Raw genomic sequence first — 328690 nt, 5'->3', positions numbered from 1 at the left:
GGTTTTCCGCCAACGGTCCATCTGCTCCATACTCTCCATACTGAAAAAGGCGCCAAAAAAAGCGACGGTAAAAATGGCTGGGGCTTTGATACGGGGTTGCTTGCGACCATCCTTTGCTTGACGAACCATCTGCGAAAAGCCATGTACCTTTGAGGCGTACTGCGTAAAAAGTTGGACTTGTCGGCCCGCTTTTTTTCCACCAGGTGTTCTACAGAGGATTACTTGTGGTTTTGTAGGTGGCTGTGCTACACTTTGCATTGAGGATTCCTCCTTTGTGCAGTGTTTTGCGTTGCAACAACTCACTTCGACAAAGGGATTAGGAATCCTTGGAGAAAAAGAGCGATAGCAAATACAATTAAATCAGAGCATTAAGCGTGAAAGAGAGAGAATGGTCATGGAAATATTAAGAGTGGAAAATTTAAGCAAAATATACGGTAAGGGAGAAAATCATGTTGAGGCACTTAAAAATGTGAGTTTTTCAGTAAATAAAGGCGAGTTTGTCGCAATTGTGGGAGCTTCGGGTTCAGGCAAGAGTACCCTTCTTCATCTCTTAGGTGGACTAGATAGACCTACTGGGGGAAGGGTAGTTATTGATGGTGAAAGCATATATGACTATAACGAAGACAAGCTTGCAATTTTCAGAAGAAGAAAAATCGGCTTTGTATTTCAATTCTTTAACCTGATTCCGGTCTTGGATGTAGAAGAAAATATTTCGCTTCCGGCATTATTGGATAACGACAAGGTTGATGTGAAATATTTAACAGAAATTCTCGAACTGCTAGGATTATCAGGAAGAAGAAAGCATTTGCCTTCAGAACTTTCAGGTGGACAACAACAAAGGGTATCGATAGGTAGAGCACTGCTAAATAAACCTTCAATTATACTTGCAGATGAGCCTACAGGCAATCTTGACAGCAAGAACACGAAAGAAGTTATCGATTTATTGTTAAGTCGTATGCTTCTGAGTACTCGCATTGAGGTAAAAGTGACTTGTGATACGGATGGAAACGACCATGTTTATGTCGACCCCGTTCAGGTTCAACAGTTAATGTTGAACTTATGCAGCAATGCTGATTATGCGATGCGGCATCAAGGGAGCCTATTGGAGATATCCCTTTCAGAAATCTTGTTAGATGAATCGCTTGCGACAGACATGCGTATAAGGCCAGGAAAATATTTCAGACTTAACGTCAGAGACAATGGCATCGGTATGGATAGTTGGGTGAAAGAAAAAATATTTGATCCCTTTTTTACAACGAAAAAGGCAGGGGAAGGCAATGGTCTCGGATTAGCCGTTGTGCATGGTATCGTATTGGAGCATGACGGCGCTGTATTCGTCGACTCAGAACCCGGCAAAGGCACCCTTTTTTCAATTTACATTCCGAAGCTTGAAACCGATCAGAGGAGGGATTTAAACGTCGGCATAAGTCATCAGAATGAAAGAAAGGAAAGCATAACCATTCTATTTGTGGACGATGAGCCTTTGCTTGCGGAACTGAATAAGCAGTTGTTAGAGAGTCTGGGATATTCTGTAGAAGCTTGTACAAATCCGAGAGAAGCCCTAGAAATGATTCGTATGTCACCGAATCATTTCGATTTAATCATCACCGATCAAACCATGCCGGAAATGACAGGAAATGTCTTCGTGCAGGAGATGTCGAAAATTAATCCCAAAATTCCTTTCATCATGTGTTCAGGATATAGTCAAGCAATGAGTTTCGATGAGGGTTTGAAAGATAGGATAAGAGAATATCTGACAAAACCACTACTTAAAGCCGAACTGGAAAAAGCCGTCCAGCGAGTTCTTGTTAATTCATACAAAGACGACTAATCTGTTGTCTTGGACACGAATCGCTCATGGTTCAAAAGAAAACCGCCTAAGGGAAAGGCGGTTTTCTTATTGCCAAGAATATTGACACTTCCAGCATCGGATTGTAATATATAGGTAACAAAATATAGTCATTTATATAGAGAGAAAGAAACTGATAAAGCGGTCCTAATGAGGGATGAGGGATTGGTTGCGATGATCAAATATAAAAGAAGTCCTAGAGAATATAAAGGGGTGCTTCAGCATCTAATCAAATTACTTGGTGACCATTGTTATATCATTGATCAAGACGGTCTGATTATTGAAAAGCTGCCTGATTTACGAGATTCAGACACCCTGCTAATTCCCTCAGTTGTTAGAAGTCTTAAAGAATGGTTACCTTCGGAGTCTTTACAGTTGTTGCAGAACGCAATTAAGCAAGTAATAGCAACAAAGAAAACACAAATAGTAGAGATGGATATTCTCGGACACTTAGATAAGTCTACGTATAAGGTGAATTTATATTTTTTAAAATATAATAAAATATTATGTTCATTTCATAATATTACAGAATGCGCAATCAAGGAGTCGAAAATCAAACGACAAAATGAATATTTAAAATTACTACATAGAACAGCTGTCGAAATTATTGGATTGGGATTAATGCGGGAAGAAAAAAGGTGGCTATGATTTCCGCAATCAAGCGAAAAAACATAACCACCTCTTCGTTACCGTATATGTCTAAAGCTCATCACGCAATGGTTGTAATGCTTTTCCCCTTACTCCCACTCTATCACTTGAATTTGACTTGAGGTTTTTTCCCTTGATTTCAGTTATTTCTATTGCCTGTATTATTAATTTTATCAGTATTTTTTGGGTTTAGGAATATTTTGTTGCCATTCTGCTGCCACGGCTTGGGGTTGAATTCTGGCTCGTCCTTGATTTTTATCCCCCAGCTTTTCAGGATGGCAACAGTGTCCTCGTGAGCCTGTTTCTGCTTCTCCTCGGATAACTCCTTGTGTCCGATTACCTCGCCCATGAGCGGCTCGTGCCAGCGCGGGTGCGAGAATGGCTTGTCGTATCGTTTCTCCTCACTCATGCCTTTACCCTCCTCAAACACCGAACTCCTTCCGATACCATTCATGGAGATCGTCCGTGGTTTTTATTTTAGTCGCCAAGGTTTCTCCTCCCCCGACCATCTTATAATGCTCGCGCCGGAACTCCTCAATCGTCAGCACATCAAACCGCCATTCGCCCGGCATGTAACCTGTGGACGTGAAGATGAATCCATTCTCGTCTTCCGCTGTAACCTTGCCGGGTATTTCGTGGCCTCTGATGGTATCGTCAAATCGGAGCGTCTCACCGTGAACATGTACATCGAGGGCCAGTCCGGCGCACGCGGTCTCGCCTGGGAGCGTATAAAAATAAACTGCACGTCTGTCCATAGTCTGGCACCTCCTGTTTCTTAATAAGCACCAGGTACCGTACAAATACCGTGCTTTCATGGTGCCCTTTCGGTACCTGCACAGTGCCCATATTATGCTTATTATACAACAGCCTTTTTAATCGTTAAACTGCCTATCAAAGTACCGCTGATATCCGGCTCGGTTACTATAAACGTCCGGGTTCTGGTGGTAAGTGATATCTGCCACCTGGATGAAGCTGCTGTCCTCCGCCTGGTACCGGGTGATAAGACCAGCATTGTGAAGCTCCTGCAGCATACCATCTACCTGGCCGGTGGTCACATCGTCGTATCCCAGGATTGCCTTTTTAATCGCTCTTGGCCTGTCCTGCAGGCGCCCTTTCCTGTCTGCTTGGCACCATAACCCTATGAATAAAAAGCGGGTAAGGGGCGGAAGGTTGCCCAGGGTGTCATTATTGTAAAATGGCGGGCTTATTCTGCGTATTTTTGCCATCTGCCTTTGAAACTCCGGGGAAATTTGCGTTTTGCTCATTATGGTCGGGCCTCCTTTCAAATCCATGTTTCTATGATTACCGGGTCGTCCGCTTCCTGGCGCGGTGTGATTGCCATCCACTCCGGCTTTATACTTCTAACTTCTTCCAAGGTATCTGCTAATACCACTATGTCTGTTGGTTTAGCTGATGGCCGTTTTACATCCCAAAGCCTGGCAACGTATTTGTCAGGGTAATCTGCAGGGTTCTTGTAGACGCAAATCAGCGGGAGGGTGACTGCAGCAAGAGCTTTATTAATTCGGTGTTTGCTGAAATTAATTACTTCGCCGCCGCTCTCATACGCTGGAATGCGTTTGTCGGTGGGCCTTGTTACCTCTAAATGTCTCATCAATTTATAAGAAACATTCTTGTTTTCTATGATATCCTCGTTTTTTAGAATCATCTTTCTTCCTCCTCTCCTCGAAGCGGGCACCATGGCGGGCTGGTTCTGACGTATCTTCCCGGAATCGCTTTCCTTTACTCATCCCCGTTCACGCAGAAGTGGTTCATGATGGTCTTGCCATGTCGCTCGTTATAATGGCGCTCTGTGGCCCTGTGGTGCTCGCAGTCGCTGCAGTGGGGGATTGGCTTGTCCTCTGGCCGGCTTAATGCCGCAGGAAGCTCTTGAATTAATTCCTCGCCCCAGATTTCCTCCAGCTCCTTGCTGTGCTTCATCATCACCGGGATTCCGGCGGCTCGTGCCGTCTGGACGATTGCCTCTATCCATTCCCGCTTCGGCTTCACCTTGCCTCTCCTGCTGCCGGTCTCGGCTCCGACAATAATCCAATCCATGAATGTGAGGTCTTCGATGTCTATCGCCTCCATGACCGGCTCTATGCTGATGAATTGGTTATGCTGCTTCCGGGGGAGGTATACTATCCGGTCGAGGTCGGCGCTCCTGGTGACGGTCGTCCCGTACCAGAAGTTTCTGGAACGGGGGAGTTGGCCGGCGGAGCTCATCTGTTCATACCTTCCCGGATATCTCGTCAAGAAGAGGTAATTGTGCCATGGTGCTGCCTCGCATGCCTCAAATACCTCAATAATCCACTTTTCGGGTATCCATGGCGCCATCAGGTCGGACAAGCTGCAGGTGAGGATGTTTGCCGCTTTCTTTTTCTGCTTCGGTGAGGCCAGCCGGTACCCGTGAAGTGTCGGCACAAATCCGACCGGGCATGGTATCACCTTGCCGCTCTGATTCTTGAAGGGCTTCTCCAGGATGTAGAGGCCATTCTCGTCCCTCTGAAGCTGACCAGAACCTCGGTTTATTCTCACATCCCCGGAGAAGCGCTTTGCCTGTTTAGCGGCGTAGCAGTATTCGCACCCTGTCCGGCACCCGGTGACCGGATTCCATGAGAAGTCGCAGTATTCTATCTCGCTCTTGTTCATCATCTTGGGGTTCCTCCTGTGGCCGCATGCCGCTGGCCCTGCTTTGCTATTGCGGCTCCCTCTTTGCGGAGCGTTTCCGCCTCCTCTGGTGTCCTGGCGGTGATTATAACTCCTATAACCCCTGCAGCCAGTTCTCTGCTTGCGTATGCCGGGGTTTCATCCTCATCTATTGTGATGAAATACCGGAGCTTGGGTTGCTTTGTTTTTGCTGGAAAATTAATTATTTCTGCCATGCTTATCTATCCTCCCTATTCTTCACTGCCGCCTTGGAGCCGGTCGATTTGTTTCCTGGCTGTCAGCGCGAGTGTATTTGTTCATCTCAATAAAAACTTCGGTATGTCTGCTCGGCCTCTTCCTCGGTGTGGAAGTCCATCTGTTCGTTCATGAGGGCTTCCAGCACCTTGATGGTATCGTGGTCGAGCCCGGCCTGTTTGGCCGCTCTTATCATGTATCCGATTGCCGCTGCGTTGGTCATCGTCTCTCTCCTTTCCAGATTGTCAAAGAACAATTTATGTGAAAGGGGCGCCATCTTTCCCCCTCTGGCGGCGGGTTCCCGCGACCATCCCGGCATGTGCCGGTAGGTTTCGGCCTGGCCCCTCCAGGCTCTCATTCAGGCGGGGTTATAGATCGATGGAGTTCAGAACCGTGCGCAACTTGAGCAATTCATCCTTTGTGAGGGTAATACCCTTGCCCATCTTCTCGTGGGTTTCGTTCCAGTCCCGCAGGTCGTACTTGGCCTCGCGACCATTCCAGCTAACCAGGTTCAGCTCCTTAGTCCAGCCCTTCGCGCTCTCCGACAGGACGCCCAGGCCCTCTTTGATTTCGTACTTGATTTCTGGCATACTCATTACCTCCTCATCGTTTACCCGGTATTCCCAGGTTGAGCGGCCCGGATTGCTCCGGGGCGACGGCTTGCACGTCGCTGGCCTAGCCCTGGTTATGGCAAGAGGGGAAAGATTTTATCTTCGCTGCACGGGGCATTGTCGATGATGTCCTTGATTTTCTCCAGCCGTTTATTCGCTTTTTCCCACCAGGTGGCATTTGCCGCCATGTTCGGGAATCTCAACATCCCGTTCTCGTCCTTTTCCTCGCCCAACTCCCGGCAAGCTTCCATTTCGCCTTTGCGGTAGTTGGTGGTCATCGTGATGTAGATGACCAGGAGGTTCGCCTGTTCGCCGGTTAAGTGGATGGTCTTCGGCATGTGCATTCTCCTTTCTGCCGGGATTAGCCGCCCGGCTCGGCATGTTGTTCTAATATCCGAGCTTGTCGGAAAGTTGGTATGCTGCCCAATCGAGGGATTTCCTGATGTCCTCCCAATAATCGCGGTTGAGGTTGAACTTCTTCTGCATCTCCTCGGCCTTCAGCATTTCCTTTTTGGCCTGCTGCATAAGCTCTGCAGCCTTGAGAGCCTTTGCCTCTGCTTCGCGCTCCATGCGCTCGGCCTTCTCCGTCATGGTGCAGCCCCAGTCGTTCTCGATGTTCTGTTCGGCCAGCTCGAAAGCTCCGGTGAAGGCTGCGGCCAGGTAGCTGTTTTCGCCGAGTTCGGCGACCATCTGCTTGATTTTCTCCAAAGTCTTGCGTTCCTGTTCCTTCGTGGCTATCATTGCTGTGCCTCCTTCTTGGCTATCCAGTTTTCCTTCGCTTGCCTGCAGGCTTCCAGGGTGGGTTTAACGCAGGAGAACAATTCTCCATCTGTGTGCCGGTAGTCGTATTGAACTGCCGTCTTCCTGGTGATGTTGCTCTTGAAGGTTTCATGCTGCTCTTGGCCGTTGGCCAGGTTTCTTGGATTTAACATTTCGCTCTCTCCTATTCCTTGTATATGTTCTTGTTTATAATATAAACATTGATGTTTATGCAGTCAATTCATTTTTTAACGTTTCTCAATAAAAGAGAAATATTAACGTTGATTTACTAAATGGTTTCGTTTATAATGAGAATATTGGAAGGAGTGGTGATATGTCAGTATCCGAACAGCTTAAAATACTGTGTGTCAAGCTCGGGATAAGCGTTTCCGAACTCGGACGAATATCAGGGAAAAGCCCGCAAGCTTTCAGCCAGAAAATGAAACGGGAGAGTTTTACTGTCGACGAATTGAAGCAAATTGCGGAGGCCGCTGGTTGCCGATATGAGGGAGCCTTCATTACGCCTTCCGGCGAGAAGGTCACGTACTGAAAAAGGGGGGTTGTCCTATGAAGGTGGAGAAAAGTTCTTACACGTGCACAGCTTGCGGTAAAAATTTCGGCATATCTATTTCGAATGCCGGTTATCCGGGCGGAAAAGACCGCGAAAGCATAAACTGCCCTTGGTGCGGTACGGAAAATGGCACAATTATAACCAGCGGGATTATTACCTCGTGTCGAGAGGAAAAAGGCGGTGATAGCCGGTGACCATATATGAAAAAATCGACCGCTGCCACAAGGCAATAAGCGAGGTTCGCCCCTTCGAGGGGCATATGCTGAAGCAGTTGAAGGACTATTACCGCATCGGGCTCACATGGTCGAGCAATGCCATCGAGGGAAATACCCTCACCATCAGCGAGACAAAGGTGGTGCTTGAGGACGGTCTAACCATCGGGGGCAGGCCGCTCCGGGATTTCTATGAGACGGTGGGCCACGGCCAAGCCTATGATTTCATGTTTACCCTGATTGGGGAGCGGCGCATAACGGTGGAGGACATTAAAACCATGCATCGCCTGTTCTACAAAAGCATTGACGAGGCAAACGCCGGCACATGGAGGAAGGAAAGCGTTATCGTCTCCGGCACTGATTATGCGTTCCCCAGGCCACAGGAGATTGAGGGGCAAATGCGGAAACTGGAGAAATGGGTAAAGGCCGAGCGGAAAAATTACCATCCCGTAACCTTTGCCGCGCTGCTGCACCTGAAGTTTGTGTCAATCCACCCGTTCATCGATGGCAACGGCAGAACAAGCCGTCTTATCATGAATTTGGCGCTGATACAAGACGGTTATCAGTTGGCAATTATTCCTCCTGTGCTCCGGCCAGAATATAACGACACCATCCGGCAGTATCAGAACAAGGGCAAGTCTGAGCCGTTCTGTGAATTCATTGCCGAGCGGGTGTATGAAACGCAGAAGGAAATCATGCGGCTGCTGCACATTCCGTTTCCCGAGCTGTCATAAAACGAGAGCGGGTATCCCAACACAGGAATCCCGCTCTTTCTTCATTAAAGCCGTCCTGGGCCTGCTTGGCTCGTGGCGGCTTTTGCTATTATATTCTGCACGAAGGCGCCTGCAATCTGGCGCCGACGTTTAATACTCGCTGGGGAATAGAATCGTCGTCGCCGACCTGTCCCATTCGGTTATAATCCAGATTTTCCCCTTGCTGGTCAGGTACTCAGCCATTACCCGGTCTCCACTTTCAACCGCCCGATCGTTCAGGGCCTTATCCTCTTGGCAGAGGACGCCCCAATCGTGGCGCTGGTACCTGCCAAAGGCTGCAGCAATCTCCCGAGCAAATGCCAGGTCGCTCTCCATCTCTTCCGCTATGCCTCGGGTTGCCACAAGTCTGCCGTATTTCATCGTGCTCGCCCCTTTCCGTTATGGTTTAAGTCCATGGTACCGCGCCGGGTCGCCGATGGTTAAGGCGTACTGGGTGGGTAATTTCCTGGCTTTTGGGCCGCCGCTCCGAGAGCGCTGGCGTCAATCTTGACGTTCATCGAGCAAGGAGGTGGCTTGCCCATGATTACCGCCACCCGTTACACAGTGGAGTATGACGAAGCCCGGAGCGTTTATAGAATCCGAAATATGGAGGCGCCGGTTTGTCCGCAGTGTGGCCTGCTGCTCTCCGGGTATGATACAAAAAAGCGACATGTAATCGACAGCTCCGGGGCAGTCCGCTGGTTCCTGCTGCGTCGCCTCAGCTGCCCTGGCTGCGGTAAGCTGCACATCGAACTTCCCGACTTCATGCAGCCAAAGAAGCATTATGAGGCCCAGTTGATTAAGGACGTATTGGCCGGCCACTCTGATTCCTGCCCGGCGGACGACTCGACAATCCGACGATGGAAGAAAAAATAATACCCACCCGGTTTGCCTCCACGGTATGGAGAGGGGCATGGTATCCTGTGCTTGTACATACGTGGGGAGGTGATCTTATTAGTAAAAATTATATTTTTGGAGTTGCTGCTACGGTGCTTCTTACTGCTACTCTTGTTATTACTGGCGTGCTGGTTGGTTCTAACCTCTCGGCAGGTAACGGCGGCGCCAGCAGTCCTGTTGTTCCCCCGGTGACCGCTACCAATGCGGCCAAGAAAGCGGGGGCGTCGGCAGCTGTATCGCCTGTCAGTTCTTCGCAATCTATCGCAATCCCTGGCTTTGAAAAAATGGTCATGAAAGCCGGGCAGACGAGGCAGACGGTTAAGCTCTATAATCCGGAGACGAATGCCTGTTATTTTATGATCTCTCTCAGTTTATCTGACGGGACTCCGCTTTACCGTTCTGGCATGATTAAACCTGGGCAGGTGGTTGACGTTATTGAAATTTCCCGCTCCCTGCAGGCGGGTACTTATGAAAACGCCATCCTTCAGTATGACTGCTACAGCTCTGATGGCTTACAGCAACTGAACGGCGCACAATCTGTCTTTAATTTGGAGGTGGTACCATGAAAAAAAGATTAATTTCTGTTTTGCTCATACTCGTGTTGGTGTGCAGTTTAATACCATTGGAAGCATTTGCAAGCCCGTCATCTGTGGACATGACAGTCACCTATACTTATACCCAGACCACCCCGACTTTTACCCCTGAATATACGATTAATATTCCGGCCTCTTTTTCTATCAACGATGGGGAAAAATTCGTTTTTACAGCTGACAAAATGAATATAGGTGACGGAAAAAAGCTCAAAGTAATGATTGATACAACATATGAAAACGGTGGCAATTTTCAGCTGTATAAACTGTATAAAGATAAAGGGACGCCAGATGAGGTGCGGATACCATGCATGATTATGGTTTCAAATCCTTCCGAAAGTATAGGATGGACGGGGTATTCTGGCTTAAATACTATCGTTGCATGGTTTGAGAACGGAAATACGACTCCTAAAGGTGCCGGAGCTATAAAAATAGTCCCCAATGTTTCCAATAATCCGCCGTCTGGAACGTACACTGGAACGCTAACCTTTAAATTTGAGGTCTATGAATAGTCGATGTCTTTAAATCTTGTCATTCCATAATACAAAGCAAAGCTCTGGATTTTCCAGGGCTTTTTGATTGTTAGCCATATCTGCCTGCGTAGCGCCTCCACATTCGCTCCATTTTGGTGTGTTTTCCTTTGCCCTTGTGATTACCTTACCAGCAGTTAAATTGGCCTGTACGCGCCGCACAGGGCGTCCAGGGAGGGGTGTTTTTCCTGCCCCGTATTTGCCCTGTTTCTGCCCCAGTAAAAAGGGGCAGCTTTTGCCCAAAGTCCCGTGTAAAAAAATAGAGCGGATGAGGTTCCGCCCTATGAGTTTGCCGTTCTCAGCTTAGCTGAAGCTCTATCTGTACGGTTCTTTGAAAATGCGCCTGATGCGTGGCTTTGCCCTCTCGATGATAGGCTCCTCGAACGGGCGCGGGGCTATTCGCCCGTCTTTTGTTCCATCATTTAGCCATGGCGCATACTTCACATCGGTGGTAATTGCCGACCTTACGGTCAGACCGCTTCCCGTGTTTTCAGACTCAGTTCTTGGCCTCCAGCTTTGGCGCAGGTTGCCGCTGCGCACCGCCGGCGGCTCTCCTGGTGCAGAAGCTCGGTACAACTGCCCGCCCCGCAAGTTATGACCGTAGTCATTGAGCAATGCTTTTGTCTGTTTGGTCATTCTCTTGCCATATGTGCCAGGCTTTTTATAAACCCTGCCGCTTCGTTGTCCCCGCAGGACAGTGAGCGCCGCGTTGCGGAGCTCGTTGGATGCTCTGAAGGCCCTTGATTTTACTTCCCATGTTATTTTCTGTACCGCATCATCTACTGCGCTTTTTATAGCTTCTTTTGTGTCAATTTTCAAGCCCCGGCCCCTCCTTTCACCGGCATATTTGCGAAAATGCGGGTTAGTCTTTCTGCGAGCTCGTCACCGATGTCGTCGGCCATCTCCCGAATGCGTCCCTTAATGATGGTCACGACGTTCTCCTCATCAAGGTTGTCCCCCTCAATGTGAAATGCGGGATGTACCTCGACTTTTTCCACCCTTGCCTGAATATACTGGGTCACGTTGCCGGTTCCTGCTCTGACCGGCACGGCGCTCGCTGTGGGAATATCACCTGCAATCCCGCCGTTTTCGTACGGTCGCACACCCAGCAGTTCTCCCGTCCGCCACCAAAGGTTGAGACCTCTTGCGCGTTTGCTTGGGCTTAATGGAATGATGCCCTCGGCTCCGTCCTCGGCCACAATGCCCATATGCGGTTTCGTCATGATGCCGCCCCATGCATGTTCCGCAATTTTGGAGCCGCCGCTTGAACCAGCTTCATATCCGGCTGAAAAACTGGATTTTACCTTGTCCCAGATATTGCTTGCCCAATCCCTGAAGCTGCCGAACCACCCAGTAACACTGTCCTTTAATGCCTTTGCGTATTCCGGTATTTTTTCGGTCACAAAGGTGCTCACGCTGCTCCACAGGTCAGTGAAAAACTCAGGAACTTTTTGTGTAAAGAACTCGTTTGCTTTGTTGAAAGCCCCCGTCGCCCATGTAGGTAAGGTCTCCGTGAAAAATCCATACACGGAATTCCACAGATTAGTGAAAAACGTCGGGACTGAAACGGTGAAGAAGTTTACCGCCGTGTTGTATGCCCCGTTCGCCCAGGCGGGGATTGTCTCGGTGAGAAAGTTCCCTACAGCTGTCCATAAGTCGTTCCATCCCTGCGGGAGCGTTACGGTGAAAAACTTCCCTATCGAACCGGTCGCATAGCCTATGGCATAAGGTATCTGCTCTGTCACGAAGTTTGGTATTGTTTCTGAGAAAAATCCACTGATGGATTCTCCCGCCTTTGTCCCAAACTCGGAAATTGCAGTCTTTACTTTTCCTCCCATTGAAGCTATTGCGTCTTTCTGGTCATACAGCCACTCGGTGAATGCTTCTCCGCCTATGGCACCTCCAATGCCGCCAACAATGCCACCGACAGCGGTTCCGATTGGCCCGCCTCCAAGGGTGCCAACCAATGCCCCGGCTCCAGCTCCAGCGCCTATGGCGCCTAACCAGCTTCCTACTTCCCCGGCAGCTTCTCTTCCTCTGTTTTCTGGCGCTGCAGAGGCAACAACCGCTCCGCTCGCTGTCAAACCAAGAAGCGTACCCAATATAGGTATTCCCTTGATGCCTTTTCCTGCAACTTTGCTCCCTGCTTTTAAGACATCATCGCCGCTTTTACCGAACCATCCTGCAATTTTACTGAATATGCCCGTCTTGCCGGCCACATCCCCTGCTTTGTCCGCTACTTTAGCTGCGTTTGCGACGTCCTTTGCGACAACAAACCCTTCTCTCGCGTTTGCGTAGTCTATCGCTTTAAGATTTTTCAGGTTTATCATGTTGTCAAGGTGCGACGCCGCCTTTTTAACGTCAACTCGGCCTTTTGCTACCGCTTTCTCGGCAGCCATAATCTTTCCGGACAATCCTTTTGGTATGTCGTCCCCAAATTTTGCCGCTTCTCGCTTCAGTTCCTTCAGCAGCCTCGCATTCTTTTCAAGGTCTGCCTGTTTAGCAGCCTTTAATGCTTCTGCGGTCTTTACGGCTTTCTCTGCCTCTTTCGAAGCGTTTGCAGCCGCCCTAAATGATTCTGCCGCATCCTTCAGGTTTTTGGTTGTTTTTGCTATATCAGCAACATCATCAGCGGCTCCTGCAGCTGCACCGGCGACCTTGGCTGCATCTGCTGCAGCATCTGCGGCTTTCGAGCCTTTACCGAATAACCACTTACCAGCTTTCCACAGGCCCTTGCCACCGGCTATAGCGGCTTTTCCTCCTTTGCCGACTATACCGAGCAATGTTCCTGCGCCAAGCATCCAGGCCATGCCGCCCAGAGCTGCAGCGCCACTCCAATTACCTTCCCTGGCTGCGTTTCCGGCCCCTTTCAAGGTTGCCCCCAGGGCTGTCATCCATGCCCGTCCCGCTATCTCGGCCATTTCAACAAAGACCTTCTCGACCTTTTTACCGCCCGCGCCTTGCAACCATTTGCTCGCTTCGTCCAGCCCGTACTCAATACCGTAAATGAGCTTGTCTCCCAGGCCCATATTCTTTAGCTCGCCCTGGTCAAACTTATCCAGGAATTCCTTGACGTCCTTATAAATTTGCTCCAGCTTTTCGCCTACTACCTTACCTGCATGTTCCAGCGAACCTGCAAAGCTATTGAACTTCTTGCCGGTCGGGTCAAGTTGAGCAGCCAAATCTTGCATGATGCGCATCACCGGCCCGCTCATCCCTCGTCCAAAGGCCCACAGGAACATTCGGCCCGTCTCCTTCAATGCGGATTCCAAGGCCAGAAGGTCGTCCTCCATATCTTTGGCCGGAAATCTCTTCTCCATGGTCTTTAGAATAGCCTCCATAGCCTCGTTGGCCGGTATGGCGGCATCCCCGAGATTCTTTGCGGCCTTGCCTGTCAGGCCCAGTTCCTCTATAACCCATTGAAGCGGGAGATTTAAGTTTTCTGTTACCTGTCGCAGCTCCTCCATCTGCAATGTTCCGACAGATGAAATCTGTTTAAATCCGTAAAAAGCCAATTCAATCTGCGACAGGCTGGCTCCGGTGTAATATGCGGTTTGTTCAAAGTCTTTTAGCGCCCTTTTGACGAATTCAATATTTTTACCGGCTGCAAGTAATTGGCCGGCGGTCTGCACCACAAACGGCACTTCATATAGCGGTGATTTGATGGCTTGATTGACTAACTCCTGAAAGGCTTTGGTTCCCTCTTCCGCTGAACCGGTAAAGAAATCAATCGATTTTTTGGCTCTATCCATCTCACCGCTCAGTTGGAGTCCTTTAAATCCGACAGCAGTCAGTCCGCCCCCGAGTATAACGCCTTGAAGAGATGTCGCAAAGTTCCATATGGACTTAAGCGGAGCAGTCGCCATATCAACCACTTTCATGGTGAAGCTGTAAGTTCTGCCAGCTATGCTGCGTGCCTTCGTGGAGACATGCCCTATGATGCTAGATGCTCTGTCTAAGGCTTCAAGAATAACCTGGTAGTGGGCTTTGTTCATCTCGTTCAGACGTTTTTGAGTTTTCTCGGTTACTTTATCAAATCCATTCCACTTTTTTGTGGCCTGGGAGATGCCAGGGTCTGTGTTGTCCCTGACATTTATGGGGATTTCAACTCTAAATGTCTCTCCCATAGTGTTCTCCCCCTTTCCGAATCATTTTTAATACTTAGTTTTAAGAACCAGGAAGGGCGGTGCTCTGACGTTGTAAAAACACCCATTAACCATACCTCCCCAGTCTCTCTTTCGCTTTTTTTACCGCTTCCTCGTCGTCCTCTAACTCTTCCGGGATGTCCAAATATGTCCCCTTCCCCGGTTTTACGTTAGAGCTTTTTCTCTTTGGTTGTCTTGGGTTTGGGTCTGTGCCCTCGTCCAGTCTTTCCGGCAATCCTGCCGCCTCTCTTACATAGTCCTCCAGATGGTCATCCGGCACCAAGACACCCACGCCGGTCATGTCCTTGATATAAGACGCCAGCGCCTGAATGTCCGCGCTCTCAATATCACCGTGCTCCATGGTGGGATAATCGGTTATGCCGCTGAAATGCTCACCGTTAAGGTCTATCAATGTCGGTATTGCCTGGTTGTTGAAAACCTCGCAGATAATATCGAGGTAAGCGCCTACAGCCATTGAGAATAATTCGGTCTTGTCGCTGCTCAAGGCAAAGCTGCCCACTTGCTGGTGCCCAAGCAGTACGAAGTCTGCAAGGACAGTCATGGCTATTCGGGTATCGTATCGCTCGATGATGGCGTTGGTATCGAACTGGCGCCGGCCACCGGTGCTCAATAGCTGTAGCTCCCAGCCTGCCGGGAGGCTCAAGCCTTCCATGCTGTCGCGGCGGATGTTCTGGACGATTTTCTCTGTCAGCAAGCGAATGGCTGTCATGTCCGGGTCGTCCTCGTCCCAGATGTTCATTCCTTCCGGTGCCTTCAAAACAGGAAAGCCAGCCAGGTCGCGCTCGATGCCTATTCCCTCTATCTCTTGAATGCGGCGCTTGAAATACCAGCTCCGGTATGCGTTGCGGAGGATGCTTCTCCCTTCAGGGTTGCCCTTGCGGCTCTTCGTCCTGAAAAGCAGCAGCTTCTCAATTGGTATTTGGATTATCTCAAAAGTGGGCGGCGGCATCTGTGCCATTCCCAGAAGGTTGTCATTATCATCATATAACCACTCCCAGAGAGTATCCTGCGCCCTGATGGGTAACTTTTGCCACCCTATCAATCCATCGGTGTACTTACTCTTTAGTCGCGGGTCGCTGTTCCTGCCTAAGCGCCGCTTGTAGACCAGTTCGTGAGCACTCCAACCAAAAGTTAAAAACGACAGGATTTCAGAGATGGTATCCGTCCATGTGTCGCTCATGTCGTCCATGCAGCTATAAATAAAGTCCGCTGCTTCTTGGTCTTTGACTGTGGAGCCTCCCGGCTGCACGCTCCAGCTTGCCTGTCTGATAAGCATTTCTATGGCGTAAAGGATGGCGCCGATAACATCGTCATTCTCGCTCATCTCCTTGTACACCTCAATGCCTTTTCTGCCCTGTAAATCCTTGAGAAACTCTTCGAAGAAGAAGCCTCCGTAGCGCTTCTGTCCTATACGACCTAATTCTTTTAAACTATTGCTTTGCAAATTCTCCCCTCCTTTCCTGCCAATTTTTCCAGCGTTTCTACTTCCAACAGATCTCAATTCTCAATAATAACCAGCGTATTTACTCCACTTCCTTTTCCTCCATGGTGGAGTAGCCGCTGATTTTGTCGATTATTTCGAGTACCTCATCCTTCTCTCCAGCGAGCAGAATTTTATCCACCAGGTCGATGCCATTTAAGACGCTGAGCGCTTTCCATGCGTCCCCGTTATTCCACACCCTTTCCCTGTCCTCATCAATTGTCGCCTGGTATATAAGGGCGCTGCGGTACCTCGTGCCGTCGGTATGTTCCGGGAATTTGATACCCAATTGCTTGTTACGGACGTATTTGGTATTCTTCTCCTTGCATTGGTAGTACTTGATTTTGTCAACGTAAAAGTGGGCCACAGTGATCACGAAAAAAGTGATCCACTACTTCGTTTTTGGTTTACATAAATGTTTAATCTTGGATGCGCGAGGTTAGATGTACCTATTCTTTTAAGTACTCTTCCTCGCTCAAAGGGCGGACGCGAAAGGTGAAAAGCACGACGCCGTTTCTTGTAATCTCAACTGGGTGAGTGTTCTCCTCCTCGGTCTTGAAGGCAGCTGCGGCCAGCAAGCCTTTGAGAATGTCGTTCTCATATGTCCGAAGCTGTGCTTTGTTCTCCTTTTCGGTCATTTCGATCTCCTCCACTTTGGTCTTTTCAGTTGCCATTTTCTTTCACTTCCTTTCCTGCTTATTCCTCTGGCTTATCTGCTTTCAACAGAAAATCCAGAACATCGCACATTTGTTTTAGCGCCTGGGTCATGTACTCTTCGTTCCTGGGGTTCCCTGATTGAATGCTGTCGACCAGCTGCCTGGCTAATTCCTGCTTGTCCAGGATTTTTTCAAAAGACGATTTCTCGTTTGCTTCCCGCTCCGCTGCGGCCCGTTCATCTGCTTGGCGTTGCAGCTCCTGGCGGCGCTGGTATAGCTTCCGGTCTTCAGCCTTTTGCTGCTCTATAACATCAGTCAGTGACTTTCCATTATAAAGGCTCGACATTCGTTTCTAACCTCCTTTCCAAATTCTTCAGCCAGCCGTTTTGCGATTGTTTCCTGCATTCTCGCCTTGACAAAAGCAGGGCTGTCCTCTTCCGGCATAAGGACAATTCCTTGAGCGCCGTATAAAATGACGGTTAAGTCCTGGATTCCTCGCTGTATGTCTTTGAACACAGTTCTTTTGTTAATATGAAATCGTACAGGCATTAACTCGGTACCCAGCGGATTTTCTGCGAAGTAAAAAGCAAGCAGCACGTTGTATATCCTGGTCTTGTTTTCCTCCAAGGCCGCTTCCTTGTACTTCCTCATTGCCTCTACAAGGATTTCTCTTTCCTCCGGTGTCGATTCCCCGCATTTATACCGTTTGAGTGCCTGTCTAACGGCCCGCTGTCGTGCTTTAACCATGAAGTCTGAGCAATCTTCCCGCTCAATCAGCTGCTGCATATCCAGTGCCATATTACACCCTCCTCTTGTTAAATGAGTTCCAGTCCGCTATTGCCGAAATGAAGAATCATGCTTTCGGGATTCAAAAATTCCGAGAAATTGTGAAGCCCGTCCCATTGATAGGCTCTTCTTAATTCCTGCATGCCCTCTGAACGACGTAGTTGATGGTAGGCTGCGAACTTAACGTTGCGTGCTAAACGATAACTCCATCCCATTTCATGCGCAACCTGGGGAAGGGTCTTGCCCTTATAAAAAACGCCGTAAATAAAAAGCTGTTCCTTCGGAGGCAGTTTGTCTATTTCCGCTCTGACGATTAGCCTCATTTCGTTAAGCTCACAGTAGCTGTATGTATCCGCATCAGGGTCTTCGATTGTATCCCCCAAGGCAATGGAATCATCATCCGACACAGGCGTTTCAAGTGAAATTGTTTCTATCTGCCGCTTTCCCCTAAACCCCAATTCCCGCAAGCATACATATGAAACGTGATAATTCAAATAACTGGTAAACCGGAATTCCTTTTCTGGGGAGTAATCTTTGACTGCCCTCAAAAGCGCAAAATATCTGCATTGCAACAAATCTTCCGGTTCTATGCCTCTATTACGGCAGAACGGAAAAAAGCGGCTCGTAATCTTGTACATCAGAGGGGCTACTGCAAAATACAGCTTATGCAGGCTCTCTACATCACCTTGGGCGGCCAATATTGCCAACTCCTCGTTTGTTGCCACTTGAATGCTCACCCCTCTCCGTGGTAGAATATGGATAGATATTTTAACCATATGGCTGTACCACGGGGGCGGGAGCTTTTCAAAGGCTCTCGTTTTATTTATGCTCGCTGAAGAGCTTAACCACTATCATCGCTTTGCTTGAAACCAGAGAGAGCACGTCAGTCTTGTTTCTTAGGCTCATCTGCATCGTCACCCATGTACCATTCTGCGTCTTCCGCCCTATGAAAGCCCGAGAGGGCAAAACCTCCGGCCCCATTTGGCCCAGTATGTTGCTGATTGCTGACAGTATCGTTATCATTTTCGTCCCATGCGAGTTTGAACCTTGAATGTTGGCTATTGCTTCCATACGGTTGGGTCACCTCCTCGTATTCATCGTCCCAGCGCCCCTGGTTGAGCCAGGTCGCAGGGTTTGGTATATACCGTCCTCCTTCACGTTGCCATTGTTCGGTGACTCGTGCCCTCCCGATGGCTGTCATAATCCGGTCGTGAAGTTCCGTATCTGGTTTTATCCTCTTCCAGGATGATTCCGCCGCTTTTTTCCCGACCTTCTTCGGATATGCGGCCCAGAACTCATCAAATCGTCTTTCAGCCAGGGTCTTGGAGGGCTGTTCACGGGTTTCCTTTCCCGCTGCCGTTCCGGCCATTTTAACCGTTAGGCTCTCGCCAGGCTGTAATTTTTTGTGTTCTGTGTCCAATCCGTCCTCATCCTGCGTAGGCGCGGTTGTCAGTGATGGGGTATCAGGGTTCAGTATGGGGGATTCAGGAATCAGGTTAAGGGTTTCAGCCGTGCTCGTACTGTGCTTGCACAGTGTTTGCACCGTATTTGCACTGTGCTTGTATGGTGCTGTTACTATGCTTTGTTGCTCGGGGGTTATTTCTGCCTCTTCATCTTCCGGTGGAGGCGGAATCTCACTGTCCGGTTCCTTGCAGTGTGGGTTTTGATGCTTCTCAAAATTTGTAATTTGTATGAATCGCTTGCCATTGCATGAGTATCGAATGATGAACCTCTCCGGGCTGTCCGCCAGCTCCTGAAGCAGTTTATCTGTATCGATGTTGTCAAATGGGAAGAGGCGCCCTTTTATACCTTTGGGCCTGTCTTCCAATCTTCCACGCCGGTCGGCCAGCGTCCACAATCCAATGAACAATAACCGGGCCTCATATGGAAGCTCGGCCAAATATTCATTGGCGAAAAATGCCGGCTTGATATTCCTGGCCCTCGGCATTGCTATCACCGCCGTTCTGTTTGCCTCCTCCATTCTCCCATTCCAGGTCTTTTGGATACTCGGCAAGGGATTTCTTATAAGAGGTTTGCATGTATTGTGAAGCCATTTTCCTGGCTGTTGTTGGCTGCTTTATTGCTGTAATAGTCATTGCTCATTTCTCCTCTATTTCAGATTCTTTTCTGCCCAAAGCCGGAGCTCTTGGCTGTGTCTTACTATCACTGCTTCGGCTGCGGTTTGCCGTTGTATTTTGCCGCCTCTTTTCTGCAGCGACAATAGATGTTGTCCATTGCCTTCGTCGGGTTAGTTCCCATTTATCTCTCTCACCCCCCTGAATATAATGTAGGAGTAACTTATCTTTTGTGGTAAGTTACAGGGTAAAAAAAATATCCTTGATATCATCGCCAGAAAGGTCAAAGAAATCAGCAATTTTTTTGATTTCTTGCTGCGAAAATGGTCTTTTATTGTTTTCCTTCTGGCTATAGGAAGCCTCCCCTTTAAGGCCAAGCAAGGAGCACATGTCTTTTTGTCTCATCCCTTTGCCTACCCTTAAAGAACGCAGCTTTAAATTTGGCTTCATCGTTTTACCCTCCTTGATTATCTTTTGTGGTAAGTCTATTTTATGCCTTTTGTGGTAAGTGGTCAACTATATTTGTAAAATTATTTTCATCAACGGTAATTTTCTTTATTTTAATGAAAAATCCGGTTATAATATTTCTATTATCGGTAACTTTGCGGGGTGACTTTGAAATGAAAAACTTTGCTATGCGCTTTAAACAGCTTCGTAATGAAAAGGGCCTGACACAGGAAGAGTTACGAGCAGACTTCAATTCTCGGTATTCACGCAATTACACGGCAGCAGCGATTTCTCGTTACGAAAACGGAAAGCGCATGCCTGAAATTGACGCGCTTTACGATTTTGCTGAATATTTCGGTGTTTGTATTTCATATCTTCTTGGGGAAACCGATGTTAGGAATCCAGACGAAGGCTCATCTAAAGCAAAACCTAAAATTGCAGATATTATCGCAAACAGGGACGAAAAAGCGCTTGATACTTTTCTAGAACTCTCTCCGGAAGCCAGGAAAAAGGCCGCAGAATATATCAACATGCTGAAAACGCTTCAGGATGTCAAGGAGAGTAAGTCCAATGAAAACATTATCGATTCTGAAGAGGAAACCTAAAGGGCGAGCTGCGCCGGCATTTTATGTTCTGGAATTGGGAGACGGTAATAGAAAACAAGGGGGGCTTTTAAGAGAGTAAGGAGGGTGTCTATTATGGGCAATAAACAACACCAGAAAGTTAATATTTGGGCTATCGCCGGGATTAGTGTCGGCGCACTTGGCTTAATTGAGCTGTTTATGCTAAATCCATTAATAGGTATCATTGTTCTTGTTATTGGTGCTGGAATAGCAAAAGGTATTTTGGAGGCCAAGAAGTTCCTTGGCATGGGGCAGGTAGCATAGAGACTCGCCTCGGGGAATCTAGGAACAATCGGGGGCTCATGCCGTCAAAAAGGTCTTGCGATGGGTCATCCGGTAGCTGTCGCCGGATAAGGAGAAAAGTTCACTGTGGTGGACGAGCCGGTCCAGAATGGCGGTGGTGATCACACTGTCGCCAAAGACTTCAGGCCACTCCTCGAAGCTCTTGTTGGACGTGATGATGACGGATGTCCGCTGGTACAGGTCATTGACCAGTTGGAAGAACTGATTGGCTTCCGTGCGTGTGATCGGCAGAAATCCAAGTTCGTCGATGATTACCAGATCGGCTTTCGCTTCGATTTCAGAATGGAGCACCTCTTCGAGAAATGCCAAATAAGGGAGCTCGGCTGCAGCGGCTTCGTTGGCCATGGGCGCAAGCTGTTCACTGCGCAGGTGGAAGTGGCACTGCTGCAATACGTCATCCAGTTGTCGGCCTGTGCGCATGGTCATGCTCCTTTAAGGCAACGGGTATAGTCGCCAATCTCTCGCCGGGGAGCCTGGCCTTGCAAATGCTTCAGCCGAGCGGTCGCAGCGAGGACTTCGGTTGTCGAGGCGCCCGTCGCCGGGGGTGTTGGGGTGGCTGGTGTTGCGTTCTTCTGGAGGCTTGACAGCGTCTCGCGGAGCTTTTGCACACTATAGCGCTGCACTTCGTTGCACTGCTTGATGGCTGCTTGCAAGGCACCGGCGGCCGTTTCGCCGGCCAGCCTTTCCAATGCCTGAATCTGGTCGCGAAAGTATCGGCTGTTCGTTTTGCGAAGCCCCTCGACAAACTGTCGGGCGCAGGCATGGCTCCCCAAGCGCAGGAGCGCCGCTTCTTCGAGCTCATCGTACGTTTTCGTATAATCCCGTTGGTGGTTTCGGTTGACCACAAGATGCCCTCGTCCGGTCACCAATCCGTGTTCCGCAAGCAACGCGCCCGTATCGAGGGCATATATGTTCAGGGTCTTCTCCGCGATTTCGATCCGCACCTCGACGCCGGCCTTGTACGTGCCCAGCGGCACCGAGTATCGATTGCTGTGAAGGAGGGTAAGCCTGTTATTTGTCCTGCTTGCAATAGCAATAATATCCAAATCGTAAATGAAACTTCTCAAAAGGGCAGAGGGTGCCTTGGTAATATTATTCACGGGATTATATTCTTGTTCATATGGTGGATTTGGATATTTGTCTGGCTTTTTGGAGGAAAGAAAACCATAAACAAAACTAAAGCTATCTGCATGAGTTGTGGCCGCCAATGGTATTTATGAAAGGAGGCGTTGCTTTGCCTGTTTATAAAGACGAAAAAAGAAAGACCTGGTATTGCGCCTTCCGCTACAAAGATTGGACTGGAACGACGCGGCAGCATAAAAAGCGTGGCTTTGCTAAAAAGTCCGACGCTGTCCAGTACGAACGCGATTTTATTAAAAAACAGAGCGGTGGTTGCGACATGGCCTTTGGTTCCATGGTCGAGCTTTATATGGAGGACTGCAAGACACGGCTCCGCCCTACAACCTATGAGGGCAAGAAGTACCTCATTGATTCAAAAATTCTTCCGGTATTTAAAGATATGCCTGTGAACGCCATTACTCCTGCAACGGTGCGAAAGTGGCAGAATGGCCTCCTGGACGATGAAAGCGATTATTCGCCTACATATCTCAAAACCATAAATAATCAGCTGTCGGCCATTTTTAATTATGCCAGGCGGTATTATGGTCTTCAAACCAATCCGGCGGCTGTCTGCGGCTCAATCGGCAAAAAGAACGCAGAGTCAATGCAATTCTGGACTACGGATGAATTCCGGCTTTTCGCTGCTGCGATTTCAGATAAGCCCGCATCGTATGCCATTTTTAACATGCTATTCTGGACTGGCATGCGCTCCGGGGAACTCCTGGCCCTCACCCTGGACGATATTGATTTTGAATCTAAAAAAATCAGCATCACGAAAAGTTACGCCAGGGTTGGTAATGAGGATGTCATTTCTCCTCCGAAGACACCCAAGAGCCGGCGCGTAATCACGGCATCTGAATTTCTATTGGAAATCCTGAAGGATTATGCCGGTCGCCTGGTGGATTATGAGCCTTCGGACAGGCTCTTTGATTATACAAAGCATTTCCTTGCCAGTGAAATGGCTCGCGGCTGTAAGCTCTCCGGCGTAAAAAAAATACGTGTTCATGACATTCGCCACTCCCACGCATCGCTGCTGATTGAACTCGGTTTTTCTCCGCTTCTGATATCTGAACGCCTTGGACATGAAAGCGTAGAGACCACCCTACAAACCTATGCCCATTTATACCCCAATAAGCATGGCGAAGTTGCCGACAAATTGGATGCCCTCAATTCTCCAGAAAATGGCTCCAAATCAGATAAAAATCCCGAAAAACCGAAATAATGTTGCCATTCTGCTGCCACGGCCAAAAAGCAAAGCCTGCAATCCCTTTATTTATCTGGGGTACAGGCTTTTTCTTTCCTACTCCCACTCAATCGTCCCCGGCGGCTTCGACGTGATGTCGTAGACGACCCGGTTGACGCCTTTGACCTCGTTGACGATCCGGTTGGAGATCTTCTCCAGCAGTTCGTAGGGCAGCCGCGCCCAGTCGGCCGTCATGGCGTCGTCGGAGGTGACGGCCCGCAGGATGGCCGGGTATTCGTAGGTACGGCCGTCGCCCATGACGCCGACGCTGCGGACGGTTGTCGGCAGCACGACGAAGGACTGCCAGATCTGCCGGTAGAGACCGGCTTTTTTGATCTCCTGGAAGACGATGTCGTCGGCGTGACGCAGGATGTCCAGGCTCTCCTTGGTGATCTCGCCGAGGACGCGGATGGCCAGACCCGGTCCAGGGAAGGGCTGGCGCCAGACAATGTCTTCGGGGAGTCCCAGTTTCTGGCCCACTTCCCGCACCTCGTCCTTAAAGAGGGTGCGCAGGGGCTCGATCAGTTCGAATTTCATGTCTTCGGGCAGGCCGCCCACGTTGTGGTGGGTCTTGATCGTCTCGGCTGTCGAGGTGCCGCTTTCGACGACGTCGGGGTAGAGGGTGCCTTGCACCAGGAAGTCTACCTGGCCCAGTTTGGCCGCTTCCTCTTCGAAGACGCGGATGAATTCGTTGCCGATGCCTTTGCGCTTCGTCTCCGGGTCGGAGACGCCGGCGACCTTGGCCATGAAGCGTTCTGACGCTTCGACGGCGATCAGGTTCATGCCCAGTTCGTCGCGGAAGGTCTTGACGATCCGTTCCGATTCGTTGAGGCGCATGAAGCCGTGGTCGACGTAGACACAGGTCAGTTGCTCGCCGACAGCGCGGTGGACGAGGAGGGCCGCCACGGAGGAGTCGACGCCGCCCGAAAGAGCGCAGAGGACTTTGCCGCCGCCAACACGGGCGCGGATGGCCGCGACCTGTTCTTCGATGAAGTTTTCCATGGTCCACTCACCGGTGCAGCCGCAGACGCCGAAGAGGAAGCTGCGCATCATGTCCATGCCTTGGGGCGTGTGGCGCACCTCCGGGTGGAACTGGACGCCGTAGAAGCGGCGCACCGGGTCGGCCATGGCCGCAAAGGGGGCATGGTCCGTTTTGCCGGAACTGACGAAGCCGTGGGGCAGGACTTCCACCTTGTCGCCGTGGCTCATCCAGCACTGCACGTCGCCTTCCATGCCGGCGAAAGGGCCTTCCGAAGCGGTGATGGTGAGGGACGCCTTGCCGTATTCGCGCGATTCGGCCCGGCCGACCTTGCCGCCCAGTTGGTTGACCATGAGTTGCATGCCGTAGCAGATGCCCAGGATGGGGATGCCCAGGTCGTAGATGGCCGGGTCGACGGCAGGCGCTTTTTCTTCATAGACGCTGGCCGGGCCGCCGGTGAAGATGATGCCCTTGGGGTTCATCTCTCGGATGGCGTCGATGCTGATCGTGTAGGGGTGCATCTCACAGTAGACGTGCAGTTCCCGGACGCGGCGGGCGATCAACTGGTTGTACTGGCCGCCGAAGTCGAGGACCAGGATCGTTTCATGGGGCTTAGCCAAGAATGTTCGCTCCTCTCGAAGTCATGCCGGTTGATGGTTCTCTGTTGTTTCTAATCCATTGCGCTGTCGACGGCAATCGCATGCCCCTTTGTGCGCTCCCTTGTGGGCTACTTCTCGTAGACTTCCCGCTTCAGCACGGCCACGAAAGGAAAGTGGCGGTACTGCTCCGCATAGTCGAGGCCATAGCCGATGACAAACTCGTCGGGGATGGTGAAGCCGTTATAATCGGGGGCGACAGGCGTCTTGCGGCGGCTCGGCTTGTCTAGCGCGGTGCAGACCTTCACCGAGGCGGCGCCCCGCGATTTCAGGTTGTCCATCAGGTAGTTGAGGGTCAACCCTGTGTCGACGATGTCCTCGACGATCAGGATGTGCCGGTTTTCGATGGCCCGGTCGAGGTCCTTCAGGATCCGTACGGCCCCCGACGACTTGGCCCCCGCTCCGTAACTGGAGACGGCCATGAAGTCGATCTCAATGGGGATGTGGATGGCCCGGATCAGGTCGGCCATGAAGACGAGAGCGCCTTTGAGGATGCCCACGACCAGCAGGTCCTTGTCTTGATAGTCCTTCGAGATTCGTTCGCCCAGCTCTTTGACCTTGACTCGAATGTCTTCTTCGCTGACCAGTACGCGATCGATGACCTTGTCCATCGCTGCTGCCGCCTCCTGAAATACGAAAATAAGGCCGGCTCTCAAGACCGGCCATGCAGACGTGACATTTAGGTATACTCTTTGTCGAATCTCTAAAATTATACCAATGAATGAAAAATGGTGTCAACAGCGAAAGCCCTGTTTCTTTTAGGCCAACCGCCACCCCTTTACTGCCAGCTTTGTCCGGAGGAGGCCGCGCGAAAGATCGATGGTCAGCGGGTGGCTGCAGGCGAACCGCTTGTCCTGATGGATGACGATGCCGTCTTTGTCAAAGCACGCGTATTCGGCGGGGTCCTGCGGGCGGGGCGCCCCTACTTCGATCTCCGGCGGCGCGTCCAGATGGATGCAACAGCCGACAGAGACGTTCATGGGGATATGAATGACGCCGCCCTTTTGTTCGATAAAGGTCCGGGCTTCCGGTGTGAAGGACCAGTCCTGGAAGAAGGCCTGCTGCTGCATGGGCGATCGCTCCTTGTGCCTTTTGCCACTATTTTGACATTCTTTTCGGATTCCTACAAGCCCTGTCGCACTTTCATGGCAATGAAAAAGGCGTGGTAAAAAAACCACGTCCCGGTCTGCACAGCCCTGATCTAGCGTCCCGCCACCGGGGGCAAGGTGATGGTCTGTTTGCCGCTGTAATTGAAAAACTGCAACGTAAGGATCAGCCGATCGCGGGGCGCGTTGCGGCTAGTGGCCTCGACGACGACCTTGCGGATCAGGTTTTTCTTGGGATCGACCCAGATGCGGTAGTAGAAGTCTTTCCAGAGAGTCGTCAGGAGGCGGTTCGACACTTCGGTGCGGCACTCCATGATCAGGCATTTTTCTTCGTCCACACGGTCGGTCCCCGCTACGGTGACCCCTTCGATAGTTTTGATGTCCAGGGCTGTCAGCGGGCTGATCTCAGAGAGCAGCAAGTCCTGCGGTCCGAAGCGGTTTTTCTCGATCGTGTACCAGTTTTTCTTGATCGGATCCCAGAGGTAGAAGAGGTTTCCTACCGTATAGATCTCGGCGGGGGACTGGAGCAGCGTTCCTTTCAGGTGAAACTTCTCCCCTTCGGCCCGGTCGCCGGAAAAGCGGCTGATGACCTCTTCACGGCCATCGACACGGATGAGGAAGGTGCTCTCAAAGGAAAAACTCGGGCTCTGCAAGGTACCAGCGACAGCGCGCTTGACGACGGACATGGGGTCTTTGGGGTTCCAAAGCGCTTCATGGGCCTGCCACATCAAGTAGCCGCCGCCGGCGCCCAGGAGCAAAAACAAGACGGTGATGCCTGCGATCCACCGCCACCAGCGTCTCATGGGGATCCCCCCTTCCGGAAACCCTCCCTAAAGGAAGGGTATTTTCGGTGGAGGGGGGCACAGAACTGGAGAATATTTCTTCATGGCAAAACAGGTTCGCTAGCAGAAAAAGCATCCACCCGACCGGGAGGATGCTTCCGTCACGATAGAGGTGATCGGCGCCTGTTCATTGGCGCCTGTTTATTTTCGGGCACATTCGCTCGCTTCGCCCTTGAGGATCTCAATGCCATGGGGCAGCGCCGGCAGGATGATGTCAAGGCACTCCTGAACCGCCTTGGGGCTGCCGGGGAGGTTGACGATCAGGGTTCGGCCCCGGATGCCGGCGACGCCGCGGGTGAGCATCGCCCGTGGCGTGATTTTCATGCTCTCGGCCCGCATCGCCTCGGCGATGCCAGGGACCATTCTTTCTACCACATCTAATGTTGCCTCAGGGGTTACGTCGCGGGGCGAGAAGCCTGTCCCGCCGGTGGTAAAGATCAGGTCCAGGCCGAGGTCGTCGGCCATTTCCCGGAGGGCGGCGGCGATCTGGTCCCGCTCGTCAGGGACGACCTTGTAGGCGGCCATGGCGCCGCCGATGGTCTGGATGGCTTCGCCGATGAGACAGCCCGAACGGTCTTCCCGTTCGCCACGGCTGCCCTTGTCAGAGGCGGTGAGGATGCCGACGCGGATCATGGGGCCACCTCCTGTCCAGCGGCCTTCGCTCCGCCTTTACGCTCCTCCGGTGTGATTGCTTCTTGCGCAATGTCCTGCGGCGGTGTTACATCCTCCGCCTCACCCAGCGCAATCTTATCCGGCGCTGCCTCACCGAGTGCTGCCTCTCCCGTCGCGATGACTTCAATCGCATCGCCAACCTGAACAGGCCCCCCCGTCAACACCCGGATGAAGATGCCCTCTTTGGGCATGACGCAGTCGCCGGCTTGGTAGTAGATGGCGCAGCGGGTATGGCACTCCTTGCCGATCTGGGTCACCTCGCCGACAGCCTCCGGACCGAGCTTCAGCCGGGCGCCGATAGGCAGGGCCAATAAATCGATGCCTTCGGTGGTGATGTTTTCAGCGAAGTCGCCGGGATGGACGTCAAGGCCCAGGTCGCGCATCTTCTGAATGCTCTCCAGGGCCAGCAGGCTCACCTGGCGGTGCCAAGGACCGCCGTGGGCGTCGCCGGCAAGGCCGAAGTCCGCTTCGAGCACGCCCCTGCCTACGTTTTTTTTGCGCATCCCTTTTTTCTCACTGCTGCAAACAGCCACGATCGTTGCCACGGTCATTCCTCCCTGATGAAGTGCCCGCTCTTGCCCCCTGTTTTTTCGACGAGCCGGATGTCGCTGACGACCATGTTCTTATCCATGGCCTTGCACATGTCATAGATGGTCAACGCAGCCACGGAAACGGCCGTCAAGGCCTCCATCTCTACGCCGGTCTTGCCCGTCGTCTTGACGCGGCTTTCGATCTCCACCGTCGAATGGAGTTCGTCCAGGGTGAACTGCAGATCGACGCCGGTGAGAAACAATGGGTGGCAGAGGGGGATCAGGTCGCTCGTCCGCTTGGCGGCCATGATGCCCGCCAGGCGAGCCACCGCTAACACATCGCCCTTGGCGATCTGACCGTCCCGGACGCGCCGGAAGGTGTCCCGGTGCATCAGCACCCTTCCGCGGGCCACTGCCTCCCGCCGTGTGTCGCCCTTCAGGCCCACATCGACCATGCGGGCGCTGCCTTTTTCATCGAAGTGTGTCAAAGGTTCCATCGCTACCTCCGCTGTCATCGCTAATCTGGGGAAACCGCCATTTCAAGGGGTAGGATTACATCAAAGCACAGTGTCCATCCCCATCAAGATGACCACGCAATGAGAAGGGGGGTGCCGCAAGGGCAGTTCCCTATCCCCCGATCTGGGACATCAATTGCCGTCGGTCCCCCCAACCCTCGTCAAGCATGCTGTGCTGGTAGGGCTTGGCCTCGACGGCCTTTTGAAAGATCCTCGCCAGCAGATTGTCCGGCGCGCCCCGGCGCAAAGGCGCCCGCAGGTCGATCTCCTGCCGCGAGTGCAGACAGGGGCGCAGTTTGCCTTCCGCCGTCAGCCGCAGGCGGTTGCAGGTTCCGCAGAAGTGTTTCGAGATGGCGCTGATGAAGCCCACTGTCCCCAAGGCGCCCTCCAGGGTGTGATAGCGGGCAGGGCCGCCCCCCCGGACGCCGGGGTGGTCGCCAAGTCGCAGCCCCTGCTCAGCCATCTTTGTTTTCATCTGTTCAATCGAGATATATTGGCCACGAAAACGGGGGTCGCCTTCGCCGATGGGCATCAGTTCGATGAAGCGGACATGTATGGGCCACTGCAAGGTGAGCCGGGCGAAGTGGGCCAGTTCGTCATCATTGACACCGCCCATGACGACGACGTTCAGCTTGACGGGATGGAGGTCCGCCGCCAGGGCGGACTCGATGCCTGTCCAGACATCGTCGATCCGGCCCACACGGGTGACGGCGCGAAAGCGTTCCGGCCGCAACGTGTCGAGGCTGATGTTGACGCGGTCCAGGCCAGCCGCTTTCAGTTCACTGGCGAAGCGCGGCAGCAGGATGCCGTTGGTGGTGAGAGCCACGTCCTCGATGCCGGTCATCGCTTTCACCCGGGCCACAAAGGGGACGATTCCCTTGCGCACCAGCGGTTCTCCGCCGGTGATCCGCACCCGTCGAATGCCCTGGCTGGCGGCGATGGCGATCAGCCGTTCAAACTCTTCGAAGCGGAGCACTTCCCGGTGGTCAACCAGGGGAAGGCCCTCTTCGGGCATGCAGTAGATGCAGCGGAGGTTGCAGCGGTCGGTCACAGAGACGCGCAGGTAGTGGATGTCCCGGGCGAAGGCGTCGATCATTTCGGCCACCCCGTCTCTTCAATATGTCCAGCGATGAAAGGAAGGCAACGTCAATGACGAAAGGAACATCGGATCTGTCCCTTTAGAAGCAGCCCAACTCGCAATGGCGGATTTTGATCTTCATCTCGTTGGCCAGGCGTCCGACCAGGATGTAGGGCACGCCGAAGGACTCGGCGATGGCCCGGGCGTCGGTGCAGGTTAGCCGGTTGTCGGTCACGGCGTCAGTCATGGCTTGTTTGATCGCCTCGATCGAAGCGTCTCTATTCGTCATCATGGCAACCTCCTCCATCAAAGGCGACGTTATGGGAAAACAAAAAGACGGCCCGAGAAGGTCCCCGAAACCATCGTGCCGGCTCGTCCATCTCCTTTCCGCAACCAAGGGGTTCGGAGAAAAAATTCCAATATTCTGAAGCGCTCTTGTGATGTTTTTAGCATACGTGCTGACGTCTTGTTCGTCAAGGGTTTCCGGCGCTAGTCCCCCTTTTTCACACCCTTTTGACATCCTTTGAAATACATTTTTCCCCTCCCTCCCACATAAGAATCAGACGTGGGAAAGGGGGATGGCGATGGACTGGGCATTGGTCCTCAGCGGCGGCGGTTCTCGCGGCGCCGCCCATATCGGCGTAATCCAAGCCTTGGAAGAAGAAGGCCTGCGGCCCCCCCTTGTCGTCGGCGTCAGCGCCGGCAGCATCGCTGGCGCTCTCTATGGAACAGGCCACAGCGCCGATGACATGATCGCCATCGCCAAACGGGCGTCGCGGCATTTTTTCTTTGACTTCGACTGGCGCTGGATCACGGGGGCGTTGCTCGGCCTTTTTCGCCTGATTCAGGGACGCCCCAATGCGGCGCTCTGGCCCGGTCTTCCTACCGGCCTGCTCCTTGGCAACCAGTTGGAAAAACTCTTCCGTCAGATCTGGGGGCAGCGAACTTTTGACGGAACAGAACCGCCTGTCGTCGTGACGGCGGCTGACCTGATAACGGGCGCATCGATCTGCTTTCTCCCCAAAGGCCTGGAACCGCGCGATCCCCTGCCCTACCGTCGCTTCGTGACCGGCGTGCCCATCGCCCAGGCTGTCCGGGCCAGTTCGAGCATCCCCGGTGTCTTTCATCCCGTCCGGTTGAAAGAGTTTTGTCTCGTCGACGGCGCCGTGCGGGCGAACCTGCCCACCGACCTGGCCCGCAGTCTGGGCGCCAAGGTGGTCATCTGTGTCAGCTTGCGCGATCCCGATACGCCGGCCTTCCCGCCCGATAACCTGATCGGGACGGTCCTGCGTTCTATTGATATCATGGGCTATGAGATCGATCTGTGCACGATCCTGGGCGGCGCCGATCTGGTTATCGAACCGACCCTTGGCCCCATGGGTGTCTTCGACTTCAACAATATCGACGAGGCGGCCAAGGCGGGTTATGCCGCCGCCAAGGCCGCTATGCCGTCGATCCGGCGCATCCTTCAGGTCCCGCCGGTTCAACCGAAAGAGCCCTCGGTGACAGAACACCGGACATCACAGGGGCTCGTCATCCGCATCGGCAGAGAAAAGCAAGGGAGCGTTCCATAGCCGTAATACAGATACGTAAGCAGAGAAGCGAGATTGGAAAGAAGCAAATAAAGTTACTTCTCCTCCGTTTCACTAAGACCGCTAAACAAGGACCCCACAAAAACAAAGGCGCCCTAGGCCCAGCGAACATGGTTTCGCCGGGCCTAGGGCGCCTCTGCCCCTGCATCACTATACCTCTTGAGACATTATAGGGCTCGCATCAGCCTTTTGCAAGCAGGAATCGATAACTATTTAATTGATCAGGTGGTGACAAATAAGGTCCTGTCTACCCGGTTACAGAGCAATAGCGCCCCGTTCACCCGTCCGGATCCGCACTGCTTCTTCGATGGGCAGGACGAAGATCTTCCCGTCGCCTACGTTCCCAGTCCGGGCAGCTTCGATGATGGCCTGGACCACTGATTCCACTTCGCCGTCCGCTACGGCCAGTTCCAGCTTCACCTTCGTCCGCAAGGTGATGGCGTATTCCTGCCCACGGTAGACGCCGGTCTCTCCCTTTTGTCTTCCGCATCCCATCACCTGGGTCAGGGTCATGCCCCGGATGCCGATGGCCTCCAAGCGCTGTTTGACCCGGTCCAGACGCTCCGGACGGAAGACCGCTTCAATTTTTTTCACTCCGTTCACTCCTACGAAATTCTTTATTGCATGTCGTAGGCGACGATGATCGCTTCCGCCACGGCTTTCAGACTCATCCGCTTGTTCATGGACTGCTTCTGGATGCGCCGGAAAGCTTCCGACTCATTGATGCCCAGGTTGCGCATCAGGAGACCTTTGGCCTTCTCGACGAGCTTGCGCGTTTCGATGGTATTCTTCAACTGCCGTATTTCTTTTTCCAACCGGCTGACTTCTCGGAAGCGGCTGACGGCGAGGTCGATAATCGGCTGCAAGGACATCTCCTGCACTGGTTTGATCAGGTAGGGAAGCAGGGTGTCGGTCTCCCGGCTCCGGTGATTTTCTCGACCTCGTTCCACAAGCAGGACGACCGGACAGAGCCGTTCATCTTCAATCAGGTGGGCTACACTTTCACCATCCTTCATCGCCGGTTGAACGGAGATGAAGACGAGATCAGGGGTGAGTCGGCGAATCAGTTTCAATGTACTGAGACCGTCTTCGGCTTCGCCAACGACCATCTGACCCAGGGTGTGCAGCAGTTTTTTCAATTCCGCTCGCTGCGTCTCGTCGGGCTCCCCGAGTATCACGCGCAGTCCTTGCATGGCCTTGCCTCCAACTTGTGTCTCTCTGTCCCTAAACGAAAAGCCCCTCATCAACGCTTATATGCCTTACAACGGACAGTACTTATATTGTAACGACCATCGCCACATGCGTCAAAGGGTGTCGCCGATAAATGCAAAGATGAGGGGTTTTCGTATTGTGCTTGAGGGTTTTTTTACTTTTGCCGCCATTATACATGGACGAGATTATTCCGTCGGGGATATAATAAAACTGTCTCGACAGTGCGGGATGAAAATGTAACAGGAGAAATGGCATGGACTTCGCTCTACTGATCGCAACTGGCCTCGTGGCAGGAACGCTTGGCTCCCTCGTGGGGGTCGGCGGCGGATTTATCGTTGTTCCCGTGTTGTTGCTTGTCTTTGCCTATCCTCATATATGGACAGTGTCTACTTCCCTTTTCTTCATCTTTATTAACTCCTTTGTGAGCAGTTATAACTACTCCCGGCAGAAGCGCGTCGACTTTGCCACGGGAATTCCCTTCGCTCTCAGCACCATCCCCGGCGCGCTTGTCGGCGCCCATCTTGTTCCTTACCTAAGCGGCAAAGCCTTCGATAGCGCATTCGCCGTGCTTTTGCTTCTTGTCTCCCTGTTCATGCTCTTTAAGCCACAGGGACCACCAAAGGATCGCACGCCCAATTGGATGGGCAAGAAAACGATGCGTCAATTTACTGATGCCCACGGGGTAGCACATGAGTACAGCTTCAGCCTTCTCTTCGGTGTCTTGATCAGCTTTTTCGTCGGCTTCCTGTCGAGCATTTTTGGCATCGGCGGCGGGATCATCCATGTGCCAGTCATGACGTTGATTATGGGCATTCCGCCTCATATTGCCACAGCCACATCCATGTTTATTCTGACTATCTCTTCTCTCGCTGGAACAGTGCCTCACCTGGTCGCCGGAGATGTGCAGATGGTTGCTTCGGCAGCACTCTCTATCGGGGCCATCGTTGGTGCTCAAATTGGAACGCGCTTAGCCCCTCAGGTGAACAGTCGGCGCCTGATGCAGCTGTTTTCGATTATTATGTTGCTGCTGGCGCTTCGTTTGCTTCTTAGGTAACGCGATGCTCGATGGCGGATTGCCTTTGACAGGATCGCCAAAAGGTGCTTCTGAGAAAGAAAGCACCTTTTGGCGTAGTTATTTGTGGTTATTTATTCGCTGACTGTAATGGTCTGCTTGTGAAATTGGCATCACGCTGCCGCGGATTGCCTAAGGCACTGTTCAACGCTCAGATGCTGTACTTTTCCATCTCGATAATTGACTGGGCAATGGAACGCGTTAATGCTTTTTCATTGACCGGCACATGACGTGTCAGTTTTTTCAAGATGGACAATTGTGAGCGCAGTGCATCCCCTTCTTCCATAGCGGCTAAGGATTTTTTGGCGATAACTTCGATGGCTGTGATGCGCTGATAGATATAGGCTGTGGCCAGTTGGATGGCCATTGCAGCTTTTTCCGGTCCAGACTGGACGAGTTTTTTCTTGGCCCGTAGCAAGGCGCTTTCCATTGCAAAGACGGCCATGACCAGATCAGCTATGTTCCGAAGGAGTTCTTGTTCTTCCGCCAGCGCTTTTTGATACTTCTGTACGGCTATGCCTGCCACGAAGAGCACTGTCTTTTTGCTGCGCTCAATCAGGTCTTCTTCAATATTCAAGGGCATACCGTTGTCAGCGTGAATGCCGAGGCTGAACAGTTCTGATTGGAGCCTCTGGGCAGCTGCGAGCAACGGAATCTCCCCTTTCATGGCCCGTTTCAGCAGCGTATCGGGGATCAACAGCCGGTTGATCTCATTGGTGCCTTCAAAGATCCGGTTGATGCGGGCGTCACGGTAGATGCGCTCGATCTCGTACTCCTGGGTGTAGCCGTACCCACCATGGATCTGCACGCCTTCATCGGCGACAAGGTCGAGCATTTCAGAGGCGAGAATCTTGCAAATCGAACACTCGACGGCATACTCCGCTGTAGCCTGCAGCGGTTCTTTGACCTCCAAGGCTTTTTCGATCAGTCCGGCTGTGCGATAGATAACCGACTCGGCGCCATACAGTTCGATGGCCATATTGGCGATTTTCTCCTGGATCAAGGGAAAGCGAGCGATGGGGCTATTGAACTGCGCGCGCGCGTTGGCATACTTGGCGGACAGGTGGAGCGCCCATTTGGCCGATCCGATGCAACCGGCGCCGAGCTTGAATCTGCCGATGTTCAATATGTTGAAGGCGATATGGTGCCCTTTGCCGATTTCACCGAGCAGGTTTTCCGCAGGGACCTTGGCGTCTTCCAGAATCACCGGGCAGGTGGATGAGCCCTTGATCCCCATCTTCTTTTCTTCCGGACCGATGGACAAGCCAGGCGTGTCCCGATCAACGATAAAGGCGGTAAACTTATCGCCGTCCACCTTGGCGTAGACGATAAAGACATCGGCGAAGCCGGCGTTGGTGATGTACTGTTTCGTTCCGTTCAGGATGTAGTGGCGACCATCTTCACTCCGGATCGCCTTCGTCTTTGCGCCGAGCGCATCGGAACCGGAACCGGGCTCGGTCAGGCAGTAGGCGGCAATTTTTTCGCCGCTGCCCAGCGCCGGGAGGTATCGCTGCTTCTGTTCTTCATTGCCGAAGAATACGATCGGCAAGGTGCCGATGCCTACATGGGCGCCATGGCTCAGGCCGAAGGACCCGCCGCGGGCCATATGCTCAGTGATCAGCGTCGAAGAGATTTTATCGAGAGCGACGCCGTCATATGCCTCGGGGATGTCGGCGGCCAAGAGTCCGATCTCTCCGGCTTCTTTCAACAGTGACCGCGTTAATTCGTAGTCGAGTTTCTCAATCGCTTCCAGATGGGGCGCCACGTTACCGGCGATAAAATCAGCCGTCGTCTGAGCGATCGTGCGTTGTTCCTCCGTAAAATCTTCTGGGATAAAGATCTGTTCCACTGAAAGGGATTCTGTCAAAAAGTGTCCGCCACGAATGAAGTCACCCATGCTTTTTCACCTCATAAAAATAGTGATATCGGACTCGTGCCGAAAAAATATTATTCAAAATCTTTCGAATACAGCAGCCGCACCCATTCCGCCGCCGATGCACATGGAGACGACACCGTAACGAGCTTGGCGACGTTTCATCTCATACAAGAGTGTCGTCGTCAGTTTGCTCCCTGTGCAGCCAAGGGGATGGCCGAGGGCGATGGCCCCACCATTGACGTTGACACGTTCGGGATCAAGGCCCAGGTGATTCATGACATACAGTGCCTGGGCGGCGAAGGCTTCGTTGATTTCAAAGAGGTCCACGTCGTCTTGTCCGATCCCAGCCAGTTTGAGTGCTTTCGGGATCGCCTCCACCGGGCCGATGCCCATGATCTCAGCAGGTACACCGCCGACGGCGAATGAGCGAAAAGCACCGAGCACCGGCAGTCCTAACTGTTCTGCCTTTTCTCTTGATGTGACCAGCACAGCCGACGCACCGTCACTGGTTTGCGAAGCGTTCCCCGCTGTGACCGTGCCGTTTTCGCGAAAAACCGGGCGCAGCTTTGCCAAAGCGTCCAGCGATGTGTCAGGCCGGATCCCTTCATCTTTGTCAAAGAGGACCTCCTGCTCCTGCAGTTTTCCATCGGCATCGACCCACCGTTTGCTGACGGTCACCGGTATCAACTCTTCATTGAACCGTCCCTCCGCTTGTGCTCTGGCAGCCTTTTGTTGACTCGCCAAAGCGAAGCGATCTTGAGCTTCGCGACTGACGCCGAAGCGGGCGGCCACATTTTCCGCTGTGACACCCATGGTCATGTACGCTTCCGGCATGTGTTCCATCAGATAGGGATTGGGGGCGATCTTTGTGCCGCCCATGGGTATGGTGCTCATGCTTTCCACGCCACCGGCGATCATCACCTCGGCAAAACCGGCCATTACTCGTTCCGCCGCAATGGCGATCGATTGCAGCCCTGACGAGCAAAACCGATTGACCGTCATGCCGCAGACACTATAGGGCAGCCCGGCACGCTGGGCTACAATACGGCCCAGGTTCATCCCCTGTTCCGCTTCCGGGAAGGCACACCCTAGGATGACATCTTCCACCTCTTCCGGTGCGATGGCCGGCACACGCGCCAGCGCCCCTCTGACCGCAATGGCGGCTAAATCTTCCGGTCGCACATCTTTCAAGACTCCTTTGGGCGCTTTGCCGACAGGAGTCCGTACAGCGCTGACGATCACTGCCTCTCTCATCTTTCCGAACCTCCCATCGATCAATTCCGTAGCGGCTTTCCTTTCGCCAACATGTAACGCATCCGCTCCTGGCTCTTCGGTTCGCCGACAAGACTGAGGAAAGCCTCCCGTTCAAGATCCAAGAGGTACTGTTCTGGAACGAGGCTCTTGGCCGGGATAGCGCCTCCGCTCAATACGTGGGCGATCTTGCCGGCAATCTTGGCATCATGTTCGCTGATCCGTCCCGCCTGCAAGAGCGTGTATAGGCCGAGCTTCATCAACGCCAACCCCGGCTCGCCGACGACAGGAAGTTTTCGTGGCATCGGCGGCATATAACCCTGTTCCCACAGTGCGCCCACTTTTTGCTTGGCATCAAAGAGTTGGCGATCTTTGTTCATGGTGATGCCGTCGCTGTGACGGAAATAGCCCAGTTGTTGGGCTTCCATGGCGCTTGTCGACACCTTGGCCATGGCGATCGTCTCAAATACTCGGTTGACGATCGGTTGTAGGTCGTCCTTTTCTGTGACACCTGCCGCATCCATAGCCCGCAGCAGCAGTTCCTTATGGCCAGTGCCGCCGGGTATGAGGCCAACGCCCGCCTCCACTAGGCCGATGTACGTCTCTGCGGCTGCTTGGATAGCCGCTGCCGGCATGGTCAGTTCGCAGCCGCCACCCAAGGTCAGGCCGTGGGGCGCCACGACGACTGGCCGGCGGCTGTACTTGATGGCCGTGGCTGCCTGTTGGAACTGGCGCACCATCCCGTCGATCTCATCCCAGTTCTCGTCTTCCGCTTCCAAGAGGATCAGCATCAGGTTGGCGCCGACGCAGTAGTTAGCGCCATCGTTGCCGATGACGAGGCCTTTGAAATTGCGTTCTACCTCTTCAAGGCTCCAGCGGATCATCTGCAGAAAGTCAGGGCCAATGGCATGCTTCGGTGAATGAAAATCGAGAAAGGCCACATCATCGCCCATGTCATAAAGGGATGCGCCTGCATTGGAACGAATGGGTGGTTGTTTGCGCAAGTCAGCCGCCTGCAACGGTGCAGATGATCGACTGATTTCTGCTGATTCGCCCGACACTCGCACATAGAAACGCTTGTGCTCCCGCTCCTCGTAGAAGCGTTCTCTTCCGTCCTCCAGCATCTGAGCCACCCATGGTGGGATCGGATCTCCCTCTGCCCGCATTCTCGCCACGCTTTCCTTGAGCCCAATTGCATCCCACGTTTCAAAGGGTCCCAGGGACCAGTTAAAGCCCCATCGCATCGCTTCGTCCACACTGACGATGTCATCGGCGATTTCAGGGAGCTTATGGGCCGAGTAGAGCAGCACTTTTTTGAGGATCTCCCAACTGAACTGGGCAGCAGGATCTTTACCACTGATCAGCGTCGTGATTTTTTCTGCTGTTCCCTTGCCTAGCTTGGCTGTTTCCAGGGAAGGCATGGCGATCTTTTTACGGGGTTGATAGGTGAAGGTGTTGAGATCGAGGGCGCCGATCGCTGACCCTTGCGGTCCTTTTTCTTTGCGATAAAAGCCCTGGCCGCTCTTGTCGCCCAGCCAGCCCTTTTCGAGCATCTGCCGCAGCGATGCAGGTGTGGCAAAGGCCGCCTTTTCTTCGGGGTCTGTCGTGGACTCGAATACGTTATTGGCCACATGGACAAAGACATCGAGTCCGACCAAATCGAGCGTCCGGAAGGTAGCGCTCTTGGGCCGACCGATGACAGGACCCGTCAAGGCGTCTACCTCGTCTACAGTCAGTCCATATTTCTCCATGGCCTGCAAGGTGACGAGTAAGCCGTAGGTGCCGATGCGGTTGGCGATAAAGTTCGGCGTATCCTTGGCCAAGACGACGCCTTTGCCCAACTGCTTTTCGCAGAAGGACTTCATGAAACCGATGAGTTCTTCGTCCGTTTCGTGACAAGGGATGAGTTCCAGCAGTTTCATATACCGGGGCGGGTTGAAAAAATGGGTCCCCATGAAATGGCGCCGGAAGGAATGGGAGCAATCGGCCACGATCTGGTTGATTGATACACCTGATGTGTTAGAGCTGACGATCGTTCCCGGCTGCCAGTAAGATTCCACCCGTTTCCAGAGCGCTTGCTTGACATCCACCTTTTCGACGATGGCCTCGATCACCCAATCGGCTGTAGACACACGAGGAAGGTCATCTTCCAGGTTGCCGACAGCGATTCGCTCCAAAACTTCCGGGATGAACAAGGGAGACGGTTTTTGCTTGAGCAGATTCTCCTTGGCCTTGGCGGCAATGCGGTTTCTCACCGCCCGGTCCTGTAAGGTTAAGCCCTGCTTCGCCTCTTCTGGTGTAAGTTCTTTGGGGACGATATCCAGCAGCAGTACATCGCGGCCGGCATTGGCCAGATGGGCGGCGATCGCCGAACCCATCACGCCTGCTCCGAGAACAAGGACGGTTTGGATTGACGGGATCATGCTTTCCCTCCTTATGGATGCGAAATGGTTGCGCTATAGCCTTCCGTGTATCAACAGCGGACATCGATGGCCATTCAATCTGAATGAGCACTCATTCATCAAGCCCCAGGCACCTGTTCACTTGGTGATGCCTCTGAGGATCATGCGGAGCAATGGCTCTCCTTGCGCTCTCAACGAGTATGCCTTTTGGCTGAATACCCAGGAGGTGGCCACCTCGTTGATACCGCCAAAGATGAGTTGACGGGCCAGTTTAGCAGACAAGGCGGGATCGAAATACCCCTGCTCCTGGCCCACGAGAATCGTCTGTTCAATGACCTGGAAGTACCACCGGAGAACAGGCGCAATACCATTGCGGATGATCGGGTTCGGTTGACGCAGTTCGAATTGAATCACCCGCGCCATCTCAGGGTCTTCTTCCAAGCGAGAAAGGTGTCGATTGACAATGCAGGCGATCTGGTCTCTTGCATCCTCCATGGAGCGCAGTTGTTCTTGCAGCGCTGTAATGAAGCTCCCTACTTGCTGCTCAAAGAGGCGGATCATCAGTTCTTCTTTGCTGCGAACATAGAGATAGATGGTTCCTTCGGCGATTCCCGCTTGTTTGGCGATTTTGGCAATCTGGGAATTATGAAAGCCGTTGCTCGCAAAAATCACCTTCGCCGCTTCCAAGATGATCGGCAGTTTATCCTTCTCTCGTTGCCGTGTGCCAGCCAGTACAACTCACGCCTCTCGTGCAAATATCATAAATTTTCTGTATTCTTTGCAGCCACCTCTTTTTCCTCTTCCAGCAATCGACGCCGCAAGATTTTACCGGAGAGTGTTTTGGGCAATTCTGTCCGGAACTCAATCGCCCGTGGGACTTTATAGCTGGCAAGGTTGGTCCGGCAGTGTTGTTCGATCTCCGCAGCCGTGACTTCCATGCCGGCTTTGCGCACGATATAGGCCTTCACTGTTTCTCCTCGGTACGGGTCAGGAACACCGACGACAACAGCTTCCTGGATGCCAGGGTGTTCGAAGAGAACCTCTTCGACCTCGCGAGGGTAGATGTTGTATCCGCCAGCGATGATGATGTCTTTTTTCCGGCCAACGATGTGAAAAAATCCATCTTCATCCATGTAGGCCAGGTCGCCCGTGAACAGCCAATCATCGCGCAACACCGCACTCGTCTCGTCTGGACGGTTCCAGTATCCTTTCATGACCTGCGGCCCTTTGACGACCAGTTCGCCGACTTCTCCGCCGGCGATCACCGCTGCGGTCTCCGGGTCGACGATTTTCACTTCCGTGTCCGGCAAAGGCAGTCCAATACTGCCCGCTTTTCGCCTGTGCCACAAGGGGATGCAATGGGTCACCGGAGACGCTTCTGTCAGCCCGTAGCCTTCCACGACACGGCCGCCTGTCAGTTCTTCAAACCGCTGTTGCACCTCCACAGGCAATCCTGCTGCGCCACTGATGCATCCTTTGATCGAGGAGAGGTTATACTGGTGAGCCTTCGGATGGTTGATGATCGCGATGTACATGGTCGGTGTTCCTGGGAACATGGTAGGGCGTTCTTTATCGATCGTCTCCAGGATCCTGTCGCTGTCAAAGCGAGGCAGCAGGATCAGTTCGGCGCCGATGGCTACGCCAAGATGCATGCCCATCGTCAACCCATAGACGTGGAAAAATGGCAAGACACAGAGTACCCGTTCTTTTCCCGGTTCACACCGATAAAACCACGCCCCGATCTGCTGGGTATTCGCGTTGATATTCCCGTGCGTCAGCATGACGCCTTTTGGCGTTCCCGTCGTCCCGCCGGTGTACTGGAGCAGCGCCACATCGTCCATCCTTCTTGGCGCCAAATCGACTTCCGCCTTTTCCACACCCAGGACATGTAGCCAGCGATGGATTTGGACATCGCCGACGGCTGGGCTGGCGCCTTGCGTTGCGGTTGTGGAAGAATTGGCTTGGCTCGGAGCGGCCGTGAGATAATCGTGGGCGCCCGTGAAAATAACCTGTTCGATCTTCGTCTTTTCAATCGCCCCTATCACCCGCTCTTGCAGTTGGTCTAAGGCGACGATGATCTTGGCGCCTGAATCCTGCAACTGGTATTGCAGTTCCCGCTCAACATAGAGCGGATTGGCCATGACTACGACGGCGCCGGCATGAAGGATGCCATAGAAGGCGATGACCGCCTGTGGGCAATTGGGGAGCATGATACAGACTGCGTCACCGGGACGCAGGCCCATACGAACCAAGGCATCCGCGAAACGGGTCACACCCGCCCACAACTGCTGGTAGGTCATTCGCACTCCCAGATAGGAAATCGCTCCATGATGGGGGAAGGCATCGACGGTGCTTTTCAACATTTCCGGCACCGTTTCCCTTCTGTAGGTTAAGCGGTGTGGCACTTCCGGTGGATAACTGCGCAACCATTCTTTGCCCACATTCCACTCATTGAAGCCCGGACAACTCGACCTATCCATTCGAACTCACCTCATCGATCGATGGTTTTTTCGCTCCGATGTCACACACTCCTTGGGGAGGTGCTAGCCACCAGGTTTTGTTGGCGTAGTTGCTTTGGACTTTTTTTAAGCGAGTGCGCTGCCGCTTATATTCCTCGATCATCGCGACCAGTCGATGGCGGAAATGATCCTGAAGGGCTACTTGAGACAGCCTGCTTTCTCGGTTGTCATCGTGCAGCACTGGCAACCCTGTTTCCACAGCGCGGATTGTTCCGCAGAGCGGGCACTCCAGCTTCCTGTCTTTGCGGAGTCGAAAAAGGTCTGCCCCACATGCAGGACATTCACAATCCCTTTCCTCGACCTCATCGGCAAGCCACAGCCTGCGTCCTAACGCTCTTGCCCGTTCCAGGTTTTCAGGTTGATCAAAACACTCGCCTGGAAGGGCCGCACGCAGGGTCCAGCAGTCTACCAAGCGCATTTCCAGAACGCCAGGCAGCACGAGGGCAGCGGTTTTGGCATAGCCCTCCCAGTTTTCAATCCCATACGGAATGACCATCAGGCATGGTTTGCCACGCGTCCTGTCGACATAGTGATGTGCGCCTAACAATCGATCGAGAAACACTTTCAATGACCCGTGAGGGCCAAAAAAGTAAACAGGAACGCCAATCACCAGTGCATCTGCTTCTGCAATTTTTTCCATTACGAAGGTAAAATCATCGGGAATGACACATCCCTGGGTGGGATGGAGACAGCGGTAACAACCGTTGCACGGTGCGATGCGGCAGTCAGGCAAGCGGATCAACTCCTGGGAACAGGGGCCTGGGACGTTATCCATGATTTCTTTGAGCAGCAATTCGCTGTTTCCCGAATGACGTTTCGAAGCGACGATTCCGAGAACTTTTTTCATGAAATCACCTCCTTCTGTGCATGGGCCAGGGTTGCCCTTAAATGAGTGAGTATTCATTCAGTTTTGTGCAACAGTGATGGGTGGCGTTGTTTTTATATTGTATATCTATTCTGAATTTTCCGTCAATATGTTTTAAAAAATTAGGGTCTCCTTCTTTTTCCATCGAAGAAGACCCTTGTTGATGTTCGTTACAAAACTCGCGCCATCCCCTCGTAGATCATCCCTCGCTCAGTGGCGTCAATGGTGACGACGGCGCCGTCGGAGAGGACCTCGAAGGCGTTGTCGACGCCGACGATGACGGGGATCCCGAACTGCAACCCCACGATGGCCGCATGGGAGGTGAGGCCGCCTTCCACGGTGATGATGCCAGCGCAGCGTTCAAGGGCCGGCACGTAATCGCGGTCAGTGCCGAAGGCGACGAGGATCTCGCCCTTCTCCAACCGGGCGGCGTCGGCGGCGGAGCGGCAGAGGCGCACCTGGCCGACAGCCTTCTTGCGGCCGATGCCCATGCCATGGGCCAGCACCCGGCCGGCCACATGGACCTTGAGCAGGTTGGTCGTGCCTGATACGCCGACAGGCACGCCGGCCGTGACGACGACGAGGTCGCCCGTCTCGATGCGGCCTTCTTTCAAGGCGCAGTCGATGGCGTCACCGAGCATCTCGTCTGTGCCTGCCGTCTCCCGCACCTTCATCGGCTCGGCGCCCCAGACGACGGCCATCTGGCGCATCACCTTCGTCTCCGGCGTCGCCGCGATGATGGGGCAGTTAGGGCGGTAGCGGGAAACCATGCGAGCTGTCGAGCCGGCTTTGGTCAAGGTGATGATTGCCTTCGCTTGCAGGTCGGCGGCGATGCTGCAGGTGGCGTGGCTGATCGAATCGGTGACCGAACCAAGGCCGGCTTTGCGGCGGCGATCCAGTTCCTCATCATGGCGAAGGGCTTGCTCGGTGCGCATGGCGATGCGGGCCATCATGGTGACGGCCTCGACAGGGTACTTGCCGGCTGCCGTCTCGCCGGAGAGCATGATGGCGTCGGTCCCGTCGAGGATAGCGTTGGCCACGTCCGTCGCTTCGGCCCGGGTCGGACGGGGGTTGCGAATCATCGAATCGAGCATCTGTGTCGCCGTGATCACCGGCTTGCCGGCGATGTTGCACTTTTCGATGATTAGCTTCTGCACCAGAGGAACGTCTTCCGTCGGGATGGCCACGCCGAGATCGCCCCGGGCGACCATGATCCCGTCGGAGACGGCCAGGATCTCGTCGATATTGTCGACACCCTGGTGGTTCTCGATCTTGGCGATCAACTGCATGGAGGCGCCGCGGTCCTCCAGGATCTTGCGGATGCCGAGCACATCGGAGGCGTCGCGGACAAAGGAGATGGCGACAAAGTCCATGTCCTGGGCGATGCCGAACTCGAGGTCCTTCACTTCTTTTTCACTGATGGCCGGCATGCGCAAGGCCACGCCGGGGACACTGACGCCTTTGCGGCTGCTCACATCGCCGCCGTTTTTGACGCGGCAGCGGATCTCGCCGGCCTCGACGGTCGTCACTTCCATCTCGATGTTCCCGTCATCGATGAGCACCCGCACGCCGGGTTGGACATCCTCGACAAGGCCGCCGTAGCTGATCGGCAACCGCTCCTTCGTCCCCAAGGTCCCGTTGTCGGGAAAGAGGATCACTTCCGCGCCTTCCTCGAGGGTGGTTTTGCCACCAGCCACCTGGCCGAGGCGGATCTCGGGGCCTTTCGTGTCGAGGAGGATGGCGATGGGCTGCTCTACGGCGTTGGCCGCCTGGCGAACAGCGGCGATGCGGGCGGCATGCTCCTCATAGGTGCCGTGGGAAAAGTTCAACCGGGCCACCCGCATGCCGGCCCGGATCATCTCCATCAGGATGTTGGGATCGGAACTGGCCGGTCCAACGGTGCAGACGATCTTCGTGCGGGGCGTTCCGGTCGGAGAAGCCTCTTGGGTAAAAGCATGCATGAGTTCGAACCTCCCCGTGGGAAGGCTGGAGCGCCTCCCCTTCTTGCTCTTGCGCTGATTGCCTTGGCCTCTATTCGTTCTGCTAGCTAGTCTGTGCTTCGTCGGATTACTTCTTCAGCCCGCTGCCGGCTTCCTCCCATCCCCGGAAAAGATGACCAAAAATTTACCTTCTCGTCACCAACAGGTAGACGAACCAGGCGCCCCCTCCGATGAGGAGCAGGGAGCCGAGGCGCGAATGATAGCCGTAAAGCAGCGCCCCCAGGAGCAATACGATGACGGCCGCGCCATAGAGGCCCCCGCGGACCTTGGCCCAATTTTGATCAGAGAACACTTCGCTCACCCCGAGGGTAGTTTACCCCCAGCGTATTAAATGGATAACACGCTAGCCAGACGGTACAGTTCCTCGTCCAGACCATGTCGTTCCGTCAAGGCCTTGTCTAGGTTCTCCTCGACCAGTTCGCCTTTGCGCACGCCGAGCATGATGTTGCTCTGGCCCCGCAGGAGCGCTTCCACCGCCTGAGCGCCCATGCGGGAGGCCCAGATCCGGTCCGTCGCCGTTGGGTTGCCGCCACGCTGGATGTGGCCCAGGATGGTCACTCGCGTCTCCAGGCCTGTCTTCTCTTCGATGCGCTTGCCGATCTCGACGGCGCTGCCGGCCCCTTCAGCGACGAGGATGATCGAGTGCAGCTTGCCCCGGTCATGGCCGCGCTTCAGGCGGGCGCAGACCTCATCGATGTCAAAGGGCACCTCGGGCACCAGGATCGACTCGGCACCGCCGCCCAAACCAGCCAGCAACGCGATATGGCCGGCGCGCCGGCCCATCACCTCGATCACATTCGTCCGGTCATGGGAGGTGGCTGTATCGCGAATCTTGTTGATGGCGTCAAGGACGGTGTTCACCGCCGTATCGAAGCCGATGGTGTAGTCTGTGCCGGGGATGTCGTTGTCGATGGTGCCCGGGATGCCGACGATGCGGATGCCGTGGCGCATCAAGGCCTGGGCGCCGCGGAAGGAGCCGTCGCCACCGATGACGACAAGGGCGTCGACGCCGGCGTCTTTTAGCTTGCTGGCGGCCAATGCCTGGTTTTCTGCTTCGAAAAATTCCCTGCAGCGGGCTGTTCGCAATACCGTGCCGCCGCGGTGGATGATGTCGCCGACGGATCCGACATCCATGGGACGCATCTCTCCTGCCAGCAGCCCCGCGTAGCCGCGCAGGATCCCGGACACGTTACTCCCCCGGTAAATGGCCGTCCGGACGACGGCGCGGACACAGGCGTTCATGCCCGGTGCGTCGCCTCCTGAGGTGAGGACACCGATATGTTTGACCAAACCAATCCCTCCGAAAAGCAAATTCGAAAAGCTGTCTTGGATAGGCGAAAAACCAGTCTCGAAAACTAGATTGCCCTCAACGCCCCATCCTCTTGCGGTCTTTTCCTTGAGGTAAAATTCTTCCCTTTCGCGCCCAATCCTTCTGACTTGTTCGCACAAACATTATCTGACATGCAATAAAAGACGCCGCCGGTTTTAGCGCCGGCGGCGTCTTTTATTGCATTTTTCGAAAGGGTTCCAAACCTCTGCTCCCGTCCGGCCTTTTACATACCCGCGGCGTCGGTTGCGTCGGCTTCAAAGGCACCATAGGGCTCATCTTCGATGCAGTGCAAGCCCAGGTTGCGGTATTTCTCATAACGGCTATCGACCAGTTCCTGAACGGAAAGGGTCATCAGCTTCTCCAGTTCGTCGCTGAGCGCCGCCGCCAGCTCTTTCGCTGTCCCAATCGGGTTGCGGTGGGCGCCACCAGAGGGCTCGGGGACGATGCGGTCGATCAGCCTCAGGTCTTTCAGCCGCTCAGCGGTGATGCCCATGGCTGCGGCGGCCTGCGGCGCCAGAGTGGCGTCTTTGAAGAGGATCGAGGCCGCCGATTCGGGCGAGGCCACCGAGTAGACGGCATGCTCCAACATGAGCAGGCGGTCGGCCACACCGAGGGCCAATGCGCCGCCGCTGCCGCCTTCGCCGATGATCACCGAGATGATGGGCACCGGCAAGGCGGCCATCTCCAGGAGGTTGCGGGCGATGGCTTCCGCCTGTCCCCGCTCCTCAGCGCCGATGCCGCAGTAAGCGCCCGGCGTGTCGATGAAGCAGATGATGGGCCGGCCGAACTTGGCCGCCTGCCGCATCAGCCGCAGGGCTTTGCGGTAGCCTTCGGGGTGAGGCATGCCGAAGTTGCGGTAGATGTTCTCCTTCGTGTCCTTGCCTTTGACATGGCCGATGACGGTGACAGGCCGGCCCTGGAAGCGGCCGATGCCGCCCATGATCGCCGGGTCGTCGCCATAGAGGCGGTCGCCCTTCATCTCAAAGAATTCTTCGAGGAGCAAGCGGATGTATTCGATCGTGTTGGGACGGTCTGGATGGCGGGCCAGTTGGGCCTGCTGCCAAGGCGTCAGATCACGGTAGATCTTCTTGCGCAGTTCCTCCGCCTTCTGTTCCAGCGTGGCGATCTCGCTGCTGAAATCGAGGTCTTTTTCCTGGGAGAAGGTGCGCAGTTCATTGATCTTCGTCTCCAGTTCAAAAAGCGGCTTTTCAAATTCCAACGGCAGCGCCATCAGCCTTCAACCCCCTCGGCGGCAGTAAAGTTATGCAGGCCCAGCAGCGCGGCCAGTTGCTCCCGCATCTTCGGACGATCGATGATGATATCGACCATGCCGTGTTTTTGCAAAAATTCGGAACGTTGGAATCCTTCAGGCAATTTCTGACGGATCGTCTGCTCGATGACGCGGGGACCGGTAAAGCCGATCAAGGCGCCTGGCTCGGCGATGATCAGGTCGCCCAGCATGGCAAAGCTGGCTGTCACGCCGCCCGTCGTCGGGTCGGTGAGGACGGAGAAAAAGGGCAAGCCGGCCTCAGAGAGGCGGGTCAAGGCCGCGCTGGTGCGGGCCATCTGCATCAAGGACAGGACGCCTTCTTGCATGCGAGCGCCACCCGAAGCGGAAAAGAGCACCAGAGGCAGGCGCAGCTTCAGCGCCCGTTCGGCGGCACGAACGATCTTCTCGCCGACGACAGCGCCCATGGAAGCCATGATGAAGCGGGGATCCATGACACCGATGACAACGGGAATGCCGCAGATCTTGCCTTGACCGGTGGTGATCGCCTCGCCCATTGACGTTTCAATCTGACACTTCTGAATTTTTTGTGCATACCCAGGGAACTTGAGGGGATCTTTCGATACCAGTTCCCGGTCCCACTCGATGAAGCTGTTCTTGTCGACCAGCATGTCGATCCGTTCCTGAGCCGTCATCCGAAAATGGTAACCGCACCGGCATACCTTCAGATTCTTCTCCAACTCTTTCGTCAACAGGATCTGCTGACACTGCTTGCATTTCACCCACAAGCCATCCATTTGTTTATCGCGCCCCTTATTCGAAAGTGGTTCCAGATAGTACGGTTACGCTGGGGAACTGCCCGTGGCGTGACATGATGGGTGGCGTGGGCCGAGGCTTGGGTGGATCACCCCCCCAAGGCCCCGCTCAAAATCTCATGGGCTTCTTCGGCTTCTGATTCGGGTACGAGGATTTCTACGGAACCTGAATCGCCAAGATGAGGCACCCCGACAGGTCGCAACATGACGAGCAAACCTTCGTTCGTGAGTACGTTCTTAAACATTTCGGCGGTGGAGCGGTTGGGTGCGATGTAAACGACGGTCCACATAGGGAATCACCTCTCTCCTGTCCCATTCAGATTCCGGCTTCGATTTCACCGTGCTTGGTAAAAATGGTGGCCCGGCCTCGGATTTTCATGGCCGATGTGTGTTCGGTGAACTGGGCGACCATGACCTCGCCCTTGTCCAATTTCTCTGAATGGTGAAACCTCGTGTCCTTGCCCCGGGTCAGGCCGATGATAGTTACGCCGTTTTCCAAGGCTTTGATGACGATGTACTCGCCACCGATGGCCGTTTCCTTTTCCAGCATAAGAGCACAACCTTCCCTGAGATTATGTCAATTTCCGTGTTGTCGCACGCATGGAGACCCAGATCAGAACTAGAATAACACAATTTTTCCCTCCGATGCAAATAGTATCGAAGATCAATCGGTTATTCATGCTTTTTGGGCGATTTCCATACGGATTCCGTCGAATTGCCTCGCCAATGCTGACGGCAGGTCATCAGACAGGCTCACCCAGTACTCCCGGTTCAGGTGGTAGGCTTTTCGATCGGCAGTGAAAAAGAGTTGAACCGGCGAGGCTCCCCGGTGAGCGCAAAGGATGGCGATAAGTTTTTCCCTGGCGGCAGCGTCTGTGGAAGCGGCCGGGATCCATAGTTGCACCGTTGGCGCTTCGCCTCTCCTTGCTCCCTCATTTGCCCCGGTCTCGTTCGTGGCTCCATTGCTCCCTATTGCCGTCCCCCTCGGTTCAGAAGCGACGCTCATTTGCGCTGCTGTGACAGGGTCGACGACTGAGGCGGCTAGTTGGGAGGGATCGATGACCATGAGGTTTTCGCAAAAGATTTTTTTGTTTTCTTCCTCGTAGTGGACTTTTCCTTCTAATATCACGACGGCGTCGTCCTGAATTTTTTCGGCGCAACGTTCGTAGGTACGCGGAAAGACGAGTACATCGACGCCGCCGCTCCAGTCCTCCAGGGTGAAGTAGGCCATCAGTTGGCCCTTCTTGGTCGTCGTCCGCCTGAGGGCATGGATCAGGCCACCCAGTTTCACCCGCTGCTGGTCATTATCGGGCTGGATGCGAGCGACGGTCAGGTCGATCTGCCGTTCCAGCCAGGGCCGCAGTTCCTCCAGGGGATGGCCGCTGAAGTAGATGCCCATCAGTTCTTTTTCCATGGCCAGGATCTCGCGGTGGGGAAAGTCGGCCACCTCCGGCAGGGGGACGGCCATCTCCAGGGAGGCGCCGGTCACTACGCCGGCAATGCCGTCCATCCCGCCTGCACCGTTTGATCCGCTCGTTCCGCTTAATCCATCGCCGCCCGGTTGGCCCGTTCCACCAAGTCCTCCCGCTTCTTCGAATCCTCCCACTTCCCCGCCGAAACCGCCAAAGTCAAAGAGGTTCATCTGACCCGTCGCTAGGTCGCGCTGGCGGCGGGCGGCCACCTCCATGCACTTGTCGAGGATCTGCAAGAGGGGGCGGCGCTTGCCCAGGGAAGAGAGCGCCCCCGCCTTGATCAGACTTTCCAGAACGCGCCGGTTTGCCTGGCGGTTGTCGATGCGGGTGCAGAAATCGTCGAGAGAGGTAAAGGGCCCCCCCGTCTCACGGGCCAGCAGGACCGAGTCGATAGCCCCGCGGCCCACGTTTTTCACGGCTGCCAAGCCGAAGCGAATCTGGCGACCGCCGCTGAGCGGGTCGGCGACGACGGAAAAATCGATCTCCGAGGCGTTCACGTCGGGCGGCAGGACCCGGATACCGAGACGCTGGCACTCGTCGACGTACTGGGCCACCTTTTCCGATGAATCGGCGACACTCGTCAAGAGGCCGGCCATGAACTCGACCGGATAGTTGGCCTTCAGGTAGGCCGTCTGGTAGGCGATGAGGGCATAGGCGGCCGAGTGGCTCTTGTTGAAGCCATAGCCGGCGAAAAACTCCATCAAATCGAAGATGTCGCCGGCCGTCTTTTCCGGGATGTGCTGGGCTACGCAGCCCTGGACAAACTGCTGGCGGAGACCGGCGATGACTTCGGGCTTTTTCTTGCCCATGGCGCGGCGCAGCATGTCGGCTTCGCCGAGAGTGAAGCCGGCCAGTTCGCTGGCGATGCGCATGACTTGCTCCTGGTAGAGGATGACGCCATAGGTGTCCTTCAAAATCGGTTCCAAGGCCGGGTGCAGGTATTCGACGTTCGTCTGGCCGTGCTTGCGGCGGATGAAGTCGTCGACCATGCCCGACTGAAGGGGGCCAGGCCGGTAGAGGGCCACAAGGGCGATGATATCGTCAAAATTGGTCGGCTTCAATTCCCGCAGGATCGCCCGCAGTCCCGAACTTTCCAATTGAAAGACCCCGAGGCTGTCAGCCCGGCCCAACAGTTGATAGGCTTTCGGATCATCGAGAGGCATATCCTTCAGGATGAGTTCGAGACCCCGGGAGCGGCGAATCTTATCGATCACATCGCCGATCAAGGTGAGTGTCTTCAGCCCGAGGAGATCCATTTTTAAAAGGCCGATCTCCTCGACGGTGTCTTTCGGAAACTGAGTGGTGACGCCCTCCTCGGAGCCGCGCTGGACCGGCAGGTAATCGATCAAGGGCGACGGCGCGATGACGACGCCGGCGGCATGGGTCGAGGCGTGGCGGGGCATGCCTTCGATGGCCCGGGCCGTCTCGACGAGGTGGCCAATGCGCTGGTCCTGGCAGAGCGCCTGCAACTCGGGGCTGATCTCGACAGCCTTTTCAATCGTCATGCCCAGCTCGGCTGGGATCGCCTTGGCCACCTTGTCCACATCGGCCAGGGGCAGGTTAAGGACGCGGCCCACATCGCGGACGGCGGCCCGGGCGGCCATCGTTCCGAAGGTGATGATCTGGGCGACCCGGTCAGAGCCGTACTTGTGGACGACGTATTCGATGACCTCGCTGCGCCGCACGAAGTCGAAGTCGATGTCGATATCGGGCATGGAGACCCGTTCTGGGTTCAAAAAGCGCTCAAAGAGCAGGTTGTATTCGATGGGGTCGATGTCGGTGATGCCGAGGACATAGGAGACCAGGCTGCCGGCGGCCGAACCGCGGCCGGGGCCGACGAGGATGCCCTCACGGCGGGCGAAGGCGCAGAAGTCCTGGACGATGAGGAAATAGCCGGCAAAGCCCATCCGGCAGATCGTTTGCATCTCGAAGGCGAGCCGGCGGCGGTAGTCCTCACGGGTGGCGCAGCCGCGCCATTCCATCCCCTTTTTGCAGAGATAAGTCAGGTACTGCTCCGCTTCCCCCCAGGGAACACCGGGCCAGGGCGCCCGCTCGTTCGCTCGCCGCCACTGGACGAAGGCCGGCTCATCCGGGATCGGGTAGTCTGGCAGGTGGTGCTTGCCGAAATCAAAGTGGAGGTCACAGGCCTCGGCGATGACCAGGCTGTTCGACAGCGCGCCGGGCACGTCGCCGAAAAGGGCCGCCATCTCGCGGGCGCTTTTCAGGTAAAACTCGGCGCCGTCAAACTTCATCCGGTCCGTGTCCTGGAGCGTCTTGCCCATCTGGATGCACATGAGCACATCCTGAATGTAGGCGTCTTTGCGCTCCACATAGTGGACGTCGTTCGTCGCCACCAGGCCGAGGCCCAGTTCGCCGGCGAGGCGGATCAGGCTGCGGTTGGCCTGCTTTTGCTCGGGGATGTCGTGGTCCTGCAACTCGATGAAGTAGTTGTCGCGGCCAAAGGTGTCCCGGTAAAAGGCGGCCCGCTCCCTCGCCTGCCGTTCCTGGCTGTTAAGGAGCAACCGGGGGATCTCGCCGGCCAGGCAGGCGCTCATGGCGATGAGGCCTTTGCTGTGGCAGGCCAGGCGGTCATGGTCGACGCGCGGTTTATAGTAGAAACCCTCTGTATGGGCCTGGGAGACGAGGGCTGTCAGGTTGCGGTAACCTACCAGGTCCTTCGCCAGCAGCACCAGGTGGTGCTGGTCGCTGTCCTTCTGGGGATCGCGGTCCAGCATGGTCCGCGAAGCCACATAGACCTCACAGCCGATGATCGGCTTGACGCCGCGGGCCTTGGCTTTTTTATAAAAATCGATGACGCCGTACATGACGCCATGGTCGGTGATGGCCAGAGCGGGCATGTCCAACTCGGCGGCGCGATCGACCAGCTTGCCGATGCGGGCCGCCCCGTCGAGGAGGCTGTATTCGGTGTGGACGTGGAGGTGGACGAATTTGGAGTTGTTTGGCTTATGGATATCGCTCGTCATCACGTCTTGACATCCTTTTCCTTACGGCTTGCTTAGAAGTAAACTTGAAACTTACGTTTATTTTAATGCGGCTTCGAACTTTTGTTAACTCGCATAAACGAGTTAGGACCGGAATTGATTCCTTTCGTTATGGTCGCGCACCGTGAATCCGACAGCGGAGAAAGTAAACTATCGCTGTTAGAAGAAATCGAACACTTCCCCAAACTGCTTGCGTCGGGGCCACTGGGGTATATTGTTAGTAAAGGACGTATTGAGCGCGCGCTCCATCAGGAGGGAGGAAACGGTAAACCAACAGAAAATTTGAGGCGGCCAAAGGCCGCCTCAGACTGTCAACAAAAAGTACGTTGTCGGCAGTCTTTTTTTATTTTTTCTATTTCAAAGACGATCGCTCAGGATACTCCGCCAAATCGGCCACTTCCCCGCCCGTCGTCATCACAAGCTGGTCCACAGTGATCGGCAAGGCCGAATTGGCCGTACCGGCGGCGATGTAGACGACAGGGAAGCGGCGGAGGCTCTCATCGATGAAGATGCGCATCGGCGCCGGCAGGGCGAAGGGGCAGACGCCGCCGGCCCGGAAGCCGGTGAGGGCGAAGGCCTTATCCGGGTCGACAAACTTGGGCCGACCGCCGGCGAGCGATTTCAGCTTTTTTAGGTCTACCCGGACATCGCCGCTGGTGACGACGAGGACGGGATCTTCTTTGATCGTAAAGCAGATGGTTTTTGCGATGGCGCCGACCTCGACGCCGACGGCCTCGGCAGCCAGTTGGGCGCTCGAAGTGGATACTTCAAAGAGCATGGGCTTGAGGCCCAATTGGAACGGCTCCAGGTATCGGCAAACCCGCTCCAGGGCATCCCTTTGCGGTTCCGGGGCAAGGACAGACATGAGACAGCCTCCTACCTTTCAGCAAGGTCATCCCTTTTAGGATATCGACTCCATTATAGGAAAAAAACCGCCCTTCGTCCAACGGGCCGCTATGAATTGCCAGGCTGGGCCAAGCACCATTGGGGCTTCATCCCATAATTTAAAGCAGGCTAAGAAAATTAGCTGCGTGAAACTCTGGTCTTCGGCCCCTGTGAATCCTGCTATCACCACCAGCATCGCCTGCAGCAATGCCCGTTTGGCACCGGGCTGAACGACCATACCTGATGACAGTATCTCCGGTGAACCGATGCTGGTGAAAGGGCTTCCGGCGACGTAACCGGGCCGCAGCAGTTCGGAGGACGTTTGACATTCACGAAGGAGGAGAAATGACATGGGCATTCCCTTTCCTCTCTCCAAAGCCCCTGTCGGACACAAGGTGCGCGTCACCGATCTCCAACTGGAAGGCTTCCAGCGGCGGCGCATGCTTGACATTGGCCTGGTTCCGGGAACAGAAGTGAAGGTCATCCGCCGGAGTCCCATCGGCGACCCGACAGCCTATCTCGTCCGTGGCGCCATTATTGGCTTGCGCAGAGACGAGGCGTCCAAGGTGCTGGTGGATGAACAATAGCTGTAAAGGAGAGAAACAGGGGATGGAAAACTGCTGTCAAGCCTGCGTCGGCCGTTCCTTGTCCGCTGATGTGATGATGCGCAGCCGGTATAATGTTCGGCAAGAGACAGAACGGGAAAAGGTGATCGCCCTGGCCGGCAATCCCAATGTGGGCAAGACGACCGTCTTCAACAGCCTGACTGGCATGCGCCAGCACACGGGAAACTGGCCAGGCAAAACGGTCACCCAAGCCCAGGGCCGCTTTTCCCACCGCGACCAGCCTTTTTTGCTCGTCGACCTGCCGGGAACCTACTCCCTTCTCGCCCACTCCGCCGATGAACAGGTGGCCCGCGATTTTCTTTGTTTCGGTCAGCCTGACGCAACCCTCGTCATCATCGACGCCACCTGTCTTGCCCGCAATTTGAACCTGGCGCTGCAGGTGATGGAAATCACCAACAGGGTGGTCGTCTGTGTCAACCTGCTCGATGAGGCGGAAAGCAAAGGGATCCGGATCGACCTGGAGGCCCTCTCGAAAAAGCTAGGGGTGCCTGTCATTGGCACGGCGGCACGTTCGGGAAGGGGCATGGAAGCGTTGAAAGAGGCCCTTTTCTGTGTGGCAACAGGGGAGGTGGAACCAAGTCCCATTGCAGTGGACTATGATGAGGAAGTTTGCTCCGCCATGGAACAACTGCTGCCCCGGATCGGAATGCTGCTGCAAGGTTTGCCTCACCTGAACCCGCGGTGGGTGGCCATGCGGCTCCTCGACGGTGACGAACAATTCCTCGATTCCCTTGCCGAATACAACGGCGCCTGTCAGACGGCGGCGAAGGGGGAGGCGGTCTTATGTCCTCAGTGACGCTGTCCGGTTCCTCTCCAACATCCCTTCCTGAGGAGAAAGGTCGCCTCCGCGCCCTGGCCCAGGAGGCGCGGCAGACCTTCGGTCCCGCCCTGGCCGATCGCATCGTCGGCAATATCTACCGTCAGGCCGAGTCGATTGCCGACGAGGTGGTGCAGGCCGCGCCGCAAGGGGGAAGGTCCTGGGATCGCCGGCTCGATGATCTCCTGACCTCGCGCTGGTTGGGATATCCGGTCATGCTGGCCATATTGACCGTCGTTTTCTGGCTGACCGTCGAAGGGGCCAACATCCCCTCGGCGATGATCGCCTCTGCCCTCTTTGCCGGTCAGGAGTGGCTGGCGGAACTCTTCATGGCAGCCCAAGCGCCCCTCTGGCTGAAGGGAATCCTCGTCGACGGCGTCTACCGCTGCCTGGCCTGGGTCGTCTCGGTCATGCTGCCGCCGATGGCCATCTTCTTTCCTCTCTTTACCCTCCTGGAAGACCTGGGTTACCTGCCTCGGGTGGCCTTCAACATGGATCGTCTCTTCAAAATGGCCGGCGCCCATGGCAAGCAGTCCCTGACGATGAGCATGGGCTTTGGCTGCAACGCCGCCGGCGTCGTCGCCTGCCGCATCATCGACTCGCCGCGCGAAAAGATCATCGCCGCCCTGACGAACAACTTCGTCCCCTGCAACGGCCGCTTTCCCACCTTGATCGCCATTGCTGGGATCGTCACCGGCGGCTACCTGGGGACGACCTTCGGCGAGGGAATGGGCGCCCTGATGGTGGCCGGTCTGGTGGTACTGGGCATCGCCGTCACCCTGATCGTCTCCTGGGCATTGTCGAAAACGCTGCTAAAAGGCGAAGCCTCCTCCTTCTCGCTGGAACTGCCGCCCTTTCGCAAACCCCAGGTGGGCCGGGTAATCATCACGTCCATCTTTGACCGGACCCTCTTCGTCCTATGGCGGGCCGTCAAGGTGGCGGCGCCAGTCGGCGCCGTCATCTGGCTGCTGGCCAACATCCCCGCCGGGGAACAGAGCCTGCTGGCGGCCGTAGCCGGATTCTTCGACCCCCTTGGCCGTGCGCTGGGTATGGACGGCTACATCCTCCTCGCCTTCCTCCTCGGACTGCCGGCCAATGAGATCGTCCTGCCGATTCTGGTCATGGGCTACCTGGCCCAGGGCAGCCTCGTCGAGATGGAAGAGGTCAGCGAATTGGCCACGCTTTTCGTCGATCACGGCTGGACCTGGTTGACCGCCGTCAACGTGATGCTCTTCTCGCTCCTGCACTTCCCTTGCGCCACCACGCTCTTGACCATGCGCAAAGAGACAGGGACCTGGCGTTGGCCCCTCCTTTCGCTCGTCATGAATACGGTCCTGGCGATGGCGGTCTGTTTTGCCGTGGCGCAGGCGGCGATTGGGCTCGGCCTCATCTAAAGGGGCACCAACTCATGTATCTTTCAGCATGTCTTTTTCCTACGTGAGCATGCCCGGCATAATGGTGGCGCCTATGTAAACAACAGGTTCAGCGCCTTGACCGGATCCAGCTGTTTTTCACCAGCTTGCCTGCTGTCGCCGGCAACCTCATACATGTGCCTGACCTGTCCCCCACACTTTGAACGCACCAGCCCCGCCCGCTCCAGCAGGTCCAGGCAGCCGAGGGTCTTGCTCATCACCATATAGGGCTGGCTCTCGATCTGCCGGGGATAGAGGCGAGCGGCGATCTCGCGCAGGTTCGAGGTTCCCTGTTCCATCACGATAGCATGGACCTCCAGCGCTTTTTGCCGGTAGTGGTCGACAGTGGCGTTCAGTTCCGCCGCCAGATCGGCGACAGGGTTGCCGTGGCCGGGATAAAGGACCGCCGCATCGAGATGACGCAAACGGTTGAGGCTCTTCAGGTACATGGGCAGCGTAGGCACCCGTTCCCCTTCCACATGGTAAATGAACGGATTGGGCGCCAGCCCGGGAATGACCGTATCGCCGGTGAAGAGCCAGCGATTTTTCTTTTCCCAGAGCGCCACATGGCCCAACGAGTGGCCCGGGATGGCGACCACCTCGAATTGGAGACTGCCCGTCTCAATGATCTCTCCTGCCTCCAGCGGTAGAAAGGTCACGCCAGCAGGGCGGTACTTCTCGGGAACCCAGTGATCGGTGTCAAACTGTTTGGAATCCCAGCTAGGAGGCAGGTCCCAGCCGTCAAAAAAGCCAATCGCCTTTTCGCTGCTCAGGCGCAATGTGTATAGGTCAAGCGGATGCAAGCGCACCGGGATGGCCGCCTCCTTGGCCAAAACCTGGGCCAGGCCGACATGGTCCGGATGAAAATGAGTCACCACGATCTCTTGGAGGGATGTGACGGGACAGCCCAATTCCTGCAATCGTTCCGTCAGGATGGTGTAGGCCTCCCGAGTCGGCGGGCCGGCATCGATCAGCATGGGCCGTTCGTCATCGACAAAAAAGACATTCACATCGCCAACCGGATAGGGGGTAGGCAAGGTGATGGGGACGATCCGCGCCATAGGACAATCACTCCTTATAAGAATCGAAAACAGCATCTCGAAAAGCGAGTGTTTGAGAGAGGCCTCCCCAAAAGCCTACCACATCCGATGCGGTCTCGTCGACCAAGTCCTTTGCACTAGGCATAGATGTTACAGCCTAACAGGATGAACCGATGCGGTTTGGTTCAGCCGTAGATTCGGCCATTCGGTTGATTGATCCTAGGTTGTCCGACTGAGCGTGGCATCATGATCGGTTTTTTCGACCTACGCCACATCAACGAAAGCTCTGGTATAATGATCTTTATGTTAGGCTAAGGACCAATTGAAAAGCAGGAGTGAAGACCATGCTGTTGCGCGACGCTTTAGAGTCGGATCTGCCGTCCATTGTCGCCATCTACAACTCCACCATCGCCAGCCGGATGGTGACAGCCGATACAACGCCGGTTTCTGTCGAAAGCCGCCTCCCCTGGTTTCGCGACCACTATCCCAACGGGCGCCCCCTCTGGGTGCTGGAAATGGACGGGGGCATCGCCGGTTGGCTCAGCTTCCAGTCTTTTTACGGCCGCCCGGCCTATGACGGGACCGTCGAGGTGAGCATCTACGTCGCTGAGACCTTCCGTGGCAAAGGGATCGGCCGCTTCCTGCTGCAACGTTCCATCGAGGCGGCGCCGGCCATGCACGTACATACCTTGCTCGGTTTTATCTTCGCCCACAACCTGCCGAGCCTCGGCCTTTTCGAGGCCCTCGGTTTTGCGCGCTGGGGCCACCTGCCCCGTGTGGCGATTCTTGATGGCGTGGAACGGGATTTGGTGATTTGCGGGCGGCGCGTTACGGAGTGACGTGCCCTCGGCGGTTCATCAATATCATGACAAATCGTGAAACAAAAAGATCATCGCTGTGCCTCGATGATCTTTAGAAAAAGCCATTTTTTACGTCCGATTTCTCTTTCGAATTTTTCCTATCTGACGATCATGCCGTCTCAATCTTCGCCGCGTCCTCCAAACCCAGTTCCTTGACGAAAACCTCCTGCAGCTTGAACTTCTGGATCTTGCCGGAGGCAGTCATCGGGAAGTGGTCGACGAAGCGGACATATTTGGGAATCTTGTAACGGGCGATCTTGCCGCGGCAGTAGTTGCGGACCTCCTCCTCCGTCAACTTTTCGCCCTCCTTAAGGATGACACAAGCCAGAGCTTCTTCGCCGTACTTCGGATCAGGGACGCCGACAACCTGCACATCCTTCACCTTCGGGTGGGTGAAAAGGAACTCCTCCACTTCGCGGGGATAGATGTTTTCGCCGCCACGGATGATCATGTCCTTGGCCCGGCCGGTGATCCGGCAGTAGCCCTCGTCATCCATGGTGGCCAAATCGCCCGTATGCAGCCACCCGTCGGCGTCAATGGCCGCTTCGGTCGCCTCAGCGTTGTTGTAGTAGCCTTTCATGGTGCCGAAACCGCGCGCGCACAACTCGCCCTGAGTTCCGCGGGGGATTTCCAGTCCCGTGTCGGGGTGAACGATCTTCACCTCCACATGGGGGAGGGCTTTGCCCACGGTGCAGACACGGCGCTCTAAGCTGTCATCGGTGCGCGTCTGGGTGATGACCGGCGAAAACTCTGTCTGGCCGTAGGCGATGGTGATCTCGCCGATGCCCATCCGGTCGACGACCTTGCGCATCACCTCAATGGGACAGGGCGAGCCGGCCATGATGCCTGTCCGCAAAGAGGTCAGGTCATACGTGGAAAAATCGGGATGGTCCAACTCGGCGATGAACATGGTGGGCACGCCGTAGAGAACGGTGCAGCGCTCCTGCTGGACCGCTTCCAAGACGCCCTTGGGTGTGAAGTACTCCAGCGGCACCATGGTGGCCCCTTTACAGACACAAGCGAGGGAACTCATAACACATCCGAAACAGTGGAAGAGCGGCACGGGAAAGCAGAGCCGGTCTTCATGGGTCCATTTCTGGCAATCGGCCACCATGTTGGCGTTATTGATGATGTTGGCATGGCTGAGCATGACCCCTTTGGGAAAGCCCGTCGTCCCGGAGGTGTACTGCATGTTGATGACCTCGTCGAAATGGAGGCTGCCCTGGCGTTCGGCCAGTTCCTCGTCAGAGACGTTGCGGCCCCTATCGATGAGATCCTGCCAACTGAACATGCCGGGATGCTTCGCCTGGGGATCGCGGCCGACAAAGATGATGTTTTTCAGTTTGGGCAGCCAGCGGACACTCAACTGACCGGGTTCAGATTCGCGCAAGGGCGGACAGAGTTCGTTGATGATCTCGACAAAATTGTTATCCCGGAACCCGTCGATCAGGATCAGGGTGGTGGCGTCGGACTGGCGGAGCAGGTACTCCAATTCAAAGGAGCGGTAGTTGGTGTTCACCGTCACCAAGACGGCGCCCATTTTGGCGCTGCCAAACTGGGTGTAGATCCATTCGGGATAGTTGGTCGCCCAGAGGGCGATATGCTCCCCTTTTTGCACGCCTAAGGCCATGAGCCCCTTGGCCACCTCATCGGCCTTCTCACGGAACTGGGCGTAGGTCAGGCGAAGGTTGCGGTCATCGGTGTAGACCAGAGCTTCCTTTTCGGGATAGCGGGACGCTGTCTGATCCAACAGGTCCCCAATGGTGGTGTGCAGCAATTCGGACAACTTCGTCACTCCTCGATTCGCGATCCGTTCCTCATACTCCCGAAAAGGGTGTAGAAAAAAGCCAGGGTTCCACAGGGAATCCTGGTCTGAAACGGTCTTCCTATTCGCGAACGAGGCAATAAAATCCTTCGCATGCGCAAATGTTTTTTATGTTTTATTCAATCTATTTATAAGGTTACCTTCCATCATGTTTCGTCGATGCGCTCACCCGCTCGTCGCCGATCGTTCCGTTTCAACGGATTTTTCTATTGATTGCAGGAATTGTCATTTAATACTTCCGCGCACCATCCGAAATGCGGCTCAGCCAAAGGGCAAGCACCAGCAGGTACCCGAAGAAGTAGACATAAGCGTAGCGTTCGGGGATGACGGGACCTGCCAAGAACAGCAACAGCGAGACGGCGCCGATGGCGATGAACTGGTTGGACACCCATTGGATGAGCCCCTCTTTGTTGCTGGCATCGTCATAGCCGGACAGCCACTCCACCGTCATTCCTTTTTTGAGGGCGAAGCCCCAGGCAAAAAAGACGATCATGTTGAAGAGCGGGAGCAGGATGTTGACTTTCATGGCCTTTCCTCCCTTCCCAAAAACAAAAGGGCGCCCTGCGGCGCCCTTTCCTGCTGGTGTACTGCTTCGATGACTGCTTCGTTGATTTCCGTCTGCATAACAGGTTCCGCTTGAATCATTGCCGCATACCCTTATATGCTTGCCGAGAAAGGGCAACGTTTTACCTAACATCACCTGTTGCCTGTATCTCTCTGATCGCATGTTGCGCAAAAAGTGATGTTCCTTCGGTATCGCATCGATTCTTCGCTTGGGAGTGCATCACAGTCGTCTCTTTTCCGCAATGCCATTGACAAAAGACGCCACGACGGGCCGCATCCGCTCGAACTCGATCAGGAAGGCGTCATGACCGTGGGGGCTTTTCAGTTCCCAATAGTCGGCGTCACAGCCGGCTTTTTTCATGATCTCAGCCATCTCGATCATATAGACGGGCGGGTAGAGCCAGTCGGAATCGACGCCGATGAAGAGCGTCCTGGCGGCGATGGAGGCGATGGCCTTTTCGTAGCCGCCACGACCGCGGCCCACATCGAGCAGGTCCATGGCCTTGCAGAGGTAGATGTAGCTGTTGGCGTCGAAGCGCTGTACCAGCTTGTCGCCCTGGTAGTGCAGGTAACTCTCGATTTCGAAGCGGTTGTCAAAATCAAAATATGCCCTGGGCTGGTTGTTCGTCATCCGCCGGCCGAAACGGGCAGTGAAGAGTTCGTCGCTCCGGTAGGTGACCATGCCGAGCATCCGAGCAATGGCGAGGCCCTGGGCCGGTCCCTTCCCAGGCGCGTAGTCGCCGCCTTTCCACTCGGGGTCGAGCATGATCGTCTGGCGCATGATTTCGTTGAAGGCGATGCCCATGGCCGTCATCCTCCCGGCCGTGGCGATAGGCAGCAGGCCGTCCATCATCTCCGGGTAGGTCACTCCCCACTCCAGCACCTGCATGCCGCCCATGGAACCGCCGGCGACGAGGAGCAGCCGCTCGATGCCCAGGTGATCGACGAGCGCCTTTTGCACCCGCACCATGTCCCGGATGGTGTAGACGGGAAAGTCCATCCCGTAGGGCCGTCCCGTCGCCGCGTTGACACTGGCCGGTCCTGTCGTTCCCCGGCATCCGCCAAGCACGTTGGAACAGATGATGAAAAAGCGGTTTGTGTCAAAGGGCTTGCCCGGGCCGATCAGGTCGTCCCACCAGCCCGGCGCCTTGTCAGCCAGTTGGTTTTTGCCGGCGGCGTGGTGGTCCCCCGTCAGGGCGTGAGCGATCAGGATGGCGTTGGAACGCTCCCGGTTCAGGACGCCGTAGGTCTCATAGACCACCGTGATGGGGCCGAACCGGCTGCCCGATTCCAGCACAAAGGCGTCGGACCCCTCGGCAAAGGTGAACGTTTGGGGTTGGACGATCAGATCCCAGTTTCTCATCAACCCCCGGTTGGCAACGGCCCCAGTGCTCATTCGGATCCCGCCTTCTTATGCCCGGCCTTCAGCGGCCCGCAGCGCCTGATCAAGGTCTTCTATCAGATCATCCGGATCTTCAAGGCCGATGGAGAGGCGCACCAGATCGGGGCTGACGCCGGCGGCGCGCAAAGCCTCCTCAGAGAGCTGGCTGTGGGTCGTCGACGCCGGGTGGATGACGAGAGACTTGGCGTCGCCCACATTGGCCAGATGGGAGAAAATCTGTAAGCTGTCGATAAAACGGCGGCCGGCTTCGACACCGCCTTTGATCCCGAAGGTAAAGATGGCGCCGGCGCCTTTGGGCAGGTATTTTTTCGCCAGAACGCAAGAGGCGTGGTCATCACATTCGGGGTAGGAGACCCAGCCCACCAGGGGGTGGTTGCGCAGGAAATCGACGATGCGGCGGGTGTTGCTCACATGGCGCTCCATCCGCAGCGAGAGGGTCTCCACTCCCTGGAGCAGCAGGAAGGAGTTAAAGGGGCTGATGCAGTTGCCCATGTCGCGCAGGAGCTGCACCCGAGCCTTGACGACGAAGGCCGCCGCTCCGATATCCTTGGCGTAGACGATGCCATGGTAGCTCGGGTCAGGGTGGGTAAAGCCGGGGAACTTTTCGTTCTGGGCCCAGTCAAACTTGCCTGAATCGACAATGACGCCGCCGATGGAGGTGCCATGGCCGCCGATGAACTTGGTGGCTGAGTAGACGACGATGTCGGCGCCGAAGTCGATGGGTCGGCAGAGGGCTGGTGTGCCGAAGGTGTTGTCGACGATGAGGGGGATGCCGGCTTCATGGGCGATGGCGGCGACTCCCTCGATGTCCAGCACATCGCACTTAGGGTTGCCGATAGTTTCGCCGTAAATCGCTTTTGTCTTTTCATTGATGGCGGCCCGGAAATTGTCAAGGTTCGAGGGATCGACGAAACGAACCTTGACGCCAAGCCGCGGCAGCGTGTGGGTGAAGAGATTGTATGTCCCGCCGTAGAGGCTCGTAGAAGCGACGATCTCGTCTCCGGTGGCGCATATGTTCAGGATCGACAAGGTGATGGCCGACTGGCCGGAGGAGAGGGCCAGGGCGCCGACGCCGCCGTCGAGGGCGGCGAGCCGTTTCTCCAGCACGTCCGTCGTCGGGTTGTCGATGCGGGTGTAGATGTGGCCGGGCTCTTTTAAGGCGAAGAGGTTAGCGGCATGCTCCACATCGCGAAAAGCATAGGATGTGGTCTGGTAAATCGGAACCGCCCGGGAAAGGGTGTCCTGGTCCGGCACATGGCCTTCGTGCAGGGCGATCGTGTCAAAGCGCCATTTTTTCTCTGTCATGGCTATGCTCCCTTCTTGTCTTTTCATCATGTAAAAACACCCTTCAAGCGGGAAAAGGGGCGGGATGCAAAAACCCCCTACGCAGACGCAGGGGGTATACTTCTATCCGCCTCATCTGCCAGAACGGGTCTCCGTCCTGAAGGAATTGGCACCATGTCGCATCAGTTCCCACCGCTGCGACGGGTTGCCGGGTTTCATCGGGCCCTTTCCCTCCACCTCTCTGGATGAGTGTATTCAATTACAGGCCAAGCCCCCATAGGGCAAGCGCTTGGAGATTATTGTACCTGTGACAGCCTTCGCCGTCAATTGAAAAAAAGAAAGGTAACGGAAAATTTACGCTTGGCGGCTTAGCGCCTTATCGCCCAAAAAGCTGGTGTTCTTTTACAAACGGATCCGCCCGCCGACCTCTTGCCCCTGCCCTCTCATGAAGGGAATAGCTCATCGCCGTGGAATTAGACAAAAAAACAAAAGGAGGCCTTCTGTTGCACCATCGATGGTTTAAACCGCTCTTCCTGTCACTGTTTCCGTTGCTGCTGGCCCTTATCCTTGCGCTCACAGGCTGTTCCAAATCGGCGCCCAACGCCAACGCTCCTGGTTCAGCAGGATCGCCATCCACTTCAACCGCCTCATCGCAACCGGCCGCCCAGGGCGTATTGAAAGTCCATTTCATCGATGTGGGACAGGCTGATTCCATCTTGCTCCAGTCTCCCGGCGGGCGTTTCGTCCTTGTCGACGGCGGCAATGTGGACGATGGTCGGCTGGTTCTCGAGTACCTGAAGCGTCAAGGGGTCAAGGAACTGGCCGCCGTCGTGGCGACTCACCCCCATGAGGACCATATCGGAGGACTGGACAAGGTCATCAAAAGCTTCCCTGTGGGACAGGTCTATATGCCGAAGGCCACGACGACCACAAAAACCTTTGAGTACTTCATTAACGCCGTCAAGGCAAGCGGCGCCAAACGTGTCGAGGCCAAAGGCGGCGTGAAACTCGATGCGCCTGATTTTAACGGCGCCTTCCTGGCTCCCAACGAGGCAAACTATGAGGAACTGAACGATTACAGCGCCGTCCTCAAAGTCACCTACGGCAAGGTGTCCTTCCTGCTGACGGGAGACGCCGAAGCGCAATCGGAAGGGGAAATGCTGGCGCGCGGCTATGACCTGAAAGCCGACGTGCTGAAGGTCGGCCATCATGGGAGCTCAAGTTCCACAACAACCTCCTTCTTGAAGGCTGTATCACCCAAATACGCCTTTATTCCTGTAGGCGAAGGCAACGACTACGGCCATCCCCATAAAAAAATCCTCGACAGACTGACCAAGGCCAATGTACAAGTCTTCCGGGCCGACAAACATGGCGCTGTGGTAGCGACCTGTGATGGGGAAAGGGTCACCTTTGAACCGGAAAAAAGGTAAATGAAGCAAAATACGTTGAAGGCGTATTCACGATCTGAGTCGGGAGCAACTCCCGGCTCATTTTTTGTTTTCACGATTCTAATCCCGCACCGATATGAATAAAAAAGTGTAGTAGGTTATTTTTTCCATTTTTCAATGGCATCTGGTAGGCCTATTTTTTCGGAGGTGATTTTTTGATTCAAGGTGGCTCTTTGAAAGGTCCTATTCGTTCCTGCTTGCTGGCCCTTGCCTTGGTTCAGGTCTTCGCTTGCAGTGACGCGGAAGCGGTTTCATCGCAAAAGGCATTCGCTCCGCAGCCATTTATCGCCGTCACCGCCACAGGGACAACACCCGGCAAGGCGTCCACCTCGACTGGCGCGGCAATCCCCGCCATATCGTCGCCCTTTGGTTCTACCTCACAATCGACGTCTAGCACCACGGGCACGTCGGGGACGATGGCCACCCCTGCCGGGACCTCAGCCGTGGCGACACCGACCGCGCCAGCAACACCGGTTCTGGAAAGGCCCTCTCTGTCAACGCCACCCAGCACGATGCCATCAACACTGCCACAACCGTCAACAGTGCAGACACCGCCACAACCATCAACATCGCAGTCACCGGCAACACCGCCCGATGCGTCAGTAGCGCCAGCACCTGGCACGGTTCCTGCAGTCCCGCCCGTTACCGTACCTGTTGCCCCCCTTTTGTCGGGAGGAACGATCACCCTGCATATCGGGGAAGAGACCTTTGCCTTCGTCCCCGGAAGAGAGATTGGCGGCGTAGAAGCCGGTAAATGGACCTACATACCCTCAAAGGACCCCAAAGAAGCGCGCATTGCCGCCGTTCTTTTTGCCGATTCTCTCCCGACCCATATCCGGGTTCGCGAAGGCGCTGTGGACATGATCACGGAAGCCTTGACTGCGGCGAGCGACGCCGAAATCGCCATCCCCTCCTGGCGCCTCGCCTCCGATGTGCTGCTTTCGATGGAGCACGTGAGCGTGGCCGGAGGTAAGAACGCCTCGGTAGCCCTTGACCACATCGACGGTTACGTGCTGCAGCCTCATCAGGTCTTTTCTTTTAATCAGGCTGTCGGCCCCCGTAAGGCGCAGAACGGTTTTGGTCCCGGCAAGGTCCTTATCGGCAATCAATACTACACCGACATGGGCGGCGGCGTCTGCTTCTCATCCACCATCGTCCATCAGGCTGTCGTCCATGCCGATGAACAAAGCGGCCTGAAAGTGGTCGAACGGCACCGGCACACCCGTCAACCGCCCTACGTGGAACCAGGCGGCGACGCCACCGTTTATTACGGCGTCATGGACTATAAATTCCGCAACGGCAACCATATGCTCGCCATCGAGAAAGTGAAGACTGACGATGGGATGGGCCTCCGCTTCTGGCGGGCCGTGAACTAATTGTTACTCGCTCCGATCGCGCAACAGCGTCGTCTTTCGCAAGGTGGCGCACTCGCAGCCGAGATGGGCTTCTCCTTGTTTTTCCGGCAACATTTCCAGGGCCATGAGCAACCGTCGCGCCGCCGGCTCTGATTCCTCATAGAAGATGTCCTTCAGTTCCTGATGGGACCAGTCGGTGATCACCCCTTCAGCGTAGTTGACCACCAGTTCAAGGCGGGCATAGCAGGCGCCGATCTCCCGGGCCAGATAGACCTCCGGCGCGACGCTCTGGCCGATGACATCGCCGCCGGCGATGCGGAAAAAGCGCACCTCCGCCGGGCTCTCAAAATGGCGGCCATCGGTGACGACGTAGTTGGAGCGGTCGAAGACGCGCCCTTTGCCGGGCAGCGCCTCGGAAGCTTTGATGAAGGCGCGGCGCAGGACCGGGCAGAAGGGCTGGCGCATGATGCAAAGGGTCGGTGTTCCCAGATCGACATCCTTGCGCAGGGAAAAGTCGATGTAATCGTGAGGGATGACAAGGTCGCGCGGGCGCAGCAGTTCATTGATCGCCCCGACGCCGCCCTCGGAGAGGATCTGTTTGACGCCGGCTTGCTGGAAGACCCAGAAGATCTGCCGCGAGGCGTCGGCCCGTTTCACCGCCGGACGCCAGCCGTGCATGACACAGGTCAGGGCGCGCCGTCCTTTCAATTCAAAGTAGACAAAAGCGGGGCTAGGGCCGAAGGGCGTTTCCCACCCCGGGTAGGTCTCCAACACCGTCAGGCCGGGATAGTTGAGGGCCTCGGGAAAGCGCAACGAATTGGTGCTTGAACCGCCGATGATGGCAAACTGGGCGGCTGGGATGGACGCAGGAGAATGCATCAGCGATAACCTCCATGGATCTGTTTTACCTGTTGTTTCGTCTGTGTTTCGTCTGTGTTTCGTCTGTGTTTCGTCTGTTGATTGTCTGTTGCACGTCTGCTGTTTCTCAGTTCTAAGTCGTGTCGTTTTCAAGTTTCACCGAAAAGCCGTCGAACTATTGGGCGGCAAGGCAAGAGCCGGGCATAAGCCCGGCTTGCGCTGTTTTCAAAACACCTATGTTTTACCTGGACTTAGATTGCTTTATCAAATTGCTGACTATGGACTGTCTCTGCGACTGTATTGCAGCGATGACACCCGGTTTTTTTCGGCGATATTACCGATTAATCGCCAAAAGAGATCCCGACAGCCTTCGCCGTCTGGACGAGTTGACCAGCCGGATTGACCTGCTTGGCAGTGCCGACAGCCTCTTCCAGGGGTACCGGCAGGATCTTCGGCGTTCGCAAGGCCACCATTTTGCCGAAGTCACCGCTCATGATCGCATCAACGGCGGCAGAACCATAGCGGGTGCCTAAGATGCGGTCCTCAGCCGTCGGCGAGCCGCCCCGCTGGACATGGCCGAGAACGGTGACGCGCGTCTCCATGCCCGTGCACATTTCCAGCTTCTGGGCCACCACATGGCCGATACCACCCAGGCGGACCGGGTCGTGGCTCTGGGCGACCATCTTTTGCACGACCATCTCGCCGCCGATTTCCTTGGCTCCTTCGGCAATGACGACGATGGAGAACTTGCGTCCCCGCTCGGCCCGGGCACGGATATGGTCGCAGACCTTGCCGAGATCGAAGGGGATTTCCGGCACTAAAATCACGTCCGCCCCGCCGGCCAAGCCCGAATAGAGGGCGATCCAGCCGGCGTAGCGGCCCATCACTTCGAGGATCATGATCCGGTGGTGAGACTCGGCGGTCGTATGGAGCTTGTCGATGGCCTCGGTGGCCGTCGTGACGGCCGAATCAAAGCCGAAGGTGACATCGGTGGCCGAGAGGTCGTTGTCGATCGTCTTGGGAACACCGACGACAGGGATGCCTTTATTATGAAATTCCAGGGCGATGGACAAGCTGCCGTCGCCGCCGATGATGACCAATGCGTCGATGCCCCGCTTTTTCATGTTGGCAATGCACTGCTCCGAGCGGTCTTCAAAAGTCAGCTTGCCCTCTTTTTCGACAGCGTAGCGAAAGGGGTTGTCCCGGTTGGTCGTCCCCAGGATGGTGCCACCCCGGTGCAGGATGCCGGACACACTCGATTCAGTGAGCGGTTCCATGACGTCATTGACGAGGCCGTAAAAACCGTCGATGATGCCGACAACCTCCAGGTCGTAGCGCCGAATGGCCGTTTTGACAACGGCGCGGATGACCGCGTTCAATCCCGGACAATCGCCGCCGCCGGTCAACACACCGATGCGCTTGATCTGGCTTTGCATCCACATACCCCTTTCTTCATTCCGGTTCCCCGAATCACAAGGATAAGCTCCCTTTACACCAGTCCCACAAACCCGTTTTGGCGCAACCCCTCGAAGACGACGACGGAGACCGCATTGGACAGGTTCAGCGATCGGGCGTCCGCCACCAGCGGGATGCGCACCACCTGATCGGGCCGTTCCTTCAGGATCTCATCGGGCAGCCCCTTCGTCTCCTTGCCAAAAACGAAAAAATCGCCAGGCCGGTAGGTGAACTTATGGTAGGCCTTTTTCCCTTTGGTGCTCAAAAGGAAGAGATTGGCCTGCCGGTGCTTTTCCAAAAAGGCGGCCCAGTTTTCGTGGACATGGACCTTAACCAGGTGCCAGTAGTCCAGTCCGGCCCGTTTGAGTTGCTTGTCGTCGATGGAAAACCCGAGGGGCTTGATCAGGTGCAGTTCGCAGCCCGTTCCGGCGCAAAGCCGGGCCACATTGCCCGTGTTCGGGGGGATTTCCGGTTCTACCAGTACGATGTGAAACAATGTTGTCGACACTCCATCTGCCTTGGTAAATTGGGAAATAGTGCCCATCAGGCACTGAATAACAGTTCTCCCCGTTTTGTGAAAAATCCTTCCTGCTGGTTGGTTTGGGGGTTCCCTGTTTGTTATATTCTCGCAACAATGCTGTCTGAACCAAATTCCTTGCAACCTGTGTCTTCTCGTTGTCCTATCGTTTACTGTACGGCGTCGAATATACGCGTTGCGTCCTTATCTGTACATTGACGGCAACACCGTTAACGCGTATAAGAGAATTGAGACAAGGATAGACGTTAATAAATAATTTATGACGTACCGAGCGCTAATCTTAAATACCGCGATGATGAGGACTACAGGGAATAATATCAAACTGTAAACGATATAGAGTAACCCAAAGTAGAGTTCAAGCCCCTTGCCTCTATCCCATAATAAAAAAAGATTCATTAGAAAGACAAAAATAAATGGGGCAAATGCCATTTTTACTCCAGGCATCGATAGTATATCCATACTCAACTTATAGATAAAAGGGGTCTTTCCTTTTTCAGTCTCACTAGGAGATGGATTGTCAACCAGGTTTTCACCGCAAAAAGCGCATACCGCAATGCCTTCTTCATGCATATTTTTACATTTTGGACAATACATTTGCCTCCCTCCCTCTTATCCATCATAGGATAACTCAATAGGAAAATGAAAACTTATTGTTCGTCAAATTCCGACACGCGAATCCAGCAAAGGCTTGGCAGAACCGTTCGACCATTCTTACTCTTCCGATTTTCTTTCAGTATCATCTGCAAAGGAAAAGCCATCTCCAAGCCGTCTGACCAGTTAGCATTCCTCATGTATAGTGGATACACGCCCAAATCACCTTGTCCATCAAGCCTTTCCAATGATATACTTTCCTACTGTAACGGACACTGCGACAACCGCGTCGTCATTTATATTTTTTCTCCCGTCGTTCGCAAAACCCAGTGAAGCAGTGACTGAGCACTTTTGAGGAGGGAAATCCGTGGGCAAAAACCTTGTGCAAAAAATCCTCGCCGCCCATTTGATTGAAGGGGAACTGGTTCCCGGCAAAGAGATCGCCATCCGCATCGACCAGACCCTGACCCAGGACGCCACGGGCACCATGGCCTACCTGCAGTTTGAAGCCATGGGCGTTCCCCGCGTCAAGACTGAACTCTCCGTCTCGTACGTCGACCATAACACCTTGCAGAGCGGCTTTGAAAACGCCGACGACCACCGTTTCTTGCAGACAGTGGCGGCCAAGCACGGCATCCGCTTCTCCCGCCCCGGCAACGGCATCTGCCACCAGGTCCACCTGGAGCGCTTCGGCGTGCCCGGCAAGACCCTGCTCGGCTCCGATTCGCACACCCCCACCGGCGGCGGCATCGGCATGATCGCCATCGGCGCCGGCGGTCTCGACGTGGCTGTGGCCATGGGTGGCGGCCCCTTCTACCTGACCTGCCCGAAAGTGGTCGGCGTCAACCTGGTGGGTAAGCTCTCCCCCTGGGTATCGGCCAAGGATGTCATCCTGGAAGTCCTGCGCCTGCTCTCCGTCAAGGGCGGCGTCGGCCGGATCATCGAATACTGCGGCCCCGGCGTCGCCACCCTCTCCGTTCCCGAGCGGGCCACCATCACCAACATGGGCGCCGAACTGGGCGCCACCACCTCTGTCTTCCCCTCCGACGAAGTGACGAAAGCCTTCCTGAAAGCGCAAGGCCGCGAAGACGCCTGGGTCGAACTCGGCCCCGACGCAGACGCCGCCTATGAAGAGACGCTGACCATCGACCTGTCGGCCCTCGAGCCGGCTGTCGCCTGCCCCCACATGCCTGACCTCGTTAAGACGGTCCGCGAAGTGGGCCCCATCAAGGTCGACCAGGTCCTGATCGGCTCCTGCACCAACTCCTCCTACACGGACCTGATGCGCGTCGCCGGCATCTTAAAGGGCAAGACGGTCCACCCGACGGTCAGCCTCGGCATCGCCCCCGGTAGCCGCCAAGTCTTTGAGATGCTCGCCCGCAACGGCGCCCTGGGCGATTTGATCGCTGCCGGGGCCCGCATCCTCGAATCGGCCTGCGGCCCCTGCATCGGCATGGGCCAGTCGCCCAACTCGGGCGCCGTCTCCGTACGGACCTTCAACCGGAACTTTGAAGGCCGCAGCGGCACCAAGGACGCCTCCATCTACCTGGCCAGCCCTGAAGTGGCCGCCGCCGCCGCCTTGACAGGCCTCCTCACCGACCCCCGCGAACTGGGCGAAGCCATCGACGTGGTTATGCCGGAGCAATTCCTCATCGACGACCGCATGGTCCTCGAACCGGCCGCCGACCCCTCCACGGTGGAAGTCCTGCGCGGACCGAACATCAAGCCCCTGCCGATCAACCAGCCCCTGCCCGAGAGCCTCCAGGCCGGCGTCATCCTCAAGGTGGGCGACAACATCACCACCGACCACATCATGCCGGCCGGCGCCAAGATCCTGCCGCTGCGCTCCAACATCCCTGCCATCAGCCAGCACGTCTTTGCCGGCGTCGACGCCACCTTCGCTGAGCGGGCCAAAGCCGCCGGCCAGGGCTTCATCGTCGGCGGCCAGAACTACGGCCAAGGCTCTTCCCGCGAACACGCCGCCCTGGCGCCCATGTACCTGGGCATCAAAGCCGTCATCACCCAGTCCTTCGCCCGCATTCACCGGGCCAACCTGATCAACTTCGGCATCCTCCCCCTCACCTTTGCCAATGACGCCGACATCGCCAAAGTCAGCCAGGGCGACGTCCTGGCGATTGCCGACGTGGCCGCCAAACTGGGAGCCAGCGAAACGCTAGAGGTCCGCAATGTGACCACTGGCGAGACCTTCCTCGTCCGTCCCGACCTGACGCCGCGCCAGGTGGCGATCATCAAGGCGGGCGGGTTGTTGAACTATACGAGGGAGCAAGCGTAACCGAAGCAATGTATCCGATACAAAGGGCTGCTGATCGACATCGGCAGCCCTTTTGTTTTAATAAAAACGATATATTGCCCAGGTTTAGGCTTTTTCGAATCCGGGAAGCCCGATATCCCTTTTCTGTTCTCTTTTACCGGAGCGACTTCCCCTCTACCGCAAAGGGAAGCGCATGTTCTGCGTAAACGTCACTGAACAAACGGTTCATCAGTAAAAAAACGCCCCCGGAATACCAGAGGCGTTGAGATCAATCATTCGCGATCCCGCGACTCCCATTCCTGGAGCAACGATTCTAAGACCTCTGAAGCATCGCGCACGAACTTCGGGCAGCGCCTGTTGTGGTAATCGGCTTCCTTCGCCTCTTGTCGCCCTTCCGGCGTGCTCACATCACAGCCTAGCAGTTCCTTGCAACGGAGTAGGCCATTTCGTTCCTGAAATCGTTGCAAAAACTCATGAACCCGCTCATAGGTTTTTTCCTTGTCCTCACTGTCGCTGCCACTTTTTTGTCGGAAGCTGAGACCGATGGCCATCATCGCCCCGGTGACAGCACCGCAGGTTTCTCCCGTTCGGGCGATACCGCCGCCAAAAGCCGCCGCCATTCCTTTGGCCGTCGCCTCGTCGAGACCGCAGTCCTCGGCAAAGGCGGCAATGACGGCCTGGGCGCAGTTGTACCCATCGTGAAAAATCGCTGCTGCTTTTTCTGCTTTTTCCATTGTGATTCCCTTCCTCATTGTTCGCTATGATTGTTGTTGCATTAGAGCTATTCTGTATATCATTCATACCGATTTCCTTGTGGGTTCAGGTGCAAAACTCGATAGCAGAATCGTTGCGGCTCTTTGATTCGTTGTTCTCAACATGGCATTCGTCTGCACCTTGTTACAAAACCTCCGTATCGACAGCGACCACATCCACCTCGCCCGCTCCCTCGATCTGCCGCACCGCTGCGTCGAGAACCTGCCGGATATGGGTACGGTCATTGCTGACGACAGCCAGGCCGATGACTGACGCCTGCCAAAGGTCATGCTGGTCCACCTCGGCGACAGAGATGTTGAACTTGCCGCGCAACCGCTCAACGATGCTCTTGAGCACCCGCCGTTTCCCTTTCAACGAGTCGACGCCGTGGATATGTAGGCTCACTTCACTGTAGCCGACAGACATCTTTGCTTCACCTCAACCCTTCGCCATGAATGAGATGATTGGTTTACCATGCTAGGGCTATCCTGGTATTTCCATGCATGACTTATTGGGAAGACGTTTTCTATTATAATCGGTTTTTGTCAAGTCAAACATCCCCGCTTGCTCCGTCGCACCCCACTCTCCTTCATATTTCCAATGAACGCCAAAAAGCGGACGGACCGCTCTTTCTCGGAGCGATCGCCCGCTTTTATTCGCTCATATCTGCTTGTTACCTTGCGCCCTCGTTTCCTCTGAAGCTTCGAAGGCAAGGACGAACTTAATCTTTGACGTTCATGATCATTTCCAGGTATTTGCCGGACTGGCGGACCTTCTCGATCATCTCTTCGGTGATAGTGTCGCCTTCCTCTGCGATCACTTCACCAAGGTTGTTGGTGATCGTCTTGGTGAGCGCCCTGCCCACATAGTACTTGTGCTGCATTTGGCCGAACAGGGCGCCCCGATCCTGTCCATCGCCGCCTTCTGGCTTTGCTTCCGCAGCTTCTTTTTTCTCCAGGACAGGGAAAGTGAAGGTTGCCGCTTCCTGGGGCTTCTCCTCCCATTGCGAACGGAGACCTGTCGGGTCGACGTCAGCCTCGAAGGGTTGGGGGTTGACGGAAAGGTCTTCGATTAACGGCAGGGCGGGCGCCTTCTCGACGACAAGTTCCTGGACAGGGCGCTGCGCTTCGACCGCTTCCACCGGCGCGTAGGCGATGGAAGGTGTGTTTACCGTCGCCGGAGCGGCGGCAGCCGGGAGGGATGCGGCCGCAACAGACGCTGAGGAGACGGGAGAATCAGGAACTGCAGGAGTCGACGAAAGGGCCGCCGCAGGAACCGGGCGAACCACCGGAACAGCGTCGGCGATGTACTCCTCTTCATATTTTTCGAGGGCTACCTCGTCCAAGTCTTCTACGACGATCAAAACGTCGCGACCGTAGGTGACCACACTCTCCGAGGGAATGATGCGTGCCCCCAGTTGTCCCCGCGAGGGCATCAGCAGACAGCCGGTGATCTTGCCAGAAGCCACATCGACGAAATACTCGCTGACATAGCCGATGAGACGTCCCCGCTTGGTCAGCACCTTCGTCCCTTTGACCTTGACCTGGCGCTGAATCAGTCCCTGCACCTCGGGCAGATCCGTTAGGCGCTGCAGCGCCTCTTCGCTCTCAATGGTGACGGCATACTCGCCGACCCCCTGAAGCCGCTCAAAGGGAATCACCTGCGCCCCGAGGTACCAAGACTCGTTTTCCACCATCAAGTATTCAACGGCGCCTTGGTCAGGATTGATGATCAGGTCACGGACCAGGCCGAGTTCACGGCCATCATTGATGCTGATAATGGCCAACCCGACAATGTTCTGGCTCTTGGTCACACAGCCGTCCTCCTTGTCATATTTCTTTCAGCGGCCGTTCGCGGCGCGCGATAGGTTTTCAGGTAGGTTTCAATCTCCGCCAGTATGGGTGCGGGCAGATTTCCCTTGTATTTTCCCCAGTATCGGGTGATCTGATGGTAGGCATCGTCATGTCTTTCCATCAGTTCGTAGATGGCGCACATTTCAAGGACGATGAACAACTCGTCCTCCATGCTGATCCCCGTTTGCGTGGCCTGGTGGAAAATCTCCAGGGCGCTTCGATAATCGCCGCGCGCCTTGTGCCGAAAGGCGTCATCCATCAGACTTCCGATGTTAGGAGTCGGCTGATCTATCGGTATTGGTGCCAGGGGAGCAGGTTGATCGACCCGTGTGAGCAACTCCTCCGGTGTATCGACAACCGCTTCTTCCATCATGGTCGCAAAGGTTTCTTCGCTAACAGCGATAGCCGTCTCTTCCGGCTCAGTCCCAAACACTGCTTCTGGCACAGCTTGTGTGGAGATGGCGGGATCTGTGGACAGCGTGTCCTCTCGCCCTTCCGTAGACAGGACGGTCGTTTCGGTCTCCGGTTCGACAGAAGACAGCAAGGTCTCATCTTCGCCATCTTGTTCTCCAGGAGACGTCAAAACAGATTCTTCCGCCTCCTCTTCTATGATTGAAGATGGCTCAATTTCTTCAGCCTCTTCTTCTAGTTCAGCAGGGGCATTCTCCAGGCTGACTTCTATCTCCTGTTCGACAGGAGCAGGCAACGAAAGGGGCAAAGAACCGAACGCTTCTGCCTTTCCCAGCGCAGGTAAAGCCAAAGCGAGAGCTTCCATCGCTTGGTCTGCTGGAGGGTTCGATTGTTCCTCGGTCTGCTCAAGCATGTAGGTGCGCGCCAGGCCGGCAGAGGCGATCAATAACCCGCCGCCCACCAGTAACAGGTAGGGGCTGGGCAACAGGGTGATCTGGGGAAAGCTGAAGGCGATTACCCACATCAAGGCGCATCCAACAACCATCAGAGGCAGCTGGCCAAAAGGCGTCCCTTGCAGGAAGACCCACCATAAACCCAGCAATAATGCGCTTACGATTAAGATAAAACCGATTAACGCCAGCATCGTCAGGTTCTTCACCTCATGGCCTTCAAAATGGCGTACACGATGCTTAATTTCGACACGCTTCGGTTTTATCCTTCACTAATAGGCGATTCTTGTAATTCTCTTTATAAACCATTCAATCAATCATCAAAAAAGTCTCTCAAACCACCGATGCCGCCGGAGGATTCGCGCGTTCCGGCGTGGGCCAGAATCCGGCCGGCCAGGTTGGCGAGGGTGAGTGTCTGCAGCCAGACACGACCGGGGCCGGTCAGGCTGGTCAGAAAGAGCCCTTCTCCGCCAAAAATGACGTTCTTGAAACCTTTGACGACTTGAATGTCCATGGAAACAGTCGATTCGATCATGGCCACATGGCCCGTATCGACCATCAGCCGCTCGCCGGGGGCTAATGTCTTTTCTACGACTTCGCCGTCAATCTCGACGAAAGCCATGCCCTGTCCGGAGAGCTTTTGCATGATGAAGCCTTCCCCGCCGAAGAAGCCTGCACCCAGTTTGCGCTGGAAAAAGATGCTCATCTCCACCGACTCCTGAGCGCACAGGAAGGAATCGCGCTGGCAGATCAGTTCATAGCCCCGCTTCAATTCAATGGGCAACACTTTCCCCGGCGCCGTCGGCGTAAACCCGATGTTGGCCGGTCCGCCCATAGCCTCAAAGAAGGTGTAAGTGAGCGATTCGCCGGACAGCGCCCGTCCCAGCGATTTCAAAAAGCCGCCTTTGAAGTTCGTGTCCATGCGGACGTTGGCCGACATCCAGGTCATGGCCCCTGATTCTGTGTAAATGCGTTCTCCCGGCTCCAAATCGATGTTCAGTGCCTGCATGGTCGTTCCCAAAACCTGATAACGCATGTCCGCCCTCCTCCTGGAAATCACTTTCAGCCCCAGTATACCTTTGATCCAGTAAGTGGACAAGATTGCATCCCCGGGATTCCATCTTAGGGATGTCTACCCTCTTCGGGCTATCGACTCGCCTTCCAAATATGTCTATAGGTCTGGATTGACCTTCCGCCGGGCCCGCGCATAAAGCGCCACATATTCGTCGGCCGATCTTCTCCAAGAGTGGTCAAGCCCCATCACCTTGGCAACAAGCGGGTTCCAGCGTTCCTTCTGCCGGTACAAGGCCAAACCCCTGCGGATGGCGTCGAGAAAGTGTTCCGGCGCATAGGACTCAAAGACAAAGCCGTTTCCATGGGGAAAGCGCGCATCCGTCACCGTATCGGCCAATCCTCCCGTCGACCGGACGATGGGGACCGAACCATAGCGGAAGGCGATCAGTTGGCCCAAACCGCAGGGTTCGAAACGCGACGGCATCAGGAAAAAGTCGCTGCCGGCATAGACCCGCTGCGCCAGCGGCGAATGGAAGCCGATATAGAGGCCCACCTTCTCCGGAAAATGCTGTTGCAAGCGCCGGAAAAGCCCTTCATAGCGGGGATCGCCCTGCCCAACGACGGCCAGTTGGAGATCCTCCTGAAAGAGCGCTTCCTCAATTCCCTCGAAAAGGTTGATGCCTTTTTGGTCCACCAGGCGGTGAACGAGGCCGAGCAGCGGCGCATCCGATTCGGGCAAGCCCAGTTCACGCTGCAACGCCGCCTTGCTCTTCCTTTTCCCCTCCAGATCGTCCAACGAATAGGGATGAGGGAGATGGGGATCGGTGGCCGGATTATAGACCTCCACATCGATGCCGTTGACGATCCCGAAGAGATCCATGTGGCGGAGCCGCAAGAGCCCCTCCAGGCCCCAACCGTATTCCGGCGTTTGGATCTCCTCAGCATAGGTCCGGCTCACCGTGTTGATCACATCGGCGAAGACGAGACCGGCCTTCATATAATTCACTTGTCCGAAAAACTCCAAGGCGTCCGGACGAAAGAGATCGTCGCGCAAACCGATGAACCGAAGGATGTCGCGCCCGAAATGGCCCTGGTATTCCAGGTTGTGCACGGTCAGCACGCTAGCGATCCGGCGATAGGCCGGGTGATGGCGGTATTCCTCTTTCAGCAGAGTGATGGCAGGGCCGCACTGCCAGTCATTAAAATGCAGGATATCCGGAATAAAATCGACCGGTTCGAGCATCTCGAGAACGGCGCGCGAATAAAAGCCCCACCGCTCGCCGTCATCGCCATAACCGTAAATGTTCTCACGGCTAAAATACTGGTAGTTGTCGATAAAGTAGACGGGAACGGCCTTTCCCCCGGGAAGGGCTTCGATCTGCCCTTTGCGGATCACCGCCGTTTCCTTGCGTCCGTCAACCTCCACCATGTAATCGGTTACATAGGCGCCTTTGGGGATTTGCCCATGGCGGGGCATGACAACACGGGCATCGACACCCATCGTGGCCAGCGCCCGCGGCAATGAACCGGCTACATCAGCCAAACCACCCGCCTTGGCAAAGGGGACAACCTCTGCCGATACGAAGAGAACCTTCAAGGGTTGTTGCGTCACGACCGCTCCCATCCTTCCTGTTCCCCCTGCGCCGCTTCACCCTTTTCCCGCTATCACCGCAAAGCTGTTAATAGGGGAAAACAGCGGGTTCGGCGAACCCGTGGTATGTACAAGGGAATCAGGGGAGTTACTTCACCAGGAGCAACATGGCCACTTCGTCACAGTTGGGAAATTTGGGGCAGTCGATGCATTCCTTCCAAACCTTATGGGGAAGTTGCTCCTTCTGCACAACCTCAAATCCGCACTTGCGAAAAAAGCCCTCCTGATAGGTCAAGGCAAATACGCGATCGATGCCGAGGCTTTTGGCCTCCTCAATCAGCATATCCACAATCGCCTTGCCGATTCCCTTTCCCCGGGCATCCTTGTCGATGGCCAGGGCACGGATCTCCACCAGATCCTCCCATAAGATGTGCAGCGATCCTGTTCCCACGATCTTGCCCGCTTCTTCGGCGACGGTGATGTCCCGCAGTCCCTCGTAGAGCAGGCTCCTCGACCGGGCCAACATCAGCCCTTCGGCGGCACTCTCGCTGATCAGGGCGTGGATGTCCTCCACATCGCTCATCTTGGCTTTGCGCAAGTTCATTGCTCTTCCATCCTCACATCATAGTCTATTGTTTTCGAACAGAACGCATCCAGGCAATTTCCCGGCGGTAGTCATCGATCTCTCCGGGCGTCTCCAGGTTCACCGGCAATTCGGCCAAGGCGGGGTGATTCAACAGAGCCGCCAGGGCGTCGCTGCCGATCAAGCCCTGCCCCAACAGCGCATGGCGGTCCTTATGGGAACCGATCGGCTGCTGGCTGTCGTTGATGTGCATCGCCTTCAGCCGATCGATGCCAACGATCCGGTCAAACTCGTCGAGAACGGCGGCGAAATCGCTTTTCACATCATAACCGGCGCCGAAGAGGTGGCAGGAGTCCAGGTTCACGCCGACGACCTCGGGCGCTTTCAGGCCGTCGATGATGGCTCGCAGTTCCTCGAAACGCCCGCCTACCTCTGTGCCAGCGCCGGCCATGCCTTCCAGCAGCACCGTAACGCCCTGGTCGGGACGGAGGATTTCATTCAAGGCCTGGGTGATCCGTTCGATCCCGGCCTCGATCCCCTGACCCACATGGCTGCCGGGATGGACAACGATGTACGGGATTTGGGCGATGGCCATCCGTTCGATGTCGGCGGCCAGTGTCGTCTTGGCAAAGCCCCATGTCTCCTCTTTCGGGGCCGCCAGGTTGATCGTATAGGGCGCGTGGGCCACAAGGGGTCCAAATCCGTGTTCTTCGCGCAGCAATAAGGAACGGGCGATGTCATCGGGATCCAACGCTTTGGCCGCCCCGCCACGGGGATTGCGAGTAAAAAACTGGAACGTCGTCGCCCCGATGGAAAGGGCCTCCCGCACAACCGCCTCGAACCCTTTGGAGATGGATAGGTGCGCTCCGAAATACAAGGGGACATCCCTCTTTCTTTCGACGTATTTCAAGGGCCATCTCGCTTTACAAGCCCTCTCTTACTGAGATTCCGCTTGCTATGCTCTTTGCTGAGGCTCTCTTGCTTGATCTCTCTTACTGAAACTCTTTGGACATGGCGGCCCTTCGTTCCTGCCCACAGTCGCCCTTTTTCTCCAAGGCCGCTAGCCGTTTTCAGAGCAACGCCTTCAGCGCCAGACGCCAGTATCCACAACAGCGCCTTCAGTCGCTAGAAACCTCTGTCACAGCAGCGCCTTCAGTCGCTGGGCCGCCTCCGTCACAGCAGCGGCTCCGTCGACCGTATCAAACAGAGCCGAAATCATGGCCACTCCTCTGCAGCCGGTCTTTCTGATCCCGGTTATCCTGTCGGCAGTAAGTCCGCCGATGGCCAGCACCGGAATGCGGACAGCCTCACAGATCCCTTGTAAACCAGCAAAACCTAGCGGTTCGGCATCCAGTGTTTTTGAGGTTGTCGGAAAGACAGGGCCGGCGCCAACATAATCGGCGCCTGCGGCGGCAGCAGCCTGCGCCTGGGCCAGATTGCGAATAGTGACGCCGATGATCCCCTTCGGCCAGATCCGGCGAGCCGCCTCAGGCGGGAGATCCTCGGCGCCCAGGTGGACGCCGTCGGCATTTACAGCCTGGGCGATGTCGATGCGATCATTGACAATAAACAGTTTCCCCCGTCGTGACGCGATTTCCCGCAGGATTTGGGCGCGGCGCAAGAATTCGCCGGTAGGCATATTCTTCTCCCGCAGTTGGATGATGTCACAGCCGCCCGCATAAGCCGCATCCACTTTCGCGGCCAGCGCGGCGTCGTCAGCCGCCTGTGCCCGTCCAATGATGCCATAGAGGATGCCGCCATAACCATCTTTGCCACTGGCGCCATGAGTGACATGGGCATCGGCATGGTTCACGATACCCCTCGTGACGGCAGCAGGATCAGCAGCCGTCATGATCGCCGACATGATGGCCGCACCTACAGCGCCGCACTGACGGACTAAGAGCGCGTTATTTGCCGTTATCCCGCCAATCGCGATAACCGGTAGGGGAGAGCGGCGGACAACCTCCGTCAACGCTGGCAAACCGGCGCCTTGCTTGCCCGGCTTGCAATCCGTTTCGAAGACGTTGCCAAAGAGAAAGTAGTCGAGCGCCCGCGCTTCTCCTGATTCCACAAGGGCAAGCGCTTCCTCGACAGAGTGGATGGAACGGCCCAACAGCATCTCCGGGCCGAGAATAACACGCGCTTTTGATGGCGGCAGATCGTCAGCGCCGAGGTGAACGCCATCGGCGCCGGCAGCCAGCGCCACGGCCGGGTTCCCGTTGATGATCAACGGCGCGAGCGCGGGGCGGGTCAACACTAACGCCTGCTGTGCCAGCTCCAGCAGTTGCCGCCCAGTCAGATCTTTTTCCCGCAGGATGACAGCCGCGATTCCGCCCTTTATAGCTCCAGCGACGACTCCCATCAGGTCTTGACCGTTGGGGCAAAGGTTGCGGTTAGTTACGAGAACGAATTCGCCCCTTGGAAATCGGCTTTTGAGTAATCCCTCTCTACCGAATCCAGCAAAGCCCATCGATGCATTCCCCCTTCACGCTCCTTGATCGTTGGAACTGCGCGCCCCTACGCATCTTGACTTGCATAAGCGCAGAGCTCGTTGAGCGGGCATACCAGGCAAGCGGGACTCCTGACCTGGCAAAGGCGGTTGCCAAGGCCGTCGATCTGGGCGTGAAACTCCTGAAAGAGATACAAATCCGGTTCCAGCCGCTCGGCAAAAAAAGCCTGCATCTCGTCATAGCCGGCTTGTTCCGAGAAGAAGCCCAGGCGGGAAAAGATGCGCCGTGTATAAGCGTCGACGACGAAAATGGGCTGCTGGGCGCCGTAGAGGATGATACTGTCGGCCGTCTCCTTGCCGATCCCTTTGATGGCGAGCAAGCGTTTGCGCAGTTCTCCCGCTTCGAGGGACAGCAAGTTTTCCAATTTTCCTTCGTATTCATCAACGATCAGCCGGGCAAAGGCTTGCAACCGCTCCGCTTTTTGATTGTAATAACGGGTCGAGCGGACGAGAAGGGCCAGTTGCTCCCTCGGCGCTGACGCCAGGGATTGGATGTCGAGCAAACCAGATTGTTTCAGTTGATCGATGGCCGTCACGACATTTTTCCAGGCCACGTTTTGGGTCAAAATGGCGCCGATGACCATCTCTACCGTCGAATCGGCAGGCCACCAGTGCCGGGGACCGAAATGGTCGAGCAGGCGGCAATAGATGCGAAGCAGTTGGGCCCGTTGTTCTCCCATTGACCGACACCTCCCCCAAACATGTCAAAAAGCGGGGCAACCCGCCTGGGTCGGCCCCGCCCCGGATTTATCCGTTGAACGAGTGGCTTCGCCGAGGCAATCACCTTCGGCGTCGCTTTCACTTTTGGATAACTTTTTTATCAACACCGGTTCCGTGTCTGTCGGCGCTTACCTTGGGTGTTTCCCAGATTAGCTCTTCGGCGTGATTTTTTCCTTGAAGGTGAACTTGCCGTTTTTCACTTCCACGACGACGGCCGATTTGACCGGGTTGTGCTGAGCGTCAAAGCTGATCGTGCCGGTGACCGCTTGCAGGTCCTTCGTGGCGATCAGCGCTTCGCGCACTTTCTCCGGATCGGTCGAGTTGGCGCGTTTGATGGCGTCGACGATGATCGCGGCAGCGTCATAACCTAATGCGCCAAGAGCTTCCGGGTTTTCGCCGTATTTGGCCTTGTAGGCGGCAATAAAGTCCTGCACTCGGGAGGATTTTTCCTCTTCCGAGTAGTGGGTGCTGAAGAAGGTGTTGTTCAGGTTCTCCGCACCGGCGATCTTGGCGAGGGTCGGCGAATCCCAGCCGTCGCCGCCTAGGATCGGCAGGGGCATGCCCAGTTCCCTCGCTTGTTTGACGATAAAGCCGGCTTCTTCATAGTAGCCGGGGACATAGATCAACTCGGCGTCAACACCTTTCATCCGGGTGAGGACGGAACGGAAATCTTTGTCGCCTGTCACATAGCCTTCCTCAGCGACAATCTGACCGCCGTGTTTAATGAAGAAATCCTTGAAGGCCTTGCCGGATCCCTTGCTGTAGGGGGACTGGTTGTCTACCAGGATGGCGGCTTTTTTCAGCTTCAGCGAGTCGAGAGCGTACTGGGCCATTACTTCGCCCTGGAAGGGAGCGGTGAAGCAGGCGCGGAAGACGTAGTCGCGGGTTTTGCCCGTTTCATCGACCGTTACCTCGGCGGCGACGGCAGAGGAGGAAATGACGGGCGTCTTCTTGTCATTGGCAAGCTTGACAAAACCGACGGTAGAACTGGAGGCAGCGCCGCCCAGAATGGCGACGGCTTTTTCCTGATTGATCAGGCGGGCAGCAACGTTGCTCGCTTCGCCGGCTTCCGACTTGTTGTCCAAAGAGACGAACTTGACCTTCTTGCCGAGCAGTCCGCCCTTTTCGTTCAAGTCGTCGATGTAGAGCTTGATACCGTTGACGGCTGCCGCGCCATAGGTGGCGTTGCCGCCGGAAAGCTCATAGTTGCCGCCAATGATGATCTCGCTGGCTTCAGGCGTATTTTGAGGCCCTTTTCCGGACGTGCAGCCCGTCAGCACGGTCGATGCCATCAGGCCGACGCTTACGAGCAGGGCCAAGGGGAGCGCCCATCTTTTGTGTTGGGAACTCATGTGTATTTCCTCCTCTTTAAGATATCATGCACTATGTTAGCAGATTCTGACTCGCAATGCTACGAGAATCTTAGTGTATACATAGAATGCGCGCTTTCCGCCCATATTACCGCTAGGAGGTGGTTCCCATTGGGTAGACCAGATGTGGTCTGTGAGGTGTCAACCTGCAACCATTGGTTGCCGGGAAAGATTTGTGGCGCCGCCAACATCGATATTTTGAACGAACAGGGCGATATGCCCAAAGCCTCGGAAGGCACAAAATGCAAGACCTTCAGCAAGCGTGGTTTGGGAACGATGGTCGCCTCTCTGGACAATACGAACTGGGGCGGCGTGCTTTCAGAAGCCTTTAAGCCCGGCAAGCAAGCCGTGCCAACGATCACCTGCACTGTGCAGAACTGCAACTTCTGGGACGCCGAGAACCGTTGCAACGCCACCGGGATTTATGTGACCGGCGGGGGCGCCAACACCGACGCCGAGACAGACTGTCATACCTTCATTCAACGAGGGGCAGACCGGTAAAATACCGGGTATGCTTCGAGCCGCCGTGTCAACCGGCGGCTCTACATATTTTCGCGGCGCCCGTAATAAGTTTTTATGACCCTGACCGTTTTTGGGAGGTGTGCGATGGCCATCATCATCCCTTTTCCGCGCCCCCACCCCGAAGGCCGGTGTGAAGATTGTGCCATGGCGTCTTGGTGTTACACGGACCCGTCAGAGCGGGTCGTCGTGAGCCGGGTGCATACGGAGGAGATGACCCGCGCATTGGAGGAATGCCTGGAACGGGTGTGGGTACGAGAAAACCCCATCCTCGAGTAGAGGCGGGTAGAAAACAAAAAAATAACCACCTTGCGGTGGTTGAGCCAGTGGACGGAATCGAACCGATCGGAAAGGATGCCACTGTCCTTTCCAGCACCTGCTCACTGGATGGTCCTTCTCTATCTAATACTTGAACGCAAATGAAAACAAATGGAGCGGAAGACGAGATTCGAACTCGCGACCCTCGCCTTGGCAAGGCGATGCTCTACCGCTGAGCTACTTCCGCATGGTGCGGTCGAGAGGACTTGAACCTCCACAGCCTTGCGACCACTAGAACCTGAATCTAGCGCGTCTGCCAATTCCGCCACGACCGCGATTTATCAACATTATAATAGAAGATAGCGTAGAAATCTAGACTGAATTGTTTACCAACCTAAGTTTTTTCGGTTTCTGTAAAAGCAATTCGGTCCCTCAAAATCAAACAGTTGCGATGAAACATCGCCTGTCCGACGACGGAACTTTATAATATCACGTTCTAGCCTACTCGTCAACCGGGATATTTTGGTTCCCTTTAAGCTATTGAGTTCATCCCTTTTATGGCGACCTCAACAAAACCGTGACAAAAATAATTTATACCACTAACGACCTAAAAAGTCAACGGTAATAAACCCCAACTCCTTCCCTCACACATCAGTCAGCTTATAACTGAACCTCCTGTTTTTCTTCCACGTCATTCATCAGGGCAGAAAAGAGGCTGTTCACTCCGATATACCAGCGATCATCTTCCGAATACCGCGTATTGATCCAGGCGATGGGATCGACGCCTTCAGGGCAGTTTTTGCTTAAAGCGACGATGGTCATAGCGGCAATCTCGCTGGAGTCGCGAATATGGGTATTGTATTTTTGCCAACTTTTATACACATTAAAAGGATTATTTGCGATTCTGCGGGCTTCTTTATGCGTCCGGGGGACAAACCCTTGCTCCTGTCCCGTAATGGCAAACATGAACAAGGGATGAATGTTGTACTCTTTGGCTGTTTGCAAAATGGTCGAGAAATAGGGCTCCTCCGCCAACAGTGAATTGCGCTGATTGAGCCACTGCCGCAATGCTTCCTCACGTACAGGGCGGTAGCGCAGCGACGGCGGCAATAGGTTATCAGCGCGTTCTTTTTCTTCCGTGGGATCGAGGGTTGGATGGATACCCTTCATCGACATTTCAGAATTCTTTGCTGAATTGCCTGGATGGATCTCAACGTCAAAGGGGATCGGTCGATAGAAGGCGGAAAGAGACAACACAAGCACGACCAGACAGGCGATCACAAGCGGTTTCCATCCCCGCCTTTCCTTAGCCAGTTCATTCAACCGGCGTGCCTTCTGGAGTTGCTTTCTGGAACTGGGCAACACAGTCCCACCGACAGTCATAGCGCCGGAAGAGTCGCCTACCGAGAGTGTAGTAGTTATAGGGACAACGGATGCAGGCGAAATGGCTGCAGGCTCAACAGCCACAATGGCAGCGGCCGCAGGCGAAAGGATCGCAGGCGCAGCCGTTAGGGGCACGGTAGCCAAAGGCTTCAAAACTTCACTTGCGCCGCCACTGGAAAACGCTTCCGAAGAGCCATCTTGGTTCGCTGTGTCCTCGTTCAAACTGTAACTTCGCAACAGCTCTTCAAAATCGGAAATGCTTTCCGTCGAAATCTTCTTACGTAGCTTATCTGCTACGGCCCGTAGTTCTCCTCGGGGTAAATCAATCCCTTGTTCACGGGTAAGCCACAACCAAAGGGCGTCAACGGTCTGGTCAGGGGGGACATCCTCATGCAAAGAGACCCAGAAGACCTGCCCTGCTTCGATGACGAAGCGCTTCTTCACCACCGCTTCCTCGACGAGTCTACGCCGAATTCGCACCCGGGAGGCTTGTGGAAAAATCGGGATTTTCCCATCAAGGACGCGGTGAACGGCATTGGCCAAGACAGCAGCCCGTTCTCGATGAGATGCTTCCGGGAACTTCTCCTTGATATGCTTTTTAAGGGCTTGTACATCTGCCTCATCGAAGAGGATCTTCCCCTGCAGGGAGGCCAGGATTCGCATCATCAACTTTTCCCCCCCCGTCGAAAACGGCCTTCGCCAATGTTACCTCAATATTATCAAAGATTCCCTCGGATATGGAATACTGTTCCAAAAAAAAGCTGATGCATCCTTTGAGTGGAGTGCATCAGCTTGACGTTATCAGTAATTCGAAATATGAATTTCGTAAAAAGCCTGTGGATGCTGACAAGCCGGGCAAACTTCCGGCGCTTCCGTTCCTTTGTGTATGTACCCGCAATTTCGGCACTTCCACTCGACTAGGGTATCCCGCTTAAACACCCGTCCGTTCTTGATGTTATCCAGCAAAGCGAGGAATCGCTTCTCGTGACGCTCCTCCACCTCAGCGATCTCCTCGAAGAGGTCCGCAATGTCGTTGAAGCCTTCCTGGCGGGCCGTCTCGGCAAAGTTCTTGTACAAATCGGTCCACTCATGATTTTCACCAGCGGCGGACTGCTCCAGGTGATCCGTCGTCGCTCCGAGGGCGCTTAAGGCCATATAGAATCGTTTCGCATGCTGTTTCTCGTTTTCGGCAGTTTCAGAGAAGAAGCCGGAGATCTGTTGATAGCCTTCTTTCGCGGCGATCGAAGCAAAGAAATCATACTTCGTTCGGGCTTGGCATTCTCCGGCAAAAGCGGCCAACAGGTTCTTTTCCGTCTCTGTCCCTTTTAATCCGGACACGTTGGTAACGGTTTTTGTGGGAGACATCGTTCAACCTCCTTGTTTATTGATATTTTTGGTACAAGTATATTGTAAGCAAGTCCAAGGGGCTTGTCAAAAGACTACCTGAATGCTATTTCTTGAAAGTCGCTTTCCACAATCCGTGAAGGTTACAGTACAGTACCCATAAAGCTCGTCTTAAGTAAGGAGCAGATCACCGTAGATAAAAAATTGGGCACAGTTGTTGAGAAAGTAGCAAAAACAAAAAACTCCCCGACAAGGGAGTTTTAAGTATGTTTATGGAGCCGGCGACAGGACTTGAACCCGCAACCTACTGATTACAAGTCAGTTGCTCTACCAGTTGAGCTACGCCGGCAAATAATATGGCGGAGCAGACGGGATTCGAACCCGCGATCTCCAGCGTGACAGGCTGGCATGTTAGGCCTCTACACCACTGCTCCGTTTTGGTGGGCGATGACAGGATCGAACTGCCGACATCCTGCTTGTAAGGCAGGCGCTCTCCCAGCTGAGCTAATCGCCCAGAGAAGGAAAATGGTGACCCGTAGGGGATTCGAACCCCTGTAACCGCCGTGAAAGGGCGGTGTCTTAGACCGCTTGACCAACGGGCCACGATGGTGATCCATGCTGGACTCGAACCAGCGACACCCTGATTAAAAGTCAGGTGCTCTACCAACTGAGCTAATGGATCATGGATAGTGATGGGAAAATGGCTGGGGTGGCTGGATTCGAACCAACGAATGGCGGAGTCAAAGTCCGCTGCCTTACCGCTTGGCTACACCCCAACAAAACTCACCAAGGGTGATAAAGGAACATCATATGCCCCTTGAAAACCACACAGAGACCGATTTGTCTGTCTCCGCTGCGGATTGGTCCCAGGTTGTTAGCGGCGGTAGAGCCGCCGATGCCTGAGGTCGTAAATCCTCGCTGCGCCAGACAAATCGTCTTTGGACAAAGTATTAGTTTTTCGCCTTCACCGCTGACTCGCTGCCGATTCATCGGTTTATCGCGAACGTTTGATATCGTATCACATCGCCACCAAATCGTCAACAAGAATTTTTTTCGTTTCTTGCCGTTTTGTTCTCATCGGCGGCACTTGAGGATAGTACCACATTCAAGAGAAACGATCAAGGACTAAATTTATCCAATCAGATGTCTTTTGAGCGCGCTCCACTCCCCTTTTATCCATTATCCTTTTGCTTGCTCTTGTTTTCGTCCTTATCGCGAACTGCCTCGTGCTGATTATTCCCAATCTGTGCGCGATTTTCATCACCCCTACAAGAGCCGAGCCGTCCTTGCCACAGAGTGAATCAAAGCAAGCGAACAAAGCAAGCGAAAGCCCTCCGACGAATAATGGCGAAGGGCCTTCGCTTTGCCGACCCTATGACAAAAAGTTCAAAAGCAAAGATTGGACGGGAATGGATATCAGCGCAACACCCCGGGTTAAGGGGCCTCAACAGTCCGGTTGCGTCCCAGTCCTTTGGCCTGGTACAGAGCTTCATCGGCAGTACTGATCATTGATTTCGCCTCGCTGCCCGGGACGGGGCAGGCGGTGGCGACACCTACACTGACGGTCACTCGGCCGATGGAGGACTGGCGATGTTCGATCCCTGCTTCCGCCACAGCTTTGCGGATCGATTCTGCGACGATCAGGGCGCCTTCCCGGTCGGTGTCTGGCAGGATGACGGCAAACTCCTCGCCGCCATAGCGGCAGACGAGGTCGCTAGACCGGCGAACCACCTCCGGCATCAGCCTGGCAATGCTTTTGAGGCAATCATCGCCCTGGATGTGTCCGTACGTATCGTTATAGGCCTTGAACCAGTCGATATCAAAGAGAATGAGCGATATGGGCGTATCGTTGCGGAGCGCCCGATTCCACTCGATCGCCAGGTATTCGTCAAAACGGCGCCGGTTGGCCAAGCCGGTCAGCCCATCAAGGGAAGATAGGTTTTGCAGCTTGCGCACGGCTTCTTCCAGTTCCGCCGTTACTTGAAGCAGTTCCTCTTCCCGCGCCTTTCGCCGATCCATCTCCGTTTTTAAGGCGAGGGCCGAACGGATACGGGCGAGCAGTTCCCGCTTTTTAACGGGCTTTGTGATATAATCTATGGCGCCGGCGGCGAAGGCCCGATCCAAATCCTCCATGTTTGTCAACGCCGTCACCATGATGACGGGAACATCCCGCCAGGCCGAATTCGTTTTTATCTGCTGGCACAGTTCGATGCCGTCTGTCTCCGGCATGACCACATCCATCAGGATAAGAGCAACCTGTGGCAGACGTTCTAACAGGCTGAGGGCCTCGTCAGCCGATGCGGTCGAAAAGACTTCGTAGCCGGCAGAAGCCAACACCGTCTCCAGGTACAGCCGGATTTCTTCCGCGTCATCAATGAGCAGAATCCCCATGGCGCCTTCCTCCCCATCGCATCGAGCAGATATCACTGAAGCAATATCCCATCACTTTCGTTCTTGCTCTCCTGAGACCCTCCTTCCGCATCACCTATGTCTGGAACGCCGCAAAAACGGTGCAATGCATCCAGGAGGATCTTCTTTTTAATCGGCTTGGTCAGATGGTCGTTGCAGCCGGCCTCCAGGCTGCGTTCCATGTCTGCCTTCATGGCGTTAGCCGTCAGGGCGATCACCGGTGTGGGCGGGCGCCCTTGCTCTTTCTCCCATTTCCTGATCTCCCGCGTAGCTGTGATCCCATCCATCACCGGCATCTGAATATCCATCAACACCATATCATACCAACCCTTTTTGTACTTATCGACAGCCACTTGTCCGTTTTTGGCGACGTCGATCTCCATTGGCTCCTTTTTGAGATAGGTGCGAATCAACAGGCTGTTGTCCTCGGCGTCTTCCACAAGCAGAATACGCAAGATGCCTGCCGAAGTCCGCTTTGCGTCGCCTTTTTGCTGCTCTTCCCCTCTTTCCGGGCTTGCTTTGAGAACGGACAATACCGTTTTGAGCAGGTCGTTCCGTTTCACCGGCTTGACGAGATAAGCGGCCAACCCCAACGCTTTGACCCGCTGGGCATCGTCTAACCGATTATCGGAGGTGACCATCAACACCGTCGCCCCGCGCAGTTCGGCATCGGCTTGAATCCTTTCGGCAACCTGAAAACCATCCATCTCCGGCATCCGGCAGTCGAGCAAGACAAGCTGGTAGGGCTCCCCTTGGGCCTTTGCCCGTTTCATCTCAGCGATCCCCTCGGCGCCTCCCGGCGTCTCGACGGGAACACACCCCCAGGCCTTTACCGTTTCTCGCAGGATGATCCGGTTTGTCTCGTTGTCGTCGATGATCAACGCTTTGATGCCGCGTAAAGCCTCTATGGGCGGCAAACTTGCTTCCGTTGAGGTTGTGAAGGCCCCCTGTCCAAAAGAGGCCGTGAAGGAAAAAGTGCTGCCTTTGCCAAGTTCGCTCTCGACCCAGATCCGGCCGTTCATCATTTCCACGAGGTAACGGGAGATAGTCAAACCGAGTCCAGTACCGCCGTAACGGCGCGTTGTCGATGAATCGGCCTGGCTGAAGCGCTCAAAAATCACCTCGAGCTTGTCAGGCGCGATGCCGATGCCCGTGTCAGATACGGAAAAACGAATCGTCCCTGTCTGCTCCGGCCGTTCGGGATCACGTTCCACCCGAAGCACGATTTCGCCCTGCTCCGTAAACTTGACGGCATTGCCGAGCAGGTTGATCAGGATCTGCTGCAACCGTTCGGGATCGCCCGCCACCTGGGACGGCACATCCGAGGAGATGTGGCAGACCAGTTCGAGTCCCTTTTTGTGGGCTCGAACGGCCATCATCTCAGCTGTCTTTTCCGCCAAGTCACCTACGCTGAACACGGTCGATTCCAGTTCCAGACGGCCGCTTTCCACCTTCGACAGATCGAGGATATCGTTGATCAGATAGAGCAACGTGTCGCCAGCGCCGCGGCAGATGCGCACATACTCCTCCTGTTCAGGCGTCAACTGTGTCTCAGTGAGCAACTCTGTCATGCCAAGGATGGCGTTCATGGGGGTGCGGATCTCGTGGCTCATGTTGGCCAAAAAGTCGGATTTGGCCTCATTGGCGCGTCGCAGTTCCCTTACATGGTCATCGATCGTCTCCGCCATCTGGTTGAAGGTTTGGCTCAGTTCCTTGAGTTCGATGGGCACATTGGGGCTGTCCGGCAACTTGATGCGGTAGCTGTAGTTCTTCTGCTGCATATGCCCCGAGCCTTCGATCAGGTTGTCGATGGGTTTGCGGATCCGGTTGGAAACAGCGATGGTAAGAGGCACCGTGAGGATGAGCAGGATCGCCGATACGGCAATCATTGTCGCCATTTGCCGGTAATAGGGGGTCAGTGCCTCCGTCTCCGACACCTCACCGATGATCACCCAATTCTGCTGCTGCAACCGCTGGTAAGCGCCGAAGACCTTTTTTCCCTGGTAGTTGGGGTAGATGGCCGTCCCCGGTTTTCCCTTGAGCGCCCGTTGAAAGGCCTGACTGTCCACCTTGACCTGCAACGGAGATGTTCCATCAATGATTCCCCGCTTGACCAGTTCCGGGGCGAAGCGGGACTGGGTGATCATGAGCCCGTTGGCGTTGACCAGGTATGTCTCCCCTGTTTCCCCTGGCCGGTAGCGGCTCATGACCGCCTCGATGGTGGCCAGGTTGACCGATGTGAAGACGACGCCGCGGAATTGGCCATCTAACCCATAGACAGGTGACGAGATGACCACCAAGGGTCGGCCCGTGTTGCGGCCAATGATGACGTCGCTGATAACATCTCTGCCTTTTTGTCCCTCTTGGAAGTAGCTCCGGTCCGACAGATCGATCTGCCCGGCCCGGCCTGCCGTATCCACCTCATTGATTCCGTCGCGATTGACAAAGGTCAAGTTATTGAAGTGCTTGTGCTCGTCAAGAAACATCCGGAAGATGGCTTCCATCTCCTGGTTGTCGCCGGTTTGAAAGGCCTTCAGTTTCGCCAACGCTCGCACATCGTCACGGCAGTTTGCAAACCATTCATCAATGGCGTTGCGCTGGATCTCGATGGCCTGTTCCAACTGTTCGAATTTTTCCTTCTGAATATGCTGGATCTCGGAGAGGAGAAAGTTCACCGTCAGCACAATGGTCGGGACCATGACAAGCAGGATCCCCCACCAGTTCAACTGCGCTTTCAGCGTCCGCAGGCGGAAAGTAAAGCCGCTCTGCTCGTCAACCTCGCTCCGATTGATTTGCTTCGTCGCCACTTACTTCTCCTCTTCCAACCCTGATTCGGCGCTGCTACCTTTGACCGCTGGGATAACCGCTCTCTCGAATCCGTTCAAGGCAGGCGTACACCTGTATACATTCCTGTTCCAAGGCCGCCTGGAGGGCCAGCACATCAGCCAATTCGCCAGCCCCGGACGTCTGTTCCAGTTGAAAGCTAAATTCGGCGGCCTTGCGAGCGCCTAGCATGGCGCTGCTCGACTTCAGGCTGTGAGCGATTTGACGGACTTCTCCACTGGAACCGTTCGCGATCGCATCGGTCAGGGCTTTTATTTTTTTCGGCGTCTCCCTGAGATAAATCTCGACAAGGCGAGAAAATAGCGCTCTGCTTTCCAAGGGATCAAGATCCTCTAGCAAGGACGCCAATGCCTGCTTATCGATGACCTCTCCACTACAAGGTTTCTCTATCGCCACGTGCACTCCCTCCTAAACCACGTTTGACTGACATACTTATAAAAAATGAGACACAGAGGTCCTCAATTCCCTCTCTTCTTAACGAAATAAAATTCTTTCCAACCATACAGAATCCTGCCACTTCCCTGCTTTTCCATCGACAAAAATGTATCAAAAAAGCGATCAGAGACACATTTTGCCTCTGATCGCTTTTTTTATGGAGCGCCGTTCAGGCAGTCCCGATGGCCAGTTTCTCCATCTCGTCGAGGAGTTCCCGGAAAACGGCCAAGGCCTTTTCGATGGGCTGGGCCGTCGTCATGTCCACGCCGGCCCGCTTGAGCAGTTCCAAGGGATAGTCGGAACCGCCGCTCTTGAGGAAGGCCAAGTAGCGGTCGACGGCCGGCTGCCCCTCATCGAGGATCTGCGTCGTGAGGGCCGTGGCGGCCGAAAAGCCGGTGGCGTACTTGTAGACGTAGAAGTTGTTGTAAAAGTGGGGGATGCGCGCCCACTCCATATCGATGTCATCGTCGACGATGATGTCGGGCCCATAGTAATCGACGTTGAGGCGGTGGTAGATCTGCTTCAGTTCTTGCAAGGTGAGGGCTTCCGCCGCCTCGATCTTGCCGTGGACGATCTTTTCAAACTCGGCGAACATGGTCTGCCGGAAGACGGTGCCCCGGAACTGCTCCAGGTAGTGGTTGAGCAGGAAGAGGCGGCGGCTCTTGTCCTGCTCTTTTTTCAGCAGGTGGCGGATCAAGAGCGTCTCGTTGACGGTGGAAGCCACCTCGGCGACGAAGATGGTGTAAGCCGAATAGACGTAAGGCTGTTCCTTGTGGGAGTAATAGGAATGCAACGCATGGCCCATCTCATGGGCCAAGGTGAAGACATCATCCAGCCGATCCTGGTAGTTGAGCAGCACATAGGGGTGGGTGCCGTAAGGCCCCCAGGAGTAGGCGCCGCTTGTCTTCCCCTTGCTCTCGTAGACATCGATCCAGCCGGTCTTGAAGGACTCGTCCAGGACGCGGCGATAGTCAGCGCCGAGCGGTTCCAGCCCTTGTTTGACCATCTCCAATGCCTCGTTGTAGGCGACTTTCCAGTCCACATCGGCGACCATGGGCACATAGAGGTCATACATGTGCAATTGGTCGACGCCAAGGAGCTTCTTGCGAAGGCGCACATAGCGGTGCATGGCGTCGTTGTGGGCGCGGACCGTGCTGATCAGGTTGTCGTAGACATCCTTCGGCACGTTGTCGCCGAAGAGAGCCGCCTCTAAGGCCGAGGGGTAGTGGCGGACGCGGGAGAAGAAGACATCGCGCTTGATGGCGGAACTGAAAGTAGTCGCCAGGGTGTTCTCCAGCTTTTTATAGGTCCCGTAGAGGCCGTGGAAGGCCTCCTTGCGGACGCGCCGGTCTTTGCTTTCCATCAGTTGGCCGTAGCGGCCGTGGGTGATCTCGACCTCCTTGCCCTCTTCATCGCGGATGGTGGGAAAGGTCAGGTCGGCGTTGTTGAGCATAGTGAAGATCTGCCCCGGCGACTGGCCCAGTTCGCTGGCCTGGGCGAGGATGGCCTCCTCGTCGGCTGTCAGCACGTGGGGCTTTTGCCGCTTCAGGTCATCCAGGAGGAAGCGGTACAGGTCGAGACCCCGCTCCTCCTTCTGGAAACGTTGCAGCATGTCGTCGGGAATGGCGAGGATCTCCGGGGTGAGGAAAGAGGCGGCCCCGGCGACCCGGGCGTTGAGGGCGACGGCCCGGTCGGTCAAAGCCTGATAGGTGGGATTGGCGTTATCCTCGTCACGGCGCATGCGGGCGTAGGTAAAGATCTTTTCCAGCACTTTGCCGAGTTCGTCATTGAGTTGCAAAGCCGTCAGAAGGTTGGTGCTCTTCTCCTGAAGCTTTCCTTTCAGCGCGGTGAGCTTCTCCAACTGGGAAGGAACCGCTTGAAAATCCTTCTCCCAGGCGTCGTCGCCAGGGTAGATATCTTCCAACTTCCACTTATACTCAGGAGCGATGTCCTGACGCTTGGGCTGCGCTTTTTCTTTTTCCATGGATCGTCTCTCCTCTTTCTTGGAACGTCCAGTATATTATAGCGTATCCTTACCATCGCTATCCGCATTTATATCCGCTTTCTCATACACAAAGCTCCCCCTGGATGAACCATGGGGGAGCCGCATACGAAACGTTTTTAATGAGCGTCCGTTTTGAACTTGCGCACCGATTGGCTCAACTGGGCGGCCATGGCGCTGATCTGTTCACTGGCCGCCGCTAGGTTCTCCATCGTGGCGGCTGCCTCTTCACTCGATGCGGCCATGTGGGTGGCGATCTGGGACGTCCTCTCGATCACGTTGGCCACTTCGTTGATCAACTGTAGGATCTTATCGGAGCTGGTCACCTCTTCGTTGGTGATCTCGACGATGCGCACCACTTCTTTGCCGGACAGTTCCACCGCTTGCAGGATCTGTTCAAGCACTTCGCCCGAGTGTCCCACAGCGGCGACACCCCGTTGCACATCCTCGCGGCTCCGCTGGGTCGCCTGAACGGCATCGGCTGTTCGCGACTGAACTTTTTCGAGGATGGCCGAAACCTCCGCCGCCCCTTGTGTCGATTGCTCGGCCAGCTTGCGCACCTCGTCGGCGACAACGGCAAATCCTCGACCATGCTCACCGGCCCGCGCTGCTTCAATGGCCGCGTTCAACGCCAGCAGGTTGGTCTGCGTGGCGATCGATGTGATCGTGTCGGTGATGGAGCTGATCTGCTGGGTGTACTCGTTCAAATTCGCGATGATCCCTTCGATCTCCTGAGACCGGTTTTGGATGTTGGTCATGTCAACCATGGTCTCGTGTACGGTAGCCTTGCCTTTTTTCGCTTGCGCCAGCGTCAACTGTGATTTCTCATCGACGACCAGAGCGGCCTGACGGGCGATCTGAATGAGCGAGGCCAGTTCGACTAAGACCTGTGAGACCTGCACGATCGATTGACTGCCCAGTTCGGCATCTCTGGCCATCTGTTCCATATGCTTGCTCATGTCGGAGATCGTCGCGTTGATCTCGGCGTTGGAGGCGGCCAGTTCCTGGGAGGAAGCGGCAAGTTCATCGGACGACTTGCGCACCGCTCCCACCACCTGGGATTGGGTCTCCACCATGATATTGAAGGCTTTGGCCAAGCCCGCCATCTCATCCTTCGCCTTTATCTTTGCCCGGACTGTCAGATTGCCGGCGGCGCCGTGGGCCATGGCCGCCCGCAACTGCTTGATCGTGGCCACCAGTTCTTTGGAATACATAGTCGCCGCCGTCCCGGCCAGGATCACCAGCGCCACGGTGATACCAGCGATGAGGACCAGCATATTCGAGAACCGGCTGGCGAATTCATCTTGATCGATGGCGCTCAGGAGCAGCAAGGGCAGGCCGGGAACGGCCGTATAAGCGGTGGTGTAGGTGTCCCCACCTAGGGGGTGCGTCAACGTGCCGGCGCTCTGGGCAGCCTTCGCAGGGATCTGCTCCAGTCCGTTCGTCAGTTTGCTGATATCCAACTCCCAGACCTTGGACGAATCGGGGTGTGCCAAAACCAGCCCTTTTTCGTTAGTGATATAGTTGTATCCCGTCTTTCCGATATGGCTCTCGATGATCGGCTGGGCGATCCGGTTAAATTCGACGGCCATCGCCAAGATGCCCGCCGGTTCGGCCTCTCCTTGACGGTTTCCGATGGGAATGGAAACGACGACGACAGGTCGTTTGGTGATCGGCGATTGGATGACTGGGGACACATAGGACTGTCCGCCTATAGACGGCTGGAAAAAGTCGAAGTTGCGCACGTCGGTACCTATACTTGAACCGCCCACTGCATCGGCATAGATCAACCCGTTGCGACCGGTGATGAAGATGTTTTCGTACAGGCCTTGATCGGCCCCATAGACGTCCTGCAAAAAGCGTGAAACGGCGGAAGCCTGCTGACCCGCTCCTTGATTGGCCGCGTTCACCGCTTCCGCGATCATGCCTTCATGACTGATGATCATCCCCTTGTTTTGGGTTTCCTTAAAAATGGTCTCGATCAGCCGGACCTGGTTTTGAAGGTGTTCCGTCAGCCGCTGCTCCTGATTGGCGATCATCTCCGAGCGGACCTGCCAGTACATGAGCGCCAGCGAAATGATCACAGGAACCATGGTGATCAAAAGGGAAAAAAGGACCATCTTCTTCAAAAGGCTTTTTTGCATATCCCTATCCTCCGTAACCAGGTTGCCCCTATGTCATTGCAAGCAAGGTTAGAAATATTCTTGAAATAACTATTCGACAATCATCAATAAACCCCTGCAAAAAAAATTCAGCGATATGGTTTAGGAAGTGAAAAACCCCCGTTGCTCACAACGGGGGTCGACTAAAGAACAGATTATGTTCCCAGATAAGCAGACAAAGGCGGCACGACCTGCTTCTTGCGGGAGATGACGCCGGGAAGATAGGCAGACCGTTCCTGGACGGTGACGCCAAACGCTTTTTCCACAGGCTCCTTCTTCTCGCCGGCTACCAGCAGCCGCGTCCCTTCCTTAATGATATCGGTCAGCATGAGCAAAGCCAGGTCGAGGCCCTTCTTCTTCCGGATCGATTCCATCTCATCGAGCAGGGTCAACTGCATGCGGCTGACGCCATCGTAATCCATCGTCTCCACCTGGCCGATGCCCAACTTGAGGGGGCCCAGGTGAAACTCCTTGAAGTCCTGGAAGATGATCTCTTCGGGAGTCCGGCCTTCCAAGGAAGAACCGGCCGTGAAGAGTTTGAGACCGAAATCCTGCAGATCGATGCCAGCGATTTTGGCCAGCTTCTCGGCGGTCCGCCGGTCCCGGGCGGTGCAGGTGGGGCTCTTGAAGAGCACCGTGTCAGAGAGGATGGCCGCTGTCATCAAACCGGCGATCTCCTTCGGCGGCTCGATGTCATTCTCTTCATACATCGAGGCAATGATGGTGCTCGTGCAGCCAACCGGCTCGCCGCGGAAGTAGATCGGTTCCCCCGTCTGGACATCGCCGACACGGTGGTGGTCGATCACTTCGAGGACCTGGGCCTGATCGAGACCAGCCACAGCCTGGCTCTTTTCGTTGTGGTCGACGAGGATGACCTTCTTGCGCTGGAGCGCCAGAAGGTGATAGCGGGAAACGACGCCGAGCAGCTTTTTCTCATCGTCGATGACAGGGTAGTTGCGATAGCGCGTCTCCAGCATGACCTTGCGGGCGTCGTCGGCAAACTCGTCGGGATGGAAGCAGACCATATCCTGGCGCATGATCGTGCCGACAGGCGCGCTGAGGCCTAACAGGCGGGCAGCATTGAAGGTGTCGTAAGGGACGGTGAGGACCGGGACGCCTTTGCGGCGGGCCGACTTCTCGACCCGTTCGGTGATGCTGAAGCCGCCGGTGACGATCAGGCAGCCGGCGCCAGCTTCCAGGGCCGCCAACTGAGCGTTTTCCCGGTCGCCGGTAACGACAACGTCGCCATCGCCGATGCGCTGAACCATCGTCTCCACATGCATGGCGCCGATGATCGCCTTACCGCGCAGCTTCATTTCCGCCGGCGCCGGAACGAGGAATCGGCCGCCCATGGTGCGCAGGATCCCGCCGAGGGTGAGGCCCATCCGGTCGAGATCGTTCAGTTCATCCAGGTTTAGGTAGCGCTGGGCGATGTCGCCGAGGGTGATGATGCCGAGGAGACGGTTGTGGGCATCGACGACGGGCAGCGACTTGATGTTCTTATCGCGGGCTAAGATCCCCACCTCGCGGATCGGCGTGTCCGGCGAGATGGCCACCGGCGCCTGGCCGCCGAGCATGTCGGAGACGCGGGAGCGCACGTCGCCGATGAGGCGGGGCGCTTCGACGTCGAAGTGGCGAAGGACGAATTCTGTTTCCGGTTTCAGGTTGCCGCAGCGGGCGGCTATGTACTCGCGGCCGGTCAGCTTTTCCTTGAGAAAGGCATAGCTGATAGCCGAACAGATGGAGTCGGTATCGGGACTGCGATGCCCGATGACAATGACACCCATGGTTCTTATGGCCCCCCTGTCGCTATGTTTTTTTCTCGGCTTTGACAAGCCGGTTCGGCATTTTTTTACGCTTCAACCGCACAAAGTCGCGCGACCCCCAGCGGCTGAGTTCGTCATCCTCATGGATGCTCAAGGTGACGTTGTGGATGTTGGGGTAGATCACCTTCAGCCGGCGCTGGATCTCCTCTTTCACATCCTCCGCCTGGCCGACCGACCAGGTTTCCGGCAGTTCGATCGTTCCGTCCACATCGAGATAGGAGCCTTCCCGGACCACGTCCAGATCATAGAGGTCCTCAACGCCCTGCACATCCATGATCGTCTCGGCGATCTCGTCGACGACCTCTTCCGGCGCCGTGTATCCGATGAGCCCCTTCACGTTCTCCCAGGCCACAGAGACAGCGATGCCGAGCAGCATCAAGCCGATGATCAGACCTGCCAGACCGTCGCCCCAAGGGATGATGCCGAACTGGGTCGCCGTCAGGCCGGCCATGGCCACCAGGATGGCCACTGAGGCGAGCAGGTCTTCAAAAAAGACGAGCCGCGTCTCCGGCGACGCCAGGTCGTATTTCTGCAGCGACAGTCGGAAGAGGGCGAGCCCTTCCGCCTCCACCTCGGCCTCCCTGGCGATGTCCTTCATGGCCGTCACCAGCACGATCCCGTCGACGGCGAGGGAAACGGCGAGGACAAGCAGGTTCCAGTAAAAACCTGTCGGCAGATGAGGATTCAAGATCGCAGCATAACCGGAAGAGATGGCTTTAACGGCATTGTAGGTCATGAAGATGGCTACGAAGAGGACAATCAGGTTGGACAGGCGCCCAAAGCCGTTGGGAAAGCTGGTGGTCGGTTTGCGGGAGGCGAAGACGGAGCCGGCAAAGACGGCCGCCTGGGCACAGCCATCGTTGAAGCTGTGAATCGCCTCGGCCTGCATGGCCGATGATCCGGTCCATTGATAGGCGAGGAGTTTGACCGCTGCGAGGAAATAGTTCCCCATGGCGCTCTTCAAAGATGTGTAGTTGGCCTCTCTCAGCATGGCGATGGCGCGTCTGGGCACGTCGAATGTCGCTCCTTATGGATTTCCGATTGCCGAAACCCGACAAGGGATATTTTAGCCGATGGAGTCTCAAGATGCCAGTGTCGAAGCGACGAAGCGATCAGTTTTTCCACTGATCGCTCCTGTATCTAATACTATTCACCGATCATCGGCAATCCATCGGAGCAAAGCTCCTCCGGGCGCAGTAGAAATTTTATTCATTGACCGGGACAAGGCGAATTTCCGCTTGCGCCGTATCTACGCCCTCAAGATCGCTTTTGGCGAGCTTGTAGTAGCGATAGGCGCCGGTGATATCGGCCGTCTCGATCAAACCTGTCTTTTTCTCCAGGCAAACTATCAGTCTATTCCCTTGCCGGAGCATGGCGGTGACCTGAGGCGGGTTGGAACTGGAACTGGAAAATCCGATCAAGGCGACAAGAGCCTGGCTGTTGAAGTCAACGCCATCCGTTGACAAGACCGGCATGTCCAGCGTCGTATCGCGCCACTGTTCCGCGAAAGCCCGCGCCTCCGCCTCGCTGCGGATCAGGACCGCCTGGCGGGGAGCGTTCCATTTGCCGTAATCGGTCCGGCCATGAAGGGTGAACGGTAGCGAGTTTCCCTGGGGAGATCGCTTGCCCGCGGCGCGGTGGATGATGACGGCGGCTTGTGCCCGGGTGACCTTCTCCTTGGGTTTAAAATACCCCTCTTCGTCGCCTTTGATGAAACCTACTGCCGAGGCGGCCTCCACACTTTCCCGGCAGGCCGGGTCGATCGCCTCGGCGTCAGAAAAGGGTATGGCAGCAGAGGCCGTTGCAGGGTTCGGCAAGGGATCCGTCTCAGAGACTTGACTCGCTTTATGCCTGTAGGCTGCCCAGACCCAATCGGCCATCACCTCGCGGGTCAACTCCGCCTCAGGATGGAAGGCCTTATCCGGGAGGGACAAAAAGGTATGGGTCGCTGTGATCAGATCGCCGGAAAACCAAGCATCACCCGGCACATCGGTCGCTACATCACGGATATCAGGGGCTTTGATAAAGTTCACCCGAAAATCAAAGACCCGCACCAGCAGAGAGACGAACTCCGCCCGGTTCATGATCCTTTCAGGGTGAAAGCGTCCCTGTTCATCGCCCTTGATCCACCCGCGGGCGACCATATCGGCGATCGGCGCCTCAGCCCAGTGACCCCGGGCATCGGCGGGAACAACGACCGGCGAATCCGCCCAGGCCGGCTGCATGGAGAAAAAGGGTGAATGGGCAAGCGCCGCAGGCGCCTGCTGCACCATAGCCTTTGACATGGTTGTTTGCATCAGGGTGATCGGTGGAAATGTGACTGGCGCGGCAGCGGCGGCAAACCAGAGGCTGCCCGCCAACAACAACGCGCCGGCTTGAGTTCTGTATTTCATCGCTTATCGCCTCCACTGAACTAGACGCAGCGGTACAAAAAAAGGTTGCAACCTATTTATAAAAAAACGGGGGATAATTCCCCCGCTCCCGTTTAATTCCAGCCTACCTGCTATTCAGCGTCAGATTCGATTTTCTCTCGTTAGTCCCAGTCCCGCGTCGCCAGGATCCGCACATCCTCGATCCGGATATGGGGACCCTCCGCTTTTTGCAATAGCATGTTCACAAGCCCCGTGTGGTTGAGGCACATCATGCAAAAACCAGGCAGGAAGGTCATCCGGCAACCTAAGGTGGGTTCCTTACGGATATTTGTAGCAATCCCCTCAAAACCAACCATATGATAAGCCGAGACATTTTTTACTTCCTGCTGACCGTCGCGTGCAAACTTGGGACCGACCACCCAGGTGGTCAATAGGCCAGTGATCGGATCGGCTTCGATCACCCGCAACACATGGGGAATCGGGCAGCCGGCGCCCATGGGCCGACCCAGAACCAGATCGCCCTTGCGAATTTCCAGTTTCTCGACCAAGTCCCCGCGGAAGGGAAGAACGATTTTGCGCGCCGATATTTCGCCAGGCAGGGGCTGCAAGACAAAATCGTAGGTATGGCCGAGGACATCCCGTTCCGGATGGGTGGCTTCCAACTCCCAGTCGACGGCGGCGCACACCTGCTTCTCGTCATAGAAAGGGCAGTCTTCATAGGTCTTTTCCTGGGCATGGACGGCGCGGATGAAGGAGCGGCAGTTGTTCTCGCCGCAAAGACCGCAGTTTTTCCCCGGAGGCAACCAGGAATGGCTCATGTCATTCACCCCGGTACAAGTAATCGGCGATCTGTCCGTCCAGCTTCTTGATCACACCGAAGTGATGCTTCCAGCCCACTTCCTTCTTGCCGATGCAGATGGTACAGGTGCCGATGGGCGGACTGCCCTTGAGGACCAAGTTGTGTTTGTCGATCTCCTCAGAATGGGCGATCAACTGGTAGAGTCGGTTGAGCGAAGTCCCCTGGAGGGCGTTCGTCTCCATGAGAACGATGTGCGGATGGACCTCTTTGATCTTCTGGATGAAGACCTCCCGCTCGGCCTGGCTGACAAGGTCGATCTTGGTGACGACGGCGATATCGGCCAAGGCGACCATGGCGCCCATCTTCTCGGGCGCATGGATGCCGGAGATGGAACTGAGCACGATGACGCCCAACCCCTGATTCAGGTAGGGGGAGCAACGCAGGCAGAGGCCGGCGCTTTCGACGATGAAGAGGTCCGACTCATTTTTTTCCGCCCATTCGACGGCGTCACCGAGGACCATCACACCGGCATGGTCGGGGCAGAGGTCGCCCGAGTAGACCTTCTTGGTCAGGATGTCGAACTCGCGTTGGAGTTCGATATCTTCAAAAGCCTTGACGACATCGATCTTCAGGTAGGCGATCTTCATCTCATCTTTGAAATGGCGCACGATCTGTTTCGTCAGCGCCGTCTTGCCCGCCGACGGCGGTCCGGCAATCACCAGGAGTTTCACAGTCCTTCACCTGCCTTACCCAAAATTGACGCTGATCAGATCCTTAGTGATGATGTGGCCGGCCCGGATCTTTTCCCGGATAATGCCGACCCGTTTATCCAGTTCGATCAGGTTTTGCGCCGCCCGGACCTCGGACTCGTTCTGATCGATGACCTTGCGCACGGCACCATTGCTCATGATCACCCGCTTCTGCGTCAGCAGGGCGATGACCGGATCATGGGTGACAAAGATGACGATCTTGCCAGTATTTTGAATCAGCCGGACGACCTCCTGCTTGAAGATGCCGGCGTTCTCGATCTCGTCGAGGAGGATGATCGGCGCCGCGCCGATCAGGAGGGCGTCGGCGATCATCAGCGACCGCGTCTGCCCGCCCGAGAGGATGGTCACCTTCGTCTCTTTGCGGATCCGCTCGCCCGTGAACTTATTGGCCAGTTCGATCGTCTTGTCGATGATGCCCCGCTCGTTGATCCTGCGGGCGCGGGCATGAATTTCCAGAAACTCCTCTGCCGTGAGATCGGTAAAACATTTCGTGTTCTGGGTGATCATGGCGATCGGTTTCTTAGCAGGGTTGTAGCGGAGCTCTTCCGGCGGCTCTCCCCCGTTGATCAACACGTGCCGCCCCGTTGACGTGTCCCCTTGCGCCAGCAGTTCAATGTCGGTAATGAAGGCGGTTTTGCCGCTGCCTGTGGGCCCGACGATGGACAGGGTCTCGCCAGCTCTCAGGGTGATGCCGGAAAAGTTCTCCAGTTCCCCCGTTTTATCTCGTCCTGGAAGAACGGTGATTTCCTGGATCATAACACCTCTCCTCTTCACGGTAGTTGCGGCCTGGCAGACGTTGCGAACGGAACCGGGGTGTCAGACCGGCCTTTCACCGTTCACTTTATGCCTTCGTTCCCGCAAGGGCGACGTTCCCCGGAGGCGGTACATTTTGACAATGGGTACGCATGCTGCAAAGAGATGCAAAAACGTCCCTGCCGAGAAAAAGGCAGGGACGTTCTATTTGCCAGCTTATGAACACCGGTTACGATGAAAAGTTCACCGGCGCTATCATTTTTTTCATTGACGCTTACTCGCCGACAACGGCCTCCACCTGAGCGGTAATCTCTTCGAGGGCGCGTTCGTCGGGAATATACTGCGCCTTGACCTGCTGCAGCATGTCAAAACCGGCGGCTTTCAAGGCTTCGTCGATCTGGGCGACACTTTGCCCGCCCCAGCCGTAGGAGCCGAAAGCGAGGCCGACACGGTGCTTCGGTGCCAGACCTTTCAGGTAGGTCAAGAAGGCGGCCACACTGGGCAGCATGTTGTTGTTGAGGGTGGGCGAGCCGACACAGACGTATTTGGCAGTGATCAGTTCAGTCATGATGTCCGACATGTGGTTGCTATCCAAATTCAGCATCTTCGAGTCGATGCCCTTATGCTCAAAGGCGCGCTGGATGGCGTAAGCGACTTTTTTCGTCGAATCCCACATGGTGTCATAGATGATCAGCGCCTTCTCCTCGGTATGGTTGGCGGCCCACTTGCCGTACTCCTCGAGGATCTCGGGGATATGGGAACGCCAGAGAAGGCCGTGGCTGGTGGCGATCACATCGATGTCGAGGCCGGAGAGAGCCTGGAGCGCGTTCTGCACCTGAGCGCCGTATGGGAGGACGATGTTGGCGTAATATTTTTTCGCCTCCTCCATGATCAGGTGATAGGACAACTGATCATCAAAACGCTCCATGGAGGCGATGTGCTGACCAAAGGCGTCGTTGGAGAAGAGAATCTTGTCCTCGGGCATGTAAGCGACCATGTTGTCGGGCCAGTGCACCATCTGGGTGAGCACGAAGGAGAGGTTGCGCTGGCCAAGGCTCAGCGTGTCCCCGGTCTTGACGACCTTCATGTTCCAGTCGCGCTTGTAATGGGCTTTCAAACCGCGCTGCCCGTTGGGCGAAGTGACGATGGTCGCATTGGGCGCCAGTTCCATCAACCGGGGAATGCCGCCGGAATGGTCCATCTCGACATGGTTGCAGACGATATAGTCGATCTTCGACGGATCGACGACGTGAGCGATGCGATCGATCATCTCATCGACGAGATAGGATTTGACCGTATCAACGAGGGTGATCTTCTCATCCATGATCAGGTAGGCGTTATAGGATGAACCGCGCTGGGTGAGGTAGCCGTGAAAATCACGAAGGTCCCAGTCGATAGCGCCCACCCAGTAGATATCGTCTTTGACTTTGACGGGTCGCATTTGTCGTTCCTCCTCGGAGCATGGTGTCAGCATGACCAACCAGCCCGGTCAGGGGCCATTGGTGGGCCCTGAGCCATTCATGCTGTTCGGGTATATTGTGCCCCAAAAAACAAGCCTTGTCAATCAGTAATAGTTATTGTTTGTTGCATCGCCGGTGGCACGACGCTTCTACCGGACGGACTGGGCGATACGGATCGCCTCCGCTTCCGGGAGAATCCCTTCCAGTGTATAGAATGCCTTGTCACGGCGCCATTCGATGCGAAGCATCCCCTGGGCAAAGAGGGCCAGTTTCCCCGGCGTGCCGGCGATGTCGATGTCGCGCTGGGCTTGGACGGTCCCTTCCGCCGGCGGCAGCGGCGCGGTCGAAAGGGTCAGGCCGAAATAGTACGGTGCCGGACCAGCATAGCGAAGCGACGTGGGCACCTTCAGTTCCATGGATATCCTTTGCTCGGCGGCGAGCAGGGTGTAACCAGGGGGAATATAGCCGATTACGGGCCCTGCAAGGTCCATTAAATCTCCAGACGCCCTCGTATCCGCTGAGGGCGCTTTCGCCGCCGGAAGGAATGAGGGCGAGCCGACGGCAAAGAGGGCGGCCTTGTGGGCATCCGGCTGTGGGACAGGGACTGCCACGGACTCGATGGAAGCTTCGCCCGGCGCCTCTTCGGGACTAATCTCCACAGGCGCGATAAGGCGCGACGCATCTTCGCCCCTCGCCGGAACGACCATGGCGATGCGCCGTTCTTCCTTGGTCGGCAAGCGAGTGCTGTCATGGGCGGTGCCCTTCGTTGGCGCGTAACTGCCGCCGTCCGGCGACGCTAGACTCGTCGCAACAGCATCGCTGTCAGACACGACAGAGGAGATTCTTTGTGACGCCGCAGAGCCGCCTGCCGGCGCGGCAGTTCCCGACACCCTACCGGGGCCTGCCGGCAATGGGGCGCCTTCTGACGTGGTTGCAGCGCTCTCATCGACAGCCGACGGGGATTTGGGTTTGACGGAGGTGGGTTGCTGCGTCACCGTTGCGGGAGCGCTTGCTTTGTCTAGCGCGACATTTCCGACAAGGCTGGCGGTTCTCATCTCTGTTGTCATCGGACCAGTCCATGAAAAAGACAGAACGCCCCCAACGACCAACGCCGCCGCCGCCACGGCTGCCCACCGAAAAAAGAGCGGATGAGGCCGCTGCTCTGGCTGCGGCTGCGGCTGTTCCCGCCGTTTTTGTTCCAGACGGGCCCAGGACTCCTCCAACGGCGGAACAGGGGTATCAGCCACCATGTGGTGAACCGTCTCTTCAATTTGCCGATCCAGAAACCGCTCAGTCAGTCTGTTCATGCGGTTTCATCCCTCCGTCCCAGGTCAATCCCTAGTCTTCGATGCGAAGCATGCGAATGCGGATAGCGCAACGGCCATCGGTGGTGCCTTCGTAGTATCCGATCACGTTGGGGCATACCTCGTTGCAGATCGCCTGCCATTCAGGCACGCCGTAGCGGTTCATAATAAACTGGATGTCCGGTGCATAGCGGCTTTCCAGGTGCGCGTAAATGGGGCATTTTTCCATGGTATCGCTCATCGTTATGTAATCTCCTTTCCGATCTTGCCGATAAGGGTCGATTCGTCTATGTCCTCTTCATTGTGTAGACGTTTTTCCTGCCCATCTCGTTCCAACCAGTGGCGTATTCTCTGCTTGGCCCGACTGAGGCGGGATTTGACACTTCCTGACGGGATGTCGAGAGCGGCGCTGATCTGTTCAATGCTCTGATCCAGATAGAACCGGAGATAGATGACACTGCGGTAATCGGGCGGAAGCCGGCTGATGCAGTTGCGAACAACGGCCCGCTGCTCCTCCTTCACTGTCTCTGTCTCGGGGGACCCTTCGACGCGCTCCACGCTCTCGTCATGGATCTCGGCGCAAAGAACGTTGCGCACTCGGCGGCGCAGCAGATCACGGGACGCGTTGACCGCCATCTGGCAGAGCCATGACTCCAGTCTGGAGGGGTCGCGGAGCTGGCCGATGCGTTCCCCCAGCTTCAAAAACACGTCATGGGTCACATCTTCCGCCAGGTCGGGGTCGCGGAGGATGAAGAAGGCGGCCTGGTATACCGGCTTATAAAACTGCTCATAGGCTTGACGCAGTCCGTCCGTTTCTCCAGCCTTCAGTTTTTCAATCATCTCTTCAAAGCTCACGCACGGCCCCCCTACGCCCGGCTTGTCCGAACCCTGGGTCTAAAAACCTGACGTTGTATCCAACGCAATTGTTTTCGCTAAGAATGCGCCAACCCCTGCAAAATGAGGAAAAAAAGCGCCCTCAGGGATAACATCCTTCGCCGAAAAGCGTCCGCTCTCTCGCGTGAAGGCGCTGCGGCTCTGTTGCGCTGTTGATGAATTACGTCTCTGCTTCAAGGGGAGCAGAAAACTCCCGCCCCTGTTCTTTCAACCAGCGCCGGTAGAGGGCGTAATCAGGGATCTGTCGCTGCACGAGCGCCCAGAAGCGGGCCGAATGGTTCATCTCTTGCAGATGGCAGAGTTCGTGGACGATGACATAGTCCATCACCGCCGGCGGAAAAAGGACGAGACGCCAGTTAAAGGCGAGATTTTGCTTTGACGAACAACTCCCCCAGCGACTCTTCTGATCGCGAATCGTCACCTTGCAGTAGACACGACCGAGCATTTTGGCGATTTCGCTGACACGCTGCGGGATCAGCGCTTCCGCCTGGGCGCGCATCCATTCGCGCAAGACAGGCCGCCACTGCTCCTTTTGCTCCGGCGCCAGCCAGAGAAAAATCTTTTCGCCGGTCACTTTGACCGGATCATCCATCGGAGGGGAACCAAGGTCGTTAACGAGAACGACGTCAAGGGGCGCCCCCCGGAAATAGACCCGGTTCGCCTGGGCGGCGGCGGCAAGACGCTCCTTTTCCTGCTGCAACCGCCGCCAGTTGCGTATGATCCAGTTCCCCTTCCGTCCGAGCGCTTCCCGGATCTGATCGCCCGTCAAGGCGGCCGGCCCGCGCACCTCCAAACCCTGGGCCGTCAACCGCAGGCCGATGTGGCGCAACCCCTTGCGCCGCGCCACAAGCAACGGCACCGTCTGGTCGCCGAAAACCAACTTCCCCCCCTTGCCCCGGATCAGCTCGATCTTCACCGGCTCATGGGACTTTATCGATGTCAGTTTACCTGTCATGGCTTCCCCCAAGAAAAAACTGTTTTCCTCGAAAAAATGTCTGTGGCGTAGCCTTGCCCTATTGACATTGGAACATATGTTTTATATGCTGTCATTAGAACATCAGTTCCAAGGAGTGTGTGAAACCATGGAAGCAACCGGTTATGTTCGGGCCTCTGCCGGTCACCGGGCGCCCGTCGTCCCTCGATTTTCCGCCAAGCCGATGACGCGACGCCGCCCGGAACCGATCACGGTCCGGACGCAGCGGTGGCTGGAATCGGCGGACACCCTCCGAGAACGGAGAATCACCTACGGCATCTGTGCCTTCGCCTTTCTCTACCTGACGGCGAAAGTCCTGCAAAGCCTCCTGTTCTGACGACAAGAGCCACCGCGGAAGACGGTGGTTCTCTTTCGTTTTCTTAATGGACTGTGCGCATGACCATGACGACTTTTCCCAGCACAGAGACGTGGCGAACCCGGATCGGTTCGAGGGCGCTGTTCTCCGGCTGCAATCGCACATGATCCGCTTCCATAAAAAAGCGCTTGACGGTGGCGTCTTCGTCGATCAAAGCGACAACAATCTGACCATTGCGGGCATGGGACTGCTTGCGGACGATCACCGTGTCGCCGTGCAGGATGCCGGCGTCGATCATACTGTCTCCCTTGACCCGCAAGCCGAAGAACTCCCCTTCGCCCAGCATCGCCTGCGAGATAGGCAGGTAGTCTTCCACATACTCTGTGGCCAAGATGGGTGAACCGGCCGCCACAGCGCCCAGCAGGGGAACTTGCAAAAAAGCGTCCGACGCAGACCGGCGTGGAGATTCAGGCAGCCGATCGGCGAGAACCTCGATCGCCCGCGGCTTTGTCGGATCCTTGCGAATGAAGCCCTTGTCTTCCAACCGTTTCAGGTAAACATGCACCGTTGAACTGGAGGCCCAGCCCATCTCTTCGCCGATCTCCCGGACACTGGGCGGATACCCCTTTTCACGGACTTTTTTACGGATGACTTCAAAAACTTCCCGTTCTTTCGGTGTGAGTTGCATCATCCCACCTCCGCTTCCATATTAGCACGTATGTTCGATTCAACTCAAGGGAATCTGCGAAGGAACTCCGCTTCGGAGCGGCGAAAGATCAATTGTTGGCGTTACATCTATCTCAGGAGGTGTTCCTGATCGCCTCTTTCTTCCCTCTCCTGGCGGGTTTGGCCGCCGGAACGGCTGTCCTTTTCCTCAATGGAGCACTCCTTAGCGCTTTCGATTGGGCCTTTCCCCTCGATCAGTCGCTGCCGCCTTTGCTGTACGCCTGGCGCTCAGCAGGATGGGACAGCGCCATGATCGCCGTCACCTGGCTGGGTTCGGCCCAATTTCTGCTACCCGCCGCTACGGCAGCGGCCGTCGTCTACTCCCTTCGCAAAGACTGGCGAGGCCAGGCCCTGCTCTTGACGGCGCTGCTGACCTGGACGTTGCTCAACCATCCGGTGAAACTCTTTTTCGGAAGGGTCCGGCCCGACGTGGTCACGGCCCTTGTGTATGAGCCAACCGCCTCTTTCCCCTCTGGCCATACACTGGGCGCGGCCTTAATCCTGCCGGCGCTGTTCATGGCCCTGACCGGTCGTTCCCGCCCGCCGGTCATCGCGCTGTTCCCCATCCTGCTGGTAGCGGTCAGCCGGGTCTATCTGGGCGCCCATTGGCCCAGCGATGTCTTCGCCTCCTTGTTGACGGGCCTTGTCTTCTGGTTCATCGTCCTCCTCGCCTGGTCAAAGGACGTCGAGGGAGTCCACAACATGCCGGCAATAAAAAAGCGGCGGTGAAGCATCACCGTCGCTTTTTTATCGCAGACCGGCGAATCCCCCTTGGAATTCGCCTTCAGAGGAGCCCTAGCAAACGAATTTGGCCATTTCCTCGGCACATTCCTTACAGACGGCCTTCCCCCGGTAGTTATGTACATCGGTCGCGCTGCCGCAAAAGACGCAGGCGGGCTCGTATTTTTTCAATACAATTTTTTCTTCTTCAACAAAAATCTCAAGTCCATCCTTATCGGCGATGCCCATGATGCGGCGGAGTTCCATCGGGATGACAACCCGTCCCAGTTCGTCTACTTTACGGACGATTCCCGTAGACTTCACGAACCCTCCTCCTTCCACGCCCTTCGACAATAATCCTCCTATCTTTACTATAACGTCCATTCTTTACGTAGTCAACCTTATTTTCCCATAAAAATGACGTTTTTTCTTCTATTTTCCTAACTTATTGTAGAAGGAGTAAAAATCCGCGCATTCGGTTACACTAGGAATAAATGTAAAAGAAAGGAGCATCGATACGTGGAAAATAACATCGAGCGCAAAAGCGATAACGTCTTGAACGGCACCACCTGGGAGTTCCTCAAAACCGGTTGGTGGGTCTGGCACGTCTTCGCCATCGGCCTGGTCTTTTACCTCGGACACTTGCTCTGGCCTATGTACCGTTAATATGCGGAAAGGCCCCGGTTTCGCCGGGGCCTTTCCTTTTGATCGGACATCACTTTTCGTCTGCGTCAAGTCCGTATTTGTTCTGCAGGATGTCCTTGATCCGGTTGGCGCGCAAGGCGTCCGTCTCGGCATACTCCAGGAAGAGCTTGGCCACTTCCTTGTCCTCGGTCGTCTGCGCAAACTGCTGATAGTCTCGAGTCAGTTCCTGTTCATTGAGCAGCGACTTCATCAAGAAGTCCCGGGTGTTCAGTTGCATGAAAACGTCACCTCCGCCATTAGTTTGCCGGAGACGGCAGCATTTCATCCAACGGGACTGCTCGGGACTTGTCTCTGTTCCCCTGCTATTCGCCGCTTCCTCCTGCCGACTGCTGGGTCCCTTTTCCATCGTCGCTTTCCCAGACCACCGGCCAGGGCAGGCTCTCTAAGACCCGGATGACTTCCTCCCGCGTATCGGGGGTCGTCCGGATCAGCACAAGGCCAGCCTCCTTGTCGACCGTTGTCGGCACGCCGAGGTGACCGAAGCCTTCCAAGATGATGTCGAGGTAGAAGATGTGGGAGGGGTTGATGCGCACCTTCAAAAAAGCGTCTTCGCCGCCTTCCTTGGGCCGTCGGACGAGATCGAGGGCGGCCACGGGACGGGGCAGGCGGATGCGGATGCGCTGGTGGGGCCGGGGCGCCTGGTCGATGGTGTTGCCCTCGTCGTCGCGCATCTCATTGACGATGGCCAGAAAGGGCGCTCTGTCCGGGCCGGCCAGTTCGAGGATATCGCCCAGGCGGATGCGGTTGCGCACCTCGATTTCGGCCTCGCGCTTCTGGGCGTCATAGCCTTGGACGACGCCGACAAAATCGTAGTCCCGCCGGTAGGGAAGATCAGGCTCCTGGCCCGGCGGCCCGTGCAAAAAGCCGCGCGTATAGGGGCGATGGCTGATCTTGGCCAGTTCCTCCCACCAAGAGGTCGCCGTTCGCCCAGGGCGTCCCGCCGCCTGGGCGGCCTGGGCGCTTTCGACGGCGCGGCGGTAGACCTGAGTGACGGTGGCCACATAGTGGACGCTCTTCATCCGGCCTTCAATCTTCAGACTGTTGACGCCGGCGTCGAGCAAGGCTGGGATGTCCGGCAGCAGGCAAAGGTCGCGGGCGTTGAATACATAAGAGCCCCGCTCGTCCTCCTCGACGGGCAGGTAGAAGCCGGGCCGCGTTTCTTCCACGAGGGCGTATTTCCAGCGACAGGCCTGGGCGCATTCGCCCCGGTTGGCGCCGCGACCCGTCAGGTAGTCGCTGATCATGCAGCGGCCCGAGTAGGACATGCACATGGCGCCATGGACAAAAACCTCCAATTCGATGTCCACGGCCTGGCGGATCTCCCGGATCTCAGCCAGGGAGAGCTCCCGGGCCAGGACGATGCGCTTGGCGCCCTGTTCCGCCCAGAAGCGGGCCGCCTCGGCGTTGGTCACATTGGCCTGGGTGCTGATGTGCAACGGCAGGTCGGGCACGGTGCGGCGGGCGACGGCGAAGACGCCAGGGTCGGAGACGAGGATGGCGTCGGCGCCCATGTCCCGCAGTTCGGTGAGATAGGCGGGCAGGTTGGCAAAATCGCGGTTGTGGGCGAAGATGTTCACGGTGACATAGACCTTTTTGCCCTGCTCATGGGCGAGGGCGATGCCCTGGGCCATCTCCTCAGATGAAAAATTGCCGGCGAAGGCGCGCAGACCGAGCTCTTTGCCGGCGAGGTAGACGGCGTCGGCGCCGTAGCGGAGGGCCATGGCCAGCTTTTCCGGATTGCCAGCCGGAGCGAGCAGTTCAATTGCCATACTTGGCGACCGCCTGCAGGTGTTCGTTGAAGGTTCGGCTGAACTGATGATAGCCATCCCCTTTGGCCACGAAATAGAGGTAATCAGTCTTAGTCGGATACAAGGCAGCCTGGAGGCTGGCCTTGCCCGGATTGGCGATGGGACCGGGCGGGAGCCCCGCGTACTTGTAGGTGTTGTAGGGCGATTCGATCTGCAGGTCCTTATAGTACAGCTTGGCCTTCGGTTCGCCCAGCAGGTACTGGATCGTCGAACAGGCTTCGAGCTTCATGCCTCGGTTAAGGCGGTTGCGAAAGACGGCGCTGATGACAGGGCGGTCTTCCTCTTTCTGAGCCTCTTTCTCGATAAGCGAAGCCATGGTCACGGTGTCTCGGACACCGATATTCAACTGCTTCATTCGCGCCCTCACCTCAGGGGTCATCTCCTGGTCAAAACGGCTGACGAGCATGCGCACAATCTCCTCGGGCGCCGTGTCGCGCGGGATGCGATAGGTGGCCGGGAAGAGGAACCCTTCCAGACGGTTTTCTTTAGCTGGAAGCCCTTTGACATAATCGTACTCCAGCGGCGTCTGGGCCAAGGCTTTGCGGAAGGCCTCCCGTTCGACCAGCCCTTTGCTTGTGAGCAGGTCTACGATCTGACGTGTCGTATAGCCTTCAGGGATGGTGAAGCTGTACAGGCGGCTCTTTCCCTCGATCAGCACATTCAGGATCTCAGGTACAGAGAGACCAGGACTCAGGCTATATTCGCCGGCCTTAAGAGACTCGCCGCCATGGTCGCGGGCATAGTTAGAGAAGGCCTTGCTGCTGCGGATCACTTTTTTGTCCGCCAATATGTCGCCGATCTCACGGGCGGTCACGTTGGGGGGAATCTCGACAACGATTTCCTGCTTGTTTCCCGGTTCAAGAGGCTCCAATCCCTGCTGGTATATCTGGATTGCGATCACTGCAGCGATGACACTGATGATGGCCAGGACCCCGAGGGTCCTGGCCGGCTTCCTCTTTCTCCGCACCATTGGGCCTCCTCTAAAAAAATCCCCCGCTGCCACGGAGGACGTCAGTCTTCATTATAGGCAGAGCGGGCGATAAAAAACAAGCTGATAGCGCATAGAATTATATCTGTCAATGGTCTGAAAATCGCCTAACCAGTTAAACAAGCGTACGAAAGAGAATAACGAAACTACAGGCGTACAGTTTCGCTGTACGGTTGTTCTGGAACGCTATTAACAGGTAGTGGATTTGTTTTTCTTCCGTAGTTTTTGTACATTTAACATGCAGGCTAGATATTCCGTTTTTCAGAGGCGCAATCACAACAATAAAGGAGAGGGTATTTTTTGCCGGATGGCTCTTCGTGGTTTCATTTATTCATGGTTTTTCTGTTGATAGTTGCTACGGCCTTTTTTGTCGCCAGTGAATTTGCCATTGTCAAAGTACGGGATTCCCGTATCCAGCAGTTAATCAATGAGGGAAATAAAAAAGCCAATAATGCGCAAAAAGTCATCAGCAGTCTCGACGAATACCTGTCTGCCTGTCAGTTAGGGATTACGCTGACGGCGTTGGCTCTCGGATGGATCGGCAAGCCTGCAGTTGCCTCTTTGTTTCATCCGCTCTTTCAATCCTTGTCACTTGGTCCGGCAGCTGTAGAAGGCGTTTCAATGGTGTTGGGCTTCTCTCTCATTTCCTTCCTCCATGTCGTTGTCGGGGAACTGGCTCCAAAAACCTTGGCGATTCAACGAGCAGAACAAATCACTTTATGGTGTTCAGGTCCATTGATCCTGTTTTACAAGATCATGTTCCCCGCAATTTGGCTTCTCAACGGATCAGCCCGAGCAATCATTCGTTTTTTCGGCTTGCGCGATATTAATGAGATTAGCGAAAGTCACTCAGAGGAAGAAATCCGTATGATCATTGCAGAGAGCCATAAAAACGGTGAAATCGATAGAACTGAGCTGGAATATACAAACAACGTTTTTCAATTATCGGAGAAAGTAGCCACTGAGGTCATGGTTCCAAGACCAGACATGGTGTTTCTCTATAGCAACTTGTCGATGGAGGAGAACTTAAAGATCATCCAAGTGGAGAAATATGGGCGCTATCCTGTGTGCAACGGAGACAAAGATCAAATCGAAGGATATATCCATGCCAAAGATTTACTGAATCCCTTGCTCCTTAATGGAACTGTGAAAAATTTATCGGAATATCTTCGAAAACCGATCACTGTCTACGAATTTACGCCAGTGATAGAAATTATCCAAAGAATGCAAAAGGAAAAAAAGCAAATGGCCGTGGTTATGGATGAATATGGCGGAACGGCTGGCTTAATTACGATTGAGGACATTCTTGAAGAAATTGTGGGTGATATTCAGGATGAGGATGATCACGAATTCCCACCGATTCAAACGCTAAGTACAGGCCATTATTCGGTCGACGCGCGTGTTCCTTTGGTGGACATCAATCAACACTTAGGGGTGCGCCTGGAATCAGAGGATGTATACACCATCGGTGGTTGGTTTATGTCGAACACGCATGGTAAAGTGGACAAGGGGACTTCTTTTTGCTATGACGACCTGCAATATACCGCAATAGAGTCGGACGCCAACCGGGTTTTACGCATCGAAATAAAAAGTGTTCCGAAAGATATCAATGAAATGAATGATTAGTTCATCGTAAAGTGTCTGTTCACCGCAAAGAAAAGCGCTGCAAGAAGAGCAGGAAAAGGGGAAAAGCCATCCGATACCTCGGATGGCTTTTCGTCATGGGTTTACGGTTTACTCTTCTTCGCCTTCTTCTTCGCTCAGTTCCTGCCAGAAGTCAGCGACTTTTTCCCATTCCTCGTCGTCTTCGATATGGCTGAACACTTCTTCGCCGTTTTCCTCATACTCGACGCGGAGGATAATGGCTTCATCCTCTTCATCGTCAAGCGGCAGGAGGATGGCGTATTCCTTGCCATCAACCTCAACGCGATCCAGTTCTTCAAACTCCAGCTCGTTACCGTCTTCATCAGTCAGGACGATGATGTTTTCTTGTTCCTGATCCACCGGTAATCACCTCTATTCGCTACGAAACTATAGCCATTGTATACCAGGGGACATCCCTTGTCAACGAACGCTCAAGGTAAGTATATCCCCTGAGGCCGCCTCATAACCGTTTTTTAACGATGCCTGATGGTGTCGACTGATGGGGCCTCCGGAGAGCGGGTCGCGAACCGGGGGCCGGGGGTGGGATGACGATGCCTCAACCTTATTATGGACTATGTCTCGGCATCGTTATGACCGTTCGGATGGGCTTTCGCGTTCTGATGGGCTTTCGCGTCGAGAAAGTTTTGGAGGATCAGCACGGCGGCCAGCTTGTCGACGACCTGCTTGCGCTTGCTCCGGGACATGTCCCCGGCGATCAGCGTCTTTTGCGCCGCTACGGTGGTCAATCGCTCGTCCCAGTAGTCGACAGGGATGTTCAGCTTCTCCCCAATGACGCGGCCGAACTCGCGGATGCCTTCGGCCCGGGGGCCATAGGTGCCGTTCATGTTGCGCGGCAAGCCGCAGACGATTCGTTCGACCTCCCAGGTTTTAATCAGTTCTCGAAGGCGCTCCAGATCAGCGGTAAGGCGGCTGCGCCGGATGGTCTCGACGCCCTGGGCCGTCCATCCCATCAGATCGGAGACGGCGACGCCGATCGTTTTATCCCCTACGTCCAATCCCATGATCCGCAATGGTTCATACCACCTTGATGCAAAAATCCCGGCACATGCGCGAGCAGTAGCCGCAGAGAAGGCAGCGCGACGGGTCGACGGTAACGCGGCGGGTACAGAAGGGCTCGCCATTGAGTTGCGAAAAAACCAACCCTGCCTCAGAAGCCTGAGTATCATGACCGATGTCCATGTCAGCGCTGATGTCAGTGGTCACCACACTTGCGTTGTCTATACGCAACGCCCCCTGCGGGCAAGCCGGCACACATCGACCGCAGCCGGAACACCACTCTTCGATATGAAGCCTTCTCCCCCGCCCCCGCACCGCCCGCCAGGTCTCCTCGGAGACTGCTTCCCCGGCAAAGAAGCGCAGGTTCACTTCCAGTTCCCTTTCAGACTGCATGCCGATAGCGATGGCGTCCAGATGTGGCTGGGCAAGCGCCCAGGCGAGGGCTTCCGGCGCTTTGGCGTGGAGGTTGCCGCCGCCGAGGACCTTCATGCCGTAGATTCCCTTTCCCGCCTGATGGGCTTCGGCGATGGCGGCGAGCATGTCTGAGGCCGTGCCGTCAAGAATGCCGATGCCTTCCATGTTGATGAGCGGGTGGATCACATCGACCTCTTCCATGGAGGCGGCGGCGTGGACGGCGGCGACAGCATGAGTCGAGATGCCGACAGCCTTCACCCACCCTCGCGCCTTCGCTTCCAGCAGGTATTCGAAGGCTTCCCGGTGGCCTCTGATGGTATGCTCGCTCTCCTGCTCATGAAGCAGGAAGATGTCGATCACGTCCCGGTCGAGTTCCCGCCGCGCCTCTTCCAGGGCGTCCTGCATCCCTTCGGCGCTGTAGGCGTAGGATTTGGTGGCGATGACCACGTCGTCCAGATCGCCCCCGTCGCCGTTGTAGCTCCGCAAGGCCTCCCGGATGTACGGGTAGGTCCCATAGATCTGGGCCGTGTCGACAAAAGTAAGGCCTGACGAAAAGGCCTGCCGCAACAGCATCGCTCCCCGGTCAAGGGGGAGCGATGCCTGCAGCGGGCCGATCGTCAGGCTGCCAAAACAGAGGCGGGAGACTTCCAGTCCCGATTTGCCGAGTCTTACTTTGCCAAGTCTGGTTTTGCTGAGTTTTGCCTTACTCAGTGATCCAAGACTTGCAGCGCCGAATATGGACTGTTCAATTGATTCACCGGCTGAGCTACTGAGATTTTCCGTCATCATGGCTCTCCAGGTAAAAACGTACAAGCTCTTCCAAAAGGTCGTCGCGCTCGAGCCGGCGAATCAGGCTGCGGGCGTTTTTATGGCTGGTGATGTAGGCGGGGTCCCCGGAGAGAAGGTAGCCCACCAACTGGTTAATGGGGTTGTAGCCTTTCTCCTTCAACGCTTCATAGACGGTGCGGAGAATATCGCTGGTGGCCAGCTCATCTTCCGTCTTCGCCTGGAACATCATCGTCTGGTCAAAGGTATCGTTCGCCATCGGTCCCAACCCCCCCAACGGAATCACGCTCGAACAAAAAGCTTGGGTCAATAGTAAGCTTGGGCAGAAAGGTTCTCTTCAAAAAGGTCTCTCCAACCATATTATTCTGCGCCAGTTTCTATTTTCCTCTACTTTTGCGCTATTTAATCTGACTCTTGAGGAGCTTTTTCGCCGCTTCCAGGGCGTCGGCCAGCTTCGCCGGGTCTTTGCCGCCGGCCTGGGCCATGTCGGGGCGACCGCCGCCGCCGCCGCCGCAGGCCTTGGCGGCTTCCTTGACGAGGTTGCCGGCGTGGACGCCGCGACCGACGATGTCCTTCGTGGCGGCGGCGACGAGGTTCACCTTGTCGCCGGCGACAGCGCCGAGGATCAGCACGCCGGAGCCGAGTTTTTCTTTGAGCAGGTCAGACATGGAGCGCAGGGCGTCCATGTCAGGCGCCTGCACCTTGGCGGCCAGGACGGTGACGCCGTTGATCTCCTCTTTGGCGGCGAGGAGGTCGTCGACCTGGTACTTGGCCAGGCGGCCGAGCAGTTGCTCGATCTCGCGGTCCTTCTCGCGGAGCTGGGCCTGGAGGGAATCGACGCGGTTGGTCACTTCAGCTGTCGGCACTTTGAGCTTTTCGGCCAGGGCGCGGACGGTCTCTTCCTGCTCGTTCAGGTACGTCAGGGCCGCTTCGCCGGTGACGGCCTCGATGCGGCGAAGACCGGCGCCGATGCCGCTTTCGGAGATGAGCTTGCAGAGGCCGACCTGGCTGGTGTTGCCCAGGTGGGTGCCCCCGCAGAGTTCCATCGAGTAGTCGCCCATGCGGACGACGCGCACCGTGTCGCCGTATTTTTCACCGAAGAGCGCCGTGGCCCCCATGGCCTTGGCCTCCTCGATGGACGTTTCAAAGACCTCGACGGGCAGCGCCTGGAAGACGGCCTGGTTGACGGCCGCTTCGATGCGGTTCCACTCGTCCTTCGTGAGGGGGCTGAAGTGGGAGAAGTCAAAGCGCAGCCGGTCGGGCGTGACGAGGGAGCCGGCCTGGTTGACATGATCACCGAGGACTTCTTTGAGCGCTTTGTGCATGAGGTGGGTGGCGCTGTGGTGGCGGGCGATGGCCAACCGGCGGCCGCTCTCGACCTCGGCGGCGACAGCATCGCCTTCCTTTATAGTGCCTTGGGCCACAACGCCGAAGTGGACGTGCAGGCCGCCGGCCATTTTTTTCGTATCTTCCACGCGGACGACAGCGTCGCCGGCGCGCAAGAGGCCGGAGTCGCCGATCTGACCGCCTGATTCGGCATAGAAGGGCGTTTCGGCGAGAACCACCTGGACGGCGGTGCCAGCGCCCGCCTCAGTGACGCGCTCGGCGCCGGCGACGATGGCTTTGACGACGCTCTCGCCGGAGGTCTTGCCATAGCCGATGAAGACGGTCGGTCCGAGTTGCTGGAGCAGTTCGGACCAGAGCTCCATGCCGGCGCCGTAGACGGTGTCCTGGCGAGCCGCCCGGGCGCGCTCGCGCTGAGCTTCCATCGCTTTTTGGAAGCCGTCCTTGTCGACGGTGAGGCCGTTTTCCTCGGCGATGTCCTCGGCCAAGTCGAGGGGGAAGCCGTAGGTGTCATAGAGGGTGAAGGCCTGCTTGCCGGGCAGGACAGAGCCGCCCTCCTGCTTGACCTTGGCCACCATGTCGGCGGCGATGCGCATGCCGTCGTGGAGCGTCTCGTGGAAGCGCTCCTCTTCGATCTTGATGACCTTGCGGACGAAGTCCTGCTTCTCGCGGATGTCCGGGTAGGCCTCGCCCATCAATTCAACGACGACAGGGACGATCTCGTGCATGAAGGGCTTGTCGATGCCGAGGACCTTGCCGAAGCGGACGGCCCGGCGCAGGATGCGGCGCAGCACGTAGCCGCGGCCTTCATTGCCCGGCAGGACGCCGTCGGTGATCAAGAAGGTGCAGGAACGGATATGGTCGGCGATGACGCGGAAGGGAAAGCCCCGGTCGTCGCGGTGGTAGACCTGGCCGCAGAGCTGCTCCACAAAAGCGATGATGGGCCGCAGGAGGTCGGTGTCGTAGTTGGAGCCCACATTTTGCAGGACCGAGGTGACGCGCTCCAGGCCCATACCCGTGTCGATGGAGGGCCGGGGCAGCGGCGTCATCGTGCCGGTTTCGTCGCGGTTGTACTGCATGAAGACGAGATTCCAGATCTCGAGCCAGCGGTCGCAGTCGCACTTGCCGATGGCGCACTCGTCGGCCTTGCAGCGCAGGTGCTCGCCACGGTCGATGAGGATCTCCGAACAGGGGCCGCAGGGGCCGGTGTCGCCCATGGCCCAGAAGTTGTCCTTCTCGCCGAGGCGCAGGATGCGCTCTTCGGGCACGCCGATCATGTCGCGCCAGAGGGCGAAGGCTTCGTCGTCATCGAGGTAGACGGTGGCGTAGAGCTTGTCCTTCGGCAGTTGGCACACGCCGGTCAGGAACTCCCAGGCATACCGGATGGCGTCCTTTTTAAAATAGTCGCCAAAAGAGAAGTTGCCGAGCATCTCAAAGAAGGTATGGTGACGGGCCGTCCGCCCGACCGTGTCCAGGTCGTTGTGCTTGCCGCCGGCGCGGACGCATTTCTGGGACGTGGTGGCCCGCACGTAGGGACGCTTCTCGAAGCCGAGGAAGACGTCCTTGAACTGGTTCATGCCGGCGTTGGAAAAGAGCAAGGTGGGATCGTTGTGAGGGACCAGGGAGGAACTGGCGACGATGGTGTGACCTTTTTGCTCGAAGTATTCGAGAAAGAGCTGCCGTACCCGGTTGCCGGTGAATTCCAAAGCCTTAACGCCTCCTTGAAAATAAACAAAAACCCATCCCCGGACCGCCTTAAACGCCGGCCAGGGACGAGTCAATCCACGTTCTTATCGCGATTGGATCATCGCTCGACTCGTCCTGTCGATATGTGTCCAATCTGTAATATAGCCTGTTGGGGAGGGGGCTGTCAAGGGAGGGTCGGAGCTACGACATGTAATATTTGGCCCAAAGGCTAACACGCTCTCATATACTGCTCCGGGGTGGAGTATATGAAACAGCTAAATCCTGAAAAGTTGGTTGTCGATTACAGAGATGGCGTGACCCCGGCGGAACCTGTCATCGGGCGAAAATATACGTTAACACACTCCGATATCACAGGAGAGCTTTTTCTCACGATCGGTCGCGCCTACGCCTATGAGAAGATCAACAACCTGCGCGATGAAGTCCTGGCTGAATGGCGATGGTATGACGGCACTATCATTTTGTATGTGTATGTTTATGTGAATGGTCAGTTTGCACCCCTATCAGATCGACGCAATCGCATCTTTCGGCGTGAATTGCCGCTGGCGTTAGCGGCGATTCGATTCGGAGATGCTCGATTTTTTATGGCGCACCCTGAATTGGATCATGCGCCTATCCTGATTTATTTTGACTCGACAAACCCATCCTATCGTCGGTTTGAGAACTGGGGGACGCCCAGCGATTATCTGTTACGGCTCTCCTCTACCCCTCCTTGGATGCCTGTTTTGAAAGAAGACGCGACAAGCCAACGAGGAAACAGGCGACAAAACCCGGCGGCATTGCCTCCGGGTTTACTTGGATGATGTGCTCCATCGCTTGCGCCATCGTGGTTATCCCCAGGCTTTCTTCAGGTGGTCCACCATCATGTGGACGATGGCGTCGTTCTCGCCCAACCCTTGCATGTGGACGCTGACCTCATACCCCTTGGCTTCCAACTGGCTTTTCCAGGAATGGGGCTCATCACCGGCCATGTCCTTTTGCGCATGGCCGCCGGCCACGACCAAAAAGGGCGCGAGCTTGACCTTTTTCACGCCGCTGGCGGCCAGATCGCTCAGGGCATGTTGCAGTTCCGGATAGCCCTCGACGGTGGCGAGCATCACGTTCTGGCCCCGGTACCGGTGGCGCAGGAGATCATTTAAGCAGCCAAAGGCGCTCAAGGCCCGGTGGTCGGTCCCATGGCCCATGAGCAGCAGCCCTTCCTCATCGGTGTTTTCGGGGATGAGGCCGGCGATGGCTTCGCAGGCTCGCTGGTAATCATTGAATTCATGGAGGAGCGAGTCGCTGAGGACCAGCCTGTCAAAGACAGGGCCGTCGCTGGTCTTCATCGCTTGGAGGCTTCTGACGATATCTTCGAGATCACAGTACTCCCGTCCGGGGAAGATATGCAGGGAGTGAACGACCACCTGGTTATAGCCGTCGTCTCTCAGCTTCGCCAGCGCTGTCAGCGGGCTGTCGATGAAGACCTGTTGTTCTCGGGCGATTTTTTTGCGAATCATCGAGGAGGTATAGGACCAGCGCACCTCCACGCCGGGGAAGGCCGCTTTTACCTTGGCCTCGATATGATCCAGGGCCGCCCGCCCTTCGGGCACGCTCGTGCCGAAGGCAACGAGGAGAATGGCCTGCTTATTGGCTTTCACTGTTTCATTTGCCATATCGTTAAAGATTCTCCCATCACTAAAAATGACATCGTTCCCACGGTCTTTCCCTGCCTCTCTCCTGCCGCTCTCGCTCCGAGGGCCAGGAGCAGCCCCATTGCTGTAACATTGGTTTACAGGATGATCTTCCTCCACCTCGCGTTCCTCCCATACTCTATACAGACGATCACATCCTGCCTGGCTAACCGGTTGAGCACCTTCTGAATCGTCGGTCGGCTGATACCCGGACAGCGTTCTTGAATATCGGAAAAGCTGAAATCAGCCAGCATGGACAGGACCACTTCCTGGACTTTTTCTTCCTTCCAGCCCCGTTTGCGGTTGGCTTCCGAAACGACACCAACCCGATCCTCGAAACGCTGGTACGCTTTCAGCAGCATGGTCAGGAAAAATTCCGTCCACGGCAGTAGCGCATGTCGCCCCTCATGCCAGCCAAGGGACGAGCGATGCAGCGCGTCATAATAATGCTCCTTGTCTTCCTCGATCACTTTTTCGAGACTGATGTAGCGGCCAACCTCATAGCCGCTCCGGTACAAAAGCAGCAGGGTTAACAAACGAGCCATTCTCCCGTTCCCGTCGGGGAAAGGATGGATACACAAAAAGTCGAGAATGTAGGCAGCCATACTCAACAATTCATTTACCGTACCCAGACTTTTGATGTGTTCATACCGCTCTGTCAATTCTTGCATCGCATCCGGGGTCATCACGGCCGTGACGGTTTGGAAGCGGACCCGTGTTTCTCCGGACGGAAGCGTCTCTCGAATATCATTCTCGGAAGCCTTCCAGGAACCGCCCACACCTGTGGCGTAGTTCATCAAATCCCTGTGAAACTGGAGAATTACGTTTTGGTTTACAGGGATGTATGGCGCAGATTCATGGATCAATTTCAGCACGTCACGATAACCGGCCACTTCTTGCTCAGAACGGTTTCTCGGTTCCGACTTCTCCTGGACTAGCGCAGTAATCCGGCGGGTCGATACATGGATGCCTTCAATCCGGTTGGATGCCTCCGTGCTCTGGATGACGGCCGTATCTTTCATGGCCTTTAAGATCTCCGGGATTTGCCGCTCAAACAGCGCCTGTTTCCCTTTGTACTCGGCAATTCGGGTCAGCAGTGAAATGATAGAATTGGGCCAAGACGCTTTAGCGAGCTTATCATTTCGAAAAGACATCATGATAGATATCCCCTTAAACTATGTAATAAGCGACTTAAAGATATATATAATTATAACCTAGATTTGCTTCTGTAAAAAGAATGAAATGTAACAAACTCCCATACGTTTAACTGATAACCCCTGGTGACTAACTCGGAATTGTCTAAAAACAAAATCGGGTGCCCTCGTCAAGGCCCCCGTGTCTTGTAGATTATGGTTAATGTATTCCTTTCAGAACGGTTACTCCCTTAATCTAATTACCTATCCAAACTTTTTAATAAGTTCCTGGATCCGTTTAAGCCGTTCTTACGAAGCTGCCAATCAGCACGTAGGCGCTAAAAGTGCGGTAAAACGAGGAGCCACATTGTATATTCATTTTTTATTATCAAGACACTAGCGTTTACACCAACACCTTCAACAAGACATATCTCCCCACCACCTTCCCCACCGCCGCCACCGGCACGGCCAGAAGCAGGCCGACGATGCCGAAGAGGTGCCCGCCGGCGAGCAGGGCGAAGATGACGGCCAATGGGTGCAGCCCTACCGAGTCGCCCAGCAGCTTCGGTGAGAGCAGGTTCGATTCGATCTGCTGGACGATGATCATGACCAAAACGGCGTAGAGGGCCAGCCGCGGCGATTCAAGCAGGCCGACGACGACGGCAGGGACCATGCCGATGAGGGGGCCGAAGTAGGGGATCAGGTCGGCGATGCCGGCGATGATGCCGATGAGCAGGCTGTATTCCAAGCCGATCAGGGTAAGACCAACGGTGGTAAGCACGCCGACGGCGAAGGCCATGAGGAAGTTGCAGCGGACGACGGCCCGCAATATGCGGTTCACTTCCCCGCCGACGATCTGCACATGGGCGCGCAAGCGCTGAGGGACAAGGTTGAGGCTCCCTTTGCCGATGGCTTCCCAGTCGCGGAGGAAGTAGAAGCTCATCACCGGGATCAGGACGATGTCGAGGGCGTTTTCCGCCAGGCTGACGGCGCTCTCCAAGACCCAACGCACCGCCGCCAGGAGCGCCCCTTCCCCCCGGGCGAGCGTGTCGCTCCAGACCTGCTGGATGCCCGGCGGGAAGCCCGCCTGGATCATGTCCTGCTGGATGCGGGTGAGCCAAGCTTGCAGTTCCTGGCTGTACTGGGGAAGCTGGACGCTGAAGCGGTTCAATTCGCTGAAGATGCGCGGCATGCCGAAGGCGATCAGGCTCGCAAAGCCACCAAGGACGACGGCAAAGACGGCGAGGATGCTCACGGCGCGCCCGAGCCCCCGCTTTTCCAGCCAGATCACGCCGGGATAGAGCAGGTAGGCTAGGACAAAAGCGATGGCAAAGGGAACGAGGATCTGCCGCAACAGGTATGCCAGGAGCAGCAGGATCACCCAGAAACCGGCCACAAGCAGGATGCGCCAACGGCCTTTTGGCAACGCCGCCTCCACCTCCACCGTTTTTTTCCGTCAGAGAAACTCAAAAAGCCCGCCATCGGCGCGGGCATTTTGCTTCTTCTCCGCATGCTTCTTGAGCGGATGCTTCTTTTAGGAAATGTTTCTTTAAGAAATACTCCTTATGCACAGGCTTTTTCGCGAATGCATCTTCAATGCAACGTTTGCTCTATATTGGCGCTGCGTTCGCCCCGTCGAGGTCCATCAGCGGCGGATCGGGCTCTAAGGCCATCAGGCTGCCGTCTTCGGCGACCTCGAAGATCTCCTTTCGCTCATTGAACTCGATATAACAATTCCAGCAGTAGTACTGGTTTACGCCAACCTTGCCAACCTGCTTCCCACCGCAGACAGGGCAGCTCATGGAAATCCCTCCGTTTGCTATTCCCGCTCCCGCTGCCATGCGTCCTGCCAGTGGTCGGCGACGATGACCGAGTCGGTCCGCCATTCTGTCACATCCGGCCAGGGAAGCTGGAGCCGGCCCGTGAGCAAGTCCTGCATCAGGCCGTCGGAAACCTCGACCGCCGTCAGTTGGCCCTGGGCGGGATCAAAGAGGATGTCACCTACCTGCCCCAGGGGACGGCCCGCCTGGGTCCGCACGGGATGACCCTCGCAACGGGACAGGCAGAGGAGGACCGGTATCCGCGGAGACGGTTCCACTGGGGCAGCGGCCTGTTCCTGCGCTGGCTCGTGCGTTGCCAGGTTTTGAGACGTTTGCTCCTCATGATCCGGTTCATGTGACAGGAGGTCAAGCGACGCCGGATCATGGGGGGCCGGCTCCGCTTCGGTCCGGATCACATCCCGGTCATAGGCGGCCTGCGTCCATTCGAGACGCCGGGTGGCGCTCTCCCCCTCTGGCGCCAGCAGCAGCCCCGTCACCCGGCCTTCCTTGGTGTCGACCATGAGGTCAGTGACCCGACCGATCGTCTTGCCCGTTGCAGGGTGAACCACAGGCAGGTGGATGATGTCTCTTCCCTTTAGCACTCCTGTGGAGGTCTCCCCTCATCGTTCGCGTTGACGCCGGTTTTGGGAACGATTCCATGATCTATTGTTGACGCTAGAGGACGGCTTTTATACTCGGCTGCCGCATACGCCGCTTCGTCTCCCTACCGCCGCTTCGCCTTCGGCCCCTTCGCCGGCTTCGGCTCGCGATAGCGGATCTCCGGCAGCTTCACATCGAGGTTACGGACGATGGTGCCGCCGCCGACGACCCAGTCGCCCCGGTAAAAGACGACGGCTTGTCCCGGCGTGATCGCCCGCTGGGGCGCGTCAAAGTTGACGATGACGGAGGTGCCATCCTCGGCCGGGGAGAGGACCGCTTTCGCCGGCGGGGCGCTGTAGCGGATCTTGGCTTCCACTTCCATCGGTTCTTTCAGGCCTTCGATGTCGATCCAGTTGAGGTCGTCAGCCAGGAGCCGCCGGCCTTTCACCGCCTCGTCAGGGCCGATGACGACGGCGTTATGTTCCACATCGAGGGCGATCACGTAGGCCGGGTAGCCGAAGGCGACGCCTAAGCCCTTGCGCTGGCCCACCGTATAAAAAGGCAGCCCCCGGTGGGTGCCGATGACGTTGCCCTCCTGGTCGACGAAGGGGCCGGGCTGAAAGGTGTGACCGGGGTAGCGTTCCTCTAAAAAGCGCCGGTAGTCGTTGTCGGGGATGAAGCAGATCTCCTGGCTGTCCGGCTTGGAGGCGACGGCCAGGCCCAGTTGGGCCGCCTTTTCGCGGATCTCGGGCTTGGTGAAGCCGCCCAGCGGGAAGAGTGTCCGGGAGAGTTGCTCCTGGGTCATGTTAAAGAGGGCGTAGGACTGGTCTTTGTTCGCGTCGATACCCCGGCCCAGGCGGTAGCGGCCTGTGGCGCTGTCCTGCTCGATGCGGGCGTAATGGCCGGTGGCCACCTTGGCAGCGCCGAGGGCGAGCGACTTTTGCAAAAGGCCCTCGAATTTGATCACCCGGTTGCAGCGGATGCAGGGGTTGGGCGTGTGGCCGGCCAGGTACTCGCGGCCGAAGTAGTCGATGACTTCCTTTTCAAAGTAGTCGCGGAAGTTCATCACGTAATGGGGGATGCCCAGTTTGAAGGCGACCCGCTTGGCGTCCTCGACGGCCGATAAGGAGCAGCAGCCCCCTTCGGCGCCTTCCGGCGCGTCTTTCGGCCAGATCTGCAAGGTCACGCCGATGACGTCATAGCCTTGTTCCAACAAAAGAGCGGCCGTCACAGAAGAATCGACGCCGCCGCTCATAGCCACTACTACGGTCTCTTTCACTTGAATCCCTTTTCTTTCCATGCGTTCTATTGTACAGCTGATTTACGGTCTACAGTCATTCACTGTGGCAAAACTGGCTATATAATGCCTACCCGGCTGTGACCCGACGGTTCGCTCTCCCGAAAACCGAACCATGAACAGCCTGCGTTGACTGTTTTGCACGGAGAGACGGCAGGTACAGCGACATCCCGGACAGGCCGTCGCCCATCCGGGATGTATTTTTTCCGGCTTTGATCACTTTCAATCCAGGAGTCACCTTCTATAGATGCGTCACCCTACCACAAGAGTGCGAGAAAAACGGCGCTCATGCGAGATCGTCACATTACTTCTTCGCTTCTTCCTGCTTCGCCTTGTAATCGGCGATGGCCTTGTGGAGCGCGTCGGCGGCGAGGTTGCTGCAGTGCATCTTCTGGGGCGGCAGGCCGCCGAGGGCATCGGCAACGGCTTTGTTCGTCAGTTCCAGCGCCTCGTCGATGGTCTTGCCCTTGATCAGTTCCGTCGCCATAGAACTGGTGGCGATGGCGGCGCCACAGCCAAAGGTCTTGAACTTGACGTCTTTAATTATGTTGTCCTCGACGTCGAGATAAATACGCATGATGTCGCCGCAAGTGGCGTTGCCCACTTCGCCGACGCCGCTGGCGTTTTCGATCTCGCCGACGTTGCGGGGGTTCATGAAGTGATCCATCACTTTATCGGTATACATGCTCAGCCCTCCTTGTTGGCATAGAGCGGGGACATGGCCCGCAGCCGTTCGACGATCGGCGGCAGCACGTCCAGCACATATTCAATGTCTTCTTCGGTGTTGTCCCGTCCCAGTGTCAGCCGCAGCGAGCCGTGGGCCACTTCGTGGCAGATGCCCATGGCCAGCAGGACGTGGGAGGGATCCAGGGAGCCGGAGGTGCAGGCGGAGCCGGAGGAGGCGGCGATGCCTTTCATGTCCAGCATCAACAGGAGCGATTCGCCTTCGATGTATTTGATCGACACGTTCACGTTGATGGGGATGCGCTCCGTCGGGTGACCGTTCAGTTGCACCTCCGGGATGGCCAGCAGGCCTTCGATCAGGCGCTGGCGCAACCGGCCCATGCGGCCCATCTCTTCGGGCAGTTCACGGGCCATGATCTCGGCGGCTTTGCCGAAGCCGACGATGCCGGGCAGGTTTTCCGTGCCGGGGCGGCGCTTGCGCTCCTGGCCGCCGCCGTGGGAGAGGGGAAACAGCTTGGTCCCCTTGCGGATATAGAGAGCGCCGACCCCTTTGGGGCCGTAGATCTTGTGGGAAGAGAGGGACATGAGGTCCACGCCGAGGTCGTTCACGTCGACGGGGATCTTGCCGACGGTCTGAACGGCGTCGGTGTGCATGATGGCGCCGTGGGCCTTGACAAGTTGGGTGATCTCCTTGATCGGGTTGATCGTGCCAACCTCGTTGTTGGCGTGCATGATCGTAACCAGGACGGTCTCGGGCTTCAAGGCGGCTTTCACGTCCTCGACGCGGACCATGCCGTACTCGTCGACAGGCAACACGGTGAGTTCAAAGCCTTCTTTGGTCAGCGCCTGGCAGGCGTCGAGCACGGCATGGTGCTCCGTCGCCGAGGTGATGACATGGTTGCCTTTTTTGCGCATCGCCCGGGCGACGCCGAAGATGGTCAGGTTGTCGGCCTCGGTGCCGCCGCTGGTGAAGATGATCTCTTCGGGACGGGCGCCGATCAGGTGGGCCACATTCGCCCGCGCCTCTTCCAGGAGCTTTTTCGCTTCCCGGCCGAAGGAATGGACGCTCGACGGGTTGCCGAAATGGTTCTGCATACAGTCGACCATGGCTTCGATGACTGCAGGATGGACGGGCGTGGTCGCGCCGTGATCGAGGTATACGCGTCGCATGGCTCTCTCTCCTCCGATTTGAAATGGGCGCCGGGCAGGGGCGTTACCTGCTTCCTAGATGTGATACATGAAAGCGCCCTCGTTGTATTTCATCTTTTCCGCTTCTTTGCACATGTCCGCCAAAGTGATCGAGTCGATGACCTGTTCGATCGAGTCGCGCACCTTGGCCCAGACCCGCTTAGAGATGCACTGGTTGGCGCGGGTGCAGCGCTCGGGGATGTCGTCATTGACACAGTCGACGGGGGCCACCGGCCCTTCAAGGACGCGGATAATGTCGCCGACGGTGATTTCAGCAGGCTCCCTGGCGAGGACGTAGCCCCCCTGGGCGCCGCGGATGCTATTGACGAGGCCGGCTTTGCGCAATCCGGCGATGATCTGTTCGAGGTAATGCTCGGAAATGTCCTGGCGCTCGGCGACGAGCTTCAAGGAGACGGGCCCCTGGCCGTACTGCAGCGCCAGTTCAAACATCGCCCGCACCCCGTATTGTCCCTTAGTCGAGAGTTTCATGGCATCACCTCTCGGTCGTCTCGCTGTCTTGCTCTGATTCCCCGTTCCATCTCTGGGTGGTTCCGGAAAAGGTGGTATGCTCCCCTTGCTGACTGCTCTGTCACACGATCAGGGGCAAGCCCTGTGTATACCCTACTAATTTAATAGGATTTCTTGGAGCATAGTTTACCATGGCACTCGGGATTTGTCAAACCCCGGTTTTACCGGTTTTTTCGCTCTCTGCGATCCAGTTTTCTACCCGCCGCACATAGGCCTCCACGTCGAATTTGCGGCGCAATCCGGCGGCGTTCATGTAGCGAACTTTGCCGAAGATGGCCCGTTCCCCCCAAGGGCGGTCGTGCTTGCCGAAGCACCAGGCGACGCCGGTGTAGCCGTTGGGATCGCGCCCGTCGAGGGCGTAGGTGTCGTTCAGTTCGACGGCGACCTGGTAGGCCTCCTCTGGATCGGCCGTCCATTCGAGGATCTTCTTCCCCCAGTACATGCGCATGTAGCCGTGCATCTTGCCGCGCAGCCGGAGTTCAGTCTGGGCGGCGTTCCAGTAGCGGTCATGGGTGCAGGCGTTCTCCAATTCCGCCTTAGTATAGTTGAATTCTCTGCTATCGGAGCGGTGGGTATGCAGTGTCGCCTGCGCCCAGGCGGGCAGGGAAGCAAACTGGTCGTAAGCAGGGTTGTAGTAGGCAAAGTTCATGGCCAGTTCACGGCGGACGATGAGTTCTTCTAAAAAGGCGGCCAGGCCGGCCGATGCTTCTGTTGCCGCAGGGAACGCTTCTCTTGCAATGGGAGAAGCTTCCGATTCGCCGTGTAATCCTCCCCTTACTGCCCCGCCGCCTGCATCGAGAACCTCCCGGGCTTTCAATGCCACCTCCAGCGGCGAGATTTGACCGAAATGCAGGTAGGGGCTCAACTCAGACAGGCCGTCGAGGGAGGGGTCGTTTTTATCTTCGTGGTAGCGGGAGAGCTTCTTGCGCAGAAAGTCGTCGAGGCGACGGTGAGCCTCCTGAGAACCGCCCCGCCAGCCCACAGCCGGGGAGATGGAGGAGTCGATGGTACCAGGGATAAAAACCGGTTTGCCAGGAAGCTCGTCATCGAGCAACGCCTCCCCATCCAGAGCCGGACAGTCGATATCCCGCTCCTCCAATGGGACGAGAAAAGCGTCCAGCAGCCGCTTGATCTTGGGCCGGAAGGTGGCCGCTGCATACTCCTCTTTCGGCGACGTCGTCTCGACGGGGACGATGACATCGCTTTCCACTTGAATGAAGGGACAGTTGATCCGGTCGGCGACCGTCTCCCGCCACTGGCGCTGGTAGCGCAGGTAGCCCCGGTCGGTGACGACGAGGGCGGCCTGCCGGGCGAGAGCGACGACGCCTTCCACCGGAGGAATGCGCCGGATGATCATGGCGATGCCCCGGCGTTGCAAAGCCTCATGGACATCGCAGAGCCCCTCCAGCAAGAATCGGTAATGGCGCGCGTTTGCGCCGGGTACGCCTCCTGTCAAACCGAAAAAGACGAGCAGGGGCAGGCGCAGTTTGTTGGCCTCCCCGATGGCGTACTCCAAGGCGTGGTTGTATTCGGCCCGCTGGCTGGCCTGCATCCAGTAGAGCACGTATCGCCCTGCGTGAGAAAGTGCATGATTACGGATTTGGATTCGTTCGCGTTGAATCAAAGATCAAGCCTCCTATGTAAAAGCCTTTCGGATGGCGTCGCAGGCAGCCCCCACCTTTTCACCTTATCATCTCCAACTGCCGGAAGCCAAGCGCCTCTCTGTTTTTAGACAGCAAAAAGAGACTGCGCTTGAGCGCCCAGTCTCTTTTACAGGCAAAAGGGGCCTCTCCGAATAAACGGAAAGGCCCCTTTTCTATTGGGCTCCCCTAGAAGCCTCCACCGTACCCGAATCCGAATCCCGTACCCAAGATCGCGATGATGATGATCAGAATGGCCAAGGCCACAATGTTGTTACCGATAAAACCACCGCCACCACAAACGGCTCCCATAATGGCTCCTCCTTTCAATCACTCTGTCAGATTAACCGGCGTATCCGAAGCCAACGATGTTGGGATAGAAAGCGCCGATGATGATCAGCGCGATGACGAGACCGGCTACAACACCGAAGCCGCCGCCAAAGAAGCCGCCAGCGTATGCGTTGCCCATAATGCACCCTCCCTCTAGCGCCTTGCCAATGGAAAATTTATCCACTAACAAGGTACTCAGGCATCCTTTGTTCTGTTACAAGCAAGAATTTTTTAGGTTAATTGAGATGAAAAATGTTGTTCGCTGGTCCTTGCAAGGATTTATTTTTTATGACACTGCCACCCGCAGCTTGCTGCGAAAACGCTGCAGTATCATCGTAAAGCGCTTGCCAAAAAGAGCATAAAAGAGGCAGTTGCCGATGGCATGCACCGTGTCAAAGGACAGGCTGGCCAGATAGGTAAGCAAAAAGGACTGCCCTGTATGCGGATGAACAAAGGCGCTCCAGTGCCAGAAGTTCATGATCCACCCGTAGAGATAGCCCCATGCGAAGAGGAAGGCGATCATCCATGGCCTCCCGATGTCCGGAAAAAAACGCGTCAGCAAGCCTGCCGACACGCCGGCCATCCCCCAACTGAACATCTGCCAGGGTGTCCAGGGTCCCTGACCGAGAAAAAAATTGGACACGAGCGCCGCTGTCGCTCCGACCATGAACCCTGCCCGCGGACCGAAGACGGCGCCCGACAGGACCGTCAAAAAGGTGACCGGCTGGATGCCCATCAGCGCGGTAAAAGGGACGCGGCCCACTGCCGCCAGCGCGCCCAGGACGGCGATCATGGCGAGTTCGCGGGAACAGATCGCTTTTCGCTCAAAAGCCCAGAAGAGCAGCAGCAGCGCCAGGAGGACCATCTCCATGGCTAACAATCCCCAACCCTGCCGCCCGACGATGTTTCTTCCGATCAGGCTGGCAAAGAGGGAACCGGCGGCCAGCGCCAGGATGAGCGGAACTTGCAGTTTAGGCCAAGCAGGCCACATGGGCGATCGTCTCCCTTCCCGCCGCTTTTTTGCGCGCCTGCCGGCCCACACCCTGAAAAGCTGCCCAGGCGGCTTCCGGCGTCAGGAGGTGAGGCGCGGCATGGCGAAACAAGCGACCGATCTGGGTCGAGTAAAAGAGCGATTCCCCCAGCACCGGCAACAGGTCGCCATCTCTAACCACCCTGCCGCCGTCAAGGAGCGCCACACGCGTCGCAAAGCGGGCGACGAACTCCACATCATGGGTGACCAGGATCACAGAAGCCCCGCCATCGATCCGCCGGCGCAACAGCGCGCCCAGTTCGTCTTTTAATCGCTCATCCATTCCCCGCGTCGGTTCGTCAAGCAAGAGGATTTCCGGATCGGTGGCCAAGACAGCGGCGATGGCCACCCGCTGCCGTTCCCCGCCGCTCAGATCGCGGGGGTGGACGCCTCGGTAGGCTTCAAGTCGAAGCTCTAGCAAGAGCCTCTCCACCGTCTCGTCGTCGGGGAGGCCAAAATTGCGCCTCCCGAAGGCCACTTCCGCTTCCACTGTGTCTTGAAGCAGGTAGTCGTTCGGGTTTTGAGCCAGGTAGCCGATCCGCCCGCCGGTACGGGCAGAGCCGCCCCCTTGCTTTGCCAACGACAGGGAGCAGCGGCCCCGCCCCGGTTTTAACAGCCCGGCGATGATCCGCAAGAGTGTCGACTTGCCGGCGCCGTTCGGTCCGAGAAGAGCCAAAAAGTCACCCGGCGCGGCGCTCAGGCTGACATCTTGCAAGGCCTCCCACCCGTCAGGGTAGTTGAACCAGACCCGATCCAGCGATACCGTAGCGTTAGCTGGCGAAACCACCTTCTGCCCTTTTACCTTGGTTAGGTCTGGGGGGTTCGTTGTGGGGGGAGTTGTTGGGAGGGATATTTGGGGGGATATTGGGAGCGCTCGTTCCGGTTCGCCTTCCCGGGGAAGCAGCGCCGCAAGGACTTTTCGCCCAGCTTTGACGGTAATCGGAACGGGCGACAGTCCCATTCCGGCAAAGAAACGGGCCACCGGTGGCGCAAGTGCCCCCGATCGACAAGCGCCCCACTGGGCCATCTCTCCTGGCGATCCGTCAAAAGCGATGGCGCCGTCTTCCATGAACAAGACTCGGTCGGCCAGATGAAAGCAACGGTCCAAGCGCTGCTCCACCAGCACGATCGTCATGGCCAGGTCCTCATTCAGCCGCTTGACAAGACCCAGGATTTCCTCGGCAGCCGCCGGATCCAGTTGGGATGTGGGCTCATCAAGGATCAGCACGCGCGGCTGCATGGCCAGCGCGGACGCAAGGGCCACCTTCTGCTGCTGCCCGCCAGACAGCGTCCAGATTTCCCGTCCCCGTAACGGCGAGAGTTGAAAGAAGGTCATCACCTCGGCGATCCTCGCCGCCATATCCGCCGGGGTAAGGCCAAGATTCTCCAACCCGAAGGCGATTTCCGCTTCCGGCTCGGTCATGACCAGTTGCTTTTCCGGATCTTGAAAGACGAGGCCCACCTCCCGGGCGAGGTCCCGGCGCAGCAGATCGATGAGCGGACGGCCCCAATAGCGCAGTTCGCCGCTGAAGCGACCGCCGTAAAAACGGGGAACGAGCCCCGCCAAGGCGCGGGCCAGCGTCGATTTTCCCGAACCCGATTGGCCGGCCACCAGGACGAACTCCCCGTCGTCGATGCGCAGGCTGTCGATGCGCAGGGCGGGCTGCTTTTTTTCAGGGTAGAAGTAGGTCAGATCGCGGATCGAATAAAGGTCCATTTGCGCCACCCCCAATGCAGGATTACCGGAACCAGCAGTCCGGCCAGGATGCATGCAGTAAACGTCACCACATCGCCGCGGAGGGGATCGAGTGCCGGGTAATAGGCGTAAAGCAACGTTCCTTCCCAGGCGCCTGCGACAGCGGCGAAGAGGGACAGGAGCGCCCCGCTCAGGCAGATGCTGTCCCGCCGCCGCCAGAGCTTCCGGCGGTGGCTTGTTCGGGGGCCGACGCCGAAGGCGCGCGCTTCCATCGCCTCCGCCGTCTCCCACGAATCTTCCAGCGACGAGAGAAGCAGCGCTTCCACAAGGCCGGCATACTTGCTCACCCGCTCCCGGATCGTCCCCTCATCAAAACGGACGCCCCGCAGTTCCTGGATCTCGCGGATCCGTTCCAGACGGCGGCGCATCGTCGGAAAGAGCCGCGTTGCCAGAGAGATCACCAGGGTCGAACGAAAGGTCAACCTGGAGAAGAGGCGCAGCAGGTCGTCAGGGGAGACCATCCCGCTGTAGATAAAGAACAGGCTGAGGACATTGAGCAGTTTTAAGGCCATGGCCGCGCCGTAGGCCACGGCTTCCACGGTGATGAACAGCGGCCCCAGCAAAGGGATGGTCGGGCCGATCCAGAGGACCGTCTCCCCGGCCCGCACCAGGAGCGGGTTGATGACCAGGATCAGAGCGCTCAACGGCAGGGCGAAGCCCATGGCCTCGTTCCATTGCCCCCACCGGCCCAATGCCGCGATCGTGACGGCTTGAACCGCGAAAGCGCCGGCGAGAAAGACGGGGTGGTCGATGAACATGAGCAGAAAGAGCAGGGCAACAGAGTAGCTCAAGGCAGCCGCCGGATGCAGCGTGGTCAGTATCGAGGCGCTATCCCAAACATGAGCCGGCTGATTCCGTCGCTGAGCGGCGCCGGCCATCGCTTGATCACTTGGGCCTTCCCTGCCCTGTAAAAAGCGGCTTGCGGGGTATCCGCTCATGGCGTCGTTCTCTGGGCAAGAGCGATAAAAAGGGGGTTGCCGGCTGCTATTGTGGAATCTTTTTTCATGGCCTTCCTCCTTGTTTTTGTTGCAACAGCGCCTCCCAATCGGGGCTTGGCGCATCCATCTCATTGCTGTACCACCAGACGATCCGGTCATCCCTTTGCACCGTTTTTTCGTTGGCGGCCACCATGGGCGTCTCGTCATTCACCTTGTACATCCAGCCGCGCATCCCCCGGTTGGCCTGGCCGTTGATGCTGGTGACAAAGCTTCCGAAGCCGGCGCCCATGCCGTAACGCAATCCTGTCGCTTCGAGCGCTCCCAGGGGCGTCTTCCCCCAGCGGTTATCGTCTTTGATCAGGACGCTCTCCGGTCCGAAGAGCAACTCCCCCTTTTGGCCGACGATGGCTATCGAGACAGAAAGACCCTTGGGGCTCTCTCTGTCCGCAGAGGCTTCTTTCCCTCCGCTCGCCTGCCCTTCACTCGCCTGCTTTTCACTCGTCTGCTTTTCGCCGCCTGTCGCCCGAGGAACCTCGGCTGCCTCGCTCATCACGGAGGCGGCCTTTTCTCCCTCTTTTGCCGTCTCCGTGGGCGCAGTTGAGGAAGGAACGCCCCTTTGCGCTCCTTCCTCACTCGGTTGCGCAGGAGCGTTTTGAAGAACCAAAGGCTCTCTCGCGGCCGCCCCTTGCGCTTGATGGAAAGCAGCCTGATCGGCAGAGGTGATCGGTGCAACCTGCACGTTCTCCGGCGCACCGCTTCTGCCGGAAAAGCTGACAGCGCCGAACAGCAGGGCCAGGAGGATCAGCAAAAATCCCCAGTGCCAGCCGATTCGCTTGCCCATCGCCTTCACCTCCACTACTTCATCAGCTTGTCGATAAGCGCCGCCGCCTCGGCCCGGTTGGCCTCCGCCTGGGGCCGGAAGCTGCCGTCTTCATATCCGCGCAGCAAGCCTTGTTTGACCGCTTGGGCGACCCAGGGGCGCGCCCACGGCGAAATCGCCTCCTGATCGGTGAACGGCGCCCCTTCCGTCTCAGCCTGTTGCCACCGGAGCGATTTGCCTAACATGACAGCCATCTCTTCCCGTGTGATCCGGTCATTGGGGCGGAAGGCGCCATCGGGGTCACCGTTGACGATGCCGGCCTCGGCGGCGGCAGCCACTGCCGGGGCAAACCAATCGCCTGCTAGCACATCGCGGAAATTCGCCTTGCCTGTCGCCGGCAGTTGACGGCTCCGGACGAGCAATGCGGCGAACTCGGCCCGCGTGACGGTCCGGCCCGGTTCGAACCGGCCGGGCGCAACGCCGTGGAGGATATCGGCCTCAGACAGCCGCCGGATGCTCTCGGCGGCCCACTCGAATCCAGCTAGATCGACAAAAGGCTCTTGAACTTTCGCCATCGCCGGAAGCGCCTCGGGCATCTCCCTTGCCAAGACGGCGTAGTCGGAAAAATGACGGAGTTGCGCCAGGAAGATGCCTTTGGTTCCGTCATAGACGGCAGGCACGGTCATCCAAGCCTTGGATTTTACATCAAAGACAGCCAGCGTCACATCCTCCGGGCTTGCCGCCGGCGGCAGGGCGACGCGCAAGGCGACGGTGACCGGTTCCGCAAAGGTCGTTCCGTCAGGACCAAACCGGTAGAGAGACGAGAGAAACTGAAACCCTGCCGGCGCCTGTTGGGCCGGCTGCTCTGTCCCAGAAGGGGGCGCGATTTCCTGAATGGTCAACCTCGTGTCCTGGCTCAGCGCCTTGGCTGGCGCCGCCAGGGCGACTTCTCCCTTGGCATCGGCGATGACCGCCCCTTGTTCGGCCTTCACCTCCTGCTGCAAGGACACGCGGTTGTCAGCCAGTTCCCTCTGCTGTTGTTGATAGGCCGCTTCGGTGAGCGGCCGGTAATCGCCTGCCACCACCAGAGCCGCGAGGCCGTTGCCGATCGCATCGATGGGCTTTTCCTGCGCCAAGGCGGTCGATGCAGTCTCTTTTTTCAAGCTCTCCAAGGCCTTGACTGCTTGATCGGATGCCTGCAACGCTTGAGGGAAACGGCTGTTTTGTTCTTTGACACTGCTCGGAACAGTGTTCGACGACGAGGTTCCGCTTGCCAGCGACTTGCCGCTGATCACGTCCGACCAGGTCGGTCCGGGATTGTTCATGTCGACGCTGTACCACCAGATCACCTTGTCTCCCGATTTCACCGCCTGGTCTTTGGCTGCTGACATCGGGGTGACGTCGTTCACCTTATACATCCAACCGGACATTCCTTGGTTGGCTTGAGCTTCGATAGAGGTCACGAAGCCGCTCCGGTCAGCGTAGCTCAAGCCGGCCCCTTCCAGCGTCCCCAGGGCGGTCATCCCCCAGCGCCCGTCCTTGCGCACAGTGACGGCAGCAGGTCCGAAGAGCTTCTCGCCGGACTTGCCGATCACGGCGAGCGACACACTGGCCGTGTCGCCCTGCGGCGTCGTCCCGCCGCCCGGTCCGCCGCCGGAAGGCAGACCGCCCAGCGCCAGGTAGGCCGTTACGGCTTCCGTAGCGCCAAAGACGTTCTTGCTGCCGCCGAAGCTGCCATCATCATTGAGGGCCTTCGTCAACATCCAATCGACGGGACTCTGTTGGTTGCTGTTTTTCAGTTCACCGGGATTCAGGCCGAGCTTTAGCATAGTGACGATCATTTCCGCCGTGTCGACGACCGGATCGTCATAGGCGCCGCCGAAACCGCCGTCCGCGATTTGTTTGCTCTTCAAATAGGCCATCCCATCATTGATCGCCTGTTGCGCGGCGGCGTCGCCGCCCATTCCGGGCAAGCCTTTCAGCGCCCGGATTGCCTGGGCGGTCGACATAAAGTCGGCATAGAAGACACCGCCAAAAGATTCGCCCCAAGCGCCTTTGTCCGGTTCATTCTGTTGTTGCTTGCTCAATAGATAGGCGCGGGCGTCGTCCTTGATCGCGGCGATTTTTCCGGCTTCCTCCAGGGCCAGATAAGCCCAGGTGTCACTATAGATGCTGTTGGAAAAGCCGGATTGCGCAGTGTGCCTCGTCAGGAGGAGGTCCGCCAGTTTGTTGGCGCGCTCCTGTTCCTGCAATGCCTGCATCGCCATGAGGGAGAGCGCCAACGGTTTGACGTTAGGGGCTCTTGACCACCCTCCGTCGTCTCCTCCGTATTGGTCATAGGTGAGGCCGAGCCGCTTCAAGGCGATCAGCGTTTCGGCGGTGGCGGTGGTGCTGTCGCCGGAGACAGGGATGGCCGCCGTATCCTTGTGCTGGATCGCTTTGAGATAGGTCTGGATGCCATTGACAGCATCATTCACACCGGTTCCCGCTGTGAAACCGGAAAGGGCTGCCATTACCTGGGCCGTCAATTCCGGTTCCTTCGGGCTGTAACTGCCGTAGGCGAACCCTGCCGGCGCTCCCCATTCGTCACTGTGGGCGGCTCGGAACTGGTTGACATAGTTGAGGGCCTTGGCCGGATCAATGCCCCCCAGTTGGTTGCATTGCCCCAGCGCCTGTAACACAGCGACATCCTCGTAGATGGATGCGCCAAAGTAAACGCTGTCGCCGACGGTTTGCGCTTGGCTGCGGATGGCTCCGCCCAGCGCGTTGATCTTTTCATCACTCGGCGCTAGCTGATACAAGGCCGCCAAGTGCTTGGCCAACTCGGTGACGCTCTTTTCTGCGGGATGGTCGGCGGCGTAAACGGCATCGGCGACGGCCTGCTCGCGCAGCGTCTTGCCGTCTCTCAGCCATTGGGCCCCTGTCAGATCCTCGCCGGCCAGAGCCAAGGCGGAGACGAAGCGTGCGTCAAAGGTGGCAAAACCGGTGTTCGAGTATTTTTCATGGCTCTGGCCAAAGCGCGTCCGCAGGAAGCCGACCCCTTTGCCTATCGCTTCATTGACCCGTTCCTTTAAGGCGCCCTCCGGGACATCGTCTTTGATCCGAGCCAGGGCTTCCAGACAGACCTTGGTCCCATACTCGTTGGCAAAGGGACCAAAACTGCCGTCGCCATTCTGGTTGGCCAAGAGGTATGTAATCAGGTTGTTTTTGCTTGCCAGTTCAGGCCCGATCGTGAGGGCATCCGACTCGGCGATCTGCTGCTTTTTCACCGATAGGGAATAGGGCGGCGTCCACTTGGCTGCGCCCAGATCCTCCTTTGCCGCAAGCAACGCGGCCGCCGTATAACCGTCAACGGCTTCTCCGTTATTCACTTTGCTGTGAATGAAATCGACGGCCTTGCCAGCCAACTGACCCGCCTTGACGGCCGGATCTTCTGACGCCGCCTGGGCTGTGAAAAGGGGAAAACAAAAGCTCCAAAAGAGCAGAAAAACCATCACCAGCGCCGTTGTCTTCTGGCTGCGCCGGTTAGCGCGATAGAAGGGGTGCAAAACCATCCATCCTCTCGTTCATCTATTTATTCTCCCGTATCTATGTTCTCGCCTGAATCTCCTTTATGTCCTTGCCTCGGCTTCCCTCGCCTCCGGCTCGCGGCGGCCTGTCGCTCTCAAATAGGCCATAACCGCCTGTCGAATGGCTGCGCCGGCGGTTACAGCAAGCAAGGCGCCGAGCCGTGTCGTTGGCCCCGCATACGCTTGCGGCGAGCCGCCTGCTCGGGCGGCCACCACCACAGCGTCTGTCCCCGTTCCGGTCGCCCAGTCGCCGGTCTGGGCGCAACGAACACCTAACTCCCGCAAGACGCGGCTTTTCGCCTCTGTGATCGTCTGAACGGCGTTGATCAGCGCCCCGTCGGTGAGGCGCTGATCGAGAAAGGCCATGATGTTGATCGTCCCCGGCGCCGGCGTCCCTTCCCAGCAAGGGGTGACACCGGCGGCGCAGGCATTGCCGACACCGGCTGTCACGACCACAAAGAGGTGAACGTCGCCGCACCGGCTCTGCATCCAGGCCGCCTGGGAGACCCAGGCGGCTGTCATCAAGGCGGTCGTTTGCTCCATCGGACAATCCGGAAAAGCGTCCGACAAAAAGGCGATCAACTCGCGTTGTGGCTGGCGGTCGTCATAATCCTTGCGCACCTGACGGTTGACGAAAAACCGTCTTTCGCTGATCCCCCCGCCGAGGATGCCGGAACTGACACAGCGCCAGGGCCCATCGGCGGCGATGAGGATGCACTCTTTTTCGAGGCGGCCGCGCAATCCGGGGAGGAGGGGAAGCCAGCTTCCCGGCGCCGGTGAAAGCGGTGTCATCAATACCAGCCCCAGAGCGTCGACACCTCGCGCAACCGTCCATAGATCGCTTCCGCCTCTTCCTCCGATAAACTTCCCGCGCCGCAAGCCGGGGTGAGCGCCGTCTGCCGGAGGAGCAGCGCTTCTGGAACGCCCAAGCGCGTCAATTCGTCGATCTGCTGGTGGAGCCGCCGCGTCAGGGAAAGGGCGCTTTCATGGGCAAAAGCGCCGGTGACCGGCACGATTCCCCAGGCCAGCCAACCGCCCCGTTCGAGAAAAGCGATCAGTTCCGGGATATGATCGGTAAGGGTATCGATGGAACGATAGGCGTCAAATCCGACGACATCTGCGCCGCTGGCAAAGAGGATGGCGCCATCGGTAGACCCGCAGACATGGATGCCGGCCAGGCCACCCATGCGTTTGATGGCCACGATGATTTCCTGCAAGCCTCTTTGCAGGTCTTCGGCGGTTAAGGAGTCCTGAGTACTATCGTCAAATCCGATCATCCCTGGCTCATCGATCATCAACAGCACGGGATGCTCGGTTCTGCGCAGGTCTTTGACCTGCCAGGCGGCGTTCATGGCACAGTTCTTGCAGAGCACATCCCAGAGGAGACGCTCATGAATGACGGCGCGCCCTTTGCCATCAACCACATTCAAAGCGAGGGTGAGCGGACCGAGGATCTCACCTTGGAGAGCGGTCACGTCCGTCCACTGGTGATGTTCATCGGCAATCGTGGATTTGAAGGCCAGGTAACTATCCAGGTCGATATGAAAGGGAGACTCTTCATGGAGATGGATCCAACAGGCCGCCTCATTCTCGTAGGCTTCATAAAAAGCGGCCAAGGCGTCGGGGAAGCTATCGGACTTTGTGTCGATCACCGGATAGCCGTTGCTTTTTCCTGTGATCAACCCTACCCGTTGCAACGGCGACAGCGCGGCAGCGAGAAGGCTGTCCCCGGCATACGTTGAATGCAGTTGGGGCCAATGGGGCATCTCTGGGCAGAACTGGCGGATGACCGCCATCGCGCTTTCTACATCACCGTGAGGCAGACTTCCGATTCCGGTGGTGACGCCAGGGTATAACATGGTGTGTCCTCCTTTTTTGTGTCGCCATGCAAAAACCCCCAGCCGATCGACTGGGGGTGAAATGATGAACAAATGGCCAAGCGCCATGAGATGCGCCTTTCCTATTCATCACCTCCCTATCCTCCGTAGGTGCGATCGGTGATCACGAACAGGCAGGTCTCCTGGCTCGGGGTCATCTGGGGCTCTGTCTTCCCGGCAGCATGCTGCCAGTGACATGGAAGAGCCTCATCACACCCTTACAGTGGCGGGACCGCGCCGGTTTTGCACCGGACTTCCCTTTTCACGCCTGCCCTTCGGCAGGCGACCTGTTCGCATGATGCAGTTGTTATTCCTTTCCTATGAGGAAGAAGCAGAAAACATGCCTTCTCGGCCCTTCGAACGCAAAAAACCTCAGCCTTTCGGCTAAGGTTATGGTTCTCTTGGGCCGTGACGCATCCCCACAAAGCAATGCATGAACGGCAAAGCAGACCACCTCCCTATCCGCGTAGGTACACCGGCAGTTTTAGAACAGGCAGGTCTCCTGGCTTGAGATCATGGGCCGCATCGCGTCTTCCCGGCATAGCGCCAGTGACATGGCACGGGGGCCTCCCTCTCACAGTGGCGGGACCGCGCCGGTTTCACACCGGCTTCCCTTTTCACACCTGTCATCGGACAGGTGACCTGTTCCCAGACCTATTCGGTTTATGAGTTAGTATGTTCGCGACGAACTATACGATTCCTTCATGGGCGCTTACTTTTTCGTATGCCGACTCCTTCCCTTATAAGTCTCCCGTCACCACCGACCAACGGTCCTCGATGGGGGCCGGCTCCCCAAACAAGGTCAACTGTTCCCCGCCAGCCATCCCCTTCGCTATCCCCCGCTCCGGCATGATCAACCGCTGGCGGAGGCTGGCCGCGTCCGGTCCGATCTCGCCGTAGTAGCAGCCGTTGCAGGTGATGAAGTAGCGCGCCCGCTTCATGACGACGCCCATCCGGCCCAGGTGCTCGAAGTGGATCCGCCCTACCCGCCGGGCGGCGAGGATGCGCTTGGCCGACTTGACGCCGATGCCGGGCACCCGCAGGAGGGTGCGGTAGTCGGCGCGGTTGATCTCGACGGGGAAAAAGCCGAGGTGGCGCAGCGCCCAGCCTGTCTTTGGGTCCAGTTCCAGGTCCAGGTTGGGGTTGTCGGCGTCGACGATCTCATCGGCTTGAAAGTCATAAAAACGCAGCAGCCAGTCGGCCTGGTAGAGCCGGTGTTCGCGCAAGAGCGGCGGCGCCGGCAAAGCCGGCAGGCGCGGGTCGCCGCTCACAGGCACATAGGCCGAGTAGTAGACGCGCTTCAGTTGGAATTTGCGGTAGAGGCCCTCAGCGAGGGTGAAGATCTGCCGGTCCGATTCGGGCGTGGCCCCGATAATCAATTGGGTGCTCTGTCCGGCGGGGACGAAGGCGGGCGTCCGGCGAAACTGCCGCCGCTCCTCCCGGTTTTGCGCGATGGCGCCGGTGATCTGCCCCATCGGCCGGAGGATGTTCTCCTTCTTCTTCTGGGGGGCGAGGCGGCGCAAGCCCTCACTGGTGGGCAGCTCGATGTTGACGCTCATCCGGTCGACGAGGGCGCCCGCCTCGGCGATGAGGCGGCTGTCAGCCCCTGGGATCGCTTTGAGGTGGATGTATCCGTTGAAACGGTATTCGGTGCGCAACTTGCGGACGGTCTGCACCAGTTGTTCCATCGTATGGTCCGGTCCCTTCTCGATGGCGGAACTGAGAAAGAGCCCTTCGATGTAGTTGCGGCGGTAAAAGTTGATCGTCAGGTCGGCCAGCTCGTCAGGGGTGAAGGAGGCCCGGGGGACGTCGTTGGAAACGCGGTTGACGCAGAAGGAGCAATCATAGCAGCAGACGTTGGAGAAGAGGACCTTGAGCAGGGAGATGCAGCGGCCGTCGTCGGACCAGCTATGACAGATGCCGGAAGCAGCGGTGCTGCCGATGGCGCCGGCCTTCCTCCCCCGGTTGCTGCCGCTGGAGGAACAGGAGACATCGTATTTGGCCGCCGTCGATAAGATTTTCAGCTTTTCGCTCAAGTCCATTTCAATCATCGCCTGTTCCATCAATATAAAAAGAAGGCCCTTTTATGGGGAATGATGATGCTCCAATGAGATAAGCCGATTGGTACAAGCGTTCCAATATCATCCCATTTTTATCATAACGGATCGACTTCCTGCAAGCAACCCGTACAGGCAGCTCTGTCATTGACTTGAAATTCTGCGTTGATTGAAACCCACATTCCGGTTACACTAGATCTGGAACATAGTGGAGAAATCAATCGCCGATAAGATTCCATGATGAAAGAGGAGGACCACAGATGAGTTTTTTCAAGAAAACTCTGGCCAGCCTTGGGATTGGCGGCGCCAAAGTCGATGCCATCTTCGATCAACAGACGGTGACAGCCGGTTCGGATGTGAGCGGCGTCATCCGGATCAAGGGCGGCGGTGTAGCGCAGCAGATTGAAAAAATCAGCCTGATGGTGATGACCCAGTACGAAAAAGAGATGGATGACCGCAAGGTGATGATGAACGCCCCGGTGCAGAAGGTGGATATCAACCTGCCCATCGAGTTGCAGCCAGGTGAGGAACGGGAGGTCCCCTTTTCCTTTCGCCTCTCCCCCTTCACCCCTGTCTCGGTCGGCCACACCCCTGTCTGGGTGCAGACTGAACTGGAAGTGGAAATGGCCCTTGACCCCTCCGACAGGGACAATCTGCAGGTACGGCCCCACCCCCATATGGCCGCTGTCATGGAGGCCGTCGAACAACTGGGCTTCCGCCTTTATAAGGTGAAAAACGAAGCCTCTTATGCGGGACGGGGCATTCCCTTCATTCAGAACTTCGAGTATAAGCCGACGCGCCACTTCCAGCGAAAACTTGATGAATTGGAAGTGGCTTATCTCCCTGAAGCCGGCGGGATCGAACTGCTATTGGAGATCGACCGCAAGGCCCGCGGTTTGTCGGGGTTGTTGCTGGAGGCAGCCGACATGGACGAAAAAAGGGTCCGCCTGTCTTTGAGCCAGCAGGAAATCGCTCAAGGGACGGCCTATCTGGCGGAGCGGCTGAAGCAGGTCATTGAAGACTTTTCATAGAAGGAGAAAACCCTGCCTGCCCCTCCTATGGGGCGGCAGGGTTCCTATTTTTCTCGGCCCTTTGTATGCAATTCGATTTAGGGAAATTAGCTAACAACAAACCGAACGACATCGGCCCCGGCATTACCATGACGATCGATTCAGCCGCCTTGCAAGCGTTATTGCTGTTTTTCAAAGCAACCGCCCCATCTCCTCCGCCGAAAGGGGATTGCTGAAGAAGTGCCCCTGCACCTCGTCACAACCGGCCGCCTGCAAAAAGGCAAACTGTTCTTTCGTCCCGACGCCGTCGGCGGCGACGCGCAGGCCCAGGCTGTGGGCGAGGGCGATCATGGCCTTGACGATCGCTTGGGCGTCGTGAATGGCGCCCACGTCGACGACAAGGGGCGCGGCGATCTTGACCGTGTCGATGGGCAGCTTCTGCAACAGGGCGATGAAGGTGTTGCCCTTTCCGTACTGGTCCATCGTCAGGCTGACGCCGAGCGCTTTCAGATCGCCCAGCACGACAGGGGCGAGGTCGGCAAAACGGAGGATGACTTCCTCGCTGATCTCCAGTTCCAGCCAGTGAGGAGGCAAGCCGCTCTTCTGCAAGGTCTTTTTCACCGTAGCGATGAGGTGGGGATGTTGAAACTGGCGGGCCGAGAGGTTGACGGCCATCTTCAAGGGCGGCAAGCCGGCGTCCTGCCAGGCTTTGTTGCGTTCACAGGCCTGTTCCAGGCACCATTCGCCGATGGGCACGATCAGGCCCGTGTCCTCGGCCAGGCGCAGAAACTCCATCGGAGAGACGAGCCCCAGATCAGGATGCTGCCAACGGATCAATGCCTCCAGGGCGCACCGCTCGCCTGTGGCCGTTTCGATCTTCGGCTGGTAGAACAAACGGAACTCGTTGTGCTCCAGGGCGCGGCGGAGATGGGTTTCCATCGCTAGCCGCTCAAAAGCCCAGGCGTTGAGTTCGGGCGTGTAGAGCTGGTAGTGGTTGCGCCCCTGCTCCTTGGCCCGGTACATGGCCGCATCGGCGTTATGCATCAAGGTCTCCGCCTCTTGCCCATCGGTCGGGAAGACGGCGATGCCGATGCTTGTGGTTGTGCAGAAGGGCGGTATGCCTTCAAAAGACCAGGGCTTGCGGAGGGAGGTCAGGATCTTCTGGGCCACCTTGGCGGCGTCTTCCACCGTACCGATCTGGGGCAGGAGGATCGTGAACTCATCGCCACCGAGGCGCGCCACCGTATCGCTGTCGCGGACGGCGCACCGCAGTCGCCCCGCCACGCCCTGCAACAACAGGTCACCCAGCGAATGGCCGTAGGTGTCGTTGATCTGCTTGAACCGGTCCAGGTCGAGAAAGAGCACGGCAAGCATATGCTGGTTTCTTGTCGCTTGGGCAAGCGCCTGGGACAAACGGTCGATGAAGAGCAACCGGTTGGGCAGATCGGTCAGCGCGTCATGGTGGGCCTGGTGCTTGATCCGCTCCTGGTTGCGCTTGTCTTCCGTGATATCGCTGAAGACAGCGGCGTACTGGGTCGTCCGGCTGCGGCTGTCTTTGATGGCGCTGACCGTCAACCAGGCGGCATAGAGTTCTCCGCCCTTGCGGCGGTTCCAAATCTCCCCTTGCCACTGGCCCGTTTCTCGCAGGGAAGTCCACATCTTGCGGTAGAATTCGGCGTCATGGCGGCCTGATTTGAGCATGCGCGGGTTGTTGCCGATGGCCTCTGTTTCATCATATCCGGTGGAACGGCAAAAGGCCGGGTTGACAGACTGGATGACGCCTTCGGCGTCGGTGATCATGATGCCTTCCGTCGTATTCTCGATTACCTTAGCCGCCAAGAGCAGCCGTTCCTCCACTTTTTTGCGCTCGCTGATATCGCGAAAGGCAACAACAGCGCCGGTGATCCGGTCATTGACGCGAAGCGGCGTGGAGACGAGCGATACGGGAAAGAGAGCGCCCTCCTTGCGGGTGAAGTAGTCTTCGTCGCTGCGGTAAACCTCGCCAGAGCCGATCGTTTTTAAAACGGGCCACTCGGCTTCGTCGATGATCGAGCCATCGAAACGGTGGTTGTGGATGAGCGAATGGACGCGCCTGCCGATCAGTTCGTTCAAGCGCCAGCCCAGGATCCGCTCCGCTTCCGGGTTCATAAAGGTCAAGCATCCTTCCGCATCGAGGACGATCAGACCTTCCCCCAGGGCGGAGGCGACGGCGCTGAGCTGCGTTTCCCGGGCCATCAGCGCCTTTTCCGTATGGCGGGCTTGCAATAGACGGCGGACCCGCTGCCGGAGCACAGCCCAGTGGATCGGCTTGGTGATATAGTCAGTGGCGCCGGATTTGAAGGCCTTTTCCACGGAGGTGTCGTCCTCAAGTCCGGTAATCATCAGCACGGGAACGCGCCGATCTTGGGGAAGCGTCTGCAACTGGGCGCAAACAGCAAATCCGTCCATCACCGGCATGAGGACATCCATCAGCACGATGTCCGGCTCTGTCTTTTCATACGCTCCCAGGGCCGCCGCGCCGTCCTCTGCTTCCACAATCGCGTAACCGTCCTTTTCCAGGACGCGCCGCACCATCAGCCGCATGGCGCGATCATCATCGGCGACCAGGATGAGAGGTTTTTTCGAAGACAACTCTTTCATCCTGCGTTCCTTTCCCTTGCTTCCCTCATGACACTTGCACGCTCATTATTCTTATTATCGGTCGCTGCCTCGGCAGTGTCAAGCAGTTGAGAAAGCTCTGAAAAGCTTTCGTCTTGTCGCAAAAAAAAAGGCCGGGAGCAATTGCCCCGGCGCAAAGATCCGATGATCGACGTTGAAGGATCATTCGATTTCAATTACGTTCGATGTAAAAGATGAATAGGATATTGATTAGACGTACTTATTCAGCAGTTTTGTCAGATCTTCCAAAGACTTGTACCCGATGGCCTTGTCGACGACCTGGCCGCCTTTGAAGACCAGCAGGGTCGGGATGGACATGATCCCGTATTCGGCGGCGACGGCGCGGTTTTCATCGACGTTCAGCTTGCCGACGACGGCTTTGCCTGCCATGTTGTCAGCGACCTGGTCGATAATGGGGGCGATCATCTTGCAGGGTCCACACCAGGCAGCCCAGAAATCGACGAGGACCGGTTTTTCCGACTCCAGCACCTGCGTGCGGAAATTTGCATCCGTCAGGACGACCACGTTTGCGCTTGCCATGGGTCTACCATCTCCTTCAGACTATTTTCATTTACTTGGTGAACTTGGTCAGGACGTCGACGAGTTCCTCCAACGACTTTTCCTGTTCTCCCGAGAGGGGGACGTTGGAGAGGCAGCGGCGGGTGTGATTCATGATGATCAATGTGCCGACCCGGTTGATCGCAGCCCGGGCGGCAGCGACTTGGACCAGTAGGTCGAGGCAGGCTTTATCGTCGGTGATCATCTTTTGAATGCCTTTGATCTGGCCCTCAATTTTTTTCAACCGACGGATCAATGCCTCTTTCGATTGGGTACAATCCTCCAAAACCGCCACCCCCAATGGATACCCATACCCGGTATCAACATTCATTATAAAAGGTTATTCAGCCGGTGTCAACAGCCCCACAGCGTCAAGCAAATCACGGACGACGACAGAGGCCAGAAGCAGGCCGGCCACAGAGGGCACAAAGGAGATGCTGCCGGGGATCTGGCGCTTTTGCTTACATGATGCGCCGAAGGGCCCCTCCGGATGCGGACAGATGCAGTTCTCGGCGCAAGCCGCCTCCCCCTTTAGGGGACGGGGCGCTTCGGTCGAATAGACCACCTTCAGATTGTCGACGCCACGCTTGCGTAGCTCCTTGCGCATCACCTTGGCCAGGGGATCCATCGATGTCTCGTAGATGTCGGCCACCTGGAAGCGGGTCGGGTCGAGCTTGTTCCCGGCGCCGAGGGCGCTGATCACGGGAACGCCCGTCGCTTTCGCCTTTTCAATGATCATCAGTTTGCCCTTGACCGTATCGATGGCGTCGACGACATAGTCCAGTTCGGGTGTGATGATCTCCTCGCCCGCCTCAACACCGTAAAATCGCCGGTGGCAGGTGACGTTGGCCTTCGGGTTGATGTCCTTGACCCGCTCGGCCATGACCTCCACCTTGGGCCGGCCGACAGTGGAGTGGAGGGCGTGCAGTTGCCGGTTCACGTTGGTCAGGCAGATCTCGTCATGGTCGATCAGCACGAGACGCCCCACGCCGCTTCTCGCCAAAGCCTCGACGGTGAAGGAGCCGACGCCGCCCACGCCGAAGACGGCCACGCTGGCGCCGGCTAGGCGTTCAATCCCCTTCTCGCCGATGATCCGTTCCGTCCTGGCAAAGGCGTGTTGTTTCACTTCTTCGCCGGCTCGGCTTTCGGCGCTTTGACGGGGAGGTCGAGCTTGATGTGCAGGTCTTTCAACTGGCGGGGGGTGACGACGCTCGGCGCGTCGACCATCATGTCGGAGGCGGACTGGGTTTTGGGGAAGGCGATGACGTCGCGTATGGTGTCACGGCCGGTCATCAGCATGATCATGCGGTCAAGGCCGAAGGCGATGCCGCCGTGGGGCGGTGTGCCGTAATCGAAGGCGTCCAGGAGGAAGCCAAACTTCTCGTAGGCTTCTTCAGGGGTCATGCCGAGGGTGGCGAACATTTTTTCCTGGATGTCGCGGCGGTAAATCCGCAAGGAGCCGCCGCCCAGTTCGACACCGTTGAGAACCAAGTCATAGGCCTTGGCGCGCACCTTGCCCGGTTCCTTATCGAGCAGGTCCAGGTCCTCGTCTTTCGGTGCCGTGAAGGGGTGGTGGATGGCGTTGTAGCGTTTCTCTTCCGGATCATATTCAACGAGGGGGAAGTCGACGACCCAGGCGAACTCGAGTTTTTCCGGGTCGATCAGGTTCAGGCGGCGGGCCAGTTCCTGGCGCAGGAAGCCGAGGGAGGCCGCCACGACAGAGGGTTTATCCGCCACGAAGAGCAGCAGGTCGCCCTTTTCAGCGCCGAGCCCTTCGAGCACCGCGTTGAACTGTTCGTCGGTGAAGAACTTGGCGATAGGCGACTTGGGGCCTTCCTCGGTCATCTGAACATAGGCGAGTCCCTTGGCGCCGTAGACGGCGACGCCTTTTGTCAGTTCGTCGATCTCCTTGCGGGAGAAGTGGGCGCACCCTTTGGCGTTGATGGCCTTCACCTCGCCGCCGCCTTTGACGACGCTGGCGAAGACCTTAAACTCCACCTCTTTGACCGTCTCGGTCAGATCGACCAGTTCCAGGCCGAAGCGCAGGTCCGGCTTGTCTGAGCCGTAGCGGCCCATCGCCTCGGCGTAAGGGATGCGGCGGAAGGGAGTCGGGATTTCCTTGCCCAGGGCTTCTTTGAAGATGTGGGCCACCATCTCTTCCATGAGGGCCAGCAGGTCGTCCATCTGGGTGAAGGACATCTCGATGTCAAGCTGGGTGAATTCCGGCTGCCGGTCGGCCCGCAGGTCTTCATCGCGGAAGCAGCGGACGATCTGGAAGTAGCGCTCCATGCCGGCCACCATGAGGATCTGCTTATAGAGTTGAGGAGACTGGGGCAGGACGAAAAACTCGCCCGGATGGATGCGGCTCGGCACCATGAACTCGCGGGCGCCTTCCGGCGTCGACTTGGTCAGCATGGGCGTTTCGATCTCCAAAAAGCCGTTGCGGTCGAGGAAGTCGCGCATGGCCTTGGCCGTTTTGTGGCGGATGATCAGGTTGCGCTGCATCTCAGGGCGGCGCAGATCCAGGTAGCGGTACTTGAGGCGCACCGTCTCATCGACGTCTACCTCATCTTCGATGTAAAAGGGCGGCGTCTTGGCGCTGTTTAAGACCCAGAGCTGGCGGGCGTAGACCTCGATCTGGCCGCTGGGCAGGTTGGCGTTGATCGTGCCCTCGGGACGAGGACGCACGTCGCCCGTGACGGCGAGGACATACTCGTTGCGGACGCCTTCGGCTTTTTGAAAGGCCTCTTTGCCCACTTCCGGGCTGAAGACGACCTGGACGAGGCCGGAACGGTCCCGCAGGTCGACAAAGATGAGTCCGCCGTGGTCGCGGCGTCGTTGCACCCAGCCCATGAGGGTCACGGTCTGTCCGGCATGGTCGATGCGCAAATCTCCGCCTTGGTGGGAACGTGTTAGTCCTGTGAACATATCGCTCATAATCTGGTGAATCGTCCTTTCATCTATCTAGTTTTCCCGTTTCATGATGCGGTTATATAAAAACTCCGTCGCCCCATCGATGGGAATCTGCTCTTGCTCCCCTGTCGCCATCGTGCGGAGGGTGAGTTTCCCCTCTTTCAGTTCCCCTTCGCCGACGATGACGACAAAGGGCGCATGGAAGCGGTCGGCTGTTTTCATCTGGGCTTTCAGGGAGCGTTCCAGGTAGTCCATCTCCACGGCTAGGCCGCGCTGGCGCAGCGTCTGAGCGAGACCGAAGGCCACCGGAGCGGTGCCTTCGCCGGCCAGGGCGATAAAGAGATCCCTTTGCTCTCGTCCGTCGGCGGCGAGGAGACCCTGGTTTTCCATGGTCAGCAGCACCCGCTCCAAGCCGAGACCGAAGCCGATGCCCGGAACAGGCGGTCCGCCGAGGGCCTCGACGAGGTGGTCGTAGCGGCCGCCACCGCCGATGGAGGACTGGGCGCCGATGTCGGTTGAGACAATCTCGAAGGCTGTCTTCGTGTAGTAGTCAAGGCCGCGGACAAGGCGGTCATCGAGGGTGTAGGTGACGCCGGCGGCGTCGAGGAGTTCCTTCACATCGGCAAAGTGGTTGGCGCATTCGTCACAGAGGTGGTTCACCGTCGTCGGCGCGCCCTGGGAGAGTTCCTGGCAGCGCGCGTTCTTGCAGTCGAGAACCCGCAGGGGGTTGCGGTCAAGGCGTTTTTTGCAGTCCTCGCATAGTTCGCCCGCTTTCGGGCTCAAAAACTGGTGCAAAGCCTCGCGGTGGGCCGGGCGGCAGGCCGGACAGCCGATGGAGTTTAAGAGCAGTTCCAGGTTTTTGAGGCCGAGCCGGCTGTAGAAGTCCATGGCCATGGCGATCACCTCGGCGTCAACGCGAGGGCCGGCGGCGCCAAAGACCTCGATACCGAACTGGTGAAACTGGCGCAGCCGTCCCGCTTGGGGGCGGCCGAAACGGAACATGGGACCGGTATAGTAGACTTTCACCGGCAACGGGCCGGCATAGAGCTTATGTTCGAGCAAGGCGCGAACGGTCGGGGCGGTGCCCTCGGGGCGCAGCGTCAGGTCGCGGCCGCCGCGGTCCTGGAAGTCATAGGTTTCCTTCTGGACGATGTCGGTCGTCTCGCCGACGCCGCGGTGGAAGACCTCACTGTGTTCAAAGACAGGGGTGCGGATCTCTTCATAGCCGTATTCGCGGCAGAGGCCCCGGATCGTGTCCTCCAGTACCTGCCAGTGCCGCGACTGGCCAGGCAGGATGTCCTTGGTGCCGCGCGGAGCGCCGGTTAGCATGGGATTCCCTCCAGTTTTTTTAGTTTGCGCCCGATGATTGTGTCGAGGCGCTCCACGTAGTTCATGGGGTCCTTCGGGTTGTGCCAGGAGTCGAGGATCTCGCCGTCTTCCGGTCGGACGATCTTCGTCGCGGCGCCGGCGCCGAGCCCCCAGATGGTCTGGCGTTCCTCCATGACATGGATGTTATAGATACACTCCCGGCCGGGCAATGTGTAGCCCACATTCTCCTGATTGGCCAGGATGCGCTTCTGCCGGTAGAGGTAATAAGGGACGAGTCCCAGGTCGCGAGCGCCTTCGCGGGTGACGGCCAGCATGGCCTCGATCTCCTCCTCCGGCGGCAGCGTCCACTGTTCCCTTTCCGCCGTGAGTCGCGAGGCCCGTTTGATGGCCATCGTATGGACCGTCAGGTTCTCCGGTCGGAGCGGGGTCAGTTGGTCCAGGGTGGCGCGGACAGACTCCGCGTTTTCGCCAGGTAAGCCGACGATCATGTCCATGTTGATGATGGGAAAGCCGATGGCGCGAGCCAATTCGACCGCTTCCACCACCTCGCCGGGTCGGTGGCAGCGGCCGATCCGCTCCAGCGTCTCGGCATTCATCGACTGGGGATTGATGCTCAACCGGTTGACGCCGCCGACGAAGGCCCGCTCCAGCTTGTCGCGGTCCAGCGTGTCGGGCCGACCGCCTTCTAGGGTAAATTCGACCGTCTCGGGACCGCGCAGGTGCTCTTTGACCCAGCAAAGCAGTTCCTCCAACTGATGCGCCGTCAGCGCCGTCGGTGTGCCGCCGCCGATATAGATATGCTGGATCTGCTGTCCCGCTCGGCGGATCGCCGAGCCGACCGCTACGATCTCCCGCTGCAATGAATGAAGAAAAGGCTCCAGCCAGCGTTTGAATTTCTTGACGTCATAGCCCGGAAAGGAGCAGTAAAGACAACGGGTCGGGCAAAAGGGGATCCCAATATAAATACCGACCTTGCGGCGGTCATCGGGGCCTGCGTAAAAATAGGGACGTTGCCGAAGGGCGATCTCCATGAGCATGTCGGCTTTTTCTGGTTGGAGGGCGTAGTCGCCGATCAGTTCGTCGCGGATGCTCACCAGGTCTTTCCCCTGGTCGAGGCGGCGATGAACGATTTTGGCCGGACGCACACCTGTCAGGATCCCCCAGGTGTTCGGCGGGGCATCGCAGTAATCCTCCAGTGCCCGCAAAAGCGCAAGTTTCGTAGCGCGTCGGCGGGCGTTCTCCCCTTCTCGCCGCTTGTCGCCATGTAGGTTTTCGCTAGTAGCGCCCTCGCGCTCCCCCTCAGGCGACAGCGGAGCCTGTCCCAACCCCTCCCTGCCGGCATGGCAGAACCGGGACGTGATCACCGGCTGCCCTTCGCCTCCGCTTTCCTCGTGGAAGCGAACCTCTGTCGAACTTGGACGGTCATGAACCTCGACAAAGTGGGCCTCGGGGAAATAGATCCAGAGGATTTCTTGCAGGGTGACCCCATACCCCGGGGGCAGCCCCCGCAAGCAGACATCCATGGGATAACCTCCAGACGTTGTCAAAGCCGCCACTCAATCGGCCAAAAAAGGGTTGTTCACCCGCTCGAAGCCGATGGTGCTCTCCGGCCCGTGACCAGGGTAGACGACGGTGTCATCAGGCAGGTTGAGCAGTTTTTCCCGGATGGAGCCCAGGATCTGGCTATAAGATCCGCCGGGGAAGTCGGTGCGCCCGATCGACCCGTGAAAGAGGGTGTCCCCCGTGAAGACAACGCCCTTACCCTTCAGGCAGATGCCGCCGACCGTATGGCCTGGTGTATGGAGGACCTCCAACCGGACCGTTTTCCCGATGGTGATCGCATCGCCGTCCTTGAGCAGACGGTCAGCCGCCGGACTGGTGAAGGACGCGCCGATGTAGAGGGAGAGGTTCTTCCCCGGCGAGACGAGAGCCGCCGCCTCCGCTTCATGGCAGAGGAGGGGCGCGCCGGTGGCTTTTTTGATCTCACCGTTGGCGGCAATATGGTCACTGTGGCCATGGGTGTTGATGATGGCCACGATCTTCGCCTTCGCTTCCTCAGCGCGGCGCAGGAGCATCTCCCCATCGCCGCCGGGATCGATGAGGGCCGCCTCGCCCGTTTCGGGGCACTGAACGAGATAGCAGTTGGCGGCGAGCATGCCTGCTTCCCAACGCCGGATGTTCATGATTCACTTCCTCTTCCTTCCACCATCAGCGTGACCGGGCCGTCGTTGATGATCTCGACGACCATATGGGCTTGGAACTGGCCTGTGGCGACAATCAGTCCGAGCTTCCTTAATTCCTCGACGACTACGTCGACAAGACGGCGGGCCTCTTCGGGCGGCGCCGCCTGGATAAAGCTCGGCCGGCGCCCTTTGCGGCAGTCGCCGTAGAGGGTGAACTGGCTGACGACGAGGACCTCGCCGCCGGCATCACAGACAGAGCGGTTCATCTTGCCCTGTTCATCTTCAAAAATACGCAGGTGGGCGATTTTTTCCGCCACGTATCGCCCATCAGCTTCTCCATCGCCATGACCGGCCCCGACGAGGACGACCAGGCCCGGCCCAATAGACCCGACTTCAATCCCCTCGACGGTCACCCGCCCCCGCAGCACCCGCTGGACCAAGGCGCGCAAATCGTCAGCCTCCTATCAACAATCTCCCTCTATCCCAAGAGGGATACTCCGTCTTTCTCCGGTTTGGTGTTGGGCGTCAGGCGGCGCACTTCGAGGACATCGCGCACCTTTAAGACTTTGTCCATCAGGTATTTCAGGTGGCCGAGATCGCGGATCTCGACGACCATGTTGATCTGAGCCATTTTGTTTTTCGTCGCCCGCGAGTAAATGGAGTTGATCGATGTTTTCGTGTCGGCCACCGACAGCATCACATCGGTCGTCAGCCGCTCGCGGTCCATGGCGATGACCTCCATCTCCACCTGGTAGGTGGCTTGGGAGGTCGTGTCCCAGGCGACCTCGACGATCCGTTCCCGCTCCTCTTCAGACATGTTGACCACGTTGGTGCAGTCGACGCGGTGGATGGATACGCCACGCCCCTTGGTGATGTAGCCGATGATCTCGTCGCCCGGCAAAGGGTTACAGCAGCGGGAAAAGCGGATCAGCACGTTGTCGACGCCGCGCACCCGCACGCCCTGGGAGGGCTTCCCAAATCCAGAAAAAGGCTTTACCTCCGGCGGCGGCGCCAGATCCTCTTCCAAGCGTTTTTCTTTTTTCAGCCCTTCTTTCAGGCGCAGCACGATCTGGTTGACCGTCAAGACGCCGTCGCCGATAGCAAAGTAGACATCGTCCACCGTTTGGTAGTTGAAACGCTTGCTGATATCGAGCATCCGTTCAGTCTTCAAGACTTCCGCCGGATCGATCTTGAGTTTTTTCAGTTCCAGTTCCAGTGCCTCTTTGCCCCGCTCGACAAACTCCTCCCGCTTCTCCTTCTTGAACCACTGGCGGATGCGATTGCGGGCGTTCGAGGTTTTGACGACATTCAGCCAGTCCCGCGAGGGGCCTGCCGTCGTTTTCGTCAAGACCTCGATGATCTCGCCATTGTTCAGTTGGTAGTCGAGGGGGACGATGCGCCCGTTCACCTTGGCGCCCATGCAGCGGTGGCCCACATTAGAATGGATGCGGTAGGCAAAGTCAATGGGTGTCGACCCTGCCGGCAGTTCGATGACGTCCCCTTTCGGGGTGAAGACGAAGACGGCGTCAGAGAAAAACTCGATCTTGAGGGTTTCCATGAAGGTCTGCGTATCCTTCTGGTCAGATTGCCACTCCAGCAGTTGGCGCAGCCAGGCCAGTTTTTCTTCGAAGCTCCGCCCTTGCGCCTTGCCGCCTTCTTTATACTTCCAGTGGGCGGCGATGCCGAATTCGGCGGTCCTGTGCATCTCCGAGGTGCGAATCTGCACTTCAAAGGGCTCGCTGAGAGGGCCAACAAGGGTGGTGTGCAGCGACTGGTACATGTTCGTCTTCGGTGTGGCGATGTAATCCTTGAAACGCATGGGAATCGGTTTCCAGATGGTATGGATGATCCCCAAGGCGCCGTAGCAATCCTTCACCGAATCGACAAGGACGCGCACGGCGATTAAATCGTAAATCTCAGAAAGGTCCTTCTTCTGCGAGGTCATCTTGCGGTAGATGGAATAGAAGTGCTTCGGCCGTCCCGAGATCTCTGCCTTGATGGCGACGGCGTCCAATTTTTCCTTCAATACAGCGATGATCTCGTTGATCCGCTCTTCCCGCTCGGCGCGCTTCGTGGCGATGCGCGTCACCAAGTCATAGTAGGTATCCGGCTCCATGTAGCGGAGGGACAGATCTTCCAGTTCCCACTTGATGCGCGAGATCCCGAGACGGTTGGCCAGCGGGGCGAAGAGTTCGATCGTCTCGATGGCGATCTCCCGCTGTTTCTCCGGCGTCTGGTGTTTCAGGGTGCGCATGTTGTGGAGGCGGTCAGCCAGTTTGATCAAGATGACGCGGATGTCCTTCGCCATGGCCAGGAACATCTTGCGCAAGCTCTCCACCTGCTGCTCTTGCTTGGAGTGAAACTCCAGGCGGCTCAGCTTGGTCACGCCGTCGACCATGAGAGCCACTTCGGGCCCGAAATCCTTTTCCAACTGCTCCTGAGTGATCGGTGTATCTTCCACCACGTCATGAAGGAGACCGGCGGCGATCGTCGCCACGTCCAATTCCAGGTCAGCCAGGATATAGGCAACGGCCATGGGATGGTAGATGTAGGGTTCCCCGGACTTGCGCAATTGGCCGGTGTGGGCTGCATCGGCATATTCAAAGGCCCGGCGGACGAATTCAAGATCCTTTGGGTTCTGTGTATAGCTCTGGACGCGTTTTAACAACTGTCCCAAGGTTACCTGCATCTGCTCACCTCCCGATAAGGCCTTACGGCAAGTCTATGATTTCTTCGAAAAACGCAAAAAAGGGCAAAGACATTACTATTTTCTCTTCGCGCTGCGGAAATCCTCCAAACGAAATCGAAATCCTCATCGTTCGCGCAAGGTTGCCTTCATTGTTCCAGATTTTACTATACACTATTCTTATGAATGAAAATCGCCTTCTATCGGCAAAGGATATAGCAGAAATCCCCCGGGTTCCCGGGGGATAGGTCATTGATTCCCTCGTTTGTGGTCGAACTGGCACTCGCCGCAACGTTCATCACAAGGTTCCTGATGGACGAGGACGGTGCTCCGGGGGAAGATCTCCTGGATCTCCGCCTCCACCCGATCGGAGATCTCGTGGGTCTCCTCGATCGATGTCCTTTTGCAAAAGACCATGTGCATGTCGATGTGGCGCTCGGCGCCGGACCGGCGTGTGCGGATGGCGTGGACGTTGACATACTTTTCGGCGTGGCGCTGGATCCGCTCCTGGATCTGGCTCTCCTCCTCTTCGGGCAGCCGTTGGTCCAAGAGGGGCATGAATGCCTCCTGCAGCAGATCCCAAGACGCTTTCAAGATTAAAAGGGCCACCCCGATGGCCACCAGCGGGTCAACGATCCACCAACCGGTCAGCTTCAGGAGAATCAAGCCGAAGAGGACGCCCAACGAAGTGTAAACGTCGGTGCGCAGGTGCAAAGCATCAGCTTCCAGGGCCACCGAATCGGTCTTGCGCGCTACCTCCATCAGCCGTGAGGAGACATAGTGGTTGACGCCGGCGGAGATGGCCATGATAACGACACCCCAGCCCGTCTCCGATGGAGCGCCGCCATGGCTGAGCTTCTGGACAGCTTCATAGATAATCCAAACGGCGGCCACGAAGATCAAGAGGGCCTCAATCGTCCCTGCCACATTTTCGATTTTGCCATGCCCAAACTGGTGGCTGTCATCGGCAGGCCGGCTTGCCTCGCGGACGCTGAAAAAAGCGATCAGCGCCGCCACCAGGTCGATCCCTGAATGAATGCCTTCGGAGATGACGCTGACAGAACCGATCAACCAGCCGACGGCCAGCTTGCCGATGACCAGCATGGTATTGGAAAAAACCGATAACTGCGCTACCCGCAGGCGTTCATCCATGACCCGATTCCCCTTTTTCTCCATGCCCGAATATCAGAAGCCAGTAAGACTTCCGCCACCTATTATAGCACAGTTTGGGCAAGCAGAAAGCACCCCAGTTAGGCTGGAGTGCTTTTCAGAATCGTTCATGACTTCCGCAGTATTGCTTTCACAGGTGAATTCTCAAACGATTACGCTGCTTTCACTTTCGCCCGCCGCTGCGCCCGTTCCCACTGTTTGAGGTCATACCAGATGGGGCTGGCGTTGAAGATGGACGAGTAGGCGCCAGAGATGACGCCAATCAACATGGCCAAAGTAAAGACCTTCGTCGAGGCGCCGCCAAAGAAGAGCAGGGCCGCAAGGATGAAGACAACCATCAAGACGGTGATGATGGACCGTGTCATCGTTTCTGTCACCGAACGGTTGACCATTGCATCGAGGCTCTCGTCTTTTTTCTTCTTGCGCAGGTTCTCCCGGATGCGGTCAAAGATGACGATGGTGTCGTTGATGGAATAACCGAATACAGTGAGGATGGCGGCGACATAGGTGACGTCAATCTCGATATAAAAGATGGAGAAGAGCCCCGTCACCACCAGGATGTCGTGAAGCAGCGCCAAAATAGCGGCAACGCCAAACTTGAACTCAAAGCGGAAGGAAATATAGGCCACCATGCCGATAACAGCCAGCAACAGCGCCAGCAGGGCGTTGCGGGCTAATTCCTTGCCGATGGTGGGACCGATGTTTCGGTCGTTACGAACGGACAAATCGCCCAGTTGCTCTTTCATCGAGTCAAGCACCTGATTGCGCTGACTTTGCTCTAGCGGATGGGTCCGGACGATCACGTTATTCCCTTCGGCCAGTTGAACCTCGGTCGTGCCGATATTAGCTTGGTCCAAAACGCCGCGGACCTGCTCGACGGTGACGGCTTTTTCAAAATGCAGTTCCAGTTTGGAACCGCCGGTGAAGTCAATGCCGAGGTTTAGCCCACGAAGCATCAGGGAGATCAACCCTGGGATCAGGATCAGCAGGGATAGGGCGTACCAAATTTTGCGACGGCCGATGATATCCATGTCCGGGTTTCCCTCCTATCAGGCGCCGTAGAGTTTCTTGTTGTTGAAAACACCGCTGCCGCCGGCAGCACGCAGCACAAGACGGGTGAAGCTGATCGCCGTAAACATGCTGACGAGAATACCGATGCCCAAGGTGACGGCGAAACCACGAATCGGACCGGTGCCGAGTGAGTAGAGGATGACGACAGAGATCAAGGTGGTCACATTGGAATCGAGAATGGTGGTAAAAGCGCGCTGGAAGCCATCCTCGATGGCCGTGCGCAGGGTCTTGCCGGCGCGAAGCTCTTCCTTTAATCGCTCGTAGATGATAACGTTGGCGTCAACGGCTACGCCGAGGGATAGAAGAAAACCGGCGATGCCAGGCAAAGTCCATGTCGCCTTCAGCCACGTCAGGATGCCGACGACGATCACTGAATAGAGGATCAGGGAGATGATCGCCACGAAGCCAGGGACGCGGTAATAAAGAAACATAAAGGCGAAGATCAGGCCAACACCGACAGCAGCGGCTGTTTTGCTCTTATCCAGACTCTCGGCGCCGAGGGTCGGGCCGACGGTCTGCTTCTCCACCATGTCCATCTTGACGGGCAAAGCGCCGGAGTTCAGAAGCAGCGCAATGCGGCGGGCGTCTTCCAGTGAACTGTAGCCGGTGATGCGGGCTTGTCCGCCAGTGATCGCTTCCGAAACGGTCGGGTTTTGCAAGAGGTCTTCATCCAGGAAGATACCGATCTGTTTGCCCACGTTCGCCCGAGTAACATCGGCGAATTTTTTGGCGCCTTCACTGTTCAACGTCAGTTGAACAATCGCCATATTGCTGCCCGGCTCTAAGGCCTCTTTGGCCTCTTTGAGGTCTTTGCCTTCGATGACAGTCTTGCCGTCGGCAGTCCGGAAGGTCAGAACCGCCGTTTTGCCGATCAGGTCGACGGCTTTATCGGGATCCTGGATCCCGGCAAGTTCAATCACCAACCGGTTGGTTCCTTCCAACTGGATCCGCGGTTCAGCGACACCCAACCCGTTGATCCGTTGTTCCATGATCGCTTGGACCTGCTGCATCTCTTCTTTCGTCACTTTGCGGTCCTTCTCGTCCGCCTGCAGGACCACGTGAAGACCGCCCTGTAGATCCAACCCGAGTTTCCCGTTCTGTACAATCGGGTTGTAACTCAGCGCGGCAACGATGGCCACGACCAAGATCAAGGCCACCAGTTGGAGCAGTTTGCGTGCATTCATTATTGCCCGCTGCCTCCTTGTAAAGCTTTGCTTCTTTCTCTACGGATGATTGCCTGGGAATACGAAACAATTCGAATTATACTCCCTAAACTCAAAGAATGTCAAACAGAAGCACTATCGTTAAAAAAATTAACTACAGCATCTTGGCGTCATTGATAACTAAGTGAAAGCGGCAATTCAAAAAGGCAGCAGCCCGCCGACACATGACCATCCGCGGCAGGAAAATCTCAAAGTAATCGAGTACGGGGCTGATTTCCGGGTCTGTTTGTAACGTCAATGTGATATCTGCGCCCTCCATGACGAGTTTCGATTCCCGGACGGCGTAATTGACACGGTCATGGATATCAAAAGCGACCCGTTCCTTGTTCCGAACCCGGTGGTAGTGGACGTCGCTCTTGTCCGCCAGGACGAGGGCGGCCCCAGCCGGGTTCATCACCTGCCCCACCGTCTCATCGTGATTGCCGACGGCGGCCATGACTTCGGCGATCTCATGGAAGTCCATCTTCATGTCCCGCAGGATGCTGCGGGCTAGCAAGGCGCCGAGCTGGGCGTGACTGTCCCGGCTGACGGCGTTGCCGATGTCGTGCATGAAACCGGCGATGGCTGCCAGTTCAACCACCCTTTCCGGGTAGTTCAGGTGAGACAGGATCGCTCCTGCCTGGACACTAACCTGAGCGGAATGACGCAACCCATGTTCAGTGAAACCGAGAACAGCCAGGCGCTCGTCGCCTTTTTCGATATAGGCGCGGACTTCTGGATTCTGGCGAATCGCCTCGATATCGACGGTCATCGCTATCTCCCTTTTTCTAACTTCCTTACAGCGGACGGTCATATTATCTTTCCATGGGACGTGAATAAGCCGCTGAGTAGTTTGCTCAGCGGCCAGGGAGAAAATCCGGAAAATCAAGTTCCATCTGACGATTGACACGCATGTATTCGACAATCAACTCATCCAGTTCACAAGACTTCCGATATAAAGCACCACTTGTTAAGTTGCGGCAATTGAATTTTCGGGCCAATCGATCCAGTTCTTTGCGCTTTCGCTGAATTCGGCGTAAGAGCACTGACGAATCCATTCATCCCCCTCCCTTCGACAGAGCAACACTGAAAAAGCCGTATTAACAACGGAATTCGTTTCTGCCAATTCATATTCGACCCATATTCTAGATTTCCTGTTATTAATGTAAACTTTTTGCAGTTATTTGTCAAAGGGAGGAACGAAAAATTATTCTTTTTCCACAACGCGCAGAATCGCCGATTTGGCGAATTCCACCTGAACACTTTCGGCGATTTTGACAGTGACTGTGTCCTCGCCCACTTCAGTGATGACCCCGTAGATGCCGGATGCAGTTAGGACTTTCTCGTGCACCCGCAATTTTTCGATCATTTCCTTATGTTCCTTTTGGGCTTTCTTCTGGGGCCGAATGAAGAGAACGTAGAAGAGGCCAAACATAGCGGCTAGGTAGACCAGCATGAGGGACGAATCCATGATGGCAAAACCTCCTTCCCGAAGATTACGCTTTTTGTTCGCGCTTTACTGCGCCTTTTCCTCCCCATACTTGGCAAAGAAGGCTTTTTTTGCTTCCTGGAAGCGGCCCTCCAGGATGGACTGGCGGATGTTGCGCATCAGGTTGAGGAGCATGTGTAGGTTATGGATGGTCAACAGGCGGTAGACGAGGATCTCTTCGGCTTTATAAAGGTGACGCAGGTAGGCGCGGCTGTAGTTGCGACAGGTGTAGCAGCTGCACTCAGGATCGAGACGCTCGAAGTCACGGGCGTGTTCGGCGTTGCGAATGACCACCTTGCCATGGGAGGTGAAGGCCAAACCGTTGCGGGCCACCCGAGTTGGAAGCACACAGTCAAACATATCGACGCCCCTCTCGACGCCTTCCCAGAGGCAGTCCGGACTGCCGACGCCCATCAGGTAGCGCGCCTTGTTGGTCGGCAGTTCAGGTACGGTGGCGTCCAGCATCTCATACATGAGGTGCTTCGGCTCGCCGACGCTCAATCCGCCGATGCCGTAGCCGGGAAAATCAAGCTCCACCAGTCGGGCGGCGCTTTCTTTGCGCAGGTCGGCGTACATGCCGCCCTGGGTGATGGCAAAGAGCGCCTGGTCTTCCCGGGTGTGGGCGGCGCGGCAGCGCTTGGCCCAACGGATCGTCATCTCCAGCGACTTTTGGGCATATTCCCGTTCGGCGGGATAGGGGGGGCACTCGTCAAAGGCCATGATGATGTCGGCGCCAAGGTCCATCTGGATCTGGATCGATTTTTCCGGGGTGAAGAAGTGCTCTGAGCCGTCAATGTGGCTCTTGAAGCGCACGCCTTCTTCGGTGATCTTGCGGAGCGGGCCGAGGCTGAAGACCTGGAATCCGCCGGAGTCGGTGAGGATGCCCTGGGGCCAGTTCATGAATTTGTGCAGGCCGCCGGCCTCGCGGACCAGATCGGAGCCGGGACGCAGGTAGAGGTGGTAGGTGTTCGACAGGATGATGCCGGCGCCAAGTTCGCGCACCTCTTCTGGCGTCATGGTCTTGACGGTGGCCTGGGTGCCGACGGGCATGAAGATGGGCGTTTCGAAGGAACCGTGGGGGGTATGTAGGATCCCCGCTCGGGCTCTTGTGTGGGCGCATTCTTTGATCAGTTCGTAGCGGACTGGGGCGGTCAAGTGCATCCTCCTCATTAGCATCCTTTGCATCAAGCTGGGGACCGATTGGCTCCGTTCGCTAAGGGCTGCGCGGCGGCTCGCTACGCTGCTCCGCTAGCGCGCCAAACCTCTGGGGTTTTTCTGCATGTCGATGGCGCGCTTTAACGCTCCGCAGCTTCGCTCGCTTTTTCGCCGCCTCGCCCAAATCGCTCACTCCGCCAATCGGCCCCCAGCTTTTTGTTAATGTTACACTGTTTTGGCGTGCGGTTTGCCTAGTATGCCCGTATGTTACATCGTGCTAAACCGGGGCATGCCCCTAGGTTATTCTACTGATCCGCCATATCCTCAGACTTCCCGACTTGGTGGCTTGTCCTTCAGATTATCAACATGGCGTCGCCGAAACTAAAAAAGCGATATCCCTTCTCCAGCGCTTCCTTGTAGGCCGCAAGGACCTGTTCGCGGCCGGCGAAGGCGGAGATGAGCATGAGCAGGGTGGAACGAGGGAGGTGGAAGTTGGTGATCAGGCCGTCGATGCACTGGAAGGCGTAACCGGGAAAGATGAAGATGTCTGTCCAGCCGGAGCCGGCGGCGATGGTGCCGTTGTTGCGGCTAGCGACTGTTTCGAGAGTGCGAGCGACGGTGGTGCCGACGGCGATGACCCGGCGTCCCTCCCGTTTGGCCTTCGCGATGGCTTCGGCCGCCTCGGGATCAACCTGAAAGAACTCGGAGTGCATCTTGTGCTCCTCGATCCGGTCGACTTGGACGGGCCGGAAAGTGCCCAGCCCAACATGGAGCAGAATAGAGGTGGTCTCGATGCCGCGGCCTCTCAATTCGTCGAGCAGCCTAGGCGTGAAGTGGAGTCCTGCCGTAGGGGCCGCGGCAGAGCCGCGTTCTTGGCTGTACACCGTCTGGTAGCGTTCGGCCTCTGCCTGGGGCAGGGCGGTTTCGATGTACGGCGGCAAGGGCATTTGACCGATCTCGTCAATGATTTTGTCGAAGTTACCTTTGTAATGAAAGCGAACGATCCGTCCGCCAAAATCAGTCGTCTCCATGATCTCCGCCGCCAGCCGGCCTTCTCCAAAGTCGACGACGGTTCCCGGCTTCAGCCGCCGCCCCGGTCGCACGAGAACCTCCCAACGGTCATCGTTCTTGGGCGTCAGCAAGACCATCTCGACAGACACATCGCTATCTCGCTTTTTTCCGTACAGGCGGGCCGGAATGACCCGGGTGCGGTTGACGACCAGCAGGTCCCCTGGCTGCAGGATATCAGTAATATCTCGAAAGATCCGGTGGTCCATGGCGCCAGTCCGGCGATTAAGCACCATCAGCCGGGAGGCGTCCCTCGGCTCTGCTGGTGTCTGCGCAATGGCTTCCTTGGGCAGTTCATAATCGAAAAGCGCGACGTCCATCATTTCCCCCAATTGCTCGTGATCCGCAACCGTCCATCGCGGCGATCAGCGTTGTAGTAGTGTTCGATGATCTCGCTGTATTTTTTGCCGTCGCGGGCCAAACCCATGGCGCCCCACTGGCTCATGCCCACGCCATGACCATAGCCGTAACCGTCAACGACGATCGACCCGGTCGCCGTCGACGCTGTCCCTTTCGGCGCCGGACCGGTTCCATCGGGGGTGATGACATAAAAATTCCCGCTCACGGCCATCGAGCCGGTTGAGGCGATCCCATAGGTTCCACTGGCAGGGATGGCGCTCGTTTTCATCCCATCGGCGCCGTAGGCCACGGCTAGGTAACTTGCGCTTCCATCGGAGATGGTGAATTTGGTCGAAGGCGTGTCCAACAGTTGGCGGACACGGGTGCGATCGATGGCTACCGTTCCCCGCGTTCCCACGACCTCCAGACGGGTGACGCGTCCGGAAGCGGTCGTCTCGAGGATGCGCAGGCGCTGCACCTCTCCGATGTCTTTGCCGATCAGGGAAAGGATCTTGCGACCGATCTCAGCAGGCGAGAGGCTTTTCCGCCAGTGATAGGCGAGAGCCGCAGTTCCGCCCCACTCCTCGGCATATTTGTCCTCCGGCGCCGGGACACCGCGCAGGTAGGGCAGGTCGCTGTTCCAGACGTAGCGGGCGTCTTCCGTATGACCTCCGCTGTTGGAGTGAAAGACCGCTTCGATGATGGCGCCATCAAAGGTGATCACCTGTCCGCGCGTTTCATCGACAGCCTTGCGCACATTGGCCTGTTCCCCGTCGACCCCTCTATACACTTGGCTTCCCTGATCGGCGCGCAGGTCGTAATAGTCGCTACCCTGCTTGCGACGCTCCCGCTGCTGCAAGGCATAGGTGCGAGAAACGACAGCTTGCGCTTTCATCGCCTCATCCGGCGCATTCACACCGATCTCCTGGCCGACGACACCGTAGAGGTAGGATTCCAGGTCGACCACGTTAATCAGCGCCATGTTGTTAGCGCCTTGAGAGCGGAGATGATAAAGGCGCATACTCCCCCGGTATTTTTTACCGTCCACTTCGAACTTATTCTCGCCTGCGCCGGTCGCTTGCAGCAGCAAGGGGCCACCGAAGGCTTTCGCCAGAGGGCGACCGTTTTTCTCCAGTTTGATGGTCGCTCCAGCCGTCGAGGCGCGCCAGGCATCGGTCGATGCGACAGAATCCACAACGGTTTTCAAATCCTCATCATACCACTGATATGTACCGGAAACCACCTTGATTTCCACCGTCGACTGCTGACCGATGATCACGCGCAACTCCGTCTTGTCTCCTGTTACGTCCGCAGCAGCCGCAGCCGGACCGGTGAAAAGGGAGAGGCTGGTGAAAAGGGCCAGTAGCATCGCCAGCAGGGAGATTTTGTTACCTCGCATTCGTTAATGTTCTCCTTTCGACGGGACTCAACCTCCTCTGCATTCGACAAATTGACGGCGCTTTCCTGTTCAACGCCCTTTTTCACCCAAAAAAGAAAAAGCTGCCGATGGCTCGACAGCTTTAGAAACAGATCAAGTTTCCATTTTTCGTCGTTCAGAAGGAACTAGGAGCAGCCGTCTGGTGGGAATCGTCCTCTTTTCGCGTTTCCGGTGATCCGGCTGCCGGCGCTGAGGATACTGGAGTTGGTAAAAAGGCTTCCATCGGCGCTAGGACAGACTCAGCAGGGGCTTGTGGTGAAACGGCAGCGGAACCTTTTGGAGGATCCTCACCCGCTCCAACTGGCGGTTTCTCCGGGACGGACGATGGATCGCCAGATTCAGCAGGCGCCGTTAATTCCTTGGATTCGAGCGCTGGGGGAGCGCCTTCAGACCCACCTTCCGGCTTCACTGTTTCGGCTGTTTCGTCTGATTCCCCCGCGCCAGCCGGAGCCGGTGCCGGTGGAATCACCTCTGGCGATGATACGTTGGGGACATCAATGGGTTGATCAGCGCCGGTGTTATTCACATCGAACGATGAACTCGCTTCGGCTTCGCGGATCTCTTCATTAAGTTTATCGCGATGTCGTTCTTCCTTGCCTACCAAATCCTCTTCCGCGGCAGTTCCCTCCAAAACCCTATGGAGATCTCCACCAGCGGCAGAGATGACGTTGGTGATGGAAGCCTCTTTGAGTTCCTGAGCCCCGACAGGCAGTCCCTGGTCGAGGGCTTCCAAAAAGACAGCATACTTGCCCACCGATAATCCGAGTTGTTGCGCCTTTTCCCTCGCATCAACGGGCGCCTGGAGAACCTGCACTTCATTGGCGAAAGTATCGCCTTTGGGCAGCACCGTCAAGGCTGAATCACGCAACCTTGATGCGAGCGGTTTTTCCCCTGCAGGGGAACGCTCCTCTCCGGCAACGGCGATGACGACTGCATTGCGGCGAGATGGCGACAGAAAGCCCTGCTGGACCGCTTCGCCTGTGATCCTGGAAATGGCTTCTTCCGCCTTAAGTCCACTCAGCGATTCGGCATAGAGCAGCTTTTTGCCGTCGGCGTTCAGGGGCCGGGCGTTGATCACCCGGTCCTCTTCATTTAAGGCCAATTCGATCGAGGGGTTGATGTCAACAGTCACGAATTTGACGGCCAGTTCCTCAGGAGAGGGGGCTGAGTCCGCCACAAGGCGGACAGTGCCGGCCTCATTGTCAGCAACAGGTTCCTGGAGAGACGGGCCTCCCAGACCGCCAAAACCGGTCAGGTTGACCATGAGGAGCACTGCGGCTGCGACAGCCGTCGTCATCCAGTGCCAGGGTGCCTTGGACCAGCGACCTTTTGACGTCGTAGGTAGCTTTTGTCCAGATGACAGGGGGATTTCATCGCCAATCTCCGGTTTGGGATGGGAAATACGCTGGCGCCGGAACTCACCGCTCGGGGTTAAGACGATCGCCTCGTCCCCCTCGATCTCCAGCACCACGCCGCGTTGATCCACTTGGCGGCCGACCTCCTGTCCATTGGAAACATCAGACATCGTTGATCCCGGTGGACGTCGTTCCGTCCTCGCCGGTAATCACTCCTTGTCTATGTATTCCTTCAAGTGCTCAAGGTTCTCCATGAAGATAACGGCAACGGCGATGATGTATTTGCGCTGCCGCTCCAGCGTTTTACGGCTCACATCGACATCCCGTTCCAGTTCCTTCAGGGGCAGTGATCCTTTCAGTTTCAAGTATTCTCGGTATTCCGGCGTTTCCGCCACTCGCCGGGCGACCTGAATCGCTCGCCGGCGGGCGTCTTCATGCTTCGGCGCCAGTTCCACCAGATCGCTGAACCGGATGCCGTATTCCTGAAGCAGTTTGTTGTAATAGAGGATCTCGGCCCGGCGGTCCTTCGCTTCCGACTCAGCCAAAAAGGCGGCTGTCGCTTGCCTGATCTCCATCCGGTTGTTCCCTTCTTCCCCACCTTCCTCCTCTGACTCATAATCAAAGACGGATAGGGGAATCTCCTTCTGGCTCCGCGTCGACTTGCGAAAATAATCGATCAAGCGGCGACGGATCACCGTCTCGGCAAAGGACAAAAAGGAAACACCTTTTTCCTCTCGGTAGCTTGTGATTGCTTCATTAAACGCAATCAAGGCGATGCTGGCTTCGTCGTCACTGCCTAAGCGAACATAGCGGCCGCTCGTCTGGGAAGTGACCCTCAGCACAAAGGGGGTAAACTTGCGGATCAAGGCGTTGCGGGACTGCTCGTCCCCCTCCCGGGCTCGAACAAGAAGGATCTCAGGCTCCTGATTCCTTGATGCGAAGACACTGCTGCCTAACAAGGATGCCAAGGTGTCACCTTCTTTATTATATTTGTTCGGGTCCAGGACAATTTTTCTAGGGGTAAATTATCCTATCTACGAAAAAAGAGGTTCAACAGGATCGTCAACAGCAGGCTGATCAGGAGGCTGCTGGCCAGGGGAAAGTAAAAGCTGAAGTTCCCCTTTTGCCAACTGATATCGCCAGGCAGCTTCCCCAGGGAAATGAACTGGCTGAGCAGCCAGAACAGACCTCCGAGCAGAAGCAATCCGGCGCCGGCTACCATGAGCCATTTGCCGAAAGACCCTCCATCGATCACTGCTTTGACCTCCCTTTAGGCTTGTAATACCGGTCCTTCTCGCTATAGATGCAGCCGCAATAAGGCTGCCGGTAGAGTTCCAGTTCCCGCGCCCGCTGCTGCCCTTTCCGGAAGTGAGGCCGAAAATCGGCGTAAATGAAGGGCACCCCCGCCTCTCGACCAGCCGCCTCGCCAACGCGCCATAGGGCTTCATGGTCCTGGTAGGGACTGATCAGCAAGGTCGTGCTGAAGCCTTCCATGCCCAGTTCGCGGGCCATTTCCGCCGTTTTGCGAAGGCGCAAGTCATAACAGTGAGGACAGCGCCCAGCCGGGTCGGGGGCCACCCGCCCTAAAAAGTCCTCCAAGGCGTACTCCTCATCGACGAGTAAGGGCAACCCGATGGATGCAGCGTACTCTTCCAAGGTCTCTTTGCGCCGGAGAAACTCCTTGTAGGGGTGGATGTTCGGGTTATGGTAATAAGCCGTCACCTCATGCCCTTCCTCGCGCAGCATGTCGAAAGGGACGATACCGCAAGGGGCGCAGCAGGTGTGCAAGAGCAACCGCATCAAGGTCACCTACTCGTCAAAGGTTAAGGACGCCTGTCCCGGAGAGGGACCGACAACCGCTGAAACCGTCTCGCCTGTTCCCGCCGCCGAAGCTGTCGCTCGCCCTTCCGGAAGCGCTTGCAATCCCGCTGGCACAGGCAACCCCAGATGCTCGCAGGCAGCGAGGGTGGCCATCCGGCCGCGGGGCGTCCGGTTCAAAAAGCCGAGTTGCATCAGGTAGGGTTCAACGACATCCTCGACCGTATCGACAGACTCGCTGATCGAGGCTGCCAGGGTCTCCACGCCGACCGGTCCGCCGGCAAATTTGCGGATCAAGGCCTCCAACAGCCGCTGGTCAGTCGTATCGAGGCCGCGCGGATCAACCTCCAAACGCCGCAAGGCTTCCCAGGCCACCTCCGTTGTGACCACACCGTCAGAGAGCACCTGGGCGTAATCGCGGACCCGCTTCAAGAGGCGATTGGCGATGCGGGGCGTTCCCCGCGAGCGGAGAGCGATCTCCCGCGCGCCGCCGGGCTCGACGGTGACACCGAGGATTGAAGCGGCCCGGAGGAGGATGAACTCCAACTCGTCGGGCCGGTAGTATTCCAGCCGGTGAATGACGCCGAAGCGGTCCCGCAAGGGCGACGTGAGCATGCCCGCCCTTGTTGTGGCGCCCACCAAGGTAAAACGGGGCAGGTCGATGCGGATCGATCGGGCCGCCGGCCCTTTGCCGATGACGATGTCCAGGCAAAAATCCTCCATGGCCGGGTAGAGCACTTCCTCGACGGCCCGGTTGAGGCGATGGATCTCATCGATGAAGAGGACATCCATCGGCTGCAGATTGGTCAAAATGGCCGCCAGATCACCGGGTCGTTCGATGGCCGGTCCGGAGGTGACCCGCAACTGGACGCCCAGTTCCGTAGCGATGATCTGGGCCAGCGTCGTCTTGCCCAGGCCCGGCGGGCCGTAGAGCAGCACATGATCGAGCGGTTCCCGCCGTCCCAGGGCCGCCTGTATGAAGACAGTCAGATTCTCTTTCAGCTTGTCCTGGCCGATGTATTCCCGCAGCGTCCGCGGCCGCAGGCTCCACTCGGCCTCCCGATCCTCAGGCCGCTTGGCCGAGGTCATCATCCGTTCATCCACCCGGCCTCACCCCTTTACTGCGACCCGAGAAACCGGAGCGCTCCTTTGATCCATGCCTCCACACCGGCGTCAGGCGAAACGTGGGCCGCCGCCTCGACCAGGGCATCCCTGGCTTCGTTGGCCGTATAGCCCAGAGCCTGCAACGCCGAGAAGGCCTCGTCGCGGGGGAGCGTCTTCCACATCCGCCCGGTTTCAGCAGGGACCGCTTTTTTCCGCCGTCGGGCTCCGGCCGGTTCGAGGGGTTGCGATGGATCCTTTACTGATTGTTCCGCAAGGGTCGCCTCTTCCTGCGCTCCATCGTCGGGCGACTGTTTTCCCCGAACCTGTTCGCCCTGGAGCGGCTCTCCAGACGGCGCTTTTGGCGGAAGTCCATGCATACCAGCAGTGCTATCTGCGCCAACGCCCTCATCCATCGCAAGCACTCGCACGGCGCGAATCCCCTGTTTGAGCAGCTTATCGCGCAATTCGATCACCAGGCGCTGGGCCGTTTTGCGCCCAATGCCCGGGATCCGTGTCAAGGCGAGCACATCTTCGGCGATGATGGCCCGCTGGACCTCCACGGCAGAAAAAGCAGAAAGGATCCCCAAGCCGACCTTGGGCCCGACGCCGCTGACCTCCAGCAGGAGGCGGAAGAACTCTAACTCTTCCTCCGTCAAAAACCCATACAGGCTGACCTGATCCTCCCGTGTGTGATAATAGATGTGGATCAATACGTCACGACCTAACCGCGGCAACGCGGCCAGCATCGTCGCTGAAACGAAGACGCGGTAACCCACGCCAGACACATCGATGAGAATGCAGTCATCGCCGACGCCAGCGAGACGGCCGCGCAGAAAAGCGATCACCGGCAGGCCACCCCCCAGGTAAGGCTATGGGCGCAGCAGATGGCCACAGCCAGCGCATCAGCCACGTCATCGGGCTTTGGGATCTCCTCCAGCGCCAGCAGGACACGCACCATCTGTTGCACCTGCTGTTTTTCCGCCCGTCCGTAGCCGACGACAGCCTGCTTCACCTGGGACGGCTTGTACTCATGGACAGACAGGCCGGCCCGGGCAGCGGCCAGCAACACGACGCCGCGGGCTTGCCCTACCGTGAGCGCTGTAGTGACATTGCGATTGAAAAAAAGCTCCTCCACGGCGACATGGGTTGGCTTATAGGTGGCGATGATCGCCTCCAAATCGGTAAAAATCGTTTTCAACCGGGAAGCCTGGGATGTGTGGGCCGGTGTGCGCACAGCACCATAGGCAAGGGGCGAGAGCCGATTGCCTTGCGCTTCAATCAGACCGTATCCGCAAATGGCTGTTCCCGGGTCGATCCCCAGGATGACCAACCCGCCACCTCCCTGTTTCGATACGTTTTAAGGATTTCGACGCCCTTCGGTTGATTCCTTTTCTTTATGACCGTCAGATTCGTCCATGCTATCCATAAGCAGGGAGAGTTCCTCCGGCGTCAGCCCACCTAGCCAGCCCCGTTCCGCCAACTCGTATAAGGGTCGTGGGAGGCGCTCCGCAGGCAGGTCGGTTAAGCGGTCGATCCCGCCAAAAAGGCCGGGCGGGCCAACGATGACGGCGACGACTCCTCCGACAATCCCCAGATGCCGTTTCGCCGCGTCATCAGGGCAAAGGCCATCAACGCTGCGGAACAGTCGGATCTGGCCGGGGCGCAGTTCCCAGCGCCAACCGGCACTTTCCGGATACCGCTGCAGCAGCTCCCGAAACGGACGGCCTGTCCAGTCCTCTGGCCGTTCCAGCTTTTCTATCTCCTGATGGCCGCAGAGGCGATAGGTTTTTTCAATCGTGATGGCGACGCCCGGCGCGATGGGCTGATGAAGCATGTCCTTACCGTACCGGTTTGTCCATTCGCCGTCGCTTTTGACGACCATAAAATCATAGGCGAAAACGGTTAAGACCGTCAAGCTGAAGGTGACAATAAAAACTGCCAAAAAAACAGACCCTATGGATGCCCAATCTGCAGCGGGCGAAGATGTTACAAGGGACGTCTTTGATTCTCTGGCAGTCAGGGTTTTTTCAGAGAATGACACTCAGTAAACCCCATTTCCCCATCGGCGAGATCTTTCTACTGATTTCTTGTAAAAAATTTCGTTTTAACGCAGTAGATATTCTAACCAACAAAGAAAAGGGAGAGTCATTCGAAGGTTTTTCGAACAAAAAAGCGTTTTTCCTTGACTTCCACTCTTATATTTTATATATTCTTATCAAATGGTTGGTGGTTTTAGGCAAGGAGGCCAAAAATTTATGTATGATGCCGTAGATTGCCGAATACTTCAGCACCTCCAACGCAACGGACGAGTAACGCAGACCGAACTGGCATCGCTTGTCGGCCTCTCGTCTCCTGCTGTGGCAGAACGGATCAAAAAGTTGGAGGAAAAAGGGGTAATTCAGGGTTTTCAGGCACGTTTGAATCCGAAAGCCCTCGACCTGGGTCTGACCGCATTCATTTCCCTTCGGCTAGACCATCCCAATTCCTATCAGCGCTTTGTCGAGCAGATCGTCGACTGCCCCTACATTCTGGAATGCCACCGAGTCACCGGCGAAGATGGCTTTCTCTTAAAAATCCGCGTCAAAGATACGATGGAACTCGAACATATCTTGACGACGCAGATCCTATCGTTGCCCGGTGTCAGTCATACTCGCACCTCCATTGCGTTAGCCACCCCCAAAGAAGAGACCCTTTTACCCCTTCCCGCGGAAGAACAATCTGCCTAAAACCTAGTTCAACTAGACTTGTAAAAAAGGAGCCCCTGCGAAGGGACTCCTTTTCTTGTTTCTTTATCTCATTGTATTGTTACCTTGCTTTGATGACCTCATTATCAGCCGATCTGCTCCATCACCGCATCATCGATATCAAAATTAGCGTAGGCGTTTTGCACATCATCGTGTTCTTCAAGGGCATCCATCAGCTTGATCAGTTTGGCTGCCGTCTCTTTGTCTGTTACCTCCATGGAGTTTGTGGGAACCAGGGTCGCCTCTGCTGACAATAGGGTATAACCGGCATCGACTAAGGATTGGCGGACGGCATCGAGTTCCTCGGGGAGGGTAAACACTTCCGCTTCCTCCTCTTCCACAGCGATATCCAGGGCGCCCGCCTCTAACGCCAGGAGCATCAGTTCGTCCTCGTCGACAGCCTTGCCGCCTGCTTCAGGGGAAGCAGCCAGGCGGATGACACCTTTAGGTTCAAAAATCCAGGAGACACAGCCGGTCTCGCCGAGGTTTCCCCCGCTTTTCGAAAAAAGGTGGCGGATCTCGCCAGCGGTGCGATTGCGATTGTCAGTCATCGCTTCAATCATGATGGCCACGCCGCCTGGACCGTATCCTTCATAGGTCAGTTCTTCATAGTTAGCCCCTTCGGCGCCGCCAGCGCCTCGTTGAATCGCACGCTGGATGTTATCGTTGGGCATATTGTTTTCTTTCGCCTTTTGGATGGCGATTTTTAAACGGAAGTTGCTGTTCGGATCAGCGCCGCCCTGACGGGCAGCAACGATCAGTTCGCGTCCGATTTTGGTGAAAATCTTACCCTTCTGGGCATCCACCTTCGCTTTCCGGTGTTTGATGTTCGCCCACTTGGAATGTCCAGCCATATGAATATCTTGCCTCCTATATCTCCTCTAAGATGATCTTGTGATCGACAAGCGCCAGCTCAATGATGCGAGCCTTGATCGTCTTTTGCTGACCGAAGATATTGATCATCGATACCTGACCAGCTTCGGGAACCAGTCTATCGACAGCCTCTAGGATCAGGTGGTCCTGTCCGTCTCTTCGGATATAGGCATTGGCCTCACACATGACGCTCCTCCTCCACAAGTTCCTTGATGCGACGAACCAGTCCATGCACCTGATGCGGCAGCGGTTCAGCCTTAGCTCCGGCGATCTCAACTCGGCTTCTATTTAAAGGGATCAGAATCTTTTTTGCCTTGGCCTTACCGACTGCTTCCGCCATGGCGGGGGTGAGTTCACCCAACATGCTGTGGGCCATCAAAACGGCGACTGAGCCAGCGATGATGTCTACCTCAGGCAGGTTTTGCACCATGGCATTCTCTCCGGTCGCCCCGTCATTGGCGCCTGCCTTCAACATGGCCGCCGTCGCCATCGCATTGGTGCCCAATCCAAGTAACTCAATATCAGGCAGTTCCTGTCGAAGCCGTTCGACTATATGCCGGCCTATACCCCCGCCTTGTCCGTCAATCACCGCAATTCGCATCGAATCCACACCCCGATGTTGTCTACGGCTTAGGCCTACATGTCCTAAGCCCTATTTATAGTTGTTATTCGATTTCGCATCATATTTTACCTTGGCGCGATGGGGAAGAACAAGACTGATTAGCGTCTCATTCAGTAAGAGCTTCTATCAGTACTTATCAATGGAAAAGAATAGACCTATTCATGCACATTAAAAACGCCTTCAGGAATTTCCTGAAGGCGTCATAACATCTTGGTTGCGGGGGCAGGACTTGAACCTGCGACCTTCGGGTTATGAGCCCGACGAGCTACCAACTGCTCCACCCCGCGACAATGGCTCCTCGAGTAGGATTCGAACCTACAACCTACCGGTTAACAGCCGGTTGCTCTACCGTTGAGCTATCGAGGAACAACAGCAAGGAGTCACCACAATCCTATATGAGTTGCATATAAGAATCGTTTGCCCCTTGAAAACCACACAGAGTCTTCGCCTCTCAGCGCCTAGGCATCCGCCGTATGCCCTTACTAACTTGACCTTATATCAGTTACTGTCATTGCTTCTCGCTCGGGGCCTTGCCCTTAGGTGTTACCCATCAGGCGGTATCCCTCACGTCTTCGCTTCGACCATAACCGTTTGCGCTTTACGTTTCCTCTGTGCAGTTTTCAAGGAGCAATGTATGATAGCAAACTCACCTTACGGCGAGATTACTGCGAAAGTGGTGGAGATGAGCGGAATCGAACCGCTGACCCCCTGCTTGCAAGGCAGGTGCTCTCCCAGCTGAGCTACACCCCCACTGAAGTGACGCCGTTAAACACCGTAGTCGTTCTCGCGTCAACGAAAGATAGTATATCACAATCGTTACCCACAAGTCAACTGGGTATTTTTTGTTTTTTTCGTCAGCGACAAGAAGTATCTTAACATAGCCACAGCTTTTCGTCAACTGCCATTTTTTAGATCGATCGATGGGTGGATGGCCGACTCTCCGCGTAGGTAGACGTTCGGAACAGCGCCGGAAATAATCGTTGTGGCGATGGGGATACGCGTGCTCACGGGGAACTCCGATGAAACAAGGGGGACGAGGATACGAATCGAAGCCTCTACATCGAGGTAGACCATATGTTTCGTTTGATTGATTCCCGCCTCTTCGAAGGACTCCACCGGTTCCACCTTGACGTTGCCAATCGGCAGCATGCGGACGTGTAGCTTAGGACCCCACCCCGCTAGCAGCCGTGCGCCGGTCATCTGACCCAGGGGAATCTGAATTTCTTTTTCATTCAGGTTCGACAGCGTCTGTTGTACGTCCATGGCCGTTTCGGCGGCCAGTTGATTGATGCGCAGGGTGTTCGGCTGCAGGAGGACGATGCGCCCCTCCTGGTCGGTCTTATAGAAGATCAGGTCGCGAAAGTTGGCATCATTGGCAACGCGGCGCAAAATCGATTCATGGATCGCCTCGGTGGCGATGACTTTGCCTTGGTTTTCGGCGACCGCAAGGATCGTATTCTTCATATTGACTTCCGCCAGCGTAAACACAAAGAGGCATAGAAGCAGTATGGACGCCGGCGCTATCCAGTAGGCCGGCGATCCCCGCCGTGTCCATCGTTCCCATCGCAATCGCCAGCGCAGCCAAAACATTCTGTCACCCCCCGCCTAGTCAGCCTATGCGCAGTTCCCAGGCGGGGTGATTGCCGAGAAGTGAAAAAAGCCGAATCAACTGCCCGAGCATGTCAAGCTAAACACCGCCAGCGCCCCAGCCTTCGATGGGGCCGGCGATCCCGCATGACGAAAGCAAAAGAAAGCCCAGCCAGTCTTTTCAGACCTGACCGAGCTTTCTCTGAAACCGATTTTCGCTGTACTGATTTTTCACCGGAACCGACCGTGCTTCCCTGATCGGAAATAGAAGCAGATCATCCGATGAGGCGCTCGCTTAAGGGAGGACCAAGCGGACAAACTTGCGCTTGCCAAGGCGGAGAAGTGTGTTCCCCACGGCGATCATGGCGTTAAAGTCCTTGACCGTCTCGTTATCCACCTTGACGGCCCCCTCGGTGATCTTGCGCCGCCCTTCCCCGTTGGAAGCAGCCAGGCCGGAAAGGACGAGGGCTTTGACCAGCCCCACCTGACCCTCAACGATATGTTCGGCAGGGACGACAAAATCGGGGATCTCGTCAGGCAACTCTTTCTTCTGGAAGATGTTGATGAATTCATCCTGCGCCGCCTGGGCCGCCTCGGCGCAGTGAAAGAGCGCCACTATCTCTCTCGCAAGGCGCATCTTCGCATCGCGAGGATGCAGATCGCCACTCTTCAACCCTTCGGCGATCGATTGAATCTCGTCAGCAGGCACACGGGTGACCAGTTCAAAATAACGGATCATCAACTCATCGGCGATGGACATGGTCTTGCCGTAGATCTCCCGCGGCGATTCATTGACGCCAATGTAGTTGCCGAGGCTCTTGCTCATCTTGTTGACGCCGTCGAGACCTTCCAGGATCGGCATCATCAGGGCCACCTGAGTCTCCTGGCCGTATTCCTTCTGTAACACCCGACCGACGAGCAGGTTGAATTTCTGGTCTGTGCCGCCCAACTCCACATCGGCCCGCAACGCCACCGAGTCATAGCCCTGCATCAAGGGATAAAAGAGCTCATGTACGCCGATGGGCAGGTTCTCGCGCATCCGCTTGGAAAAATCGTCGCGCTCCAGCATGCGGGCGACGGTGTATTTGGCCGCCAACTGCAGGATGTCAGCGAAGTTCAGCGGTTGCAGCCAGTGGGAGTTGAAGGTCATCTCCGTTTTGGACGGGTCGAGGACCTTGAAAATCTGTTCCTTATATGTGGCCGCATTGCGGTTGACCTCTTCTTCGGTCAACTGTTTGCGCGTCTCCGACTTGCCGGAAGGATCGCCGATACGGCCGGTAAAATCGCCGATGACGATGACCACTTGATGACCCAGGTCCTGAAAATCGCGCAACTTGCGCAAGACGACCGTATGGCCCAGGTGAATGTCGGGCGCTGTCGGATCGAGCCCCAGTTTCACCCGCAGCGGGCGCTTCTCAACGATGGCTTTTTCGAGCTTTTTGACCAAATCCTCTTCCGGTACGATTTCGGCGGTTCCCCGCCGGATCAACGCCAATTGGCGATCAATCTCATCTTGGATATGTTTCGGCAAACTCTTCGTCTCGGACAACCTTCTCCCCCTCCCGCGCGACCTGACGGCGCGCCGCCCTCGAGGAACCCCTCAAATACTTTGCCCATTTTATCATGTTTTTCCACCTGTTTCAACAAAGACAGCCTGTCCATTTCTCCACACTGTCGCCTATGCTATAATAGGCCTAGTTTGAACGCCGCAAAGGAGGCTGTTTCGTGGATTCAGAAAACCGCCAGCCCGACAAGCAAAAGTCAGCCCCGTCTGGAACTGCGCAAAAAAATGCCCGCAAAAAAATCCGCTGGCCCCGCATGATGCTGTTGATAATCGGTCTGCTCCTCGTCGCCACCATCGGCATCGGCTCAGGCCTCATCTTCGCCTGGGCCGTAGAAGCGCCCAGCTTCAACGCCGGCAATTTGGACGTACATACGACGTCAGTCCTCTACGATGTGAACAAGCAGGAGTTCGCCAAGCTGCACGCTGGCGAAAACCGTACCTTGGTGGAAAACATCAATGATGTGCCCCTCCAACTGCGCCAGGCCTTCCTGTCGATTGAAGATAACAAGTTCTACGATCACCACGGCGTCGACGTGTTCGCCAACATCCGGGCCATCGCGGCTAACATTACCGGCGGCTTCGGCTCCCAAGGGGCTTCGACGATCACCCAACAGTTGGTGAAGCTCACCTTCCTCACCCCCGAAAAGACGATCAAGCGAAAGGTCCAGGAACTCGTCTTGTCGATTCAACTGGAACGGCAGTACTCCAAAGACGAGATCTTCCTCATGTACCTGAACCGCATCAACTTCGGCGAGGGCGCCTATGGCGCGAAGGCGGCCGCCAAAACCTTTTTCGGCAAGGAACTGAAGGATATCAAACTTGCCGAAGCGGCTCTGCTGGCCGGACTCCCCAACGCGCCTTCCAAGTGGTCGCCCTATAAAAACCCTGAAGGGGCGGAACAGCGCCGCCAGTTGATCTTGACGCAGATGGCCAAATACGGCTATATCACCAACGATGAAGCCGAAAAAGCGAAAAAGACGCAGCCGCAACTGCTTGATCAGCCGAAGCGGTCCGCCGCCGGCAATGACATCAATTTCCCCTATTTCACCGACGCGGTCATCGAGGAATGCATCGACAAATACGGCATCACCGAAGACATGCTCTACAAGGGCGGCCTGCGGATTTATACGACGGTCGACCCGAAGGTGCAAAAAGCGTCAGAAGCCGCCTTGTCCGATCCGAACAACTACCCGAAAGGAAAGGACAACGTACCTGTCCAGGCGGCCATCGCCGTGGTGGACCACAGCAACGGTGAGGTGCGGGCGATTGTGGGCGGCCGGGATTATACGGCCCGACGCGGTCTCAACCGCGCCACAGACCAGATGCGCCAACCCGGTTCGGTTTTCAAACCGATCGCCGTGTACGGTCCCGCCCTCGAAAAAGGGCGTTCGCCAGCGACAGTCCTCGATGATGTGCCAACCCGTTACGGCAGCTATGAACCGGGCAACTATGACGGTCAGTTCCGCGGCCTGATCAACATGCGCGAAGCTATCCGCCTCTCTGTGAACATCTACGCCGTCAAGATGCTCAACGAGATCGGCGTCCAGAACGGCTTTTCCTTCGCTCGCAATCTGGGCATCAGCAACCTCGATGAAAAGAACGACATGAACCTTTCCCTGGCCTTAGGGGGCCTCTCGAAAGGCACGAACCCGCTGGAACTGGCCGGCGCCTATGGCGCTTTCGCCAACAAAGGCATCTGGATCGAGCCCCACCTGATCGTGAAGGTGGAAGACCGTGAGGGCAAGCCGCTGGTGGAGGTAAAGCCCAAGCGCCTGGTGGCCATGAAAGAGACGACTGCTTACCTGATGACCCATATGCTGCAAACCGTCGTCACTTCCGGGACGGGTACGAAGGCCCAACTCGACCGCCCGGCGGGAGGTAAGACGGGCACGACAGAACTGCCGCAAGAGATCTTCGGAAACATCACCGGCAACAAGGACGCCTGGTTTGCCGGCATCACGCCGGAACTGTCGGGCGTCGTCTGGATGGGCTATGACAAGACGGACCAGAATCACTACATGTATAAAACCTATGGCGGCTCCTACCCCGCTCAGATGTGGCGCTCCGTCATGAGCAAGGCGCTTCAGGGCGTCCCTGTCAAAGGGTTCGAACGCCCACCTGGCATCGTGGACGTCAATGTGGACATCAAGTCTGGTCTCCTGCCGAGCCCGCTGACACCCCCTGATTTCATAGACACCGAACTTTTTGAGGAATCGACGGCGCCGACGCAGACGAGCAACGTCTGGGTTCAAGTCGACATTAACGCCGATACGGGCTTGCCTTATAAGTCGGGAGAGAAGGCTTCGCTGATCGAGAAGAAGATTTACTTGAAACGCCCCGAAGGTTACGACCCCGACCGTCCGCCGGCGGACGCCGAACTGGCGGCGCCTGCCGGCGCAGCGACTTCGGGAACCCATGGAACTGCCCCGACCGACGGAGGAAATGGCACCGGGAAGCCGGCCACCTCGGGGTCGACAGAAAGTAAACCGCCTGTCCCAGTCCCCCCCGGTTCTCCCGCCATACCATCAGGGAAGAACGGAACTGGTGGCGCCCCATCGGGCGGCGGAGCAGGGACTTCGAAAAATGAGACGTCGACCAATAGCGGAACGGGCAAAAGCCCGGTAACTCCTGCCGGTCCAGCCACACCTTCTGGCGTGGCGGCCCCGCAAGGGTAACCTGAGAGTAACTTAGAGTAACCTATCTGGCAAAAGCCGCGCCACTGATTCCGAGCCTGAACGTATGCTGTTCGGGCTCTTTTTCTAGGGGGGATGATAATGCCGCGAATTTTCATTGCCGATGACGAACCGCCGATCCTGGAACTGATCCGCCGCTATCTCGTCAAGGAAGGATTTGAGGTAGCCACTTTTGCGAACGGCGACGATCTGCTGGCCGCCTTCGCTCACGAGAAAGCCGACCTGATCATCCTTGACGTGATGATGCCAGGCACAAACGGGCTGGATGTCTGCAAAACCATTCGCCGGGACAGTGAAGTGCCCATCATCATCGTATCCGCCAAGGATGAAGAGATCGACCGGATCCTCGGGCTGGAACTGGGCGGAGACGACTATCTCTCCAAACCCTTCAGCCCCCGGGAGCTTGTGGTCCGAGTCAAAAACATCCTGCGCCGGGTGCGTCCTGCCGTCTCAGAAAAGCCTTCCTTGGAGGAGCCGGTGGTAGAAGCAACGCCCATTCCATCGAGAGAGATCTTGCCAACCCAAAAGTCCGCAGTCGAATCGGCGTCGACAGCGCAACCATTCCTTTGTCATGATCTGCGGATCAGCCCGGATGAACGGCAGGTCTCCGGCCCGGCGGGAGAAATCGAACTGACGACCAAGGAATTCGACCTTCTTCTCTTCTTAGCGAAACACAAGAAAAAGGTTTTCACGCGGGAACAGTTGCTGGATCAGATCTGGGGATACAGCTTCGCCGGAAACTTGCGTTCCGTCGATGACCTGGTCAAGCGTCTGCGGAAAAAACTCGCCCTAAGCGGTTCCGCCTTGGAGATCAAAACGGTCTGGGGTTACGGGTACAAGATCGACGATTCTCCCGCCAGCGATAGGAAAGGGTGAACAGGGGATGGACAGCCTGGGCAAGAAGATTGGTTCCCCCTTCCGGCTTACCTTTGGCCGGCGCATCACCATCAGCTACTTCCTCCTGCTGCTCCTTGCCTTTCTTATCGCCGGCATTTTCTTCAACAGCCTGACCCGGCAATTTTTGATCCAAGAGACGAAAGAGGATCTGCGGGAGCAGGCCAATCTGGTGGTGACCACAAACAAGAACTTGGCGGCCCTGCCGAAACTCAATGAACTCCAAACTGGTCGCGTTCTGGCCGACATAGTCGACGCCGAATCGGTGATCGTCGACACCGAAGGCGTCATTACGGCCTCCAACCGGCCGAGGCGGTTCCCTGTGGGCGATGTCCTGGTCTACCCGCGAATGCAGAAGGTACTGGCGGGCAGCGAGGAATCTAATCTCTGGATTGACCGCGACCGGGACTTGGTGGTCGTCGGCCTGCCCTTGCGAAACCGGGACGGCGCCGTCAAGGGCGGAGTCTTCCTCTTCTCCCAACTGGAAGGCATCAATGTCATGAGTCGCCGGATCAACCGCGCCATGTTCATGGGTCTCCTGATCTCCGGGCTGGTGGCCCTGATCATCGGCGTCTTTTTCTCCCGGTCCATCTCCAGGCCCGCCCGGACCTTGTCTGCGGCGGCCCTAGACCTGGCGCGCCGGCGCTATGACGCTGATCTGCCTGTCGATCGCGCAGATGAACTGGGCGATGTGGCCCGTTCCTTCGCCGTCATGCGTGACCGCATCCGGCGCTTCGATGAGATGCAGCGCTCTTTCTTGCAGACCGCTTCCCATGAGTTGAAGACCCCGCTCATGTCCATCCAAGGCTATGCCGAGGGGATCAAAGATGGCGTCTTTGAAGGAGACGAGGCGGAAAAGGGCCTCGATATGATCGTCGCCGAGAGCCAGCGCTTGAAAGGGATCGTCGATGAGATGATCCTTCTGTCCAAGTTGGAATCGCTGGACGGCCTGTACCGGTTTCAGCCCCTCTTGCTCACGGAAGTCGCCCGCGAAGGGGTGGAGAAGATGCAAGGGCTGGCCCTGGAACTGGGCAAATCGCTGCGCTTTTCCGACCATTCCGGCGTATCGGACGTTCCTCTCTCCGGCGACAGAGACAAGTTGCTTCAGGCCGTCATCAACCTGCTGGGCAACGCCCTGCGCCATGCAAAAGGGAATGTCCAGGTGATTGCCTCAAAGGAATGTATTCAGGTGCTTGACGACGGCGACGGCATCGACCCCCAGGAACTCCCGCGCCTGTTCCAACGCTTTTATAAAGGGAAACGCGGCGATACCGGTTTGGGGCTCTCCATCGCCCTAGCGATTGTGGAAAAGCACGGCGGGACGATCACCGCCTCGAACCGTCCTCAAGGCGGCGCCCTCTTTGAACTGCGCCTCTCCCCTTTACACAATTCTGCCGTAAATTGCGCTCTCCCGATATAGAGGGGGGCGTCTTTTTTTCACAAAACAACCGCAATCGTCTTACCGTTGAGCCGTAAATGAGGTATAGAATAAGAATCACCGGAACAACAACGCGCGTTGCCGGTATAGGCATCGGTCTAGACGATGCAAGTAGTCTGCAAGTCGTGAGATTTTAAAGGAGGAATCCGACCATGAAAAAATGGATCTCTGCCATCACCCTTGGCGCAGTGTTGCTCATGGCTCCGGCGGCCTTTGCCGCAGACGCCGACAGCGTGGCACCTGCCGCGATCACAAGTGAAAGCGACATGATTCCGGCACCCCAGCCGAAAATGTCAGCCGAACAGCGCCAAGCCTGGAAAGAGACGCTAGCCCCGAAAATCGAACAGTTGCAGAACCTGAACGGTCAACTCAAAGAACTCCACGGACAGATCAAGAGTCAACGGGAAGCCAACCAATCAGTCCGCCAGTCCCTGAAAGGAAGTCTGGAAAAAGAACAACGGCAAACGCTGCGGGACACGGTTCTGTCGAACAGGGAGACACAAAAAACTCTTCGCAGCGAACTGAAGCAGTTGCATGAGCAGGTGAAAGCAGCCCATGCCGCCCTGAAAGCGGCTCGCCAGTCAGGTGATGTCGCCGCCGCTTCTGTCGCCCTCGATCAGTTGATCAGCTCGAAGCAGCAGATCCTGGCGAAAGCGCCGGAACTCTTGACGGCGAAAGAGGCGATGCATCAGTTCCTGACGGAAGCGCAGATTCAGGCGCCTACACAGATTGCTCCTCCCTCTTCTGAAGCCGATACTGCCCAGTAAACGGGCGCCAAAAAAGGAACCGTCGACCTGCAGCCAACGCTGCCAGTCAACGGTTCCTTTTCTTCTCTTATAGGTGATGAGCGCTATCCCTTCAACTCCACTACCGTCACCCCAACGCCGCCTTCGCCGTGTTCACCGCTACGGAAGGACTTGACATAGCGGTGTTTTTGCAGGTAAGACCGGATAGCCGCCCGCAAGGCGCCGGTGCCCTTGCCGTGGATCAGATTGACCGTATCCAATCCCGCCAGGTAGGCGTCGTCGAGGTACTTTTCGACCAGTTCGATGGCCTCATCGGCGGTGGTCCCCCGGAAATCCAGCTCTCGCGACATTTCGCGGGCTTTACCTCGGGCCATGGCGGCGTATTCTGTCTGGCCGATCTTCGGTTTATCCTCTTTCGTTCCTTGCAGCTCAGCCAGCTTGACGTTCAGCTTCAAGATCCCCGCCTGGATTTGCAGTTCTCCTTGTGGGTTTGGTAGCGTAAGGACGGTGCCCTTTTGGTTGAGACGAGGCACAAAGACGGTCTGGCCGACTTTCACCGATTTTAGCGCTTGCGGGCCGGCGACCTCCCGCGCGTCACGCTCCTCTCCGAGCTTGTTCTGCATCTCCCGGAGGCGCTGGCGTTCGCTTTCGGCGCGGGCTATCTCCTCTTTAACGGGCGCCCGGTTCATGACCTCCCGGAGGGAGCGCACAATTTGATCGCTCTCCTCTTTGGCTTTGCGGACCATAGCATAGGCTTCTTCGCGGGCTTTTTCCAGGATGGCCGCCTCTTTTTCCCGTAGCGTCTGCTCCCGCTGTTCCAGCTTGCTCCGCAGTTCCTCTGCCTCCCGGCGCAAACGCTCGGCTTCCTCCCGCTCCCGCTCGGTCGTCACCTGGTTGGCCTCCAGATGCTCGATCAGATCAGCCACATCGCGCTCGTCCTGGCTGAGGAGGGAACGGGACCGCTTGACCACATCTTCACGCAGGCCAAGACGCAAGGAGATCTCGAAGGCGTTGGAACGTCCCGGCCGTCCGATGAGCAACCGGTAGGTGGGTCGCAGGGTTTCCACGTCAAACTCGACGCTGGCGTTTTCAACGCGGTTATGACTGTAGGCAAAGGCCTTCAATTCGCTGTAATGGGTGGTGGCGATCGTCTTCGCTCCCCGGGCGAGGAGGAATTCCATGATCGCCTGGGCCAGGGCGGCGCCCTCCGTCGGATCGGTCCCAGCGCCAAGTTCGTCGAGGAGGACAAGGCTCGATGGGCCGACTTCACCCAGGATGCCGACGATGTTGGTCATGTGAGAGGAGAAGGTGCTCAGTGATTGTTCAATCGACTGCTCGTCCCCGATATCGACAAAGATATGTTCGAAGAGGGATAGTTCCGTGTCCGCCTCGGCGGGGACGTGCAAGCCCGATTGGGCCATCAGCGTCAAGAGGCCGACCGTTTTCAAGGTGACCGTCTTGCCCCCAGTGTTGGGTCCGGTGATGACCAGTGTGTCGAAGGCATGACCCAATTCGATGGTGACAGGGACGACTTTTCCGGCGATGAGGGGATGGCGTCCCAAACGGATCTTCAGCTTCCCCTGTGTGTTAACGGCCGGTTCGCCAGCGTCCATTTTGGCCGAGAGCTTGCCCTTGGCAAAAATGAAATCGAGCCGGGCCAGCACCTCCAGGCTGACGCCGATATCTTCTGCATCTTGGGCCACGAGCAGGGAAAGATCGCGCAGGATGCGAATGATCTCCGTCCGCTCCGCCGCCTGGTTGCGCTTCAACTCGTTGTTCAGTTCCACGACAGCCATCGGTTCGATAAACACCGTCGCCCCTGACGCCGACTGGTCATGGATCAGGCCGGGGATCTGGCTGCGGTATTCCGACCGGACAGGCACGACGTAACGATCGCCCCGGACGGTGACCAGGGCGTCCTGAAGGTACTTCTGGGTGTCGGGGTTGCGGATCAGGGCGTCCAGCTTCTCGCGGACACGGTTTTGGATCGTCTTCATGGTCCGGCGGATCTTCAGCAGTTCCGGCGAGGCGTCATCGGCTACATCGCCCTCGCCGACGATGCAACGGTCGATCTCCGTCTCCGCTTCCCGGTAGAGACCCAAACCCTCGGCCAGCGCCGTCAGGATAGGGGCGCTTTTTTTATCATCAACCTTTTTGTCGTCGCTGAGCAGGAAGGCGCGGACCTGACGGGAGATGCGCAGCGCCGTCGCCACCTGCTGCAACTCGGAAGCCTCCAGGATACCGCCGACGGCGGCTTTGCGGAGGTAGGGGCGGATATCGTGAAAGGCCGCCAGGGGGACATTGGGTCGCAGACGCAGGACTTCCTTCGACTCCGTCGTCTCGCTGAGCCCCTCCTGGACCTGCCAGAGCTTCCCTTTGGGACGGAGCGCCAGGGCCATCTCTTTTCCCATCTCGGAGACGCAGTGGTTAGCCAGGCGCTCTAGGATCTTGTCGTATTCCAGTTTGCGGAGGGTCCGTTCGTTCAAGTTTGATCTCCCTTTCCGTTTGTGGGGAATCTATCTGCCTCAATTCGCAACGTGAAATATACAGGACTCCAGCGAGGTGAAACGGGGCGGATTGGCGGAGTTCGCTAAGGGCTGCGCGGCTGCTCGCTGGGTCGCGAAGCGAGCACGCCAAACCTCTGGGCTTTTCTGCATGTGAACCGTGGCGCGCTTTTCCGCTTCACGACCGGCGCTCGCGACGCCGCTCCGCCCAAACTCCGCCAATCCGCCCCAGTTTTACCTTAGAGTTCAATAAGAGATTCCGTTTTATATGAGACCTTTCAATGAGACTGGAGCTTCGTTTACATCGGCTCTTCAGTTTTCAACTTAAAATCTTCCGTTTATCTACACTAGACCTTCCGATTCCTTACTCCACTCCCCGGAACAGGTGTCCCTTCGTATACCCCGCCGGGTGGACCTTCTCCAGTTCAGCCCGCCATTCGCCGGCGCGACCTTCGTCCCACCGGCCGGAGACGGCAGATTGGATGGCTTTCCGGTAGAGGGGCAGGACGGTCTTGAGCCAGTTGGCCTTCTCCGTGCGGCCTTCGACACGGAAGCGTTTGAAGCCGAGGGGGAGCAGTTCGGGAAGGTTTTCCAGCAGGGAGAGGTCTTTGGGGTTCATCACATGCATTCGACAGAAGGCGTCTGTATAGAGGGGGAAGCGGAAATTCAGCCGGTCCTGCAGGTAGAGCTCCCGGTGACGGCGGCAGGCGTTGTCGCAAGGCTGGTCCAAGGTCCGGCCGCCAAGCAGCGCGCCAGTGGCGCAGTATTCGCTCACCATCATCGGTAGGGAGCCGTGAACGACGATCTCCCCCTGTGAAGGATGGGCGCCGGCGCGGAGCAGGCCGTGCCGGGACAGTGACTTCAGTTGTTCCAGGGAGAGTTCGGGACTGACGGTAAAGTCGCGAAGGCCCTGTTCGGCCAAAAAACGCGCCGCCTGGCCGTTGAAGACCCACAAGGGGAAATCAGCGCGGATCTTGACGCCTTCCAGTCTCCGCAGGGGCTCCAAATAGCCCAGGTTGGCGATAAGAAAAGTTCTCGCTCCGGCGGCATGCCAACGCGAGATGATCGCCTCGACGGACGATCGCTGTTCCGGCCGGTACAGGCGCGGCATCGCCACAGAGCAGGTCACAGCCGCTTCGCGGCAGAGCTTCAAGGCTGTCGCTTCCTCACCGGCGCGGAAGGGCTCGCCGTGGCGGTATCCCTCCGCGCTCAGGATCACCTCATCGACGCCGGCAGACAAGGCAGCTTGTAAGGCAGACATACCTTCAATGGCAACTGTGAGCAGCGGCTTCATCGCAGGATCGCCCGCAACGGCAGTTCTCCGGGCGGCCGACCGACTGGCAAGCCCCAATTCCCTGCGAGCCTGCTGCCAGCGGGTCTCATCAATAGGCGTTCTCGCCATCAACGCGCTCCGCAAGGTCTCCAATTCTTCTATTGCCTGGCGGCGCGCTTCATTCAATTGGCTTAAAGGGACCATGGCTTGACCGTCGCCTTCCAACGTCACCCCTTCGAGTCGAAAAGGCGTATTGCCCAGGCGGCCCAACTGCTCCAGCAGCACCGATTCCGTCAACGGCCGTTTCACCGCCGCTTGAGCCGGATCAGCCGTGCTTCCCCTTCCGATGCGACCATCAGCATCTTGAAAGGCAATTGTCACCGATTCTCCCACGTAAGCCCGCACATGGGCCGTCAGGGGAAAACGGCGTTCGTCGCCCGGTCGCTGGTACGATTCGCGGGCGCTCGATTCTAAGGCCTCGTCGTGTATCTTAAAAATCCGATCGCCTGGGTGCAACTTCCCTCGCCACTCGACACGCGCCGCTTCGCCTGGCAGCGCCTGTTCACGCTTTTCGCCATCTACCCAAAGGCGTTGCACCTTCACAGTCGTCCGGCCGCCCCGAGTCACCCAAGCCTCGATTTCGTCACCGACGCCGATGGCCTCCTCCAGAGCGATGTCGACGTAACCCTGGCGGTAGTCGGCAGATAAGACGCGTCCCAGAAAAAGTCCACGGTTGTTAGGTCGCTTGTAACTCATCAGTTCCCTGCCGGGGTTTCCCCTCAGGTAGGCGGCAGAAAAATCACGGTTGAAAATCTGCCGCAAGGCCCGCTCCGCTTCAGCTTGGGTACCAGTGGTCGCTCCAGTTCTCCCTTCCCGCCCCGTTTCCCCTTGGGGCCTGCTTTTCGCCGCTTCCTTTACTACCTGCCCTAACCCTGCCCCCCGATCGCTCTCCTCCAGTTTCAGCGCCAGCCGGTCCAAAGCCTCCCGGTATTGGCGAACGGCAGTAGCCACATACTCCGGTCGCTTCATGCGGCCTTCGATCTTCAGCGAGCGGACGCCCGCCCGGACCAGTTCCGGCAGGAGGTCCAGAGTCATGATATCGCGAGGGCTCAACAGGTGCTGCCCCACTTTTTGCCGGTCCACCAATTCCCGCCCGGCGCCGTCGACAAGTCCGTAGCCGAGACGGCAGGGCTGGGCGCAGCGACCGCGGTTGCCGCTGCGACCGCCGATCAAGCTGGACATAAGGCACTGCCCCGAATAGCCGATACAAAGCGCCCCATGGACAAAGACCTCCACCTCTGCCCCCGATTCCTCTGCCACCTGGGCAATCTCTGCCAAGGTCAATTCCCGGGCCAGAACGACCCGCCTGACCCCTTGCTCCGCCAGCAGCCGCGCCCCTTCCACGTTGCTGATCGTCATCTGCGTGCTGGCATGAATCTCCCAATCAGGCAACAGGCGGCGAATTACGCGGAGAGCGCCCATGTCCTGAACAATGACGGCGTCAACGCCGGCTTCGTAGAGTTCCTGGATGTAATCGGGCAGCGCATCAAGTTCCCCGTCGTCAAGGAGCGTGTTGACCGTCACATAGATGGACACACCCCGCCGGTGACTGTAAGCCACCGCCTCTTGAAGTTCTTCCTTATCAAAATTCGACGCATACTGGCGAGCGCCAAACCGTTTGCCTCCGAGGTAGACGGCATCGGCGCCGTTTTCCACGGCCGCCCGCAACGCCTCCATCGAACCGGCCGGCGCTAATAGCTCAGGTAATTGTTTCAATGGGGGAACCTCCACCGTGTTTTCTCTACCTTCTAGTATAACCTGTCAAGGCGTAATGGGGGATAAAAAAGCTTCCGTTCATCACCTTGCTCGTGAAACGCCTGGGAATAGAAAGGCGTAACATTTTGCAGGTAACGTTAAAGTCAAATAGGCCTAATGAAAGTTAAAAGTCTTAATAGTAATTACTGTTACCGTTGAACTTCGGTCGAATGTCGATTATAATTGTTATTGCAAGAATTAAGTCCCAGAATTATCCCCCAGGACCAAGGCAAAAGCGAATTGCATCAAGACCGAGCGATTCGCTGCGCCCCGGCGCGCAGACACCGACATCATCGCCGCACACAAAACAGATTCGAAGGAGGTTGTCTGGATGGATGTGGTTCTGTTATCGCGGATCCAATTCGCCGTCACGGCGGGGTTTCATTTCATCTTCCCCCCGCTGACGATCGGCCTGGCCTGGCTCATCGTCTTTATGCAGACTCGCTACTTACAAACGGGAGAGGAATTATATCAGCGCATGTCCCGCTTCTGGCTCAAGATCTTCGCCATCAGCTTCGTCGTCGGCGTCGCCACCGGCATCACCATGGAGTTTCAGTTTGGCACCAACTGGTCCGAGTACTCCCGTTTTGTGGGCGACATCTTCGGCGGTCCCCTGGCGGCGGAAGCCATCTTCGCCTTCTTCCTTGAATCGGCCTTCATGGGTGTCCTGATCTGGGGCGCCGACCGCGTATCGAAAAGAGTCTACTGGTTCTCCTCCCTGATGGTGGCCGTTGGCTCCACCCTCTCGGCCCTCTGGATCATCATCGCCAACTCGTGGCAGCAGACACCGGCCGGTTACCACATCGTCAACGGCCGCGCCGAACTGATCGACTTCAACGCAGCCCTATTGAATGCCTCCACCGTCCCCCGCTACCTGCACACCGTCGACGGCGCGCTGATCACGGGCGCCTTTTTCGTCATGGGCATCTCGGCCTGGTACCTGCTGCGCCGCCGGGAAGTCGCCTTCGCCAAAAAGTCGATGAAATACGCCCTCTTCATGGCCCTTGCGGCGTCGCTGGCCCAGATCCCCATCGGGCACATGCACGCCGTCCAGGTCGCCCAGACACAACCGGAAAAACTGGCCGCTATCGAAGGGCTCTTTGAGACGGAAAAGGGTGCTCCTCTGCTCCTCTTCGGCATCCCGGACGAGGAAGCCGGGGTGACCCATTTCAAGGTCGGCATTCCCAAAGCGCTCAGCCTGCTGGCGACCGATGACCCCAACGGCGAAGTGAAGGGCCTGAACGCCTTCCCGAAAGACGAACGGCCCCCTGTATTCCTGCCCTTCGTCACCTTCCATTTGATGGTGGGCCTAGGAACCCTGTTCATCCTCTTCTCCCTCTGGGGCATCTGGCTCCAGCGTAAAGGGACGCTTCAAGACAACCGCTTGTTCCTCAAGCTGGCCCTCTGGTCGATCCCGCTCCCCTTCATCGCCAACGAGGTCGGCTGGATCGCCGCTGAGGTAGGCCGCCAGCCCTGGATCGTGTACAAGCTCCTACGGACGGTGGACGGCATCTCCTATACCGTGCCGGCCTGGCAAATCCTTGCCTCGATCATCCTCTTCGTCCTCATCTACAGCCTGCTCTTCGTCGCCTGGTTCTATCTGCTGCGCAAGAAGCTGGCGGCAGGTCCTGAGGCCTTCGCAACAGCCACAGGCGCCGACAAATCGGGAACGGGGGTGGGCGTATGATGGAACTGCAGATCACCTGGTGGGTGCTCGTCGGCGTGCTCCTGCTCGGTTACGCCCTCCTGGACGGCTTTGACCTCGGCGTGGGCAGCCTCTACCTGCTGACAAAAGACCCGGAGGAACGGAAGCGCCTGATTTATTCCATCGGCCCCTACTGGGATAGCAACCAGGTCTGGCTGCTCACTGGCGGCGGCGCCATCTTCGCGGCCTTCCCTATGGTCTACGCCACCGTCTTCAGCGGGTTTTACCTGGCCCTGATGCTCGTCCTCTTCGCCCTCATCTTCCGGGCCGTTTCGATCGAGTTCCAGCACCAGTTGGACAGGCCTGGCTGGCGCAAGTGGTGGGACCTCGGCTTCGGCCTCGGCAGCCTGCTCCCCTCCATCCTCTATGGCGTGGCTGTCGGCAACATCTTGCGGGGTATCCCCCTCGACGCCAAGGGAGGCTACCTAGGCGACTTCCTGAGCCTGCTTAACCCCTACTCGCTCGTCATGGGCCTCGTCAGCCTCTGCCTCTTCTCCATGCACGGCGCGGCCTTCATCATCTCCCAGAGCGACGGCAACCTCCAACAAAAAGCCCGCCGCTGGGCGCACAGGGCCTGGCTGGCCTTGATCCCCCTCTTTCTCATCGGCACGGCTTGGAGCTACATTGGCACGCCCAGGCTCTTTGCCAACCACTTCAACCTCCCCCTGCTCTGGGTGCTCCCCCTGATCGCCCTGAGCGGCCTCGCTTACTTCCCAGTTGCGCTGAAGGGCGGTCGTGCCTATGCCCCGCTGGGCGCCTCGGCCCTGACCATCTTTGGCCTGCTGACCACCCTGGCGGCTGGCCTCTTCCCCTATATCGTCCCGGCCTCCAACAACCTGGCCAACAGCCTCACCGTCTTCAACGCCTCCTCGTCAGAGCGGACGTTGATGATCATGCTGATCCTGGCGCTGATCGGGTTGCCGATCGTGCTGACTTATACGGCATATATTTACCGGACCTTTATTCGGAAAGGAAGGGTTCTTCCCAAGGAAAGCAGGTATAGCGTGAAGACCTGATCCGGTCACTCTGCAGTACGACAATGATCTATCGGGTTTTTTTAATGCCGCAAGTTAGATCGGTTTTTCCAAGATGAACCCCTTTTGCCCATGGATGATCATAAAACAGACTCCCCTCGGATCTGTCTGGATCCCGGGGAGTCTTTCTCGTTTATCTGACTTATTACCCGTTTCGGCTGACCCGAACAAACCCCGCGCAGGGCACAATCTCTAGGCCGCGCTTTTCCAGTTCGTCGAGCAGCAGGTTCATGCCGAGTGAATCGCTGGCCATGTGTCCGGCGATGACCACGTTGATGTGGTTTTTTTCGGCTTCCTTGCGGTGCTTCTCGCCCATGTGCATGCCCACGATGGTGCCGACGCCGGCCTGGACCAGCTTGGCGTAGGCGTCCTCCGAACCGGAGGTGCCGCCGGTCATGTCGACCATCACCTTGCCGCAGCGGCCTTCCTTGCGTCCGGTGAAGAGGGTGGGACCGGAGCCGGCTTTGGCCGCCTCCTTGTATTCGGGGATTTCTTTAAGCAGGTTGAGGATATCGCCGACGGTGGAGGGCTTTTTCTCGTCGATCCGCTGCTGCAGGAACGTCTGCACTTGGTTGTCTGCGGGCGTATGGACGCACATCATGGACAGGTCCATGAGACGGGCGGCATCGATAGCGCGGTTGTGGTTCAGTGGCGCGAGGCCACGCTTGACTTCGCTGATCCGGCTGGCCATGATCCCCTCGGCCACGTTGATCGGGATGCCCACTTTGGCCAAGAGGTCTTCCTGCATGTGCATCACCTCATGCAGGGCCGAGAGGGCTTTGCCTTCGGGGTGGTGGGCGATGAGCAGATCGATGGGCTTGCCTTTCTCGCCGAGCCGGTCAGCCAGCAACACCTCGCCGACCTCCATATCGATGCCGACGAGCACCCGCTTGACCTCACGGTTGGGATCGCCCACCAGCAAACGGGTGTCGCTGTAGGGGTTGGTCAGCGTCTCCTGGTCAAAGTTCGCCTTGTCTGCTTCCTTTAGTTCGCCGAACTCTTGCTTGCGCCGGGCTAACTGGCGGTCCACATCGTCCCGTCCCCTGGGATCGGCGTCGATCCCCATGGAGACGAAGAGTTCGTAAATCTCGCGAGCTTTCATATCGTCAGCCTCCTGTATCCATTTCCATTCACCTTTGAGGATATTCTCTACCCTTTCGGCCTGGCTAAAATCTTTTTAACCTCCCCTATGGGTCTTGTGTTCAATATATCGTCCTTCTCCAACCCGGCCCGCCGGGCGTTGTTGACGCCGTAGGCCATCTCGCTCAGACGGGCGCGGTCGTGGGCGTCTGTATTGATGGCGATCATGACGCCCCGCTCCTTGGCCAAACGGGCATGGAGGGCCGAAAGATCGAGCCGGTCGGGCGAAGAGTTGATCTCCAGGATCGTCCCTGTCTTCGCCGCCAAGTCGAGCAGCCAATCGATGTCCACGTCATAGGGTTCCCGCGTGCCGATCAGCCGGCCTGTCGGATGGCCGATGATATCCACATGGGGGTTTTTCAGGGCCGCTTCCAAGCGGGTATGGACCTTGTGGCGCTCCTGGCGCAAACCGGTGTGCACGGAGGCGATGACCACATCCATCTCTCTCAACAGGTCATCGGCGTAGTCGAGGCGTCCGTCGCCGAGGATATCCATCTCGATCCCCGAAAAGAGGGTGAAATCCTTCTCCCGGGCGGCCAGTTGACGGATGGTCCGCTGCTGTTCCCGCAGTTTCGTTTCCGACAGACCGCGGGCCACCGCCAGGGACTGGGAGTGGTCGGTGATGGCCATGTAGGCGTAGCCCCGCTCCCGCCCGGCTGACACCATCTCCTCCAGTGACGATACGCCGTCGCTCCAGTTGGTATGAATATGAAAATCCCCCAAGATATCATTCATCTCGACCAGGTCGGGGAGTTCTCCCGCTGCGGCCTGGGAGACCTCCTGTCCCGATTCGCGCAGTTCCGGCGGAATCCAGGAGAGGTGGAGTTGCTCGTAAAAGTCCTCCTCCGCCTCTTGAGAGGAGATGAATCGGCGCCAGTCGCCGTCAAGAGCGCCTTTCGGTTCCGCTCCGGCTGCACAATCTCCCATGCTGGAAGTAGCCGAACGAGCGCCCCGGCTTTTTAAGGCCGCCCAGTGCTGGGCCGTCCCCGTCGTCTCCACCCAGCGGGCGACAAAATCAGTCTCATTGCTGACTTCGATCCGGACGGGCAGGCCGAAGGCAAAGGCGAACCGGACAAAGCGGTCGCCTTCATCAAGCACTTTCGTCGCCATGGGGTGTTTTTTCACCAGATCCAGGACATCCTCCGGTTCCTGCGATGCGACCAGCAGGTGGATCTCTTCGACTACCTCCTGACTGCGGCGCAGATCGCCAGTGATCTCGGCGCGGGTCACCTCAGGAAGGTTTTGCAAGAAACGGAGGAACTCCTCGGCCAGGGGCCGGGCGACGCCGAGGCCGAATTTCCCTGACCGCCGCCGCAGCATCTCCACGCCGCGAATGACCGCCAGTTCTGTCTTGGCGGCAATACCCGGCAATAAGCGCAACCGGTGCTTGCGGGCACCCTCCTCTAACTCCTCCATCGTCGTGTACCCTTCGGCAAAAAAGGTGCGCACCGCCCGCAGTCCGATGCCGGGCAGTTGCAACATGTCAAGCACGCCGGGCGGGACCTTTTCACGCAGTCGCTGCAGTTGGCGGCTCTCGCCCTCTCGCAGCAACTCCTCGATCTCAATGCAGAGCCCTTTACCGATGCCGTCGATCTTGGCCAGTTGTCCACGGGCAGACAGGACAGAGACAGGAGTTTCCAGCCTCTCGATGACCATGGCGCCCTTGCGGATAGCTCTCACCTTGAAGGGGTTTTCCCCCAGGATCTCCAGCAGGTTCGCCATCTCGGCGAGGGCCCAGGCAATTTCCTGGTTGTGCACGGCTTTCCCTCCTTCCGGCTATTGTGCCCAAGCGATAAGGAAAAAAGCGCCGGCTCCCCGGCGCTCACCATTCCGATGGTTCTCATTTTGGGGAACTGGAATCCTCTAGGAGTTTGATCAGATCGTCATAATCCTCCTGCAGTTTGGCCAAGTCATGGGCAAAGTGGAGCGCCGCCATCACGGCCACCTTGGAGACGGAGAGGTGGGGCCCCTTACGGCTGATCTCCTGCATCCGCTCATCGACGGTGGCGGCCAGTTGCCTCATCTGTTGGGGTGTCAAGGGGCTCCGGATTGTATAAGGTTCTCCGTAAATGTGTACGGTCGTCTTGTGAATATCATCAGACACAGATTGTTCCCCCTCGACATTGACAGCGCTTGACGAATCTTACGAAGAATTCTTTATCGATCTGATTTTCCTACAAGCACGTCTCTAAGACCATGTCTTTCTCAGCTATCTCAGTGAAGAATTGATTCCCTCTTCGCTGCCAATGTCGAAAAAACCTTCTTCCTTTTCCTGCAAGCAGCGGTTTATTTAGCGGAACGTGGCGCCAAGCCGGTCGGCCAGGGTGGATTTAATCGATTCATGGCGGCTGTTGACCTCTTCGTCGGTGAGGGTTCGATCAGGCGCCTGGTAGCGGAGGGTGTAGGCCAGGCTGCGATAGCCCTGGGCGATCTGGTTGCCCTGGTAGACGTCGAAGAGACGCCAGCGCTCCAGGATGTCTCCGCCTGTCTCAGCGATGACGGCTTCCACTTGGCCTGCCGGAACATCGACGGGGAGAACCATGGCCATGTCGCGGTCGGTTGAGGGATAACGAGGCAGCGGCTTGTAGTCCCCTTTCGCACGGGCGAGCAGGAGCAGCGCCGATAGGTCCAGTTCCATGACGACGGGCCGGCCGGTCAGATCATAAGCCTCCCGCACATCGGGGTGGATCTCGCCAAGGACGCCCAGGTGGATCTCGACGCCCTCCCGTTCCACAGTCAGCCGCGCCGAACGTCCGGGATGGAGGTAGGGAAGCTCTTTTTCCCGCTGCCAGATAACATCCTCGATTTTTAGGATAGCCAGCAGTTTTTCGGCGATTCCTTTCAGATAATAGAAATCGAGGACTCGCGCTTTGGCGCTCCATTGAATCGGTTCCTCGCCCATTACGAGGGCCGAGACCTTCCATGGTTCATCGGGCAGTTCCTTCAGCGGCAACGCGCGTGGGATGAAGGTGGAACCCACCTCGAAGATCGCCACATCGGCGATGCGGCGGCTGGCGTTTCGGGCAGCCACTTCTAACAAGCCCGGCAGGATCGTCGGACGGAGGATGCCCTGCTCCTCACTCAAGGGGTTTTGCACCGGCACAACCTGGCGCATGGGGTCATCAGCCGCTAACCCGAGCCGGTCCAGGTGGCGCGAATGGATAAAGGAGAAGGTGACCACTTCCCGGAACCCGGCGCCGACGAGCGTATCGGCGATGCGCTCGCGCACCGTCTGAGCCCAGGTGCGCTGGCCAACGGTCGTCTTGCCTTCCGGCAGGGTCGTCGGGATGCGGTCATAGCCGTAGAGGCGAGCCACTTCTTCAGCCAGGTCGTGTTCCCCTTGCAGGTCAGGTCGGTAGGTGGGAGCTTCGACGACGCCTGAGCCCATTTCCCCGTCGGTATCGCCGGTCCAGGTGACAGGGAACCGGAGACGGCGGAAGATGGCGTCCATCTCCGCTCCGGTCAGCTTCGTGCCCAAAAGGGCATTGATTCGGTCGACGGAAAAAGGGATCTGCTGGGGCGCTGCCTGCTTCAGGTAGTTATCGACGTGACCGGGGACCACATCGGCCACATTCAACTCAGCGACCAGTTGAGCCGCCCGGTTCATGGCCCATGTCACCGTGTCGATGTTGACACCCTTTTCAAAACGCTGAGACGCCTCGGAGCGCAAGCCGAGCTGGCGGGCGGTGCGGCGGATGTTGGCCGGGTAAAAATGAGCCGCTTCCAGCAGGACTGTCGTCGTGCCGTCGGAGATCTCGCTGTTCAAGCCGCCCATGACGCCAGCCAAGCCGACTGCCTTCTCCGGATCGGCGATGACCAGGTGGTCAGTATTCAATTCCCGTTCCTGCCCGTCAAGGGTGACCAGTTTTTCACCGGCCCGGGCGCGCCGGACGATGATTTGGCCGTCCTTGATCGTGTCGTAATCGAAGGCGTGCAGGGGATGGCCCAGTTCCAGCATGACATAGTTGGTGATGTCGACAATGTTGTTGATGGGCCGCATGCCGGCCGCCTGCAATCGTCGCTGCATCCATAGCGGCGACGGACCGCGGCGCAGATTGGTGAAGAGTCGGGCGGCATAGCGGCCGCAGAGGTCGCCGTCTTCGATGGTGACCTTCACCCGCTCTTCGGCGCGTTCCTCCCCTTTTTCGGAGACGACCACCTCAGGCAGGGTCAGATCGGCGCCGGTGATGGCCGCCACCTCGCGGGCCACGTTGACGACGGCCAGACAGTCAGCCCGGTTGGGCGTCAGTTCCAGTTCCAGCACAGGATCGTCGAGGCCGAGAGCCGTCACCGCCGGCTGGCCTGTCACCGCATCAGCGCTGAGGATGAGGATACCTTCCCGGTCTTCCGGGGCGATCGTCTTCTCCTCCAGGCCCAGTTCCTCGGCGGAGCAGAGCATCCCCGCTGAGGGGACGCCCCGCAGGACCGACTCGCCGATCTCGATGCCGTTAGGGAGATGCGCCCCCGGCAATGCAACAGGAACCTTCTGCCCCACGCGGACGTTCTGGGCGCCGGTGACGATGGTGCGGACACCCTCACCGGTGTCGACGGTGCAGATCCAGAGGCGGTCCGCCTCGGGGTGTTTCGTCATTTCCACGATCTGGCCGACGACGACCTGATCGAGCCCTTTGTCCCGGCGCAAGACATTTTCCACGGCGATGCCGGAGCGGGTCATCTTTTCGCCCAGTTCGGCGGCTTCCAGGCCGGCGGTGACGTAATCGCTGAGCCAGTCTATCGATACGCGCATTCGTTTCCACCTCGTTTGGTTTCTTCGACCTTGACTTGTCGGTGCATCAATCGGTAAGCGGGGGGGTGAACTGGCTACGTTCGCTAAGAGCTGCGCGGCGGCTCGTTCCGTTGCTTCGCTAGCGCGCCAAACGTCTTGGGTCTTTCTGCATGTCATGGCGCGCTTTAACGCTCCGCAACGTCACTCGCTCTTCGCCGCTCCGCTCAAATCGCTCACTGCGCCAGTCCACCCCCCAGCTTTACGGTAGGGGTAGCATTAGCAAGGGCTACACGCTAGTGTTGCCTTGAAAGGCCCAAATCCCAGATTATCCGATTCCTAGAACTGAGCTAAGAACCTCATGTCGTTTTCATATAGCAGGCGCATGTCGTCGATGCCGTACTTGAGCATGGCGATCCGTTCGACGCCCATGCCGAAGGCGAAGCCGGTGAGTTCTTGGGGGTTGTAGCCGCCGTATTCGAGCACCCGGGGGTGGACCATGCCGGAGCCGAGGATCTCGAGCCAGCCGGAGCCTTTGCAGACGCGGCAGCCGCTGCCGCCGCAGATGACGCAGGAGATGTCCACCTCGGCGCTCGGTTCGGTGAAGGGGAAGAAGGAGGGGCGCAGACGAATCTCCCGGTCAGGGCCGAACATCTGGCGGGCGAAAGTGAGCAACGTTCCCCGCAGGTCGCCGAAGGTGATTCCCTTGTCGACGACGAGCCCTTCCACCTGGTGGAACATGGGCGAATGGGTGGCGTCGTCGTCGCGGCGGAAGACACGGCCCGGGCAGATCACCTTGACGGGCAGTTGCGGGCGGATGCGCTCCATCGCCCGGACCTGCACCGGCGATGTGTGGGTGCGGAGCAAGATGTCGGGGGTGATATAGAAGGAATCCTGCATGTCCCGGGCCGGATGGTCCTGGGGCAGGTTGAGGGCTTCGAAGTTGTAGTAGTCCAGTTCCACTTCAGGCCCCTCGGCGATCTCATAGCCCATGCCGAGGAAGATCTGCTTGATCTCGTCGATGACCAGTGTGAGGGGGTGTTTGCCGCCAACCGTTTGCACCCGCCCCGGTAGGGTGATGTCGATGGACTCGCTGGAGAGGCGGGCCTGCTTTTCCCTTGCTTTCAGTTCACGGCTTTTCTCTTCCAACTTGAACTCCAACTCAGCCCGAACCTCGTTGACGAGGGCGCCCATGAGCGGGCGTTCCTCGGCGGGAAGGGCGCCGAGACCGCGCAGGATCCCCGTCAAGACTCCTTTTTTGCCGAGGATGCGGACACGCCAATCCTGCAGCGCTTCCATCGTGTCGACATCGCGCAGCGCTTCCACCGCGTCGCGCCGGATCTGTTCCAATTGTTCACGCATCGCCAAGACCTCCCGATTTTCAAAAGAAAAATAAAAAAACTCCCGATCCCCAAGGGGACGGAAGTTGTTTCCGCGGTACCACCCCGCTAGATTGCCCAAAGGACAACCCACTCGGCCGACTGATTCGTCGTTCCCCGGTAACGGAGGGAAACCGTCAAAACCTACCCACCTGCAAAACCAGCTTCATTCGGGGGTCAAGCTCGCCCCCGATTGGTCCTGACTTTCCAGGCTTCAGCCCGAAGCTCCCGGGTGAAATTCCTCCACTCCGCTTCAACGTCGCTTCCAGTCCATGGCGATCGTCTCCCTGGCAAGCGGGATGAGGAGTACTGCTCCCGTTCAACGCCCTAATCAATTTATTGCACCAGTAACCGCCGGTAGATCATATACGCTGCAACGGAACCTGTCACTTCGAAGATACGCCAGAAAAAGTCTGCGGAAAACACCGACGACCACAACCTTTCTGCGTTCCAGGGTCCACCAGCTAGGGAAATTATATCATAGCCCCCTTGTCGAAGCAACCGAGCGATGGCGGGACGCTTCGAAAAGGAGCACGGCGGCGGCGACAGCAGCGTTGAGCGATTCGACGGGCGGCGCGAGAGGGATGCGCACGAGCAGTTGTGCCCGGTCTCGCCAGATCGGCTGGGGGCCGTGGGCCTCGCTGCCGATGACGATGGCTAGACGCCTCCCCACCCAGGGCGCTTCAAAATAAGGCACGCCGTCACGGGCATCGGCCACGGCCAGGGTGATGTCCCGCTCCCGCAAGGCGGCGGCGAGCCCTTCCGCCGATGGCGCCGTTGCCACAGGCAGACGGAACAGGGCGCCCATCGTGCCTCGTATCACCTTGGGACCATAGGGATCAACGGTACCCGGCGTGAGCAGCACACCCGTGACGCCGGCTGCCTCGGCAGTGCGGATGATCGTGCCCAAGTTACCGGGATCCTGCAGGCCATCGACGATCAGCAAAAACGGTTCCGGCGCAGCGATGATGCTCTCCCATTCCGCCGGCGTCAGGAAAGCGGCGGCGACGATCCCCTGGCTCTGCTCCGTCTCGGTAATGGTAGCCAGGGCGCGATCATCCACCTCCAGACAGTCGACGCCGTTGGCAGCCAGAGTATCGAGCAAACGCCGTCCACGAGGCTGATCCGATACCCGCGCTGTATAGAGGCAATAGGCCAGAGAGACCTTCGATGCGGCCGCCTCTTCGACAAGGCGCACCCCCTCGATGAGGTACTTGCCGGTGACGCCCCGCTCCTTCTTCCGCGACAAGGAGCGCGCCTCTTTGACATGCTGGTTGTCCGGGGAGGTGATCATCAAAAGGCCTCTCCTTCAAAGCGGTTTAAGTCATCATTGGAACCAACGGCGACGAGGATGTCACCCTTTTCGATCAGCGTGTCCGCCCCAGGCGATGCCAACACATCATTGCCTTTGCGGACGGCAATGACGGTGATGCCGTAACGGGCGCGCAGATCCGCCGTGCCGATGGTCTGTCCGACAAACCGTTCAGGTGAACGAATTTCAACAAGCGAATGGATGGGCGAAAGTTCCAAGTAGTCCATCACCGTCGACGTAACCAGGGCATGGGCCACGCGGACCCCCATGTCCCGCTCGGGGTAGACGACCTGATCGGCGCCCACCTTGGTCAAGACTTTGCCATGCAGGTCGTTTTGGGCCTTGGCCACCACATGGCGAACGCCCATGTCCTTGAGAATGACCGTCACCAATATGTTGGCCTGCACATCGGATCCGATGGCGACAATGACCGTGTCAAAGTTACGGATACCGAGCCTTTTCAGCACCTCTTCGTCTTCGGCGTCCGCTTGCACGGCATGGGTGACAAAGTCGGCCACTTCATTGATCCGTTCTTCCGAATTATCGATGGCCAGCACCTCGTAACCCATGCGAAAGAGGGTCTTGGCTACGCTTGTGCCGAAGCGCCCTAAACCGATGACGGCGAACAGTTTTTGCGATTTCACTTTGGCCATGACGGCTCCCCTACCCTACCATGATTTTTTCTTCCGGATAACGCAGTTTTGCAAGGACATTGCCGCTGAGCGCAACGGCCAGTGTCAACGGCCCTACCCGGCCGGCGAACATGGTGAGTGCAATCAGCACCCTGCCGAAGTCGCTCAGGTTCGGAGTAACTGCCATGGTAAGCCCCACGGTGCCAAAGGCGGAAGTGGCTTCAAAGAGCAGCGCCAGGAAGTCGGCATCTTCCGTGATCGTCAGCAGCATCGTCACGGTTATGACAAGCAGAACGGCCATGATGGTAATGCCGACTGCTTTAAAGATGGTGTCCGGCGGGATGCGCCGCTCAAAGAAACCCACATCGATCTTCCCCTGGCGCATGCTCCACACGGCGGCCAGCAGCGACGCCAATGTGGTTGTTTTGATGCCCCCGCCGGTGGAACCTGGCGAGGCGCCGATAAACATGAGGATGATCATGAGAAACTGTGTCGCCGGTTTGAGGTCGGCGATGCCCACTGTGTTGTAGCCGGCTGTCCGGGGTGTAACACCCTGGAAATAGGCGGCCAGCAGCTTGCCGTCCCAACCAAGGGCGCCCAGTGTCCTGGGATTGTTGAATTCAAGGAAGAAGACGGCCAAGGTGGCCAAGAGGATGAGCACTGCCGTCATCATCCAGACCAGCTTGGTGTGAAGGCTGAATCGCTTGATCTCCCGGTAGCGAAAGGTCTCGGCAATGACAGTAAAACCCAAGCCACCGATGATGATCAGCGTCGAGATGGTCAGCGTGACGATGGGATCGTCCACATATCCGGTGATGCCGCGGAAACCGCCAAACAGATCGAAACCGGCGTTGCAGAAGGCAGAGATGGCGTGAAAAAAGCCGTAATAGAGGCCTTTCGTCAGCCCCATCTGGGGAATGAAACGGAGTGATAAGATCACACCGCCGATCCCTTCAATCAAGAAGGTGGTCAGTAGAACGTGGCGGGCTAATCGAACGACGCCTTGGACGGAAAGGCTGTTCAATGCCTCCTGCATGAGCAACCGTTCCTTCAGATTGATCCGCTTGCCCATCAACAGGTAAATCAGGGTGGCCATGGTCATAAAACCCAACCCGCCCACCTGGATCAGGGTGATGATGATCAATTGGCCCACTAGCGAGAAATTGTCATGGGTATCGACAACGACGAGGCCGGTCACACAGACAGCGGAAGTAGCAGTAAACAGGGCGTCCAGAAAACGCGTTCCCAGGCCGCTCCGTGACGCCATTGGCGTACTGAGGAGGAATCCGCCGATCAGGATGATGAGGGCAAAGCCGGCGACGAGCACCCGGGCCGGCGAAAGCCCGTAGTTGGGCCGCTTCCCCTGTACATAGGGGGCGAAAATGGGTCTGGGCGGTTCATATCGTTGCATAGATGAACAGTCCGACTCCCGTCTCTCCTTGGTTCTATGGCAAGTGTAATTCCAGGTTGGGATCCTTCGTCTTAATACCAGTTTCCCCAGAAAAACAAGACATGACCCCGCGGCCATGTCTGTTTTTTCGATAACTGATTTGATTTTTAGGCGTTCACTTTCGCCTTGGCCACGTCGGCGAGCTTGGCGAAGGCGGCCAAGTCGTTGACAGCCAGGTCGGCGAGCATCTTGCGGTTGACTTCGACGCCGGCTTTTTTCAGGCCGTTCATCATGACGCTGTAGGAGATGCCGTTCATCCGGGCGGCAGCGTTGATCCGGGTGATCCAGATCTTGCGGAAGTCGCCTTTCTTCTTCTTGCGGTGGGCGTAGGCATAGGAAAGCGCCTTCATCACCGCTTGGTGGGCGGTGCGGAAGAGTTTGGAATGGGCGTTGCGGTAGCCGCGAGCGAGTTTGAGGATTTTTTTATGTCGTTTACGGGACATGGGACCCGTCTTGACGCGAGCCATACGAAGACCTCCTGTGCTGCCTGAGGCGTATTTTCAATAGGGTGTGATACCGGCTGGCCAGCCTAGAGATAGGGAAGCAGTTCCTTCAGCTTCGGCGTGTCTTCCTTGGCAACGACAGAGGTGCCGCGGAGCTGGCGCTTGCGCTTGGCCGACTTCTTCTCCAGGATGTGACGGGTGAAGGCGTTTTTGCCTTTGAATTTGCCGGAGGCGGTTTTCTTGAACCGTTTGGCCGCCCCGCGGTGGGTTTTCATTTTAGGCATGTCGTTCAACTCCTCAATAGCGAGTAAAGGGGCGATTTATTCGGCGGTTTCTCCGGTGGCCGGGGCTTCCGCTTTCTCAGCCGTTTTGGCATCCCGAGGCTTCTCGGCGCGAGGTTCCCGCTGGGTCTCGGCTTTCGGCGTCAGGATCATGATCATATTGCGGCCTTCCACCTTGGCGTCGCGTTCCACGTTGGAAATCGGTCGACAGACCTCAGCCAAACGGACACACAACTGCCGGCCCAACTCGGGATGGGTGATCTCACGTCCACGGAACATGATCGTGACCTTGACCTTGTCGCCGTCCTCCAGGAAGCGGATGGCGTTGCGGGCCTTCGTGTCAAAATCATGGTCCTCGATGTTCGGGCGCAGTTTAACCTCTTTGATACTGACAACTTTCTGTTTTTTGCGAGCTTCCCGTTCCCGTTTGCTCTGCTCAAACTTATACTTGCCATAGTCCATGATCCGGCATACGGGAGGCTTGGCCGTCGGCGCCACCTCCACCAGATCGAGGTTGCTCTCCTGGGCGATACGCAGGGCGTCGCGGATATTCAAAATACCCAGTTGTTCCCCTTCGTTCCCCACCAAGCGAACTTCGCGGACGCGGATCTCCTCGTTGATGCGCAGGTCCTTGCTGATAAATGTTCACCCCCTGATTTCTTTAACGAAACAAACAAAAAAATGCGGGGTCTTCCACCCGCATGCTTCTCCCATTGCACAACGCATCCAGTTCGGCATGGGCCGATTCTGTGCCGCGCGGCTCTGACGGATGAACCCAGGTGGCAACCTTTGTGCGCCTGGGTGAGAAGCGGATGGCTTCTGCTTGTTTGTCGTTCCGCTGGTTACTATAGCATACGACGGAATGCCTGTCAAGGGAAAGACTGTTAGATATCAATGTTATCCTGAACGATGAGGAAGTAACATGACCACGCATCCTTGTATAAGGTAAATTAAGAATTAGCCATATTCGACGATTGAAGGAGGACGGAAACGTTGCATTACTCAGTTACAAAATACGGAAAGCACAGTGAAGATACCAAGTTCACATGGGAAAGCGAAGTAAAAAAACTAATATTATCAATTGATCCTTCTGCAACGTTTTGCAATACAATTTTTTCATCAGAATATATTAAATTGTATTTCTCATCAGACTACCCTAATACTGCATTTCAAGCCACTATGAAAGATTTAGGCGAGTGTAAAGACATATAGAAACACGTTGGTTCAAAAAGCAAGACAATGAAAGCTCCGCCACCAATGGCGGAGTTTTTCTATTTCGCTAGCCTCAATGTAACACCATTATTTTCCATTGAATAGAATTCAAATAGCCGGGTGGATCTCGGCGAGGGAATTCAAGGATATGGAGTTGGTGTTCGTGGCTAGTGAGATGGGTACCGGCGCCGTTACGCGGGAGGTCTGGTTTGACGGACGCCTCGTGCCTTTGGAGCGCAGAGATATCTGGGGATTGATCGACAACTCTCCCGTTCAGAACATTGTCGTCACACCAGCGCAACGGCGGGACGGCCATTTCCCGCTCAAAACGGTTCTGATCACGGAAATCAAAGAAGCCGATGACCTGAATGGCCTGTCAGAAGGAGATATCGTCCTTTCCGGCATTCCGGCGCTGTTGGCTACCGCTCGGGAAAAGGGTCTGCGCACCTGCATCGCTTTCTTCATCGAAGGCGGTCAGCAGGATCTGGAGGAAGCCAGTCGGGCGGCGGCTGCCCATGATTATGCCGTCGTCGATTTTGACCTGCCAACAAACATTCCCCTGGAACTGATCATCGCCCGCTTGCAGAATAGCAAGACGGTGCTGCTTAAAGCGGAGAAAAGTGTGGAAGCGATGGAGGTCGCTTTCGGCGTCCTGGAACAGGGTAGCGACGGCGTCCTGCTGACCACGGACGATCTGAATGAGATCATCCGGTTGAAAGCATTCCTCGCTCGCCAGGGAGCCGAGCGACTGCAACTGCATCCGTTGACAGTCACGGAGATCCGCCATATCGGGATGGGTCTGCGTTCCTGTATTGATACAACGGGGATTATGACGCGCGATGAAGGGATGATTATCGGTTCCACTTCATCGGGCGGGGTTTTTGTCTGCTCGGAGACGCATTACCTCCCTTACATGAACCTGCGTCCGTTCCGGGTCAACGCCGGCGCCGTCCACTCCTACGTCTGGCGCCCCGGCAACGCCACCGACTATTTGACCGACCTGCGGGCCGGCCTACCCGTGCTGTGTGTCAACACAAAAGGGGAGACGCGACCGCTCAGCGTCGGCCGGGTAAAGACGGAGGTGCGGCCGCTGCTCCTGATCCGAGGTGTGGCTGACGGCATGGACTTGAACGTGATCGTCCAGGATGACTGGCACATCCGTCTGATGGGCGCCAATGGAGAACCGCGCAACGCCACCACCATCCAGCCGGGAGAGCAGCTTCTGGCCTATGTCTGCGAGCCAGGCCGGCATGTAGGCATCAAGGTGGATGAAAAGATCATCGAAAGCTAGGAGGCAGCGGCAGCCATGACAGGAAAAGAGATTCGCCTGAACCGGCTCTTCTCGGCTTCCGGGCAGTTGCTCGCCGTTCCTATGGACCACGGCGTCACCTTGGGTCCCCTCGACGGCCTGAAGGAAATTCGCCATATGGTCAAAGCGGTTGCCGATGGCGGCGCCGATGCCGTCATCGTTCATAAGGGGTTGGCACGGCAGATCGCCGGGGTGCTATCGTCGGGACAGTGTGACCTGATCGTTCACTTATCGGCCTCGACTGCCCTTTCGCCGGAACCAAACCACAAGGAACTGGTCTCATCGGTGGAACATGCCGTACGACTCGGCGCGACGGCCGTCTCCGTCCATGTCAACCTGGGCGTCTCCTCGGAAAAGGGAATGCTCGAAGACCTGGGCCAGGTGGCTGACGCCTGTGAACTCTGGGGCATGCCGCTGCTGGCGATGATGTATGTCCGTGACGGCGATAAAGCAAGCGAGTATAATCCGCAAAAAGTCGCCCATGCAGCCCGTGTCGCTGAAGAACTGGGCGCCGATATCGTCAAGGTCAACTACACGGGTTCGCCGGAAAGCTTTAGGACGGTTACCGGCAGTGTCCGCATCCCCGTCATCATTGCTGGCGGCGTAAAGACAGGAACGACGAAGGAACTGCTCGCTATGGTCTACGAGGCCCAACAGGCCGGCAGCATGGGCGTGGCTATTGGGCGAAACATCTTCCAACATGGGCGCCCGCTCCAGCTTACGGCTGCCATTCGACGTATCCTCGACGGCGCTGTGGAGGCTTCCCGACTGACAGAACTGGCGTCCTCCGTCGACAATTAGCATCCGAAGGAACCAGGAGGAATGAACTGTGACTCAACAAAAGCCCCCTTCACAAACCACCAATCGCTCCTGGGCTGGCTTCACTGTCACTTTCCCGGGGAACGCGGCGCAGGGGCTGAATTCGTCAGCATCTTCTGATAAGGAACCTGTTGAACTCCGAAAGGCGGTAGCGCTCCATGACGCTGGCATCGACGGTGATAAGGATGCTGTCATTCAAGCTCATCAAATACTCACCGAACTGCGTCGGCGGTCAGCAGCGCCGCTAGTGGAAGCCTACTACGGCAGTGTCGTCTGTCTCCTGGGCCGGGACGCCGTCGATCCGTCGGAACGGTTTGCCAAGGCGCTGGAGGGTTTGAAGACACTTGACAAGGTCGTCAGATCCCATCCCGACCTAGTTCAGGCACGGGTCCTACGCGGCCAGGTTTGCTACCGCCTGCCCGAGCAGTTCTTTCACCGCAGCCGCACGGCCATCGAGGACTTCCACTACCTCATCTCCCGCCATGAACAGGACAGCCGCCTCTTTTCCGCCGATTTTTACTGGCGCATCCTCTTCCAACTTGGTGTGGCCTATAAAAACATCCACCTGATGCACGAAGCGAAAGCGGCTTGGTCCAAACTGCTCACCGTCACAAAAGACCCCCAATACCGCGCCCTCATCGAACAAGAGGGCTTTGTCCCCCAAATTGGTTGATTCGGGAGGTTTCTGTCGAATGGCTTCATCAACTCCTTTTTCCATCCCCCGCGTGACCGCCTGGTCGGGCTTGCGAGAAGAGCCGCGGGCATCACAGAAACAGGGGATCACCCTCGCGCCGGCGCCCCAGCGGCCGGCGCCGGACGAGGCCATCGCCGAAGGCGTAGCCCTGCACAGCCAGGCGTTGACAGGAAACCGGGAAGCCATCGAAAGGGCTCTTGCCTACTTCCAGGTGCTGTACGACCGGCATCGCGCCGACGACCGCGTCGCCGCCTATTTTGCCGACTGCCAGTCCCTGGCCGGCAGCACTGTCGATGACTCCTACGGCATGTTTAAAATGGCGATCCCGGCCATCAAGCTTCTCGACCAGGCCGTGGAAAACCGCCCCGACGACCTGGAGATTCGCCTGCTTCGGGCGTACCAGAGTTTCCGCCTTCATGAGGGCTTCTTCCGTCGTACCTCGACGGCCATCGGCGATTTTGAGGCGATCCTGGCCGCTTATGATGAGGGTCGCCTTGCGTTGCCTCCGGAAAAGCACAAGCAGATCCTCTTCGATTTAGGCTGCGCCTACCATCGTATGGGCATGGCGGAAGCGGCCGATGAGGTCTGGAACCGTCTCCTCGCCATCGACTCCGAGGGGTCTTTTGTCCGTCCTGTCGAACGGGTGCGAGGCGACTTCCACGCCGATGAAGAGGCCAAACTGCTCACGTTAACCGAAAAGGCGGATCTGCTGCGCGAGGGGGCACGGCTTTTTGAAGCCGGCGCCGCCGGCGACAGGGGCGCAGCCCGAGTCGCCCAGAAACTGCTGAAAAAAGCCCATGAAGCCGACCCGGAGGACGCTCTTGCCTTGGCCTACTCCGCCTCTGCAACGGCGCTTATCGAAAAAGACGCCCTCGAACCGCAGGCTCTCTTCGGCAGCGCCATCCGGACGATGAAAGTGCTGCGGGATGCGAAGGAAAAGGACCCTGAAAACGTGCGCATCCGCCTGTTGCGAGCCTACCTGGCCTATTCCCTGCCGGAAGCCTTCTTCCATACAGCCCAGACGGCTGTCCAGGATTTTCGTTTCGTCCTGGAGGCTTATGAGAAAGATCCCTCGCTGCTATCGAAAGAAGAGTACGCGCGCGTGCTTCACCACCTGGCAGAGTGTTGCCACCGCTCCAACAATGACTTTGAAGCCAAAAAAATCTGGGCACGCCTGTCTGCCGACTGCCCTGACTCCCCCTATTGCGCAGACATTCCTGTCTCAGCCCGAGAAGAGGTGACGCCATGACCCTGGCTTTTGAAGACCGCATCCGGGCTGCCCAAACACCCGACCTATTCCGCCGCTACTTTCGAGAAGCTTCCGACGCCATGCCCCTGGAACGGCTGGCAGCCTACCAAAAAGAGGCCCTCAAAGAGATCGTGGCCATCGCCCATGCCAGATCACCCTTTTACCAAGAAAAGTTCCGCGAAGCTGGCATCCGGCCTGAGGATGTGCAGGAACTGTCAGACCTTGCCAAACTGCCCTTTACGACCAAGGACGACCTGCGGCAGGATCCCTGGCGCTTTCTCGCCTGTGACAAAGCCGATGTGAGCATCATCCACGTCTCTACAGGAACGACAGGCGGTAAGCAGATCTATGTGTTGCACACCTGGGACGACTACTATATGCACGACCTGGCGCCAGGCTTTCCCGTGCTCGTCCCTGTCGGTCGCGGCGACATGGTGCTGAACGCCCTGCCCTACGAGATGAGTTCGGCTGGTCTCGCCTTCCACAAGTCCTTCATCAATAGCTGCGGCGCAACCGTCCTCACTGCCGGCAAGGGAGGCGCTTACTCGACGCCGGAAAAAACGGTGCAGATGATGCGCGACCTGCAACCTAACTGCGCCATCACCGCCCCTTCCTACGCTGTTACGCTGCACGAGACGGCGAAAAAAGAAGGGTTCGACCTAACCTCCATCCCCTGGAAAAAGATGTGGCTGACAGGCGAAGGCTGTTCCCCCGCCTTCCGGGAACGAGTGGAAGAACTCTGGGGAACACGAGCCAATCTCTATTACGGCACCCTCGAAGGCGGTGTCGTCGGTATCGAATGTGACGAACACCGTGGCTATCACGTCACAGAAAGCCATGTCATCCTCGAGGTTGTAGAGCCGAAGACAGGCCGACCATTAGAACCTTTGGAGGTCGGAGAGATCGTAGTCACCTGTCTTACCCGCCGTGACGCGCCCTTGATCCGTTACCGCACACAGGACTTGGGCTATTTTGACCCCGACCCCTGTCCCTGCGGCGTCCCCTTGCCACTTCTGCACCTGCGGGGCCGGCAAGGCGACCAGATCCGGATCAACGGCTTTGACTTCTCCCCCTTCTACCTGGAGGAGTTTTTGATGCGCCAACGTGAGGTGGGCAACTGGTACCAGTTCATCGTCAAGGCAGGAGACAACGACTGTTTGAAAATCCGCACCGAACTGGCGCCGAAGGTGAACGCCACGGCGGAACTGGCCGACAAGCTGTCCAGCAAGATGGAGTACGCTGTTGGCGTGCCCTGCGAGGTAGAGATTGTCGACACCATCCCCCGTCCTCGCGGCAAGACAGTCCGGGTTGTTCGGGAGGAGGCAGCGCCATGATCATCGATGCCCATGCCCACCTGTCGAACACCGAATACGGCAACAACGACCTCTATCAAGCCCAATTGCGCGAGGCTGGCATCGACGGCGCCGTCGTCGTGCCCGGCGGCATGATGGATGTGCGCAAGATGACCGATTACATCACCGGCCGGGCAAAACCAGAAAAACCGATCCCAGACAATGCCTACGTTTCTGCCGCCTGTATCTTGCCTGGCGCGAAGCTGACCGGCTTCGCCTGTGTCGATCCCCACGACCCCCAAGGCCCTGAGACGTTAGAAACACTTCTGAAGGCTGGCTTTCGCGGGCTCAAACTATCACCGATGAGCCATCAGTTCTCCTTCGCCAGCAAAGGCGTGGCCGAACTGGCTGATCTTTGCGGAACCTTCGGCGTCCCCCTTTACACCCATACCGTCTTCAGTCCCGGCGCTTCGACGGCCAAGTTCGTCTCCCTCTCCCGCCGCTTTCCCAAAGTGAACTTCATCCTCGGACACATGGGATTCGGACCGGCCGATCAAGAGGGGCTGGAAGCGGCCATCCAACATGACAACTTCTTTCTAGAAACATCAACGGGCAGTTTCCTGCATATCAAGGAGTCGATCCGACGGGCCGGTCCCTCCAAGGTCATCTTCGGCTCCGAATTCCCCCTTTCCCATCCCAAAGTCGAACTGGATAAGATCCTCCTCCTGGGACTGAAAGGGAGCGACCTAGACAAGGTGCTCGGCGGAAACATCGCCCAACTCACCGGCATGGCGCTCGCCAGGAGCGACAACCCATGACACCGGAAGAGCGGCTGAAGGCGCTGAATGTCGCTCTCAGTCAATACCGCAAGGCGTCTTTCTACCGGGACCGACTGCCGGAACAACCTCTGTCCTCTCTGGGGGAGCTAAAAAACATCCCCCTGATGACCAAAAGGGACCTGATTGACCATTCACCCTACGGCATGCTTTGCGTGCCTCATGCTGAGGTGCTTCAGTACCATGAATCCTTCGGCACTACAGGTACGCCGGCCTCCACCTGGTTTCATCAGGGCGATCTGCGAGACAACGCCGACCAGGTCAACGCCTGCGGGATCGATTTTCAACCAAAAGACACGGTCCTCGTTCGCTTTCCCTACGCCATCTCCATGATCGCCCATGCCGTTCACCGGGCGGCACAAAACCGGGGCGCCGGTGTCATTGCCGCCAGTTCCCGTTCGGCCGTCAGTCCCTTTCCCCGGATCATCGATCTAATGGGCAAGCTTCAGGTGACCGTCCTGGCCAGTCTGCCGCTGCAAGCCTTGCTGCTCGCCGAGACGGCAGAGTTGCTGGGGTTGCAGCCTGACCGGGACTTTCCTCACCTGCGGGCGTTGCTCCTCGGCGGGGAACCGCTCCCACCGGGTCGACGCCGCCTGTTGGAGAGTGTTTGGGGAGTGCCGGTCTTTACCATCTACGGCATGACTGAAATCGGCACCGCCGGCGCCGCCTGTCGCCATGGGAGGCTGCACCCGTTGGAAGATTACTTCATCTTCGAAGTCCTTCGAGATGACCTTTCTGGCGAAGTGGCACCAGGCGAAACGGGCATCCTGGTCGTCACCACCATTACCGACAAAGCCACACCGGTCGTCCGCTACGTCACCCAGGACCGGGTCCGCCTGATTTCCGAACCTTGCTCCTGTGGCCGGCAGGCCACTCTTGAAATCCGAGGCCGGACCGCCCACACAGTGACCTTGGGTCAACAGACCCTCGACCTTTGGGACCTTGACGAACTCGTCGACCGCCTTCCCTGCCGCCGTTTTTGGGTCGTGGGCGTCGAACCACCGGGACTGCGTTTTGTCGTCGAGTCGGAACCGCCGGTCAATGAGATGCCTCCTGGCATGATCACAGCACTTGAAGAGAAATACCGCTTTCCCGTGACCGTCGATTTTGTTCCCAGAGGCGCTCTCTATGACCGGAGGGAACTGCTCAGCGTCGGCGTCGTCGGCAAACCAAGGTACATCTATACGGCAGAGGAAATGGCGTCAGGCGCCTACCTGCGTTCAACAAGGATATAAAAATGTGTCGTGGCAATCATTGCCAATCAGAATACTGTGTAAATGGAGTGGATCGAGTCGGCTCGACCGCTTCAATAGTATCAGAGGAGGGAAAACTCGTGGATCCAAAAAAAATGGAAGACGCGATGACGCAAATTCGGACAAAAATCGCAGAAGCCAAGAACGCTGAAAACAAGGTTGAAATCGTCGCCGACGCTGTCCGGGATATGATTCTCAACATGGGTGTCAACATCCCCGACAAAGCTTTTGACATCATTGAGAAGATCAAGTTCCCGAGCAATCCAGCGGCGGCTGTTCCTCCAGCACCGGCGCCAAAAGCCACACCCGCTGTGCCCGTTCCCGCGGTTACGCAAACCAAACCAGTCGTTCCCACCCCCCCTTTCACGATAACCAGACCAGTCGTTCCCACCGATCCAGAAAACGCAACAAAGCCGTCCACCCCCACCTTTCCCGTGACTGTAACCAAAGTATCCGTTCCTACTGTTTCCGTCACCCCTTTGCCCCCGCCACCGACAGTCGTCACGACTCCCACCTATCACGTTCAAGCCCTTCAAAAGGCTATGTCTAATATCCCCCAAAAAGCAAAGGTTTGTCCAACGTGCGGCCACGCGTTGACCAAGTAGGTATGGAACGACTAGGCCCTTGTCTCTACCGTGGTAGAGGCCAAGGGCCCTGTCTATCACATTGGGTAGTTTTTCCGTATCATATTATTGAAGTAATTAGCTTCGCTAAAATGGAGGCGAGAAGAGAAGAGTGACATAGCAAAATACGGCTACTGCTGGTTGCGAGTTGGGAAAGACGTATGTAACATCCTGAAGCGCACCGTCTCCGACTTTGCCCTTGTACTAGAACGGTATGGGCTGCTGGTCGATCTCATTGTGGAAGATACGCTGCCGCTTTACCCTTTCAGACTGCAGGGACTGGAACAACAAATAACAGGGGGCTTACCGGATAAGGTACAGCAATCCTTACGAGGGTTAGAGCAGGAAGTATCAAAATTATTTCTAAACGAAGGCAGCAATAATCCCTATGCTTATCTGACGTTAAACGCGCCAAGCAGCGTAGAACTTGCCCAGTCTTATCAGGATTATTACAGCCTATTGCGTTTTTCCGAAGAGAACAGATGGCTCGAATTACAAGGCATGATAAGAACCGAACACCAGGTTCCCTATGATTATGTGGAGCCAATGGTTATGCCGAAGCGACTTCAAGGGAACGAAGCGAGGTGAGCGTGGGGGACCGGTCAATGATCCGGCCCCCGCTGTTTGTAGCTCTTTCCCTTTTTACTTCGTTATATGGCCATAGTGGGGACAAGCTCTTGTTCTTCTTGAGGCTTTCGATGATTGTACGGGTGCTGGCGGACGATAGACAGGGGTTGAAGCAGTACCGCGTGATTGGGCAACGGGAACGGTTACGACAGTAGGGACAGGGGCATTGAAGTTTATTTGGTTGAGGGCTTCGACGGCGCTAGGGGGCAGGGTAATTCCCAGATTGAGAATCATGTTCCGGACGGCGTCGGTAATGACTTCCTTTTTGTTTTGGCTCGAATTAACACCTGACAGCTTTTCACGTAATTGTTGAACAGATGCTTCGATTGTTTTTTGATCCATGAAGACACCTCCTCTTTTTTCTCAGAGAGTGTTGCATATTTGTAAAAAACACTCTCCATTAGTATCCTACTCAAAAATATACCAATTGGCACAATTTAAAATTGGTTTTTTATTTTTAAGACTGCCTGTCGAGCGTTTGGACTAAGTCTCTTACAAGCATGTTGCTTGGTTAACGATGACAACGACTTTATTGAAGCTGCGTGCCTATGCGGCGAGATCCTTTTTGTGCCCAATCGTTGCTTTTCGCATAATATAGAAAAGAAAATACGTCTGATGGGTGTGGTGCCTATGGATAGTGCGATTCGGGATGGGACGACTTCGGTGTGTGTTGGACCAAACCAAGTCGTTTCAACACATGTGGAACTGCCTTGTATTCATCCATATCCAGGTGAAGTGGAGTTTGACTGTACTGTCGTACTTCGCAAGGTAGTTCCCGTTCAAATTGACGCGAATCTGGCTGAAGAGAAGGAAAAATGCGCTTTCGGCGCTATTGGCGCCTCTGTACACATCATGGCGGCAGTTGTCGACTTTAAGGCAATAGAGCGTTGTTCGTCGCGTCATCAGATAAAAACCTTTGGAATACCGAAATCGGCTGTGATAGTCGCCTATCACCCACTAAACGTACGTTGCAAGGTCGAAACCATTGGAGGTAACAAAAAGCAGTATTCGCACGGCAATATCAGAGTAACGGTTCATTTTGATGCAGTTGTTATCTTTTCTAGTACTGTTGAAGGTAGAACCGGTAGAACCTATGTTGTTTCACGTCAGTTTAGCAATCTGCAATGTGAATGCTGCTTTCATGTGCCCAATCCCGAGATGGGCCGGTTAATAGCTCGGGCCAATCTATCGCCAAAAGGCAATGGATACTACCCGGTTGCTATTGTCACAAATGAGAAAGAGGCAGTTCCCTAACGGTGAGCCGCCTCTTTTTTTATCAGGTTACTTTATGACGAGTGATGAGACAAGCGTTCCCTGGCCAGATTGATGCGACTATGGTCAAGGAGTGGGATGCAACAAAACGGTTACAGCAGACACTCAGCAGCATAGACCCGAACGTTGTATGTGACCGTATCCAATGTTGTTTCTGGAATAGGAATTGTTACATTAATGGGTTCATTCAGGAGGATGCAGTCGACGAACTTGAAACAGACGGGGTTTGAAGAATTTGGACGATAAACTTCGATCAAGAACTTATAGGGTCGGTTGACCAATTCTGTACAGGCCAAGCTTAAGGTAACTCGAACTGCGCGGTTAGGGTCACATTCCAACGAAAGGGGCAACGGCGCGATACTATTCGGGCCTACGCTGATACTCGCAACTTTGTCAATAAGCCCCATGACTTTCTCAAGGCAGCGATGGGTACGGGCCCGATTTCCAAGAGCGCATCTACCGTAAAGGAATAGATATCGACGTTCGGGCAAACCGCGGTGTTTCCAGGTGTTTCCACCTTAATACCCGTCAATCCGGTAGGTGGATCGGGGTCTTCAAATATGCCCCCGGATAATACATTCACGCCTTCGCAATCGAAGGCGATAACAAAGTGACTGAGATCGCTGAACTGATTTCCTGTTCCCGGCTTACACACACTGTAGGTAAATGTGGATGTGCCACTAGCAAAATCGTAATCCACACCTAGAAATGTGAAATTAAATTCGTAAACGTTTGGGACAGCGATGGTAGCGGTATTTTGGGACACCTCAGGACATATGATCGCCATCTCATCCCCCTCTTTCCTGTTTTGATATCATCCTACTCACTCTGGACTATCGCCGTTACAGCCGAGAAACCTGTCTTCTTCGCATATCCACCGAATAGATCACAAAAAAAAAGCAGTGCTCTCCTTGGGGGAGGCCCTGCTAAATGCGCACGAAAAAGGTGCCTGCTTGTTAATTACACATTACAGAGTCGGGATTTTCCCTCTTTTGGATTTCCTCAACCAGTTGGGCGATAAACGCTGCTACTTCCATGGCCCCCTTGTCGCCTTCGCCGCGCTTACGGACGGCGACGGCACCGTTCTCGGCCTCCTTGTCGCCGACGACGAGCAGGTAGGGGATCTTCTGCACCTGGCCTTCGCGGATCTTGTAACCGATCTTCTCGTTGCGTCCGTCGACTTCGACGCGGATGCCCTGCTTTGCCAGCGCGGCCCGCACCGATTCGGCGTACTCGTGGTGGCGGTCGGTGATAGGCAGCACCCGCGCCTGCACCGGAGCCAGCCAGGTCGGGAAAGCCCCGGCATAATGCTCGGTCAGAATGCCGATAAATCGTTCAATGGAACCGAAGACGACGCGGTGGATCATGACGGGCCGGTGCTTCTGACCATCCTCGCCGACGTAGGTCAGATCAAAGCGCTCAGGCATCTGGAAGTCGAGTTGGATCGTGCCGCACTGCCAGGTCCGGCCGATGCAGTCTTTGAGATGGAAGTCGATTTTGGGCCCATAGAAAGCGCCATCGCCGGGATTGACCTTGAAGTCCATCCCTTTGGCTTTAAGGGCTTCCTCAAGGGAGTTTGTCGCCAGTTCCCAGATCTCGTCGCTGCCCATGGCTTTTTCTGGCTTCGTCGACAGTTCCACATGATACTCGAAGCCGAAGGTCTTATAGATCCGGTCGATCAACTCGATGACGCCGATGATCTCTTCTTTAATCTGGCCGGGTGTCATGAAGATGTGGGCGTCATCCTGGGTGAAGCAGCGGACCCGCATCAACCCGTGCAAGGCGCCGGAGATCTCATGGCGGTGCACCAGGCCGAGTTCGCCCATGCGCAAGGGCAAGTCGCGGTAGGAGTGGATGGCCTGCTTGTAGACGAGCATACCGCCAGGGCAATTCATCGGCTTGATGCAAAAATCCTGTTCGTCAATTTCGGTCACATACATGTTTTCCCGGTAGTTGGCCCAGTGGCCCGAACGTTCCCAGAGCGACCGATTCAAAATAATGGGCGTGCGGACTTCATGATAGCCGGCCCGCTGGTGCTCCTCGCGCCAGAAATTCTCTAGTTCGTTGCGGATGATCATCCCTTTCGGGAAGAAGAAGGGGAAACCGGGCCCTTCTTCGAGGATCGTATACAACTCCAGTTCCTGGCCGATCCGGCGGTGATCGCGCCGCTTCGCCTCTTCAATCCGGCGCAAATGCTCGTCCAGTTCGGCTTTTTTCGGGAAAGATGTGCCGTAAATGCGCTGGAGCATCTTGTTCTTCTCACTGCCCCGCCAGTAGGCGCCGGCCAGGTTCATCAGCTTGAGGGCTTTGATCTGACCGGTTGAAGGCAGGTGGGGTCCGGCGCAGAGGTCGACAAAGTCACCCTGGCCGTACATGCTGATGACGGCGTCTTCTGGCAGGTCTTTGACCAGTTCAACCTTGTACTGTTCTCCCCGCTCCTCAAAGAAGCGGATGGCCTCTTCCCGGCTGACCTCGCGGCGGACGATGGGGTAGTCGGCCTTGACGATGTCGGCCATCTCCTTCTCGATCGCCTCCAGGTCTTCCGGCGTAAACTTGTGTTCCGAATCAAAGTCATAATAGAAGCCGTTTTCGATAGCCGGGCCAATGCCCAGCTTCGTCCCAGGGAAGCGCCGCAACACCGCCTGGGCCAGCAGGTGGGACGACGAGTGACGATAGACCTCGCGGCCTTCAGGGTCGTCAAAGGTGAAAATCTCCAACTGGACATCCTTCTCGATCGGCGTCGTCAAGCCGACCACCTTGCCGTCGAGCTTGCCGGCGACAGCATGCTGAGCCAGCTTGCGGCTCAAGGCCTCGGCGACAGCGCCGACGGTCGTCCCCTGGGGAAATTCCCGGACAGCCCCGTCTTTCAGGGTCACTTTCACGATATTGCTCAAGATGTGCGTCCTCCTTAAATACAGTTAAGCCTCTCGCCCCGGTTCAGGGACGAGAGGCGGTAAGTCCGTCTCTTGGTTTCAGTTTAATCGTCAGGGAATGGCTTGTCAACTTTCGGAGACATGCTTCAAGGACCGGCCCTTCGCTAGGTATGTTGCATCTCCCTTTGCTCCATCGCCGCCAAGGCCTGGCATCGTTCACAGCCGGGACAGCGATGCAGGCGATCGCCAAAGACGGCTTGGATCGTGCTCAAGGTCTCACTGACCGGCATCCCCTCGCGGGAGTGAAGGACGACCTGCACCGGCGCGACAGTGACGAGAGCGCTGATCAAGAGATCCTCGAAACTGATCTCTTCATGATCCAGGTAGTCGCGGCTGAATCCGTCGACCACCTCGTTGTTGACCGGCTTGCCCTTTTCATCGAGCAGTTGGAACCCGCCTGGACGCAAGAAGACGTGCACCACCTCAACAGGCGACTCCTGGATCTCCAGAAAGTAGCGCAACAGGTGGATAAACTCGTTGTACTCCTTTTCCATCATATATTCGTCGACGGCACCGTCGACGGCGTCGGCGACAGCCTGTAGATAATCCTGCAAGCGGAAGCGAAGAAAGCCGTCCACATGGATCCGGCCGAAATTGACCAACACCTCCACTAGGCGTTCCAGGATGCGCTGGTTGCGGCCGATTCGGTACATGATGTATTCTTTTGAGACCTCTTCCTTGCGCTTTATTATAAGAAGGGCTTTGTCACCGATCAGCCTGCGCTCCTGTTCGTTGAAGTGCGGGTGATCAGCCCGGAGCCGTTTCTGAATCAGGTCCCGTTCCCAAACCTCCAGGATCCACTCCATGAGCACCCTGGCGCTGAACTGGCGCAGGATCAGGGTCATCTCGTCTGATGATTCCCCAGCCGGGTGATCCTCCAAATAACAGGTCAGTTGATGAACCCCGTTGGACCGTTCCTGCCGCATGCTAAGCCGCCAACCTTCCCCCGCCAGCGCCCGGATCTCCTGCATGAGCCTGTGGTTCAGACCGTCGAGATTGCGGCTCGCCCCGATCGATAAAATGGCTGCCAAGGAGTTCACCCCCTTTATGCTGTAGTATATGTGCGCCATTTTCAGAGTATACAGTTCGGGGGAATAGGCTTTCCTGCCCTGAGGGATTCTACAGGTGACCGCAGAAAGGGGCGAGGGCATGCAGCGATTACTCTGGTTACTGATCATCGCCTTTTTGCTTATCACCGGGATCACCTCCTGTTCACCCCAGCGCCGCCCGGCGGAAACACAGTCCCAGCAACAGGGGCAACAGCAAGGGAAGCAGGGGCAGCAAGGCCAGGAAAAGCCCGATTATCAGGATATGAAGACCATGATGATCGATATCATCAAGACCGATGAATACCAGCAACGCCTGGCCCGCATGATCCGCGACCCGGAATTTCAAGCGATGGTTCTCTCCCAAGATCCGAAGTTCCAGAAGACGCTCCAGGAGATGCTCCGCGACTCCAAGTTCCAAGAAAACCTAGCCCTGGTCATGAAGGAAAAAGAGGTCCGCAAGTCGATCAAAGAAACAATCAAAGAAAGCATGGACGATCCGGAGATCAAGAAAAAAATCCAATCAGCCGCCAAAACCCAGGAAGGCAGCAAAGGCGGAGGTGGGGGCGGCGACGGTGAAGGCGGCGGCAAGGAGGCCGGCCAGGGCGGCGGCGGTGAATAAAACCGGCGCAGTTCTATCGCTATCCCTGCTCTAAACGAGAAAAAAGCGAAGATTTCCGCCAAAAACAACGGAAACCTTCGCTTTTTCGCATCCATAAAACCGAACCGTCCGGGATAAACTACCATAGGGGCCAAATCGGTTCAAAGACCCTACTGAAACTCACTTTTTAATCGGAATCTAACAGGCGCTTAACCCTGCGGGGATAGGATTGGTATCAGAACGCCACTGACCGGAAAGGAGGAAACCCGCATGTTATTTCGCGGGCAACAAGGAATCCTTCCCATCGAACAGGTGATACAGGCTTTTCAACGATTCTCCGGTGAATACCCGGACGCGCGAATGCACCTCTGGATCGGCACCGACAGCCAGTCCCACGGCGCCTCAACCCGTGTTGTCACATCAATCACCGGCTATCGGGAACGCAAAGGCGCCCAGTCCTACCAGTACACACAGGTGCTCAACCGCTGCCTCCCTCTCGGCGAAAAGCTCGATTTTGAAACCCACATGTCCATCGAGGTGATCGGCAAATTGCGCCATGTCCTCAACGGTCGCCTGCTCTGTTGGGAACTGGAGCTACATATCGATGGCGGCGAGAACGGGCTCAGCCGTCTCCATCTGCCGCGGGTGGTCGGCTGGGCCGAGAGCCTGGCTCCCGTCTATCAATATGCGGTGCGGACGAAACCCTTCGCCGTGGGCGCCACGCGGGTAGCAGACCGTTATTCCAAATGACGGCAAAGGGGCATAAAAAGGGCCGGTTCAACCGCCTGCACTGGCCCGCAAGGCCCCGCGCATCTCCCGGAGCGTGCCGTCGATCTGTGTGAAAATCCTTTCCAGTTCGAGTTCATCATGGCCGAAAGATTCCGGTTCCACCAGTTCTGGCTCGTGAAACTCATCCCACTCGATCTCGGGATAGCGGTAGGTGACGGCCAACCGGCCAACGACGCGATAGTTGACCTTAAAGTAAAATGAGAGGTTCTCCATCTCGGCGTTTTGAGGGTCCCAGTCCGAAGCTACCTGGACGCTCAAACCATCGCCCAGTTTCGCCTTCAGCAGAGTGACGGCGCCCACATTCAGGTTCGCCGGGCAGACGGTCAGGTGTTCAGCCATCAAAACAGACGCTTTCTGTAACCGCGTCAGCAGGGGCGTCTGAATCTTTTCTCCATAAAACTGCTGAAACTTCCGGTTCAGGTGACCGGCCTCCTCGGGCTCCCGTTGGTGACGGACGCGATCCAAGGCCGGCGCCAGTTCCCAGCGTAAGATCGGCAGCACCAGGGAGTAGCAGACATTGCAGAGCCGGACGGGATCAGAGATCGGTTGGACATGGTCCATGCGGGGCAGGATGGCCCGCACCTCTTCGTGGAGCAGGAAAGGGGCCTTGCAGCAGGAGCAGCGCGCCAGTTCCTGCGGCCGCAGGCTCTGTGGGTGCATCCCCCGGCGGCCCAACTGGAAGCTTAATTCGAGGATGGTCAACGTCTCAAAGTGGTGGGCGGGATCGGGCGAGGGGCTTTTGGTCATGGGCGATTCCAGGCGTCTCAGGATGCCCGCCAGATGGCGCGCATAGGCGCGGATCTGGTCTGTCTCAAGATCCTTCGAAACGGCCTGACGCATGACCATCATCTTCTCATCGGCCTTGTTCGTCTCTTCTGCGATCAAGCGCAGGTTCTCGGCGATGTGGGCGGGAACCTCCAGACCGTATTTATACATCATGGAGTGCTGCAAGACGGCCCAGAAATGCTGACCCACCGTCCGCACCTGGATTTCGGCGAAGAGGGTGACCGCGCCGTCAGCCGTATACATGTCATACTCGACGATCAGGTGATGGCTCCGATAGCCGCTCGGTTTCGATGAGCGGACAAAGTCCTTCTCGTTAACCAGGCGCAGGTCCTTGCGGTTTTTGAGAATGGACACGACCCGCGCGATGTCGTCGAGGTGCTGCACGATCACCCGCAGACCAGCGATATCTTTGATGCGGCTGCTGATTTCCCCGTTGACGGGCCAACCATAACGGCGCGCTTTTTCCACGAGGCTCTTCGCTTTTTTCGTGCGGCTTTCTATGAAAAGGATCACTGGTCGCCCGTATTTCGCTTCCAAGGGCGACCGGAGCGATTCGAGTTTGACGCGCAGTTCCACTTCCATCTGCCGGTACGTAGCCAGCATGGTATCCAACTCAGCGACGGTCAGTTCCACCGGCAATCACCTCAACAGTCCGGGCCAATTTGCTTTCTCCAAAGAGACTCCAAAGAGCACTCTGTCGTACCATCTTTTTATTCGCCAATTCTTATCGTCGTTCCTTCACCATCTCTGATTATACAAGTATACAGATGGCAAATCGTTTCATTCTTGGACAACGATCAGGCCTTGCCTCGCCGCAGCGAAAAGAGAGGTTGCCGACCCGGCGTCAGCAGCCAGCCGGCGGCGAAGAGAAGCAGGGCCGAAAGGATTGTCCAAAAGAACAGGTAGATGAAAAAGGGACTGGGCAGCGACGAATCCCCCACCATGTAAGAGGGATTGAACAGCGTGGCCACGACAGGGACCGGGTTGATCGACTGGAGGACATGGGGCAACACCGGCGTGACCGGTTCAGACGGAATGTGCTGGGCCGTTACGCGGATTGACTCCGTATAATAGCGTTCTACGAGAGAGGCCAGGAGCAACGTGCCTACCCCATAAGCGAAGAGCAGACCATAGGAGGCCGTCGTGGCGATCGTCGTTCGCCGGAGCGCCGCCGAAGCGGCAATCCCCAGGCTGCCATATCCGACGATGGTGTTCAGAAAAAAGATCAGCAGCCGCCCAATCTGCCCGGGCGACATGCCGCCGTAGAGAAAGACGATGGAATAGACCGGCAGGGCGGCCAGGACAAGCAGGATGATAAACGCGATGGCTGACAGCAGTTTGTTCACCACGATGCTGAGCGGCGTCAACTGTGTCGTCAACAGCAGATTGAGCGTCTGCCGCTCCCGTTCACCGCTGATCGCGCCGGCCGTCAACCCCGGGGTGATCAGGGCGATCATCGCCAACTGCACCCCGGCCAACAGGGTAAAGAGCTCGCGGCTCCGTCTCGGATTGAAGTAGCCTTCTCCGTTTGTCTCCAGGTAGATGACGGCCAGGATGATCCCCCCCATCAGCGCCAGATAGAGGGCGATCACCCAGGGCGTCCGCTTGGCGCGCATCCGTTCCACCAATTCCTTCACGAGCAACGGTGAGAGCCCTTTTGGCCACGGGATCATGGGATCGCCTCCCCTGTGATTTCCATAAAAATGGCTTCCAGGTTGCTGCCTGCCTCGGCAAAGCTGACTACGGGCAGACCTCCTGTGATGAGGCTGCGAAGGATTTCTGCCTGTGTATTGTCATCGCCGTCGATGTTCACGACCCACTCGTCCTTTTCTGCCGCCACTCCGGCGATGGCCGGGTGGGAACGCAACCGTTCCATCACCGTCGGCGCCTCTGGCGCGCCTGTCAGGCGGATGCGGACGATCCGGCGGCCCTTCAGCCGCGACCGGATGGCGGCCACGCTTCCCCTGGCAACCAGTTCGCCCTTGTCCAAAATGCCGATGTCGTCGCAGATCTCGGCCAGTTCGGGCAGGATATGGGAACTGATGAGCACCGTCTTCCCGAGTCCGCGCAAATTTTTCAGGATTTCCCGCAGTTCCACGCGGGCGCGCGGGTCGAGACCGGAGGCGGGTTCATCAAGGATCAGCACCGGCGGGTCGTGGACGAGGCAACGGGCCAATCCCAAGCGCTGTTTCATTCCCCGCGACAGGCTGTCCACATAGGCGCCGGCCTGTTCGACCAGGTTGACCAACTCCAGGAGCCGCTTTCTAATCGCCGGCGGTTCCTGCGGCGGGATCCCCTGGCAAGCGGCGTAAAAGTCGAGATACTCGGTAACTTTCAGGTTGTCATAGACCCCGAAAAAGTCGGGCATATAGCCGATCCGCCGCCTGGCTTCCCTGGGCTGGCGGACTACGTCAAAACCGTCCACAAAGGCCTCCCCTGCCGTCGGACGGAGCAGCGTGGCCAGGATCAGCATGGTCGTCGACTTGCCGGCGCCATTGGGACCGACGAAACCGAAGATCGTCCCTTGGCCGATCTCCAGATTGAGCTTTTTGACGGCCTGCACCGGACCGAAGGACATATGGATGTCGACAAGACGGATCACGGCGCCACCCTCCCTTCCACCGTCAGAAGGGGAAACTCCACGAACTTGCGCAGCATCTCTTTTTGATCATGGGAAAGGCGAAGCCTCAGCTTTCCATCCGGGGAAAGGAACGATGGCAGGGCATCCCCTTCCAGGCGGTTATCGGGAGCGACCTGTTCCCAATCGACGAAGACACCCTGGCGCCAGTCGAAAACTTCTTTTTTGAAATGGAGGGATGGCTCATGGGACCGAAAGTGTATGTGAATCCACGTCGGCGCGAAGGCGCCCTTCTGACGCATGAAGTCGGCTGTGTTTGGCTCTTTGACGCCATAGTCGAGGATGAGCGGGCTGTCATCAAGGAAGAATCCCTCGGGAGAGACGTCGGCGTCAACGGGCCGATTCACTTCTTTCGGCAAAAAAGCGCCAGCGGCATAGCGAATCGTCCCGTCCGCTCCCGGCGACAAAGCGAGGGTCGAATGGACAAGTCCCAGATGAACGGCGGTATGGGGATGACCGGCGATGGCATAGTCGACGACAGGATCATCGGTCCATCCAAAAAGCTCCGCTTCACCTGAGGGCAATACCGGTCCACCGCGGAAAAAGGCGCCCAAAATGTCCCTTTCCCGGCTCGCTCGAACCGGTGAATTCGCCGGGGCTGTGTCTCCCGGAAGCAGTTTTTCCAAGGGGATCAGGCTGACTGGCCCGAATGAAGTGGACGTCTTTTGCTCCGTCCCGTCATCAAGCGGGGCATTGACGGTGACGACCTCTCCTGGCGGCAGGTCGCCCACAAGGATGACGTCAACACCGTAGAGGATCCGGGCGTCGCGGATGGCGAAGGGGGATCTGTTGACAACCATTCCCGTCAATCGACCGTCCCGGAAGATCAGTTGGGAATTGATGCTTCCCCGTTGCTTCGTCTGCTGCAACAAGGCTTTACGGAGAGACCAGAACTCCACGTCTCGAAATTCTGCGGTCATGGCAGTATCTCCGCCGGAGAGGAGAAGCTGAAGATCATCAGGGCGACTGTAATCGGGAACATCAAAGGGCCAGAGGACCGGCCCCTCCTTCACCTCCACTCGATAGGTCCCGCCTTCCGGCACGAAGAATGCCGCGCCGGTCGTGATATGGGACCAGCGATCATGCAGGTCAATCACGGAGAGGTTTTGGGTCAGCGCCCCACCCATCCGGTCTTTTGCGCCAAACAGGAACAAACCGACGCCAAAGAGCAAGGCCGTTGCAGGAATCGCCAGCCAGTTCCACTCCCGCCGGTCCCATCGCCCCATGAGGTAGTAGAGGACAGGACCGACGATCACGATATAAGCGCCAAAGAGCGCCAACAATACCCCGATGGACGGCGTCCGGAATGCGGGAATACGTTCCGCCGCCATGGCAAGGGCATGCCAGGAATCGATGCCCGGGGGGCCGCCATGCAAGCCGGCATGCTTCCCATCGAAAAGGGGAAGCAAGATCCGGCTCCACAAGGGGCTGTTGCCGGACCAGTGGGCGAGGGGCTCTTCGCCCAAGTCGTAGGCGCAGAACAAGACCTGGCCGTCACCGACAGGCCGCAGGGCGATGAGGGGGAGCCCTTTTTCCTCCACAAGGATCCGCCCCTCTGTCAGGTTGCCTGTCGCCACCGTGATCGGTCCATCGGGTACGGTTTCCATACCGGCTTTCTCAGCTAAACGGCTCGACCGGCTCAGACGGGTCAACGGGGATTCGGCCGGAACGGTGACGGGAGATAAGGCCAGCCAGGGCGCCGCGGAACGCCGGTAATCAACGCCGCCGCCGAGGACAAGGATGCCGCCGTTCTCCACCCATCCCCAGATGGCATCTACCTGAGCCGTCGACAGCTTTTCCGACGGAAAGTTGTTGATGACGAGCACATCCAGCAGCTTCAGCCATTGGGCGGTGTCGGGTATGTCCGCCTCGGAAAGCGGCTGAAGCCGATAGAGGACTTGCGTCTTCTCCCGGCGAAGGTTGCCGAGAAAGTCGGCTGTGCCTGCTTTTTCGCTAAGCACTCCAATCAACAGGTCCTCTCCATTCAGCATGCGACCGCCCACTTTTTCATCGGCGATCAGGGATCCATCGTCACCCTCCAGTCGGATGACCATGTTCGGCTGAAGATGCTGTCCTGCGGCGTAAAGCGTAAAGGTCTTCACCTCTCCCGCCGCCATCGACAGCGGGAGCGCATAGTGCCCCACCTGCGGTTCCGGTTCCCTAGAGGCTATGCGCAAGATGCCCTCGAGGGGAACGCCGGTGTTCGACACCTTGACCCGGATGGGGACAAGGTGATTGGGCTTGTAGTCGCCGCCATATCCCGGAGTGACCTGAAGACGCACCTTGGCCCCATTCGTGTTTCCCGGGGAAGAATGCCCGACCTTTTGCCTGTTTTGATCAAGTTGCCTCGCCTCATCGTTTTCGAAAGGCTCCGTCGCTGCGTTTTCAGCCTGGATTTGAACAGGCGCCGCGGGCGCCGGCACAGCCAGAGCCGGCGCCGGCGTCACAAAGGACATCATCCAGGTCAATAATATAGCCGTCACCGACGCAAATCGGACGAAATAACGGACTTCTTCGCTGCGTCGTGGTTTCAAATCCTCACCACCGCCTTATCTGTTCTCTCAAAAAAGACGCAACAATCGGCAAAAAGGTTGCTCCGGCGCCCCGTTTTCTTTACAATTTTTTCATCAGGATCATAGCCGTCCCGATGTCAGCGCAGGCTATCAAGGCTCTCCTGCTCTTTAACGCCCCTGCTCCTATGCATCTCTTTGTCCGGCACATCAGTAATGTCAGGGATGAAACAATCGTCTAGGCACCATTTGAAGAATAGACACAGAAGGGGTTCGAAAAATATGAACAGGATCAACTTGCGCGAGTACCTGCTCGTGATCGCCGGCGCATTCCTCTTTGCCCTCGGCACGCGCGCCTTTATCCTTCCTTCCAAGCTGGCGCCGGGCGGTGTGGCCGGTTTGGCGACAATCGTCTATTACCTCTCCCACCTGTCGCCGGGCATCGTCATGTCTCTGCTCAACTTCCCCCTCTACATCCTGGCGTACCGGAAGATCAACCGGGAGTTCGTCGTCAAGACTTTTATCGCCGTCACCCTGTCGTCCCTGTTCATCGACTGGCTGCAGTACCTGCCCAATTTCTCCACCCAGAATATCCTGCTGAACGCCCTCTACGGCGGCTTGATCTACGGTTCCGGCGTCGGCCTGATCCTGCGCGTCGGCGGCAGCCTGGGCGGCGTCAACATCATTGCGAAGATTTACTCCGTCCGCGCCGGCGTGTCTTTCGGCACCTTGAACCTCGCCTTGAATTCCATCATCGTGCTCCTGTCCGGTTTGACCGTCGGCCATGAAGCGGCCATGTATACCATCGTAGCCTTTTACGCCTCCAACCGTGTCGCCGATTTTATCCAGGAAGGTTTGCCGAAAAAGGCGGTCACCATCATCTCGAAAGACGCCGAAGCGATCGCCAGGGCCATTATGGGCGAATTGGGTCGCGGCGTCACCTTCCTGAAAGGAGAAGGCGCCTTCACCCATGATGACAAGAACATCATCCTCTGCGCCATCGAGCCGAACCAGCTCTTCGCCCTGAAGCGCGCCGTCTACGGAATCGACCCCCAGGCCTTTTTGATCATCTCTGACGCGAAGGAGATCCTCGGTCGAGGGTTTAAGTCCCTGCGACCAACGACATAATTGTTTTAGAGTAATACTCGATTCAGGCAATACAAAAAGAAAGGATGTTTCTTATGAGCCTGTTAGAGCAGATTGAAGAACGAGGTAAAGAGATTTCTACAGACTCCTACTCGATGTCAGTAGGAGAATTGCTGACGATGTACAAGGATGGGGATTTAGTCCTTCGTCCGGAATTTCAGCGTTTTTTTCGTTGGTCTCCAGAACAAAAGTCTCGCCTTGTGGAATCTTTGCTTTTAGGGATCCCGGTCCCATCGATTTTTGTTTCTCAACGGCATGATGGAAAATGGGAAGTCATTGACGGTCTACAACGGCTGTCCACGTTATTCGAATTAGCGGGAGAGTTACGCAGTCCAGACGGGGAAAAAAGACCACCTTTAGCACTGACGAAAACAAAATATCTGACTGATCTCAAGGACTTGCAGTGGGAAAGCGAGGTGCCATCGACACTCAATCGAACCTCTCATCTACCGTGCTGAGAGAAATCATGCACACGGTTGGCATCAAGTTCGATAATACGTGGCAAAAGAAATCTCCACTTATCGATCACCAGTTATTAAAGAGTAGGAACGAAATCGCTCATGGTGAACTGGTTCCGGTAGATATGACACTTTTTGAACAGTTACATAGGTTTGTGATTGAAAGTCTAGAACAATACAAGACAGAAATTGAGAACGCTGCTTCATTGGAAACCTATAGAAGTACGGTTTGATCAGCTTTATTCTCTTCTCTTTGTTTATGCAAAAAAAGAAGAACGGAGTATTTCCCCGCTCTTCGCAGTTCCCTATTCAGCTTAATTCTACTTCGACAGCACCGGCGCCTGAGACCTTCCCCACAACCGATTCCACCAACCCTTAACACCGCGCCGGTTCTGATCGAGTTGCATCTTCTGGCGCCACTTGATGATCATCTCTGTTGAGCGGTCCACAGAACGCCGGACGCCATCGACAGAGGACTTGACATCGTCGAGGCGCCGCTCCAGCACCTGGGCGCCGCTCTGCTGGGCGCTGACCATCTGTCCCACCGTCTCGCTCACTTCCACCATTAGCTTCTTCACCTCGCCCATAGTGGACTGGTTGTCCACCGACAACTTGTGAACGAAGGCCTGGCGCATCTCCGCGTCAGACTGGCTGGCGGCCACCTCCTGGAGCGTGGAGCGCATGTCGTCAAAAACGGTGTCCACATTGTGCTGCCAGGCGTCAAGGCCGGAGCGGAACTCATCGAGTCCCGCATTCATCCCCTGGCGGATGCGTTCCATCGATGTCCGCAGTTCACCGTTTACACTCTGCTGCAGGTTGACCACCCGGCCCTCCACCTTGCTCAAGTGCTGGTGAAAGCCTTTCTTCAGGCCCAAGACATCCGATTGCACCTCAACAATCTGCTGAAGCATCTGCTCCAGCCGCTCCTCGACGCGCCCATCGGCACGCTGCTCCTCCCGTGGGAGGTCGCGCAACAACTGAATCAGTTCCTGGGTCGATTCCTTGAACTCCTGCCAATCGACACTCAAGGCCGGCGCCTCGACGGACGTCTCCACCAGCAAACCGCTGGAACGCATCGTCCTCTCAGGATCAGGGTTTGCCCCTTCGCCCACTACGGCCGGCTGCTCCGCCTCCAGTCCAAACAGGCTAGACTGGACCCCACGGCGCCGCGCAAATTCCCGCAACGCCTCAAGGGGGATCAGGTACTTAAACCCTCCCGGGACTTTCTGCTGCCTGGCGGCCAAGTCGCCGCGATGGATCGCATCCCGCAGGGTGTACCGTTGCAATCCCGTTACTTTGGCGGCTTGCACAACCGTCAATTCATCGGGTAATTTCATGATTCCTGCCCCCTCCTTCTCAACCACCTATTCGACAGGTCTTTTCCATATCCTTCCACTCTATCCTGTTTATATCAAATATTTTCTTTCTCGGCAACGTTTTTTAAAACAAAAAAGCAGGCCGCCTTGGCCTGCTCCAGATTGCTGAGCATCCTCAGGGGTATTCCCCCCAAAATAGGCATCTACATTGCTTCTGAAATCATATGTAGATTGCTTCCGATAAATCTCAATGAAAAACTGTCTCATTCTATCCGGTCGAAAGCGCCCCCTAGCAAGCCGCCTCATAGGCGGTGATGATCTTGCGCAGGACCTCTTCTCGATCATCGGGATTGTGGACAAAGTCAAGACGACCCACGTCGATTGTCAGCAGTTCGCCGCCTTTATAATTGCGGTAATTGTTCTCGTAAAAAAGATTCAACATAGTCCAATAATCCCGTTCCACCGTCAACTCATCAGCGCGGCCGCGCATTTGGATGCGGCGGATCGCCTCGTCCGTGTCCACTTTCAGGTATACCATCAGCCGGGGCGGTGTCAGTCCCTCCAGCATGCTGTTCAACAGGTTTTCATAGACGCTGAATTCCTCTACCTTCAGGTACCCTTGCTCACGGTACAGGCGGGCAAAGATGCCGTCCGAGTAAATGGACCGATCCATGATGGCCCGTTCCATCCGCGAAGCCTCTCGGTATTGCTTGAAACGATTCGTTAAAAAATTGATCTGCATCGGGAAGGCCCACCGCTCGCGGTCATGAAAAAACTTATGGAGAAGTTGATTCTCATCTTCAAACATCTCGCTAAAGGCAACCAGGTCGAGCCTTTGCGAGAGGATCTGGACCAGACTGGACTTGCCGACACCGGTCACACCGTCAATCACTAGTTGCACCTTGGCTTCCGCCATACACCGCACTCCTTTTCGTATTTCATTTTGCTATGGTTGCCTACGCAACTCGCAACATTCAATCGGTTCGCCTCACTTGGGTTGCCTTTAGAAATCGTATATCCTTAGACAACGCTCACCTCGTAAATTCGCGAAAAACGTCTATTTCCCTTCTCCCTGTCGGAATGATTCGCTTCCCGAACAACCTTGCGCAGAAGGCAGAAAGGATTATGACAAAGCCTGCACCTTGAAGTTAGACAATCGGCAATCGCCTATGCTATACTGAAAAAAGTCAACAAGAACGTCTTCTTTAGATTTTTTGGTAATTGATAAATCTTCCCGCGCATAAATATATCTGGTAAAGCAAACAGAAAGGAGGATGCCATCGCTTGGTGCTTGCACTTCCGCCCTCGCCGACTCAACTCATTCAGGCCCTCTTTAGCGGCCTGCTCTTAGGTGTAACATTAGCTTTGCCGCTCGGCCCGATCGCTGTTGAAGTGCTCCGCAATTCCATGCGCTATGGTTTTTGGATGGGCTTGGCCGTGGGAACAGGCGCGATTATCGCAGACGGCTTTTACCTCCTGATCATCCAGTTCGGGCTCGTCCCCCTCCTGCAACAGCCGATCATCCGCACCGTCTTCGGACTGGTCAGCACAATCATTCTACTGATTCTCGGTTATTCCCTCTTCCGTCCCGGGAAACAGATGGCCCGCGCCGCATCCGGCGCCGTCGATGTCGTAACAGAAAGGGCGTCTGCTGGGAAAAACAGCCCCTTTCCCTTGCAATCGCTCTTCACTGACGTTACAAGCTGCCGTTCCAAAAAGCGAGCGCTCCTGAACGGCATGCTCCTCACCGGTTTAAATCCGGCGACCCTTACCCTCTGGATCGGCGTGGGCACGACTGCTGTGGCCAGTTGGAACTCCACATCCCCCTTTCTCGGTCTTATCTTCATCTTTGGCATTCTTTTCGGACAGGAGATCTGGTTTGCCGCCATCTCCCGGTTGGCCCGGACCCCCTTTTTCCAGTGGCAGATGCACATCCTCCCGAAGATTCAAAAAGTTTTCGGCGTTCTCATGATCGGCTTGGCCTTGGCGACCTTGTACTGGACCTTGATCGGCTGACAGGTGGAAACAGAGGAACCCCCTTGTCGCGATTTTCTCGCGGACAAGGGGGTTCCTTTTTTCCTTTACTTGCCCAATTGGCGCTTCAATGCCGCCAACTCGTCGTCCACACCAGAACCCTTGTCCAGGGCCGCCAATTCATCGTCAAGGCTGCCCGACGGACCGCGGGACAATTCCTTGCTCGCCTCGGCTTTGGCTTCCAGGGAGGCCACTTTATCCTCCATGCGGTCAAAGCCTCGCCGCGCCGACTGGCTGTCGAAGCCGCCCATCAGGTTGTGGACCTGCTGGGTCGCCTTGGCGGCGTTGGCCCGGGCAACGAGGGTATCCCGGCGGGCCTTCAGCTTGTCAAACTCGCCGCGCATATCAGCCAGTTGCCGCTTCAGCTTTTCCGAGGTAGCCGAGTGGGTCTCGAATTGGGCTTTGTATTCATTCATGCGGCTTTCGTGGTTTTTCTTGTCTTCCAGCGCCCGCCGGGCCAGGTCATCCCGTCCGGCATTGATCGCCTTAACAGCATCCTCTTGCCGCTTTTGCACCATCGCTTCGGCTTCCCGATACTGGGTTTCAAACTTCTTCGTCACCGCGATCTGCTGGGCAATCGCTTCCGAGGCGTCCTGAATATCCTCTTCCATGTCCCGCAGGTACTGGTCCAGCATCTTCACAGGGTCTTCCGCTTTGTCGAGCAAGGCGTTGATGTTCGCCAGGGTCAAGTCTTTCAGCCGTTTGAACAGGCTCATCTGGTGAATCCTCCTTACATCATCCACAATTCTTTATCCGTTCCGGTAACATAACAGCCGGCAGTTCCCCTAACCGGCGACGATGGACACCTCAAAGGCGTCGATCCAGCGGCCGTCATAATGGAAAAAGCGCCCTTCCTGCCACTCGATCCGATAGATGTCGCGTGCATCCGTTTCGAACTGCCAGTACATCACCTGACCGGTGCGCACCGGCGTCAATCCGAAGGCGTCCACAATCCCTTCCCCATTATAGTCAAGAAAAAAATGTTTGCCGTCAAGGATATATTCGGTCTTCACCTCATTGAAATTGTCCGTCCGTCCAGCAAAGGGGGTGATGACGACGGCCTTGTCGGGTATTGAGCGATCCATGAGGAGCCCCTGGCGCTGGCGTCCTGACTTCAGCCAGTACATCACCCAGCCAGGCAGGCTGTGATAGATCACCTTTCCTTCGATCACCCAGTCTTCGAGATCGAGGGAGACGATATCGTTGACATCAAGGTCGAAGAGCGTCCGTTCCCGAGCCACCGGCTTGCCGGCTTGGGTCTCCGATTCAAAGATCCTGCGCATGCGATCAAAAAGGCTCACGGCCTCACCTCCTCTACCATCTTCTCATAAAAGGAGACTCCTGAAAACACTCTATGAGCAGGCTATCCCGGCTTGTTCCGCCGATTTGAGCCGTTTATACTAGAATCGCCGCTATTTTACATGAAAGGATGAGTACCCATGCAAAAAATGTGGAAAACCGGCGTCGCCGCCGTAGCCATGCTGTCTCTCTTGACCGCCGCTGGTTGCAACAGTTCACAAGACCAGAAAAAGGCGCAGGAACCGCCCCAACAGGCCAGTCCGGCCAAACCGGACAGTTCTAAGGCGTCCACGGCGGAGCGCAACAAAAAGTACAATGCGCCGCCGGCCATGCAGATCGATCCCAAGAAGCAGTACATCGCCACGGTGCAGACCAACCGGGGCGCCTTCAAGATCGAGTTGCTGGCCGCCGACGCCCCGAAAACAGTCAACAACTTCGTTTTCCTCGCCCGGGATGGCTTCTTTGACGGCATCCGCTTCCACCGGATCATCAAGGACTTTATGATCCAGACAGGGGATCCCTTAGGTAACGGAACGGGCGGCCCCGGCTACACCTTCGCCGACGAACTGCCGCCCAAGCTCACCTACGGGCCAGGCGTCGTCGCCATGGCCAACGCCGGCCCCAATACAAACGGCAGCCAGTTCTTCGTCTGCAACGGTGAAAAAGCGAAAAACCTCAACCAGATGCCCAACTATACCGTCTTCGGCAGAGTCATCGACGGCATGGACACGGTGCTCAAGATCTCCGATACGCCAGTGACTGCCGGTTTCGGTGGCGAGAAGAGCAAGCCGTCCGAGGAAATCATCATGGAGAAGGTCACCATCGAAGAGACATCGCTTTAATGGGATTTAGCATCTGAATGCCACTTAATCCACGGCGAACCGTTCCGCCTTTGCCCGGGAGGACTGAGCCAGATTGGACAGCAACGAGGCTCTTTGGGCCACCTGTTCCGATAAAGCGGCCACCTCCTGGGCCATCGTCTTCATCACCGAATTCCCTGCATGCCCGCCGGACATCGTCGCGAGAAAAAACTGAGTAGATTATTTGGCCAATAAAAAAACCGTGATCACTCACGGCAACAGAGGGGTGCTTATCGGATGCGATGGGGTCGCTATGGGGTGCGTTTAGACACCTTTCGGTTACTTTTGTTCAGCCGGCCACTGGCATTTGCATTCGGGGCACTGCCAGGCCACGGTCTGATCGCCGTTGTAGTTCAAAATGCCGATCGTGCGGTAACAGGTGTAGGACTTTTTGATGCTTTTGTTTGCACGCGATTCCGTCTTGGCTAGCAGATTGGCGCCGCATTCGGGGCAGACCGTTAGCATCTTGCCCATGGAATTCATCTCCTCTGGAACTCGATTCTCGTTTTTGTTTCCCTGTGCCGGTTTTGGACTTCTGGTTTCTCATGAACCGTTTTATTTCGAGATGCGTTGTGATATACAGTCAACAAACGGGCATCATTGGTTGCAACATTTTCTATTCAATACCTTAACATATCTAAAACAACGACGGCAAGATGATTGGTTATTTACAGAAAACTTAGTTTTTCTCATTACGCAGGGGTAGGAAAAAAAGAACATCCGCTTCGACCCGGGTCTTAGGCAGGTTGCGGCGGATGCTTTTTTCTACTAAAAGCGCCGCTGGCTAAGCCAACGGCGCTTTTATCGTCAAGTGTGAATTAGGTTGAATGTGGTTGGTAGACAATTACCGCGCGCTGATAAACTCCTGCACCCAAGCGCCTTGGTAGTACCCGACGCCGATGGTGTCATAATTGGGGCTCAGGATGTTGGCGCGGTGGCCGGAACTGTTCATCCAGTCCTTCATCACCTGCTGGGCCGAAGTCTGCCCTTTGGCGATGTTCTCGCCGGCATAACCGTATTGGATGCCGTACTTGTCCATCATGGCAAAGGGAGAACCGTAGGTGGGCGAGTTGTGGCTGAAGTAGTTTTTCTGAATCATGTCGACGGCCTTATCACGGGCCATCTGGTTCAGGGTGGCATTGTCGGCGCGGAGCGGTTTCAGACCGGCTTTCGCCCGTTCGGCGTTCACCAGTTGGACAACCTGCTCGGCCATGGTCAACGTTGTGGGAGCAGAAGGCGTCGGTTGGGGGGTCGGCGCTTGGCTGGTTTGGGGAACCTTCAGGACTTGACCGACATAGAGCTGGTTGGCGTCCACGCCAGGGTTGGCCTGAAGTAGGCTGTTCAGGGAGACGCCCAGCTTAGCGGCGATTTTATACATGGTGTCGCCAGCGACGACACGGTACTGTCCAGCAGACGAAGCGGGGATCTGCAGCGTCTGCCCGGGATAAATGGCGCCGGAGGTAAGGTTGTTGGCCTTCATCAGGTCAGTGACTGAAAGGCCATGGCTGCTGGCGATGCGCCAGAGGGTGTCACCAGATTTCACCGTATAGGTGTTGGTGACGCCAGCCACCTGGGTGGCCGGGGTCAGCTTCACATAAGTGGACGAGTTGGTGACATAGCCTTTCGTTCCACTGGCGGTTTGAACATAGATCCACCAGTTAGGGTTTTTAGTCTGAGAGATTACTTTGACGGTTGTACCCGCCGAAAGGTACTTGTTCGAAGACGAGGCGCTGCTGGCATCGCTCTTCAGATAAGCGCCTTTGATCAGCGTCAGGGTGTCGCCAGGCTGCGCATAAATCCGTCCCTCAATGCCGCCGGGTGGCGTCGTCGAGGTCGGGGTGGGCGCAGGAGCAGGAGACGAATCCGGCGTAGGAGTCGTGGTGATGCCGCTCGGCATCACGACAGGCTTCTGCGGAGGCAGCACATAGGAAGCGGGGATGACCGGCGGCTTGGCCGTATGCCCGGTGATGGTTTGACCAGGGGTCCAGGAACCGGTGGGCAGTACCCGTTGGACGGAGAAGAAGTTGCTGCCGTACCAGTAACGGAAGTCGTTCACGGTGCCCAGAGCCGTGGGGCGCTTGTCCATGGTGTTGATGATCAGCGGCTGTCCGTTGACCATGCCCATGAAGATGGCTGCGTGGCTGATATACTTATTGCCGTTGGCGTCAGTGGCGTAGAAGGTAAAGAGGTCGCCGGGAAGGAGCTTTTCCGTCCCTTTGATCGTCCAGTAACTGCCCTCTTTGGCAGCGTAGACGCCCTGGACCTTCGTTCCAACGGAGCCATACTCACGTGCGGTTGTGGTGATGTTGAAGCCAAAATCGCTGTAGACCAGCGACGTGAAGTTCGAGCAGTCGACGATGCCATAGTCCTTGTACCCCTTATAGAGGTGACCATAGACCGTGTAGCCATGGTCCATGTACCAGACGGCCCGTTCGACGAGTTGGTCAGCGAGGCTGCCCTTGATGCTCTTGTACTGTTCGCGGTACTGGTTGACACGCGGAACATCTGTGTTGGTGTAGGTGCTCAGGTATTGGTTGTAATTGGCAATCGCCTGTTGAGTGGTGAACTTCTGATAGAAGGCCTCTGCCGGGGAGATGGCACTGGTGATGAAAATCACGCCGGCCAGCAGACTGGCGGCGATGGATGCGATCTTCCTTTTCATGTTGCGTCACTCCTTTCGCTAAAAAAATAAAGTCGCTATCGGGATAACGACTTGAAAAGAAAGACGAGTAGAAGTATAACGCACAATCAAGGATGATGCAACCCGCATCTATAAATTACATAGTATTACCGGACTTTTCTACATTCTGTAACTGGGCAAAATAGCGGTTTTATATCGATATTTAATCATGCCTTTGCAAAATAAATCGTTTGTATTACCCCTGTAATCATAACACATTTGCGACTTTTAACGAACAATGCTTCTATGGCATTTATCGCCTGAATATCCTGTTTCTAAGCATCGTGAATGTGGCGCTCCAATTCCCGAACCCTGCGTCCCAAAATGACCTTCGTTTCTTCACCGTGCGCCCCTATCCCGGTTCCACCGCGCTGTCCACATAGACTGTAGCCCAACGAGACAATTGGGCCCGCCCGGAGGACCAATCCGCGGCCATTTTTTCTAAGCGCTCCTCTTGTCCCGCCTCTTCCAAGGCGATCACCGTTACAGCGGCTCCGAACTGGGTCTCGTGGATGCGATAGCCCCGGAGACGCAGTTCCTGCTCAAACTTTCCGTACAAAGCGTAGTCGATCTCTATGGCGATGGGGCTAAACAGCCGCCGTTCGATGATTCCTGCCGCCTGCAACCCCAGGTTAGCACCCTTGCCGTAGGCGCGGATCAGTCCGCCCGCTCCCAGCTTGATCCCGCCGAAGTAACGCGTGACGACGACGACGCAGTCCTTGAGTCCCATCTTTTTGATCACCTCCAGGATCGGCTTTCCCGCCGTTCCTGAAGGCTCGCCGTCATCATCGGCCTTCTGTGTCTCATCGCGCTCGCCGCAGACATAGGCAGTGCAGTTGTGGGTGGCGTCCCAGTGTTTTTTACGGATGGCGGCGATAAAAGCTTGGGCGGCATCGGCCGTTTCTGCTCGATCGGCGTAGGCGATAAAGCGCGATTTTTCGATCTCAAAAGAAGCTTCTCCGTAGCCGCGTACTGTTCGATATTGTGGCAACATGCTGTCATTCACCTCAACCCTGCTTCGTGCTCCCGAGCAACGGGGGCGCTGGTCTCGCCCGGCCAGTTTCTCTTTGCGCAAGCCCCCGTCGAGGTCTTATCTAATTTAAACAAGATTCGCCCTTTTCCTCTGTTTCCCTTCCCGGTAATCCTTTCAAAAAGGCGAGGGATACCGCGCGAGACGACTGCGTATGACTAAAACAACAACGCGCAAGAATTCGGGAGGAAAGGGAGATTCAGATCATGGAACGGCTTTCATCGGTTTCCGTTTTCTTTCTTACCTATATCGCCTTTACGGCCTTAAGCTGGATTTTCCCCATGGACCGCAAATGGCTTGCATCGCTGGACAAACCATCCTGGTCGCCGCCGGGGATGGTCGTCGGCATAGCCTGGATGCTGATCTTCGCGCTCATCTCCCTGGCCGTGGCGATCCTTTATGAGAAGGTGGGCTTGCGCCGCCTCGGCCTCACCTGGAAGGCCGTCTTTCTCGCCAATGGGTTCTTCAACCAGCTCTTCTATGTCGGTCAATCCTTCAGCCGGAACCTCTTCTATTCCTTTCTCGATACGGCAGCCATCGCTGTGACGGCAATCCTGCTGGTCCTTGCATCATGGCCTTACTCTCGTCCGGCGGCGCTGCTTTTCCTGCCTTATGCCCTCTGGTCCTCTTTTGCCACTGCCCTCGCTTGGGCGATCTATCGCCTGAACCGGTAACGTAAAAAAGAGAGGTTCCCCATTCAGCGGAACCTCTCATCATGTGAGCTTCTTAAAACAGTATTTGTCTATACCGAAATCGTCAGCCCTTCCTCTGACTGATGGAGGAGTGAAAGCAGGTCCTTTAGCTCATCTTGGGTCAGAAGTTCAACCCAGATCTTGGGCAATTCCGATGAATCCCAGGCCATTCCAACATCCCTCCAGAAGCAAGTCAGTACGTAGCCACCTTTATTACTCCCTCTATTCTATAAGCCATTGATATTTCCTGTCGGTTGGGGATATTATTTTTTCGTTATGCTCTCCAAAAAAAAAACCCCGACTCTTGAGTACAAGAGAGCCGGGGTTTGCTCTACCTTTGCGGCAAAGCAACTCATTATTGTGCCCACGACCATGTTACCACAATGTACGTTTCGGTACAATCAAAACTAACGAAAAGGTGTCAAAATTTTGTTTAAACAGACTCCAATTTCCCAGTGTAGGTTGATACGCGAAAAACCTTTATGCATTTCACGAAAATGCAATTTATGTAATGGTAATTCATTTGTTTTCACTAATGCTTTCTGGGTACTCTTGGCTTTTTTTCAAATAAAACTTCCATAATCCGTCAAGTCACACGCTATGCTAAAAATGGCTTTTCAAAAAAAACAACCCCAGGAAAAAACCTGAGATCGTTGATTGGTATGGTTGGTGCCGGTGGCCGGACTCGAACCGGCACGGTCTTGCGACCGAGGGATTTTAAGTCCCTTGCGTCTACCAATTCCGCCACACCGGCAATCAATGGCATAGATAGTCATTTGGAGGCGGCACCCGGATTCGAACCGGGGAATAAAGGTTTTGCAGACCTTTGCCTTACCACTTGGCGATGCCGCCGTAGGTGACTTAAATTTTACCAGCTTCAAGGGCGATTCGTCAAGAGAGACTAAAGCAGAGGAGGTGATTGGCTTGGTCGACTTCTCCACTGATGTGGGTGATATCGTCTATCCCGACGACATCCGTCGGTTGGACCGCTATGTGAACCAACTCCGTGACGGTGATGAGCTGGTGATCTCTGTGGACGCCAATGACGCTCACCAGACCGATTCCATCATGACCTTCCTAAGAAAAAACGGGATGAAATTCCACACCGAGGGCTCTCATGACGGGCGGGAGTATTACATCGTCGCCCGGCGCAAGCTGCACTGACCTGACCGTGGGAAGCGGCGCTGGCCGTTCCGAAGCTGCGCTGACTGTTCGGCGCAAGCTGTGTTGAGACACATCCCCAAAAGCCAGACGGTTCCCGGGGATGGACAGCCATCCCAAAGAATAGTAACGCCACCCTGCACCGGGGTGGCGATTTCTTAACATTCTGGAGCGGGAAACGAGATTCGAACTCGCGACCCTCGCCTTGGCAAGGCGATGCTCTACCGCTGAGCTATTCCCGCAGATGGTGCCTCGGGGCGGAATCGAACCACCGACACGAGGATTTTCAGTCCTCTGCTCTACCGACTGAGCTACCGAGGCAAAATGGCGGAGCAGACGGGATTCGAACCCGCGATCTCCAGCGTGACAGGCTGGCATGTTAGGCCTCTACACCACTGCTCCGTGCCGACAAGGGATATTCTATCGTATATTGCCCTTGCCGTCAATGCTTTTTTCTGTGGAATTATTACCTATTCTTTGATCAGATCCTGGACGAACTTGGGCAAGCAGAAGGCGGCTTTGTGCAGGGCCGGCGTGTAGTAGCGCGTCTCCAGTTCGGGGATGGCGCTCACATCGACCGCCTCGGGGTCATACTGCTTGGAACCCATGGTGAAGCTCCAGAGGCCTGAGGGGTAAGTCGGGATGGAGGCCAGGTAGAGCTTGGTGACGGGGAAGATGGACCGGATGTCCTTGAACACGCGGGAGATCAGGTCAGCGTTGACGAAGGGCGATTCCGTCTGGGCGACCATGATGCCGTCGGGCTTAAGGGCGCGATAAACGGCTTGATAGAATTCGGCGGCGAAGAGCCCTTCGGCAGGGCCGACCGGTTCCGTCGAATCGACCATGATCACGTCGTACTCGTTTTCGTTCTCCTGGATATGTTTCACGCCGTCGGCGACCAGCACCTCCACCTTCGGATGACCGAAGAGGGCCGAAGCGATCTCGGGCAGGTACTGTTTCGACGTCTCGATGACGCGCCCATCGATCTCGCAGAGCACGGCTTTCTCCACCTTCGGGTGCTTGGCGCACTCGCGGATGGCGCCGCCGTCGCCGCCGCCGATGATCATCACTTTTTTCGGATTGGGGTGGGTGTTCAGCGCCACATGGCTGATCATCTCATGGTAAACAAACTCGTCTTTGATTGTCGTCATGACCATGTTGTCGAGGACGAGCATGCGCCCCCACTGGACCGTGTCGATCATGGCCAGCTCTTGAAAGGGCGTCGTTTCTGTATGCAGGGTCTGGGTGATCTTGCTGCTGTAGCGGAGGTTGGGCGTCTGCTCTTCTGTATACCAAAAACCGGAGGACATGCGCACATTGCCCCTTTCCATTCGATTCACAGACCGCTTCGCTTAGGCGAAGACTTCTGTTTTTATTTAGAAGAAAGAAATCACCTGCCGGTTGCAGGCAGGTGAAGGATGTCGGAACGGTTTAATACCACAAGGGAGCGGCGGCGAAGGCACAGCCGATCTTCTCCACCGTGTGGTCAACGGCTTGAACCTTGATCTCCTTCAGTTCCATGCCCCGTACCTCAAAGGCTTCCTGAACCATGCGGGTGATGCGGGCTTCCGCCTCTTCTTTGGTGAACTTGCCCGTCAATTCCATGATGACGCCGAAGCTGTCCGGCGATACGCCCACAGCGATGGCCGCAGCGATGGTTTCACCAGGAATGTCAGAGACGATAGAGCCATAGGCGGTCGGTACGAGGGCGCCATAGGGGATCTTCATGCCCGGCGTAAACTCGCACTCGGGAGGCAAGATACTGCTGACCCGGACCAGGTTGACATTGCCGATTCCGGCTTTTAACAAGGCGTTGTCGAACGCCGTCAGTTTGCTTTTCCCTTCCGCAGCAGCCGCTGTGATGAAAAATTTCTTCGGCACGGGCAGCATAAGCATACCTCCAATAATTCCTTTTTTAATGTGGTCGCAAACCTCGTTTATTATACCAGAAGGGCAGAAAAATAAACAATAATTTTGCATTAATATTGAAGGCAAGGAAAGCGCGCGCCTCCCTTGCCTGGAACGGTTTGATATCCTTTATTTAAGTCCCCCAAGGGTCCTGTAATAGGTGGACTATTTAATGACCTCGTTGTAGGAGAGGCCGCGCGTGTGCAGTGTATGGCTCCATTCCCGCTTGTTGCGATGCCAGAAACCGAGGAAGACGATGGGCACCCAACTGTAGACGAAGACAGGATAAACGAGGACCCACTTCCAGGCCCGCCGGTCGACCTTGTCCAACATGAGGGCGACCAGGGGCAGGGCAAACTGAATGTAGGATAGAAACATCCATGTCTGCTGGTGGATGGTCGAACTGAACAACTGGGTGAAGCTGAGGCTGATCGGTTCAATCACACTGAGCAGCATGAACAGGGAGACGAGGACGACGAGCGCCGGTTGAAAGAGGTGTAAGGCCCCATCCAGCATGGAAAAGTTGCCTGTCGTCAGTCCCCGCCAGAACAATTTGAGAAAGTAGCGGAGGAAGATATCGACATGGCCCTGAGCCCAACGCTTGCGCTGCCGCCAGGACTGCATAAAGGTCAGGGGCTTTTCGTCGTAGATGACCGCTTCATGGGTCCAGGACGTCTTGATGCCGTTCATGAGCGCCTTCATGGAGAATTCCATGTCCTCGACGAGGGAGGTGGCGCCCCAGCCGTATTCCCGGAGCAGGTTCGTCGAGATACACATGCCGGTGCCGCCCAGCAGGTTGGAGAGACCCAGGTTGTACCGGGCGAGTTGGAGCAGGCGGTTGGTGTGCCAGAAGGCGATGGAAAAGGTGGCCGTCACCCAGGTGTCAAAGGGGTTTTTCGAGTCGATGTAACACTGGATGATCTGGTGGCCTTCCACCATCTTTTTGTTCATTTCAGTCAGGAAATTGGGTTTGACCAGGTTGTCGGCGTCAAAGATGCAGATGCCGTCAAAGTGCCGCTCCATGCGGAAGATCTTTTCGAACATCCACTCCAGCGCATAGCCCTTGCCCCGCTGCTGGCGGTTGAAACGCTCGTAGACCTGGGCGCCGGCCTCACGGGCGATGGTGGCCGTCCGGTCGGTGCAGTTGTCAGCGACGATGAAGATCTCATAAAGTTCCTTGGGGTAGTCGAGGTTCTTCAGGTTCTCCACCAGGGGACCGATGACGAATTCCTCATTATGAGCGGCGACAACGAGCGCGAAGGTTTTCTCCGGCGCGACCGGAGGTCCTTCCTTCTTCCTCCAGAAGCCAAAGACAGACAAAACCATGTAGTAAACGGTGCAGAATACGATCAACAACTGTAATGGAACCATGATGAAGTCGTACTTCTGGGCAAACAGAGTTTCCCATAACATCAAGGGTCAACTCTCTCCTTTCTCTGCCCTCAGGGAGGGAAGAGGTCTCTTGCAACAGATTATGGAAAAACCATCGACCATCCGAAGGTAATTGTACCGAAAAATACACCTAACCGTCAATGATTGTTATGTAAGGGCGGCTAACCCTTTTGACAGCATCCCTCCCTATCACCTATCACTGGATATCATCGACACCTAACATTCGGTTGAAAAATAGAATCCTTGAAATCGATTACATTCTTCGCCAAGTCATATCCTAAACCCTTCCTCACCGGCGTGTATGATAAATTTAAGAAAAACTCCCTTTTTACGCCAAGACGTTCTCAGGGGCCTTGCCAGGCCGGTTTTGAATTATCATAGGCAGACGCTTTCGGACAGAGATACAACTCACCCTTTGAGTCGATGGAAGCGAAGAACACTCGATCGACGGCAGTAATGCCATGTTTTTGCAATTCTTTAATCAGCCATTCTTCATCGAGACAGATGGAATGGAGATTACGGTAATCCACTTTGCCGTCGAGGATGAGCGGTGTCGGCAAACCCTCATAGGCGGTCGGCAATTGCAGGTCTTCGGGTGTGACAGGACGCTTCTGCGACTTGGGGATAACGCTCAGTTTGCCTGACGTCTCTAGGATGGCAAACTCCACATCGCTGATGTTCGGCACGTCCTTTTCCCGCAGTTGAGCCATCAGGTCGTTCAGATTGTATCGAGTCCGCCGCATCTCCCTTTCCAATATGATCCCATTTTCAATGATCACCGTCGGCGATCCGTTCAACCAGTCACGGGCCACAGGCGACTTCATGGAAAGGTACGAGAAACCCACTTCAGCCAGGACCAACACACCGATCGGAATCAGCCCGTGGTGCAAGGGGATTGCAGGATCTTCCATCGGGATAGCGGCCAATTCGGCGATCATGATGGCGACGACCAGATCGACCGGCGACAGCTTGCCAATCTCCCGCTTGCCCATAATCCGCATGATCACCAGGACGGAAAAATATACGATGAGGGCTCTGGTGATGATAACCAGCGCTTCTTGAATATCCATCGTCGCACCCCATACGGCCAATCTACTCAAACCTCTACTATTATGACCGCTGGGGAAGCGAATATGACCGCCCAACGACGCCAAAGAAGGGTATCGCCGGTCAGATTCGGAAGACCAGGACCGCTCCATCCTGAGAAGGCAATCGACTCCTAATCATAAAGTTGATGATACATGGAATAATCGTGCAGGACACCCTTTACATAAGCCCGCGTCTCCGGAAAGGGGATCAACTCTAGGGTCTGTTCCTTGCCTGTCCACTTCTGATCGCGAAGCCACTGGCGCACATTTCCCCGACCGCCGTTGTAGGCGGCGATGACCAGGGGGATGTTTCCCTTGAACTCCTGCTTCAGGTCTGCCAGGTACCAGCACCCCATGCGGATGTTCGTTTCCGGGTCATGCAACAGCTCCGGCGTATATTCGCGAAGCGGGATCTGTACGGCAATCCAATCGGCTGTCTGGGGCATCAGTTGCATCAAGCCCCTGGCGCCCTGGTTGCTCTCGGCCCAAGGAAGAAATTTACTCTCCCGTCGAATGATCGCCGAGACGAGATAGGGATCCACCTGGTATTCCGAGGCATATTTCATGATCAAGGTCTTGTGGGGAAGGGGATAAAAAATCTTCTGCACCCACGGGCTGTACCAGAGGAGGTTTCCAGCGACGGCCAAGATGAGGATGGCCGCCGCGAGGCGCGGGATCGATAACATCCGGAGCGATTCAGTCCCCTTCACCGGCAGCCTCCTTCCATAGCCGTTCCACCTGCTTCAGCATCTCCGGCAGGGGTAGGCTGGCATCAATGATCCGATCGGCCCGTTTCGCTTTTTCATCGAGAGACATCTGGGCGGATATGCGCGCTCTGGCGGCAGCCTCGTCAAGGTTGTCCCGCTCCATGACACGGCGGATCTGGGTCGCCTCGCCGACGACGACCACCCAGATCTCATCGGCCATCCTTTCCATCCCTGCCTCAAAGAGCAACGGCACGTCAAGGACGGCGACCGCCGTCCCTCGACTGGCCAGTTTCGCCAGTTCCTGTTCGAAACGCTCGATCACCCGGGGATGGACAATCCCGTTCAAATGTGAGCGCGCTTCCGGATCAGAAAACACGATGCGCCCCAGGGCCGCCCGATCGATGGCGCCGTCGGGACGGATGACAGCGGGACCGAAGGCATGCTGAATCTCTTTCCAGGCCGGTTCACCCGGCTCGACGACCTCACGGGCCACCACATCGGCATCGATGACAGGGGCGCCCAACCTCTTCAGACAGGCAGCCGCCGTCGTCTTCCCGGCGGCTATGCCACCGGTTAAGGCAATGACTTTCACGGGGCCGCCTCCATTTCCATATTTATGCACAAAATCGACGGTTTAGACAATGTTGTCAGGAAACGATTTTGATTAAACCGAGCCCCAGCAAAACCAGTCCCGCGCCATAGGCGAGCCAGGTTCCGCCGGCCCAGTGGGCCTGCATACGACCAAAATAGAGGCCGGCGCAGACGAAGACAAGCTGGGTGAAGGCAACCACCGGCGGCGCATAGAGCGGCAAGGCGCCGACCATGGAAGCGCCGAAACCGGCGGCGATCGCGTCCATGTTGAGGGCAAAGCCCAGGAGTAATGCTTCCTGCGGTCCTAGTTCGCCCGAATGGTCCAAGTCGGCGTCGGTCGGCTCACGTAGGACTTGAATGACAAGCCCGAAAGGACGGAGGGTGATGGACAACACCTCTTCCGCTTTCACCTCCAGCGTATCATCGACTGCCATCGCCAGCGCCGTCGACACTGTTGCGGCCTTCTCGCCTGGATCCAGGACTTCTTGCGCGCCCAGGAGCTGCGCTTCGCCACCTGCTTCTTTTTTCCGGCTTTCCCTGGCCACATTGACCAGTTGAAAGAGCCCTAAAAGGACCAGAATGCCGCCGCCGAGCCTGCCGGCCCACTCACCAGGGATCAACGCCGTCAATCCCCGTCCGGCCAAAAGGGCGATGGCCATGGCCAATGCGGAACAGAGGCAGATCACGAACAAAGAGCCCAAGGGAACGCGGATGCGCTTAAGTCCGTATGCTACCCCCGCCCCGAATCCGTCCAAACTTAAGGCGATCGCCAACCCCAACAATGACCATGCTGCCAAGGTGGTTCCCTCCCGGGTTGCGCTTTTTCCCGATATACTATGCGCTCTCGGAAAAAGGTCCACTGGCGGGACGACCGGCAGAAAGCGGATCGAATGCGGCGTTTGGCCTGCAAGCGAGAAGGGTCTCCCGGTTACATTGATTCGACGACGGCCTCCCATTCGGCGTAAGCGTCTGCCAGTTCCTGGCGGACCTGTTCGTACTCCTCCTGGGTGTGGCGAGCCTGCTCGCCGTCCCGGTAGGTCGCCTCGTCAGCGAGCGCTTCCGTTAGGGTTTGCAACCGATCCTCCAGTCGGGCGATGCGTGACTCGGCCTCCTTCAAGGCCTGTTCCCGTTTCCAGGGGTTGGTGATCTTCCCTCCGCCAGCCTTAGCGCCCGCTCCAGATTTGGCAATCCCGCTCTCAGCCCTTGCGGTATCGCTGACGCCCATTGCCGGCCCGTTGGCCCTGCCCTGAGAAGGTGCAGCCACAACCCGCCGGGCCGCAGCCGCTTCTCTATTGGCCGCTTCCCGTTCGGCCTTCTTGGCGCGGAAATCAGAGTAGTTACCCAAATACTGGTTAAAGCACCCATCGGCCAGTTCCAGTACGCGGTCTGCCAGTCGATCGAGGAAGAACCGGTCGTGGGAGATGACAAGGAGGGTGCCCGGAAAATCGGCCAGGGCCTCTTCCAGGGCTTCCTTGGCGCCAATGTCCAGGTTGTTCGTCGGTTCATCGAGCAGCAGGAGGTTGGCCCCTGTTAAAAAGAGTTGGGCCAGGACGAGACGGCTCTTTTCGCCGCCGCTCAACACGCCTACCGTCTTGAATACATCATCGCCCCGGAACAAGAATCGTCCCAAGAGGGTGCGGGCCTGCTCCTCTGTCATGGGCCGCATGCCCCGAATGGCCTCCAGAATCGTATCGTTGTCATTGAGATGTTCCTGCTCCTGGGCGTAGTAGGCCGGTTTGACGCGAAGGCCGAAGACGATATCGCCGCCGGCCGGCTGCAGTTCGCCGAGGAGGATGCGAAAGAGGGAGGTCTTCCCGGCGCCGTTTTTGCCGAGGATGGCGATGCACTCGCCCCGCTTGACAGTCAGGTCGAGGCCGGAAAAGAGTGGCCGTCCCGGATAGGCGGCCGCCAGATCGCGGAGGACCAGCACCTGTTCGGCGCTAGACGTCTGGGGGACAAACTTCAGGTCCTGGAGGCTCATGCTCTCCACCGGCTGGGCGATCCGCTCCCGCCGGGCGAGCAGCGTCTCCCGCCCCCTCGCCTGCTTGGCGTTGACACCGGCCTTGTTGCGCCGGATGTATTCCTCGATGCGGGCGATCTCCGCCTGATCCTTCGCATAAGCGCGCCTTTGGGCCAGAAGCGATTCTTCACGGAGCTGCAGGAATCGGGAGTAGTTGCCAGGGTACACGTCGAGGCAGCCCCGCTCCAGGTGGAAGATGCGACTACAGATTTTGTCGAGAAAGTACCGGTCATGGGAGATGACGAGGACAGCGCCGCGGTAGTCGCGCAGATAGTCTTCGAGCCACTCGGTGGCGGCGATGTCGAGGTGGTTCGTCGGCTCATCGAGCATGAGCAGGTCATAAGGGCGGAGGAGCAGACGAGCCAGGGCAAGGCGCGTCTTCTGACCGCCACTGAGCACCTCCGCCGGCAGGGAAAAGTCGTCTTCACTGAAGCCGAGCCCGCGCAGGACGGACCGAACCTTCGCCTCGGCCCCGTAGCCGCCGCCCTCCTCGTACCGATGGATGAGGTCGGCGTACTCGGTCATGATCTGTTCCAGGGCCGCCTCGTCAGCCAAGGTCTCGGGCCGTTCCATCTCCTGCTCGAGGCGGCTGATTTCGGCGCGCATGGCCAAGATGTCAGCCAGTTCCTCCAGGGCCGCCGAAAAGACCGTCTGCCCCGCCGGCGGCGTGCGCACCTGCTGCAAATAGCCGACACGGACGCCCTGGGTCCAACTGAGGACGCCTTCCGACGGTTCCTCCGATCCGGTGAGGGCGCGAAAGAGGCTGGTCTTCCCCGCCCCGTTCGGCCCGACGAGGCCCACCTTGTCCCCTTCATGGATGATAAAGGTGACGTTCTCAAAGATGCGGCGGACGCCGTAATTGAGGGCCAGGTTTTTGCTCTGTATGATGATACGGTTGCTCATTGTTCCCTTTTCCTTTTATTTTTGGGCGCTTATTTGGCAGTTCCCTTTGGGGCATTATTTCTGGCAGTGCGGACAAAAATGGGTGCTTCGCCCGCTGCGCTTTTCCCGGACGATCTCGCCGCCGCAGCGGCGGCAGGGGTTGCGCTCCCGCCCGTACGCCCACAGCTTCTCCTGAAACTCGCCCTTGCGCCCCTCGCCGTCCACATAATCACGGAAGGATGTCCCCTTGGCGTCGATGCCCTCCTGGAGGACCGTCCGGATGGACTCATAGAGCCGGCGGCTCTCCCCGTCGTCGAGGGAGTCGGCCGTCCGGTCGGGGTGCAGGCTAGCCCGGGCGAGGGCCTCATCGGCATAGATGTTCCCCAGACCGGCCAGAAAGGACTGGTCGAGCAGCAGCGGCTTCAGTTTCGTCTTCCGCTTCGCCAGGGCGTCGCGAAAATCGGCGAAGGAGAAATCCTCGGACAGCGGTTCGGGGCCGAGACGTCCCTTGCCCGGCTGACAAAGGGCGGTTTCAGTCGACATCAGGGTCAGCGTGCCGAACTGGCGCACATCGGTATAGCGTAGCAGGCTGCCGTCATCCAGGTAGAAGACGGCATGGGTGTGGGCCGGCTCCGGCTCGCCCCGTTCCTCCGGGCGGAGGTGGATGAGCCGGCCGGTCATGCGCAGATGGATGACGAGGGTTTCATCACCGTCCAGGTGGAGCAGCAGGTACTTCCCCCGCCGCCCCAGTTGGACGATCCGCCGCCCCCGAAGGGCGTCGGCGAAAAGCGTGCCCGGCAGGGCAGAGGCGATCTTGGGCAGACGCAGTTCCACCTTTTCGATGGTCAGCCCGGTGATCCGGCCGGCTAGGCTGCGACAGACGGTTTCCACTTCCGGCAGTTCGGGCACGTTGGTTCCTCCGTTACGCAAAAAGTCTCCCGTAGAAAAAGCAACTGAAAAATGAAAGAAGCAGCAGCTTTACAGATAGGGTTTCATCTCATACCAGTTCGGTCCCGTCTTCACATCAACGGTGAGGGGCACGTCGAGGCGGATCGTCTGTTCCATCGTTTCCTGGATCAGCGCGGCGGCCTCAGCCAGTTCCTCGATGGGCGCCTCAAAGATCAGTTCGTCATGGACCTGCAAGAGCATGCGGGTCTTCAATCCCCTAGCGGCGAGCAGGCCGGGGATGCGCACCATGGCCGCCTTGATGATGTCGGCGGCGGTCCCCTGGATGGGCGTGTTCATGGCCGCCCGCTCGCCGAAGTTCTGGCGGATCTTGTTTTTGACAAAGAGATCGGGCAATTTGCGACGGCGACCGAGCAGGGTTGTCACATAGCCCTGCTGGCGCGCCTCGGCGATGATCTCGTCGATATAGCGCTTGACGCCGCTGTAACGGTCGAAGTAGCCGTCGATGTACTGGCGGGCTTCGGCGCGGAGCACGCCCAGGTCGCGGCTGAGGCCGAAGTCGCTGATGCCGTAGACGATGCCGAAGTTGACGGCCTTGGCGCGCCGGCGCATCTCGCGGGTCACATTCTCCATGGGCACGCCGAAAACCTCGCTGGCTGTGCGGGTATGGATGTCCTGGTTTTTGGCGAAGGCGTCCTTGAAGGAGGGATCGCCCGACAGGTGGGCCAGGATGCGCAGTTCGATCTGGGAGTAGTCGGCGGCCAACAGGGTCCAGTCATCGCCGGGGGCGACAAAAGCCTTGCGGATGCGCCGGCCCTGTTCGAGCCGGACCGGTATGTTCTGCAGGTTCGGTTCTGTCGACGAGAGGCGGCCTGTCGCCGTCACCGCCTGGTTGAAACTGGTGTGGATGCGGCCGTCGCCGCTGTCGATCAGGGGCAGGAGCCCCTCCACATAAGTCGACTTGAGTTTCATCAACTGGCGGTATTCGAGCACCTTGGGCACGATGGGGTGCCGGTCGGCTAGTTCTTCGAGGACCTCCACATCGGTAGAATAGCCGGTCTTCGTCTTTTTGATCACCGGCAACCCCAGTTTTTCGAAGAGGATCTTGCCGAACTGCTGGGTCGAGTTGATGTTGAAGGTCTCTCCGGCGAGGTCGTAGATGTCGGCCTGCAAACGGTGGATGTCGGCGCCCAGCTCGCCGGCCATCTCCTCGAGGACGGCGGGATTGACCTTGACACCGGCCCATTCCATGGCGCCCAGGATGGACGCCAGCGGCAATTCCACATCCCGGTAGAGGGCGCTCAACCCCTCTTCGCCGAGTCGGGCTTCCATGACAGGAACCATATGGAAAAGGGCAGCAGCGGCCCGGGCCGCTTCCTCCGGCGGCAAGGTGCTCCGGCCGGCTTCGGCGTCGACTTTCCATTCGATCCAGTCGTGGGCCGACCGCGCCAAGCTATAGCTGTTGGCGAGCGGATCGAGCAGGTAGGCGCCGATTAGGGCGTCGCCGTTGACCCCTTCGATGAACGTATCCTCCTGGCGGGCCAGCAGCGAGAGCGACTTGGCGTCAAAAAAGAGCTTGCGATGGTCCTTCGATGCCCAAAAAGGGCGCGTGGCCGCGAAAATCGCGCTCGGCTGTTCGATCACCCAGATACGGGGCAACGCCGGCAGGGCGTCCTTGCCTGCGGCGAGGACGAGTTGCTTCAGTTGGCCGGTCCGCGGGGAACCCTCCCAGGCGGCCAGCACCGCCGTCCGGCAGCCCGGTTCGGCGCCGAGGCGCATCAGTTCTGTCAGCATCACGCCGATGGTTTCCTCGTCCTCGACGGTGGTGTAATCGACAGCCAGGGGCGCCTCCACATCGACATGGATTACTTCCTCCGCGCCGGCTTCAGCGCCTTGAGCGGTTGCAAAGAGGCTGCCGCTTTCGGCCCCAACCTCCTCTTCCCCGCCGGGCAGGTGGCGAAGGAGGCTCCGGAACTCCAGTTCCTTATAGAGCTTGCGCAAGGCCGGGAAGTCGGGCGATGCGGCCCGGCAAGCTTCCCAGTCCACGTTGAGGGGGATATCGCACTTGATGGTGGCCAGTTCTTTCGAGAGAAAAGCTTGTTCCCGATGGGTCGCCAGCTTTTCCTTCAGCTTCCCCTTGACCTCATCGAGCCGCTGATAAAGGCTGTCCATGTCGCCGAACTGTTCTAAGAGCTTGAAGGCCGTCTTTTCCCCCACTCCCGGCACGCCGGGAATGTTGTCCGAGGCGTCGCCCATAAGCCCTTTCCAATCGATCACCTGCCGGGGCGTCAAGCCGATCTTGCCTTTCAGCGCTTCCTCGTCATAGCGTTCGATCTCGCTGATCCCTTTGCGGGTGAAGAGCACCTCCACACCGGGGGCGATCAACTGCCAGGCGTCACGGTCACCGGTGACGATCAGGCTGTAGATCCCCTGTTCTTTGGCCGAACAGACGAGGGCGCCGATCAGGTCGTCCGCCTCAAAGCCCTCCTCCTCAAAGAGAGGGATCCCCCAGGCGGCGAGGACCTCCTTGAGCAGGCCGAACTGGGGCCGCAGTTCATCAGGCGTCGCTCCCCGCTGGGCCTTGTAGGCTTCATAGCGCAGCGTCCGGAAGGTAACGCGGCTCTTGTCCAGACAGACGGCCAGGTAATCGGGCTTGTAATCCCGGCGCAGCCGCTCCAGCATCGTCAAAAAACCGTAGACGGCGTTGGTGAAAACGCCCTGAGAGGTCGACATGGGCGGCAGCGCGTAAAAAGCCCGGTGAAGCAGGCTGCTGCCGTCGATCACCATGAAAACAGCATTGCGCACAGGTTCGGTGCTCCTTTAATTCAGGTTCTGGGTCGTCTTCAAAAAATGTTCTCGCTTTTTCCCCGCAAACCCTGCTTATTCCCGCTCCCTTTCGGTGTCAAAGCGATCGCGAAGTTCCCGCCAGGGCAACGCGGCGGCCCGGATCGCCGGTTCGCCGTCCTCGTTGCCATGATAGTAGACAACGACCAGATCGTCCTCTACGACGCCAAGATCGGTGTATCCCCCGTCATAGGGGTTGCCTTCGTACCGGTCGATGGTCAGGCTCGCATCGTTCCTTGGTGACGTCTCGCCGCAGTTGTCGGAACCGTCGACAGAATCCGTGTGAGGGTTCTCCTCTGGAAGCATCTCTCCGGCCCCCAGGAAACGAAGGGCGACAGCGCTCTTTTCCTTCGCCAGCAGATCCCGGTAGGTTAACACGATCCCATCGGGCAGGGTGACAGCCATGGGCGCATGGGCTCGCGTAAAGATCCGCCTGGGCGTCGACCAGCGCTGAAGATCCTCCGATTCGGCCAACCAGATGCCGAAGGGAGAACTGTCCTGACGGCTGAACATCCGGTAGCGGCTGCCGTCGAAAACAATGGTGCTTTCATTCAAAACGGCGCCGTCGATGTCGCTGGGCAAATAGGATAAAAGGTCCCAGTGTTCAAAATCGTCAGTGACGATGACCAGAGGACGGGTGAAGCCCTCCCCCTTCAGAATCCCATAGGCGGGAAACACGCAGCCCATGGGGGTTTTGAGGGCCTTGCCGTAAAAAACGATCCAGTTGAGCCCCTTGATCTCGACGACGCGCCGTTCGGTGAAACGCGGTTCGTCAGCGACAGAGACGAAAGCCGGGCATATCCTTCCCCGCATGTATGTACGGGTGCAGAGGGTAAAGAGGTCTTCATCCAACCGGGAGACGATGGCGTCGATCTCGTTTTCGCTGCGGAAAATGACCCGGTCTTCACCGGCGTCGATAAACCCCTGCTCCGTTTCGTGATGCATCCGTTCCAGGAACTCACCCTTGTCCAGCCGCAGGCAGCGCACCGTTCCGTCGACGCCATGGCACTGGCGGGCGCTCGTCACCCCCTGGCGGTAAAAAACGTAGAGCCTGTCCCGGTGTTCCGTAAAGGTCGGAAAAGCGGAATAAAGGCTTCTTTGCCTAGGCACCAGCGTTCTTCGCGCGATCAACCCGATCCCCTCCACAGCACAGCACTATGGTTGGCTGCGCAGTATCTACTGGTGATTATACCCCTTCCGTTCCATCAAAACGCAAAAAAAGCGCCTGGCCGCGCTTTTTTTCGCGACCAGGCTTCCGGTTAAACCAATACCCGCTTGCGCGCAGGCGGCTGATACCCTTCCGGCGGCTCGACCCGCTTGACGCGGCAGGCGCAAACCTTCAGTTCGGGTATCTTGGCGACAGGGTCGACGGCGCTGTTCGTCAAGGCGTTGACGGCCGCCTCGGCGAAGTGGAAGGAGGTAAAGACCGTTCCCGCGATGATCGCCTCGGTCAGCCGCACCGGGAGGTCGATGGCGCCCCGGCGAGTGGAGAGGCGGACCCAATCGCCGTCGTTCAATCCGAGTCCCCTTGCGTCACCGGGATGCATCTCCAGGTGTTCCTCCGGATAGATGGCCGCCAGCCCGGTCCGGCGGCTCATCGTCCCCGTATGGTAGTGGAAGAGTCGCCGGCCCGTCGAGAGCACAAGGGGGTACTGTTCGTCAGGCGCTTCCGACGGCGGCAGGTAGTGAACGCCGTGGAAGCGGCCCTTGCCGCGTGTAAAGCGGCCCACATGCAGGCGCGGCGTCCCGGGATGGTCCGGCGCCGGGCAGGGCCAGCAGAGCCCCCCTTCCGCGTCGAGGCGCTCGTGGCGGATGCCGCCGTAGGACGGGGTGACCTGGGCGATCTCGGCCATCACCGCCGCCGGGTCGGCCAGGTGAAAGGGACGGCCGAGGGCGGCGGCGAGATCGGAGATGATCCGCCAGTCCGGGCGCGATTCGCCGGTGGGCTCGATGGCCTGTCGCACCCGTTGCACCCGCCGTTCCGTGTTGGTGAAGGTTCCTTCCTTTTCAGCGAAGGAACAGGCCGGCAGCACCACATCGGCCAGCCGGGCTGTCTCACTCAGAAAAATGTCGACAGCGACGAGGAAGTCGAGCCGCTTCAGGGCATCGACCACATGGGCGCTGTCCGGGTCAGAGAGGACCGGGTTTTCCCCCACGATCAGCATCGCCTTGAGTGACCCGGTATGGGCGGCTTCCAGCATCTCCCCGACGGTGAGGCCCGGCTTGGCCGAAAGCTCGGCAGGGTCGACGCCCCAGGCCTTCGCGAACTTCGCCCGGACCGCCTCATCGGTGACCGGCTGGTAGCCGGGGAAGACGTTCGGCAGACCGCCCATATCACAAGCCCCCTGCACATTGTTCTGACCGCGCAGGGGGTTGACGCCGCTCCCCTCCTTGCCGATGTGGCCCGTCAACAGGGCCAGGTTGGCGATGGCCATCACGTTGTGGGTGCCGGTGCGCTTCTGCGTGATCCCCATGGTGTAGTAGATGGAAGCCCGCTTCGCCTTGGCATAGCGCCGGGCCGTCTCCCGGATCAGCTCTGGCGCGATCCCCGCGATGGGCGCCGCCCATTCCGGGGAACAGCCGGCAACAGCCGCCTGCAACTCCTCAAAGCCTTCCGTCCGTTCTTCGATGAATTTCTCGTTGTAGCGTTTTTCCTCAATGATCACCTGGGCCAGGGCGTTGAGCAGCGCCAGGTCGCCGCCTGGGCGAATGGCCAGATGTTCTGTCGCCGCTGCGGCCAGCTCTGTTTTGCGCGGGTCGATGACGACACAAGGCGTCCCCCCTCCGATGGCCTGCAACAGTTTCTGGGCGAGGACAGGATGGGACTCGGTCGTGTTCGACCCGATGACGAGCAAAAAGTCACTCTTGGCGATGTCGGCGATGGGGTTGGTCATCGCCCCGGAGCCAAAGGCGGCGGCCAGGCCGGCCACCGTCGAGGCGTGGCAGAGGCGGGCGCAGTGGTCGATGTTGTTGGTGCCCAGGACAGCGCGGGCGAAGCGGTTGATCAGGTAGTTCTCCTCGTTCGTCGCCTTGGCCGAAGCCAATACGCCGAAGGCATCGCCACCAAAGCCATTCCGAATGGCGTGAAACCGCTCCGCCACAAGCGCCAGCGCCTCTTCCCAGGAGGTCTCGACGAAGCGGCCATCCTTTTTCACGAGGGGGCGGCGCAAGCGGTCCCGGTGATGGATAAAGTTGAGGCCAAACCGCCCTTTGACACAGAGGTGGCGGCCATTGACAGGCGCATCGGTCGCCGAGGCGACGCCGATGATCTCCTCCCGCTCCGGCTGGCCGGCGACAGGGCGCCCGACGACCTCCAGATCAAAGTTGCAGCCAGTGCCGCAGTAGGGGCAGGTCGTCCTCACCTTGCGGCGCACATCCCAGGGGCGTCCCTTCCCTGCCTTCGTCTTTTCCGTCAGGGCGCCGGTCGGGCAGAGGGCGACGCAGGAGCCGCAAAAGACACAGTCCGAATCGCCCAGCGGCTTTGCAAAGCCGGGCGCCACCATCGTGGCAAAACCGCGATGGACATAATCGAGGACATGACGGCCCTGGATCTCAGCGCAGACGCGGACACACTTGCCGCAGAGGATGCACTTGTTCATATCCCGCCGGATAAAAGGGTTGCTATCGTCGACAGGATCCTGGCGGCGCTCGCCGTCCAAAGCGGAACCGTCCGCAGGAAAATCGGCGCCATACTCGTAGGCGTAGGACTGGAGCTTGCAGTCGCCTGCGCGCTCGCAGCGCAAGCAGTCTTGCGGGTGGTTGGCCAAGAGCAGTTCCAGCACTGTCCGGCGCGCCTCGACAACAGCTTCTGTGCAGGTGCGGACGACCATCCCCGGCGAGACGGTGGTCACACAGGAGGTGGGTAGGTTCCGCATCTTCATCATCCCGCTCGCTGTGGGGACCTCGATTTCCACGACACAGAGGCGGCAGGAGCCGGGGTTGGTCAATTCGGGATCATGGCAGAGGGTGGGGATGTCGATGCCGAGCCCCCGCGCCGCCGCCAACACGGTCGTGCCTGCCGGGACGGACAGGGGTTGTCCATCGATGGTCAATTCAACCATCTCGTTGTTCTTCTGTTCAGCGCTGCCTTGTTTCATCGTCGTCTCTCCTCCTAGCGGCGTATGACAGCGCCGAACTTGCACCGTTCCAGGCAGGCGCCGCACTTGATGCAGCGGCTCTCATCGATCACATAAGCCTCCCGCGGCTTGCCGGCGATGCAGCCGACAGGGCAGTGGCGGGCGCAGAGGGTGCAGCCGCGACACTTTTCCGCCTCGATGCGGTAGGTCAAGAGGGCCGAGCAAAGGCCGGCCGGGCAGCGCCGGTCCTGGATATGGGCTTCATACTCATCACGGAAATAGCGCAAGGTGGTCAGGACGGGATTGGGCGCCGACTGGCCGAGACCGCAGAGAGAGGTCGCCTTGATCACGCCGGCCAGCTTTTCCAGCGCCGTCAGGTCTTCCTGTTTTCCTTTGCCCTCGGTGATCCGCGTCAGGATCTCCAGCATCCGTTTCGTCCCTTCCCGGCAGGGGGCGCACTTGCCGCAGGACTCCTGCTGGGTGAATTTCAAAAAATAGCGGGCGATGTCGACCATGCAGGTCGACTCGTCCATGACGACGAGGCCGCCCGAGCCGACCATGGCGCCCACTTCCAGGAGGGACTCATAATCGACAGGCGTGTCGAGGAGCGACGCCGGCAGGCAGCCGCCGGAGGGCCCGCCGATCTGAACGGCTTTGAAGGCCTTCCCGCCCTGGACGCCGCCGCCGATGTCGAAGATGATCTCCCGGAGGCGAAGGCCCATGGGCACCTCGACGAGGCCCGTATTGTTCACCTTGCCGGTGAGGGCGAAGACCTTCGACCCTTTCGACCGTCCCACGCCCATGGCGGCATACCAATCGGCGCCGCGGCGCAGGATGTGGGGGATATTGGCGAAGGTCTCCACGTTGTTGATGTTGGTCGGCTTGCCCCAGAGCCCCTTGACGGCAGGAAAGGGCGGCCGCACACGGGGCATCCCCCGGTTGCCTTCGATGGAGGTGAGCAAAGCCGTCTCCTCGCCGCAGACAAAAGCGCCAGCGCCGGCCTTGACGTGAACATGGAAGGAAAAGCCGCTGCCGAGAATGTTCGTTCCGAGAAGGCCGCAGGCTTCCGCCTGGGCGATGGCGATCCGCAAGCGGCGGATGGCCAGGGGGTACTCGGCCCGGACGTATATGTACCCCTCACGGGCGCCAATGGCGTAGCCGGCGACGAGCATCCCCTCCAACACGGCATGGGGATCGCCCTCCAGGACGGAGCGGTCCATAAAGGCCCCCGGATCGCCCTCATCGGCGTTGCAGACGATGTACTTCTCTTCCCCCGTCGCCCCGGCGGTGAACTCCCACTTCTGACCGGTCAGAAAACCGGCGCCGCCCCGGCCGCGCAAGCCGGAACGCTTCACCTCGGCGATGATGGCGCCCCGGTCCATGGCCAAGGCCTTCAGAAAACCTCGGTATCCCTGGCGGGCCAGGTACTCACCCAGGTCCTCCGGATTGATGTGGCCGCAATTGGCTAATACGATCCGGTGCTGGCGGGCGTAAAAAGGAATCGACGGGTAACTGGTCACAGGCTCGCCTTCGGGAAGACGGTACAGGAGCCGGTCGACCCTTTGTCCACCCACCAAGTGGGTATCAACGATTTCACGAACATCATCGAGGCTGACGCGACGGTAAAAGGTTTTGCCCGGCTCGACGACGACGATCGGCCCTTGCTCGCAAAAGCCATGGCAACCAGTCAGGGCGATATCGACTCGTCCAGCCATCCCAGCCTCTGCGGTCGCTTGCCGGAGCGCCTCCAGTATGGGACCGCCGCCTGAGGCGATGCAGCCGGTGCCGGCGCAGACGAGCACCCGCCAGCGGGAGAAAGCTTTTGTCTTGGGTTCTGTCAGAGGTTCTGTCTGCGCTTCGGCCTCCCCCGGCTCAACTGCCTCGATGCGCTCCCGCCGGGCTCTCCGGCAGGCTTCGTCGTCATGGCAGAAGGGTCCTTCAGTCCTGCAGCGCAGGTATTCCATACAAGGTGTGGCCGGTCGATGGGCGCACCGTTCACAGCAGGGATCCATCAAGCTCTTCATGTCAGGGCGCCTCCTCATTCATACCGGGCCAGAATGCCTGGCAGGGTCTCCGGCGTCAACCGTCCATGGGTGTCGTCGTCGATCATGATCACCGGGGCGAGGCCGCAGGCGCCGATACAAGCGACCGATTCAAGAGTGAAGCGCAGATCGTCCGTCGTCCCCCCGTCGTCGACACCTAGTTCCCGCCGCAAGGCTTCAAAGATCCGGGCGCCGCCCCGGACATGGCAGGCTGTGCCCAGGCAAACCCGGACCACATGGCGGCCGCGCGGCGTGAAATGAAACTGGGCGTAAAAAGTGGCCACCCCATAGACCTGGGCCACAGGCAACTTTAGCGTCCGGGCGATCGTTTCCATCGCCACTTCCGGCAGGTAGCCGTAGATCTCTTGGGCCCCTTGCAAAAGCGGAATCAAGGCGCCTCGCTCCTTCCACCACTCGGCCAGCAGGGCGGCAAGGCGCCGGTCTTTTTCCGTTTCCAGTTCGCTTTGATCCTTATGACAGCATCGGCATTCAGCCATGAGCGCGTTCCTCCCTGCAATTGATGACCCCGCTCTCAGTGATGATCCGGTCCATGGGAATGTCGTGGTCATCGGGGCATATCTCTTTTACAATCTGTAGGTCAAAGGCGAGAGCGATCTTCTGCGCGTCAGTGCGCAAAAATGGAAGAAACCGGTCATAATAGCCTGCGCCATAACCGAGCCGGTTGCCCGCTCGATCAAAAGCGACGCCGGGAACGATGACCAGATCAAGCGAAGATGGGTCAATCGGTTTGACTGTCGCCGGCTCCAGGATCCCCCAGGTCCCTGGCCGCAGATCGTCGGGGTAGCGGGCGATCTGCGCGGCGATCAGACGTCGCGTGCTCCCTTCACAGACGGGAACGGTCACCTTTTTCCCCTCGTTCAGGCTCCGGGACAGGATCGCCCCCGTCTGCGCTTCCTGGCGAAAGTCGACGTAAATCATCACTATCGATGCGGTCGCATAAGCGGGCATGGCAAAGAGATGATCAGCGATCAACCGGCTTTTGGCTTCAATCTGCGCTGGTGTCAAGCCCTTTCGCCCTTGTAACGCCGACTGGCGCAAGCTCTCTTTCAACGCGCCACCCTCAATTCGACAAAATAATGTGATATTCATAAGATTCGTCGTAAACCGTCCAATCCCTCGTCTCTTTCGATGACAAAAAAAAGAAGGCCTTGCGGCCTTTGGAAGCGTTCGGAACAAACGAACAGGAGCAGGAAACGGAACAAGGTTTGGAGAAATATCAGCGAACGGCGATCCCGCGCACGTTAGACGCTTGGGGTCGCAGGCCGTTGTCGTTGAGGTTTTGCGTAAACCGCATCAGGTCAAAGTAGACCGTCAGGTCAACGTTTTGCACCTGTGCTTTGGAGGGACCTTTCAAGATGATGGGCGAGAAGTTAAGAATCGCTTCGATTCCGAGATCGGTCAGTTGCTGGGCAACGGCCTGGACCGAATCAGCGGGCACAGCCAGGATCGCCATGCGAACGCCGTGCTCTTTGACAAGCTTCTCAGCTTCTTCCCAGGAGACGACGGTTTTGTCGATGATGGTAGAACCGACTTTTTCAGGATCCGTGTCCACCAGCGCAACCACGTCGAATCCGCGTTGACGGAATCCCGGGTAGGCGGCCAGGGAGGAACCCAAGTGACCGGCGCCGACGATGATCACGGGCCAGTTGCGGTCTTGACCCAGGAGCTTGCGGATGTTGTCCCGCAGTTCCCGCACATTGTAGCCTACACCGCGAACACCAAATTCCCCGAACATGGACAGGTCCTTGCGGACGACACCCGAATTGATTCCCACGGCATCACCCAACTCCACCGAGGAAATGATCGGGACACCGCGTTCTTCCAACTGTTCAAGGATCCGCGAGTAGAGCGACAAACGCATGATTGTCGGCTCAGGCACCTTGAAAAACTTCACGTCCTCATCCCCTTCATTGATGTCAAATTATGTGCGTTGGGCTTACCTTGGATATCGTTTGTCCGATATCCTATGAATGTTTGTCTATCTGTAATTTAACTATACATGCGATAGTTTCCACATGCAATACCTTTTTTTGCAACTTTTGCGTAAAGTTTGCAACATTTTTTTTAATCCCCGTTTTGACATCTCCTGTCGGATGATCATAATATAGAGATGGGGGTCTATTCCCCTGTGATCTGCTCGAAAGGAGACCATGGGTTATGTCCCGGCTTGTTGATTCTTGTCAAGCGGAGGTGAACTCCCTCCCTTACACCGTTGGCCGTATCAACCGCTTCGTCCAACCGGCGCTGCTCCTGCTGCTTTCGGAAAAGCCTTCTTACGGCTATGAGTTGATGGAACGGATCGGCGAATTGGTCCTCCTCGACGGACCCACCGACCCTGCCCTGATCTACCGCACGTTGCGCCGAATGGAGGAAGAACAGTTGGTACAGTCCAACTGGCAGACCGGGGAAAGCGGACCGGCCAAACGCTGTTACGAACTGACCGACAGAGGTGTCGAGACATTGCATAGATGGGCCCGTGAGATCGCGCGACACCGCAGCGCCCTCGATGACTTCCTATCCCGCTACCGTAGCCACTTCAATCACTCTCCGCAGACAGAAAAGCTGCTGGACATCGGTTGAACGATGTGAAATTCCGCTCTACGAGCGGAATTTTTGTTTTAAACCGAATCTGCATTCTATACCGGGTTCGGGCATTCCTGATCGGGCGCACAATCATTTAACTATGTTTCCAACCCTTATCCCAAAAGCTCGTCCTGGGCATGTTGAATCCATTGACAGTGAATACCCCTATAGGGTAGATTAAAAACAGATGAGACCCCTTCTGAGGGTCCTGATTGTTCGCATAAGGAGGGAGCCCGAATGACCGAGTTGAACCGGAGAACCTTTTTCCGGCGCGCCATCGCCTCCGGTGTCGCCGGCGCCGGCGTGCTGACCTTTGGACCGAACGGACCGGCCTTCGCTGGCGCCGATGCCGTAGGGACGATGATCGACCTGACGCGCTGCGACGGCTGCCCCGGCGAGAAGACGCCGCGCTGTGTCGCCGCCTGCCGCCAGAAAAACCACTCCCGTTTCCCGGAACCGCAAAAACCGATCGAGGACAACTGGCCCCAGAAGAAGCATGAGGACTGGTCAGACAAGCGGGAACTGACCAACCGGCTCACGCCCTACAACTGGACCTATGTGCAGAAGGTGACGGTCCAACATGAGGGGAAACAGCAGGACGTCTATGTGCCCCGGCGCTGCATGCACTGTGACAATCCCCCCTGCGCCGACATCTGCCCTTTTAGCGCCCATACGAAAAAGCCGGAAGGGCCTGTCATCATCGACAAGGATCTCTGTTTCGGCGGCGCCAAGTGCCGCGAGGTCTGCCCATGGGGAATCCCGGCGCGCCAGGCCGGCGTAGGTCTCTACATGAAATTGATGCCCAAATACGCCGGCGGCGGCGTCATGTACAAGTGCGACCTCTGTCTCGACCGCATCCGCCAGGGCCAACTGCCCGCCTGTGTCGATGCCTGCCCGAACAAGGCCATCTCCTTCGGCAAGAAAACGGAGATGCTGGCAAGGGCCCGGGAGCGGGCCAAGCAGATCGGCGGCTATATCTACGGGGAAAAGGAAAACGGCGGCACCTCCACCTTCTACGTCTCTGCCGTGCCCTTTGAGGCCATCGACCAGGCGATGAAGGAACAAGCCCTCGACGGGAAACCGGGACGTCCCGCCATGCCGGTCAACGCCAAAAACATCATGGACAGCGCCAACGGCAAAGTCACCGGCATGATGATCGCCCCGGTGGCCGGCGTCATCGCCGCCGGTGTCGTCGCCTACCGCACCATGAAGGGAGATGAGTGACGATGGCGGAAAAAACATCGAAAAATTTCCCTGCGCCCGGCAAGGTGCGCCGTCACGGCCTGATTCCCCGCTTCGTCCACTGGATGGCGGCCTTCTCCATCTTCTCCCTCTTCTTCTCCGGCTTCGGCCAGATGCCCCTCTACAAACGCTACATGCTCACTGAGGTCCCCGGCATGGCCTGGTCAGGCAATTTTGAAATCACCTTGAACATGCACTACGCCGGCGCCATCCTGCTCATGTTCATCGTCGCCTTTCACCTCACCTACCACATCGTCCGGCGCGAATTCGACATCTGGCCGAAGCAGGGCGATGTGGGCGAGTCCTGGCTGATCATCAAGGCCATGTTCTCGGGCGGACAGGAACCGCCTTCCGAGAAGTACCTCGCCGAACAGCGCCTGGCCTACGCCTTCATCGGGGTGAACGTGATCGCCCTGATCGCCACGGGGATGGTGAAGGTGTTCAAAAACATCCCCGGCGTGGAAATGTCCGAATCGCTCATCTACGCGGCGACGCTGCTGCACACCCTGACATCGGTGCTGCTGCTGCTGGGCATCGCGGCCCACCTGCTGGCCTTCGCCATCCCGGCCAACCGGAATCTGATGCCCGGCATGTTCAGCGGACTCATCGACGCCGAGTATGCCCGGCACCGGCACAGCAAGTGGTGGTCTCGTCTGAACGGTTAGGATGGGAGATAGCGGCGGGAGCTAAGTAAGGATATAGAAAAACAAGACAAAGATGATGAGAAACCGAAAACTGGAAAAGCCCCGGAGACCATGCTGGTTTCCGGGGCTTCTCTATTCAGAAACAGCAGCTGGACTTACCGTCCGTTGCCGTTTAAGGTCAGCATCTCGCCAGGGGCGAGGACATGGCATTCCGAATCGGTCTGCTCTGTGACGGCCTTCTTGAAAGCCTGAGCATCCTGGGCGATGACGGGGAAGGTGTTGTAGTGCATCGGCACGATCATACGCGGATGGAGCAGCTTGGTGGCATAGAGGGCGTCTTCCGGTCCCATGCCGAAGTTATCGCCGATGGGCAGCAGGGCGAGGTCAAGACGGCCTCCCTTCAGGAAGCACATGTCGATGAGTTCCATATCGCGGGTCAAGCCCGTATCGCCGGCGTGATAGACCGACTTGCCGCCCATGTTCACCAGGAAACCACAGGGGTTGCCCACATCTATGGCGCGATCGCCCTCGACAATCCCTGAGCCGTGCAGAGCCACCGTCAGGCGCACCCGGCCAAAGGGGAAATCCCGTTTCCCGCCGATGGCCATGCCGTGGGCCTCTGCGCCTTTGCGTTGGCAGTAGCCGGCCAGTTCAAAGGTTGTGATGATGGTGGCGCCAGTGCGCTTGGCGATGTCTATCGTGTCGCCGAAGTGATCGCCATGACCGTGGGTGAGCAGGATGTAATCGGCATGGACCGCTTCCGCTTTGACAGGACAAAGGGGGTTGCCCGTGAAAAAGGGGTCGATCAACACCTTCGTCTGCCCGTCATCGAGCATGAAATTGGCATGACCGAAAAAAGTCACTTGCAACATGGGTTTATCTCCCTTCGAGGTTTGGTATCGTCAGCAAGAGGATGTCAAGTCCCGGTAGTGCTCAATCTGGGCGCGCCACTCCCGCTCCACCCAATCCAGCGGCAGATCAGCAAGCTGGGCAAAAGGACGCTCAAACCATCCTGTCTTCCCAATGAGTCCCGGCCCCTTCTCTCCCCTATCCCCGATCTTCCTAGAAAGCTCCGGAACCGGTTCAGGCGCTACGGTTGGGCCAACAGAGAGATTGAGGTCCTCAACGATCAATGCTCCATCCAATCACTGACATAGAATGTTAGTATATTCCATTCGCCAATAACGGAAAAAATCCTCCCTCGGACAAGTTATCGTTCCGTTAAGGAAAGACTGTTTTGTGAACAACTTTTTGTTCGGGCAATCACGTCTACCATTATGAGCCATTACAGGCGCTAGGTAGAACGAACTCTGCCACCTTGTCAAGGAGAGAACAACTTTTTTAACAATTCCCTATTTTTTACCCGTATATGGAGTTTCCTTTTCCACAATCTTTTCCACAGCACCAAGCCTTATTGTATAAGGAATTTTAAAACTTATCCACTGCATCCACAAGCTTCTCTGCTTCCCTGTGCACGCAAGATTTCCACATGAAAAATCCCTGTTAAACAAGTAATCAACAGACTTATCCACCTTATCCACAGTTTTTTCATCCACAGTGGGGATAAGTCGAAGATGTGTTTGCCCCTTGACAAAAAAAATCCCGGGACTGTACTCCCGGAATTTTCGCGCCCTTATGACACAATTCTCGAACTTTTATTCGACAAGAAGCGCTAACGTTGGCCATAACGCCCTTGCAACCAGGCTCTTTCCCGCTCGACTACCTCGGGCGAGAGCACGACGGGACCGCCAGCGAGAAAGGAGAGGAGATAAATCATGGCGCATTCCTCGATCAACTCGGCCAGCGAAAACGCTTGCGCCAGGTCCTTGCCGGCGGCGACGGCGCCATGATTGGCCAGCAAAGCGACTGGCGCCTCGCCGAGGGCAAGGACTGTGTTTTCAGCCAACTCAGGCGTTCCGATGGGGGCGTGCGCCGATGTCCTCACACCGCCGCCGAAGTAGGCCACCATGTTGTCGAGGATCGGCGGCATGTCCTTACCTGTTGCCGCCACCGCTGTGGCGTGCTTGGAATGGGTGTGCACAACGGCCTTCACATCAGGACGAGCCTGGTAGATGGCCCGGTGCAGTCCCTGTTCGATGGAAGGCCGCCGTGTTCCCTCGATCACCTCGCCGCTGTCGATAGCCACGACGACCAGGTCCTCCGGCGTGAGCCTATCGTAAACCATCCCGCTAGGCGTCACAAGCATCCGGTCTTCCTGGGGAAGGCGGCAACTGATGTTCCCCCCTGAGCCGGACACCAGCCCCCGTTCGATCAATAGACGGCCATAGTGCAGTATGTGGTTGCGAAGGTTCTCCATTTCGTTCGTTTCCTTTCCAGTCAAGGTATCCTTTTGATGGGTCCCTTACGTCCCCAAAGGCCAATCGGCCACGGCATTCAAATCGGCGGTCGCCGTCTCTCCGGCCATCAGCCGGTGATAACCGGCACAGGCGATCATGGCGGCGTTGTCGGTGCAGAGGATCACCGGCGGCACGACAAGCCGTCGCCCTTCCGTCGCTAAAGCCTCCTGCAAACGGTCGCGCAGGTACCTGTTGGCCGCCACGCCGCCGGCAAGCAGCACCGTGGAAGCGTCCGTCTCCCGGGCGGCCCGGCGGGTCTTCTCGACCAGCACATCGACGACAGCTTCCTGAAAGGAGGCGGCCAGGTCGGCATTGTGGATGGTCTCGCCTTTCTGGCGGGCACAGTTGAGCAGGTTGAGGACTGCCGACTTGAGGCCGCTGAAGCTGAAATCGTAGCTGTCTTCCTGCAGCAAGGCTCGGGGCAAGGGATAGGCGCCAGCCATGCCCTCACGGGCGAGCTTTTCCACAAGGGGCCCGCCGGGGTACCCGAGCCCCAAGGCCCGAGCCACCTTATCATAAGCTTCGCCGGCGGCATCATCGCGGGTGGCACCCAGGATGTGGAGTTGTCCATGGCCGGTCAGGTGGACAAGGTGGGTGTGTCCGCCGGAAACAACAAGACAGAGCAGCGGGAATCGCAAGTCCGGGTCAGAAAGAAAGTTGGCGTAGATATGCCCCTCGATGTGATGGACGCCGACCAGGGGCAGGTTGCGGGCCAGGGCGGCGCCTTTGGCATAGGCGACGCCGACGAGCAGCGCGCCGACCAGCCCGGGTCCGGCGGTGACAGCCACAGCCGTCAGATCCTTCCAGGTGACACCCGCTTCCCGCAAGGCCTCCTCGACGACGACGGTGATGTTCTCCATGTGTTTTCTTGAGGCGATCTCAGGGACGACGCCGCCAAAGCGCTGGTGCGTCGGCACCTGAGAGGAGATGACGTTGGACAGGATGGCGCGTCCGTCCCGGAGCACCGCCGCCGAGGTCTCATCACAACTCGTCTCCAAACCTAAAATGAAACGACCGGCCTCATGAGCCGGTCCGTGCAGTGAAAATATCGACAAATCGACTACTCCTCTACAAGACCCGCACGTTTTCCACATCGAATTCGCCGTAGGACCAGCGACCGGCCTTTTTGACCTGGGCGGGCTGATTTGCGTCAATCAACTGAAGGACGCGCGGGTAATGGATGGTAACACCCTCGGCCTGCCCTGTCAGGTAATACTCGGGCTGGTCCGGCAGACCGGCCCGCAGCACCGGGTAATAGATATCCATGCAGGAACATCCCCCTGATGTGCAGATCCGCGTCAGTTCCACCGTAAACACTTCACCCTGTTCCGCCAGTTGTTCGCGGATATCGGCGTCAATGACCCACTGCATCCTTTTGTCCCCTCCTATGTTTCCCCCATGGGGTTATTCATCATTATACCCCTTACCCCTATCCATGCAACTGTCAGGCCCCTTTTTCCCCGGTCACGAAGTAAAAAGCGGCGCTGATCGCCCCGATCGAGACGTTCGAAAATCCGGCAGCTTCCAGGAGCCCGGCCACCCTTTCAGCGGGGACGCGGTGGTCCCCCTTGGGCCCCATCTCCGTAAAACCGGGCGTCCAGTCGACAACGGCGATCTTCCCTTGCGGCTGCAAGACGCGAAAGGCCTCCGCCAGGGTGGCGTCCCCTTTTTCGATCTCATGAAAAACGGCGACCATGGCCAGCCGGTCCACACAAGCGCCAGGGAGCGGGATGTGACTTTCCGGGTTAAGAATCCAGGCGATGTTTTGCAGGCCGGCAGCCTCGCTGCGGCGGCGGCCTTCCACCAGCATCCGTTCCTGGAGGTCCATGGCGAAGATGTGACCGCTGGGACCGATGACCGAGGCGGCGGGAAGGGCGAGATACCCCGTTCCACAGCCAAAATCAGCCAGGCGTGTCCCTGCTGAGACGTCCAGTGCTTCCAGGATCGCCTCGGGCGGCAGCAGTTCGCGCCGACGGGGGTTGTCCAGCTTGGCAAAGCCGCTGCTGTCAAAAAGCTGTGTCATCCTATCACCTTCTTCGGTTTATTTCACAACGGTGCAGAATGCTGCGTCACCGTTTAGCATGACCCTTTAGGATTTCATTGACTTTTGTTTCAGCCCACCACTTACAGGTGTTACGTCAATAGACCTTCTCGGAACGCCAGCAGGTAGCGCCGAAAACCGGGGTCCTTTTGCAGGAGCGTCTCGGTGCTGCGCAGGGAGGCCATCAACCCCTTGTTTTCCGGATCAAGGATCGCCCCGTCCAAGCCGGCGTAAATGGCCAGGGTCAGGAAGGTGCGGTTAAGCAGCGCCCGCGCGGGCATGCCGTAGGAGATGTTGGAGATGCCGCAAAGGATGTGAATCTGAGGAAACTCCTCGCGGATGCGCCGGATGATCTCGAGGCCGAAGTTGCCCCAGTGCTCATCCTGCCCGATGGGACGGATAAAGGGATCGAGGTAGATGTCTTCAAAATCGACGCCGTCGCGAACGAGGCGCGTCACCAGGGAGCGGGTGACTGCCAACTCCTCTTCCACCGTGTTGGGCATGCCGCTGTCATTGAAGCAGAGGGCGATGACCTTGCAGTTGTAGTTCCGAATCAATGGGATCAGCGTCTGGTAGCGGCCCTCTTCGGCCGATATGGCGTTGATGAACGCCCTCCCCTTATGGACGCACAAGGCCGCTTCCAAGGCTAACGGGTTCGGGCTGTCCAGGCAGACCGGTTCGTTGACGACCGTTTGCACCGTCTCAACGAGCCACCGCAAGGCGTCCGGTTCGCGGTGGCGAAGGGTGGTGCAGTTCAGATCGAGCACATCGGCGCCGCAGAGCTTCTGCCGCAGCGCCAGATCTTGAATGAAGGTCACGTTTCTGGAGATGACGGCGCCTTCAATCCCAGGTCGCGCCGTGTTGATCTTTTCCCCTACAATCAGCATCGTATCATCCCTTCTCAGCTTCGCGCGGCTGGGCCGCCGCGAAGCTGGGGTATCTTTCGCGGATTCGAAACCAAAAAACCCTGCCCATGGCAGGGTTATCTATCACTGGTCGGCTTCGAGAAGTTCGGCGCACAGTTCTAGGATGTCACTGACCGAGAGGATGCCCACAACCTTCTCTCCGGCGACGACAGGCAGGCAACTCACCTTGTAGCGGCGCATCATGCGGACGCTATCCGCCAAGGGCATATTAGCCTCGACGTAGACGGGGTTTTTGGTCATCACCCATTCCACCGGTGTCAATGGGATCACGCCAGGGGAGCGCATGGCCTTGTCAATGTCATGAAAAGCGACGATGCCGACGAGACGTTCCTTGTCATCCACAACAGGCAGACGACGGATGTTTTTCTCTGTCATCATCCGCAACGCGTCCCGAATCGGTGTGAATATGCCGGTAGTGATTACAGGGGTGACCATCTTGTCCCGAACGATCATGGCGGCCAACCTGCCTTTCCGAATGTTTTGAAAGACCCGGTTGTGATTCTTTTCGGCAAAGGCGGGGGAAATCCTCCTTACCCCTCCCCGTTCCGGGGCTGGTTTTTTGGGGCTTCCAACTCACGCCACATGATAATGGCGTCTTCCCCCGTGTCGGTGTAGTAGCCTCGCCGGCAACCCACCTCCTGGAAGCCCAATCTGCGGTAGAGGGTCAGCGCATTGGTGTTGGAGGGACGCACCTCCAAGGTGATCCGCTCCCCGCCGAGTTGGGCCGTTTCCTCGAAGATGTGATCCAGCAGGGCTTCCCCGAGACCCTCGCCACGCCGGTCCGGATGAACGGCGATGGTGGTGATATGGACCTCGTCAAGGATGATCCAGACGCCGGCATAGCCGATCACCCGTTCTCCTTTCACTGGCTCGGCGACAAAAAGGGATGGCCGAGTTTCCGACTCTGTCGGTTCGACGCAAACCCAGTAGTGGGACAGGCGGCTATCCGTCAGTTCCGTCACAAAGGCGCTGCGGCTCCAGGGCGTCGGAAAGGAGACCTCTTCGATGGCCAGCACCTCATCGACATCCTTGATCGCCATGGGCCGAAAATAGTGCTTGTCTGTTTCGTTCTGCATCGCTTTACGCCTCCGGCGCAACCCGGCAAGGGGCCGGCTGCGTTCCATGCTTTTTCGCCCAGTTGACCTCCGCTTCCGATGGCCGGATGTACATGGGCGCCAGTGTGTGCAGGTCGTCGGTGTCGCCTCGCTGCAAACGACGCCAGCCGAGGCGGGCCACCTGGCTGCCACGTGGGTAGCGCCTTTCAGCGCTGGCGAAGACGGCCCAGTCGCCGAGTTCTGCTTGCAAGAGTTCACGATAGACGGGGACGCCGTCGCCCAAAAAGAGCACCTGTCTCGTTGTTTCCGGTACCTTCGTTGCTTCCGGTGCTTCCTCCAGCCTCCGCCGCAGTTGTTCCAGGAGCGCCTTCGGCGCAACGGCCTGGTCCTCGCCCACCTTCTCCAGTCCATCCACTCTGCCCCGGTAAAGGCTGGTGTAGACCTCGTTCTTGCGGGCATCGAGGATCGGGCAGATATATCCCGGAAAAGGCCAGGCGTTCCAGGCCAGCGCCTCCAGCGTCGGCACGCCGACAACCGGCAAGCCTAGGGGATGGGCCATCCCCTTCACCGTCGCCAGACCGATGCGCAAGCCTGTGAAGGAACCAGGACCGATGGCGACGGCCAACCCGGCCATATCGGCCAGAGACAGTTCCGCCAGGGCGAGAAGCTGTTCGATGGCCGGCAACAGCCGCTTCGAATGGGGCCGGTCATTATGTAAAAAGGTTTCCGCCACGACCTGCTCATCGTCGACAATTGCCAATGCCGTTACGCGGGTGGAACAGTCGATCCCGAAGATGTACATGCTTCTCTCCACTCCTTCACCAGGGACTCTGGACGGTCGCCGTGACCGGTCATTTCGACGAGGCGCCCTGCTAAAACTTGTTCTTCGACTTCGTATGCTATTCCCCCGACCGTTTCCGATGAAGGATACCCGTTATTGCAAGGCTCCCCGTTTCCGCCGGTTTCCTCGTTTTTACAGGGTTCCTCGTTCCCACAGGGATCCTCGTCCAGGCCGGGATCCCCATCCAGGCGGGAGAGTCGGATGATCAGCGTCTCTTCAGGGAGCAGGCTGCCGAGGCGTTCCGGCCACTCGACACAGAGCACGCCATCGCCCCGCAGGTAGTCAGCCCAACCGATTTCCCAGACCTGATCAGGCTCGTCCAGCCGGTACAGATCAAAGTGGTAGATGGGGAACTGTCCCTCATACTCGTGGACAAGGGTGAAAGTCGGGCTCGTCACCCGTCCCTTATAGCCAAGTCCGCGGGCGAGGCCGCGCACTAAGGTCGTCTTGCCGGCGCCCAGGTCGCCGTAGAGCAGCAGGATGTCGCCCGGTTGAACCCGTTCGGCCAGCCATCTCCCCAGGTCTTCTGTGGCCGCTTCATCAGGCAGGAGCACTTGCCATCGTTGTTCAGTCAATGCGCTGGTTCCCTCGCAATCTGTATTAAAGACATATTTCAAGAAACGTAGCAAAATGCGTTTTTTTAGGTGTCGTCACTATGGGGCATCAAAATAAGGCATTGAAATTAAAGATAAATCGTCGATAATGCGTTGACTCTACCAGTATTCCCCTTTACGAGCGCAGACAGCCCTATCTTCTTCCATGGTCTCCTTTTAGGTACTGAAAAAATGGCAAAATCAAATCACAGCACTGTCATGATAGACGGCCATCACCTTTTGGATGTCCTCCCAGACAGGCCTTTTTTTCGCGGGATCCCGCAGCAGGGCCGCCGGGTGGAAGGTAGGCATGAGCAGACGACCATCTTTGCGCACCCACTTGCCTCGTTCCCGGGTGATCCGGGCGTTGGGATCGATCAACGTCTGGGTGGCCAGCGCGCCCAGGCAGATGATGATCTGCGGGTTGATGATCTCGATCTGCCGCTCCAGGTGGACCCGGCATGCCTTTACCTCCTTTGGGAAAGGCAAACGGTTGCCCGGCGGGCGGCATTTGACCACATTGGCAATATATACGTCAGGGCGAGGGAACTTACCCGCAATCAAGATCCTGTCCAAAAGCTGACCAGCCGCCCCCACAAAGGGTCGTCCCAGGCGATCTTCCTCTGCCCCCGGCCCCTCACCGACGAGCATCAGTCGCGCTTCGGGATTCCCCTCACCGAAGACGACCTGGTTGCAGCCCTCGCGGAGGGGGCAGGCGCGGCAGTCCTTGACCATTGCTTCATATGCTGCTATTTCAGCATGACGGTTCATGCAAACACCCCTATCCCATGCTTCAGGAAAAGTGCCGATATAGCAAAAGGAAACGCTCACCCGAACAGGGCTAAGACCTCTCCCGCCTTCCCCCGCTTGGCGCCGTTGCAACTGACATATCGCTGCACCTGAAAGCGTTCGATGTGGGCGGCGCGATAGGCCTTTTGCGTAAATTCGGTGTCATGGTTGGAGATGAGGACAGAGACGCCCCGATCGGCCAACTGGAGAGCCAGTTCGGCCAATTTCAACTGTTCCGCTTCGCCGAAGCCGCCTGCGCTGTAACTGGTGAAGTTGGATGTCTGGGAGAGGGGCACATAGGGTGGGTCACAATAGACCACATCGCCGGGACGGGCCATCGCCATCGTCACCGAGAAGTCCTGGCAAAAAAACTGGGCGTCGCGAGCCTTCGCCGCGAAAAGCCGCAGTTCCCGCTCCGGAAAATAAGGCTTCTTATACCGTCCCACGGGCGCGTTGAACTTGCCGCTAGCGTTGTAGCGGCAGAGGCCGTTGTAGCCGTGACGGTTCAGGTAGATGAAGAGGGCCGATTTGAGGTTCCCATCGTCTGTGCTGTTGAAGCGTTCCCGCAGTTCGTAGTACCGCTCCGGCTGGTTGTTTTCTTCCGTAAAGAAAGAACGGCAGTATTCGATAAACTCTTCTCCGCCCGCTTTCGCCGTTTCGTAGAGGCGGATCAGGTCTTCGTTGCTGTCGGCAAGCAGATTTTCCTGAAAACCGGTGTTCAGGAAGACGGCGGCGGAACCGACAAAAGGTTCGATCAGCCGAGTTCCCGAGGGGAGGATGGTCAGGATGCGGTGGATGATCTGGTATTTGTTGCCGGCCCATTTCAAAAAAGGTCGCTGTCGCATCATAAGCACTCCCTTAGCAATACTTCATCTGTTTCGTCCCTGCCTCCGCTATTTCCTCCATTCTCTATGATTCTAGACAGAGAGACGCAAAAAAAGCCCCCCTGAACAAGGGGGAGCTTCTTGAGTCATTCATTGATCATTCATCATCAAGAGCGTACCAATATCAATAGCGCGCAAGGGATGATCGCCGGCTCTAAGACTATTCCCTTTCCTTCCAGCTCTTTACTTTCCCTTGTCTTACCTCGATGTTCCCGTCTTTAGGCTCTCCGTTTCGCTTGCGCGCACCAACCAAGCGCTGCCGACGGTGGCGTCCCACATGCAGTCGATCCGCTCTCGGAGTTGATAGACGTCAAAGGGCTTGGTCAGGTAGCCGATGGCGCCTTCCTGCAAGGCCTGATGGATCAGATTTTCATCGGTAAACGCCGTCATCAAGACGACCTTCACATCCGGGTTGTGCTTGAGCATCTGCAACATGGCCTGAAAACCATCCATCCCTGGCATGCGCACATCCATCAGCACGAAAGGGATACTGAACTCTTCCGCTTTGCGAACCGCTTCGATGCCATTGACGGCAGTGTATACTTGATATCCGGCATCCTGGAGAATGATCCGTAACAACGAGCGGACACCAGCTTGATCATCAACAATGAGAATTCTTTTCCCAGCTTCCATTGGTGCCTCACCTCTCGACAAAATCCGACAATCTATTTACAACTCATCATGTATTTACCATTTCTCCTTGCTTTCGCAAATTCCTGCCGAATTTTGAATTTCCACCGGGAAAAGAGACTCTTTTCCGAACAATTTTGTTTTACAGTCTTATTTACAAGTTTTGCCAACCTTAGTTTCCCATTCATGTCGTTTTTTTATGTCATTCCAATCCGTTTTTCCGCCTTTGCGGTCGCTTCTGAAGAATCGGTGCTCCTGCCATCAGACGGAAAAGACCCTCCTCCCCTTGATCCAGACCTGGCTGACACGGCTGCGCGTGTCGAAAGGGTGTCCATCCCAGATCGCCACGTCCGCTTCTTTGCCCGCTTCCAGGCTGCCGACAGACGCCTCCAGCCCGAGGATGCGGGCGGCGTGGAGGCTGATAGCGCGCAGAGCCGTCTCCTCCTCCATGCCGTGGCGGACGGCCAAACCGGCGCAAAGGGGCAGGTACTGGATAGGGATGACGGGGTGGTCTGTCATCAGCGCCACGAGGACGCCGGCGGCATGGAGGATACCGGCTGTCGCCGGCGTGATTTCCCGCATCTCCACCTTGGCCCGGTTGACGAGGGAAGGCCCGACGACGGCAGGGACACCAGCTTGGGCCAGTTCCTCAACGATCAGGTGGCCCTCGGTGCAGTGCTCCAGCACCGCCTGCAAGCCATACTCCTCGATGATCCGCAATCCCGTGAGCAGGTCGTCCGCCCGGTGGGCATGGAGACGAAGAGGGACCTGGCGCGACAATAGGGGCTGCAACGCCTCCCAGCGCAGATCAAGTTCCGGCTTTTTCGAAGGCTCTTCCGCTGTCTGCGCCCGCTTGCGCCCGTACTCGAGCCCGCGAGTCAGGGCCTCCCGCAGCAGCGCCGCCGAGGCCATGCGGGTGATGGGCGCCTTCTTCCGTTCCGTGTAGACGCGCTTCGGGTTTTCGCCGAGGGCGGCCTTGACGGCGGCGCCGTTGCGGACGACCCGCTCGGCGAGGGGGCCGGCCGTCTTTAAGATCACTGCCTGTCCGCCGACGATATTGGCGCTGCCCGGCAGTACGCAGACGGTCGTCACACCGCCCCGCAAGGCGTCGCCGAAGGCGGGGTCGGCCGGGTTGACGCCGTCCAGCGCTTGCAAGTGGGGCGTCACTGGATCCGATGTTTCGTTCAGGTCATCGCCTTCGACGGGCGCCCCTTCTTCCACGATGCCGAGGTGACAGTGGGCGTCGATGAAACCGGGCAGGACCAGTTTGCCTCTGGCGTCAATGACCTCCACCGGCCCGTCCAGGTCAAGTCCAGCCGGCAGTCGAAAACTGCCGGCATCCGCAGCTGAGCCTGTGCCAGTACCAGTGTCCGTATCAGCGCCGGCATCAGCACCGGCATCAGCGCCCCTGCCCATATCAGCCCCGGCATCAATGCCAGCATGAACACCAGCGTCGACGCCAGCTTCGGCGTCAACATCTGGTCCCACAGCGATGATGATCCCATCATCGTTAAAAGCGACAAAGCCGGGGGAATAGTTCTCCCCGGCCAGCGTGATCACCTGTCCGCCGCGAATCACTGTCGCCATGGCGCTACCCTTCCAGCGTAAAGGCCGCCCGGGTTTCGCCAACGACCTGTTTGAGGTTGTTTTTCACGGCAAAGCGGTCATGGGCGGCCAAGGCCTGCCGCTGCTCCGCTGACAGGACGCCCAGTTGGCTCAGTGCCTCCAGGACGATGGGCCCGAGGACCCGCATGTTGCCGTCCTCCACCTTGGCCGCCAGGCCCCAGCCCTTTTCCGGCACAGCCAAGGCGTAGACGCCGTCGGCGCCGATCTTGGCGATAACGGCCCCGCCGGTCGCCTGCATCAGGTCCGTGTCGAGACGGCCTGTCCCGGAAATCAGGAAGGGGTGGTCGATCATCGATTGGCTGATGCGGCGGCAAGCCTGGCGCCGTTCCGCCGTGCCGTAGTTGGCTAAACCAAGACGGGCGAAGGAGAGGGCGATGTTCTCCAGCGGCATGCCATAGACAGGGATGCCGCAGCCGTCGACGCCGATGACGACATCGTCCGGTTGGACGCCGGCCATGTCGGCGACAGCGGCCAGGATCTCCACCTCGGCGGGATGCTTGGGAGCGAAGTAGTTTTCCACGGGATATCCTTTGAACAGCGCATAGGCCAGCACCCCTGTGTGCTTGCCGGAACAGTTGCAATGAAGCACAGTCGGCTTTTGTCCAGCGGCCCGCAAGGCGTCAGCCGTTTTGCGGTCAAAAGGGGTGTGGGTACCGCAGGCGAGCGCTGTGTCAGCGAGGCCGATCTTCTGCAGCGCTTCTGTGACGATACGGCGGTGCTCCTCTTCGCCGGCATGGGAACTGGCGAAGATGGCCAGGTGCTCGTCACCAAGCCCGAAGTGTTCGAGACCCCCCTGTTCGACGAGAGGCAAGGTCATCAGCGGCTTAGAGGAGGAACGCATAAAAGTGACGCCCAGTTTGCCGGCAGAGGCGATCGTTTGCCCCTCTCCGTCGACGACGACAATGGCGCCCCGGTGGCGGTTTTCGACCATAGAACCGCGGACAACTTCGACAAGTACTGCGGACATGCTGACTCTCTCCTTATGTTGTATGTTCAGGGGTCAACCGAAGGACCGGACGATGCAGAGGGTCATATGGGCAGGTTGGGACAGATCGACCGTGTGCTCATGGCGCATGGGCAAGCGCCGGCTGTCAAAAACGATGCGCACGACGGGACGCGACGGCAGTTGCGGGTTCGCCTTGATGACGACACCTGTTTCGCCGTTGCTCAGTTGGACCGCTGAGCCGATGCGGTAGATGGTGATGCTGTCCAGCAGCGCCTTGACGATCCGTTCCGGGAAAAGGGTGCTGCTGGCGCCCATCAGATACTCGACGATCTCGACCGGGTTAAAGCCAGGACGATAATTGCGCGTCGACGTCATCGCCTCGAATACGTCAGCCATGCCGACCAGTTGGCTGAACAGATGGATCTCCTTGCCCTTCAACCGGCGGGGATAGCCCGAGCCGTCGAGACGCTCATGGTGCTGCAAGGCGATGAGGGCGATCTCCTCGGGCAAGGCCGTATCCCGGACGAGAGTGTCATAGCCGTGTTCCGTATGCTCCTCGATCCGGCGGCGGCTCTCGGGACTGAGCGCCCCCTCAGCAAAAAGGATCTCCTGCGGCACTTTTTTCTTGCCGATATCGTGCAGGAGGCCGCCGAGGGCGACCATGCGCAGGCTGTCTTCCGACAAGCGCATCGTCAACCCTGTCAACGTCGCCAGAACGGCCACATTGACACAGTGTTTGAAGGTAAAGGCGTCGGTCGACTTCACCTCGAGCAGGTGGTTGAGCCGGTTGCGCTCACGGAGCAGATCGCCGAAAAGGGCCAGCAGATCGCCAATTTCGCCGTCTTGGCTCCCCTGTTGAGAGTAGTGGACGATGGCGCTGTTCACCTGGAGCAGCAGATCTTCTCGCAACAGGTCGTAAAAGGCGCGCTCCTCCGGCGGCTCCTGCTCATGGGAAGAGGCGGAAGCCCCCTGGGCCTTCCCTTCCTCTTTCGATTCCCCTTCCGTTCCGCCCGGCGAGCGAGTCAACCGCCCGGCAGCCGTTTTAGCTTTTTTCCGGGCGAGCTTGGTGGTCACTTCTACCCATTCCACACCGAGGTTTTTTAAAAAGTGGATGCGTCGTTCATCAAGGACGGTGCCCCGCGGCAACAGCAACGCCCCTGTCTTAGTATAGATGGGCTCGTCCAAAATCAATCCCTTTTGGACAGCGTCGATGTTGATTCGACTCATCAACTCCCACCCCCAATGGTTTCTCCCCTTTTTCCCATACCCCCCCTACAAGCTTCGGCAAAGAGGCGGAACAATCCTCTCGACTCCGGTTCGCCGTGGCACAAATCTTCCGGATGCCACTGCACAGCTACGATGAAGCCAGCCCCCATCCCTTCCAAGGCCTCGATGGTCCCGTCCGGGGCGACCGCCACAGGCCGCAGGTCCCGGCCGACGCGGTCGACGGCCTGGTGATGGAAGCTGTTGACCCGGCCGAATCCGGCGGGGTAGATCTCCCGCAACCGGCTGCCGCCAGCCACCTCGATCGAGTGAGAAGGGTGCCAGCGAGGCGCTTTCTGCTGGTGGCGCAGGGCAAGCGGGCGCTGGCAGGGGATATCCTGGATGAGCGTCCCGTCGAGGGCCACATTGAGGACCTGCATCCCCCGGCAGATGGCCAGGACCGGCAGTTGCCGCCGCAAGGCCTCAGCGATTAGGGCGAACTCCAGGGCGTCCCGCTCCGGGTCCACCTCGCCCAGGTTGGCATGAGGCTGTTGGCCGTAGCGGGCCGGATCGATATCGCCGCCGCCCGAGAGGACGATGCCCTGGACCATGTCCAGGTAGCTCCAAGGTTCCTCGACCGCCTCCAGCGGAACAGGCCATACGGTGAGACCGACGTCGGCGAGCGCCCGGCAGTACTCCCGACGGAGCAACAAACGGCCGCGCTCAAAGGACGGCGTAAGCAGCACCCCTGGTCTTGCCATCAGCCTTCCCCTCCTGCTGGACATGTTTTTGGACAAATAGAAAAACCCGGGGCGATTCCCGGGTTTGCAGGTTTTTAGATATCGACGAGACCGAGACTGATTTCCAGCGCCCGAGCGACCTTATCCATCATTTCGTCATCGAGGACGCCGATCTTTTCCCGAAGGCGGGTTTTATCGATGGTGCGGATTTGTTCCAGCAGGACGACCGAATCCCGGTCCAGCCCGCTGCGGCGGGCTGGGACTTCCACATGGGTTGGCAGTTTGGCCTTGCTGATCTGGGAGGTGATGGCGGCGACAATGGTGGTGGGAGAGTATTGGTTGCCGATGTCGTTCTGAATGATCAGAACGGGGCGGGTTCCTCCCTGTTCCGAGCCGACGACCGGATTCAATTCGGCGTAGTAGACTTCTCCTCTTCGAATGGCCATCGGGATTACCTGGCCAACCTCGCCTCGTACAGGCGCTCCACATCCACCTCGGCCACAAAGCCTTCAAGCGCAAGCTCAAGGTTGATGCGGGCCATTTCGGCATAGCCCCGGCGCATCTGATCACGCATGACTTTGCGCTTGTGCTCGCTCATGTATAAATTCACCGCTTCCCGAATGAGTTGGCTGCGGTTCATCTTCTCGGCCATCAATACCCGGTCCAGTTCGTCCAACAATGATTCCGGCAAGGTAACCTGGATGCGTTTCAACTCGGGCACACAGTGCACCTCCCAGGGATAATCCGCCTTCGTACTCCATTATAGTAATTGTGCCCCAAAGTGCGCAAGGGTAACATGGCCCCCCTGCTCATCCAATTTATGGCACATAAAAGCGGGGGACCCGCGGCGAGACACCGCTCAGGATCTCATAGGAAATCGTTCCTGTCGCCCGCGCCCAGTCCTCGACGGGCGCCGTTCGCCAGGCGTCGCCTTCCTGCCAACGCCCGAAGAGGGCCACCTCGTCCCCTTCGACCAACTCGGCGTCGCCGATGTCGATCATGAACTGATCCATGCAGATCCGGCCGACCTGGGGAAAAAAGCGGCCCCCCCGGTAAGCCCCAATGCGTCCCGACAGGGTGCGCCGGATCCCGTCGGCATAGCCCAGGGGGATCGTGGCGATGCGCGTCCTGGCGGGACAGCGGTATGTACAGCCGTAGCTGATCGGGGTCCCGGCGGCAACTTCCTTTATAAAAACAACACGGGCTTTCAAGGTCATCACTGGCTGCAAGAGCGCCTTGTCCGCTTCTGCCTCCTCAAAGGGGGAAGAGCCGTACAGGGCGATCCCGGCGCGCACCCCCTCGAGGTGCGACTCGGGCAAAGCGAGGATGGCTGCCGAGTTGGCCATGTGGCGCATGGGGATGTCCAGCCCGGCCTTGCTCAACTGTCCGGTAATCGCCAAAAACCGCTTCAACTGTTCCCGCGCGAAGGATTTGTCCCGCTCGTCGGCCGAGGCGAAGTGGCTGAAGACACCCTCCACAGCGATCCCCGGCAGCCGGGCGATGGTCAGCATCTCCCGCACGCCCGCCTCGCCCTGGAAGCCGACGCGGCCCATGCCGGTCTCCACCTTCAGGTGGATCCGCGCCCTTCGGCCAAGTCTTACCGCTGCCGCCGAGAGGGCTTCCGCCACAGTCCGGCTGTAGACAGCCTGGCTGATGTCTTCGGCGACGACGCGGTAACAGGCTTCCGGCGGCGTATACCCCAGGATCAGGATCGGCTGGGTGAGCCCAGCGTCGCGCAGCTTCAGCGCCTCATCGAGCAAGGCGACGACGAAGCCGTCGACACCCTGACGGACCGCTTCCCGCGCCAGTTCCACAGCACCGTGGCCGTAGCCGTCCGCTTTGATCACCGCCATCAGGCGGGCCTGGGGTTGGGCCGCCTGGCGAAGAACCTTCAGGTTGTGGGCGAAGGCGCTGAGCCGGATCTCCGCCCAGGCGGGGCGGCCCTCCGCTGGGTATGCTCCCGGATCGTGCGCCTTAGCGGAGGGCGCTCCGGCTGCTCCATCGCATCCGCATCGTCCTTCACCGAGCAAAAGGCCCCTATTCTCTTCTATCTCGCATTCGATCGCATTGTCCACGCTTACTGCTCCTCACTCGAAGTCAGTCACCAGGGCGCGGAGGATGTCGGCGCGGGTGACGATCCCGACGAGTCGGCCGCTGCGCAGCACCGGCAGGCGGTTGACCTGCTGCTCTGTCATCAGGCCAGCCATCTCCGATACAGGGGCTTCTTCCTCAACGGTGATCACGTCGCCCGTCATGATCTCCTCCGCTCTCAAGGCGATGGACTTGCGGAATTCCTCTTCAAAGCGCTTGGGGCTTTCCAGGTAGATCATCCCCCCCAGGAGGGAGATAAAAGAGGGGTAGCGGAGGTCTTTATCCTTGAACAGGAGGTCTCCCTCCGAGATAATGCCGATGACTGCGCCCTGGCGGGAAATGACCGGCACGCCGCTGATCCGCTTTTCGATCATCAGCTTGACCACGTCGGCCACAGGGGTGTCAGGGTAAACGGTATAGACCTCCCGGCTCATGATATCGGAGGCTTTCAAATCTTTCGAACTCATCAGGCACCCGCCTTTCTCATCCTATGCTTCCGTTTCAGGCCGGCTCCAGTTGCAACCATGCCTCAGCCAGGCTGTCAACGATGTCGCCGGCGTTCATCGCGCGCTGTCCAAGCCGCCGGGCCGAGCAATCGCCGGCCAAGCCATGGATGTACGCGCCCAGCGCGGCGGCGCGCTCGGCGGCAAGCCCCTGAGCGGCGAGGGCGCCGATGATCCCGGCGAGGACATCGCCGCTGCCGCCCGTCGCCATGCCTGGATTGCCTGTGGGGTTGACGAAGATCTGTCCATCGGGGGCGGCCACCAGGGTGCGGGCGCCCTTCAGGACGATGACACAACCCCACTCCCGGGCATACCGGGCGGCGACGCCGATCCGGTCCGACTGGACCGCTGCCGTGTCACAGCCGGCCAGACGAGCCATCTCGCCAGGGTGGGGCGTAAGAATGACAGGCCCCCTGGCCGCTGCCAGCAGGTCGATGTTGCCTGACAGGACGTTGAGGCCGTCGGCGTCGATGATGATGGGTCCGCTGGCGCCTTCCAGGCAGGCGAGGAGAAAATCGGTCTGTTCCGCGCCGCGGCCCAAACCCGGCCCGACGACAGCAGCCGCGAAGGCGCTCCACTCCCGCCCCTGCAGAGACTCGCCCGTCAGACCGCCCTCTTTGTCCGGCAAGGACCAGGTCATCGCCTCAGGCGCCTGCGTCGCCACGAGGGAGAGGATCGTCTGCGGGACAGCCACCGTCAGCAGGCCCACACCAGCGCGGAGCGCGCCCAGGGCCGCCAGGACGACGGCGCCAGCCATCCCTGCCTGGCCGCCGGCGATCAGCAGGTGGCCGAAGTCGCCTTTATGGGCCATCGCCGGCCGCCGCCGGAGCCAGCTCCGGCAGAGGTCCTCCGTCAAGAGCGACCGGGGGATGTGGGTGCTATCGATCATCTCCCGGGGCAGGGAGATATCGGCCACGACGACCTCGCCGGCTGCCGAGGCGCCCGGTTCAATCGCCAGGCCGAGCTTGGGCATCCCCAGGGTGACCGTCACCGTCGCCCGCAGGCAGACTGAAGGGATTTTCCCTGTATCCGCTTCCAATCCGGAAGGGAGATCGACTGCCACTACCGGCAAGCCCGCTTCGTTGATCATCTCAAAGGCGCGGCCCGTCAATTCCGGCGTCGAGCCGGCAAAGCCGGTGCCGTAGACGGCGTCCACGACCAGTTCGGTCGACAGGATCGCCATCCGCAAGGCGTTCAGGTCTTTCGGATCCATGAGGGAAAACACCTTGCCGCCCATGCGCTGATAGATGGTCAAATTGGTCAATGCGTCGCCGCGGACCTCCCGTTCGGAAGCCAGCAAAAAGAGCTTCACCTCAGCGCCGCTGTTGACCATGTGCCGGGCGGCCACAAAACCGTCTCCACCATTGTTGCCCTTGCCACAGAGGATCAACACCCGTTTTCCCCGGATGCCGCCGGGGAAGCGGCGGGCTGCCTCACGGGCGACCTGAATGCCGGCGTTTTCCATCAGGATCAGCGAGGGGATGCCGAACTCATCAGTGGCCCGGGCGTCAAAACGCCGCATCTCTTCTGCCGTCACGAGTCGCATCGCGTCGCCTCCTCCCCTCTCGCCTGCCAGGCGATCACGGTGGCAATGGCATGGTCCCGGTCATGAGACAGGCTGACGGACCAGCCGTTCCAGCCCGTTTTTCGCACCAGTTCAGCCGCCGACCCGGTAAAATGGACCTGCGGTTTCCCTGCGGCATCGCGCAGGATCTCCATCTCCGTCAGCATTGGCGAGCAGCCCGCCGGCAACGCCTTGATCACCGCCTCTTTGGCGGCAAAGCGGGCAGCAAAGGACTGCCAGGGGTTGGCGCGGCCCTCGCACTCGGCGATCTCCGCCGGTGAAAAGACGCGCCGCAAAAAACGCTGATGCCGTTGCGCCGCCTTGCGGATGCGGGCAATCTCCACGATATCACAGCCTACAGCCATGGAATCCACGGAACTCGTCGCCTCACAGTTGTTCTAAAATAGTATATCCTGAGAATAAATGCCAAAACCCTGTTCAACACACAGGGTTTTGGCGTTTTTTTACAGCGGGCGGGCTTGCAGTTCTGCTTTTTCCCGTTCCGTCAAAATTTTGTCGAGGTCGAGCAGGATCAGCAATCGTTCGTCCACTTTGCCAACCCCTTTGAGGTAATCGGAAGAGATCGTGCTGACCATCGGCGGCGGCGGTTCGATGGCACTCTGGGCCATGCGCAACACCTCGGTGACGGCGTCAACGATGATGCCGACGGTGTGCTGCTCCACGTTGACCACGATGATCCGCGTATTTGCCGTATGTTCTTCCTGGATGAGGCCGAAGCGTTTTTTCAGGTCGATGATCGGAATGATTTTGCCGCGCAGGTTGATGATCCCTTCCACGAAGGAAGGCGCCTGCGGGATCTTGGTCGGCGTCAGCAGACGGTTGATCTCCTGCACCTGTGTGATGGGCACCCCGTATTCTTCCGTACCGAGCCGGAAGACGACCAGTTGGATCTCATTCGAATCGCCTTTGATTTGGCTCATGTGCCTTTCCTCCCTTCACGGTCTGCCCTCGGACAGACCCTCTGCAATCGCGGAAAAACGCGCCTTACTCCAGGCGCAGGTATTTCACAAGCCGGATCGTATTCCCTCTTCCATTGAAGGTGACCTCATCCATGGCGGCTCGGATGAGCAGCAATCCTCTCCCTGTCTCACTGAGCAAGTCAAAGTCTGCTACCGTTCGGGGCTCAAAACCGCTACCTTGATCAGAAACCTCCACCCAAAAGCGGTCTTCACCGACGTCGAAGCGGACGGTCACCTCTTTTTCAGGATCCTCCAGGTTCCCATGAACGACTGCATTGACGAGCGCTTCGATCAGGGCCAGCTTGATGAAGTCAAGGTCCATCGCCTCCCAGGGGAGGGCTTTCACCTCGCCGATCACCTGCTCAACCGCCTTATCCACATTGGTCAGAGAACTGGAGAATCGTATCAGCTTTATCGCCGCCATCAGGTACTCCCTTCCTTCGGACGATTCACTTCGTTTCCGAAGCCCCCCTCTCCCGAGTCGTTCACGCTTCGAGCGCCTCGTCTCGGTTCTCATCAAAGGCAACGCATGCCTTTTGCTCCTTCAGTCACCGCCAGTTCGAATCCTCTTTTTGCCATGTTTCTAATTCGATTCACCCCGCTGGATATCCTCCAACGGGCGCGCCCTCGCTTCTGCCTGCAACGTAAGCCTTCCCGGAATGAGGGGCTTGCATCTCCCTTGCGGTAGCGGCTCGCGATAGCGCCCCTAGTGAGTCCTTGGCCTGTTGATGCAACTGAGTGACCGTTACGTAGCTCAATGACCGTTGATATACTTGTGATATTTCGCCGCGAGGAGCCGGATTCCTTTTGCCTGTGTGTAATCCCTGTCGAAATCAGAAATACTTGTTGACAGCCCTTGTGCGCGGGGTTACATTTATACCAGATACCCTACGGTGGGTATTGTATTAAAAAGGAGGTTGCCGATGAAGACGACCGACAGGACAGAAACGACTGAGCCTGCAGAGCTTGCAGACAAATCGCCGTTGCCGGAGCGAAACCGGCAAGACCTGATCAACCGCATGCGCCGCCTGGAAGGGCAGGTGCGCGGGATCACCAAAATGATCGAAGATCAACGCTACTGTGTCGATATCCTCCTCCAGATCAGCGCCGCCCGGGCAGGTTTGCAGAAGGTCGGCCTGGCCATTCTGGAAAATCACACCCGGGGCTGTGTGACCACCGCCATTAAGGAAAACCGCGGCGACGAGATGGTGGCGGAACTGGTCGATGTGCTCGACCGGTTCATGAAATAGCAAATCCCTAGGAAGGAACGATGTCCATGACGGACCGATCCAGCGGCGCCAGCGCCGCAGCCGCCAAAGTGACCCTTCCTGTGTCCGGGATGACCTGCGCCGCCTGTTCGAGCCGCGTGGAACGAGGCTTGCGCAAACTCCCCGGCGTGACGGCTTGCAACGTCAACGTGGCCATGGAAAAAGCGACTATCGAATACGACCCGGCCGCAACCGGCGTGGACCGCATAACCCAAAAGATCGCCGACCTGGGCTACGCGGTGCCGACGGAGCGGATCGAACTTTCCCTGGGCGGCATGTCCTGCGCCGCCTGCGCCAACCGCATCGAACGGAAGCTGAACCGCCTCCCCGGCGTCGTCAACGCTGCCGTCAACCTGGCCACAGAAAAAGCGGTCGTCGAACACTACCCCGGCGAAGTCGAGACGAGCGATCTGATCAACGCCGTCATTGGACTCGGTTTTCAGGCCCGCCTAGCCGAAGCGGCGGAAAGCGCCGACGACGAGCAAGAGGCGCGGCAGCGGCAGTTACGCCGCCAGTGGCTCCTCTTCGGCGCTTCCGCCGCCCTCTCGCTGCCCATGCTGCTCGTCATGATCGGCGAGATGACCGGCCTCCCCCTCCCCACTTGGCTCATGGCCAAACAGACTCAGTTTCTCCTGGCCACACCAGTCCAGTTCGGTGCCGGCTGGTCCTTTTACCGGGGCGCCTGGAAGGCCTTGAAAAACGGCGGCGCTAACATGGACGTGCTCGTCGCCCTGGGCACATCGGCCGCCTACTTCTACAGCGTCTATTTCACCTTTTTCAGCCCCAGCGCTCATCACACCTATCACGTCTATTATGAGACCAGCTCCATCTTGATCACACTGATCCTCCTCGGCAAGACACTGGAAGCCGTGGCCAAAGGTCGCACCTCCGAGGCGATCAAAAAGCTGATGGGACTCCAGGCGAAAACGGCGCGCGTCATCCGGGACGGTGGCGAACAGGACATCCCCGTCGAGGCGGTGCTGGCCGGCGACCTGGTCGTCGTCCGCCCCGGCGAAAAGATTCCCGTCGACGGTGTCGTCGAGGAAGGCGCCTCTGCCGTCGATGAGTCCATGCTGACCGGCGAGAGCCTGCCCGTGGACAAACAGCCGGGCGACACCGTCATCGGCGCCACCCTCAACAAACAGGGCAGCTTCAAGTTCCGGGCGACCAAGGTGGGCCGCGACACGGCCCTGGCTCAGATCGTCCGCGTCGTCGAGGAGGCCCAGGGCTCCAAGGCGCCCATTCAGCGGCTGGCCGACACCATCTCAGGCTACTTCGTCCCTGTCGTCGTCTCCCTCGCCGTCGTCACCTTCCTTGTCTGGTACTTTGCTGTGGCGCCGGAAAACTTCACCCGGGCGCTGCTGAACTTTACGGCCGTGCTGGTCATCGCCTGCCCTTGCGCACTCGGATTGGCCACGCCGACATCGATCATGGTGGGCACCGGCAAAGGCGCTGAAAAAGGCATCCTCTTTAAAGGCGGCGAGCATCTGGAAAACGCCCACAAGGTTACCGCCGTCATCCTCGACAAGACAGGGACCATCACGAAAGGCAAGCCCGAATTGACCGATCTGATCGGTCTCGGCGGCTGGAAAGGCCGAGAGGCGGAACTGCTGACCATCGCCGGTCGGGTGGAAAAACCCTCCGAACACCCCCTGGCCGAGGCGATCGTCAAGAAGGCGACAGAATCGGTTCCCCCATTGAAGGATCCGGAACGATTCCAGGCCATCCCCGGTCAGGGCGTCATCGCCACAATCGACGGGCGGCGAGCATTGCTGGGCACGCGCCGCCTGATGGCGGAGCAGGGCCTATCCTATCAAGAGCACGAACCGCTCTTGGAGCGGCTGGAGAACGAGGGCAAGACGGCCATGCTGCTCGCCCTGGAGGGTCAGGTCATCGCTGCTATCGCCGTGGCAGACACGGTCAAAGAGTCGTCAGCCCAGGCCATCGCCGAACTGAAGGCGATGGGGATCCAGGTCTGGATGATCACCGGCGACAACCGCCGGACCGCCGAATCGATCGCCCGGAAGACCGGCGTCGACCATGTCATCGCCGAGGTGCTCCCGGAAGACAAAGCCCGGGAGGTGCGAAAGCGCAAGGAGGAGGGCCATGTGGTGGCCATGGTCGGCGACGGCATCAATGACGCTCCCGCCCTAGCCATGGCCGATGTGGGCATGGCCATCGGCACTGGCGCCGATGTGGCCATGGAGGCCGCCGACATCACCCTCATGTCAGGCGACCTGCGAGCCATCGCGGCGGCCATCCGACTCAGTCGGGCCACCATGGCCAATATCCGCCAGAACCTGTTCTGGGCGATGATCTACAACTCTCTCGGCATCCCTGTGGCGGCCGCCGGGTTTTTGAGTCCGGTCATCGCCGGGGGGGCGATGGCGTTCAGTTCCGTGTCGGTGGTGATGAATGCGCTGCGGTTGAGGCGGGTTGAGCCGTACCGTCTTGAGCGCCCCTGACACTACTAAAGCCTGTTCGTTGAATCGCGAGAATAGTGCAGGGGGAAGCCGGGCCGTTCGCTAAGCGTTCCGCGGCGGCTCGCTGGCCGGTTCCGCTGGCGCGCCAAATCTCTGGGGTTTTTCTGCATGTAATGGCGCGCCGGACGCTCCACCGGCTGCGCTCGCTCTTCGCCGCTCCACGCAAACCGCTCACGACCCGGCTTCCCCCAGGCACTTTGCGTCATTGCGTTCGAAGGCAGGTCGCACCTTGATTTTCGCTTGGCTCATCGCCGATGTTGTTGGATTTGTGCAGGGGGAAGCCGGGCCGCTCGCTAAGCGTTCCGCGGCGGCTCACTGGCCGGTTCCGCTGGCGCGCCAAAGCTCTGAGGCTAGTCTGCATGTCGATGGCGCGCCGGACGCTCCACCGGCTGCGCTCGCTCTTCGCCGCTCCACGCAAATCGCTCACGGCCCGGCTTCCCCCAGGCACTTTTCGATAATACGGCGAGACTAAAGACGACAGCTTTCTTGGGCTGAACGGTTACCTGTGCTACTTCCGGCTTTACGGCCGGCAGTATAAAACATTTAAGGAGGTTTTCTCATGACGGATGTTACGTTGAAGGTGGAAGGCATGTCCTGCGGGCATTGCAAGGCGGCGGTGGAGAAGGCGCTGAAAGGTTTGCCCGGTGTGGCTTCAGTCGCCGTAGATCTGGCGGCTAAGGAGGTCACGGTCCGCTTTGACGGGACGGAGACCGGACTCGACGCCATCAAGAATGCGATTGACGACGCCGGGTATGATGTAGTCTCCTGATAGTCGCCATTCCAGGGATAATCTCCTGCAAATTGCTCCTCCTCTTCCCCGTCGGCGCGCCGGCGGGGTTGCTTTTTGACAATCTCCGATGAAGCCGGAGACTTTTTTGCTTTTTCCCTTGCGCAGTTCAGCAAAGTGTGATAAATTCTTTAGTTGTGTGGCTTCACGCCACTCCCTGCTCCGCTCGTTGAGGCGGGGCCATATGTCCGAAGGGAGGTGCCGATTGTGCGCGAATACGAAGCCGTTGTGCTGGTTCGCCCCAACCTGGAAGAGGAGGCCCTGCAAGGGGTCATGGACAAGTTCGTCAACCTCATTCCCCAACAAGGTGGCGAGATTGTCAAGGTGGACAAGTGGGGGAAACGCCGGCTCCAGTACGAAGTTAGCAAGTTCAAAGAGGCTTTCTACTTCCTCATGAACTTCAAGGGCGAACCTGCTGTCGCCCATGAACTGGAGCGCGTCATGAAGATCTCGGATGACATCATCCGCTTCCTGGTCGTCCGTAAAGACGAGCAGTAACCCACCCGCCAGAGTCAGCCTGCCAACCAGAGGGAAAAGGAGGTTTGAACCATGCACGATAGAGGCGATAAGCCTGAACGCAAAGGCCGCAAGGGACGCCGTCCCCGCCGCCGCATCTGCTTCTTCTGCGTCGACAAGATTGAATCGGTCGATTACAAGGAAGTGGGCAAGCTGCGCAAGTACATCACGGAACGGGGTAAGATTCTTCCCCGCCGGGTGTCCGGTTGCTGCGCCAAGCACCAGCGCCAGTTGACTACCGCTATCAAGCGGGCCCGCCACGTGGCCCTGCTGCCGTTCACTGTGAACGAGTAGCCATCGGTTTGCCGGAATCGCTCTTTTGCTCTTCCGGTTGAGCCAAAGTAACGCTGGTTTTTTCGAAACCGGAGAGATCTCAAAAATGGATCACTCCGGTTTCGTTTTTTTGTAGGTTTTTTCACCTGAATGTCGAATTTTTCTCTTACACGTACAGCATGGTACAGTGACCACTTCCCTGATACGAGCGAATAGGATGTCGGAGAAACATCTTGCCCGCCCTTCGGGCGCCCGCTCCCGGAAAGGAGTGATCCCCTTTTGAAACCGCTGTTCGCGTCTCCTTTCGCCCCGAACGATGGGCGGGAAGAGATCGCCTCCCTGTATGAAGGCGCAATACCAGGCGACACGCCGGAAACCGATCCTCAATCAGAGGCTAGGCGCGGGCGGATCCCCTGGCGCAAGACAGTCGCCCTCGCCTCCCTGCTCGGCATGTCCCTAGTGGTGACGGGATGCTCTGACGATCCGCCGCCGCCGACCGACGTTGAGCAAATCAGCGATGTCCAACCGGCCATCATGGAGGACGAGGAGGAAGATGTCGACGACAATGACATCTTCGTCTATAGCGGCGGCAACTACTACCCTTATCACGGTTACACTGGCTCCATGGCAGGGGGCACCCTCGTCCGGCGAGACAATGGAACCTATGTGCCTTATACGGGGTCGAAGCATCCCCCTTCATGGACAGCCAACCCCGGTTATGTAAAACCGACGACGAGCGCGTCCAAACCGACCACATCGAGCGGCGTCGGCACGGTGACCCGCAAATCGAGCGGAGGTTCCAGCAGTTCCTTCGGCTCTTCTGGTTCAACATCAAGTTTCGGTTCTTCCTCCTCCGGCTCCCGGTCGAGTTCGTCGGGCTCCGGTTCCTCCTCGAGCGGCGGCTGATTGGACGATATGGAAAGGATGATCCCTGTGCAACTCATCACGGATGTGGATCAAGCCATGGCAGCCCTCTCCTTGACAAAAGCGGCGCCCCTTTCCGCCGAGGTCGTAGAAGACGTGCTCATCCGTCTGGAAGAACAGCAGCGCCATTACCTCCTCACCTACTACCCGCCAGCAGGGGAACGCCTGGAACACTGGCTGGTCCAGATCCCCGAAAACGTAGGCCAGTACATGCCCAAAGAACCCCTGGCCCCGACGGTGGAAGCGGCGCTGACCAAGTGGCTCCAGCAGCGCTGGGTGATTGTCGATGGCGATATGGCCATCACACTGGCCGAGGGTCTCTGCGCGCTCGGTTTGTCTTATCTTTGCCTGTACCATCCCTTATCGCCTCAGGAAGAGGCCCACTTCGAGTTTCGCAAGCCTGAATACCAGGGCGCCCTGCTCTTTTAGGGGGGATCTCCTTTGCGCATCGCCCCTGTCTTAAGGGAAGACCGCGAGGCTTACCTGGACCGCTGGGAAGCTGTCGCCGACCGCTTTGAACAGGATTTGAACTTCACCTGGGCCTTTGACGCCAGGGGCCAACACTTTCTCAACCTGCACGCCCTCGTCCTGACCGCCGAAGAGGATGGCGCCCTACGGGAAGCCCAAAAGCAAGTGACCGATCTATTCCATGACGTCGCCCACTTCCTCGACAGTCATCCCGAGGCCCTCGACATATTGGGAATCCCCGCTATCCTGAAGCCCCACTGTCTCACCCGCCCCCTCCCCTACCTGACGGCCCTCGGCCGTTTCGACTGGTATTGGACCGAAGAGGGGCCCAAACTGCTCGAATTCAACAGCGAGACGCCCTTTGGCCAGATGGAGGCCTGCCGCCTCCAACCGGAGTTGGCCCGCCTTTTTCACTGTGACCTGTCTGACCCTAATGCCGGTCTGTCCGTTCGGATCGGCGACGGTTTGCGCGATTCCTTCCACCGCCAGGGCGGAACAGCAGATTCACTGACCGCCATCGTCGGCTTTTGCGCCGATCCGGAGGAACTGGCCACCCTCTCGCTGATCCGGGATCTGGCCAGCTATCCCTCCCGCGTCCTGATCGGCGATGTGCAAGCCTTGTCGGTGAATCATGCGGGGCAGCTGTGCCTGGGCGGCGCGCCGGTCGATCTGTTGCAAACCTTTTATTCCGTCGAGTGGTTCGCCCGCGACCCCGGCGGCCCCCAGTTCGTCGACAGTCTCGTCAAAGGGCGGTTGCGACTGATCAATCCGCCTTCCACGCTGGTCCTGCACTCAAAGGCGCTCTTCGCCTTGATCTGGCTGATCGCCCCCCAATTGACGGCTCAGCACCGTCAAACGCTGGAACGGTACATCCCTTACACCGCCCTCGACCCCGATCCCTTGCTCGGACGCCCCGCCCTAATCAAACCGCTACACAACCGGGAGGGCCTCGGCATCGTCTACACAGAAGCCCTTTCCCTCCATGAGGCCACAAGGGATGACGCGATTTACCAGGAACGGGTCGACGCCATCCCCCTTTCCTTTCCAGCGATGCGCAACGGCCGGATCCGGGAGCGCCGCCTCCTTCCGACGATCGGCGCCTTCTGCGCGAAAGATGAGTTGGTCGGCTACTACACCCGGCTCAGTCCGCTGATCGTGGGACCTCGGGATGTCTGCTGGGCGCCCACCCTGGTTGAAAAAAACTGAAGGAGGGAGCGATTCGATTGGTTCCGGCGAACTTTCTCAACGCCCTGCTCTATTTCGCCGTTTCGGCGCTGATCCTGTTGATCGCCGTCTGGGTCTTCTTCAAGGTGACCCCTTACAATGACGCCGAGGAGATTCAAAAAGGCAATGGCGCCGTCGGCCTCACCCTTTTGTCTAAGATGCTCGGCCTCGGCCTGATCCTCTGGTCGGCCATCTCCCACAACGACACCCTGCTAGAGACGGTCATTTGGGGATTCTTTGGATCGACGCTGATGATCTTCTCCTACCTCCTCTTCGACTGGTTGACGCCGAAGCTCGCCACCCGGGAAGAGTTGCAAAAAGGGAACATGGCCGTCGCCTGGATTCAATCCGGCATCTTCATCACCCTCGGCGTGATCATCAACGCCTGCATCAGCTAAGATAAAAGTCCGCTTTTCATCAGAAAAAGCGGGCTTTTATCTTAGCTGGGCCATCCCTTTGGGCCCAATGCTGCGGGCTATTCTTCCGCAGCATTGGAGGTCTTCAGGGGATGCGGCGTCCTTCCTTTATCACGCTTATCGTGGACCACCCGCGGATACAGGACGCCCGGTTCAGGCGCAACGATGTCCCGCACCCGGATCTCAAAGATATGTTCGTGATCGAAATCAAAGAGATAGGCGAACTTCTGCCTAGCCTGGAGGTTCAAGCGGGCCAACTGGGCGCTTTTCGCTTGAGCGGCTGATCCGGCGCCGCCAAACTCCGCCGCTTTGTCGAAGAGGCGGTTGTTGAGATAAAAGGCGTACCGGCGGTTATCCTTCCAGGCAAAAGCGTGCTGGATGATCTCGTGCAATTGGTGCAGAGTCTGTTCCCCCGCCACCTCCACATCGCGCGAAAGGCCGGGCGCCCCTTTTTGTTTTACCCGGAAACGGTAGACCAGGCGACCGGCAAACTCTGGAAGGTCGACAGCAGCAGCAGCGTCGCCGGAAGTCCTTCCCGGCAGGAGCGCCAGCGATTTGCGCAGGAAGCGGACCACCTCGCCAAGCAGTTCCCAGCCCGCGTCCGTCAGATAATCGTCCCATGACAGCCTTCGTTCTCTTCGCCGACGGTCAAAGTGCTCCCGCAAGGGCTTGACGAGGCGCTCCTCCACTTCCAGGCATCCGAGCAGGCAGCAGCGGTCCCGTTGCAGCGGAAGCAAGCGAGCGACGAAGGATTGGCCTTCTCTTGGCGGCTCAAAGTAACTGTTCAGGCAGAGTTCCCTCTCTTCGTCCCGCAACAGGTCATGGAGGCGGCAGCCGCTTTCTGAGCGCCACTCCAGAAGCTTGTAAAAGCCGAAAGGCTCTTCTCTCCAATTCCGCAGCACCTCGGCTAAGTGGGGGTGAAGCAGTTCCGGTTCGTGGCGCAAACCGGCCGGGTGGCGATCCGGTGGAAGGGCCATGGCTAAGTATTCCAGCAATAAACCGCGGGCTAATGAGTTCGGACGCAGCAGCAACTCAGGAGAGGCGCCCATCGAGTTGCCGAGCAGCATAATGGCCTCGGCCAGGTCGATCCGTTCACCGTCATCGAGCCATTCGCTCCAGCCGCGGAGCACTTGAGACCAGTAAGCCTCCGGCGCCGGCGAATCCTGAGGCGCTTGTCGCCACTCCTTCGGCAGGGCCGCCAGCTTCGGGTTCAACAGCGAGAAGGCTTTGACCAATCCCTGACGCCACTCGCTAAAGGAGAGGGCGTCCACATTGCGGAGACGTTCCGAGAAGGCCGGATAGAGCCACTGGGGCAGTTGTCCTTGCTCCCTCGCCGATGCAGAGCGGCTGAAGAGGCGCCGCTCCCAGAGGGCGATACGGCTCTCATCCTTGCCCAGGATGATCAGTTCCTGTCCCAGCAGAAAAAAACTACAGCGGAGATCCTGTCCTTCATCCAAGAGGCTCTTCCAATGAGTAGGCCGTTCCTCCCAGTAGTAGTTGACCCGCACCAGGGGAGAAAAAAGCTCATCGCTGCCGTCCAGGCAGCCTGTCACCCGCAGCAGATTGCGTCCCAGATCATAGACCCGATACAAGAAAGATCCACGGAGCCGCTTCACTTTTTCAGCCATGGTCAAGCTTTGCGGTTCCGATGCCTTGACCGTCTCGATCCACCAGTGCACCCCGGCATGATAAAGGGTGAATTCGAATTGTGTTTCGACGCAGGGGTGGCCGAAGATGTCTAAAATCAGCGGTTTTTCGACGAAAGCGCTCTTCAGCCATCGAACATGGTACTGGTGGGTCGCCTCGGAATGGCCCGGGTATCCTACTGTTTCCGGCAAGGAGCGCAGGTGGACATGCTCTGATCGCCAAGGCGCGACCAGAGCCGCATTCATGAGGTCTTCCACTATCAGATCGGCAGCGCCTCTGTCGCCTGGAGAGAAACCGGACTGCGGCCCGATTCGCTGCGCCATCCGCCGGCGCATGCGGCCGTGAATGTGCCAGGGGGCCAGGGGTTCGCTCACCGGAAGATCGACCTCGGTGAGGCGCCGCTCCAACATCTCCCACCAGGGAACCCCGTCAGAATCGCCGCGGGGACTCCGAATCGCCCCTTCCAGTTCGTAGTCCAAATTTTGCTGGGCATGAAGCCATACGAAAATCGCATCTTCCGGCGACATCTGGCGAGGGCGGAGCTTATGCAGCAGCCTCCGGCCTGATTCCGCCGAAAGGGGGGACAACGGCTGCAAGTAGTCAAGCAACTTTCCCAATTCCGACCACTGCTCGTTGATAAGGGAAAGGTCATCCTGCCTACCGTCAACAGCCTGCCAATAACGGAGCAGGGATTGTACAGCCTGCCCCAGTTCCTCTTGGTCGAGAGGAACCTCCCGGTTGCGGCAGCTTTCCATCTGCCACTCCTGACGACTCATCTCCTGCCAGAGCAGGAAGGAGGGATCTGTGGGGTTGAAACTCAACTGGCCCAGGCATACCGTTAACGACTTGCCCTGACCTTGCCAGGCGGCGCGGAAACTGAATACCGAATGGAACCAGCGGTTCTCCCTCTGCGCAAAGGCGCCCACAAAGGCATGCCCGAAAATCCCTTCCCGGAGTTCCCCCTTCCGGTTCAGGGAAAGGATGTTCGACTGGCTCATCGGTCAACTACCCTTCTTTCTCACCCAATAAAAATGCCCCCGTATGCACGGGGACCCAGAAAAACGTTTTCTGAAGTTCTGTTGCGTCACTTGTTTCTCCGAGGTCCCAGAGCCGCCGCAGCGTCCCCGAGAGATGCGGATTGTTCTCTTATACGCTATCTCTATTCGCTGCGCTTCCCTGCAATCCTGCCTTACAGATCCTTTTTCTCAAAAAAGTGAACTGCCAGCCCCACGGCGGTGATCAGGTAGGCCATGGCATAGATCACCATGAGTCTGCTCGGCGGAGAAGCGGCGCCGAAGGGTCCCTGGGCCAGCGTTGCCACAGCCGTTGCCTCCTGGACAGTCATGACCGTCATCAGTTTGCGAAAAATGGCGTCGATGGGGATGAGCAGGCTGACGGCGATGCCGATGTCGACAAGGGCGGCTTTGTGGACGATGCTTCCGACCTGTTCGAGAAAACCGCCCACCGAAGCCAGGACATAGAGGAGCACCGTCACGATGCCTGCCGTGAGGGGGCGCAGGAGGGTGCTGAAGAGCATGGCCGCCGCCAGCAGCACCAACGGTTGCAGGATGAAGAGAAAAGCGCCGAAGAGGCCGTGAGCGGCGTCAAGCATCGATACGGTTGTTCCATTGTAAAGCCAGTTCAGCAGCAAGATGCCGCCGTAAAGCACGAGCCCGAATCCGGTCAGCATGGCAGCGTGTCCGATGAACTTGCCTGCGATGATGGCGCGACGGGTCAGGGGCTTCGATACGACAGCATGGAGCAAGCCCGTTTCCACTTCGCCGGCGACAGCGCCCACACCGGCCAGCATGGCCAACAGGGTGAGCAGGAAGGACGCGAAATAAAGGCCCGATCCCAGCAGTTGGTTGCCAATGATCTGGCGCAGTAGCGGTTGCTGGCCCCGCAACGCCTGCAGGCGCTGAAACTCCTTGGCAGCAAACTCAAGGCCGATGGCATAGAGGAGCAGAAAGACCAGGGCGAGCAGGAGGGCCGCCAGAAAGACCTTTTTGCGGGCGCCTTCCAGGAAGGTGAGCCGGGCGAGAATCAGCATCGGTCAGGCCCCCTCGACAAACTGCAAAAATAGCGACTCCAGGGACTCCACCTGGGGTGTCACCTCATGGACGGCCAGGCCAGCCTCGACGAGGCTTTGAACAAGACGCGGCGCGTCGCCGCTCCCTTCGCCTGCTGTGAAGAGAATCTCTTGAAGCGCCGGCCCTGCCGCTTTCGCCTCTGCCAGAGAACGCTGGGACAGGAGGGAAAAACCGGCTGGGGCGGCAGCCGCCGATAGCCGCTCCAGTGAGGCGTCGCCGATGACAACACGGATCCTGCAGGCCTGGGCGGCCAGTTGCCGCCAGTCGCCCTGGTAAATCAGCCGTCCTCCCTTGATGATGGCGATCCGATCACAGACGGTCTCCAGTTCGCTCAGGAGATGGCTGTTCAGAAAGACCGTCTTGCCTGCCTGGCGAAGCTTTGCCAGCAGTTCCCGGACTTCCTTGCGGCCGATCGGATCGAGGGCCGATGTCGGCTCGTCCAGAAAAAGCAGGTCCGGATCCGGCAAGAGGGCGCAGGCTAGGCCGATGCGCTGCTGCATCCCCTTGCTGTAGCTGCCGACGGTCCCTTTTGCATACTCCTCCATCCCAACAAGGCGGAGGACCTCCGGCGCCCGCTGGGCTATTTCGGCAGCGGTCAACCCGAAGAGGGCGGCGTGCAGGCGCAGCAGATCCTCCCCGGTCAGCCAGTCGTGATAACGGAAGTTTTCCGGCAGGTAGCCTACCTTGCGCCGAACATTGACATCGCCAAGGGGCTTGCCCAGGATGCGCGCCTGCCCGCCTGTCGGATGGATCAGGCTGACCAGCATCTTGACCAAGGTGCTCTTCCCGGCGCCGTTCGGCCCGAGCAGGCCGAAGAGGGCGCCCCGAGGGACAGTCAGGGAGACCTCCCGGCACCCCCCTTTTCCCTGGTACACCTTCGTCAGACCATCTGTTTCCACCGCAAACATCTGCATGATTCTCCTTCGTCGGTCTGGGCACTTATGGATCGCATGATTGAAATCGAACGTTTTTCATTCCCGCAACAGCGATCAACTGTCCACCCTGCCTGCAATGGTCATTGCAATGACCGAGCCAGGCGGGCCGCGCCTTCCCTATCCAAGTCGCCTTCCAGACGATAGAGGATCCCGCTATCCACCCAGAAGAGACAGTTCTGCCCGCTGTGGATGTTGCGCGCGAAAATCGCATCGAGACCGCCGATGTCCACCTTCTCCATCCGCCCCTCGGCATAAGGGACGACCATCGTATGCCGCCAGTCTTCAATGTCAGCCAGTTGTTTGCGCAGATCGTCAGGCAGGATCGGCAGATCGAGCAAGGACTGGCGCAAGGCGTTGGCGTCCACGCCAGGTGGCGCCGTCATCTCCGGACTGGCAAACTGTTCGAGGAGAAAGGCCTGTCCTCCCTCAGCTTTTTCGTAGCTCAAGCGCGCCCCGGCAGGGATGCCGACGCGAAAAGACTTGCCTGACAGTTCAGAGGGCAGCAGGGCCTCCACGCCAAGCCCTTCCAGCAGGCGGTTCACCTGGTCGGCCTGAAGACGAAACTCGGCAAGCCCGCCGGTAAAGAGGGTCACCGACTCGGCCAGGCGAAGTCCCTCGGGAAGACGGGAGGGCACTTTGATGGCAAAGGGGAGTTGCTTCCGCGCCTCTGCCAGGGAGACAGGCCGGGATTCCGGTTTTTCAATGACCTCCACTGATCCGAACTGCTGCAGATCCACCTCACCGACGCGGGAACGGATCGACTGGGCCATCTGCTCCATCTGTTCCGGCGTAATCTTGACCGCCTGCATCCGCTGCGCCCGGAAGAGGGATAGAAAATCGGCTGTCGCCTGTTGAACAGGAGTCAGCGTCAAAGCGCCTGCCATTACAGTGACTGCCGATGCGGCAGCCAAACCTTTTTTCCAGCGACTGTACATTTCGAGACACCCTCCCTGTATCGATAAGTTCCACTGGACAAGATTTCCTCCAAATTCAATCTTTCGCCCTTTTGTCTGGAACTATGCATGCTCCTGGCGGAAGTCTGTCGCCGTACTTCCTCCAGAATAGATAAAAAAGCCCCGTGGGATACCTTTTCGTATTCCACGAGACTTTCCCCCATCGAATCGCTGTCGTTCCTTCACGTAATGAACACGCTATCGTTGCACCTTTGCCTTTTTTGGTTTTACTCCTCCCCACCATCAGCGGCAGCGCGAGTAACAGGTAACGCAGGTATTCATCGAGTCCCCTCCGCGAGTATTGATTCCAAATCACTTTACGGCAGGGGACCATGCTTTTCCAGCCGGGAACATCCTTTTCTCATCATATTATCATCATGATTTTACTTTTGGCGGTTGCAAAGGGGCTCACGGCGAAAAGCACAAGGTTGTCCCAAGGAAAAAAGCGCCTCGTTTCATCAGCCGTCACCTCAACGACGATCGTCCATTCATCTTTTGCTGGATGTTTCTTGCAATTTCGTTGTATCTCAAACATCCATCGGTATTCTCCGGTTGAGCATGTCAAGCACCTTGACACGTCCATCGGAAAACCGGATCGTCCACCGGATGGTATCTTTCCCCATTCTGGCTTTGAGAATGGCATCATCGCTTTTATCTTCACCGTTGGACAGGCGCAAGCCCAGCGCGCCGCGGGGACATACCTTGAGGCAAGCCCTGCAATCCCAGCAAAGAGCAGGCTCCCGGAATTGGATTTTTCCGTCTTCCCCGGGCGTCAAGAGGTTTCCCGGGCATATCGCCGCGCACCGGTACCCGCCTCCGCAACCATTGCAACGTTCCCGCTCGATCAATAGAACCACCGACAACCCACCCTTCCGGCAAGACCCCTCCCAGTCGGACCCAAAGAATCCTCCGTACACAGGGTTCGCCTCCCTAGAGGTATCCCAGCGCCTCCAGCTTGCGGATAATGCGACGGGCGCTTTCTTCCGGGGTGACGCGGTGTGTCTCCACAACCAGTTCGGGATCCAGCGGTTCCTCGTAAGGTTCCGTGATCCCCGTGAACCAGCGAATCCCTCCGGTCAGCGCTTTCTGGTAATGCCCCCGCACATCCCGGGCCATACAAGTCTCCAGCGGGGCTTTAAGAAAGACCTCGACAAAATTACCGCTATGCTGCGCCCGCACATATTCGCGCATCTCCCGGTAGGGCGTGGGCACCGCCGAAATGACGACCACGTCGTTGCGCGACAGGAGTTTGGCTAGGTAGGCCACCCGTTTGATCTGGTTGTACCGCTCCTGCCGGATGAGTCCTGACTCGGGAAAGAGGTGCTCACGGACCTCATCAGTGTCGAGGATTTCCACCTTCCGCCGCCGCGCGCCGACCTCCAGTCCAATGAGGTGGGCGAGCGTCGATTTTCCGCTTCCTGAAAGCCCCGTCAACCAGAGCGTAAATCCTGACTCTTTCTTGGGAACGGTTTGGTGTAACATAAACCTCCATCCTTCCGCCCCCCGCGTCACTGCCCGACCGGAAAGGCCCACCGTAAGGCGCGCCAGAGAAAGCCCCTGCGTTGTTCTCTACTCTATGCGCCTGGAGAGGCAGGGGTGCCTCGGAATTCGCTCTCCGCCGCGCCGGAAACCGTACTGGTGTTATCTCCTTTCGTCAACAAAAAACCTATGCACCTAAAAGAAAAAACCCCTCCTTTCATGGCCGATGGGGCCGGTTGAAAAGAGGGATCTGTCTTGCCTTAAAGCCGCTATGATTGGGTGATTAAGGCCTCATTGAGGCTGCCGGTCCGGTAACCGGTCAGATCGAGGGTCACATAGGTAAAGCCGAGGCTTTTCATATAACGGACGACTTCATCCGCCTGTTCGATGATTTTGTCGAGGCTCTCTCGTTCCACTTCGATGCGCAGCAGGCGATCATGGAAGCGGGCCCGCACCTGATAGAAGCCAAGCTTTTTCAGAAACTGCTCCGCCTTTTCCACCCGGTCAAGTCCTTCCAAGGTGATGGGGGTGCCGTAGGGGAAACGGGAGGAGAGACAAGGAGAAGCTGCCTGGTTCCAGGTGGGCAGGCCGAGTTCTTTGGAAAGGGACCGGATCTCCGCCTTCGTCAAGCCGGCGTCGAGGAGGGGACTGCGGACGTTCATCCGTCTCGCCGCCGTCATCCCCGGCCGGTAATCGCCCACATCATCAGCGTTGTTGCCGTCGAGGATGAAGGGGATCTGGCGGTCTTTCGCGATCTGCCAGAGCGTCTCGAAGAGGGTCGTCTTGCAGTGGAAACAGCGATCAGGGCCGTTCTTGACGAAGGCCTCCCGGGAAAACTCGTTGGTGGAGACAGTCAGCAGGGGTGCGCCAATGCGGCTCGCCAGTTCCTTCGCCTCGGCGATCTGGTGCTTGGGCACCGTCTCCGAGATCCCCATCACCGCCAGAGCCCGTTCGCCCAGGACATCATAGGCCGCTTTGAGCAGGAGGGTGCTGTCGACGCCGCCGGAAAAGGCCACCAGGACATGGCCCATTTCCCGAAGGGCCGACTGGAGCGCGGCGTATTTGCCATCGGTCGTTGCAACAAGTGTTGTCGTCATCTCTCTTTATGCCTCCGTACTGCCGGTTGATACGAACCGGGACCGGCAAAGGTTAGGGTTACAGTAATGCGCTTACTGAAAATCCGGCTCGAAAGCAATATTCGTTTTGCCTTAATGATGATTCGGCGCGGAGACCTTGTCATCCTCCCCACAATCAAAAATCTCATTACGATCCCTCAACGGCCGATCCTCTGCCAGCGCAGCAAACGGTCGGAAAGACGGCGGTAAAGGGTCATCAGCAGGAGGACAACGAGGCCGATGACGACAATGCCGGCCACCACCCGGCTGTAGTCGGCAAAATCGGAGAAGTACTTCACATACCAACCGAGGCCGCTGGTGGCGCCGATCATCTCGGCGGCTGTGAGCAGGATGAAGGCCATGACGAGGCTGATGGATCCGCCCGAAAGAATGTGGGGCATAGCGCCAGGAAGCAACACACGGGTCAAGAGCGTCCACCGGCTCACACCCAGCGTCCGAGCCGAGTCGACAAGCCCCTTTTCGACAGACTGAACGCCGGCCACCGTGTTGATGAAGAGGGGCCAGAAGGCGCCCACGAAAATGACGAAGACGGAGGAGGCGGTGAAGGTGGGCAAGAGGGCGATGGCATAGGGGATGTAGACGATAGGCGGTATGGGCCCCAAGAGGTTAGTGACGGGCTCGATGGCCTGGTGCAGGCGGCGCTGCCAGCCGACCACCAGCCCCAGCGGAACAGCCGTCGCCGTGGCAAGCAAGAGGCCCCCGATGAGGAGATAAAAGGAACTGACGATGCTTTTGCCGAAGACAGGGGCATCCTCCCAGAGCAACCGGGCTACCTTTTGGGGAGAAGGAAACAAAAAGGGATCGAGAAGGGGCACGGTGTCGGTGGCGAACACCCAGGCCAAAAGGACGCCGGCCAGGATCAGCAGGCGATCTCGCCATATCTGAGAATCGCTCATATCCCCGCCCCTCCTTCCACCTTCTCCAGTTCCTCCAGCAGACCATCCTGTAGCAGGGTGAGTATATCGTTGCGCAGCACCCGGTAGTTCAGATCATGGGCCAACTGGAACCGTTTGCGCAGCCGTCCGAAGGGTACGTCGATGATCTGCCGGATCCGTCCGGGGCTGGGGGAAAAGACGATCACCCGGTCGCCCAGGTAGAGGGCTTCATCGATGTCATGGGTAACCAGGACGACTGTCCGTGGGCGATCCCCTTCCTGACGCAGGCGCAGCAACAGATCCTGCAGGCAGATGCGGTTCTTTGCGTCAACGGCGCCGAAGGGCTCATCCATTAAGTACACCGGCGCCTCGAGGGCGAAGGCGCGCGCGATAGCCACCCGCTGGCGCATGCCCCCAGACAGTTCGCCGGGGTATTTGTGGCGGGCCTCGCCGAGTCCCACCATTTCCAGGTAACGGAGGGCCGACTCCCGGGAACCGTCGCCGACCTGTTGGTGGGCGAAACGGATGTTCTCCAGCGCTGTCATCCAGGGAAAGAGGGAATAATCCTGAAAAACGACGGCCCGGTCCAGACCGGGCCCTGTGATCGGTCTTCCCTCTACGGTGATAGCGCCCTGCGTGGGGGCGAGCAGACCGGACAGCAAGCCGATGGTGGAGCTTTTTCCGCAGCCACTGGGTCCTACGATGGTGATGAACTCGCCTTCCCTGATCTCCAGATCGATGTCTTGCAGCACCCACCGCTCATCGGCGGGATACTTCAGGGAGACGGATTCCATGCGCAAAAAGGCCACCGGGGTTCACGTCCTTTCCCGACGAGTTCTTTATCTCATTTTTTGACTTTATTGGTTGTTGACCTTATATTCGGCCTCGAGGCGGCTGTAGGTGGCATTGCTGGGCTCAGCGGCTCTCAGTTGGTCGAGGGCTTCTTTATAAATCGCCGGTTCGATAAAGCGGCTGATATCGAGGTCGCTTTGGATGTAGCCGTTCTGCTTCATCGCTTCCCAGAAGGCGGTAAATCGCTTTTTGTCCGGATCGGGTATGCTGTGGATATGCCCGCTGTAGGTCGACTTTTTGATCAATTCCTTGTCAATCTTCACGTAATGGGAGAGGATGTCGACGGTCTCATCGTGATGTTGGGTGTAGAAATCATAAGCGCGAATCAGCGCCTTGTCGAAGCGAACAAAAGCATCCCTTTTGGCTTTTAGGGTTTCTTCCATTGCCACCACCCGGCAACAGACATGACCGGGCATGTAGCTCGACGACCAATCAGCCACTTTCAGACCCTGTTGCTCCGCCATTTCGGAGAAGGGCGCCCAGACGTTCCCCGCGTCTGCGGCGCCTTTTTTGACGGCTTCGATGACAGCGGCGGGCGAATCGAGTTCCATGATCGTCACCTGACTCTTCCAGTCGATGCCGGCTTGAGAGAGCCCGTACCGCCATACGGCGTCGCCTGTGGACATGCGGACCGTGGCGATCCGCTGGCCCACAAACCCCTGGGGTGAGCGAAAGCGGTCGACATTCTCCGGCTTGGCGACGATGCCGTGGCCCTCGCTCTGCATGCCGGCGATGACGACGAAGGGCGTTCCCTTGGCGATGAAAGTCTGCGGCGCCGCCGTTCCGAAAGCGCCCGTATCAAGCTTGCCGCTCTTGATGGCGTTCAACCCTTCGCCGGAGTTAGTGAACTGGAACATCTCCACATCGAGGCCTTCCTGGTCAAAAAAGCCCTTATTCTTGGCGACGAAAAAGAGGACATCGCCCGGCGTCGGCAGGTACCCCACGTTCAGTTTGATCTTGGCGTCGGCCGCCGGCGCGGCGTCCCCCTTGGCGGCTGTTTCCTTTTGCTCCTGGACACCGCATCCCGCCATCGCCAAGGCGGTCACAGCGAGGATCATCGCGCTGGCGATCCCCTTTCGCAGCGCCGGTTTTTGCATCCATTGAGTCGATTGTAACTTTCGAATCCATTGCAACTGCTGAATCCCTTGCTTCAATCGCTTCACTCCCACTTTCTCAGCGCCACATAGCAGGTTATTCATCCCGCTCCAGCAGACGCTTGTAGTAAAATCCGGACGTATACAGTGCGGCCGCTGGATTGTGCCCCAGCACCCGGTCTTTCGTGATCAAGGTGGTCACCGGCGCCTTGGAGTACTTGATGAACAAGGAATCATGGCCGACACAAAGGCCGTTGATTACGTTCAGATCGGTCTGCTCCTGGTTGAGCAGTTCCGCTTGCAGTACGGGGTTGCAGAGGGACTCGTGGCATCCCTTCTGGATCTTCAATTCCTCCGGCACGCCGACATCGGTCTTGTCGACAGCGCCTACCTTGCAGAGGACGCTGTAGCCGGTAAGCCCCTTGGCCTCAAGGATCTTGACGAAGGTTTTCGTCTCGTTGATCAGCCCGATGCAGGTGGCGATGCCGATCTTCCTGGCGCCCAAACGCTTGGCGAAGGCGATGATCTCTTCAACCCGGGTCAACTTTCCGTAATAGAGACCTTCGATTTCGGCAGCGACTCGGGCGATGCGGGCTGTTTCCCCGTCTGTACGGTACAACTCGGTAATGCGCTCCATCTGATCCCCCTCGGCGCCGGTGGTCAGGCAGAAACCAGGAAAGTTTTTTTCGCGACGATAGCAGTTCAATACGCCGCAGTCGGAACAACTCAGCTTTTTGCTGTCATCGTTCACAGAACCCACTCCTTTTTCTTGATAAACCCAAAAGACCTATCGCCCTGAAAAGCCTAGACAGTTGACGAAAACCTGATCGAAGTCGCTATAATCAGCCAGTTCGATCACCTCCACGGAAGAGACCAATGCCTCCAGTTCCCGGCGGAGGTCGCCGTTCAGCAAGAGAGACTGCCCGCCCGTTTTCGAGGTGTTGCCAAGAAGCTCAATTTTCCCCTCAAAAGCCTCCGGCAAAAGGCCAATCTGAATCAGGCTGCAGGCTTGCAGGTGGTAGCCGAAAGAACCGGCGATGAAGACGCGGTCTACATCTTCCGGCCGGACGTTCTTGCTGCGCAGCAGCAGTTCGACACCGGCCCGGATGGCCCCTTTCGCCAGTTGGATCTGCCGGATATCCTTTTGGGTCAAAACGATGTCCCCAGCGACGCGAAACACCGGTTTGCCGTCGCGGTTGACCAGACGCTCCCGTAAGGCCTCGGGTATCATCGCGCTGTCCGGCCGGACAAAGCGGCCACGTTTATCGATGACGCCGTGGGCCACCAATTCCCCGGCGATGTCCAAGAGTCCGCTGCCGCAGATGCCGGCTGGCTCAGCGTCCTCGATCGTCTTCACGGTCAGCGCGCCATCGGGATCCACGCGGAAGTGTTCGATGGCGCCTCTGCCGGCGCGCATGCCGTAGGTGATGTTCATCCCCTCGAAGGCCGGTCCGGCTGCCGTCGAGGCGGCAGCCATTTTGCCGTCGACAGCGAGGACCATCTCGCCGTTGGTGCCGATGTCGACGAAAAGGGTCACCCCCGGCAGCTCCGCCAAACCCGCCGCCAGCATCCCGGCGGTGATGTCTGCGCCCACATAGGCCGAGAGGATCGGCGGCAGATAGATGAGCCCGTAAGGGGCCACATCGAGTCCCAACGCCCCGGCGGGCACGTGACTGCCCCCGGTGATGACCGGTGTGTAGGGGTGTTTTCCTAGCGATGCCGGATCGGTGTCCGTCGCCAGATGAAGCATACAGGTATTGCCGCTGAAGATGACCTCAGCGATGTCGCCGCGCTCGACTGCAGCCGCCTCCGTCACTTGGGCGATCAATCGATTGATCTCTCCGATCAGTTCCGAGTGCATGAGTTCACGCCCCGAGGGGTCGGAGGCAAACTTGATGCGCGACAGCACATCCTGTCCATGGAGGCTTTGCGGGTTCAGGGCGGAAGCAGCCGCCAGTTCAGCGCCAGCGCCCATGTGGACGAGGGAAGCCACTAGTGTCGTCGTGCCAATATCGACGACCAATCCGAAGAGGCGGTCTGCCCGGTCTCCCGGCTCCGTAGTCACGAAGGCTCCGCCGGCCAGTACATGGGTCTCGTCCAATACGTCATCATATGCCTTCGAGAAAAAGGGAGCAATCGCGACAGGACGCGCTTGACCATGGCTGATGATTTGCAGCGTTTGTTTCCGGGCTTGCTGAGGGATCTCAACTTCAATGTCACCGGTGACGACAGCCTCACAGGCAAGCACCCAGCCTGCCGCTTCCGCTTCAGGCGTCAGGTGATGGACGCCCCCAGACTGGGCGAAGGGACGGAAGCGCTCCTCCACTTTTACCTTGCACTTGCCGCAGGTTCCGGCGCCGTTACAGGGGGCTTCAATGAGCACGCCGGCCCTTCGCGCCGCCTCAAGGATGGTCGCGCCCGCTTCTATCTGAATGCTTTTCCGGGACGGATGAAAGAGGATCTTCACCTGTCTATCCACGCTGTTCTGTCTCCTTCACCGCCTGGGTCATCGCCTGAAGGACCCCGATGGAGGTGGAGGTGCTCAGACCGCAGGCTGGCGCAATGATATCGATGCCGTCATGGACAAGGCGGCGGGTCTGGTGGGCCACCTTAGCGGCGTCGCCAAACTCCAGCAGATAAGTGCTCAGGTTGCCCATGGTCATCAGTTCGGGATATTCCTCTTTGAGCAGACGAAGGTTGACCATGGCGTCGGTGCTGATCGCGTCCCCATGGATGCGGGGGATCAGGTGTTTCACCGATTTCATGTCACCACAGATGTGAACAATGGCTGCGCCTCCGCGGTTGTGGATCCCGTCGATGACCTTGTTCAGGTAACGCAGGGCATACTCTTCAAATATCTTCGGTCCCAGGATCTCTCCCGTCGCCGTCGGGTCGCCGATGGAGATGACCCGGACGCCGGCGTCGATCAACCCTTCGGCATAGGCGATCAGATGGTCGCTCACATAGTCGATCACGCGGTGGGCATTTTCCCGGTCCTTGCGCAATTCCTTCAGAAACACCATGGGATCGACGATGGAAGCGGCCGTGCTGATCGGACCGGTCAAATTGCCAATGACAGGGATGTCCGGATGGTTGCGGTTTAACCGCCAGGCTGCCTGGATCACCTTCTCGATCCGGCCCGCAGCCGGCAGTTGGCCCGCCTTTTTGAAAGGTACCGCCGAAACGGATGGGTAGGCTTCCTTCTCGATCTTCGGTTCGCAGGCCAAGCTGCCGAAGTGGATGACCGAACCGAACATCTCCGCCTCAACGGTCATGCAAAAGGGGATGCCCAGATTCTCAAAACCGGTATGTTCGTGGATATCATAGGCCAGATCCGCCATCAGCTTGTCGTCGTGATGGGCTTCCGGCAGGGTATGGCCGCTTTGATGCATTACATCGACGATGGCGGCGTTCATCATGCCGCCGGGACAGACGACAGGCGGCCGGTCCGTCTTCTTCCTGCGCAGGACACGGAGCAACCGTTCTTTCGGGCTGATGGAACTCACCTTGTCTCCCCGCCTTCTCTGTAAAATGGTTTAACTGGCCAACCCACTTCCCGCACCGTATCCAGCATCGCATGGATGTTGGCAAAGGGAGTCTCCGTCGGCAAGCTGCATCCGGAAGCGACGATATACCCTTTCGGGCTGTCGTAGGCCTGGGCGATACACTCGAACACCGCTTGGCGGACGTCCTTGGGACGACCTTGCAACATTGTCTCGGAGGGTTTGACATTGCCCATTAAACGGACGCTGTTACCGACCTTCTTCTTTGCCTCCAACAGGTCGGCGTCGTTGTCGATGCTGATGCAGTCGGCGCCAGCTTCGACCATGAGGTCCCAGATGCGATTCGTCTTGCCGCAGATGTGCAAGGTCACCGCCTTCCCACGGGAATGGATGTAGTCGATAAGCCGCTTCAGATAGGGGAAGGAAAACTCCTTGAATTGGCGCGGGCTGATGACTGTGCTCGAGGACATAGCGTCAGTGAGGCTGGGAACGCCGCCAGCGTCGAGGATCGCCTTGGCGTATCGCAGGCTCGTTTCGAAGGAAACCTCGCAGAGCCGGTGGACCGCTTCGGGATTGCGCAGGGTCAAGCGGACTACGGTTTCGGCGCCAATCAGGAAGGAAGCGTTGGTGAAGGGGCAGGTCAGCGCCGCCGTGACGGTCACTTCCCTTCCCACCGCCTCCAGGGTGCGCTCCAAGACCTCCAGGTGGTGGGGCAGGTTTCCGTCCCGCGTCGGATCGGCCGGAATGATCCGATCGATCTCGGACACGTCGTTGATGGCCGGCGCTGCCAGATAGGCTGTCTCGTCATCGGGGTAATGGACGGTGGCACCCATCGCTTCGGCCTGGGTGTACAGATCGGTGAAGATCCGGATGATGTCGTAACGGAACAAGCGGTACGCCTCGGTGTGCGCCTCGGCCAGCAACTTGCCGTTGCCGCGAAACTGGGAGATCTTCGCGCCGATGACGCGGGCCGCCGTGTTGCCCACGATGGGCACACAGGGCAAACGGTCGACTGCTTCTCCCCGGTTGTAGGCGGCCAACCGTTCGATGGGGGTCATCGTCTCAAGATCCCAGCGGGGTTTGTAGATCGTTGTTGTCAACTGACCAGCCTCCGGGCAAGTTTTACGGCGTCAGCAGCGTTGGCCGCGTAGCCGTCGGCGCCGATCTGGTCGGCGAAACGCTGGGAGATGGGACCGCCGCCGACGATCACCTTAAAGCGGTTGCGGATCTGCCGCGTTTCCAGTAGTCGGACAACCTCTCCCATGCCTTCCATGGTGGTCGTCATCAAGGTGGAGATGCCGATGATCTGCGCGCCCACCTCATCGGCCCGTTCAACGAATTGCTGGGGCGGCACATCGCGCCCCAGGTCGTGGACCTCAAAACCCGATGTTTCGAGCATGATCTTGACCATGTTCTTGCCGATGTCATGGGTGTCACCTTCGATCACCCCGATGACCACCTTGACCTTCTCCCCTTCGTCGCGCCCTTTCAGGTGGGGCTTGAGCTCCTCCAGGCCAGCGTACATGGCGTCAGAGCACATGAGGATCTCGGGAATGAAGTACTCTTCCTGTTCAAAGAGTTCGCCCGCCCGGGCCATGCCGTTGGCGAGCCCCTGATCGATGGCTTCGTAGGCGTCAATGCCTTCCCGGATCGCCTGACGGCTCGTCTCAACCGCCTTCTCCTCATCCATGTCGAGAACAGCGTCCGACAGATCTTGAAGCAATTTTCTTTTCAACTCCGCCAAAGCGCGAAACCCTCCTTCTTCGTAAGAAAAAAGGCCGGGCAGGGCCGGCGAAATGTTGCTTCGCCTTCCCTGTCCGGCCTCCAGTCTTTCTGGTCAGCCAACTTTAACTGGTGGAATCCTTTTGTACCCTTACACCGCAACCAGCGCTTGTTCGATGTCGGCGATGATGTCGCTCACATCTTCCAGTCCGATGGAGAGGCGGATGAAGTCATCGGTGACACCGGTCTGTTGCTGCTCTTCCGGCGTCAACTGGGAATGGGTCGTCGTGGCCGGGTGGATGGCCAGCGACTTGGCGTCACCCACGTTGGCCAGGTGAGAGAGAAGCTGCAGCTTGTCGATGAAGGCCCGGCCTGCTTCCCGGCCGCCGGCGATGCCGAAGCCGACGATGGCGCCGTAGAGGCCTTCCCGGTGGTATTGTTTGGCGATGTCGTGGGAGCTGTGGTTCTCTAAACCGGGGTAGTTGACCCAGGTGACTTTCGGGTGGTTTTGCAGGAAACGGGCCACTTCCAGGGCGTTTTGGCTGTGCCGCTCCATGCGGATCGGCAGCGTCTCGGCGCCCTGCAAGATCTGGAAGGCATTGAAGGGGCTCAAGGAAGCGCCAAGATCCCGCAGGAGTTGGACGCGGACTTTGATGATATAAGCGATGGGGCCGAAGGTCTCGGCGTATTTCAGCCCATGGTAGCTAGGATCGGGCTCGGTAAATTCGGGGAAGTTGCCGTTGGCCCAGTTGAAGCGGCCCGAATCGACGATGACGCCGCCGATGGAGGTCCCGTGACCACCGATGAACTTGGTCAGGGAGTGAACGACGATGTCGGCGCCGTGTTTGATGGGCTGCACCAAATAGGGCGACGGCAGGGTGTTGTCGACGACGAGCGGCAGGCCCGCTTCATGAGCGATGTCGGCAACCTTTTGGAAGTCGAGGGTGTCCAGCTTGGGGTTGCCCACCGATTCGGCGTAAATCGCTTTGGTCTTCGGCGTGATCGCCTTCCGGAAGTTCTCGGGATCCTTCGGGTCGACGAAGCGGACCGTGACGCCCAGTTTGGGGAATGTGTAGGCAAAGAGGCTGTATGTTCCGCCGTAGAGGCTGTTGGCCGCCACAATCTCGTCGCCGGCGTGGGCGATGTTCAACAGGGCCAACGAGATGGCGGCCTGCCCCGACGAGACGGCGAGGGCGGCCACACCGCCTTCCAGGGCGGCGATGCGCTGTTCTAGCACGTCGGTGGTGGGGTTCATGATACGCGTATAGATGTTGCCGAACTCTTTCAGACCGAAGAGATTGGCGGCGTGATCGGTGTCCTTGAACACGTAGGACGTGGTCTGGTAGATGGGAACGGCCCGGGATCCAGTGGTAGGATCGACGGCCTGACCGGCGTGAAGGGCTTTCGTGAAAAATCCTTTTTCAGCAGCGCTCATCAGAGTAAAACCTCCTGTATATTATTTTAGATTCCATCGCCGTACAGCCCTTCAAGCAGCGGGAAGCGGCGTTTCTCGGTCCGTTCGATCTGAACGATGCGGCCCTTTTGAATGACGATGACCACCTCACCGTAGCGGAGTCCCACCACGGCTTCGATGATCCGCCGGCGCAGACTTGATGGTCCCTGTCCCTGCGACGGCACATCAACCGTTTCCGGGGCTGCCGCTTTGGCGCTCTTTATCCCCTCGTCAGAGTCGAAGCGTATCTTCTCCAGCTTGTTCATCTGGATGATGTGGGCGTCTTGCAGCACCAGCGTCACCGTGCCGAAGATCATAGCGCGAATCTCCTTCTCGATCCGGGCCAACACCTCTTGGGGGATTGACGGAGGTTCCTGGGCGCTCCTGAGTTCGCTTCGTTTTACCACACCTATCCCCCCACCCCAATCTTCACTAATCCGACTTGATTACTTTAATTTAAGGTGAGTATAGGACGTGCAGGAATCAAATGTCAATAGTGTCTTTCCCGCTGTTGATTACATCTCTTGGAAGAGGGGGGTGCTCAGATAACGTTCCCCCGTGTCGGGCAGGACAACGACGATGAGTTTACCAGCGTTTTCCCGCCGCTTGGCAATCTGCAAGGCGGCGTAGGCTGCCGCGCCGGAGGAGATCCCTACGAGAATGCCTTCCTCCCGGGCGATCCGCCGGCTCGTTTCAAAAGCCTCTTCATTGCGAACCTTGTAGATCTCGTCAGCCACCTCCAGGTTCAGCACAGGGGGAACGAAGCCAGGTCCGATGCCTTGAATCTTGTGGGGCCCCGGTTGGCCGCCCGAGAGCACCGGCGAGTCGAAGGGTTCGACGGCGATCACCTGGAGACCGGGCTTGCGCGCCTTCAGCGCTTCTCCCACACCGGTGATGGTGCCGCCGGTGCCGACGCCGCCGACGAGGATATCGATCTTTCCATCCGTGTCGGCCCAGATCTCTTCAGCCGTCGTGGCGCGGTGAATTTTCGGGTTGGCGGGGTTGTTAAACTGCTGGGGAATGAAGGCATTGGGGATCTGGGCGGCCAGTGCCTCGGCCCGGCGCACGGCGCCTTTCATGCCTTCCGTTCCTGGGGTGAGCACCAGTTCGGCACCATAGGCTTTCAGCAGGTTCCGGCGCTCGATGCTGAAGGTCTCCGGCATGGTCAGGATGACTCGGTAGCCGAGGGCAGCCGCCACAAAGGAGAGAGCGATGCCGGTGTTGCCGCTGGTCGGCTCGATGATCACCGAGTCTTTATGGAGCAGCCCTTTTTCCTCGGCGTCTTTGATCATGGCGTAGCCGATGCGGTCTTTGACACTGCCGCCGGGATTGAAGTACTCCAGCTTGGCGACTACATCCGCTTCCACACCTTTGGCGACGCGATTCAACCGCACCAGGGGGGTCTTGCCGATCAGGTCAGTGATATTGTTGGCGATTTTAGCCATGGAAAACATCCTCCTTATCAATTCGTATCAATTTGCGTTACCTTCGTTCACATGGCTGGCGGCGTGTCCGGCAGGAGCCTCAGGCCGCTTAACAAAAACACCCATGAAAGAAACACCTATATATCCAAAGGTTTTTGAAATCCCGTTCATCCTTTACCTCGGCCGGCGTGAACTGCCTCGTAGCCAACAGACCGGGAAATCGAATACCGTCCATACCACTCCCCCTTACCAAGACAAAAAGAGGCCAAGGGCTTCGATTCCATGTTTGGATCGAAGCGCCTCGGCCTCCGGTCTATCCGGTCAGCGTCGGTTAATCCCGAGTTATTTGATTTATATTTATAATATTAAAGACTGGCAGGTTATCTGTCAATGATCATTTTTGTAGGCAGGCAAGTTTTTTTCTGAGAGGACGCTCGCTCCTCTCAGGCCAAGGCCTGGGACAGGTCATAAATCAGATCGTCGACGTTTTCAATCCCGACGGACAATCGCAGTAGACAGTCGGTGACGCCACAGCGTCGGCGGATGTCTTCAGGGATATCGCCGTGGGTCTGGCGGGCTGGAAAGGTGAGCAGCGATTCGACGCCGCCCAGGCTTTCAGCAAAAGCGATCAATCGGATCCGTGACAACACCTCCGGGATTTTTGCGGCATCATGGAGGGTAAAGGAGATCATCGCCCCAGGACCGGAGGCTTGTTGAAAATGAACCTCCCTGCCCGGGTGGTTGTCGAGGCCGAGATAGTAAACCTGATCGACGGCAGGGTGCGCTGCCAGCCAGCGGGCGATGGCGGTCGCATTTTCCTGCGCCCGGTCGAGGCGCAATCCCAAGGTCTTCATGCCGCGCACAAGCAGCCAGGAATCAAAGGGACCGAGGACGGCGCCAGAGGCGTTTTGATAGAAGGCCAATTTTTCGCCGAGGTCCTCTCGGGCCGCTACGGCGAGCCCGGCCACGACATCGTTATGGCCGCCCAGGAACTTGGTGCCGCTGTGGATGACGATGTGAGCGCCCCATTCGATGGGCCGCTGCAGGTAGGGACTCATGAAGGTGTTGTCAACGATCAGCAGGAGGCCCTGTTCGTCGCAAATCCGCCGAATCTCTCGCAGGTCCGTGATCTTCATCGTCGGGTTGGTGGGCGTCTCGATCAAGATGGCCTTTGTGCGCGACGTGACGGCGGTTCTCACCTGTTCAGGGTCGCTCGTATCTACATAATCGGCCGTGAGACCCCAGGGACGATAGACCTGCTCCAGCAGCCGGTAGGTCCCGCCATACAAGTCTTCACAAAGGATCAAGTGGTCGCCAGAGCCGAAAAGGGAGAGGACAGCGGTGATCGCCGCCAAACCAGAAGCGAAAGCCAGACCGCGCCGGCCACCTTCGAGGCGGGCGATCAGTTCTTCCAGGACCTGCCGCGTCGGATTGCCAGAGCGGCTGTAGTCAAAGCCGGTGCTTTCCCCTAAAGCCGGGTGTCGGAAGGTCGCGCTCTGGTAGATGGGAAAACTGACAGCGCCAGTGCCGGCATCTTTACCGTTGCCTCCTTGGGCTAACAGTGAATCGATATGCATGTCAGAACCTCTCCTTAATAACCTGATTAATGATTCATTTTCAATCTCATTTCGAGCTTTTCGCCCATTTTTTCTTGGGGCTTGTTCCGATAGCCACGCAAAAACGGCCTCCTCTGAAAGAGAAGACCGTCATCAGCCGCACGGCATGTCTTATCTTTCAGGGTTTCCCCTGCAGGAATTGGCACCATGCAGGCATGCCTGCTGGTTGCCGGGCTTCATCGGGCCAGTCCCTCCACCAACTCTTGATAAGAGCATCATATTCGATTTTTCCAGTGTGAACCGGATTGACTATACATTAACAGGAAGAATAGCCAGGCGTCAAGGGTTTTTTCGCCAGTTGAACAAATACTTTTCTTTGCGAAAAACCTCCCTTTCCTTGACAGGATTCCCCACCGCTTCTATCATGGAGTCTAGTAAATATAAGATATTCCGACTTAGATAGTTGGTTTTGCAGCAAGGAGTGTGGTATCGATGGAACGGATCGCCCAGGATGTGACCGCGTTGATCGGAAATACGCCGATGGTCCGACTGCGCCGGATTCTCAGCGCCGCCAATGACGGTGATGCTGCGGCAGAGATCATCGCCAAGCTGGAGTACTTCAACCCCGGCGGCAGCGTCAAGGACCGCATCGGCCTGAACATGATCATGGATGCTGAAGAACGGGGCCTGTTGAAACCGGGCGCCGTCATCGTCGAACCGACGAGCGGCAACACAGGCGTCGCCTTGGCCATGGTGGCTGCTGTTCGCGGCTACCGGCTCATCCTGACCATGCCGGAGACGATGAGCGTCGAGCGACGCAACCTTCTCAAGGCCTTTGGCGCCGAACTGGTCCTCACCCCAGGCGCCGAGGGGATGCGCGGCGCCGTCCAACGGGCGGAGCAGATCGTCCAGGAGACTCCCGGCGCAATCATGCCCCAACAGTTCGCCAACCCGGCCAATCCGGCCATTCACGAGGTGACCACCGGCGAGGAGATCTGGCGGGACACCGATGGCCGGGTCGACATCTTCATTGCCGGCGTCGGCACCGGCGGCACGATCACGGGAACGGCCAAAACGCTGAAACAGAGAAACCCTAACCTCCAGGTCATCGCTGTCGAGCCGGCCGGATCGCCCGTCTTGTCGGGCGGCAAGCCGGGACCCCACGGGATTCAGGGCATTGGCGCCGGCTTCATTCCTGATGTTTATGAGAAGGGGTTGATCGACGAAGTCCTGCAGGTCGTCGATGGGGACGCCCTCGCCACCAGCCGCCGCTTGGCCCGGGAGGAAGGTCTGCTCGTAGGCATCTCGGCTGGCGCCGCCGCCTTCGCCGCCATCGAAGCGGCGAAACGACCGGAGAACGCTGGAAAACGCATCGTTGTACTCCTTCCCGATACAGGAGAGCGCTATCTGAGCACCAGCCTGTTTTATGAAGGGTAAAATCGCCTTTTTCCGTTGACTTTAGGGCCAGGCTCCCCTTATTGTAGGAGAGGAATCTGATTGGTTGGGGGCAATGCCATGGAAAACTTGTATCTCATCGCCGTCATTCTCGGCATCGTGGAAGGTCTTACCGAATTCATCCCCGTGTCGTCGACAGGGCACATGATCCTCGTCGGCAGCCTCCTTGGCTTTGAAGGAGATAAGGCGGCCACTTTCGAGGTCTTTATCCAGTTAGGCGCCATCCTGGCGGTGCTCGTCCTCTACCGGGACCGCTTCTTGAACCTGATCCTGAACCTCTTCGCCGACGGCATCCGATTTGATGACCGTGGTTTCAACGTCTGGCATGTGGCTATCGCCATGGCGCCGGCTTGCCTCTTCGGCTTCCTCTTTCATAAGTCGATTAAGACCTATCTCTTTTCCGATAAGACGGTCGTCATCGGCCTCGTCCTGGGCGGCCTCCTCATGCTGGCTGCCGCCTGGTGGCGCGGTCCCCGTCGCCCCATTGACGATCTCGAACGGATTAACTACCGCCAGGCGCTCTTTGTCGGCCTTATCCAGTGCCTCTCCCTATGGCCCGGTTTTTCCCGCTCCGGCGCCACCATCGCCGGCGGGATGCTGGCCGGGATGACCTCAGCGGTGGCCGCCGAGTTCTCCTTCATCGTCGCTGTGCCGATGATGGCCGTGGCCACCGGCTACGACATGTTGAAGTCCTATCAATACCTCGAATCGACTGACCTGCCCCTCTTTGCCCTGGGCTTTGTCGTCTCCTTCGTCGTCGCCTGGGCGGCAATCGTCTGGTTCCTGAAGCTGTTGCAGCGGATCGGCTTGGCGCCCTTCGCCTACTACCGCTTCCTCGTGGCGCTGCTCTACACGGTTCTGGTGATTCTGTAACTGCCGCACACATCAGTTCACTGTTACAGAGAAGCATGCGAAAAACATAAAATGGAAAAAGGGCCTCGCCACATCCTCTGCGGCAGGCCCTTTTAATTTTTCTCGCTTAGCATTACCCTGTGACTTTTCCAGCAATCCAGTTATCCCTCAGCCATCATCTTTTGAGATTTCCGGAATCGTGTCGATCTCTTGAAGCCCGCTGATGCCGTCAAACTCCTGGATCTCATCGACAGACTCCGGGTCGCCTTCACCGGAATTCTGCAAGCCCCGCTTGGCATCGACATTGGCATTCGTTAGCCCCGTCTTCTCGTTGGGGGATTGGGGACGCAACGGCATGGCTCTCCAACCTCCTTTGTCTTCAGAGGTTAGTATCACCTTCCGTGAGGTTCCTATCACTTCATCACTTCTTCGCTTTGCTGATCAAGCGGTTCAAACGCTGAAGGACTTCCTCGGAGCTTTTCTCCAAGGCAGCGAGCATCTGCTGGGCTGCATCAAGTTGACCGGCGCGGAAAGCGTCGGCCGCTTTTTGAGCAAACTCGTGGACACGGGCGTGAGGACCGTCGAGAGCGACAAAGTCAGGGTCTTGTTTGAAGGGGTTGTCGGCGCCGAAATACCATTTGCCCAAGCGGCAGTGGTGGTGAGAGGTCACTTCCTCCGGGTTGACCTGTTCATAGCCTTTGAGCATGTTCTGGATGCGGATCTTCCAGAGCAGGTGGTCTGACTTTGCCTTTTCCAGAAGTTCAGCGGCGCTCAGGGCGGTGCGAATGTCGGGCAACCGGAACTTCTGCACCGATCCGGCCAGTTCGACAGCCATGGCGCTCGTCTCTTCTGTCGCTGCGGCGATCGTCTCCATACTGGCCGATGTCTCCTCTGTCGCCGCCGCCACCGTCTCCGCCCGCTCGGCTGTCGCTTCAATGACGGATGCGATGGAATCGATGAGACGGACGATGCGGTCGGAACTGGCCACTTCCTCATTGGTCAAGGTGACGATGCCCGCGATGGCTTTTTCCGTCCCTTGAACAGCCTGGAGGATCAGTTGCAAGGCCTCACCGGCCTCTTTGACGACGGCAGCGCCTCGTTCGGCCTCGCTGTGGCTCTGCTGGGTGGCGGTGACAGCGGCGGCAGCGCTCTCCAGCACCTTGCCCACCAGTTCGGCCACCTCACTGGCGCCGCGGTTCGATTCCTCGGCCAGCTTGCGCACCTCATCAGCGACGACGGCAAAGCCGCGGCCGGCATCACCGGCGCGGGCCGCTTCGATGGCCGCGTTGAGCGCCAGCAGGTTGGTCTGGGCAGCAATGGCCGTGATCGTCTCAGTCATTCGGTTGATCTCGCGGGAGTACCGGTCCAGGGCGGCCATCATCGCTTCCGCCTCGTTGGTTTTATCCTTGATCGTCAGCATGTGTTCGATGGACTTGGCGACCGTCTCCCGCCCCCGCTCGGCCGTGGAGAGGGTCTGCCGGGAGTTGTCGGCAGCCGTGGCTGCCTGGTTCTTGGCCAACTGGATCAAGGAAGACAGTTCGAGCAACACTTCTGACGCCTCAAGGGCTGCCAGGTTCCCTTTATCGGCGTTGTTCGCCACCTCTTGCATGTTGCGAGCCACATCTTGAACGGCGCCTGTCACCTGCTGGGTCGAAGCGGCCATCTCTTCGGCGCCGGCGGCCATCTCCTCAGCCGACTTGCGCACCATGGAGACGATTTCCGCCTGACGGCGGATCATCAGGTTGAAGCCGGCCACCGACTGACCGATCTCATCGGTCGAGTGGACAGCACCATGGACCGTCAAGTCACCAGCGCCCGCCCGAGCCATGAGGTCCTGAAGTTCAACCAGCGGACGCCCCAATCGGCGGGCAAACCAGATGCCGACGAAACCGGCGAGCAGCAGCACGGCCAGGGAGGAAAGAAAGATCCGCCCGGCGATCGACTGCTTCACTTCCTGCAAAGCCGACTTCTCCTTCGCTGTCCCTACAATGCCGATGACGTTGCCGTCGGCGCCGATCAGCGGCGCGTAGCCGGTCATGTAATCACCGTCCAACCCTTTGTTGAGGCCGATATAGGGCTTCCGTTCGTTAAATATGCTTTGGATGATGTTCTCTGCCGTGATCTGGCTGCCTGTGATCCGCTGTCCCCCTTTGTCGACGATGGACGTGGCTACCCGCTCCCGGTCAAGGAAGAGGCTGAAGTCGGCGTCAAACATCTCCTTCGCCTCATCGACGATATCATTTTTGCTGACCACATAGCCTGTCGAGAGAACCCCGATCAGCCGCCCCTGGTCAAAGATCGGCGCGCCAGCGCGGATAGACAGGCGCACTACTTTGCCCTGCTCAATGCCGGAAAAAGTCTTGCCTTCGAGGGCGCGGGCAACGTTGACCTGATTGGCGATGTTGTCATCGGCTTTGGGAACCTTGTCCGGCTCATGGGTCCTAATGATGGCGTTCCCTGAAGCGTCTGTGATCACCAGATAATCGAGGTTTCCTTTTTTCATCATCGGCGTTGTCGCTTGCAGCAACGCGGAAAAATCATGAGCCTTTGTCCCTGCGATGATGGCAGGATGGGAAGCCAGGTTGGCGGCATGGGCCGAGGCCTGGGTCTTATATTTTTCGAGCAGGCTGTTGAAGCCGACCAGGTTTTTCTCGGTCTGCCGGGCAAAGTTCCCTTCGAAAGCATCACTCGTCGTCTGTAAGGAAAAAAGGGCCACCACCGTCGTTGTAACCAGCAGAACACCGACGATGACGAGAATCAGTTTGGCCTGGATACTGCGAAAGAACCGCAACAGGCACCGCCTCCTCAAAAACTGCTGTCGAGCACCCTGTTTCGCTGTTAAATAAGTATAGATATGATTGAGAAAAAGTTTGCTTTGAATTAGTTTCTATCTTACCTCCCTTCCGCATGAGTGGCAACGCATAAATGATCGATCTGATAAAGAAAAACCCCTGGAACACTCCAGAGGAGGCGAACCAGGGGAAGTGGGTGATTATGGAAATGAATGTGTGTGGATACCTGGGTAGATAAAAACCAGGAAGCTTTCAGGGCTGTTCACGAATGGGTCACATAAAGCCCCAGATCCTGAAGCATCTGAATATCCTCAGCCACCGTCCGACCGCTCGTCGTCAGGTAACTGCCAACCAGTGCAGCGTCGGCGCCAGCCATGAAACAGAGGGATTGCAGGTTGCGCAGCGCCCCTTCCCGTCCCCCGGCCATGCGGATGCGGGCCGAAGGCAGGATCAGGCGGTAAAGAGCGACCGACTTGAGCGTCTCCAACGGGGCAATGACTAGCTGCTTTTCCATGGGCGTCCCGGCGATGGGGTTGAGGATATTGATCGGCGCCGACTGTACGCCCAGTTCCCGCAGTTCAAAAGCCATGTCGATGCGGTCCTCGATCGTCTCTCCCATGGAAAAGATGCCCCCTGAGCAGACAGCCATACCGGCCGCCTGCGCGGCCCGGATGGTGGCGATCCGTTCATCATAGCTGTGGGTGGTGCAGATCTGCGGGAAATAGCGGCGAGACGTCTCCAAGTTGTGGTGGTACATGGTGACACCCTTTGTGGCTAGCCGGCGCAGTTGAGCCTCATTCAGGATGCCCAGAGAAGCGCAAAGGCCGAGCTTCGTTTCCCGGCGAAGTCTCTCGTAGATGGCAAGCACCGGTTCCAATTCGGCATCAGCCATCCCCCGCCCGCTGGTGACGAGGGAAAAGCGGTGAGCGCCTTCCGCCTCCATCGTCTTTGCCCGGGCAACAATGGTGTCAGGGTCCATCAGATCATAGGTTTCTACGCAAGCCTGATGGTGGGCCGACTGGGCGCAAAAGCGGCAATCTTCGGAACAGGCGCCCGATTTGGCGTTGACGATGGAACAGAGATCCACATTTCCGGCGGCAAAGCGGTCCCGCACACGACGGGCCAAGTCCATAAGGGCGTATATCTCATTGCCTTCGATCTCGGCGAGTCGAAGGGCGGCGTCTCGGTCTAAAGGTTTGCCGTCGAAAAGGGTTGCTTCCGCTTCCTTAATGATGGCTTGCAAGGTGTCATCGTCCTTTCGGTCTTGCTTGTTTGTTGCACTTTCTCTTCCTTGTCTCGGGTCTCGTGGAGTCATTTATGGAGACCTGTCTCCATCAGCGCCAAATTGTAAACTTGCTTTCAGTGATTTAGTTGACATTAAGATTATACTGCGCCTCTCCTTGCCTGTCCATCCCCAGCTTTCATCGCTCCTTCTCCCTTGCGCGCTTCGGTCGTCATCTTTCGTTTATCCGCCTTCCGCCAGAGCCGCTTATTTCTTCTTCGAAGGTGGGTATCTGCCAAAGACCCCTTTTTCCACTACTTGCATCATGCAATATTTCTTGTTACCCTTGATCTAGATACCGCATACGCGCTATACTATCGGATCTTCGCTCCGTTTTTTCGCGAAAGGGGGAATCGCCCTTGTTGATCCATCATGACATCCTGCTCTTTCTGGCCCAGCGGATGACGATCGTCATCACCATCTCCTTCTTGCTTTCCCGTCACCCGGCCATCCGCCGCTTTTTCGCCAACCGGACGACGACCCGCGAAGATGTGTACCGTCTGATCGTCATCTTTGGCGGCCTCTCCATCATCGGCACCTATGCGGCCATCCCCATCGACGGCGCTCTGGCCAACTCGCGTGTCATCGGTCCTGTGCTGGCGGGTTTGCTGGGCGGACCGCTGGCCGGTTTTGGCGCCGGCCTGATCGGCGGCGTTCACCGCTTCGCCATGGGCGGCTTCACCGCCCTGGCCTGCGCCATTTCAACCATCACCGAAGGTGTTCTAGCCGGTCTGATCCGCCGCTACCACCCCCAGGCCTTAAACGGCATGGGCGCACTGATCACCGGTCTGATGGCGGAAACGCTGCAAATGCTGATCATCCTGGCTGTCGCCCGGCCCTTTGAAGACGCCGTACTGCTGGTGAGCCATATCGCCTTGCCCATGATCACCGTCAACGCCGTCGGCATCGCCGTCTCGGTCATGCTGATCCAGGACATCCGCTCCCAGGAGGAGCAGGCTGGCGCGCTGGAGGCGCAAAAATCGCTGCGCATCGCCAACATCACCCTGCCCCTGCTCCGCCGCGGCCTCAACGAATCGTCCGCCCTGGCTGTCGCCAAGGTCGTCAAGGACATGACCGACCTGGACGCTGTCGCCTTGACCGACCGGGAGAAGATCCTGGCCCATGTCGGTCTTGGCGCTGACCATCACCTGGCCGGACAGCCCATACTAACCCGAGCGACCGAAGAGGCCCTGGAAACAGGCGGCCCTGTTATCGCCTCGTCCAAGGATGAGATCCAGTGCGCTCATCCGGACTGCCTCCTCCATGCGGCCGTCATCGTCCCCCTGTTGAGCAAGGACAAGCCTGTGGGTACCCTTAAGCTCTACCGGACAAAACAAGTTGGCATCGTCGATGAAGAACTGGCGAAAGGCCTTGCCCACCTTTTTTCCACTCAACTCGAGATCGCCGAACTGGAACGTCAGGCCCGACTGGCGGCGACGGCGGAGATCCGCGCTCTTCAGGCCCAGATCAACCCGCACTTTCTCTTCAACGCCCTCAACACAGTGGCCTCCTATGTGCGCACCCACCCGGAAACGGCGCGCAACCTCCTGATCCAACTGGGCGATTTTTTCCGCAAAAACCTGCGCGAACCCTCCCAGTTCGTTTCGCTGCGTGAAGAACTGGCCCACATCGAATCTTATCTCGCCCTCGAACAAGCCCGTTTCGAAGACCGCTTGCAGGTCATCCACGATATCGACCCGGCTGCCCTGACCTGTCCTATCCCCCCCTTGCTGCTGCAGCCGCTGGTCGAAAACGCCTTGCGCCATGGCCTGCTCCCGCTGCGCGACGGCGGCTCCGTCACCATCCGGGCACATCGTCACGCGGAGGGTCATGTGGACATCTCCGTCGAAGACGACGGTGTCGGCATGGCGCCGGAAAAGCTGGACCAACTGCTTACCCGCCACAGTCCTTCAGCCTGCGGCGCTTCCGGAGGGATCGGCTTGCGCAACGTCCATGAACGCCTGCGCAGCATCTACGGTCCCGACTACGGCTTGCGCATCGAGTCAAAGCCTGGCCTGGGCACCATCTGCGCCCTGCGCATCCCGGATAAAGACATCGCCCTGTTAATGGCCAGCTAGGCCGTTGAGGAGGGAAACACCATGCTCATCCGCACCTTTATCGTCGATGATGAAGCCCCTTCCCGCCGGGAACTGCGTTTTTTATTGGAAAAACTCGCCGACTGCCGCATCGTCGGCGAGGCCAGCGGCGGTGAGGAAGCCTTGGAGATCCTGTCAGACCTCCCGGTGGATGTGCTCTTTCTCGACATCCAGATGCACGACCTCGATGGTCTCTCGGTGGCCCATAAGCTCCTAGAGAAAAACCGCCTGCCCCTCGTCGTCTTCGCTACCGCTTTTGACGCCTACGCCCTCAAAGCCTTCGAGGTCCATGCCCTCGATTACATCCTCAAACCCTTTGACCCCGAACGCCTGGAGGCGACATGGCAGCGCGTCCGCGAGCGGTTGGCGCAGCAAACCGGTTTAGAGGAGCACCTGGCTGAACTGAAAGCGATGTTGCTCAGCCGGGAGCCGGTGACCGCCCTTCGGACCCCTCCGAGCAAGTCGCATGACAAAGAGAGTAGTCGGTCGCGGCGGGAGTCACCAGACGATCCCGATGGAAAAGGGTTGCAAGAACCTCCCGGCGGGCCTTCGCCCGCGTGGCCGGAAGATGCCCTTTCCGCCGCAGAATCTCGCGCCAACGGTTCCCAAAGCGGCCACCGCGCCTTTGACCGCATCGCCGCAAACAAGGAGGGAAAACTGCTCCTCGTCGATGTGTCCCACATTCACTATGCCACCGTAGAGGGCCGCAAAGCCCTGATCAAGGTCGACGGCGAACTGCTGGAACTGAACCTGACCTTGCAGGAACTGGAGGACCGCCTTGACCCGAACCGCTTCTGCCGGACCCACCGGGCTTTCCTCGTCAACCTGTCGGCGATCCGGGAGATCGTTCCCTGGTTCAATGGCGCCTACAACCTGATCCTCCACGACAAGAGCGAGGTTCCCGTCAGCCGCCACTACGCCCGGCAGCTCAAAGACCTACTGGGACTCTAGTCCTGTCATTCATGCAAAAAAGCCTGCATCTGATGCGCGCTTTTTTGCTTTTCATGCAGCTTTTCTAGCTATTTGTGATTGCGTTCACTAAAATCATAAGTAACCGGTCTTTATACTATCCAATCTGCCTGAAAAAGGAGGAAGGTCTCATGAACGCGCTCACCCTCATCATTGCCACGGCCTGTATCCTCGTGATCGGCTACCGCTTCTATGGCGGCTTCGTAGCCTCCAAGGTGCTGGCCCTCGATCCGGCTCGCCAAACGCCGGCCCACGAACTCAACAACGGTTCCGACTTCGTGCCCATGAACAAGTGGGTCGCCTTCGGCCACCACTTCGCCGCTATCGCCGCTGCCGGCCCCCTCGTCGGCCCGATCCTGGCGGCTCAGTTCGGCTACCTGCCAGGCGTCATCTGGTTGCTCATCGGCGGTGTCCTCGGCGGCGCCGTCCACGACATGGTTGTCCTCTTCGCCTCAGTCCGTCACAAAGGCAGCTCCCTCTCTGAAATCGCCAAAGAAGAGATCGGTCCCATCGCCGGTTTTGCCGTCGGCCTGGCCATCCTCTTCACCATCACCATCACCATGGCCGGCCTCTCCCTCGTCGTCGTCCATGCCTTGAAGGGCAACCCTTGGGGCACCTTCACCGTCGGCATGACCATCCCCATCGCCATGATTGTCGGCTTGATGATCAAAGCCCGTCCAGATAAGCTCCGCGAAGCGACCATCCTCGGCATGGCCCTGATCATCGCCGCCGTCGCCTTCGGTCCCTACATCAAGGGCACCTGGATCGGCAACCTCTTCACCCTCTCGGAAACGGGCGTCAAACTGGCCCTGCCCATCTACGCTTTCTTCGCCGCTGCCCTGCCCGTCTGGTTCCTCCTGGCCCCTCGGGATTACCTCTCCTCCTACATGAAGATCGGCACCATCGGCGCTCTCGCCGTGGGCATCATCTTCGTCAACCCCGAACTGCACATGCCGGCCATCACCCAGTTTGTCAACGGCGGCGGCCCCATCATCAAAGGCCCCGTCTGGCCCTTCGTCTCCATCACCATCGCCTGCGGCGCCATCTCCGGCTTCCACGCCATGGTCGGCTCCGGCACGACACCCAAGATGATCGACAACGAACGGGACATTCAACTGGTCGGTTTCGGCGGCATGCTGATGGAGACCTTCGTCGGTATGATGGCCCTCATCGCCGCCTGTGTGCTCATGCCTGGCGATTACTTCGCCATCAACTCCGCCCCGGCCGTCTTCGCCAAACTGAACATGCCTGTCGTCAACCTGCCTGAACTGTCTCAGTTGGTCGGCATGGACCTGGCCGGCCGGACTGGCGGCGCCGTCTCCCTGGCCGTCGGCATGGCCTACATCTTCTCCGCCCTCCCCGGCATGAAAGGCCTCATGGCCTACTGGTACAACTTCGCCATCCTCTTTGAAGCTGTCTTTATCCTCACGGCTATCGACGCCGGCACCCGTGTCGCCCGCTACATCGTCCAGGACTTCTTCGGCCAGGTCATCCCGAAACTGCGGGACAACGACTGGACGCCAGGTGTTGTCGGCTCCTCCATCCTGGTCTGCTTCCTCTGGGGTTACCTGCTCTATGGCGGCGACATCGCCACCGTCTGGCCCCTCTTCGGTGTCTCCAACCAGCTCCTCGCCTCGCTGGCCCTGGCCATCGGCACCAGCCTGATCCTCCGCCGGACCGGCAATGTGCTCTACGGCCTCGTGACGGCTGTCCCCATGGTTTACCTCTTCAGCTCCGTCATGACCGCCGGCTACTGGACTATCGTCAACCAGTACCTGCCGACCAATAACATGCTGAATACGGTTCTCTCCTCGATCATGATGGGCCTCTCGGTCATCGTCATGGGTGACGCCCTGATCAAGTGGTACACCATCATCAAGGAGCATCCGAAGGCGAAAGCGAAAGAAGCGACGAAGTCCTTCTAACGGTTTTTGCCTCTCGGGCCAAGCTGTAGACAAAGGCCGCTTACAGGCTGTACAACCTGTAAGCGGCTTCTTTATGTCACAACAACCGATAACCGATACCGGGTTCCGTGATCAGATGTTGCGGCTGTGATGGGTTCGTCTCAATCTTTTGCCGCAGTTGTCGGATGTAGACGCGAATATTCTTTCCAATTCATTTCACGGTGATGGTCTACGCCAACCAGGCGATAGATGAGTCTTTCCATTGGGCTAACAAGGACATCCAACCGAGTCGGCCCGCCATCATACATTCTCGCCATGTAGATGCCCAGCGGAACAGCCAAGGCGAGCAGAATCAAAAGAAAGAGGCCAAACTGCAAAATATCCATTTCTTTCACCTTAGATTCCCTCCGCATTCATCAGACAGTAACCCAGATAAATCAGTAAGACAACGGTGACAAACAGCCCCAGAGCCATATCGTTCATGGTCTTCCTCCTTCTCGCTAGAATGAACGCCCTTGCCGATGCATGTGATTACTATAGCCCCTTTGACGGTCAAAGGCGCGTCAAGAAATCTCATGAAGGCGTAACGAAAACATCAAGAAAAAGCAAGGGCCACCCTGTTGAGGGCAGCCCTTTTGTGGTCAATTATTGGGATTATCGTTTTATTACGAAATGGAACCATGGTGTGGATCTTCTGAACGGGTACTTAGATTTCCAGCCCAATATTGACCTCAATCTTCCCTAAAGACGTCTCCACCGGCACGGCGATGGTCTCGACGGAACTGATGATAAAGAAGATGTCCTTGCCGAAGATGATCGACGGCGGGGTGATGTCATAGGTCGCCGTCCCGCCGGAGAGCAGAGCCTGCACATTGGCGGTAAGGGCGTTGCCGGTGATCATGTTGGCCAGCTCGCCGATGGCGCTGCGGGCGATGCTGTCCAGTTCCTCGACAGGCATGCCGAACATCATGGCCGAGACGATCTTTTTCGCCGTCTCCGACGAGAGGGAAAAGGCCACGTTCCCCCGCAGGCTCCCGACTAAGCCGAGGACAGCCGTCACATCCATGTCCACATGCATGGTCTCTTTCCGTTCCGGGACGCCCCGGCGGATGTCCCTGGCGCCGAACTGGCCTAATACGTTGTCCAGGGCGTCCAAAAACGGGACGATATGCTTATCTTGCATGAGTCGCTCCTCCTATCGGCGCCCTAGGCCTTGCTGATGGCCACACTGGCCTTCAGTCTTCCATGCGCGGTTTTGCAGGTGACAGAAGTGGAGGCGATCTTGGGGATGGCGATGATCACATCGTTGCCGGCAAAGACGATGGGCGGCGCCAGGCGCAGGCTCAAGCCGTATTCGTTGTTCAGTTGGGTGATGGCGTTGCCGGAGATGATGTTGTTCATCTCTGAAACGGAGGCCAGCACCATATGATCCTTGACGGAAGCGTAATCGTCGCCGGCGATCGTCTTCGCCAGATGCAGGGCCAGTTCGCTGTCCAGGTCGAGCAAAAAGCGCCCTTTCACCTTGCCGGCGAAGGTGAGGATGGAGGTGACGCCGAGGGAGTGGATCTCGTCGCTGTCCGACGCAGGGCCGGATTCGATCTCCACGTCGATGTCTGCCATCTGCTGGAAGATGTTCACGACGGCTTCGGAAAAGGGTTTCGTCATGCGCTCATCCATGGTTTATCCCCCTTTTATACCACTTTGGCGATGGCGCTGATGATCTTGTAATCATCAAAGGGCTTTTGGAGAAAGATGTCGACGCCCAGTTCCTTCGCCTGGGTGACGATCTCCTCATCGCCCATGGCGCTGAGCATGATGATGCGCGCTTCGGGGCTCTCGGCCTTAATGGCTCTCACCGCTTCGATACCGTCCATGACCGGCATGGTGATGTCCATAAACACCAGATCGGGGGAAAGCTTCCGGTACAGTTCGACGCCTTCCTTGCCGTTCATGGCGTCGCCGGCGACTTCATAACCGTGCTTGACCAGGGTCTTGCGAAGCAGGTTGTGAATGAGCGGGGAATCGTCGACGAGAAGAATCTTTTTGGTCATAATGTTCCCTCCAAATATGCGATTTCCATGATGAGGTCGATGTCGCCGGTGAAGCACCGCAGACACCGGTCAACGGCCTTGTTCTTGTACAGGATATAACGGTTCTGCCCCACCAGGACAAAGGGCAGGGTGATCCGGTAGTGCTGATCCGTTCCCACCAGACAAGACTTTCCGCTCCCAGCGACGATGTTAACCAATTCGGCCACTCCGTCCGCCAGGTCGGCCTCCGACAGTTCCTCCGGCGCAAGACCGGTCATCTGGGAGACGGTGATCGTCGCCGCCTCGCGGCTTAAGCCAATGGCAACCATCGCCGTTCGCCGCCCGATGATCATCATGGCGCCGGTAAAATCACAGACAGGGCGGTCCCGAATCGGACAAGCCCTTTCTTCCACGGCCAGGCCCGCCATCGTGCGCAGCACCTCGGTGACAGCGCCAACCAGGGACTCGCGCAGGCTGTTTATAGCTCTCCCCTCCCCAAGCACTCCAGGATCTTCTTCAACAGCTCCTCCATGGTGAACGGTTTGACCAGGTAGTGGATGGCGCCGGCGCGGATGGCGCGGACGATGTTCTCCCGCTCCCCCTCGGTGGTCACCATCATGACGGGGATGTACTTGTAATGGGGATGATGCTTGATCGCCTGAAGAAAGTCCCAGCCGTTCATCCCCGGCATATTCCAATCCAACAAGATCAGGTCCACATCCGGATGCGCTTCCAGGATCGCCAGCGCTTCCGCCCCTTCTGTCGCCTCCAAGAGTTCGCCTTCGAGCACCTCGGCGGCGGCGCGGATGATCTTCCGGATGATGGCGGAGTCATCGACAGATAAGAATTTCATCATGGCTCCCTCTTGACGAGATAGTAAATCCCACCTTGATGTTCCTTGCGCAGAAAGTGCTCGCCATAGTCGGTGAAGATTTCGGAACCGCCGAGGAAGAGCACCCCGCCGGAGTTCAACTGCCCGGCCATCCGTCGGAAGACATCGCGCTTCAATGCATCAGAGAAGTAGATGGCCACGTAACGGCAAAAGATAACATCGAATCTCCCGATGGCCTGGTAGGGATCCTGCAGGTTGAAGCGTTCAAAGCGGACAGCCTTGCGCATCCTCTCCTCGATGGCCCAGACGCGTCCCTCTTTTTGAAAGTAACGGTCTTTATAGGCGGCTTCGAGGCCGCGCAGGATGGAGATGCTGTCGTACTTGCCGGAACGGGCCACCTGCAACACGGCAGGGGAGATGTCTGTGGCGATGATCTCGAACTGGTCCAGGGAGATGCCGGCGACTGCCTTGTCCTTGAGGTAGCGATCGATGCACATGGCGGTCGAGTACGGCTCCTGTCCGGTGGAAGAGGCGGCGCTCCAGAGGCGGACGCGCAGGCGTTTGCCTGCCCGCAGTTCCTCAACAAAGCGAGGCAGGAGCACCTCTTCGAGGATGCGCCAGGGTGTCCGGTCGCGAAACCACATGGTCTCATTCGTCGTGATCGCATCGATCACCTTTTCGGCCATCCGGCGATCTCGGCTCTTGTACAGAAAATGGTAAAAGTCTTCAAAGTCTCGGGCGCCCGATTCGGCGAGCAGCCTGCCTAAACGGCCTTCGATCAGATAGAACTTGTCGTCGTCGAGATGGATGCCGCATTCCCGCTCGATGTACTGCTGCATCAACCGAAAGCCTTTCAAATCTTGTAAAGCGCGCATGGGTTACAGTCCCCCCGAGACGATTCGAGTGATGCGAGCAGCGATGTCGGTGACATCGACCATCTCATCGGCCAGTCCCGCTTCGGCGACGCTGCGCGGCATGCCATAGACGACGCAAGTTTTCTCGCTCTGGGCCATGCAATAGCAGTTGCAATGTTTTTTCAATTCAGCAACGCCCCGCATCCCGTCGTTGCCCATTCCGGTCAGGATGATCGCCAGGATCCGCTGGCCGGCCCACTCCCGGGCCAGGGAAGAAAAGAGCACATCGGCGGCGGGACGCACGCCGTGGACAGGCGGTCCCTTATCCAGTCTCACCACCTTGTCCTTGCCCTGGACGGTGACGGACATGTGGACGCCACCGGGGGCGATCAGGATGCGGCCTGGCGCGATCGCCTCTCCCTCGCGGGCTTCTGTCACCGGGAGGGCGCATTTTCGACTCAGCGTCTGGGCCAGGATGCGCGTAAAGTCAGCGGGCATGTGCTGGACCACGAGGACCGGTTTGGAGAAATGAGCCGGCAGCGGGAAAAGAACTTTTTCCAGTGCCACCGGACCGCCGGTGGAGGAGGCGATGACCACCAGGTCGACGCCTGTGAGCCCCCGATTTTTTGGCGTTTTTACATTCTCCGGTTCATCCGGCGCAGCAGAGGTTTTACGTTGCACAGGGGATTGCGCGATGGGCTGCATCGAGGCTTGTGTAAGAGGCTGCCTCTTTCGAACTGGCGTCGCATCCCGCCCGGACATCAGTCTCCCCATGTGGATCTGGGTGAACAGGGCTTGCAACTGGGACTTGAGCCTCTCCATGCTTTTGTCGGCGTCGGCCTCGGCAGGCTTCAGGATAAAGTCGATGGCGCCGGCGCCGAGGGCCTTCATCGTCGTTGTCGCCGAATCGGCGCCGCCACCGCTGATCATGACCACCGGCAGGTGGGGATATTCCTTGTCGATCCGCGCCAGCGTAGCCAGTCCGTCCAGTTCCGGCATGTGCACATCGAGAAGAACCACATCAATCGGGTGTTGTTTCAGCCGTTCCAAAGCGAGCAGACCGTTGGAGGCGGTGCATTCGACAGCGGCCAGTCCGGTGCTTTCGACAGCGGCCGTGAGGATTTTCCGGTAGACCAGGGTGTCTTCTGCGATGAGAACCTTCAGCTTTTCCAAGAAACGCTCCTTTGCGATCAAATCTTAAATTGCTTGACAAGTGCTTCCATGGCACCGGACATCTCGGACAGTTCCTGGGCCGAACTGCTGGTCGCTTCGGCGCCCGACGCTGTCTCGCCGGAGGCCATGCTGATCTCCTGGATGCTCTGGGTGATCTCGTTGGCGCCTTTGGACACCTCGACGGCGGAACGAGCCACTTCGCCGACCTTTTCCGATGCGTTTTCCGTGTTATGGGCCACCTCGTTGGCGGCGCCAGCCAATTCCTGGGCCGAGCGGGCGATCTCCTGGACCCCCTTGGACGCCTCGTTGCCGCTGCGGGCGGCGTGCTGGGCATTGAGCGCCAGATCGCCGATCTCGCGGGTGATGGCATTGACCCGTTCGGCTGCCGCCACGATGGACTTGGAGATCTCACCGGTGATGGCCGACTGTTCCGTCACCGCCGAGGCGATCGTGTTGGTGATCTCCATGATTTCCCGGACGACCTGGGTGATGGCTTCCACCGCTTTGACGGCGCCGGACATGTTGTCCTGCATCGCCTCGATCTGCTGGCTGATCTCGTCGGTGGCTTCGGCCGTCTGCTTGGCCAGTTCCTTCACTTCATTGGCGACGACGGCAAAGCCCCGACCAGCCTCACCGGCGCCGGCGGCTTCGATAGCGGCGTTGAGGGCGAGCATGTTCGTCTGTTCAGCGATATCGTTGATCACATTGATGATCTTGCCGATCTGTTTCGATGAGTTGTTGAGCTTGCCGATGATCACGTTCGTCTCACGGGCTTTCTCGCCAGCGTCACCGGTGATGTCCTTTGATCGCTCGCAACTGCGGCTGACTTCTTGCAGGGAGATGTTGATCTCCTTGACGGCAGTGGCGACGGTGTTGACCGCGCTGGAAACGTCGGTGGCCGAATGGGAGACATTGTTGATCCCGCCGGAGATCTGATCGATAACGCCGCTGACCTGCTCGACGCTGGCCGAGATCTCCTCGGAGGCTGCCGCCAGGTTGCGGACGGTGCCAGACATTTCTTCGACGGCGGAAGCGATGACATTGATGTTCCGGCTGGCGTCGCTGGCGGCGTTGGCCGTCCCGTCGATACTCGTCGTGATCTGGGTGGTGGCGGCGCTGACGACGCTCGTCTTAGCGCTCATCTCTTCACTGGAGGCGGCCATCGTGGTGGCCGTGTTCAGCAGGCTATTGGAAGACTTGCTCAAGGACAGGGAATTCTGATAGATTTCTCCGATCATGGCCTGAAAACGGGCGACCAGATTATTAAAGGAATGGGTCAACTGACCGGTTTCATCTTTGGATGCAACATCGCCGCGCACCGTCAGATCGCCCTTTTCCACCTGCGCCATCAGCGCCTGTAGTTGCTGGATGGGACGGGTGATCGACCGGGAAATGAACAAACCGAGGATGATGGACAGGATGACGCCTGTCGCCGCCAGGACCAGCATGAGCGTCGTAGCGTCTTTACCCTCTTTTTCGTGCTCATCAGCCTTCGTTTTCGCCTGTTCGACTTTCAAATGGATGAGATTATCAATGAGGGTGTCCACTTCTTTGACCAGATCGGTCCCTTCTCCGTTGATCAGCGCAATCGCCTGAGCATCTTGTCCCGCCTCGGAAAAACGCATGATCCGTTCAGACACGGGCTGCCAACGATTGAGGGCGTCTTTGAGTTTTTTCGTATCGTCGACGATTTCTTTCGCTTTTACGCTAGATTCAAAGGACTTCAGTGACTCGTCAATCTCCCTGTTCAGCTCTTTGATCCGGTCTTCATAGCGCCGTTTTTCCTCGGGACTTTTTTCTAAAAGGTGGTTTCTCAGATTCACCCGCGTCCGCTGAAAGGAGATGGCCACATCGCCGATATCATGCAAGGGCTGCAGGTTCGTCGCAAACATCTCTTTATTGGCCTGAACCGTTTCATTCACCTCCAGATACCCTTGGATGCCGATGATCCCGGCGATGAAAGCGATCAAGAAAAAGCTGGCGAGCAGCTTCGTCCCGATTTTCAAGTTATGAAACCACTGCATTTCCTGCGTCCTCCCTACTTCCTCTTTGGCTCATTGTTCATAGACGACTTCCGCGTCGAGCACCATCAACAGCTCGCTTTGCAGCTTGACGACCTCCTTGACGAATCGGGTCAGGCGGACGTTCAAGTTGGCCGGCGGGCGTTCGGCCATTTCAGGCTCGATATCGACGACCGACCCGGGACGGTCGATGGGGAAACCGATCAGGTCAGGCATCTCAGGACGTGGTTTTAGGACGATACAGACGAAAGGGTCTTCTTTTTTAAGGTTCTCACCAAGTTGCAGCAGGCGGGCCAAATCGAGCAGTGTCACCACCTGGCCGCGCATATTGAAGAGTCCGACGATATGTAAGGGCGAGTCCGGGATCGGAGTGCACTCCACGTTGCGCTGGATTTCTTTGACTGTGTGGATATCTAAACCGAATAGCGCCCCGTCAAGGTAAAAGGTGAGCACTTTTCCGCTCATAGGGCCTCCCTTCTCCGAGCCAGGACTTTCTCCAGCGTTTCGAGCATCCTGTCTTTGTCGAGCTTCGTCTCGTAATCGTCAAACCCAGCCTCCTTGCCTTGGCGCTGGCTCCCCTCATCGGTCATGGAGGTGAGGGCGATCACCGGGAGGTGGGCCAGACGCTTGTCCCCCCGGATACGGCGCACCAGTTCAAATCCATCCATCACCGGCATCTGAATGTCGGAGACAACCACATCGACAGGCTCTTTTTCGAGGATTTTCAGCGCCTCTTTTCCGTTGCTTGCTGGCAACACTCGGTATCCAGCCCATTCTAAGTAACTTTTTTCCATTCGACTGAAAAATGGGGTGTCCTCTGCCAGCAGGACGGTCCGCTGTTGCCCGCTCTCGCGGCGGCGCTCGGCGACGGCGTAGTGCTCCGGCGAAGCCAGTTCAAAGAGTTCAAAGATGTTGACGACGAGGACGATCCGGTTTTGCAGGATTGTGGAGCCGATGATACCCTTGGCCTTGATGTTCTCCTGGTTGAAGCGGACCCGCGTCTGGACGATGTCGTAAATGCGGTGGATCAAAATGCCCATGGGGTAGCGCACTAGTTTCGGGATGAGGACATAGAGCTTTTCGGGCCGCGCCCCCCCGCTGTTGACAGGAAGGTGCTGCTCTGGCTGAATGACGCGGAGCGAATCGCCCCGGAACTGGATGAACTCCTTGTCGCCGATGCCTTCGATTTGGCGGGCCTGGATCGGCTCGATGCGGGCGATCAGGGAGAGATCTATGCTGAAGGTCTCTGGACCGGAGCATTGGAAGAGCAGCAGGTTTTGCACTTCGGCCATATCGGCCGCCGCCTGTTCTGCCTCATCCCGCTGCCGTTGTTCCTCCAGAAAGCGCAGGTTCGCCTTGGCGGCGATGCCGTCCGGATCGAGGATCATAGCCGTCTTTCCGTCGCCCAGGATGGTCACCCCTGAGTAACAGGCGCATTCGCCGAGGTGACGCGGAAGGGGCTTCACGAGGATCTCCTCGCCGTCATGGATCCGGTCGACGGCCAGGCCGTAGCGCTTGGCGCCGATCTTAAGCACGAGGACGCGCACGACCGAGTTCGCGTCGATGGCGTCGTGACGCAACCCTAGCACCTGTCCTAGGTGGATGACCGGCAGCAACCGCCCGCGCAATCGAAGCACCTGAGCGTCATGGAAGCGCTCGATCCTCCGGTTGGCATCGCCCGGTTTGATGCGGACCATCTCCTGCAGGTTCGTCTGGGGAAGGGCGAACTTCTGGCCGGCCA

328 protein-coding genes, 16 tRNA genes, 3 pseudogenes and 4 riboswitches (1 of these 351 only partly in view) are annotated in these 328690 nt (G+C 57.5%); of the genes and pseudogenes, 71 read left to right on the top strand and 276 right to left on the bottom strand.

The features are described 5' to 3' along the window. A pseudogene (locus AC0CW1_RS16600) lies at positions 1–258 on the bottom strand (transposase); the annotation flags it as partial. A 136-nt stretch (positions 259–394) separates the two neighbouring features. Here AC0CW1_RS16600 and AC0CW1_RS16595 point away from each other — a divergent pair. The 3 genes and pseudogenes from AC0CW1_RS16595 to AC0CW1_RS16585 form a co-directional block, all read left to right on the top strand. After that, a pseudogene (locus AC0CW1_RS16595) lies at positions 395–946 on the top strand (ABC transporter ATP-binding protein); the annotation flags it as partial. Positions 947–955: 9 nt separating this feature from the next. After that, positions 956–1831 carry a response regulator gene (locus tag AC0CW1_RS16590; RefSeq protein ID WP_488184185.1) on the top strand — a complete coding sequence of 292 codons (876 nt, stop codon included), beginning with the start codon at positions 956–958 and terminating at the stop codon, positions 1829–1831. 183 nt (positions 1832–2014) lie between these two features. Further along, positions 2015–2497: a hypothetical protein gene (locus AC0CW1_RS16585; RefSeq protein WP_488184094.1), complete on the top strand. Its 483-nt coding sequence runs from the start codon at positions 2015–2017 to the stop codon at positions 2495–2497. A gap of 139 nt (positions 2498–2636) precedes the next feature. Here AC0CW1_RS16585 and AC0CW1_RS16580 read toward each other — a convergent pair whose 3' ends face one another. The 11 genes from AC0CW1_RS16580 to AC0CW1_RS16530 form a co-directional block, all read right to left on the bottom strand. Next, the gene (locus AC0CW1_RS16580) at positions 2637–2906 is read right to left on the bottom strand and encodes a hypothetical protein (protein WP_488184093.1); all 270 of its coding nucleotides are present in this window, start codon (positions 2904–2906) and stop codon (positions 2637–2639) included. 13 nt (positions 2907–2919) lie between these two features. Next, entirely contained in the window at positions 2920–3252 is a 333-nt protein-coding gene (locus AC0CW1_RS16575; RefSeq protein WP_488184092.1) for a hypothetical protein, read from the bottom strand. 117 nt (positions 3253–3369) lie between these two features. Continuing rightward, positions 3370–3762, bottom strand: a complete 393-nt coding sequence (locus tag AC0CW1_RS16570; RefSeq protein WP_488184091.1) for a hypothetical protein — start codon at positions 3760–3762, stop codon at positions 3370–3372. 17 nt (positions 3763–3779) lie between these two features. Further along, positions 3780–4163 carry a hypothetical protein gene (locus AC0CW1_RS16565; protein WP_488184090.1) on the bottom strand — a complete coding sequence of 128 codons (384 nt, stop codon included), beginning with the start codon at positions 4161–4163 and terminating at the stop codon, positions 3780–3782. A gap of 74 nt (positions 4164–4237) precedes the next feature. Then, the gene (locus AC0CW1_RS16560) at positions 4238–5149 is read right to left on the bottom strand and encodes a DUF5131 family protein (protein WP_488184089.1); all 912 of its coding nucleotides are present in this window, start codon (positions 5147–5149) and stop codon (positions 4238–4240) included. After that, a complete protein-coding gene (locus AC0CW1_RS16555; RefSeq protein WP_041312981.1) occupies positions 5146–5379 on the bottom strand; it encodes a hypothetical protein in 234 nt (77 codons plus the stop codon). The genes AC0CW1_RS16560 and AC0CW1_RS16555 overlap by 4 nt, the downstream gene beginning before the upstream one ends. Before the next feature lie 86 nt (positions 5380–5465). Next, a complete protein-coding gene (locus AC0CW1_RS16550; protein WP_488184088.1) occupies positions 5466–5675 on the bottom strand; it encodes a hypothetical protein in 210 nt (69 codons plus the stop codon). A gap of 91 nt (positions 5676–5766) precedes the next feature. After that, positions 5767–5988, bottom strand: a complete 222-nt coding sequence (locus AC0CW1_RS16545; RefSeq protein ID WP_488184087.1) for a YdbC family protein — start codon at positions 5986–5988, stop codon at positions 5767–5769. A 95-nt stretch (positions 5989–6083) separates the two neighbouring features. Further along, positions 6084–6347, bottom strand: coding sequence for a hypothetical protein (locus tag AC0CW1_RS16540; protein WP_488184086.1), 264 nt, complete (start codon positions 6345–6347; stop codon positions 6084–6086). 49 nt (positions 6348–6396) lie between these two features. Further along, a complete protein-coding gene (locus AC0CW1_RS16535; RefSeq protein ID WP_488184085.1) occupies positions 6397–6750 on the bottom strand; it encodes a hypothetical protein in 354 nt (117 codons plus the stop codon). After that, the gene (locus AC0CW1_RS16530; RefSeq protein ID WP_488184084.1) at positions 6747–6941 is read right to left on the bottom strand and encodes a DUF3873 family protein; all 195 of its coding nucleotides are present in this window, start codon (positions 6939–6941) and stop codon (positions 6747–6749) included. Before AC0CW1_RS16530 ends, AC0CW1_RS16535 begins: the two co-directional genes overlap by 4 nt. A gap of 161 nt (positions 6942–7102) precedes the next feature. On the opposite strand from AC0CW1_RS16530, the gene AC0CW1_RS16525 reads away from it, so the two are divergent. Together AC0CW1_RS16525 and AC0CW1_RS16520 are read left to right on the top strand one after the other, a co-directional pair. Next, positions 7103–7318 (top strand): helix-turn-helix domain-containing protein, encoded by a 216-nt coding sequence (locus AC0CW1_RS16525; RefSeq protein WP_012281217.1) that lies wholly within the window; start codon positions 7103–7105, stop codon positions 7316–7318. A 211-nt stretch (positions 7319–7529) separates the two neighbouring features. Continuing rightward, on the top strand, positions 7530–8285 hold the full coding sequence (locus tag AC0CW1_RS16520) for a Fic family protein (RefSeq protein WP_488184083.1): 756 nt from the start codon (positions 7530–7532) through the stop codon (positions 8283–8285). Positions 8286–8414: 129 nt separating this feature from the next. On the opposite strand, the gene AC0CW1_RS16515 is transcribed toward AC0CW1_RS16520, so the two are convergent. After that, positions 8415–8684 carry a hypothetical protein gene (locus tag AC0CW1_RS16515; protein ID WP_488184082.1) on the bottom strand — a complete coding sequence of 90 codons (270 nt, stop codon included), beginning with the start codon at positions 8682–8684 and terminating at the stop codon, positions 8415–8417. Positions 8685–8843: 159 nt separating this feature from the next. Here AC0CW1_RS16515 and AC0CW1_RS16510 point away from each other — a divergent pair, with 159 nt between their 5' ends. From AC0CW1_RS16510 to AC0CW1_RS16500, 3 genes are read left to right on the top strand one after another with little or no spacing between them, the layout of a single operon-like run. Continuing rightward, on the top strand, positions 8844–9179 hold the full coding sequence (locus AC0CW1_RS16510; protein WP_488184081.1) for a DUF6431 domain-containing protein: 336 nt from the start codon (positions 8844–8846) through the stop codon (positions 9177–9179). 47 nt (positions 9180–9226) lie between these two features. Next, positions 9227–9766 (top strand): hypothetical protein, encoded by a 540-nt coding sequence (locus tag AC0CW1_RS16505; RefSeq protein WP_488184080.1) that lies wholly within the window; start codon positions 9227–9229, stop codon positions 9764–9766. Further along, complete coding sequence (locus AC0CW1_RS16500) at positions 9763–10302, top strand: hypothetical protein (RefSeq protein WP_488184079.1); 540 nt, start codon at positions 9763–9765, stop codon at positions 10300–10302. The genes AC0CW1_RS16505 and AC0CW1_RS16500 overlap by 4 nt, the downstream gene beginning before the upstream one ends. A 333-nt stretch (positions 10303–10635) precedes the next feature. On the opposite strand, the gene AC0CW1_RS16495 is transcribed toward AC0CW1_RS16500, so the two are convergent. From AC0CW1_RS16495 to AC0CW1_RS16445, 11 genes are all read right to left on the bottom strand, one after another. Next, positions 10636–11139 carry a hypothetical protein gene (locus AC0CW1_RS16495; RefSeq protein ID WP_488184078.1) on the bottom strand — a complete coding sequence of 168 codons (504 nt, stop codon included), beginning with the start codon at positions 11137–11139 and terminating at the stop codon, positions 10636–10638. Then, the gene (locus AC0CW1_RS16490; protein ID WP_488184077.1) at positions 11136–14447 is read right to left on the bottom strand and encodes a tape measure protein; all 3312 of its coding nucleotides are present in this window, start codon (positions 14445–14447) and stop codon (positions 11136–11138) included. Before AC0CW1_RS16490 ends, AC0CW1_RS16495 begins: the two co-directional genes overlap by 4 nt. A gap of 85 nt (positions 14448–14532) precedes the next feature. Continuing rightward, on the bottom strand, positions 14533–15930 hold the full coding sequence (locus AC0CW1_RS16485; RefSeq protein ID WP_488184076.1) for a phage portal protein family protein: 1398 nt from the start codon (positions 15928–15930) through the stop codon (positions 14533–14535). A gap of 79 nt (positions 15931–16009) precedes the next feature. Further along, a complete protein-coding gene (locus AC0CW1_RS16480; protein ID WP_488184075.1) occupies positions 16010–16342 on the bottom strand; it encodes a phage tail assembly chaperone in 333 nt (110 codons plus the stop codon). A 73-nt stretch (positions 16343–16415) separates the two neighbouring features. Further along, entirely contained in the window at positions 16416–16640 is a 225-nt protein-coding gene (locus AC0CW1_RS16475; RefSeq protein ID WP_488184074.1) for a hypothetical protein, read from the bottom strand. A 22-nt stretch (positions 16641–16662) separates the two neighbouring features. Further along, positions 16663–16968: a hypothetical protein gene (locus AC0CW1_RS16470; RefSeq protein ID WP_488184073.1), complete on the bottom strand. Its 306-nt coding sequence runs from the start codon at positions 16966–16968 to the stop codon at positions 16663–16665. Continuing rightward, on the bottom strand, positions 16938–17420 hold the full coding sequence (locus AC0CW1_RS16465) for a hypothetical protein (RefSeq protein WP_488184072.1): 483 nt from the start codon (positions 17418–17420) through the stop codon (positions 16938–16940). Before AC0CW1_RS16465 ends, AC0CW1_RS16470 begins: the two co-directional genes overlap by 31 nt. Before the next feature lie 17 nt (positions 17421–17437). After that, positions 17438–18106 (bottom strand): sigma-70 family RNA polymerase sigma factor, encoded by a 669-nt coding sequence (locus tag AC0CW1_RS16460; RefSeq protein WP_488184071.1) that lies wholly within the window; start codon positions 18104–18106, stop codon positions 17438–17440. Positions 18107–18291: 185 nt separating this feature from the next. Then, positions 18292–19356 carry a hypothetical protein gene (locus AC0CW1_RS16455; protein WP_488184184.1) on the bottom strand — a complete coding sequence of 355 codons (1065 nt, stop codon included), beginning with the start codon at positions 19354–19356 and terminating at the stop codon, positions 18292–18294. Continuing rightward, positions 19313–19504 carry a hypothetical protein gene (locus AC0CW1_RS16450; RefSeq protein WP_488184070.1) on the bottom strand — a complete coding sequence of 64 codons (192 nt, stop codon included), beginning with the start codon at positions 19502–19504 and terminating at the stop codon, positions 19313–19315. The genes AC0CW1_RS16455 and AC0CW1_RS16450 overlap by 44 nt, the downstream gene beginning before the upstream one ends. A gap of 219 nt (positions 19505–19723) precedes the next feature. Next, positions 19724–19933 (bottom strand): helix-turn-helix domain-containing protein, encoded by a 210-nt coding sequence (locus AC0CW1_RS16445; protein WP_488184069.1) that lies wholly within the window; start codon positions 19931–19933, stop codon positions 19724–19726. Positions 19934–20103: 170 nt separating this feature from the next. Here AC0CW1_RS16445 and AC0CW1_RS16440 point away from each other — a divergent pair, with 170 nt between their 5' ends. Further along, positions 20104–20535 (top strand): helix-turn-helix domain-containing protein, encoded by a 432-nt coding sequence (locus AC0CW1_RS16440; protein ID WP_488184068.1) that lies wholly within the window; start codon positions 20104–20106, stop codon positions 20533–20535. Positions 20536–20628: 93 nt separating this feature from the next. Next, the gene (locus tag AC0CW1_RS16435) at positions 20629–20817 is read left to right on the top strand and encodes a hypothetical protein (protein ID WP_488184067.1); all 189 of its coding nucleotides are present in this window, start codon (positions 20629–20631) and stop codon (positions 20815–20817) included. A 36-nt stretch (positions 20818–20853) separates the two neighbouring features. Here AC0CW1_RS16435 and AC0CW1_RS16430 read toward each other — a convergent pair whose 3' ends face one another. Next, entirely contained in the window at positions 20854–21276 is a 423-nt protein-coding gene (locus AC0CW1_RS16430; protein ID WP_488184066.1) for an ATP-binding protein, read from the bottom strand. A 2-nt stretch (positions 21277–21278) separates the two neighbouring features. Then, on the bottom strand, positions 21279–21833 hold the full coding sequence (locus AC0CW1_RS16425; protein WP_488184065.1) for a hypothetical protein: 555 nt from the start codon (positions 21831–21833) through the stop codon (positions 21279–21281). 257 nt (positions 21834–22090) lie between these two features. On the opposite strand from AC0CW1_RS16425, the gene AC0CW1_RS16420 reads away from it, so the two are divergent. Beyond that, complete coding sequence (locus AC0CW1_RS16420; protein WP_488184064.1) at positions 22091–23197, top strand: site-specific integrase; 1107 nt, start codon at positions 22091–22093, stop codon at positions 23195–23197. A gap of 78 nt (positions 23198–23275) precedes the next feature. On the opposite strand, the gene guaA is transcribed toward AC0CW1_RS16420, so the two are convergent. The 9 genes and pseudogenes from guaA to AC0CW1_RS16375 form a co-directional block, all read right to left on the bottom strand. Next, positions 23276–24817, bottom strand: coding sequence for a glutamine-hydrolyzing GMP synthase (gene guaA / locus AC0CW1_RS16415; RefSeq protein ID WP_488184063.1), 1542 nt, complete (start codon positions 24815–24817; stop codon positions 23276–23278). A gap of 107 nt (positions 24818–24924) precedes the next feature. Then, positions 24925–25464 (bottom strand): hypoxanthine phosphoribosyltransferase, encoded by a 540-nt coding sequence (gene hpt / locus AC0CW1_RS16410; protein ID WP_488184062.1) that lies wholly within the window; start codon positions 25462–25464, stop codon positions 24925–24927. Positions 25465–25611: 147 nt separating this feature from the next. After that, a complete protein-coding gene (locus AC0CW1_RS16405; protein WP_488184061.1) occupies positions 25612–25923 on the bottom strand; it encodes a CC/Se motif family (seleno)protein in 312 nt (103 codons plus the stop codon). Between the two features lie 131 nt (positions 25924–26054). Continuing rightward, entirely contained in the window at positions 26055–26762 is a 708-nt protein-coding gene (locus AC0CW1_RS16400; protein ID WP_488184060.1) for a hypothetical protein, read from the bottom strand. Between the two features lie 180 nt (positions 26763–26942). Beyond that, entirely contained in the window at positions 26943–27434 is a 492-nt protein-coding gene (locus tag AC0CW1_RS16395) for a MogA/MoaB family molybdenum cofactor biosynthesis protein (RefSeq protein ID WP_488184059.1), read from the bottom strand. 155 nt (positions 27435–27589) lie between these two features. Then, positions 27590–28018: pseudogene (locus AC0CW1_RS16390) on the bottom strand (MOSC domain-containing protein); the annotation flags it as partial. Between the two features lie 2 nt (positions 28019–28020). Next, positions 28021–28500: a cyclic pyranopterin monophosphate synthase MoaC gene (gene moaC / locus AC0CW1_RS16385; protein WP_488184058.1), complete on the bottom strand. Its 480-nt coding sequence runs from the start codon at positions 28498–28500 to the stop codon at positions 28021–28023. Between the two features lie 130 nt (positions 28501–28630). Next, complete coding sequence (gene moaA / locus AC0CW1_RS16380) at positions 28631–29614, bottom strand: GTP 3',8-cyclase MoaA (RefSeq protein WP_488184183.1); 984 nt, start codon at positions 29612–29614, stop codon at positions 28631–28633. 82 nt (positions 29615–29696) lie between these two features. Then, on the bottom strand, positions 29697–29885 hold the full coding sequence (locus tag AC0CW1_RS16375; RefSeq protein ID WP_488184057.1) for a hypothetical protein: 189 nt from the start codon (positions 29883–29885) through the stop codon (positions 29697–29699). A gap of 295 nt (positions 29886–30180) precedes the next feature. Between AC0CW1_RS16375 and AC0CW1_RS16370 the strand changes: the two genes are divergently transcribed. Then, positions 30181–31170, top strand: a complete 990-nt coding sequence (locus tag AC0CW1_RS16370) for a patatin-like phospholipase family protein (protein ID WP_488184056.1) — start codon at positions 30181–30183, stop codon at positions 31168–31170. A 273-nt stretch (positions 31171–31443) separates the two neighbouring features. Here the strand turns inward: AC0CW1_RS16370 and AC0CW1_RS16365 are convergent, their stop codons facing one another. Beyond that, positions 31444–31782: a P-II family nitrogen regulator gene (locus AC0CW1_RS16365; RefSeq protein ID WP_488184055.1), complete on the bottom strand. Its 339-nt coding sequence runs from the start codon at positions 31780–31782 to the stop codon at positions 31444–31446. Positions 31783–31805: 23 nt separating this feature from the next. Continuing rightward, positions 31806–32381: an ANTAR domain-containing response regulator gene (locus AC0CW1_RS16360; protein ID WP_488184054.1), complete on the bottom strand. Its 576-nt coding sequence runs from the start codon at positions 32379–32381 to the stop codon at positions 31806–31808. Between the two features lie 272 nt (positions 32382–32653). Between AC0CW1_RS16360 and AC0CW1_RS16355 the strand changes: the two genes are divergently transcribed. After that, on the top strand, positions 32654–33454 hold the full coding sequence (locus tag AC0CW1_RS16355; RefSeq protein WP_488184053.1) for a sulfite exporter TauE/SafE family protein: 801 nt from the start codon (positions 32654–32656) through the stop codon (positions 33452–33454). A gap of 169 nt (positions 33455–33623) precedes the next feature. Here the strand turns inward: AC0CW1_RS16355 and AC0CW1_RS16350 are convergent, their stop codons facing one another. The 15 genes from AC0CW1_RS16350 to AC0CW1_RS16280 form a co-directional block, all read right to left on the bottom strand. Beyond that, positions 33624–35369: an acyl-CoA dehydrogenase family protein gene (locus tag AC0CW1_RS16350; protein ID WP_488184052.1), complete on the bottom strand. Its 1746-nt coding sequence runs from the start codon at positions 35367–35369 to the stop codon at positions 33624–33626. 54 nt (positions 35370–35423) lie between these two features. Beyond that, positions 35424–36602: an acetyl-CoA C-acyltransferase gene (locus AC0CW1_RS16345; RefSeq protein ID WP_488184051.1), complete on the bottom strand. Its 1179-nt coding sequence runs from the start codon at positions 36600–36602 to the stop codon at positions 35424–35426. A gap of 20 nt (positions 36603–36622) precedes the next feature. Next, positions 36623–39022, bottom strand: a complete 2400-nt coding sequence (locus AC0CW1_RS16340; RefSeq protein WP_488184050.1) for a 3-hydroxyacyl-CoA dehydrogenase NAD-binding domain-containing protein — start codon at positions 39020–39022, stop codon at positions 36623–36625. 117 nt (positions 39023–39139) lie between these two features. Next, positions 39140–39700: a fatty acid metabolism transcriptional regulator FadR gene (gene fadR / locus AC0CW1_RS16335; protein ID WP_488184182.1), complete on the bottom strand. Its 561-nt coding sequence runs from the start codon at positions 39698–39700 to the stop codon at positions 39140–39142. 59 nt (positions 39701–39759) lie between these two features. Further along, complete coding sequence (locus tag AC0CW1_RS16330) at positions 39760–41481, bottom strand: long-chain-fatty-acid--CoA ligase (protein ID WP_488184049.1); 1722 nt, start codon at positions 41479–41481, stop codon at positions 39760–39762. Continuing rightward, positions 41474–42367 carry a flavodoxin family protein gene (locus AC0CW1_RS16325; protein WP_488184048.1) on the bottom strand — a complete coding sequence of 298 codons (894 nt, stop codon included), beginning with the start codon at positions 42365–42367 and terminating at the stop codon, positions 41474–41476. The genes AC0CW1_RS16330 and AC0CW1_RS16325 overlap by 8 nt, the downstream gene beginning before the upstream one ends. A gap of 188 nt (positions 42368–42555) precedes the next feature. Then, positions 42556–44346, bottom strand: coding sequence for a pyruvate kinase (pyk, locus tag AC0CW1_RS16320; RefSeq protein ID WP_488184047.1), 1791 nt, complete (start codon positions 44344–44346; stop codon positions 42556–42558). Positions 44347–44509: 163 nt separating this feature from the next. After that, complete coding sequence (locus AC0CW1_RS16315; RefSeq protein ID WP_488184046.1) at positions 44510–44677, bottom strand: hypothetical protein; 168 nt, start codon at positions 44675–44677, stop codon at positions 44510–44512. A 35-nt stretch (positions 44678–44712) separates the two neighbouring features. Next, positions 44713–45675 carry a 6-phosphofructokinase gene (gene pfkA / locus AC0CW1_RS16310; RefSeq protein WP_488184045.1) on the bottom strand — a complete coding sequence of 321 codons (963 nt, stop codon included), beginning with the start codon at positions 45673–45675 and terminating at the stop codon, positions 44713–44715. A gap of 263 nt (positions 45676–45938) precedes the next feature. Further along, complete coding sequence (gene accA / locus AC0CW1_RS16305; RefSeq protein ID WP_488184044.1) at positions 45939–46946, bottom strand: acetyl-CoA carboxylase carboxyl transferase subunit alpha; 1008 nt, start codon at positions 46944–46946, stop codon at positions 45939–45941. Further along, positions 46946–47740 carry an acetyl-CoA carboxylase, carboxyltransferase subunit beta gene (gene accD / locus AC0CW1_RS16300; protein WP_488184043.1) on the bottom strand — a complete coding sequence of 265 codons (795 nt, stop codon included), beginning with the start codon at positions 47738–47740 and terminating at the stop codon, positions 46946–46948. The genes accA and accD overlap by 1 nt, the downstream gene beginning before the upstream one ends. 107 nt (positions 47741–47847) lie before the next feature. Next, on the bottom strand, positions 47848–48048 hold the full coding sequence (locus AC0CW1_RS16295) for a putative signal transducing protein (RefSeq protein ID WP_488184042.1): 201 nt from the start codon (positions 48046–48048) through the stop codon (positions 47848–47850). Between the two features lie 26 nt (positions 48049–48074). Next, positions 48075–48308 carry a trp RNA-binding attenuation protein MtrB gene (mtrB, locus tag AC0CW1_RS16290; RefSeq protein WP_012281257.1) on the bottom strand — a complete coding sequence of 78 codons (234 nt, stop codon included), beginning with the start codon at positions 48306–48308 and terminating at the stop codon, positions 48075–48077. Positions 48309–48434: 126 nt separating this feature from the next. Further along, a complete protein-coding gene (locus AC0CW1_RS16285) occupies positions 48435–52214 on the bottom strand; it encodes a DNA polymerase III subunit alpha (protein ID WP_488184181.1) in 3780 nt (1259 codons plus the stop codon). A gap of 370 nt (positions 52215–52584) precedes the next feature. Continuing rightward, positions 52585–53097 carry a YbaK/EbsC family protein gene (locus AC0CW1_RS16280; protein WP_488184041.1) on the bottom strand — a complete coding sequence of 171 codons (513 nt, stop codon included), beginning with the start codon at positions 53095–53097 and terminating at the stop codon, positions 52585–52587. A 370-nt stretch (positions 53098–53467) separates the two neighbouring features. Between AC0CW1_RS16280 and AC0CW1_RS16275 the strand changes: the two genes are divergently transcribed. The 3 genes from AC0CW1_RS16275 to AC0CW1_RS16265 are packed head-to-tail and all read left to right on the top strand — an operon-like array spanning position 53468 to position 55954. Beyond that, positions 53468–53704 (top strand): FeoA family protein, encoded by a 237-nt coding sequence (locus tag AC0CW1_RS16275; RefSeq protein WP_488184040.1) that lies wholly within the window; start codon positions 53468–53470, stop codon positions 53702–53704. 22 nt (positions 53705–53726) lie between these two features. Next, on the top strand, positions 53727–54539 hold the full coding sequence (locus AC0CW1_RS16270) for a FeoB small GTPase domain-containing protein (protein WP_488184039.1): 813 nt from the start codon (positions 53727–53729) through the stop codon (positions 54537–54539). Continuing rightward, positions 54527–55954: a nucleoside recognition domain-containing protein gene (locus AC0CW1_RS16265; protein ID WP_488184038.1), complete on the top strand. Its 1428-nt coding sequence runs from the start codon at positions 54527–54529 to the stop codon at positions 55952–55954. The genes AC0CW1_RS16270 and AC0CW1_RS16265 overlap by 13 nt, the downstream gene beginning before the upstream one ends. Positions 55955–56025: 71 nt before the next feature. Here AC0CW1_RS16265 and AC0CW1_RS16260 read toward each other — a convergent pair whose 3' ends face one another. After that, positions 56026–57033 (bottom strand): MBL fold metallo-hydrolase, encoded by a 1008-nt coding sequence (locus AC0CW1_RS16260; RefSeq protein WP_488184037.1) that lies wholly within the window; start codon positions 57031–57033, stop codon positions 56026–56028. Positions 57034–57356: 323 nt separating this feature from the next. Here AC0CW1_RS16260 and AC0CW1_RS16255 point away from each other — a divergent pair, with 323 nt between their 5' ends. After that, positions 57357–57851: an N-acetyltransferase family protein gene (locus AC0CW1_RS16255; RefSeq protein WP_488184036.1), complete on the top strand. Its 495-nt coding sequence runs from the start codon at positions 57357–57359 to the stop codon at positions 57849–57851. Between the two features lie 130 nt (positions 57852–57981). On the opposite strand, the gene AC0CW1_RS16250 is transcribed toward AC0CW1_RS16255, so the two are convergent. The 4 genes from AC0CW1_RS16250 to AC0CW1_RS16235 form a co-directional block, all read right to left on the bottom strand. Then, entirely contained in the window at positions 57982–59658 is a 1677-nt protein-coding gene (locus AC0CW1_RS16250; RefSeq protein ID WP_488184035.1) for an AMP-binding protein, read from the bottom strand. A 268-nt stretch (positions 59659–59926) separates the two neighbouring features. Continuing rightward, positions 59927–60223, bottom strand: a complete 297-nt coding sequence (locus AC0CW1_RS16245; protein WP_488184034.1) for a hypothetical protein — start codon at positions 60221–60223, stop codon at positions 59927–59929. A gap of 258 nt (positions 60224–60481) precedes the next feature. Further along, the gene (metX, locus tag AC0CW1_RS16240) at positions 60482–61657 is read right to left on the bottom strand and encodes a homoserine O-acetyltransferase MetX (RefSeq protein ID WP_488184033.1); all 1176 of its coding nucleotides are present in this window, start codon (positions 61655–61657) and stop codon (positions 60482–60484) included. A gap of 15 nt (positions 61658–61672) precedes the next feature. Then, positions 61673–62968, bottom strand: coding sequence for a homocysteine synthase (locus AC0CW1_RS16235; RefSeq protein WP_488184032.1), 1296 nt, complete (start codon positions 62966–62968; stop codon positions 61673–61675). A gap of 108 nt (positions 62969–63076) precedes the next feature. Further along, positions 63077–63199: riboswitch (SAM riboswitch) on the bottom strand. 251 nt (positions 63200–63450) lie between these two features. Between AC0CW1_RS16235 and AC0CW1_RS16230 the strand changes: the two genes are divergently transcribed. Then, the gene (locus tag AC0CW1_RS16230; RefSeq protein WP_488184031.1) at positions 63451–64377 is read left to right on the top strand and encodes a ComEC/Rec2 family competence protein; all 927 of its coding nucleotides are present in this window, start codon (positions 63451–63453) and stop codon (positions 64375–64377) included. Between the two features lie 235 nt (positions 64378–64612). Here AC0CW1_RS16230 and AC0CW1_RS16225 read toward each other — a convergent pair whose 3' ends face one another. Then, positions 64613–65017: a hypothetical protein gene (locus AC0CW1_RS16225; RefSeq protein WP_488184030.1), complete on the bottom strand. Its 405-nt coding sequence runs from the start codon at positions 65015–65017 to the stop codon at positions 64613–64615. Between the two features lie 43 nt (positions 65018–65060). On the opposite strand from AC0CW1_RS16225, the gene AC0CW1_RS16220 reads away from it, so the two are divergent. Next, on the top strand, positions 65061–65771 hold the full coding sequence (locus tag AC0CW1_RS16220; RefSeq protein ID WP_488184029.1) for a VanW family protein: 711 nt from the start codon (positions 65061–65063) through the stop codon (positions 65769–65771). A gap of 3 nt (positions 65772–65774) precedes the next feature. Here AC0CW1_RS16220 and AC0CW1_RS16215 read toward each other — a convergent pair whose 3' ends face one another. The 3 genes from AC0CW1_RS16215 to trmL form a co-directional block, all read right to left on the bottom strand. Next, positions 65775–66629: an MTAP family purine nucleoside phosphorylase gene (locus AC0CW1_RS16215; RefSeq protein WP_488184028.1), complete on the bottom strand. Its 855-nt coding sequence runs from the start codon at positions 66627–66629 to the stop codon at positions 65775–65777. 320 nt (positions 66630–66949) lie between these two features. After that, complete coding sequence (locus tag AC0CW1_RS16210) at positions 66950–68050, bottom strand: 6-phosphofructokinase (protein WP_488184027.1); 1101 nt, start codon at positions 68048–68050, stop codon at positions 66950–66952. A gap of 47 nt (positions 68051–68097) precedes the next feature. Beyond that, entirely contained in the window at positions 68098–68559 is a 462-nt protein-coding gene (trmL, locus tag AC0CW1_RS16205) for a tRNA (uridine(34)/cytosine(34)/5-carboxymethylaminomethyluridine(34)-2'-O)-methyltransferase TrmL (RefSeq protein ID WP_488184026.1), read from the bottom strand. A gap of 1000 nt (positions 68560–69559) precedes the next feature. On the opposite strand from trmL, the gene AC0CW1_RS16200 reads away from it, so the two are divergent. Beyond that, entirely contained in the window at positions 69560–71485 is a 1926-nt protein-coding gene (locus tag AC0CW1_RS16200; protein WP_488184025.1) for an aconitate hydratase, read from the top strand. 251 nt (positions 71486–71736) lie between these two features. On the opposite strand, the gene AC0CW1_RS16195 is transcribed toward AC0CW1_RS16200, so the two are convergent. The 11 genes from AC0CW1_RS16195 to AC0CW1_RS16145 all read right to left on the bottom strand — a co-directional run bounded on the left by AC0CW1_RS16195 (position 71737) and on the right by AC0CW1_RS16145 (position 82699). After that, positions 71737–72198, bottom strand: a complete 462-nt coding sequence (locus AC0CW1_RS16195; protein WP_488184024.1) for a C-GCAxxG-C-C family protein — start codon at positions 72196–72198, stop codon at positions 71737–71739. A 163-nt stretch (positions 72199–72361) separates the two neighbouring features. Then, positions 72362–72643 carry a DUF503 domain-containing protein gene (locus tag AC0CW1_RS16190; RefSeq protein WP_488184023.1) on the bottom strand — a complete coding sequence of 94 codons (282 nt, stop codon included), beginning with the start codon at positions 72641–72643 and terminating at the stop codon, positions 72362–72364. A gap of 295 nt (positions 72644–72938) precedes the next feature. After that, positions 72939–74030: a PRC-barrel domain-containing protein gene (locus tag AC0CW1_RS16185; RefSeq protein WP_488184022.1), complete on the bottom strand. Its 1092-nt coding sequence runs from the start codon at positions 74028–74030 to the stop codon at positions 72939–72941. Further along, positions 74027–75139: a hypothetical protein gene (locus AC0CW1_RS16180; protein ID WP_488184021.1), complete on the bottom strand. Its 1113-nt coding sequence runs from the start codon at positions 75137–75139 to the stop codon at positions 74027–74029. Before AC0CW1_RS16180 ends, AC0CW1_RS16185 begins: the two co-directional genes overlap by 4 nt. A 104-nt stretch (positions 75140–75243) precedes the next feature. Beyond that, entirely contained in the window at positions 75244–75966 is a 723-nt protein-coding gene (locus AC0CW1_RS16175; protein ID WP_488184020.1) for a TIGR00266 family protein, read from the bottom strand. A gap of 135 nt (positions 75967–76101) precedes the next feature. Next, positions 76102–77568, bottom strand: coding sequence for a glycogen synthase (locus tag AC0CW1_RS16170; RefSeq protein ID WP_488184019.1), 1467 nt, complete (start codon positions 77566–77568; stop codon positions 76102–76104). 115 nt (positions 77569–77683) lie between these two features. Beyond that, positions 77684–78139, bottom strand: coding sequence for an N-acetyltransferase (locus tag AC0CW1_RS16165; protein ID WP_488184018.1), 456 nt, complete (start codon positions 78137–78139; stop codon positions 77684–77686). 25 nt (positions 78140–78164) lie between these two features. Beyond that, the gene (locus tag AC0CW1_RS16160; protein ID WP_488184017.1) at positions 78165–78995 is read right to left on the bottom strand and encodes a deoxyribonuclease IV; all 831 of its coding nucleotides are present in this window, start codon (positions 78993–78995) and stop codon (positions 78165–78167) included. A gap of 261 nt (positions 78996–79256) precedes the next feature. Beyond that, positions 79257–80588, bottom strand: coding sequence for a thiamine phosphate synthase (gene thiE / locus AC0CW1_RS16155; RefSeq protein ID WP_488184016.1), 1332 nt, complete (start codon positions 80586–80588; stop codon positions 79257–79259). Between the two features lie 47 nt (positions 80589–80635). Further along, a complete protein-coding gene (locus AC0CW1_RS16150) occupies positions 80636–81307 on the bottom strand; it encodes an endonuclease III domain-containing protein (protein ID WP_488184015.1) in 672 nt (223 codons plus the stop codon). Between the two features lie 189 nt (positions 81308–81496). Continuing rightward, a complete protein-coding gene (locus AC0CW1_RS16145) occupies positions 81497–82699 on the bottom strand; it encodes an ABC transporter substrate-binding protein (protein ID WP_488184014.1) in 1203 nt (400 codons plus the stop codon). A 129-nt stretch (positions 82700–82828) separates the two neighbouring features. Between AC0CW1_RS16145 and AC0CW1_RS16140 the strand changes: the two genes are divergently transcribed. Both AC0CW1_RS16140 and AC0CW1_RS16135 read left to right on the top strand, forming a co-directional pair. Beyond that, positions 82829–83218 (top strand): DUF1540 domain-containing protein, encoded by a 390-nt coding sequence (locus AC0CW1_RS16140; protein WP_488184013.1) that lies wholly within the window; start codon positions 82829–82831, stop codon positions 83216–83218. Between the two features lie 105 nt (positions 83219–83323). After that, entirely contained in the window at positions 83324–83515 is a 192-nt protein-coding gene (locus AC0CW1_RS16135) for a hypothetical protein (RefSeq protein ID WP_488184012.1), read from the top strand. Positions 83516–83666: 151 nt separating this feature from the next. On the opposite strand, the gene AC0CW1_RS16130 is transcribed toward AC0CW1_RS16135, so the two are convergent. The 26 genes from AC0CW1_RS16130 to AC0CW1_RS16005 form a co-directional block, all read right to left on the bottom strand. Beyond that, positions 83667–83741, bottom strand: a tRNA-Gly gene (locus AC0CW1_RS16130). Between the two features lies 1 nt (position 83742). Next, positions 83743–83829 (bottom strand) — tRNA-Leu (locus AC0CW1_RS16125). Between the two features lie 325 nt (positions 83830–84154). Then, positions 84155–85543, bottom strand: coding sequence for a hypothetical protein (locus AC0CW1_RS16120; protein WP_488184011.1), 1389 nt, complete (start codon positions 85541–85543; stop codon positions 84155–84157). Between the two features lie 135 nt (positions 85544–85678). Further along, a complete protein-coding gene (rbr, locus tag AC0CW1_RS16115) occupies positions 85679–86242 on the bottom strand; it encodes a rubrerythrin (RefSeq protein WP_488184010.1) in 564 nt (187 codons plus the stop codon). Positions 86243–86494: 252 nt separating this feature from the next. Further along, positions 86495–86570 (bottom strand) — tRNA-Thr (locus AC0CW1_RS16110). Positions 86571–86578: 8 nt separating this feature from the next. Beyond that, positions 86579–86655 (bottom strand) — tRNA-Asp (locus AC0CW1_RS16105). A 4-nt stretch (positions 86656–86659) separates the two neighbouring features. Then, positions 86660–86735 (bottom strand) — tRNA-Val (locus AC0CW1_RS16100). A gap of 12 nt (positions 86736–86747) precedes the next feature. Further along, positions 86748–86823: transfer RNA gene (locus tag AC0CW1_RS16095), tRNA-Glu, on the bottom strand. 4 nt (positions 86824–86827) lie between these two features. Next, a tRNA-Lys gene (locus tag AC0CW1_RS16090) sits at positions 86828–86903 on the bottom strand. Between the two features lie 19 nt (positions 86904–86922). Beyond that, positions 86923–86997: transfer RNA gene (locus AC0CW1_RS16085), tRNA-Gln, on the bottom strand. A 658-nt stretch (positions 86998–87655) separates the two neighbouring features. Beyond that, on the bottom strand, positions 87656–88612 hold the full coding sequence (locus AC0CW1_RS16080; RefSeq protein ID WP_488184009.1) for a diguanylate cyclase: 957 nt from the start codon (positions 88610–88612) through the stop codon (positions 87656–87658). Between the two features lie 32 nt (positions 88613–88644). Next, positions 88645–91437, bottom strand: coding sequence for a response regulator (locus tag AC0CW1_RS16075; protein ID WP_488184008.1), 2793 nt, complete (start codon positions 91435–91437; stop codon positions 88645–88647). Between the two features lie 34 nt (positions 91438–91471). Continuing rightward, positions 91472–91870: an Hpt domain-containing protein gene (locus tag AC0CW1_RS16070; RefSeq protein WP_488184007.1), complete on the bottom strand. Its 399-nt coding sequence runs from the start codon at positions 91868–91870 to the stop codon at positions 91472–91474. Between the two features lie 208 nt (positions 91871–92078). Beyond that, positions 92079–93893, bottom strand: coding sequence for an oligoendopeptidase F (gene pepF / locus AC0CW1_RS16065; protein ID WP_488184006.1), 1815 nt, complete (start codon positions 93891–93893; stop codon positions 92079–92081). A gap of 137 nt (positions 93894–94030) precedes the next feature. After that, entirely contained in the window at positions 94031–96055 is a 2025-nt protein-coding gene (locus AC0CW1_RS16060; RefSeq protein WP_488184005.1) for a methyl-accepting chemotaxis protein, read from the bottom strand. A gap of 173 nt (positions 96056–96228) precedes the next feature. Then, complete coding sequence (locus tag AC0CW1_RS16055; RefSeq protein WP_488184004.1) at positions 96229–97860, bottom strand: putative manganese-dependent inorganic diphosphatase; 1632 nt, start codon at positions 97858–97860, stop codon at positions 96229–96231. Between the two features lie 22 nt (positions 97861–97882). After that, entirely contained in the window at positions 97883–98911 is a 1029-nt protein-coding gene (locus AC0CW1_RS16050) for a cation diffusion facilitator family transporter (RefSeq protein WP_488184003.1), read from the bottom strand. A 193-nt stretch (positions 98912–99104) separates the two neighbouring features. Next, entirely contained in the window at positions 99105–100292 is a 1188-nt protein-coding gene (locus AC0CW1_RS16045) for an S-layer homology domain-containing protein (protein ID WP_488184002.1), read from the bottom strand. A 140-nt stretch (positions 100293–100432) separates the two neighbouring features. Beyond that, positions 100433–101089 carry a (Fe-S)-binding protein gene (locus tag AC0CW1_RS16040; RefSeq protein ID WP_488184001.1) on the bottom strand — a complete coding sequence of 219 codons (657 nt, stop codon included), beginning with the start codon at positions 101087–101089 and terminating at the stop codon, positions 100433–100435. Position 101090: 1 nt separating this feature from the next. Further along, complete coding sequence (locus AC0CW1_RS16035) at positions 101091–101801, bottom strand: GTP-binding protein (protein WP_488184000.1); 711 nt, start codon at positions 101799–101801, stop codon at positions 101091–101093. Between the two features lie 15 nt (positions 101802–101816). Then, a complete protein-coding gene (locus tag AC0CW1_RS16030; protein WP_488183999.1) occupies positions 101817–102596 on the bottom strand; it encodes an ATP-binding cassette domain-containing protein in 780 nt (259 codons plus the stop codon). Positions 102597–102867: 271 nt separating this feature from the next. Continuing rightward, a complete protein-coding gene (locus AC0CW1_RS16025; protein ID WP_488183998.1) occupies positions 102868–104034 on the bottom strand; it encodes an FprA family A-type flavoprotein in 1167 nt (388 codons plus the stop codon). Positions 104035–104202: 168 nt separating this feature from the next. Beyond that, positions 104203–105360 carry a hypothetical protein gene (locus tag AC0CW1_RS16020; protein ID WP_488183997.1) on the bottom strand — a complete coding sequence of 386 codons (1158 nt, stop codon included), beginning with the start codon at positions 105358–105360 and terminating at the stop codon, positions 104203–104205. A gap of 31 nt (positions 105361–105391) precedes the next feature. Next, complete coding sequence (locus AC0CW1_RS16015; protein ID WP_488183996.1) at positions 105392–105598, bottom strand: hypothetical protein; 207 nt, start codon at positions 105596–105598, stop codon at positions 105392–105394. A gap of 2 nt (positions 105599–105600) precedes the next feature. Beyond that, positions 105601–106212, bottom strand: coding sequence for an RNA polymerase sigma factor (locus tag AC0CW1_RS16010; protein WP_488183995.1), 612 nt, complete (start codon positions 106210–106212; stop codon positions 105601–105603). 199 nt (positions 106213–106411) lie between these two features. After that, positions 106412–107206, bottom strand: a complete 795-nt coding sequence (locus tag AC0CW1_RS16005) for a M48 family metallopeptidase (RefSeq protein WP_488183994.1) — start codon at positions 107204–107206, stop codon at positions 106412–106414. A gap of 127 nt (positions 107207–107333) precedes the next feature. Between AC0CW1_RS16005 and AC0CW1_RS16000 the strand changes: the two genes are divergently transcribed. Then, a complete protein-coding gene (locus AC0CW1_RS16000; RefSeq protein ID WP_488183993.1) occupies positions 107334–107561 on the top strand; it encodes a hypothetical protein in 228 nt (75 codons plus the stop codon). Positions 107562–107604: 43 nt separating this feature from the next. Here AC0CW1_RS16000 and lexA read toward each other — a convergent pair whose 3' ends face one another. Beyond that, positions 107605–108231: a transcriptional repressor LexA gene (gene lexA, locus AC0CW1_RS15995; RefSeq protein ID WP_488183992.1), complete on the bottom strand. Its 627-nt coding sequence runs from the start codon at positions 108229–108231 to the stop codon at positions 107605–107607. A 92-nt stretch (positions 108232–108323) separates the two neighbouring features. Here lexA and AC0CW1_RS15990 point away from each other — a divergent pair, with 92 nt between their 5' ends. Then, positions 108324–108995, top strand: a complete 672-nt coding sequence (locus AC0CW1_RS15990) for a phosphatase PAP2 family protein (RefSeq protein ID WP_488183991.1) — start codon at positions 108324–108326, stop codon at positions 108993–108995. A 66-nt stretch (positions 108996–109061) separates the two neighbouring features. Here the strand turns inward: AC0CW1_RS15990 and AC0CW1_RS15985 are convergent, their stop codons facing one another. Then, on the bottom strand, positions 109062–109310 hold the full coding sequence (locus AC0CW1_RS15985; protein WP_488183990.1) for an AbrB/MazE/SpoVT family DNA-binding domain-containing protein: 249 nt from the start codon (positions 109308–109310) through the stop codon (positions 109062–109064). Positions 109311–109505: 195 nt separating this feature from the next. Between AC0CW1_RS15985 and AC0CW1_RS15980 the strand changes: the two genes are divergently transcribed. Continuing rightward, a complete protein-coding gene (locus tag AC0CW1_RS15980; protein ID WP_488183989.1) occupies positions 109506–109652 on the top strand; it encodes a hypothetical protein in 147 nt (48 codons plus the stop codon). 49 nt (positions 109653–109701) lie between these two features. Here AC0CW1_RS15980 and AC0CW1_RS15975 read toward each other — a convergent pair whose 3' ends face one another. From AC0CW1_RS15975 to mltG, 3 genes are all read right to left on the bottom strand, one after another. After that, positions 109702–109908, bottom strand: coding sequence for a hypothetical protein (locus AC0CW1_RS15975; protein WP_488183988.1), 207 nt, complete (start codon positions 109906–109908; stop codon positions 109702–109704). Between the two features lie 85 nt (positions 109909–109993). Further along, entirely contained in the window at positions 109994–111460 is a 1467-nt protein-coding gene (locus AC0CW1_RS15970) for a U32 family peptidase C-terminal domain-containing protein (protein ID WP_488183987.1), read from the bottom strand. Next, on the bottom strand, positions 111450–112466 hold the full coding sequence (gene mltG / locus AC0CW1_RS15965; protein WP_488183986.1) for an endolytic transglycosylase MltG: 1017 nt from the start codon (positions 112464–112466) through the stop codon (positions 111450–111452). The genes AC0CW1_RS15970 and mltG overlap by 11 nt, the downstream gene beginning before the upstream one ends. Positions 112467–112787: 321 nt before the next feature. Here mltG and AC0CW1_RS15960 point away from each other — a divergent pair, with 321 nt between their 5' ends. Beyond that, complete coding sequence (locus AC0CW1_RS15960; RefSeq protein WP_488183985.1) at positions 112788–114113, top strand: hemolysin family protein; 1326 nt, start codon at positions 112788–112790, stop codon at positions 114111–114113. Between the two features lie 108 nt (positions 114114–114221). Here the strand turns inward: AC0CW1_RS15960 and AC0CW1_RS15955 are convergent, their stop codons facing one another. The 5 genes from AC0CW1_RS15955 to alaS form a co-directional block, all read right to left on the bottom strand. Beyond that, positions 114222–114491 carry a DUF1292 domain-containing protein gene (locus AC0CW1_RS15955; RefSeq protein ID WP_488183984.1) on the bottom strand — a complete coding sequence of 90 codons (270 nt, stop codon included), beginning with the start codon at positions 114489–114491 and terminating at the stop codon, positions 114222–114224. 212 nt (positions 114492–114703) lie between these two features. Then, on the bottom strand, positions 114704–115162 hold the full coding sequence (gene ruvX, locus AC0CW1_RS15950; protein ID WP_488183983.1) for a Holliday junction resolvase RuvX: 459 nt from the start codon (positions 115160–115162) through the stop codon (positions 114704–114706). Positions 115163–115166: 4 nt separating this feature from the next. Continuing rightward, positions 115167–116348, bottom strand: a complete 1182-nt coding sequence (locus tag AC0CW1_RS15945) for an aldo/keto reductase (protein WP_488183982.1) — start codon at positions 116346–116348, stop codon at positions 115167–115169. Beyond that, positions 116329–116607, bottom strand: coding sequence for an IreB family regulatory phosphoprotein (locus tag AC0CW1_RS15940; protein ID WP_488183981.1), 279 nt, complete (start codon positions 116605–116607; stop codon positions 116329–116331). The genes AC0CW1_RS15945 and AC0CW1_RS15940 overlap by 20 nt, the downstream gene beginning before the upstream one ends. 139 nt (positions 116608–116746) lie before the next feature. Further along, on the bottom strand, positions 116747–119398 hold the full coding sequence (gene alaS / locus AC0CW1_RS15935) for an alanine--tRNA ligase (RefSeq protein ID WP_488183980.1): 2652 nt from the start codon (positions 119396–119398) through the stop codon (positions 116747–116749). Between the two features lie 246 nt (positions 119399–119644). Here alaS and AC0CW1_RS15930 point away from each other — a divergent pair, with 246 nt between their 5' ends. Continuing rightward, entirely contained in the window at positions 119645–120199 is a 555-nt protein-coding gene (locus AC0CW1_RS15930) for a staygreen family protein (protein WP_488183979.1), read from the top strand. Between the two features lie 27 nt (positions 120200–120226). Here AC0CW1_RS15930 and AC0CW1_RS15925 read toward each other — a convergent pair whose 3' ends face one another. The 20 genes from AC0CW1_RS15925 to AC0CW1_RS15830 all read right to left on the bottom strand — a co-directional run bounded on the left by AC0CW1_RS15925 (position 120227) and on the right by AC0CW1_RS15830 (position 142318). Next, positions 120227–121048 (bottom strand): sirohydrochlorin cobaltochelatase, encoded by an 822-nt coding sequence (locus tag AC0CW1_RS15925; RefSeq protein ID WP_488183978.1) that lies wholly within the window; start codon positions 121046–121048, stop codon positions 120227–120229. Positions 121049–121164: 116 nt separating this feature from the next. After that, a complete protein-coding gene (locus AC0CW1_RS15920) occupies positions 121165–122223 on the bottom strand; it encodes a Fic family protein (protein WP_488183977.1) in 1059 nt (352 codons plus the stop codon). A 379-nt stretch (positions 122224–122602) separates the two neighbouring features. Further along, entirely contained in the window at positions 122603–123625 is a 1023-nt protein-coding gene (locus tag AC0CW1_RS15915) for an AI-2E family transporter (RefSeq protein WP_488183976.1), read from the bottom strand. Positions 123626–123809: 184 nt separating this feature from the next. Next, positions 123810–124001 (bottom strand): hypothetical protein, encoded by a 192-nt coding sequence (locus AC0CW1_RS15910; protein WP_488183975.1) that lies wholly within the window; start codon positions 123999–124001, stop codon positions 123810–123812. Between the two features lie 17 nt (positions 124002–124018). Continuing rightward, positions 124019–124621: a PRC-barrel domain-containing protein gene (locus tag AC0CW1_RS15905; RefSeq protein WP_488183974.1), complete on the bottom strand. Its 603-nt coding sequence runs from the start codon at positions 124619–124621 to the stop codon at positions 124019–124021. Between the two features lie 122 nt (positions 124622–124743). Then, positions 124744–125898 (bottom strand): tRNA 2-thiouridine(34) synthase MnmA, encoded by a 1155-nt coding sequence (mnmA, locus tag AC0CW1_RS15900; RefSeq protein WP_488183973.1) that lies wholly within the window; start codon positions 125896–125898, stop codon positions 124744–124746. 322 nt (positions 125899–126220) lie between these two features. Then, positions 126221–126601: a Fe-S cluster assembly scaffold protein NifU gene (gene nifU / locus AC0CW1_RS15895; protein WP_488183972.1), complete on the bottom strand. Its 381-nt coding sequence runs from the start codon at positions 126599–126601 to the stop codon at positions 126221–126223. 2 nt (positions 126602–126603) lie between these two features. Then, positions 126604–127770 carry a cysteine desulfurase NifS gene (gene nifS, locus AC0CW1_RS15890; protein ID WP_488183971.1) on the bottom strand — a complete coding sequence of 389 codons (1167 nt, stop codon included), beginning with the start codon at positions 127768–127770 and terminating at the stop codon, positions 126604–126606. Positions 127771–127824: 54 nt separating this feature from the next. Then, positions 127825–128277, bottom strand: a complete 453-nt coding sequence (locus AC0CW1_RS15885; RefSeq protein ID WP_488183970.1) for an RrF2 family transcriptional regulator — start codon at positions 128275–128277, stop codon at positions 127825–127827. A gap of 187 nt (positions 128278–128464) precedes the next feature. Beyond that, entirely contained in the window at positions 128465–129880 is a 1416-nt protein-coding gene (locus AC0CW1_RS15880) for a deoxyribodipyrimidine photo-lyase (RefSeq protein WP_488183969.1), read from the bottom strand. A gap of 265 nt (positions 129881–130145) precedes the next feature. Then, entirely contained in the window at positions 130146–130268 is a 123-nt protein-coding gene (locus tag AC0CW1_RS15875; protein WP_488183968.1) for a hypothetical protein, read from the bottom strand. Between the two features lie 31 nt (positions 130269–130299). Next, complete coding sequence (locus tag AC0CW1_RS15870; protein ID WP_488183967.1) at positions 130300–130425, bottom strand: hypothetical protein; 126 nt, start codon at positions 130423–130425, stop codon at positions 130300–130302. A gap of 147 nt (positions 130426–130572) precedes the next feature. Further along, positions 130573–131277: an ECF transporter S component gene (locus AC0CW1_RS15865; protein ID WP_488183966.1), complete on the bottom strand. Its 705-nt coding sequence runs from the start codon at positions 131275–131277 to the stop codon at positions 130573–130575. Next, the gene (locus tag AC0CW1_RS15860; protein ID WP_488183965.1) at positions 131258–133033 is read right to left on the bottom strand and encodes an ABC transporter ATP-binding protein; all 1776 of its coding nucleotides are present in this window, start codon (positions 133031–133033) and stop codon (positions 131258–131260) included. Before AC0CW1_RS15860 ends, AC0CW1_RS15865 begins: the two co-directional genes overlap by 20 nt. Continuing rightward, positions 133006–134010 (bottom strand): energy-coupling factor transporter transmembrane component T family protein, encoded by a 1005-nt coding sequence (locus tag AC0CW1_RS15855; protein WP_488183964.1) that lies wholly within the window; start codon positions 134008–134010, stop codon positions 133006–133008. Before AC0CW1_RS15855 ends, AC0CW1_RS15860 begins: the two co-directional genes overlap by 28 nt. A 64-nt stretch (positions 134011–134074) precedes the next feature. Continuing rightward, the gene (locus AC0CW1_RS15850; protein ID WP_488183963.1) at positions 134075–134851 is read right to left on the bottom strand and encodes a DUF4430 domain-containing protein; all 777 of its coding nucleotides are present in this window, start codon (positions 134849–134851) and stop codon (positions 134075–134077) included. Positions 134852–134865: 14 nt separating this feature from the next. Continuing rightward, positions 134866–138378: an S-layer homology domain-containing protein gene (locus AC0CW1_RS15845; protein ID WP_488183962.1), complete on the bottom strand. Its 3513-nt coding sequence runs from the start codon at positions 138376–138378 to the stop codon at positions 134866–134868. Between the two features lie 63 nt (positions 138379–138441). Beyond that, positions 138442–139191, bottom strand: a complete 750-nt coding sequence (locus tag AC0CW1_RS15840; RefSeq protein ID WP_488183961.1) for an adenosylcobinamide amidohydrolase — start codon at positions 139189–139191, stop codon at positions 138442–138444. Beyond that, positions 139191–140258 (bottom strand): uroporphyrinogen decarboxylase/cobalamine-independent methonine synthase family protein, encoded by a 1068-nt coding sequence (locus AC0CW1_RS15835; protein WP_488183960.1) that lies wholly within the window; start codon positions 140256–140258, stop codon positions 139191–139193. The genes AC0CW1_RS15840 and AC0CW1_RS15835 overlap by 1 nt, the downstream gene beginning before the upstream one ends. A gap of 134 nt (positions 140259–140392) precedes the next feature. Next, a riboswitch (cobalamin riboswitch) is annotated at positions 140393–140582 on the bottom strand. 169 nt (positions 140583–140751) lie between these two features. Then, positions 140752–140937: riboswitch (cobalamin riboswitch) on the bottom strand. 79 nt (positions 140938–141016) lie between these two features. Next, complete coding sequence (locus AC0CW1_RS15830) at positions 141017–142318, bottom strand: putative DNA modification/repair radical SAM protein (protein ID WP_488183959.1); 1302 nt, start codon at positions 142316–142318, stop codon at positions 141017–141019. 275 nt (positions 142319–142593) lie between these two features. Between AC0CW1_RS15830 and AC0CW1_RS15825 the strand changes: the two genes are divergently transcribed. After that, entirely contained in the window at positions 142594–143364 is a 771-nt protein-coding gene (locus AC0CW1_RS15825) for a sporulation protein (RefSeq protein WP_488183958.1), read from the top strand. Between the two features lie 171 nt (positions 143365–143535). On the opposite strand, the gene AC0CW1_RS15820 is transcribed toward AC0CW1_RS15825, so the two are convergent. The 27 genes from AC0CW1_RS15820 to AC0CW1_RS15690 form a co-directional block, all read right to left on the bottom strand. After that, positions 143536–145974 (bottom strand): two-component system response regulator, encoded by a 2439-nt coding sequence (locus AC0CW1_RS15820; RefSeq protein WP_488183957.1) that lies wholly within the window; start codon positions 145972–145974, stop codon positions 143536–143538. Positions 145975–146211: 237 nt separating this feature from the next. Then, entirely contained in the window at positions 146212–146541 is a 330-nt protein-coding gene (trxA, locus tag AC0CW1_RS15815; protein ID WP_488183956.1) for a thioredoxin, read from the bottom strand. A 31-nt stretch (positions 146542–146572) separates the two neighbouring features. Next, positions 146573–146890, bottom strand: a complete 318-nt coding sequence (locus tag AC0CW1_RS15810) for a metal-sensitive transcriptional regulator (RefSeq protein WP_488183955.1) — start codon at positions 146888–146890, stop codon at positions 146573–146575. A gap of 9 nt (positions 146891–146899) precedes the next feature. Then, entirely contained in the window at positions 146900–147685 is a 786-nt protein-coding gene (locus AC0CW1_RS15805; RefSeq protein ID WP_488183954.1) for a tRNA threonylcarbamoyladenosine dehydratase, read from the bottom strand. After that, the gene (gene aspS, locus AC0CW1_RS15800; protein WP_488183953.1) at positions 147682–149496 is read right to left on the bottom strand and encodes an aspartate--tRNA ligase; all 1815 of its coding nucleotides are present in this window, start codon (positions 149494–149496) and stop codon (positions 147682–147684) included. Before aspS ends, AC0CW1_RS15805 begins: the two co-directional genes overlap by 4 nt. A 27-nt stretch (positions 149497–149523) precedes the next feature. After that, positions 149524–150801 (bottom strand): histidine--tRNA ligase, encoded by a 1278-nt coding sequence (gene hisS / locus AC0CW1_RS15795; RefSeq protein WP_488183952.1) that lies wholly within the window; start codon positions 150799–150801, stop codon positions 149524–149526. Then, the gene (hemZ, locus tag AC0CW1_RS15790; protein WP_488183951.1) at positions 150795–152324 is read right to left on the bottom strand and encodes a coproporphyrinogen dehydrogenase HemZ; all 1530 of its coding nucleotides are present in this window, start codon (positions 152322–152324) and stop codon (positions 150795–150797) included. The genes hisS and hemZ overlap by 7 nt, the downstream gene beginning before the upstream one ends. A 33-nt stretch (positions 152325–152357) precedes the next feature. After that, a complete protein-coding gene (locus tag AC0CW1_RS15785) occupies positions 152358–152984 on the bottom strand; it encodes an MBL fold metallo-hydrolase (RefSeq protein ID WP_488183950.1) in 627 nt (208 codons plus the stop codon). Further along, complete coding sequence (gene dtd / locus AC0CW1_RS15780; protein ID WP_488183949.1) at positions 152981–153433, bottom strand: D-aminoacyl-tRNA deacylase; 453 nt, start codon at positions 153431–153433, stop codon at positions 152981–152983. Before dtd ends, AC0CW1_RS15785 begins: the two co-directional genes overlap by 4 nt. A 29-nt stretch (positions 153434–153462) precedes the next feature. Continuing rightward, positions 153463–155673 carry a RelA/SpoT family protein gene (locus AC0CW1_RS15775; RefSeq protein WP_488183948.1) on the bottom strand — a complete coding sequence of 737 codons (2211 nt, stop codon included), beginning with the start codon at positions 155671–155673 and terminating at the stop codon, positions 153463–153465. Positions 155674–155919: 246 nt separating this feature from the next. After that, the gene (locus AC0CW1_RS15770; RefSeq protein ID WP_488183947.1) at positions 155920–156822 is read right to left on the bottom strand and encodes a cation diffusion facilitator family transporter; all 903 of its coding nucleotides are present in this window, start codon (positions 156820–156822) and stop codon (positions 155920–155922) included. A gap of 170 nt (positions 156823–156992) precedes the next feature. Further along, positions 156993–157871, bottom strand: a complete 879-nt coding sequence (secF, locus tag AC0CW1_RS15765) for a protein translocase subunit SecF (RefSeq protein WP_488183946.1) — start codon at positions 157869–157871, stop codon at positions 156993–156995. Between the two features lie 18 nt (positions 157872–157889). After that, entirely contained in the window at positions 157890–159095 is a 1206-nt protein-coding gene (secD, locus tag AC0CW1_RS15760) for a protein translocase subunit SecD (protein ID WP_488183945.1), read from the bottom strand. Between the two features lie 133 nt (positions 159096–159228). Further along, positions 159229–159885, bottom strand: coding sequence for an HD domain-containing protein (locus tag AC0CW1_RS15755; RefSeq protein WP_488183944.1), 657 nt, complete (start codon positions 159883–159885; stop codon positions 159229–159231). Positions 159886–159970: 85 nt separating this feature from the next. Continuing rightward, positions 159971–160171, bottom strand: coding sequence for an aspartyl-phosphate phosphatase Spo0E family protein (locus AC0CW1_RS15750; protein ID WP_488183943.1), 201 nt, complete (start codon positions 160169–160171; stop codon positions 159971–159973). A 149-nt stretch (positions 160172–160320) separates the two neighbouring features. Next, on the bottom strand, positions 160321–160584 hold the full coding sequence (yajC, locus tag AC0CW1_RS15745) for a preprotein translocase subunit YajC (protein ID WP_488183942.1): 264 nt from the start codon (positions 160582–160584) through the stop codon (positions 160321–160323). A 45-nt stretch (positions 160585–160629) separates the two neighbouring features. Then, positions 160630–161757, bottom strand: coding sequence for a tRNA guanosine(34) transglycosylase Tgt (gene tgt / locus AC0CW1_RS15740; protein WP_488183941.1), 1128 nt, complete (start codon positions 161755–161757; stop codon positions 160630–160632). 353 nt (positions 161758–162110) lie between these two features. Then, on the bottom strand, positions 162111–163145 hold the full coding sequence (gene queA / locus AC0CW1_RS15735; protein ID WP_488183940.1) for a tRNA preQ1(34) S-adenosylmethionine ribosyltransferase-isomerase QueA: 1035 nt from the start codon (positions 163143–163145) through the stop codon (positions 162111–162113). Next, on the bottom strand, positions 163145–164563 hold the full coding sequence (locus tag AC0CW1_RS15730; protein WP_488183939.1) for a SpoIID/LytB domain-containing protein: 1419 nt from the start codon (positions 164561–164563) through the stop codon (positions 163145–163147). Before AC0CW1_RS15730 ends, queA begins: the two co-directional genes overlap by 1 nt. Positions 164564–164717: 154 nt before the next feature. After that, positions 164718–166088, bottom strand: a complete 1371-nt coding sequence (locus AC0CW1_RS15725; RefSeq protein WP_488183938.1) for an anti-sigma factor domain-containing protein — start codon at positions 166086–166088, stop codon at positions 164718–164720. Between the two features lie 78 nt (positions 166089–166166). Next, complete coding sequence (gene sigI / locus AC0CW1_RS15720) at positions 166167–166925, bottom strand: RNA polymerase sigma factor SigI (RefSeq protein ID WP_488183937.1); 759 nt, start codon at positions 166923–166925, stop codon at positions 166167–166169. Between the two features lie 62 nt (positions 166926–166987). After that, the gene (locus AC0CW1_RS15715) at positions 166988–167212 is read right to left on the bottom strand and encodes a DUF2905 domain-containing protein (protein ID WP_488183936.1); all 225 of its coding nucleotides are present in this window, start codon (positions 167210–167212) and stop codon (positions 166988–166990) included. Beyond that, positions 167209–167757, bottom strand: coding sequence for an epoxyqueuosine reductase QueH (locus tag AC0CW1_RS15710; RefSeq protein WP_488183935.1), 549 nt, complete (start codon positions 167755–167757; stop codon positions 167209–167211). The genes AC0CW1_RS15715 and AC0CW1_RS15710 overlap by 4 nt, the downstream gene beginning before the upstream one ends. A gap of 9 nt (positions 167758–167766) precedes the next feature. Beyond that, complete coding sequence (gene ruvB / locus AC0CW1_RS15705) at positions 167767–168879, bottom strand: Holliday junction branch migration DNA helicase RuvB (RefSeq protein ID WP_488183934.1); 1113 nt, start codon at positions 168877–168879, stop codon at positions 167767–167769. A gap of 14 nt (positions 168880–168893) precedes the next feature. Continuing rightward, positions 168894–169724 (bottom strand): Holliday junction branch migration protein RuvA, encoded by an 831-nt coding sequence (gene ruvA, locus AC0CW1_RS15700; RefSeq protein ID WP_488183933.1) that lies wholly within the window; start codon positions 169722–169724, stop codon positions 168894–168896. Next, entirely contained in the window at positions 169721–170209 is a 489-nt protein-coding gene (ruvC, locus tag AC0CW1_RS15695) for a crossover junction endodeoxyribonuclease RuvC (RefSeq protein ID WP_488183932.1), read from the bottom strand. The genes ruvA and ruvC overlap by 4 nt, the downstream gene beginning before the upstream one ends. Before the next feature lie 27 nt (positions 170210–170236). Next, positions 170237–170821 carry a hypothetical protein gene (locus AC0CW1_RS15690; RefSeq protein ID WP_488183931.1) on the bottom strand — a complete coding sequence of 195 codons (585 nt, stop codon included), beginning with the start codon at positions 170819–170821 and terminating at the stop codon, positions 170237–170239. Between the two features lie 313 nt (positions 170822–171134). On the opposite strand from AC0CW1_RS15690, the gene AC0CW1_RS15685 reads away from it, so the two are divergent. Further along, entirely contained in the window at positions 171135–171605 is a 471-nt protein-coding gene (locus AC0CW1_RS15685) for an Lrp/AsnC family transcriptional regulator (RefSeq protein WP_488183930.1), read from the top strand. A 104-nt stretch (positions 171606–171709) separates the two neighbouring features. Here the strand turns inward: AC0CW1_RS15685 and AC0CW1_RS15680 are convergent, their stop codons facing one another. From AC0CW1_RS15680 to tyrS, 8 genes are all read right to left on the bottom strand, one after another. Further along, the gene (locus AC0CW1_RS15680) at positions 171710–172477 is read right to left on the bottom strand and encodes a YebC/PmpR family DNA-binding transcriptional regulator (protein ID WP_488183929.1); all 768 of its coding nucleotides are present in this window, start codon (positions 172475–172477) and stop codon (positions 171710–171712) included. A gap of 16 nt (positions 172478–172493) precedes the next feature. Then, the gene (locus AC0CW1_RS15675; protein WP_488183928.1) at positions 172494–172682 is read right to left on the bottom strand and encodes a CooT family nickel-binding protein; all 189 of its coding nucleotides are present in this window, start codon (positions 172680–172682) and stop codon (positions 172494–172496) included. Beyond that, positions 172675–173097 (bottom strand): DUF3842 family protein, encoded by a 423-nt coding sequence (locus AC0CW1_RS15670; RefSeq protein WP_488183927.1) that lies wholly within the window; start codon positions 173095–173097, stop codon positions 172675–172677. The genes AC0CW1_RS15675 and AC0CW1_RS15670 overlap by 8 nt, the downstream gene beginning before the upstream one ends. A gap of 232 nt (positions 173098–173329) precedes the next feature. Beyond that, a tRNA-Met gene (locus tag AC0CW1_RS15665) sits at positions 173330–173405 on the bottom strand. A gap of 4 nt (positions 173406–173409) precedes the next feature. Next, positions 173410–173484 (bottom strand) — tRNA-Asn (locus AC0CW1_RS15660). Between the two features lie 308 nt (positions 173485–173792). Beyond that, a tRNA-Ala gene (locus tag AC0CW1_RS15655) sits at positions 173793–173868 on the bottom strand. 144 nt (positions 173869–174012) lie between these two features. Then, positions 174013–174708 carry a sporulation protein YunB gene (yunB, locus tag AC0CW1_RS15650; RefSeq protein ID WP_488183926.1) on the bottom strand — a complete coding sequence of 232 codons (696 nt, stop codon included), beginning with the start codon at positions 174706–174708 and terminating at the stop codon, positions 174013–174015. A 292-nt stretch (positions 174709–175000) separates the two neighbouring features. After that, positions 175001–176254, bottom strand: a complete 1254-nt coding sequence (tyrS, locus tag AC0CW1_RS15645) for a tyrosine--tRNA ligase (RefSeq protein ID WP_488183925.1) — start codon at positions 176252–176254, stop codon at positions 175001–175003. A 176-nt stretch (positions 176255–176430) separates the two neighbouring features. On the opposite strand from tyrS, the gene AC0CW1_RS15640 reads away from it, so the two are divergent. The 4 genes from AC0CW1_RS15640 to AC0CW1_RS15625 all read left to right on the top strand — a co-directional run bounded on the left by AC0CW1_RS15640 (position 176431) and on the right by AC0CW1_RS15625 (position 182061). Beyond that, the gene (locus AC0CW1_RS15640; RefSeq protein ID WP_488183924.1) at positions 176431–178944 is read left to right on the top strand and encodes a transglycosylase domain-containing protein; all 2514 of its coding nucleotides are present in this window, start codon (positions 176431–176433) and stop codon (positions 178942–178944) included. 99 nt (positions 178945–179043) lie between these two features. Beyond that, complete coding sequence (locus tag AC0CW1_RS15635) at positions 179044–179838, top strand: response regulator transcription factor (protein ID WP_488183923.1); 795 nt, start codon at positions 179044–179046, stop codon at positions 179836–179838. A gap of 7 nt (positions 179839–179845) precedes the next feature. After that, positions 179846–181276 carry a sensor histidine kinase gene (locus tag AC0CW1_RS15630; RefSeq protein WP_488183922.1) on the top strand — a complete coding sequence of 477 codons (1431 nt, stop codon included), beginning with the start codon at positions 179846–179848 and terminating at the stop codon, positions 181274–181276. Positions 181277–181446: 170 nt separating this feature from the next. Next, positions 181447–182061 carry a hypothetical protein gene (locus tag AC0CW1_RS15625; RefSeq protein WP_488183921.1) on the top strand — a complete coding sequence of 205 codons (615 nt, stop codon included), beginning with the start codon at positions 181447–181449 and terminating at the stop codon, positions 182059–182061. An 83-nt stretch (positions 182062–182144) separates the two neighbouring features. On the opposite strand, the gene AC0CW1_RS15620 is transcribed toward AC0CW1_RS15625, so the two are convergent. Then, positions 182145–184526 (bottom strand): endonuclease MutS2, encoded by a 2382-nt coding sequence (locus AC0CW1_RS15620; RefSeq protein WP_488183920.1) that lies wholly within the window; start codon positions 184524–184526, stop codon positions 182145–182147. Between the two features lie 382 nt (positions 184527–184908). Then, entirely contained in the window at positions 184909–187593 is a 2685-nt protein-coding gene (locus AC0CW1_RS15615; protein WP_488183919.1) for a U32 family peptidase, read from the bottom strand. Positions 187594–187963: 370 nt separating this feature from the next. On the opposite strand from AC0CW1_RS15615, the gene AC0CW1_RS15610 reads away from it, so the two are divergent. Next, a complete protein-coding gene (locus AC0CW1_RS15610) occupies positions 187964–189319 on the top strand; it encodes a cytochrome ubiquinol oxidase subunit I (protein ID WP_488183918.1) in 1356 nt (451 codons plus the stop codon). After that, complete coding sequence (gene cydB / locus AC0CW1_RS15605) at positions 189316–190353, top strand: cytochrome d ubiquinol oxidase subunit II (protein ID WP_488183917.1); 1038 nt, start codon at positions 189316–189318, stop codon at positions 190351–190353. Before AC0CW1_RS15610 ends, cydB begins: the two co-directional genes overlap by 4 nt. A 163-nt stretch (positions 190354–190516) precedes the next feature. Here cydB and AC0CW1_RS15600 read toward each other — a convergent pair whose 3' ends face one another. The 11 genes from AC0CW1_RS15600 to infC form a co-directional block, all read right to left on the bottom strand. After that, positions 190517–191473 (bottom strand): NGG1p interacting factor NIF3, encoded by a 957-nt coding sequence (locus tag AC0CW1_RS15600; RefSeq protein WP_488183916.1) that lies wholly within the window; start codon positions 191471–191473, stop codon positions 190517–190519. Positions 191474–191520: 47 nt separating this feature from the next. After that, on the bottom strand, positions 191521–193269 hold the full coding sequence (polX, locus tag AC0CW1_RS15595; RefSeq protein ID WP_488183915.1) for a DNA polymerase/3'-5' exonuclease PolX: 1749 nt from the start codon (positions 193267–193269) through the stop codon (positions 191521–191523). 82 nt (positions 193270–193351) lie between these two features. Beyond that, positions 193352–193615, bottom strand: a complete 264-nt coding sequence (locus AC0CW1_RS15590) for a cell division protein ZapA (protein WP_488183914.1) — start codon at positions 193613–193615, stop codon at positions 193352–193354. A gap of 186 nt (positions 193616–193801) precedes the next feature. Continuing rightward, positions 193802–196258, bottom strand: coding sequence for a phenylalanine--tRNA ligase subunit beta (gene pheT, locus AC0CW1_RS15585; protein WP_488183913.1), 2457 nt, complete (start codon positions 196256–196258; stop codon positions 193802–193804). A 315-nt stretch (positions 196259–196573) separates the two neighbouring features. Beyond that, positions 196574–197596, bottom strand: a complete 1023-nt coding sequence (pheS, locus tag AC0CW1_RS15580) for a phenylalanine--tRNA ligase subunit alpha (RefSeq protein ID WP_488183912.1) — start codon at positions 197594–197596, stop codon at positions 196574–196576. A gap of 495 nt (positions 197597–198091) precedes the next feature. Beyond that, positions 198092–198907, bottom strand: a complete 816-nt coding sequence (locus tag AC0CW1_RS15575; RefSeq protein WP_488183911.1) for a TrmH family RNA methyltransferase — start codon at positions 198905–198907, stop codon at positions 198092–198094. After that, the gene (locus AC0CW1_RS15570) at positions 198907–199578 is read right to left on the bottom strand and encodes a potassium channel family protein (protein ID WP_488183910.1); all 672 of its coding nucleotides are present in this window, start codon (positions 199576–199578) and stop codon (positions 198907–198909) included. Before AC0CW1_RS15570 ends, AC0CW1_RS15575 begins: the two co-directional genes overlap by 1 nt. 10 nt (positions 199579–199588) lie before the next feature. After that, positions 199589–200968, bottom strand: a complete 1380-nt coding sequence (locus AC0CW1_RS15565; protein WP_488183909.1) for a TrkH family potassium uptake protein — start codon at positions 200966–200968, stop codon at positions 199589–199591. A gap of 146 nt (positions 200969–201114) precedes the next feature. After that, positions 201115–201474 (bottom strand): 50S ribosomal protein L20, encoded by a 360-nt coding sequence (gene rplT / locus AC0CW1_RS15560; protein ID WP_488183908.1) that lies wholly within the window; start codon positions 201472–201474, stop codon positions 201115–201117. Positions 201475–201536: 62 nt separating this feature from the next. Next, positions 201537–201734, bottom strand: coding sequence for a 50S ribosomal protein L35 (rpmI, locus tag AC0CW1_RS15555; RefSeq protein WP_488183907.1), 198 nt, complete (start codon positions 201732–201734; stop codon positions 201537–201539). A gap of 36 nt (positions 201735–201770) precedes the next feature. Beyond that, complete coding sequence (gene infC, locus AC0CW1_RS15550; protein ID WP_488184180.1) at positions 201771–202370, bottom strand: translation initiation factor IF-3; 600 nt, start codon at positions 202368–202370, stop codon at positions 201771–201773. Between the two features lie 721 nt (positions 202371–203091). Between infC and AC0CW1_RS15545 the strand changes: the two genes are divergently transcribed. The 9 genes from AC0CW1_RS15545 to AC0CW1_RS15505 all read left to right on the top strand — a co-directional run bounded on the left by AC0CW1_RS15545 (position 203092) and on the right by AC0CW1_RS15505 (position 211606). Further along, positions 203092–204234 carry a 3-dehydroquinate synthase II domain-containing protein gene (locus AC0CW1_RS15545; RefSeq protein ID WP_488183906.1) on the top strand — a complete coding sequence of 381 codons (1143 nt, stop codon included), beginning with the start codon at positions 203092–203094 and terminating at the stop codon, positions 204232–204234. A gap of 15 nt (positions 204235–204249) precedes the next feature. Continuing rightward, positions 204250–205053 carry a 2-amino-3,7-dideoxy-D-threo-hept-6-ulosonate synthase gene (locus AC0CW1_RS15540; RefSeq protein ID WP_488183905.1) on the top strand — a complete coding sequence of 268 codons (804 nt, stop codon included), beginning with the start codon at positions 204250–204252 and terminating at the stop codon, positions 205051–205053. 28 nt (positions 205054–205081) lie between these two features. Further along, complete coding sequence (locus AC0CW1_RS15535) at positions 205082–205744, top strand: hypothetical protein (RefSeq protein WP_488183904.1); 663 nt, start codon at positions 205082–205084, stop codon at positions 205742–205744. 19 nt (positions 205745–205763) lie between these two features. After that, positions 205764–207014: a hypothetical protein gene (locus tag AC0CW1_RS15530; protein WP_488183903.1), complete on the top strand. Its 1251-nt coding sequence runs from the start codon at positions 205764–205766 to the stop codon at positions 207012–207014. Beyond that, positions 207011–208348 carry a phenylacetate--CoA ligase family protein gene (locus AC0CW1_RS15525; protein WP_488183902.1) on the top strand — a complete coding sequence of 446 codons (1338 nt, stop codon included), beginning with the start codon at positions 207011–207013 and terminating at the stop codon, positions 208346–208348. The genes AC0CW1_RS15530 and AC0CW1_RS15525 overlap by 4 nt, the downstream gene beginning before the upstream one ends. Continuing rightward, positions 208345–209124, top strand: coding sequence for an amidohydrolase family protein (locus AC0CW1_RS15520; protein ID WP_488183901.1), 780 nt, complete (start codon positions 208345–208347; stop codon positions 209122–209124). Before AC0CW1_RS15525 ends, AC0CW1_RS15520 begins: the two co-directional genes overlap by 4 nt. Then, positions 209121–210377 carry a phenylacetate--CoA ligase family protein gene (locus AC0CW1_RS15515; RefSeq protein WP_488183900.1) on the top strand — a complete coding sequence of 419 codons (1257 nt, stop codon included), beginning with the start codon at positions 209121–209123 and terminating at the stop codon, positions 210375–210377. Before AC0CW1_RS15520 ends, AC0CW1_RS15515 begins: the two co-directional genes overlap by 4 nt. Before the next feature lie 98 nt (positions 210378–210475). Then, positions 210476–211000, top strand: a complete 525-nt coding sequence (locus AC0CW1_RS15510; protein ID WP_488183899.1) for a hypothetical protein — start codon at positions 210476–210478, stop codon at positions 210998–211000. 255 nt (positions 211001–211255) lie between these two features. Further along, positions 211256–211606, top strand: a complete 351-nt coding sequence (locus AC0CW1_RS15505; RefSeq protein WP_488183898.1) for a hypothetical protein — start codon at positions 211256–211258, stop codon at positions 211604–211606. Positions 211607–211660: 54 nt separating this feature from the next. Here the strand turns inward: AC0CW1_RS15505 and AC0CW1_RS15500 are convergent, their stop codons facing one another. Then, positions 211661–211987, bottom strand: a complete 327-nt coding sequence (locus AC0CW1_RS15500) for a hypothetical protein (protein ID WP_488183897.1) — start codon at positions 211985–211987, stop codon at positions 211661–211663. Between the two features lie 165 nt (positions 211988–212152). Here AC0CW1_RS15500 and AC0CW1_RS15495 point away from each other — a divergent pair, with 165 nt between their 5' ends. Beyond that, positions 212153–212899 carry a hypothetical protein gene (locus AC0CW1_RS15495; protein WP_488183896.1) on the top strand — a complete coding sequence of 249 codons (747 nt, stop codon included), beginning with the start codon at positions 212153–212155 and terminating at the stop codon, positions 212897–212899. Positions 212900–213287: 388 nt separating this feature from the next. Here AC0CW1_RS15495 and AC0CW1_RS15490 read toward each other — a convergent pair whose 3' ends face one another. The 3 genes from AC0CW1_RS15490 to ytxC form a co-directional block, all read right to left on the bottom strand. Continuing rightward, positions 213288–213704, bottom strand: coding sequence for a hypothetical protein (locus tag AC0CW1_RS15490; protein ID WP_488183895.1), 417 nt, complete (start codon positions 213702–213704; stop codon positions 213288–213290). A gap of 169 nt (positions 213705–213873) precedes the next feature. Further along, positions 213874–215802, bottom strand: coding sequence for a threonine--tRNA ligase (thrS, locus tag AC0CW1_RS15485; protein ID WP_488184179.1), 1929 nt, complete (start codon positions 215800–215802; stop codon positions 213874–213876). 152 nt (positions 215803–215954) lie between these two features. Beyond that, positions 215955–216881 (bottom strand): sporulation protein YtxC, encoded by a 927-nt coding sequence (ytxC, locus tag AC0CW1_RS15480; protein ID WP_488183894.1) that lies wholly within the window; start codon positions 216879–216881, stop codon positions 215955–215957. A gap of 94 nt (positions 216882–216975) precedes the next feature. On the opposite strand from ytxC, the gene AC0CW1_RS15475 reads away from it, so the two are divergent. Both AC0CW1_RS15475 and AC0CW1_RS15470 read left to right on the top strand, forming a co-directional pair. Next, positions 216976–217518: a GerD family protein gene (locus tag AC0CW1_RS15475; protein WP_488183893.1), complete on the top strand. Its 543-nt coding sequence runs from the start codon at positions 216976–216978 to the stop codon at positions 217516–217518. A gap of 249 nt (positions 217519–217767) precedes the next feature. Then, complete coding sequence (locus tag AC0CW1_RS15470; protein ID WP_488183892.1) at positions 217768–218247, top strand: ribonuclease H-like YkuK family protein; 480 nt, start codon at positions 217768–217770, stop codon at positions 218245–218247. A gap of 27 nt (positions 218248–218274) precedes the next feature. Here the strand turns inward: AC0CW1_RS15470 and AC0CW1_RS15465 are convergent, their stop codons facing one another. From AC0CW1_RS15465 to AC0CW1_RS15450, 4 genes are all read right to left on the bottom strand, one after another. Then, positions 218275–219705: a GTP pyrophosphokinase gene (locus tag AC0CW1_RS15465; protein WP_488183891.1), complete on the bottom strand. Its 1431-nt coding sequence runs from the start codon at positions 219703–219705 to the stop codon at positions 218275–218277. 164 nt (positions 219706–219869) lie between these two features. Further along, positions 219870–220745 carry an ABC transporter permease gene (locus AC0CW1_RS15460; RefSeq protein ID WP_488183890.1) on the bottom strand — a complete coding sequence of 292 codons (876 nt, stop codon included), beginning with the start codon at positions 220743–220745 and terminating at the stop codon, positions 219870–219872. Then, a complete protein-coding gene (locus AC0CW1_RS15455; protein ID WP_488183889.1) occupies positions 220742–221674 on the bottom strand; it encodes an ABC transporter ATP-binding protein in 933 nt (310 codons plus the stop codon). The genes AC0CW1_RS15460 and AC0CW1_RS15455 overlap by 4 nt, the downstream gene beginning before the upstream one ends. Then, positions 221671–224244, bottom strand: coding sequence for a hypothetical protein (locus tag AC0CW1_RS15450; protein WP_488183888.1), 2574 nt, complete (start codon positions 224242–224244; stop codon positions 221671–221673). The genes AC0CW1_RS15455 and AC0CW1_RS15450 overlap by 4 nt, the downstream gene beginning before the upstream one ends. Before the next feature lie 258 nt (positions 224245–224502). Here AC0CW1_RS15450 and AC0CW1_RS15445 point away from each other — a divergent pair, with 258 nt between their 5' ends. Genes AC0CW1_RS15445 through AC0CW1_RS15435 form a run of 3 tightly spaced genes read left to right on the top strand, consistent with a single transcriptional unit; the run spans position 224503 to position 226057 of the window. Then, on the top strand, positions 224503–225348 hold the full coding sequence (locus AC0CW1_RS15445) for a YitT family protein (protein ID WP_488183887.1): 846 nt from the start codon (positions 224503–224505) through the stop codon (positions 225346–225348). Positions 225349–225401: 53 nt separating this feature from the next. After that, positions 225402–225824, top strand: a complete 423-nt coding sequence (locus AC0CW1_RS15440; protein WP_488183886.1) for a DUF262 domain-containing protein — start codon at positions 225402–225404, stop codon at positions 225822–225824. An 8-nt stretch (positions 225825–225832) separates the two neighbouring features. Beyond that, on the top strand, positions 225833–226057 hold the full coding sequence (locus AC0CW1_RS15435; protein ID WP_488183885.1) for an MAE_28990/MAE_18760 family HEPN-like nuclease: 225 nt from the start codon (positions 225833–225835) through the stop codon (positions 226055–226057). Between the two features lie 87 nt (positions 226058–226144). Here AC0CW1_RS15435 and AC0CW1_RS15430 read toward each other — a convergent pair whose 3' ends face one another. After that, positions 226145–227161 (bottom strand): helix-turn-helix domain-containing protein, encoded by a 1017-nt coding sequence (locus AC0CW1_RS15430; RefSeq protein WP_488183884.1) that lies wholly within the window; start codon positions 227159–227161, stop codon positions 226145–226147. A 268-nt stretch (positions 227162–227429) separates the two neighbouring features. Then, positions 227430–228056, bottom strand: coding sequence for a deoxynucleoside kinase (locus AC0CW1_RS15425; protein ID WP_488183883.1), 627 nt, complete (start codon positions 228054–228056; stop codon positions 227430–227432). A 371-nt stretch (positions 228057–228427) separates the two neighbouring features. Here AC0CW1_RS15425 and AC0CW1_RS15420 point away from each other — a divergent pair, with 371 nt between their 5' ends. After that, positions 228428–229156, top strand: coding sequence for a LysE family translocator (locus tag AC0CW1_RS15420; RefSeq protein ID WP_488184178.1), 729 nt, complete (start codon positions 228428–228430; stop codon positions 229154–229156). 65 nt (positions 229157–229221) lie between these two features. Here the strand turns inward: AC0CW1_RS15420 and AC0CW1_RS15415 are convergent, their stop codons facing one another. Both AC0CW1_RS15415 and AC0CW1_RS15410 read right to left on the bottom strand, forming a co-directional pair. Further along, positions 229222–229890, bottom strand: a complete 669-nt coding sequence (locus tag AC0CW1_RS15415; protein WP_488183882.1) for a PspA/IM30 family protein — start codon at positions 229888–229890, stop codon at positions 229222–229224. A gap of 69 nt (positions 229891–229959) precedes the next feature. Then, a complete protein-coding gene (locus AC0CW1_RS15410) occupies positions 229960–230475 on the bottom strand; it encodes a DUF4178 domain-containing protein (protein ID WP_488183881.1) in 516 nt (171 codons plus the stop codon). Positions 230476–230613: 138 nt separating this feature from the next. On the opposite strand from AC0CW1_RS15410, the gene AC0CW1_RS15405 reads away from it, so the two are divergent. Beyond that, a complete protein-coding gene (locus tag AC0CW1_RS15405; RefSeq protein ID WP_488183880.1) occupies positions 230614–231315 on the top strand; it encodes a peptidylprolyl isomerase in 702 nt (233 codons plus the stop codon). A gap of 297 nt (positions 231316–231612) precedes the next feature. Here AC0CW1_RS15405 and AC0CW1_RS15400 read toward each other — a convergent pair whose 3' ends face one another. The 3 genes from AC0CW1_RS15400 to AC0CW1_RS15390 form a co-directional block, all read right to left on the bottom strand. Beyond that, entirely contained in the window at positions 231613–231807 is a 195-nt protein-coding gene (locus tag AC0CW1_RS15400; RefSeq protein WP_488183879.1) for a hypothetical protein, read from the bottom strand. A gap of 370 nt (positions 231808–232177) precedes the next feature. Continuing rightward, on the bottom strand, positions 232178–233995 hold the full coding sequence (locus tag AC0CW1_RS15395; RefSeq protein ID WP_488183878.1) for a LysM peptidoglycan-binding domain-containing protein: 1818 nt from the start codon (positions 233993–233995) through the stop codon (positions 232178–232180). Positions 233996–234365: 370 nt separating this feature from the next. After that, positions 234366–235007: a YigZ family protein gene (locus AC0CW1_RS15390; protein WP_488183877.1), complete on the bottom strand. Its 642-nt coding sequence runs from the start codon at positions 235005–235007 to the stop codon at positions 234366–234368. A 242-nt stretch (positions 235008–235249) separates the two neighbouring features. Here AC0CW1_RS15390 and AC0CW1_RS15385 point away from each other — a divergent pair, with 242 nt between their 5' ends. Next, positions 235250–235717, top strand: coding sequence for a TspO/MBR family protein (locus AC0CW1_RS15385; RefSeq protein WP_488183876.1), 468 nt, complete (start codon positions 235250–235252; stop codon positions 235715–235717). Between the two features lie 685 nt (positions 235718–236402). On the opposite strand, the gene AC0CW1_RS15380 is transcribed toward AC0CW1_RS15385, so the two are convergent. Both AC0CW1_RS15380 and AC0CW1_RS15375 read right to left on the bottom strand, forming a co-directional pair. Further along, positions 236403–236489: transfer RNA gene (locus AC0CW1_RS15380), tRNA-Leu, on the bottom strand. A 23-nt stretch (positions 236490–236512) separates the two neighbouring features. Further along, a tRNA-Cys gene (locus tag AC0CW1_RS15375) sits at positions 236513–236587 on the bottom strand. A gap of 72 nt (positions 236588–236659) precedes the next feature. On the opposite strand from AC0CW1_RS15375, the gene AC0CW1_RS15370 reads away from it, so the two are divergent. After that, positions 236660–236899, top strand: a complete 240-nt coding sequence (locus tag AC0CW1_RS15370; protein WP_488183875.1) for a hypothetical protein — start codon at positions 236660–236662, stop codon at positions 236897–236899. A gap of 164 nt (positions 236900–237063) precedes the next feature. Here the strand turns inward: AC0CW1_RS15370 and AC0CW1_RS15365 are convergent. The 19 genes from AC0CW1_RS15365 to AC0CW1_RS15275 form a co-directional block, all read right to left on the bottom strand. After that, positions 237064–237138, bottom strand: a tRNA-Gly gene (locus AC0CW1_RS15365). Between the two features lie 3 nt (positions 237139–237141). Further along, positions 237142–237217: transfer RNA gene (locus AC0CW1_RS15360), tRNA-Phe, on the bottom strand. 4 nt (positions 237218–237221) lie between these two features. Then, positions 237222–237298, bottom strand: a tRNA-Asp gene (locus AC0CW1_RS15355). Between the two features lie 68 nt (positions 237299–237366). Continuing rightward, entirely contained in the window at positions 237367–238206 is an 840-nt protein-coding gene (speE, locus tag AC0CW1_RS15350; protein ID WP_488183874.1) for a polyamine aminopropyltransferase, read from the bottom strand. A 121-nt stretch (positions 238207–238327) separates the two neighbouring features. Then, positions 238328–238786, bottom strand: a complete 459-nt coding sequence (locus AC0CW1_RS15345) for a pyruvoyl-dependent arginine decarboxylase (protein ID WP_488183873.1) — start codon at positions 238784–238786, stop codon at positions 238328–238330. Between the two features lie 183 nt (positions 238787–238969). Next, positions 238970–240217: a glycosyltransferase family 2 protein gene (locus AC0CW1_RS15340; RefSeq protein ID WP_488183872.1), complete on the bottom strand. Its 1248-nt coding sequence runs from the start codon at positions 240215–240217 to the stop codon at positions 238970–238972. Between the two features lie 323 nt (positions 240218–240540). Continuing rightward, a complete protein-coding gene (locus AC0CW1_RS15335; RefSeq protein WP_488183871.1) occupies positions 240541–241266 on the bottom strand; it encodes a DUF421 domain-containing protein in 726 nt (241 codons plus the stop codon). A 149-nt stretch (positions 241267–241415) separates the two neighbouring features. Beyond that, positions 241416–241994, bottom strand: a complete 579-nt coding sequence (locus tag AC0CW1_RS15330; protein WP_488183870.1) for a lytic transglycosylase domain-containing protein — start codon at positions 241992–241994, stop codon at positions 241416–241418. Continuing rightward, on the bottom strand, positions 241981–242583 hold the full coding sequence (coaE, locus tag AC0CW1_RS15325; RefSeq protein ID WP_488183869.1) for a dephospho-CoA kinase: 603 nt from the start codon (positions 242581–242583) through the stop codon (positions 241981–241983). The genes AC0CW1_RS15330 and coaE overlap by 14 nt, the downstream gene beginning before the upstream one ends. A gap of 55 nt (positions 242584–242638) precedes the next feature. Beyond that, positions 242639–243538, bottom strand: a complete 900-nt coding sequence (locus AC0CW1_RS15320; protein WP_488183868.1) for a manganese efflux pump — start codon at positions 243536–243538, stop codon at positions 242639–242641. Further along, positions 243511–245505, bottom strand: a complete 1995-nt coding sequence (locus AC0CW1_RS15315) for an ABC-F family ATP-binding cassette domain-containing protein (RefSeq protein WP_488183867.1) — start codon at positions 245503–245505, stop codon at positions 243511–243513. The genes AC0CW1_RS15320 and AC0CW1_RS15315 overlap by 28 nt, the downstream gene beginning before the upstream one ends. 54 nt (positions 245506–245559) lie before the next feature. Beyond that, positions 245560–246393, bottom strand: coding sequence for a DNA-formamidopyrimidine glycosylase (gene mutM / locus AC0CW1_RS15310; RefSeq protein ID WP_488183866.1), 834 nt, complete (start codon positions 246391–246393; stop codon positions 245560–245562). 69 nt (positions 246394–246462) lie between these two features. Further along, positions 246463–249195 (bottom strand): DNA polymerase I, encoded by a 2733-nt coding sequence (polA, locus tag AC0CW1_RS15305; RefSeq protein WP_488183865.1) that lies wholly within the window; start codon positions 249193–249195, stop codon positions 246463–246465. Positions 249196–249270: 75 nt separating this feature from the next. Next, positions 249271–250365, bottom strand: a complete 1095-nt coding sequence (locus AC0CW1_RS15300; RefSeq protein WP_488183864.1) for a sialidase family protein — start codon at positions 250363–250365, stop codon at positions 249271–249273. Between the two features lie 128 nt (positions 250366–250493). Next, positions 250494–253331: a formate dehydrogenase subunit alpha gene (fdhF, locus tag AC0CW1_RS15295; RefSeq protein WP_488183863.1), complete on the bottom strand. Its 2838-nt coding sequence runs from the start codon at positions 253329–253331 to the stop codon at positions 250494–250496. Between the two features lie 14 nt (positions 253332–253345). Beyond that, positions 253346–255334, bottom strand: coding sequence for an NADH-quinone oxidoreductase subunit NuoF (nuoF, locus tag AC0CW1_RS15290; protein WP_488183862.1), 1989 nt, complete (start codon positions 255332–255334; stop codon positions 253346–253348). A gap of 14 nt (positions 255335–255348) precedes the next feature. Continuing rightward, positions 255349–255849, bottom strand: coding sequence for an NADH-quinone oxidoreductase subunit NuoE (gene nuoE, locus AC0CW1_RS15285; RefSeq protein WP_488183861.1), 501 nt, complete (start codon positions 255847–255849; stop codon positions 255349–255351). Then, a complete protein-coding gene (locus tag AC0CW1_RS15280) occupies positions 255842–256423 on the bottom strand; it encodes a 5-formyltetrahydrofolate cyclo-ligase (RefSeq protein ID WP_488183860.1) in 582 nt (193 codons plus the stop codon). Before AC0CW1_RS15280 ends, nuoE begins: the two co-directional genes overlap by 8 nt. Before the next feature lie 166 nt (positions 256424–256589). Then, positions 256590–257267, bottom strand: coding sequence for a redox-sensing transcriptional repressor Rex (locus AC0CW1_RS15275; protein WP_488183859.1), 678 nt, complete (start codon positions 257265–257267; stop codon positions 256590–256592). Positions 257268–257530: 263 nt separating this feature from the next. Here AC0CW1_RS15275 and AC0CW1_RS15270 point away from each other — a divergent pair, with 263 nt between their 5' ends. From AC0CW1_RS15270 to AC0CW1_RS15260, 3 genes are all read left to right on the top strand, one after another. Beyond that, positions 257531–257953: a PadR family transcriptional regulator gene (locus AC0CW1_RS15270; RefSeq protein ID WP_488183858.1), complete on the top strand. Its 423-nt coding sequence runs from the start codon at positions 257531–257533 to the stop codon at positions 257951–257953. Positions 257954–258193: 240 nt separating this feature from the next. After that, on the top strand, positions 258194–259180 hold the full coding sequence (locus tag AC0CW1_RS15265; RefSeq protein ID WP_488183857.1) for a 4Fe-4S dicluster domain-containing protein: 987 nt from the start codon (positions 258194–258196) through the stop codon (positions 259178–259180). Between the two features lie 2 nt (positions 259181–259182). Continuing rightward, positions 259183–259863 (top strand): formate dehydrogenase subunit gamma, encoded by a 681-nt coding sequence (locus tag AC0CW1_RS15260; RefSeq protein ID WP_488183856.1) that lies wholly within the window; start codon positions 259183–259185, stop codon positions 259861–259863. A 134-nt stretch (positions 259864–259997) separates the two neighbouring features. Here the strand turns inward: AC0CW1_RS15260 and AC0CW1_RS15255 are convergent, their stop codons facing one another. The 27 genes from AC0CW1_RS15255 to AC0CW1_RS15125 all read right to left on the bottom strand — a co-directional run bounded on the left by AC0CW1_RS15255 (position 259998) and on the right by AC0CW1_RS15125 (position 280035). Then, positions 259998–260714 carry a metal-dependent hydrolase gene (locus tag AC0CW1_RS15255; protein WP_488183855.1) on the bottom strand — a complete coding sequence of 239 codons (717 nt, stop codon included), beginning with the start codon at positions 260712–260714 and terminating at the stop codon, positions 259998–260000. Positions 260715–260744: 30 nt separating this feature from the next. Then, positions 260745–260975, bottom strand: a complete 231-nt coding sequence (locus AC0CW1_RS15250; protein WP_488183854.1) for a hypothetical protein — start codon at positions 260973–260975, stop codon at positions 260745–260747. A gap of 219 nt (positions 260976–261194) precedes the next feature. Next, complete coding sequence (locus AC0CW1_RS15245; protein ID WP_488183853.1) at positions 261195–261383, bottom strand: hypothetical protein; 189 nt, start codon at positions 261381–261383, stop codon at positions 261195–261197. A 131-nt stretch (positions 261384–261514) separates the two neighbouring features. Further along, entirely contained in the window at positions 261515–262159 is a 645-nt protein-coding gene (locus AC0CW1_RS15240) for a class II aldolase/adducin family protein (RefSeq protein ID WP_488183852.1), read from the bottom strand. 45 nt (positions 262160–262204) lie between these two features. Then, entirely contained in the window at positions 262205–263254 is a 1050-nt protein-coding gene (gene tsaD / locus AC0CW1_RS15235) for a tRNA (adenosine(37)-N6)-threonylcarbamoyltransferase complex transferase subunit TsaD (protein ID WP_488183851.1), read from the bottom strand. 13 nt (positions 263255–263267) lie between these two features. Continuing rightward, positions 263268–263570 (bottom strand): hypothetical protein, encoded by a 303-nt coding sequence (locus AC0CW1_RS15230; RefSeq protein ID WP_488183850.1) that lies wholly within the window; start codon positions 263568–263570, stop codon positions 263268–263270. Positions 263571–263643: 73 nt separating this feature from the next. Next, a complete protein-coding gene (locus AC0CW1_RS15225) occupies positions 263644–264222 on the bottom strand; it encodes a class I SAM-dependent methyltransferase (protein ID WP_488183849.1) in 579 nt (192 codons plus the stop codon). A 110-nt stretch (positions 264223–264332) separates the two neighbouring features. Continuing rightward, positions 264333–265127: a methyltetrahydrofolate cobalamin methyltransferase gene (locus AC0CW1_RS15220; RefSeq protein WP_488183848.1), complete on the bottom strand. Its 795-nt coding sequence runs from the start codon at positions 265125–265127 to the stop codon at positions 264333–264335. Between the two features lie 102 nt (positions 265128–265229). After that, positions 265230–265619, bottom strand: coding sequence for a CBS domain-containing protein (locus AC0CW1_RS15215; protein WP_488183847.1), 390 nt, complete (start codon positions 265617–265619; stop codon positions 265230–265232). Positions 265620–265696: 77 nt separating this feature from the next. Next, on the bottom strand, positions 265697–266242 hold the full coding sequence (rimI, locus tag AC0CW1_RS15210) for a ribosomal protein S18-alanine N-acetyltransferase (RefSeq protein WP_488183846.1): 546 nt from the start codon (positions 266240–266242) through the stop codon (positions 265697–265699). Positions 266243–266246: 4 nt separating this feature from the next. Then, on the bottom strand, positions 266247–267023 hold the full coding sequence (gene tsaB, locus AC0CW1_RS15205; protein ID WP_488183845.1) for a tRNA (adenosine(37)-N6)-threonylcarbamoyltransferase complex dimerization subunit type 1 TsaB: 777 nt from the start codon (positions 267021–267023) through the stop codon (positions 266247–266249). Further along, positions 266987–267637, bottom strand: coding sequence for a tRNA (adenosine(37)-N6)-threonylcarbamoyltransferase complex ATPase subunit type 1 TsaE (tsaE, locus tag AC0CW1_RS15200; RefSeq protein ID WP_488183844.1), 651 nt, complete (start codon positions 267635–267637; stop codon positions 266987–266989). The genes tsaB and tsaE overlap by 37 nt, the downstream gene beginning before the upstream one ends. A gap of 219 nt (positions 267638–267856) precedes the next feature. Continuing rightward, on the bottom strand, positions 267857–268426 hold the full coding sequence (locus tag AC0CW1_RS15195) for a uracil-DNA glycosylase (protein WP_488183843.1): 570 nt from the start codon (positions 268424–268426) through the stop codon (positions 267857–267859). 56 nt (positions 268427–268482) lie between these two features. Beyond that, complete coding sequence (locus AC0CW1_RS15190) at positions 268483–269289, bottom strand: Dam family site-specific DNA-(adenine-N6)-methyltransferase (RefSeq protein ID WP_488183842.1); 807 nt, start codon at positions 269287–269289, stop codon at positions 268483–268485. Positions 269290–269526: 237 nt separating this feature from the next. After that, a complete protein-coding gene (locus AC0CW1_RS15185; protein WP_488183841.1) occupies positions 269527–269961 on the bottom strand; it encodes a response regulator in 435 nt (144 codons plus the stop codon). Between the two features lie 258 nt (positions 269962–270219). Further along, on the bottom strand, positions 270220–271545 hold the full coding sequence (locus AC0CW1_RS15180) for an amidohydrolase (RefSeq protein WP_488183840.1): 1326 nt from the start codon (positions 271543–271545) through the stop codon (positions 270220–270222). A 4-nt stretch (positions 271546–271549) separates the two neighbouring features. Next, on the bottom strand, positions 271550–272551 hold the full coding sequence (locus AC0CW1_RS15175; RefSeq protein ID WP_488183839.1) for an asparaginase: 1002 nt from the start codon (positions 272549–272551) through the stop codon (positions 271550–271552). A gap of 33 nt (positions 272552–272584) precedes the next feature. After that, positions 272585–273757 (bottom strand): HD-GYP domain-containing protein, encoded by a 1173-nt coding sequence (locus AC0CW1_RS15170; protein WP_488183838.1) that lies wholly within the window; start codon positions 273755–273757, stop codon positions 272585–272587. After that, the gene (locus tag AC0CW1_RS15165; protein WP_488183837.1) at positions 273757–274494 is read right to left on the bottom strand and encodes a gamma-glutamyl-gamma-aminobutyrate hydrolase family protein; all 738 of its coding nucleotides are present in this window, start codon (positions 274492–274494) and stop codon (positions 273757–273759) included. The genes AC0CW1_RS15170 and AC0CW1_RS15165 overlap by 1 nt, the downstream gene beginning before the upstream one ends. Positions 274495–274568: 74 nt before the next feature. Further along, positions 274569–274919, bottom strand: a complete 351-nt coding sequence (locus AC0CW1_RS15160; protein ID WP_488183836.1) for a type II toxin-antitoxin system PemK/MazF family toxin — start codon at positions 274917–274919, stop codon at positions 274569–274571. 5 nt (positions 274920–274924) lie between these two features. After that, on the bottom strand, positions 274925–275194 hold the full coding sequence (locus AC0CW1_RS15155) for a CopG family ribbon-helix-helix protein (protein ID WP_488183835.1): 270 nt from the start codon (positions 275192–275194) through the stop codon (positions 274925–274927). Between the two features lie 97 nt (positions 275195–275291). After that, on the bottom strand, positions 275292–276548 hold the full coding sequence (gene alr / locus AC0CW1_RS15150; protein WP_488183834.1) for an alanine racemase: 1257 nt from the start codon (positions 276546–276548) through the stop codon (positions 275292–275294). 12 nt (positions 276549–276560) lie between these two features. Continuing rightward, positions 276561–277031 carry a CBS domain-containing protein gene (locus AC0CW1_RS15145; protein WP_488183833.1) on the bottom strand — a complete coding sequence of 157 codons (471 nt, stop codon included), beginning with the start codon at positions 277029–277031 and terminating at the stop codon, positions 276561–276563. Between the two features lie 34 nt (positions 277032–277065). Next, the gene (locus AC0CW1_RS15140) at positions 277066–278613 is read right to left on the bottom strand and encodes an NAD(P)H-hydrate dehydratase (RefSeq protein WP_488183832.1); all 1548 of its coding nucleotides are present in this window, start codon (positions 278611–278613) and stop codon (positions 277066–277068) included. Next, a complete protein-coding gene (acpS, locus tag AC0CW1_RS15135) occupies positions 278601–278996 on the bottom strand; it encodes a holo-ACP synthase (RefSeq protein WP_488184177.1) in 396 nt (131 codons plus the stop codon). The genes AC0CW1_RS15140 and acpS overlap by 13 nt, the downstream gene beginning before the upstream one ends. Before the next feature lie 99 nt (positions 278997–279095). Then, positions 279096–279572 (bottom strand): chemotaxis protein CheW, encoded by a 477-nt coding sequence (locus tag AC0CW1_RS15130; RefSeq protein WP_488183831.1) that lies wholly within the window; start codon positions 279570–279572, stop codon positions 279096–279098. A 64-nt stretch (positions 279573–279636) separates the two neighbouring features. Further along, positions 279637–280035 (bottom strand): ATP-binding protein, encoded by a 399-nt coding sequence (locus AC0CW1_RS15125; RefSeq protein WP_488183830.1) that lies wholly within the window; start codon positions 280033–280035, stop codon positions 279637–279639. Between the two features lie 499 nt (positions 280036–280534). On the opposite strand from AC0CW1_RS15125, the gene AC0CW1_RS15120 reads away from it, so the two are divergent. Both AC0CW1_RS15120 and AC0CW1_RS15115 read left to right on the top strand, forming a co-directional pair. After that, positions 280535–280861, top strand: a complete 327-nt coding sequence (locus AC0CW1_RS15120) for a metal-sensitive transcriptional regulator (protein WP_488183829.1) — start codon at positions 280535–280537, stop codon at positions 280859–280861. Between the two features lie 20 nt (positions 280862–280881). Next, the gene (locus AC0CW1_RS15115) at positions 280882–283344 is read left to right on the top strand and encodes a heavy metal translocating P-type ATPase (protein WP_488183828.1); all 2463 of its coding nucleotides are present in this window, start codon (positions 280882–280884) and stop codon (positions 283342–283344) included. A gap of 220 nt (positions 283345–283564) precedes the next feature. Here the strand turns inward: AC0CW1_RS15115 and AC0CW1_RS15110 are convergent, their stop codons facing one another. Continuing rightward, the gene (locus AC0CW1_RS15110; protein ID WP_488183827.1) at positions 283565–283789 is read right to left on the bottom strand and encodes a hypothetical protein; all 225 of its coding nucleotides are present in this window, start codon (positions 283787–283789) and stop codon (positions 283565–283567) included. Between the two features lie 132 nt (positions 283790–283921). Between AC0CW1_RS15110 and copZ the strand changes: the two genes are divergently transcribed. The 7 genes from copZ to AC0CW1_RS15075 all read left to right on the top strand — a co-directional run bounded on the left by copZ (position 283922) and on the right by AC0CW1_RS15075 (position 287952). After that, on the top strand, positions 283922–284131 hold the full coding sequence (copZ, locus tag AC0CW1_RS15105) for a copper chaperone CopZ (protein WP_488183826.1): 210 nt from the start codon (positions 283922–283924) through the stop codon (positions 284129–284131). A gap of 225 nt (positions 284132–284356) precedes the next feature. Further along, positions 284357–284647 (top strand): 30S ribosomal protein S6, encoded by a 291-nt coding sequence (gene rpsF / locus AC0CW1_RS15100; RefSeq protein WP_488183825.1) that lies wholly within the window; start codon positions 284357–284359, stop codon positions 284645–284647. Positions 284648–284698: 51 nt separating this feature from the next. After that, positions 284699–284959, top strand: a complete 261-nt coding sequence (gene rpsR / locus AC0CW1_RS15095; protein WP_161261129.1) for a 30S ribosomal protein S18 — start codon at positions 284699–284701, stop codon at positions 284957–284959. Between the two features lie 258 nt (positions 284960–285217). After that, positions 285218–285844 carry a hypothetical protein gene (locus AC0CW1_RS15090; RefSeq protein ID WP_488183824.1) on the top strand — a complete coding sequence of 209 codons (627 nt, stop codon included), beginning with the start codon at positions 285218–285220 and terminating at the stop codon, positions 285842–285844. A 27-nt stretch (positions 285845–285871) separates the two neighbouring features. Next, positions 285872–286291: a hypothetical protein gene (locus AC0CW1_RS15085; protein WP_488183823.1), complete on the top strand. Its 420-nt coding sequence runs from the start codon at positions 285872–285874 to the stop codon at positions 286289–286291. A gap of 12 nt (positions 286292–286303) precedes the next feature. Then, positions 286304–287536, top strand: coding sequence for a glutathionylspermidine synthase family protein (locus tag AC0CW1_RS15080; protein WP_488183822.1), 1233 nt, complete (start codon positions 286304–286306; stop codon positions 287534–287536). 17 nt (positions 287537–287553) lie between these two features. Next, positions 287554–287952, top strand: coding sequence for a DUF350 domain-containing protein (locus AC0CW1_RS15075; RefSeq protein WP_488183821.1), 399 nt, complete (start codon positions 287554–287556; stop codon positions 287950–287952). A gap of 77 nt (positions 287953–288029) precedes the next feature. On the opposite strand, the gene AC0CW1_RS15070 is transcribed toward AC0CW1_RS15075, so the two are convergent. The 20 genes from AC0CW1_RS15070 to AC0CW1_RS14975 form a co-directional block, all read right to left on the bottom strand. After that, positions 288030–290615: an IS1096 element passenger TnpR family protein gene (locus AC0CW1_RS15070; protein WP_488183820.1), complete on the bottom strand. Its 2586-nt coding sequence runs from the start codon at positions 290613–290615 to the stop codon at positions 288030–288032. 191 nt (positions 290616–290806) lie between these two features. Then, positions 290807–291667 (bottom strand): ABC transporter permease, encoded by an 861-nt coding sequence (locus AC0CW1_RS15065; RefSeq protein ID WP_488183819.1) that lies wholly within the window; start codon positions 291665–291667, stop codon positions 290807–290809. Between the two features lie 3 nt (positions 291668–291670). Further along, a complete protein-coding gene (locus AC0CW1_RS15060) occupies positions 291671–292615 on the bottom strand; it encodes an ABC transporter ATP-binding protein (RefSeq protein ID WP_488183818.1) in 945 nt (314 codons plus the stop codon). 107 nt (positions 292616–292722) lie between these two features. Beyond that, a complete protein-coding gene (locus AC0CW1_RS15055) occupies positions 292723–293577 on the bottom strand; it encodes an anti-sigma factor (RefSeq protein ID WP_488183817.1) in 855 nt (284 codons plus the stop codon). 382 nt (positions 293578–293959) lie between these two features. Then, positions 293960–294130: a hypothetical protein gene (locus tag AC0CW1_RS15050; protein WP_488183816.1), complete on the bottom strand. Its 171-nt coding sequence runs from the start codon at positions 294128–294130 to the stop codon at positions 293960–293962. Next, on the bottom strand, positions 294123–294452 hold the full coding sequence (locus AC0CW1_RS15045; RefSeq protein ID WP_488183815.1) for a 4Fe-4S dicluster domain-containing protein: 330 nt from the start codon (positions 294450–294452) through the stop codon (positions 294123–294125). Before AC0CW1_RS15045 ends, AC0CW1_RS15050 begins: the two co-directional genes overlap by 8 nt. A 73-nt stretch (positions 294453–294525) precedes the next feature. After that, positions 294526–295077, bottom strand: a complete 552-nt coding sequence (gene cysC / locus AC0CW1_RS15040; RefSeq protein ID WP_488183814.1) for an adenylyl-sulfate kinase — start codon at positions 295075–295077, stop codon at positions 294526–294528. Between the two features lie 266 nt (positions 295078–295343). Next, on the bottom strand, positions 295344–296171 hold the full coding sequence (gene larE, locus AC0CW1_RS15035; protein WP_488183813.1) for an ATP-dependent sacrificial sulfur transferase LarE: 828 nt from the start codon (positions 296169–296171) through the stop codon (positions 295344–295346). A gap of 176 nt (positions 296172–296347) precedes the next feature. Beyond that, on the bottom strand, positions 296348–297106 hold the full coding sequence (locus AC0CW1_RS15030) for an ABC transporter permease (RefSeq protein ID WP_488183812.1): 759 nt from the start codon (positions 297104–297106) through the stop codon (positions 296348–296350). Next, the gene (locus tag AC0CW1_RS15025) at positions 297103–297894 is read right to left on the bottom strand and encodes an ABC transporter ATP-binding protein (RefSeq protein WP_488183811.1); all 792 of its coding nucleotides are present in this window, start codon (positions 297892–297894) and stop codon (positions 297103–297105) included. The genes AC0CW1_RS15030 and AC0CW1_RS15025 overlap by 4 nt, the downstream gene beginning before the upstream one ends. A gap of 48 nt (positions 297895–297942) precedes the next feature. Continuing rightward, entirely contained in the window at positions 297943–299091 is a 1149-nt protein-coding gene (locus AC0CW1_RS15020; RefSeq protein ID WP_488183810.1) for an ABC transporter substrate-binding protein, read from the bottom strand. A 37-nt stretch (positions 299092–299128) separates the two neighbouring features. Further along, the gene (locus tag AC0CW1_RS15015) at positions 299129–299782 is read right to left on the bottom strand and encodes a DUF1847 domain-containing protein (RefSeq protein ID WP_488183809.1); all 654 of its coding nucleotides are present in this window, start codon (positions 299780–299782) and stop codon (positions 299129–299131) included. Positions 299783–299818: 36 nt separating this feature from the next. Next, on the bottom strand, positions 299819–301510 hold the full coding sequence (locus tag AC0CW1_RS15010) for an ASKHA domain-containing protein (protein WP_488183808.1): 1692 nt from the start codon (positions 301508–301510) through the stop codon (positions 299819–299821). Continuing rightward, on the bottom strand, positions 301503–302537 hold the full coding sequence (locus AC0CW1_RS15005) for a uroporphyrinogen decarboxylase family protein (RefSeq protein WP_488183807.1): 1035 nt from the start codon (positions 302535–302537) through the stop codon (positions 301503–301505). Before AC0CW1_RS15005 ends, AC0CW1_RS15010 begins: the two co-directional genes overlap by 8 nt. After that, the gene (locus AC0CW1_RS15000) at positions 302534–303634 is read right to left on the bottom strand and encodes a uroporphyrinogen decarboxylase family protein (RefSeq protein WP_488183806.1); all 1101 of its coding nucleotides are present in this window, start codon (positions 303632–303634) and stop codon (positions 302534–302536) included. Before AC0CW1_RS15000 ends, AC0CW1_RS15005 begins: the two co-directional genes overlap by 4 nt. Further along, a complete protein-coding gene (locus AC0CW1_RS14995) occupies positions 303631–304278 on the bottom strand; it encodes a corrinoid protein (RefSeq protein ID WP_488183805.1) in 648 nt (215 codons plus the stop codon). The genes AC0CW1_RS15000 and AC0CW1_RS14995 overlap by 4 nt, the downstream gene beginning before the upstream one ends. A gap of 129 nt (positions 304279–304407) precedes the next feature. Further along, positions 304408–305691, bottom strand: coding sequence for a homocysteine synthase (locus AC0CW1_RS14990; RefSeq protein ID WP_488183804.1), 1284 nt, complete (start codon positions 305689–305691; stop codon positions 304408–304410). Positions 305692–305717: 26 nt separating this feature from the next. Continuing rightward, complete coding sequence (locus AC0CW1_RS14985) at positions 305718–306116, bottom strand: DUF2292 domain-containing protein (protein ID WP_488183803.1); 399 nt, start codon at positions 306114–306116, stop codon at positions 305718–305720. 108 nt (positions 306117–306224) lie between these two features. Further along, positions 306225–307154 (bottom strand): cysteine synthase A, encoded by a 930-nt coding sequence (cysK, locus tag AC0CW1_RS14980; protein WP_488183802.1) that lies wholly within the window; start codon positions 307152–307154, stop codon positions 306225–306227. A gap of 422 nt (positions 307155–307576) precedes the next feature. Continuing rightward, on the bottom strand, positions 307577–308710 hold the full coding sequence (locus AC0CW1_RS14975; protein WP_488183801.1) for a trans-sulfuration enzyme family protein: 1134 nt from the start codon (positions 308708–308710) through the stop codon (positions 307577–307579). A 147-nt stretch (positions 308711–308857) separates the two neighbouring features. Continuing rightward, positions 308858–308962, bottom strand: a riboswitch (SAM riboswitch). Between the two features lie 219 nt (positions 308963–309181). Here AC0CW1_RS14975 and cysK (AC0CW1_RS14970) point away from each other — a divergent pair. Then, positions 309182–310126, top strand: coding sequence for a cysteine synthase A (cysK, locus tag AC0CW1_RS14970; RefSeq protein ID WP_488183800.1), 945 nt, complete (start codon positions 309182–309184; stop codon positions 310124–310126). Between the two features lie 78 nt (positions 310127–310204). Continuing rightward, entirely contained in the window at positions 310205–311017 is an 813-nt protein-coding gene (locus AC0CW1_RS14965) for an undecaprenyl-diphosphate phosphatase (protein WP_488183799.1), read from the top strand. Between the two features lie 147 nt (positions 311018–311164). Here AC0CW1_RS14965 and AC0CW1_RS14960 read toward each other — a convergent pair whose 3' ends face one another. The 3 genes from AC0CW1_RS14960 to bioB all read right to left on the bottom strand — a co-directional run bounded on the left by AC0CW1_RS14960 (position 311165) and on the right by bioB (position 315031). Continuing rightward, on the bottom strand, positions 311165–311353 hold the full coding sequence (locus AC0CW1_RS14960) for a hypothetical protein (RefSeq protein ID WP_488183798.1): 189 nt from the start codon (positions 311351–311353) through the stop codon (positions 311165–311167). A 64-nt stretch (positions 311354–311417) separates the two neighbouring features. After that, positions 311418–313787 (bottom strand): methyl-accepting chemotaxis protein, encoded by a 2370-nt coding sequence (locus AC0CW1_RS14955; RefSeq protein WP_488183797.1) that lies wholly within the window; start codon positions 313785–313787, stop codon positions 311418–311420. Between the two features lie 263 nt (positions 313788–314050). Next, the gene (bioB, locus tag AC0CW1_RS14950) at positions 314051–315031 is read right to left on the bottom strand and encodes a biotin synthase BioB (RefSeq protein ID WP_488183796.1); all 981 of its coding nucleotides are present in this window, start codon (positions 315029–315031) and stop codon (positions 314051–314053) included. Positions 315032–315429: 398 nt separating this feature from the next. Here bioB and AC0CW1_RS14945 point away from each other — a divergent pair, with 398 nt between their 5' ends. The 3 genes from AC0CW1_RS14945 to AC0CW1_RS14935 all read left to right on the top strand — a co-directional run bounded on the left by AC0CW1_RS14945 (position 315430) and on the right by AC0CW1_RS14935 (position 320060). Continuing rightward, positions 315430–317148: a LytS/YhcK type 5TM receptor domain-containing protein gene (locus AC0CW1_RS14945; protein WP_488183795.1), complete on the top strand. Its 1719-nt coding sequence runs from the start codon at positions 315430–315432 to the stop codon at positions 317146–317148. Positions 317149–317169: 21 nt separating this feature from the next. Then, positions 317170–318117: a LytR/AlgR family response regulator transcription factor gene (locus AC0CW1_RS14940; RefSeq protein WP_488183794.1), complete on the top strand. Its 948-nt coding sequence runs from the start codon at positions 317170–317172 to the stop codon at positions 318115–318117. A 149-nt stretch (positions 318118–318266) separates the two neighbouring features. Beyond that, on the top strand, positions 318267–320060 hold the full coding sequence (locus AC0CW1_RS14935) for a carbon starvation CstA family protein (RefSeq protein WP_488183793.1): 1794 nt from the start codon (positions 318267–318269) through the stop codon (positions 320058–320060). A gap of 76 nt (positions 320061–320136) precedes the next feature. Here AC0CW1_RS14935 and AC0CW1_RS14930 read toward each other — a convergent pair whose 3' ends face one another. The 13 genes from AC0CW1_RS14930 to AC0CW1_RS14870 form a co-directional block, all read right to left on the bottom strand. After that, positions 320137–320205, bottom strand: coding sequence for a hypothetical protein (locus AC0CW1_RS14930; RefSeq protein ID WP_488184176.1), 69 nt, complete (start codon positions 320203–320205; stop codon positions 320137–320139). Then, the gene (locus AC0CW1_RS14925) at positions 320201–320425 is read right to left on the bottom strand and encodes a potassium-transporting ATPase subunit KdpA (RefSeq protein WP_488184175.1); all 225 of its coding nucleotides are present in this window, start codon (positions 320423–320425) and stop codon (positions 320201–320203) included. Before AC0CW1_RS14925 ends, AC0CW1_RS14930 begins: the two co-directional genes overlap by 5 nt. A gap of 10 nt (positions 320426–320435) precedes the next feature. Then, positions 320436–320513 carry a potassium-transporting ATPase subunit F gene (locus tag AC0CW1_RS14920; protein WP_488184174.1) on the bottom strand — a complete coding sequence of 26 codons (78 nt, stop codon included), beginning with the start codon at positions 320511–320513 and terminating at the stop codon, positions 320436–320438. A 232-nt stretch (positions 320514–320745) separates the two neighbouring features. Continuing rightward, positions 320746–321222, bottom strand: coding sequence for a chemotaxis protein CheX (locus AC0CW1_RS14915; RefSeq protein WP_488183792.1), 477 nt, complete (start codon positions 321220–321222; stop codon positions 320746–320748). Between the two features lie 23 nt (positions 321223–321245). Continuing rightward, positions 321246–321716 carry a chemotaxis protein CheX gene (locus AC0CW1_RS14910; protein ID WP_488183791.1) on the bottom strand — a complete coding sequence of 157 codons (471 nt, stop codon included), beginning with the start codon at positions 321714–321716 and terminating at the stop codon, positions 321246–321248. Between the two features lie 14 nt (positions 321717–321730). Next, complete coding sequence (locus AC0CW1_RS14905; RefSeq protein ID WP_488183790.1) at positions 321731–322090, bottom strand: response regulator; 360 nt, start codon at positions 322088–322090, stop codon at positions 321731–321733. Next, positions 322087–322572: a chemotaxis protein CheX gene (locus AC0CW1_RS14900; RefSeq protein ID WP_488183789.1), complete on the bottom strand. Its 486-nt coding sequence runs from the start codon at positions 322570–322572 to the stop codon at positions 322087–322089. The genes AC0CW1_RS14905 and AC0CW1_RS14900 overlap by 4 nt, the downstream gene beginning before the upstream one ends. Continuing rightward, entirely contained in the window at positions 322548–322922 is a 375-nt protein-coding gene (locus AC0CW1_RS14895) for a response regulator (protein ID WP_488183788.1), read from the bottom strand. The genes AC0CW1_RS14900 and AC0CW1_RS14895 overlap by 25 nt, the downstream gene beginning before the upstream one ends. Then, the gene (locus AC0CW1_RS14890; protein WP_488183787.1) at positions 322922–323776 is read right to left on the bottom strand and encodes a CheR family methyltransferase; all 855 of its coding nucleotides are present in this window, start codon (positions 323774–323776) and stop codon (positions 322922–322924) included. Before AC0CW1_RS14890 ends, AC0CW1_RS14895 begins: the two co-directional genes overlap by 1 nt. A 3-nt stretch (positions 323777–323779) precedes the next feature. After that, positions 323780–324928 (bottom strand): chemotaxis-specific protein-glutamate methyltransferase CheB, encoded by a 1149-nt coding sequence (gene cheB, locus AC0CW1_RS14885; RefSeq protein WP_488183786.1) that lies wholly within the window; start codon positions 324926–324928, stop codon positions 323780–323782. Positions 324929–324945: 17 nt separating this feature from the next. Next, positions 324946–326952: a methyl-accepting chemotaxis protein gene (locus AC0CW1_RS14880; RefSeq protein ID WP_488183785.1), complete on the bottom strand. Its 2007-nt coding sequence runs from the start codon at positions 326950–326952 to the stop codon at positions 324946–324948. A 30-nt stretch (positions 326953–326982) separates the two neighbouring features. Next, a complete protein-coding gene (locus AC0CW1_RS14875) occupies positions 326983–327414 on the bottom strand; it encodes a chemotaxis protein CheW (RefSeq protein WP_488183784.1) in 432 nt (143 codons plus the stop codon). Beyond that, a protein-coding gene (locus AC0CW1_RS14870) for a hybrid sensor histidine kinase/response regulator (RefSeq protein ID WP_488183783.1) crosses the window boundary here: on the bottom strand, positions 327411–328690 show its final stretch. The gene runs 1756 nt beyond the window's last position; the window shows 1280 of its 3036 coding nt (coding positions 1757–3036); its start codon lies off the right edge, out of view; its stop codon occupies positions 327411–327413. Before AC0CW1_RS14870 ends, AC0CW1_RS14875 begins: the two co-directional genes overlap by 4 nt.

This window comes from Heliomicrobium sulfidophilum, assembly GCF_057715735.1.
The sequence above is the reverse complement of the archived record's forward strand: the minus strand, read 5'-3'. Positions and strand labels throughout refer to the sequence as shown.

Excerpts from the sequence above, each read along its gene's own strand:
- AC0CW1_RS16590 (WP_488184185.1), top strand. The coding sequence starts at position 956 with ATGCTTCTGAGTACTCGCATTGAGGTAAAAGTGACTTGTGATACGGAT.
- AC0CW1_RS16580 (WP_488184093.1), bottom strand. The coding sequence starts at position 2,906 with ATGAGTGAGGAGAAACGATACGACAAGCCATTCTCGCACCCGCGCTGG.
- AC0CW1_RS16575 (WP_488184092.1), bottom strand. The coding sequence starts at position 3,252 with ATGGACAGACGTGCAGTTTATTTTTATACGCTCCCAGGCGAGACCGCG.
- AC0CW1_RS16570 (WP_488184091.1), bottom strand. The coding sequence starts at position 3,762 with ATGAGCAAAACGCAAATTTCCCCGGAGTTTCAAAGGCAGATGGCAAAA.
- AC0CW1_RS16565 (WP_488184090.1), bottom strand. The coding sequence starts at position 4,163 with ATGATTCTAAAAAACGAGGATATCATAGAAAACAAGAATGTTTCTTAT.
- AC0CW1_RS16560 (WP_488184089.1), bottom strand. The coding sequence starts at position 5,149 with ATGATGAACAAGAGCGAGATAGAATACTGCGACTTCTCATGGAATCCG.
- AC0CW1_RS16555 (WP_041312981.1), bottom strand. The coding sequence starts at position 5,379 with ATGGCAGAAATAATTAATTTTCCAGCAAAAACAAAGCAACCCAAGCTC.
- AC0CW1_RS16550 (WP_488184088.1), bottom strand. The coding sequence starts at position 5,675 with ATGGCGCCCCTTTCACATAAATTGTTCTTTGACAATCTGGAAAGGAGA.
- AC0CW1_RS16545 (WP_488184087.1), bottom strand. The coding sequence starts at position 5,988 with ATGCCAGAAATCAAGTACGAAATCAAAGAGGGCCTGGGCGTCCTGTCG.
- AC0CW1_RS16540 (WP_488184086.1), bottom strand. The coding sequence starts at position 6,347 with ATGCCGAAGACCATCCACTTAACCGGCGAACAGGCGAACCTCCTGGTC.
- AC0CW1_RS16535 (WP_488184085.1), bottom strand. The coding sequence starts at position 6,750 with ATGATAGCCACGAAGGAACAGGAACGCAAGACTTTGGAGAAAATCAAG.
- AC0CW1_RS16530 (WP_488184084.1), bottom strand. The coding sequence starts at position 6,941 with ATGTTAAATCCAAGAAACCTGGCCAACGGCCAAGAGCAGCATGAAACC.
- AC0CW1_RS16525 (WP_012281217.1), top strand. The coding sequence starts at position 7,103 with ATGTCAGTATCCGAACAGCTTAAAATACTGTGTGTCAAGCTCGGGATA.
- AC0CW1_RS16515 (WP_488184082.1), bottom strand. The coding sequence starts at position 8,684 with ATGAAATACGGCAGACTTGTGGCAACCCGAGGCATAGCGGAAGAGATG.
- AC0CW1_RS16510 (WP_488184081.1), top strand. The coding sequence starts at position 8,844 with ATGATTACCGCCACCCGTTACACAGTGGAGTATGACGAAGCCCGGAGC.
- AC0CW1_RS16500 (WP_488184079.1), top strand. The coding sequence starts at position 9,763 with ATGAAAAAAAGATTAATTTCTGTTTTGCTCATACTCGTGTTGGTGTGC.
- AC0CW1_RS16490 (WP_488184077.1), bottom strand. The coding sequence starts at position 14,447 with ATGGGAGAGACATTTAGAGTTGAAATCCCCATAAATGTCAGGGACAAC.
- AC0CW1_RS16475 (WP_488184074.1), bottom strand. The coding sequence starts at position 16,640 with ATGGCAACTGAAAAGACCAAAGTGGAGGAGATCGAAATGACCGAAAAG.
- AC0CW1_RS16470 (WP_488184073.1), bottom strand. The coding sequence starts at position 16,968 with ATGTCGAGCCTTTATAATGGAAAGTCACTGACTGATGTTATAGAGCAG.
- AC0CW1_RS16465 (WP_488184072.1), bottom strand. The coding sequence starts at position 17,420 with ATGGCACTGGATATGCAGCAGCTGATTGAGCGGGAAGATTGCTCAGAC.
- AC0CW1_RS16455 (WP_488184184.1), bottom strand. The coding sequence starts at position 19,356 with ATGCCGAGGGCCAGGAATATCAAGCCGGCATTTTTCGCCAATGAATAT.
- AC0CW1_RS16450 (WP_488184070.1), bottom strand. The coding sequence starts at position 19,504 with ATGACTATTACAGCAATAAAGCAGCCAACAACAGCCAGGAAAATGGCT.
- AC0CW1_RS16445 (WP_488184069.1), bottom strand. The coding sequence starts at position 19,933 with ATGAAGCCAAATTTAAAGCTGCGTTCTTTAAGGGTAGGCAAAGGGATG.
- AC0CW1_RS16440 (WP_488184068.1), top strand. The coding sequence starts at position 20,104 with ATGAAAAACTTTGCTATGCGCTTTAAACAGCTTCGTAATGAAAAGGGC.
- AC0CW1_RS16435 (WP_488184067.1), top strand. The coding sequence starts at position 20,629 with ATGGGCAATAAACAACACCAGAAAGTTAATATTTGGGCTATCGCCGGG.
- AC0CW1_RS16430 (WP_488184066.1), bottom strand. The coding sequence starts at position 21,276 with ATGCGCACAGGCCGACAACTGGATGACGTATTGCAGCAGTGCCACTTC.
- hpt (WP_488184062.1), bottom strand. The coding sequence starts at position 25,464 with ATGGACAAGGTCATCGATCGCGTACTGGTCAGCGAAGAAGACATTCGA.
- AC0CW1_RS16405 (WP_488184061.1), bottom strand. The coding sequence starts at position 25,923 with ATGCAGCAGCAGGCCTTCTTCCAGGACTGGTCCTTCACACCGGAAGCC.
- AC0CW1_RS16400 (WP_488184060.1), bottom strand. The coding sequence starts at position 26,762 with ATGAGACGCTGGTGGCGGTGGATCGCAGGCATCACCGTCTTGTTTTTG.
- AC0CW1_RS16395 (WP_488184059.1), bottom strand. The coding sequence starts at position 27,434 with ATGATCCGCGTCGGCATCCTCACCGCCTCTGACAAGGGCAGCCGTGGC.
- moaC (WP_488184058.1), bottom strand. The coding sequence starts at position 28,500 with ATGGAACCTTTGACACACTTCGATGAAAAAGGCAGCGCCCGCATGGTC.
- moaA (WP_488184183.1), bottom strand. The coding sequence starts at position 29,614 with ATGATCGACGCCTTCGCCCGGGACATCCACTACCTGCGCGTCTCTGTG.
- AC0CW1_RS16375 (WP_488184057.1), bottom strand. The coding sequence starts at position 29,885 with ATGACGAATAGAGACGCTTCGATCGAGGCGATCAAACAAGCCATGACT.
- AC0CW1_RS16370 (WP_488184056.1), top strand. The coding sequence starts at position 30,181 with ATGGACTGGGCATTGGTCCTCAGCGGCGGCGGTTCTCGCGGCGCCGCC.
- AC0CW1_RS16360 (WP_488184054.1), bottom strand. The coding sequence starts at position 32,381 with ATGCAAGGACTGCGCGTGATACTCGGGGAGCCCGACGAGACGCAGCGA.
- AC0CW1_RS16355 (WP_488184053.1), top strand. The coding sequence starts at position 32,654 with ATGGACTTCGCTCTACTGATCGCAACTGGCCTCGTGGCAGGAACGCTT.
- AC0CW1_RS16350 (WP_488184052.1), bottom strand. The coding sequence starts at position 35,369 with ATGGGTGACTTCATTCGTGGCGGACACTTTTTGACAGAATCCCTTTCA.
- AC0CW1_RS16345 (WP_488184051.1), bottom strand. The coding sequence starts at position 36,602 with ATGAGAGAGGCAGTGATCGTCAGCGCTGTACGGACTCCTGTCGGCAAA.
- AC0CW1_RS16340 (WP_488184050.1), bottom strand. The coding sequence starts at position 39,022 with ATGATCCCGTCAATCCAAACCGTCCTTGTTCTCGGAGCAGGCGTGATG.
- AC0CW1_RS16330 (WP_488184049.1), bottom strand. The coding sequence starts at position 41,481 with ATGGATAGGTCGAGTTGTCCGGGCTTCAATGAGTGGAATGTGGGCAAA.
- AC0CW1_RS16325 (WP_488184048.1), bottom strand. The coding sequence starts at position 42,367 with ATGAAAAAAGTTCTCGGAATCGTCGCTTCGAAACGTCATTCGGGAAAC.
- pyk (WP_488184047.1), bottom strand. The coding sequence starts at position 44,346 with ATGCATGCTTTTACCCAAGAGGCTTCTCCGACCGGAACGCCCCGCACG.
- accA (WP_488184044.1), bottom strand. The coding sequence starts at position 46,946 with ATGGCGCTGCCGTTGGAATTTGAAAAGCCGCTTTTTGAACTGGAGACG.
- accD (WP_488184043.1), bottom strand. The coding sequence starts at position 47,740 with ATGGATGGCTTGTGGGTGAAATGCAAGCAGTGTCAGCAGATCCTGTTG.
- AC0CW1_RS16295 (WP_488184042.1), bottom strand. The coding sequence starts at position 48,048 with ATGTGGACCGTCGTTTACATCGCACCCAACCGCTCCACCGCCGAAATG.
- mtrB (WP_012281257.1), bottom strand. The coding sequence starts at position 48,308 with ATGCTGGAAAAGGAAACGGCCATCGGTGGCGAGTACATCGTCATCAAA.
- AC0CW1_RS16285 (WP_488184181.1), bottom strand. The coding sequence starts at position 52,214 with ATGACGAGCGATATCCATAAGCCAAACAACTCCAAATTCGTCCACCTC.
- AC0CW1_RS16280 (WP_488184041.1), bottom strand. The coding sequence starts at position 53,097 with ATGTCTGTCCTTGCCCCGGAACCGCAAAGGGATGCCCTGGAGCGGGTT.
- AC0CW1_RS16275 (WP_488184040.1), top strand. The coding sequence starts at position 53,468 with ATGGGCATTCCCTTTCCTCTCTCCAAAGCCCCTGTCGGACACAAGGTG.
- AC0CW1_RS16270 (WP_488184039.1), top strand. The coding sequence starts at position 53,727 with ATGGAAAACTGCTGTCAAGCCTGCGTCGGCCGTTCCTTGTCCGCTGAT.
- AC0CW1_RS16265 (WP_488184038.1), top strand. The coding sequence starts at position 54,527 with ATGTCCTCAGTGACGCTGTCCGGTTCCTCTCCAACATCCCTTCCTGAG.
- AC0CW1_RS16260 (WP_488184037.1), bottom strand. The coding sequence starts at position 57,033 with ATGGCGCGGATCGTCCCCATCACCTTGCCTACCCCCTATCCGGTTGGC.
- AC0CW1_RS16255 (WP_488184036.1), top strand. The coding sequence starts at position 57,357 with ATGCTGTTGCGCGACGCTTTAGAGTCGGATCTGCCGTCCATTGTCGCC.
- AC0CW1_RS16245 (WP_488184034.1), bottom strand. The coding sequence starts at position 60,223 with ATGAAAGTCAACATCCTGCTCCCGCTCTTCAACATGATCGTCTTTTTT.
- metX (WP_488184033.1), bottom strand. The coding sequence starts at position 61,657 with ATGAGCACTGGGGCCGTTGCCAACCGGGGGTTGATGAGAAACTGGGAT.
- AC0CW1_RS16235 (WP_488184032.1), bottom strand. The coding sequence starts at position 62,968 with ATGACAGAGAAAAAATGGCGCTTTGACACGATCGCCCTGCACGAAGGC.
- AC0CW1_RS16215 (WP_488184028.1), bottom strand. The coding sequence starts at position 66,629 with ATGCATTCTCCTGCGTCCATCCCAGCCGCCCAGTTTGCCATCATCGGC.
- AC0CW1_RS16210 (WP_488184027.1), bottom strand. The coding sequence starts at position 68,050 with ATGTGGATGCAAAGCCAGATCAAGCGCATCGGTGTGTTGACCGGCGGC.
- AC0CW1_RS16195 (WP_488184024.1), bottom strand. The coding sequence starts at position 72,198 with ATGGAAAAAGCAGAAAAAGCAGCAGCGATTTTTCACGATGGGTACAAC.
- AC0CW1_RS16190 (WP_488184023.1), bottom strand. The coding sequence starts at position 72,643 with ATGTCTGTCGGCTACAGTGAAGTGAGCCTACATATCCACGGCGTCGAC.
- AC0CW1_RS16175 (WP_488184020.1), bottom strand. The coding sequence starts at position 75,966 with ATGCGTTATCAGGTTTTGGGAACGACCATGCAGGCACTGAACATCGAT.
- AC0CW1_RS16170 (WP_488184019.1), bottom strand. The coding sequence starts at position 77,568 with ATGGGAGCGGTCGTGACGCAACAACCCTTGAAGGTTCTCTTCGTATCG.
- AC0CW1_RS16165 (WP_488184018.1), bottom strand. The coding sequence starts at position 78,139 with ATGAACTTGCGCAAAGCCAAGATGAGCGATGTGGAGGACATCCACGCC.
- thiE (WP_488184016.1), bottom strand. The coding sequence starts at position 80,588 with ATGGGCTTTGCTGGATTCGGTAGAGAGGGATTACTCAAAAGCCGATTT.
- AC0CW1_RS16150 (WP_488184015.1), bottom strand. The coding sequence starts at position 81,307 with ATGGGAGAACAACGGGCCCAACTGCTTCGCATCTATTGCCGCCTGCTC.
- AC0CW1_RS16145 (WP_488184014.1), bottom strand. The coding sequence starts at position 82,699 with ATGAGTTCCCAACACAAAAGATGGGCGCTCCCCTTGGCCCTGCTCGTA.
- AC0CW1_RS16135 (WP_488184012.1), top strand. The coding sequence starts at position 83,324 with ATGGCCATCATCATCCCTTTTCCGCGCCCCCACCCCGAAGGCCGGTGT.
- AC0CW1_RS16120 (WP_488184011.1), bottom strand. The coding sequence starts at position 85,543 with ATGATGCGAATCCTGGCCTCCCTGCAGGGGAAGATCCTCTTCGATGAG.
- rbr (WP_488184010.1), bottom strand. The coding sequence starts at position 86,242 with ATGTCTCCCACAAAAACCGTTACCAACGTGTCCGGATTAAAAGGGACA.
- AC0CW1_RS16080 (WP_488184009.1), bottom strand. The coding sequence starts at position 88,612 with ATGGGGATTCTGCTCATTGATGACGCGGAAGAAATCCGGCTGTACCTG.
- pepF (WP_488184006.1), bottom strand. The coding sequence starts at position 93,893 with ATGGAAAAAGAAAAAGCGCAGCCCAAGCGTCAGGACATCGCTCCTGAG.
- AC0CW1_RS16060 (WP_488184005.1), bottom strand. The coding sequence starts at position 96,055 with ATGCAAAAAAGCCTTTTGAAGAAGATGGTCCTTTTTTCCCTTTTGATC.
- AC0CW1_RS16055 (WP_488184004.1), bottom strand. The coding sequence starts at position 97,860 with ATGGGTGTCATTGTCATCGGGCATCGCAGTCCCGATACCGACTCCATC.
- AC0CW1_RS16045 (WP_488184002.1), bottom strand. The coding sequence starts at position 100,292 with ATGAAATACAGAACTCAAGCCGGCGCGTTGTTGTTGGCGGGCAGCCTC.
- AC0CW1_RS16040 (WP_488184001.1), bottom strand. The coding sequence starts at position 101,089 with ATGAGCCATTCCTGGTTGCCTCCGGGGAAAAACTGCGGTCTTTGCGGC.
- AC0CW1_RS16030 (WP_488183999.1), bottom strand. The coding sequence starts at position 102,596 with ATGATCCAGGAAATCACCGTTCTTCCAGGACGAGATAAAACGGGGGAA.
- AC0CW1_RS16025 (WP_488183998.1), bottom strand. The coding sequence starts at position 104,034 with ATGCGACCCGTCAAAGTCAAAGACGATATCTACTGGGTGGGCGCTATC.
- AC0CW1_RS16020 (WP_488183997.1), bottom strand. The coding sequence starts at position 105,360 with ATGAACAGACTGACTGAGCGGTTTCTGGATCGGCAAATTGAAGAGACG.
- AC0CW1_RS16015 (WP_488183996.1), bottom strand. The coding sequence starts at position 105,598 with ATGAGCGATACCATGGAAAAATGCCCCATTTACGCGCACCTGGAAAGC.
- AC0CW1_RS16005 (WP_488183994.1), bottom strand. The coding sequence starts at position 107,206 with ATGACAGGTAAACTGACATCGATAAAGTCCCATGAGCCGGTGAAGATC.
- AC0CW1_RS16000 (WP_488183993.1), top strand. The coding sequence starts at position 107,334 with ATGGAAGCAACCGGTTATGTTCGGGCCTCTGCCGGTCACCGGGCGCCC.
- lexA (WP_488183992.1), bottom strand. The coding sequence starts at position 108,231 with ATGATGCAACTCACACCGAAAGAACGGGAAGTTTTTGAAGTCATCCGT.
- AC0CW1_RS15975 (WP_488183988.1), bottom strand. The coding sequence starts at position 109,908 with ATGCAACTGAACACCCGGGACTTCTTGATGAAGTCGCTGCTCAATGAA.
- AC0CW1_RS15970 (WP_488183987.1), bottom strand. The coding sequence starts at position 111,460 with ATGGCAATTGAACTGCTCGCTCCGGCTGGCAATCCGGAAAAGCTGGCC.
- AC0CW1_RS15945 (WP_488183982.1), bottom strand. The coding sequence starts at position 116,348 with ATGACGGAAAATCTCAGTAGCTCAGCCGGTGAATCAATTGAACAGTCC.
- AC0CW1_RS15940 (WP_488183981.1), bottom strand. The coding sequence starts at position 116,607 with ATGGCGAACGATACCTTTGACCAGACGATGATGTTCCAGGCGAAGACG.
- AC0CW1_RS15930 (WP_488183979.1), top strand. The coding sequence starts at position 119,645 with ATGAAACAGCTAAATCCTGAAAAGTTGGTTGTCGATTACAGAGATGGC.
- AC0CW1_RS15925 (WP_488183978.1), bottom strand. The coding sequence starts at position 121,048 with ATGGCAAATGAAACAGTGAAAGCCAATAAGCAGGCCATTCTCCTCGTT.
- AC0CW1_RS15920 (WP_488183977.1), bottom strand. The coding sequence starts at position 122,223 with ATGATGTCTTTTCGAAATGATAAGCTCGCTAAAGCGTCTTGGCCCAAT.
- AC0CW1_RS15910 (WP_488183975.1), bottom strand. The coding sequence starts at position 124,001 with ATGAGCTGCCCTGTCTGCGGTGGGAAGCAGGTTGGCAAGGTTGGCGTA.
- nifU (WP_488183972.1), bottom strand. The coding sequence starts at position 126,601 with ATGTATACCGATAAAGTGATGGATCACTTCATGAACCCCCGCAACGTC.
- nifS (WP_488183971.1), bottom strand. The coding sequence starts at position 127,770 with ATGCGACGCGTATACCTCGATCACGGCGCGACCACGCCCGTCCATCCT.
- AC0CW1_RS15885 (WP_488183970.1), bottom strand. The coding sequence starts at position 128,277 with ATGAAACTCTCGACTAAGGGACAATACGGGGTGCGGGCGATGTTTGAA.
- AC0CW1_RS15875 (WP_488183968.1), bottom strand. The coding sequence starts at position 130,268 with ATGGGAGCCGTTTGTGGTGGCGGTGGTTTTATCGGTAACAACATTGTG.
- AC0CW1_RS15870 (WP_488183967.1), bottom strand. The coding sequence starts at position 130,425 with ATGGGCAACGCATACGCTGGCGGCTTCTTTGGCGGCGGCTTCGGTGTT.
- AC0CW1_RS15865 (WP_488183966.1), bottom strand. The coding sequence starts at position 131,277 with ATGTGGCCTGCTTGGCCTAAACTGCAAGTTCCGCTCATCCTGGCGCTG.
- AC0CW1_RS15860 (WP_488183965.1), bottom strand. The coding sequence starts at position 133,033 with ATGGACCTTTATTCGATCCGCGATCTGACCTACTTCTACCCTGAAAAA.
- AC0CW1_RS15855 (WP_488183964.1), bottom strand. The coding sequence starts at position 134,010 with ATGAGCGGATACCCCGCAAGCCGCTTTTTACAGGGCAGGGAAGGCCCA.
- AC0CW1_RS15850 (WP_488183963.1), bottom strand. The coding sequence starts at position 134,851 with ATGGGCAAGCGAATCGGCTGGCACTGGGGATTTTTGCTGATCCTCCTG.
- AC0CW1_RS15840 (WP_488183961.1), bottom strand. The coding sequence starts at position 139,191 with ATGACACCGCTTTCACCGGCGCCGGGAAGCTGGCTTCCCCTCCTCCCC.
- AC0CW1_RS15835 (WP_488183960.1), bottom strand. The coding sequence starts at position 140,258 with ATGTTATACCCTGGCGTCACCACCGGAATCGGAAGTCTGCCTCACGGT.
- AC0CW1_RS15830 (WP_488183959.1), bottom strand. The coding sequence starts at position 142,318 with ATGGACTTGAGCGAAAAGCTGAAAATCTTATCGACGGCGGCCAAATAC.
- AC0CW1_RS15825 (WP_488183958.1), top strand. The coding sequence starts at position 142,594 with ATGAGTTTTTTCAAGAAAACTCTGGCCAGCCTTGGGATTGGCGGCGCC.
- trxA (WP_488183956.1), bottom strand. The coding sequence starts at position 146,541 with ATGGCAAGCGCAAACGTGGTCGTCCTGACGGATGCAAATTTCCGCACG.
- AC0CW1_RS15810 (WP_488183955.1), bottom strand. The coding sequence starts at position 146,890 with ATGAATGTTGATACCGGGTATGGGTATCCATTGGGGGTGGCGGTTTTG.
- aspS (WP_488183953.1), bottom strand. The coding sequence starts at position 149,496 with ATGAGCGATATGTTCACAGGACTAACACGTTCCCACCAAGGCGGAGAT.
- hisS (WP_488183952.1), bottom strand. The coding sequence starts at position 150,801 with ATGCTAACCGGCGCTCCGCGCGGCACCAAGGACATCCTGCCTGGCCAG.
- hemZ (WP_488183951.1), bottom strand. The coding sequence starts at position 152,324 with ATGGATGTCTGCTTGCGGGGGCTGCCCCCGGGGTATGGGGTCACCCTG.
- AC0CW1_RS15785 (WP_488183950.1), bottom strand. The coding sequence starts at position 152,984 with ATGAACATCCGGCGTTGGGAAGCAGGCATGCTCGCCGCCAACTGCTAT.
- AC0CW1_RS15775 (WP_488183948.1), bottom strand. The coding sequence starts at position 155,673 with ATGCAGGTAACCTTGGGACAGTTGTTAAAACGCGTCCAGAGCTATACA.
- AC0CW1_RS15770 (WP_488183947.1), bottom strand. The coding sequence starts at position 156,822 with ATGGATGAACGCCTGCGGGTAGCGCAGTTATCGGTTTTTTCCAATACC.
- secF (WP_488183946.1), bottom strand. The coding sequence starts at position 157,871 with ATGGATATCATCGGCCGTCGCAAAATTTGGTACGCCCTATCCCTGCTG.
- secD (WP_488183945.1), bottom strand. The coding sequence starts at position 159,095 with ATGAATGCACGCAAACTGCTCCAACTGGTGGCCTTGATCTTGGTCGTG.
- AC0CW1_RS15755 (WP_488183944.1), bottom strand. The coding sequence starts at position 159,885 with ATGACCGTCGATATCGAGGCGATTCGCCAGAATCCAGAAGTCCGCGCC.
- AC0CW1_RS15750 (WP_488183943.1), bottom strand. The coding sequence starts at position 160,171 with ATGGATTCGTCAGTGCTCTTACGCCGAATTCAGCGAAAGCGCAAAGAA.
- yajC (WP_488183942.1), bottom strand. The coding sequence starts at position 160,584 with ATGGATTCGTCCCTCATGCTGGTCTACCTAGCCGCTATGTTTGGCCTC.
- queA (WP_488183940.1), bottom strand. The coding sequence starts at position 163,145 with ATGGACGTCGCGCTTTTCGATTATGAACTGCCCAAGGAAGCCATTGCG.
- AC0CW1_RS15730 (WP_488183939.1), bottom strand. The coding sequence starts at position 164,563 with ATGCGAGGTAACAAAATCTCCCTGCTGGCGATGCTACTGGCCCTTTTC.
- AC0CW1_RS15710 (WP_488183935.1), bottom strand. The coding sequence starts at position 167,757 with ATGCGGTTGCTCTTGCACACCTGCTGCGCCCCTTGCGGTATCGTCCCT.
- AC0CW1_RS15685 (WP_488183930.1), top strand. The coding sequence starts at position 171,135 with ATGTATGATGCCGTAGATTGCCGAATACTTCAGCACCTCCAACGCAAC.
- AC0CW1_RS15680 (WP_488183929.1), bottom strand. The coding sequence starts at position 172,477 with ATGGCTGGACATTCCAAGTGGGCGAACATCAAACACCGGAAAGCGAAG.
- AC0CW1_RS15675 (WP_488183928.1), bottom strand. The coding sequence starts at position 172,682 with ATGTGTGAGGCCAATGCCTATATCCGAAGAGACGGACAGGACCACCTG.
- AC0CW1_RS15670 (WP_488183927.1), bottom strand. The coding sequence starts at position 173,097 with ATGCGAATTGCGGTGATTGACGGACAAGGCGGGGGTATAGGCCGGCAT.
- yunB (WP_488183926.1), bottom strand. The coding sequence starts at position 174,708 with ATGTTTTGGCTGCGCTGGCGATTGCGATGGGAACGATGGACACGGCGG.
- AC0CW1_RS15635 (WP_488183923.1), top strand. The coding sequence starts at position 179,044 with ATGCCGCGAATTTTCATTGCCGATGACGAACCGCCGATCCTGGAACTG.
- AC0CW1_RS15630 (WP_488183922.1), top strand. The coding sequence starts at position 179,846 with ATGGACAGCCTGGGCAAGAAGATTGGTTCCCCCTTCCGGCTTACCTTT.
- AC0CW1_RS15625 (WP_488183921.1), top strand. The coding sequence starts at position 181,447 with ATGAAAAAATGGATCTCTGCCATCACCCTTGGCGCAGTGTTGCTCATG.
- AC0CW1_RS15610 (WP_488183918.1), top strand. The coding sequence starts at position 187,964 with ATGGATGTGGTTCTGTTATCGCGGATCCAATTCGCCGTCACGGCGGGG.
- cydB (WP_488183917.1), top strand. The coding sequence starts at position 189,316 with ATGATGGAACTGCAGATCACCTGGTGGGTGCTCGTCGGCGTGCTCCTG.
- AC0CW1_RS15600 (WP_488183916.1), bottom strand. The coding sequence starts at position 191,473 with ATGAAAGCTCGCGAGATTTACGAACTCTTCGTCTCCATGGGGATCGAC.
- pheT (WP_488183913.1), bottom strand. The coding sequence starts at position 196,258 with ATGCGCGTATCGATAGACTGGCTCAGCGATTACGTCACCGCCGGCCTG.
- pheS (WP_488183912.1), bottom strand. The coding sequence starts at position 197,596 with ATGCGTGAACAATTGGAACAGATCCGGCGCGACGCGGTGGAAGCGCTG.
- AC0CW1_RS15575 (WP_488183911.1), bottom strand. The coding sequence starts at position 198,907 with ATGATCACCTCCCCGGACAACCAGCATGTCAAAGAGGCGCGCTCCTTG.
- AC0CW1_RS15570 (WP_488183910.1), bottom strand. The coding sequence starts at position 199,578 with ATGGCCAAAGTGAAATCGCAAAAACTGTTCGCCGTCATCGGTTTAGGG.
- AC0CW1_RS15565 (WP_488183909.1), bottom strand. The coding sequence starts at position 200,968 with ATGCAACGATATGAACCGCCCAGACCCATTTTCGCCCCCTATGTACAG.
- rplT (WP_488183908.1), bottom strand. The coding sequence starts at position 201,474 with ATGGCTCGCGTCAAGACGGGTCCCATGTCCCGTAAACGACATAAAAAA.
- rpmI (WP_488183907.1), bottom strand. The coding sequence starts at position 201,734 with ATGCCTAAAATGAAAACCCACCGCGGGGCGGCCAAACGGTTCAAGAAA.
- AC0CW1_RS15545 (WP_488183906.1), top strand. The coding sequence starts at position 203,092 with ATGGAGTTGGTGTTCGTGGCTAGTGAGATGGGTACCGGCGCCGTTACG.
- AC0CW1_RS15540 (WP_488183905.1), top strand. The coding sequence starts at position 204,250 with ATGACAGGAAAAGAGATTCGCCTGAACCGGCTCTTCTCGGCTTCCGGG.
- AC0CW1_RS15530 (WP_488183903.1), top strand. The coding sequence starts at position 205,764 with ATGGCTTCATCAACTCCTTTTTCCATCCCCCGCGTGACCGCCTGGTCG.
- AC0CW1_RS15525 (WP_488183902.1), top strand. The coding sequence starts at position 207,011 with ATGACCCTGGCTTTTGAAGACCGCATCCGGGCTGCCCAAACACCCGAC.
- AC0CW1_RS15520 (WP_488183901.1), top strand. The coding sequence starts at position 208,345 with ATGATCATCGATGCCCATGCCCACCTGTCGAACACCGAATACGGCAAC.
- AC0CW1_RS15515 (WP_488183900.1), top strand. The coding sequence starts at position 209,121 with ATGACACCGGAAGAGCGGCTGAAGGCGCTGAATGTCGCTCTCAGTCAA.
- AC0CW1_RS15500 (WP_488183897.1), bottom strand. The coding sequence starts at position 211,987 with ATGGATCAAAAAACAATCGAAGCATCTGTTCAACAATTACGTGAAAAG.
- AC0CW1_RS15490 (WP_488183895.1), bottom strand. The coding sequence starts at position 213,704 with ATGGCGATCATATGTCCTGAGGTGTCCCAAAATACCGCTACCATCGCT.
- AC0CW1_RS15470 (WP_488183892.1), top strand. The coding sequence starts at position 217,768 with ATGTTATTTCGCGGGCAACAAGGAATCCTTCCCATCGAACAGGTGATA.
- AC0CW1_RS15460 (WP_488183890.1), bottom strand. The coding sequence starts at position 220,745 with ATGATCCCGTGGCCAAAAGGGCTCTCACCGTTGCTCGTGAAGGAATTG.
- AC0CW1_RS15445 (WP_488183887.1), top strand. The coding sequence starts at position 224,503 with ATGAACAGGATCAACTTGCGCGAGTACCTGCTCGTGATCGCCGGCGCA.
- AC0CW1_RS15440 (WP_488183886.1), top strand. The coding sequence starts at position 225,402 with ATGAGCCTGTTAGAGCAGATTGAAGAACGAGGTAAAGAGATTTCTACA.
- AC0CW1_RS15435 (WP_488183885.1), top strand. The coding sequence starts at position 225,833 with ATGCACACGGTTGGCATCAAGTTCGATAATACGTGGCAAAAGAAATCT.
- AC0CW1_RS15430 (WP_488183884.1), bottom strand. The coding sequence starts at position 227,161 with ATGAAATTACCCGATGAATTGACGGTTGTGCAAGCCGCCAAAGTAACG.
- AC0CW1_RS15425 (WP_488183883.1), bottom strand. The coding sequence starts at position 228,056 with ATGGCGGAAGCCAAGGTGCAACTAGTGATTGACGGTGTGACCGGTGTC.
- AC0CW1_RS15415 (WP_488183882.1), bottom strand. The coding sequence starts at position 229,890 with ATGAGCCTGTTCAAACGGCTGAAAGACTTGACCCTGGCGAACATCAAC.
- AC0CW1_RS15405 (WP_488183880.1), top strand. The coding sequence starts at position 230,614 with ATGCAAAAAATGTGGAAAACCGGCGTCGCCGCCGTAGCCATGCTGTCT.
- AC0CW1_RS15400 (WP_488183879.1), bottom strand. The coding sequence starts at position 231,807 with ATGGGCAAGATGCTAACGGTCTGCCCCGAATGCGGCGCCAATCTGCTA.
- AC0CW1_RS15395 (WP_488183878.1), bottom strand. The coding sequence starts at position 233,995 with ATGAAAAGGAAGATCGCATCCATCGCCGCCAGTCTGCTGGCCGGCGTG.
- AC0CW1_RS15390 (WP_488183877.1), bottom strand. The coding sequence starts at position 235,007 with ATGTTGCCACAATATCGAACAGTACGCGGCTACGGAGAAGCTTCTTTT.
- AC0CW1_RS15385 (WP_488183876.1), top strand. The coding sequence starts at position 235,250 with ATGGAACGGCTTTCATCGGTTTCCGTTTTCTTTCTTACCTATATCGCC.
- speE (WP_488183874.1), bottom strand. The coding sequence starts at position 238,206 with ATGTCCTCCGGTTTTTGGTATACAGAAGAGCAGACGCCCAACCTCCGC.
- AC0CW1_RS15345 (WP_488183873.1), bottom strand. The coding sequence starts at position 238,786 with ATGCTGCCCGTGCCGAAGAAATTTTTCATCACAGCGGCTGCTGCGGAA.
- AC0CW1_RS15340 (WP_488183872.1), bottom strand. The coding sequence starts at position 240,217 with ATGTTATGGGAAACTCTGTTTGCCCAGAAGTACGACTTCATCATGGTT.
- AC0CW1_RS15335 (WP_488183871.1), bottom strand. The coding sequence starts at position 241,266 with ATGGATATTCAAGAAGCGCTGGTTATCATCACCAGAGCCCTCATCGTA.
- AC0CW1_RS15320 (WP_488183868.1), bottom strand. The coding sequence starts at position 243,538 with ATGGGAGGCCGTCGTCGAATCAATGTAACCGGGAGACCCTTCTCGCTT.
- AC0CW1_RS15315 (WP_488183867.1), bottom strand. The coding sequence starts at position 245,505 with ATGAGCAACCGTATCATCATACAGAGCAAAAACCTGGCCCTCAATTAC.
- fdhF (WP_488183863.1), bottom strand. The coding sequence starts at position 253,331 with ATGAAACAAGGCAGCGCTGAACAGAAGAACAACGAGATGGTTGAATTG.
- nuoF (WP_488183862.1), bottom strand. The coding sequence starts at position 255,334 with ATGAAGAGCTTGATGGATCCCTGCTGTGAACGGTGCGCCCATCGACCG.
- nuoE (WP_488183861.1), bottom strand. The coding sequence starts at position 255,849 with ATGGCTGAATGCCGATGCTGTCATAAGGATCAAAGCGAACTGGAAACG.
- AC0CW1_RS15270 (WP_488183858.1), top strand. The coding sequence starts at position 257,531 with ATGTCCCGGCTTGTTGATTCTTGTCAAGCGGAGGTGAACTCCCTCCCT.
- AC0CW1_RS15265 (WP_488183857.1), top strand. The coding sequence starts at position 258,194 with ATGACCGAGTTGAACCGGAGAACCTTTTTCCGGCGCGCCATCGCCTCC.
- AC0CW1_RS15260 (WP_488183856.1), top strand. The coding sequence starts at position 259,183 with ATGGCGGAAAAAACATCGAAAAATTTCCCTGCGCCCGGCAAGGTGCGC.
- AC0CW1_RS15255 (WP_488183855.1), bottom strand. The coding sequence starts at position 260,714 with ATGTTGCAAGTGACTTTTTTCGGTCATGCCAATTTCATGCTCGATGAC.
- AC0CW1_RS15240 (WP_488183852.1), bottom strand. The coding sequence starts at position 262,159 with ATGGAGAACCTTCGCAACCACATACTGCACTATGGCCGTCTATTGATC.
- AC0CW1_RS15230 (WP_488183850.1), bottom strand. The coding sequence starts at position 263,570 with ATGCAGTGGGTCATTGACGCCGATATCCGCGAACAACTGGCGGAACAG.
- AC0CW1_RS15225 (WP_488183849.1), bottom strand. The coding sequence starts at position 264,222 with ATGACACAGCTTTTTGACAGCAGCGGCTTTGCCAAGCTGGACAACCCC.
- AC0CW1_RS15220 (WP_488183848.1), bottom strand. The coding sequence starts at position 265,127 with ATGCTGATTGTAGGGGAAAAGATCAACACGGCGCGACCTGGGATTGAA.
- AC0CW1_RS15215 (WP_488183847.1), bottom strand. The coding sequence starts at position 265,619 with ATGATCGTTCGGGACAAGATGGTCACCCCTGTAATCACTACCGGCATA.
- rimI (WP_488183846.1), bottom strand. The coding sequence starts at position 266,242 with ATGCAGAACGAAACAGACAAGCACTATTTTCGGCCCATGGCGATCAAG.
- tsaB (WP_488183845.1), bottom strand. The coding sequence starts at position 267,023 with ATGTACATCTTCGGGATCGACTGTTCCACCCGCGTAACGGCATTGGCA.
- AC0CW1_RS15195 (WP_488183843.1), bottom strand. The coding sequence starts at position 268,426 with ATGAACCGTCATGCTGAAATAGCAGCATATGAAGCAATGGTCAAGGAC.
- AC0CW1_RS15190 (WP_488183842.1), bottom strand. The coding sequence starts at position 269,289 with ATGCGACAGCGACCTTTTTTGAAATGGGCCGGCAACAAATACCAGATC.
- AC0CW1_RS15185 (WP_488183841.1), bottom strand. The coding sequence starts at position 269,961 with ATGGAAGCTGGGAAAAGAATTCTCATTGTTGATGATCAAGCTGGTGTC.
- AC0CW1_RS15180 (WP_488183840.1), bottom strand. The coding sequence starts at position 271,545 with ATGGCGACAGTGATTCGCGGCGGACAGGTGATCACGCTGGCCGGGGAG.
- AC0CW1_RS15175 (WP_488183839.1), bottom strand. The coding sequence starts at position 272,551 with ATGTCCGCAGTACTTGTCGAAGTTGTCCGCGGTTCTATGGTCGAAAAC.
- AC0CW1_RS15170 (WP_488183838.1), bottom strand. The coding sequence starts at position 273,757 with ATGAGTCGAATCAACATCGACGCTGTCCAAAAGGGATTGATTTTGGAC.
- AC0CW1_RS15165 (WP_488183837.1), bottom strand. The coding sequence starts at position 274,494 with ATGGCAAGACCAGGGGTGCTGCTTACGCCGTCCTTTGAGCGCGGCCGT.
- AC0CW1_RS15160 (WP_488183836.1), bottom strand. The coding sequence starts at position 274,919 with ATGGCCATTCGAAGAGGAGAAGTCTACTACGCCGAATTGAATCCGGTC.
- AC0CW1_RS15145 (WP_488183833.1), bottom strand. The coding sequence starts at position 277,031 with ATGAGTTCGAAAGATTTGAAAGCCTCCGATATCATGAGCCGGGAGGTC.
- AC0CW1_RS15140 (WP_488183832.1), bottom strand. The coding sequence starts at position 278,613 with ATGCGACTCGTGACGGCAGAAGAGATGCGGCGTTTTGACGCCCGGGCC.
- acpS (WP_488184177.1), bottom strand. The coding sequence starts at position 278,996 with ATGGCTGTAGGCTGTGATATCGTGGAGATTGCCCGCATCCGCAAGGCG.
- AC0CW1_RS15130 (WP_488183831.1), bottom strand. The coding sequence starts at position 279,572 with ATGAGCCAAATCAAAGGCGATTCGAATGAGATCCAACTGGTCGTCTTC.
- AC0CW1_RS15125 (WP_488183830.1), bottom strand. The coding sequence starts at position 280,035 with ATGGCGGCGATAAAGCTGATACGATTCTCCAGTTCTCTGACCAATGTG.
- AC0CW1_RS15120 (WP_488183829.1), top strand. The coding sequence starts at position 280,535 with ATGAAGACGACCGACAGGACAGAAACGACTGAGCCTGCAGAGCTTGCA.
- AC0CW1_RS15115 (WP_488183828.1), top strand. The coding sequence starts at position 280,882 with ATGTCCATGACGGACCGATCCAGCGGCGCCAGCGCCGCAGCCGCCAAA.
- copZ (WP_488183826.1), top strand. The coding sequence starts at position 283,922 with ATGACGGATGTTACGTTGAAGGTGGAAGGCATGTCCTGCGGGCATTGC.
- rpsR (WP_161261129.1), top strand. The coding sequence starts at position 284,699 with ATGCACGATAGAGGCGATAAGCCTGAACGCAAAGGCCGCAAGGGACGC.
- AC0CW1_RS15070 (WP_488183820.1), bottom strand. The coding sequence starts at position 290,615 with ATGAGCCAGTCGAACATCCTTTCCCTGAACCGGAAGGGGGAACTCCGG.
- AC0CW1_RS15065 (WP_488183819.1), bottom strand. The coding sequence starts at position 291,667 with ATGCTGATTCTCGCCCGGCTCACCTTCCTGGAAGGCGCCCGCAAAAAG.
- AC0CW1_RS15060 (WP_488183818.1), bottom strand. The coding sequence starts at position 292,615 with ATGTTTGCGGTGGAAACAGATGGTCTGACGAAGGTGTACCAGGGAAAA.
- AC0CW1_RS15055 (WP_488183817.1), bottom strand. The coding sequence starts at position 293,577 with ATGTACAGTCGCTGGAAAAAAGGTTTGGCTGCCGCATCGGCAGTCACT.
- AC0CW1_RS15050 (WP_488183816.1), bottom strand. The coding sequence starts at position 294,130 with ATGTTTGAGATACAACGAAATTGCAAGAAACATCCAGCAAAAGATGAA.
- cysC (WP_488183814.1), bottom strand. The coding sequence starts at position 295,077 with ATGTTACACCAAACCGTTCCCAAGAAAGAGTCAGGATTTACGCTCTGG.
- larE (WP_488183813.1), bottom strand. The coding sequence starts at position 296,171 with ATGACGACAACACTTGTTGCAACGACCGATGGCAAATACGCCGCGCTC.
- AC0CW1_RS15030 (WP_488183812.1), bottom strand. The coding sequence starts at position 297,106 with ATGAGCGATTCTCAGATATGGCGAGATCGCCTGCTGATCCTGGCCGGC.
- AC0CW1_RS14990 (WP_488183804.1), bottom strand. The coding sequence starts at position 305,691 with ATGAGCGCTGCTGAAAAAGGATTTTTCACGAAAGCCCTTCACGCCGGT.
- cysK (WP_488183802.1), bottom strand. The coding sequence starts at position 307,154 with ATGGCTAAAATCGCCAACAATATCACTGACCTGATCGGCAAGACCCCC.
- AC0CW1_RS14975 (WP_488183801.1), bottom strand. The coding sequence starts at position 308,710 with ATGCATATCGATTCACTGTTAGCCCAAGGAGGCAACGGTAAAGATGCC.
- cysK (WP_488183800.1), top strand. The coding sequence starts at position 309,182 with ATGGAACGGATCGCCCAGGATGTGACCGCGTTGATCGGAAATACGCCG.
- AC0CW1_RS14965 (WP_488183799.1), top strand. The coding sequence starts at position 310,205 with ATGGAAAACTTGTATCTCATCGCCGTCATTCTCGGCATCGTGGAAGGT.
- AC0CW1_RS14960 (WP_488183798.1), bottom strand. The coding sequence starts at position 311,353 with ATGCCGTTGCGTCCCCAATCCCCCAACGAGAAGACGGGGCTAACGAAT.
- AC0CW1_RS14940 (WP_488183794.1), top strand. The coding sequence starts at position 317,170 with ATGCTCATCCGCACCTTTATCGTCGATGATGAAGCCCCTTCCCGCCGG.
- AC0CW1_RS14935 (WP_488183793.1), top strand. The coding sequence starts at position 318,267 with ATGAACGCGCTCACCCTCATCATTGCCACGGCCTGTATCCTCGTGATC.
- AC0CW1_RS14925 (WP_488184175.1), bottom strand. The coding sequence starts at position 320,425 with ATGGATATTTTGCAGTTTGGCCTCTTTCTTTTGATTCTGCTCGCCTTG.
- AC0CW1_RS14920 (WP_488184174.1), bottom strand. The coding sequence starts at position 320,513 with ATGGCTCTGGGGCTGTTTGTCACCGTTGTCTTACTGATTTATCTGGGT.
- AC0CW1_RS14915 (WP_488183792.1), bottom strand. The coding sequence starts at position 321,222 with ATGCAAGATAAGCATATCGTCCCGTTTTTGGACGCCCTGGACAACGTA.
- AC0CW1_RS14910 (WP_488183791.1), bottom strand. The coding sequence starts at position 321,716 with ATGGATGAGCGCATGACGAAACCCTTTTCCGAAGCCGTCGTGAACATC.
- AC0CW1_RS14905 (WP_488183790.1), bottom strand. The coding sequence starts at position 322,090 with ATGACCAAAAAGATTCTTCTCGTCGACGATTCCCCGCTCATTCACAAC.
- AC0CW1_RS14895 (WP_488183788.1), bottom strand. The coding sequence starts at position 322,922 with ATGAAATTCTTATCTGTCGATGACTCCGCCATCATCCGGAAGATCATC.
- AC0CW1_RS14890 (WP_488183787.1), bottom strand. The coding sequence starts at position 323,776 with ATGCGCGCTTTACAAGATTTGAAAGGCTTTCGGTTGATGCAGCAGTAC.
- AC0CW1_RS14880 (WP_488183785.1), bottom strand. The coding sequence starts at position 326,952 with ATGCAGTGGTTTCATAACTTGAAAATCGGGACGAAGCTGCTCGCCAGC.
- AC0CW1_RS14875 (WP_488183784.1), bottom strand. The coding sequence starts at position 327,414 with ATGAGCGGAAAAGTGCTCACCTTTTACCTTGACGGGGCGCTATTCGGT.